Source organism: Burkholderia sp. YIM B11467 (assembly GCF_052952715.1).
Genome location: NZ_JBQVSQ010000001.1, coordinates 1067032 through 1519079, shown reverse-complemented (window position 1 = coordinate 1519079; position 452048 = coordinate 1067032). Strand labels below are relative to the sequence as shown.

Genomic DNA, 452048 nt, shown 5'->3' with positions numbered 1-452048 from the left:
GCGCAGCCGCGCGGTCGACTTCGGCCTGGTACGGGCGCGGGTCGATCACGAACAGCACGTCGCCCTTCTTCACGAGCGCGCCGTCCTTGAAATTCACCGCGACGATCGTGCCCGACACCTGCGGGCGGACGTCGACTTTCTCGATCGCTTCGAGGCGGCCCGAATAACTCTGCCAGTCGGTCACGGTCTGCGGCACGATGGTCGCGACGTCGACTTCGGGCAGCGGCGCCGCCGCTTTTTCGGGCGCGTTCGCGTTCACGCGCATCGCGCCGAACGTTCCGAGGCCGACGACGGCGAGCGTCACGATCGCGGCGGTCGCGATTCGGGAGCGGGAGGTGCGTAGGATGGCCATGTGGATCTCCAGTAAGCGTGGATTGGTTTGGTTATTCGGAACGGTTCGGCTGGCGCGCCTGGAAGCGGCACTGGAAGAAGCGCACGGCTTCCTCGAAGGCGGCTTCGTGCGTCGCGAGCGCGGCGTGCGTGATGTCCGGGTAGCGGATCACCTGCGTGAGCACGCCCGACGAGATCAGGCAGCCCGCATATTTCTCCGCTTCGACGTGCAATACGTCGTTCTGCGCGGTGACGACGAGCGTCGGCGGCAGCCCCGCGAGGCGCACCGATTCGAGCGGCGCCGCGTACGGGTGCATGCGTTGCGCCGCCTGCGGCAGATACGCGCGATAACAGGCCGCGCATTCGCGCGCGGTGATGTCGGAGGCAAGACGATCGGCGTCGCCGATGCGCGTCATGCTCGGGTCGAGCATCGGCCCGAACAGCGCCTGCGCGGCGATCGACACTTCGCCGCGGTCGCGTGCGATGAACGCGAGGCAGTTCGCGAGCTGGCCGCCCGCGTCGTGGCCCGCGACGCCAATCTTCTTCGGATTGCCGCCGAACGCACGGGCACGCGTCGCGGCCCACACGGCGGCGCGATACGCATCCTCCGGCGCGGCCGGAAAAGGAAAGGCCGGCGCGAGCGAATAGTCGACCGACACTACGAGAGCTGGTAAGCGTTCTGCTAAAAAGCGCGCGGCGAAATCGGCGTCTTCGAGCGAACCGCGCACGAAGCCGCCGCCGTGGAAGTAAAGCACTACCGGCAATCCGGTCTTGTCCGGGCGGCGGTAGAGGCGCAGCACGATGTCCTGCGCGTAGCCGGGAATTTCCACTTCGGCCACGGTCAACGCCGCGCCAGCCATGGCTTGCACGGGCAACGCGGCTTTCAGGAATTTGCTGAATTCAGAAGCGTCCATGACGATGCAGCATCCATTTCGAGATGGAACGAATTCTGGGTCCGGCAGACATTGGGATAAATGCCTATAATCCGGCAACACAATTCAACGACCCCGAACAATCCGAGGCTGCGTTCACCCACGAGGTAGCGCAGCCTTCTTGTTCCGGCGGCAAATTAGATTGCGGAGGTTGTGATGGACCGGCTTCAGGCCATGCAGGTGTTTACTCGCGTCGTCGATACAAGCAGCTTCACCAAGGCAGCAGAAACGCTCAGCTTGCCGCGGGCGTCCGTCACGACGATCATCCAGAATCTCGAAGCATTCCTCGGCGTGCGGCTGATGCACCGGACCACGCGCCGGCTGTCGCTCACGCCGGACGGCGCCGCGTACTACGAAAGATGCGTGCGGATCCTCGCGGACGTCGAGGAAACCGAAGCGAGCTTCCAGGCGAACAACCGGAAGCCGCACGGAAAGTTGCGTATCGACATGCCCGGCTCGATCGGACGGCTGCTCGTGATTCCGTCGCTGTGCGAATTTCATACGCGCTACCCCGACATCGACCTGCAGCTCGGCCTGTCCGATCGGCCGGTCGACCTGCTGCAGGAAGGCGTCGATTGCGTGATCCGCGTCGGCGCGCTGCAGGACTCGTCGCTCGTCGCGCGCCGGGTCGGCCTGTTCGAAGGCGTGACGGTCGCCGCGCCCGACTACCTCGAGCGCTTCGGCGAGCCGCAGACGATCGACGACCTGAGCCAGCACAAGGCCGTCAACTATTTCTCGAGCCGCACCGGCCGCACGATCGACTGGACCTTCCTGAGCGAAGGCAAGGAAATCGAGGTCAAGATGGACAGCATCGTGTCGGTGAACGACGCGGATGCGTACGTGACCTGCGGGGTCGAAGGCTTCGGGCTGATCCAGCCGCCGCTTTTCATGGTGCTGCCGCACTTGCGCGAAGGCCGGCTCAAGGAAGTCCTGCCCGGCGTCAAGCCGCTGCCGATGCCGATCTCGGTCGTGTATCCGCACAGCCGCCATCTGTCGCCGAAAGTGCGCGTGTTCGTCGACTGGGTCGCCGAAGTGTTCGACCGCTGCCCGCTGCTGAGCGGCAAGGGCAGCCTCGACGCGACGTGCAGCAAGCGCACGTTCGAGGAAGCCGAACGCGCGCCGGCGCTCGACACGCCGGTCATCAACGAGTGGGTCGCGTAATCGTCTGAACCAACACGCGCGGGCTGCGCAGCCCGCGCGTTGTCCCGCCTTCGTGCCGCGTGCCTGCGCGGCGCACCCGATCCTTCCCGAATCCGCAGCAAACCTTTGTGCCGAACGCGGCAATCGCCCGCGTGCGCCGTTGCGTGACGTTGCGCGTGGTCGTCGCACCCGCGTGAGGCCCGCGCCACGGGGCTGCCGGCGCCTTCCGCATAACCCTGCCGGCCATACGGATGACGATTGTTCCACTGACACGACAATTCAATTCGCGTCTGCCGCATTTATCGCGACGGAACAGATACCTAGAGTAAACCCTGTCGCGCACCTCGTTGCGCATCGAACAGATCCCGCTGAATGGGACCGGAGTAAGCGCCAAGGCGCCAACTCCGACAGACAGGAGTTACGTCATGAACCGCCGCCACCTTCTCTCCGCCCTGGCCCTCGCACTCGCCGTATCCGCACCGGCCTTCGCCGATTCGGGCACCCCGCATGCCGGCGACTACGGCAACACGTCGTGGTACTCGCAGCACTACGGCCCGCGCACCCGCGCCGAGGTCAGCGCGGAAGTCGAACAGGCTCGCCGCGACGGCACGCTCGCGTACCTGCGCAAGGCGAATTCGTATCCGCAAGGGCTCGAGTTCGCACAAGGCCCGTATCGCCCGATGCAGGAAAGCAACCAGCTCGCCGGCGGAGGCCGGTAAACGCGCAACGCCGCGCAGCGGATTGCCCGTGCGCGGCGTCGCGACACACCCATCGACGACTCGTTGAGTCAGTTAGTTGCAGGAGCACATGATGAACGACCCACTTCCTTCGTCGCTCGATCACTGGGACGACACCACACCCGTGTGGACGCCGTTCCGTTCGGCCCCGCACTCGCATTGAGCGCCGGCTGAGTCATCCGTCCGGCCATTACCTGCGCGGCACGCCGTCGCGCCACTCGCCCCAGTGCGTCACGATGTCCTGCACGAGCGGATTGCCCGCGCGGTACAGGTTTTCGGTCGCCGGGGTACGGCGCGCCGGCCACTGCGGCGCATTTGTGCCGCAGTTACAGCGACCGCTATTGCGACACGATTGGTGACATTACCTAAGGTCGATCCAACGACCAAGTCGCGTCAATGCCCGACACATCGATTGACACGGGCTGATTAGTCTGCCGGGGCGCGCTTACCGCCATACTCGTGGTCTATCGGCCGCATATCCCAAGTCCAAGCGGTCTCAATCCAGATCATCACGTCGGCCGGGCCAGCGAAAGAACACCTGTTCGCCGCAAGAAACCGCAGCCTTTCCTGCCTGCCATTCACACTTACCAATACTCATTCGTTCGGTTAGCCGCAATTTTGTGGATCATCGATCTAGTTCGGGCACTTAGCATCAGCACTCCAAATGATATCCATATGGAGAGCGCCCATGACAACGTCGTCACAGCCCAGTGTATCGCTCGACGGACCGCCAATCTGTCCGAACATGACGGATTCGGCGTTCAGGAAACGGATACTTGAATTGCGGGACGAAGCAGTCGAGATCACACTGCGACGGCGCATGGAACTGACGCGATGGAATCCGGCCACGGAAGCGCGAGTCATCGAGTGGTTCGGCTCGGCAAATATCGATACAAGACGCAGACTAACTTCGGGGCTCGATGCCCTGGCCAGGGTGATGGCTAATCTCGGCCCAAGAAACTTCGTCCGCATCGGTTCCGATGCCGACCGCGCAACAGGATGTCTGCCAAACACGAAACATCTCGACGCCATGGTCGCACATGTCTGTCGCCCCGACACCGCGACTCATACTATCGCGATCAATCTCCCGTTTTGCTCGCTACCCGAGCGATCAGCCGGAAACCTTTCCTCGCAGCAGCTGACCATCGTTCACGAGTGCGCCCATTTTGCTGACACTTTCGACGCGGGCGACCATCCAGCGGCATACGGTCGCTGGGCCTGCGCCCAGTTCGCGAAACGCTACCCGGGCATCGCGATCGGCAATGCAGACAACATCGCCTGGTTCATTCTGGCGCGTTGAATCGGAGCAACCCATGCGACATGCCCTCCCTGTCATACTCGGCGCCCTCCTGTCGCTCCCGATACAGGCCAATGCGTGCAAGATCCTGCTGACCGACAGCATGGAACTGCCGCTGAATTCGACCGAGATCGCCAACAGCGACCGACTCGCCGTCGTCAGACACTACCTGACCGCCAGGGAATGGACGCGCGAAGGGGCGGCGGCCTCGATCGACGCGACGGCTTACGATTGGGAAAACCGACCTAATCAACTCGCGCAGCAACGCGGTGCGCAGATGAAATCGTTTCTCGTGCAACTCGGGATGTCGCCCGACGACATCTACGTCGACGAGCGAATCGTGTCGCGCAGGAACGGCAAGCTCGATCCCGATGACAGAAAGCAGCTGTGGGTCCAGTTCGCTCCGAAATGCCCGCCTGCAGGGTGTCAGAGTCTCTGCAATTCGGCGGGTACGCCCGGTGTCGCCAGTTATGCCCTGACGCCCGAGACACCAGGGCCCCGGCCCGACTCGATCCGCTTTTCGTGCGGCGACAGCCGGGAGCCCACATCGGCGCGTTTTGTGACAACGGAACGCTGGACCGCACGCACACGCAATCAGACCTTGCTTTTACGAAATCAAGACCACAAGCCGTTGATGCACACCTGCTACCGGATCAGCACCAGTGCAACGCAATATATCGGCATGACGGACGAGCACGGTGAGACTGCGACCATGCAACTATTGGGGCCCGAATACACGCGCATCGAACTCATGCTCGCGCAACCCGGGCCGTGATCCTCTGCAGTCGGCCCCGCGAGCCCCAATCCGGTTGCTCCAGGCGATATTGACTCGCCCGGAGCTCGGCTACGCGTGAATGATCGAGTGACTCCAACGCGTCGCTAGACTCACTCACCTGCGCGGCACGCCGTCGCGCCATTCGCCCCAGTGCGTCACGATGTCCTGCACCAGCGGATTGCCCGCCCGGTACAGGTTTTCGGTCGCCGGGGCGAAGCCGCCCTGGTCCGCGTAGTTCAGCAGGTTGTCGGCGCTCGTCTGCCCCGCATACGGCCGGTCGAAATCGGACCCGGTGCGCAGCACCGCGACGCGCGACAGGTCGACCCGCTTCACGCTCGCCGCGCGCTTGAGCGCCTCATACGTCGCGTTATCTTCCTGCGCGGTCATGCAGTAGGTGCCCTTGCCGTCGGTCAGGATCTTGGTCCACTGGCGCGCGCGCTCGCCGATCAACGTGCCGGAGAACCACGTGTTGCCCGACGACGTGTCGCACTGGATCACCGTCGGCGGCCGGTTCGCCGGCGCATACGTGAACTTCGCGCGCGCGGCCTGCGCCTGCGCGCTGTCGGCGAGCACGACGTTGCGCGACAGCGCGTACGCGGCGTCGGTCAGTTGCGGGTTGAGCTGGAACACTTCGGTGCGGTAGTCAAGCGGCGGCTTGTCGTTCGGGCTCTTCGTGTTGATGCCGAGATAGCCCGTATTCCAGCCGGCCGGAATCTCGCGTGCATCGAGTTCCCACTGCAGACTGAAATCGACGAGGTACTTCGACCACGCGGCCGACCCGACCGTGCCTTGCGCGGGGTCGACGCCCGCGATGCCTGAGACCAGGAAATACGTGCGGCGCAGATCGAAGCGCTGCGAGAACGTGAGCGCCATGATCGTCGCGGTCGCGTTCGCGTAGCCCATGCCGGTCGTCACGACGCACACGTCCTGCTTGTTGCAGTGAACGGCCGGATAGTCGGGCGACAGGCCGGGCACGGTGATGTCGCGCCACGGGCCGAGCCGGTCGAGCCAGGCCTGGCCCTCCGGACCGAACATCGTGATGATCATGACCTTGACTGGGCGGCCCTGTGCACCGGTCTCGGCGAATGCATTGTTGCCTGCGTTGTTGCCCTGGTTGTCCTGCGCGATCGACGGCGCGGTCGCACAGGCCGCAAGCGAGAATGCGGCGGCGGAAAGAATGGAGCGAGTCAGCATCGGCGTTCCTTGTTTCGATGATGTTGGGTGAGAACGGCTCTCGGAGACTGCGCGAGGGAGTATAGAACGGGCATGCGCAATGCGGAACCCGGCTACGAAACGGCTGCCGGTGTTTCGTGCGACGGCGCGCGTGTTGCGTAACGCGGTGAGTCGCCGCGGATTCACACCATCGCGCCATCGCGCTGCATGACAACCATCAGGAATGCTATCCGGTTGGCAGGAACGAACGCCCGCCGACAGGCCGCCGATCGTCACACCCTTCCGCACCGGCCAACTGCCGATCCACTACACGCGCGCGAGCCCCGCCACCCCATAACCGAGCACGACCAGCGCGGCGACCACATGACTCGCCGCGAGCCACCCCGGCGACTTCACGACGCGCCCGATCGCACTGCCGCCGAACGCGAACACGAGCTGCCCCGTGAGGCTGCCGGCAAACACGCACGCGGCGCCCAGCAGCCAGTGCCGATGCGCGCCGGCGGCAGCCGTCGCGTAGCCATAGAACAGCAGGATGGTCAGCGGGTTCGCGAGCGTGACGAAGAACATCGACGTGAACGGGCGATTGCCCGGCGGCGGCGCTGCGCCATCGAGCGTGCGGCGCCGATCCCGCAGCGCCTGCCACAGCATCCGTGCGCCCATGGCGAGCAACACGAGCGCGCCGACGACGCGGAACAAAGACAGGTGCGACGCGAGCGTGCTCGCGAGCATCGCGCCGATCGTGAATGCGACGACCGCATAACAACCGTCGGCAGCGGCGACGCCCGCCGCCGCGCGCACGCCGGTGGCAGTGCCGGCGCGCATGCCGTAGTTCGCGATCATCAGTGCGACGGGCCCGACCGACAGCGCGATCATCAGCCCGAACAGGAAGTCGTTCATCGGTCGTCGATGCGTTCGAGGGAACGCATCGATTCTAGCGACCGCAAAAATAATCCCGTGCGGAAATTCCGCGTCAGGCGACGTCGACGCGCGCGGGCCCGTCCACCATCTCGCCGATCACGGCCGCACGATCGAAGCCGTCGGCGCGGAAGCACGCGAGGACTTCGTCGACCGCTTCCGGCGCACACGCGACCAGCAGGCCGCCCGACGTCTGCGGATCGGTCAGCAGCGCCTGCGCGACAGGCGGCAGCCCGTCGGCCAGCCGCACATCGGTGCCGTACGCGGCCCAGTTGCGACCCGACGCGCCGGTGAACACGCCGTCGGCGACGAACGCCTCGACGCCCGCGAGCCACGGCAGCGACGCATAGTGCACGCGCGCGGTGAGATGCGCGCCGCGCGCCAGTTCGAGCGTATGGCCGAGCAGCCCGAAGCCCGTGACGTCGGTCAGCGCGTGCACGCCCGGCAACGCGGCGAGCGCGGTGCCCGGCCGGTTCAGTTTGGTGGTCGTCGCGATCATCTGCGCGTAACCCGCGGCGTCGAGCTGGCTCTTTTTCAGCGCGGCCGACAGCACGCCGACGCCGAGCGGCTTGCCGAGCACGAGCACGTCGCCCGCGCGCGCGGCCGCGTTGCGCTTCACGCGCGACGGATGCACGACGCCGATCGCGGCGAGCCCGTAGATCGGCTCGACCGAATCGATCGAATGGCCGCCCGCGACCGGAATGCCGGCGTCCGCGCACACCGCTTCGCCGCCGCGCAGCACGGCCGCGATCGTCTCGTGCGGCAGCACGTTGATCGGCATGCCGACCAGCGCGAGCGCGAGGATCGGCTTGCCGCCCATCGCATAGACGTCGGACAGCGCGTTGGTCGCCGCGATACGGCCGAAGTCGAACGGATCGTCGACGATCGGCATGAAGAAGTCGGTCGTCGCGACGATCGCCTGCTCGTCGTTGAGCCGGTAGACGGCCGCATCGTCGGACGTCTCGGTACCGACCAGCAGATCAGGGAACAGCGCGGGCGGCGTCGCGCGCTTCAGCAGCTCGGACAGCACGCCCGGCGCGATCTTGCAGCCGCAGCCGCCCCCGTGCGACAGGCTCGTGAGGCGCGGAACGGCAGGCTGGGCTTGGGTGGCATCGGTCATCGTCGGCATCCGGTGAATAACAACGTTCCATTATCGACAATTCCGCGCGAACGCGCCCGATACCCACATAATTGACGCCGCCTGCCTCTCCCGCCCTGCCTACACCTTCGTTCATGGATCACCTGTTCATCGGCCTCGTGCTGTGCTCCGCGCTGCTGCACGCCATCTGGAATGCGTTCCTCCACGTCAGCGAAGACCGGCTCGTCCAGCTCGGCACGATGTCGCTGCCGTATCTCGCGTTCGGCATCGCCGGTGCCGCGCTGCTGCCCGCGCCGGCGCCCGCCGCGTGGCCGTACATCGCGGCATCGGCCGCGCTCGAGGTCGCGTACTGCTTTACGCTCGCGCGCGCTTACCGCAACGGCGAGTTCGGGCAGATCTATCCGATCGCGCGCGGAATCTCGCCGCTGCTCGTGTCGGTGCTCGCGTTCGCGATACTGCACGAGCAGCCGACGCCGTTCGGCTTCGCGGGCATCGCGCTCGTGTCGTTCGGCATCATGTCGCTCGCGCTGCGCCGCGGCTTCAGGTTCTCGGGGGAAGGCGTGCCGTATGCGCTGCTCACGGGCGTGTTCATCGCCGCGTACTCGATCTGCGACGGGATCGGCTCGCGCGTGTCCGGCAGCGCGCTCGGCTACATCGCGTGGGTGTACCTGCTGTGGAGCGTGCCGCAGCTCGTGCTCGTCTGCGCGATGCGCGGCGGCCCGCGCGCGGTGCTCGGCTCGCGCACGGCACTGCGGCAAGGCGCGATCGCCGGCACGATCTCGCTCGCCGCATACGGGATCGTGATCCTCGCGTACCGGCACCTGCCGGTCGCGACCGTGTCGGCGCTGCGCGAAACGAGCTCGATCTTCGCGGTCGCGATCGGCTGGTTCGTGATGCGTGAGCGACCCGGCGCGCAGCGGCTCGCCGCGTGCGCGCTGGTGGTCGCGGGCGCGGCGCTGATCCGGCTGTAAGCCGCACGCGCGCCCGCGGCGTGCCGCGTCAGAACTTGTGGCGGATGCCCGTCACCGCGACGATCTGCGTACGCGTGCTCGACGGATTCGAGATCCCTTCGATCGCGGCCACCGTGTTCGACGACGCGCGCTGGTAGAACGCATTCACGTAGATATCGGTGCGCTTCGACAGGAAATACTGCGCGCCGACGCTCGTCTGCAGGTAGTGCGAACTCGGCTTCGGCCCCTGCGATGCGAGCACCTGCGTGTAGGTTTCGCCGAGCGCGAACTGCAGCGCGGGCGTCATCAGGTAGCGCACGCTGCCCTCGTAGTTGTTGAAGCGCAGCGCGCCGCCCGTCTGCAGGTTGAACAGCGAGCTGGTGTACAGCAGCCCGAACGTCGCGGCGCCCCATGCATACGCGCCGCCCGCGCCCCAGATCTGCTGGCGCGTCACGCCCTTGATGAACGTGTAGTAGTTGTCGGACGCCGCCGCGCCGGTGGTGTCGAGCGCCGGATGATCGACGCGCACATACGCCGCGCCGAGTTGCAGCGGCCCGTTCTCGTAGCTCGCGCCGAGGCTCCACACACGGTTTTCCGCGAACGACGTCGAATTCGAGAAGCCGTACAGGCCGACCGCGCGCAGCCCGTACCACGTGGGCGTCTGGTACTGCACCGAGTTGTTGGTGCGGAACGTGTTGTTCAGGTCGTCGGTGTCGAACGGATGCAGCGCGTACTGCGTGAGCGCGGTGGTCGCGCCGATCTGCAGCGGCTCCAGCACTTCCTGCGCCGCGTTGTACTGGCGGCCCATCGTCAGCGTGCCCCAGCGGTCGTTTTCCAGCCCGACGTACGCGCGGCGCCCGAAGATCCGGCCGCCCTGGCTCGCGGCACCGCTCTCGATGTTGAAGCCGTTCTCGAGCCGGAACACCGCGCGCGTGCCGCCGCCGAGTTCTTCCTTGCCGAGCAGCCCCCAGCGCGTGCCCTGCTCGTTGCCGCCGGTCGCCTGCCACGCGGCATGCCCGTTCTGGTTGTTCGTGTACGTGATCCCCGAATCGACGACGCCATACAGCGTCACGCTCGACTGCGCCTGCGCGTGCGTCGCACCCGCCGCGATTGCAACGCCTGCCAGCGCGACCGCCATCTCTTTCCGCTTCATCTCCGACCCCTTTTGTCGATTGAATATGGGGAGCGATTTATTTCGCCCGCAACGTGTTTTATTGAATAAAACATCGTCTTATTCATTGTCGAATTCGGCGATTTGAAGCGTCAAGCCATGCCAAAAATCGCACGAGGGAGTCGAAACGGCCTTGCTCGCAGTGCGTTTCGAAGAATGAAACAAACCCAATAACGGCGGGCATTACGAGCCGATCACAACGCGTAATGCCCGCGTCGAAAAAAGCCCTTGACCGCAATTTTCTGCCGTTGTGAAATATTGATACGCTGTTTTAATGATTAAAACGAACGAGCAAAACGCTTCGAGACACTAGGTAAAGAACCTGATCCCCATGCTGACGTTTAATTGCAACAACGCGACCGACGGCGAATCGCCCGCGTATTTCGTCGCAGCGCCGACGGCGCCCGCGCTGCCGATCGTCGTCGATTCGCCGCACAGCGGCATCGCGTATCCGCCCGACTTCGCCACCGTCGCGCCGGACGACGCGATCCGCACCACGTGGGATGCGTACATCGACGAACTGTGGGCCGGCGCCCCCGCGCACGGCGGCACGCTGCTCGGCGCGACGTTTCCGCGTGCGTACATCGATCCGAACCGCGCGGAAACCGACATCGACGCAACGCTGCTCGCCGAGCCGTGGCCCGAGCCGCTTTCGCCGCAGCCGTACACGCAGCGCGGGATGGGGCTGATCCGGCGCGACGCGCTGCCCGGCGTGCCGCTGTACGACCGCAAGCTGTCGCTCGCCGAAGTGCATCACCGGATCGACGCGTACTACCGGCCGTACCGCCGCGCGCTCGCCGGCATCGCCGAGCCGCTGCATGCCGCGCATCGCGCGCTGTGGCACATCGACTGCCATTCGATGAAATCACGCGGCAATGCGATGAACGTCGACGCGGGCGCGTTGCGGCCGGACGTCGTCGTCAGCGACCGGCGCGGCACGACCGCCGACCCCGCCTTCACCGCGTGGACCGCGCAGTGGTTCGCCGACGCCGGCTACCGCGTGCAGATCAACGACCCGTACCAGGGCGGCGACCTGCTGACCGCGCTCGCCGATCCGGCACGGCAGCGCCACAGCATCCAGATCGAATTCAACCGCGCGCTCTACATGGACGAAGCCGCGTTCGCGAAACACGCGGGCTTCGTCGCGCTGAAGCGCTCGGTCGATGCGTATCTCGACGCGCTCGCCGATTACGTCCGCGCGCGTGTCGCCGCACCGGGAGATGCCGCATGACGACCTACATCGTCGACGCCGTCGACAGCGCGCTGAAGCTGCTGACCTACGTGGCCGAGCATCCGCACCTCGGCGTGACCGAACTCGCGTCGCAACTCGGCATCAACAAGTCGCGCACCTACCGGATGCTGTGCACGCTCGAACTGCACCGCTTCGTCGTGCAGGACCCGCGCACGTCCACCTATGCGCTCGGCCCGCAGGCGTTCGTGATCGGCGTGGCCGCATCGCAGCAGAACGCGCTGGTGCGCGCCGCGCACCGGCACATGCTCGCGCTCAACCAGGCGATCAACGAAACCGTCGTGCTGCGCGTGCGCGAAGGGCTCGAATCGGTATGCGTCGCGCGCTGCGAAACGACGCATGCGGTGCGCACCGTCGGCTCGGTCGGCAACCGCCGGCCGATCAATTTCGGCGCGTCGGGCAAGGTGCTGCTCGCGTTCGCGCCCGATGCGGTGCGCGACGAGTATTTCGTGCAACTGCGCAGGACCGGGCAGGCCGACGATCAGCCGAAACTCGCCGGCGAACTCGACGCGGTCGCACGCAAGGGCTATGCGGTCAGCAGCGGCGAAGTGACACCCGGCGCGGTGGGGATCGCGGTGCCGGTGCGCGACCTGACGGGTGCGACGGTCGCGTCGGTCAGCGTGACGGGCCCCGAGGTGCGCGTGAGCCACGCCGACATTCCCGACTATCTCGAACGCCTGCAGGCGTGCAGCCACGCCATTTCCGCCGAACTCGGCTACGTCCCGGCGCGCGCCGCGCTGCAACCGGCCTGACGGCCCGCTCCTTCTTCGACGAGGATCCGATGTCCGCCTCTTCCCCGAACCCGGCCGGCGCGCACGGCGCCGACACCCCCGCGCTCACGGCCGACGATCCAACGGCGGGCGCCGGCCACGCGCCGCATCCGCACGGCAAGATGCTGCACCCGGTCGTGATGATGCTGTGGGTGCTGGCCGCCGCGATCGCGCTCACGTGGATCGTCGACTCCGGCCACTTCGCGCGCAACGGCCGGCTCGTCGTGCCGGGCACCTACCAGGTGGTGCCGAAGACGACCGCGCTCGCGACGCTCGTCGCGCCGGCCGTCAGCCACAGCACGCCCGCGCATGCATTGCCGGCGAGCCTCGTGTCCGCGTTCGTCGCGGTGCCGGAAGGCCTGCTGAAGAACGCGCCGCTGATCGTGATGGTGATGTTCGTCGGCGGGATGTTCGGCGTGATGCGCCGTACGGGCGTCGTCGATGCCGGCATCGACCGGCTGCTGCAGCTCACCGGCAACAACGCGTACCTGCTGACGCCGATGCTGATGATCCTGATCGGGCTCGGCAGCACGCTGCTCGGCTTCATCTCCGAATACCTCGTGATCATCCCGATGGTCGTCGTGATCGCGCGGCGCCTCGGGCTGTCCGACCTGTTCGCGGTCGCGCTCGTCGCGATCGCCGCGAAGATCGGTTATATCGCGTCGGTCACGAACCCGCTCGCGCTCGCCGTCGCGCAGCCGCTCGTCGGCGTGCCGCTGTTCAGCGGCGTCGCGCTGCGCGCGGCCGTATTCGTCGTATTCCTGACGATCGGCATCCTGTACCTGCTGCGCTACGTGCGCAACACCGGCTACCGGGCGGGGCAAACCGCGTCGGGCACCGCCGCGCATGCAACCGCGAAGCTGTCACTGCGCCACAAGGCCACGCTGGTCGTATTTGCCGCGGCCGTTGCGATGCTGATCTACGGCACGCGCGAACTGAAATGGGGCAACGTCGAACTCGCGGCGTTCTATGCGGCCGTGAGCATCGCGACGGCCGTGATCGGCCGGCTCGATTCGCGCAGCGCGGCCGACGCGTTCGTCGACGGGATGAAGAACATGATGCTCGCCGCGCTGCTGATGGGGCTCGCCGCGTCGGTCGAGCTGCTGCTGCAGAACAGCCTCGTGCTCGACACGCTGATCCATTTCTTCACGCGGCTCGCGGACGGGCAATCGCCGGTGTGGGTCGCGAACGGGCTGATGGGCGTGCAGATGGTGCTCGACGTGTTCATCCCGTCGGTGTCGGGCAAGGCCGCGGTCAGCATGCCGATCATCGGGCCGATCGCGCAGCTTTCCGGCGTGAGCGGCCAGACGTCGGTGCTCGCGTTCGTGCTCGGCGGCGGACTGACGAACCTCGTCACGCCGACGTCCGGGATGCTGCTCGCGTACCTCGCAACCGCGCGCGTCGACTTCGGCGCGTGGATCCGCTTCGTGCTGCCGCTGTTCCTGACGCTGCTCGCGCTGTCGTGCGTCGTGCTGACGTTCGCGGTGTGGATCGGGTATTGAGCGCCGGGGCGGTTACCGGCGCCCGCCGCCGTCACGCGACGGCGGCCAGCTTGCCGAACGCCCGCTCGTCGATCGCCTCGGCGAGCGTCGCGAACGCCGTCGCGATCTCGTCCTCCGGCACGCACGCATAACCGAGCAGCAACCCGGGCGCCGCGCGCTCGCGATCCGCGTAATAACCGGACAGCGGCCGCACGACGATATTGCGTTCGAGCGCGGCCTGCGCCACCGCGCGATCGTCGACGCCGGCCGGCAATTGCGTGACAAGATGCAGGCCCGCGTCGCTGCCGAGCGCCTGCAGCGACTCGCCGTAGCGGCGCGCGACCGCATCGAGCAGCACCTCGCGGCGCTGCCCGTACAGTGTGCGCATCTTGCGGATATGCGACACGAAGTGCCCTTCCGCGATGAATTCCGCGAGCACCGCCTGCTGCAGCAACTGCCCTTCGCGATACAGCTCGGCGCTCGCGGTCGCGAAGCTTTCCGCGAGCGGTTCCGGCGCGACCAGGTAACCGACCCGCAGCCCCGGGAACAGCGTCTTGCCGAAACTGCCGACGTAGATCACCTGCCCGGCCGTGTCGAGCCCCTGCAGCGACGCGAGCGGCCGGCTGCCGTAGCGGAATTCGCTGTCGTAGTCGTCCTCGATGATCCAGCAGCCGTGCTGGCGCGCGTATTCGAGCAGCATGCGCCGCCGCGCGAGGCTCATCACCATCCCGAGCGGATACTGGTGCGACGGCGTGACGAGCATCAGCTTCGGTGGTTCGGCGAGATCGGCGGCCGACGGCGCGATGCCTTCCTCGTCGACCGGGATCGGCCGCGTGGTCAGCCCCGACACGTTCAGCACGCTGCGCACGCCCCAGTAACACGGGTCCTCGGTCCAGATCGCGTCGCCGGGATCGGTCAGCAACCGCACCGCGAGGTCGATCGACTGATGGATGCCGGTCGTGATCACGATCTGCTCGGGCGTGCAGCGCACCGAGCGCGACGTGCGCAGGTAATCGGCCAGCGCCTCGCGCAGCAGTGCGAGCCCGCCGCCCGGCGCATAGGTCAGCAGGTCGGGGCGCAAACGCCGCCAGTACTTGTTGTGCAGCCGCGTCCATACGCGCGCCGGAAATCGCGACACATCGGGCACGCCCGGCATGAACGCGCCGCCCTGGCGCTTCGACACGCCGGCGCCTTCGACGAGCCGCGTGCCGCGCGCGGACAGCCGCCGCGCGGACGTCGTCACGACGGCCGGGCCGGCCGCCGCGTCGGGCGGTGCGCCGACGATCTCGTCCGGCGCGCTGTCGGCGACGAACGTGCCGCGGCCCGTGGCCGAATTCACATACCCTTCGAGCGCAAGCTGTTCGTAAACCTGTGTGACCGTGTTGCGCGCGATCCCGAGTTCGGCGGCCAGCAGCCGCGACGACGGCACGCGCGTGCCGGCCGGCAGTTCGCGCGACAGGATCGCCTGTTGCAGCAGCCGGTGAAGCTGCCGGTAGATCGGCTGTTCGCAGCCGCGCACAAGGCGCTGCGCCAGCCAGTCCGACAACACGCTCGCGCGCATGATTGGCTCCTGAATATTTATTGAAATGGCTCTGATTACCAGAGCCAAATGTGATTATAGTCGCCTCCATGGGCTGCCAACGCGCCCGATTCCCTACTCACCGGATAGAACATCAAGGAGATGACCGTGAAGAATGCCGACCTGCAGGCCCGCAAGAACGCCGCCACCCCGCGCGGCGTCGGTGTGATGTGCGATTTCTACGCAGCCCGCGCCGAGAACGCGGAACTGTGGGATGTCGAAGGCCGCCGCTTCATCGATTTCGCCGCCGGCATCGCGGTGCTGAACACGGGCCACCGCCACCCGAAGATCGTCAAGGCGATCGCGGATCAGCTGAACAACTTCACGCACACCGCGTACCAGATCGTCCCGTACGCGTCGTACGTCGAACTGGCCGAGAAGATCAACGCACGCGCACCGGGCGACTTCCCGAAGAAGACCGCGTTCTTCACGACCGGCGCCGAAGCCGTCGAGAACGCGATCAAGATCGCACGCGCTTCGACCGGCCGTCCGGGCGTCATCGCGTTCTCGGGCGGCTTCCACGGCCGCACGATGATGGGCATGGCGCTGACCGGCAAGGTCGCCCCGTACAAGCTGAACTTCGGCCCGTTCCCGGGCGACGTGTTCCACGCGCCGTACCCGAACGCGCTGCACGGCGTGACGACCGCCGACTCGATCAAGGCGATCGAGATGCTGTTCAAGGCCGACATCGATCCGAAGCGCGTCGCCGCGATCATCTTCGAACCGGTCCAGGGCGAAGGCGGTTTCTACCAGGCGCCGGCCGAATTCGTGCGCGCGCTGCGCAAGATCTGTAACGAACACGGCATCCTGCTGATCGCCGACGAAGTGCAAACGGGCTTCGCACGTACCGGCAAGCTGTTCGCGATGCAGCACTACGACGTGCTGGCCGACCTGATCACGATGGCGAAGAGCCTCGCGGGCGGCATGCCGCTGTCGGGCGTCGTCGGCCGTGCGGACGTGATGGACGCGGCAGCGCCCGGCGGCCTCGGCGGCACGTACGCGGGCAACCCGCTGGCGGTTGCGTCGGCGCACGCGGTGCTCGAGATCATCGACGAAGAGAAGCTGTGCGACCGTGCAACGCAACTCGGCGACGTGCTGAAGGCGAAGCTGAGCGCGCTGCAGGCCGACGTGCCGCAGATCGCCGACGTGCGCGGCCCGGGCGCGATGATCGCGGTCGAGTTCCTGAAGCCGGGCTCGGGCGAGCCGGACGCGGAATTCACGAAGCGCGTGCAGACGCGTGCGCTCGAGCGCGGCCTGCTGCTGCTCGTGTGCGGCGTGTACTCGAACGTCGTGCGCTTCCTGTTCCCGCTGACGATTCCCGAGGCCGTGTTCGACGAAGCGCTCGTGATCCTCGAGGAAGTGCTGAAGGAAACGGTCGGCGTGCCGGCCTGAGTTCCCGTCCACTGAATGCGCCGCCGCCGTCGTCATGACGGCGGCGGCCGTTTCGTCATCCATTTTCAAAGCAGGCTACGCAAATGAGCACTGTTCAGGAAACCCTGGCACTGAAAGATCCGTCGCTGTTCCGCCAGCAGGCCTACGTCAACGGCGAATGGCAAGGCGCATCGAACGGCGAGACGTTCGACGTCCGCAACCCGGCGACGGGCGGCCTGCTCGGCACCGTGCCGGCGATGGGCACGGCCGAGACGCGTCATGCGATCGACGCCGCGAACGCCGCATGGCCGGCGTGGCGCAAGAAGACCGCGAAGGAACGCGCGGTCATCCTGCGCAAGTGGCACGACCTGATGATGGAAAACGCCGACGACCTCGCGCTGATCCTGACGACCGAGCAGGGCAAGTCGCTGGCCGAGGCGAAGGGCGAGATCGGCTATGCGGCGTCGTTCCTCGAGTGGTTCGCCGAGGAAGGCAAGCGCGTGTACGGCGATACGATCCCGACGCCGGCGAGCGACAAGCGCATCGTCGTGACGAAGGAAGCGATCGGCGTGTGCGCGGCGATCACGCCGTGGAACTTCCCGGCGGCGATGATCACGCGCAAGGTCGGCCCCGCACTCGCGGCAGGCTGCCCGATCGTCGTGAAACCCGCCGAGGCGACCCCGTTCTCCGCGCTCGCGATGGCCGTGCTGGCCGAGCGCGCGGGCGTGCCGGCCGGCGTGTTCAGCGTCGTCACGGGCGACCCGAAGGCGATCGGCGGCGAACTGACGTCGAACCCGATCGTGCGCAAGCTGTCGTTCACCGGCTCGACACCGATTGGCCGCCTGCTGATGGCGCAATGCGCGGCGACGGTCAAGAAGGTGTCGCTGGAGCTCGGCGGCAACGCGCCGTTCATCGTGTTCGACGACGCCGATCTCGATGCGGCCGTGCAGGGCGCGATCGCGTCGAAGTACCGCAACAGCGGCCAGACGTGCGTGTGCACGAACCGCTTCTACGTGCATGAAGCCGTGTACGACCAGTTCGCGCAGAAGCTCGCGGCGGCGGTCGGCCAGCTGAAGGTCGGTCGCGGCACGGAGCCGGGCGTCACGCAAGGCCCGCTGATCAACGAAGCGGCCGTGCTGAAGGTCGAGGCACACATCGAGGACGCGCTCGCGAAGGGTGCGACCGTCGTGACGGGCGGCAAGCGCCATGCGCTCGGCCACGGCTTCTTCGAGCCGACCGTGCTGACGAGCGTCACGCCGGCGATGAAGGTCGCGAAGGAAGAGACGTTCGGGCCGCTCGCGCCGCTGTTCAAGTTCAGCAGCGACGACGAGGTGATCCGCCTCGCGAACGACACCGAGTTCGGTCTCGCCGCGTACTTCTTCAGCCGCGACATCGGTCGCGTGTGGAAGGTCGCCGAAGCGCTCGAATACGGGATGGTCGGCGTGAACACGGGCCTGATCTCGAACGAAGTCGCGCCGTTCGGCGGCGTCAAGCAGTCGGGCCTCGGCCGCGAAGGCTCGCACTACGGCATCGACGACTACGTCGTGATCAAGTACCTCTGCCTCGCCGTCTGACGGTTCAGGACCTGCCGCGATCGCGACAGGCCCTGACCGCCCGGCCGGAACCGGGCGGTCCGACGCGGGCCGGCGCCCCTCTCCGCCGCGCCCGCGTCATCTTGATACGCACGATATCGCCCCGCTCTGCGCACCCGATTTCGATCGCTGTATCCGCCGATACGTCATATCGCGCGCGAATTTCGTTCAAGTCTCATTTCGCTGCAAGCCACTAGATTGAGCGTTCCACCTCGATCCGGTTTGCCCGCGCATGAACACTTCACCCGACGGCCCGGTGCGCACAGAGTCAGCGCATGCAGGCACCGCTGCAGCCGGTGGTGCCGTGACACACGTCAACAGTCGCCGGCATGACGTACGGGCGGGCAACCTCCCAGCCTCGTCACCTGCTGCCTCAAGCTTACCGACGCTGCAGTATTCTGCTCGATCCCCCTTCGCACCAGCCTCGATGATCGTTTCATTTCATCCATTTATGTCGGAATCCAAAATAAAATTCGTACTCGTTCCATAGACAGAGAAAATCTTACCGGCCACTGTCTATCGCTCGTCCATACATCCGAGTCCGTGGAAGAACAACATGCCGCCGACAGTCGCAGGGGCTGCGGTCGATCGATATGCGATCTGTGACCTCGAGTCGGACGAATGGATCATTACCAACTTCGATTGAGGACATAACCATGAGCCGACGAGCGATCAGGAACGGCGACGCAACGACGACGGGCGGAATCGTCATCGCTGACACCGCAAGCATATTCGTGAACAACAAGCACATTGCGTTGGACGGCGACAAAGCGACGTGCGGGAATTGCGAGGGAATGTTTCCGATAGCAGGAAGCGCGGTATCCGTTATCGGTAGCGGACGTGCCGTAGCCGTGGAAGGCGACGCTGTACTTTTTCCATGCGGGAAAAATCTTTTAGTCGCGAGCAACGACTGCACGTTTTTCATTGGGGGCGGCGGACATGGATCGGCGAACCCCTTCTCTGGATATTCGGCATTCGCACCCACGCGATACGTGTCGACATCGGACATTCACAGCGATCAATTTGTGATCCGCGACGTGAGGACGAAGCAACCGTTAAGCAACGTGCGCTATTGGATCAAGGATCGATCCGGAAACGTGCTTGCATCCGGCGTGAGTGATCGACACGGCTGCACCGTGCGCGTGCGAACCGAACGCGCGCAGGCATTGAAGCTCGTAATCGAGGACTGAAACGATGGGAAACCAAACTACCATCGCCGAGACGACAACAAACACCATCGCGGGATCGCAGACATTCGCGGATGTTGACTTGCGACCGATCTGCGAAAACATGACTAACTCGGAATTCCGTGCCGTGTTCGCGAAGGCACAAGCTAAAGCCGTCGAGAAGCTAGGCGTACGCACCGTCGCTTTACAAAGGTGGTCGCAGTCCGAAAAAGATCGCGTTTTCAAGTGGTTCGGTCGTAACGACGAGCGAACGCGTATGCACCTGCTCACCGGCTTAACGAAAGTGCTTGGCGTAGTTCGAGCGTTCAACGAAAACAATGTCGTTCGAAGCGGCAGCGCTGGCGATCTGGCGACGGGTTGCACGCCTCATCCGCGCGGAACGGCCAACGAGGCCGCGCATGTATGCGCGCCAGACACGACAACACATACCATCGCCATCAGCGCGCGATTCTGCACGATGCGCCCATGGACCGACGGTGCTGATTCTCACGTATCTACTATCATCCATGAAGCAACCCACTTCCACGACACCATGTCTTCGACGGACGATCAATACACAATCACGCCATTTCTCGCGCCTTGGGGCCGGTCAAATCCTGACTTGGCAATCCACAACGCCGACAGCATTGCGGGGTATGTTGTCGATGGCGACTAAATTCCTAACCGCCGCCGCGCTCGCGTTGAGCTGCGCACAATCAGCGTTCGCCTGTGACGGCGCGTCGAACATGCCCGCCCATTACATCGATATTGTTTTCGATGCTGATGCGAGTGCGATTTCTCCGACCGAAATGTCGAGGTTGTCGGCATGGTCGAGCGACATGCACAAGCGCTTTCCGATCATTGATACGGTATGGCTTATCGGACTGGCCGAACAAACCGAACGCGACGCGCAACAGCTTGCAACGCAACGAGCGGAAAACGTAATGGCAGTTCTGGATCAGCATTCGATCCGTGGCGAAAAAAGCGCCTTGGCGGGGAAAATTTTCAAGCCGGACGAATTCGGTCAATCCGGGCGACGCGTCGAAGTGAACGTCAGTCCGGGATGCCCTAACCACTGTTGCCCGAACCTGAATCCCATACCCAGGGCGCAATGACGTAGCACGCCCCCCACGCCGGCCCGCGTAATGCGGGCCGCCCTCCTCCTGCCTCGCCCGCCCCCGCACATCAGCGGAACACGTTCACCGCATCCACGAGCCGCGTCGCCTGCTGTTGCAGGCTCTCCGACGCCGCCGTACTCTGCTCGACGAGCGCCGCGTTCTGCTGCGTGATGTTGTCCAGGTGCACGACCGCCTGATCGACCTGCGCGACCCCCGTGCTCTGCTCGGCCGTCGACGAACTGATCTCCGCGATCAGGTCCGACACGCGCTTCACTTGCGCGACGATGTCCTCCATCGTCCGGCCCGCCTCGTCCACTCGCCGCGCACCCGACTCGACCCGATCGACGCTCGCGCCGATCAGCGTCTTGATCTCCTTCGCCGCGTTCGCGCTGCGCTGCGCGAGCGCCCGCACCTCGCCCGCGACCACCGCGAAGCCGCGACCCTGCTCGCCGGCCCGCGCGGCCTCGACCGCCGCGTTCAGCGCGAGGATGTTGGTCTGGAACGCGATGCCGTCGATCACGCCGATGATGTCCGCGATCTTGCGCGAGCTCGCGGTGATGTCGCTCATCGTCGTGACGACCTCGCTCACCACCTGCCCGCCGCGCCCGGCCGCATCGCTCGCCGAGCCCGCGAGCCGGTTCGCCTGCAGCGCGGTTTCCGCGTTGCTGTTGACGGTCGCCGTCATCTCGGCCATCGACGCGGCGGTTTCCTGCACGCTCGACGCGGCCTGCTCGGTGCGTGCGCTCAGGTCGTTGTTGCCCTGCGCGATCTCGTTACTCGCGCGCTGCACGTTGTGCACCTGCTCGCTGACGTCGTCGACGAGCCAGCGGAACATCAGCCCGAGCTGGTTGATCGTGCGCAGCGTCATGCCGATCTCGTCGACGCGGTTCATCCGCACGCCGCGCCGGCTTTCGCCGGTCGCGACGTTCAACGCCTGTTCGTGCAGCCGCTTCAGCGGACGCACGATCTGCGCGTCGAGCCACAGGCCGGTCGCCGCCGCCACGCCGACCGTCGCGCCGGCGAACGCCGCGAGCCCGCCACCGGTAAGCCCGCAGGCCCAGCCCGCGCCGACGATGACCGGCGCCAGCACGCACAGCGCCGAATGCACGCGCGCACGGACCGACATCGTCTGCGACAGCGACGCGATGCGCAGCAGCCCCGTGCGGATCACCAGCCCCTTGTGGAACCGGCGCTGGCCCGGCTTGCCTTCGCGAAACGCGCGATACAGCGCGTCGGCGGCCGCGGACTCGTCGCTCGGCGCCTTCGTGCGCACCGACATGTAGCCCTGCGGCTCGCCGTTGCGCATCACCGGTATCGCGTTCGCGCGCACCCAGTAGTGATCGCCGTTCTTGCGGCGGTTCTTCACGAGCGCGGTCCACGGTTCGCCGCGCCTGAGCGTCGCCCACATGTCGGCAAACGCCTCGCGCGGCATGTCCGGATGGCGCACCACGTTGTGCGGCTGGCCGACGAGTTCCTCGTTCGAGAAGCCGCTTACCTGCGCAAACGTCGTGTTCGCGTAGGTGATGACGCTGTCTGCATCGGTCGTCGACATCAGCGTGACGTCGTCGGGAAAATCGAATTCTTGTTGGGTAACGGGCTGGTTATTGCGCATGCAAGGCTCCGAAAGGCGGATCTGTCGTCCGCGCCGCGCTGAAATCACGCTCAGTAGCCGAAAAACGGTTGATCGCTTTACGACGGTCTTCCACTTTACTGTCGGCAATTCGTTCGAAAACCTTACCCCTGCCGCGGATAAAATATTCAATTCGGCTATTGCCATGATTTCGATCAAATAATCCGGCGATAATCGCCGCGCGCGCTTATCCGGATGTCACGAAACGCTGCATGGCAGCTCGCTGCGCGGCGCGCCAATGCGGGTGGCCGTTGCACACGGCGAAACGATTCGGTCTATCCTGCTCCATTCAACCCGTATTCGAATTCGATGAAAAAGGCATTGCACGAACTGAATCGGCTGTCCTGGAATACGGCGACGGTCGCGCATAACCGCCATAAAGGCGATCAGGCCGTGTCTTTCCGCAATGGCGGCTCGACGCTGTTTCCGGAAGAAAGCGAGCTGCTCGGCAATCTCGCGGGCCTGCCCGCGCGTGTCGGGCGCGCCGACGTGCTCGACTGGATGCCCGACGGCATGCCGCGCCTGCCGCTGATGGTTGCGATCGCCGCACACCGGGAGGCCGCATGACGCGCCGCACCACCGCCGAGCGCGACGCGCTTTCCGCCCGCACGCTCGCACGCGACGACGTGCCGCTCGTGTGGACGATCGACCGGCGCGAAATCATCGAGCACCTGTACGTGCTGCGCGACGGTGCGCTGCATCTCGTACCGGACTTCTACGACGTCGACGGCTGGCCTGACGGCGAAGCCGATCACTACACGCCGATCCTGCTCGACTGCCACGATCGCGGCGGCTGGTTCCTCGGCATGTTCGACGGCGCACGGCTCGTTGCGGCGGCCATCGTCGACAGCCGGCCGCTCGGCGCGCAACGCGACATGCTGCAGTTGAAGTTCCTGCATGTAAGCCGCGACTGGCGCGGCTGCGGGCTCGGCGAGCAGCTCTATCGCGCGGCCCATGTGCAGGCACGCGAGATGGGGGCCGCTCGCCTGTACGTGTCGGCGACGCCGTCGCAACGCACGATCGACTTCTACCTGCGGCTCGGCTTCACGGTCAGCGCATCGCCCGACCCGGCGCTTTACGCGCTCGAACCGGAAGACATTCATCTGGAAGGGCCGGCGGCCTGACGCATCGGCACGCGGATGAAGCATCGAATGCCCCGCTTTTCCGCACACGCCGTCGACCGTCAGCCGCCACGGAGAGCGAAATTGCAGAACGAACCGCAGCCGCAAGCGGCGCCGAAGATCCTCGTCAGCATGTGCGTGATCGGTCATCCGGTCCGTTACAACGGCTCGGCGAAAACCGCCGCGCACGAGGCGCTCGAACGGTGGCAACGCGAAGGGCGTCTCGTGCCCGTCTGCCCCGAACTGGCGGGTGGCTTCAGCGTGCCGCGCCCGCCCGCCGAAATCGCGGCAGGTGAATCGGGGCAGCGGGTGTTGTCGGGTGTCGCACGTATCGTCGACGTGAACGGCACCGACGTGACGGCGTCGTTCGTGTCCGGCGCGCACACCGCGCTGGCACTCGCGCGCACGCACGATTGCCGCTTCGCGATCCTGGCCGACGGCAGTCCGTCGTGCGGCAGCACCTTCATTTACGACGGGAGTTTCGCGAACCGGCGCCATGCGGGCGCCGGTGTCACCGCGGCGTTGCTGCGCCAGCATGGCATCGAGGTGCTCGCGGACACCGAGATCGACGCGCTCGACGCGCGCCTCAAGCAACTATCGCAGGCCGGTTAACGACAATGCGCGGCACGAGACGATTCTCGTGCCGCGCATTGTTCTGAAAACGGCAAGCGGTGCAGATTCGGCCGCTTCGCCGCGTGACACGGGTCAGACGCGTTCGATCGCGATCGCGATACCCTGGCCGACGCCGATGCACATCGTGCACAGCGCAAAGCGGCCGTTCGTGCGATGCAGCTGATACATCGCGGTCGTCACGAGACGCGCACCCGATGCGCCGAGCGGATGGCCCAGTGCGATCGCACCGCCGTTCGGGTTCACGCGAGGATCGTCGTCGGCCACGCCGAGCATGCGCAGCACCGCGAGACCCTGCGACGCGAACGCCTCGTTCAGCTCGATCACGTCGAACTGGTCGATCGTCATGCCGAGCCGCGCGAGCAGCTTCTGCGTGGCCGGCGCGGGGCCGATGCCCATCACGCGCGGCGCGACGCCGGCCGTTGCGATACCCAGCACGCGTGCACGCGGCGTCAGGCCGAAGCGCTTCGCGGTTGCCTCGTTCGCGAGCAGCAGCGCGGCGGCGCCGTCGTTGACGCCCGACGCGTTGCCGGCCGTCACCGAGCCGTCCGGGCGCACGACGCCCTTCAGCTTCGCGAGCGTTTCGAGCGACGTCTCGCGCGGATGTTCGTCGCGCGACACGATCACCGGATCACCCTTTTTCTGGGCAATCGTGACCGACACGATTTCCTCGGCGAGCGTGCCGTCCTGCTGCGCACGCGCGGCCTTCTGCTGGCTGCGCAGCGCGAACAGATCCTGGTCGGCGCGGCTGACGTTGTAGTCGACCGCGACGTTCTCGGCCGTCTCCGGCATCGAATCGACGCCATGCAGCTGCTTCATCAGCGGATTGATGAAACGCCAGCCGATCGTCGTATCGTAGATGTCGGCCTGGCGCGCAAACGCGCTCGCGGCCTTGCCCATCACGAACGGCGCACGCGTCATGCTCTCGACGCCGCCGGCGACCATCAGCGCGGCTTCGCCCGACTTGATCGCGCGTGCGGCCACGCCGACCGCGTCCATCCCGGAACCGCACAGCCGGTTGATCGTCGAACCCGGCACGCCCTGCGGCAGGCCCGCGAGCAGCGCCGACATGCGCGCGACGTTGCGGTTGTCCTCGCCGGCCTGGTTCGCGCAGCCATAGATCACGTCGTCGATCGCGGTCCAGTCGACGTCGCGGTTGCGCTCGACGAGCGCCTTGAGCGGCACCGCGCCGAGGTCGTCGGCGCGCACGCCGGACAGCGCACCGCCGTAACGCCCGATCGGCGTACGGATCGCATCACACAGAAAAGCTTCGGTCATCAGTGTCTCCAGTCGGCCGGAGTTGACGCTTGGGCGCTTGCTCCGGTCCCGTGCTTCGCGGTCGGCCGGTGCGGGCGCATCAGCGCTGGCTCCGGCCACCTGCAAGGCTGGGAAATGAACGGGGCGCGCCCCTTGCATAACCCGCCGGGATGCGCTTAAATGTTCTATATACGAACATAAGATCGTGTATCGAACGTTCAACGCATCATAGGGAGTGCGGGGACGACCTGTCAAGCGCCCGATCCGCCGTGCGGTTGGCGTGTCAGGCCCCATGCGCTATCTTCTCGGCTGCACGACATTCCACCCGCTCATGACAACCGAAGACACTCAGAAACCCGGCGACTCCTATGTGCAGTCGTTCGCGCGCGGCCTCGCGGTGATCCGCGCTTTCGACGCGGCGCGCCCGGAGCAGACGCTCACCGAGGTCGCATCGGCCACCGGGCTCACGCGCGCGGGCGCGCGCCGGATCCTGCTCACGCTGCAGACGCTCGGCTACGTCGAGGCCGACGGCCGGCTGTTCCGGCTCACGCCGAAGATCCTCGAGCTCGGCTTTGCGTACCTGACGTCGATGCCGTTCTGGAATCTCGCCGATCCGGTGATGGAGCAACTGTCCTCGCAGATCCACGAAAGCTGCTCGGCTGCCGTGCTCGACCGCACCGAGATCGTCTACGTGCTGCGCGTGCCGACCCACAAGATCATGACGATCAACCTGTCGATCGGCAGCCGGCTGCCCGCGTACTGCACGTCGATGGGTCGCGTGCTGCTGTCCGCGCTCGACGACGCGGCGCTCGACGAAACGCTCGCGCAAAGCAGCATCCGCGCGCACACGCCGCGCACGATCACCGATCTTGGCGAACTGAAGGCGACGATCGCGCAGGTGCGCCAGCAGGGCTGGGCCGTGGTCGACCAGGAACTCGAAGTGGGCCTGATGTCGATCTCCGCGCCGATCCGCAACCGGCGCGGGCAGATCATCGCGGCGATGAACATCAGCGGCAACGCGCAGCGGCATACCGCGAAGCAGATGGTGAAGGAGTTTCTCGGGCCGCTGCAGCAGGCCGCGCAGACGGTGTCGGAGCTGGTTGCGCGGCGGGGGTGAGCGACGCTCCGCGAGCGGATGCGCCCACGCCGCGCGGCGTGGAACGACGCGCCGCGCGATGTGCCCGGCGCAGCGATAACGTTGTCCCGGACAGCCACCCACTCACAGATGTACGGCAGCGTGCCGCTCCTCAGCCGCTGCCCGGGAATGCCTTCCCCATCGGCTTCATCCGAATGCCCGGGGCCAGCCGAGTCCAGGGCAACTCGGCCGGATCCGCGGTCATCGGGCCAGGCGCCTTGGCGACCAGCACCGCGTGGGCGATGCCCTGGAAGTCGGCGCGGAAGTGCACCGAGCTTTTGTTGACGAGAATTTTCATCGCTTCCGGCTCGACGCCGCCCACGCGATAGAGATTGCGGTCGAGCATCTGCGCCTTGCCGCTGCTCACCACGATCAGCACACCATCGATCCGCAGGCAGGCCACGGGACCGATATCGGCAAGCATGCCGTTCATCATCGGGCCGTCATATCGGCATACGCCATCTGACAGCTTCACGACCTCGAAACGCGCCTGGTGTGGCACGTCGCCGGGCACGCCGGAGACACCGCCGAGCGCCAGATCGATGAACGCGCCGACGCCGGCGCGATGGGCCGCGGCCGCGGCCGCCGGATCCCAGATCAAGCCGATCGCCGCATCCTTTGCGCCATTGCGCAGCAACGCCCGCAGCATGCCCGTCGTGTTGGAGTCTCCGCCCGCGCCGGGATTGTCCTGGGTATCGGCGATGACGACCGGCTTGTCGGCCCCCTCGGAAAGCCGCATCGCCTCGCGCACGGCGTCGTCGGGCGACAGAAACGGCACCTGCCACGCGGCCTCGTCCGCCAGCATCTTGTCGTAGAGCGCCTGCACGGCCGCCTCGACCGACGCGGCGTCATCGCCGTAGCCCCAAATTACCGGGCCGCATTCGGGGAAATCGGCTGCCGGAAAACCGGGCGCGAACGACAACGAGGTCACGGCCCCGGTCTCCCGCGCCGCGAGCTGCGCGTACATGCCGCGCGAGGGTTCGAGCAGCGTGCACATGCCATTGATCGGGATCAGGAACGGCAGCCGGCGCACGGTGCGATGCAGAGGGTGGCGGCCCGCCGCGTGCGGGTCGAGCAGGCGCTCGAGCAGCACGGCCGCGCGTTCGCCGGTCTCGGCCATGTCGACATGCGGATAGGTGCGGAAAGCGACCAGTGCGTCGGCCTCGCTCAGCATCCGCTCGGTGACGTTGGCGTGCAGGTCGAGCGACGCGACCACGGGCACGGCCGGGCCGACCGCCGCACGTACGCGCTCCAGCAACGTGCCTTCGCCGTCGTCGGTATGCTCGGCGACCATCGCGCCGTGCAGGTCGAGGTACACCGCGTCGAACCCGCCCCCGCGAACCGCCGCGAGGATTTCGCCGGCGATGCGCTCGAACGCATCCTCGGTCACGTGGGCCGACGGGCTTGCGCCCGCCCAGATGACCGGCAGCACGGTCCAGCCACGCCGTTCCGCCGCGACGATGAATCCGCCGGCAGGAATGTTGACGTCGCGTAGCGCGAGCACGTCATCGCCCCGCACCATGGCCGGGAAGCCCTCGCCACGCTCGAAGTTGGCGTAAGCGGCTTTCGATGGCGCAAACGTATTGGTTTCATGCTGAAAGCCGGCGATCAAGATGCGCGTGTTCAAAAACGTGTCTCCGGAAATAGGCGGTCGGTGCGCCGCGATGGTTGTCGGGATGCGTGCGGGCCCGCGATGTCAGGCTGTCGCCAATGCGTCGCGGGGCGCGGGAAGCCGGTTCGCCACCAGTACCGCGGCGCCCGCGACGAGCAGCGCGACCATGACCAGCAGTCCGGCTGCCATGCTGCCGGTCGCCGAGCGGATCGCACCGATGATGGTCGGACTCAGGAAGCCGCCGATCAGGCCGATCGTATTGATCAGCGCGATGCCGCCCGCGGCGGCGTTGCCCTTCAGGTATTGCGACGGAATCGCCCAGAACACCGTGTAGGCGGTCCAGATCATCGCCGTGGCGATCGTCATGCTGATCAGCGAGACGGCGAGGTTGCCGTTTGCGGCCGTCGCCACAGCCAACGCAATCGCGCCGATCAGGGCGGGCACCGCGCTGTGAAGACGGCGCTCGCCGCGGCGGTCCGAACGACGACCGATGACCACCATCGCGATCGCGGCGCAGACGTACGGGATCATCGAGTAAAGGCCGATCTGCATGGTATCGGTCACGCCGTCCGCCTTGAGGATCGACGGCAGCCAGAAACTCACCGCGTAGATGCCGCAGATGATCGTGAAGTACGCAAACGCCAGCAGGTACACGCGCAGGTCGCGCACCACCTGCCCGAACGAGTGATGACCCGCGCCGGGCGTGTGCAGGTCGGCGGCGAGCATTCGCTTCTCATCGTCGGTCAGCCATGTCGCGTCGGCCGGCCGGTCGGACAGCACCTTGAGTGCGAGCGCGCCGAGCAGCACGCATGGCAGGCCTTCGACGACGAACATCCACTGCCAGCCGGCCAGGCCGTGGGCGCCGGACAGCCCGGTCATCAGCCACGCCGACAGCGGCGACCCGAAGATGCCGCCGATCGGGCCGGCCAGCATGACGACCGCCATCACACTGGCCATGCGGCGCTGACCGTACCAGTAGGTCAGGTAGAAGATCATGCCGGGTGCGAAGCCGGCCTCGAACACGCCGAGCAGGAAGCGCATCGCGTAGAACGTGGTCTCGTCATGGACGAACATCATGCCCGCCGATGTCAGGCCCCACAGCACCATGATCCGGCTGATGGTCTTGCGTGCACCGATCCTCGGCAGCAGAAGGTTGCTCGGGATCTCGAACAGGACGTAGCCGAGAAAGAAGATGCCCGCGCCGAGTCCGTACACCGCATCGGAAAAACCCAGGTCGCTCTGCATGGCGAGCTTGGCGAACCCGATGTTCACGCGATCGAGATAAGCGAACGTATAGCAGAGCAGCAGGAACGGCAGCAGGCGCCAGTTCAGCTTGCGGTACAGGGCCTGATGGGCCGGGCTGTCGGTCGCGACCGGGTCTTGAGGGGATGGAATGGCGGACATGCGCTCTCCTTTAGGGCGTATTGCTTCGAATCCCGCATCGATGTTCGAATCTGTTCGAATCGTCGAGGAGACGAAAAAGCAGCGCAAGAGCAACCTAAGCGAGTTATTGTTGCTCAACAAGCAACACTTCACCGGCACACGGACCGACACGATGCGCGAACTGAACCAGCGCCGCTTGCGCTATTTCCATGAAGTCCTGACGCATGGCTCCATCCGCGGCGCGGCCGACAGCATCAACACGTCGCCGTCCGTCATCACGCGGCAGATCCGGCTGCTCGAGGAAGAAATCGGGGCCCCGCTGTTCGAGCGCCAGCCGCGCGGCGTACAGCCGACCGAGGCCGCGGCGCACCTGCTCGAGTACTGGCGCGGCTGCCGCTCCCAGCAGGAACTGTTCGAAGACCGCTTGCAGGCACTGCGCGGGCTGCAACACGGCGAGATCCGCATCGCCACCAGCGAAGGCTATATCGACTGCCTGATGGACGAGGTGCTCACCGATTTTTGCGCACGCTATCCGAAGCTCGACGTCACCGTCGATATCCTTCCGGTCAGCAAACTGCTCCAGGAAGTCGCCGAAAGCCGCGCGCATATCGGCCTTGCCTACAATCCCCCGGCGCATCCGGATATCGAGTACGTCGCCACCTCGCCGCAGCCGGTGGTGGCGCTCGTCCATCCCGAGCACCCGCTCGCCGTGCGGGGTCGACCGGTCGAGGTACGCGAACTCACCGAATATCCGCTCGCGCTGATGCCGCCCGCGTTCGGTCTCGGACAAGCCGTGCAGATGCTCGCCTACGCGGAGAACCTCCAGATCCACCCGACACTCACCACCAACTCGCTTGCCGTGCTGCGCCACTTCGTCAAGCGCAACAACGGCGTCACGCTGCTCGCCGCCTTCGCTGCGTATCGGGAACTGGAGACCGGTGAACTCGTCGCACTGCCCGTCGCGCATCCATTGCTCGAGGCGGCCAACGCGCGGCTGCTGGTCAAGGCGGGACGGACACTCGGCGTCGCAGCCAATACGTTGCTGCGCGGCATCCTTCGGGATATGAAGATGTTCTCGAACGCGGGCGGGCGCAAGGGCAAGACAACGGCGCGCGGCAAGGTCGGCAAGCGCGCCGCCGGGAATCACGGCGGGCCGTGACCGTCCCGGCTGACGATGCCGCTTGCCTCGCCGACCATCGACAGGAGGCCGACCCGGCGCAGGCCGACATCGAGCGGCGAGTGATTATCTGAGGAACCCGAAATTTCCCGCCGATTTCGCGTGGGTCGGGTTCGTCGCGCGCGCCGCTCGTCAAGCCCCGAGCAACATCCCCTTGCGCACCGGCACCGTGCCCGTCACGCGACCGAGCGGCGCGCCGGCCGTCACGAAGCGGATCGCGCGGCGCATGTAGAACACGCCGTCGGTCGCGCTCGAAATCGTCGTGATTGCATCCGTCAGCGGATCGACGATATCGAACAGCGGATCGCCGGCGCGGATCGTCGCGCCGACCGCCGCGCGGTGCACGAGAATCCCGCTCACCGGCGCGTAGAACTGTTCGCTACCCGCGAGCGGCGTGGCCGGCGCGGCCAGTGGCGGCAACGGCGTGCGTTCGCCCCGCACCGCGCCGCACCACACGAGATAGTCGACGAGTGCAGCGGCGTCGCGTTCCGCGTATTCATACGTCACGTCGCGCTGGCCGCGGCACTCGACCGTCACGGCGACGGTGCCGGCCGCCATCGGCGTGCCTTCCGGCAGATGCTGCCGCAATTGCGACCACAGCAGGTGATGCGCATCGTCGAACGCATGGCCGCCGGAATCCTCGGCGAGCAGCGACACCTCCGCGCCGAGATAACGCGCCAGCGGTTCGACTTCCGGCCACGCGGTGTCGCTTGTGTACACGTGCATCACCGCTTCGAGCGAGCAATGCAGGTCGATCACGACGTCGGCGTCGTGCGACAGCTTCAGCAGCGCGAGCTGCAGCGCATCGAATTCGGTGCGCGGCGCGATGTCGTCGAGCGCCGCGCCGACGCATTCGCGCACGATCGCGCGATTGTGCTCCGGGTCCGCGCCAAGCCGGTCGCGCGCTCGCGCGGCGATCTCCGCGAGCGGCAGGAAGCCGCGATTGAAGTTGCGGCCGCTCGCCAGGTCGAAACGGCCGATGAATTGCCCGAGCAGATGATGATTGAGGCCGACCGGGTTCGACACCGGCACGAGCACGATCTCGGCCGCGAGCCGGCCTTCGGCGTCGAGCTGCGCGAGACGCTGCTTCAGCACGAACGCCGCGAGCATCGCGGGCGTCTCGTCCGCGTGCAGCGCGGCCTGCAGGTAGATCTTGCGGCCGGTATCGGCCGGCCCGAAATGAAAGCTCGTCAGCGTGCGCTGCGTGCCGATCGACGGCGACAGGAGCGGCGTGGTGCGAATCTGCATCGATGGTCTCGAACGGATGAAAGCGGGGGAATCGGTTGAATCGAACTGCACGGCGTTCAGTCGCCGTACGGGTTGAAATCGAAGTACTTCTTCGCGATCTTGTCGTACGTGCCGTCCTTCAGCATCGACACGATCGCGCCGTCGATCGACGCCTTGAGCGCCGTATCGGACTGCCGCATGCCGATGCCGACACCGCGATCGCCCATGTCGAGCGGCGCGCCGACGAACGCGAAGCCCTTGCCCCTCGGCTGGCGCAGGAACCCGTAATCGGCTTCCACCGTGCCGAGCAGCGCCGCGTCGAGGCGGCCGTTGACGAGATCGGCGAACACGTCGTCCTGGCTCTTGTACGGCACCACGCTGACGCCGGCCGGCGCCCAGTGCGCGAGCGCCCACGATTCGAACTGCGTGCCCGACTGCACGCCGACCCGCTTGCCGGCCAGTGACGCCATCGTGCTGCCGAGCCCGAGTTCGGGCCGCGCGACGAGCCGCGACTTGAAGCGGAACAGCTTCGACGAGAACAGGATCTGTTTCTCGCGCTTCTCGGTGATCGCCATCGACGACAGGATCGCGTCGATCTTGCGCGCCTGCAGCGCGGGGATCATCCCGGAGAATTCGAGTTCGACCCACTGGCAGCGCAACTGCGCGCGGCGGCAGACCTCGTTGCCGAGATCGACGTCGAAGCCCTTCAGGCTGCCGTCGGGCGCTTTCGCGTCCATCGGCGGATAGGTCGGGTCGATACCGAGGCGCACGACGTGCGTGTCGAGCGCGCTGGCGGACGTGGCCGCCAAGCCAAGGCACAGGGAAACGAGCGGGACGAGGAAGCGTTTCATGGTCGACGGAAGGCAGGACGGTGGGCAAGCGGCATGAGCCGGACTGCCTGCGATCGTAGTGCGCGCGCGCCGCCGCCGGAATCGCCTGCTGCCTTATCATGATCACCATTTCCGATCACCGGCATCGCGCTTGCCCATGGCGTTCACGCTATCCCAGCTTCGTATCTTCCAGGCCGTCGTCGAGCACGGCAGCCTGCGCGCCGCGGCGCGCGCGCTCGATCTCGCGCAAAGCGGCGTCACGCAGCAGTTGCAAAGCCTCGAGGCGACGCTCGGCGCGACGCTGTTCACGCGCACCAATCGCGGGATCGTGCCGACGGCCGTCGGCCAGCGCCTGCTCGCGCGCTCCGGGTCGATCCTCGGCGAATGCGAGCAGGTCGAACGGGAAATCCGGCAGCTGAGCGGCGCGTACGAAGGCACCGTCACGCTCGGCCTCGTCGCCGAGCCGCTGATCGACGCGTTCGCGCCCGTGCTGACCGCGTTCCGCGCGCGCTTCGACGAGGTCGACGTGCACCTGCGCACCGGCACGTCGCGGATGATGATCGGCTGGTTGCGGGAAAGCGCGGTCGATTTCGCGATCGCGCTCGTCGCGAAGCAGACCGATACGACCGATCTCGCGGTCACGCCGCTGCATGCGTCGGCGCCGGTGGTCGTGTGCCGCAACGGCCATCCGGCGATGCACGCGCAATCGCTCGCCGATCTGGCCGGCTACGGATGGGTCGCCACGCGCTCGCCGAACCTGAGCGCCGACCCGGTCGTCAACCGGCTGCTCGCGTACTTCGACGCGCACGGCCAGCCGCCGCCGAGGATCCTTGCAACCGTCGAAGGGATGTTCGAGACGCTGCAGCTCGTCACGCAGACCGATTGCCTGGCGCTCGAAACCGAAGCCATTACGCGGCACGGGCCGTTCGCCGGTGTGCTCGCGAAGGTGCCCGTGCGCGAGCAGGCCGAATCGCAGGACGTCTGCCTGCTGCAGCGCGCGGCCGTGCCGCTGACGCCGGCCGCGCAGGAACTGGCGACGATGCTCGCGTCGTACCTGAGGATGGTGCGCGGGCGGTAAGCGCGTATTGCCGCCTGCCTCCGCCGCGCGCTACGCCGCGTCAGTCCGTCGCTTCCCGCGCCGTCTCGCGCAGCATCGCGACCGCGATCAGCGACAGCACCACGCACGCGGCCACGTAACCGGCCGGCGCGAGCTTGCTGCCAGTCGTCTTCACGAGCCAGGTCGCGATGAGCTGTGCGGTACCGCCGAAGATCGTCACCGCGAGCGCATAGGCGATCGAGATGCCCGTCGCGCGCACGTGACGCGGCAGCGATTCGCACATCAGCGCCATTTCCGACGCCGAGCCGAGCGAATAGAACAGCAGCATCAGCGCGGTCAGCGGCAGGATCACCGACAGCGTCGGATGATGGTTCATCAGCCAGAACGCCGGGAACAGCAGCGCGACCAGCACGCCGCGGCCGACGAAGATCGGCAGGCGCCGGCTACCAAGCTTGTCCGACAGCCAGCCGAACAGCGGGCACGTGACCAGCATCACGCAGCCCGACGCGACACCGACGAACATCGACAGCTTCATCGGCAGGCCGAGCGTGTGGATCGCGTAGGTCGGCATGTAGAAGGTCAGGATGTAGGTCGACACCGTGCCGCCCATCACCGTGAGCATCAGCAGCAGCACCGTGCGCGTGTGCTTCGAGAACAGCTCGTGCAGCACGCCGCGCTCGATCCCGTGATGGCTGTCGCCGGGCGCATCGTCCGCGAGCCGGCGGCGCAAATACATGCCGACCGGCGCGATCAGCACGCCGACCAGGAACGGCAGCCGCCAGCCCCAGCTTTCGAGCGCATCCTTCGTCATCGTGTTCGACAGCAGCGCCGCGAAACCCGAGCCCATCAGCGCGGCGCCGCCCTGCGTCGCAAGCTGCCAGCTCGCGCGGAACGCGCGGCGCGACTTGTCGCCCTGCTCCAGCAGCGTCGACGTCGCCGCGCCAAATTCGCCACCCTGCGAGAAGCCCTGCATCAACCGTGCGAACACCACGAGCAGGGGCGCGGCCACGCCGGCCTGCGCATAGGTCGGCGCGATCGCGATCAGGCCCGTGCCGAGCGCCATCAGCATGATCGTCAGGTTCAGCGCGGCCTTGCGCCCCTTGCGGTCCGCATAGACGCCGAGCACGACGCTGCCGAGCGGCCGCGTGAAGAAGCCGGCGGCGAACGTCGCGACCGACAGCAACAGCGACGTGGTCGGATCGCTCGACGGGAAGAACAGCTTGCCGATCAGCACCGCGAAGAAGCCGTACACGGTGAAATCGAAGAACTCCAGCCAGTTGCCGATCACGGCCGCCGCGATCGCGCCGCGTCGCGTGACGGCGGGTGCGCCGGTCGCACCGGCTCCGGCGGCCCCCGTCGACGCGGGTTGCAGCGCGAGATGGTCTTTCTGCATCGTTTTATTCTCCTCTCAAAGCGGCCGGAAGCGCCGGCCGCGCGCCACGCGCCGCGCGATCACTGCCCGAGGTATCGCTCCACGAGACGCGTCCAGAACGCCGCGCCGATCGGCAGGTTGCGGTCGTTGAAGTCGTATTTCGGGTTGTGCACCATGCACCCGTCCTCGCCTTCGCCGTTGCCGAGCCGCACGAACGAACCCGGCCGCTTCTGCAGCATGAACGCGAAATCCTCGCTGCCCATCAGCAGGTCGGTCTGCTCGACCACGTGCGCGTCGCCCACCAGCTCGCGCGCAACCTGCGCGGCGAAATCCGTTTCGGCATCCGTATTGACGACGACCGGGTAGCCTTCGATGTATTCGACGTTCGCGGTCGCGCCATAACTCGCGGCCTGCGTTTCGGCCAGCTCGACGATCCGGCGCTTGAGCAACGCGCGCACGTCGGGGCTGAACGAGCGCACGCTGAGTTCGAGACGCGCGCCGTTCGGAATCACGTTGTTCGCGGTGCCCGCGTGCATCGAGCCCACCGTGACGACCGCCGGCTGCGCGGGGTCGACGTTGCGCGCGACGATTGTCTGCAGCGCCATCACGATGCTCGCCGCGACGACGACCGGATCGACCGTCAGGTGCGGCCGCGCCGCGTGGCCGCCGACGCCCTCGATCGTGATGATCGCCTTGTCGCCGGCCGACATGAACGGGCCGCGCCGCGTGAGGAACACGCCGGGCGCCGCGCCCGGATGGTTGTGCATGCCGAACACGGCGTCGCACGGAAAGCGTTCGAACAGGCCGTCGTCGATCATCTTCTTCGCGCCGCTGTCGACGCCGTGCTCTTCCGCCGGCTGGAAATACAGGTGCACGGTGCCGGAGAAGTTGCGTGTCTTCGCGAGATGCTGCGCGGCGCCGAGCAGCATCGTCGTGTGGCCGTCGTGGCCGCACGCGTGCATCTTGCCGTGCGTGCCGCTCGCATACGGCAGGCCCGTCGCCTCGACGATCGGCAGCGCATCCATGTCGGCGCGAATGCCGATGCTGCGTGTGCCGTCGCCCGCGCGCAGCGTGCCGACGACGCCCGTCTTGCCGACCCCGCGCGTCACCTGCCAGCCCCATTGCTCGAGCTTGTCCGCGACGAGCGCGGCCGTGTCGTGCTCTTCGTACGCAAGTTCGGGATGGTGGTGGATGTGGTGACGGATCTCGCGCAGCCCGCCGGCGGCGGGCATCAGATCCTCGATTTCGGTGAATCGGGTAGCGGTGGTCATCAAGGGGCTCCAGCTGTTTGTCTGCGCACGCCGGGGGAGCGTGCGGTAAAGCGAGCCACTATATCGAGCCGATATCCGTTCAATAAGATGCGGAATTTTTCACCGCGATAAGATTTTTTAATCAGGGTTTATACCGATGATGCTCGACGTAAGCGAGCTTCGATCAGACGCAGATACGGGTATCGAGTACAGGCCCGGTACGCCCGCGGTACATGGCGTATCTACATCCGATCGAAAACAGCTTTAAGCCCCAGCCGGGCAGAACAAGCACATCCCCCACAAGTCAACAGCCATTCCGGTGGGAGCCCGAACTGGCTCTTCCGGACTCGCGGGCAGGTTCCGCCCGGGTTGCCGACGTACAGCGCCGGAAGTCGCCGCACCTCGGCGTTCTGGTCCAATTTCGCCTGCCGCACGGGATCAGGCTTATCGAACTTCGCTCGCCAGGCATACCGGCCATGCGTCGTCATACCCAAACGCCGGGCCATATCCGCTACCGAACGGCCTCGCCCGGCAACTTGCTCGACCGTTTCGACCTTGAACTCGCCGGGGTACCGCTTGCCGCTCGTACCGACCGCCTCGGTTGCCACCAATGATGGCTCGAAGATGTCTATGGAAAGCCGGTCGGTTCATGAAATAGCCATAAATATTCCAAATTAGAAAATTAAACAATAAATCAATTGATTAATTTTTATAGCGAAATGGTTGTCGCAATTTTGAATTTCGCCAGCAAAAATTTAACCTGAATCATAAAGTCATCGACAGCGTCATGTATATTGAAGCGGGCCTGCGGGCTGCCCGCTTGAATTCCACACGCATTCGCAAAAAACGGGAATGCATGCGTTGCTACCCGGGGCATAGCGAAGAGACCCAGTCAATTTGAAAAATCAATTTTCCGGAGGTTCGCATGTCGGATATTTATCTCGAAAGTCGTGCAATCAGCTATTTCGAAACGCCGCCGGTTACGGATAGCGGATCACGCGCGAGTGGCGACATTTCTTTCTGGATTCCCTACGAGATTCCCGCTGGCTGGAGCATGTTGGGGATGAGCGCGACGCCCAATTACAACAGCCCCCCGTCACTGACGCAGAACGTCTACAAACCCTCGGAGCCGAATGGCTTGATCAGTCCGACCGGCTTCGCCCAGGTCTGGACCTGCGTGGGTCACGATCAGCCGAGTAATTTGGGGATTTACATGCCGATTGCACCCGACGGATACATCGCGCTCGGCTGCGTCGCGGTCACGAACTTCAACGAACCGCCGGGCTCGTCTTCCTTTCCTGCGTTGAAGTGCGTCCGGCAGGATCTGTGCGAACAAGTCACGCTTTCCAGCGACGCCAATCTGGTCTGGACCGACGCGGGCTCCCACGCACCGATCGACGTTTGCGTCTGGATGCTGCCGACCGCCAAGACTTGCGTCGCGACGGCGCGGGGGAACGGCTATCCAAGCTCGATCGTCGTATGGGATCTCAAGAATCCGGACAAGTCGGCATAAATCCACCGCGGGGGCACCCATGACACTGACTCCATCCGCAGTGGGTCTGCGGCAAGGAAAGTTCGCGGTCGACGCCAATGGACAGGCGACCTATCACCTGCCTATCGAGGTTCCCCCCGGCATCGCCGGGGTGCACCCGCGCATCGCCCTCGCCTACGGGCACCAGCAAGGCAACAGTGTGCTGGGGGTGGGCTGGAGTCTCACGGGGCTGTCGGCGATCACACGCACGAAAGCCACACGCGATATCGATGGTTTCAACGGCTGTGTCGACTACGGCCGCGACGACCGGTACATGCTCGACGGACAGCGCCTGATCGCCGTATCCGGCGCATACGGCCAAGCCGGTACCGTGTACTACGCCGAGATCCACGAGTGGTCCAAGGTCGTGGCCGGGGCAACGCCGCAGGACGGTTTCATCGTCTACCTGAAGGATGGGACGAAACACGAGTACGGTACGACAGCGGACAGCCTGATCTTCGCGGGCGATACCCGGCATGTCCGCGTCTGGGCGCTCGCCGCCACGGAGGATCTGCACGGCAACCGCGTCGAGTACCGCTACACGAACACGCCAGTGCCAGGGAGCCAGAATACCGGCGCGTTTTACCTCTCCCGGATCGCTTATACCGTCCGCGCCGATCTGGCGGCGAACCGCTATGTCGATTTCACCTACGGCTCACAAGTGCGCCCGGATGTCATGCGCACGTATCTCGGCGGCTATGCCGTCACCACGTCCTATCTGCTGGAAGCGATCACCGTGTCCCTGGACGGTGATGTTCCGGTACGCCAATATCAGCTGCAATACCGGACCAGCAGCGCCACCCGGCTGAGTTGCCTGGAATCCGTCGCGGTGAAAGGCACCGACGGCGCCGTGCTGCCGCTGCTTCGCGCCGGCTGGCAGGATGCGCGTCAGCCGGGCTTCGACACCACCCAGCCGGCCAGCCGGCTGCTGAACCGCGCCAACGTGCTGCAGACCATTCCGATGGATGTCAACGGCGATGGCATCACCGACATCGTGCAGATCTACGCCGATCGCGACAGGGTCCTGCATGCCGTGGTTTTTCTGGCGCGCGTCGACCAGGGGCGGGTGAACTACGTCCAGAGCTGCGATTGTCCGCTGGGCTATTACGGAGCGTCCTCGAGCTATCAGGTTCTGCCCGGCGATGTCAACGGCAACGGCCTGACAGATCTCGTGGTTGCCTACTCCGCCCAAGGACGCCTGGCATTCGATATCTTCCTGTCGAACGGGGATGGCTTCGGCAAACCCGACACCACGCGGACGAACGCCGCCTGGAATCCGAAACAGATTGGCATCTACGCGCTCGATGCCGATGCCGACGGGCGCACCGACTTCGTGGTGGCCTATCGCGGCGCGAATGCGCGGCTTGCGTTCGACACTTATCTGTCGCAATGCTCGGGCGACAGCAGCGGTTTGCGGTCGCAGGCGCTGACCACCACCACGGGCAGCGAGGCGCCAAATTCGAAAGATGCGCTGTGGGCGCTCGACGTGAACGGCGACGGCATGGTCGACATGGTGCTGCTGTGGAACGACCCGCGCGGCGTGGTCAACACCACCGCCTTCGTGACGCAAGGCAGCCCGGACGGCGTAGCGCTCTTCTCCCGTGCCGTGTCGTCGTGCCTCGACGTGTCGGCGGTGAACCAGGTTTGCATCCTGCCAGCGGACGCGAATGGCGATGGCCTGGTCGACATCATCCAGATCTGCCACTCCTCGTCGACCCCGCTCACGATCCAGTCGTTCCTGTCGAACGCCGCGGGCGGCTTCGTGGCCGGGCCGGTTTCGACGTTTCCCAGGCAGTCGGTCTCCGCCGCCAGTCTTTTCCCGCTGGGTTTCAACGGCGGGTCGCAAACCTGCCTGCTGAATTGCTGGCGCGATACCCGGGACGTGCTGAAGGCGACGGTGTACGGTTCCGTACCCGACGGCAGTATTCGCCATCTCGCCGATCTGGATACGGAATACGGTGTCTCCTCGCTCAATTGCCAGATCGGGGACGCCAATGGCGACGGCAAGGCGGATCTGCTCTACACCTACGCGGATGCCGCGAACAACGTGCAGGTCCAGCCGTTTCTCTCGGCCGGTCCGATGCCGGATCTGCTCAACCAGATCACCAACGGCCTGGGCGGCAGCGTCTCGATCCGCTATGCGACGCTGAGCGATCCGGATACCTATCATTCAGATGCCGTGTCCTCCTACCCGCATGTCAGCGCGCGGCGCTATCCGGCTCGCCTGTCACCCGCGCAGTTCCCGACGCAGGACGTGATCGGGCAGGCGATCTCCGTCGTCTCCGGCTACACCCTGACCAACGATGCGCAGGCGAACCGGTATGCGTACACACGCAGCTTCCGCATGCGCTACGCCAATGCCCGCATCGATCTCGGCGGACATGGCTGGGAGGGTTTTGGCGAGGTGACGAGCGTGGATCTGCAGACCGGCTTGCGGCGCGTGCAGCGCTACCTTCAGGATTTTCCGTACCTGGGATGTCTGGCCGGCGAGCGCATGGAAGCAGACTTGGCGGCCGGCGGGGTCATGGTGCTCGGTTGCCTGGCCAACACATACCAGGCGCCACAGCCCGTGCCGGCGGCGGCGGCCTACGAGGTGCGGCGCACCGGCACGCTGGCCTGGCACTACGCCGACGGCGCGCCGGACTACGCGGTGGCCAGCAGCACGGTGTATGACGACTACGGCAACCCGCGCACCTCGATCTGGCATGGCTATATCGCCTGGCAAGACCCGTTCGGCATCCGCCCGACCGCCCCGTTCCCGCCCGTCACGCCACTGGCCGAGAGCGAAGTCGTCCATACGCACCGCCTGTTCCAGAACGACACGGCGGGCCCGCGCGAACCCTGGGTGTTGGGCTACCCGCTGTACGAGAAGCGCTCCGCCAACGCGCGCGATGAGCGGATCTCCGCGTTTCAGCCAGGCGACTACCTGCTCTCTGCGTGGACCTACGTGCCACGCACCCGCGATGTCCTGACGCAGAGCCACTGGGACGATACCAACGAGGTGTTCCTGACCACCAGGCTCGGTTATGACGCGCGCGGCAACCGGATCACCGAGACGCAGCCGGGCGGCGCCACCACGACCACCGCGTTCGAGACCGTCTATCACACCTACCCCGCCACCGTGACCATGCCGCCGAACGCGCAAGGCGTTGCGCTTGTCGTCCACTATGGTTACGACCCGCGATTCGGTGTCCGGGTGGCGGAGCAGGACGAGAACGGCTTCGTGCATCTCGTCGGGCTGGACGGTTTCGGGCGTCACGCGTGTCGGCAAGGCCCCGTGCCGGAAGACAGCACGCAACAGGACGCGAATCGCGTGACGACGCGAGTCACCGGTACGCAGGACTTCGGCCGCGCGCGCGTGCTGACCCTGGCGCAGCTGGATTATCTGAACGACGGCGCCGGCGGGTTGTACGCGGAGCAGACTGTCCTGCAAGCGTTCCCGGATAGCGCGGCGCGCGACACGAGCTGGGTGCGCCACTACGTGGACGGCCTCGCGCGAACGACGCTTGCGGCGACGCAAAGCGGCAGGGCGCAGGGCAACATCGCGGTCCTGACCACCTATGCCGCGTGCGGTAAGCCGGCCAGGCGCAGCGTGCCGTTCTTCGCACCGGATCTGAACACGGCGAAGGCGCCTGCGGAAACGACGTGGGAGTACGACCTGCAGGCACGGCCGATCCGGCAAACCATGCCTGCCGGGCGGGACGGCGAGCGCACCGTCGTGCTCGCGTGGACCTACCACACCGGTCAACGGGAGACGGTCACGGAGGCGGCGGGTGCGCCGGAGGCATACACGCGGGACACCACTTCGCATCTGTTCGACGGCGATCTGCGCGTGAGCGCGGTCTCGGGTGCGCAGGGGCGCGACGAAACCCGCTTCGCTTACGATGCGCTCGGCCGCATGCGGCGATCCACGGACCCGGCCGGCGTGGTCAACACCATCGCGTATGACTCGCTGGGCCGCAAGACGCTCTACGACAACCCGGACCAGAACACGACGGGACAAGACTACGCGCTGCGTTACCGGTACGACGCCAGCACCGGTCTGCTGGCGTCCATCACCGATGCGGCGGGCGGCATCGATGCCTACGAGCACGATGCGCTGGGCCGCGTGATCCGCCGCCGCATGGCCGACGGACGGGAATTCAGGGAGGTCTACGACGCCGGCACCAACGGCAACGGCAAGCTGTGCGCGGTCAGCATCGTCGCCGCCGACGCAACCACGGAACTGTCGCGGCGCTTCGCTTATGACTGTTATGGCCACGTCGGCGAGGAAACCTCGGCGATCGCCGGTGCGCGCGCGCCCTTCGTGATGACGACCGTGTTCGATCCGGTCGGCCGGGTGAGGTCGCAGGTCTATCCGGACGGCACCCGGCTGGACCGTCAGTATCGTCATGGCGTGATGACGCGGCAGGAACTCGACGGCGTCTGCATCGCCTATCCGCTGGAGCTGGCCACGCCCATGGGGAGTCCGGGACGGGTGGCGCTTGGCGAGCGGATCGGCGTCGAGTACGACTACAACCCGCTGGACCAGCGTTATGGCGAACGGCTCAGCGGCCGGGACGACGCGGCGCGACTGGATTTTTCCCTGGAATACGATCTGCTCGGGCAACTGACGCGCGAGGTGGAGCACGTCGCGCACCGCACGGAATCGTTCGCCTATCTCGACAAGCGGCTGGTGTCGGCCGTGGTGCCGGGTTTCCCGGACGGCAACGGCCGTTATGCGTACGGGGCCGGCGGCGACCTGTTGGTCAAGGACGGCAACCGCTACACCGACTATCACGGGCATTTTCCGCGTACCCTCCTCCACGACGGGGACGTGGTCTACCGCGCGTCGCAGGATGCATGCGGACGAACGGCGAGCCGCGAGGCGAACGGCGAGACGCTTCAGTTCGGCTACGACGGAATGGGCCGGCTGGCCAAGGTGACGCGGGACGACGCGGTGCTGCTGCGCATCGCGTCGGACGAGCGCGGGCTACGTGTGAAGGAAACGCACGCGGATGGCCACACGCTTTGCTACGCGGGGCCCGTCTACCAGGAACGGGTCGGGGCGGACGGCAGCCTCCGCATCGTGAAATGGCTGACCGACCGGCTCGGGCACGCCGCTTCGATCGAGACAGCGGGATCGACGACCCAGCGCCGGTATTTCCGCCGCGACCGCAAGGGCAACATCACGCATGTTCTGGATGAAGACGGCGGCATGCTCGAGGTTACCGCCTACGATGGCTACGGCCTGCCCCGGACGACCAGCGGGGCGCCGTCCGGGCTGGCGCGATACGAAGGCAAGCCCTGGGATCCAGCGTTGGGCCTGTACGACTTTGGCGCGCGTTGTTATACGCCCGGGACCGGCCGCTTCCTCACGCCGGATTCTCGGCTCGGCGCGCACGGCCCGGAGCGCGCCGATGCATGGAACCGCTTCGCCTTCGAACTGAATGCCCCGCTCAATCATGTCGACCCGACCGGCCATTTCAGCTGGAGCCTGTTTGGTACGTACCTGGGCATGGGCGTGCTGACGGCACTGGGCGCGGCCGGCTCCATCGTGACAGGCGGGCTGTCCGACGAACTGGCCGCCGACGCCGACCTGGGCATCGCCGGTGACGCCGATCTCGCGGGCGAGCAGTCCGCGTCCGCGGCCGCACGCCAGGGCACCGGGCGGTCTCTCATCGGCACGACGGGAAAGGCCTTCGCCAATACGGTGAGCGGCAGCGCTACTGGAGCGGGGAGTTCCGGCTTGAGTTATCTGTCCCAGCACGGCGGTTCGTGGAATTGGGCAGGCCTGAGCCATGCAATGGCGCTGGGTGCGGTCTCCGGCGCCACGTCCAGCACGATGAGCCGGACCATGTCCGGACTCGTCCCCAAGTTGGGCGATAACTGGGCGCTCAAGGTCGTCGCGGGCGCCGTCATCGGCGCCGACGCGAATATCACCGGCGTGGCGATAGCGTCGATCGCAGTCGATCATCAACGGCCAAGCGACGACCAGGTCCTGCGCGCACTCATCGGCGGTGCGGCCGTCGGCGCGTTGCGTTCCGGCGTTCAGCTCGCTCGGGTCGCAGGGGCGCGCGTGCCGCCCAGCGGTGAGGTCCAATCAGGTGCGGCCCGGGCGGGGGCATATTTGAACGCAGTGGTCCGGAGTCTCAAATCGCAGAAGTTGGCAACGATCGGAGCCGGCATGGGCGTGCTTGTCACGCTCGACGTCATCCAGGTGAGCGCGCAGACCGGCTTGCCGTTGCATCCATACTGGACGAGTTGATCGCCGGGCGGTACCGCGGCGTCGTGACGGCCTGCGGCCTGGCCGCCGGCATGGATTTCCCCGCGACCGTCATGCCGTTCATCCTGCGCGGCGTCACGCTCGTCGGGATCGACAGCGTCATGTGCCCGCGCGCCGACCGCCTGGATGCGTGGCGCCGGCTCGCGTCCGATCTGGACGTCGGGAAGCTGAGCGCGATCAACCACTAGGTCGGCCTGGGCGACGTCATCCCGCTTGCCGGGGACTTGATCGACGGCGAGGTGCGCGGCCGGATCGTCGTCGACGTCAACGCGTAACGCCGCTCGCGACCACCGGCGTTGCTTTTTTCGGACGGTGGCTCGCGCATCGCGAGCGCCCGCGCCATTTTATCCAGGAGACCTCATGACCGCCGCAAACACCGCCCCCGTCAGCCGCTTTCCGGTGCCCGCGCTCGAAGACTTGCCCGAGGACATTCGCGAACGCATCGCGGCCGTCCAGGAAAAGTCGGGCTTCATCCCGAACGTATTCCTGACCCTCGCGCATCGCCCGGACGAGTTCCGCGCGTTCATGGCTTACCACGACGCGCTGATGGACAAGCGGGGCAACCTGAGCAAGGCCGAACGGGAAATGATCGTCGTGGCCACCAGCAGCGTGAACCAGTGCCAGTATTGCGTGATCGCGCACGGTGCGATCCTGCGCATTCGCGCGAAGGATCCGCTGATCGCCGACCAGGTCGCCACCAACTACCGCAAGGCCGATATCACCGACCGGCAGAAAGCGATGCTCGACTTCGCGATGAAGGTGTCGCAGGCCGCGCACCAGGCCGGCGAAGCGGATTTCGACACGCTCAAGTCGCATGGTTTCGTCGAGGAAGACATCTGGGACATCGCGGCGATCTCGGCGTTCTTCGGTATGTCCAACCGCCTGGCGAACGTGACGAACATGCGGCCGAATGCGGAGTTCTACGCGCTCGGGCGGTGAGCGCGCACCGGGCGGGCGGTCACGTGCGCGGGACGCGGCGGCGGCCGCGTTGGCCGCGTCCGCTGCGTGGTCCGCGTGGTCGTTGGCGGACGCGAGCGCAGGTGGCAGCCGCGCTCGCCGCCGATGCCGATGCCGCCGCGGTTCAGTTCGTCCCGCGCAGAAACACGCGAATCTCCTCCGCGAGCCAGTCCCGCAGCGCGCACACCTTCGGATCGTCCTTGCTGCCGATCCGGTAGATCAGGTCGTGCCCGCGCTCGGCCTGCAATGCGAACTGCGGGAACGGCGCGACGAGACGCCCGGCGGCGATGTCGTCCGCGACGATCACGCTGCGCCCGAGCGCGACGCCTTCGCCGCGTATCGCCGCCTCGATCGCGAGGCTCCCGTGGCTGTACGCCGGCCCGCGATCGCTGCGCGCACTGCGGATGCCGGCCAGCGCGAACCATTGCTCCCAGTTGGCCAGCATCCGGTCCTCGTGCAGCAGCGTACAGTCGACGATGCGCTCGACGGAACCCAACCCGCCCATCTTCGCGCGATAGGCAGGACTGCAGACGGGTGTCACCGTCTCCTCGAGAATCCGCTCGGCCAGCACGCGCGGATAACGACCGCTGCCGTAGCGAATCGCCACGTCGGCCTCGCCTTCGTTCAAGTCGACGTGCGTGTCGGTCACGTCGAGATGGATGTCGAGTTCCGGATGCAGCGCCTTCAGCCGATGCAGCCGCGGCGCGAGCCATTTGTTCGCGAACGACACGCTGGCGTTGATCTTCAGCCGCGTGACGCTGTCGCTGCCGTGCGCGCGCAGCCGGTCGGCCGCCCGCGTCAGGTCGCCGAGCGTCCGGCTCACGTCCAGCAAAAAGGCCGCGCCGGCCTCGGTCAGCACGATGCGCCGCGTCAGGCGCTGGAACAGCGCGACGCCGAGATGGGTTTCGAGATGCTTGATGTGCCGGCTCACAGCGCCGTGGGTGACGTGCAGTTCCTCGGCCGCGAGCGTCATGCTCAACAGCCGGCCGGTCGCCTCGAAGGCGCGCAGCGTTTGCAGTGGGGGAAGCCGGTCGAACACGGTCGCGCTACGTGTGAGTGATAGTCACGCAGTATATGACGACAAATCGTTTGTCAGCACCGGCGGCGCCTCGCAATATTGGGACGCAGGCGCAGGGCTGGCAGCCGCTCCAGCCGGCCCTCCGACTGCGCCAACGCGCGGCGATTCCGCGAGCTTTTCGCGACGGAATCTCGACCGCGCCTCATGCCTGAAGCCGCGACGCCCGGCGCGCGCTTCGTTCGAGGCGGGCTTTGTCCGGGCCATGTCGCTCATCATGGATCATCTGGTTTTCAAACTCGTCGCCACCCCGCTACTGCTGGCGGCCGCCACGCTCGCCGCGCGCCGCTGGGGCGAAGCGATCGGCGGATTGCTGGTCGGGTTGCCGCTCACGTCGGGGCCGGTTTCGGTGTTCCTCGCGCTGGAGCATGGCCCGGCGTTCGCCGCGCACGCGACGGCCGGCTCGCTCGTCGCGACGACCGGGCAGGCAGCCTTTTGCGTCGCCTATTGTCGACTCGCGCAGCGCGGATGGCCGGCGGCGCTGGCCGGCGCCAGCGCGGCGTTTGCCGTCGTCGCCTTCTTGCTGCAGGCGAGCGGGTTGCCGGAAACCGGGCTGTTCCTGATCGCGATCCTCGCCGTTGCGCTCGTGCTGAGCGTCGTGCCCGCCGCCGAAGTCAGGGCCGCCCGGCTCGATCCGCCGCGCTGGGACCTGCCGCTGCGCATGGCGCTGATCTCGGGCCTCGTGGTCGGCGTGACGATGATCGCGCCGTATGTCGGGCCGGAAACGAGCGGCGTGCTCGCGTCGTTCCCGTTCATGGTGATCATCCTCGCGGTGTTCGCGCATCGCATGAGCGGCCGCGCCGCCGCGCAGCAACTGATCCGCGGCATGGCAACCGGGCTGCTGAGCTTCGCGGCGTTTTTCCACGTGCTGAGCCTGACGCTCACAAGGCTGAGCCTGTTCCAGGCGTACGGCGTGGCGATCGTCTGCACGCTCGCGATACAAGCGGTGTCGTTGTACCGGATGCGCGTGCCGGTCGCCGTGCCGACCGAATGAGCGCACCGGCGCGGCCGCACGACGCCAGCGCGCAGCTGCCCGCGCCAGCATCGCCCTGCCGCTCACGCTGCACGGGCAGCAGTGCGAATGTCAGCGCTCACTCCAGCCCCTTCAGCGCATCCAGCCCGGCCGGCAGCTTCGCATCCGGAAACTGCGTGGACAGCGTCGTATCGCGCCACCGCGCCGCTTCTTCCGCGCGCTGCGTTTCGGCCTGCTCGCACACGAACAGCGCGTCGCCGCCGAGCAGCAGGCGCATCGGCACGTCGTCGCGACGCGACAGCTCGACGATCAGCTTCGCGATCCGCACCGGGTCGCCGATCTCATGGCCGCCATATGCGCCGAGCAGGTCGAGAATCTTCCCGACCGACGGCTGATAGTCGGGCAGCATGCCGTCGATGCCGCGCTTCGCTTGCGCGGCCCAGTCGGTCCGCATCCCGCCCGGTTCGAGCGTGCAGACGCGCACGCCGAACGGCGCGACCTCTTTCGACAGCACGTCGCTGAACCCGCCGACCGCCCACTTCGCCGCCTGATACGCGGACAAGCCGGCCGTCGACGTGCGCCCGCCGACCGACGACACCTGGAAGATATGGCCCGAGCGCTGCGCACGCATCGACGGCAACACCGCGCGCGTCAGGTTGACCACGCCGAACAGGTTCGTTTCGATCTGGTCGCGGAAATCATCGGCGCCCATCTGCTCGAACGGCGCCGTATGGCCGTAACCCGCGTTGTTCACCAGCACGTCGATGCGGCCGAACCGTTCGCGTGCCGCCACCACGGCCTGCGCGGCCGCCGCCTCGTCGGTGACGTCGAGCGCGATCGGCAGCAACCGGTCGCCGTAACGCTCGGCCAGGTCGGCAAGCCGCGACGTATCGCGCGCACCGGCCACCAGCCGGTCGCCCGCCGCCAGCACCGCTTCCGAAATCGCACGCCCCAGGCCGCGCGCGGCCCCTGTTAACAACCAGACTTTCGACATTTTCCTGCTCCTTGAAAAAACAAAATGAATGATTACTCACTCATTAATAACGACGATACGTGCGCGATTCGCGCGATGCATCGCCTTGCCAAAATCGTTCGGCTACGCAGGCAACCCGGGCTTCACGCCCTCCTGCGCCACCCGCTCACACCGCGTGCAGCACGGCCCACAACGCGCGAAACCCGGCTTCCCGGTACGCATCGGCCCGCGCCGGATCGCGCGCGACCGACTCCATCGCCGTTTCCGCGATCGACGTAAACAGCGCCGCGCAGAACGCGTGCGCTTCGTCGGCCGTCAACCCGCGCGACGCGACGATCTGCTCCTGCAGCAGCGAGCGGATCGTGCCGAAGCCTTCGGCCCCGGCCGCGCGATGCACGTCGTCGATACGCCCGCTCACGCCGAGCTGCTGCAGCGCGCGCCGCCCGGCCGGATTCTCGACGCCCCACGACACGTAGCCGTTCCACGCATGCCGCACGGCCTGGTCGGCCGGTGCGCCTTCCGGAAACCCGGTCATCATCGCGTCGCGCATCTCGGCCTTCAGGCTCACGTACAGCGCGTTCAGCAATGCGTCCTTGGTTTCGAAATAGGTGAACACCGTGCCTTCCGCCACGCCGGCGAGCCGCGCGATGCGCGCGGTCGTCGCGGTCGCGCCGTCCTCGGCGAGCGCGCGGGCGGCGGCGGCGAGGATGGCTTCGTGCTTGTCCGGACTGCGCGGTCGGGCCACGTTGGATTCCTTTAATGAGTGAGCGCTCAATCATAATCAGGCGACCGGGACGATGCAAGCCCTGTTACACATCGGGGGTACGCATACACAATCCATCAAAACCGTGCACTATTAGCGTTTTGCCGTACCGGCGCCGGCCAGCCGGCGCCTGATGCCATCGACGTTCGTTTCACGTTCACCGTTTCAAACCGCGAACCTTCCATGACGAATCAGCCTACCCAGACCGCGGCCGACCGGCCCGTCGACATGATCATTTTCGGCGGCGGCGGCGACCTGGCCGCCCGCAAGCTGTTGCCCGCGCTTTATATGGCGCACCTGCACTGCAACCTTCCGCCCGAGACGCGCATCATCGCCGTCGGCCGCCGCGACTGGGGCATCGACGGCTATCGCAAGTTCATGGACGAGCAGTCGCGCCCGTTCATCGACGAAAAAGCGTTCGACGCCGAAGCGTGGAGCCGTTTCCTCGACCTGTTCAAGTACGTGCTGATCGACGTGAACGCGCCGGACGACTACCTGCGGCTCGCCGAAGCGGCGCGCGGCGATGCAATCCGCGTGTTCTACCTGTCGACGTCGCCGGAGCTGTTCACGACGATCTGCGACAACCTGTCGGCCGCGCGCCTCGTCGACGCGCGCTCGCGCGTCGTCCTCGAAAAGCCGCTCGGCCACGATCTCGCGTCCGCGAAGGCGATCAACGATGCGGTCGGCAAGCACTTCGAGGAATCGCAGATCTATCGGATCGACCACTATCTCGGCAAGGAAACCGTGCAGAACCTGATGGTGCTGCGCTTCGGCAACCCGATCTTCGGGCCGCTGTGGCAGGGGCCGAACATCCGCAGCGTGCAGATCACGGTGGCGGAGACGGTCGGCGTCGGCAGCCGCGCGGGCTTCTACGACCACACCGGCGCGCTGCGCGACATGGTGCAGAACCACCTGCTGCAGTTGCTGTGCATCGTCGCGATGGAGCCGCCCGTGTCGCTCGACCCGGACGCGGTGCGCGACGAGAAGCTGAAGGTGCTGCGCTCGCTGCGGCCGATGGCGCTGTCGGACGTCGCGCGCGACACGGTGCGCGGCCAGTACACGGCCGGCGCGGTCGACGGCCAGCCGGTCAAGGGCTATCTCGAGGAAGACAACGTGCCGGCGGACAGCCGCGCGGAAACCTTCGTCGCGCTGCGCGCGCACATCAACAACTGGCGCTGGGCGAACGTGCCGTTCTTCCTGCGCACGGGCAAGCGGCTGCAGCGCCGCCAGTCGGAAATCGTGATCGAGTTCGCGGACATGCCGTTCTCGATCATCCCGAGCGGCCCGCGCCACTACAGCAACCGCCTCGTGATCCAGCTGCAGCCGGAAGAGTCGATCCAGCTGCAGATGCTCGCGAAGGAACCGGGCAGCGGCATGAGCATGGTGCCCGTGAGCCTGAACCTCGACCTGCAGCAGGCGATTCCGGAGCGGCGCGCGGAAGCGTACGAACGGTTGCTGATCGACGTGATCCGCGGCCGCCTCACGCACTTCATGCGCCGCGACGAACTCGAAGCCGCGTGGTCGTGGGTCGAGCCGATCCTCGACGGCTGGAAGCAGCTCGGCGACCGGCCGCGCCTGTACACGGCCGGCACGTTCGGGCCCGCGGCCTCGTCGGCGCTGCTCGCGCGCGACAGCATGTCCTGGTCCGAAGAAGCGTAACCGCAAGCAAAACGGCGTGCCGCCGCGCGGCACGCCGGCCCGATCGGGCCACCCGGGGCGGCACCCGCCCCGTCTTCCCCGCAGGTCCGCCGCTGCTACCGCGGCCCCATCCACGCGGCCTTGCGCCGCGCCGGCGCATCGTTGCCGCTGCTGCCGCCGAGCACCTCGATCATGTAGTCGACGAACGACGCGATCCGCGACGAAATCGCAGTGTTGCGGTAGTACACCGCATGAATCGGCTGCTCGACGTCGAGCGTCTGGCGCGCGAGCACCTGCACGAGCCGCCCCGTTTCGCGATCCTGCGCGGTCATGAAATCCGACAGGCAGACGATGCCCGCGCCGTCCAGCGCGAGCTGCCGCAGCGTCTCGCCGCTCGACGACCAGATGCCCGGCTCGATGCGGCACGGCTCGCCGTCGGTGCCGAGGATCGGCCACACGTTCAGCGATTCGGGCTGCGTGAAGCCGAGCAGCGTGTGCTTGTCGAGATCCTCGACCTTGCGCGGCAGGCCGTGCGCTTCGACATACGCGGGGCTCGCGAGGATACGCAGCCGGCTGTTGCCGATGCGCCGGCTGTGCAGCGTCGAATCCTTCAGCCGGCCGATCCGGATCGCGACATCGGTGCGCCGCTCCAGCAGGTCGATGATCCCCTCGTTGCTGTTCAGCTCCAGCTCGACTTTCGGGAAGCGTTCGCGGTAGCCGCGCACGAGCGGCACGATCACGTGCAGCATGAACGGCGTCGCGGCGTCGACGCGCAGGCGCCCCGACGGCATCTCGCGCCGCGCGAGCATCTGCTCCTCCGCGTTCTCGACCGATTCGATGATGGCGCGCGCATCCTGCAGGAACGCGCGCCCTTCCTCGGTCAGTTCGAGCCGGCGCGTAGTCCGGCGCAGCAGCGTGGTCTTCAGCTTCTCCTCGAGCCGCGCGAGCGTGCGGCTCGCCGCCGATACGGTGACGTCGAGCTGCTGCGCGGCAGCGGTGATCGAGCCGGTGTCGACCACGGCGGCAAAGGCCTGGAGTTCGTCGAGCGTGATTTTCATTGTTGATCTTAAATCAAAACAATTTGGTTTATAGACCAGTTTTTCCGCAAAAGTAAAGGCGCCACACTGCGATCCATCGTCACTGGAACCTGGATCCCGCCATGCCCCTCGCCCTGCTTGCGCTGACCCTCAGCGCCTTTGCCATCGGCACCACCGAGTTCGTGATCGTCGGGCTGATTCCGACGATCGGCGCCGACCTCGGCGTCAGCCTGCCGTCGGCCGGCCTGCTCGTCAGCCTGTATGCGCTGAGCGTCGCCATCGGCGCGCCGCTCCTCACCGCGCTCACCGGCCGCGTGCCGCGCAAGACGCTGCTCGCCGCGCTGATGGCGCTGTTCACCGTCGGCAACCTCGTCGCGTGGCAGGCGCCCGGCTACGAATCGCTGGTCGTCGCGCGCATCCTCACCGGCCTCGCGCACGGCGTGTTCTTCTCCGTCGGTTCGATCATCGCGACCACGCTGGTGCCGAAGGACAAGGCTGCCAGCGCGATCGCGACGATGTTCAGCGGGATGACCGTCGCGTTCGTCGCCGGCATTCCGCTCGGCACCTTCATCGGCCAGCACTTCGGCTGGCGCGCGACGTTCCTGATCGTCGCGCTGTTCGGCCTCGTCGCGTTCGTCGGCGCGGTCGTGTTCGTGCCGCGCGGGCTGCCGCAAACGCCGCCGGCGCCGCTCGCCCGCCAGCTCCGCGTGCTCGCGCAGCCGCGCCTGCTGCTCGTCTACGCGATGACGGCCGTCGGCTACGGCGGCTCGCTGATCGCATTCACGTACATGGCGCCGCTGCTCGAACGGATCGCGGGCTTCACGCCGTCGCAGGTCAGCCTCGTGCTCGTCGGTTATGGCGTGTCGGTGGCGTTCGGCAACGTATGGGGCGGCAAGCTCGCGGACGCCGTCGGCCCCGTGAAGGCGCTCAAGCGGATCTTCCTGCTGCTCGCGATCGTGCTGCTCGCGCTGACCTTCACGATCCACGTCAAATGGCTCGCCGTGCTGACGATGCTTGCGTGGGGCGCGGTCGCGTTCGGCAACGTGCCGGGGCTGCAGGTGTACGTGGTCAAGCAGGCGCGCCACTTCGCGCCGGACGCCACCGACGTCGCGTCGGGCTTCAACATCGCCGCGTTCAACCTCGGCGTCGCCGGCGGCTCGTCGCTCGGCGGCCTGATCGTCGCGCACGCCGGCCTCGGCCACACGCCATGGATCGCCGCGGTCGTCACGCTCGGCGCGTTCGCGCTCACCGCGTTGAGCGGCCGTCTCGACCGCCATCACGGGCTGCCGGCACGCACGGCCGAACCCGTCGAACTCGCCCATTGAACGCTACCCCTTTGCAGGAGCTCACCAGCATGAACGCATCGACCCGACGTCCGCCGTTCGCGGGCAAGACCTTCGAAGTTCGTTACGACGGCCTCACCGCGCTCAACGCGTATGACGAGGACGGTCTTCACATGCGCTACGAAATCACCGAAGGCGCGTACGCCGGCGCGAAAGGCGAAGTCGCGTGCACGTGGCAGCACGTCGCCGGCGAGACCTATGCGATCTCGTGGCAGGAAGCCGACCGCGCGACGGTCGTGCACCTCGACGATTTTGCCGCCGGCACGTCGCGCGCGTTCTTCACCGCGTCGTCGCTCGATTTTTACCGGCTCGAAGGCAGCCTGCGCGCGGTCTGAACGGAGCCCGACCATGTCCACTTCACTCGACACACTCGCCGACGGCGGCTTCAGCGTCGGCATCGAACTGCCGCTCGACAACGACTGGTCGCCGGCCGGCGACGCCAAGCGTCAGCGCGACGGCCGCCGCCCCGGCGTGCCCGACCTGGAAATCCACGCGGAGCTCGCGCAACTGGCCGATACGCTCGGTTTCCGCGCACTCTGGGTGCGCGACGTGCCGGTGTACGACCCGTCGTTCGGCGACGCCGCGCAGGTGTACGAAACGTTCTCGTATCTCGGTTACCTCGCCGGCATCACGCGCGACATCCTGCTCGGCACGGCGGCCGTCGTGCTGCCGCTGCGCGAGCCGCTGCTGACGCTGAAATCGGCCGCGACGATCCAGGAGCTGAGCGGCGGGCGCCTGCTGCTCGGCGTCGCGAGCGGCGACCGGCCCGTCGAATATCCGCTGTTCGGCCGCGACTTCGCGTCGCGCGGCGCGAACTTCCGCGACCAGGTCGCGTTGCTGCGCGACGGCGCGCGCGCTCACCTGCCGCCCGGCCTCGACGTACTGCCCGCCGCCCGGTCGCCGGTGCCGCTGCTCGTCGCGGGCCTCGCGCAGCAGACGCCCGCATGGATCGGCGCACACATGGACGGCTGCCTCGCGTATCCGGGCACGCCGGCCGACCACGCGCAGCGCGCCGCGAACTGGCGTGCCGTGGCCGGCGACAAGCCGTACGTGAGCTTCATCCACCTCGACCTCGCGGAAGACCCGCACGAGCCGCTGCAGCGGCACCGCTTCGGCGCCCGTGCGGGACGCGTCGCGCTGGCGGAAGAACTCGCGGCGATGCGCGACGCGGGCGTGCGGCACATCGGCCTGCATTTCCGCCGCAACCGCCGCCCGCTCGACGAGACGATGGCCGAGATCGCAGCGGACGTGCTGCCGGCGCTCCATCCGAACGCAAGCGCGCAAGCACGCTCGGCATGAGGCCGGCAACGGCCCGCAGCAGGTCCGCGTCACGATCGATACTTGATTTCAGATCAAATATTTTTGACCTCTAACGGCGTTTATCTCATCAGTCCGAGGCGCCAGAATGACTCACATACCGCAACCGCCCCCCTTCTCCCAGGAGCACACGATGAGCAAGATTCCCGCATTCGGCCTCGGCACTTTCCGCCTGCAAGGCCAGGTCGTCATCGACTCGGTCCGCAACGGCCTCGACGTCGGCTACCGCGCGATCGACACCGCGCAGATCTACGGCAACGAAGCCGAAGTCGGCGCAGCGATCGCCGCGTCGGGCGTGCGCCGCGACGACCTGTTCCTGACCACCAAGATCTGGGTCGACAACTACGCGCCGGACAAGCTCGTGCCGAGCCTCGAAGAAAGCCTGCGCAAGCTGCGCACCGATCATGTCGACCTGACGCTGATCCACTGGCCGGCCCCGGACAACGGCGTCGCACTCGACACGTTCATGACCGCGCTCGCCGACGCGAAGGCGAAGGGCCTCACGCGCCGGATCGGCATCTCGAACTTCAACATCGAACTGACGAAGCAGGCGATCGCGGCCGTCGGCAAGGACGCGATCGCAACAAACCAGATCGAACTGAGCCCGTACCTGCAGAACCGCAAGCTCGTCGAGTTCCTGAACGGCGAAGGCATCCACGTGACGTCGTACATGACGCTCGCGTACGGCAAGGTGCTCGGCGACCCGGTGATCGGCGCGATCGCGCAACGTCACGACGCGACGCCCGCGCAGGTCGCACTCGCGTGGGCGCTGCAGCTCGGCTATTCGGTGATTCCGTCGTCGACGAAGCGCGAGAACCTCGCGAGCAACCTGCTCGCGCAGACGCTGCGCCTGACCGACGACGACATGGCGCAGATCGCCGCGCTCGAACGCAACGGCCGCGAAGTCGACCCGGCCGGCCTCGCGCCGACGTGGGACTGAGCACGCCGCCCGCCATTCGACATTGGAACCGTCCGCGGCCAGTCAGCCGCGGCACGCACAAGGACAACATCATGACCCAGGACCCGCTGTTTCAACCGCTTCGATTCGGCGCGCTGACGCTGCCGAACCGCATCGTGATGCCGCCGATGACGCGCTCCCGCGCCACCCAGCCCGGCGACGAAGCCAACGACCTGATGGCCGCGTATTACGCGCAGCGCGCAAGCGCGGGCCTGATCGTCAGCGAAGGCACGTATATCGCGCCGCTCGGCAAGGGCTACGCATGGACGCCCGGCATTCACACGCCGTCGCAGGTCGCCGGCTGGCGCAAGGTGACCGACGCCGTGCATGCCGCGCACGGCCGCATCTTCGCGCAGCTGTGGCACGTCGGCCGGCTGAGCCACACGAGCCTGCTCGGCGGCCGGCAACCCGTGTCGTCGTCGCCGCTCCAGGCGAAGGGCGTGAACGTGTTCGTCGCCGGTGAAGACGGCAGCACGCCGGGCTTCGTGCAAGCGTCCGAGCCGCGCGCGCTGACGATCGACGAAATCCGCGAGATCGTCGATCAGTACCGCGCCGCCGCGCGCAACGCGATCGAAGCCGGCTTCGACGGCGTCGAGCTGCACGGCGCGAACGGCTATCTCGTGAACCAGTTCATCGACTCGAACGCGAACACGCGCACCGATGCGTACGGCGGCTCGCTGGAAAACCGGCTGCGCTTCCTGCGCGAAGTCGCGCAGGCACTGATCGAAGGCACCGGCGACGCGTCGCGCGTCGGCATCCGCCTCGCGCCACTGACCACGCTGAACGGCTGCGTCGACGACGATCCGGAAACGACCTACCTCGCCGCCGCGACGCTGCTCGGCGAACTCGGCGTCGGCTACCTGCACATCGCGGAAGCCGACTGGGACGACGCCCCGCTGATGCCGGTCGCATTCAAGCAGCAACTGCGCGCCGCGTACCCGGGCGTGCTGATCTACGCCGGCGCATACACCGCCGAGCGCGCACGCGAAGCGATCGCCGCCGGCTGGGCCGACCTCGTCGCATTCGGCCGCCCATTCGTCGCGAACCCCGACCTGCCCGAGCGCCTGCGCACCGGTGCCACGCTCACGCCGCACGACCGCAACACGCTGTTCGGCGGCGGTGCGTCAGGCCTGACCGACTACCCGACGCTCGCACAAGCCGCGGCGTGAATGACCCACAGGAATCCGACATGAGAATCACGCTCCCTTCCCGCCTGGGTTTCGGCACCGCGCCGCTGGGCAACATGTATCGGGACATCCCGAACGAAGAAGCACTGGCCACCGTCGACGCGGCCTGGGAAAGCGGCATCCGCTACTTCGACGCGGCACCGCTGTACGGCGCCGGCCTCGCCGAGCTGCGCCTCGGCGAAGCGCTCGCCCGCCGTCCGCGCGACGCCTATTCGCTCGGCACCAAGGTCGGCCGGCTCGTCCTTGACGAACACGAGGACGCGTCGCAACGCGATCTCGGCGAAAAGGGCGGCCTGTTCCGCCATGGCCTGCCGAACAAGATCGTCTACGACTACACCGAGGACGGCACGCTGCGCTCGATCGAAGCGAGCCTCAAGCGGCTGCGTACCGACCGGCTCGACACCGTGTGGATCCACGACCCGGCGATCGACTTCCACGGCGAACGCTGGCTCGACGTGTTCGACGCCGCGATGTCGGGCGCGGCGAAGGCGCTCACGCGCCTGCGCGACGAGAAGGTCATCCAGGGCTGGGGCCTCGGCGTGAACCGCATCGAGCCGTGCGAGCTCGCGCTCGAACGCTCGGATCCCGACGGCTTCCTGCTGGCTGGCCGCTACACGCTGCTCGACCATGCGGGCGCGCTCGAACGGCTGATGCCGGCAAGCGTCGCGCGCGGGCTCGGCATCATCGTCGGCGGTCCGTACAACTCCGGCGTGCTCGCCGGCGGCACCCACTTCGAGTATCAGCCGGCGACGCAGGAGATGCTCGACCGCGTCGCACGCATCCGGCAGATCAGCGAACGCTTCGGCGTCGATGTGCGTGCGGTGGCGCTGCAGTTCTCGCTCGCACACCCGGCCGTCGCGGCCGTGATCCCCGGCGCGAGCCGGCCCGATCGCATCGACGAAAACCTGCGGCTTGCCGCGGCGCCGATTCCGGCCGAACTGTGGGACGCGCTGAAGGCCGAGCGCCTGATCGCCGAGCACGCGCCGACGCCGGCCGGCGCGGCCTGAGCGTCCTGAGCCGCTTGCGCGCGACCGCCGCGGCGAGCGGCCGCGCACATCGGTTCCCTCTCAATCGCGGCGACTATCGCCGCGATTGTCATTTCCGAATTGCAGCCTGCGCAATCGGCGTCTAGCGTTTACAGGTTCGACTCCGCACGACCGTCACCCTACCTGAAAGGATGCCCCGCCATGCCAAGCCGCTCCCCGAAACGCGACATGCTGCTGGCCCTCGCGGCCGGCCTTTCCTTCGCAGCTTTCACCGCGCCGACTTACGCAGACGACGCGGGCAATCTCGCGCCGCCCGAGCCTGCAACGCCGGTACTGTCGACGACCGCGACCGGCGTGCAGATCTACGCATGCGAATACGATGCCGAACACCGGCTCGCGTGGGCATTCCAGCGCCCGGAAGCGATGCTGTTCGACGGCAGCGGCACGCTCGTCGTCCGGCACGGCGCGGGGCCGTCGTGGGAAGCGCTCGACGGCAGCCGCATTACCGGCAAGAAACTCGCGGAAGCGCCGAGCGCACGCCCGGGCAGCATTCCGCAGCTGCTGCTCGCCGCGACGCCGGCAGCAACGGGCACGCTGGCCGGCGTGCGCTTCGTGCAGCGGCTCGATACGGCCGGCGGCACGCCGCCGGCAGCAGCCTGCACGGCCGAGCATGCGGTCGGCCGTTTCCCGTATTTCGCGCGCTACGTGTTCCTGAAGTAACGCGCGCGGCGCCCGAAGCAATGCGTGCCATCCCGGCGCCTGCCGTCCCGCCTCCATTTATTCAGCTTTCCTATCTTTAATGGATGGAAGCGTGACATCATCGACACCATCGTTCCGGCTACAAAACGCGCTCAGCCGATCCGCATCGACAACTCGACATCGCCGCCGAACGGCACCGACAGATAGCCGTGTTCCGGCGCGCGCACGTAAGCGAGGTAGTCGGGGCTGTATTCCGCGTTGTCGGCCACGACGAACGCGCCCGGCCTGAGCCGCGGTTCGACCCGCGCGAGAATCTCCGGATACAACGCCTTCGCGCCGTCGAGCAGCAGCAGGTCGACCGTTTCCGGAAGATCGGCGGCCAGCGTGCGCAGCGCATCGCCCTCGCGAATCTCCACGAGATCGGCGAGCCCGGCCGCGGCCAGGTTCGCCTGCGCGCGCACGACCTTCGACGGCTCGAACTCGCTCGTGATCAACCGGCCGCCGCCGTTGTCGCGCAGCGCGGCCGCGAGATGCAGCGTCGAAATGCCGAACGACGTGCCGAATTCGACGATCGCCCGCGCGCCGCCGCTGCGCGCGAGCATGTACAGCAGCGTGCCCGTCTCGCGCGACACGGCGAGCGGATAGTCCTTCAGGCGCGCATAGAAATCGGTGTAGTCGGTCTTGCTGCGCATCAGCCGCGCGTGCTCGTCGTGCGACAGGTCGGCAAAGTCCGGGTTCGTCGCGGGCGACGATGCGTCGGCTTCGTCGAACAGGCGCGCCAGCAGCGAAGCCAGCGGGTCGAGCGTCAGGGTAGTCATGCGTATCTCCGGTATCGGGTTGAGTGCGTCGTTGCACCCGACTAGAATATGACGAACTATTCAGGTTTTACTATTCGCATTGACAAACCGCTCATGACCGACCGCCGAAACCCCCGGATCGCCACGCGCAAACAGCCTCGGCAGGCCCGCTCGACCCGTCTCGTCGAGGATGTCCTGCAGGCCGCTGTTCAGGTTTTGGCCAGCGAAGGCGCGCAGCGCTTCACGATGGCGCGGGTCGCCGAGCGGGCAGGCGTGAGCGTCGGCTCGCTGTATCAGTACTTCCCGAACAAGGCGTCCGTGCTGTTCCGGCTCCAGCACGACGAATGGCGGCAGACGGCCGAGATGCTGCGCGGCATGCTGGAGGACGCTCGACAAGCGCCGCCCGAGCGGTTGCGCACGGTCGTCCACGCGTTCATCCGTTCGGAATGCGACGAGGCGCGGATGCGCATCGCGCTCGACGACGCCGCGCCGCTCTATCGCGACGCGCCCGAGGCGCAGGAAATCAGGGCGGCGGGCACCGTCATCTTCCGCGCGTTCATGCGCGAGGCGCTGCCTGATGTGCCCGACGCAACGCTCGCAGTCGCGTGCGACCTGATCACCACCACGCTTACCGCCGGCGGCAAGGCGTTTTCGGAACACGAGCGCACGCCGGCGGAAATCGACGCGTATTCGACGGCCATGGCCGACATGTTCTGCGCGTATCTCGAGCGTCTCGCGCACAATTGAGGCCGGCGCGGGCACGAGAACCGCGCACGCGCGGCGGCGAGACCGTCCGAATGCGGGTTGCCCGCACCGGAGAATCGCCGCATGCGCGGCCGTTTCCACCAGCCTCGACAGTTGCATCGAAAGCCATTCGTAATATTCGATGATCCACCCGCCCCCGCCCTGCCCGCCGATCCCGCATTCGAATAATCGCCTTAACGGATTCGAACTAGGCGTATACACGCGTTTCGTCGCGACGGAGTCCCGTTTCACGCCGATATAAGCGCTGCGACATGCGCTGCATGCTTTTCGCCCAATGGGACGTGATGGGCGGTTCGCCTAACCTTCGCTACGGCAAAGCACACGTGACGGGGTCGACCACACCACGCGTCGTACGACGCGACACACTCGCGATCGTTTCGATGCGCGCGTACCGACATGGATCACGCGTCATTCGTCCCCACGACGTTGCCGACAATCCCAATTAGATTCGAGACACCCTGACGACGGTTCGCTACGGGCCGTTTCAGCATGCTGATAAAGGAGCAAGCTCATGAGTGATACCCCGGTGCAGCCGACGGTCGACGTCGGCGCGGAAGAAACTGACTTTGGCACCAAGGGAGTCATCGACCGGTACTTCGGCATTTCGTCGCGCGGCAGCACGCAGCGTCGCGAGATCGTTGCGGGCGTGACCACCTTCCTCGCGATGGTCTATTCCGTATTCGTCGTGCCCGGCATGTTCGGCAAGGCCGGCTTCGACACGAGCGCCGTGTTCGTCGCGGTCTGCCTCACCACCGCGTTCGGTTCGTTGCTGATGGGCCTGTGGGCGAAGCTGCCGATCGCGATCGGCTGCGCGATCTCGCTGACCGCCTTCACCGCGTTCGGCCTCGTGCTCGGCAAGGGTCTGCATCCGACGGTCGCGCTCGGCGCCGTGTTCCTGATGGGCCTCGTGTTCACGGGCATCTCGGTCACCGGCGTGCGTTCGTGGATCCTGCGCAACCTGCCCGCGGGCGTCGCGCACGGCACGGGCATCGGCATCGGCCTGTTCCTGCTGCTGATCGCGTCGAACGACGTCGGCCTCGTGATCAAGAATCCGGGCGCCGGCCTGCCGGTCTCGCTCGGCCAGATCACCGCGTTCCCGGTCATCATGTCGGTCGTCGGCCTCGCCGCGATCTTCGGCCTCGAAAAGCGTCGCGTGCCGGGCGGCATCCTGCTCGTCGTGATCGCAATCTCGGTGTTCGGCCTCGTGTTCGATCCAACCGTGAAGTACCACGGCATCTTCGCGCTGCCGTCGCTGAGCGCACCGGGCCATGCATCGCTGATCGGCGCGATGGACATCAAGGGCGCACTGTCGATGGCCGTGCTGCCGAGCGTGCTGGCACTGGTGATGACCGCCGTGTTCGACGCGACCGGCACGATCCGCGCGGTCGCCGGACAAGCCGGCCAGCTCGACGAGAACGGCCGCATCATCAACGGCGGCCGCGCGCTGACCGCCGATTCGCTCAGCTCGATCTTTTCCGGTTTCCTCGGCGGCGCGCCGGCGGCGGCCTACATCGAGTCGAGCGTCGGCGTGGCCGCCGGCGCGAAGACGGGCCTCGCCGCAGCCGTGGTCGGCCTGCTGTTCCTCGTCGTGATGTTCTTCTCGCCGCTCGCGGGCCTCGTGCCGTCGTACGCCACGGCCCCGGCACTGATGTACGTCGGCCTGCTGATGCTCAGCAGCGTGAGCAAGCTGCACATGGACGACATGGTCGACGCGATGTCGGGCCTCGTCTGCGCCGTGTTCATCGTGCTGACCGCGAACATCGTGACGGGCATCATGCTCGGCTTCTCGACGCTCGTGATCGGCCGCATCGCCAGCGGCGAATTCCGCAAGCTCAACGTCGGTACCGTGCTCATCGCGGCCGTGCTCGTCACCTTCTATCTCGGCGGCTGGGCAATCTGACCGCGGGTCATGCGCGACGTCGCCTGCAGAAGGGCGGCGCGCATCGGGACGACAACGTCTCCTCCACCATCATCGTTGATGGTCTCCAAGCCTGGGAACGCGAGTTTCCAGGCTTTTTTTGTTGAGGCGGAAGCGGCGCGACGCGAATCCGTGCCCGGTGCTACGATCGCGTTTTGCCTTCAGGAGCCGCCATGAACCCGCTCGGCATCGTCTCCGAATCGCGTACCCGGACCTCGGCGCGCAAGCCGCCGTTCATTCCGTCGTTCGGCTTCCACGAGGTGCATGAATCGCAGCCGATCGCCGCGCCGCCCGCGCGCATCATCGACACCGTCGCATCGCTCGACATGCGCGCCGATCCGGTCATCGACGCGCTGCTGAGGGCGCGCGAATTTCCGGCGTCGGTCATGGGCACGCTGCGCAACGGGCCGGCCCGCAACGAACGCGCGCGCTTCGGCTTCGACACGTTTACGCTGCTTCGCCGCGACGACACGTCGCTGTCGCTCGGCCTCGTCGGACGCTTCTGGCGCCCGGCGCCCGACGTGCGCACGATCGCCGATGCAACGGCCTTCGTGCGCCACGACGATCCGCGCGACGCGAAGCTGGTGCTCCGGTTCGAGGTCGTCGGGCTCGCATCCGGCGCGCGCGTGCTGCGCACGGAAACCTTCGTCCACTGTCCGACCGCACGCACGCGCTGGCTGTTCATGCCGTACTGGCTCGCGATCCGGCTGGGGAGCGGCTGGATCAGGCGACGCACGCTGGCGGCGGTCGAGATGGCGCTGGCTTAGTCTCAACGCATCAGAACGGCTTGATCACGACCAGCCCGACGACAATCCCCATCGCGACCACGACCGCACCCGCCGCCTGCCCGAGCCACGACGCGGGCGCGACGACGAGATCGTCGCGCTCCATGCGCCGCAGCGTGCCGGCCAGGATCCCGTGCAGCGCCGACAGCGCCGCGACGATGACCAGCTTCACCGACAGCCACGCCGCGCCGAACCAGTGTCCGTTCAGCGCGATCGCCACGCCCGTGATCCAGACGAGCGCGAGCGCAGGCACCGTCACCGCGCGATCCCAGCGCCGCACCGCGCGATGCACGGCGAGGTTGGCGATACGGACGCCGACCGACAGCATCAGCAGCCCGCCGACGAACGTGACGACGGCGATCACATGCACGGCCTTGAGCAACAGGTAGATCATCGCGCGTGCCGCCTGCGCGCGATCCATCCGGCGCTCGCGAGTCCCGCAAACGGCACGACGGCCGACAGCACGAGCCGCGCGACTTCACCCCTGCTCCACAGCCCGCTCGACGCGGTGCCGACGACCGCCCACACGTACAGCGCGAACGCGATGCCGTGAATCGGGCCCATGATCGATACCGCGACCGGATAACCGGCCAGATGCTTGAGCGGCACGGCGACGCACACCAGCACGACGAGCGTGGTCGCCTCCAGCAACGACAGGTATTGCAGGTTCCGCAACGCATTGCGGTCGTCTTGTTTCATCGGCGTGCCTCCAGGTTGGTCTGCGGTGATTGTCGCGTGTGGTACGCGCCCGAGCCATTGGCTAAAATGACATCTTTAGACGGATTCTGGCCAAACCCTCGAACGCCATGCATACGGTCGCCGTGCTCGCTTTGCCCGATGTCGTCCCGTTCGATCTGGGCGTTGCATGCGACACGTTCGCGCGCGTGCGTGCGCCCGGCGTCGAGCAGGCCTACCGCGTACGCGTGTGCAGCGAGCAGCCGCGCGTCGCCGGCGACCTGTTCGAACTGCGGCCCCCGTTTCGTCTCGATGCGCTCGCCGACACCGATACGATCGTCGTCCCCGGCACGTCGGTACCGCTCGCATCCACGTCACGCCGTGCGATTGCCGCCCTGCGCGAAGCGGCCGCGCGCGGTTGCCGGATCGCGTCGATCTGCAGTGGCGCGTTCGTGCTCGCGGAAGCCGGGCTGCTCGACGGCCTGCGCGCGACGACGCACTGGCTCGCGGCCGCCGAACTCGCGCGCCGCTATCCGCGCGTGACGGTCGACCCGAACGTGCTGTTCGTCGACAACGGGCAGATACTGACGTCGGCCGGCGCGGCGGCCGGCCTCGATCTGTGCCTGCACATGATCCAGGCCGACTACGGCGCGGCGGTGGCCGTCGACGCCGCACGCTGCGCGGTTGCGCCGCGCGTGCGGGAAGGCGGGCAGGCGCAGTTCATCGCGCCGGAATGGCCGGCCGCGACCGACGGGCTGCAAAACCTGATGGACTGGCTGCAGGCGAACCTGCGCAAGCCGCTCACGCTCGACGCGATGGCCCGCAAGGCGTCGACGAGCGTGCGCACGCTGACGCGGCGCTTTCAGGAGCAGACGGGCACGTCGCCGCGGCAATGGCTGCAGACCGCGCGCGTCAGGCATGCGCAGCAGTTGCTGGAGGTCACGGAACTGTCGATCGAGCATGTCGCGACGGAGGCCGGGTTCGGATCGGTCACCGCGTTTCGCGAGCGGTTCGCGCACGTCGTCGGCACATCGCCGCAGCGGTATCGTCGTGCGTTCCGCGCGCGGTCCGGCGCGTGACGTTCGCAACGTCACCGCCGCCTGCGCAGCGGCACGCGATGCGTCGAGCCAGCGACACGACACCGCGCGCATGCAACCATCGGGATCGCGACCGAACACCGCCGCCGCCCCACCTCGTTCGCCACACTGTCGCGCCAACCGGACCCGATCGATGACCCGCATCCGCAACCCCCTGAACATCGCGCAGCTCCAGGCGTTCGTGTCCGCCGCGCATCACAAGAGCCTGCGCGCCGCCGCGCGCGAACTCGGCGTCACGCAGCCCGCGATCACGCATACGATCCGCGAACTCGAAACGGCGCTCAACGCGGAGCTGCTCGCGCGCAGCGTGCGCGGCGTCGAGCTGACCGCCTGCGGCCATGCGCTGCTGCCGCGCGCCGAGCAGTTGCTCGGCGACATCCGTCGCACGGTCGAGGCCGTCGAACACGTGAAAGGCGAGATGTCGGGGCGCGTCGCGGTCGGCACGATGCCGTCGATCGCGCTGACGGCGCTGCCGCACGCGGTGACGGCATTCCGCCGGTCGATGCCGAACGTGAGCCTGCATCTCGTGGAATTGACGGTGCCCGACGCGCTCGCGCAGCTGCGCAACGGCACGCTCGACATCGCTGCAATGCACCACGTGCCCGCGCTCGACCGCGATTTCACGCAATCGCCGCTGCTGTCGACCGAGTTCACGATCGTGATGCGCGAAGGCCATCCACTCGCGCACGCACGCCGATTAGAGGAACTGCTCGACGCCGAGTGGATCGTCACCGTCGGCGCCGAACAGTTTCCGCACAGCGTGATGGTCGGGATGTTCGAAGCGCGCGGCCTGCCGCTGCCGAAGCGCCTGCTGAGATCGCCGATGTCGTTCGCGGTCACGCTCGGGCTCGTCGCGCGCTCGGACGTGATCGGCTGCTTCACGCGCCCGCTCGCCGCGATGGTCGCGCCGCTCGGCATCCGCACGGCCGAACTCGACGAAAGCATGCCGCGCTTCGACCTGTCGATCATCTCGCGGCGCGACCTGCTGCCCACGCCCGCCGTCTCGCAATTCGTCACGTGCCTGCAGCGGGCGGTCAACGAAACGCTCGGTTGAATCGTTCCTGTGTCTGAAACGGTCGCGCCCCCGCCGCGCTGCCGCCGGGCCCGGTATCGGGGCTTGTCCTAGGCGCCCTGCCGGTATTTTGTCTTGATAATCTTGCGCACGTCGCGCGCCCGCATCGGGTGGGCGAAACGGACAGTCCGACGCGAAGCCGCGCCGGACCGAAGGCTTACGGCGCGGCACAACCGCGCACCCATCGAACAAAACGAGGAGTCACCGAGTGAAAAAGATTCTTGCGGCTGTGACCGTTGCCCTGCTTGCCGTATCGGCCGGCAGCGCGTACGCGAAGGACTGGACGACCGTGCGGTTCGGCGTCGACGCAAGCTACCCGCCTTTCGAATCGAAAGGCGCTGACGGCAAGGTGGTCGGTTTCGACGTCGACCTCGGCAACGAAATCTGCCGCCGCATCAACGCGAAGTGCGTGTGGATCGAAAACGACTTCGACGGGATGATCCCGGCGCTGAAGGCCCGCAAGTTCGACGGCGTGCTGTCGTCGATGTCGATGACGCCGGCGCGTCAGGAACAGATTGCGTTCTCCGAGAAGCTGTTCAACACGCCGACGCGCCTCGTCACGAAGAAGGGCGCCGGCCTGATGCCGACGGCTGAATCGCTGAAGGGCAAGACGGTCGGCGTCGAGCAGGGCACGATCCAGGAAACCTACGCGAAGACCTACTGGGCATCGAAGGGCGTGAACGTCGTGCCTTACCAGAACCAGGACCAGGTCTACGCCGACCTGATCTCGGGCCGTCTGGACGGCGCGCTGCAGGACGCGGTGCAAGCCGAGATCGGCTTCCTGAAGACGCCGCGCGGCGCGAACTTCGATTTCGCCGGCAAGGATATCGACGATCCGAAGACGCTCGGCAATGGCGCCGGCATTGGCCTGCGCAAGGAAGACACCGACCTGAAGGCGAAGATCGACGGCGCGATCTCCGGCATGCGCAAGGACGGCACGTACGCGAAGATCGCGAAGAAGTACTTCGATTTCGACGTCTACGGCAAGTAACACCGCCAGCAAGCGCACGCGTCACATCCGTGCAGACGGGCTCCGCAAGGAGCCCGTTTTTTTTTGCGCGCGCGGTGCCGGAAGCATTATTTTTTTCCGTGCCAACCCGATGATTCGCAACAGAAAATGGATTGTTCGGGTACCGGTTTGATGGGGGCGACGCAGGCAACGTACAATCGATCTTCCACGCACACCGGATCATTCGCGGCTGCGCCGCACTCCCCTCATCATGCAAACGCAGACCCATCCGCTGATTTCCCCCGCCGTCGGCACCGAACGCCAGATCACGAGCTTCCACTACGGCCCGCGCGGCGGCAAGAAGGTCTACATCCAGTCGTCGCTGCACGCGGACGAACTGCCCGGCATGCTGGTCGCCACGCTGCTGCGCCGCAAGATCGCCGCGCTCGAGACGTCCGGCAAACTGCGCGGCGAAGTCGTCATCGTGCCCGTGCCGAACCCGATCGGCCTGTCGCAGCACGTGTTCGGCGATCACCTCGGCCGCTTCGACCTCGGCTCGATGCAGAACTTCAACCGCAATTTCTACGATCTCGCCGGGCTCGTGCTGCCGCGCGTCGAAAGCCGGCTCACGAACGACGCCCAGCGCAACCTGGTTGCCGTGCGCGCCGCGATGCGCGAAGCGCTCGACGAGCAGGCGCCGCGCACCGAGCTCGATTCCCAACGCCTCGCGCTGCAAAAGCTGTCGTTCGACGCCGATATCGTGCTCGACCTGCATTGCGACAGCGATGCGGTGATGCATCTCTACACCAATCCCGATCTGTGGCCGGACGTCGAGCCGCTGTCGCGCTATCTCGACGCGCAGGCGTCGCTGCTCGCGCTGAATTCGGTCGGCAATCCGTTCGACGAGATCCACAGCTTCTGCTGGTCGGATCTGCGCAACCGTTTCGGCGATCGCTTCCCGATCCCGAACGGCGCGATTTCCGTCACGGTGGAACTGCGCAGCGAACGCGACGTGTCGTACGAGCTGGCCGAAAAGGACGCGCAGGCGATCGTCGAATACCTGACCGAGCGCGGTGTCGTCGACGGCACGCCGGCGCCGCTGCCGCCGCTCGCGCATCCGGCCACGCCGCTCGCGGGCACCGATCCGCTCGTCGCGCCCGTGTCGGGCGTGATCGTGTTCCGCACGCCGGTCGGCGCGTGGATCGAGGCCGGCCAGGAAGTGGCCGACATCGTCGATCCGCTGACCGATCGCGTCATCACGCTGAAGAGCAGCGTGTCGGGCGTGCTGTACGCGCGCCAGATCGTGCGCTTCGCGACGGCCGGCATGGAAGTCGCGCGGATTGCCGGCGCGACCGCGATCCGCACCGGTTCGCTGCTGTCGGCCTGAGCGGGCGGCCCGCGCGCCGGGCCACGGCGCGTGCCAACGCGCCATAACGCGCACCAACGAAATCGCCCGCTTGCGCGGGCGATTTGCTTTCCGGATCGTCGATGTCCGGCGATCCAGCCGGCCGGGATGCCTGACCGTTCAGAACGCCGGCACGATCGCGCCGCCGAACTTCTGGTCGATGAACTTGCGCACATCGTCCGATTCATAGGCCGCGACGAGCTTCTTCACCCACGGCTTGTCCTTGTCCTGCGCACGCACCGCGATCAGGTTCGCATACGGCCCGCGCAGATCCTCGATCGCGATCGCATCCTTCACCGGCGTGAGCCCCGCCTTCACCGCGTAATCGGTGTTGATCGACGCGGCATCGACATCCGGCAGCGCGCGCGGCAACTGCGCGGAATCCAGTTCGACGATCTTGATCTTCTTCGGATTCTCGGCGACGTCGAGCGGCGTCGCGTTCACGCCGTTCGTACCGACGCCCGGCTTCAGCTTGATCACGCCGTATTTCTGCAGCAGCAGGAGCGCGCGGTTGCCGTTCGACGGATCGTTCTGGATCCCGACCTTCGCGCCCACCGGCAAGTCCTTCAGCGACTTGATCTTCTTCGAATAGAAGCCCATCGGCGCCGTGTAGGTCAGCCCGACGTTGACGATCTTGTAGCCGCGCTGCTTGATCTGGCTGTCGAGGAACGGCTGGTGCTGGAAGCCGTTCGCGTCGAGATCGCCGGAGTCGAGCGCCGCGTTCGGCTGCACGTAGTCGTTGAATTCGATGACCTTGATCGCGAGGCCGTCGCGCGCGGCGACCTTCGTCACTTCGGTCCAGATCTGCGCGTCGGGGCCGCTCATCGTGCCGATCTTCAGCGTTTGCGGGTCGGCGTGCGCGCCGGGCGCCGCGAATGCCAGCGCCGCGGCGAGTGCGCCGAGGCCGGTCAGGATCGAACGTCGCATGGTGTCCTCTTGTCCCGTGTCGTTGTTGAGGCACGGATCGTCGCATGGGGCCCGAACAGCGCAAACCAAGCTTATTTCATGTGCATATTCCTGATCGGGATCGAATCTCAGCCGAAATCGGTATAACTCCCCGCTATGCAACCGGGCAGAATTCAGTGTCGCATCGGTACCACACATTCTTCATATGACAGTCGCTGTCATATTCATTACGTGGCCCGCCGATAAAGTTGCCGCCGGTCCGTGAAAGCGCCCATGAGAGCGCCGGAACCGCAACTGGACACGCCATTTATTCGCTCGGAGAATCCTTTGAACAAGAAACTGTTGACCATCGCCGTCCTGGCAGCAACGGCCGGCACGGCGCACGCACAAAGCAGCGTGACCCTGTACGGCGTCATCGATGCCGGTATCAGCTACGTGAACCACAGCAAGACCGCCAACGGCGGCACGGGCAAGCTGTTCAAGTATGACGACGGCGTTGCCCAAGGCAGCCGTTGGGGCCTGCGCGGCACCGAAGACCTCGGCGGTGGCCTGAAGGCGATCTTCGTGCTCGAAAACGGCTTCAACAGCGGCAACGGCACGCTCGGCCAGGGCGGCGCGATCTTCGGTCGCCAGGCTTACGTCGGCCTGAGCCAGTCGCAATACGGCACGGTCACGTTCGGCCGTCAGTACTCGTTCTCGACCGACATCCTCGGCTCGAACTACTCGACGGGCGGCAACACGGTCGCGGGTAACTACGCGTACCACGTGAACGACCTCGACCAGCTCACGTCGAGCCGCATCAACAACGCCGTGAAGTTCCAGAGCGCGAACTACTCGGGCTTCACGTTCGGCGCGTTGTACGGCTTCTCGAACTCGACGGACTTCGCCGGCGCAGCCGCGACGACGTCGGGCACGACGACGACGGCAGGCTCGTCGCGCGCATACAGCTTCGGCCTGAACTACGCGAACGGCCCGGTTTCGGTCGGCGCCGCTTACACGGACATCCGCTTCCCGAGCCAGTCGTCGCCGGCATTCTCGACGACGATCGCGAACATCAGCACGGGTAACGTCCGCGACCTGCGCACGTACGGCGTCGGTGGCCGCTACGTGTGGGGCCCGGCAACGGCATGGCTGCTGTGGACGCGTACGCAGTTCTCGACCGTTTCGGGCGCGGGCGGCACGTTCTACAACGCGTATGAAGCAGGCGCGAAGTACGCCTTCACGCCGGCACTGTCGGGTGGCCTCGGCTACACGTACACGAACGCGACGCAGAGCGGCAATTCGTGGCACTGGAACCAGGTCAACGGTATCGCCGACTACGCACTCAGCAAGCGTACGGACGTGTACGGCCTGGTCGTGTACCAGCAGGCATCGGGCAAGGGCGTGCAAGCGCAGATCGGCTCGAGCACGAGCTACTTCAATACGTCGGGCACGGGTTCGAAGAACCAGATCGCCGCACGTATCGGTATCCGTCACAAGTTCTAAAGCATCCGCTTAACTCGCGGATCACGACGGCAAGAAGCGCCCCGCTCCACGCGGGGCGCTTTTTTATGTGCTTTTAAGTTTCGCTTAATTCTGGGCTGAGAGGATGCTCTCACCCCCCCTGTTGGCCGCCTGAGCATCGGCGGCTTTTTTTTTAAATGCCGACGGCGCCGCCATCGATTGCCCACAAGACAGGATCGGAGGCCATGATGATCGAAGATACCGTTTTCAGCCATCTGCACGCGATTCTGACGTGCCAACACTCGATGCCGGTCCAGAGCTGCCGCGTATCGGTTGAAATGCAGCGCCCGTGGGGCCGCCCGTACCGGCTAGTCGAATGGACGATGCATCTCGACGCGCCCGCGCGGCGCCAGATCGTGCCGGCCGAATCGACCGACGAAGAGATCGCCGAGGTCGTCGCGTCGCACGTGCCGGGCCGGCTTTACGGCGACGGCCGGCTGCAATTCTGAACGCTCCGTTGTTCCACCCGCTTCCCGCCTTTCGGCCGCCCCGCACGCATCGTGCGGCAGTCGGTCTCGTTTGACGCAACAACGAAACCTGCTACGCTGCGCGTTTTCGTCCACGCAACACACGATGGAAAACGCATTCAACGAACGCGGCGTGATGATCACGCGCAACGGCCTGTCCGCCGCCGGGCAGGTATTCGCACTGCGTGACATCCGCCAGGTCGACGTCGTCAAGATTCCGAAGAACCGCCTCGTGCCGTCGCTGATCTCGCTGATCGGCGCGGCCACCGCCGTCGCAGGCGGCATCGGCGCATCGAGCGCCGCGCTCGTCGTCGGCGTGATGCTCGTCGTCGTCGGTTATCTCTCGTGGGTCACGCAGGACATCACGTATCGCCTGATGGTCGAGATGCCCGACGGCAAGCGCGAAGCACTGTCGAGCGTCGATGCCGAGTTCGTCGAACGCGTCGCGCAGGTCGTGCGCGATGCACGGGCGGCGACGGCTGCCGGCTGATTCCGGTCACCCGCTGCACGTTTCGCTTCGGTTCGCGATGTACCCAGACGCGCGGCAAGTTTCGGCGGCACTGCTACACACGACCGACGCATCACCACCATCGAATCCCCTTTCCGCCGCCTCATCGCAAGCACCGCGCCTCCACTGCGTACGCCGACCGCCTAGTATGGAAAGAGCGGCCTGCCGCCGCATCGTCCGAGGAGGTCGGCATGAACGTTCAATTGCTGTCCGGCATGCTTCGCGCGCAGGAACTGCTGCTCGTGTCGATGATCCGCGCGCTTCCCCTTGACGAACGCCGTGCGCTCGTCGACCTCTACACCGATCAGATCGCCTTCGCCGAACAGGCGGGCCTCGAAAGTCACAGCGATCGCGCAACGCACGATGCGTTCATCGCGCATGCGCGCAACCTGCTGATCCGCATCGAAGCGCTGGCCTAGGGCCCGCGCTTTTCTCCCGAATTTCCCGGTGCGGCCCATCCGAGCCGCACGGGTGAGCGCGCGCCCGCACGGGCCGCTTTCCTCGCTTGTATTGATAATAATTCTCATTTACACTGGTAAAGTTATCAGTTGCCTTTCAATTCTCCGTTCGCCGCATTCCGCGCGTGGGCGGGCCAGCCAGGTGAACGCGTCACCCAGCCAGCCCTCGGGCTTGTTTTCGTCAATGGGAGACCACCTGTGCATTGCTATCCGCTGGCGCGGCGGCCGATCTGCGCCGCGCTGTTCGGCGCGTTCGGCCTGTCCGCCGCCCCGGCTCACGCCGATTCGTCGCCGCAAGGCGTCACCCCGCCTCCTGCCGTCGTCCTCGCCGCGTCCACGCGCGGCGACGCGGCGCTGCTCGACCCCGTCACCGTCACGGCCACCCGCACCGCCACGGCCGCGAGCCGCACGGCGGCCTCGGTGTCGGTGATCACCGACGAGGATCTCGAGGAGCAGCAGGCCACCAACATCAAGGACGCGCTGCGCTACGAGCCGGGCGTCACGGTGCGCCGCACCGCGTACCGGCCCGCCAGCGCCGCGCAAGGCGGCGGCCGCGACGGCGATTCGAGCATCAACATCCGCGGCCTCGAAGGCAATCGCGTGCTGCTGATGGAGGACGGCATCCGCCTGCCGAACGCGTTTTCGTTCGGTCCGCTCGAAGCGGGCCGCGGCGACTACGCCGATCTCGACACGCTCAAGCGCATCGAAATCCTGCGCGGGCCGGCCTCCGCGCTCTACGGCAGCGACGGCCTGACCGGCGCGGTGAACTTCATCACGAAGGATCCGCGCGACCTGCTGTCGATCTACAACAAGCCCTATTACTTCTCGTTCCGGCCGAGCTACGATTCGGCCGACCGCAGCATCGGCGCGACCGTGTCGGCCGCGGGCGGCAACGATCGCGTGCAGGGGATGATCATCGCCGACGGCCGGCGCGGCCATGAGGTCGATACGCGCGGCAGCAACAATTCGGCGAGCACACTGCGCACGACGTCGAACCCTCAGGACGTCTATTCGGAATCGCTGCTCGGCAAGCTCGTGCTGACGCCCACCACGCGCGACACGATCAAGTTCACGGCCGAAACGGTGCAGCGACGCGTGAGCACCGACGTGCTGTCCGCGATCAATCCGCCCACCACGCTCGGCCTCACGACGAACGACCGGCTCGAGCGCAACCGCTTCAGCGTCGACTACGACTTCCGCGACGACGCGTTCCGCTGGTTCCAGACCGCGCACGTGCAGTTCTACTACCAGGACGCGAAGCAGGACCAGTACGCGTTCGAGACGCGCGGCACGCCGTTGAAATCGCGCTCGCGCGACAACCAGTACAAGGAACGCACGTTCGGCGGCTCCGCGTTCGCCGAAAGCGGCTTCGCGACCGGCCCGCTCGCACACAAGCTGCTCTATGGCGTCGACGGCAGCCTGTCGCGCGTGACGAACATGCGCAACGGCACGGTGCCGGGCGTCGGCGAGGCGTTCCCGAACAAGGCGTTCCCCGACACCGACTACACGCTGTTCGGCGCGTTCGTGCAGGACCAGATCGGCTACGGCCGCCTGCTCGTCACGCCGGGCCTGCGCTTCGACACGTACCGGCTGAGCCCGTCCGAAAACGATCCGCTGTTCACCGGCAAGGCCGTGTCGACGAGCGCGAACGAACTGTCGCCGCGCGTCTCGGTGCTCTACGAGATCACGCCCGCGCTGATTCCGTACGTGCAGTACGCGCACGGCTTCCGCGCGCCGACGCCCGACCAGGTGAACAGCAGCTTCTCGAACCCGGTGTACGGCTACACGTCGATCGGCAACCCGAACCTGAAGCCCGAGACGAGCGACACGTTCGAAGCCGGCCTGCGCGGCAAGGCCGGCACCGGCTACGGCGTCGTGCGCTACAGCGCGGCCGCGTTCTCGGGCCGCTACCGCAACTTCATCTCGCGCACGACGATCGCCGGCAGCGGCCGGCCGGCCGACCCGTTCGTATTCCAGTACGTGAACTTCGCCGACGCGCGCATCCACGGCCTCGAAGGCCGCGCCGAATGGGCGATGCCGAACGGCATCACGCTGAAGACGGCGATGGCGTTCACGAAGGGCTCGACGCAGAACAACGGCGCGGCCAGCCAGCCGCTCAACACGGTCAACCCGTTCTCGGCCGTGTTCGGCGTGCGCTACGAGCCGAGCGAGCGCTGGTTCGTGCAGACCGACCTGCTGTTCCAGGCCGCGAAACGCGACAAGGACATCGACAAGTCCGACTGTTCGAACAAGGCGTGCTTCGCGCCGCCGTCGTCGTTCGTCGTCGACCTGCGCGGCGGCTACCGCTTCAACAAACATGTGAGCGCAACGATCGGCATCCGCAACCTGTTCGACCGCAAGTACTGGAACTGGTCGGACGTGCGCGGCATCGCGGCCGATTCGCAGGTGCTCGATGCGTATACGTCGTCCGGACGCACGGTCGCCGTCAGCATGAAAGTGGATTTCTGATGCGCGCCGCACGCGCTACCACCCCAACCGTTTCTTGAAGGAGTCCGACATGATGCAATCCGCCCTTCCCGGTCAACCGGCCACGCCGGCCCGCGCGGCCGCCGCGCTGCGCGACGCGTTCGTCAAGCTCAAGACCGAGCGCCAGCTGCGCAACCGCGACGTCGCGCAGGCGCTCGGCGTCAGCGAAGGCGAGGCGCTCGCCGCGTTCGTTGGCGAGCACGTCGTGCGGCTCGACGCGCGCTTTCCGGCGATGTTCGAGGAAATGCCGCGCCTCGGCCGCGTGATGGCGCTCACGCGCAACGACACGGCCGTCCACGAGAAGGACGGCGAATATGCGCAGATGAGCCATGACGGCCCCGTCGGCCTCGCGCTCGGCGACATCGACCTGCGCATCTTCTATCGTCACTGGGTGTCGGCGTTCGCGGTGCGCGACGAGACCGCGCACGGCCCGCTGAAGAGCCTGCAGTTCTTCGACGCGCAGGGTCATGCGATCCACAAGGTGTACCTGCGCGCGCACAGCGATCACGCCGCGTACGACGCATTCGTCGAACGCTGGCGCGCGCCGTCGCAGGAGCCGGGCCTCGATGTCGCGCCCGCCACACCGAAGACGCCCGAGCGTGCCGATACCGAGATCGACGTATCCGGCTTCCGCGCCGCGTGGAATGCGATGACCGACACGCACCAGTTCTTCGGCATCACGCAGCGTTTCGGCGTGAGCCGCATGCAGGCGCTGCGCCTCGCCGATCCGCAATACGCGTATCCGGTCGAAACCGCGCATGCGCTGCGCCACGTGCTCGAACAGGCCGCCAGGAGCGGCCAGCCGATCATGGTGTTCGTCGGCAACGCGGGAATGATCCAGATCCACACGGGCCCGGTCGCGAACGTGCGCGAGGTCGGCGCGTGGATCAACGTGCTCGATCCGGGCTTCAACCTGCACGTGCGCGAGGACCTGATCGCCGCCGCGTGGGTCGTGAAGAAGCCGACGAGCGACGGCCTCGTCACGTCGCTCGAACTGTTCGACCGGCAGGGCGACCACGTCGCGCTGCTGTTCGGCGAGCGCAAGCCCGGCAAGGTCGAGCGCGACGACTGGCGCGCGCTCGTTGCGACGCTGCCGACGGCGGCACGCGGGGACGCGCGATGAATGCGCGATCGTTCGATCCGCGACGCCGTGCGGTGTTGGCGGGTGCGGTGGCCGGCGCGCTCGCGGGCGCGCTGCCCGGTGGCGTGCTCGCGCAGGCCGCCTCGAAGCGCGTGGTCGTGATCGGCGGCGCGCTCGCGGAAACCGCGTTCGCGCTCGGCGGCGCCGAGACGCCCCGCTACCGGCTCGTCGGCGCCGACACGACCTGCACCTACCCCGACGCCGCGAAGCGCTTGCCGAAGGTCGGCTACCAGCGCGCGCTGTCGGCCGAGGGGCTGCTGTCGCTGCGACCTGATCTCGTGCTCGCGTCGGCGGAAGCCGGCCCGCCCACAGCGATCGCGCAGGTGAAAAGTGCCGGCGTGACGGTGACGACGTTCGACGAACGCCACGACGTCGAATCGGTACGCGCGAAGATCACGGGTATCGCGCAAGCGCTCGACGTGCGCGATTCAGGCACCACGCTGCTGCAGCGCTTCGACCGCGACTGGCAGGCCGCGCGCGACGCGGTCGCCGCGCGCACACCCGGCGGCGCGCAGCCGCCGCGCGTGCTGTTCGTGCTGAACCATACCGGCAACCAGGCGCTCGTCGCCGGCCAGCGCACGGCCGCCGACGCGATGATCCGCTACGCGGGCGCACGCAACGCGATGCAGGGCTTCGATCACTACAAGCCGCTGACGACCGAGGCACTCGCGGCCGCCGCGCCCGACGTCGTGCTGATCTCCGACGAAGGGCTCGCGGCCGTCGGCGGCCGCGCCGCGCTGCTCGCGACGCCCGGCTTCGGCGCGACGCCGGCCGGCCGCGCGCAACGCGTCGTGTCGCTCGACGCGCTGTTCCTGCTCGGCTTCGGCCCGCGCCTGCCGCTCGCCGTCACGACCCTGCACCGACGCCTGTCGGATGCGCTCGCCTGATTCCGGACCGCCCCGATGCCCGCTCATGCTTCGCCTTTCCTCGCGCCGTCATCCGCATCGCGTTCCGGCGCCGCGCGCATCGGCACGTCGCGCCGCTTCGCGCCGTTCGCGCTGGCCGCACTCGCGTGCCTCGTGTGCGCGATGTCCGTCGTCGCGCTGTGCGTCGGCGCCTATCGCATTCCGCTCGCGGAAGCATGGGCCGCACTGAGCGGCGATGCGGCCGCGCAGCAGGCGCGCGCGGTGCTGTTCGAGATTCGCGCGCCGCGCGTCGCGCTGGCGCTGCTGGTCGGCGGCGGCTTCGGCGCCACCGGTGCCGCGATGCAGGCGCTGTTCCGCAATCCGCTCGCCGATCCGGGGCTCGTCGGCGTGTCGAGCGGCGCTGCCCTCGGCGCGACGACGATGATCGTGCTTGGTCCCGCGCTCTTTGCCGCACATGTGAGCGCGGCCGCGTTGCCCATTGCCGCCTTCGCCGGGGCGCTCACGGTCGCGGCGCTCGTCTACCGGCTTGCCGCGTCGCGCGGCCGGCTCGCGCTGCCGCTGCTGCTGCTCGCCGGCATCGCGATCAACGCGCTGGTCGGCGCGGCGATCGGGCTGCTCACGTTCGTCGCCGACGACGCGCAGTTGCGCTCGCTGACCTTCTGGAGCCTCGGCAGCCTCGGCGGCGCGCAATGGTCCGCGCTGGCGGCCGTCGCGCCGTGCGTCGCGATCGGCTGCGTGCTGCTTGCGCGCGAACGCGACGCGCTGAACGCGCTGCAGCTCGGCGAAACCGAGGCGCTGCATCTCGGCGTGCCCGTGCAGCGGCTGAAGCGGCGCGTGCTCGTCGCGGTCGCGCTCGCGGTCGGCGCGCTCGTGTCGTGCGCGGGCATCATCGGCTTCATCGGGCTCGTCGCGCCGCATTGCGTGCGCCTCGCGTGCGGCCCCGACCAGCGGATCGTGCTACCCGGCGCCGCGCTGCTCGGCGCGCTGCTGACGCTCGCCGCCGACCTCGCCGCACGCACGGTCGCCGCCCCCGCCGAAATTCCGCTCGGCGTGCTGACCGCGCTGCTCGGCGCGCCGTTCTTTCTCGCGCTGCTGTGGAAGAGCCGCGGCGCGCTCGGCGGGTAACCCTCCCTCACGCCCTCACGACGACCATGCTGACCGCCCACCATCTCGACGTCGCCCGCCGACACAACGCCATCCTGCGCGACCTGTCGCTGTCGATCGAGCCCGGCCGCGTGACCGCGCTGCTCGGCCGCAACGGCGCGGGCAAGAGCACGCTGCTGAAGACCTTCGCCGGCGAGCTGACCGGCAGCGTCGCGCCGACCGGCGTGCGCGTGTCGGGCAACGTCACGCTGAACGGCGAACCGCTCGCGCGCATCGACGCGCCGCGGCTCGCGTGCCTGCGTGCGGTGCTGCCGCAGGCCGCGCAACCGGCCTTCCCGTTCAGCGTCGACGAAATCGTGCTGCTCGGTCGTTATCCGCATGCGCGGCGCAGCGGTGCGACGTCGCATCGCGATCGCGACATCGCGTGGCGCGCGCTCGAACGCGCGGGCGCCGATGCGCTCGTCGGCCGCGATGTCACAACGCTGTCGGGTGGCGAACTCGCCCGTGTGCAGTTCGCGCGCGTGCTCGCGCAGCTGTGGCCGGACGACGATGCGACGGAAAGCGGCCCGCGCTACCTGCTGCTCGACGAGCCGACCGCCGCGCTCGATCTCGCGCATCAGCACCGCCTGCTCGATACCGTGCGCGCCGTCGCGCGCGAATGGCAGCTCGGCGTGCTCGCGATCGTGCACGACCCGAACCTCGCCGCGCGGCACGCGGATACCATCGCGATGCTTGCCGACGGCACGATCGTCGCGCACGGCGCACCGCGCGACGTGATGACGCCCGCCCATATCGCGCAGTGCTACGGCTTCGCGGTGAAGATGGTGGAAACCGGCGACGGTATGCCACCGGTGATGGTGCCCGCGTAGTGTACGGTCGGTATGTCGCTCGACGTCCGGCCTTGCCCGACACCCCGACCTTCACTTCGCATCATTCGCGCTTCACGCATCCCCTTCGAGGAGACCCCCATGCCGCTTCCGATGACCCGCATCATCCTGTACGTCCACGACGTTGCGTTGCTGAAGGCGTTCTACCAGCGGTATTTCGACCTCCCCGTCATCGAGGAAATCGACGGTGAATGGGTCGTGCTCGAAGCGGGCACGGTCGAACTGGCGCTGCATCTGGCCGGCCCGGCGTTTCGCCATGCCGCCGCGCATGCGAACGCGACCACCAGCCCCGTGAAGCTCGTGTTCAGGATCGACGCCGGGATCGACGCGCATCGCGACCGACTCGCCGGCGACGGTGTGACCGTGCGCGATCTCAAGCGCTACGACGGTTTCCCGTACCGGATGGTTGACGGCCTCGATCCGGAAGGGAATGTCTTCCAGGTGATGCAGCCGGATTGAACGCCGGCGCGGCCGCGCTCAATGCTCGACGTCCGCCGCGCCGAAAGTCCGCATCTTCCACCCGAGCCGCACGGCCAGCATTCGCATCGAGAATCCGGCCGCCAGCGCGACCACCGTCGCAAAACCCGCATCGATGCCGAGATGCTGCATCCCGACATACAGCGCGCCCGTGACGAACGCGACGCTCGCGTACAGCTCCTCGCGCAGGATCAGCGGCATCTCGTTGCACAGCAGGTCGCGCAGCATCCCGCCGCAGACGCCCGTGATCGCGCCGGCCAGCACGACGATGATCGGCGCCGTGCCGGTCGACGCACCGACGTCGCAGCCGATGATCGTAAACGCCGCGAGACCGATCGCATCGACGGTAACGAACAGCGTCTTCATCCGCGCGACATGTCGTGCCGCCCACGATGCGACGGTCGCCGCGACGAGCGTGATCACGAGGTATTCGGGATGCGCGATCCAGCCGAGCGGATAGTGGCCGAGCAACACGTCGCGCACGGTGCCGCCACCGAGCGCCGTCACCGCGCCAACGAGCGCGAGCCCGAAGCGGTCCATCCCGCGCCGCATGCCCATCAGCGCCCCCGACATCGCTTCCGCGACGATCGCAATCAGATAAAGCGTATGCATGGCGCGTGTCAGTCGTCGGTCCGGAACAGGTCGAGCACGCGTTCGCGCTCGGCCGCGTCTACTGCCGCGGGCATCGGCTCGTTGGGCTTGCCGTCGCCGGCCGGCGTATCCGGCGCATCGACCGCCTGCGCGCCGCCGCATGCGAAGCGGCTGCGGATGTACGGCGGCACGTCGGCCGTGCACGTGCCGCGCGTGTATTCGGCGTAGACGAAGTCGCCGTCGACCAGAGCGACATCCTGCGGCGGCGTCGCAGCGACCGGCGTGCGCCCGTCGACGGCCGTCTTCATGTAGTCGAGCCACACCGGCAGCGCCAGCGTCGCACCGGTCGCGCGCCCCATCGGGCGCGGCGTGTCGTAACCGAGCCACGCGACCGCGACGATGCCCGACGAGTAACCGGCGAACCACACATCCTTCGATCCATTCGACGTGCCCGTCTTGCCGGCCGCGTCGTCGCGGCGCAGCGCGAGCGCGCCGCGCGCGGTGCCGGCCCGCACGACGTCGCGCAGCATGCTGTCCATCACGAATGCGTTGCGAGCCGACACGACGCGCTCGCCCGCCGGCGCCGTCGCCTCGTACATCGCGCCGCCGTGGCGCTGCTTCACCGACAGGATCAGGCGCGGCACCATCCGCGTCCCACCATTCGCGAACACGCTGTAGGCGCTCGCGAGTTCGAGCGGCGTCACCGCACCCGCGCCGAGCGCAAGCGGCAGCGACGCCGGATTGCGCTGCGCGTCGAAGCCGAAATGCACCGCGTGCTGCTGCACGTAGCGTGCGTCGGTGGCCTGCATCAGGCTGACCGCGACCAGGTTCTTCGAGCGCACGAGCCCGCGCCGCACCGGAATGAAGCCCTCGTAGCGGTTGCCGAAATTGCGCGGACGCCACGGCTGCGCGCCGGTTTCCGCACGCGTGAGCGTGCGCTGCGTATCGTCGACGAGCACGCCCGGGAAATAGCCCTTCTCCAGCGCCGCCGAATAGACGAACGGCTTGAAGCTCGAGCCCGGCTGGCGGTACGCCTGCAGTGCATGGTCGAACACGTTGCGGCTGAAATCCGCGCCGCCGACGAGCGCGAGCATGTCGCCCGTCGCCGCGTCGAGCGACACGAGTGCGCCTTCGAGTCCGTTGCGCGCATCGCGCTTCGCGCGTGGCTGTCGGTTCAACGTGCGCTCAAGCGCGGCTTCGGCCGCGCGCTGGTCGCGCATCGAGATCGACGTCGTCACGTCGAGGCCGAGCGTATAGGCGTCGTCGTGAAAACGCTCGACCATCATCCGGCGTGCGCGCTCGGCAACGTACGGCGCGGCGATGATGCCGGGCGGCGGCGTGGTCGCCAGCGCGATCGGCGCATCGACGGCCGCGCGGTAGGTCGCGTCGTCGAGCTGGCCGAGCGCATGCATCCGCCCGAGCACATAGTTGCGCCGCGCGGTCGCGCGCGCCGGATTGACGACCGGGTTGAACGCGGACGGCGCCTTCGGCAGCCCCGCGAGCACGGCCGCCTCGCCCGCGCTCAACGCGTCGAGCGGCTTGCCGAAATACACGTTCGCGGCCGCCGCGAAACCGTACGCGCGCTCGCCCAGGTAGATCTCGTTCATGTACAGCTCGAGCAGCTTGTCCTTGCTGTATTCGCGTTCGAGCTTGGCCGCCATCAGGATCTCGGCGAGCTTGCGGCTCAGCACCTTGTCGCGCGTCAGGTAGAAGTTGCGCGCGACCTGCATCGAGATCGTGCTGCCGCCCTGCCCCGGTTGCCCCGTCACGACGTTCGCGAACGTCGCGCGCGCGAGGCCGCCGACATCGACCGCGCCGTGCTGGTAGAACTTCGCGTCCTCGGCGGCGAGCAGCGCATGCCGCATCAGCGGCGGGATGCGTTCGAGCGGCACGAACTCGCGCCGCTCGACGCCGTATTCGGCCAGCAGGTCGCCGTCGCGCGAGAAGATCCGCAGCGGCAGCGCGGGACGATAGACGGCCAGGTGCTCGACGGACGGCAGCTGCGCCCAGATGCGCTGGATCGTCCATGCGCCGATGCCCGCGCACGCGAGCGTCAGGCCGAGCAGCGCGCCCGCGAGCGTGCGCCACACGCGTCGGCGGCGCGGCGGCGCGGGTTGCGGCGGAGGGGATGCGGTGTGGTCGGTCATGCCGTGCTCCTTCTTCGATGCCGCGACGGCCGGCGCGCGATTGACGCCGACCGGTCACGGAAGGCGCGCATTGTCGAAGGGATAACGCGAAACCGGAACATTCTTTAGCCAAAGTTTGGCAGGCTAAATTTTATTTAGGAAAGCGTGCCCGAACCGTTCGCGCGTCTCGCGTCACGCGCGTACCTGATCGACGTCGCGCACGGTGATACCGGTCGCGCCAGCCGAGCGGCGGCATGCCGCAGGCGATCACGTGACGGGTGCCCGACCGGATCTTGCGGCCGCGGGATCAAGGGAGGCCGGGGACTCGTTCACGGTACGTCGCCGCTGACGGGAAGCGACGAGCGATGCACGGGGGAACCCGAGCGGGAATGCGCGGCGCGACCGAGGCCCGGCGGCCGTTGCTGCACCGCTTCCACGCGCGAACCCCATCCGGCCCGATATCGCGCCGGATTGCGCCTATCATGAAATCTCGGGTCATCGGCCGCGCATGATCCGGCGTTTTGGCAGCCGCGCGCGATCGCGGGTTCGGCAGACAGATCGGCAAACGAGGGAGTCGTCATGGCAGACCCACATGATCCACAGCGCCGTCACCTGATGCAGGCCGCCGCCGCTGGCGGCCTGCTGGCCGTCGGCGCAAGCTGGCATCGCCGCGCATGCGCGGCCGACGCGGTCACGCTACCGTTCGAGAACGGGCTGCGCGAGCTGACCCACGACTTTCCGCAAAAGGGCGAAATGCTGCTGGTGCGCATCCGCCCCCCGCTGCTCGAAACACCTTTCTCCGTGTTCGATGACGGCGTGTTCACGCCGAACGACCGGTTCTTCGTGCGATGGCACCTCGCCGACATCCCGGCGCGGATCGACGCCGGCGCGTTCCGGCTCGCCGTGCACGGGCTCGTCGACCGCCCGCTCGAACTGAGCCTGCGCGACCTCATGAGCGGCTTTCCGCGCGTCGAAGTCGCCGCCGTCAATCAGTGCGCCGGCAATTCGCGCGGCTTCTTCAAGCCGCGCGTCGCCGGCGGCGAATGGGGCAACGGCGCAATGGGCAACGCGCGCTGGACCGGCGTGCGGCTCAAGGACATCCTCGATCGGGCGGGCGTGAAGGCGGGCGCGGTGCAGGTCCGCTTCAACGGCCTGGACAAGGGCGTGCTGCCCGCCACGCCGTCCTTCATCAAGGCACTCGACGTCGACCGCGCGCGGGACGGCGAAGTGATCGTCGCGTTCGGGATGAACGGGCAGCCGCTGCCGCTGCTCAACGGCTTCCCGCTGCGCCTCGTCGTGCCGGGCTGGTATTCGACGTACTGGGTGAAGATGCTGAACGACATCGAGGTCATCGACCGGCGCGACGACAATTTCTGGATGGCGAAGGCCTATCAGATTCCCGACACGCCGCACGCGAGCATTCAGCCCGGGCAGGCCGGCGTCAAGACCGTGCCGATCAGCCGGATGGTGCCGCGATCGTTCATCACCAACCTCGACGACGGCGCCGTGATCGCGCTGGACCGGCCGCAGACGGTCCGGGGCATCGCGTTCGGCGGCGACACGGGCGTGCGCAAGGTGCTGTTCTCCGATGATGGCGGCGCGTCCTGGGCGACGGCGCGCCTCGGGAAGGACTACGGCAAGTACAGCTTGCGCCGCTGGGAGGCGCAGTTCACGCCGCACCGCGCCGGACAGGCCGTGTTGCAGGTCAAGGCGATCAACGACGGCGGCGTCGAGCAGCCGGACACGCCGAACTGGAACCCGGCCGGCTACATGCGCAACGTGGTCGAAACGACGCATGTATTCGTCGCGTGAGGAGCCGATCATGATGAAGACGTGTGCCGCGATCCTGCTCGCAGCGGTGACCTGCGCGGGAGGCGCCGCAATGGCGGAAACGGGCAAGACGGCGCGCGCCGCGCCGACCGGAACGGTCGAGGTCGCGTTGCCCGGCGATACACAGAAGTTTCCGCCCGGCCCGGGCGCCGATCTCGCGAACCTGCATTGCCTGATCTGCCATTCGGTCCACATGGTGACCCGGCAACCGCCGCTGTCGTTCCAGGAGTGGAAGGCGGAGGTCATCAAGATGCGTGCGGTCTATGGCGCGCCGTTGCCGCCCGAGGCGATCGACGACCTCGCGCGATATCTGACCGCGATCAACGGGAAGCCGTGACGTATCGCAACGGGCGTCGCACACGCGTAACCGTGACGGTCCTGCGCATGCAGAAAGAAGCCGTGCTTGCCTGGATCGATTCCGATCAACGTCACAGTGCCCGTGATGATCTCCCGGAAAGGAAACAGCCCGATCAGCGTACGCTGAATCGGGCTGCCTCGGTCACGCTGACCATCTCGTCAAAGCCCGCCAGAATGCACCGGCGGGCTTTCGCATTCGACTGCTGCCGCAGCGCTTAGCGCGCGGGGTTCAGCGTCAGGTTCATGTGACGGTTCACATCCTTGTACAGCAGGTAGCGGAAGCGGCCAGGGCCACCCGAATAACATGCCTGCGGGCAGAACGCGCGCAGCCACATGAAATCGCCCGCTTCGACCTCGACCCAGTCCTGGTTCAGGCGATAGACGGCCTTGCCTTCGAGCACGTACAGGCCATGCTCCATCACGTGCGTTTCGGCGAACGGAATCACGCCGCCCGGCTCGAACGTCACGATGTTCACGTGCATGTCGTGACGCATGTCGCTCATGTCGACGAAACGCGTCGTCACCCATGCGCCGTTGGTGCCCGGCATCGGGATCGGCTCGACGTCCTGCTCGTTGGTCACGAACGCTTCCGGAAGCGGAATGCCGTCGACGACCTGGTAATGCTTGCGGACCCAGTGGAAACGCACCGCGGCATCGCTGACGTTGTGCAGCGTCCAGTCCGCGCCCGGCGGAATGAATGCATAGCCGCCCGGCTTCAGCACGTGCTTCTTGCCCTGCAGCGTCAGCTCGGCTTCGCCTTCGACGACGAACAGCACGGCTTCGGCGTTCTTGTCCTGCTCGGGCTTGTCGCTGCCGCCGCCCGGGTTCACTTCGACGATGTACTGCGAGAAGGTTTCGGCGAAACCCGACAGCGGGCGAGCGATCACCCACAGGCGCGTGTTCGTCCAGAACGGCAGCCAGCTCGTGACGATGTCGCGCATCACCCCCTTCGGGATCACCGCGTACGCCTCGGTGAACATCGCGCGATCGGTCAGCAGATCGGTCTGCGGCGGGTGGCCGCCATGCGGCGCGTAATACGTTGTCTTAGACATAGTGCATCCAGGCAATGGGTTGGTCCGGCCCCTGGCGCAAACGGCATCGGGCGGCTTGCACGCGCGTGGGGCGCGCATGCGGCGGCGGGACATCGTTGCCGGGGTGGCTTGAAAGCGCATGCGCCTTCGGTCGGTCGGCCAGGCTTCGCGACGGGTCCGTCCGGTTCATCGGACGCGACGGCCCATGCTTGTGGGTCCGGCGGCCGCGCCGCGGCGCTCGCGACAGGCGGCGAGGTGTGCGGCTGACGGCACGGTTCGACTCCGTACGCGGGCATCGTTGACGATAGCGAAGTCGATCGCCAGCGACCAATTAAATGTTGCGATGATATCCATTCGATTTCCCACTACCTGCGGGCACCCGCGATGCGCGGTGACGCGGTGTTGCGCGGCGGTCTGCCTATCAGGGAAATCCTGACGGCTGCGGCAACGCGAACGATCGTCCCGGCGCCGGATGCGACGTATCCGGTCGCGGCAATACGGGTTGCGCGTGCGGTTCGCGATACATCTGGTTACGCGGATTGCAGACGGTCGATGCGCGCGCGGCCGCGAGCCATCGTCAGGCCGGAGCCGGCGGACGTGTCGAACAGAATCTGAGTGATGGCGTTCGCCGATCCCGCGCTGACGCGTTCTGGCGCAACAGGCGATGTAGTCGGGAAGCGGGGAATTAAGTCGAGGAGGGAATTGGCCGGCCCGTCGATCGGGCGTATGGCAGCGGCTGATGAAGCCGGAAAGGGTCGCCGGGCTGGCCGGCGATGGCGGCCCGGCAGGCCGCCGGGCCGAATCTCGCGTCGGGTGCCGACGCCGTCGGCGCGCCGGTGCGCTATTCGCGCACCGTGCCGCGCCAGCGGCGATCAGTCCCAGTCGCGGTGATGATGATGCTTGTGGCGACGATAGCCGCGATCGCCGCGATAACCGCGATCGCCGTAATCGCGTTCGTACGAGCTGCGCGACATGTTGCCGCCGAGTGCCGCGCCGGCGCCGCCGCCGACCGCCGCGCCCAGCAGGCCGCCCGTGCGGCCGCCCATCGCATTGCCTGCCGCGGTGCCTGCGCCGCCGCCGAGTGCGCCGCCGATGATCGCGCCGGTGCGCTCGTGACGATTCGACGTCACCGCGCCACCCGCGCCGCCGCCGATGGCGCCACCGATGACCGAGCCCGTGCTGCCGCCGAGGGCACCGCCGACCGCTGCGCCGGCTACCCCGCCGAGCGCGCCGCCAAGCGCATTGTTCATGTCACCGGCCAGGGCCGGCAGCGCAGTCGCGCCGGTCAGCGCGGCGACGACGAGAGCGGGGGCGATTTTCTTCCACATTCCCGTATTCTTCCTTGTTCGCAATCTGGTTATCGAAGGTCCGCTCGGTACGGCGATCTGAATCGATCGACGTCGGTTCAGGCATTGTGCCGAACCCCGGACCAATTCATTTCATTGAGCTTGCGGCGAAGAATAGCACCGGTCCCGCACCGTTGCCGTGGACATTCTGGTAACAAGTTGTTTACGAATAACAGACGTCGAACGGTGGCTCCGGGATTCCCGGAAACCCTTGTCGGTATTGGCTTTGGCAGGAATCCGTCGGTGCGGAACGGCAGGCCGGCGACACGTGGCGTCGCACGTTTGAGACACACGTGGCAACACATCGGGCACGCGCCGTGAGCGCGCGCCGAAACGCCGGTCGGGGGAGAGTTGAGAGGGTCAGTACACGCCGGGCAGCAGCCGCCAGGTCCGCGCGCAATACGCGTCGTATTCGGCCCCGAATTGGGAACGCAGCAGCGCCTCCTCGGAACGGATACGCGCGACGAGCGGCACCATCATCAGCACGACCAGCAGCACGCCGACGCCGGAGCGGAACGCCAGCGCCCAGCCGACCGAATTGACGAGCAGGCCGAGATAGCTCGGATTGCGGATGCGGCGGTAGATGCCGCCGGTCACGAGCGTATGGCCCGGCTGGATCGCGACCAGCCCGCTGAAGCGCTTGCCGAGCACGAACACGGGCCAGATGCGCAGCGCACCGCCCGCGATGTACAGCACGACGCCGACCCATCGCACCGCATCGCCGCCGAAAGTCCAGAAACCGAGCCGGTCGGTCAGCGCGGGCAGGTACGCGAGCAGGAACCCGGTCACCGCGAACGCCGCGAGCACCCAGCGGTTGTCGCGGTTCTCGCGCTCGCCGGCGCTCAGGTTGCCCTCGGTGAACATCGCGGCAACGGCCATCACGAACGTCGCGACGACCACCACGGTCAGCGGTGGATGCGAGAAGAACGCGGCGAACCCGCCGCTGCCGAGCACGGCGAGCCCGAGATAGACGAGCGTGGATACGCCCGACACGACTGCGACCTTGCGGGTGACTGACATGGCTGCCTCGCCGGGATGCGCTTTCCTGTGAAGTATAGGAACCGCGCGCACGCCGCGCAGCGCGCCGTCGTCATGCGGCGCGCGAACCCGCGCGACTCGTCCGGCGCAAGGCGGCGGCCCGGACCGGTGCGGCCCGGGTCACGCCCGGTGCAGGATCAGCGGATGCGGAAGTTGCCGCCGATCCCGACGCTGACGGGCGGCGCGTAATACGCCGGCGCGTAGCCGTAATAGGCCGGCGCGGGTGCGTAGTAGCCGTACGGCGGCGCGACGTAGCAGCCGGACAGGCCGCCGATCAGGGCAAGCGTGATGAGAAGTCTGGACATGGCTCGATTCCCGGCGCGTAAGACGAATGGCACCTCGCGAAGACCGTGCCGCCGCGTGATGCGACGGCCGGCAGGAAGAGGCGATCCGCCCTTCCTGTCGCTCGATGTAGCAATGCGCCGAGTCTAGCGCCGGGCTTGCCGGGCCGAGTTTCGCGGGCGGTTACACGTGTTACCTCGCGTGACCGCCGAAACAAGCGATGGCGACACGGTGGCCGCCGGTTCTCGGCCGCCATGCCGTGCCACGCCGCGTGCCGTCGATCCGTTACACGAAGCGCGCGCGAATGCGCTGCGCGATCGCTTCGAGCGTCGCCGCGTCGGCGATGTCGCGTGCATGCATCCGCAGCTCGGCGCCTTCCCAGCGCGGGATCACGTGGAAGTGCACGTGCGGGACCGTCTGGCCGGCCGCCGCGCCGTTGAACTGGCCGATGAACACGCCGTCCGGCTCGAGCGCCGCACGCACGGCCGCCGCGACGCGCTGCGTCATGCGGATGCCGGCCGCGGCCGCGTCGCCGGACAGATCGAAGATCTGCGCGGCTGGCTCCTTCGGGATCACGAGCACGTGGCCGTCGGCCTGCGGCATGAGATCCATGATCGCGAGGGTCGCGTCGTCTTCCGCGACCTTCACGCACGGCAGTTCGCCGCGCAGGATTTTCGCGAACGGGTTGTTGTTGTCGTAGGACATGGCGTTTTCCGATAACGGTTGGATTGGGTGAGTGTTCGATGCCGGACGATTATCGGCCGACGGCGGCCGTCATTTCAACTTGTCGGGCCGTGTCGTCATCGCGGCGAACCATCGCTGCCGGCACGCATGTGACGACGCAACCGGGATGGAATAAGCGGCCGTCGCCATCCGTTTATTTCGAGCGTGGGTTCGCGCGGCACGATCGCGAACCCGCGCCGGACACCCGTCGGCTGCGCTGGCCGGCAGCCGGGATGACTGCTCGCGCTCATCAACCGGAGTCATGCCATGGACCCTCTCCCCACCTGTCGTTCCCCCGCCACGCCCGTCTTCGCACACACCTCCCGCGCGATTGCGCGCACGCTATGCCGCGCGCTTTGCGGCGCCGGGCTGGCCGCGTTGTCGTCGACCTTCGCATGGGCCGGCAGCAGCGACATCATCCTGCCGCCAGCGTCGGTCACTGCATCGACCGTGCCCGCCAACGGCGATCTCAACCCGTACGGCATCGCGTTCGTACCGCCCGGCGTGCCGTCCTGGAGCACGCTGAAACCCGGCGACGTCGTCGTGTCCAACTTCAACGCGGCGTCGAACGCGCAAGGCACCGGCACGACGATCGTGAAGCTGTCGCCCGGCAATACGCCGGCGACGTTCTTCCAGGGCCACAATCTCGGCCTGACGACCGCGCTCGCGGTGCTGCGCAGCGGCTTCGTGCTGGTCGGCAACGTGCCGGCGCCGGACGGCAAGACCGTGGTCGCGCCGGGCTCGCTGCTCGTCATCGGTCCGCAAGGCAATCTCGTCACGCAACTGGTCAGCGCCACGCTGCTCGACGGGCCGTGGGACATGACCGTGATCGATCGCGGCCCGCGCGTGACCGCGTTCGTGTCGAACGTGCTGAACGGGACGGTCGCGCGGATCGACCTGACGATCGACACCAACGGCGTCACGATGCTGCCGAGTTCGCGCATCATCGCGTCGGGCTACGTGAACCGGACCGATCCCAATGCACTCGTCGTCGGCCCGACCGGCCTCGCGTACGACCCGAACATCGACGTCCTGTACGTCGCGTCCACGGGCGACAACGCGGTGTTCGCGATCCAGAACGCCGCGTCGACGAACCGCAACGGCGGCGTCGGACGGATGATCTACTTCGACACGAAGCACCTGCACGGCCCGCTCGCGCTGGCGCTCGCGTCGAACGGCCATCTCGTGACCGCGAACGGCGACGCGGTCAACGCCGACCCGCTGCATCCGAGCGAGATCGTCGAATTCACGGTGGACGGGCGCTTCGTCGCGCAGATGCAGGTCGATACCGCGCCGGGGTCGGCCTTCGGCCTGGCATTCGGGCGAGGCAGCAAAGGCCAGCCGCAATTCGCGGCCGTCGACGACAACACGAATACCGCGACAGTCTGGACACTGCGTCCGGACAACGACAACAACGCGCAATGACGCGCCACGGGAACGGGCCGCTTGCGGCCCGTTCGACCATGGCGATCGACACGTACGATTCGCACATGCCGGGCACTATGCGTCCGAGCGGCACCACCCGGCGCCGCATGCACCCGCGATTGCCAGCGCTCGCCGGAACCTGCGACACTGCCGGTTCATGGCCCGCCTGCAGACAACCGAGGACGCTCGCGCATGACGACACCCATCAAGACGTTGATCCTGCGCGGCGCGGCCGTCGTGCTGCTCGCCGCGGTCGGCTATGCCGGCTACATGCTGTCGCGGCTCGCGCCGATCGCCACCGGCTACGCCGCGAAGGCACTGTGTTCGGGCGTGTTCGTATCGGGCCGCCCGGCCGCCTCCGTGATCGACGTCGACATCATGGCCGGCGTGCATCCGCTGCTGAAACTGGTGCGTCCGTCGATCGATCCCGACCATCACCGCGCCACGGCGACCTTCGCCGGCTTTGCCGAGCGTGAAGCCGACTTCCGGCCCGGGCTCGGCTGCACGCTCGCGCTCGGGCCGTCGCCCGGCGCGTTGCCAGCCACCTTACCGGCCGCGTTGCCGACCCTCCCCGATCCGCCGCCTGCGCAGCCGGCACCCGCCGTGCCGCCCGCCGGCATCGACGCGCACAAGCTGCAGACCGCGCTCGACCGCGCATTCGACGAGCCCGATCCGGCACGGCCGCGACGCACGCGCGCGGTCGTCGTGACGTGGCGCGGCCAGGTGATCGCCGAACGCTATGCGCCCGGCTTCACGGCCGACACGCCGCTGCCCGGCTGGTCGATGACGAAGACCGTGACGGCCGCGCTGGTCGGCACGCTCGTCGCGCAGCACAAGCTGTCGCCCGATGCATCGGCGCTGTTGCCGGAATGGCGCGGCAGCGGCGACCCGCGCGCGGCCATCACGCTCGACGAGCTGCTGCGGATGACGAGCGGCCTGCAATTCAACGAGGACTACGACGACCCGCTGTCCGACGTCGCCGTGATGCTGTTCACGCAACCCGATACCGCGCGGTTCGCATCGGCGAAGCCACTCGCCGCGACACCCGGCACGCGGTGGGACTACTCGAGCGGCACGAGCGCGATCGTCGCGCGCGTGATGCGCGAGGCGCTGGGCGGCAACGAGGACGACTACCTCGCGTATCCGCGCCGCGCGCTGTTCGCGCCGCTCGACATGCGCAGCGCGGTGTTCGAGCCCGACGCGTCCGGCACGCTCGTCAGCCCGTCGTACATGTATGCGAGCGCGCACGACTGGGCGCGCTTCGGGCAGTTTCTGCTGCAGGATGGTGTGTGGAACGGGCAGCGGCTGCTGCCGGCTGGCTGGGTGCACTACCTGACGCGCGCGACGCCGCTGTCGACGCGCCAGGAATTCGGCGCGCAGCTGTGGGTCAAGGTGCCGGAGCCATTCAACGATCGCGATCCGCATGCGGCCACGATGCCGGCCGACGCGTTTCATGCGGTCGGCCATGAAGGCCAGTTCGTCAGCGTGGTGCCGAGCCGCCAGTTGGTGGTCGTGCGGCTCGGGCTGTCGCGTCCGGAATCCGCGTGGAATCACGAGGCGTTTCTCGCGCGCGTGCTCGACGCCGTGCCGGCGCCCGGCGCGTGACGGCCGCGACGCGGCGGCGGCCATCGCGCCGCCGCGTCGCGCATTACCTGCGATGCATCACGGATTCGCGCTGCCCGCGTAGGTCTTGAAGCCTTCGCGCGTCGCAAGGCGTTCGATATAGCGCGACACCGCCGGGAAATCCGGATGCTCGAACGGCGTGCCGAACCAGCGGTTCACCGACAGGCCGATCGGAATGTCGGCGAGCGTGAAGCTGTCGCCGGCCACGAACGCACCGGTCGATTCGAGATGCGCATTCAGCACGCGCATGTGCTTCGTCCAGCCCGCGATCGACTGCGCGATCGTCGCCGGATCCTGATGATCGGGCGATTTCCGCACGAGGCCGAGGAACGCGCCGATCCACGAACGGTTCAGGTCCGCGCCCTGCCAGTCGATCCATTGATCGACCCGTGCGCGCGCCCGCGGCTCGGCCGGATAGAGCGCGTCGTCGCCATAGCGGTTCGCGAGGTAGCGGATGATCGTGTTCGATTCCCAGAGCACGAAATCGTCGTCCTTGATGACGGGCACGAGCGCGTTCGGATTCAGCGCGAGATAGGCCGGATCGTTGGTCGTACGAAAGCCCGCGCCCCAGTCTTCCTGTTCGAACGGCAGGTTCAGCTCGGTGCACAGCCACAGCACCTTGCGAACGTTGATGGACGGAATCTTGCCGAGGATGTGCAGCATGCAGTCTCCTTGTGAGGTCGGATGCGGAGCGCCCGGGTCGCACGAAACGTCCCGGACGCGTTCACGTCGAATTTATACACGACTGCCGGGCAAGCGACAGGCCGGGTGCGCAAAATCGCCATGCGGCCGATGCGTCAGGTCGCGCAGCGCATGCTCCGCCGTCGGGAACCGGAACATGAATCCGTCCTGATGCAGCCGCGCGGGCATCACGCGCTGCCCGTCCAGCAGCAGCTCGGCCATCTCGCCCATCGCGACGCGCAGCGGCGCGGCCGGCACGTGCAGCCATGCGGGACGGCGCAGCACCTTCGTCACGACCTGCACGAACTCGTGCTGGGTTATTGCACCGGGCGCCACCGCGTTATAGACGCCGCACATGCCCGGGTTCGACATCGCGCGCGCGATGATCCGCAGCACGTCGTCCCGGTGAATCCAGCTCATCACCTGCGCGCCGTCGCCGAATCGTCCGCCCATCCCGAAGTAATGCGGCAGCAGCATCGGGCGCAACGCGCCGCCGGGGCCGAACACGACGCCCAGCCGCAGCACCACCGAGCGCACCCCATGACGCTCGAGAGGCTGCGCGGACAGCTCCCACTGCCGGCACAGCTCGGACATGAAGCCGGTGCCGGCGCGGCTGCCCTCGTCGAGCCGTTCGTCGGCCGGACGCACGCCGTAGTAGCCGATCGCGGAGGCCTGGATCCACGTGCGCGGCTTGACGTCGGCAGTCTCGACCCAGCGCATCAGCGAATGCGTGACGCCGACGCGGCTGGCGAGCAGCAGTGCGCGACGGCGCTTGCTCCAGCGCGGGCCCAGCACCGGTGCACCCGCAAGATTGATCACCGTGTCGAAACGCTCGTGCGGCTGCAACTGTTCGACGGACGTCACGCTGCGCACGCGGCCGTGAAACTGGTAGGCCGCGCGCAGCGGATCGCGCGCCAGCAGCGTGACCACATGCCCCGTATCGAGCAACTGGTTCACGAGGGTTTCGCCGATGAAGCCCGTGCCGCCGGTGACGAGCACGCTACCGGGCGGCTGCCCCGCGAACGGATTGGCGACCGGAACGCGTCGCGCGATACGGCAGGCGGCCATCCCGTCGCGGAGACCCGACACCGTCACGCCGACGGCAAACAGGCTGAGCAGCCAGCCGCGCCAGCCGAGGTCGATCGCATGCAGCCCGGTCGGCTCGTGCGCCCAGACGACCAACTGCATCGCGAGCATCCCGAACAGCGCGCCACCATTGACGGCCAGCAGCGTGTGCAGCACGCGCTCGGTCGCCGGCAGCTTGCGGCTTTGGTCCTCGACGACAAAGTCCCACAACGTCAGTACCACTTCGACGAGCACCACCGCCGCGATGGCCGCGACCCATGCGCCGTGAAAGGCGACGTTCGCGATCGACGCGAACACGAGACCGTAAAGCACGGAACGCACCGCATGAATCGCCAGTTCGAGCCGCGCGCGCGGACTGTGCGGCAGGTCCTGCGTGAGTTCGTGGTGATAGAGCGTATCGAATGCGCCCATCGCGCCCTGCACGATCAGCAGGTTGAGCGCCCAATTGAAGGCAGGCAAGGTGTTCATACGGTATCCCTCCTCCACAGCCAGACAAGCGGCGGAACCATCGCGACAAGTGCGGCCGCGTCGATCGCCACGTGGCCCCATACACGGGCCTGAAATGAAAACAGCAGGTCCTGCGGCGCCCAGATCAACAGGCCGGCCAGCAGCCATCCCCATACTTCGCGCGTGCGCAGCCGGTTGCCGAGGTGGACGAGCGCCAGCATCCAGACCGACGCGCACTGCACCGTCGCGCCGATCAGCGACATCCACCAGATCTGCTGGGCGCGCGCCGGTTCGGGCGCCGCGCCGGCCCAGAAATGCAGCTCGATCGCGCGGTGATACGCGTCGGCAAACGACGCGCCGGCGATCCACGGAACGGCCACGCCGACAAGCAGATGCACGATCGCCGCGCCGTACATCCAGCTCACGACGATGCGACGCGCGTTGTCGTGCGCGGGGCGATCCGCCGCCGTGCTTTCGGCGGCCGTGCCGATGCCGCACGCCTGCCCGTCGCAATGCGCTTCGGCGTGATAGCCAAGCCAGCGCGAAACGGCATGCCGGTTGCGTGCGACGCATCGATACAGCGGCGCCAGCGCATCGCGCATGACCGGCACGCGCAGCGGCCACACGAGCCAGCTGCGCCCGACCAGCGTATAGGCGGCGAAGATGCTGTCCACGCCGGTCAGCAAGCGTCCGTCAGGCAGCCGCGCATGCAGTTCGCGGTTCAGCGCGCGCAGGTCGGCCCCCAGCGGCGCGGGATCGAAACCCGGCTCGGCGATATCGACGAAAGCCAGCTGGTGTCGCGTATTCCAGGCCTCGAGACGCTGCATTTCCGCGACGCATAACGGACACCGCCCGTCGAAGTACAGCACCAGTTCACTTGTGTTCATGATTTGCACTCCTTCTTTTTATCTCAAGCATCATGAATCGATCGGTCGACTGCTTTCGGATGTACCGCACGCCGCTCCCGCGCGGCGGCGAGGCGCTTACATCGGCTTGAGCACCATCAGAAAGTAGACGGACAGCATCGCGAAGAACGCCGGATAACCGAGCAGTTCCCAGCGCTTCGCATAGCGCCAGTACCGCTCCGGCAACGCGGCGGCGCCGTTCGCATGCGCGAGCTTCGCCATCGCGGCGAGCTCGATCTGCAGCCACACGACCGGCAGCCAGCACGCGCCGGCGATCGCATACAGCACGATCGACGCGAAGAGCCACGGCGTATGCCACGGCCAGCCGGCCGTGTGAGCGAGCCACAGCCCGGATGCCGGCTGGAAGATCACGGCCGGCGTCGTGAACCACCAGTCCGCGCGCACCACGAGCCGCGACACGGCCGCGATCGCGGGCACCGACCGCGTGCGGTTCGCGAAGAACAGGTAGAACGCGGTGCCGAACCCCGTGCCGACCAGCAGCACCGAGGACAGGATATGCAGCGCCTTGATGACGAGATAGGTGTTCATGCGTGTTCTTCTTCTGAAAACAGGATCAACAGGACCGCGAGAATCGGCACGTTCTTGAGCACGGGGCCGAACGGTTCGGCCAGCAGGCCGGGCATCGTGACCGCGATGACGGCCGAGTACGCGACGATCAGCGCGGCTTGTGCGAGCCACAGGCGACGCGACGGCGCGACGACGGTCGCGATGCCGAATGCGAAGTCCAGCGCGCTCGCCGCGTAGAGCGCGATCAGCGCAGGCAGCCCCGTCAGGTGCGCGGGAGCGAGCAGCGCGAGGCTCGCGTCCAGCGGATGGATGAACGCGCTGGCGATGGCCGTCCAGATCCAGACGATCGCGAGTGCGCCCAGCAGCAACGGGCGCCGCCACATCGCGAGCGCATCGCTGCGCAGCCGGGCGGCGTCCGCGCCGATGAAACCGTCGATGCCGCGCGGCGGCCGGCCGAGCACGGCCGTGGCGGCCGCCGGATCGCCGGTGTTCCCGCCGCGCAGCATCGTCCACGTGTCGCGCGTGAATATCGCGCCCGGCAGCGCGCCGAGCAGCACCGCCGCCGCGCCGGCCAGCGGGCCCGGCAGCGTCACGCCGGTAGCCGGCGCAAACCCCAGCGCGGCGCGATAGCGAGCCAGCATCCCGCGGTATTCGACTTCGTCGCTGCCGACCACATCGATCACCGGGCTGCCGGCCGCCGGCGAATCGACGAGCCGCGCGACCAGTTCCGCGAGATCGTCGACGTGCACGGGGCGCAGCCGCTGATGGCCGCCCGCCGGCAGGACATGCACGGGCAGGCTCGCGAGCATCCGGAAAAACCGCGCCGACGTGCCCGACGCGCCGTAGACGAGCGCGGGACGCACGATCCGCGAATCGATCGGCAGCGTCTGCAGGAAACGATCGGCCGCGTACTTGCTTGCGAAGTAGCGCGTATCACTGCGCTCGACACCGAGTGCCGAAATCTGGATCACGCGCCGCACGCGCGCACGGCAGCACGCGGTGAAGAGCGCGCACGGCGCCGTGCGATGCACGGCGTCGAGCGTCGCGCCGCGTTGATCGGCGAGGATGCCGACCGCGTTGATCACCACGTCGACGCCATCCAGCCGCGCGCGCCACGATTCGGGATCGACGTCCTTCGCGAAATCGATCGCGATGTCGCGCGGGCCGGCCGCATGACGCACGCCGCGCAGCACGCGATGGCCGCCGGCTTCGAGCTGCGTGCACACCGCCCGCCCGATGAAGCCGTTCGCACCGCACACGAGGACGGTCATGCTGCGTTCCCCGGTGCGGCCGCCCTGGCCGGTCGACGGCAAGACTGCGTTCATTTTCATCCTCTCTTTACAGTTATTTCTGTACTGACAGAAATAACAACCCCGAAAAAAGCGGGCTGCCTGCCCGCATTCCGTGTCCCGCTTACTTCGACGACTTGCGCCTGACCGTCTGACTGATCTTCGCGCCGATACCGAGCGCCTTCATCAGCGTATCGGGCTTGAGCCGCAGCATCTCGTCCGACCAGGTCGTGAGCGTTTCGACGAACTGCAGCGTGTCGCGGATGCGCTGTTCGGTCTCGCGGCTCTCGTTGGCGATCTCGGGGCTCGTCAGGCAATCGCGCAACACCGTGAGCGTCGGTTCGATCTCGCGCTGCCGCCGCCCTTCGACGATCAGCTTGAACAGTTCCCAGATGTCGGTCGACGTCTCGAAATGGTCGCGGCGGTCGCCCAGCACATGCACGACTTTCGCGAGCCGCCACGCCTGCAGCTCCTTCAGGCTCGTGCTGACGTTGGAGCGCGCGACGTTGAGCGTCTCGGCGATCTCGTCGGCCGCGATCGGCCGGCCGGCCAGATAGAGCAGCGCGTGAATCTGCGAGACGGTTCGGTTGACGCCCCACCGCGAGCCCATTTCGCCCCAGTGGAGAATGAATCGTTCGGCAATCGGTGTGAGTTCCATGTCCAGAAATTTAGTTATTTCAGTTATTTCTGTCAAGAGAGAAATAACCGGACGATCCGGCACCTTCCGGCCGTGCCCGCCCGCGATCGGCCGCTTCCTTTACAATGCGCGGGAATTTTCCGATTTCAGGCTGTTTCTGCCTTTCTGACCAGAGGGTTTCCATGATCATCAAACCGCGCGTGCGTGGCTTCATCTGCGTGACGACTCATCCCGTCGGCTGCGAAGCCAACGTCAAGGAACAGATCGACTACGTGACTTCGCACGGCCCGATCGCCAACGGCCCGAAAAAGGTGCTCGTGATCGGCGCGTCGACCGGCTACGGCCTCGCCGCCCGAATCTCGGCCGCGTTCGGCTCGGGCGCGGACACGCTCGGCGTGTTCTTCGAGCGCGCCGGCAGCGAATCGAAACCCGGCACGGCCGGCTGGTACAACAGCGCCGCGTTCGAGAAATTCGCGGCGGAAAAGGGGCTCTATGCGCGCAGCATCAACGGCGACGCATTCTCCGACAAGGTCAAGCAGGTCACGATCGACACCATCAAGCAGGATCTCGGCAAGGTCGATCTCGTCGTCTACAGCCTCGCGGCACCGCGCCGCACGCATCCGAAGACGGGCGAAACCATCAGCTCGACGCTCAAGCCGATCGGCAAGGCGGTCACGTTCCGCGGCCTCGACACCGACAAGGAAGTGATCCGCGACGTCGCGCTCGAACCGGCGACGCAGGAAGAGATCGACGGCACCGTCGCCGTGATGGGCGGCGAGGACTGGCAGATGTGGATCGACGCGCTGGCTGAAGCCGGCGTGCTGGCCGACGGTGCGAAAACGACCGCGTTCACGTATCTCGGCGAGCAGATCACGCACGACATCTACTGGAACGGCTCGATCGGCGAAGCGAAGAAGGATCTCGACAAGAAGGTGCTGTCGATCCGCGACAAGCTGGCCGCGCACGGCGGCGATGCCCGCGTGTCGGTGCTGAAGGCCGTCGTCACGCAGGCGAGCTCGGCGATCCCGATGATGCCGCTCTACCTGTCGCTGCTGTTCAAGGTGATGAAGGAAACCGGCACGCACGAAGGCTGCATCGAGCAGGTGTACGGGCTCCTCAAGGACAGCCTGTACGGCGCGACGCCGCACGTCGACGAAGAAGGCCGCCTGCGCGCGGACTACAAGGAACTCGATCCGCAGGTGCAGGGGAAGGTCGTCGCGCAGTGGGATCACGTGACGAACGAGAACCTGTACGAGCTGACCGACTTCGCCGGCTACAAGACCGACTTCCTGCGGCTGTTCGGTTTCGAGATCGCCGGCGTCGACTACGACGCGGACGTGAACCCGGACGTGAAGATCCCGGGCATCATCGACACCACGGCCTGACGGCACGGCCCGCCGCGCGCACCGCGCGGGCGGCGGGCCGAGGTTCCCGGCGGCGTCAGCGCGGCGCCGGTTCTTCCAGATAGACGCCCGACGACAGCGTGGCTTTCACGTGACGCGTGAATTCGTCGGTCGACACTTCCTCCGCACCCGCTTCGATCGCATCGTAGGCCTGGCGCACGACGTCGTCTGGCGTGGCCTTCGGCACGTCGAGGCCGCGTGTCAGGTCGGTATCGATGAAACCGGCATGCAGCCCGACGACTTGCGTGTGCTGCTCGCGCAACGAATGGCGCAGCCCGTTGGTCAGCGCCCACGCGGCCGATTTCGACACGCCGTAGCCCGCCAGGATCGGCCGGTTCACCCAGCTCGCGACGGACAGGATGTTCAGGATCGCACCGCCGCCATGGCCGGCGAGGATTCCGGCAAACGCCCGCGACATCGCCAGCATCCCGAATACGTTGGTTTCCAGGTGATCGCGCAACGCGTCGGGCGCGCCGTCGTCCGTCAGGCTGCCGAGCCGCGCGATGCCTGCGTTGTTGATCAGCAGCGTGACGTCGCGCGCCGCGTCGGCCGCCGCGGCGACGGCCGCCGGATCGGTCACGTCGAGCTTCACGGGCACGACGCCCGGCAGCGTCACGGTGGCCGGATCGCGCGCCGCCGCATAGACCTTCCGCGCCCCTCTTGCGAGCGCCTGCTTCGCGAATTCGAGCCCGAGCCCGCGGTTCGCGCCCGTCACGAAAACGACTGCACCTTCGATCTTCATGATCCTTCCTTTCGCATGATGAATCGCATGCGCGCCGGCTCGCCGCGCGCGTGAAATCCGGTGAAAAAACAGGCTGCCATTGCATTGCGTATCGAACCGTCGCGCCCCGGTGGCGGGCGGTGAGCCGTCCACTGCCCGCCTCCCCGCGGCGCCAAAGACGCCGACCGATTTCCATCCGTGCTCCGGCAGTCGCTTCGCACTGCCCGCCAAGTCGGCTACACTGGATATCAATGTCGATCACCATTGTCTTTGCGGTGCATTGTGTTCGCGCAGTTCGACCATGTCAATGGTGATCGACATTGTGTTTTTCAATCGACGCGATCAGCAGAATCAGGGAGGGATCGATGGGCGTGTCAAGACAGCAGGCTGCCGAGAACCGGAGCGCGATCGTCGCGGCCGCCGAGCGGTTGTTTCGCGTGCGCGGCGTCGACGCCGTGGGGTTGACGGAGCTGATGAAGGAAGCCGGCTTCACGCAGGGCGGCTTCTACAACCACTTCAAGTCGAAAGACGCGCTGGTCGCCGCGGTGATGGAAAAGGCGATGCAGGACCGCGCGGATTCGCCGAACGCCGGCAGTGTCGCCGCGCAGGTGGCGTCCTATCTGTCGGCCTCGCATCGCGACAACGTCGAGGCCGGGTGCCCGCTGTCGGGCTTCGCGGGCGACGCGCCGCGACTGACCGATGCGGCGCGCGCGTGCTACGCGCACGGCGTCGCCACGTATCTCGACCGGCTGGAGCGGATGGTGGCCACGGACGGCGCGACGCCGGCGCAGACGCGTCGCGATGCGCTCGCGGTCTTCAGCCAGATGGTCGGCGCGCTGGTGTTGTCGCGCGCGATCGCCGGCACCGATCCCGCGCTGGCCGACGAGATCCTCGACGCGGGGCGGGATACGCTGACCGGCGCACGCGCCGACCCGGTCGCGCCGGCGTAACGGTGCGCGCGGTGGCGCGTCGCCGTTGCCGCGCTAGTCGACCGCCCGCGCGCCCTCCCACAGCGGCTGCCCGCCCAGCGCCGCATGCCACGTGTCGAAACGCGTGCGCCACGCTTCGAACGGCTCGGTCAGCGGATGGCGCGGATCTTCGCTGAGCGAATACGCCATCCCTTCGATCAGCCAGCGCGGCTTGGTCACGACGGCCAGGTTGCCGAGCACTTCCGCCTGGCGGTGATGGATCAGTTCATGCGCGAGAAAGTAGGTCTGCCAGCCGCGCGGCGCGATGACCACGCCGAAATTCCCGAGCGTCAGCGCCGCGCGCGTGCCGAGGCCGAATGCGTCGGCGCACGCGCGCGTCGAGCAGAACACGACGCGCGGCGCGTCGCGGAACGCGCCGACGGCCGCCGCCGCGCGCGCATAGCCGTCACGATAGAGCTGCTGCGCGTCGCCGAGCTTCGCGGCATCGTCCGTGCAGATGTCGGCGCTCGGGCAGGACACGCCGGGGATCAGTGCGGGCGCGACGACGCGCAACGGCTTGACGAGCGCATACGCGGCAATCGGCAGCGCGACGAGCAGCCCCGTGAGGGCGAAAGCGACGTGGGAGCGTTTCATCGAGGCGGCGGTTCCGTGGCGTTCGGTTGAGTCTTCCTGCGTGAATATATCGGACCGGCGACGCGCCCGGCCCTGCTTTTCTTTCCGGCCGCCTGCTGGCGCTCATCGCGATCGGGGAGCCGTCCCGGCGCTCGCCGGCATCGCGATCGTCACGGCCAGCATGGGCGTCAGCCTCGCCAACCGGTGGCGCGCGGGAGAACGGCCGGCCATCCGGCGGCCGAACTCCGCCGCGCCTGGCTGAAACGGGCGACACGCGTCACGCGGCGTGCTCCGGGCGCGTGCCGCCGGCACCCGTCCCCCAGCGGCTCCGGCGAATGCCAAACCACAGGAGCGCAGCGCTGCACGCGCACAGGATCGCCTCGATCAGCACGGTATCAACGTGCCAATACCGCGACAGCAGCACCGCGGCGAGGTCGAACAGGAAATGGAACGCGATCGCATACACGAGCCAGCGCTTCGTGCCGCGCACGAACGCCTGCAGCACGATCAGCGACAACCCGACATGCGCGGCCAGTGCGCTCGCGCGTTCGAGCAGCGCGAGAAACGGCGACGCGAGCGTCATGCCCGTGAACTGCGACCCGATCAGCGACTGCACGCCGGCAGGCACGACGACGCCCGCGTGCGCGAGCAGGTAGCCCGTGCCGATCGCGAGAAACCCGACGCCGACGAGCAGCATCGCCTCCAGCCCGCCGTGCCCGAGCCCGAGCATCACGGCCGTCTGCGCGTCGCGCCGCTTCGGCAGCAGATACCGGAATGCGACCCAACGCCCGCATTCCTCGAAGAGCCCTGCGGTCAACGCCGCGAACACGAGCATCGGCAGATGCCAGCGCGGGTCGGTCCCGAGCCAGTGGAACAGCGGCGCCTGCCACGACAGGCGCAACACCGGCTGGAACACGAAGAACGTCAGCATCCCGCAGCAGAACACGCGCAACGGCACCTGCGTGCGGCGTCGCCACGCAGCCGCCAGCAACACCGGAGCGAGCAGCGCAACGACACCGGCCGCGAGCGTGGCGAACAGGAGCGCCGGGGTGACGGGATGCATGACGCCCGCCGCTATGCGAGCTGCTTGTGGAAGAACGTCGTCGCGCAGAACGCGCCGTCGGGCATCAGCGCAAAGTTCGGCACGACGCCGACGCGCTGCCAGCCGGCCCGCTCGTAAAGCCGCTCGGCGTCGCCGCCCGTCACGGTGTCGAGCACGAGCACGGTCTTGCCGGCGTCGCGCGCGGCCGCGTCGGCCGCCGCCATCAGCTGCGCGGCGACGCCCTGCCGGCGCGCGTGCCGCGACACGAGCATCTTTGCGATATCGGCGCGATGCGGCTGGTTCTCGGGCTGCGAGGTCACGACCTGCACGGTGCCGACGATCCGGCCGGCCGTGTCCTCGGCGACGAGCAGGATGCGCTCGCCGTTCCGGACGCCCTCGGTCACGCGCGTCCAGAACGCAACGGCGGTCGAGCGCTCGATCGGCAACATGAAACTGACGGATGCGCCGCCCTCGACGCAGTCGATCAGCACATCGGCCAGCGCGTCGACGCAGGCGCTCGCGTCGCTCGCGCCGACGCGGCGGACGGTAACGGGTTCGGTCATGCCATCTCCGGTAGTCAGGCGTGCCGCACCGCGTGAGCGCGGCGTACGCCCGGATCAAAAGGAACACCGGCCGATCGTCGCGGCTCACGCGACGGCGGCAGGCTTTCGGCAACGCGGCGCCCGGTCGGCGCGTGTTGCCGCCCCATCATCGTACGCGACGAAAATTCCCGTTGCATCGCCTATACTTAGCCACATGGCTAACTTTCAACCCGGCATCAGCGACGTCTTCCACGCACTCGCCGATCCGACGCGCTGCGCGATCGTCAGCGCGCTCGGCCAGGGCGAGCGGACCGTCTCCGCGCTGGCCGCGCCGTTCGACATGGCGCTGCCGTCGTTCATGAAGCATGTCGCGGTACTCGAGCGCAGCGGCCTCGTCCAGACCCGCAAAACCGGCCGCTCGCGCACCTGCGCGCTGGTCGGCAGCCGGCTGACGGAGGCCGAGCAATGGCTCGCCGCGCAGCGCGCGCTGTGGGAAGCGCGATCCGATCGTCTCGTCGAATTCGTCGAACGCCGTCACCAGGAGGTCCAAGATGTCAGCAAGCCACGTCGAACCCGCTGAAGCCCACGATCTCGTCATCACGCGCACGCTGCGCGCGCCGCGCCACGCGCTGTGGCGTGCCTGGACCGACCCCGAGCTATTGAAGGAATGGTGGTGCCCGAAACCGTGGACCACCGAAGTGCGCGCGTTCGACCTGCGGCCGGGCGGCGCTTTCCACACGTTCATGCGCGGCCCCGATGGCGGCACCAGCGACAATCCCGGCTGCTTCGTCGAAATCGTGCCGGAGTCGCGCATCGCGTTCACGTCGATGCTCGCCGGCGGCTGGCGGCCGCAGGTGCCGTGGATGGGCTTCACGGCGATCATCACGATGGCCGACGACGAAGCGGGCAGCCGCTACGAGGCGCGCGTGATGCATCCGGATGCCGCGACGCGCGAGCGCCACGAAGCGCTCGGCTTCTTCGAGGGCTGGAACACCTGCATCACGCAGCTGGACGCGTTCGCGGCCGCGCTGCGCTGAACGCGGGCGAGTGCGCTCGCGCGGTCATTGCGTGCCGCGCCGCCCGCGCCTACGATTCCTGAAGGAAGCGCGACGACACGCCGGCATCCGGCGTGCACCGTCGCGCGCGCTCCGCGGGAGGCGACATGTTGCACACGCACACGCATTCGACCCGGGTCAGCCGGCACCTGAACGCCCCGCGCGGGCGCGTCTACCGCGCGCTGCTCGATCCGCACGCGGTCGAGCAATGGAAGGTGCCCGACGGCATGACGTGCCGCGTGGACGCGTTCGATGCACGCGAAGGCGGCGCGCTGCGCGTGTCGCTGAGCTACGACGTGCCGTCAGCCGGCACCGGCAAGACCACCACGCACACCGATACCTATCACGGCCGCTTCGTCACGCTCGTGCCGGACGAGCGGATCGTCGAGATCGACGTGTTCGAGACCGACGATCCTATGTTGCGCGGCGCCATGACGATCACGATCACGCTGTCCGACGAAGCCGGCGGCACGCGCGTGGACGCCGTGCACGACGGGGTGCCGCCCGGCGTGCCGGCCGCCGACAACGAGACCGGCTGGCGCATGGCGCTGGCGAAGCTCGCGGCGCTGGTGGAAGCGGGGTGAGCATGCACCAGCCTGTTGTCGCGATACGCGTCAGCCGAGCCGGTATGCGCGCGTGACCGTGCCCCGGAACAGCGCGTCGCGCTCGTCCGGGCTCGCGTGCGCGGTCAGCCGCTTGAACGCATTCCAGCCGTTCACATACGAATACGAGCCCTTGTCGACCGGGAAATTGCTCTCGAACATGCAGCGCTCGGCGCCGAACGCCTCGATGCAGGTCAGCATCCACGGCTTCCACGCGTCGGCGAGCTGCACGGACGACGGCGGCCGCGCGCCCTTGTCGAAATCGAAGCCGTTGATGCGCATCCCGAGCCCGCCGACCTTCACATACACGTTCGGCAGCCGCGCGAGCGCGCGCATCGACGCCGACCAGCGCTCGAACACCTCCGGCCGCCGATCCGCATAGCTCGCGATCCGCACGACACCGCCGCAGTGATTGACGATGATCCGCGTATCGGGGTTGGCCTTCGCGAGATCGAACAGTTCGGGCAATTGCGGAAAGAACAGCCACGCGTCATACGACAGCCCGAGCGGCGCGAGCTGCGCGACGCCGGCCCGGTACGCGGGATCGAGCAGCAGCCCGCGCGGCACCGCCGACAGCGGATTGGCGAGCGTCGGATCGGCGTCCCACGTGGTCAGGTGCCGAACCCCGCGAAACCGCCCGCGCCCCGCTTCGAGATGCGCTTCCAGCACGTCGCGCACGCGTTCGCCGCGGCGCAGGTCCGCGTGGCCGACGATGCCTTTCGCGACGGCCGGATGGCCATGCTGGAGCGGCTCGGTCACGCCGGCGACATAGGCCGTTTCGCCCACCGGCTTCAGTTCGGCCGGGCCGGCATCGCGATAGCGCGTCTGCGCCTGCATGTAGACGGACGCCTGGATGTTGTGGCCCGACCGCGCGTCCTGCAGATAATCGTCGAGCATGTAGATCCAGCCCGGCCGTTCATAGAAGTGATGATGCGCGTCGACGATCGGCAGGTCGGGCTCGAGCGCGGGCTCGAGCCCCGACGCGAGCCAGTCGGGGCGGACCGCGAGATAGTTGCCTTGCGTGGTCATGCGGGAAGCTCCATCGTGGGCCGGCGCGTGCGTATCGACGCACGCGGGCAGCGCGAGCGACGCGGCGGCCGCGCCGAGCAGCCGGCGCCGCTTGATCGAAATCGTCGTGTCCATGTCACTCGCTCCGGTCGAACGCATACAGCGACAGCGTGAGCAGCGTCGTGATCGCCAGCACGATCGCCAGGCCCAGCATGCCGGCCGTAAAGGTGCCGAAGCTGTCCTTCAGGTAACCGACGAGATAAGGGCCCGCGAAGCCGCCGAGCGCACCGATCGAGTTGATCAGCGCCAGCCCGCCGGCCGCGGCCTGGCCGGACAGGAAGCGCGACGGCAGCGTGTAGAAGATCGTGCGGCCGGCAATCGTGCCGATCAGCGCGAGCGTGATGCCGACGAGCGCCGGCCCGAGCGTCAGGAAATGCGTCGACACGCCGAGCGCCACCGCGCCGATGAACAGCCCGATGGCGAGGTTCACGACCGGGCCGCCGCGACGGTCCACCCGCTTCGCCCACCACAGCAGCGCGATCGTCGCAAAGAAGTACGGCACCGCGGACAGCCAGCCCGTCTGCATCGTCGTCATGCCGTGCGCCTTCAGCATCTGCGGCAGCCAGATGCCGATCCCGTACGAACCCATCGTGAAGCCGAACGAGATCAGTGCGAGCAGGTACACGCGCACGTCGCGCAGCGCGACGCCGAAGCGCTTCTTCCGGCCGGCGGCCGCGCCTTCGCGCTCGAACGCACGGCGCAACGCGGTGCGCTCGTCGTCCGACAGCCACGCGGCATCCGCCGGCGAATCGGACAACAGCTTCAGCACGAAGAAACCGAGTGCGCACGCGGGCAGCCCTTCGACGATGAACATCCACTTCCAGCCGGCAAGCCCGAGCGCGCCGTCGAGCTGCAGCAGCCATGTCGACAGCGGGCCGCCGATCAGCGACGACAGCGGCGTCGACACGGTGAACCATGCCAGCACGCGCGTGCGGTAGCTCGCCGGAAACCAGACGGCGAGGAAAAAGATCACGCCCGGAAAGAAGCCGGCCTCGCCGATGCCGAGCAGCAGCCGGATCGCGTAGAAACTCGTCGGCCCGGTCGCGAGCGCGGTCGCGGCCGCCATCAGCCCCCACGTGATCATGATGCGGGCGAGCCAGCGGCGCGCGCCGAAGCGGTACAGCGCGAGATTGCTCGGCACCTCGAACACGCAGTAGCCCGCGAACATGATCCCCGCACCCCAGCCGAACTGCGTCGCGGTCAGCCCGAGATCGCGGTTCATCGTGAGGGCCGCGAACCCGACGCTCGTGCGATCCAGATAGTTGAAGAAATACGCGAGCGCGAGCAGCGGGATGAAGCGCCACGCGGCCTTGCGCACGGCCCGTTGCTCGATCGACGCGTTGGTCTCGCGATCGGCGGCCATCGCCGGGGAAGCGGATGTCATGGTTGTCTCCGTGGATACGGCGATCCGTGTCCGCGCGGTGCGCGCCGCGGTCGCCTTTGTTCGTTCGATGGATCGCGACCGCGCTACGCGCTCGCCACTTCGTTCGGCGACGGCGCGCCGCCCGGCCCGTCGCCGTGCGCCGCGTCGTCCGCGCCGTGCCGCCCCGCGACGACACCGGCGTCGATCAGCGCACGCGCCTCGTCCGGCGTGTAGCCGAGCTCGCCGAGCAGCGCGCGTGTGTCCTGGCCGAGCGCGGGCGGCGCCGAGCGCAGCCGCAGGCGCTCGCCCGCAAGCGTCAGCGGCAGCAGCGCGGTGCGCGTGTCGACCGGACGTCCGGCGCTGCTCGCATCGGCCGGCAGCGTCACGGCTTCGAGGCCACCGGTCGCGAGCAGATGCGGATCGTCGAACAGGTCCTGCGGCTTCGTGATCGGCGCATAGGGCAAGCCGATCGATTCGAAGATCGCGCCGATCTCCGCGGCCGAATGCGGCGCGAGCCGCGAACGCAACGCGGGCAGCAGCCACTCCCTCGCCTGCACGCGCAGGTTGTTGGTCGCGAGACGCGGATCGTCCTTCAGCGCCGCAAAGCCGAAGGCATCGCAGAACAGCGCCCACTGCGTGTCCGACACCACCGCGAGAAAGATCTGCTCGCCGTCCTTCACGGCGAACACGTCGTAGACGGCCCACGCGGAAATCCGGCTCGGCATCGGCGACGCGGCCTGCCCCGTCACCGCGAACTGCATCATGTGTTGCGCGACGAGGAACACGTTGTTCTCGAACAGCGAGCTCTGCACCTGCTGGCCGTGGCCGGTGCGCTCGCGCTGCGCGAGCGCCGCCATCGCGCCGATCGCGCCGAACATGCCGCCCATGATGTCGTTCACGCTCGAGCCCGCGCGCAGCGGCCGGCCCTCGGGGCCGGTCATGTAGGCCAGCCCGCCCATCATCTGCACGACTTCGTCGAGCGCGGTGCGATGCTCGTACGGCCCCGGCAGGAAGCCCTTGTGCGATACGTACACGAGGCGCGGATTCAGCGAATGCAGCGCGGGATAACCGAGGCCGAGCCGGTCCATCGTGCCGCTCTTGAAGTTCTCGCTGAAGACATCGGCCGTCGCGACGAGCCGCAGCACGATCTCCAGCCCGCGCGGGTCCTTCACGTCGACCGCGAGGCTCTTCTTGTTGCGGTTGAACATCCCGAAGAAGCCCGCGCCGGAACCCCGCAGCGCACGCGTGCTGTCGCCCGCGATCGGCTCGATCTTGATGACTTCCGCGCCGAGATCCGCGAGCAGCATCCCGCAAGTCGGGCCCATCACCATGTGCGTCATCTCGATCACGCGTACGCCTTCGTACGGCAGCGTCGAAGCAGGTAACCGGTCGTTCATTGCGCGACTCCCGTCAGGCAGCCTTCCGGTTGAGGCGCCGTCGGAAAACGGCCGTCCGCATAACGAAAGCCCTTCGGCAACCCGGCGTCCGGTACATGGCCGTACAGCGCCTCGGACGGCAGCGCGTCGTGCAGGATCGCGCGCGCGGCGAGCAGCGCGTCGACGTCGACGCCCGTGTCGATCCCCATCGATTCGAGCAGGAACACGAGATCCTCGGTGACGATGTTGCCGGTCGCGCCCGGCGCATACGGACAACCGCCGAGGCCGCCCTGGCTCGCGTCGATCGTCGTCACGCCCGCGTCGAGCGCCGCGACGACGTTCGCGAGCCCTTGCCCGCGCGTGTTGTGAAAATGCGCGCCGCCGGCCTTGTCGCCGACCTCACGGCGCAGACGCGCGAACAGCCGGCGCACCTGTGCCGGGTTCGCATAACCGCTCGTATCGGACAAGCCGATCTCGTCGACACCGCACTCGGCCATCGCGACGGCCATCGCGATCGTCTCGTCGTCGCTGACGGCGCCCGCGATCGTGCAGCCGAACGCGACCGACACGCCCGCCTCGATCTGTATCGACGGAAACCGCGCGTCGCGCAGCGCGACGATCGCGCGCACCTCGTCGATCATCTGCGCGGGCGTCTTGCGGATGTTCGCGAGCGAGTGCGCGTCCGTCACCGAGACCGGCAGCGTCAACTTGTGCACGCCCGCCGCGAACGCGTGTTCGGCGCCGCGCAGGTTCGGCGCGAGTGCGGCGACGTGCAGCCCGGGAATCGCCAGCGCATGCGCGACGACGTCGGATACATCGGCCATCTGCGGCAACAGCCTGGCCGGCACGAACGACCCTACCTCGATCTCGCGCAGGCCGGCCGCGGCCAGCGCGGTGATCCAGCGCAGCTTGCCGGCCGTCGGCATCACGGTCCGGATGCTCTGCAGGCCATCGCGCGGCCCGACCTCGCTGACCAGCACCTTCGGATATTCGGAAACGCTCATTCGACACCTCATCGTTCTATCTAAAAGAACATAGTTCTGTTAGATAGAACTTTAGGCGCACGCCAAATGAGCGGTAAGCGGGGTATACCCGTGAAAACGCGATTTTCTGGAACTTGAGTTCTGTCAGACAGAACGATATAGTCGACCGCACATCATTCGAAGGAAGCAGGCAGTGCCAACGACTCCAGCAGATCACGCCAACGACGGGCCCGATGCGGCGGCCGAAGCCTCCAGCGGCGTCGCCGTTCTCGATCGCGCGTTCGCGATCCTCCGTGCATTCGGACCGACCGACGACCGGCTGTCGCTCGCCGAGCTGTCGCGCCGCACGGGGCTGTACAAGAGCACGATCCTGCGCCTGCTCGCCGCGCTCGAGCATGGCGGCTTCATGCGCAAGCTCGACGACGGCCAGTACGCGGTCGGACACGAGCCGCTGCGGCTCGCCGCGCTGTACCAGCGTTCGTTCCGGGTCGGCCCGGTGGTCGAGCCGCTGCTCGAGACGCTGAGCCGCGAACTCGGGGAAACCGCGTCGTTCTACGTGCGCCAGGGCGACACGCGCTCGGTGCTCTACCGCGTCGAGCCCGCACGCGCGGTGCGCGTGTCGATTCGCGTCGGCGAGGAATTTCCGGTTCGCCAGGGCGCATCCGGGAAGGTACTGCTGGCGTTCACCGACGCGCAGGATGCACGCTGGGACGACGTGCGCGAACAGATGTGGGCCGCGTCGTACGGCGAGCGCGACCCCGAGACGGCGTCGGCCTCCGTGCCCGTGTTCGGCGCGGCCGGCGAATGCGTCGGCGCGCTGACGGTGTCGGGCCCGAAATCGCGGCTCGCCGCCGCGCCGGCTATGGCAGCGGCGCTCGCGATGCTGCTGCCGCTCGCGCAAAAGGCGACCGTTGCACTCGGCGGCGCGGGTGCCCGCTACGACGCGGCCGCCGTGCGCGACAGTCTCGAGCGGCTTGCGTCGGCAGCGGACGACGCCGGGTCGTAGCCGGCCGCGCACGAGCGGCGACGCGGCAGCGCGAAAGGCGGCCGCATGCGACACTGGCCGCCGATGCACGCATCGCGCGCCGCCCGTGGGCGCACCCTGCGCGCAACCGCCAACCCGACATGCATGAGGGGCATCCGCCATGAACGCCGCGCGCACCGCCACCTGGTATTTCGATTTCGTTTCGCCGTTCGCGTACCTGCAGCAGGAACAGTTCGACCGGTTGCCGCCCGCGGCCGCGTTCGACGCGCGGCCGATCGTGCTCGGCGCGCTGCTCACGCACTGGGGCCAGAAAGCGCCGGCCGAGATCGCGGCGAAACGCGTCTTCACCTATCGCCACGCGCAATACCGTGCAGACAAGCTCGGCATTGCGTTCCGGATGCCGCCCGCGCACCCGTTCAACCCGATCAAGCCGCTGCGCCTCGCGATCGCGATGGGCAGTACGCCCGACGCGATCCGGCGGATCTTCCGGCATATCTGGCGCGACGGCCAGGACGTGTCGACGCCGGAAGGCTTCGCTGCGCTGTGCGAAGCCGTCGGTTTTCCGGAAGGCGTGACGGCCGTCGAAGCACAGCCGGTGAAGGACGCACTGCGCGCGAACACGGATCAAGCGATCGCGCACGGCGTATTCGGCGTGCCGACCTTCGAACTCGACGGCGACCTGTTCTGGGGCGAGGATGCGACCGACATGTTCGCCGACTGCGCCACGTCGCGCGCGTGGCTCGACTCGCCCGAGGTGCGCCGCATCAGCGCGCTGCCCGAAGGGATCCGGCGCGGCTGACCGCGCTGCGCCAGCCGGCGTCCAGCGACGCCCTGCATCAGACGTCGCGCCCTTCGACAAGCCCCGGCACGGCCTCGCGCATCATCGCGACGAACCGCACGAGCCGCGACGGATAGAACTGCGCATGCGGGTAGGTCAGGTAGACGGGCAGCGGCGCGGCCTGCCACTCGGGTGCAAGGTGCACGAGCTCGCCGCGCGCAAGGTGGTCGGCCAGCATCCATGACGAACCGACGCACGCGCCGACACCCAGCAGCGCCGCGCTGCGCAGCGCGTACAGGTTCGCGGTGGTGATGCGCGGACGGATCGCGATGCGTCGCGTCTCGCCCGTGACGGCGTGCGTCAGCGCCAGCTCGGTCCGGTAATACGTGCGCAGTGCGAGCCACGGCAACGCAGCCAGCGCGGCGGGGTCGGCCGGCACGTCGGTGCCGTTCAGCACGGACGGTGCGGCGACCACGAAGCGCGGCACCTTCGTCAGCCGGATCGCGACCACGGACGGATCGGTCGGCTCGCCGACCTGGATCGCGCAATCGATGCCGCTGCCGATGAAATCCCGCACCTCGTCCTGCAGCAGCCATTCGACCGACACGCGCGGATAGTCGCGCAGGAACTGCGCGAGCGGCCCGACGAAACGCTCCTGACCAAACGCGTGCGGCACCGCGACGCGCAGTAGCCCGTCGGGCTCCTCCTGCGCGCCGCGCAGGTCGGCCTCGAACGCCGCCCAGTTGGCCAGCAGTTCCTTCGCACGCTTGAAGCAGCGCTCGCCGTCGACGGTCAGCCGCATCGTGTGCGTCGTCCGTTGCAGCAACCGCATGCCGAGCGAGCGTTCGAGCGCCTGCAGCCGCCGGCTGATCGTCGGCTGCGTCGTATGCAGTTGCGCGGCGGCAGCCGACAGGCTGCCGGCCTCGACTATGCGTACGAAGGTTTCCATCAGCTCGAAACGATAGCCGGCGCCGTCCACCGGCACTGCCTGAACGCGCGAAGACCCGCCAGCAGCGGGAGAAGCGGAAGATTTTTCAGTCATTCGTGCAGCGTATAACAAATCTGCGCAAGGCGGCACTACCGTGGTCGGCCGCGCGCCGCCACACTCGCGTCCATCCCGTTATCCCACCAAGGATGCACGCCATGTCCACCCCGACCCGTCTCGACGCCGCGCCCCTCGTGGCGCAAGCCCCGGCCCGCCCGGCCGCCCCTTCGACGCCCGATCGCCGGCTCGTGCTGCTGCTCGCGGCCGCCGCCGGCCTCGGCGTCGCACCGCTCTACTACGCGCAGCCAATGCTCGGCGCGCTCGGGCCCGATCTCGGCGCGTCGGCGCGCGCGATCGGCTTCGTGCCGACGCTCACGCAGCTCGGCTATGCGCTCGGCATCCTGCTGCTCGCGCCGCTCGGCGACCGCTTCGACCGGCGCCGCGTAATCGCGACCAAGGCCGCCTCACTGGTCGTCGCACTGCTGCTTGCCGCCGTCGCGCCGTCGCTCGGGCTGCTGCTCGCGGCGAGCTTCGCGATCGGCCTCGCCGCGACGATGGCGCAGGACGTCGTACCGGCCGCCGCGACGCTCGCGCATGACGCGCATCGCGGCCGCATCGTCGGCACGGTGATGACAGGGCTGCTGCTCGGCATCCTGCTGTCGCGCGTCGTGGCCGGGTTCGTCGCCGAGACCGCCGGCTGGCGCGTGATGTTCGCACTCGCGGCTGCCAGCGTCGCCGCGATCGGTGTCGTGGCCGCGCGCGGGCTGCCGCACTTCGAGCCGACCACGCGCCTGCCGTATCGCGCGCTGATCGGGTCGCTCGGCGCGTTGTGGCGCCATCATCCGGAGCTGCGTCGCGCCGCGCTTGCGCAGGGGCTGCTGGCCATCGGGTTCAGCGCGTTCTGGTCGACGCTCGCGGTGATGCTGCACGGCGCGCCGTTCCACCTCGGCAGTGCGGCCGCGGGCGCTTTTGGCCTCGCCGGTGCCGCCGGCGCGCTGGCCGCGCCCATTGCCGGGCGACTGGCCGATCGTCACGGCCCCGAGCGCGTCACGCGCATCGGCATCGGCATCGCAACGCTGTCGTTCGCATCGATGGCTGCCGCGCCGCTGATGTCGCCGCATGCGCAGCTCGTGCTGCTCGCAGTCGCGACGATCGGCTTCGATCTCGGCGTGCAGGCGACGCTGATTGCGCATCAGGCAATCGTCTATCGAATCGATCCCGCGTCGCGCAGCCGCCTCAACGCGGTGCTGTTCGTCGGCATGTTCATCGGGATGGCGGCCGGCGCCGCGATCGGCAGTTTGTTGCTCGCGCAACTGGGCTGGAATGCGGTAACCGCGCTGGCCGTCGCGACGTCGCTGGCCGCGCTCACCGTGCGGGTCTGGCGCAACTGACTCGGCGTCGCGCAGCCAACGCGGGCAGGCCCACAGGGCTTGCCCGCCTTTTCTTTTATTTTCGATCGGCGCATGCATCGCGCTGCGCGGCCCGGCAGATTCGCGTGGTCGGCAGCCCGCATTCGTTCATCCGGCGCAAGGTCCGCATCGGCCCGCCGAATTGTCCAGTTGAACCAAATATTTTTCCGGCTGCCGTGCAAATGCGCACGCAAACGTCGGACGATTCGACCCTGCCGCGCCGCACGGCGCGCTCCCATCCGGCCCCGCCACGCGGCCCCGTTTTATCAGGGGATTCCCGGTATTTTTTCGGATTTTCTTCGAAATAACGGGTGACATACTTGCCCCCCGTTGCGCTCCGGTGCGAGCGCGCTTTCAGATCCTGCCGGCCGCATGTCTTGCGCTGCGCATCCGTCGGGGTCGCAGAACATGAACCATTTCGACACCACGATCCAGATCTTCCTCACCCACGTGACGTTCGGCCCGCTGATGAATCATGCGATCCGCGTGGTCGCGGGCCTGTACACGTTCAAGGGCTTCGTGCTCGTTCCCGTGCTGTGCTGGCTGTGGTTCCAGCCGGGCCCGAACCGCGAGCGGCAACGCGAGCTGGTCGTCGCGACGATCGCGAGCGGACTCGTCGCGCTCGCGATCGGCCGGCTGCTCGCGCAGGTGCTGCCGTTCCGCGTGCGGCCGATCTACAACCCCGACCTGCACCTGCAGTTTCCGTCGGCTGGGCTGCGCGCGGCGACGTTGCAGGCATGGAGTTCGTTTCCGAGCGATCACGCGATGCTGTGGATGGCGATCGCGACCGGCATCTTCATCATCGCGCGCCGCGCCGGCGTGTTCGCGCTGCTCTATTCGGCCGTATTCATTTGCCTGCCGCGCGCGTACCTCGGCTTTCACTACCCGACCGACCTGATCGCGGGCGCCGCGATCGGCATCGCGATCGCCTGGCTGCTGACGCGCGACGCGGTCCGGTCACGCTTCGCGCCGCAGGTGCTGGAGATGATCCGGCGCTTCCCCGCGCCGGCCTATACGCTCGCGTTCCTGCTGTGCTTCGAGTTGATCACGCAGTTCGACGAACTGCTGACGCTCGCGCAGTCGGCCACGCACACGATGTAACGGACGGGCGCCGCGATGCTGCCACTGCTGTCCTTCCGTCGCCCGGGCTCGCGCTGCCGGCCATGCGCGGCCGCGGCACGCCGCGCGACGGCCGCGCATGTCAGTCTCGATCGGGCGCGCCGAGCGGAAAGAACGACCGAAACGGCCGCGCCTCGTCGACCGCGCGCGCGAACGACGGCCGCGCCAGCAGACGCTTGCGATACGCAATCACGTTCGCAAACGACGGATCGATCCGGTGGGTCCAGTCCGCGTAGAACAGGAACGGCGCCGCGCCGCAATCGGCGAGGCTGAAGCGGTCGCCGGCCGCCCATTCGCGATCGGCCATCTTCTTGTCCAGCCACGCATACGACGTGTCGAGCATCGCGCGCGCATCGGCGACACCCCGCGGATCGCGCTCGTCTTCCCGCCGCAGCGCGTTGTGAACGACCTTTTGCTGCGGCGTCGACACGTAGTTGTCGAAGAAACGATCCATCGTCCGCACCTCGAGCGCCGCATGCGGATCGTCGGGCAGCAGACGCACGGGGCCCGGATGGTTCAGGCCGAGATACTCGATGATGATCGACGCCTCGACCACGGTGCGGCCCGCATCGACGAGCACCGGAAAGCGCTTCAGCGGCCACAGCGCGGTCAGTTCCTGCATCGGCTTCGGATCGTCGTGCGCGAGCAGGCGATACTCGAACGGCGTGCCGTTCTCGTACAACGCGGTCAGCACCTTCTGGCAGTAGGACGAAAAAGGATGGGCGTAAAGCATCGGCATCATCGCGTGACCTCTCAGGGATTTCGGTGCCGCGTCATGCGGCACCCTATGAACGGATACCTTGACGACGAACGGCTCCGGGCCGTTTCGACATCGGTCCGGATTTTTTTGTCGCGCAACCTCCGGCCGCTACGACCGGCCGTCCATCACGACGCGCCCTTCCGCGCGCCAGCGCAGCATCCCGCCGCCGAGATTCGCGACCGCGTCGAAGCCGGCCTTCAGCAGGATCACGTTCGCCTGCGCGGACCGTCCGCCGGCCCGGCACACGGTCACGACCGGCCGGTCGCGCGCGATCTCGCCGGCGCGCGCGGCCAGCTCGCCGAGCGGAATCGGCGTCGCACCGGGCAGGTGGCCGAGCGGGCCCGTGAACTCGTCCGGTTCGCGCACGTCGACGACCTGCACAGCCTGCAGATGATCCTCGAGCCATTGCGGATCGATTTCCCAGAAGCCGGCAAACGTATAGACGAGCGGCGCCCAGTCGGGCGCCGCCTGCGCTTCGGGTGCGTTCGCGGCGACGCCGCATTGCAGGTTCGCCGGCACCGCGACGTCGATCTGGCGCGGGTGCGCGAGCCCGAGGTTGTGCATGTAGCCCGCGAAATCGTCTTCGCTGAGATCGCCGCCGAGCCGCGGATTGAAGCGCCGCTCCTCGCCGACGCTCGTCACCGTGAGGCCGCGATAGTCGTGCGCCGGGTACAGCAGACACGCGGCCGGCAACGTGAAGAGCCGGCTGTGCACCGCGCGATACAGCGCGCGCGGGTCGCCTTGCTGGAAATCGGTGCGGCCCGTGCCGCGGATCAGCAGGCAATCGCCGGTGAACGCCATTGATTCGTCGTCGAGCACGAGGCTGATGCAGCCGCTCGTGTGGCCGGGCGTCGTGCGCACGGTCACGTAGCGCGCGCCGAAGGCGCAGCGGTCGCCGTCGTTCAGGTAGCGGTCGGCACCCTGCGCGCCGCTCGCGGCCGAGATCGCGATCGCGCTGCCCGTGCGCTGCTTCAGCAGCCACGCGCCCGTCACGTGATCGGCGTGCACGTGCGTGTCGACGGTCGCGACGAGCCGCAGCCCGAGCTCGTCGAGCAGCGCCACGTCGCGGCGCACCTGCTCGAACACCGGATCGATCAGCAGCGCTTCGCGCGACCCGCGGTCGGCGAGCAGATAAGTGTAGGTTGACGATTGCGGGTCGAAAAGTTGCCGGAAGATCATCGCGAAATTGCTCCGTCGCCTGTTCAGGTGGGTGGTGTACGGCCCACGTGCCGTGCGTCGCCGACGCGCGTGCAAGTGGGTGCGAGTGCCGCCCCGTTCGTATGCCGGCCGCGCCGCATGATCCGGACGTTCACGGCTGCGTCTGCTGCGCATCGACGTCCGGCATCGACGTCGGCATGATGACATCGCCGCCGGGCAACCGGCATCGTGCCTGCTGCGTTTCACACACCCATATAGCGTAGATCAAAATGCACACGCCGCCGGCGTCCCATACACGGCAACCGATTCCGATGACGAATGTCGCGCGGCGGGACGGTTCGCCGGGCCCGGACGGTGGCGTGCTCTGCCTTGCACTACGGCCTGTTCTCGTCCCCGTTCACAGGAATTCCGTCGACATGTCGCTGACGATCGATCACGGACAAAGACGTGTGAACAAGGGACCAAGGATCGGCTCGTCGCGAATGAAGCTCGACTTCTTCAGCCGCCATCAACGACAAATCCGGATCCGGCGGGATCTCTCGATTTTTATCGAATTTATCCACAAATCGTTGGCTTGACTCCGGGCGATCAGAGTGTTTTGCATTTTTGACGTCTGCAATTTTCACCTGTTGCCAGTCGTCAGCGATCTTCTTCCAATCGACCGCACGATCCACTTCGATTTCTTGTTCTGTTTTTTTCAATCACTTGCCGAACCATACCCAAAAAAATCCGGGGCATCCGATTTTGGCCGTTTCGACTCGGGCAGTTTCTTCATTTCCACCAGTACCGGTAGTTCCGACGCTCAACCCGGCAAAGCGGCGTGACGCGAAGGAGGAGGCGCGATATCGCTCGGCAAACCGCGCAGATTTTCAGGTACCAGTCGGTGCATCAATGCCCGATGCTGTCGGTGTTTCGTCTGAAAATATCGATATTCGATATTATTCCGAGTGGCCGAAATTTCTCTATTCCACATATGAAATTTTCGCAACGTGCATTGTGAACTGCGACCCCGTTAGTATTTACCGATCAAATGTAAAAGGAAGCGACCCATCAATCAGTGCCCGAATCCAAGTCAGAACAATTCTGCATACTCCAGCTTGGCGGAATTCGCACCCGGGTCGGACCCTTCTCCCACTCCATTTCTCGCTCGTTACGCTCTTTGCATTTCGTAACAAGTCGAGTTGATTCGTCAGGGCGTGCTGTTTTAAATTTCGCCGGTCGCCCAGCAGCATCCGGCAGTCGGGCGACGTTTCATTCTACAAATCGCAACATGCCGGATACCTGGGTGGCCAGCCATCCGACACTACAAGTCTGCGCGCTGTGCGGGCTTGATCAAGCGGTCGAACTCGCAATGGGTATCGATTCGACTACGTACAGCCCGTTGGAACCCGACGCGCCGTAGTGGGCTCGCCGAGTTGTTCATGTCATGCCGAACTGGAGCCAGCTTGATAGTGGAATCCACGATCGAATTTTGATATTTGCATCGTACTCCTGAACGTATCGCCGGGATTCACCCAGATTTTCGACGGTACGACTTAACTTTGCGCAATGCGCCGAAAGAGGACAGAAAATGGAATTCGTACGAATGGGAATCGTCTTTGTTCATCTCATAGCCTGCTGTGTCGCGATTGGTCTCGTGCTGACCAGCGACATTGCCATGGTCAGGCAACTTTTGGATTCTGACGCACCTACCGATTCTGCCCAGGTCCACCTGGCCAGCCTGCAGCGCACCGTCACGTTGGCGCTGACGGTGCTTTGGATCACCGGTATCGCGATCATTGCGTTCGATATGCGGACTCAAGGTCTCGGGTATCTCGGCAATCCCAAGCTGCAGGCCAAGATAGGCATCGTCGCCTTGCTGACCTTCAACGGTATCGCTTTGCACTCCGCGGTCCTCCCGGCAATGCAGAAAGCGGGATCCTTGCTGAAGCTTTCCTTCGAACGACGCATGGTTGCCATTTTCGCGGGCGTGATTTCCGCCGTTTCGTGGTTCTACGCGGCAATGCTTGGCGTCGGTCGCCCGTTGAGCTGGAAGTATTCGTTGATCCAGATCCTGGCGGCTTACCCGGCACTGATTGCGGGTGGAATCGCCACCATGTTGCTTATCACGGCAGTGGCAAAATCCAGGGCGCCCGTTGAACGACGGAATACTGAAAAGGTGGCGGCCTATTGAGCGCCGACACCCGAGGGATGCGCACTGCTCGCGGCAGTGCGCATCCTGTCGTCGCACATTCCGCGCTTTGGCCAGCGTCGGATCCCGAATTTTCGGGCGCACGCGAGCACTTGCCGGAGTGACCTGCCTGATTTCTGCGGGTCATTTCAATCTTGTGGAACGGCCTCGGTTGATCCGCTTGGGTTTTCCGGACCAGATCCAGAGCGAGTTTTGTGGCGTTTTGATCCGATACGGCAAGCGGATCACGTCGTGAGATCGAGAGCAATGGCTCGCCGCATGTGCGCGGGGAACGTCGAGAATTTTCGATTCCACGAAGTGCGGCACATTTGGGCCAGCTGGCACGTTCAGAGCGGCACACCGCTTGAGCGACCGAAGGAACCGGGTGGATGGTCGAGTGACGACTTGGTTCTCCGGTATGCGCACCTTGCACCAGACCATCCGGCACAACCTGCGGAATCAGTCGCGGTTTGGTCCCAAGGCGGGACCGATTTCGATGTCACAATCGATCGCCACGCGTCATAATCGGCCGCAACGCCATGACTAGCAGGGCTTCATCGTTTTGAACATCACAATCTGTCTCAGTCCTCCTGATCCATGTCGCTGACGATCGATCCGAAGCAGGCCGCCGCGCTGCTGGCCGTCGCCGACACCGGCAGCTTCGAGCAGGCGGCCGTGCGCCTGCACGTGACCGCGTCCGCCGTCACGCAGCGGGTCCGCGCGCTGGAAGCGAGCCTCGGCACGCCGCTGGTGCTGCGCACGCGCCCGTGCCGCCCGACGGTGGCCGGGCAGCGCGTGCTGCAGCACCTGCGCCGCGTCGCGCTGCTGCAGGCCGACCTGCAAAGCACACTCGCGACCGAGCGTGCATCGCCAATCTCCGTGACGATCGCGCTGAACGCCGACAGCCTCGGCACGTGGTTCCTGCCCGCGCTGACCTCCGTGCTCGCGGGCGAGCGCATCCTGTTCGAGCTGATCGTCGAGGACCAGGACCATACGTTCGCGCTGCTCGAAAGCGGGATGGCCGTGGGTTGCGTGACGACCGAGCCGAAGCCGATGCGCGGCTGCATCGCGACGCCGCTCGGCACGATGCGCTACCGGCTGCTCGCGGCCGCCGCGTTCGCGGTGCGCTGGTTTCCGCGCGGGCTGAACCGCACGAGCGCGCGCAAGGCGCCCGTCGTCGCGTATTCGCGGCGCGATACGCTGCAGTCGTCGTTCCTGAAGGAGAAGTTCGGATTGCCCGAAGGCGCCTACCCGTGCCACTACGTGCCGGGCACCCATTCGCATTTTGCGGCGGTGCGGCACGGGCTCGGTTACGCGATGGTGCCGGAGCCGCTGATCGGCACCGCGCCGCTCGACGCGCAGGGGCTCGTCGATCTCGCGCCCGCGCATCCGACCGACGTCACGCTGTACTGGCACGCATGGACCGTGCAGTCGCCGACGATGGCGTCGCTGTCCGCGCGGGTCGTCGAAGCGGCGCGCCGGTTGCTCGCGCCGCTGCCGAAATGACATGAGCCGGTGACGGGCCCGGCCCGCGCCGTTACGCGCGACGCTGCGAGAAATACGCGCCGACCGCGTCGAGGAACGTGTCGATGTCCGCGCGCGATACGTCGCAGTGGGTGACGAAGCGCGACGCATACAGCATTTGCGTGAGGATCCCGCGCGCCTTGAGCCACGCCTCGAGCGGCGCGCAATCGACTTCGGGGAATTGCGCGAACACCATGTTCGTCGCATGCGACATCACCTTCACGCCTTCGATTTGCGCGAGGCCTGCCGCGAGATGCGCGGCATTCGCGTGATCGTCCGCGAGCCGCTCGACATTGTGGTCGAGCGCATACAGGCACGCCGCCGCGAGAATGCCCGACTGCCGCATCCCGCCGCCGAGCACCTTGCGCCAGCGCGCCGCGCGCTCGATCAACGCAGGGCTGCCGACCAGCACCGAGCCGACCGGCGCGCCGAGCCCTTTCGAGAAGCAGATCGACACGCTGTCGAACGGCGCGCACAGCTCGGCGATCGGACGGCCCGATGCGACGGCCGCGTTGCACACGCGCGCGCCGTCGAGGTGCGCGGACAGCCCGCGGCTGCGCGCGAACGCGACGGCTTCCTCGACATAAGCTTCCGGCAAGACCTGGCCGCCGATCGTGTTCTCGAGCGCGAGCAGGCGCGTGCGGGCAAAGTGATTGTCGATCGGCTTGATCGCCGCGGCGATCTTCGCGAGCGGCAGCGTGCCGTCCGGCGCGTTCTCGATCGGCTGCGGCTGGATGCTGCCCAGCACGGCCGCGCCGCCGCCTTCGTACTTGTAGGTGTGCGCGAGCTGGCCGACGATGTATTCGTCGCCGCGCTCGCAGTGGGCCATCAGTGCGGCCAGGTTGCTCTGCGTGCCGCTCGGGAAGAACAGGCCGGCTTCCTTGCCGGCGCGCTCTGCCGTGACCGACTGCAGGCGCAGCACGGTCGGGTCGTCGCCCCACACGTCGTCGCCGACTTCGGCGGCAGTCATCGCGGCCAGCATGGCCTGGCTGGGACGTGTCACGGTATCGCTGCGTAAATCGATCATCGCTGTGCCCTGAGTAAACGCGGACCGGAACCGATGCGCCCGGCCCTGCCGAAACGAGACTCAGAGTGTACGCAATTCACGCAGCGCCTGCCCACGGTCGATCGTCGATCGCGCCCGGGCGCGTGCGGTACGCCCACGCGGGCACAACCGGCGAACGCCGCCGTCAATACCGCGGCGGCGGCGGCTGAATCCCCGCGGGTGGCATCGGCGGCGCCGCGCGCGGCGCGCCCCCGCCATATCCGCCACCGCCGCCGCTCATCCCGCCCGGCACCGGTACGCGGTTGCCCGTCGCGTACATGCATTGCAGGTACGCGTAGTCGTAGCGGCGCTGGATGTCGTAGGCCGAGCCCTGCGCGGCGCCCGCGCCGACGACGCTGCCCGCAAGTAGCCCCGCACCGGCGCCGACGGCCGCACCGGTACCGCCGTTGAACGCGGCGCCGGCCGCGGCACCCAGCGCGGTGCCGACCGCCGCGCTGCCGACCGCGCTCGCGGTCGACGCCTGCCCGGCGCTTACGCCGCCCGATTGCTGGAATGCGTACTGGCGGCAGCTTCCATCATCGGCGCGGAACTGGTCGAACGACTTCCCGGTGCCGGGCAGCGCCATCACGCTCGGCCCGGTCGGCATGTATGCGCATGCGCCAAGCAGGCCGGCCAGCGCCAGCGCGGCCGGCACGCGCACGAATCGAAATGCGGATTTCATCGTCGCGCCTCCGTCACTGCGGTCGCGCCGGCACCGATCGCCAGCCCGACTTGCAGGTCTTCACATACGGGTAGTAATGCCTCGACGCGTCGCAGTAGTACCAGAGGTTCGCGTCACCGTTGTCCTGCGGCTGCCCCTTCTCGACGTACTCGGGCGGCGGCGGCGGATCGACCGGTACCGCGACGACGGGCGGCGGGTAGTAGTAAGGCGCGGGAACGACAGGGTAGTAATACGGGTAGCCGAAGCCGGGGCCGACATAGACCCCGACCCGGGCGGCATGCGCCACGCCGCCCGTCGCGAGCGCCACCGCGGCTGCCGCGCCCAGCGCGAGCTTCAATCCATTCACGTCACGTTCTCCGACAGGCCGGTTCGCCGATGCGAACCCGATACCCCGCACGCTACGCCGCACGCGATGCGGCATCCATTACCGGCGAACACGCGAATGTTGCGCGACGTTACCAATGTGACAGACCCCACCTGCGACGCCCCTTCCGCGCGGTCGTCCGCATTACGGGCTAACGCAACGAAACGGATCGGCCGCACCTGGCGCCGCGCGCCGGCCGCCCGGCGCGCAACTTTCGCAGGCGCGAAACCGTTCCGATGACGCGACGCGCCATATTGACGCACGTGCGTCAGACCGCCGCGCCGCGGCCGCGCTCGCGGCGAACGACCTTCTTGATACGAATCAACGATTTATCCCGAAATCGCGCGCGGCGGGCTGGACATCTGCGACGAGTTGGCACATTTCGCGGTGCAACATCGCGGCACATACTCCAGCCAACCCCGACGCCTGTCCGCCGGGGTCCGCCGACACCCGTCGGCGGGTATCGTCAGCTTCGGTCAACTGTATGGACACCGCACTTTCGGCCCTCGATCTGGCCCGCCTGCAATTCGCGTTCACCGTCTCCTTTCACATCGTCTTCCCGGCGCTGAGCATTGGCCTCGCCAGCTTCATCGCCGTACTCGAATATCGCTGGCTCAAGACCGGCAAGCAGTACTACAAAACCCTCTGTCTGTTCTGGTCGAAGATCTTCGCGGTCGCGTTCGGGATGGGCGTCGTCTCCGGCGTCGTGATGAGCTACCAGTTCGGCACCAACTGGTCGGGCTTCTCGAGCTTCGCCGGCGCCGTCACCGGCCCGCTGCTGATGTACGAGGTGATGACCGCGTTCTTCCTCGAGGCCGGCTTCCTCGGCATCATGCTGTTCGGCTGGAACCGCGTGAGCCCGCGCGCACACTTCGGCGCGACGCTGATGGTCGCGATCGGCACGCTGATCTCGACGTTCTGGATCCTCGCGTCGAACAGCTGGATGCAGACGCCGCAGGGCTTCGAGATCGTCGACGGCCGCGTCGTGCCGACCGACTGGTTCGCGATCATCTTCAACCCGTCGTTCCCGTACCGCCTGTTCCACATGGCGATCGCCGCGTTCATCGTCGCCGCGCTGGTCGTGGCCGCAACCGCCGCATGGCACCTGCTGAAGGGCCGCCGCGACAAGAGCGTGAAGAAGATGTTCTCGATGGCGCTGTGGCTGCTGCTCGTGCTCGCGCCGCTGCAGGCCGTGATCGGCGACCAGCACGGCATCAACACGCTGAAGCACCAGCCCGCGAAGATCGCCGCGATCGAAGGGCTGTGGGAAACCGAGAAGGGCGGCACGCCGCTCAACCTGTTCGGCATTCCGGACATGAAGGCGGAAACGACGCACTACGCGCTGAAGGTGCCGCACCTCGGCAGCCTGATCCTCACGCATAGCTGGGACGGCGAGATCCGCGGGCTGAAGGATTTCCCGCCCGAAGACCGCCCGAACTCGACGGTCGTGTTCTGGAGCTTCCGGATCATGGTCGGCCTCGGCTTCGCGATGATCGGCCTCGCCGCGCTCGCGTGGCTGCTGCGCCGCCGCGGCCGCCTGTATGAATCGAAGGCGTTCCAGCGCTTCGTGCTCGTGATGGGCCCGACCGGCTTCGTATCGCTGCTCGCGGGCTGGGTGACGACCGAAGCGGGCCGCCAGCCGTGGGTCGTGTACGGCGTGATGCGCACCGCGCAAGCCGTGTCGCCGCTGTCGGTGCAGCAGGTCAGCCTGTCGATGATGACGTTCGTGATCGTGTACTTCCTCGTGTTCGGCACCGGCGTGTACTACATGCTGAAGCTGATGAAGGCCGGCCCCGCGCTGCCCGACGTGAAGCACGACGACACACCCGACACGCGCCCCGATCACACCGCGCGCCGCCCGATGTCGGCCGTCGACGAACTGATCGAGACCGTCTGAGCCCCCCATCCGCATACGAGAAAACCTATGGACGTCACCGTAATCTGGGCCGCGATCATCGCATTGGGGCTCTTCATGTACGTCGTGCTCGACGGCTTCGACCTCGGCATCGGCATCGTCTTCCCGTTCTTCCCGGACGAGAAGGAACGCGACCTGATGATGAACACGGTCGCCCCCGTGTGGGACGGCAACGAGACGTGGCTCGTGCTCGGCGGCGCCGGGCTGTTCGCGGTGTTCCCGATCGTCTATTCGACCGTACTGTCGGCGCTGTACCTGCCGCTGATCTTCATGCTGGTCTGCCTGATCTTCCGCGGCGTGTCGTTCGAGATCCGCGCGAAGGCGCGGCGCACGAAGCACCTGTGGGATCTCGCGTTCATCGGCGGCTCGGCCGGCGCGACGCTGTTCCAGGGCATCGCGCTCGGCGCGTTCCTGCAGGGCATCAACGTGAAGGACGGCGTGTTCGCGGGCGACGCGTTCGACTGGCTGACGCCGTTCAGCCTGCTGACCGGCCTCGGCCTGATCGTGACCTATGCACTGCTCGGCTGCTGCTGGCTCGTCGCGAAAACGGAAGGCGACCTGCAGCGCCGGCTGCATCGCGTCGTGTGGCCGCTGACCATCGTGCTGCTCGGCTTCATCGCGGTCGTCAGCCTGTGGACGCCGCTGCAGGATCCCGCCATCGCGCAGCGCTGGTTCGACTCGGGGCTGTTCTGGCGCCTGCTGCCGGTGCCGTTCCTGGTCGCCGGGTGCGCGGTGTGGATGCGGCGCGCGGTGCGCGACCGGCACGACATGACGCCGTTCGTGCTCGCGCTGGCGCTCGTGCTGCTCGGCTACGTCGGCCTGCTCGTCACGCTGTTCCCGTACGCGATCCCTCAGACCATGACGATCTGGGAAGCGGCAGCACCGCGTTCCAGCCAGACCTTCACACTGGTCGGCGCAGCGGTTATCCTCCCGATCATCATCGCCTACACGACGATGGGTTACTGGGTATTCCGAGGCAAGGTGCGCCATGAAGACCAGCATTACTACCACCACTGATTCCGCCGATCGCCCGCCCGAGGCGCCACGGCCGCGGATGCGCGGCTGGATGTGGTTCGTCGTGCTGTGGGCGGGCGGCGTGATCGGCGCCGTCACGCTCGGTTATGCGTTCAAGATCTTCATGAACCTGACGCTGTTTGCGGTGAAGTAAGCCTTTCGGCCGGGCACGATGCCCGGCCTCTCCGTTCGTCACCGGGCGGCAGCCCTCCCCCTCCGTCCCTCCACGCTCCCCTGCGTCGGCGCACGCGCGCCGCTCACCGCTCGCACGACGTCGTGCACATCGCCTTGTCCATGTCGCCGAAGAAGGTCTGGTAGTACGCGGGCTCGACGACGGTCTTCGTGCGCGAATCGCCGTTGCTGTCCCACACCGTGCGATCGAATCGCGCACGCACGATCGCACCACGCGTGTCCGGCGCCGTGCGGACCGTCACGACGGCGGCCACACGCTCGTGATCCGGCTTCGCGGGCAACCCGCCGATGCGCGCCTTCAGCGCGCCGCGCAGCAGTTGCCGCCACTTCGGGATCAGCGTGTCGCTGCGCCCGCCTTCGATCAGCCCCACGTCCCGATCGACCGTCACCGGCGCGTAGCCCTGCGCGCGCAGCACGCCGGCCACCGCGTCGAGCGCGCGCGCCTGCGAGATGCCCGCATAACGACGGTCGCTCAACATGCGCAGCGTCTGCTGTTCGGTCTCCGTCAGGTCGACCTCGGTCTGGCTCGAGCTGTAGCGCACCAGCGACCCGCCGCTGCCGATCTGGCGCTCGGTGTCCGGCTTCGCCGCACACCCGGTCAGCGCCGCGAACAACCCGGCACAGGCAAGCGTCAGTGCGCCGCGGCCGCGCGCCGCCGGCAGCACGGCGCGCCGCGCTCGTCGTTGGCGAAGGCGGTGGCGAATTCCAGTTGATCGGCAATCGGGCGGCGCTATGATCGTCATCGGGGCATTCTCCTGTCGGCGCCATGATAGGGAGACGCCCCGGCCGCCACAAACGACATTTTTTGACCCACTGTTTAGCTTTTCTTCGCGATCTCACGATGCGCCGATTACCGCCCCTGAACGCGCTGCGCAGCTTCGAAGCCGCCGGCCGCCTGCAGAGCCTCACCCTCGCCGCCGAGGAACTGAACGTGACCCAGAGCGCGATCGCGCAGCAGATCCGCGTACTCGAATCGTTCTTCGGGCAGAAGCTGTTCGAACGCGACGGGCGTTCGCTGCGGCTCACGCCGCGCGCGCGGCATTACCTCGTCGACGTCGCGAGTTGCCTCGGCCGGCTCGCGCAGGCGACCGGGCAGATGTTCGAGCCGGAGGGCGGCCAGCCAGTGCGGATCAATGCATCGGTATCGTTCGCGCACGGCTGGTTGCTCACGCAACTGGCCGTATTCGAGGCCGCGCATCCGGATATCGACGTGCAGCTCGTCACGACCGCCGACGCCGAACGCGACCAGATCGACGAATCGTGCGACATCGTGATCCGCCGCTATACGCCGGAGCTGCGCCGCAAGGGCTTCGTGTCGCGCCCGCTGCTCGCGACCGTCGCGGTGCCCGTGTGCGCGCCCGGCCATCCGGTGCTCGAACGGGTGCGCGTGCCGGCGGACCTGCGCAATGCGCCGCTGCTGCACTTCGCGGGCATGCCGCAGGCGTGGCAATACTGGTTCCACCAGGCCGGCTCGGACGTCACCGAGACATTGCGCGGGCCGTTCTATCGCGAGTTCTTTCTGATGGTGAAGGCCGCCGCGAGCGGGCTCGGCGTGTGCCTCGCGCCGCGCGCGGTCGTCAGCGACGACATCGCGAACGGCCGGCTCGTCGCGCTGTTTCCCGAGGTCCACCTCGAAGGGCCGCCGTTTCATTGCCTGTATCGCAACGACGACGATCCGTCGCTGCGCACGTTCGTCGACTGGCTGTTCGCGCGGGCCGAGGAACTGGACGGGCCGCCACCGCAGTAGCCGGCGACGAGCGGGCAACGCAGCCCGTTGCCGTTTGCGTCAGCGCCGCTCGCGCAGCGCCGCTTCGATCTTGCGATCGGTCTTGTACTGGCTCAGCGCGTACACCGACCAGATTGCGGCCGGCAGCCAGCCGATGATCGTGAGTTGCAGGATCAGGCAGATGACCCCGGCGATCGGGCGGCCGATCGTGAAGAACTGGAACCACGGCAGCAGCAGGGCAAGCAGAAGGCGCATCGAGAATCCCTTTCGATTTCGTTGAAACGAAGCATACGCGGCCAATATGGCGCGTCGTGCGCGTCATTTCAAGCCCCGCGCCGCGAACGCGCGCCCCGCTTGCCATGGAACGTGACGGTACGTTGCGCATGCGCCGCCGTGCCGAGACCGCCGGCCGCGCAACGCGCGGCCGTGATCTTCGTCATGCAGAGGATTCCTGCTCATTCGGCCGATGCCGTTCGAACCCATGCATCGCGTCAACCGGAACGCCGACCTACCCCGGACCGCACAGCCAGCGCGCGACCCGCGCGACGAGCGGGTCCGCTTCGTCGAAGCGCTCGACACCCGCCACCTGCGGTGCGTCGCAAATCGCGAACACCGGTTTGCCCCATTGCAGCCCCAGCGCGATTTCGGACAGCGTGCCGAGGCCACCGCCCACCGCGACGAGGCACAGCGACGCACGCGCGATCAGCGCGTTGCGCGTGATGCCGAGCCCGGTCGGCAGCGCAACCGACAGATAGGGATTCGCTTCGCGCGCATCGTCCTCGGGCAGCAGCCCGATCGCGCATCCGCCCGCCGCATGCGCGCCGCGCGCGGCTGCCTCCATCACGCCCTGCTTGCCGCCGCCGACGATGACGACGCCCGCCCCCGCGAGCCCGTGCGCGATCCGTTCGGCGGCTGCAAGCTGGGCCGCCGTCGCATCGCGCGGCCCGATCACGCCGACCGGCATCCGGTGCCGGGTCGCGCCACGCTGCCGTTGCGCGAGTTGCGCCAGCGCGTCGCGCGCGTCGTTCGACCATTCAATGATGCCGTTGCCGTACAAGTCCTTCCCCCAATGCAAGCACACAGGTGCAGAGCGCCGTCAGCACGATCGACAGCACGGCGGCCTGCGAGAAATCGGTCTGCCCGTCGGACAGCTTCAGGTACATCAGCAGCGGCAGGATGTTGATCTGCGTACCGGCCAGCGCGAGCGCCGTGCCGTACGTGCCGAGCGCGATCGCGGCGACGAGGCACCAGGCCGACGCGATCGACGGCCACAGCTCGCGCCACGCGACGTCGAACCAGGCGCGCCACGGCCGCGCGCCGAGCGTCAGCGCCGCCTCGAGCGGCCGCCGGTCGAGATTCGCGAGCGCCGGGTAAAGCATCAGCGCGACGCGCGGAATCAGGTAGTACGCGTAGGCGAACGCGAGCCCCGGCATGGTGTAGATCGCGCCGCCGACCACGGCCGGATCGGCGCCGAGCGACGCGAGCAGCATCGTCACGAAACCGGCGCGGCCGAACACGAGAATGAAGCCGTACGCGATCACGAGACCGGAAAACGCCAGCGGCACGCCGAGCAGCGCGAGCGACCAGCGGCGCCGCGCCGGCGACTGCGCGGCCAGCACGAACGCGACCGGCACGCCGACCGCGACGGACAGCGTGCCGGCGGCGATCGCGAGCGCCACCGAGCGCACGATCGCGTCGGCGACGAGCGGATCGCCGAATACCGCGGCGAAAGCATGGCCGCCGCCGTCGAACGCGGCGCCGACGAGCGCGGCGAGCGGCAGCGCGAAGCACACCGCGAACAGCGCGGCGGCCGGCACCGCGCCGTAGCGGCGCAGGATGCCGCGCTGCATGGACGAGACCCGCATCGTGCGCCCCTTATTTGCCGAGCGTGGCCTGCGACCAGAGCTGGTCGACCTCGGCCTTGCGCGTCGCGGCCTTCGCGACGTCGAGCGGACGCACCTGCGGCGCGTTCGGCAGCTTCGCGGCGACGTCCTGCGCGACCGGCGTGCCGGGCACGGCCGGCCGCACGTAGCCCTGCGCGAACAGCGCCTGACCGACATCGCTCATCACGAGGTTGAGCCACAACTGCGCGGCGGCCGGATTCGGGCCGTTCTTCACGAGGCTCATCGCGTACGGCGCCGACACGCTGCCGTCCTGCGGAATCACGACGTCGGCCGCGTCGCCCATGCCGTCCGTGTACTTGGCCTTGAGGCCATCGTTCTCATAGCCGATCAGGATCGGAATCTCGCCCTTGACGAACTTCGCGTACGGCGTCGTGCCCTCGACGCGCAACACGTTGCCCGCCTGCTTCAGCTTGCCGAAGAAATCCGCGCCCGGTTTCGGGTTGTCGACGCTGCCGCCGTTCGCATAGGCGGCCGCGAACACCGCGACCTGCCCCTGCCCGGTCGAGCGCGGGTCGAGATAGACGACCGCATTGCGGTACTCGGGCTTCAGCAGGTCGGACCAGCGCTGCGGCACGTTCTTCACGAGCTTCCGGTTGACGAGGAACGCGATGTTCAGCGAATGCACCGCGAACCAGCGCGCGTCAGGCGCGCGAAACACCGTCGGCAGCTTGTCGAAATTGACCGGCTTGAACGGCGCGACGACATCCTTGGCCGTCGCGTCGAGCGCCGATGCGGCAAAGTAATACGCGGTGTCGGCCTGCGGGCGCCGGCGCGACTTGTCGAGCGCGACGACCGTCGCCGCCGAGCCGATGTCGTTGTACGTGATCTCGACCTTCGGATAGCGCTTGCGGAATTCGGCGAACAGCGATTTCCAGTTTGCCCATTCCGGGCCCGTGTCGAACGATACGACGAGCCCTTCGTCGGCGGCCTTCTCGTACAGCGCGTCCTCGCCGGGGTACAGCGGCGCGGCATGAGCGAGCGCCGGCGCGAGCATCGCGAACGCGCCGAGCGCCAGCAGGCGGCGGCGCATGGCATGGAGGAACAGGCGGCGTGCAGACATCGTGATTCTCCGTTGAATGAATGGGGTAACGCGCTTACGCGGCGGGCAGCACGAGCAGATGGCGCGGTTCGATCGACACGCAGCGCGCGGGCAGTTCGCGCCCTTCGCCGAGCAGCGCGTCGGTCGCGCCCGCCGGCATGAAATCGAAGCGCTGCGTCGCGCCGAAATAGCGGACCTCGCCGACCCGGCCGTCGATGCGGTTCGCGGCCTGCTCGGGCGGATCGGGCTGCAGGTGTTCCGGCCGGACCAGCACGTCGACCGTATCGCCCGGCCGGTGCGTGCCCGTATCCGCGCGCAGCATCGCGAAGCGCACGTCGACGGTGCCGTGCGCGAGCACGCGGCCGCGCAGCAACGTCGAATGGCCGACGAAACGGGCGACCTGCGCGGTCGCCGGACGCTCGTACAGTTCGCGCGGGGTGCCGGCCTGCAGCACGCGTCCGCCGTCGACGATCGCCACGCGATCGGCCATGCTGAGTGCCTCGTCCTGGTCGTGCGTGACGAGCAGCGTCGTCGCACCGCACGCACGCTGCAGCGCGCGGATCTCGTCGCGCAACTGGTGCCGAATCCCGGCATCGAGCGCCGCGAGCGGCTCGTCGAGCAGCAGCAGCTTCGGTTCGATCACGAGCGCGCGGGCCAGCGCGACGCGCTGCTGCTGGCCGCCGGACAGCATCGCCGTGCCGCGCTCGGCCTGCGCCGCGAGGCCGACACGTTCGAGCATCTCGAGCGCACGGCGGCGCCGCGGCGCTGCTGCCACGCCGCGCATCTTCAGCCCGTAGCCGACGTTGTCGACGACCGACAGGTTCGGGAACAGCGCGTAGTGCTGGAACACCATGCCGACCTCGCGCCGCCACACCGGCACGCCGGCCATGTCGCCGCCGCCGATCGCGATGCGGCCGGCGTAACCGTCGAGCAACCCGGCGGCAAGACGCAGCAGCGTCGATTTGCCGGAGCCGCTGCGGCCCATCACCGCGAGCAGTTCGCCCTGGGTCGCGGACAGCGTGACCGCGTCGACGCCGTGACGGGCGCCCGGATACTGGAAGCTGACGTTTTCGAAATCGAGGCTCATGACGGTTTCACTTCAGGCGTTGCACGGTGCAGACGGATACAAGCGTCGCGAGCACGGCGAGGACGAGCAGCACGACGGTCGCCGCGCACGCCATCCCCGACGCGCCGTAGAACGCCTGCAGCAGCACGATCGGATAGTTGCGATAGCGGAAGCCCGCGATCAGGTTCGAGATCTGGAATTCGCCGATCGACAGCGCGGCGACCATCACGAGCCCGGAAAACAGGCTGTGCCGCAGGTTCGGCAGCACGATCGTGAAGAACTGGCGCAGCGGCGTCGCGCCGAGCGTCGCCGCGCACGCCTCGAGACGCTCGAGGCCCAGATGGCGCAGGTCGCTCAGCAGCGTTTGCAGCAGATAAGGCAGCGTCAGCACCGCGTGAGCCGCGATCATCAGCGGCAGCGTGCCGAGCCACGGCAGCGTGTCGCCGCTGAAGATCGCGATGTAGCCGAAGCCGAGCGTCAGTGCCGGCACCGCGATCGGCATCAGCATCACGACGCGCGCCGCGAAGCCGCGGCCCGCCACCGCACGATGATGCAGCGCATACGCGAGCGGCAATCCCAGCGCGGCATTGATCGCACAGCACGCGAGTGCGACCACGAGGCTCACGCCGAATGCCCGCGTGAAGCTGCGGTTCGCCGCGAGATCCGCGAACCAGTGTGACGTGATGCCGGTCGGCAGCAGCGTGTTCGTCCACGACCCGCCGACCGAGCCGATCAGCAGCAGCGCGATCGGCAGCGCGAGATACAGCGCGAAGGCCGCGACGAATGCGTGCAACAGCAGGCGTCCCGCCAGCGCGCGCGGCCGTTTGTTACGACGAATCGGAACACCTGCGGCTGCGGCAGGCGCGGTTGACGGATGCATGGACGGGCTCGCTGACGGAAACGGAACGGGCCGCGCAAGGTCCGCCGGACGTGACCGGCGGACCTTGTCGTGACAGGCGCAGTGTGCGGACGCGACATGGCATCGTCATGAAAAAAACGTACAACGCCCGCATCGATCTGTGCGCGCAAGGAATAGTTCGCCATGAAGCACCTGTTTCCGAACGTCGCGGAGCTGCACGCGTTCGCGACTTCCGTGAAGTACCTGAACTTCTCGTATGCGGCCCGCGAGCTGGGGCTGACGCCGAGCGCGGTCAGCCGGCAGATCGCGAATCTCGAAGCGCTGTTCGGCGTGAAGCTGTTCGTGCGCGAAGGGCGCAATCTCGCGCTGACACGGGCCGGACAGGTCTATCACGCGCGCGTGATCGGTCCGTTGCGCGAGATCGGCAACGCGTCGATCGAACTGCTGAGCGCGCGCGAGAACAGCGACCTGCTGACGATCGCGAGCGTGCCGACCTTCACGACGAAATGGCTGGTGCCGCGGCTCGCGCGTTTCCTGGCCGACGCGCCGGGCGTCACATTGAGCTTTCGCCGCCATCTGGCGCACGGTGACGTGTTTCCGTTCGGGCTCGACGCGGCGATCCGTTATGGCGACGGTGCATGGGAAGGCGTCCGGTGCGATTACCTGGACGGCCGCACGTTCGTGCCGGTCTGCTCCCGCGAATTCGCGGCACGGCATGCGCTGCGCGCGCCCGCCGACGCGGTGTCCGCGCCGCGGCTCGTGCACGAGCAGGCGGAGATCGCGTGGTCGATGTGGGCGGAGCGCCATCGCGCGGCCCACATGAACGCGCTGGCGGGGCCGCGCTTCGAACAGTATTCGGTGCTGATCCAGGCCGCGCAGGCCGGGCTCGGGCTCGCGCTCGTGCCGCGCTTCCTGATCGCCGACAATCTCGCGGCCGGCACGCTCGTCGAACCGTTCGACGCGCCCGTCGACGTCGACGCGCAGGGGCACTACCTGTGTTACGCGCCGGAGCGCCTGGAGACGAGCGTCGCGTTGCGGCGCTTCAGGGAATGGATGCTCGGCGAGTGCGCGAGCACGTGAGCGCCGGCACAGCCGGCATCGTCATGCAAAAAAAAACGCGGCGTCGCCGGCCATCGGCCGAACGGCGCCGCGCGTCCGGTGCCGGAAGCCGCCCGAAGGCGGCCACCGGCATGTCCCGTCAGCGCCCGATACCGAGCCCCGGCAGCACGCGCGTATTCTCGGCCACGACCGCATGCAGCAGACGCGGTTCAGCACCGAGCAGTTCGAGGATCGTCGGCGCGACCTGCTTCGTGCCGACCAGATCGTTCACGGTACGCGCGCGATGGATGCCCGGGTACGACACGAGCAGGCCGAGGTGGCTGTCGTCCGGCGCGTTGCCGCCGTGCTCCTCGTCCTTCTTCGTGCTCGACGTATAGATCACGCCCGGATTCGGCTGGACGATGATGTCCGGCGTGCGGCCGTTGGCCGGATCGCCGAAGCGGTCGGCGAGCGCCGCGCCGTACAGGATGTAGGCTTGCGAGCCGTCCGCGCAGATCCCCGGCGCATTGCAGCTCAGGTTCGCCTTCAGCGTCTGCACGACGGCCGTGCGCTGGTTGCGGTCGCGCAGCCAGATCAGGCCGACGTCGTCGGTCTGCACGAAGCCCGTGCCGACCAGGCCCGAACCGTCGTTCAGGTTGCCCGTCGTCGTGTTGTTCTGGCCGAAGTTGCCGTTCGGGTCGAGGTAGTTGTTCGCTTCGAGCAGCTTCGTCAGCGTGTCGCCGTTCTTCACGAGCTTCGTGTGATCGGTCGGCGACTGGCCGTGCTTCGACGTGACGATCACGGCCGTCGACGAATACAGGTTGGCCTGCTTCAGCGCCGCGACGACATGGCCGATCGAGTTGTCGACGTACGTGATCGCGTTCGCGACCTGCCCGCTCGGCGTGAAGTTCGCGTCGAGATAACCGCCGCCCGTCGCGACCGTCGCCTTCTGCGCGACGCTGAGCGTCTGGAAGTCGGCGCCGAACAGCGTCGGCACCGGCGCGCTCTTCGTGCCCGTCGAATCGCGGCCTTCGATCTGGTTGATCAGCGCCTGCACGTGGAGGTTGTCGAAGCGCGCGGTATGCGAGTAGACGTCCGTGTAGTTCGTGCCCGTCGCCGGATCGATCGAGTTGATCTCCGTGCGCGCCAGATCGTCGACGCCGGTGCCCGACGGCCCGTTCAGCCAGTCGTAGCCCCACGCGTGCTTGTCGGCCCACGCCGTATGCGCGTTCGGGATGCCCGCCTTCACGGCCTCGAACACCGTGTTGGTCTTCACGTAGTTGTGCGGGTAGACCGGCACGCACTGGCCGCCCACGCGCGCATGCGGGATCGCCTGCGGGTTGAATGCGCCGCCGCCGTTCAGGTGGATCAGCGCGCCGCCGTTCTGGGCGTCGATGCCGGTCGTTTCGTCGAACACGACGTTCCAGCCCTGCTTGCCCGAACACGTCGTGTCGCTCGGCGCATACAGGTTGCGGTCATACGACACGTCGTAGAACAGGCCGGCCGTCTTCGGCGAGCCGCCCGTCACGAGCGCCGCGAGGCCCGGGAACGAATCCGACAGGCCGGGCGTGTACGCGTTCGTGTACGTCACGCCGTGCTGTGCGAGCACCGCGATGTTCGGACACGTGTTCGCGCCGATGCAGCGCGCGAGATCCTGCTCGTGCAGACCGTCGACGCTGATCAGCAGCACATGCTTCACGACGCGGCTCGCGTGGCCACGGTCCTCGCCCTGACTGTCGCCGTCCTGCTGCGCCGCGTGCGCACCCATGCTTGCGAGCGCCAGCGCGCCCGCCACCATCACGGCCATCTTCCGCTGCTTACCGAAAAACGAAATCATCACCCCACCTCATCGATTGATGTTGAACTGCGTGACTTGCCATCAGGCGCGCAAAATATCGCCGGATCGTGCGGCGGTCGGATGAAGCGGGGCTTTCTGTTCTCTGTCAAACGTAACCAATCGCAAGTGACATGAAGTCGTCGCAATGCGTTGGCGCTCCAGGCATCGGCGCGCGCCCGGAATTTTTTTCGGCTTGGCCCGCGACTATTGGCGTGTGATAAAGGGTTTTCCCTGACCCGGAGCACGAGTATGTCGACCCTGGAAGCTCTCCGGTTCGTGCTGGACGATGCACGCACCCCCGAAATCATTCGCCATCACGTCGTCGACGCGCTGCAGTACGCGCTGCGCAATTACGGACAGGTGTTCACGGCGAAGGAAGTCGAATGGCTGACGCACTGGGATGATGCGCGTCTGCCGTTGGCCGCGAAGAAGGAGCTGGACAAGCGCGAACCGGCGATCGCCGCGCGCTGAAAAAAAGCCGCCGCGCCCGGCAGGTGCGGGCGCGGCGGCAGCAGATGAAACGACGCGTTACTGGAGCCCGAAGTCGACGCGGGTCGTCGCGCCCTTGTCCTCGATGCCCTTCGCATCGAGCTTCGGTGCGACGACGAACACACGGCTCGAATCGATCTTGCCGTCGAGGTACTGGCGCACCGACTCGGCGCGCTGCTGCGCGAGCGCGCGCAGCGCGTTGTCGTCGGCCGGCGCGTGATCGGCCAGCGCCTGCTTCATGTCCGCATCGGGCAGCGTCTTCTGCAGGCCGACCAGATTGCGTGGCTTCTTGAAGTCCGCGGCCTTGTACGCGCGCGTCAGGTACTTGCTGTATTCGGCCGGCTCGACCTTCACCGACATCGGATCGATGCTCTCGCCCTGGCCGACCACGTCCTTCAGCTTCTGCTGGCGCACCAGCCGGTCGACGTACGCGTCGCGCAGCCCCGGCGTGTCCTTCGCCGGATCGACGCGGCCGATCAGGTCGAGGCGGATCGACGGCTTCTCGGTCAGCATCTTCACGACGGTGTCGAGCTTCTTCTGCTGCGTGTCGGTCAGCGCGTAGGTACCCGGCGCGAACTCGACGTAGCCGAGATCCTCGCCGCCGCCGCCGAACGCGTTCGCGAGCAGCGTGAACGGCGACGTGACGGCCTTCGCGATCAGGTTCAGCACCGCATGCCAGATCAGCCCGCCGACGCTGAACTCCGGATTCGCCAGCGAACCCGACACCGGCAGGTTCACGTCGATCTGGCCGCGCGTGTTCTTCAGCAGCGAGATCGCGAGCTTCACCGGCAGCTTCGTCGCCGTGTCGTTCTCGACGCGATCGCCGAACGTGAGCTGGTCGATGAAGATGTGGTTGTTCGCCTGCAGCTGGTCGTTCGCGAGCTGGTAGTGCAGGTCGACGTTGAGCTTGCCCTTCGTGATCGGATAACCCGCGTACTTCGCCGAATACGGCGTCAGGTTGGTCAGCTCGATGTCGTGCGCGGTCGCCGTGAGGTCGAGCGCCGGCTTCTCGATCAGCGGGTTCACCGAGCCCTTGATCGAGATCGGCCCGTTGCCCGACAGGTTCGCGGCGACGTCGACCGGCGCGGACGTCGTCGAATCCGTGCCGAACGCGCCGATCGTGCCCGTGATCGCGACGAGGTTCGCCGTGTAGTTCGGCTTGATGAAGTTGTCGGTGTACGTGACGCGGCCGTTCTGCAGCAGCAGCTCGCCGAAATGCATCCGCACCGGGTTCTGCGGCGGCGTCGCGGCTTTCACGACCACCGTCGCGGACGCGGCCGATGCGGGCTGCGCCACCGCCGGCGCCGACGCGGCCTGCGGCGACAGCGGCACCGGCTCGCCCTTGCTCGCGTCACGCGTGAGCGACTGCGCGGGGCCGGTCTCTTTCGCGACGACGTCCTTCAGGTTCAGGCGCCCCTGCGCGTCGAGCAGCACGCGGCCGTAGAAGTTCGAGAACGTCACGCGCGCGGCGTCGACGTCGGTGCCCTTCTCGTCGTAGTTCGCCTTCAGGTTCGTCAGCGCGAGCGAGCGCCAGCCCGCGAACGGGTCGGAGGTCGCCTTGTCGAGCATTCGCACGTCGACCAGCGCGACGTCGCCGCGATAGGTCGCGCGCGGCGCGTCCTTCACCTGCGCGAACGTCAGGTTGCCCTGCGCGTTGAGCAGCGCGCTTGCGATCGTCGCGTTCAGCGCGCTGCCGAAGTAAGGCTCGAACGCGGCCGCGTCGAGGCGGTTGCCGTTGATCTTCAGGCCGAGCTTCAGCGGCTGTGCGGTCACGTCGCCCGTCACGTTCAGCGAGCCCTTGCGGTTCAGCGTCGCCTTCAGCTGCACGGGCAGCGGCTTCGTCATGTCATCGCTGAGCTTCTGCACCGACAGCTCCAGCGGCTTGATCGCCAGCTTCACCGGGCGCGGCGTCGACAGGTCGGTGAAGTTCGCGGACGAATCCTTCACGTTCAGCGCGTCGATCCGGTAGTGCCACGACGGCGCGGCCACCGCGGCCTTGTGCGCGACCGTGCGCTTGGGCACCGACGCCTGCGCCGGCCCGGCCAGCGCTGCGAGGTCGATGTTGCCGTCCTTCAGGCGCTTCACGTCGAGCGCGAGCCCGCTCGCGTCGACGCTCGCGATCTCCGCGGTGCGCGTGGCGACGTCGACCTTCGCGATCTTCGCGCTCGCATCGGGCAGCACGATCGCGGGCGTCTTGCTATCGGGCGTCGCGATCTTCAGCGATTTCAGGCTCACCGTGCTGTCGGCGACCTGCGCTTCGAGCGGCGTCTTGCCCCAGTCGGTCTTCGCGTTGATCGTCGCGCCGAGCGTACCGTCGAGCACGCGCGCGCGGGTCGCTTCGCCGAGATACGGCTGCAACGCCGGCAGCGCGAGCGCGTCGATCGTCAGCTTCGTGTCGGCCTGCTTCTCCGCGAGCGTGAACGCGCCTTCGGCCCGCACGTCGCCGCCGCGCGACAGCGACGTCGACAGCGTGTATTTGGCGGGCGTCTTGCCCTGCAGCGAGAAACCGTCGAGCGTCGCGGCGAGCTTCGTCAGCGACACCGCGTTCGGCGTGGCCGGCACGCGGTCGTCGACGTTGATCGTGCCGCCGTCGATCGCGAAATGACGGATCGTCAGGTCGAGCGGCGGCGTTTCCTTCGCATCGGCCTCGGCCTTCGCGCCGCTCGCGGCGTCCGCGGAGGACGCCGCCGCGCCCGATGCCGCCGGCTTGCCCTCGGCGGCCTTCGGTGCGGCGGCCGGCTGCGCGGCGAGCTTCTCGACGTTCAGCACGCCTTGCTTGTCGCGCGACAGGTCGACGACGGGCTGGTCGATCCGGATCTCGTCGAAATGCAGCGCATTGCGCAGCGGCTCGAGGCTGGTCGCCGCGACGTGCACGCCGCGCGCGGCGAACAGCGGCTCGGACGCCGGGCTCGTCACCTTCGCGTCGTTCAGGTCGACGGTGCCGGACACGCGCAGCGCGGGCGTTTCGCCGTTCATCGCGAAGTTGAGCGTGAGGTTGCTGCTCAGCAAGCCGCTTGCCACGGCCACCGGCAGCTTGGTCGGCGCATACGAGATCAGCTTCGGCACGTCGAGCCGGTCGAATTTCAGCGCGATCTCCGATTCACGCGACTGCGCGAACGGCTTGGTCTTGCCGTCGATCGCGATCGGGCTGCCGTCGAAACGCATCCGCAGCGTCGGCTGGACGAAGATGTCGGTCTTCGACGCCAGCGTCGCGATATACGGGATGCCGAGCATCCAGTTGTCGACGACGTGCTTTTCGTTCAGCAGGCGGTCGTCGAAATCGATCCGGCCGTCATTGACCTGGATGTTCGACACCGAGAATTGCGTCGGCTTGCTCGCCGGCTTGGACGGCGTGGAGAACTTCTCGATCAGGTCGGTGAAGTTGAAACGCTGCGCGTCGTAGCGGACGATGTGAAAGCGCGGCGAATCGAGCAGGATTTCGTTGACGATCGGTGCGCCGCGGAACAGCGACGACCACGACGGCCTCACGACGAGCTTGCCGATGTCGATGAAGTCGCCCTGGCCGCCGCGCTCGCCGACGTGAATGCCGTCGGCTTCGAGATTCAGCGTGTAAGGGTTCAGCGCGATGCGCTGGATCGTGGCCGGCCGGTCGAGCTGTTGGCTCAGTTGCTGTTCAGCGATATGGCGGATCAGCGGCGGCGCCGCGAAGAACCCGAGCAGTCCGAACAAAACGAGGAAGATCAGCACGCCGATGCCGATACGCCGGGTCCGGCGCGAACGTGCAACGCCGCCGAGGGCATGGAGGGTCGAGGATACGGTTTTTTTGTCTGCGCTTGCCATGCTTGAATGCCTCGGGAACGGATGCCGGACCGCACCGGAGAACCGGGCGGCCATGCACGCTATCCCGAAAGTATAGGCTCAGGAGGTGACGGTACGGAATCGGGGCGCCACCGCGCCCGCCGGTCGGACAACGGCGGCGGTCATCCGTTCATTTCCGGACGACGACGGGCGGCATCCACGACCCGTCGCTCGCCTGCGGCTTCGGTGCGTACAGGCGCAACGCGAGCGCGAAGTCGGTGCGCGGCGCCGGCAGCCAGTTGGCCGCATTCGCGCCGCCCGGCGACGCCGACACGACGATGTCGATCGAGCCGTCGTGGTTGCGGCGCAGCCGGTCGCGATCGCCGAGCGAGCGGCGTGCCGCTCCGACGTCGGGCAGTGCGCCGTTCGTCGTGTAGGGCGTGAGCGTCCAGAACGCGCGCACCGGCGGCAGCGCACCCGGCGCGAAATGCAGCACGTAGCGGTTCGCGCCGTTCAGCGCATGGCCGTCGCTGTCGACGCGCACGACCGCGAGCGTCTCGTCGTCGCGCGTCGCGGTGCCGAACTGCGTGTAGGCCGCGTACGCGCGCAGCGCGTAGTCCTGGCCGTACTTGCCGGCCGCGTCGCCGATCCAGTTCCAGCCGTTCGCGTTCAGCAGGTTCGACGGCGGCGCCGCGAGCCGCGCGCGCGCCTCGGCCACGCCGGCCGTCGCGGCCGTCAGGCGGTCGCCCGTCCACAGCACCGGATAGCCGGCCGACACGCCGATGTCGCCGAGCAGTTCCTGCGCATGCGCGTCGTCGGCCGGCGCCGGGTTGTCCTGCAGCGCCTGCGCGAAGCGCGCGAAGAACGCCTTCGGGTCGAGCGCGGCCACCTGCTCGGCGGGCGTGCCGCCGCTCAGCGCTTCGGACGGCGCGCTGCCCGCATGGACCGCGACCGACGCGCCGCGCGCGGCGCCCGTGTAAACAGACAGCGGCACCACGCGGATCGCGCGCTGCAGTTTCTTCACGTTCGTGAGGTCGCGCCCGCCGCTCGTCTGCAGCCGCACTTCGAGCCACGCATTGGCCGACGGCACGTCCACACGCAGCGCGCCCTTCGGCAGCGTGCCCTGCCAGTCCTTCGCGGCGAAGGCAATCGTTTGCGATCGCGCGCCGCCGCGAGCACCGCGTGCGGCCACGCTCGACGACGACCACAGCACGTTCGTCCACATGTCGAGCGCACGCGCGTCCCAGTAGCGGCCGCGCGTGTCGGGCAGCGTGACGATCACGGGTTCGGCTGCGACGTCGAGCCAGCCGGTCGAGTCGAGCGTGTCGATGCCCGGCAGCGGCGGATTGACCGCGCCGACGGGCGGCAGCGCCTGCGCGTGGCGCAGCGTGTTGAGCGGCGCCTGCCCCGGTTGCGCGCCGTCGCCGCCCGTCGCCGCTTCCTTCGCGACGTCCATCAGCACGAGCGGATACGCATAGACATAGGAGTCGGCGACTTCCGTGCGCATCCAGCCGGTTTTCCGCTGGATTGCATCCGGTTGCGACGCGCACCCCGCGAGCAACGCCGCCATGGCGAGCGACGCGCACGCGCGCCGCAGAGAAACTGCTTCCTGCTGGTTTTCAATCATCGATTACTGGCCGAATATCGTTCTTTTCAGTCAACGCCTTGTTCGTCTCGCGAACGGCGAAAGCAAGGCACCCCAGCCTGCCCGGATCGCCGTTTCGCTACGATGGGCGCTGATGTCAGGCCGGTATCATAGCGCCTCGGGGCAATCCCTAATATGCCGAATACCTGAGATCCCCGCTTTGTTGTGAAAATGAAAGCAATGCGAGGGGGCACGCGCTTTCGGCAAATTCTCCGCCTGTCGCGTCATCCGCTCCTGAGCCGACTAACAACAAAAAAGCCCGCAACCGCGGGCTTTGTGACGCAATCCTGCTCGGCAATTACGCAGGCATGCAATCTCGCAGAATCGGACTGCCGATCAGACGTCCCGCGCCTTCACAGACCCAGGTCACTTTCCGCCCCTTTTCCAGCGACGCGGCGAGCGCTTCGTGCTCCTTGCTCAGATACGCGTGGACCGGCATGAATTCGTTGCTGGTCTTCAGCTTCACGACGATGTTGTCGAAAGCATCCTTGTCGATGCTTTGAACCGTTCCGCCCACGGACAGCGCCTTGCCCTTGTATTTCTGGTCCGCAGCAACTTCGTTCTTGTCGTAAGCGGTGAAGAGTGCCGATGCGGTGACGCTCACCGTTTCAACGGGCTTTTGCGTTTGCGTTGCCGGAGCCGCAGACGCATCGGTTTGCGCATTCGATGCGGCAGATGATGCCGGCGCAGGTTTCTTGCCAAAAATCACACTGATGATGATGAGTGCAAGCACGATGCCCAAGCCGATTTTGAACAGTTTTTTCATTGGTCCCTCGTATCATTAGCGCGTCTGCGCTTGTTGGAAATTGAAATTGTCAGGCGGCCGCATGCGACGACTTTCGGGTGCGTCAATCGCTGTCCGTCCGCTTTTCCTGCGCGGAACCCATGTCGATCGCGAAGGGCACGACGGCTTCACCGCCGGCGTGTTGCCCCATCCCGTCACCTTCGTGCCGCTGCGGATGCGCGCCGGGCATCGCACCGGCGACCAGGGCCGCGAAGGCCGCGGCACGCACGACCGCGGGCGCTTCGCGATACCGGCGCACGAGATCGCCCTCGTCGACAGAAAGCGAAGTCACGTCGCGTTGCCCCGTGAGTGCATACAGAATGTCGACGCCATGCGCGGCGACGGCTTCCAGATACGTCGAATCCGGCCGCCTCGAGCCATTCTCGTAGTTGAGTTGCGCATCCTTGGATACGCCGCCGAGAGAAGCAAACGCCGTCTGGTTCAATCCGAGACGTTGACGTTCTTCTTTGAGTCTTTTCGAAAAAACGGTCAATTGACAACCATATACGATTTCATGTGGCCAATTGACCACCATTTAAAAGCACTGCAAGGTTAACGAAGGGAAGTATATCGCCATTGTTAATATAAGAACTTCCAGCCGGCACACCGCCTCGAGGGCGAAGCGGAAAGTGGGCGAGTGCAGGGTCGTGGAATTCGGCTCAGTCCCGGCGCTCGACCCATCACGACAATTAACGGAATTATTATTTTCGGTGTCGTCAATTTCCCGACATGGGCAATCAGAAGCCGGTCGGTAGCGACAATGCTCCGCCGGCAGTGCCTATCGCTTCCCCGTGATGCGACGGGCCCCGCAATGCCTGTCGCTTCGAGGTCACGACGCCAGTATCTTCATCTTCTGCTCCACGAACTCGGCCTCGGTCAGAATACCCCGCTCCTTCAACGCGGCAAGCCGCTCCAGCTTCGATACGACGTCGTCCGCCGCAGCCGGCACGGATGCGGCGACCACCGGGGTCGAAACGCGCGTGTAGTCGCGAATCGCGTCTCTCACCTTGTTGGTGAACGGTACAACCGTTTTCTTCCAGACATTTTTGATGATCCGCTCGCTGGCGCCGTCCTCGATACGGATTTCACCGAACATCATTCCGGTTTTGCCCGACACCGAATTGACCTTGTCGAGGTTGATCGAAACCTGCTTGAGGCCGTAAATCAGACCTTTGTCGAGGAACAGGACACGATGGTCGGTCAACACGATCAACCAGGTATTTCCATCCATCAATCCGGACGAGAAGGCCAGCACCTGCTCGCCGTCCATCAGGATTTCAGGAAGGTGATTCAATTCCTTTTTCGTGAAGAACTGATCGTCGCCGATTTCACGTGCAATACGCTTATATTCGGCCTTCAACGCCTCTTTGCTGGAATTCTTGAAATCGAACATCGAGTGGCCCTCACGCCTATTTATAGAGCGTCGGATTTTACAGCCGGAGTCAGCGTGTTGCGCCGATCCGGAGTCGGCCATGCCCCGCTCTCAAAAAAAGCGTAAAACGGGTGTACGCCACCATTGCCCCGATACCGGGTCGACACGTTGAAAGGGAAATCGCGAAGGCGCTCCGCTCGGGACCTGTGCGTTCCCCGTCCTTGCAATCAACGCTTGACCTTCCCATCATGGGAATGTTGATACTGGGATCATTCGCGGCATGAACCGCGCTTTTGGGGAATCCGACATGACTGAACCACTTGCCTCCGCAGCGCTGCAAACGATCGACCTGAGCGTCGACGGCATGCATTGCGGCGGTTGCACGGGCCGCGTGCAGCGCGCGCTGGCCGCCGTGCCGGGCGTCGTCGAGGCGACGGTCGATCTCGATGCGCACGCGGCGACGGTGACCGCGCAGGAAACGATCGAGCCCGGCCAGCTCGTCGACGCAGTCGGCGCGGCCGGGTACCGTGCGGCCGTGCGGGAAGCGGCGGTCGAGGCCGTCACGATCCCGCATGCGCTGCTCGACGCAGCGGCGCCCGTCGCGGTGCCGGCGCTTCCCGCAGCCGGTGCCACGATCGAACTCGACATCGACGGGATGACCTGTGCGTCCTGCGTGTCGCGCGTCGAAAAGGCGCTCGCGAAGGTGCCGGGCGTCACGCGCGCGTCGGTCAACCTCGCGACCGAACGGGCCACGATCGACGCCGCAGCCGAAGTTTCCGCCGCGCAACTCGCCGACGCGGTGAAACAGGCCGGCTATGGCGCGACGCCAACTACGCCGGATACGACCATCGCGGCCACCTTGCCTGCTGCCTCGATCGAACTCGACATCGACGGGATGACCTGTGCGTCCTGCGTGTCGCGCGTCGAGAAGGCGCTCGCGAAGGTGCCGGGTGTCACGCACGCGTCGGTCAACCTCGCGACCGAACGGGCCACGATCGACGCCGCGACCGAAGTTTCCGCCGCTCAACTCGCCGACGCCGTGATACAGGCCGGCTATGGCGCGACGCCGGTCGCCGACGCCGCGCCCCCACCCGCAGCATCCACCGCCTCCGCCGATATCGAACTCGACATCGGCGGCATGACCTGCGCGTCCTGCGCCGGCCGCGTCGAAAAAGCGCTGGCCGCCGTGCCGGGCGTCGCGCGCGCGTCGGTCAATCTCGCGACCGAGCGTGCGTCGGTGCATGGCGCTGGCGCACTCGACGCCGCCACGCTGATCGCGGCGGTCACGACGGCCGGCTACCGTGCGTCGCTCGCCGCCACGCCCGCGGCCGGCGCCGACGCGCAACCAGCCAGCCCCGCGCAGGACCCTGATGCCCGCAAGCGCCGCGAAGCGATTCGCGAACGCAACCTCGTGATCTGGTCCGCCGTGCTGAGCGCGCCGCTCGTCGCGCCAATGCTCGTCGCGCCGTTCGGCTTCGACCTGATGCTGCCCGGCTGGCTCCAGCTCGTGCTCGCGTCGATCGTCCAGTTCGGCTTCGGCGCGCGCTTCTACCGCGCGGCCTGGCATGCGGTAAAGGCACGCGCCGGCAACATGGACCTGCTCGTCGCGCTCGGCACGTCGGCCGCGTACGGGCTGAGCCTGTGGATGCTGCTGCGCGATCCCGCGCATCCCGGCCACCTGTATTTCGAGGCGTCGGCCGTCATCGTCACGCTCGTGCGCTTCGGCAAATGGCTCGAATCGCGCGCGAAGCGCCAGACCACCGACGCGATCCGTGCGCTGAACGCGCTGCGTCCCGACCGTGCACGCGTCGTCGAGCACGGCGTCGAACGCGACGTGCCGCTGTCGCAGGTGCGCGTCGGCACGAAGGTCGGCATCCGCCCTGGCGAGCGCGTGCCCGTTGACGGCCGGATCGTGTCGGGCCGCTCGCATATCGACGAATCGCTGATCACCGGCGAAAGCCTGCCGGTGCCGAAGGACGGCGGCGATCCCGTTACGGCCGGCTCGATCAACGGCGAAGGCGCACTCGTCGTCGAAACCACCGCGATCGGCGCGGAGACGACGCTCGCGCGCATCATCCGCCTCGTCGAATCCGCGCAGGCCGAGAAGGCGCCGATCCAGCGGCTCGTCGATCGCGTCAGCGAAGTGTTCGTGCCGGCGATCCTCGGCATCGCGCTGCTGACGCTGGTCGGCTGGCTGATTGCCGGCGCCGGCATGGAAACGGCGATCCTCAATGCGGTCGCGGTGCTCGTCATCGCGTGCCCGTGCGCGCTCGGCCTCGCGACGCCCGCCGCGATCATGGCCGGCACGGGCGTCGCGGCACGGCACGGCGTGCTGATCAAGGACGCACAGGCGCTCGAACTCGCGCAGCGCGCGACCGTGATCGCATTCGACAAGACCGGCACGCTGACCGAAGGCAAGCCGTCCATGACGGCGTTCGAAGCCGTCGGCATGCCGCGCGACGAAGCGCTCGCGCTCGCGGCGGCGGTGCAGCGTCAGAGTGACCATCCGCTCGCGCGTGCGGTGGTCGCCGCACACGACGCGGACGTTGCCGCGCGCGGCGACACGGCGCCGTCGGCCGCTGCGATCACCGCAGCCGATGCCCGCGCGGTAGCCGGGCGCGGCGTGGAAGCGCGCGTCGGCGCGCAGTTGCTCGCGCTCGGCAGCACGCGCTGGCGCGACGAGCTCGGCATCGCGGTACCGCCCGCACTCGACGCACGCGCGGCCGAACTCGAGCGCGCGGGCAACACGATCTCGTGGCTGATGCGCGCCGACGCGCCGCGCGCGTTGCTCGCGCTGATCGCGTTCGGCGACACCGTGAAGCCCGGCGCCCGCGATGCGATCGCGGCGCTGGCGGCGCGCGGCGTCGCAAGCGTGCTCGTGACAGGTGACAACCGCGGCAGCGCGGCGGCCGTCGCGGCGTCGCTCGGCATCGGCGAGGTGCATGCGCAGGTGTTGCCCGACGACAAGGCACGTGTCGTCGCCGAACTGAAGCGCACGCACGGCGGAATCGTCGCGATGGTCGGCGACGGGATCAACGATGCGCCCGCGCTCGCCGCGGCCGATGTCGGCATCGCGATGGCGACCGGCACGGACGTCGCGATGCACACGGCCGGCATCACGCTGATGCGCGGCGATCCGGCGCTCGTCGCCGACGCGATCGACATCTCCAGGCGCACGTACCGGAAGATCCAGCAGAACCTGTTCTGGGCGTTCGTCTACAACCTGGTCGGCGTGCCGCTCGCGGCGCTCGGCTGGCTGAACCCGGTGATCGCGGGTGCGGCAATGGCGTTTTCCAGCGTCAGCGTCGTGACCAATGCACTGCTGCTGCGGAGATGGAAAGGCCGTGCGCGTTGACACGGCCGGCAGTGATGGCCGGGCGGCCGAACGGCCGTTCGGCGCTCAGCGGACAGGAAGGATCGGGAGGATAGCCGGCGTTGGCCGGCAGCGGCGTGCCGGATCGCCGGCACATCGCGGCGCAGGCGGATTCAGCCCGGGATAACCGGCTTGATCAACGTCGTCGTGATCGGCGCAAAGCCGCACGCACGATACAGCGCGCGGGCCGCCGCGTTGTGATTGAACACCGACAGCCCTATTTCGGTAACACCGTACCGGCGCGCCTCGGCGTCGAGCGCATCGAGCGCACGCGTGGCCCATCCCTGGCGGCGTCGGGACGGGACGATGTCGAGGTCGTAGATGAACAGCGTGCGGTTCGGCCCTTCGGGCACGATCGCGTACCAGAGGTCACCCACCGCGTCGCCGCTGGCGCCGTCGATGAGCACGACGAGTGTCTGGCCGGATGTCCGCAGGCCGTCCGGCAGCAGCGTGTCGAAACAGGCGCGCGCACGATCGGCGGCGTCTTCGACAGCATTTTGTCCGGATGAAACGAGATCGCGCGCGTAGCCGTCGATGGCTCGCGTGCGGTACGCGTGGAATTCGCCGGCCGTCATCGGCCGCATCTGCAGCATGGCCCGGTCACCGTGAGGGAAATCGAACTTCCAGTGTAGCGGGACGGTCGCGCCGGCGTGCGATGCAGCGGCGGAAAACGGGCAGGCAGGTGCGGCGGACGCCGCGCCGAATCAGCGAATCAGCGAATCAGCGAATCAGCGAATCAGCGAATCAGCGAATCAGCGAATCAGCGAATCAGCGACGATACAGGACGATCGGCACGAGATGCGCACGGCGCACGCGCTCGGCTTCGGCGCGACGCGCAGCGTACGAGTAGTCGGCGTCGAGCGGGAGGTGCGGCGACACGAACAGGTCGTCGATCTTTTGCAGCAGGGCGAAGATGAAGCTCATGTGAGACTCCTGACAGATGTTTCTAGGGTTTTCCCTTAGACAGACTCCATTCTAAGGGTTTTCCCTAAATTCTGCCAGTGCACCGCATCAGTTTGCCGCACGCGTGTTGTCGCCAGTCGCGGGCTCGGAACGACGATCCTTGCCCCGCCTGGCTTTCAGGATAGGGTCTGAACAATCAACGGGTGCGACGGGCGCGTTTGGCGACGGCCGCCTCGCGGTTCGCATTGCGCTGAAGCCGGTCGACCTGCGACAGCAGCGCTTCGTGGTGCTCCTCGAGCGTCATCAGCGTCGCCTGCTGCGTCGACAGATCGGCCGCGAGGCGATCGATCCGCTGTTGCTTGGTTGCCGCGTCCTGCTTCAGGTGCGCGATCTGCCGCGTTTGCAGCATCAGCGCGACGAGCCCCGCCAGCACGACGACGGCCAGCGCCAGCAGCAGGCGGTTGACGCGGCGCATCTCGCGATCGGCCGCGCGCGTCAGACCGTCCACGTCGGACTGCAGCACGGCGAGCCGGTCGGTCAGCGGGCGCAGGTGCGTGTCCGGATCGAAGGCCGGCACGGCCAGTTGCGCGCGTTCCGCCGACGGCTTGGTCACGAAGGACGCGGCGGAAGCGACGGGCTGTGCGACGGGCGACGGTGAGGCGTCGGCGGGGGCAGCGTCACGGGGGTTCGCGGTGTTCGCGGTGTTCGCGGTGTTCGCGGTGTTCGCGGTGTTCGCGGTGTTCGCGGTGTTCGCCGCCTCGACCAGCAGTGCCGGCGTCTGCGGCTCGACCGTCGAAACAGCGTCCGGCGTCGGGTTCGATCCGGCCGTTTCCGGCGGCGTGTCGACGCTCGCCGCAACCGGCACGGATTGCACCGCCGTCGCTTCGCTCGCACCGGCAGCCGCCCGGCGTTTGCCACCCGACGACGAGCGGCGCTCCTTCACGACGTCGCCGGACGATCGCCCTTCGCGGGACTTGACGGCCGCGGCTTCGACAACAGGCTTCGCGACTTCGCTATCGGCCGCTTGCAGCTCGGACGGCTTCGCCGAAGCGGCGTCGGCCGCTTGCCGCTCGGTTGCCGACACCGTAGCGCCATCGACCGCAGGCACATCGGCCAGCTTGATTGCGGCACCATCGACCACAGGCACATCGTCGGCGTTCGCGGCATCTCCACCTTCAGGCGCCGAAACGCCGTCGACGGCCACCGCGACATCCGGCGTTACCGGGCGCTCAGCTTCCGCATGCCCCGCCGCACTCGCGGCCTCCGGCGCGCTGAACCCGTCCAGCGCCGCCTGCCGCCCCGCGGCCACGTCATCGGCGACACCCGCCGCCGTCTCGGCTTCCGCAACCGCTTCGTCGCGCGCGGCGGCCGGCATACGCTCACCCGGCTCAAGCACCGGATCGCCGAACAGGTCGAACGTCCGCTCGTCCCGCGACGCATCGCCGGCCGGCGCGCTACCGGACCGCGCCGTCGCCCTCGCGGACGTACTGCCCGCGGCAGCAGCCGAGCGCTGGCGGGCACGGGTCGACGAACGGTTGGAACGGGAAGGGGAGCGAGGCGTGGAAACGAATTCGGTCACGTCTGCGAAATCATCGTCCGAGAACATCAATCGATAGCCCAATTATCTTCAAACAAATCAATTATTTGCATAACAAATTCGCCCACTATGCTCTCACGCCATCCAGCGCTATCCGTTGATTCCCGATGGGCTGCATGATGGGCTGAAAACCGATGCTAACCGACAAACAAGCCAAAACGCTCAAACCAGCCGACAAACCCGTCTTCGATGGGAAAGTGACTGGACGGCGGCCAACCCCGACCAGGTCTTCGCCCAGTGCGTGCGCGATCTGGTCGATATCACTATCACTACCTTCGGGACACCGCGCATCCGGGGCGCGCCGGACGATCCGTGATCCACACGCCAGCTGTGCTCTATCGAGCCCTGCCACCAGCGGAGGCTCGCTACATCCCGCAGCAAATCGAATGCCGCTGGCACGCCCAAACACGCCAGTTGGCTCAACATGGTCGAGATCGAAATCGGCGTGCTGCAAAGCCAATGTCTGGATCGCCGCATCGGCTGCCGCGATCGGCTGATCGCGGAGATCGCGGCCTGGAAGCAACTGCGGCACGCCATCGGCACTCGCATCAACTCGATATTCTCTACCGAAACGGCCCGGCGAGAATTGGACAAAGCCCAACCAGCATCGACCTTTGATAAACCGTCATAACATCTGTGCGAAGGTACTGGTGCTGTCGCCACTGCCCTGACGTTCGAGAAAGCTGCTCGCCAATTTCATGAAGAGCTGAAACCAGGCTGGAAAAGCGAGAAGCACGCAATCCAATAGATCAGCAGTCTGGAAACTGATGTCTTTCCCAAGCCAGGCAATCGCAAGCTCGATGCAATTCGCCGTGATGACTGTGCTGACATCCTGCGCCCATTCCGGCTGACGAAGACTGCTACAGCCAGCTGCACGTGTCGACGTATTCAGCAGTCATGCAGTGGGCCTGGACACACTGCCACATCGCAGCGAACCCTGTCACGGTCGTCGACCGGAGCTTGCTCCATTTCCATTCAACGCATATACATATGATTGCGCTCGAATGTTTCACCTGATTCGCACCGTCGCATTGATTTCGGAATCCGCATCATTCGTAAAACAGGCTTTATAAAACAGCATTGCCGCTTCTGCATCACGATATTCGACGCATTATCCCTCTCGGCGTTTTTATATCAGAAACAATCCGCAGCGGATATTGACAGCGACGCGGCACCGTTATTCCCGCGAAACCGATACGCAGGCATGCATCGATTTCGTCGCTTCCTGCGCGCAACGATTCACGGATTCCACGTACTGCCTCGCCGGTCAACTTGATGCTCCTTTTGATAACAATTTCGGGTAATGCAATAAAACTGAAAAGGATCTGAATATGTTCCATCGACACCAGCTCGGATGTGCATGCTGCAGCCCCCATTTGTTGGCGGGCGCCCTTGGACAAAACGAGAGCGAATGGCAGGAACTGCTCAAGGAATTGAGCCAGCTTGAAGCGCAAAGCGCGCCCGAGGCCGTCATCTTTCACGGCGGGCACATCTACCCGGACCCGGAGGATTGCAACACGCGCGTCGAAGCACTGGGTATCGCCGAGCACAAGGTCATCGCCACCGGTACGCTCGACGAGGTGCGCCGACGCATGCGGGACAGCTACCCCGACGCACGCGAGCAGGGGCTCGAACCCGGTCAGACCTTGCTTCCCGGCTTGATCGAACCGCACGCACATCTGCTGCCCAGCGCGGTTTTCCTTACCCCACCCTGGCACAACCTGTCACCGTTCGACGGTCAAAAACTGAATCCCGACTACAGCGCCGAGGCTATCCGTGACAAGCTCAAGGAATTGGTCCGCGACGCGCAAGGCAGGGGGGAAAAGTGGGTATGCGGCAGCGGCGTCGACCCGTCGCTGATGCGCGATTGGGTGGATATCGACCGTGACTGGCTGGATGGGATCAGCAAGGACGTGTGCCTGTTCCTGATCAACGCCTCCGGGCATCTCGGCTATGCCAACGGCGCCGCGTTGCAGGCCGCCGGCCTCGAAAACAGTTTCCCCAAGGGCGTGCTGACCGAATCGCAAGTCACCCTGATGACGAACACCGTCCCGCGCGCGCAGCCAGCCGATCTGCTGATCGCCATGCGGCAGGTGATGTCGACCGCGAACCAGTACGGCATTACCACCCTGTTCGACGCCGGCGTCGGGATGGGTCTGGGGTTCTATGAAGTCGTCCTGTTGCAGGCGCTGGCGAGCACGCCATGGATGACGGTTCGCATGGGCGGGGCGTTGTTCGGCAATAACGACCTCTGGCCGTTGTGGCTCAACCAATTCAAACCGCAACTGAACAGCCCGCCCGAGTCGTTATTTACCATCCGCGCGATGAAACTGATTGCCGATGGCTCCAACCAAGGCTTGACCGGCTTGCAAAGTACGCCATACAAATGCTGCGCCGAGCACAGCGTTCCCGGCGTCGGGCCGAATGGTCTTTTCAACTTCACGCCGATCGAATCGCTGGCGCAGATCATGCAGCAGGTCGATGCGGCGGGATGGCCGATCATGGTCCATGCGAATGGCGACGAGGGAATCGCCAATGTATTGGCCGCATACCAGCTGGTGCTGAGCCAGGTTCCCGAGCCCGTCTCGTGCCCGCCCGGGCCGGAGGCGAAACGGGAGCCGTTGCGCCATCGGCTCGAGCATGCGTCGCTGCTGGACGACGACGATCTCCGCACCATGAAGCGGCTGGACATCTCGCCCAGTTTCCTGATCGGCCACGTGGGCTATTGGGGACGCGCGTTCCGGAACACCATTCTGGGTGAAGAACGCGCGCAGAAGCTCGATCGATGCAAGTCGGCGCTGCGCGAGGGCCTGCGTGTCAGCCTGCACAGCGATCACTTCGTCTCTCCGCTAGGGCCGTTGCGCTATATGGATCAGGCAATGTGGCGGGTAATGGAAGCCGACCCGGAGCTTGCAGTACTCAACGCAGCCGAATGCCTGAGCGCACCCGAGGCGCTGCGCGCGGTGACCATCGACGCGGCGTGGCAATGCCACCTCGATGATCAGGTCGGTTCCCTGAAAGAGGGAAAACAGGCCGACCTCGTGATTCTGCAACAGGATCCGCTGCACGTTGAACCGACCGGTCCTTATCAACTGCGCGAAATCGACGTGCACGAAACATGGGTCAGCGGGCGCAAGGTTTACGCAGCCCCCAAGCCGGCGGAAAACAAATAGGCGGTCGCGCCCTGTGCGCGGCCCGAAGCGACATTCGTATCCCTCTTACTGGACAAGGAGAAGCACGATGACCTTCAAAATTCTCAGTTGCGACGGCGGCGGTATTCGCGGGTTGATCACCGCCCTGCTCATCCAGGACCTCGACAAGCGGAGCCAGATCATCGCGAAAGCGGACGGCTTTGCCGGCACGTCCACGGGCGGCCTGATCGCCCTGGGGCTCGCGCGTGGCGCACCCATTGCGGAGATCGTCGACATCTACCGCACGCAGGGCTCGGCGATCTTCAAGGAAAACGACGCGTGGTTGACGCAACAGCAAGCGCCCGGGCAGGACGCCGAGCTGGCCGGACCGGGCCTGTTCGCGTGCCAGTATGTCAACACCGGGCTTCTGCAGATCGCCGGGAAGCTGCTCGGCACCGGCAAGCTGGCCGATCTGTCCCGCTTCGTCGTGGTCAACTCGGCGCGCTTGTGGGATCCGTCCGCGAAAAGCTGGGCGCCCTGCACATTCTCCAACGGCAGCAAGAACCCCTATTGGGACATCCGCATGCTCGACGCCGCGCTTGCGACATCGGCCGCGCCGTCCTATTTCCCGCCGTACGAAGTCAACGGCCTCGGCTACTTCGCCGACGGCGGCGTGTTCGCGAACAATCCTTCCGTGGCCGCCATTGCCGAAGCGTTGGGCAACGGGCAGGCAGGCAACCTGAACGACATTCGCCTGCTGTCCCTCGGCACCGGGATGAGCCCGCAAGGCATTGCGCCGGATGCGATCGGCACCCCGTTGAACTGGGGCGTCTCGAAGTGGCTGTGGCCGGCCGCGAGCGAGAACGTTCCAGCCGCGGCGTTGCTCGGGCTGACGATGGACACCACGGCGGCGATTGCCGCACGCCAGGTCGAACAGATACTGAACAGCGGCTATCAGCGCGGAAATTTCCTGCTCGGACAACCCATCGGTTTGGACGAGTGGGAAAAGGTGCCGGCGATGGAGAAGGAAACCCGGGCGTACATGAATTCCCCCGCGTGGCAACACGTTTGCGATTGGGTGGAGACGAACTGGCGTTGATCGCGCGTTGATCACCGGCCGTCGCTCGCGACTGGTGACGGCCGGTGTCGCCGACGCCGGCACTGTTCGACACGCACTTCAACCGAATCCCTGGGCACCGCCAGCCGCGTGCGGCCGGGCCATGCGTCCACGGGCGGGCTGCCATTGGGGGTCAACGGCCGCAATGCCGCCCATCACCGATCATGAGATCGCCTGGGCGGCTGAACGGATTATTGATTGACGGGCCTGGCGAGCCCCCGAAAAAAACCATCACAATCCATTGAATTTACGTGAATTTCCGTCAAATCACGGCGAAAATCACGAGAATCGAACGGAATCGGTGGTCGGCCATTGCCGCACGCCCCGCAACCGATTCAGCCTATTCGTCGCCCGACAGCCCGTTCCCCTCTTCGAAACGCGTGACGCCCCGCAGCCCGCGCAGCTTGTCGCAGATTGCCCGGTATTCGAGTTCCGACACCCGCGCGAGCGCAATGCGCACCTCGTCGTGCTCGCCGGTGTCGTCGGCACGCTGCAGGATGAACTGCTTCACCCGCGCGCTGTCGGCACCGAGCGCCGCGTGCAGCGAATCGAACGTCAGCGCGCCGCTCACGACCGTCAGCGCGAGCTGGCGCCGCTGGCGTACCGTGAAATAGCGCCGCTCCAGCGGCTTGATGCCGGCCAGGATGATCAGGATGATGATCGTCGCCGAAATCGACGCGACGTAGAGCCCGCCGCCCACCGCGAGGCCGATCGCGGCGACCGACCACAGGCTCGCGGCGGTCGTCAGCCCGCGCACGATCTCGCCGCGCAGCAGGATCGAGCCCGCGCCGAGGAAGCCGATGCCCGACACGACCTGCGCGGCGATCCGCGACGGATCGAGCACGATGTGGTCGCTGCTGCCGAGCACGTCGGCGAAGCCGAACGCCGACACGATCATGATCAGCGTCGAGCCGACGCACACCAGCATGTGCGTGCGCAGGCCGGCCGCCCACGACAGGCGCTCGCGCTCGAAGCCGATGACGCTGCCGAGCGCCGCCGCGAGAACGAGCCGCATCACGAGTTCCAGGTTGCTGAGCATCCGATTTCTCTCCTTTTTTTGTGCCGGCCGCGCGGAATGTTTTATCCTTGGCCCCGGCCGCGCCGATCCTCCGGGCCGCGCCGACACGTTTCGATCCAAGCGCTCAACCCCGTCATGTCCGTTTCCGACTCCGCTTCCGCCCAGGCCGCCCAGCTGCGCCACCATTTCGCGCACGTCGTCTTGCCGATCTGGCGGGGTTCAGGGTTCGACCACACATTGCGATTGCCGTTCGAGGCCGTCGATCCGGCCAGCCACGCGCCGCTGCCCGCCACCCGTTATCGCGCAATGGCCTGCGCTCGGCAACTGTTCGTGTTCGCGCAGGCCGGCGACACGGCGCATGCGGCCACGCTGTTCGACGCGCTGTGCAGCCGGTTCCGCGACACGCGCCACGGCGGCTGGATCTACAGCGTCGACGCGCACGGCGCGCCGCTCGATACGACCAAGGATCTCTATACGCACGCGTTCATCGTGTTCGCATGCGCCGCGTGGTATGCGGCGGCGGGCGACACCGCCGCGCGCAAGGTGGCCGAGGAGACCGCCGCGCTGATCCAGGAACGCTTTGCGCCGCGCCATGGCGACGCGCTGCTCGATGCGGCGCGCCACGCCGATTTCTCGTCATCCGGCAGCGGCGCGCTGCAGAATCCGCTGATGCACCTGACCGAAGCGTGGCTCGCGGCCGCCGACGCATTCGGCGACGCGGCGTTCGACGATGCGCTCGTCAGCACCGCGCAGGCCGTCGAGCGCACCTTCGTCGATGCGGCGACCGGATGCGTGGCCGAGCTGCCGCTCGGCGCGGCCGACAACCGTTTCGAGCCCGGCCATCAATTCGAGTGGTTCTATCTGGTCGATGCGGCCGGCGCGCGGCTCGCGCAAACCGGGCTCCCCGGCGCGCTGTCGCGCGCATTCACGTTCGCGGAGCAATACGGCGTCGATGCGCACACGGGCGGCGTCTGCGCGGCGCTCGATGCGCAAGGCGCGTGCGTCGACGGCACGCAGCGGATCTGGGCGCAGACCGAATACCTGCGTGCGCTCGCGACGCACGGCGGCACGCCGGCCTCCGCGCCGCTCGCGCAGCAGATCGAGCGGTTCGCCGCGCGCTTCCTGCACCCGCGCGGCTGGTTCGAGTGCAAGACGGCCGACGGGCAGGTGTCGCGCGCCGACATGCCGTCGACGACGCCCTACCACCTCGCGACTGCCTACGCGGCGTTGCCGACCGGCGCGTAACCCGTATCGGCAAACGACGGCGCCGCGCGTTCGCCGCGTGCGGCACGTCCATCGCCCAGTTCGAACACCGACACCGCCTGCATCAGGTGCGCGGTCTGGTCGTTCAGCGACGCGGCCGCCGCCGCGACTTCCTCGACCAGCGCCGCGTTCTGCTGCGTCAGCTGATCCATCTGCGTGACGGCCTGGTTCACCTGTTCGATCCCGACGCTCTGCTCGACCGACGCCGACGTGATCTCGGACATCGTCTGCACGACACGCGTGATCGACGTCGACACCGTCCGCATCGCCTCGCCGGCGCGCTCGACGAGTTCCGCGCCGCCGTTGATCTGCGCGACCGAATCCTCGATCAGCGCCTTGATCTCCTTGGCCGATTGCGCGCTGCGCTGCGCGAGCGAGCGCACTTCTCCCGCAACCACCGCGAAACCGCGGCCCTGCTCGCCGGCCCGCGCGGCTTCGACCGCCGCGTTCAGCGCGAGGATGTTGGTCTGGAACGCGATGCCGTCGATCACCGAGATGATTTCCGCGATCCGCCCCGAGCTCTGCGCGATGCCGCGCATCCGGTCGATCACGCTGTCGACCACGCCGCCGCCGTGGCTCGTCGCTTCGAGCGCCGCGTCGGCCAGTGCGCTGGCCGCGCGAGCGCTGTCGGTGTTCTGCCGGACGGTCGCGGTCAATTCCTCCATGCTCGCGGCGGTTTCCTCGAGCGACGCGGCCTGCGTGCCCGTGCGCGCCGACAGGTCGGCGTTGCCGCTCGCGATCTCGCCCGCGCCGAGGTGGATCGCGTCGGACGCGTGGCGCACCGTGCGCACGGTGCCCGCGATGCTCGTCTGCATCGTGGCGAGGCCGCGCAGCATCCGGTCGATCTCGTACACGCCGCCGGCCCGCACGGCTTCGTCGAGCCGGCCCTGCGCGATCCGCTCGAAATGGCGGCCGGCTTCCTCCAGCGGCGCGACGACCGCGCGCCGCGCGGCCGCGTAGATGGCCGCGCTCGCCGCGAGCATCGCCACCAGCAGCACGATGCCGACCGACTTGAACCAGAGCATGCCGCCGTCGATCGTGTCGAGCGCCGTGCGGCTCGACGCGCTGCCGTAGTCGGCGAATCGATGCAGTTCGGCGATGTAGGCGTCCTGGATGCCTTGCGTCGGCTGATCGAGGAATGCCTGGATGTTGTCCGCGTCGAGGAACTGCACGAGTTCCCCGAGTGCACCGCGCAGCGCGCGATAGCGCTCGGCGAGCGCCGCGACGCGCGCACGGTTCGTGTCGTCGACCGGCGGCGCGGCCGTCAGCACGGCGAACGCCTTGTCCGCTTCGGCAAGCGAAGTGCCGGCATGGCGGATGATGTCTTCCGGCTTCGGGCCGCCGCGCACCATCCGCGTGCCGGCACGCGACAGGTTGATGCGCGCGTCGAGCAGGTGCTCGGTCGCCTGGTTGGCCGCGTTGACCTGCGCGATCGCGACGTTCGACAGATCGTCGACGCCGCTGCGCGTCGACGCGAGCGCCCAGAAGCCGAGCGCTTCGATCGCGAACAGGAAGAGGCAAAACACGGTCAACACGCCGAGCAGACCTGACGCGAGCTTGATTTTTCCGAACATGGGGAGATTCCTGGAGAGCGAGATGAGGCAATGCCCCGGCATTAGCGGCATTTCTTCGTCGGACTTTAGGCACAGCCGGCGACGAGGCCGGCTAATAACGCGCGTCGCTCGCGCATTCCCGCCGAATCGCCCGTAAACAAGGACAACTCCCGCGTTCGACGCAACAATCGCGTCGCATCGCGCCGTAAATTGCAGGAAACGTGGACGAATTTCCTTGCTTATCCGCAGCCCCCTTCCTAGAGTTCAGCGCAAGCGGGCACTCATTTCGAGGAAAGCGGATGACCGACTTCACGGACCACGCGCGCGGCGCATTGCGTGCGCAACCGTTCAGCATGCTGCTGGGCACGGAGCTGATGCATATCGGCGACAACGAGGTGTCGCTGTGCCTGCACGTGCGCGAAGAACTGCGGCAGCAGCACGGTTTCGTGCACGGTGGCGTCATCAGCTATCTCGCCGACAACGCACTGACGTTCGCCGGCGCGCTCGTGCTCGGCCCGCGCGTGATCACGGCCGAATACAAGATCAACTACCTGCGGCCGGCGGTGAACGGCACGCTCGTCGCCCGCGCGAAGCTCGTCTACGCGGGCCGGCACCAGGCGACCTGCCAGTGTCATGTGTTCGTCATCGACGGCGATCACGAGCGGCTCGTCGCGATCGCGCAAGGTACGATCAACCGCGTCGGCGACGGCAAGGCGCCGGATATGCCGGAGGAAACGGCCTGAGCGGCTGCCCGGCCCGAGGTCGATGAGCGAACGCCGAATACGCAGCGTGTGTCGCGCTAGCGTTTCATCGCGGCAAGATAGACCGCATCGCGCTCGCGACGCCCCACCGCCACCACGAGTACGACGACCTCCGCGTCGCGCACTTCGTACACGAGGCGATAGCCGACACCGCGCAGCTTGATCTTGTAGCGGTCCGGATGACCGTGCAGCTTCGCCGAAGGAATGCGCGGATTCTCGAGCCGTTCGGCAAGTCTGGCCTTGAACTGATCGCGAATCGTGCGATCGAGCTTCTTCCACTCCTTCAACGCAAGTTCGAGAAAAGCGAGCTCAAAGGTCATTCAGCTTGACCTTGACGACTTTCTCCTTGGCGCGCGAGTCGGCCAGCGCGTTGTCTTCGATATCTTCGAGACGTTCGACCATCGCCTCCCATGTCTTCGCCGGGACGCAATAGAACGCGGGCTCGTTGTGATTCAGGATCGCGACCGGGAAGCCCTCTCCTGCCGCCACGGTTCCCATCGGGTTCCGCTTCAGCTCCGAGACGCTCGCCGTCACGCTGGCCAGGATGGTGTGGGGCATGTCCGCTCCTTGTTCGATCGAATTTTTATTGTACTTTATTTAGTACCAAATTTAGCATGATTCCTGGTGCCATACAGGCGACTCCGAATTCGCTCCCGGCCGTGAAGTTCGACACGCGTTACTCGGTCCCACCGCCCGTCAACGGCAGGAAACGCGGCGCCACGCGCGCCCGCACGTTTCCATGCTCGTCGGTGCGATAGATCCCGCGTGCCGCGTTGTGCGGATGCGCCACCGCGTCGGCCACGCTCAGCAGCGGCGCGAAACACGCGTCCGTGCCTTCGAGCAGCGCGCGCCAGTGCGCGGACGGCTGCCCGGCGAACACGTCGGCGAAACGCGCCTTCAGCGCGGGCCAGCGCGTGCGGTCGTACTGCGACGCCGGATCGACGTCGGTCAGCCCGAGCCGTTCGACCAGCAGCGCATAGAACGGCGGTTCGAGCGCGCCGATCGTCACGCATTCGCCGTCCGCGCAGCGATACACGTCATAGAACGGCGCATCGTGAAACAGGCTCGGCTGTGCGCCGTCGAGCTGCCCGTTCGCGCGCGCCCATAGCGCGAGCGAACCGAGCATCGACACGATGTCGACGATCGCGCCGTCGACCACGCGCCCCGGCCCGCCGCCGCGCACGTCGAACAGCGCGCAGACGATTCCGAACGCGAGCCCGAGCGCGCCGCCCGCATCGCCGACGACGGTCGGCGGCAAAGCCGGCCGGCCGTCGCGCGGCGCGGACAGCGACAGCAGCCCCGTCAGCGCGACGTAGTTCAGGTCGTGCCCGGCCGCGGCCGCGAGCGGGCCGTGCTGGCCCCAGCCCGTCATCCGTCCGTACACGAGCGTCGGATTGCGGCGCGCGCAGTCGTCGGGCCCGAGGCCGAGCCGCTCCATCACGCCGGGCCGCAACCCCTCGACCAGCGCATCGGCCTGCGCGATCAGTTCGAGCGCGGCGTCGCGGCCGGCCGGTGCCTTCAGGTCGAGTTCGACGATCGTCTTGCCTTCGCGCAGCAGGTCGCCGTCGCGGCTCCGCAGCGCGTCCGGCGCGCTCGTGCGGCCGGACGGGCGCGCGATCAGCGTGATCCGCGCGCCCATCCCGGCGAGCATCCAGCCCGCGAGCGGGCCGGGGCCAAGGCCTTCGAATTCGACGATGTGGATGCCGGCAAGCGGCGCATCAAGCGACATGTGATTCTCCTGTCGACCAGCGTTAGCGCTTCAGCGCTTACGCTGGTCCCATGGCGTGGCTGGAAGGAGTTAGCGCTTCAGCGCTTACTCCATCCCCACGGCGGTCGACCCACGTTAGCGCTTCAGCGCTTACGCTGGTCCCATGGCGTGGCTGGATGGAGTTAGCGCTTCGGCGCTTACTCTATCCCCACGGCGGTCGATCAGCGTAAGCGCTTTAGCGGTTACGCGGCTCCCGTGCGTGGCGCCCCGGTTCACGTCCGTCGCACCCGCGCCAAACAAAAAATCCCTGCGCGGCGGCTTCCGCTTCGCAGGGATCGGGGCAAACAACACGTACCGCCAGGCACGCCGGAACCGGCATGCGTCAGAACGCATCCCCCGGCACCCGCACCCAGCCTTCCATCAGCACACGCGCGCTGCGGCTCATGATCGCCTTCGTGACGGTCCACTCGCCGTTCTCCTGCTGCTGCGCCTCCGCGCCGACGCGCAGCGTGCCCGACGGATGCCCGAAGCGCACCGCGTTGCGTGCACCGCCGCCCGCCGCCAGATTGACGAGCGTGCCGGGGATCGCCGCGGCCGTGCCGATCGCGACCGCCGCCGTGCCCATCATCGCGTGGTGCAGCTTGCCCATCGACATCGCGCGCACCAGCAGGTCGACGTCGCCCGCGTTCACGCGCTTGCCGCTCGATGCGACGTAATCGGCCGGCTTCGCGACGAACGCGATCTTCGGCGTGTGCTGCCGCGTCGCGATTTCATCGAGCGTATCGATCAGCCCCATGCGCAACGCGCCGTGCGCGCGGATCGTCTCGAACTTCTCGAGCGCCTTCGCGTCGCCGTTGATCGCGTCCTGCAGTTCGGTGCCCGTATAGCCGATCGCCTCGGCCTCGACGAAGATCGTCGGGATCCCCGCGTTGATCATCGTCGCCTTCAGCGTGCCGACGCCCGGCACCGCGAGATCGTCGACGAGGTTGCCGGTCGGGAACATCGACCCGCCCGCGCCCTCTTCCTCGGCGGCCGGGTCCATGAATTCGAGCTGCACCTCGGCGGCCGGGAACGTGACGCCGTCCAGTTCGAAGTCGCCCGTCTCCTGCACCGCGCCGTTCGTGACCGGCACATGCGCGACGATCGTCTTGCCGATGTTCGCCTGCCAGATCCGCACGGTCGCGACGCCGTCGCGCGGCACGCGCGCCGGGTCGACGAGACCGCCGCTGATCGCGAACGGGCCGACCGCCGCCGACAGGTTGCCGCAGTTGCCGGTCCAGTCGACGAAGGCCTTGTCGATCGCGACCTGCCCGAACAGGTAATCGACGTCGTGGCCGGGCCGCGCGCTCTTCGACACGATCACCGTCTTGCTGGTGGACGACGTCGCGCCGCCCATCCCGTCGATCTGCTTGCCGTACGGATCGGGGCTGCCGATCACGCGCAGCAGCAGCGCGTCGCGCGCGGCGCCCGGCGCCTGCGCCGCATCGGGCAGGTCCTGCAGCCGGAAGAACACGCCCTTGCTGGTGCCGCCGCGGATATAGGTCGCGGGAATCCTGATTTGAGAAATGTGAGCCATGTCCGTGTTCTCGATGTGACCGTGTCAAGCCGCCTGCGACGATTCGAGGAAGTCCTGCGCGAAGCGCTGCAGCACGCCGCCCGCTTCGTAGATCGACACTTCCTCGGCCGTATCGAGCCGGCACGTCATCGGCACCCCGACACGCTCGCCGTTCTTGCGGTGAATCACGAGCGTCAGGTCGGCGCGCGGCGTGCGCTCGCCGATCACGTCGAAGGTCTCGGTGCCGTCGATGCCGAGCGTCGTCCGGTTCGTGCCGGGCTTGAACTCGAGCGGCAGCACGCCCATCCCGATCAGGTTCGTGCGGTGGATCCGCTCGAACCCTTCGGCGGCGATCGCCTCGACGCCCGCGAGCCGCACGCCCTTCGCGGCCCAGTCGCGCGACGAGCCCTGGCCGTAATCGGCGCCGGCAACCACGATCAGCGGCTGCTTGCGATTCATGTACGTCTCGATCGCTTCCCACATCCGCATGACCTTGCCTTCCGGCTCGACGCGCGCGAGCGAGCCCTTCTTCACCACGCCGTCGACGACCGCCATCTCGTTGATCAGCGTCGGGTTTGCGAAGGTCGCGCGCTGCGCGGTCAGGTGGTCTCCCCGGTGCGTCGCGTACGAGTTGAAGTCTTCTTCCGGCAGGCCCATCTTCGCGAGGTATTCGCCGGCCGCGCTGTCCAGCAGGATCGCGTTCGACGGCGACAGGTGGTCGGTCGTGATGTTGTCGCCGAGCACCGCGAGCGGGCGCATCCCGTGCAGCGTGCGTTCGCCGGCCAGCGCGCCTTCCCAGTACGGCGGACGGCGGATGTACGTGCTCTGCGCGCGCCAGTCGTACAGCGGTGCCGCGCGCTCGCCCGCATCGGCGCTACGCGCGAACATCGGCTCGTAGACCTTGCGGAACTGCTCGGGCTTCACGCTCGACGCGACGATCGCATCGATCTCCTCGTCGGTCGGCCAGATGTCCTTCAGCGTGACGGGCTTGCCGTCCTGGTCGTGGCCGAGCACGTCCTTCTCGATGTCGAAGCGGATCGTGCCGGCGATCGCATACGCGACGACGAGCGGCGGCGACGCGAGGAATGCCTGCTTCGCATACGGATGGATGCGGCCGTCGAAGTTGCGGTTGCCGGACAGCACGGCCGTCGCGTACAGGTCGCGATCGACGATCTCCTGCTGGATCTTCGGGTCGAGCGCGCCGGACATCCCGTTGCAGGTCGTGCACGCGAACGCGACGATGCCGAAGCCGAGCTTCTCGAGTTCCGGCAGCAGGTTCGCTTCTTCCAGATACAGCTCGACCGCCTTCGAGCCGGGCGCGAGCGAGCTCTTCACCCACGGCTTGCGCACGAGGCCGCGCGCGTTCGCGTTGCGCGCGAGCAAGGCCGCGGCGATCACGTTGCGCGGGTTGCTGGTGTTCGTGCAGCTCGTGATCGCGGCGATGATCACCGCGCCGTCGGGCATCTCGCCCGCCTTCTCTTCCCACTGGCCGGCAATGCCGCGCGCGGCGAGATCGGACGTCGGCAGCCGCTTGTGCGGGTTCGACGGGCCGGCCATGTTGCGCACGACGCTCGACAGGTCGAACGTCAGCGTGCGCTCGTACTGCGCGCCGTCCAGCGTGTCGGCCCACAGGCCGGCTACCTTCGCATAGGTCTCGACGAGCTTCACCTGCTCGTCGCTGCGGCCGGTGAGGCGCAGGTAGTCGGTCGTCTGGCCGTCAATGAAGAACATCGCGGCCGTCGCGCCGTATTCGGGCGCCATGTTCGAGATCGTCGCGCGATCGCCGAGCGTGAGGCTCGCCGCGCCCGCACCGCGGAATTCCAGATACGCGCCGACCACCTTTTCCTTGCGCAGGAACTCGGTCAGCGCGAGCACGACGTCGGTCGCGGTGATGCCGGGCTGGCGCTTGCCGGTCAGCTCGACGCCGACGATGTCGGGCAGGCGCATCCACGACGCGCGGCCGAGCATCACGTTCTCGGCTTCGAGCCCGCCGACGCCGATCGCGATCACGCCGAGCGCGTCGACGTGCGGCGTGTGGCTGTCGGTGCCGACGCAGGTGTCCGGGTACGCGACGCCGTCGCCGCTGACCTGGATCACCGGCGACATTTTCTCGAGGTTGATCTGGTGCATGATGCCGTTGCCCGGCGGGATCACGTCGACGTTCTCGAACGCCTTCTTGGTCCACTCGATGAAGTGGAAGCGATCCTCGTTGCGGCGATCCTCGATCGCGCGGTTCTTCGCGAACGCGTCCGGATCGAAGCCGCCGCATTCGACGGCGAGCGAGTGGTCGACGATCAGTTGCACCGGCACGACCGGGTTCACTTTCGCCGGGTCGCCGCCGCCGTCGGCGATCGCGTCGCGCAGGCCGGCGAGATCGACGAGCGCCGTCTGCCCGAGGATGTCGTGGCACACGACGCGCGCCGGGAACCACGGGAAGTCGCGCTCGCGCTTACGCTCGATGATCTGCTTCAGCGACTCGGCGAGGAGTGCCGGATCGCAGCGGCGCACGAGGTTTTCGGCGAGCACGCGCGACGTGTACGGCAGCGTGTCGTAGGCGCCGGGCGCGATCGCGTCGACCGCGGCGCGCGCGTCGAAGTAATCCAGCGACGTGCCGGGCAGGGGTTTGCGGTTGGCGGTATTCATCATGTGGGGAACTCGGGTATGACGTCCGGCGCGCACCGGCCCCGCATCACGCGGGCGGCCGGTGCGCGCGGCTGGCGTTTCAGCGCTTCTCGATCGGCACGAACTGCAGGTCTTCCGGGCCCGTGTAGTTCGCGCTCGGGCGGATGATCTTGTTGTCGACGCGCTGCTCGATGATGTGCGCGCTCCAGCCCGACGTGCGCGAGATCACGAACAGTGGCGTGAACATCGCGGTCGGCACGCCCATCATGTGATACGACACCGCGCTGAACCAGTCGAGGTTCGGGAACATCTTCTTCGCGTCCCACATCACCGATTCGAGGCGCTCGGCGATGTTGTACAGCTTCAGGTCGCCCGCTTCCTTCGACAGCTTGTGCGCGACGCCCTTGATCACCTTGTTGCGCGGATCGGAGATCGTGTAGACCGGGTGGCCGAAGCCGATCACGACTTCCTTGTTCTCGACGCGGCGGCGGATGTCGGCTTCGGCGTCGTCCGGCGAGCTGTAGCGGCTCTGGATTTCATACGCGACTTCGTTCGCGCCGCCGTGCTTCGGCCCGCGCAGCGCACCGATCGCGCCGGTGATCGCCGAGTAGATGTCGGAGCCCGTGCCCGCGATCACGCGGCCGGTGAACGTCGACGCGTTGAATTCGTGCTCCGCGTACAGGATCAGCGACGTGTGCATCGCCTCGACCCACGACTTCGACGGCGTCTTGCCGTGCAGCAGGTGCAGGAAGTGACCGCCGATCGAGTCGTCGTCGGTTTCCGTCTCGATGCGCTTGCCGTTGTGCGAGAAGTGATACCAGTACAGCAGCATCGAGCCGAGCGACGCCATCAGGCGATCGGCGATGTCGCGCGCGCCCGGCAGGTTGTGGTCGTCCTTCTCCGGCAGCACGGTGCCGAGCACCGACACGCCCGTGCGCATCACGTCCATCGGGTGCGCGGACGCCGGGATCTGTTCGAGCGCCGCCTTCAGCGCGTTCGGCAGGCCGCGCATCGCGCGCAGCTTGGTCTTGTACGCGGCCAGTTCGGTCAGGTTCGGCAGCGTTTCGTGCACGAGCAGGTGCGCGATTTCCTCGAATTCGCACGACTCGGCGACGTCGAGAATGTCGTAGCCGCGGTAATGCAGGTCGTTGCCGGTCTTGCCGACCGTGCACAGCGCCGTGTTGCCGGCCGTCACGCCCGACAGCGCCACCGACTTCTTCGGCTTGAATGCGCCTGCGGCGGCCGGTGCTGCTGCGTCTTTCGTCTCGCTCATGTTTGGATTCTCCGATTCCAGATTCGTGTCTCGTGGGGGGCGGGCGCGTTACTTCTTGCCCTGCGCGAACAGCTCGTCGAGCTTGCGCTCGTATTCGTGATAACCGAGGAAGTCGTACAGCTCGGCGCGCGTCTGCATCGTCGACACGGCCGCCTTCTGCGTGCCGTCACGACGCACCGTCTCGTAGAAATTCAGCGCGGCCTTGTTCATCGCGCGATACGCACCGCAGCAGTACAGCGCGATGTCGACGTTCGCCTCACGCAGTTCGTCGGTCGTGAAGAACGGTGTCGAGCCGAACTCGGTCAGGTTCGCGAGGATCGGCACCTTCACGGCCGCCTTGAAACGGCGGTAGTCGTCGAGCGTCTTCATCGCTTCCGGGAAAATCATGTCCGCGCCGGCTTCGACATAAGCCACCGCGCGCTCGATCGCCGAATCGATCCCTTCGGCCGCGGCCGCATCGGTGCGCGCCATGATCACGAACTGGTCGTCGGTGCGTGCGTCGACCGCCGACTTGATGCGGTCGACCATTTCGCCGGTCGGCACGACTTCCTTGCCGGGACGATGGCCGCAACGTTTCTGGCCGACCTGGTCTTCCATGTGCACGGCGGCGACGCCGGCCTTGATGAACGAACGGACCGTGCGCGCGATGTTGAACGCGCCGCCCCAGCCCGTATCGATGTCGACCAGCAGCGGCAGGTCGGTCGCGTTGGTGATCCGGCTCGCGTCGATCAGCACGTCTTCCATCGTGCTGATGCCGAGGTCGGGGATCCCGAGCGAGTTCGCGGCGACGCCGCCGCCCGACAGGTACACGGCCTTGAAGCCGACGGCTTGCGCCATCTTGGCCGCGTACGCGGTGATCGCGCCGACCACCTGCAGCGGCTGCTCGGCCGCGACTGCCGCGCGGAATTTCGCGCCGGCGCTCTGAAGATGCGTATTGCTCATGAACGGCCTCCTGAAGGAATGCCCGATAACAGCAAGGACCGGGCCAGCTCGCGAAACGCCGCTAACCCACTGATTCTTAAGCAAGCGGCCCGGGCGCTGCAGTGCCCGTCGATTTCAATTCAGCAATTTCATGTTTCAAAAATGAAATCGCGCGCGCATAATCGACCGTCATGGACCTCTCCTCGACCAAGCCCGTCGGGCCAGCCGATCGCGCGGTGCGCCCGCGCATCTGGGCGATGGGCATCAGCCGCCTGCGTGAGCTGTTTCGCGAGATCGCCGGCGAATTCGACGAACGCGCGGACGTGCGCATCGTGACGCGCGCGTATGAGGATGCGCTCAGCGCGATCGCCGAGGCCGGCACGATGCGGCCCGACGTGATCGTCGCGGCCGGCTCGAACGGCGGCTTCCTGAAGACGCGCGCGCAGGTGCCGGTCGTGGTCGTGTCGCCGACCGGCTTCGACGTGATGCAGGCGCTCGCGCGCGCGCGGCGCGACGCGTCGCGGATCGCGCTCGTCAGCGCCGGGGAAACGCCTCCCGAGGTGCGCCGCTTCGTCGCCGCATACGGCCTCGACGTGCAGTTTGCGTCATATCAGTCCGCGCAGGAAGCGGAAGCCTGCGTGCACGACCTGCGCGATCGTGGCATCGAGACGATCGTCGGCCCCGGGCTCGTCACCGATCTCGCGGCCAGCGCCGGCATGGGCGCAGTGTTCCTGTATTCGCATGCGTCGGTGCGCAAGGCCGTCGATACGGCGCTTGAAGTCGCGTATGCGACGCACGCCGAGGCGTTCCGCCGCCAGCGGCTCGACAACCTGCTGCAACACCTGCGCGACGGCGTGGTCGCGCTCGATGCGCGCGGTCGCGTCGAAGCGATCAACGAGCGGCTCGCGTCGGCGCTCGGGGTCGAACCCGCGGCGGCCGTCGGCCGTGCGCTGGTCGACCTGCGGCCCGAGCTGCGCACACTGCGCGGCGAGGACGGCGACGCGCTCGCGACCGTGCGCGGCGTGCGCTACGTCGTGCATCGCGGGCCGCTCGTCGATCGCGGCGTGACGTCGGGCAGCGTGCTGACGTTCCAGGAATCGCGCGCGGTCGAACGGCTCGACCGCGCATTGCGTTCGCAGCCGACCACGCAGCAATTCGCGGCGCGTTATGCACTCGACGACGTGGTCGGCGCATCGGCGCCGATGGCGCGCGTGCGCGACCTCGTGCGCCGCTACGCGAAATCCGACGCGACCGTGCTCGTGCTCGGCGAAAGCGGCACCGGCAAGGAAATGATCGCCCAGAGCCTGCACGCGCTGTCCGCGCGGCGCAGCTATCCGTTCGTCGCGGTCAATTGCGGCGCGTTTCCGGAAGCGCTGCTCGAAAGCGAGCTGTTCGGCTATGAGGAAGGCGCGTTCACCGGCGCGCGGCGCGGCGGCAAGACCGGCCTGTTCGAGGCCGCACACCGCGGCACGCTGTTTCTCGACGAGATCGGCGAGATGCCGCCGTCGCTGCAGAGCCGGCTGCTGCGCGTGCTGCAGGAGCGCGAGGTGATCCGCCTCGGCTCGACCGAGCCGATCCGCATCGACGTGCGCGTGATCGCGGCGACGCACCGTCCGTTGCTCGCGGCCGTCGAGGCCGGTACGTTCCGCGCGGATCTCTATTACCGGCTCAACATCCTGAACGTCGGCCTGCCGCCGTTGCGCGAGCGCGCGGCCGACATCCCCGCGCTCGCCGCCACGCTGCTCGTGCAGGCCGCACGACGCGAACCGCGCCTCGCCGAACGCCTGCGCGACACCGATGACGCGGCGCGCGTGCTCGGCGCAACCCGGGCGACGCTCGCGCGCTACCGGTGGCCCGGCAACGTGCGCGAACTGCAGAACGTGATCGAACGGATCGCGGTGGAGCTGGCCGAGGAAGCCGACGAAAACGATCCCGCCGCCGCGTGTGGCGCGCTCGATCCCGACGCGCTGCAGGCGATCGCGCCCGAGCTGTTCGCCGCACCGCCCGACGCGGCCGACACCAACGATGCGCAGACGCTGCACGCGCGCCGCCGCCGCGCGGAAGCCGACGAGATCCGCGCGGCGCTCGACGCCTGCGGCGGCGATCGCGACCGCGCATGCGCGATGCTCGGCATCAGCAAGACGACGCTGTGGCGGAAGCTGTCGGCGAAATAGGCCGGCGCGGGTTTGACGTGCCCGTACGCGCGCGGCAGAACGGGCCCGTCAGTCGGCCTTGTGATAGTGGCGGTACGCCTTCGCGCGATTGCCGCACGACGACATCGAGCACCAGCGGCGACTGCCGTTCTTGCTGTCGTCGATGAACAGCCACTGGCATGCGTCGTTCGCGCAACGCTTGACCTTCGCGAGCCGCGCGCCGCCGAGCAGGTCGATCGCCGACCACAGCACCGGGCTCAGCAGCCCCGCGAGCGTCGCGCCCGTTTCGCCGATCCGCCACGCATAACCGCCGTCGACGCGCGCCAGCGCGACGCGCGGCGACGCTTCCGCCAGGAAACCGCCGAGCAGCGCGAGATCGTCGGCCTGCGGCTCGCGCCGCTCGGCCTGCGCATGAAAGAGCCGATACAGCGCCTCGCGCAACGCGAGTGCGCGCGCCAGCATCGCCGGCTCGTCTTCCTCCGCGCCGCGTGCGCGGCACCGGTCGGCCAGGCCGGCCGGCACGCGGGCCTGCTCGCGGCACCACGCGAGCAGGTCGTCCATCGTTCCGAAGGTTTCCGTCGGCGGATCGCTGCCGCGCCAGTACAGCGTGTTCGCAAAATCGATGCTCAGGGTTTCGGGCGGCGCCGGAATCAGGCAGTCGATCGTGACGGAAGGTTGCGTATTGCTCATGCACGCATCGTATCTAACCACCATGCCGGTTGACAAGCTCGCAGGCGCTTCCTAACATAACCAGCATGGTGGTTAAAAACAGGTTGACTGCACTGACGCCCCCCCTTCAGTTCAAGGAGCCACAGATGATCGATCGCCTTTCCTGCAGAGTTATCCACAACGACGGCAGCCGCCCGTTCCACGACAGCATGCTCGGCGCGCTCCGCTACAAGCGGCTGGCATGGTGCCTGTAAGCAGGTTTGCCGCACTGACGTCCCCTTTCAGTTCAAGGAGCCAATGCACATGATTGATCACCTCTCCTTCGGCGTGGCCCACATCGGCCGCAGCCGCACCTTCTACGACAGCACGCTCGGCGCACTCGGCTACAAGCGGCTGTACAGCGACGACGGCTCGATCGGATACGGCACGGCCGAACCGGTGCTCTGGCTGCAGCATGCCGCCCGCCCCGTCGTCGCCGATCCCGATTCGGGGCTGCACCTGTCGTTCAAGGCCGCGTCGCCCGTCGAGGTCGACGCGTTCTACCGCGCCGCGCTCGAGCACGGCGGCCAGGACAACGGCGGGCCCGGCAAACGCGAGCACTACGGCCCCGGCTATTACGCGGCGTTCGTCGTCGATCCCGACGGATACCGGCTGGAAGCGCATTGCGAACTGGACAACATCGTGTAATCCGTTCGCGTACGAACGCCAAGGGCCCGATTCCGCTTGATGCGGAACCGGGCCCTCGCTTTTGAATCATCGCCGTCCGGTTGACGACGACCGCCGCAGGCGGTCGTTCAGCGGGATCGCGGCATGCGCGGTTATTGCGCGCCGCGCGTGCGCTGCAACTGCTCGCCGAGCCCTTCGATGCCGAGGCGCACCACCTGACCGGCCTTCAGGAACACCGGCGACGGCTTGATGCCCATGCCGACACCCGGCGGCGTGCCGGTCGTGATCACGTCGCCCGGCTGTAGGCGCATGCAGCTCGACAGATAGGCGATCAGCTGCGCGACGGTGAACACCATCGTGCGCGTGTTGCCGTTCTGATAGCGGTGGCCATCGACTTCGAGCCACAGGTCGAGACGCTGCGGATCGGGCACTTCGTCTCGCGTGACGAGCCACGGACCGATCGGGCCGAACGTGTCGAAGCCCTTGCCCTTGTCCCACTGGCCGCCGCGCTCGATCTGCCATTCGCGCTCGGACACGTCGTTGACGACGCAGTAGCCCGCGACGTAGTCGAGCGCGTGCGCTTCGTCGACGTCCTTGCAGGTCGCGCCGATCACAACGCCCAGCTCGACTTCCCAGTCCGTCTTGACCGAACCCTTCGGAATGTCGATGCCGTCGTTCGGGCCGCAGATCGAACTCGTCCACTTGCCGAACACGACCGGCTCCTTCGGGACCGGCATGCCGGCTTCGGCCGCGTGATCGGCGTAGTTCAGGCCGATGCCGATGAACTTGCCGACATGCCCGACACATGCGCCGATGCGCGGTTCGCCGGACACGAGCGGCAGCGTGGCCGGATCGATCGCACGCAGCCGCGCGAGACCCGCGTCGGACAGCGCATCGCCGGCAAGATCCGGCACATGCGCGGACAGGTCGCGAATCCGGCCGTCTGCGTCGAGGATGCCGGGCTTTTCCTGGCCGGACGGGCCATAGCGAAGCAGTTTCATCGTGCTCAACCTCTGTTGTCGAATGGGACAGGATACCGGCCGACGCGGCCATTCGCGGCCGCGCGCCAGACTGATTGTCGATCGTCGATTGCGCGCGTCGGCGCCGCATCCAGGATGGGCTTCGACGTGCGAGGGTCGCGCGGGCGCAGCGATCGAGGCGCCGCACGCAAGTACGGCACGCATCGAACGGGCGGCCGCCGGTCTGCGCATCGGCGACGACGGCCCGGCACCCGCGACATGGTCCGGCCTGTGCCGGCCGGCTTCACGCGCGGCCACGCCGTCGCTGGCCCGCACGCCTTTGTACCATCGGCCGCGCACCGTGAAATGACGCGCGACGGATACCGACTATTGGTGCGCCCGAGGACGTTGCGGCGCAGCATCGGACGCGCTCGCGCGGCCTGATCTGTCACGAATACCGGCATCGCCTGCCATCGGCACATGAATACTGGCTATTCGGGGTGCCCCTGTCATCGAGAACGTTTGCCAATCCGTTCTTGTCCGGTAATGATCGGTAAAAAGACGCTGCATTGCACACTGAATGTTTATTGCTAAGCTCGTACGAATGGCTTTCATTGCCATACGCGGGCCCGATTTATGCGCGTGCAGAACCGGCCAGCGTGCGTCGCCAACCGATCGACGGTAATCCCCCAACCTCACACCTAAAATGCAGACAACCAACGACCCGCTTCCCGGCTGCGACGCTCGGGAATCGATGGCCGCAATCGACCGCTATCGCGCACCCGCGCTCGACAAGGGCCTCGACATTCTCGAACTCCTGTCGGAACAGAAGGAAGGACTCACCCGCACCGAAATCACGAAGGAACTCGGCCGCAACGCGAGCGAGATCTACCGGATGCTCGAACGCCTCGTCGCACGCCGCTACGTGATGCGCTCGACCGGCGGCGACCGCTACACGCTCAGCCTCAAGCTGTTCGCGCTCGCGCACCGGCATCCGCCGATGAACCGGCTGATTGCCGAGGCACTGCCGCTGATGCAGCGCTTCGCCGACGCCGCCGAACAGTCGTGCCACCTGTCCGTCTACGATCGCGGCAACCTGCTCGTGATCGCGCAGGTCGACGGGCCCGGCCCGTGGGGTGTGTCGGTCCGGCTCGGCTCGCGCGTCGGACTCGCCGACACGGCGTCGGGGCGCGTGATGCTGGCCTTCCAGGGCCCCGAGCAGCGCGCGCACATGCTGACCGAGCATCGCAACATCCAGGGCGAAGCGCCGCTGAACGAGCAGGAACTCGCGAATGCATGCCTGTCCATCCGGCAGTCCGGCTACCTGCGCCAGGACAGCCGCCAGGCATACGGCGTGACCGACCTGACCGCACCGATCCTCGGGCCGTCCGGCCACGCGATCGGGGTGCTGACCTGCCCGTACATGCGCCGGATCGATGCGCACATGGCGTCGTCCGTCGACACGGTCGTCGAAGGGCTGCGCGACACGGCCGCCCATCTGTCGATGTGCCGCACTGAAACCTGCTGAGCCCGGGTTCACCGAAGCGCGCCGCGTGCAACCGCGGCCGCGCCGGCCGGGATCGCGCACGACCCCCGTGCGATGCGCGATACACGGTGCCATATCGTGCGCTTCCGGCGCTACGCTAAAATAGCGGCCCTCTCAAAAACTACGGCGGCCGGTTGTCGCGGCCGTCGTGTCCGATGGATGTCATGGCCAAACTTCTGAACGATCAAGAATTCCAGCGTTTCTCCGAACTTCAGCAGAAGCAGGCAAGCTTCACGATCACGCCCGAAGAGGCGGACGAACTGCGCGATATCGTCGCGCGCGCGCAGAAGAAGCGCGACGATCGTGCCGCCGCGATGCAGGCAATCGAGAACTACATCGAGCAGTTCGACATCACGCCCGACGAGCTCTTCTCGCCCGAGCAGATCGGCGACGCGGCACGCACCTACGGGCTGATCACGGCAACCAAGAAGGAACGTGCGCTGCCGCCGTCGATCACGTTCAACGGCAAGCCGTACCAGTGGACCAAGACGCTTCCGGATGACGTGCGCGGCGCGCTGTTCGACGCGTTCACGTCCGGCGAGTCGGTCAAGCGCTTCATCGCGATGCCGAAAGACATCGCACGTTGCGCACTGACGATCGCCCGCCTCGAGCGCGAAACCGGCGCCGTCTATGCCGATCCGCACCTCGAGGAACTCGCGATTTCGCGCGACCTGGTGAACGACGCGGCGTCGAAACTCGCTGCCTGAAAGTGATCACGGGCACGGTTCATGCGTGCCCGTATCTCCGCGTGACGCCGGCTTTGGCCGGCGCCGCGCTCGCGGAAACCATGCATCCGCATGCTCCCGAAAAGCCTCACCTTGGCGTCCCGCAAGCACTCACCCACGCCTCCCGAAAAAGCTCACCCAACGCTCCTGGAGACCCTCACCAAGGCCTCCCGAATGTCCTCACCGACACCTCCCGTAGGCCCTCACCAATGCGTCCCGGAAAGGCTCACCGGCGCCTCCCGCAGGTGCTCACCGGCCGCTCCCGGGAAGGCTCACCGAACGCTCCCGTGTCGCCTCACCACACGTTCCCGAAGAAGCTCACTCGCGGCTCCCGAAAAATCTCACCTTTGTCGCGATTTCGAATTTGCGACGCTGGATTGCGGTGGCAAATGCGTGCGAGCGCCTTGCGTGAAACGGACGCGCGGGACGAATGTCGGGGCACGTGGCAGGCGCTTCCCGGTGCCATGAGCGTAGCGATATCTCGATGGCGAACAGGTTCGATGCGCTTGAGGTGTTTCGCACAGGAAGCGGACTCGAATAATCTGCATTCCTGACGGTTCACGTTCGCGATACGCCGGGTATCGGGACCATCGACTTCAATGCGACGGCTCCGCGCTTCGGGCACCCGACAGTCGCTACGGCTGCAACTTCATCCTGAAGCCCACGACGCCGGGCTCCTCCGTCGTCGACACCGCAAAACCGCACGCCTTCGCGAGCGAGATCATCGCCGAATTCTCGCGTAGCGCTTCACCGATCATCCATGCGGTTCCGCGCGATCGCGCGTAATCGATGATGCGGGCCATCATCAGCCGGCCAAGCCCCTTGCCTTTCTGATCGGGCCGCACCGCGATCGCGAACTCGGCCGTCTCGTTGTCGGGATCGGCAACCGCGCGCGCCACCGCGAGCGTATGGTCCCGCCCCGACACATCGGTGTACGACACGATGAAGGCCATCTCGCGGTCGTAGTCGATCTGCGTCATGCGGGCCACCTGCGAATGATCGAAGCTGCGCACCGCGCCGAAGAAACGCATCCGCAGATCCTCCGGCGTCATCGCGCCGAGCAGTTCGTTGTGCGCGGCCTCGTCTTCCGGACGGATCGGACGGATCGTCACCGTCTCGCCGCGCCACTCGAGCGTTTGTTCAAGGTGGCGCGGATACGGCATGATCGCCAGCCGGCTGCGCCCTGCAGCTACCGTGATGCGCGGCGCGATCACCAGCGCGCGGTCGGACAGCACGCGCAGTGTGACGGACATCGCGACGACCTCGCGCACGTCACAGACGACCTGCGACAGCGCCGTCAGCGCGTCGAGCGTCGGCTCGACGGGCGTGCTGCGCGCATACGGCGAGCGCTCCATCACCGCGCGCGCGAGCACAGTGTTCAGCGGCGGCAGCCCGTAGACGACGAACGGCGCGGATACGCCGTCCGCAGGCGGCACCGCATAACGAAACACCGGACCGAAATTCGAATCGTCGTACATCTCGACCGTGACATCGACGACTTTCTCGCCGGCCGGCGCGTCAGCCTGCTCGCCCTGCAGACCGAAATGGGCCAGCCAGCGCAGCGCGGCTTCGCCGGCCAGTTCGTGCTGGCCGGCTTCGACCATCCGGCGCGCGTCGGCCTGCGCGGATGCAACGCACTCGGCCGGCTGCAGCGGCGTGCCCTCGGGCGTCTGCATCAGCAGTTGCCGCCCGAGGTTGTAGTCGACGAGACGCGCATACGCGCGCGCAAGCCGCTGCGGCGTCGTGTGTACGGGAATGCCGTTCGCGTGCAGCGCATCGCGCGTCGCCGCGTCGACCGCGCCGAAGAAACACGCGAGGATGCCGCGGTGCGCGAACTGCCGCGATTCGATGAGCGTGCGCGCAACCGAATCGGCTGGCGCGCTGTGGGAAGTCGAATGGACGACGAACAGCGTGCCTGTTTGCGGGAATGGCGCGAGCGCCTTGATCGCCGCTGCAAAGTGCTCGGGGCGCGCATCGTCGCCCAGCGTCAGCGGATTGCCGGGCGCCGCGAGATGCGGCAGCGCGGCCGACACGGCCGACGTGGCCGCCGGCGACCAGCCGGTCAGCACGTCGCGCACCTCGGCAACCGCATCGACCGCGAGTTTCGCGACGCCCGCATCGCTTGTCACGAGCGTCGCCGCGCCGCGCGCCGTGACGCGGCCGACGCCGAGCGTCTCGATCTCGTCGAGCAGATCGTCGAGCGCATCGACGCGCACCATCCCCGCGCGCTGGAACGCCGCCGTATAGAGTGCGTCGCCGGGATCGGCCCGCCCGGTGCGCAACGCGAGCACCGGCTTGTTGCGTGCGGCCGCGCGCGCGGCCGACATGAACTTGCGTGCGGCACGCACGGTATCGAGTTCGAGCAGGATCGCGCGCGTGCCGGGATCGCTCGCCAGATAGTCGAGCACGTCACCCGCATCGACGTCGGATTCGCTGCCGAGCGCGACGACATGCGAGAAGCCGAGACCGCGCGCATCGGCCCAGCCGAGCACCGCGTTCGTCAGCGCATTCGATTGCGACACCCACGCAACGCCGCCCGATCGCGCCGTATAGGCCGGCGCGCCGAAATGCGCATGCCGTGCGGGCGACAGCACGCCGAGGCTGCCGGGCCCGACGATACGGAGCACGAACGGCTTCGCCGCCTTGAGCGTGCGATCGAGCGCAACGCGATCGGCATCCGTGCGCGCCTCGCCGACGATCACCGCGACGCGCGTGCCGAGTTCGCCGAGCTTGCGCACGATGCCGGCCCAGGTCGCGGGCGGCGTGCAGATCAAGGCAATCGACGGCGGTGCCGGCAGCCTGTCGACATCGGAGACGACCGCATGCCCGTTCAGCTCGCGATACTTCGGGTTGACGGGCCACACGGGCCCCTGGAACGCGCCGTCGAGCACGCGCGACCACACCATCGCGCCGATACTGCCCGCACGCGATGACGCGCCGACGACCGCAACGGACTTGGGCTGGAACAACGCATCGAGATGGCGAACGGTCACATCGGCTCCCTGCGGTAACGAAAGACGACCCGATCGGCTTGCGGCCGGACAGGCCCCGCGCCGATCGACGCGAACCCCAAGCATAGGCGAAGCGCATGCGGCTGCCTATATGCCATACGGCCGACTATCCGACGCGCGTCAACGCTCGCACCATGGACCTGCAACACCAGTGCGGCAGGGCATCACCGCACGCCGGCCGCGCACGTTCGCACGGCGCGTACAACGCAAGCAACGCGGCACAACGCTGCGACCGCTTCCTCAAAGGTGAGGATTTACAGGAGCCATGGTGAGTATTTTCGGGAATTGCACGACGCAGCGCGCAAACGCGCGAAAGGTGATGAGAATCCGTGGCACGCGTGCACCGCGGAAATCGCGAATACCAATGCGCATGCGCTGCGCAATTGCACGGTTGTTTACCGGAATTCGCCGCTATAGGCAGTCGAATCGCGGCGAATTCGCAAAACGCGATCCGTTAATCGCGTGGCATTTCACGTCAATTCGTCAGCGGGAATCGCGCGGCGACTGCGCAAAAACAAAACGGTGCGACGGCCGCATGGCCGTTCGCACCGTCGGTCGGCGCACGAAAGGTGAGAATTTTCGGGAGTCAGTCCTTGATCAGGAAACGCGCGCGGTTCTTGCCGAGCCATGTCGGCGACCGCCCGCGGCCACTCCAGGTTTCACCCGTCTTGGGGTTCAGGTATTTCGGCGGCAGCGTACGCTTCGGCTTCGCGGCAGTAGCGGCGCTACCTGCCGGACGAAAACCGAGCTCTTCCGGCGTAATGTCGTATTCCTCGATTTTCGCGCGGATATCGGCAATCGCATCGGAAATCGCTTTTTCGCGTTCCTTGTCGATCTTTTGCTGAAGCCGTTCGAGCTGCGCGCTCAGTTGCCTGTAGGTCGCCATATGGATGGGACTCCGTGAGTGTTATTCGTAAAAAATAGGTGACTCTAAGCAAACAGAAAAGCACTTCGCCCGATCGAGGTCTCCTCAACCGGTCATTTCAGGATCAATAACCGCTTTTCTTCTTGCATGCGAAGAGAAGCTTTCGCGTGGCGTCATCACTCGATTGCTGAAGCACTTCGAAATCCCCGTTGCAGATGGCGCGGGCATTGTCCGTGCAATTGCTCCAGTCGCTGCCGGTGCATTGCACCTGCGTAGTCGGACGCCCGTCCGAAGTGAACAACGGCGCCGAGCCGCCGCACCCGCCGAGCCCCGCAACCAGAGCCAACACTACGGCCGCCCGAGGCCGCCGACAGACCGACGCAAGCATGTGTTTCATTGTTGTTCCCGTCAACCTTTTTTTGAATGTCGCGAGTATGCCATGCGCGGCCCGCCAGCCGTCAGTTCGGCGTACGCTCCGGTTGCCCGCGCGCCTTGTACGGCAGGCTCCGGCGCGGATCGTCGGTGATGCGAACGAACACCTGCTCGACGTCCGGAAGCGCCTCGAGTTCGCGCTGCAGCGCCTGGCGATCGAACGCCGGATCCGCGCATCCTTCGACATAAATAAAGCGCCGCTGCACGGTGATCCACAGGCTCGTGCCGCGCAAGTGATCGGAGCCGGCGAAGTGCGCCTTCGCGGCGTCGGCGATCGGCGCGTCATACATATACGAGTTCGGCTTCGTGCAGCGGTGGGCGAGCCAGCAGGTGGTGCCGCGTTCGGCGCGGTAATGCGCGTCGTCCGTCATCTCGGCCCGGGTCATCCACGGGCCGAGCGGCAACGGGCATTCGGCCAGGTCCTGCGACAGCGCGACGAACGGATCGTTGTACCAGTTGCGCCGCGCCTCGGGCGCGTCGGCGTCGCCCGACTGCGCGAGCGCGGAGGTCGCCAGCAACATGGTCAGCCATCCTGCGATGCCGATCCGCTTCATCGTGATCTCCTGTTCGAGGCTTTACGTCCGGCCGCATCCGCATCGCCGATCGGCCTACCGGTCGATTCCCAGCGCCGCCAGCTTCTTGTACAGCGTCGCGCGGCCGATCCCGATGCGCGCGGCCGCTTCCACGACCTTCCCGTCACAAGCCGCCAGCGCATCGGTCAGGAACTGGCGCTCCCACGCCGCCAATGCATCGGCATACGAAGCGGCCGGCGCACCGGCCGCACCAGCTACATCCCCCGCGCGCCGCTCGGCCGGCGAGGTGGCAACCCGCTGCGCCGGCAACGCGTCCGTCGATACGCGCACGGGCCCGAGGAACGGTGCAAGCGCACGCGCATCGATCACCGAACGGTCCGACAGCATCAGCGCGCGTTCGAGCGTGTTGCGCAACTCGCGCACGTTGCCGGGCCACGGATATGCGCACAGCATCCGCAGCGCATCGTCGGTCAGCTCGCAGTGCGCGGCGCGCCCGTGCTGGGCGGCCAGTTCCTCGAGCGTCGCGTAGACGAGCGCCGCGATGTCGGACGCCCGGTCGCGCAACGGCGGCGCGTGGATCGTCAGCACGTTCAGCCGGTAATAGAGATCCGCGCGAAAACGCCCGGCCTCCACGAGCGCCGGCAGGTCGGCCGATGTCGCGGCGATGATCCGGACGTCCGCGCGCACGATCCGGTTCGAGCCGACCGGCTCGAACTCCTTGTCCTGCAGCACGCGCAGCAGCTTGCCCTGCAACGGCAACGGCATGTCGCCGATCTCGTCGAGAAACAGCGTGCCGCGATCGGCCAGCTCGAACTTGCCGATGCGCCCCTTGCGGTCGGCGCCCGTGTACGCGCCGGGCGCCGCGCCGAAGAATTCGGTTTCGAGCAGCGTGTCGGGAATCGCGGCGACGTTGACGGTCACGAGCGGCTGGAGCGCCCGCGCCGACGCCGCGTGGATCGCATGCGCGAGCAGTTCCTTGCCGGTACCCGTCTCGCCGAGCAGCAGCACCGGCGAATCGACCTGCGCGGCCCGCCGCGCCTGACGCTTGGTTTCGAGGCTCGCGGCGCTCGTGCCGACGAAGCTCGCGAACGTGTATTTCGCACGGCGTGCCTGCGCGAGCGAACGCTGCGTCGCGATCAGTTGCTGCTGAAGCTGTGCGTAGCGGGAAAAGATCGGCGTGAGCGTCTTCAACTGGTCGAACAGCGCGAAGCCGATCGCGCCGACCGTCTCGCCGGCCTCGTTCTTCAGCGGCAGGCGCGTGACGACGAGCGGTTCGCGGCCTGTCTCCATGATGTCGAGCAGGATCGGCTGCCCGGTCGACACGACCTCGCGCATCAGGCTGTTCGGGATCACGGCCTCGCAGTCGAGCCCGACGGCCTGCTGCGGATCGGCGAAACCGAAGCGCGCCGCGTATCGCTCGTTCATCCACACGACACGCGCGTCGCGATCGACGACCACCGTGCCCGCGCTCGAATCCTCGAAGGTCCGGAACAGCGACTCGGCGGCACGCCGCAGCACGTCGCCGTAGTTGACGGGCAGGCGGACCCAGTCATTCATCATCGTGTCGTCGTCTCCGTGTACGCTGCACCGGATGTCTCCGGATCGAGACGAATTATCTCACTCTGGAGACACGTCGCAATGCGTTGCCCGGGAAAGCCCTGTGCGATTCCGCGGGCTGGCCGGACGGCCATCTCGTCTCCGGATCGAGACGTTTTATGTAGAATCGTCAGACATAGGCCGGCGCGGGCCCGCCAGCCTCCGGTGGCCCCATGTCCGGCGGCGCAATCCGGCCGATGGCACGAAACATGCACGAACCTGAGCCGGTCCGCGGCGCGTCGCGCGATCGAACAACAACCAAAGCCATTAGGAGACTCCCTTGTCCTTCGTGATCGTCCTCGCCGCGCTGGCGTTCCTGATGTACGCCGCGTATCGCGGCTACAGCGTGATCCTGTTCGCGCCCATCGCCGCACTCGGCGCGGTGCTCCTCACCGAACCCGCCGCCGTCGCACCGGTCTTCTCCGGCATCTTCATGGACAAGATGGTCGGCTTCGTCAAACTGTATTTCCCGGTCTTCATGCTCGGCGCGGTGTTCGGCAAGGTCATCGAACTGTCCGGGTTCTCGGAGTCGATCGTCCACGCGGCGATCCGCTACATCGGCCGCTCGCGCGCGAATGCGGTGATCGTCGCGGTGTGTGCGCTGCTCACCTATGGCGGCGTCTCGCTGTTCGTCGTGGTGTTCGCGGTCTATCCGTTCGCGGCCGAACTCTATCGCCAGAGCAACATCCCGAAACGGCTGATGCCCGGCGCGATCGCGCTCGGCGCGTTCTCGTTCACGATGGATTCGCTGCCCGGCACGCCGCAGATCCAGAACATCATCCCGACCACGTTCTTCAAGACGACCGCGTGGGCCGCGCCCGCGCTCGGCACGATCGGCTCGCTGTTCATCATCGTCGTCGGCCTCACGTATCTCGAATGGCGCCGCCGTTCGGCAATGGCGAAGGGCGAAGGCTACGGCACGGCGCTCGTCAACGAGCCGGAACGCGTCGAGGCGACGTCGCTGCCGCACCCGGCGCTCGCGATCCTGCCGCTGATCCTCGTCGGCGTGTCGAACTTCCTGTTCACGAAGCTGATCCCGCAGTGGTACGGCACCGCGTCGTATACGGTCGCGCCGGACGTGCTGCCGGGCGTGCACACGCCGGTGACGACGTCGATCAAGACGGTCGTCGCGATCTGGTCGGTCGAAGCCGCGCTGCTGCTCGGTATCGTGCTGGTCGTCCTGACCGCGTTCCGACGCGTCAGCGACCGCTTCGCGGCCGGCTCGAAAGCCGCCGTCGCCGGCGCGCTGCTCGCCGCGATGAACACCGCGTCGGAATACGGCTTCGGCGGCGTGATCGCCGCGCTGCCGGGCTTCCTCGTCGTCGGCGACGCACTGAAGAGCATCCCGAACCCGCTCGTCAACGCGGCCGTGTCGGTCAGCTCGCTCGCCGGCATCACGGGCTCGGCGTCGGGCGGCATGAGCATCGCGCTCGCCGCGATGTCGGACCTGTTCATCAAGGGTGCGCAGGCAGCCAACATTCCGATGGACGTGCTGCACCGGGTCGTCGCGATGGCGAGCGGCGGCATGGACACGCTGCCGCACAACGGCGCGGTCATCACGCTGCTCGCGGTCACGGGCCTCACGCACCGCGAGTCGTATCGCGACATCTTCGCGGTCACCGTCATCAAGACGCTCGCGGTGTTCTTCGTGATCGCCGTGTACTACACGACGGGGCTCGTGTAAGCCGCTGCATGAGGCGGCGTTCGGTACGCCGCCTCGCCGCCTGCCGCCTCGCCGCGGCAGGCCGCTTCAAGCCCGACCTGCGTTTCACGATCGGACCGCATGCGAACCGGAACGGATTCCGGATTTCGCATCCGGTCCGATTTCAATTCCCCGCTCGCCGGCTCCGGCCGAATCCACGCCGCCGCGCCCTTGCCTGACGCCCGGGCCACCGCGCCGCCATCCGGCACCGCCCGCCACCGCCCGCCACCGCCCACGCATTGTTGCCCGCAACAAAACACTGCGTTGGGCGCGATCGCATTTTTCGCGCGCCCGCCCCGGCCTACACTGGTTCCAACGTCACCCGGCGCTTCAACGAACGAAGCGCCGCGATTCACCGGAATCCTGGAGGTCCCGATCATGAAACGCCTGATTCACGCCGTTGCCATTGCCCTGGCCGTATCGGCCCCGCTCGCCGCGCAAGCGCAGTCGAACCAGCCGCTGACGCGCGCGCAGGTCCACGCCGAAGTGAAGGCGCTCAAGCAGGCCGGCTTCCAGTCGAGCGACTGGTTCTATCCGGCCAGCATCGTTTCCGCCGAAGCGAAGATTGCCCGTCAGCACGACGCCGGCTACGGCAGCGATCGCGGCGCGTCGTCGGAGTCGGGCCAGTAATCCGTCGTCCGGCCCGCTCGACGATGCCTACGTACGTCGTTACGCCTTCACGGGCTGGATCAGCTTCGCGCAGGCCGCTGCCTGCGGATCGCCCGCGGGCAGCTTCCCGCATACGCCGTCGAACTGCTTCACGAACGACCTGACCGACGCATCGTGCGCGCCGCTGCTGCGCCAGTGGTTCAACTGCGTGACGACCTTGGTCAACGCGCGCAGGTTCGCGCCGTAGAACGCATCGCGGGTCTTGTCGGCCTGGGCGAGCACACTCGCGGCAATCCCTTCGATGCGCGCCGAATCGTCCGGCGCCAGTTGCACTGCATTCGCAAAATAGGTCGCCCCCCAGCGCAGCTTCGTCGCCGGCCCGCTCGCCGACTCGTATGCCTTGCGATACCAGTCGAGTGCCGCGGCCTTGTCGCCGCGCGCCTTCGCATTCGCGGCCAGCCCGGACATGAAGTAATACGGTGTGGACGAACGCGGCAATTCGGCCTTCAGCAACACATCCGACTCGTCGTACAGCCCCGCATCGGTCAGCGTGTCCGCGCCTTCGCTGACGAGCGCCTGCCGCTCGTACGCATTCGCGGCGCCCTGCACCGACGCGGCGATCTGCTTGCGCGCCGTGTCGGCCAGCGCCGGCGCAGCAAGCGGCGCACCCTTGCCCGCGTCGCCGCGCGCGAGCAGCACGCGGCCGTGCAGCGCCATCAGCCGGTCGATCGACGACAGCGTGGTATCGGTCGACAGACGCGCGAGCGCCGTGTCGTAGGCGCCGCGCAACTTCGCGCGCTGCGCGTCGTCGCCGCCGAGGTACGCGACCACGCGTGCGGGTGCCGCGACCAGCACATCCGAATCGGCCCGCGACAACACGGGATCGTGCAGCACCGTGCGCAGCGAATCGGCGAGCGCTGCCTTGTCGAGCGTACCGGCCTGCGCCGGATCGTCCGACGCGGCGACGACCGCCGACTTCAGCGCGAACCGCGCCGAATCGGCCTTCGCGCCGGCCACCCGCGCGCGTTGCGAGAGCGACTGCAGCGTCTCGGCGACACGATCGGCCGGCACCGGCAGCGCGCCGTCGGTGTCCCACGAGTAGTCAGCCAGCAGACGCCATTCGTCCGGCGTCAGCGACGCGCCGTTCTTCAGCGCGTTCGCGAGCGTCTGCCGCACCGGATGCGCGGCCGTCATCCCGAGCGACAGCGCCTGCATGTAGCGATCGAGATCGGCTTCGCCCGGCAGCCGCGTCACTTCGGTGCCGTCTGGGCGGAACAGGATCATCGTCGGATAGCCGTGCACCTTGAAACGCTCGCCGAGCTTCTGCGCGCTTTCGGTATCGCCGTCGAGATACACGGGCACGAAGAACGACGAGCGGGTCTTGAAGGCCTGCTGGCTGAAGATGGTCGACTTCACCTGGTTGCACGACGGGCACCATACCGCGCCCCAGTAGAGCAGCAGCGGCTTGCCGGTGCGCTTCGCGAGCGCGAACGCGGCATCGACGTCACCGTGCTGCCATGCGATGCCGGGCGGCAGATGCGCACCGTCGGGCGATGCGCTCGATACCGCGGTACTCGAAGGCGCGGCAGCGGCAAACGCCGCACCCGCGGCGGCGAACAGGCAGGCGGCAGTCAGATTCCGGAGAGCGGTTTTCATCGAAGCGGTTCCGTTGAAAGAGACGGTTGCGGGAAGGTGCGGCGCGCGAAACGGTGGCCATCAAGCAATGGCCAGGAGGCGATGACGATGAAACGCGCCGACGTGCGGTACGCCGCACGCATCGATACGGACAAACGAATGCCGGCCGAAGCGACCGGCAAATCATTCAACGATACGATTGACGCAGCCAGCGGGAAACGAACGAATTCTCGAATGAATATGACGCGCGACACCACGGCCGCGCGTGCCGTCACATGCGCGTCGGCAGGCCCTTCATTGCCGCCCCTTGATCCGCGCCATGTGATACACGGACGCATGCACGCCATCGCGCAGCGCGTAGCCCGGCGATTCGCCTTCGATCCGGAAACCGTGCTTTTCATAGAGCGCGATCGCCGCGCGGTTGTCGGTGAACACGGTCAACTCGAGACGCGTGACGTTCAGCCAGTTTTCCGCGAGATCGATCGCGGCCGCGAGCAGCCGGCCGCCGACGCCGCGCCCGTGATGCGCCGCATCGACCATCATGCCGAGCCCCGCCGCATGGCGCCGGCGCGGATTCGGCTCCGATTCCAGGCCAAGATGGCCGACCACCGTGCCGTCGATTTCGGCGACGAGGCTCGCGCCGCGCTCGTGCGCGTTGTCGAGCCGCTTCCGCCATTTCTCGAGCGACGGAAACGGATACTGCAGCGTGTTCATGTACACCGCGGGATGCGCGGCGATCTGCCGGATCGCGTCGACGTCGTGCGTCTCGCTGTGCCGGATCTTGATGTCGGTCATGGGTGGGCCGGTTCCGAAAAGTCGCGCCGATCGCGCGGACTGCGCACACGCGCAGCAACGTTTCGAGCTTAGCCGATTTCACGCATTTGAAACATGGGTGTCGCGTTGTCGCGGGATGCCGTTGTATCCGCAACGACACGCAATCTCGCGCCCGCCGCGACCCGGAAAAACCTGACCGATTCCACACGCGGCGATCGGAAATTCCTTACCCTCTGCCGCCACGCATCACGCTCCCCAAAATCGTTGCGCACACAACGTCACGCGCACGACTTGCGATGTCATGTCGTCCACCCAATCCGGCTTGCGACGGACCGATGCGTATCGATGTCCTGGCCCATGCATCGCAAGCGCGCGCACCGATGCAGGCACCGGCACGGTCATGCTGAACGAACACGGGCCGCGCCGCCGCCGTGTTGCACGTCTGTGACAAGCCGCGCACGCCGCCAATGGCGGTAAATATGACCTGTTGGTACTCGGCCCGGACGGCGATCGCCGGCGACCACCCGGATGGCACTAGAGGCTCGACTCGACAACGCGTGCCGGCCGCCTCTGACGCCGCCGCTGCGACGCACGTTGCAGCGCGTATCGCCGCCGACCGCGAACGCCGTCCGGGCGCCGGCCGCGGCCGCGCCCGATCCGACTGAAACGCCCGCCCAGCACGGGTCAAACATCAGAAGGATCGGTGGTGTAACCCTCATTTCACCCCACGAAAATGCTCCGTATTGCCGCCCGTTCGCGTTAAACTGCGTCAAGCTGTGTTCAACAAAGACATCTTTGCCGCTACGGCATCCACGATACGAGGATAGGTTCGATGCGCACTACCGGCTCATCCGGGGCAATGACCCTGCTCACCGAACACGACCCGGCCGACGGCCGCGAATTGCGCTCGCTCCGGCTCGAATCCACCGGCGACGGCAAGAGCGTGCTGCTGATCGAGATCGACGAACGCAAGCCCGGCATCCACCGCGAGATCCGCTACGAGATCACGCCGGCCGAACTCATCGCGGCGATCCGTTCGCACGGCGCCGAGCTGCCCGGCGAAAACCACGGCGCCGCATCGCTGGCCCGCACCACCTCCTGAATTCAAACGGTGAGCCGTGCGCAGCGCGCCGGCTCACCGACATCTCCCTGCCGCCGCCAGGCGCTTTGCGTCATTCCCGCCGCTGTCTTGAAAATGGCCGATAATCGGCCCATCTGCGTTTCCTGCCCACGCACTCCCTTTTCGGCCAGCCGTCATGCTCCGTGACCTCGTCGCCCAGTACGGGCCGCTTCTCGTCTTCGCCAACGTGCTCGCGGCGGCCATCGGCCTGCCGGTGCCCGCGATGCCGACGCTCGTGCTGTTCGGCGCGATGGCCGGGATGCACCCGGAAATGATCGGCTCGCAGCTCTTGACGGTGGTGGCGCTGTCGGTGTTCGGCGCACTGATCGGCGACACCGTCTGGTACGTCGCCGGACGGCGTTACGGCGGTGCGACGCTGAAGACGATCTGCCGGCTGTCGCTGTCGCGCGATACCTGCGTGAGAAAGACCGAACGCTTCTTCGGCCGCTACGGCGTGCGGGTGCTCGCGGTCGCCCGTTTCATTCCCGGGCTGTCGCTCGTATCGGTGCCGATGGCCGGCGCGCTCGGCACGCGCTATCGCACGTTCGCCGGTTACGACGCGCTCGGCGCCGCGCTGTGGACGATCGTCGGGCTGGTGGCCGGAATCGTGTTCTACCGGCAGATCGACTGGCTGTTCGCCGGCGCGAGCCGCCTCGGCCGCGCGGTGCTGGTGGTGATCGTCGCGCTGCTGGCCGTGTATGCGGCGATCCGCTGGATGCGCCGCCGCGCGCTGATCCGCCAGCTCGCCCACGCGCGGATCGGCGTCGACGAACTCGACGATCTGCTGCGCGACGCCGCCGCGCCGGTGGTGCTCGACGTGCGCTCGCCCGAGCACCGCAAGCTCGACCCGTTCACGATTCCCGGTGCGCAGTTCGCGGACGAGCGGCAGATCGCCGACATCGTCGCGCGCTATCCGTTCTCGCAGAAGTTCGTCGTGTACTGCTCATGCCCGAACGAAGTGACGGCCGCGCTGATGGCGAAACGCCTGCTCGACGCAGGCTTCACCGATGCGCTCGCGCTGCGCGGCGGCCTCGATGCCTGGCGCGATACGGGCCGCCAGCTGACGTCGCTCGTGGAAGAGATGCCCGCCGCGAACGATCCGGTCGCGGGGTTGCACCGACCGGCCTGATCGCACCGATTACAGGCCGGCCGCGCAATGCGGGGGACGATGCGTCCCCCTTCGATCAGAACGCGTGCAGCGGCAGGTTCACGACCAGACGGTACTCGCGGTTCGTCGCGTCGGAGTAGTGCGCCGAACCGTTGTGCCACATCGCGATGAACGTGACCTTCGTGTCCTTCAGCTTGCCGCTCTGGAACGTGTACGACGGGATGAAGCCGAACTCGTGGTGACGGCCCTGCACCGGCGCGCCGTTGCTCCAGTAGATGCTCGACTTGGTCGGGTCGTTCGCCGCGCCCGCGCTGCCGTCCGCACCCCAGCCCGTCACGCCCCAGACCATCGCCTTGAAGCCCGGCAGGCCCGCTTCCTTGCCGTAGAACGTGTAACGCAGCTGCAGCGACTTTTCGTGCGGCGCGTTGTAGTCGACGTCCATCGAGTTGGTCAGGAAGATCCCGTTCGTTTCGTTCAGGTAGTCGAAGAACTGGTCGCCGAGCACCTGCTGGAAGCCGAGCAGCAGCTCGTGCGGGCCGTGCTGCGCGGCCACCGACAGGCTGTATGCGTTGTTGTCGATCTTGCCCTGCAGCGCATCGCCCGTGTCGTGCGTCGAGTAGACGTTGCCGAAGCCCGTCCACTTGATCGTCTGCGGGCTGCCGATGCTGTGCTTCACCGACGCGTAGTACTGGTGCCACACGTCGTCGGCCTGGTTCGCGTACAGCGCGACTTCGCCGTTCGGCGAGTAGTCCCACGTGCCGCCGACATACGACAGGCGATTGATGCGCGTGCCGCCGTATTGCGTCGTCAGGTTGGTCAGCGTCGTGTGACCGCGCGCGTTGGTCTTCGTGAAGCTGCCGGCCTCGAGCATCACGTTCTTGAATTCATTGCTGACGATCGTCGTGCCGAGGAACGTCGGCGGCAGCGCACGGTTGTCGTGCTGCTCCATGAACGGGTTGTCGACGGCCTGCAGACCGTACTTGATCACCGTGTTCGAGATGCGCGCCTTGATGTCGTAGATGCCCGGGTAGGCCCACGCGAGCTGGTTGCTGCCGCCGCCGCCCTTGGCGATGTGCACCATGCTGCCGGCGCCCTGGCCGCCGTCGAGCTTCAGCGCTGCATACAGCGATGCGTCGAAACCGATTCCGATCAGGCCCGTCGTATAGCCCGACTCGAAGTTCGCCATCGCGCCCTGCACCCATGCGTGGCGATGCGGGCCGCCCTTGCTGTCGAGCACGTCCGAATAGTTGCGGAACAGGAAGTCGAGATGGCTGTCGGCAATGAAGCCCTTCGACTTCGACTGGGCCGACGGCTCATCGGGCGGCGTGACGGCCTGGGTCGCTTCGGCGTTGACAATGGCGTTCTGCGTCGGTGCGCCCGTGCCGTTGGCCGGTGCGGCCTGCGCGACCTGCAGCGGCGCGGGGGCCGCGTCGTCGGCGTGCGCCACGCCCGTCAGCGAGACACCGGCCAGCGCCGGCAGTCCCCATGCAAGCAGCATCTTCGATGCCGTCCCGATCGTCTTCTGTTTTTTCATCGTATTTCTCGTCTTGTGTTGATATCGTCCACGCCGGTCGCGATCCGCTCCCGGCCCCCCGGCGCGCCCGGTTAAGGACGCGCCTGTACCCGCGGCGCGAAGATCATTCGCGCCGCCCCTGCCCCTGTTGACCAGCCTTGGTTTTGTTTGCCGAGCTACTTCAAATCACGCCGCACCCGCACGAATGCACGCGACACGCGCCGCCGACCCCTGCCGCACTTCCGGCAGCGGCACGTCCTGCGCGCACGCATCGATCGCGACCGGGCAGCGCGTGCGGAACGCGCAGCCGGACGGCGGGTTGAGCGGCGAGGGCATCTCGCCCGCCAGCAGCATCGGACGGCGAGCACGCTCGCGCGCCGGCTCCGGCGTCGGCGCCGCATCGAGCAGCGCCTTCGTGTACGGGTGCTGCGGCACGCCGTACACGTCATGCCGCGTGCCGAACTCCATCACGCGGCCGAGATACATCACGAGCACACGCTGGCTGATCGCCTTCACCACGGCGAGATCGTGTGCAACGAACAGATAGGACAACGACAGTTCGCGTTGAAGATCGCGCAGCAGGTTCACGATCTGCGCCTGGATCGACACGTCGAGCGCCGACACGGGCTCGTCGCAGATCACGAGCTTCGGCTCGCCGATCAGCGCGCGTGCGATGCCGACGCGCTGGCACTGCCCGCCGGAAAATTCGTGCGGGTAGCGCAGCAGGTGATGCGCGTTCAGGCCGACGCGTTCGAGCATCGCGACCACGCGGCGGCGCACTTCGGTGCGGCCGAGGCCGGCCTGGTGCGTGACGAGCGGCTCGGCGACGACCTGCTCGATCGTCATGCGCGGATCGAGCGACGCAAGCGGATCCTGGAAGATCATCTGCACTTCGCGCCGCATCGCGTTGCCGCGCAGGTGATCGGGCGTGACGGCTTCGCCACGCCATTTCACGGTGCCGGCCGTCATCGGCACGAGGCCGATCAGCGCGCGCGCGAGCGTCGACTTCCCGCAGCCCGATTCGCCGACGAGCCCGACCGTTTCGCCGCGCTTCACGTCGAACGACACACCGTCGACCGCGCGCAACGTGCCCTTCGGCGACCACGGATAACCGCCGAGCGGCACGCGGAAATGCACCTTCAGATCCTCGACGGACAGCAGCGTGTCGTCCGTCGCGCCGGCATTGCGGCGTTCATTGACGCTCATCGCAGACCTCCCGCCAGATCGGCGACGGGGCGGTGGCATGCGCGCACCGCGCCCACGGCGCCATAGGTTTCGAGCGCCGGGCGCGCGGCGCCACAGCGTTCTTCCGCATACGTGCAGCGCTTCGCGAACGCGCAGCCGGCCGGCGCGGTGCCGGGCATCGGCGGGTTGCCGGGAATCGCGACGAGCGGCGCATCGTGCGCGTCGGTCAGGCGCGGCAGCGCGTTGAGCAGGCCGATCGTGTACGGATGCGACGGCGTCGCGAAGATCGATTCGGCCGGCGCGTATTCGACGGTGCGGCCCGCATACATGACCATCACGTCGTCCGCGAGGCCGGCGACCACGCCCATGTCGTGCGTGATCAGCACGATCGCGGTGCCGCGCTCGCGATTCAGCTCGCGCAGCAGGTCGATGATCTGCGCCTGCACGGTCACGTCGAGCGCGGTGGTCGGCTCGTCGGCGATCAGGATTTCCGGTTCGGACAGCAGCGCCATCGCGATCATCACGCGCTGGCGCATGCCGCCGGAAAACTCGTGCGGATACATGCGGATGCGCCGCGCCGCGTCGGGAATGCGCACCGATTCGAGCGCCTCGATTGCACGCTTGATCGCTTCCTTGCGCGACAGCTTGCGATGCAGCTGCAGCGTCTCGGTCATCTGCCGCTCGATCGTCAGGAACGGATTGAGCGACGTCATCGGATCCTGGAAGATCATCGCGATGCGGTCGCCGCGCACCCGGTTCAGCGCGCGCGTATCCATCTCGAGCAGGTTGTCGCCGCGGTAGTGTGCGGTGCCGGTCGTCGTGCCGTTGCCGGCCAGCAGGCCGAGCAGCGCCATCACGGTCTGGCTCTTGCCGGAGCCCGATTCGCCGACGATGCCGAGCGTCTTGCCGGCTTCGAGCGAGAACGACACGCCGCTCACGGCGTCGATCGGCGGCGCGTCCTTGCGCGTGAAGCGCACGCCGAGGTTGTCGACTTCTAGTAGTGCACCCATCTCAGCGATCCTTCGGGTCGAGCGCGTCACGCAGGCCGTCGCCAACGAAGTTCACGCAGTAGAGCGTCACGCACAGCATGACGGCCGGGGCCAGCAGCAGCCACGGCATCGATTCCAGTTTCTGCGCGCCGTCCTGGATCAGCACGCCCCAGCTCGTCATCGGCTCCTGCACGCCGAGGCCGAGGAACGACAGCACCGATTCGGTCAGCACGATGCCCGGCACCGAGACCGTCGCGTACACGACGACCACGCCGAGCAGGTTCGGCACGATGTGGCGCAGCACGATCGACGTGGGCGTCACGCCGATCGCGCGCGCCGCATCGACGAATTCGCGGCTGCGCAGCGACAGCGTCTGGCCGCGCACGACGCGCGCCATGTCGATCCACGAGAACGCGCTGATGGTCAGCACGACCAGCATGAACGAGCGGCCGAACAGGGTCATCATCAGGATCGCGATCAGCAGGTACGGGATCGCGTACATCATGTCGACGACGCGCATCATCACGGAGTCGACGCGGCCGCCCGCGAAGCCCGCGGTCGCGCCCCACGCGACGCCGAACAGGCCCGACACGAGCGTGCCGAGCAGGCCGACCTCGATCGATACGCGGCCGCCGATCAGCGTGCGCACCAGCAGGTCGCGGCCGAGCTCGTCGGTGCCGAACCAGTGCTGGTTCGCCCAGGTCGGCGGCAGGCTGATCGAACCCCAGTCGCTCGCGGCGGGATCGGCCGCGAGCAGCCACGGGCCGACGAAGCACGCGAGCGTGATCAGCGCGAGCAGCACGAGGCTGAACACGGCCGCGCGGTTGTGAAGGAAGCGCGCCATCGCAAGCGCGAGCGGCGAGCGCGAACGCGGCGGCGAGTCGGTCTGCACGGGCAGGCCGACGACGGGAGTAGTCGGGGTCATCGCGGTGCCTCGCTCAATAACGGATGCGCGGATCGAGCCACGCGTACGCGAGGTCGACCAGCAGGTTGAACAGCACGGCGCAGACGGTGGTCAGCACGACGAGGCCGAGCACGAGCGTGTAGTCGCGGTTGATCGCGCCGTTCACGACGAGCTGCCCGAGGCCCGGCAGCGCAAACACCGATTCGGTGACGACGGCCGCCGTGATCGACGAGATGCAGACCGTGCCGAACAGCGACACGACCGGCATCAGCGCGGGCTTCAGCGCGTGGCGCAGCACGATCGTCGAGCCCGGCAGGCCCTTCGCGCGCGCGGTGCGGATGTAGTTGCTCGACAGCGTCTCGATCATCGAGCCGCGCATCACGCGCGCGAGCAGCGACATGTTGATGAAGGTCAGCAGCACGATCGGCAGCAGCCGGTACTGCCAGCCGCCGTCGCCCCAGCCGCCTGCCGGCAGCCAGCCGTTGCCGGCCGAGGTCTTCAGCAGGATCGCGAAGATCCACACCAGCACCGGGCCGAGCACGAACGGCGGCACGACGTTGCCGATGTTGCCGATCAGCATCACGATGCGGTCGATGAAGCTGTCGCGGCGGACCGCCGCGACCGTGCCGAGCAGCACGCCGAGCCCGATCGAGATCGGGATCGACACGCCGCCTACGCCGAGACTCACCGGCAACGCCTTGCGCACGAGATCGTTCACGGACCAGTCGACGTAGCGAAACGACGGACCGAGGTCGCCGTGCAGCAGCGCGTCGAGATACATCAGGTACTGCTTCCACAGCGGCTGGTCGAGGTGGTACTTCGCGTTCAGGTTCGCGAGCGTCGCCGCGGAAAGCTGCTTCTCCGTATCGAACGGACCGCCGGGTGTGAAGTGCAGCAGCAGGTAGCAGACGGTGACGACCGCGAGGATCGTCGGCACCGCCCACAACGTGCGCCTCAGTGCGTAGGCCAGCATGATCGCTCCGCTCAGTGCTTGATCAGGTACATGTCCTGCGAAGCACGCATGTCGATCACGTTCTTCAGCGAGTAGCCGCCCACATAGGGCTTCACGAGACGGTCGGCCGAGTACTGGAACAGCGGCACCATCGGCGTGTCGTTCAGTGCGAGGTCGTGCGCCTGCGTGAGCAGCGTGGCACGCGCCTTGTCGTCGAGCTTCTGGTTGCCTTCGTCGACGAGCGCGTCGGCCTGCTTGTTGCAGTAGCCGACGGTGTTCTGCGCGCTGCCGCAACGGAGCAGGTCGAAGAACGTCATCGCGTCGTTGTAGTCGGCGAACCAGCCGTCGCGCGCGATCTGCACCTTGCCGTCATGCCGCTCCTTCATCAGCACCTTGAACTCGACGTTCTCGAGCTTGGTGTTGACGCCGAGCTTCGTGCGCCATTCCGACGCGGCGAACAGCGCGACCTTCTTGTGCAGGTCGTTGGTGTTGTAGGTCAGCGTGAACGCCAGCGGCTTCGCATCCGAATAGCCGGCCTGCTTCAGCAGGTCCTTCGCGGCCGAGACGCGCTTGGCCATCGGCCACGACGCCCAGTCCGGCGTGAACGGCTGCACGCCCTTCGTGCCGTTCGGCATCAGGCCGTACATCGGCTTCTCGCCGGCCTGCGTGAGCTTTTGCGTCAGCACGTCGCGATCGAGCACCATCGACAGCGCCTGGCGCACGCGCTTGTCCTTCAGCGCCGGATCGCTGTTGTTCAGGTAGTAGTAGTACGTCGCGAGCTGCAGGCCCTGGCGCAGTTCGCCGCCGAACTGCTTGCTGACCTGCTGGAAGATGCCCGACGGGATCGAGTAGCTGTAGTCGATCTGGCCGGCCTGGTACATGCGCATCGCGGTCTCGTCGCTCTCGATCGGCAGATACGTGACCTTGTTGATCACGACCTTCGGCGCGTTCCAGTACTTCGCGTCCTTGGTGATCACGATGCGGTTGTTCGGCTGCCAGTCGGCCAGCTGGAACGGGCCGTTGCTGACGATATTGCCCGGGCGCGTCCACGCGTCGCCGAGCTTCGTCACCGTGTCCTTGTTCACCGGCGCGAGCGGCACCATCGCGGTCAGTTCCGGGAAGAACGCGACCGGCACGTCGGTCGTCACCTCGAGCGTGTACGGATCGACGGCGCGCACGCCGAGCGTCGACGGCGCGGCCTTGCCCGCGATGATGTCCTTCGAGTTCTTCACGAACTCGACGAGGATCGTGTACTTCGAGCCCGTCTTCGGATCGACGAGGCGCTGCCATGCATAGACGAAATCGGCGGCCGTCACCGGCTGGCCGTTGCTCCACTTCGCGTCGTGGCGAAGCTTGAAGATCCACGTCTGCGGCGTCTTGCGTTCCCACGACAGCGCGACGCCCGGCACGACCTGGCCGGCCGCATCGATGCGGGCGAGCCCTTCGAACAGGTCGAGGCCGATCGTGTTGCCGGTCCACGATTCGATGTGCGCCGGGTCGAGCGACTCGACTTCGGCGGGCACCTGTCGCGTCAGGTCCTGTTGCGCGGCGAGCGCGACGTTCGACGGAACGGTAACGGCGTGGGCGGCGGGCGTCGTCAGGGCGAGCGCGGCCAGCACGGCCGACATGGCATGCAAGGATTTCATCGTGGCAGTCTTGAGAAGGTTTGTTCGGTGAGCGTCGCGCGGCGAATGCCGCGGCTTACGCGTGAGACGCTGACGGGGGCAGCGATTGAGGAGGCCCGTGATTCTCGTATAGCATTTTAGTATTCCTTACGTTTCTTTCGACAGGCATCCCGTCTTGGAAACGAAGGAATACCCGTGCGTTAGAACAGCCGCGGTGTACCGACCCAGACCACCACCGACTCGACCTTCGCGGTGTTGGCCCAGCTGTGCGGGACCGTCGACTGATAGTGCGAACTGTCGCCGGCCTGCAGGACGAACGTCTTGCCTTCCAGCGTCAGCGACACTTCCCCTTCAATCACATACAGGAACTCCTCTCCTGCATGGGTCGTCACCTCCGACCGTTTCTGCCCCGGCGGCAACCTCACGAGGATCGCCTCGAGCTGTCGCCCTTCGGATACGTTCGTCAGCCGCGCGAACAGGTTCGCCGAATCGGCAAACCCGAAGAAGCGCAGTTGCTCGCCTCGGCAGACCGAGCGTTCCTCGCTCGGCGTATCCACGAAGTACTGCACCGTCACACCGAGCGCGTGCGCGATACCGGCCAGCGACGTCAATGACGGCGACGCGAGCCCGCGCTCGACTTGAGACAGAAACGGCTTCGAAATCCCCGCGGCGGTAGCGGTGTCGTCGAGCGTGCGCTTGAGTCGTTGGCGCAACGCGCGAATCTTGCTGCCCAGTGCGGCGGCAGCGTCTGCGGACCGCGAGTTTTCAGTGGGGGGAACCATAGCAGGCCGAAAAGTGATCGTCAAAAAATGTTTGATGGAAAATAACTAAGTTAGATCGATATAGCTTAGTCTTCGGGTTCGCGCACGCCTTCGGAGTTGAGCCCGGTGCACTAAACGGGGCGCGAAGCGAGAGAAACGACGCGCTATCTTGCCAGACTCGCCGGCTTCACAGGCAAGCTGCAAGCGGCTCTCCGGGAATCTTCGGAGGGCCGGCACGAAAGCTTACAAATAGATGATGAGACGAATGTTCCTGAAAGCTGCTGCCACATCGGGAGTTTCCCTGAGTGGCGCATACCTGACGCACCGGACCGGCGAACGTTACCATTCGCGCGCCGGTCGGGGCCACTCGCCGCCCTACCATGCGGCGTCAGACCCCGGCCCGGGCTAGGGCCCGTTCCTGCTAATAACGGGCTTGCGCTGGTCACCAGAAGGGCCGAGCGCAAGGAATGCGACGAAGCGAATACTCGACGTATTCGTGAGGAGCATGACGCGGCGATCGGCCCTTCTGGTGACCAGCCCGTGGGATGATTTTATTTTTAAGTTTGGGGAACGCTCCTTTCCGGCCGCATTGCGGCGTCGGACGTCGCTTGTTTGGCATGGCCAAACGGCGCTCCGCCCTCCTTGCACTGCAGCCGGAAAGGAGCGTTCGCAAGCCCGTTATTAGCAGGAACGGGCCCTGAGCCCGACTGTTCCATCGCCAGCGCATGACCTACCCGGCACATTGCGCACCGGCGCCAGTTCGACCCCAAGACGACGCGTGATCCGTGCCGTCCGTTTCAAACGAGATTGATGATGCATTCACCTGTTTCACAAACCCGATCGTTCACGACGGTCTTCCTCATCGAAATGTGGGAGCGTTTCGGCTACTACGGTATGGCCGCGCTTCTGGTCCTCTTCATGGTCGACCGGCTCGGTTTCACCGACAGCCATGCGAACCTGACCTGGGGTGCGTTCACCGCACTCGTCTATGCGGCGCCGTCGATCGGCGGCTGGATCGGCGACAAGGTGCTCGGCGCCCGCCGCACGATGATCATCGGCGCGTCCGTGCTGTCCGCCGGCTACCTGATGCTCGCGGTACCGAACGAACACCTGACCTACATGTACGCGTCGCTCGGCGTGATCGTCGTCGGCAACGGCCTGTTCAAGGCCAACGCGGCGAACCTCGTGCGCCGCATCTATGAAGGCGACGACGCGCGCATCGACAGCGCGTTCACGATCTACTACATGGCGGTCAACATCGGCTCGACCGTGTCGATGCTCGCGACGCCGTGGATCAAGGATCACTGGGGCTGGCACGCCGCGTTCGCGGTCTGCTGCGGCGGCATGCTGCTCGCGATCCTCAACTTCATGCTGATGCACCGCACGCTCGCGCACGTCGGCTCGGTGCCGGACGACCAGCCGATCCGCTGGAAGCGCCTCGGCGCGGTCGCGCTGGGCGGCGTCGCGCTCGCGCTGATCACGCTGTACGTGCTGCAGCACAAGCAGCTCGCGGTGGCCAGCGTGTGGACGGCAGCGTTCGCGATCCTCGCGATCTTCGCGTACATGATCGCGAAGTCGGAGCGCTCGGAACGTGCAGGCCTGATCGCGGCGCTCGTGCTGATCGGCCAGGTCATCCTGTTCTTCATCTTCTACGTGCAGATGTCGACGTCGCTGACGCTGTTCGCGCTGCGCAACGTCGATCCGCGCTTCATCCTGTTCGGCACGACGCTGTTCACGTGGAGTGCCGCGCAGTTCCAGGCGCTGAACCCGATCTGGATCATGCTGCTGAGCCCGGTGCTCGTGTGGGTCTACAACGCAGTCGCGAAGGGTGGGCGTGACCTGCCGGTCGCCGCGAAGTATGCGCTCGGCTTCGGCGCGGTCGCCGCGGGCTACCTGGTGTTCACGATCAGCGGCCGCTACGCGGTCGACGGCCGTGTGTCGTCGTGGTTCATGGTGTGGGGCTACGGCCTCTACTCGCTCGGCGAACTGCTGGTGAGCGGCCTCGGCCTCGCGATGATCGCCCGCTACGTGCCGGCGCGCATGAGCGGCTTCATGATGGGTGCGTATTTCGTCGCGACGGGTGTGTCGCAGTATCTCGGCAGCGTCGTCGCGAACTTCGCGCAGATGCCGTCGCACGAACTGCCGGCCACCGAATCGCTGCCGCTCTACCTGTCGCTGTTCGAGAAGCTCGGCTGGCTCGCCGCGATCGGCATGCTGCTCGCGCTGCTGCTGCTGCCGCTGATGAACCGCCTGTCGCGCCAGCACCAACGTTGTGCGGAAGAGCGCCGCGAGGAAGCACTGCAAGCGCAGGCCATCGCGTCAGCCCAGTAAGTACTATCCCTCGGCGTGCGGCATGCACGCCACATTCTCCCGCCGGGCACGCGAACGCGTCCTACACTGGTGGAAACGCATCCGCTCCGTCGCGATGCGCACTGGCGGGAGAAGATCATGAAAAGCAAGACCACGAGGATCCTGAGGATACTGTCGGACATCCGGCACGCGCAGCGCTGCACCGCGCTGCGCGCCGCCCGGGCCGCAGCCGAGGCCGACGCGGTACTCGCGGAACGCGACGATCCGGCTCAGGACGAACGCGACGACACCGAATCCGACGACGCCACCTCCACGCCCCGCTCCCGTATCGGCTCACCTCACTGACGCCGCGCGACACGTTCCGTGCCGCACGCGCCGTCTCCCGCGCCGCTCACGCGGCCGCGCCGCGCCACCGCGCGATCCACGTTCCCGAACCGGCCACGGCCATCATCAGCCCGAGCGCGCACGCGTCGGCCACCAGGCCCACGCCGACATGCCGCAGATCGGCACCGTGCGCGACCGGATGCAGCAGCGAATCGATGACGAGCGAGATCGCCGCGCCCGCGACGAAGCAGATCAGCCCGCGCTGGCCGACGGCGACGACGGGGCGCACGGCCTGCGCGATCCGCGCGATCCAGCCGAAGCGCACGCAATCGGCCATCAGCCATGCGATGCCCGCGAAGCTCACGACGCGCGGCAGCGCGAGATCGCGCTTGAAGATGCCTTCGGGCAGCGGCAGCCCCGAGAACAGCTTGTAGCTCGCGCAACCGAGCACGACCGCGCACGCGACGCCGGTCGCCTCGGCGCCCCACCGCCCGAGCGCGATGCGCCGGTAGAACGGCTGGCAGCGCGCGAGCACGCCGGCCACGAACATCAGTTGCCAGGCGAACGGGTTGAAACTCCAGCGGAATCCGTCGGTGTCCAGCAGCTCGGGGCCGAGCCAGCCCGCCGTCATCCACGACGCGGCGCTGAGCGCGACGAGCAGCCACGGATGACGGCGCGCGAACGGCACGAGCACCGGCGACGCGAGCGCGAACAGCACGTACATCGGCAGCACCGATGCGAGATACGGCTGGCGCTGGAACGTCAGCAGCTCGGCGAGGCCCGTGAGCGGCGACGCGAGCATCACGCTGACGTCGTCGAGCGCGAGGTTCGGCGAATCGATCCCGTAGTGGTCGAGCACCGCCGACACGACGAGCATCAGCGTCGACGTCGCGAGAAACGCGCGGTAGATCTGCATCGCGCGGCGCACGAACCGGCGCTGCGCGGCACGCGCGCCGTGCCGTTCGGCGATCGCGCCGTACGCGCTCGCGGTCGCGAAGCCGCCGAGAAACACGAACACCTCGGCCGCGTCGCACAGCGCGAACGCGTGCAGCGTCACGCGCGACAGCACGCTCGCGCCGATGTGATCGACGACGATCATCAGCAGCACGAGCCCGCGGAAGAAATCGACTTCGATCAGGCGGCCGCCGCGCGATGGCGGAAGCGTGGCGGAAGACGGCAGGCTCAACGACATGAGCGCACCTGCGCAACGATGGTGCAACAGGCACCGGGGAAGGGATCGGGAAGAAGCAGGCGAGCGCGGTCAGCGGCGATACGCGTATGCTCGCATCGCGCCGACCCGGCCAGCCAGGCACGGGGATGACCGTTCATCGGAAAGCTGCATACGAAGGGAAGTCGGTCAGGTCAGTCTAATGGCCGATCCGGAGAGACCCTAAGTAACAAAGTGCAACCGAATCTTCTGTTCGATTACAACGGAGGGGAGCGGGCAGCGCCGCCAGTTCGACGTCAGCGCGACGCCAGTTTGCGGTCAGCATCGATGCGTTCGACTGCTGTTCGGTCGTTGCTCGACGGCTGCTCGACCGTCGAGCGAGACGCGATGCGCGGCACGCTCCGTGCGGCCGCGGCATCGCGATCGGCGCTTATCCGCGCGTGGGCAGACGCCGCATCAGCATCGCGCTGTGCCACGCGGTCAGCGCGACGGCGACCCAGATCGGCCCGTACGTCGCGAGCTTCGCGACGCTCAGCGTCTCGCCGAGCAGCAGCAGCGACACCGCGACGAGCAGCACGGGCTCGACGTAGCCGAGAATCCCGAACAGCGCCATCGGCAGCATCCGGCTCGCCTTCAGGTAGCTCGCGAGCGCGAGCGTACTGAGTACGCCGAGCCCCGGCAGCAGCACGCCCCACAGCAGCGGATGGCTGGCGACGCGCGTCGTGCTCGTCGTGACCATCGCGAATGCGATCGGACACAGCAGCGCGATCTCGACCGCGAACGCGGCGAGCGAATCGGCGTTGATCCGCCGGCGCAGCACGAAGTACGGCGGATAACCGAGCGCGACGACGAGCGTCGGCCATGCGAACGCGCGCGTCGCCCACACTTCGTGCGCGACGCCGAGCGCGGCGAACGCGACCGCCGCCCATTGCAGCGGATCGAGCCGCTCGTGATAGTAGAAGCGGCCGACGAGCACCATCGTCAGCGGCAGCAGGAAATAGCCGAGCGACACTTCGAGCATGCGCCCGTGCAGCGGCGCCCACAGGAACAGCCACAGCTGCACGCCGAGCAGCGCCGCGCTCACGGGCAGCGCGATCAGCAAGCGCCAGTCGCGCACGCTGCGCCGGACGAGTTCGACGAGCGCCGGCCAGCGGCCGCGCAGCGCGATCAGCGCGAGCGCGCCCGGCGCGGTCCACAATACGCGCCACGCGAAGATGTCGAGCCCCGTGAGCGGCGCGAGCAGTTTCGCGTAAGCCGACATCAGCGCGAACAACGTCGATGCCATCACCGACAGCATGAGGCCGCGCCCGGCTTCCGGATACCCCGTCATATCGTTCGGACCGCCTTACTGCTGCTGGAAGCGCTCGAAGCGCCGTTCGGTGCGGCGTTCCTCGAACGTCACCTCGGTCACGCGCGCGGCCGGCGGCCCGTGACGCAGCCACGCGAGCATCCGGTCGATCTGCGCGCCGGGCCCCTGGATCATCGCCTCGACGCTGCCGTCCTCGAGATTCGCGACCCAGCCGCGCAGCTTCAGCGCATGCGCTTCGCGCACCGTCGCATGACGGAAGCCGACGCCCTGCACGACGCCGCGCACCCGCACGTAGTAGGTCTCGATCCGTTCGTCCAGTTCATTGCGGCTCATCGCGTCGCCCTCCCGTTGCATTCAAGCCCGGCATTGTAGTCGCGTCGGCCGCTTCATACACGCGCCGGCCGGTTCACGCCGATAACGGGCTTGCGCCGGCCCTGGCCTTGCGTCGCCGCGCGCGCCGACCACGTACAATCTCGCCGACGCTCAACCGCCGCGCCGCTCGCGCGCGGCCCTGAAGGAAACGCATGACTGATACCTCCCGCGATCTCGTTCTCGTCACCGGCGCGTCCGGTTTCGTCGGCTCGGCCGTCGCACGCATTGCGCAGCAGAAAGGCTATGCGGTGCGCGTCCTCGTGCGTCCGACCAGCCCGCGCACGAACGTCGCGGATCTCGACGCGGAGATCGTCACCGGCGACATGCGCGACGAGGCATCGATGCGCGCCGCGCTGCGCGGCGTGCGCTACCTGCTGCACGTGGCGGCCGACTATCGGCTGTGGGCGCCCGATCCCGACGAGATCGAGCGCGCGAACCTCGAGGGTGCGGTCGCGACGATGCGCGCGGCACGCGCGGAAGGCGTCGAGCGGATCGTCTACACGAGCAGCGTCGCGACGCTGAAGGTGACGAGCGCCGGCGATCCGTCCGACGAGAACCGGCCGCTCACGCCCGAGCAGGCGATCGGCGTCTACAAGCGCAGCAAGGTGCTCGCGGAACGCGCGGTCGAGCGGATGATCGCCGACGAAGGGCTGCCGGCCGTGATCGTCAATCCGTCGACGCCGATCGGTCCGCGCGACGTGAAGCCGACGCCGACCGGCCGCATCATCGTCGAAGCCGCGCTCGGCAAGATTCCCGCATTCGTCGACACGGGGCTGAACCTCGTGCACGTCGACGACGTCGCGCACGGCCACTTCCTCGCGCTCGAGCGCGGCCGGATCGGCGAGCGCTACATCCTCGGCGGCGAAAACCTGCCGCTGCAGCAGATGCTCGCCGACATCGCGCAGATGACGGGCCGCAAGGCACCGACGATCGCGCTGCCGCGCTGGCCGCTCTACCCGCTCGCGGTCGGCGCCGAAGCGGTCGCGAAGTTCACGAAGAAGGAACCGTTTGTCACCGTGGACGGACTGCGGATGTCGAAGAACAAGATGTATTTCACGTCCGCGAAAGCCGAGCGCGAGCTCGGCTACCGTGCGCGTCCGTACCGCGAAGGACTGCGCGATGCACTCGACTGGTTCGGCTCGGCGGGCTACCTGAAGTAACACAAAGCGGCGCGCTTCGCGCCGCATTGCGCACTTTGTTACACGTCGCGCACGGCCCCGCACCGGCGCAGCGGGTAAAATCGCGGGTCTTACGCAGAGAAGACACGCATGAACCTGAACGATCAGATCGATTCGCTCAACACGGGCGTCGATCAGCTGCTCCACGATCACCACGCCGCGCAGCAGGCGGCACGCAGCGCGGAAGCCTTCGCGCGCGCCGCGGCGACGGAAGCCCGGGCCGCCGCAGAACGTCACGCCGCCGCGGAAGCCGAAGCGCAGGCCGCCGCGCAGCGCCACACGGCCGCAGCGGCCGACGCCGAAGCCGCGCAGCAGCGCCACGCCGACGCGACCGCCGCCGCCGAAGCCGCCGCCCACCGTCATACGGACGCCACCGCGCAAGCCGAAGCCGCCGTGCAGCGCCATGCGGAAGCCACCGCACTGACCGAAGCGCTCGCGCAACGTCACGCGGATGCGGAAGCCGCGTCGCAACGTCACGCGGCCGCGATCGCCGAAGCGGAGGCCGCCGCGCAGCGTCATCACGCCGCCGCGACCGAAGCCGATGCGGCCGCGCAGCGCCATGCGGTAGCAAGCGCCGAGGCCGAGGCCGCCGCGAAGCGTCACGCTTCCGCGATCGCGGAAGCCGAAGCGCTCGCGCAGCAACACACGCAGGCGATCGCCGAAACGCTGGCCGCCGCGCAGCGTCACGCCGACGCGACCGCCGAGGCCGAAGCCGTCACGCGGCGCCACGCCGAAGCGATCGCGCAGGCCGAAGCTGCCGCGCAACGCCACGCCGACGCCACCGCGCAGGCCGAGGCCGTCACGCAACGCCATACCGAAGCGATCGCGCAAGCCGAAGCCGCCGCGCAGCACCACGCGAAGGCCATCGCCGACGCCGAGGCGCTGGTCGAGGCCGTCGTCAAGGAAGCCGCGACGAACGCGGCTGCCGCAACGGCCGTTGCGGCCGACAGCGTCGAACCGGCGGACACGCCGGCGGCAGAGCCGGCCGTGAACGCGTCCGCGCCGGCTGCGGTGGAAGCGGCCGCCGATGCGGAAACCGCGATCGTCGCGACGGCACAAGCCGACACCGTGGTTGAAACCGACGCCGCCCCGGCGGACAAGTCGACGCTGCACGTGTCGCGCCCGACGCAGAACGAACTGACGCTGACCATCAACGGCGCATCGATCACGCTGCATCCGGAGCAACTGGGCCAGTTGATCGAGGAACTTGCGCATGCGCGCGCGTCGATGCAGCCGGAACCGCCGCCCGGCATCCCGGCCGGCTGGCGCTTCGTGACGACGAAGAACCCGATGATGGCCGTGCAGAAGCAGTCGAACGGCGATCGCCTGCTGGTTGCCCGTCACACGGGCTACGGCTGGGTGCCGTTCACGTTCTCGCCGGACGTCGTGGTGCAGATGTACATGATGCTGACCCAGCGGTAAGCGCCGACCGGCGAGTCAGCAGCGGCGCCGAAAACGAAACAGCCCGACCGGTTTCCACCGATCGGGCTGTTTGCTTTCCGGCTGCCGGAACGCGCGCCGGCGGCGCGCGAAACGCTCAGCGATCCACCGGCGCCTGCACGCGCGCCTTCCACTGGCCGCCCTTGCCGCGCCAGTAGCGCCACGCGGACGCGAACGTCGCGCCGACGTAGAACAGCGCGACGAGCGGCAGCGCGGGCGCCCACAGCGGCGAGCGCCGGTAGTAGCGCAGCATCGGCGCATACGCGGCGCACATCGACGCCCACGCGAGCCACGCCGGCCACGCGCGCGCGCCGTACGCGAGCGCCGCGACGGGCGGCACGAGATAGATGATCGTCATCCCGAGCAGCGTGCCGGCCAGCAGCAGCGGCGAATAATGCAGCTGCGTGAACGCGGTGCGCGCGATCATGTTCCAGATGTCGCGCCAGCTGTCGTACGGGCGCAGCGACACGCTGCGGTCGGCCAGGTCGAGCCGGATCGGATGGCGGCCGTCGCCGCGATGCTTGATCTGCGCGGCGAGGCTGCAGTCGTCGATCAGCGCGCCGCGGATCGACTCGATGCCGCCCGCTTCCTCGAGCGCCGTGCGCTTCACGAGCATGCAGCCGCCGGCCGCGCCGGCCGTCCGGTTGCGCGGGTTGTTGATCCACGAGAACGGGTACAGCTTCGCGAAGAAGAACACGAACGCCGGGATCAGCGCCTTTTCCCAGAACGAATCGCAGCGCAGCCGCACCATCAGCGACACGAGATCGCGGTTCTCGGCCTGTGCGCGCGTGACGAGCTGCGCGACGGCGTCGGGCGGATGGCCGATGTCGGCATCCGTCAGCAGCAGGTAGTCGGCCGGCAGGCCGAGCGTCTGCACCGCGGCGATCCCCTGCGACTGCGCCCACACCTTGCCCGACCAGCCGGCCGGCAGCGGCTTCGCGGCCAGCACCGTCAGCCGGTCGGCGCGGTTGATCGCGAGCGCGGCCGCGCGGGCCGCATCGGCGGTGCCGTCGTCGCTGTGGTCGTCGACAATGATCAGATGAAAATTGCCGGAATAATCCTGCTCGAGCAGCGAAGTCGCCGCGCGGGCGATCACGTCGGCCTCGTTGCGCGCCGGCACGACCGCGACGACGGCCGGCCAGCCGGCCTCGGCCGCGGCGCCGCGCGCGTCGGGCGGCAGCGGCCGCGCGGGTACCGCGCGCCAGAAGCCGCCGCGCGCGACGAGCAACACGATCCAGATCATCAGCGACAGGCCGGACACCAGGAATGCGAGCACCAGCATCATCGGTATGCCTCCGGCCGGACGTCGGCAGGTTTAATAGGGGTCAGGAACAAAGCGCCTGCAGCCGCACGGGCGGCCGGGCAATACGCGTAAGAATCGACGGTCATCGAATGGCCTTGAAATGAGCGCGACGCCGGGCAGCCGGAGCGGCAGCCCGCGAAACCGCGTAGTTTACTGGGTTCCGCGCGCGCCAGCGCCGACGCGGCTATCCCGCAATTGCAACACGGCCGACACGGCACCAGAGCAAGGACTTCCCGATAGGGTTAAAATGCGCGATTAATTCGGGGTTCCGGGGCCTGGCGTAGCCGGTTCGTTCCTGCCTTCATAACTTCAAGCCGGGGCGATCGAGCTGTGCCAGCTCCTCGAACCCCGGCGTCTGTCGTCGGAGTTCGCTCACCTATGCGAGTCATCCTTGCCCAGCCCCGCGGCTTTTGTGCGGGGGTTGTCCGTGCGATCGAGATCGTCGATCGCGCGCTGCAACAGCACGGCGCGCCGGTCTATGTACGTCATGAGATCGTTCATAACCGGCATGTCGTTGAAAATCTGCGAAATAAAGGGGCACGATTCGTTGAGGAACTCGACGAGGTGCCGCACGGCGCTGTCGCGATCTTCAGCGCGCACGGTGTCGCCCAGACGGTCGAGCGCGACGCGGAAACGCGCGGGCTCGACGTGCTCGACGCGACCTGTCCGCTCGTCACGAAGGTGCACGTGCAGGGCCGCCAGTATGTCGCGGCGGGCCGCCGGCTGATCCTGATCGGTCATGCGGGCCACCCGGAAGTCGAGGGTACGATCGGCCAGATTCCGGCCGAGGTGATCCTCGTGCAGAGCGAAGCGGAAGTCGATACGCTGACGCTGCCGGTCGATACGCCGGTCGCGTACATCACGCAGACCACGCTGTCGGTCGACGATACGCGCGGCATCATCGAAGCGCTGCAGCGCCGGTTCACCGACATCGTCGGCCCGGACACGCGTGACATCTGCTACGCAACGCAGAATCGCCAGGCCGCCGTACGCGAGCTGAGCGAACAGGTTGACGTGCTGCTCGTCGTCGGCGCGACGAACAGCTCGAACTCGAACCGCCTGCGCGAGATCGGCACCGAAAGCGGTGTGCCGAGCTATCTCGTCGCCGACGGCTCGGAAGTGAAAGCCGAATGGTTCGCGGGTGTGCAGACGGTCGGCCTGACAGCCGGCGCGTCGGCGCCCGAAGAGATGGTCGAGGATGTAATCGGCGCGCTGCGCGCGCTGGGGCCCGTCGATGTCGCGACGATGGCGGGCCGTGAGGAAAAAGTCGAATTCAAGCTGCCGGCGAAGCTCACGCAAGCTGTCGCCCGCGAAGTTTAAGGAGGACATCCCTTGTCTATTCCGCTGCTCCAGCAAGTCCGTGTCGGCGCATACATCGTGCGCCAGCACCTGTCCGGCAACAAACGCTATCCGCTCGCGCTGATGCTCGAGCCGCTGTTCCGCTGCAACCTCGCGTGCAACGGCTGCGGCAAGATCGATTATCCGGATCCGATCCTGAACCAGCGTCTGTCCATCGAGGAATGCCTGCAGGCCGTCGACGAGTGCGGCGCGCCCGTCGTGTCGATCGCCGGTGGCGAACCGCTGCTCCACAAGGAGATGCCGGAAATCGTCAAGGGCATCATGAAGCGCAAGAAGTTCGTGTACCTGTGCACGAACGCGCTGCTGATGGAAAAGAAGATGGACGACTACGAGCCGAGCCCGTATTTCGTCTGGTCGGTTCACCTCGACGGCGACCAGCAGGCGCACGATCACTCGGTGTCGCAGGAAGGCGTGTACGACAAGGCCGTCGCGGCGATCAAGGAAGCGAAGCGCCGCGGTTTCCGCGTGAACATCAACTGCACGCTGTTCAACGATGCAGTGCCCGAGCGCGTCGCGAAGTTCTTCGACACGCTGGGGCCGATCGGCGTCGACGGCATCACGGTGTCGCCGGGCTACGCATACGAGCGCGCGCCGGATCAGCAGCACTTCCTGAACCGCGACAAGACGAAGAACCTGTTCCGCGAGATCCTGAAGCGCGGCGAAGGCGGCAAGCGCTGGTCGTTCAGCCAGTCGTCGCTGTTCCTCGACTTCCTGGCCGGCAACCAGACGTACAAGTGCACGCCGTGGGGCAACCCGGCGCGTACGGTGTTCGGCTGGCAGAAGCCGTGCTACCTGGTCGGCGAAGGTTACGTGAAGACCTTCAAGGAACTGATGGAAACGACCGAGTGGGACAACTACGGCGTCGGCAACTACGAGAAGTGCGCGGACTGCATGGTCCACTGCGGCTTCGAGGCCACCGCCGTGATGGACACGATCGCGCACCCGCTGAAGGCGCTGAAAGTGAGCCGCAAGGGCATCAGGACCGACGGCGCGTTCGCACCGGACATCTCGATCGCGAAGCAGCGTCCGGCCGAGTACGTGTTCTCGCGCCACGTCGAGATCAAGCTCGAGGAAATCCAGCGCGCCGGCAAGGGCAAGCTGCAGAAGCCGGCGAAGCCGGCAACGGCCGCTTAAGCGCGTTTCGCCACGCGGGGGCCCAGCCTCCGCGCCCGCGAGCATGAATGAAGCGCCACGGAGTTCGCTCCGTGGCGCTTTTGTTTTGGGCCGTGTTTCGCCGTTGCCGTGTTGCCGCGACGGTCGTGCAATCGCCGAAGACGCGCGATTGCTCGGCCGCGCCGGTGCGGCCGGCCCTGTCTCCTCCATCCTCCCTGCGAAACCGGCGCGATGCTACGCGGCCAGCGATTCGGCTGCGTGCGGGCGCATCTTCTCCGCCGCGCCCGCCACGAGCGCCGGTTGGCCGCTCGACGCGAACGTGCAGACGTGACCCCACAGCTCGGCCAGCCGATGCCGCGTGAGCGTCGCGACACAGGTGTCGTTTGCCGCGAGCACGCGTTCGAGCACCGTGCACTCGTCGTCGCGCAGCGCCCATGCGCCGCTTTGCGCCGCGCGTGCCACGCTCGCATCGAGCGCGCGCTCCGCGTCGACGCACAGGTCGATGCTCACCTCCGGGCACACCGCATCGTCGAGCGCCAGGAACACCAGATAGACGCTGGTGCGCAAGCGCATCAGCAGCGCCTCGTTGCCGTGCTCGCCGCGCAGCGCGACGAGCGCCATGTGGCATTTCAGCGAGATGTCGCGTACATGCGCGGGCGGCAACGGCAACAGCCACTCGCGCGTCAGCGGCACGTGGCGACGGTTTTTCCGGGTGGCCTTCATGAGTCGCGCCCGCTTGCGGCGAATCGGATCTGGCAACGCATGCTCGTCTCCTGCATCAGAACGTGTTCTCGCCCTTCAGGTAGTACGCGGTCTTCACGAAGAACGCCTTGACCGGATGGCCGCCCTGCGCGTCGCGCGCGGCGCGCGCTTCCATCGCGGCCCGCTCCTCGCGCGACCGGTCAGGCGCCGGATTCCGGACACGCTCGAGCGCACGCTGCATCGCGAGCGGATAGTCCTGGTTGCCGGCCGTCGTCGCGCGATAGCCGGCACGCGTCATCTGCATCAGTTGCGCGTCGGTTTCGGCGCGCGCCGCCGACCAGCTCAGCCGCGCGGCATTCGGTGCCCAGTCGGCACCGGCCGACTGCGCAAAGCTGACGGCGGGCAGCGCAACGAGTGCGCAGGAAAGAACAGCAACGGGAACGAGGGATCGCATAGTGGCCTCCAGATGGTTGTCCCCGCATCGATCGTGGGCGTCGATGCGTTGAAACCATCGTATGTCGCGGCGCATTCCACTTGAATAGCCGATTCTGCAATTGATATTTTCGGATGTGTCATTCGGTGCGCGAGCCGCGTGATTCGCCAATCCCGCCGAACTGGAATTTCTTTATTTCATTCAACACCCTGATCGCATTTTTTCCGGCGATCCGAAGCGGCGCGCACACCGCTTTTTCAATTTCCGAAATGACGTGTTGCCTGTGCCACGCCGGCCAGTGCACCTGCCGGCGCGGCTTCCGGCGTGATATCGCGCATGCGGATATCACGGGTACGGTTACATCGGATAAATCGTTCTTCTGATACAGGACAAATCATTCGTTTCGGATTGCCGGATTGCGACACGACGCACGCGGCAAGGACGCGCGATAATCACGCATCGGCCGTTTCGCACGGCACCTCATGCATTCCCCTTTTTTATCGAGTCCTTCCATGGCTGCCCTCGACACCACCGCCATCGACAGTTGGCACGCGCACGTTTATTTCGATGCGGCCAGCCGCGACGCGGCCTGGGCGTTTCGCCAGGTCGTCGACGAACGGTTCGGCGCGGTCATCAAGCTCGGCCGCTTTCACGAACGCCCCGTCGGCCCGCATCCGGCATGGTCGTACCAGATCGCGTTCGACGCCGCGCGATTCGACGAGATCGTGCCGTGGCTCGTGCTGAACCACGGCGCGCTCGATATCTTCCTGCATCCGAATACCGGCGACGATCTGGGCGACCATCGCGACTGCGCCGTGTGGATCGGGAAGTCGTATGCGTTGAATCTCGACGCGCTGGCCGGATAAGCGACGGAGAAAACCTGTGTTCAACGACGGCGATGCAACCGCCGCCCGCGATCACTCGATGTCGTTCGCGCGCGCGTTGCCGACCATCCGTTCGAGATTCGCATTCACGCGTCCGAGCAACGCCGCGAGCTGATCGCGCTCCGCGTCGCTCAACCCGGCGAGCGCCTGTTCACTCGCACCTTCCATCACGGCCCGCCCGCTGGCGAGCCCCTTCGACGCCGAATCGGTCAGCGAAATCAGCCGGCTGCGCCGGTCGTCCGGATCGGGCACCCGCAGCACGAGACCATCGCGCTCCATCCGGTTCAGCAGCTGCGCCATGCTCGGCTGCTCGACCTGCGCGCGCCGCGCGAGCTCCGTCTGCGACAGCGCGCCCGCCTTCTTCAACGACACCAGCACCGGCAACTGGCTCACCGCGAAGCCCAGGTCGCGCAGCGGCCGGTCGACCACGCGCGTGAACAGCCGGTAAGTGATGCCGACCAGCGGCAACGGATTCGTCTTCGTGTCAGCGTCGCTCATGTTGACATTCCATAGGAGGCTATGTTTTTATATAGGCACCTATGTTATCAGATCGTGAGCGAACCATGAATACGCGCTTTCGTGTTGCCATCGTCGGGGGCGGGCCTGGCGGCCTGACGCTCGCCCGCCTGCTGACGCTGGGCGGAATCGACGCGATCGTGTACGAACGCGACGCCCACCCGCTCGAGCGCCCTCAGGGCGGCACGCTGGACCTGCACGAGGAGTCGGGCCTGCTGGCGCTCGGTCAGGCCGGCCTGACCGACGCGTTCCTGGCCGTCGCGCGCTACGAGGATCAGGGCTCGCGCCTGCTCGATCGCGCGGGCCGTGTGCTGTTCGACGACGACGGCACCGGCGGCAACCGGCCCGAGGTCGACCGGACCGCGTTGCGCGCGCTGCTGCTCGACGCATTGCCGCCGGGCTGCGTGCACTGGGGCCGCACGGTGCGCGACGTCGGCATGCTGCCCGACGGGCGGGCAATGCTGGCGTTCGAGCACGGGACGGAAGGCCCGTTCGATCTCGTGGTCGGCGCCGACGGCGCGTGGTCGCGCATCCGTCCGCTGCTGTCGCCGTATCAGCCGCAGTACAGCGGCCTCACGTTCATCGAATTCGGCATCGACGACATCGATCGGCAACATCCCGCGCTGTCGCGGCTCGTCGGCCGCGGCAAGATCGGCGTGCACGGCAACGGCAAGGCGATCATCGCGCAACGCAACGGGCACGCGCACGTGCGTGGTTATGCGATCTTTCGCGTGCCGCTCGACTGGGTCGCGCGGCGTTTCGACTTCGCGGCACCCGATGCGATGCGCGCCGCGCTGATCGCCGAATTCGACGGTTTCGCCGACACCATCCACGACCTGTTCCGCGCCAGCGGCGACCGCTTCGCCGAGCGGCCGATCTTCGCGCTGCCGGTCGGTCATTGCTGGGCGCATCGCCGCGGCGTCACGCTGATCGGCGACGCCGCCCACGTGATGTCGCCGTTCGGCGGCGAAGGCGTGAACAATGCGATGCGCGACGCGACCGAACTCGCGGCCGGCCTCATCGCCGATGCCGACCGCAACGCGGCCGTTGCCGCCTTCGAGCAGCGGATGTTCGCGCGCGTGACCGAATCGGCGCGGGAGGCCGCCGATGCCGCCGCGATCCAGCTTTCGCACGATGCCGAGGCACTGACCCTCGCGCGGTATCGCGACCTGCACGCGGCTTGAGCGGCGCGCGCCGCGCGTCGACATCGACGTTTCGGGCTGACGTGAAACGTCCCCCGGCGTCGCGCCCATACAGTGGGTTCCGTTATCGACGCTGCAGGGAACCCGCCATGACACACACCGACGCCGATGCCCGGCGCATACATGAAGGCTGGCACGCCGCCGTCGTCGCACGCGACCTCGATGCGCTGATGTCGCTGTACGCCGACGACGCGGTGCTCGAAACGCCGCTCGTCGTCGTCGCGCTACCCGCGCACGGCTCCGGCGTGCTGCGCGGCAAGGCCGCGATCGGCGAGTTCTTCGCGGCCGGCCTGCGCAATCCGGGCAACAAGCTCGGACGCTGGTACCGGACCGGATTGTTCTTCTCGAACGGCCGCCAGCTCACGTGGGAATATCCGCGCGAAACGCCGGAAGGCGATCAGGTCGATCTCGTCGAGGTGATGGATCTCCGCGACGGGCTGATCGTTCATCATCGCGTGTATTGGGGATGGGTCGGTTTTCTCGCGCTGCAGGCCGCCACGCCGGCGCCGGACCGCGCATGACGGCCGCCGTGCCGAACCGGGCCGTGGCCCGTCGCGTGCTCGCCGCGACCTGCGTGAGCTACACGCTCGTGCTGCTCGACGCGTCCATCGTCAACGTCGGGCTCACCGACATCGCGCACACGTTCGGCAGCCGCGTGGCCGGCCTGCAGTGGATCGTGAACGCGTACACGCTCGCGTTCGCCAGCCTGCTGATGACGGGCGGCACGCTCGGCGACCGGCTAGGCGACCGCACCGTCTATGTCGCGGGACTGGCCGTATTCGTCGCCGCGTCGGTACTGTGCGGCGTCGCGCCGACCCTCCCGGCGCTCGCGATCGCGCGCGCGTTGCAAGGCGTCGGCAGCGCGATGCTGGTGCCCTGCTCGCTCGCGCTGATCAACCGCGCGTTCCCCGAACCGGCCGCGCGCACGTCGGCGATCAGCATCTGGATGGGCTGCGGCGGCATCGCGATGGCGTCGGGCCCGCTGATCGGCGGCCTGCTGATCCATCTGTTCGGGTGGCGCAGCATCTTCTTCGTGAACCTGCCGCTCGGGCTCGCCGGCATCTGGCTCGGCCGCACGATCGCGCGCGCCGCCGTCGACGCATCGCGGCATTTCGACTGGAGCGGCCAGGCGGCGGGCATCGTCGCGATCGCGGCGCTGATCGGCACGCTGATCGAAGGCCCGTCGCTCGGCTGGCGCTCGGCGCCGATCGTCGGCGGGGCCGTGACGAGCCTCGCTGCGTGGATCGCATTCATCGCGATCGAAGCGCGGCGCCGCGAGCCGATGCTGCCGCTCGCGTTCTTCCGCAACCGGCTGTTCGCGGGGTCGACGTTCGTGTCGATGGTGTCGGCGTTCGTGTTCTACGGCTTGCTGTTCGTGCTCAGCCTGTTCTATCGGCAGATTCGCGGCGCGAGCCCGCTCGACACGGGGCTCGCGTTCCTGCCGATGACCGCGATGGTCGCGCTCGGCGGGCTGTGCTCGGGCCGGCTCGTGGCGCGCTTTGGCGCACGCGGCACGATGTGCGCGGCGTTCGGGCTCTATGCGGCCGGCGCGCTCGGCATGACGGCCGTGGGTGCGACAACACCTGCGTGGCTCGCCGTCGCGCCGATGCTCGCAATCGGCTTCGCATCGGGATTCATCTCGCCGGCCGCGACGTCGCCCGCGCTCGGGACCGTCGACCGGCGCCGCGCCGGCATTGCTGCGGCCGCGCTGAACGCGGCGCGGCAGAGCGGGTCGGCGCTCGGTGTGGCGATCTTCGGTGCGTGCATCGCGACGCTGCAGCCGTTTCCGGCCGCGATGCGGGCGGCGCTGGCCATGGCGACCGGATTGTCGGCACTCGCCGCGGCAATATGGTGGATCACGGCGCGGGCGACGCCGGCAACCGGCGAACCGGCTGTGCGCCTGCGGACCGCCGCGCGCCGTTAGCGCATGCTTCGGCAGACGCGCCCGTTGAACCGCGTCACGAAGTCAACGCCGCGTTCCGCTCACGCGACATACATCGCGACGCTGACGAACTGGCACAGGCTGCCGGCCAGCACGAAAAGGTGCCAGATGCCATGCCCGTGGCGGATGCGTTCGTCGTTGATGAAGAAGTAGATCCCCGCGCTGTAGATGACGCCGCCGGCGACGAGCCACGCGGTGCCCACCGGCGGCAATGCGTGGATCAGCGGGCGCACCGCGACGAGCGCCAGCCAGCCCATCAGCACGTACAGGATCATCGACAGCAGGCGCGTGCGCCGCCCGAGCGTCAGTTCCTGCACGATGCCCAGCGCGGCCAGCCCCCAGCTCACGCCGAACAGCGACCAGCCCCACGGGCCGCGCAACGTGACCAGCGTAAACGGCGTGTAGCTGCCGGCGATCAGCAGGTAGATCGCCGAATGGTCGCATTTCTGCAGGATCGCTTTCAGGCGCGGATTGCGCACGCTGTGATACAGCGTCGAGATCGCATAGAGCAGGATCAGCATCGCGCCGTACACGCTGAAGCTCACCACCTTGTAGGGATCGCCTTCGAGCGCGCCCATCGTCACGAGCGCCACGAGGCCTGCCACCGACAGCACCGCGCCGACGAGATGGGAAATGCTGTTGAAACGCTCACCGACATGCACGACGTATTCTCCTGCGGGTCCATCGGGAAAAATGAACCCTTATGATACCGGCGGCCGGAATTTGCCGTGCTGCGCGCCGGCAAACGGCGCGACGATGCGCGCCGCCCGCCCCCAAAGAAAAAGCGCCGCGAAATCCATCGCGGCGCTTCCTTATCGATCACCGAACCGTTTCACCGGCCCGGTTCAGCAACACTTTCCGGCCCCCGACCCGTACCGCGCATTCTGACGCTCGCGGAAAAATTCCTCGTACGTCATCGGCTCACGGTCCGGATGGGTCGCGCGCATGTGCGCGACGTAGGTGTCGTAGTCGGGCAGGCCGACCATCAGCCGCAACGCCTGCCCGAGGTAACGCCCCGCGTTGCGCAGGTCGCCGCCAAGATCGCTGAACATCGCGGCCTCCCCTTAACGTCCGCTGCCGAGCGCCTGCGCGGCCGGCATCGCTTCGTACGGCGTCTCGCGCACGGTCGGCTTCGACTCGCGGCGCGCACGCAGCACGGCGATCACGCCGTACACCGCGATGCTCACGACGACGAAGATGAACAGCCCGGCCAGCGCCGCATCGATGTAGTCGTTGAAGATGATCCGCTTCATCTGCGCGATCGACTTCGCCGGCGCGAGCACCTTGCCTTCGTCCACCGCGGCCTGCAGCTTCGCGGCGTGCGCGAGGAAGCTGACCTTCGGGTTCGCGTCGAAAATCTTCTGCCAGCCGGCCGTCAGCGTACAGATCAGCAGCCATGCCGTCGGCACCATCGTCACCCATGCATAACGCTCGCGCTTCATCTTGAACAGCACGACGGTGCCGAGCACCAGCGCGATCGCGGCGAGCATCTGGTTCGAGATGCCGAACAGCGGCCACAGCGTGTTGATGCCGCCGAGCGGATCGACCACGCCCTGATACAGGAAGTAGCCCCACGCGGCCACGCACAGCGCGGTGGCGACCAGGTTAGCGGGCAGCGACTCGGTGCGCTTGAGCGCCGGGTGGAACGTGCCGAGCAGATCCTGCAGCATGAAGCGGCCCGCACGCGTGCCGGCGTCGACCGCCGTCAGGATGAACAGCGCCTCGAACAGGATCGCGAAGTGATACCAGAACGCCATCATCGCTTCGCCGCCGATCACCTGATGCAGGATGTGCGCCATGCCGACGGCCAGCGTCGGCGCGCCGCCTGCGCGCGCGATGATCGTCGTTTCGCCGACGGCCTTCGCGGTCTGCGTCAGCATGTCCGGCGTCAGCACGAAGCCCCATTGCGTGACGGTGTTCGCGACGGCTTCGGGCGTCGAGCCGAGCACGGCGGCCGGCGCGTTCATCGCGAAGTAGATGCCGGGTTCGATCACGCAGGCGGCGACCAGCGCCATGATCGCGACGAACGATTCCATCAGCATCGCGCCGTAACCGATGAAGCGCGCGTTGGTTTCGTTGTCGATCAGCTTCGGCGTCGTACCCGACGAGATCAGCGCGTGGAAGCCCGACACCGCGCCGCACGCGATCGTGATGAACAGGAACGGAAACAGGTTACCGGCCCACACCGGGCCCGTGCCGTCGACGAACTTCGTCAGCGCGGGCATCTTCAGTTCCGGTGCGACGACCAGGATGCCGATCGCGAGACCGAGGATCGTGCCGATCTTCAGGAACGTCGACAGGTAGTCGCGCGGCGCGAGCAGCAGCCACACCGGCAGCACCGACGCGACGAAACCGTAGCCGATCAGGATCCACGTGAGTTGCGTGCCGCTGAACGTGAACCACGCGGCGAGCGTCGGCGACGCGGCAACGTTCTGGCCGAACGCGATCGCCGCCATCAGCCCGAAGAAGCCGATGACCGACACTTCGCCGATGCGGCCCGGACGGATGTAGCGCGTATAGACACCCATGAACAGCGCGATCGGAATCGTCGCGGCGACGGTGAACGTGCCCCACGGCGAATTGGTCAGCGCCTTCACGACGATCAGTGCGAGCACCGCGAGGATGATCACCATGATCAGGAACGCGCCGAACAGCGCGATCACGCCGGGCACCGTGCCGAGTTCCATCTTGACGAGGTCGCCGAGTGAGCGGCCGTCGCGGCGCGTCGAAATGAACAGCACGATGAAGTCCTGCACCGCACCGGCGAACACGACGCCGGCCAGGATCCACAGCATGCCGGGCGTGTAGCCCATCTGCGCGGCGAGCACGGGCCCGACGAGCGGCCCCGCGCCGGCGATCGCGGCAAAGTGATGGCCGAACAGCACGTACTTGTTGGTCGGCACGTAGTCGAGGCCGTCGTTGTACTTGACCGCCGGCGTCATCCGCAGCCCGTCGAGCTGCATCACCTTGCTGGCGATGAAACGGCTGTAGAAGCGATACGCGATCAGATACACGCAGACTGCGGCGATCACGATCCAGAGGGCACTGACGCGCTCGCCGTGCGCGAGTGCGATCGTTCCGAACGAGAACGCGCCGAGCAGCGCGACCGCGATCCAAAGCAAGGTGCTGGAAGCCCGATTCATGGCGTCTCCTGGTCTCCAATGTGTTTTAGATGGCATGCGGCGAAGTGGCCGCACACGCGTGACGTCGATGCGTCGCGCCGCGGCCTCGCTAAGGCCGGGGCGATGGGCCGTAGTATTCCGTGCGACGGGGGCGGCTTACAAGCGGATAACTACGTACGCGGGGCTACGTAGAATTACGTAGATGCACGTCGCAGACTCGTTGCACGCGCATCGTTCGGTCGCGGTTGATCGCGCCCAGCAAGCCACGTACAGTGTTCGCCTGCATCGACTCCGGAACCGCCATGCCGATCCGTTTTCAGAAGATGAACGCGAATGGCGACGACTTCGTCATCGTCGACCTGCGCGGCCAGGATCCGGAGCAAGCGCTCACGGTCGACCGCGACCTCGTGCGGCGCATGGGTGACCGGCATAACGGCATCGGCTTCAACCAGCTCGCGGCGCTGTCGGACTGCGACGATGCGGCGGCCCGCGTCGCATTCTGGAACCCGGACGGCTCGACGCTCGATACATGCGGCAGCGCGACGCGCGGCGTCGCATGGAAGCTGATGCGGGAAACCGGCGCGGCGTCGGTCGTGCTGCGCACCAACCGCGGGCGTCTGCTCTGTTCGTACGATGCACACGGGCTGATCACGGTCGAGATGGGCGCGCCGCGGGTCGGCTGGCAGGATGTGCCCGTCGCGGAAGAAGCCGACACGCTCGCTCTCCCGCTACCGGGCGCACCGGCCGCGTGCAACATGGGCAATCCGCACTGCACGTTCTTCGTCGACGATCTCGATACGATCGACATCGAGGCGCTCGGCCCGGCGATCGAAACGCATCCGCTGTTTCCGCTGAAAACCAACGTGCATTTCGTGCGGGTCGTCAGCCGCACGCATATCCGCCTGCGCATCTGGGAGCGCGGCGGCGGCGTGCCGCTGGGTTCGGGATCGTGTTCATGCGGCGCGGTGGTCAACGGCATCCGGCGCGGGCTGCTCGACGCGACGGTGCGAGTCGAATGCGACGGCGGCGACGTCACCGTTCAATGGGACGGCGCGGGCAGCGTGTTCCTGAGCGGGCCGGTCGCGTTCGGGTTCAGCGCGGTGTGGGTGGACGGGGAATGGTCGGAGACCTGATCGCCGCCAGGCGCGCGATGCGCAGCGGCATCGTCATCGATCGTCGAGGCAATGCGTTCGGCGCCATGATGCGGCGCCGGGCCTCCGACGTTCACGCAAACTCGCGGGGCCATCGACGGCCCGCGGTTCGTCAGACCCGGCGCGGCGCGCCGGGTTGCCATGCATCGGCGATCAGTGCTTGTCGTCGAGCTTCTTCGGCTTCGGTGGCGACGGCACCTTCGCGTACTGGAACGCGGGCGTTGCCTTCAGCGCATCCTTCGTCGCGCCCGGCAGGTAGATGTTGCCGTTGCGCACATCGAGCGACGCGATCGGCACCGCGACGTCATGTGCGGCCACGCCGAGGAAACCGCCGGCCGACACGATCGCCGCCGACACCGAGCCGTCCGGCGCGACGATCAGGTCGCGCACGGTGCCGACCTTCTGGTTCTGATCGTTGTAGACGGCCTTGCCGAGCACGCTCTTCTTCACGCTCCAGCCTTCGAGCAGCGCCTGCGATTGTTCGACGGTCACGCTGAGCGGCTGTGCGCCGGCGATCTGCGCGTGTGCGCTGACGCTCGATGCGAGGACGGTTGCTGCGATGAGGGTTTTGTAGAAAGGCATGCTGTGATGCGCTCCGGTGAATTGTTGTCGGTATCGGCGGTCGGCCTCGCCGCCCCCGTGCATGCGTCGCGTGCCCCGTAGCCGGCCCGCGCGCAACGCATCGCACCGGCCCATGTTAGCGCCACTCGCGCAACGCTGCATCGAACGTGCCGACGCAGCCCCCGTCATGCGGTCCGCGCGACGGCGGCATTACGGGCAGCGCAGCGAATCGCGCACCTGCGCGAATTCAGGCAGATAACGCGCGTAGTGCTCCTCGCGTGCGGTGTAGACCAGCGCACAGGTCTTCGTGTTGCCGGACGTCAGCACGGACGCCTGATGCACGATGCCGTCGCCAAGCGCCCCCTTGTGCTCGCACATCAGTGCGGGCCGGCCCGCCACCGTGCCGCTCGCGGCGTGCGACCATTCGATCTCGCTGCCGCCCTCCGTGACCGCGTCGAGCATCCCTTCGCAGAAGCTGGACAGCGTGTCGTCGCTCTTGTCGCCGATGACGAACTCGATGCCCGCCGACATCAGCCCGTATCTGAAGCGCCGGATACGGTAAGTCGCGTCGCCGGGATCCTGCGGTCGATTCGCGACCCGCCATCCGGCAGGCAAACGCAGTTCCGCCGGTGCCGGATAGTCGCGCACGAGCCGCAGGTCGTTGTCGAAGTTCAGCACGCCCGCGACGCCCAGCGCCACCAGCGCCGATGCAATCGATAACCAGACGCCGAGCAGCGTCAGCAGGCCGATTCCCGCCGCGCGCCAGTTCGAGTGCAGCGCGCCGCCCGCGGCTCGGTGGGCTGCAACAGCCGCGCCCTGCGCGTGCCGGGCATAGACGATCGTCCCCGCCAGACCGGCGATGACGACGACATGCACGAGCGCGTGCGGCACCGCCGCGGTTTCCGGCAGCTCCGCCGCGGCGTAAAGCAGCACCGACACGAGCGTGACGAGCGCCGTCGCGAGTATCTGCCGCTGCGCGAGCGCGCGGTTGCCGAGCCGCCGCGCGTTCGCCGCGAGCAGGATGCCGCCTGCAAGCGGCGAACCGAGAAAAGATGCCCAGCCCACGCCCGCCATCGTGAACAGCCTGGCCGACGGCGCCGTTGCCCTCGCGCCGGACGCAACGGGCGCATCGGGAAAAGCCGGCGCGCCGAACCTAGGATCGGTCATGTCGGCGCCGCCCCCGTCACGCGTTGCGCGAATACACGCGACGATGCCGCACCGCCTCCGCCAGCACGTCGAGCACCGGCTCCGTCTGCGTCCAGCTCAGGCATGCATCGGTGATCGACACGCCGTACTGCAGCGGCACACCCGGCTTCAGGTCCTGGCGCCCGGCTTCGAGATGGCTCTCGACCATCACGCCGACGATCCGGTGCTCGCCCTGCGACAGTTGCCGCGCGAGATCCTGCCCGACATCGATCTGCCGCTCGTGCGACTTGTTCGAGTTCGCGTGCGAGCAGTCGACCATCACCTGCTCGCGCAACCCGGCCTTGCGCAACACCGCGCAGCACGCCTCGACATGTTCGGCGTCGTAGTTCGGGCCGTTCTTGCCGCCGCGCAGGATCACGTGCGCGTCGTCGTTGCCGCGCGTCTCGAAGATCGCGGCCATCCCCATCTTCGTCATCCCCATGAACGCATGGCTCGCGGCCGCGGCGACGATCGCGTCGGATGCGACCTGCACGCCGCCGTCGGTGCCGTTCTTGAAACCGATCGGGCAGCTCAGGCCCGACGCGAGCTGGCGGTGGCTCTGGCTCTCGGTCGTGCGCGCGCCGATCGCGCCCCACGCGATCAGGTCGGCGATGTACTGCGGGCTCAGCAGGTCGAGGAACTCGGTCGAGGCCGGCAGGCCAAGCGCGTTGATGTCGAGCAGCAGTTGCCGCGCGGCGCGCAGCCCTTCGTTGATGCGGAAGCTGCCGTCGAGGCGCGGATCGTTGATGTAGCCCTTCCAGCCGACCGTCGTGCGCGGCTTCTCGAAGTAGACGCGCATCGTGATCAGCAGGTCGTCCTTCAGCGCATCGGCGGCGGCCTTCAGGCGGCGTGCGTAGTCGAGCGCCTGATCGTGATCGTGGATCGAACACGGGCCGACGACGAGCAGCAGCCGGTCGTCGCGGCCGTGCAGGATGTCGCCGATCGCGCGGCGCGTATCCTCGACGAGCGTCTGCGTGGCGGCCGGCACCGGCAGTTCGTCCAGCAGCAGCGCGGGCGAAATCAGCGGTCGCACGGCGCCGATGCGGACGTCGTCGATGCGCGTGGTGTCCTGCGTCGCGTCGGCACTGCCTACCTCGCGATCGTGGGAAGGATTGTCGAGGTTCTGCATGGTGTTTCTCCGGGGGACGTCTGGAATGATGTGCAGGCTCGATTATGGCACCCGGGAGAGACGGCAGAGGCTTGCGGCGGGGGAAGGCAGGCGGCGGCGGTCGCAGCAACGCGACCGGCGTCAAAACGCGGAATGAAAAAGGGCGACCCGCGGAGGATCGCCCGGCCATTCGCGGTGTTGCCCGTCGCGGCTAGTGCTGCGTCTCGGGCGCCAGCGAATTGCTCGGCAGGAGCGCCGTCAGCCAGCAATTGCTCGGCGCGGCCTTGCCGTTGAAGCGGTCGTAAAGCCACGGCAGCATGCCGGCCACCCACGGCACGATCGCGCCGGCATGTTCAAGCGGATATTCGGTGTACACGACCGGCACGCCGCTGGAGCAGAACTTCTGCGCAAGGGCGCGCACGTCGTAGGCCATCATCACGCCGTCGCCCACCTGGCTGCTGAACGTGCCATCCAGCGCGCCGGCCGTGCCCTGACCGATAAACATCGGGATCGTCGGCGACGCGGCCAACCCGGCATTCACCTTGTTCGCGTACGTGACATACACCGGAATGCTGTTGATGTCGTTCGCGTACTGCGGCTTGAGTAGCGTCGCCCAGTGCAGCCCCGTGTACTTCGGCAGGATGTACGCGAGCGACTGATTCTGGATGTCCTTGAACACGGCGACGCCGGTGTCGCTGAGATAGGGCGTCAGGTCGAAGTTGTAGCCGCGTGCCAGCCCGGCGAGCGCGGCCGCCGCGACGCCGCCCCACACGATGCTGCCGTCGACATAGCGCAGGTTGTGCGCGGGGTCGACCAGCACGCCGCCTTCCGCCGCGCCGACGAGCTGCTTGTTGATGTCGGGTGCATAGCTCGGCGCGAGTTGCGCGGCCCAGTTCGTCGCAATCGCGCCGCCGGAATAACCGATCATCGCGACCTTGCTCGACGGATTCAGGCCGGTCGACGGCGTGTTAAGCGCCGCGCGAATCGAATCGAGCGTCGTCATCCCGTATTCGGGGCCGGCAGCGAAGTCCGCCGTCTGCCCTTCCGTATCGGGCACGATGATGTTGTAGCCCAGCAGCAGCAGCGTCGACAGCGGAACCGATTCCGCGCTGTAGAGCAACGTGCCGATGTTGATGACCTTGGTCACGTCGCGGTCGCCGGCGATCACCTGCGACGGCTCGTCGTACGGGTTCAGCGAATCGTAGGCCGACTGGTACGAGATGGCCTGGCCGTTGCTGACCGCGCTCCGGATCACCGACGTCACGTTGACGACCGGCTGGTTCTGCGCGTTGTTGGTGCGATACAGCAACTGCTGCGCGGTGACCGCGGTCGGAATACCGGCCACGTGATAGGTGACGTTACGGGTCTTGAGCACGGTGCCCGGTGGAATCGATGCCAATGGCGTCGAACCGGTGTACGCATAGAACGGATCGGACACGGTCGGCGCGCCGGCGCTGGCCGGCGGTGCGGCGATGGCCAGCGCGGCGGACAAGGCGGCCGCGACGGTCATGAAACGTTTGGAGGACATGGGTGGGGGCCCCTGGGATAACCTGCTTTCATCGAAGGAAGTTCGGCGGTATTGCAGACCATCGTGATTGCCGCTTCAAAACCGTTTCCAAGCCATTGAATGTCTCCTGTGAATGAATAATCCGGCCTGTCCTGAATATGTCGTTTTAGTAGGACTACAAACCGGATTAATTGAAGCACAACGAGAACGCGTTCGATGGGCGTTTTCCATTGTTTGAAGGTAAACGCCTAAATCCGCCACCGCGCGATGCGGTCGCCCCGGCCGTTCGGCCGACTGTCCGCGCGCGGCCGAAGTGCCGTACGATCACGGCTGTCCGGTACCGAAGCGGCCCGTCGCGCAACACACCGCCCGCCCGTGACCGATCGTTTCCTGTTCAACCGATACACCACGATGACCGTATCCGAACTGCTCCGCGCCATCCGCCAACCTTATGTCGACCTGCTCGCGAAAGCGGCCGCGCAACCGGCGGTGGTCGTCGAACCGGCCTACCGGCGGGACGACGGCACGCTGGCCACCGAAGGGCCGCTCGCGCTGCCGTGCCGGGCCGACACCATCGCGGCCGAAGGCGAAGCAGCCGGCCAGCCCGCGATGGTCGATTCGACCACGCAGCTGGATTTCGCGCCGTTCGCGTTCGACCTCGAAACGGCGGCCGTGTCGATCCAGCCGTTCGTATGGGACTGGGCGTCGATCGAGGCCGACGGTCTCGACGAAAGCGCAGCGGTCGACGCATTCAAGACGTGGTTCCTCGCGTGGTTCGATGTCGACGACGAGAACGCGCCGGCCGAAGACGGGCTGCATGGCATCGTTCACTACCTGTCGGAACCGGTTCGCACGGAACAGGGGTGGCGCGTCAACGCGGATCTCGGCTCCGCGCCCGAGACGGCCGTCGAGGATCTGCTGTTCCGGCTCGTCGATGCGGGCGCCACGCGAATCAGCATCGGTTGAAATGTCACTTCATCGCTCACACACCATCATGAAAAAAACCCTCGCCGCCGTACTGCTCTGCATGTCGTTGCCGGCACTCGCCAAGGTTTCCACCGACGTGCTCTGCTTCACAACCGATGGCGACAAACCCGTGCGCTTCGAGATGCGCACCTACTACGACGATGCGGTCAAATGGTCGGGCGGCATGGTCCGTTACGCGAAATCCAAAACGGCCCTCCCGCTGGTGATCGAACACGAGGAAGACGAAGAGCTCGCCGAAGATCGCCCGCACCAGTTCACGACAACCTGGGTCGAAATGGTCGACGGCAAGATCAACGGGCGATACGAAATGATGTCCCAGGGCGCCAACATCTATTCGATGACCTACACCAATGCGCGCACCGGCAAGAAAACCGCGTTCGGCAGGGCGCTGGATGTCGACGCATCCGAAGAGACCGGGTGCCGCTGGTGATGCGCCCGCTGATCCGGATCGCATGGGTGCTGATCGCGCTGCGCGCCGGTGGGTCGGAGGCCGCGCCGCGCACGGTCTACGAGGGAACGCTGCAAGGCAGCCGGGCAAGGGCGGCAACATGGAAACGAGCGCCGCACTGACGCGCTTCATCGCGCAGCGGCGTGACAAGGCAGAGCCGGGCGAACGGCCGACCGACGGCGAAGGCAATTCGCTGTCGTGCGCCGACGTATTTCCCCAGTATCTTGCGTTCGAACTCGACGCGCCCGGCAAGCTGTCGTTCGCCGTGTCCGGTATCGGCCACGCGATGGGCGCTTGTCTCGGGCCGCAGCTCGACGCACCGTTTGCAGCGCTCGCGCCTATCCTGAGGCCTGGCGGCGCGCGTTATCTCGTGCCGGGCGTCAAGCTGAAGTAACGCGGCGGTGCGTAGCGGTGTCCGCATCGCGCAGCAACGACACCGCGCGATGCGCACGCACCGCAATCATTGCGTCAGGACGCGTCGCCCGGCGCGTCGACGTCGATGCCGAGTTCGCTGGCCATCCGCTGAACCAGCGCATTCAGTCGCGCCACTTCATCCGCGAGGCGCTTCTGTTCGGCCTTCAGCGCCTCGAATTCGGAAGGCGGAACGGTGTCCGCGCCGCCGGCATCGGCGCTCGCGAAATCGGCCACGTTCACTTCGCCGCACATCAGGTGCATCCAGCGATTCTCGCGGGCACCCGGCGCACGCGGCAGCCGGATGACGAGCGCCTGCGTGCGCGCCGCGAGTTCGTCGAGGAAGGCCTCGACCGACGAGATATCCGCGAAGCCGTGCAGGCGCGCGCTGTTCAGGCGCAGCTCGGCAGCCGTCTGCGGGCCGCGCAGCAGCAGGATCGTCAGCAGCGCGATCGCCTGGCTCGGGATGCCGAGCACACGGTTCATGTTGTGCTCGAAACGCGGCACACGGCTGCTGCTGCCCTCCATCACGAGGCTCAGGTGCTTCAGCCCGTCGAGCGCGGTCGTGACTTCATCGTCGCTGACGTTCATCACCGGCGCGCGCGCGGTCTTCTGGTTGCAGCCCGCGGTCAGCGCATTCAGCGACAGCGGGTAGGTGTCCGGCACCGTGTGCTGTTTCTCGACGAGCACACCGAGAATGCGGGCCTCGAGAGGCGTGAGTTCGCGAAGGGCGCGTGGCGTGGGCAGATCCGGCGTGGTGTTCATGATGGCGTCGCAGCGTGCAGCAGGTGGAGGGAAACGGTCGCGGCCCGTCCGGCATCGCGCACGGGCGAGCCATATGATAGCTCGCGACGCGCGGCCCGGCGCCGCTTGCCGCGCCGGCGCGCGCACTTGCCGCATCCGGCTTTCGTCCAACGTATCGGCTGCCCGCGCCGCACGGCGATGCATGTGCACCGCACCGCGGAATCGCCCTTCGCGCATACGGCGGCGTTTGCGCGACGCGCAGGCCGGCGCTACGATACGCGTTCACCCGGACATCCGCGGCGCCGTGCGCGATCGTCCTCGCACGCCCATACCACGCATCATCCGTCCCGCACGCACCGCCGCCGCCGCGCATGCGCGCCGCGCGTCGATACCCTTTTACCTCTTCACCGGTTCACCGCCATGACTGCAACCTCATCCGCGCCGCACGTGCGCGCCATCGTCACCGGACACACGCGCGGCCTCGGCGCATCGCTCGCCGAACAATTGCTGCTGGAGGGCATCGCCGTGCTCGGCGTGTCGCGCAGTCGCCATCCGTCGCTCGCATCGCAAGCCGGCGACCGTTTCGCCGAAGTCGAACTCGACCTGTCGGACGCATCGGCCGTCGCGGCCTGGCTGGCAGGCGACACGCTGCGCCACTTCGTCGACGGCGCGTCGATCGTGCTGCTGTTCAACAACGCGGGCATCGTCGACCCGATCGGCCCGCTCGCCGCGCAGGACCCGGCGATCGTCGCTCGCGCGGTCGGCCTGAACGTCGCGGCGCCGCTGATGTTGTCGGCCGCGCTCGCGCAAGCGGCAGCCGCCACGACCGAATGCCGGATCCTGCACCTGTCGAGCGGCGCGGCGCGCAATGCGTATGCGGGCTGGAGCATCTACTGCGCGACCAAGGCCGCGCTCGATCACCATGCCCGCGCGGTCGCGCTCGACGCGAACCGCGCGCTGCGGATCTGCAGCGTCGCACCGGGCGTCGTCGACACCGGCATGCAAGCAACGATCCGCTCGACCAGCGACGACAACTTCCCGATGCGCGACAAATTCGACCAGTTGAAGTCGAGCGGCGCGCTCGCGACGCCCGAGGCGGCCGCGCGACAACTGATCGCTTATGCGCTGAGCGATGCATTCGGCTCGGTGCCGACGACCGACGTGCGGGAACTGCCGGGCAACTGAGCCGCGCGGCGCGTCATCCTTCCAGCCGCTTCGTCCAGTCTTCGACCTGCCGCTCGGTCCGGCGCTTTTCCAGCATCTTGCGCCAGCCGGACGGCAATATCGGCACGTCACACAGCGCATCGAGCGCGGCCATGTCGAGCGTGCGCCGGTACAGCACATCGAGCACCGTCGACAGCGGCCATTGCGGATACGGGCGCTCGTGCAGCGCCAGCACATCGCCCGGCACCACCCACCCTTCGTGCAGCACGCGGTAGTACCAGCCGGTCCGGCCGCTTTGCTGCACAAGCGCGGCCATCCGCGGATGATCGAAGCGCGCATTGAGCTTCCAGCACGGCTGCCGCGACTGCGACACCTGAAGCACGGCGCCGCCCAGCGTCAGCACATCGCCAACGCACACGTCGTGCTCGGTCACGCCATGCGTCGACAGGTTCTCGCCGAACGCGCCGGGCTGCGCGAGCACGTCGCGTGCGCCGATCTGCTCGGACCACCACGCATAGTGATCGTGCGCATAGTGGTGAACCGCCTTGTCGGGGCCGCCATGATGCCGCGCGTCGGCCTGCTCGTCGCCGGCGAAGCCGAGCGCGCCCAGCCACAGACGCGAATCGACCGCGTGCTTGTCGATCGCGCTCGCGTGCGGCGTGCCGGCCAGCGGCCGGCTCGCGCCGATCCGCACCGCGCCGATGGCGGCCGCGATCGCCGGCCGTGTGCCATCGCTCATGCCGTCACACGGTCCGGCAGTGCCGCAAGCAGGCGTTCGAGCTCGCGCGTGCGTGCGTCGCCGAGCGGCAGCAGCGGCTTGCGCGGTTCACCGGCGTCGAAGCCGCGCAGCCGCAACCCGGCCTTCACGGTCACCGGCAACCCGCCGTTGACGATGAACTGCAGCAACGGCAATTGCGCGTGAAAAACCGCCCGGGCGCGCGCCAGGTCGCCCGCGCGCATCGCGTCGACCAGCGCAAGCGGCAACGCCGCGTTCAGGTTCGGCGCGGCCGTGCACCAGCCGGCCGCGCCCGCGGCCAGCGCGGCGAGCGCCATCGGATTGCTGCCGTTGTAGAACGGAATCGTGCCATCGCTCAACTGCGCGAGCCGGTGCATCCGCCCGATGTCGCCGGTGCTCTCCTTGACCATCGTCACGTTGTCGACGGTCCTGCAGATCGTCGCGATCAGGTCGGGCGACATGTCGACGCCGCTCGTGGCCGGGTTGTTGTACAGCATCACGGGAATGCCGATGGCGTCGCCGATCGCGCGATAGTGCGCGACGATCTCGTCGTTGCCGAGCTTCCAGTACGACACCGGCAGCACCATCACCGCATCGGCGCCGGCCTGTTCGGCGAAGCGCGCGCGGCGCACCGCACCGGCCGTCGTGAGATCGGAGATGCCGACGACGGTCGGCACGCGCCGGCGCACCGCGCGAATCGACGCGGTGGCGACCGCCTCCCATTCGTCGTCGGACAGGTAGGCGCTCTCGCCGGTACTGCCCAGCGGCGCGATCGCATGGACGCCGTCGGCGATCAGGCGCTCGATCAGCGCGTCGAGCGCGTTCAGGTCGACACCGCCGTCGGCGGAGAACGGCGTGACCGGGTAGGCAATGATGCCTTGCAGCAGGATAGACACGATGCGTATTCCTCAATGATGGGCGGACGCGGCAGAAGCGATCCGCGCGCTCATCCGATGCAGTCTTGATGCGTGCGCAATGCGCGGCGCGCGTAGTAGGCGAACGTCACGGCGTCGCGCTTCGGCGTCGAGATCCAGTCGTGCGCTTCCCGCGCCAGCGCCGGCGGAACCGGCCGAATCTCGCCGGCCGACATCGCGAGCAATTGCAGCTTCGCGGCCCGCTCGATCAGCAGCGCGAGCATGCACGCTTCCTCGATCGTCTTGCCGACCACCAGCTGGCCGTGATGCGACAGCAGGATCGCGCGCTTGTCGCCCAGCGCCTTCGAGATGATCTCGCCTTCCTCGTTGCCGACCGGCACGCCGGGCCAGTCCTTCAGGAACGCACAATCGTCGTAGAGCGGGCAGGTGTCCATGTGCGACACGACGAGCGGCTGCTCGAGCATCGACAGCGCCGCGACGTGCGCCGGATGCGTGTGGATGATGCAGTTCACATCCGGGCGCTCACGATAGATCCACGTGTGGAACCGGTTGGCCGGATTCGGGATGCCTTCGCCATCGACGACGTCGAGATCCTCGTTGACGCGCAGCAGGTTCGCGGCCGAAATCTCGTCGAAGCCGAACCCGAGCCGCTGCGTGTAGTACGTGCCGGCGGCGTCCGCACGGCAGGTGATCTGCCCGGCCAGGCCGGAGTCGTGACCGGCGTCGAACAGGATCCGGCACGTGAGCGCGACCTTCTGCCGTGCGGACCAGCCGCTGTCGCTCACCTCGTTGTCGAGACGCCGCTCCGCCAGCGCAACCAGCGCCTCCTTCGTCAACTTCAGCGTTTCCGCCATGTTCGCCTCCTGAATGGGTCGGATGTGTCGCATCGTCCGCAGTAGTTTCGCGAGGATTCGCGCCAGGCTGTGACACAGCATCCATTATATGACACACAGTGTCATGCGTTACAATCGGTTTTTCGAAGGACACCCGGCGCCCCATGACGATTCGCCTGAAGCTGCTCAGAAAACAGAAGGACTGGACGCTCGACGTGCTGGCCGACGAGACCGGCCTCACCAAGAGCTATCTGTCGAAGGTCGAGCGCGGCCTAAGCGTGCCGTCGATCGCGGTCGCGCTGAAGCTGTCGAAGGCACTGAATGTCGACGTCGAGCAGTTGTTCTCGGAAAGCCACAATCGTGAGTTGATCACGGTCACGCGCGCCGGCGAGCGCACGGCCATGGGCGCGGCGGCCGACAGCCACGCGCACCGCTTCGAAAGCATCGCGGCCGGCGTCGCGCCGAAGAAGATGCTGCCGTTCATCGTGCATCCGCCGCACGAATTCGTCGCGTCGACGTTCCGCGAGCACGAGGGCGAGGAATTCCTGTTCGTGCACAAAGGGCGCGTCGAAATCGAATTTCCGAACGAGACGGTGCAACTCAAGACCGGCGATTCAGTCTATTTCAACGCACTCATCCCGCACCGCACGCGCAGCCTCGGCGCCGTGCAGGCGGAGATCCTGGTCATCGTCAGTCACGACGACTAGACTCGTCACTTCTTCGCGCAAGGATCCCCCGATGGTCACGAAGGCCACCGCACCGTTCCAGCAGATCAAGACGCTCGTTCGCCAGAACGTCGAATCGGGCGACTGGCGCCCCGGGGATCGCATTCCGTCCGAGCTCGATCTCGCCGCGCAGTTCGGCGTTGCGCGCATGACGGTCAACCGCGCGCTGCGCGAGCTGACCGAGGAAGGCGTGCTGAAACGCATTGCGGGCGTCGGCACCTTCGTCGCCGAGGTGAAGCCGCAGTCGAACCTGCTGATGATCGCGCACATCCGCGACGAAATCCGCGCGCGCGGGCACGAATATCGCTGCCGCGTGCTGAGCCAGTCGAGCGAGCCTGCATCGTTCGACGTCGCGGCCGCGTTCGGCCTACCGGTCAACACGCCGGTGTTTCATGTGGTCTGCGTGCATGAGGAAAACGGCCGTCCGATCCAGCTCGAGGACCGCTACGTGAACCCGGCCGCCGCGCCCGGTTTCATCGATCAGGATTTCCAGATCGAGCCGCCGTCCGAATACCTGTACAACAACGTGTCGCACTACGAACTGGAGATCGAGCACGTCGTCGACGCGTCGCTGCCGACCGGCGAGCAGGCGCGGCTGCTCGACATGCGCGCCGACGAGCCATGCCTCACGCTCACGCGCCGCACCTGGACGAACGGGCTGCCCGTCACGTTCGTGCATTTCCTGCATCCGGGCAACCGCTATCGGCTCGGCTCGCGCTTCAAGCCGGGCGCCGGGCGCCACCCGACCTGAACCTTCATCGCGCGCATCACAGCGCACGGCGGCCGTTTCAAGCCGAAACGGCCGTCGTGTTCGTGACCCGCGCCGGTCAGATCGCGCCGGCCTGCCCCGCGCCGCGCGACCACACGACCGGAAACAACGAGTGATCGAGCGGCGCGCCGTCGGGCAGTTGATCCGCGAGCCCGGGGAACTCGGGCGACGTTTTCCAGCGGCGCGGCGCGTGACGGATATCGTCGCCGACGAAACGGATCGAGAATGCGCGCCGGCGGTTCTGCGTGCCGCCCGACGCATGCAGCGTGAGCATCCGGAAGCACACCATGTCGCCGGGCTCGAGCGCCCAGTGGCGGATCGGGAACGCCGCGCGGTCGGCTTCGATATCGGGGAGGTCCGCGAGGCTACCTTCCGGGAACCACTTCGCTTCCTTGTCCATGAACGTGCGCGGCATCAGCCACGGCCCGAGATGCGAGCCCGCGACAAATTCCAGCGTCGATTCGAGCGGCACCGGATCGACCGGAATCCACATGCTGACGTTGTCGTCGCCTTCGATGTTGTAGTACGGCTGGTCCTGGTGCCACGGCGTGCGCTGCCGCGTGCCGGGCTCCTTCACGAGCAGGTGGTCGTGATGCAGCCGCACGTGCTCCGTGCCCATCAGCGCGGCGGCCACCGACGGCGCCGGCGAGCGCACGATGAAGTCGCGATACGCGTCGTTGTGCTGCCAGTTGCAGAAATCCTCGAAGAACCAGCCCGGATCGTCGGGCCGGCTCGCGACTTTCGCGCGCTCGCTCGGCTGCGCGAGATTCGCGTCGATGCCGGCCCGCAGCGCGGCCACTTCGTCGGGCGAGAAAATGCCCTTGATGCGGACCGCGCCTTCCTCGCGGAACGCGGCGATCAGCTCGGGCGTCACGGCTTGCGCGACGCGATCCTGGATGCTCGTCATGGTGTGCCTGTCGGATGAATGAATCACGGGGTCACGGTGCGGCGGTCAGCTGCTTCGCGCCGTAGATATCGAAGTCGAAGTATTTCGCGGCGATCTTCTGGTACGTGCCGTTCGCGCGGATCGCGACGATCGCGTCGTTCAGCCGCTTCTTCATGTCGGCGTCGCCCTTGCGCAGCCCCATCGCGACGCCATAACCGGTGATGCGCACGTCGGTCACGTCGGGGCCCGCGAACGCGTAGCCCTTGCCGCGCGGCGTCTTCAGGAACGAGTAGCCGGCCTGCGTCTTGTCCTGGAAGGTCGCGTCGAGGCGGCCGTTGACGAGATCCTGGTACACCTGGTCCTGGTTCTGGTACGAGACGATCGTCACGCCCTTGGTCGCCCATTCGGCCTTCGCGTACGCCTCCTGCGTCGTGCCCTGGTCGATCCCGATGCGCTTGCCCGCGAGCGACGCCGCGGTCGGCAGCAGCTTCGAGCCGGCCGGCGCGACCAGCGCGCCCGGCGACGCGTACAGCTTGTTCGAGAAGTCGATCTGCTTGAGCCGCTCGTCGGTGGCCGTCATCGCGGACATGATCACGTCGAACTTGCGCGCGCGCAGCGCCGGGATCATCCCGTCGAAGCCCTGCTCGACCCACACGCACTTCGCATGCAGTTCCTCGCAGATCGCATTGCGCAGGTCGATGTCGAAACCGGCGAGCGAACCGTCGGGCTGCTTCGCCTCGAACGGCGGATACGTGGGATCGATGCCCCAGCGGATCGTCGACGTGTCCTGCGCGAACGACACGAGCGGCGCGAACGCCAGCGCGGTAACGAGGAGCTTTGCAGTGCGGTTCATGGCGGGTCCTTGAAAGTCTCGACGTGGCGGGCGACCGCCGACGTCCGGTGGATGGCGCCGCGCCGGGATGTCGACGCGGTGCGCGAAAGACGGGGACTTCGATGAAACTGCGTTGCAGTCTAGACCGCTCAATTTTTGAGCGCAAGCGGCGGGAAACGGGGGTGAGGTGGATTGAGGCCGGGCGGGGGCGGGAAGGAAGGGGTGGGGCTTGAATTTCGGCTGTATTGTCGAGATTTCGGGTGTTTACCCTGTGCGACGCGCGCCTGCCACAGAGCGTGTTTTTACCGATATCGGCAGGATGGCGATGTCTATACAGGCGGGCAGCGCGAAGTCTTGTCCGATACGGCTTCGGCTGTATTGATGATGCGACCTATACCGCAACGGAAATCCCTCGAGACGAAAATTCGCCCAACTGCGCGCCCCTGCCCGTCGCGCGCATCGACCTGCGCGCTGCGCTTGAGCAGCGTGCGCACTTCACCCGCAACGCCGCTCAGGTCCGGCGAAACCGCGATTGCCCGCAGCCTCCGGTCATGTTAAAAATCGTCGCACGCATTTGGAAATGAAATGTTCGAATCCGAAAAAGTGCATAAATGAATAGACCCCTGTTCGACCTCGACCTGCTGCGCGCGCTCGTAATGGTCGCCGACTGCGGCAGCTTCACGACGGCCTCCGCGCGCCTGCACTCGACGCAGTCGACGGTCAGCCAGAAGGTGCGCCGGCTCGAGGAAATCGCCGGGCATCGGCTGCTCGACCGCGGCACGCGCGACGTGCGGCCGACCGACGCGGGCGTGACGGTGCTCAGCTATGCGCGGCGCATGCTCGCGCTGAACGACGAGATGCTGGAAGCGCTGTCGGGCGCGACGGTCGCGCTGACGATCCGGCTCGGCGTGCCCGACGATTTCGCGGCGGGCCGCACGACCCATGCGCTCGCCGCGTTCAATCGCGAGCATCCGCAGGTCAAGCTCGAAGTGATGTGCGGGCTGAGCCGCGACATCAGCGCGGCCTACGATCGCGGCGAACTCGACCTCGTGCTGATCAAGCAGCGGCGCGACAGCCGCGAGGCCGTCGTGCGCTGGCCCGAGAAGCTGCGCTGGATCGACAGCGCGCAGCATCCGTCGATCGATCTCGACCCGGTGCCGATCGTCGTGTTTCCGCCGCGCGGGCTCTATCGCGATGACATGATCAAGGCGATCGAGGAGCGCGGCCGCCGCTGGCGGATCAGCTTCACGACGTCGAGCCTGAGCGGCATCCAGGCCGCCGTCGCCGACGGGCTCGGCATCAGCGTGCTGCCTGCGCGCGTGGTGACGGACGAGCACACCGTGCTGACCGCGAAGCAGGGTTTCGCGCCGATCGAGCATATGGACATCGCGATCCTGCATCGGCCGACGGCCGACCCGATGGTCAGCGAACTGACGAGGACGCTCGCGGCGATGCTGGAGCACGAAGAGTAATCGGGCGACTATCCGCACACCCCGGAACGACTCAGAACATCGTGTTCCCGTTCGCGGCCTGCTCAGGCACCGGCTGGTTGACGTCCCAGTGCTCGACGATCTTGCCGTTCTCCAGCCGGAAGATATCCGTGATCGCGCTGCCGCGCGTGCCGGGTTCGCGCACCGCGTGCACGTGCAGGATCACGTAGTCGCCGTCGACGAACGAGCGCTTGATCTCGCTGTGCGACTGCGGATACTTGTCGCGCAGGAACGCGACGAACTTGCGGAAGCCGTCGCGGCCGTCGGCCGCGTTCGGGTTGTGCTGCACGTAGCGGTCGCCGACATACGCGAGCGCGGCGTCCGCGTCTTTCTCGTTCAGGCCTTTTTCGTAGAACGCGAGCACCGTCCGCCGATTGGCTTCCTGCTGCGCGTCGCTCGGGCCGGCCGCCGCCGCATGCGCGGCCGTCACGGCGAACAGGGCCGCCGCCATCCATCGTGCGGCCCGTGCCGCTGTCGTGCGTCGCATTGTCGTCTCCCGGGAAGTTCGGCTGAAAGCCGGATCATACCGGGGCGACGCGACGCTCAGACCAGCGCGCCGTCGCGCGCGACGATCTTCCCCGACGACACGACGAGACGCCGCACCGGCCGCGCGACGACCGCCTCGGCGAACGTCAGCGCATCGACGAGCACGACGTCCGCGCGGCTGCCCGGCTGCAGCCCGTAACCGTCGAACCCGCAACCGCGTGCCGCGCTGTGCGTCACGCAATCGAGCGCGACTTCGAGCGCATCGTCGCGGCGGAAATCGTTGCGCATGCCGATCAGCATCGCGCGTTCGAGCATGTCGGGCGAACCGTACGGCGTCCACGTGTCGCGCACGCCGTCGTTGCCGCCGATGACGGTCACGCCCGCCGCGCGGCACGCGGCCACCGGCGGCACCGGCACCGCCGCCGGCGCGGTCGTGACGATCGCGACGCCGAGTTCGACCATCCGCGCGAGCAGCGCATCGCGCTCGCGTTCGGCGATATCGCCGAGACAGAACCCGTGGCTGATCGTGACCTTGCCCTGCATGCCGTGCGCGGCCGTGCGCTGCAGGATCAGGTCGAGCGAATACGCGCCCATCGACCCGCGCTCATGCAGGTGGATGTCGAGCCCGCGGCCGTGGCGTTCGGCGATCGCGAACAGCACGTCCACCGCTTCGACCGGATCGCCCTCGATCGCGCACGGGTCGAGCCCGCCGAGCAGGTCGGCGCCGGCGGCCAGCGCGTCGGACAGCAGCGCGTCGGTGCCCGGCCGCTTGAGCACGCCCGATTGCGGAAACGCGACGATCTGGATCTCGACCTGCCCGCGCAGCGTCTCGCGCGTGGCGAGCACGCCGTGCAGATGCCGCAGCCCGGCTTCGGTATCGACGTCGACGTGCGTGCGGATGCGTGTCGTACCGGCCGCGAGGAAGGCGCGCGCCAGCGCGAGCGACGCGACGCCGGCGTCATGGCCGCTCGTCGCGCGATAGTGCCGTTCGTTCTCGATCCGGTCGACGAGGCGCGGCCCGACCTGGTTGCGATACCACGGCATCCCCCAGTGCGTCTTGTCGAGGTGCGTGTGGCCTTCGACGAGGCCGGGCAGCGCGAGCGCACCCGCGCCGTCCTCGATCGCGCAGCCGGCGGGCGCGTCGAGCGACGGGCCGACGCGTGCGATGCGATCGCCTTCGATCAGGATGTCGAGCGCGGTGTCGGCGCTCGTGCGGACGTTGCGGATCAGCAGGTTCGTCATGTCGGTTCCGGTGTGGTCGGTCAGTGCGAAGCGGGCGCGGCGCGTGCCGTGCCCGCGGTCAGGTCGGTCAGCGCGTAAAGCGCAGCGCGGGGGCGAACGGCGCGCCGGTATCGCTTTCGCCGCGGCGGAACACCCAGCGTTCGGCCGGCACGCCCGCGACGGCCGCCGCCGCATTCGGTGCGCGCACCGCGACGAACGTCGCATCGCAACCGACCGCGATTCCGTAGTTCTCCTTGCCAAGCACGTGTGCGCCGGCGTGCGTCGCCATGTCGAGCGCGATGCCGAGCGCTTCGTCGGTGTAGAAGCCCGACCGGTAGCCGACCATCATCGCGCGCTGCAGCATGTCGCCGTTACCGTACGGCCACCACGCGTCGCGGATGTTGTCGTTGCCCGCGAACACGTGCACGCCCGCGTCGCGCAATTGCCGCACCGGCGGAAACGCGCAGTCGCCCGGCGCGTTCGTCAGGATCGACACACCGGCTTCGGCGAGCGCCGCCGCCGTGCGTTGAACATCGTCGTAGCCGACTTCGCCGAGCGCATACGCATGGCTCACGTTCACGCGCCCGCCGAGCCCCGCCGCGCGCGTGCGCGCCGCGATCCGCAGCAGTTGCGCGATGCCGGTCTCGCCCGGCTCGTGCAGGTGGATGTCGATCTTCGCGCCGCGCTTCTCGGCGATGCCGAACACGATGTCGAGCTGGCCGTCCGCATCGCCGTCGAGCGTCGTCGGGTCGATCCCGCCGACCACGTCCGCGCCTTCGCGCACGGCCGCATCGAGAATGTCGGCGGTGCCCGGGCACGTCACGACGCCGGCCTGCGGAAATGCAACGAGTTCGATGTCGACGATCCCGCGCCATTGCTCGCGCGCGGCCATCACGGCCTGCAGGTTCGACAGGCCGGTCGTCGCATCGACGTCGACGTGGCTGCGCATCGCGACCGTGCCGAAGGCGGCGGCCTGCGCGATCAGCGCGTTCGCGCGCTCGACGATCGGCGGTGCGGCCGCGAGCTGGCGCTTCTCGACCGCGAGCCGCTCGCGCAGCGAGCCGACCGATTCGTGCGGCACCCAGCGATCGCCGACGAAGCTCTTGTCGAGATGGATGTGGCCGTCGACGAAACCGGGCAGCACCACGCACCCGTCGAGGTCGATCGTCTCCGTGCCGGGCGCAGCCGCGCAATCGGCACCGATCGCGGTGAAGCGGCCGTCGCGGACGACGAGGTTGATGGGCTGGCCGCCGGCATCGACGGCGTTGATGAAGATACGATCGGTCATGGCTCGGAATGTGGGGCGGTCGCTGCGCGACACCGGCGCGGACAGGGGAAGGAACCGCAGCCGGCGCGGCGCGACCGTTGGCAGGGAATCCGGCCACGATATCGGACGCTGCCGCCCGAGGCCAATTAAATGTCGCGATGCCGCGCATTCGATTTCGCGATGCGTGGCGCGCGCGCCCGCCGTTCGTCGCGCGACGATGGGGCTGAATCGAGGTGGAAACAGCGGAAATACCGATGGCCGAGCAGCGGCGGCATCACCGGAACTCAAGCGCCCGGAGGCCGCCTCGCGCCGTTGCCGGCCCACGCTTGCGCGCCCCGCCCGGCCGGCGATTTACGCGGCAACAGACTTTACACGTTGTTACCCGGCCGCACCGGACGTGCATCCGGCCATTCCTTATACTCACGCCGAGTTCGCCACCCGTCCCGGAATCCTTCGGCGGACACGTTGCCGATGCAGGAAACACATGATGCGCATGCCTTCCACGAAGACCGTTCTGTTCGCCTCGCTCGTCGCCGTGGCGGCGCTTCCGCTGACCGCCTGCGTCGCGCCGGGTTATTACGGTGCGCAGCCGGGTTATCCGCAGCAGCAATACGCGACGCCCGGTTATGCGCAGCCCGCGTATTCGCAGCCGGGCTACGTGCAGCAGCAACCGGCCTATCCGAACCAGGCGCCGCAACCGTACGACCAGTACGGCAACCAGCCGCAATACGGGTCGCAGCCGTATGACCAGTACGGCAATCAGCAACAGCAATACGGCAACGGCTACGGCACGCAGTACGGCACGGTCGCGAACATCCAGCCGGTCAACGGCTCGGTCGGCCCGTCGGGCGTCGCCGGCACCGTCGTCGGTGCGCTGATCGGCGGCGTGCTCGGCAACCAGGTCGGCCGCGGTCACGGCCGCGATGCGGCCACCGTGATCGGCGCGCTTGGCGGCGCGGTCGCGGGCAACCAGATCGGCCAGCAGATGGGCGCCGCGCAACCGCCGAGCAGCTACCGGATCGACGTGCAGGTCAGCGACGGCTCGACGCGTTCGTTCGACGTGCAGTCGCCGGGCAACCTTCGTCCGGGCGATCGCGTGCAGATCAACGGCAATCAGCTGTCGCGCTATTGATGCCGATTCGGTGCGCCCTCTAACCTGAGCGGGCGCACGTTGCGCGTGTGATGTCGTGTGCGGGTACGGCACGACGGCGCATCTGTTTGACGTCATCCTCCTCCTTCGTACCGACGCGGCGCGCATCACGCGCCGCCGGTACGCCGCAGTGCCTCCGCCTTCGTGCCCGCTTCCCGCGCGACGTTTCGCACGTCCGTTGCACCGCTCGCCCGCTCAAACCTGCCGCATTGCCGTCACACGCGCACCTACCGCGAAACGCGATCCCACTCGGACGAGCGACGCGGCCGGGATGCAACACGCATCGAACCCCGCCACGCGACATCCGGATTCCTATTAGGATAAGCACGATGCATCCTGCGGCCGCAACGGCCCGCGCCGGCATGCACGTCCCCCAACCGGAATACCCTCGATGACGATCACGACCCGCCTGCTCGACGCGGCCGACGCCGCCCGTTTCCAGACTGTCCGCCTGCGTGCGGTCGACACCGCGCCCACGTCTTTCCTGCCGACACTCGACGAAGAATCGCAGGTACCAGTCGACGAATTCGCGACGCGCATCACGCCGACCCGCGAACGCGCGGTGTTCGGCGCGTTCGATGGCGACACGCTCGTCGGCATCACCGGCGTGCGCCGCGATGCGCGCGTGAAGATCGCGCACAAGGCGACGATCTGGGGCGTGTTCGTCGATCCCGCGTATCGCGGGCAAGGCATCGCACAAACGCTGCTCGAAAACGCGACCGCACACGCGGCGCAAGCGTGGCAGTGCAAGCAGCTGATGCTGTGCGTGAACGAGGTCAACGCCAACGCCGAGCGACTGTATGCGTCGCAGGGGTTCGTCCGGTTCGGCACGGAGCCGCGCTCGCTGTTCGTCGACGGCCGCTTCTACGACGAACACCACATGGTCAAGACGCTGGCCTGACGCGTTCGATCCGGTTTACGTGCGCGCGCATCGATCGACGCACGCGCCCCCCTGCTCGTTCACATCACGTCACCGCTTGTCGGTGACCGTCGTGTTGACGACCTGCCCGGCGATCGTCACGTTCGCGAGCGTCATCGCGCTCACGTTGAACGCATAGATCGGCCCCGGCGACGTGACCGTCGGCGTGCCTGACGCAACCGGCGTGCCGAAGTCGCAATCGCTGATCGTCACGCCCGAGATCGGCTGCACGGCCGGCGCGGGCGGCGTGCCGTTGTAGTCGAACGCGACCGGCCCCTGCGCGACGATCGCCTGGAAGCACGATGCGGTCACGCCGTTCAGCGTCACGTTGCTCGCCTTCACACCCGAGATCGTCACGTTCTGCACGACCGGCGGACGCGTGCGCACCGCGTCGTTCGCGGGCTGGTAGTCGCAATCGAACGTGATGATGCCGCCCTGCGCGGCCGACGGGTTGCCGGCCGACGGCGTGACGACGCCGAGCGGCACGCTCGCGTTGATCGGGCTGCCCGCGAGCAGCGCGCTGCCGTAGCCGCCGCCCTTCTGCGTCAGGCCGTTCGGCAGCGTGACGCCCTTCACGTGGAAGTCCTTCACGTAGCCGCCGCGATTCATGTTGGTCTTCACGCGGATCGCGATGTTCAGCGGGTTGGTCTGCCAGTTCGCGTTCAGCATCGACAGGTTGGTCGCATAGATCTGCTCGACGCCGCCGCCCATCTCGCTGCCGAGCGTGATGCCGCCGTGCCCGCTGTTCATCGTGCAGTTGCGGATCAGGTGCCGCTTCGCGGGGCCGTATTCGGTGTCGCGGTCCTTGCCCGACTTGATCGCGATGCAGTCGTCGCCGGTATTGAACGTGCAGTCCTCGCACAGCACGTCGGTGCACGCGTCGGGATCGAAGCCGTCGTTGTTCGGGCCGATGCTGTTCGTCGTCACGCCGCGAATCACGACATGGCGCGATGCGGTCGGATGGTGCTGCCAGAACGGCGTGTTCTGCGTCTGGTAGTTCGCCATCAGCACGTTGGTGCAGCCGATGAACTCGACCATGCACGGCCGCAGGTAGTGGCCGAGGCCGAAGATGCGCTTCTCGACCGGCACGCCGGCCTCGGACAGCGCGGGCAGGTAGTTCTGGTCCTGCTGCCACGGCGTGACCGGCGACGTGAGCAGCGCGTAGAGCGCGTCGGGAATCGCGGGCGCGACGATCCGCAGGTCGACGTTGTTCGGGTTCGCATACGCCTGGCTCGGCACCCCCGCGGCTGCGCCGTACGCGCCCGACGAGCCCTTGTAGGTCCACCAGCAGACGCTGCCGGCCCCGCTGCCGGAGAACGGCGTCATCGCCTGCCCGTTGAGCACCGACGTCGGGCCCTCGCCCGTCAGCGCGATGTTCGTCGCGTTGCGCGCGTAGACGGGTGCGCCGTAGTTCAGGCAATCGTTCGCCTGCCAGCGGCTGTAGTACAGGCGGCCGTTCGCGCCGCAATCGACCGGGCCGTCCTTCGCGTAGTCGGCCGGGTTCGGGCTGAAGTAGATCGTGCAGTTCGCGCTCAGGTGGAAGGTCACGTTGCTCTGCAGCACGATCGGCCCCGCGCAATACCAGTTGCCGGACGGCACGACGACCCGGCCGCCGCCCTCGCGGCGGCACGCGTCGATCGCCGCGAGAAACGCCGGGCGCGAATCGAATGCGCCGGGCGCGGTCGTCAGTTCGGAACCCGGGCTCACCGGCGACTTCGCGACATTGGTGTACGGCGACGTCTGCGCGACCGTCGCGCACGGGCGCGCGCCGTAGTGCGTCACGTCGAAGTCGCGTCCGCGCAGCGCGAGCCGCGACACGTGCGCGAGCGACGCGGCGATGCGCGCCGCCGCGCCATGTTCGCCCCAGACCAGGTCGACCGCCGATGCATTGGGCATGCTGCCTCCCGCAAAAGCCCGGGTGGCCGCGAACGGTCCGCCGAGCACGGCGCTGCCGGCGAGTGCACTGGTCCAGCCGATGAATGCGCGGCGCGACACCCGCTTCGACGAGGGCGATCGGACAAACGAAAACGGACGGCGGCTGTTTGCGGCCATGGGCACTCCTTCAGTGTATGAGGGTATCGACGCGCCGGGCGGCGGAGCGCTATTTATACGTCGTCGTACTACATCGCGCAGTCTAGACGCGAACGAAGCTGGGCACGTATTTGTCGTTTACCCTGTTTTTACTGACTTCTTACATTGAATGTGTGCGCACACTCACATCTGCGAGCACATCTCCAGAGATATGTTGTCGTATGTTTATGCGCAAAAACTTCAACCAATGCAGCGGGTTACGGAAATTTCGAGAACGGACCGCACGCTCGGGTTCCCGGACGCCGATGACAATGAGGCCGATCGCAACGAACGCGGGCGCAGCATGACGTGGCAATCGCGGCATTCGTAAAAGAACGGACAGGCATCCGCGGGCATGGTCTCCCGTTGCGCAAATCCGCAGTGCGGGCAGGTCAGCACGGACTTGAATACGATCTGGTTCATCCCGGTCTCACTGGCGCGTCGCCGACGAGCCGCCCACCTCCAAATCACAAGCGGCACACGCTCGAATCACGACTCGACGAAACAACGCTCGGCGTCGACGGCCAACGCCCCGCGCACCCGCCGCCCCGACGGACGCAAGCAGACACAACGCGCCGAAATCAACGGGAATAAGTCGCCCGCACGGCGCGTTTACTGCACGTATCTCACGCTGTTGAAAGACCCGTGCCGTTGTCATGGCAGGGGCACGTGTGTGCTCGCCGGATCCGCAGAGGGCAATCGCTCGAAGCGCGTCCGCGCAGCTTTTATGCAAAGGGGGCTGCCATGCGTGTTGTTTACGGAATCGCCAGCGTTGTCATGCTTTGCACGATTTCGCATGTGGGCTGGGCTCAGCAATCCGTCAAAGCGACCTTGCTGTCGAACTCGATCAAGCTTGAAACGCATAACGTGAAGGCTGGCCGCGTCAAACTCGTCGTCGCGAATACAGCGAACAACAACATGGAGCACGAACTCGTGGTGCTCAAGACGGATCTCGACGATAGCGCGCTGCCCGTCAGCAAGGGACAAGTGCTCGAGCACAAACTGACCAAGATCGGGGAAGTCGAGGACATCGCGCCGGGCAAGACCAAATACACGTCATTCAAGCTCGCGCCCGGACGCTACGTCCTGATTTGCAACAAGCCCGGACACTATGCAGCAGGCATGCACACGGTACTCGCCGTGACGCCATAAGCGTGACGGGGGCGGGATGGCGCAGAACGTCCACTCGAAAGCCTCCCTCCCCGTATCGGCGGCCCCCGGAACACCGATTCAGCCATCCATCCCGCCGGTTATCTGTCATCGAATACGAGCAACCGAGCCGATACGATCGGGCAAGCGATCAAAAGTTAACTTGTAGAGGTATTGACATCCACGTAGCATAATCTACATGGATAACCTCTCGATCTGGTCGCTTCTCGTTCTTACCCTGCCGACGGAAAACGCGACGGCCCGCATGCGGTTCTGGCGCGCGCTCAAGGCGAAGGGCTGCGCGGTGCTGCGCGACGGTATCTACTTGCTTCCGTACACGGACGAACACGAAAGCATGTTGCGCGAACTCGCCGACGCCATCGGGGAAAGCGGCGGCACGGCCCATCTGCTGCGCGCACCGAGCCTCGACGCATCGCAGGAGCAGGAATTCCGTGCGCTCTTCAATCGCGACGAGGACTACGCTTCATTTGCCCGCACGCTCGCCGACGCGCGCAAGACGGTGGCCGGGCAGTCCGCCACGGAGCTCACTCGCTTGCTGCGTCGCCTGCGCAAGGATTTCGACGCGCTCCACGCGATCGACTATTTCCCCGGTGGCGCGGCAGTTCGCGCAGAAGTCGCGCTGCAGGATTTCGTTGCGCTGGTCGACACCGTACTGTCGCCGGGCGAACCGCACGCCGCGGACCGCGAGATCCGGCCGCTCGCGATCGACGCATATCAGGGCCGCACCTGGGCGACACGACAGCGCATGTGGGTCGACCGCGTCGCGAGCGCGTGGCTGATCCGCCGTTTCATCGACACGCGCGCGCGCTTCATCTGGCTGGCGTCGCCAGCCGATTGTCCGGCCGATGCGCTGGGCTTCGATTTCGACGGTGCGACGTTCACTCATGTCGGCGAACGCGTGACGTTCGAGGTGCTGCTCGCGAGTTTCGGGCTCGACCAGGACCCGGCGCTGATGCGGCTCGGCGAGATCGTGCACGGTCTCGACGTGGGCGGCACCACCGCGCCGGAAGCGGTCGGCTTCGAGGCCGTAATGGCCGGCACGCGGCAGCGTACGGACAACGACGATCAACTGCTCGAGCAGATGGTCGCGGTACTCGACTCGCTTTATACGCATTTCGCGTCGAACGACAGGAACGGGACCGAGGCCAAGTCATGACCATCGCTATCGCCGCGACCGAACCGACCTATTCGCTTGGCCAACTGGTCGGCTACATGCGTCGCGACCTCGTCGAGCGGCGTGGCTGGATCACGGCAGCCGACTACGATGCGCGTAGCCCATGACACAACCGGAAGAATCGATTTGATGGAAAACCGCACTGTCGACGCGCAGCAATCCGTCGCTACGACACAGGATCGCCCCGCACACGAGCGCCACGGCGTCTCATTCCGCGACGCATTCCGGGTTTGGGTTCGCGTGGCCGCGCTCAGCTTCGGTGGCCCTGCAGGACAGATCGCCGTGATGCACCGGATCCTGGTCGAGGAGAAACGCTGGATCAGCGAAACGCGCTTCCTGCACGCGCTGAACTATTGCACGCTCGTGCCTGGGCCGGAGGCGCACAAGCTGGCTGTCTACATCGGCTGGCTGCTGCACCGGACGCGCGGCGGTCTTGTAGCCGGACTCCTCTTCATCCTGCCCGGCCTCGTCGCGCTCGGCGTCCTGAGCTGGGTCTTCGCCACCTACGGTAACGTCGGTTATGTGCAGGCGTTGTTCTTCGGCCTGAAGGCGGCGGTGCTCGCAGTGGTTCTGGAGGCCGTGGTGCGCGTCGGCCGCCGGGCGTTGAAAACCCGCACGATGGTCGCCGTCGCAGCGCTATCGTTCATCGCGATCTTCTTTTTCGCGCTGCCGTTCCCGCTCGTCATCGTCGCGGCGGCTGCGATCGGCCTGATCGGCCGTGCGACCGGAACGCTGTCGCCGCGCGGCACGGCGGTACAGTCTGGCACGGAACACGACGACGGCCCGCTACCCGCGATCGACGCAGCCTTCGCCGTGGAGATTCCCGAACACGTGCGGCCGTCGCATACTCGTGCGCTCAAGGTGACGGTGCTCGGCGTGCTGCTCTGGCTCGGGCCTCTGTTCGTCTTTCTCGCGACGGTCGGCCCGGACAGCGTGTTCACGCACATCGCTACCTTCTTCAGCAAGATGGCGGTGCTCACCTTCGGCGGCGCCTACGCGATCCTGACCTACGTCGCGCAGCAGGCCGTCGATCACTATCACTGGCTCGCGCCCGGCGAAATGCTGGCCGGCCTCGGCATGGCCGAAACGACGCCGGGGCCACTCATCAGCGTCGTGCAGTTCGTCGGCTTCATGGCCGCGTTCCGTCAGCCCGGCACGCTCGACCCGGCGCTGGCAGGCACGCTCGGCGGTCTGGTCGCGAAGTGGGTGACCTTCGCGCCGTCGTTCCTGTTCATCTTCATCGGCGCACCGTATATCGAAGCCTTGCGCAACAACCGCGCGCTCAACGCGGTGCTGTCGACGATCATGGCCGCCGTCGTCGGCGTGATCCTGAACCTCGCCGTATGGTTCGCGATTCATACGCTGTTCGCGCAGGTCGCGGTCAAACATGTGCTCGGCATGACGCTGCAGATCCCTGTGTTGTCGAGCCTCGACGTGTGGTCGCTGGCGCTGTCGCTGGCCGCGATGATCGCGCTGTTTCGCTTCAAGCTCGGGATGATGACGACGCTCGCCGGATGCTGCGTGGCGGGGATCGTCATTCGCATGGTCGGGTAATCGCCGCGGGCGACCATACAAGGAGTGGGTCATGCGAAGGTTTTGCGGGATCGTGCCGGTTGCGTTGGTATTTGCCCTGTCTGCTGCGCTATCCGGTTGCGACAGAAGCTCGTCCGATCTGGGGGCCGGCGAGATCGTCACGCTCGAGCACGTGCCGGCGCCGGTGAGAACGACGATCGAGCGTCAACGGCAAGGCGGCAGCATCGGTGTGATTCAACGGCGCGCGAAGGACGGCGAGTCGCGCTATGTCGTGATGATTGTGCAGGGCGGCCAGGAGCAACGTCTGATTCTGGCCGAGGACGGCAAGCTCATCAGTAGCCGCCCAGCCAGTGACGACGAAGAGGACGACGACTGATCGTCGGCCGAGTCGCCGTGCGGTTTCCGTACCGTCAGACAGGAGAGGCGCCATGAAGTGGATTACGCGGGAGCGTCCGAAAATCGATCGCATCGCCTGCCCTTGGCTCGTCGCCCGGTTCATCGACGACACACCTGAATTTCTTTACGTGCCCGGTACCGACGTGCTGCGAATCGCGGGCGAAACGGGCGCGATCCCCTACGACGTACCCGGCGTCGAGCTTGGGCACCACGGCGAACGCTGCAGCTTCGATGCGTTCCTCGACAAGTACGCGCTTCGCGACCCCGCACTGCTCGAGCTCGCCGAGATCGTACGCGGTGCGGATACGAACCGGCTCGACCTGGCACCGGAGGCGACCGGCCTGTATGCGATTTCGATCGGCCTGTCAGGAAACTTCGCCGACGATCACGAACAGCTGCGGCACGGGATGACGATGTATGACGCGCTTTATACGTGGTGCCGACGTGATGCACGTGCCTAGCGGGCGTCCGCCCACCTCGTACGCGGTTCGCGTTTCACGCTGGCTGATGCCGGCCGGCGTGGAGCATACGGCATGGATTCTTCTCGTCAGCCGCGGCCTGCGAGGCTTCTGCGACGGCTTCATAGCAGTCCTGCTGCCTGCCTACCTACTCTTGCTCGGCTTCGCGCAAGTTGACGTCGGGCTGATCAGTACCGCGACGCTGACAGGCTCGGCCGTGGCAACGATCGCCGTCGGCATGATCGCCAGCCGTTTCCCGCCACGCAGAATGCTGACACTTGCCGCCGTTCTGATGGCTGCGACCGGCATTGGATTTGCCGGCGCGTCGACGCTCTGGCCGCTACTCGTCGTGGCCTTCGTCGGCACGCTCAATCCGAGCTCGGGCGATGTCAGCCTGTTCCTGCCGCTCGAACAGGCGAGACTCGCCGAAGCGGCGAACGGCGATGCGCGGACCGCATTGTTCGCACGCTACAGCTTGATCGGGGCAGTGTCGGCCGCGCTGGGTTCGCTCGCGGCGGGGCTGCCGCTCTGGCTCGCTTCGCACGCAGGCGTCTCGCTCCTCGAGGCGATGCGCACGATGTTTCTCCTGTACGCGGTGACGGGGCTCGTGGTCGCTGTTTTATACCGTCGGCTGCCGACCGCCGAGTCGCGCCGGGCAACTGCTGCTCCGCCGCTGGGTCCATCCCGGCGGATCGTCACACGCCTGGCGCTGCTGTTCAGCATCGATGCATTCGCGGGCGGACTCGTCGTCAATTCGCTGCTGTCGCTCTGGCTGATGCAGCGCTTCGGCCTGTCGATCGGTGCGGCCGGGCAATTCTTCTTCTGGTCCGGTTTGCTCTCTGCCGGCTCCCAGCTTGTCGCTGCGCCACTGTCACGCAGGATCGGCCTGTTGAACACGATGGTCTTCACACACATCCCGTCGAGCCTGTGCCTGATCGGCGCGGCCTTCGCGCCCACACTACCGGCAACGCTGGTGCTTCTGCTGATGCGTAGCGCGTTGTCGCAGATGGACGTGCCGACGCGCACCGCCTACGTAATGGCCGTCGTTACGCCGGCAGAGCGCCCGGCCGCGGCCAGCTTCACTTCAGTGCCGCGCAGTCTCGCGGCCGCTGTCGCACCGACGCTGGCGGGAAGCCTGTTCGGCCTCGGATGGCTTGGTGTACCGCTCGTCGCATGCGGGGCATTGAAAATCGCATACGACCTTTCGTTGCTCGCCGCGTTCCGTCACATCAAACCCGACGAAGGGGCGAAGCCGTAATAGTTGTCGCAGGATCGAGTCATGAGATATCTCCCGAATTCTCGCCTGCGCCTGCTTTTGCTGGTCGGACTTTTAGGGATGCTCTCCGTGGCGGGCTTCGCTGCGTACCGACGGGCGACCGGTGCTGCGGATCATGCAACGGCCGTGAGCAATCACGTGTCCCGCTCGTCGCCCGCTTTGCCATCCTCCAACCTGGACAGCACATGCGCGACGACCCGATCGCACTGTGCTCCGCAAAAATCGAACGCGTCGCGCTCGGCCAGATCGATATCGAGCACGAGCAACTCGCGCAGCATTCGCCGCGCACGATGATGCCGGCTGCGCACCGTCGCCTCCGGTAGTGCAAGGCACTGTGCGGTTTCCTCGACGGTCATTTCTTCCACCGAGCGCATCACGAACACGATACGGAACGCGGGCGGCAACTCGTCGATCCGGCGTTCCAGCAAATCCCGCAGCTCGGCGCGCGACACCGACCGCTCGGGTGAATCGGACGAAAAGTCGATCATGTCCGCCTCATTGAATGAATCGTCCGCATCGAGGATCGGCAGCGCGTCCGCCCGCCGCCTTGCACGCCGCACGCGCCCAAAGCACTCATTGAGCACCAGCCGGGACAGCCAGGTCGCAAGCGCCGCGTCACCGCGAAAATGCGCGATCGATCGATAGGCGGACAGATACGCGGCCTGCAGCGCATCCTCGGCTTCCGCGTCGTCGCGCAGGACCGCGCGCGCGAGCCGATACAGACGCCGGTTGTGCCGGCGCATCAGCAGTTCGAACGCCGCTTGCTCGCCGGCGACGACACGGCGCACGACGTCGCGCTCGTCGTCGACCGGGGAGGCCGCGTGTGTGTCGAAAGAGATCGTCATCGCATGCTCCCGGATTGCGTCATCGAACGATCAACATGCCGTGCATCGTCGGGTGGAACGTGCACGAGTACGGGAACCGCCCGCGCTCGTGCGCGATGTAATGCCACGACGCCTGCGGCGCGATGCTGCCCGAGTCGAACGCGCGCGCGTCCGCGCTCGCCGTGTGCGGAAACAGATCCCGATTGATCCAGACCACCTCGTCGCCGCGGCGCACGGTCAGTGTGGCCGGCGTGAAGCGCATCTGCTCGACGACGACCACATGCGACTCGGCGAACACACACGACGACGCGACCAGCGCGCACACCCACGCGGCGCGCGCGCATCGCACACCGAAACGACACCGTCGCGACGCCGCGTGGGTCCGCGTCGAGCGGTCGTCATTGCCCCATGCCACCGCTCTTCCCCAGCATCGACTGCAGATGCCGCGCATGTTCGAGATGCGCGACGAACGCCGGCTCGACCTTCACCAGCAGTGCCTTCAGCTCGCCGTTCTTGGCCGACGGTATCAGCGTGTGGTTGATCGCATCGAGCACCGCTTCATGATAGGTCACCTCATGATCGACGTACGCCCGATCGAAACGTGTGCCGTCGAGCTTGCCGAGGTTCTGCAGATTGGTGTCGCCACCGTGCTTGAGATCCATGCTGGTCGGATTTTCCTCGGGTTTCACGCCCAGCTTGGTCACGAGGTCGACCGCCGCCTTGTTGACCCCGGTGTGGTCTTGCACCATGCGTGCGGCGAACGCCTTGACGTCCTTGTTTTGCGTTTTCGATTCAGCCAGCTTCCCTGCGTCGATGTCGACCTGATTGGCCGTCACGACGATTGCCGCGATCTGCGGATCGGTCGGGCCGGTTTGCTGCGCGTACACGGGCAAGCCGGCGGCGAGAAGCGCGCCGCATAAGACGGAATTCCTGATCGCTTTCATCTGATTTCCTCCGAACTGTGACGGACGGCGAAGGAGGCGCCGTCAGGACGCGGTGGGTGGCCGCTCATCAGATTGGATGTCACGACGCCCGCGGGCGTTTCCATCGGCACGCGGATCGTCGCAGGCGAGGTGGCCATGCGGCGACGCATGCTTCGGCTGACGGAAGCCAGCCAAAGTGCTCAAGCGAGCGACGACGATTGAATTTCGAAACCCATTCGCGCATCGCCACTTCGACGAGTGCCTCCCCCTTCAGCGGTCCCTATTCGGGGATGCCCTCTGCTTGTAACGTTCCGGGGCAGATTCGCAGGAGTCAACGCGAGCTTTCACGTGACCGACCGCTCCGGAATGTGCTGCGGACTTCCAGAACCCGCAAGGTGATCGACAGCTTCGGGTCATACCGGCCCATAACAAGGCGTGCCCTGCCCCAAGCGCCCCTCCTTCGAATCGAGCGACCGATACGTGATCGCGTGACCAGCGGACGTCAACCGGGAAGTTCAACGTCAAATGAGCCGGATTGCGGATAGTTCAGACTTAAGCGAATCGCAGGTTCAACGCTGTATGAACATCGCCGCCGAAATGCGTTGGCGTAGCGACGCGATCCGTTCCAGATCCGGTGTATTCCGCCCGCTGCGCCGGCTCGTGTCGTGCCGTCGCAGCCGGTTCGAACCTCCGCTCCCGCCCGCTACCCACCCGCGTCGGTAATTCCGCCCCTGTTCAGCCCCCCGCCGCCCGCGTTATCGTTTCCCATCTTCACAGCCCCGGAGCCCCACTTGCCTTCCCGCCACGGAGTCGACCTCATCCGCGCCCGCGCACTGTTCGACCGCGAACGCCGCGCCTTCACCGAAGCCATGCCGACCTCCCGCGCGCTGTCCGCGGAAGCGTCCGAACACCTGCTGTTCGGCGTGCCGTTGCACTGGATGCAGGACTGGTCGACCCCGTTCTCGCTGTACGTGAAGGAAGCGCGCGGCGCGACATTCACCGACGTCGACGGCCATCGCTATGTGGATTTCTGCCTCGGCGACACCGGCGCGATGTTCGGCCATGCGCCCGAACCGGTCGCGCGCGCACTCGTCGAGCAGGCCACGCGCGGCTACACGACGATGCTGCCGAGCGAGGACGCCGCATGGGTGTCGCGCGAACTCGCACGCCGCTTCCGGCTGCCGGTCTGGCAGTTCGCGCTGAGCGCGAGCGACGCGAACCGCTTCGTGCTGCGCTGGGCCCGCGCGGCAACCGGCCGCAACACGATCGTCGTGTTCAACGGTTGTTATCACGGCACGGTCGACGACGTCTTCGTCGATCTCGTCGACGGCCGCCCGGTGCAGCGCGACAGCCTGCTCGGGCAGTCGTACGACTTGCTCGCGAACACGCGCGTCGTCGAATTCAACGATCTGGATGCGCTCGAAGCGGCGCTGAAGGATGGCGATGTCGCATGCGTGCTCGCCGAGCCCGCGATGACGAACATCGGAATGGTGCTGCCCGAGCCGGGCTTCTGGGAAGCAGCACGCGAACTGACGCGCCGCCACGGCACGCTGCTCGTGATCGACGAGACGCACACGATCAGCAGCGGCCCGGGCGGCTACGCGGTTGCGCACGGTCTCGAACCGGACCTGCTGGTGGTCGGCAAGCCGATCGCGGGCGGCGTGCCGTGCGCGGTGTATGGCTTCAGCACCGAATTCGCGGAACGCGCGAAACAGGCGAAGCTGAACGCGCCACCCGGTCACTCCGGAATCGGCACGACGCTCACCGCGAACATGCTCGCGATGCACGCGATGCGCGCGACGCTGGCCGAAGTCGCGACCGACGCCGCGTATGCGCACATGTTCGAACTGGCCGTGCGGCTGGCCGCCGGGCTCGAACAGGCGATCGCGAAACACGGGCTGCCGTGGTGCGTGACGCGCATCGGCGCGCGCACCGAGTTTCAGTTCGCGCCCACGCCGCCGCGCAACGGCACGCTTGCCGGCGCGCAGCTCGACAGCGAACTCGAGCACATCGTGCACCTGTACCTGCTGAATCGCGGCGTGCTAATCACGCCGTTCCACAACATGATGCTCGTGTGCCCGCAGACGACGGCCGAGGATGTCGACCAACTCGTCGCGCAATTCGACGCGTGCCTGGGCGAACTGGTGTGATGTGACGCGCGGTGCGGCGCGGCGGCCACGGCTGGCGCGCGCCCACCGCGCTGCCCCTACGCGGCCCGCAACGCGCGCCGCGCCACTTCCGCGAAATACCGCGCGCCGACCGGCAGAATCGCGTCGTTGAAATCGTACGTCGCGTTATGCAGCGGCACGCCGCCGCGCTCGGCCGCTTCGCCGTTGCCGATGAACACGAAATTGCCGGGCACGGCCTGCAGGAACGCGCCGAAATCCTCCGAGATCATCATCGGCTGCACGTCGGCGTTCACCGCGTCGGCGCCCGCGATCTGCGCCGCGGCCTGCACGGCCGTGCCGACCCATTCCGGAGAATTCACCGTCGGCGCGAACTCGTGCGTGTAGTCGAACGTGCAGGTCGCGCCGTGCGTGCGGCAGATCCCTTCGCTGATCTCGCGCATCCGCGTTTCCACCAGCGCCTGTACGTCGCGCGAATAGCTGCGCGTGTCGCCCTTGATCGTCACGGTCGACGGCAGCACGTTGCGCAGCCCGTCGGTGATGAACTCCGTGCACGAGATCACCGCCTGCTGGCCAGGATCGAGATTGCGCGACACGATCGTCTGCAGCGCGAGCACGATCTGCGAGCCGATCACGATCGGATCGATGCCCATGTGCGGACGCGCCGCATGCGTGCCGCGCCCATCGATTCGGATCACGAAATTGTCTTCGCTCGCCATGATGCCGCCCGCGCGCGTCGAGAACGTGCCCGCACGCATGCCCGGCATGTTGTGCGCGCCGAAGATCGCGTCGACCGGAAAGCGCTCGAACAGCCCGTCGGCCATCATCGCCTTCGCGCCGCGGCCATGCTCCTCGGCCGGCTGGAAAATGAAGCGCACCGTGCCGTCGAAATCCTTGCGTTCGGCCAGCAACTGCGCGGCGCCAAGCACCATCGACATGTGGCCGTCGTGTCCGCACGCATGCATCTTGCCGGGCGTGCGCGACGCGTGTTCGCGGCCCGGCGCGTGCTCGGCGATGTTCAGCGCATCCATGTCCGCGCGGATGCCGATCGCGCGCCGGCCGGTGCCCGCCGTCAGGTTCGCGACGAGCCCCGTGCCGCCGATCCCGCGATGCACGTCGAGCCCGAGCGTCGTCAGGATGCGCGCGACGTAGTCCGACGTGTTCACCTCTTCGAAACCCGTCTCCGGAAACTGGTGCAGATGCCGGCGCCAGGCCTTCAGTTGCCCCTGCAGCGTGCTTTCTTCCGTTGTGTCCATTGCGCTTGCCTCGTCGGTCGTTGTGTCGTTCAGGCCGCTACCGCCGCGCGGTTCAGCCAGTCGCGCTGCCGCGCGAGCACCGCGTCGGCCGTCTCGCCGACGCAGTTCCGGTACACGGACGGCGCCGTCGCGCCTTCCGTATTGATCGCCAGCACGCGCGAATGCGCGTCGAGCCCCGCCTGCCGCGCGCTCGCAGGGTCGCGCATCAGCACGGCCAGCCCCGCGACGCCCGCCGCGCCCGATTCACCGGCGACGAGCGGCACGTCGTGTTCGCTGCCGGCCGCGAGGCCGCGCATCGCCTGCATCGCATCGTCGTCGTCGATCAGCATGAAGTGGTCGATGCACATCTCGAGGAAATCCCATGCGAGCGGCGACGCCTCGCCGCAAGCGAGCCCGGCCATCACCGAATCGACGCTGCCGCTCGCTTTGGTCGCGCGCCCCGCGAGCGCGCTCTGGTACAGGCAATCGGCCTGGCGCGGCTCGACGACGATGAAATGCGGCCGCTGCGCGCCGTCGCGCTCCCACAGGTAACTCGCGACGCCCGCCGCGAGACCGCCCACGCCGCCCTGCAGGAACACGTGCGTGAACGGCCGCCCATCGTCTTGCGCCGCCTGCGCGGCGGCCTCGGCGGCGATCACGCCATAGCCCTGCATCACGTCGCGCGGAATCGCCTCGTAACCGTCGTACGACGTATCCGACACGACATACCAGCCGTTCGCCTGCGCAAGCTGCGCCGCGCAGACGACCGACTCGTCGTAGTTCCCCGCGATGCGCACGATCCGTGCGCCGTACGCCGAGATCGCGCGTTCGCGTTCGGCGTCGACATTCGCGTGCAGCACGATCACGCAGCCGCAGCCGATCGCGCGCGCGGCGGCGGCCAGCGCGCGGCCGTGATTGCCGTCGGTCGCGCTGATCACCGTCAGGTCGGCCAGCAGCGACGCGTAGCGGCCGGTGATCAACCCTTGCGGATCGAGATCGTGGGTGCGCCGCAGGCGCTTCACGAGCCGCACCAGCGCGATCGGCGCGCCGAGCGCCTTGAAGCTGCCGAGCGGCGAGCGGCACGATTCATCCTTCACGCTGACGCTCGCGACGCCGAGCCGCGCGGCGAGATCCGGCAACGCGCGCAGCGGCGTGCGCGCGTTGCCGACGAGCGGCCAGTGCGCGAGCCACGCGCCGCTTTCGTCGGCCGACGCGATGTTCATCACGCGGCGCAGCGCGTTGGGATAGGCGGCGCGCGATGCGCGGGGGTTGGCGATCAGCATGGCGAAAGGCTCCGGAGCCGGACCGCGCCAGCGGTCCGTCGGGTGGGTCGGATCGGGCAAGCGCGGGTTGCGCGCGCCACCAGTTGGAAAATAATATTGCGCTTGCCGATCAATTAAATCGCCAAATCAGCCACTCCGGCGCAAAAATTTCTCATTCTTTCGAGGTTCCAGACCATCATGTCCACCCCGCTCGATGCGTTCGATCGCAAGCTGCTGATGGAAATCCAGCGCGACGCGCAGACGCCGCAGGCCGAGCTCGGCGCGCGCGTCAACCTGTCGACCGCCGCCGTGAACCGGCGCCTGCGGCGTCTTGCTGAAGACGGCGTGATCGAGCGCTACACGGCCGTGGTTGCGCCCGACAAGGTCGATCATCCGCTGACGATCGTCGTGAACGTCGAGGTCGAGAGCGAGCAGATCGACCAGCTCGACGCGATGAAGCGGTCCTTCGAGCGGTGCCCGCAGATCCAGCAGTGCTACTACGTGACGGGGGAATGGGATTTCGTGCTGATCCTCGCCGTGCGCAACATGGATCAGTACAACGCGCTCACGCGCGAGCTGTTCTTCGCGAACAACAACGTGAAGCGGTTCAAGACGCTGGTGAGCATGAGCCGCGTGAAGGTCGGGCTCGAGGTGCCGGTCGAACCCGGCGAATGAGTGCGGCAAGGAAGCGGCCGGCGCACGACTGCATGCGCCGGCCGCCTCCCATCCACGGCACCGTTAACGACAACTGAAGCTCGCCGCCGAATTCACGTCGCCCGAGCCGTTGTAGCGCGCCACCTGCGGATACGGGCACAGCGGGCGCGTGCGCCCTGCCCCCCACGACGCGGGCACGTCCGCGTTCGGCACCGCGTTGGTCGCATCGCGCGAGGCGGCCACGATCGCGGCGGGCGCCTGCCCCTGCTCGACCCACGCGACCAGCGGCGTCAGCATGTCGAACTGGTCGGCCGCCGGCCCGCCCGCACAGTGGTTCATCCCGGGCACCGGATAGAAGCGCGCGAAGCTCGACGCATCGCCGCCGTTCGCCTGCGCGACCCGCTGGTACCAGTCGCTCGTGTCGTTGAACGAGAACACCGGATCACCGGTGCCGTGATAGACGAGCAGCTTCGCGCCGCGCGACTTCAGCGCGGCCAGGTTCGTCTCGTCGGGCGGCGTCATGAACGACCACGCGGATTGCGTGTACACGCCGCTCGTCGCGAAGATCGCCGGCGCATCGTTGTCCATGTCGAAGCCGAGCGCGAAACCGGGCAGGTTCGCGAGCGTCGCGGTGCTTTTCGGCGGCGACATGAACGTGAACGCCATCGCGACCGGATCGAGCGTGATGGAATTCGATTGCTTCCACGCGGCCCAGCCGCCGCCGGCCACGCCCGGATCGTACGGAAAGCTCGCATAGAGCGCCGTGCCCGCGCTGTTACGCGCCCCGGCGAACACGTTCTCGAGCGCGGTTTTCTGCGCAGGCGTCAGGCAAGCGCCGGTACGCGTGCCGTTCGCGCAGGTCGGGATGTCCGTCTCGACGCTGAAGTGCGCCTGGCACGCGGCGACATCCTGCACCATCCCGTCGGCCACGCCGTCGAGCGCATCGCATTTGTCGAGGATCTTCGCGCCGACGAACTGGCGCTCGGCATCGGTGAAGCCGCTGCGGATGTCCGGCAGCCCGTTCGATCCCGTCGCCGACGCGATCTTCGCGAACTGCTGCGCACCGTACATCTCGCCGATCGCCGCCTTCGGCAAATGGAAGCCCGGATCGCCCGCGATGATGCCGTCGTAGTCGCCCGGGTTGCGCACGGCCGTGACCATCGCGTGACGCCCGCCGTTCGAGCAGCCGCCGAAATAGCTGCGGTCGGGCGCCTTGCCGTAGGCGAGACGGATCACCTGCTTCGCCATCGGCGTCAACGCATCGACGGCGCCGTAGCCGTAGTCGAGCCGCGCTTGTGGATCGAGGCCGAACAGCGGGTTCTGCGCGGCGCTGTGCCCGGAATCCGAGCTGATCACCGCGAAACCCTGGTTCAGCGCATCGGTCAGCGGCCCGCCGCCGCCGATCTCGCCGGTCGCGGTCACGACGTTGCCGTCGAGCCCGCCGTTCGCCTGGTAGAAGAAGCGGCCGTTCCACGCCTTCGGCAAGCGCATCTCGAAGCCGATCGCATAGGTCTGGCCGTCCACCGCGCTCACGCGCTGGTTCATGTTCCCTTCGATCACGCAGTGCTCGGCGATCGGCTGGCCGGCCACCGTCAACGCGCCGGCGGCCGCGGTCGTCACCGACGTGAACGACGTGTTCGCGTACGCAAGCTTCGCGGCGAGTGCGTCGCAGGTCTGCGCCATCGCGGCCGGCGTCGCCGCGCTCAGGTGCGTGGGCGCGGAGCTGACCGAATCGTCGCCGCCGCAACCGGCGAGCATCGCGGCGGACAGCGGCGCAATGCAGAGGAATGCAGATTTTCTGTTCAAGATATCTCCCGTTGTTCAGGCTGCCGACTCAGAACATGTGCTTGACGCCGACCATCGCGCCGAGCTGCCCCATCCCTTCGCCCGGCGTCGTACCGGGGCCGCCACCGCTGACCGCGTAGCGTGCGTGCGCGCTGTTCCACAGATACGAGCTTTGCGCGTAGACCGACGTGCGCTTCGTCAGCAGATAGGTCGCGCGCAGCGTCGCCATCGTCGCGCGCGTGTCGTGTGCGCTGTTGACGATCCGGTAGCCTTCGCCATCGACGACGAAATCGGGCTTGACCGTATACGACGCCCCGACGAAGAACAGGTCGGAATGCGCGCCGGGCTCGGCCGGCGAACCGGTCGACACGCGCCGCCCGATCCAGCCCGCGCCGATCCGCGCGCCCGCCGCCTGTGCATACGCGCTCACGTGAATTCGCGCGTCCTTGCCCGCGCTGCTCGTGAACGCGACCGGCGCGACGCCGTCGAAGAAGTTCGCGGCCGCACCGGTGCCGCCGCGCTGCTCTTCGTACGACGCCGCCGCGCCGAAATATGCGCTGTCGTACTTGAGCATCGCCGACCAGTCGCGGCACTCGACCGCGTGGCCCGGCACCTGCCCCGCGCACGTGCCCTGCCCCGGCGAGTTGCCGGTGCCGGCGCTGTCGCGGCCGAACGAATAGGCGGCGCCGAGCGTCACGCCGCGATAGGTGCCGAGGTAGGTCACCGCGTTGTCGGCGCGGCCGTTCGGCACGTACGCGTCGAACGAGCCGAGCCCGTAGATGTCGGGGCCGATGATGTCCGCGCCCTGCAGCGCGAGGTAGGTCATCGTGTACTGGCGGCCAAACGCGAGCGTGCCGAAGCCGCCCTTCAGCCCGACGAACGCCTGCCGCCCGAACAGCCGCCCGCCCTGCCCCAGATCGCCGCCGCGCACGTTGAAGCCGCTTTCCAGCGTGAATACCGCCTGATAACCGCCGCCGAGATCCTCCGCGCCGCGCAGCCCCCAGCGCGACGGCAGCTCGCCCGTCACGGCCGGCATGCGCACTACGTGGTCGCCGGCCGCGTTCGCGTGCGACACGTATTCGACGCCCGTGTCGATGATCCCGTACAGCGTCACGCTCGATTGCGCGTGCGCGCCGGTCGCGGCCAGCGCGCATGCGCCGGCCGCCAGCAAGGCTTTGGTGTGCTTCATGGTTAGTGTCTCCAGACCTGCGTCGATATCGCGCTCTGCCGGCGCTCGTGGTTGAAAGTAAAGAAACTCAGTCGTGTGCCTGCGGCCTGCGGATCAGCACCAGCGCCGCGATGGCGGCGACCAGCGTGACGGGGATGCTCGCGCCGATCACGACCGACGCGCTGCGGCCCATCGCGAGCAGCTCGGCGGCCGCGAGCGGCCCGACCACGGAGCCGAGCCGGCCCACTGCCACCGCGGAGCCGACGCCGGTGCCGCGCATCGCGGTCGGGTAGTACATCGCGGCCAGCGCATACAGCACCGACTGTCCGCCGACGACGAACATGCCGGCCGCAAACGCCGCGGCGGACAGCCAGACGATCCCGGGCGCGATCGCGAGCGCGGCGAGCGACAGCACGATCCCCGCGTACATACCGCCGACGACCCGCGACGGCCGCATCCGGTCCATCGACATGCCGATGCCGAGCACGCCGAGGCCGCTGCCGATGTTGAAGAAGATCTGCACGATCCCGGCCTGGCTGCGCGCGAGCCCCTTCGCCGCCATCAGCGACGGCAGCCAGTTCAGCAGGAAATACAGCACGATCAGCGTGCAGAAATAGCTGAGCCAGAGCGCGAGCGTGGTGCCCGTGCGCGCGCCGCCGAACAGCGTGTGCCCGACGCTTGGGCGCGCGGCGCCCGATGCGCTGACGTCGAGGAACGCACGCGATTCCGGCAGCAACGCGAGCAGCAGCGGGGCGAGCAGCAGCGGCCCGATGCCGCCGACGTAGAAGATGTGCCGCCACTCGGTGTCGCCGGCCAGCAGCACACCGATCAGCGACGCGATCACGCCGCCGAACGGAATACCGCAATACATCACGGCGACCGCGCTGCTGCGCGAGCGCGCGTCGGCCGCTTCGGAAGACAGCGCGATCAGGTTCGGCATCGCACCGCCAAGGCCGAGGCCGGTCAGCGCGCGCACGACGACCAGCATCGCAAAGCTCGACACCTGCGCGGTCGCGATCGACAGCAGCCCGAACAGGCAGACCGACGCGATCAGTACGTGCTTGCGGCCGATCCGGTCGGCAAGCCAGCCGCCGAGCATCGCGCCCGGCAACAGGCCGAACGTGCCTGCGCTGAACGCGAGCCCCATCTGCGAAACCGTGAGCCCGAACTCGTGCGCCATGCGCGGCGCGGCGACGCCGACCGACTGCAGGTCGAGCCCCTCGAGCAGCGCGATCGCGAAACACAGGCCGAGCGTCGTCGCAACGGCCGGCCTCTCGGCAACGGAAGTGTCCATGTCGTCTCCAAACCTTGTACTGCGCGTCATGCCGGGACGCATGCGCGATGTCTTTGTCGTAACCGGACCATGCGTCAGAATTTATCAGGTAGCCTGATTCATTGTCCGAAATAAAATCCGCGCGACCAGCCGGTCGTGCGGACCGTCATCCCATCGAGGGACGGGACGATTTAATAACAGGTAACCTGATATTTCAAGTGCGCGGTGCGCCGGTGTTAACCCGCAATGCGCGCGGAAGCCGGCCGGGCAAGGCCGTGCACAACGTCGAATGTCGCGAAAACGCGGCTCAGTCGCGCAGGTTGCGCACGAACAGTTCGAGCGTGCGCTGGACCTGCACGGCGTCGGCGGCGGTGAGGTCGTCGCCGAGCATCCGGCGCTCGAGCGGGCGCAGCACCCGTTCGCATTCGCGCAGGATTGCCGAGCCTTCGTCGGTCAGGCGCAGCAGGATCACGCGGCCATGATTCGGATCGGCCTCGCGCGTAACGAAGCCGCGTGCCGCCATCGCGACCATCACCTCGTTCGCGGATTGCGGCGTGATGAACGAGCGCACCGCGAGCTGCGCATTGGACAACGCGCCGCGCGCTTCGAGCACCGACAGCGCCGTGTATTGCGCGAGCGTCACGCCGAGCGGTGCGAGCGCATCGCTCATCTGGCGGCGCAGCAGCCGATCGAGATTGCCGATCAGGTAGGTCAGCCGCTGCTGGGCACGCACGGGCGGCCTGGCCTCGGTAGCACGGGCAGCGCGTTTCGCGCCGGCCGGTTTGACAGGTGTCGAACTCATGAAGGTGTCGGGAGGAATGTCGCGGGCCATCTTACCTCACGCGGCCCGCATGGCGGACAGGCTTGCATCGCCCGAATCGCGGCGGCTGGCACGCTGTATACAACACGAATCCGACCCGGCCGTTTCGATCGTGGTTTACCCGTTGATTTGCACGATTCAGCTTGAATGCGCGGCGGCGATGTATACAATTTTATCAAGTAACCTGATAACCCCGCACGCCGGCACCGGCAATGCGGCACAGCCCCCGATATCCGCCATGACCGACCTCGACGCTTCGACTTCCGACACCCGCGCCGCTTCCCCGTCGCAAACGGTCCGCACGCTGCTCGGCTTGCGCGAGCTCATCGTCGGCGGAGAGCTCGCGCCGGGCGCACGCATTTCCGAACTGTGGGTCGTCGAGCGGCTCGGCGTGTCGCGCACGCCGGTTCGGGCGGCGCTGATCCGGCTCCAGGAAGAAGGGCTGATCGAGCCGATCGCGACCGGCGGGTTTGCGGTGCGCGCGTTTTCGGCACGCGAGATCGGCGATGCGATCGAACTGCGCGGCACGCTCGAAGGGCTCGCCGCGCGGTTCGCGGCTGAACGTGGCGTGCCGCCGTCGATGCTGCGCGACCTGCGCGCGTGCGCCGACGAGATCGACGTCCTGCTCGCCGGCCCGCTGACCGACGACACGTTCTCGCGCTACGTCGATGCAAATGCCCGCTTCCACCGGCTGCTCGCGGCCGCGGCCGGCAGCGATGTCGTCGCGCGGCAGATCGACAAGGTCGCGACGTTGCCGTTCGCGTCCGCGAGCGCGTTCGTCGTCGTGCAGTCGCTCGATCCGCGCGCACACGAAACGCTGATCGTCGCGCAAGCCCAGCATCGCGCGGTGCTCGACGCGATCGAACGTCGCCAAGGCGCGCGCGCGGAAGCGCTGATGCGCGAACACGCACAGATCGCGCACGACAACCTGCGGCGCGTGCTCGACAGCCAGCGCGCGATGACGAAGCTCAAAGGCGGCAACCTGATTCGCCGCGACGCCGGCTGACCGGCACGCGGCACCTTCGCGCGGCGCACGACGCGCCGCTCATCCGACGACACACACGGCGTGCGCACACGCCATGGAGGAGACGCATGTTCCTGAAAAACACGTGGTACGTGGCCTGCACGCCGGACGAATTCGCCGGCAAGCCGCTGGGGCGGCAGATTTGCGGCGAACGCATGGTGTTCTTCCGCGACGCGGACGGCGCGGTCACCGCGCTCGAGGATTTTTGCCCGCACCGCGGCGCGCCGCTGTCGCTCGGCACCGTGCGCGACGGCCGGCTCGTGTGCGGCTATCACGGGCTGACGATGGGCGCGGACGGCAAGTGCACGAGCATGCCGTGCCAGCGCGTCGGCGGCATTCCGGCGATCCGCCGCTATCCGGCCGTCGAGCGGCACGGCTTCGTGTGGGTGTGGCCGGGCGATCCGGCCCAGGCCGATCCGGCGACGATTCACCGGCTGCACTGGGCCGACGATCCGGGCTGGGCGTATGGCGGCGGTCTCTATCACATCGACTGCGATTACCGGCTGATGATCGACAACCTGATGGACCTCACGCACGAGACTTACGTGCATGCATCGAGCATCGGGCAGCCGGAGATCGAGGAAGCGCCGCCCGCGACGAAAGTGAACGGCGACACGGTCACGACCAGCCGCTTCATGGAAGGCATCGTGCCGCCGCCGTTCTGGGCCGCCGCGCTGCGCGGCAACGGGCTCGCCGACGACGTGCGCTGCGATCGCTGGCAGATCTGCCATTTCACGCCGCCGAGCCACGTGATGATCGAGGTGGGCGTCGCGCACGCGGGCAAGGGCGGCTATCACGCGGACCCGCGCGACAAGGTGTCGAGCATCGTCGTCGATTTCATCACGCCGGAAACCGAGACGTCGATCTGGTACTTCTGGGGGATGGCGCGCAGTTTCGCGGTGGACGACCGCGCGTTGACGGAGACGATCCGCAACGGACAGGGCGCGATCTTCGCCGAGGATCTCGACATGCTCGAAGCGCAGCAGCGCAACCTGCTGCGCTGGCCGGACCGGCCGCTGCTGAAGCTGAACATCGACGCGGGCGGCGTGCAGTCGCGACGCGTGCTCGACCGGCTGATCGACCAGGAGCGCGCCGTCGCGCTGCCGTGCTGACCGCGTGCCGCATCGCCGCCGCATGGCGGTGCGGCGCCCCTACCCCACCATTCCCATGAAAGTCACACTCATCCGCAAGCTTCCCGTCGCGACCGACATCTGCGCGTTCGAACTCGCGCCGGCAGACGGCACACCGCTGCCGCCGTTTACGGCCGGCGCGCATGTCGACGTCCACGTCGGCGGTTTCGTCCGCCAGTATTCGCTGTGCAACAGCCCGTCGGAGACGGGCGTCTACCGGCTCGGCGTGCTGCGCGAGCCCGCGTCGCGCGGCGGCTCGCTCGCGATGCACGCATGCGAGCCCGGCACGACGCTCGACATCAGCGCGCCGCGCAACCACTTCGCGCTCGACCCGCAGGCCGCGCACACCGTGCTGCTCGCCGGCGGCATCGGGATCACGCCGCTGCTCAGCATGGCCGCGCACCTGATCGAGGCCGGCCAGTCGTTCGAGCTGCATTACTGCGCGCGCGAGCCGGCGCGCGCCGCGTTCCTCGACCGGCTCGACACGCCCGGGCTCAAGGCCCGCACGCGGCTCTGGTTCGACGACGCGCCGGACGGCCGGCGCATCGATTTCCCGCACGTGCTCGCGAAGCCGGATGCACACACGCACCTGTACGTGTGCGGCCCCGGCGGGTTCATTGGTGCCGTGCTCGCGGCGGCCGCGCAAGCCGGCTGGGATCCTGCGAACGTGCATCGGGAGTATTTCGGTGCGGCCGGCACAGGTGCGGCCGGCGCGGACGCCGCAGTTGCCCCAGGCGAAGACGGAGCCGACCACGCGTTCCAGGTATCGCTCGCGCAATCGGGCCGCGTCGTCGACGTGCCGGCCGGCACGACGATCGTCGACGCGCTGCGCGGTTGTGGAATCGACGTGCCGGTATCGTGCGAGCAAGGCGTATGCGGCACCTGCCTCACGCGCGTGCTGTCCGGCACGCCCGATCATCGCGACGTCTACCTGACCGACGACGAACGCGCGGCCAACGATCAGATGCTGCCGTGCTGTTCGCGTGCGGTCACGCCGCTGCTGGTGCTGGATCTGTGAAAGTGCGTGCGGCGCGGTAGACGCGCCGCAGCGTGCGCGCCTTATGCGCCGCGCGCCGCGCCGGCGACGATCACGCCCGCATCGGCCGCGTCGTGCGCATACATCGCTTCGATCACGGCCGCGCGCTGCGTCAGCACCGCGCGCTGGTTGATCGAACCCTTGTCGGTGATTTCGCCGAGATCGAGCGACGGCGGCGTGTCGAGCAGGCACAGCCGCGTGATGAACGTCGCACTGCCGGTCGCGTCGCGATTCAATCGCTGCAGCAGGTCCGCAAAGAACGCGCGCACGGCCGGCGCCTGCAGCACGGCGCGCACGTCGGCGTCCGGCCCCGCGCCCGCAAGGCGACGGCAATCGTCGACGCGCGGAAAGATCATCGCGCCGACGTCGTCGCGGTTCATCCCGGTCACGACCGCATCCTGCACATACGGCGCGCCGTTCGACACGATCCGCGCGCGCATCGGCCCGACGCTCACGAAGGTCCCCGTCGACAGCTTGAAATCCTCGGCGATCCGGCCGTCGAACATCAGCCCGATCTCCGGACGCCGCGGGTCGACGAAGCGCACCGCGTCGCCGCTGCGGTAGTAGCCTTCGTCGTCGAACACCTCGCGCGCGTCGTCGCCGCTTGCGCGCCAGTAGCCAGCCATCACGTTCGGCCCCCGGAAGCGCGCCTCGAGCTTGCCGTCGACCGGCACCAGCTTCGCGTCGCAGCCGGGCGCGGGCAGGCCGATGTAGCCGGCGCCCGACATCGGCCCGGTAGTGAACATGCACGACGGCGCGGCTTCGGTCATCCCGAGGCCCGCCATGATCCGGATGCGCTCGCCGCAGTGCGCGAGCGTCACGCGTTCGAGCCGGTCCCACGCGGCCTGCGACAGCCCCGCGCCCGCGAAGAAATACATCTTCACGCGCGAGAAGAAGGTCGCGCGCAGCGCAGCGTCCGTTTCGAGCGCGGCGGTCAGCTCCTCCCAGCCTTTCGGCACGTTGAAGTACACCGTCGGCGCGATCTCGCGCAGGTTGCGCAGCGTCTCGTCGAACTTGCCGGCGACCGGCTTGCCGTCGTCGATGTACAGCGTGCCGCCGTTGTACAGCGCAATCCCCACGTTGTGGCTGCCGCCGAACGTGTGGTTCCACGGCAACCAGTCGACCAGCACCGGCGGCTCGATGCCGAATTGCGGAAACGTTTCGAGCAGCATCTGCTGGTTGCTGCACAGCATCCGGTGCGTGGTCGGCACCGCCTTCGGCAGCCGCGTCGAGCCGGACGTGAACAGGAACTTGGCGATCGTATCGCCCGCGATCGCATCGTGCGCGGCGTCGACGCTGCCCGGCGCGGTGTCGAGCAGCGACGCGAAGCGCGTGACGCCGCGCATCCCGTCCGCCGCCGACACGACCACACGCTCGACGTCGGGCGGCACCGTCGCATCGAGCGCGGCACGGAACGCATCGCCGTCCGCGGCAAACACGAGCCCCGGCGTCAGCAGCGCCAGCGCATGGCGCAGCTTGCCGTAGTCGCTCGACACGAGCGAATACGCGGGCGACAGCGGCGCATACGGAATACCGGCCCACAGCGCGCCGAACGCGACCTGCAGGTGTTCGAGATCGTTGCCGGACAGGATCGCGACCGGCCGCTCGGCCGACAGCCCGCGATCGAGCAGCGCCTGGCCGATCGCGCGTGCGCGTTCGAGCATCTGCGCATAGCTGATGCCGATCCATGCGCCGTCGGGGCCGCGCCGCGCGACGAGCCAGCGGTCCGGGTGCGCCTGCGCACCGCTGACGAGCCGGTCGGTCAGCCGGCGCGGATACGCGCCGAGCGCGGTCGATGCACGCAGGGTCCAGCAACCGTCGCGTTGCGCGATGTCGGGCGGTGCCGCACCGATCGCGACGGGGCGGTAGCCGGCGGGGGCGGGCTGCGCGGCGGCGAGGCCGCGCAGTTGGGTCGGATCCGCGTCCAAGGTCTGTCTCCAGTCGGTTCCGCCGGCGCGCGCGCGGCGCGCGGCAGGAACTTCATTGTGTCGTTGTCGGTGCCGCGCCGCGGCGGCCTGCTCAGATCGGGTAGTGGCGCGGCGCGGTCTGCACGGTGATCCAGCGCAGGTCGGTGAATTCGGCGATCGACGCCTTGCTGCCGAACCGGCCGTAGCCGCTCGCCTTCACACCGCCGAACGGCATCTGCGCCTCGTCGTGCACGGTCGGGCCGTTGATGTGGCAGATGCCCGACTCGATCCGTTTCGCGACCTGCATCGCGCGTGCGATGTCGCGGCTGAACACCGCGGCAGCCAGCCCGTATTCGCTGTCGTTCGCGGCCGCCAGCGCCGCTTCGTCGCCGTCGACGCGCTGCACGGTCACGACCGGCCCGAACGATTCGTCCGCGTAGAGCTTCATGTCGCGCGTGACGCCGTCGACGATCGTCGGCTGCATCACCGCGCCGTCGACTTCGCAGCCGAGCGGCAACGCCGCGCCGTGCGTGCGCGCGTCGGCGACCAGCGCCGCGATGCGCTGCGCGGCCGCCGCGCTTTCCAGCGTGCCGAGCACGACGCCCGGTGCGGCCGGGTTGCCCGCCTTCAGCGTACGCGCCTTCGCGACGAGCCGCTCGACGAACGCATCGGCGACTTGCCGGTCGACGATCACGCGTTCGGTCGACATGCAGATCTGGCCCTGGTTGAAGAACGCGCCGAACGCGACCGCGTCGACCGCCGCATCGAGATCCGCGTCGTCGAGCACGAGCACCGGCGCCTTGCCGCCGAGTTCGAGCAACGCCGGCTTCAGGTGCTGCGCGGCGAGCGTCGCGACGATCCGGCCGACGCGCGTCGACCCGGTGAAGTTGACGCGCCGCACCGCCGGGTTCGCGATCAGCCGCTCGACGATCGCCGGTGCGTCCTGCGGCGCATGCGTGATCACGTTGACGACACCATCGCCGAGCCCCGCGTCATGCAGCACGCTGCCGATCAGCCGGTGCACGCCCGGGCAGCCTTCGGACGCCTTCAGCACGACCGTGTTGCCGCACGCGAGCGGCATCGCGAGCGCCCGGGTCGCGAGAATCACCGGTGCGTTCCAGGGCGCGATGCCGAGCACGACGCCGCACGGTTGGCGCACGGCCATCGCGAGGCTGCCCGGCACATCGGACGGGATCACCGCGCCGTCGATCTGCGTCGTCATCGCGGCGGCCTCGCGCAGCATGTTCGCCGCGAGCATCACGTTGAAGCCGTACCAGTTCGCCATCGCGCCGGTTTCGGCACGGCCGGTCTCGATGAATTCGCTGGCGCGCGCGTCCATCCGGTCGGCCGCCGCGAGCAGCCGCCGGCGGCGCTCGGTCGGCGCGAGCGCCGCCCACGCGGGAAACGCGCGTGCGGCCGCCGCAACCGCGGCATCCGCGTCGGCAAGCGTCGCCGCGGCGGCGCGCGACGCCACCTGTCCCGTCGCCGGATCGATCCGGTCGAACGTGCCGCCATCCGACGCGCCGCGCGACACGCCGTCGATCAACAAACTCACTTCGTGCATTTCGCTGTCTCCGCTCAGTCCGGTTGCGTGCCGCTTCGCGCGTCAGCGCTTGTACGCCTGCAGGCCCGGCTTGATGCTCTTGTCGTCGAGGAACTGCTTGAGGCCCTGCTCGCGACCGCCTTCCGGATCGCGATAGTTCGCCTGGTCGAGCTTCGCGTACAGGTAATCCTCGTTCTGCTCCCACGTCAGTTCGCGGCAACGCTTGAAGCCGTGCTTCGCATTGCGGATCACGACCGGATTCTTGTCGAGCAGTTTCGCGGCGAGCGCGCGCACTTCGTCGCGCAGTTGCGCACGCGGCACGCTCTTGTTGACGAGGCCCATCTTCGCGGCCTGCTGCCCGGTGAAGGTATCGCCGGTCATGATGTAGTACAGCGCCTCGCGATGCCCGACCGTGTCCGCCATCGCCTTGCTGACGAGGTTGCCCGGCGGGATGCCCCAGTTGATCTCGGACAGGCCGAACACGGCTTCGTCGGCCGCGATCGCGAGATCGCACGCGACGAGCGGCGAGAAGCCGCCGCCGAAACACCAGCCGTTGACCATCGCGATCGTCGGCTTCGCATACATGCGCAGCAGCTGCCACTGCCAGCGGCTCGCGTCGCGGCGGATCTTTTCCTGCAGGATCTCCGGACCCGCGTCCACTTCGCGGAAATACTCCTTCAGGTCCATCCCGGCCGTCCATGCATCGCCCTCGCCGGTCAGCACGAGCACCTGCGCGTCGGCGTCGAGTTCGACCGCTTCCAGCACGTCGATCATCTCCGTGTTCAGCGTCGGGCTCATCGCATTGCGCTTGTCCGGGCGGTTCAGCGACACCCACGCGATCCCGCCCTCGACCTCGACCTTCACCGTCTTCCAGCGACCTTCGTAACTCATCTTCGTTCTCCAATGACCGTGCCGCCCTGCGCGACTCGACGCCAATTTACTATCAGGTAACCTGATATGTAAAGTAGAATGGAAGCGGCTCGGGACAAACCCCTAAACGGGCACGAACGCGCGGTTTCGCGCCGCGCGGCGCCTGCCCTTCGCGACATGAGGAGACACGCTTGGACGTCCGCAACCTGATTGCCATCGACACGCACGTGCATGCCGAAGTGTCGTGCTGCCAGCCGCCCGACCTGTTCGCGAAGGCCTTCGACGACGCGGCCGACAAGTACTTCGGCACGGTGCTGAAGCAGGGTCGCCGGCCGACGATTCCGGAGACGATCGCGTATTACCGCGAGCGCCGCATCGGCTTCGTGATGTTCACCGTCGACTGCGAAACGAACATCGGCCGGCGCCGCATTCCGAACGAGGAGATCGCGCAGTTCGCGCAGGACAACGCCGACGTCATGATCGCGTTCGCGAGCATCGACCCGCACAAAGGCCGCTTCGGCGCGCGCGAGGCGCGCCGCCTGATCGAAGAACACGGCGTGAAGGGGTTCAAGTTCCACCCGACGATGCAGGGGTGCTTTCCGAACGACCGGCTCGCGTATCCGATCTACGAGGTGATCGCCGAACACGGGCTGCCGGCCGTGTTCCACAGCGGCCATTCGGGGATGGGATCCGGCATGCGCGGTGGCGGCGGGCTGCGTCTGAAGTACTCCGAACCGATCCATCTCGACGATGTCGCCGTCGATTTTCCGGACATGAAGATCGTGATCGCGCACCCGTCGTGGCCATGGCAGGAGCAGGCGCTGTCGATCGCGCTGCACAAGCCGAACGTCTACATCGATCTGTCGGGATGGTCGCCGAAGTACTTCTCGCCGGAGCTGGTCAAGTATGCGAACACGCTGCTCAGGCACAAGGTGCTGTTCGCATCGGATTTTCCGCTGATCCGGCCGGATCGCTGGCTGGAGGATTTCAACGGCGCCGGGTTTCGGCCCGACGTGCATCCGCTGATCCTGAAGGACAACGCGGTGGAATTGCTGGGACTGGGGCTGGAACTCGACGCGCCACGCGCGTGACGCGCCGAGTGATGAGTGATGAACGCGCCGATCGAAGCGTGGCGGCCGGCGCGGTGGTGCGCCGATGCCGCGTTTGCCGCGCCGCGCCGCGCCGCGGCGCTCAGGTTGCGCGCCGCGGGATGAACCGTGCAGTCGGCAGCCCCGCATGCCGCGTCTGCGCGACGAACACGCCACCCGCATGCGCATCGCCTGCCAGCGCGTCGTCGCTCAACCCGACGCGCGCACTCGTCACGTACAGCCGCCCGTCGCCGTCGAGCGCCGCGCAGCTCGGCTGCGCGGTCGGCACGTCGACGCGCTCCGTCTCGATGCCGTCCGCGCCGTAGCGCACGACCCGCCGGCCGCCCCACTGCGCGTTCCACAGGCCGCCGTCGCGATCGATCGTCGAGCCGTCCGGGTCGCCGTCCGCATCGGTCAGGCGCGCGAACGACCGCACGTTCGCGACGTCGCCATCCGTGCGGTAATCGCAGACGAAAATCTCGCGTACCAGCGAATCGCAGAAGTACATCTTCGAGCCATCCGGCGAAAACGCGATGCTGTTCGCGATCGCCGCCGCCGGCAACGCGAGCCGTTCGAGCGTGAGGTCGGGATTGAGCCGGTAGAACCCGCCGACCGCGCGCGGCGGCTCGCCGCCCTCGTCCTTCATCCCGAACACGAACGCGCCGGACGGATCGCAGCGCCCGTCGTTCAGGCGCGTCGGCAGGTCGGGCTCGACGTCGACGATCCGCGTGAACGCGCCGCTGCGCAGGTCGAAGAACGCGAGATGCGTCGCGAGCCCGACCAGCAGCACGTCCGGATCGTGCGTCAGCGCGAAGCACGCGAGCCGCTCGGGCATCGTCCACGGCGTCAGGTCCGAACCGTCCGCGCGGCATCGCCACAACTGCGCGCCTTCGATGTCCACCCAGTACAGCACTTTCGTCGCATCGCACCACGTCGCGCCTTCGCCGAGCGTGTTGCGGCTGTCGGCCAGCAGCGTCGCCGACGCGGCCGGAAAATTCTGTTGCATGCCGTCTCCCGATATCTGTCGCGAATGACCGTCGCGTTCGCGGGCGGCCGCGCTGCCGGTCAGATCTTCATCGCGCGCCGCTGGTTGCGACGATACTGGTCGAACAGCACCGCGAGCAACAGAATTCCGCCGCGTATCAGATATTGGTAAAAGGTCGGTACGTTCAGCAGGCTCATCGCATCCTGCACCGCGCCCATGATCAGCACGCCGACCAGCACGCCGGAGATCGTCGCAACGCCGCCCGTCAGCGACACGCCGCCAAGCACGCACGCGGAGATCACGCCGAGTTCGAGGCCGACCGACGTCTTCGGGTCGCCGAGGCTCATCCGCGACGCAAGCATCACGCCGGCGAAGCCCGTCACGAGCCCCTGCAGCACGAACACCGCGATCTTGATGCGCATCACCGGCAGCCCCGCGAGCAGCGCGGCCTCGCCGTTGCCGCCGACGGCCAGCACGTTCTTGCCGAACACCGTCTTGCGCAGCAGGAAGCCGAACACGACGAAGCCGACGATGTTGCTCCAGATCGGATACGAGATGCCGAGGAACGAGCCGGCCCCGAGTTCGAAGAAGCGCTCCTCGGAGATCATCACCGCGTCGCCGTTCGACGTGATGAACGCGAGCCCGCGCACGACCTCCATCATCGCGAGCGTGACGATCAGCGAATTGATCCGGTAGCGCGCGATCAGCACGCCGTTCACGAGCCCGACCGCGCCGCCCGCGAGCACGCCGGCCGCGGTGCCGAACAGCACGCTGTGCGTCGCGGTGATCAGCGTCGACGCGACGACGCCCGAGAACGCGACGATCGACGCGACCGACAGGTCGACCTCGCCGAGCGCGAGCACGAACATCATCGTCACCGCGATCGAACCGATCAGCGTGACCGACAGCAGCAGGCCCTGGATGTTGCGCGGCGTGAGGAAGTCCGGCACGGTCAGCGACAGGGTCGCGAACAGCACGAGAAACACCATCACGATGCCGGAACGGTTGATCAGCTGCCACACGCTACCGCGCGCCTTCATGGGCGCGGCAGCGGCATCGGGCGATGGAGAAGTACGTTGGGGTTGCATTGCCTGGCTCATGTCATTTCAATCCGGTTGAACCGCGGGCCGCTAACGCGGCAGCGCGAGCTTGATCAGCGCGTCGGGCGTGGCCTGCGCCTTCGCCACCTCGCCCGCGATCCGTCCTTCCTTCATCACGATGATCCGGTCCGACACGCCGATCACCTCGGCCAGATCGCTCGACACGAGGATCACCGTGCGGCCCGCTTCCGCGAGTTCGTAGAACAGGTTGTAGATTTCGGCGCGCGCACCGACGTCGATGCCGCGCGTCGGCTCGTCCATCAGGAACACGTCGATGCGCTCGGCGAGCCAGCGCGCCAGCACGACCTTCTGCTGGTTGCCGCCGGACAGCGCGCCGATCGGCGTGTCGCCGTCGCGGGTCTTGATCGCGAGCCGCTCGATGTAGCGTTGCGCGAGCTCGCGTTCGCGCCGCGTGTCGAGCAGCACGCGCGCCGGGCTGAAATGGCGGCGCGCGCTGATGTTCAGGTTGTCGGCCACCGACGCGATCGCGACGATGCCCTCCTGCTTGCGGTCTTCCGGGCACAGCGCGATGCCGGCGCGCACCGCGTCGCGCGGGCTCGCAAACGCGACGCGCCGCCCGCCCAGCTCGACGTGCCCGGCGCTCGGGCGCACCGCGCCGTACAGCAGCTTCATCAGTTCCGAACGGCCCGCGCCGACGAGCCCGAAGAACCCGACGATCTCGCCGCGCCGCGCAGCGAACGACACCGGCTCGGCCAGCCCGGGCCCCACCAACCCCTTCGCCTCGATCAGCACGTCGCCGGCCGCGCGCGGCCGGTAGCCGTACACGTTCTCGATCGAGCGGCCGACCATGCAGCCGATCAGCCGGTCGCGGTCGAGCTCGGCGACCGAATCGAACGTATCGATCCGGCGGCCGTCGCGAAACACGGTCACGCGGTCGCACAGTTCATACACTTCTTCCATCCGGTGCGTGACGTAGATAATCGCGCGGCCTTCCGCGCGCAGCGCGCGGATGATCCGGAACAGCTGCGTGGTCTCGCGCGCGGACAACGAGCTCGTCGGTTCGTCGAACGCGATCACGCGCGCGTCGCGCATCAGCGCCTTGCCGATCTCGATCATCTGGCGCTGACCGATCGACAGGTACTTCACGGGGATGCCCGGATCGATGTGCTCGCCGAGCCGTTCCAGCGCATCAAGCGCGCGCGCGGCCAGCGTGCGCTCGTCGACCACGCCGAGCCGGCTCGGCAGTTGCCCGAGCATCAGGTTCTCGGCGACCGTCAGCTCGGGCACCAGATGCAGCTCCTGGTAGATGATCGCGATGCCGGCCTCGAGCGCCGCGCGCGTCGACGCGAAGCGCTGCGCCGTGCCGTTCAGCGTCAGCGTGCCGGCCTGCGGCTGGTTCACGCCGGACAGCACCTTCAGCAGCGTCGATTTCCCCGCGCCGTTCTCGCCCATCAGCCCGTGCACTTCGCCCGCGCGCACCGACAGCGACACGGCGTCGAGCGCGCGCACGCCCGGGAACGTCACCGTGATGCCGTCGAGCGCGAGCAGCGGGCCGCCCGGCGGCGGCATGCCCGCTTCGGCAGCGTCGGCGTGGGATACGGCCGTCATCGTCTGCGTCGTCATCGCGTTCTCGCCCCGCGCCGCTCAGATGCCGAGTTCGGCGCGCACCGCCTGCCAGTTGGCGCGCGTCATCAGCTTGCCGCTCGTCTGCGTGTCGGCCGCCGGCGTCTTGCCGTTGCGGATCCAGTCGACGAGGTTCTGCGTGCTGTCCTTGCCGTGGTTCGTCGAGCTGACCGCGATCGTCCCGTAGAAGCCGGTCGGTTCCTTCTTCTGGAACTCGGCGAACGCTTCGCCCGCGCCGTTGATGCCGACGCCGATCACGTCGGCTGCCGGGATGTGCAGCTGTTCGGTCGCGCGCACCGCGCCGAGCACGGTTTCCTCGTTCAGCGCGTAGACCACCCATTTCTTCACGTTCGGATGGCGCGCGAGCACCGGCGCGGCCGCGCTGAAGCCGCCTTCGTCGTCGGTCGTCTTTTGCGGCGCGTCGAAGATGTTCTCCTGGCGGAAGCCGTTCGCGAGCAGCGCCTGCGTCGCACCGTCGGTGCGCAGCTTCGCGGTCGGCAGCTCGTAGTTGGTGATCCGCAGCGCGCCGACTTCCTCGGGTTTCCAGCCGCGCCGCTTCATCTCGTCGGCGATCGCCTGGCCGACCTGGTTGCCGATCTTGGTCGCCGACATCCCGAGGTGCGGCACGCTCGCGAGCGGCTTGCCGGTCGAATCGACGAGCTGGTCGTCGACGGTCACGAACTTCATGTTGTAGCGCTTCGCGCGCGCGGCGATCGCCGGGCCGAGGCGCACGTCGGGTGCGCAGATCACGAAGCCCTGCGCGCCTTGCGAGCCGAGGTTGTCGATCGCGGCCAGCACCTTCTCGCCGTCGGGCGTGCCGATCTTCACGACCGAGAAATTCTCCTTCTGGCCGAGCGCGGACGCCGCGTTCTGCTCGTTGATGAACCACGCCTGCTCGGGCATCTTCACCAGGAAGCCGATCTTCAGCGGCGCGTCGGCGCGTGCGGCGCCCTGCATGCCGAGCGGCGCGATGCAGAGCGCGGCCAGCAGCGCGCGCAACGTGTGTCGGCGGATCGTGTGAATCGTGCGGGTCATGCTGTGTCTCCTTGGTATCGGCCTGGGCCGTAATGATTCATCGTGCGCGGGCACGGCAACGCGCGCCCCGCAGGTTCAGCGGCCGAACGCGTCGGTCTGCACGCGCCGGCCGAACAGGAACGCATCGGCGACGAGCCGCAGCGGCCGCACGTCGACGTCGCTTGCGCCACGCGCGATCAGCGCGCGGAAGTGCGCATACAGCGCCGGATACTCGCGTTCGGGGCCGATCTCGACCGGTTCGCCCGCGATCGACAGTTGCGCGCCGCCGCGGCTGATCGCGAGCACGCCGTCGGCCGTATCGACCGCGATCTCCCATTGCTCGACCGGGCCGTGCCGCCAGTCGAATTCCGCGCGCACCGGCACGCCGTCGGTATCCGCACAATCGAGTTCGGCCGCGATCGGCGTCTGCACGTCGCTCGGCACGAACAGCGTCGCCTCGCGCAGCACGAGCTCGCGCGGCAGGATCCGCGTGACGATCGACAGCGCGTTGATGCCCGGATCGAACACGCCGAGGCCGCCGGGCTCCCAGATCCACTGCTGCCCCGGATGCCAGCGCCGCACGTCCTCCTTCCAGCGCACCTGCACCGCTCGGATCGTGCGCGTCGCGAGCCACGCGCGGGCGGGCTCGACCGCGCTCGCGCAGCGCGAATGCCAGGTCGCGAACAGCGTGAGGCCGCGCGCGTGCGCCAGCGCCTCCAGCGCGGCCACTTCGCCGAGCGTCGCGCCCGGCGGCTTCTCGAGCATCACGTGCTTGCCGGCTTCGAGCGCGGCGCGCGCCTGCGCGTAACGCACCTGCGGCGGCGCACACAGCGACACGGCGTCGAGCTCGCGCTCGGCGGCCAGCAGCGCCCGCAGATCCTGATAGTTGCGCACGCCGCTGACTTCCGCGTGGCGGCTCGCGCAGGCCGTCAGCCTGAAGCCGGGTTCGGCGGCGATCGCCGGAAGGTGCTGGTCGCGCGCGATCTTGCCGATCCCGACGACACCCAGCGAAATCGGATCACTCATCGTGCATTCCTCCTGTTGCGCCCGTTCAGTGCGCCCAGCGCAGCACGAGCGGGTCGAGCCGGCGCGCGATCGCGAGCAGTTCCGCGCGCGTGTCCGGATGCAGTTCCGGCATCGGATGCCGCGGCCGCTCGCACGCGATCACGCCGCCTTCGCGCATCAGCGCCTTCGCGGTGAGGATCCCGGACTGGCGGTTCTCGTGATTGATCAGCGGCAGCCATGCCTGGTAGCGCGCGAATGCGTCGTCGTGGCGCCCTTCGCGCCACGCTTCGAGGATCGGCCGGATGCCGTCCGGATACGCGCCGCCCGTCATCGCGCCGGTCGCGCCCGCATGGAGATCGGCGAGCAGCGTGATCGCTTCCTCGCCGTCCCACGGCCCCTCGACCGCGTCGCCGCCGAGCCGGATCAGCTCGCGCAGCTTGTTCGCCGCACCGGGCGTCTCGATCTTGAAGTACGCGACCTGCTCGATCTCGCGCGCCATCCGCGCAAGGAACGGCGCCGACAGCGCGGTGCCGCTCGCAGGTGCGTCCTGGATCATGATCGGGATCGCGATCGCGTCGGACACGCGGGCGTAGAAATCGAAGATCTGCGCTTCGGGTACGCGGAACGTCGCGCCGTGATACGGCGGCATCGTCATCACCATCGCCGCGCCGAGCTGCTGCGCGCGCAGGCTGCGCGCCGCGCACACCTGCGTGCTGTAGTGCGACGTCGTGACGATCACCGGCACGCGGCCCGCGACGTGTTCGAGGATCGTGCGCGTGAGCACGTCGCGTTCGTCGTCGGTGATCGCGAACTGCTCGGAGAAGTTCGCGAGGATGCACAGCCCGTCCGAGCCCGCATCGATCATGAAATCGACCGCGCGCTTCTGGCTCGCGAGATCGAGCTCGCCGTTATCGGCAAACGTCGTCGGAACGACGGGGAAGATGCCGCGATAGCGCGGCGTGCTGCTCGAAGTCATGGTTCGGGTCCTGCGTCGGCGTGGAAAGTGTCCGGCCGTCAAGCGTTCACGGTTCGACGATGCGCGAGCCACGGCCCGCAAACGGCTGCGGCGCGCGTTTGCGGCGCCTCTCGCGCCGCACGCCGCTCAATGCGAATGGCTCGGCACGTCCGCGCCGCGCGTGCCGACCAGGAAGTCGAGGTCGCACCCCTCGTCGGCCTGCAGCACGTGATCGATGTACAGCCGCGCGTAGCCGCCCTTGCCGAGCTGGCCGGCCACGCCGGGCGCCGCGGTCGGATCGACGTCCGACAGGCGGCGCTGCAGTTCGTCGTCCGTAATGTCGAGATGCAGCGTGCCGGCCTCGCAGTCGAGTTCGATCCAGTCGCCGTTGCGCACGGCCGCGAGCGGCCCGCCGGCAGCGGCTTCCGGCGCGACGTGCAGCACGACCGTGCCGTACGCGGTGCCGCTCATCCGCGCGTCGGAAATCCGCACCATGTCCTTCACGCCCTGGCGCAGCAGCTTCGGCGGCAGCCCCATGTTGCCGACCTCGGCCATCCCCGGATAACCGCGCGGCCCGCAGTTCTTCAGCACGAGCACGGAGCTCGCATCGACGTCGAGCGTTTCGTCGTTGATCGTCGCCTTGTAGTGTTCGAGGTTCTCGAACACGACCGCGCGACCGCGATGCTTGAGCAGCTCGGGGCTCGCCGCCGACGGCTTGAGCACCGCGCCGCGCGGCGCGAGATTGCCGCGCAGGATGCGGATGCTGCCGTCCGCGATCAGCGGCCGGTCGAGCGGACGGATTACCTCGTCGTCGAAGTTCGGCGCTTCGCGCACGTTGTCCCACAGCGACTTGCCGTTCACCGTCAGCGCGTCCGGGTTCGGCAGCAGCCCGCCTTCGCCGAGCCGGCGCAGCACGGCCGGCAAGCCGCCCGCGTAATAGAACTCTTCCATCAGGAAGCGCCCCGACGGCATCAGGTCGACGATCGTCGGCGTGTCGCGGCCGATGCGCATCCAGTCCTCGAGTTCGAGCGGCACGCCGATGCGGCCCGCGATCGCCTTCAGGTGGATCACCGCGTTGGTCGAGCCGCCGATCGCCGCATTCGCGCGGATCGCGTTCTCGAACGCCGCGCGCGTCAGGATCTTCGACAGCACGAGCCCTTCGAGCGCCATCTCGACGATGCGAATGCCCGACATGTGCGCGAGCACGTAACGACGCGAATCGACGGCCGGAATCGCCGCGTTGTGCGGCAGCGCGACGCCGAGCGCCTCGGCCATGCACGCCATCGTCGACGCGGTGCCCATCGTGTTGCAGGTGCCGGCCGAGCGCGACATCCCGGCTTCGGCCGACAGGAAGTGATGCAGGTCGATCTCGCCGGCCTTCAGCGCTTCGTGCAGTTGCCACACGGCCGTGCCCGACCCGATGTTCTTCCCTTCGAGCTTGCCGTTCAGCATCGGGCCGCCGGACACGACGATCGCCGGCACGTCGCAGCTTGCTGCGCCCATCAGCAGCGCGGGCGTCGTCTTGTCGCAGCCGGCGAGCAGCACGACCGCGTCGATCGGGTTGCCGCGGATCGCTTCCTCGACGTCCATCGACGCGAGGTTGCGCGTGAGCATCGCCGACGGCCGCAGGTTCGATTCGCCGTTCGAGAACACCGGGAACTCGACCGGGAACCCGCCCGCCTCGGAGATTCCGCGCTTCACGTGCTCGGCGAGCTTGCGGAAGTGCGCGTTGCACGGCGTCAGTTCGGACCACGTGTTGCAGATGCCGACGATCGGCCGGCCGTCGAACTCGTGATCGGGGATGCCCTGGTTCTTCATCCAGCTCCGGTACATGAAGCCGTTCTTGTCGTTCGTGCCGAACCATTGGGCGGAGCGCAGCCTGGGTTTTGTTGCCGACATCGTCAGTCCTGTGGTGACGGGATACCGGCGCAGTCTAGGCAGAATTTTGATAACTCGCTAATGACGTTTTAGGCGATTACGATATCGATTCCGATATCGATATAAACCCGTACGATGCCCGATACCAGCCCGTGGGGAAACCGCGGCCGCCTGAAGACCCGGCAGCTCCTGCTGATCGTCGCGCTCGCCGACGAAGGCAGCATTCATCGCGCGGCGGCCGCGCTGAACATGACGCAGCCGGCCGCGTCGAAGCTGCTGCGCGAACTCGAGGAATCGATCGGCGCGGTGCTGTTCGAGCGCCTGCCGCGCGGGATGCGGCCGACGCTGTACGGCGACGCGCTGATCCGCCACGCGCGCGCGGCGCTCGGCAGCCTCGACCAGGCGCACGAGGAACTGGCCGCGCTGAAGGCCGGCCATCTCGGGCATGTGGCGGTGGGCGCGATCACGTCGCCGGGCCTGCGGCTCGTGCCGCCGGCCGTCGCGGCCGTGAAGGGCACGCATGCGGGCCTGCACGTGTCGGTCGAGATCGACACCAGCAACGTGCTGCTCGAGCATCTCGCGCAGGACAAGATCGACATCGTGCTCGGCCGGCTCTCCGCCGAACACGACAAGCTGCGCCTGCGCTACGAGCCGCTGACCGGCGAGTCGGTGGCCGCCGTCGTGCGGCCCGGCCATCCGCTGCTCGCGCAGGCGCCGCTGTCGCTCGCGGACGTGCAGCGCGCCGCGTGGGTCGTGCCGCCGGCCGGCAGCGTGCTGCGCCACCGTTTCGAACTCGTGTTCCAGCGCGCGAGCCTCGCGCCGCCCGCGAACCTCGTCGAGACATCGGCGCTGCTGTTCATCACGCAGCTGCTCGAACAGAGCGACATGATCGCGGTGCTCGCGGACGACGTCGCGCGCTACTACGCGCGACACGGGATCGTCACGGTGCTGCCGCTGGAGATGGATTGCCGGATGGACGATTTCGGGATCATCACGCGCACCGACCGGCTGCATTCGCCGGCCGTCACGGTGATGGCCGACGCGATCCGCACGGCGGCACGCGACGTGTACGGCATCGCGCTGTGACGTGACAGCGGTCGGGGCATTGGCGGATCGCCCGGCACGCATGCCCGTCGAATGACGGGCATGCGGCGTCTATCGCCCGTTACACCCAGGGCTGCGTGAGCCCTTCGGTCTGCAGCGCACGCTGGATCGCCGGGCGCGCGAGGACCTGCTGCAGATAGCCGCCGAGGATCGGCCGGTGCCGCGCCGGCTCGGCAAAACCGCGGGTCCAGCGGCACAGCATCAGCGCATACGGATCGAGCACCGTGTAGTGCGCGCCGAGCAGCCAGGGGCCGCCGCCCGCATCGAGCTGGGCTTCGAGCTGATCCAGCAGCGTGCCGACTTTCGCCTCCGCATGCGCCTTCACCTGCGCGGCGCCCGCCGCATTGCCCGCATCGACCCAACGCTCCGGATAGAAATACGCGATCAGCGTCGCCTGGAGCGTGTTCGTGAGCCACATCAGCCATTTGTAGAACTGCGCGCGCGCCGGCGTGCCGAGTTCGGGGGCGAGCCGCAGCTCCGGGTGCGTATCGGCGAGATGCAGGCAAATGGCGGCGGTTTCGTACAGCACGAGGTCGCCGTCGACCAGCACCGGAATGAGTCCGTTCGGATTGAGCGCGAGGTAGTCCGGCGACTTGTGCCGGTCGCACGCGCGGTCGACGTATTCAAGCTCGAACGGCTTGCCGATTTCTTCGAGCACGAAGTGCGGCGCCATGCTTGCGTTGCTCGGGTAGTAGAAAAGCTTCATCGTGGTTCCATCGCTCGCGCGTCACGCCGCGGCAAACTCGATCACCGGTTCGCAGCGGATCGGGAAGTTGACCGAGTTCGCAACATAACACTTCGCATGCGCCGCATGATGCAGACGCTCGGCCAGCTCGCGATCGTCGCCGGCCTGGATGGTCACGTGCGGGTGCAGCACGATTTCGGTGAAGCGTCCCGGCTCGGGATTGTCGACCATCGTCCCTTCCGCATCGTCGACATAGGCGAGCACACGGATGCCGGCATCGGCGCACAGATGCAGGTACCAGAGCTTGTGGCACGCCGAGGCCGATGCGAGCAGCAGGTCTTCCGGGTTCCAGCGCGACGCGTCGCCACGGAACGCCGCATCCGACGAACCGGGAATGTCCGGCTTGGAACCGGACCGGATCACGTGCTCGCGGCCGTACTCGCGATATCCCGACGTGCCGGTGCCGCGGTTGCCGATCCACTGCACTGCGACGCGATACTTGTGTTCACCAGATGCCATCTCGCTCTCCATTGATATCGGTTGCTTCTGCCGGGCCGGATGTCGTTTCAAGGCGCCCGCCCATGGTCGCCATTGTGGCACCGGATCTCCGTTTGGTATACCATTATTCCAAATTGAGGAGCACGCAGGCATGGAAGCCAAACTCGACTCCACGGCGGATGCGGTAGCCGCGTCGCTGCGGGACATGATCATCAACGGCGAACTGGAGGCCGGCGAACGGCTTGTCGAGCGCGACCTGGCCGACCGGTTCGGGATCAGCCGGATTCCGATGCGCGAAGCCATCCAGCGCCTGGAGCGCGAGGGGCTGCTCGATATCTTCCGGAATCGCGGCGCCGTCGTGCGCATGCTGACCGCATCGGACGTGCAGGAAATCTACGATCTGCGTGCGCTGCTCGAAGGCGACGCGATCTACCGGAGCGTGAAGCGGCTCGACGACGAGACGCTGGCGCGCGCCGAACTCGTCCATCGCCTGCTTGGCGACGCGACCGTGCCGCGCCGGCAGGGCGAGCTGAACCGCGAATTCCATGCGTTGCTGTATTCGTGCTGCGGCAACGCGCGGCAGTTGAAGGCGATCGGCGAGCTGCGCAGCCAGGTCGAACGCTACGAGCGCCTGCAGGCCACGCTGCTCGCGGATACCCCGTCGTTCCAGGTCGAACACGACGAGATCCTGCAGGCGTGCCGCGAACGCAATGCGCGCGCGGCACGCTCGATGACCGTCGCGCATCTCGAATCGGCCAGGGGCATCGTCATGCGGCTCGTCGAAGGCGGGTGACGCGGGTACGGCGCACGCACGTCGCTATACCGCGCACGGCTTCATGCGGGGTCGCGCCGATTGCGTCGACAACCTCGACGTAGCCGGCGCAGCCACGTTTCAAGTCGACCGCGTCGCGCTCCCGAGTCGCACGCGACCGGTCGTGCCGCGCACCACCAGCAGCGGCAGCGACGCGATCCGCACGCGCGACGCGTCGTCGCTGCGGCCGCCCGCCTCCCGCAACGCATTGAGCAGTTCGACCGCGAGGCCCGCGGCTTCGGCGGTCGGAATCGCGACGGTCGTCAGCGTGGGGCGCGTGTCGCTTGCCAGATGGATGTCGGTAATGCCGACGATCGACAGGTCGTCGGGCACGCGCCTGCCGCGATCGGCCGCCGCGTGCAGCGCGCCGATTGCAGGCAGGTCGTTGGTGGCGACCAGCGCGGTCAGCCCCGGATGCGCATCGAGCAGCCGGCCCGCCGCGCGCACGCCGCCTTCGATCGAATCGGGCTCGGCCGCGACGATAGACGCGTCGAGCCCCGCCTCGCGCATCACGTCGACGAAGCCGTCATAACGCGCCGCCTGCACGCCGCTCGCCGAGCCACCGACGATCACGCCGATGCGCGTGTGGCCCAGTTCGAGCAGATGCCGCGTCGCGATCCGCCCCGCCTCACGGAAATCGATGGCCACGCACGGCAATCCGTCGGGCGGCGCGTCGGGCCGCTCCCACAGGCACAGCACGACCGGCACGCCGCGCCGCGCGACGTCGAGCAGATCCGGCAGGTGCAGGTTCGCGTTGGTCACGAGAATGCCCTCGGAGATCGTGCCGGCAATCTGGTCGAGATACGCGCGCCCCTGCAACGGATCTTCGTTCGTATTGCAGACGATCAGGAACTGCCCGTTGCGGCGCACCGCGCGTTCGACCGCCAGCGCGAACTCCGGGTAGAACGGGTTCGCGATGCTCGATACCATCAGCGCAACCGTCGGCGCGCGCCCTTCCGCCAGCGCCCGCGCGGCGAGATGCGGCCGATACCCGAGCGCCTGCACGGCCTCCAGCACCCGTGCGCGCGTCGCTTCGCCGACCCGGCCGCGGTCGCGCAGCACGTTCGATACCGTCGCGGCCGTCACGCCGGCGCGGCGCGCAACTTCATCCAGTGTCGCCATGGTTTGCTCACTATATGAGACGTCGATCCAGTATTTGCTTCGCTCACCGAAGCGGCGCACTATCGCCGCACACCTTGCCGCCCGACCGACGGGCGCGACTCGGCCGCGATCGAATCGCCTCTTTTTTTGATCGCGATGATTAAGCGCTTAATCACACATGATGGCGCATTAAAACATGGAGCGGAGACAATGGCGAGCATCTCGATGCGACGCGTGCAGAAAGCCTATGGCGATCACGCGCCGGTCATTCGCGACGTCGATCTGGAAATCGGCGCGCACGAGTTCTGCGTGTTCCTCGGGCCGTCCGGATGCGGCAAGTCGACGCTGCTGCGCATGATCGCCGGGCTCGAGGACTTGAGCGCGGGCGAGCTGTCGATCGACGGCCGCCGCGTCGACGACGTGCCGGCCGCCGAGCGCGGCGTCGCGATGGTGTTCCAGAGCTACGCGCTGTTTCCGCACATGACGGTCTACGAAAACATGGCGTTCGGGCTGAAGCTCGCGCGCGTGCCGAAGGCCGAGATCGACCGGAAGGTGCGCGATGCCGCGCGCATCCTGCAACTCGACACGCTGCTCGAGCGCAAGCCGAAGGCGCTGTCGGGCGGCCAGCGGCAGCGCGTCGCGATCGGCCGCGCGATCGTGCGCGAACCCGGCGTGTTCCTGTTCGACGAACCGCTGTCGAATCTCGACGCGGCGCTGCGCGGCCAGACCCGCATCGAGATCGCGCGGCTGCACCGGCAGTTCGAACGCGCGAGCGTCGTCTACGTGACGCACGACCAGACCGAAGCGATGACGCTCGCCGACAAGATCGTGCTGCTGCACGCCGGCGCGGATACCGCGCAGCACGGCAGCATCGCGCAGGTCGGCGCCCCGCTCGACCTCTACCACCATCCGGCCAGCCGCTTCGTGGCCGGCTTCATCGGCTCGCCGCGCATGAACTTCCTGCCGGCCGTCGTCACCGCGGCCGATGCCCGTCGCACGACCGTCACCGTCGCCCCTTCCGGCGAAACCTTCACGCTGGCGCGCGACGGCTCCGCGCTCGCTGCCGGCGCGACCGTGACGCTCGGCATTCGCCCCGAACACCTGACGTTCGACACCGCGCATGAAGCGACGACGCTCGTGCGCGACGTCGCGCTCGTCGAACGCCTGGGCGAGCAGACCTACGTGCACCTCGACCAGCCCGGCGGCGCGCCGCTGATCGCGAAGGTGCCCGGCGATGCGCAGGTGCACAGCGGCGAACGCGTGCACGTGCATGCGCCAGCCGCGGCCTGCCATCTCTTCACCGAAGACGGCCGCGCGGTACCCGCGTGCGCCGACCTCCACGTCCATCACTACGCTTAAGGATCGCGTATGCGCCTCGGAGTCTGTTATTACCCGGAACACTGGCCGGAATCGATGTGGGCCGATGACGCCCGCCGGATGAAAGCGCTCGGCATCGAGCAGGTCCGGATCGCCGAATTTGCATGGAGCCGCATCGAGCCGTCGCCGGGCGAATACGACTGGGGCTGGCTCGACCGCGCGGTCGACGTGCTCGGCGCGGCCGGCCTCGAGATCGTGATGTGCACGCCGACCGCGACGCCGCCGAAATGGCTGGTCGACCGCCATCCCGACATCCTCGCGATCGGCGCGGACGGCCGGCCGCGCGCGTTCGGTTCGCGCCGCCACTACGATTTCTCGTCGCCGACCTATCTCGAAGCATCGCGGCAGATCTGCACGGCGGTCGCCGAACGCTACGGCCGCCATCCGGCCGTGCGCTACTGGCAGACCGACAACGAACTGGGTTGCCACCAGACCGTCGTCAGCTACTCGCCAGCCGCGCTGCTGCGCTTTCGTGCGTGGCTAAAAGCACGCTACGGCACGATCGACGCGCTGAACCGTGCATGGGGCACCGTGTTCTGGAGCATGGAGTATCGCCATTTCGACGAAGTCGATGCGCCCGTCGGCACCGTGACCGAGGCCCATCCGTCGCACCGGCTCGACTACCGGCGCTTCGCGTCCGACGAGGTCGCGCGTTATCACCGGATGCAGGTCGACGTGATCCGTGCGCACTCGCCGGGCCGCCCCGTCGCGCACAACTTCATGCAGCTGTTCACCGAGTTCGATCACTACGAAGTCGCGCGCGACCTCGACATCGCGACGTGGGACAGCTATCCGCTCGGCGCGCTCGAAGAGCAATGGTTCGCGCCCGACGTGAAGGCGCGCTGGCTGCGCACCGGCCATCCCGATTTCGCGTCGTTCAATCACGACGTGTATCGCGGCATGTCGAAGCTGCCGTTCTGGGTGATGGAGCAGCAGCCGGGACCCGTGAACTGGGCGCAGTGGAACCCCGCGCCGCTGCCGGGCATGGTGCGCCTCTGGAGCTGGGAAGCGTTCGCGCACGGCGCCGGCTGCGTGTCGTACTTCCGCTGGCGGCAGGCGCCGTTCGCGCAGGAGCAGATGCATGCGGGCCTGAACACGCCGGACAACCAGCTCGACGAAGGCGGCCGCGAAGCGCAGCGCGTCGCGCGCGAGATCGCGGCCGTACACGACGCCGGCGCGGATGCCGACGATCCGGTGCGCGCGCCCGTCGCGCTGATCTACGACTACGAGGCGAAGTGGCTGTTCGAAGTCCAGCCGCAAGGCGCCGATTTCCACTACCCGCGTTTCGCATTCGAGTACTACTCGGCCCTGCGTTCGCTCGGCCTCGACGTCGACGTGGTCTCCGTGCATGCGCCGCTCGACGGTTATCGGCTCGTGGTCGTGCCGCCGCTGCCGATCGTGCCGGACGATTTCGCGGCACGGCTCGCCGCATCGGGTGCGCATGCCGTGTTCGGGCCGCGCACCGGCTCGAAGACCGTCGACCTGCAGATTCCGCCGGCGCTGCCGCCCGGCCCGCTCGCATCGATCCTGCCGCTCCGCGTGTGGCGCGTCGAATCGATGCGGCCGAACGTGACCGAGCGGATCGACGGCACGCTGCGCGACGGCTCGCCGCTCGCAGGCGATGCGCGCCACTGGCGCGACTTCGTCGAGCTGCACGACGACACGCGCAGCATCGTGCGCGCGCGTTTCGCCGACGGTCATCCGGCCTGCGTGTCGCATGGCGCGCTGCACTACTGGGCCGCGCTGTTCGACGACGCGACCACCGCGCGACTGTTCGCCGACGTCGCGGCCGAAGCGGGCCTCGCGCCGACGCCGCTCGGCGACGGCGTGCGCGTGAGCCGGCGCGGCGGCCTGACCTACGTCTTCAACTATGGCGACACGCCGCACACGATCGACGCGGTACCACCGTCGGCGTTCGTGCTCGGCGCCGCGCAGGTCGAGCCGCAGGACGTGGCCGTGTATCGAAGCCGTTCGTAGCAACCGCCACCGGCGCCCCGACGCGCCGGTCACGCACAACGACATACAGCACAGGACTGGAGACACCATGACACTTCGCCCCCTTCGTGCCGCCACGCGGCTCGCTGCAGCCACCGCCGTCGCGCTCGCGTCGCTCGGCATGACCGCGCCCGCCGACGCCGGCACGCTGACCATCAACATCGCGTTCAAGGGCGCCAGCCAGCGCGCGGTCTGGCAATCGACGCTCGACGCGTTCCACAAGGCGCACCCCGACATCGACGTGAAGGCCACCTTCGTCGACGAGGAAGCGTACAAGGTGCAGCTCCCCGCGTGGCTCACGACCATCGCGCCCGACGTCGTGAACTGGCACGCGGGCGAGCGAATGGCGTACTACGCGAAACGCGGGCTGTTCGAGGACCTGAGCGGCGACTGGACGAAGAATGGCTGGGGCGCGATGTACGCGTCGACGCGCGACGCATCGTCGTACAACGGCAAGCAGTATGCGGCGCCGACCGTCTACTACTCGTGGGGGCTGTTCTACCGCAAGGACCTGTTCCGCAAGGTCGGCATCGCCGACGAGCCGAAGACGTGGGACCAGTTTCTCGATGCGTGCAAGAAGCTGAAGGCGGCCGGCATCACGCCGGTCGCGATCGGCGGCCGCGACGCGTGGACGCTCGCCGGCTGGTTCGACTATCTCGACCTGCGCCTGAACGGCAACGCGTTCCACCAGCAGCTGATGGCCGGCGACGTGCCGTACACCGACCCGCGCGTGAAGAAGGTCTACACGACCTGGAAATCGCTGATCGATGCCGGCTACTTCATCGACAACGCGCTGTCCTACGATCTCGACGGCGCGCAGCCGTTCCTGTTCCAGGGCAAGGCCGCGATGATGCTGATGGGCACCTTCATCGCCGCCGGTTTCCCGGCGAACGTGAAGCAGGAGATGGGCTACTACCGTTTCCCGATCATCGACCCGAAGGTGCCGACCGCCGAGGACGGCCCGGTCGAATCGCTGCATATCCCGACGAAGGCGAAGAACAAGGCCGACGCGCACACGTTCCTCGCATTCGTGGAAACGCCCGAGATGGGCGCGAAGCTCGCGGAAGGCCTCGGTTCGCTGTCGGCCAACAGCAAGTCGCCCGAGCCTGCCGATCCGATCTCGCGCATCGGCTTCCGGATCCTCGCCGATACGAAGGGCGGCGTCGCGCAGTTCTACGACCGCGACATGACGAAGGAGATGGCCGACGAGGGGATGAAGGGCATGCAGCAGTTCCTGGCCGATCCCGCGCAGCTCGATACGGTGCTCGCGCAGCTCGAACAGACCCGCAAGCGGATCTACAAGAAGTAACCGCGTGACCCAAGCGGCGGCACCGCGCCGCCGCGTCCGTTCAGGAGGCTTGCCGTGTCCAGTCCGCTCACGTCCACCCCGCCCGCCGGCACCGCGCCGCCGCCGCGCGGAACATCCGCCGCCGCGTTGCCCGCGCGCCGGCCGTCGCCCGCCGTGCGGCGGCAACGGCGCGCCGCATGGCTCTTTCTCGCGCCCGCGTGCGCGATGGTTGCCGTTTATGTGATCTGGCCGATCCTGTCGACGCTGTGGCTGAGCCTGTACAACTGGGACGGGATGACCGAGCGCAGTTTCGTCGGGCTCGCGAACTACGTCGAACTGCTGCACGCGCCGACGTTCTACACGGCGCTGCGCAACAACGTGATCTGGCTCGCGCTCTTCATGCTCGCGCCGCCGCTCGGCCTCGCGCTCGCGCTGTACCTGAACCAGGCGGTCGCCGGCATCCGCCTCGTGAAGTCGCTGTTCTTCGCGCCGTTCGTGCTGTCCGGCGTGGTCGTCGGCCTGATCTTCTCGTGGTTCTACGATCCGACCTTCGGGCTGCTCGCGCTGCTCGCCGGGCACGGCATCCCGGTGCTCGGCGACGCGCGTTATGCGACGCTCGGCGTGGTGTTCGCCGCGCTGTGGCCGCAAACCGCGTACTGCATGATCCTGTACCTGACCGGCCTCACGTCGGTCAACCCGGAACAGATCGAAGCGGCGCGGATGGAAGGCGCGCGCGGTTTCGCGCTGCTGTGGCACGTCGTGCTGCCGCAACTGCGGCCGACCACCTTCATGGCGATCGTCGTCACGGTGATCGGCGCGCTGCGCAGCTTCGACCTGATCTCGGTGATGACGAGCGGCGGCCCGTTCGAGAGTTCGACCGTGCTCGCGTATTACATGTACGACCAGGCGATCAAGTACTACCGGCTCGGCTATTCCGCGTCGATCGCGGTCGTGCTGTTCGCGATCATGCTCATCTACATCGTGTTCCAGTTGCGCCGCATGCTGCGCAACGAGCAATAACCTGACCGGTGACCATCATGTTTCCGACTCCCGTTGCCCAATGGAAGCCCGTCTCGCGCCGGCTGTACAAGCTGTCGCTGCCCGTCGCGCTCCTGATCTGGCTGCTGCCGATGATCGCGGTGTTCGTCACGTCGGTGCGCTCGACCGAGGAACTGGTCGAAGGGCACTACTGGGGCTGGCCGCGACACTTCGCGATGGTCGAGAACTATCGCGACGCGCTGACGACGTCGCCGATGCTGCATTACTTCTGGAACAGCGTGCAGATCACCGTGCCGTCCGTGCTCGGCTCGATCGCGTTCGCGGCGATGGCCGGCTTCGCGCTCGCGACCTACCGGTTTCGCGGCAATACCACGCTGTTCGCGACGTTCGTCGCCGGCAACTTCGTGCCGGTGCAGGTGCTGATGATCCCGGTGCGCGACCTGTCGCTCAGGCTCGGCGTGTTCAATACCGTCGAAGCGCTGATCCTGTTCCACGTCGCGTTCCAGACCGGCTTCTGCACGCTGTTCCTGCGCAACTTCATCAAGCAGTTGCCGTTCGAGCTGATCGAGGCCGCGCGCATCGAGGGCGCGGGCGAATGGACGGTGTTCTGGCGGATCGTGCTGCCGCTGATCCGGCCCGCGCTCGCGGCGCTCGCGATCCTCGTGTTCACGTTCGTCTGGAACGACTACTTCTGGGCGTTATGCCTCACGCAAGGCGACGAAGCCGCGCCGATCACGGCGGGGGTCGCGGCGCTGAAGGGGCAATGGACGACGTCGTGGAATCTCGTATCAGCCGGCTCGATCCTCGCCGCGCTGCCGTCCGTCGCGATGTTCTTCGCGATGCAGAAACACTTCGTCGCGGGGCTCACGTTCGGCGCGACGAAAGGCTGAACGCGCGCTGCGTGCGTATACGCATCTCCCCCTCCGCATCGTGAGGTTGCCCGCTTCGGCGGGCTTTTTTTCGTTCGGCGCGGATCTTCCTGTCCGCACGCGGACGCTACGCGCGGAATCAGCCCGGTTCGTCGCCGGACGGCTCCCATGCGATCACCAGTTGCAGGAGCCCCGGAAATCGCGCATCGAGATCCTCGGTTCGCACGCGGCTGCGTCGCTCGAGCCCGTATTGACGCTGGCGAATCACGCCCGCTTCACGCAGCGCCTTGAAGTGATGGGTCAATGACGATTTCGCACGATTGAAACCGAACCAGCTGCACGGATGGTCGTACGCCTCGGATTCCAGCAACAACCGGCGGACGATCGTCAGGCGCAACGGGTCGGCCAGTGCGCCGAAGATCGCGTCCAGACGCAAATCGGATACGGCCGGTTCCGGCAGCGGATCGGGAAGGTTGGCAGGAACTGCGGCGGCCGGGTCGTGGTGAGGTGTGCGTTTCATGTTCACGACTATATCACTGTACGAGTTTTTTCGAACTAAGCTATAGTACGAAAAAACTCGTACAAGGAAGGTTGCCGTGTCCGACACTGCCGCAGTGCAATCCAGCCGCGCGTCCGCGCGCATTTCCCCCGACATGTGGCGCGCCGCATGGACGGTCACGTCGGTGTTCATGCTGTCCAATTCCCCGACGCCGCTGTATGTGGTCTGGCAGCGCACGCTCGGTTTTTCATCCGGCACGCTGACGGTCATCTTTGCCCTTTACATCCTCGGACTACTGGCCGCGCTGTCGGTCGCCGGACAGCTATCGGATCGTTACGGCCGCAAGCCGGTTCTTCTGCCGGGGATCCTCGTGGCGCTGGTCGCGTGTGCGTTGTTCGCCAGCGCAACGTCCATTGCAACGCTTGCCGTTGCGCGGCTGCTGACGGGTATCTCGGTCGGCGTCATCGTGTCGGCGGGCATGGCGTCCGTGGCGGACCTCGGCGGCGGTGAGCGTCGACGTCAGGCCGCCCTGCTCGCATCGGTGGCGATGGTTCTCGGCGCGGGCCTCGGGCCGTTACTGGCCGGCGGCGCGGCGCAAACGGTCGCGCATCCGATAGCGCCGGTTTTCGGCATCGAATTTCTCGTGTTGCTGAGTGCGCTCATCATCGCGTGGCGCTTGCCGCTTGGCCGGCCAGCACGGGCAAGCGGCCAAGGCGCGCGTCTGCATTTGCCGTCGGTCCCGGCGATGAATCGACGCCACGTCGCGGCCGGTATCGGCGTGTTCGGGCCCGGCATTACCGCAACCTCGTTCGTGCTTGCGTTGGGGCCTTCGTTACTCGCCCGCCTGCTCGACGTTCGCAGCCCGTTGCTCGCCGGCGGCATGGCGTGCGCGATGTTTCTCGCTGCAACGGGCGTTCAGTTCACCGTGCGGCAGTGGTCGGTACGCGCGTTGTTCGCGGCGGGCACGACCGCGACCGTACTGTCGATGGGTGCACTGTGTGTCGCGGTGCACATGCTGTCGGCACCCGTTCTGTTGGCCGCCGCGCTGTTCGCGGGGATGGCGCAAGGTCTCGGGCAATTAGGTGGCCTGACGCTCATCGGCCTGCATGTGCCGGACACGCGCAGGGCCGAGGCCATTGCCGTCATGAATATCGGCGGCTATCTGCCGGCGGGGCTGCTGCCCGTCATGACCGGCTACGCGATCGACTTCCTTGGCCTGGCGGCCGGTGCCACTGCCTTTGCCATCGCACTGGCGCTGATTGCGCTCGGCGCCGGCGGCATGGTGTTCCGATCGCTGAAACTCGGCGCCGACCGGCCGTAGGTGCGCGCCAGCTACGCGGCGATCACGCGGTTCCGCCCCTGATGCTTGGCCTCATACAAGCGCTCGTCAGCCTTGCGCAGAATCGCGTCGATCGTCTCCCCGTCACGGCCAAACTCCGAGATGCCGACGCTCACCGTGAGCTCGATCGGTTTGCCATCGCCATTCTCGAACGGCGTGCCGGCAATCGCCGCGCGAATGCGCTCGCCGACCGAGCGCGCGGTATCCAGCGCGGCCTGCGGCAACAACACCATGAATTCCTCGCCGCCCACCCGCGCCACGCCGTCGTACGGGCGGATCGCGTCGAGGCATTTCTTGACGAAGCGTTGCAGGACCTGGTCGCCCGTCTGATGCCCGTAACTATCGTTGATGACCTTGAAGTGGTCGAGGTCGAGTGCCAGCAGCGAGAACGGCGCGCCGTTGCGTTTCGCGCGGGCAATTTCCGCCTCGACGCTTTCGATGAACCGCCGCCGGTTGGCCGCGCCGGTCAGCGGATCGGTTGCGGCCATGTATTCGAGTTTCTCGTTAGTTCGCTGCAGCTCCTGCAACGCACGTTCCGTGCGGGCCATCGCTTCGCGCAAGCGCGCAAACAGCTCTTCCTGGCTATAGATGGTCGAGAACGAGCGCGTGGTGTGAAATGCCTGCACGACACCGTAACTCAGCAGGAAAAACCCTCCGGCGAAGATCACATGCGCGAGCCACCACATGTGGTTCCACGGGCGGCCGAGGATGAACGCAAGCGACGACAGCGCGAACGACGACACCGAGATGCCGTAGATCAGCATAAGCGGGGTGCGGATGCGCCGCATCACCAGTGCGATGACGTTGACGGTCGAAAACGCAAGTGCGCCGCCTTCCATCGACAGACGAACCCACGGACTGCCGGCAAATGGCGAGTACGCGACCCAGGCCACCAGCACATCGATCACCAGGAACACGACGATCCATGTCGCCCACGCCCGACGATTGACACGGACCGCCTCGGTGTCCGCCGACCGGCTGTACGAGAGCTGTCCGACGAAGATCAAGATGGACATGACGAGGCGCGAGGCCGGCCCATACAGCAGGAAGAGCCAGATATTGTGGTGCGCCATGCCGGTGAACGCACCGTGCAATGCGTAGACCAGCGAAAAGCCCAGAAAGCCGAGCGTCAGCCAACGCAGCAATGGCTCTCCCGACAGGCGATAACAACGCCAGCACACGTAGGTGACGAACACGCCTTCGAGCGTCGCGGCTGCGATCGCCAGCTCGTGGAAAGCGTGATTCTCGAATTTCAGCGCGGGGTTCTGAAAGAAATAGAGGTACGCGATCAGAAAGGCCGGCACCAAAGCGAAGCCGGCGAGCAGCAGCCTGGCGTAGGCCTTGGTGATGAACTGGATGGCGGCGGCCGGCTCGTTTGCGGATGCAGCGATGCTCATCGTCTCCCCTCCGGATTTCATCGGATGAATCCAGTATATGCGTAGCGATTTGCATTTGATACTGGTCGGACACCATAGAGTCGCGTGCAGTAAATAGATCGTCGAATTGAATCGAAACCGGTTCTTACGAACGTAATCCGGGCGTTGCGGATGACGGGAATGGTCGGTGACGCCACGTTCGTCTTCGCCGATCGAACGCCTGTTTGCAGGACGGACCGGATGCCGGAGCGATCACGTGGCGTGAATGGCGAGTGGCGCTTCGTGGCCGGCCGCCGCTACCCGCGGCCCGATCCTCCGTCGCGCAACCGCGCATCCACCGCGCCGATGTTCTTCTCGTGCGCAACCAGCATCAGCGACAGCGCGTGATGGATATCCGGTTCTGCGAGCGTGGGCAGCAGCGCCTGCAGCTTGCGGACGACCCAGCGCTGGCCACGGTTCAGGAACGCCATGCGCTCCGTCAGATCGTCGATCGCCATCGCCTTTTCGTAGAACGCGCCGGTCGCGCGCGTCGGCACCGCGTCGAGCGACCGGATCGCATCGACGAGCACGCTGCACCAGTGCGCTTCGTCCTGGCGAATGCCCGCGACAAGCCTGTGCAACTCGGGATCGGTGATCTCGGCCGCCGTCTCCGACGCAACGCGCGCGCCGGCACGCTCGGCCTCCAGCAGTTCGTTCAGCAACGCGAGCAGCGCGTCGCGCTGCGCATCGGCGGGCCCGTCGTCGCCGGTCAGGTTCGACATCGAATGTCCTCCGTTTCGGGATGGGCGGCGCACCGCTACGTTCGACGCGGACCCGTCATGCACTGCGCGCACAACCGATCCACGCATCATGCGGAAGGCAGCGGACCGCGCGAGGAATGAATCCCAGTGTGACACGCCGATGTGGCTCGCGCCGCCGTGCGACTCGCCGCGCGTGATGCGCGTCAAGTCATGCCGAACAACCTCACGTCCACCCTTCGAGCCGCAACGTCGAGCGCACGAGCCGCTGCTCCTCCTGCTCGATCTCGCGCAGATAGTCGACGCACTGGCGGATATGTTCGCTCGCGGCCTTGCGCGCCTGGTCGGGCAGCCGCCCCGTGACCGCGTTGTAGAGCCGCGCATGCTGGCGGTCGATCTGCTTCTTCAGCGGTTCGCGGTGATAGAGGTTGTTCACCGACGCGAACACCGAACTGAGCAGCAGGTCGGTCAGCGACTGCAGCGTGTTGACGAGCACGGGGTTGTGCGACGCCTCGCAGATCGCGAGATGGAATGCATGGTCGAGCTTCGCACGCGCGGCGGGATCGAGATCCTGCGCATCGGCCGCCGTCATTTCGTCGTAGCGGCGCTTGATCAGGATGAAGTCCGCCGGCGTGCCGCGCAGCGCGGCGAGTCGCGCGGCCTCGGCCTCGAGCATCCCGCGCACCTCGAACAGGTCGTACAGCGTGCGCGGCTGCGAGCCGAGCAGATGCATCATCGGCGTGATTTCGCGCTGCGGGGTCAGGCTCGCGACGAACGAACCCTTGCCGTGCGCCGTGTCGATGATCCCGCGCGCGTGCAGCAGCTTCATCCCTTCGCGCACGGCCGTGCGCGACACGCCGAGCTTCTCGGTCAGCCGCCGTTCCGACGGCAGCGCCTGCCCGGCTTTCAGCACGCCATCGACGATCAGCTTCTCGATCCGCTCGGCGACGACGTCGGCCACGCGTCGCGTCGGCCGCTCTCGATCCTGCATTTCCATACTGGTATGACCACTTGGGACGGATATCGGCGATTTTCGCACAAACCCTTTTCCACATTCGGTTTTGCGGTTCGCTTCGCAGCCGCTTCAAGGTGCCTTCTCAAAAACTGGTATTACCACATGGAACACGTCTGGACAGGCGCGCCCGGCCCGCCAAGAATCGCGTCCATCCGGCATGTCGCGCATCGCGCGGCCGCCTGCATGGTGGAGACAGACCGATGAGTTTCATCTACGACGAACGGATCGACGGCGCGCTGGCCACCGTCGACCGCAACACGCTCGTCGCCGCGCTGCACGCGGCGGCGCCCGGCCTCGACGTGCTGCACGAACGCGAGGCGCTCAAGCCGTTCGAATGCGACGGCCTCGCCGCGTACCGCACGGTGCCGCTCGCGGTCGTGCTGCCCGACACGGTCGAGCAGGTGCGCGCGGTGCTGCGCGTCGCGGCCGCGCACCGCGTGCCGGTGGTCGCGCGCGGCGCGGGCACGGGGCTGTCGGGCGGCGCGATGCCGCTCGAAAAAGGCATCCTGCTCGTGATGGCGAAGTTCAACCGGATTCTCGACATCGACCCCGATGCCGGCATCGCGCGCGTGCAGCCCGGCGTGCGCAACCTCGCGATCTCGCAGGCGGCCGCGCCGCACGGTCTCTACTACGCGCCCGATCCGTCGTCGCAGATCGCCTGCTCGATCGGCGGCAACGTCGCCGAAAACGCGGGCGGCGTGCATTGCCTGAAATACGGGCTCACGGTGCACAACATCCTGAAGGTCGAGATCCTGACGATCGACGGCGACACGCTCACGCTCGGCGCGGATGCGCTCGACGCACCTGGCTTCGATCTGCTCGCGCTGTTCACCGGCTCCGAAGGGATGCTCGGCATCGTCACGGAAGTCACCGTGAAGCTGCTGCCGAAGCCGCCGAGCGTGAAGGTGCTGATGGCGAGCTTCGACGACGTCGCCGAGGCCGGCGCCGCGGTCGCGCGGATCATCGGCGCGGGCGTGATTCCGGGCGGCCTCGAAATGATGGACAACCTCGCGATCCGCGCGGCCGAGGATTTCATCCACGCGGGTTATCCGGTCGATGCGCAGGCGATCCTGCTGTGCGAACTCGACGGCGCGGCGAGCGACGTCGACGAGGACGCCGAACGCGTCGCCGCGCTGCTGCGCGAAGCGGGCGCGACGGAGATCCGCGTCGCGCGCGACGAAGCCGAGCGCCAGCGCTTCTGGGCCGGCCGCAAGAACGCGTTCCCCGCGGTCGGCCGCATGTCGCCCGACTACTACTGCATGGACGGCACGATCCCACGCCGCGAGTTGCCACGCGTGCTCGAAGGCATCGCCGCGCTGTCCGCCGAATACGGGCTGCCCGTCGCGAACGTGTTCCATGCGGGCGACGGCAACATGCACCCGCTGATCCTGTTCGATGCGAACCGGCCCGGCGAGCTCGATCGCGCCGAAGCGCTCGGCGGCCGAATCCTCGCGCTGTGCGTCGCGGTCGGCGGCAGCATCACCGGCGAGCACGGCGTCGGCCGCGAGAAGATCAACCAGATGTGCGTGCAGTTCAACGCCGACGAAATCACGTTCTTCCACGCGGTGAAGGCCGCGTTCGATCCGCAGGGCCTGCTCAATCCCGGCAAGAACATCCCGACGCTGCACCGCTGCGCCGAATTCGGCGCGATGCACGTCCATCACGGCAAGCTGCCGTTTCCCGAACTGGAGCGCTTCTGATGCGACGCGAAATCGAATCGATCGACGACAGCGCGGCGCTCGTCGCCCAGGTCGACGCCGCACGCCACGACCGCCAGCCGCTGCACATTCGCGGCGCCGGCACGAAGGCTTTTCTCGGTCGCCCCGTCGAAGGCCGCACGCTCGACGTGCGCACGCATCGCGGCATCGTCGCGTACGACCCGACCGAACTCGTCGTCACCGCGCGCGCTGGCACGCCGCTCGCCGCGCTCGAAGCGATGCTCGACGCGGCCGGCCAGATGCTGCCGTGCGAGCCGCCGTCGTTCGGCGGCGCGGCAACGGTCGGCGGGATGTTCGCGGCGGCGCTGTCGGGGCCGCGCCGCCCGTGGGCCGGCGCGGTGCGCGATTTCGTGCTCGGCTGCCGCGTGATCACCGGCCACGCGAAGCACCTGCGCTTCGGCGGCGAAGTGATGAAGAACGTCGCGGGCTACGACGTATCGCGGCTGCTCGCGGGCAGCTTCGGCTGCCTCGGCGTCGTGACCGAGGTGTCGCTGAAGGTGCTGCCGAAGCCGCGCGCGACCGGCGATCTCGCGTTGCCGCTGGCCGCGGGCGAAGCCGTGCGGCGCGTCGCCGCGTGGCGGCGCGCGGGGCTGCCGCTCGCAGGCGCATGCCACGCGGACGGCGTGCTGCGCGTGCGGATCGAAGGCGGCGAGGGCTCGGTGAAGGCCGCGCGCGCCACGATCGGCGGCGACCGCATGGACGACACCGGCGACGCGTTCTGGGCGCGGCTGCACGATCACACGCTGCCGTTCTTCGACGATCCACGCCCGCTGTGGCGCGTGTCGGTACCGGCCGCCGCGCCGCTCGATGCGTTGCCCGGCGCATTGCTCGCCGACTGGGGCGGCGCACAGCGCTGGCTGAAGAGCGACGCCGCGCCGGCCGACGTACAGCGGCTGGCCGCGCAATGGGGCGGCCACGCGACCTGCTTCACGCCGGGTACGACGCGCGAGCCGTTCCAGCCGCTGCCGCCCGCCTTGTTGCGCGTGCATCGACAGCTCAAGGCGCAGCTCGACCCGCACGCGATCTTCAATCCCGGCCGCCTGACCGCCGACTTCTGACCTTCGAAGCGACCCGCCGATGCAAACCAATCTCAGCGAAGCAAGCAAGGCCCTCGCCCGGGCCGACGAAGCGGAAGCGATCCTGCGCGCGTGCGTGCACTGCGGCTTCTGCAACGCGACCTGCCCGACCTACCAGGTGCTCGGCAACGAGCTCGACGGGCCGCGCGGCCGCATCTACCTGATCAAGCAGCTGCTCGAAGGCGAGCCGTGCGGCGAGCGCACGCAGCAGCATCTCGACCGCTGCCTGACGTGCCGCAACTGCGAGACGACCTGCCCGTCCGGCGTGCGTTATCACACGCTGCTCGACATCGGCCGCGCGGAAGCCGAGAAGCGCGCGCAGCGGCCCGCGCGCGAGCGCCTGCTGCGTGCGGGACTGCGCCATGTGGTGCCGCGCCCGGCGACGTTCGCCGCATTGCTGAAGGCCGGTCGCGCACTGCGCCCGCTGCTGCCCGGCACGCTGCAGGACAAGATCCCGGCCGCCGCGCCCGTGGCCGCACCGCGCCCGCCGGTGCGCCACGCGCGGCGCGTGCTGATGCTCGAAGGCTGCGTGCAGCCGTCGCTGTCGCCGAACACCAATGCGGCCGCCGCGCGCGTGCTCGACCGGCTCGGCATCAGCGTGAGCCCGGCGCGCGAAGCCGGCTGCTGCGGCGCGACCGAATATCACCTGAACGCGCAGGACGCGGGCCTCGCCCGCGCGCGCCGCAACATCGACGCGTGGTGGCCCGCGATCGAAGCCGGCGCGGAAGCGATCGTGCTGACGGCGAGCGGCTGCGGCGCGTTCGTCAAGGAATACGGCGACCTGCTGCGCTCCGACCCCGCCTATGCGGACAAGGCACGGCGCGTCAGCGCGCTTGCGCGCGATCTCGCCGAGGTGATCGCGGCCGAGCCGCTCGACGCGCTGACCGATTCGACGCAACGTCGCGTCGCGGTCCACTGCCCGTGCACGCTGCAGCACGCACAGCGCCTCGGCGGTGCGGTCGAAAGCATCCTGACGCGGCTCGGCTTCGATCTGACGAATGTCGCCGACGGCCACCTGTGCTGCGGCTCGGCCGGCACGTATTCGCTGACGCAGCCCGAGCTTGCGACGAAACTGCGCGACAACCGGCTCGATGCGCTCGAAGCCGCGCGGCCGGACCTGATTGTCACGGCCAACGTCGGCTGCCAGACTCACCTGAACGGCGCGGGCCGCACGCTGGTGCGCCACTGGATCGAACTCGTCGACAACCGACTCGTCAACTGACCTGTTTTCGGAGGAACGCCATGCAAACGAAACCCGAACTCGAACTCGCCGATGCCGACCGCATGCTCGCCGCCGCCCGCGCGGAAGCGGAGCGCCACGGCTGGGCCGTGTCGATCGCCGTCGTCGACGACGGCGGCCACCTGCTCGCGTTCGCGCGCCTGAACGGTGCATCGCCGGCCAGTTCTTACATCGCGCAGGACAAGGCACGCGCGGCGGCGCTCGGCCGTCGCGAGACGAAGGCGTATGAGGATATGATCAACGGTGGCCGCACCGCGTTTCTCAGCGTGCCGCTGACGGGGTTGCTCGAAGGCGGCGTGCCGGTCACGGTCGGCGGCCGGATTGCGGGTGCGATCGGCGTGTCTGGCGTAAAGTCCGAACAGGACGCGCAGATCGCCCGCGCCGGCACACAAAGCGTCGCGACATAACCAGCCAAGCCGCGCGCGATTTTTTCCCCGGGAGGATTAACGATGATCGACCAAGCAGGACTGCAAGTCGCGCCAGCGCTGAGCCAGTTCATTGAAAACGAAGCGCTGCCGGGCACCGGCATCGACAAGGCCGCGTTCTGGAGCGGTTTCTCGGCCCTGGTGCACGACCTGGCGCCGCGCAACCGCGAACTGCTCGCGGAACGCGACCGCCTGCAGCAGGAACTCGACACCTGGCACCGCGCGCACCCCGGCCCCGTGCGCGACCACGCCGCGTATCGCGCGTTCCTCGAACAGATCGGCTACCTCGTGCCGGTCCCGTCGAACGTCGCGGCAGCCACCGCGAACGTCGACAGCGAGATCGCCACGCAGGCCGGCCCGCAGCTCGTCGTGCCGCTGTCGAACGCGCGTTATGCGCTGAACGCCGCGAACGCCCGCTGGGGCAGCCTGTACGACGCGCTGTACGGCACCGACGCGCTGCCCGAAGACGGCGGCGCCGAACGCACCGCCACCTACAACCCGACGCGCGGCCAGCGCGTGATCGACTACGCGCGCAACGTACTCGACAACGCGGCGCCGCTCGCGAGCGGCTCGCACAGCGACGCGCTGCGCTACCGCGTGCAGGACGGCCAGCTCGCCGTCGAAACCGCCAAGGGCAGCGTGCCGCTCGCGCAGCCGGCGCAGTTCGTCGGCTACCAGGGCGCGGCCGATGCACCGTCGGCGATCCTGCTGAAGCACAACGGGCTGCACCTCGAGATCCAGATCGACGCATCGACGCCGATCGGCCGCGCCGATCTCGCGAACGTGAAGGACGTCGTGCTCGAGGCCGCGGTCAGCACGATCATCGACTGCGAGGATTCGGTCGCGGCGGTCGACGCCGACGACAAGGTCCAGCTCTACCGCAACTGGCTCGGGCTGATGCAGGGCACGCTGGTCGAGGAAGTCGCGAAGGGCGGCAAAAGCTTCACGCGCCGCCTGAACGCCGACCGCGACTACACGACGCCCGACGGCGGCACGCTGTCGCTGCATGGCCGCTCGCTGCTGTTCGTGCGCAACGTCGGCCACCTGATGACCAACGGCGCGGTGCTCGATCGCGACGGCAACGAGATTCCGGAAGGGATCCTCGACGGCGTCGTCACGACGCTGTGCGCGCTGCATGACCTGAAGGCGAAGCGCAACTCGCGCACGGGCTCGATCTACATCGTGAAGCCGAAGATGCACGGCCCGGTCGAAGTCGCGTTCGCCGATACGCTGTTCGCGCGCATCGAGGATCTGTACGGCCTGCCGCGCAACACGCTGAAGATGGGCATCATGGACGAGGAACGCCGCACCAGCGTGAACCTCGCCGCGTGCATCGCGGCCGCCGCCGCGCGTGTCGCGTTCATCAACACCGGCTTCCTCGACCGCACCGGCGACGAGATGCACACCGCAATGGAAGCGGGCCCGATGATCCGCAAGGGCGACATGAAGTCGTCGGCATGGATCACGTCGTACGAACGCAACAACGTGCTCGCGGGCCTGTCCGCCGGCCTGCGCGGCCGCGCGCAGATCGGCAAAGGCATGTGGGCGATGCCGGACCTGATGCACGCGATGCTCGAGCAGAAGATCGCGCATCCGCGCGCCGGCGCGAACACCGCGTGGGTGCCGTCGCCGACCGCCGCGACGCTGCACGCGCTGCACTACCATCTCGTCGACGTGCAGGCCGTCCAGCAGGCGCTCGAAAAGACGCCGTACGCGAGCGAGCGCGACACGCTGCTCGAAGGCCTGCTGACCGTGCCGGTCGTCGAGCGCGCCGAATGGAGCGAGGAGGAGATCCTGCGCGAGGTCGAGAACAACGCGCAGGGCATCCTCGGCTACGTCGTGCGCTGGGTCGAACAGGGCGTCGGCTGCTCGAAGGTGCCGGACATCCATGACGTCGGCCTGATGGAAGACCGCGCGACGCTGCGCATTTCGAGCCAGCACATCGCGAACTGGCTGCGCCACGGCGTGATCACCGAGGCGTTCGTGCTCGACGTATTCAAGCGGATGGCGCGCGTCGTCGACCAGCAGAACGCGGGCGACCCGAACTATCGTCCGATGGCGCCCGGCTACGACCAGTCGACCGCGTTCAAGGCCGCGTGCGCGCTCGCGCTGCAGGGCACGTCGCAGCCGAGCGGTTATACCGAGCCGCTGCTGCACCGGTTCCGGCTCGCGTACAAGGCGCAACAGCACGGCGGTTAAGCATGCGCATGCGGGGCTCGCCCCACATGCCGGCTATACGAACGGGCGGCCTTCGTGGCCGCCCGTTTTCATACTTGCATTCGTGCGACCTTTGAAACGAATAATCGGCGCATATTGCCCGCTTTCGCTTTTCGAGTGCGTCCCCCCGTTAAACCGACGAAATCGGCGGCCGTGCACCGCACGGCGTCTTCCGCCATGCCGCAAAGCCTTGCGCTGCAACGCTTTGCCCGATATCCGCAAGCTCGGTATTTCACTGTAATTTGATCCGGATCAACGGGTCGCAACATTTTCCGCGCATCCCGACGTGCGCGTTATACTCCGTTGAATCCGCACTGCCCGATTCGTCGGATCATCGAATCGCTGCAGATGTCGCCAATGAATGCATGATTTACCGGTATATCTAGCCGCGATTGCCGATAATCGGTGTCCATTTTCTCCGCCAACCGGCAGGGAGGCGTCGGAATGGCCGCGTAACGGATCGCCGCCGACACGTCATACGAACAATCGCATCGCCCCGCGTCCCGGCGGCGATGCCCATCGATCCACGGACCATGGCAGAAACCGACTACGCAATGCCCAGCGAATCCGGCCTGACGAGCCGTGTCGCCGCTCATCTGCGCAGATTCCTGCTGCCGCACCTGATCTTCTATTCCGGCCTGCTGATTGCGCTGGTCCTGCTGCTCCTGTGCGCGATCGTGCTGTACGAGGGCCGCATGGACGCGCGCGACCGCGCACGCATCACGCAGCAGAACCTCGCGCTGATGGCGTCGTGGGACATCGAGCGCAACATCGAGATCTATTCGCTGTCGCTGCAGGCCGTCGTCGAAGGCGAGAACGACCCCGAGGTCGTCAGGCTGCCGATGCCGCTGCGCCGCCAGGTGCTGTTCGACCGCGCGACGACCGCCAAGTACCTCGGCGGCATCTACGTGCTCGACGCCAAGGGCGACATCGCGGTCGACGGCAAGAGCGACGTGCCGCGCAAGGCCAACTTCGGCAACGAGCCGTACTTCACCGTGCACCGCGACCACCCCGACGTCGGCCTGTACGTCAGCGACCCGTACCATTCGCGGCTGCGCGGCGGCTCGCCGAGCATCGCGCTCAGCCGGCGGATCTCGAAGCCCGACGGGTCGTTCGGCGGCGTCGCCGTGATGTCGATCCGGCTCGAATATTTCCAGAACCTGTTCTCGCGCCTGTCGCTCGGCGACCGCGGCTCGATCGCGCTGATCAACACGGACGGCCGGATGCTCGCGCGCGAACCGTACGACCCGGCGATCGTCGGCCGCGACATCCGCCGCGCCAGCACATTCCGGAAATTCATGACCGCCAGCGACGGCAGCTTCGCCGACACCGCGTCGATCGACGGCGTGCGGCGCCTGTACGTATTCCGGCACCTCGACCACCTGCCGCTCATAATCATGGTCGCGCAATCGGAAGGGAACATCTATGCCGCATGGTACGACCGTGCGATTCCGATCGGCTCCGCGATGGCCGCGCTCGCGATCGGCTTCGTCGGCCTGTCGCTGCTGCTCGACGTGCAGCTGCGCAAGCGCCACCGCGCGGAAACCGAGTTGCAGGCGCTCGCGCGCACCGACGGCCTCACGGGCCTCGACAACCGCCGGATGCTCGACGTCACGCTCGCGCGCGAATGGCGCCGCGCCGCGCGCTCGCAGCTCGCGCTGTCGCTGCTGTTCATCGACGTCGATTACTTCAAGCACTACAACGACACGCAGGGCCACCAGGCCGGCGACGACGCGCTCGCCGCGGTCGGCCACTGCATCGCCGGCTGCCTGCGTCGCCCGGCCGACTATGCGGCGCGCTACGGCGGCGAGGAGTTCGTCGTGGTGCTGCCCGACGTCGACACGGACGGCGCGGTGACGATCGCCGAGACGATCCGCACGGGCATCCTCGATCTCGGCATCCGGCACGACGCCGGCACGACCGGCCGCCTGACGGTGAGCATCGGCGTGACGACGAGCTATCCGGAACACGACGACGACATGCAGGCCGCGCTGAAGCTTGCCGACGATGCGCTGTATCGCGCGAAGGAAGCCGGGCGCAACCGCATCGTCGCGCTGACGGCCGTGTCCGACGATCTCGCGTCTCGGCGGGCCTGAGCGAAGGCGGGGCGGCCGCCGGGCCGCCGCCGTCCGCGTGCAAAATCGCCGACAATGTCGGCTCGACACGCCACCGCGCCGCCGCGCGGCTGACGCGCCCGGCCGGCCGCACCGGCTCGCGGCCGCTTCGCACCACCATGAGACTCAAGGCAAAGATCTTCCTTCTGGCCATCGTGCCGTTCCTGCTCGCGATCGCCGGCATCGGCTTCGGCGTGCGCCAGCAGGCGACGTCGCTCGCGCGCACGCAGCACGCGACGATCCAGGCCGCGTATCTGTCGAGCAAGGAAGTCGAGCTGAAGCATTACGTCGAGCTCGCGACGAGCGCGATCATGCCGCTCTACGACGCGAGCGGCCGCAATGCCCGCGACGACGCGTTGCTGCGCACGCAGGCGCTCGCAATGCTGCAGAAAATGGATTTCGGCCCCGACGGCTATTTCTTCGTGTACGACCTGCACGGCAATTCGCTGATGCATCCGCGCGAGCCCGAGCGCGTCGGCCACAACTTCTGGTCGATGCGCGACCCGCAGGGCGCGCTGACGATCCAGAAGCTGATCGGCGCGGCGTCGCACGGCGGCGGCTACGTGCGCTACGCGTGGCAGCGGCCGTCGACGGGCCGCGTCGCGCCGAAGCTCGGCTACGTCGTCGCGCTGGAGCGCTGGGGCTGGATGGTCGGCACCGGTATCTATCTCGACGACGTCGACACCGCGCTGCAGCGCATCGACGCGCGCGCGTCCGCGAACATCGAGCGCACGATGAGCTGGCTCACCGCGATCGCGCTCACGGGGGCGGCGGCGATCGCCGTGTGCGCGCTGGTGCTGAACGTCAGCGAGTCGCGCAGCGCCGACGCGAAGCTCAAGCTGCTCGCGCAGCGCGTCGTCGAATCGCAGGAGCAGGAACGCGCGCGGCTGTCGCGCGAACTGCATGACGGGATCAGCCAGATGATGGTGTCCGCGAAGCTGATGCTCGAATCCGCGCTCGCGCGCTTCGAACGCGGCGCGGCGCGTATGCCCGAGGCCGAGCAGGCGCTCGTGACCGGCGTCGGTCGGCTCGGCGATACGCTGCGCGAAGTGCGACGCATCTCGCATGCGCTGCGCCCCGCGATGCTCGACGATCTCGGCCTCGCGGCCGCGCTCGAACAGCTCGTGCGCGAACTCGGCGCCGAAAGCGGCATCGACATCGGCTATACGCAGGTCGCGCACAGCGGCACGCGGCCGCTGCCCGCCGCCGTCAACACCGCGCTGTTCCGGATCGCACAGGAAGCGCTCAGCAACATCGTGCATCATGCGCAGGCGTCGCGCGCGGCCGTCACGCTCGACGTCGGCGCGCACGCCGTCACGCTGACCATCGCCGACAACGGCTGCGGCTTCGACGCCGAACGCTCGCAGGCCGACGCGCGCCGCGGCATCGGCCTGCGCAACATGCGCGAGCGCCTCGACGCGCTCGGCGGCATGCTGACGATCGCGTCGCAGGTCGGCCACACGATCGTGGCCGCGCGCGTGCCGCTGCACGGCGCCGCCTGACGACGCGCCCCATAACAGGAGACCTTTCACGCATGAGCGCCCCCGACACCGCCCGGCCCGCCGCCCGACTGCTGCTCGTCGACGATCACCCGCTCGTGCGCGACGGCTTGCGGATGCGGCTCGAAGCGGCCGACCTGTCCGTGGTCGGCGAAGCCGGCAACGCCGACGAGGCGCTCGCGCTCGCCGCATCGCTCGAACCCGATCTCGCGCTGATGGACGTCGGCATGAACGGGATGAACGGCATCACGCTCGCGGGCGTGTTCCACGAGCGCTTTCCCGGCATCCGCGTGCTGATGCTGTCGATGCACGACAACGTCGAATACGTGACGCAGGCCGTGCGTGCCGGCGCGAGCGGCTACCTGCTGAAGGATTCGCCCGCGAGCGAGATCGTCCGCGCGATCGGCTCGGTGCTGGCCGGCCAGACGTTCTTCAGCGAAGGGCTCGCCGCGCGGATGATTCACGCGAGCGCGACCGCGTCGCCGCTCGATCGCCTGACGCCGCGCGAACGCGACATCCTCGATGCACTCGCCGAGGGGCTGTCGAGCAAACAGATCGCGCACCAGGCGGCGCTGTCGGTACGCACCGTGGAGACGCACCGGCTCAACCTGAAGCGCAAGCTCGAGATCGAAGGACAGGCCGAGCTGATCAAGTTCGCGGTCGAGCATCGGCGGCGGTAGGGCGGCGCGACAACCGCGCCCCTGTCACGATTCGCCGTCCCGTTTCATATTCGCCCAATCGTCCTCTCCCCGAGTCGATGGAATCGTTTCGCATGCCGCGGGCGGGCGACATCCTCACGAGCCGCGCGATCGAGTGCGTGACGTCATCAAGCGATACACGGTATTCAGGCGACTGCCCGGCGACGAGCGAGGGCGCCCAAGAACCGATGCCGTTCAGTCCTACACCGCACGGCATCGCCGATGTCATCGCGACGTGACAAAAGTTCATCTTTAGATTGGTTGGGGCCAGTAGGATTCGTTTCGTCCAAATGTAACCGGGACGGAAACAAAAATTTCGGCGGCATGACGCCTAACCGGGTTGCCGTTGGATGTCGCGGGCGCTATTGAGTGAATAGCGCCTCGGCGTCGTAAATCAATTTAAATCGTTCAAGAAACTAAAAACCATGCAAACCAAACTCATTTCCGCTCTGTTGCTCGTGGGTGCCGCCACGGCTTCGCAAGTCGCATCTGCAGCCGACGGCACGATCACGTTCACCGGCAGCGTAACCGCGCAAACTTGCACGATCAACGGCAACGGCAGCAACTCGAACAACTTCAATGTTCCGCTGCTGAACGTGTCGACCAGCGCGCTGGCCGCCGCAGGCCAAACTGCCAGCGCCAAGGCGTTCAGCATCGCGCTGACGGCCTGCACGCCGGCGTCGGGCAACGTCCACGCCTACTTCGAACCGGGCCCGACGGTCGACACCGCCACCGGCAACCTGTTCCTGACCGCAGGCGGCGCGACCAACGTCGAGATTCGCCTGTTGAACGGTGACTATACGCCCATCAAGCTTGGTGCCGCAGACGCTTCGCAGAACTCACAGTCGGTAGCAATCACCGCCGCTGGCACCGCCACGCTGAACTACCTCGCGGAATACTACGCCACCGGCGCCGCAACGGCCGGCGCGGCGACATCGAGCGTCATGTACTCGCTCGTTTATCAGTAACTTATTGATTAGTTATCCACATTAAAACCGGGTGGGGCGGCATGCATTCGCCCCCTGCCTCCGTTACGTTGCCTGAATCGATCCAAGCCATGAAGCTACGAAAAGCACTCAGATTCTCGATCGCCGCCGTGTGTATCGCATGGCTCGGTTACCTGGCGACACCCGCCGACGCGTCGGTGGTGATCGGCGGCACGCGCGTGATCTACGGCGCGAGCGAATCCGAGGTCACGCTGAAACTGTCGAACGCAGGCCAGGCGCCGGCGCTCGTGCAGTCATGGGTCGATGCAGGTGACGTGCGCAGCGCGCCGTCCAATATCAAGGTGCCGTTCACCGTCACGCCGCCGATTGCGCGGATCGATCCGTCCAAGTCGCAGACGCTGCGCATCGTCTATACCGGCGAGCCGCTGCCGGAGGATCGCGAGTCGGTGTTCTGGCTCAACGTGCTCGAAGTGCCGCCCAAGGCGAGCGCGGCGGACGCGGACATGAACCGGATCCAGCTCGCGTTCCGCTCGCGCATCAAGGTGTTCTATCGCCCGGACAAACTCAAGGGTTCGTCGGCCGATGCGCCGGCGCAGCTCACGTGGCGCCTCACACAAGCCGACGGCAAGCCGGCCATCGAGGTGCATAACCCGACGCCGTTCCATGTCTCGCTGACCATGATCAGCGTGCAGTCGGGCGGCCATCGCGCGATCTTCGACGATGGCGGCATGGTCGGGCCGGGCGAGACGCGCGTCTTTCCGCTGAAGGGTGATGTGCCCGATGCGGCGGGCGCCAGCGTGCACTACACGGCGTTGAACGACTACGGTGGCGCGGTCAGCAGCGAGGCGCCACTGCGGTCAGGCACCGCGGCACCGTCGCAATGATGCACGGCTGACCGCTTCGATTGCGCGCGGCGCGGCTAGCGCGCCACGTCCTTCTCATCGCAAGACCAAGCATGCCCGCCCCGGGCAGGGCGCAGGCTTGCTCACGCTCGGCTGTCTATCGTGATTCAACGTATATCTAGCTTGCCGCTGTCCATGCACTGGCGCCCGCGCCCGTGCTGCCTGCTCGCACTGGCGATGTTCGCATCGACTGGCGTGATGGCGGCGACCACGGATGCCACGCAAGTGGCGGAAGTCCAGTTCAACGATCTGTTTCTGCAGCGCCCGGGCGGCGCGCGGGTGGACGTGAGCCGCTTCGAGAAGGGCAATGTCGCGTTGCCGGGTTCGTATCGCGCCGATCTGTTCGTCAACACGAACTGGATCGGTCGCGCCGAGATCACGCTGCGCCAGGTAGGCGACAACCCGAACAACGTCCAGCCCTGCTTCAATCGCGACTTGCTTCAGCAAGTCGGCGTGGATCTCGCGAAGCTGTCGCCCGAGGCGACGCACATGCTGACGGACCCGAACCAGGCTTGCGCGACGATCGGCATGCTGGTGCCCGACGCGGTTGCCAACTTCGACAATGGCGAGCAGCGGCTCGACGTCAGCATCCCGCAGGCGTCGCTGAGCCGCGCGGCGCGCGGCTACGTGGACCCGCGCTACTGGGACGAGGGCGTGCCGGCCGCGCTGCTGTCGTACAACGGCAATATCTATCGTGCCGAGAACCGCGGCGCATCGTCGACCCAGGCGTTCCTGGGCCTCACCGCCGGCCTGAACGTCGGGCCCTGGCGCTTCCGCCACAACGGCAACACTACCTACGACTCGCGCGGCGGCCCGCACTACCAGAGCGTGCAGACCAGCCTGCAGCGCTCGATCGCGCGCCTGAAGGCGCAGTTCGTGATCGGCGACGCGTTCACCGACGGCACGATGTTCGACAGCGTGGGCTTTCGCGGCGTGCAGCTCGCCAGCGACGAGCGCATGTATCCGGAATCGCAACGCGGTTACGCACCGACCATCCACGGCATCGCCAACAGCAATGCGCTGGTACAGGTGCGCCAGAACGGCAACGTCATCTACAGCGCCAACGTCGCGACCGGCCCGTTCGTGATCGACGATCTCTATACGACCGGTTATGGCGGCGACCTCGACGTCATCGTGACCGAGGCCGACGGCAGCATCCACACCTTCAAGGTGACGTACGCGTCGGCCGTCAGTTCGCTGCGGCCGGGCGTCACGCACTTCAGCGTGACGGCCGGCCAGTACCGCAGTCCGCTGCTGTCGAGCAAGCCGGCGCTGTTCCAGGCGACCGTCCAGCATGGTTTCACCAACCTGATCACCGGCTACGGCGGCGTGACGGCCGCGCCCGGCTATGTGGCCGGCGTGGTCGGCGCCGCGCTCAATACGCAGCTGGGCGCGTTCGCGCTCGACATCACGCAGGCCAATACCGATTTGCCGGGCATCGGCACGCGCCACGGCCAGAGCGTGCGGATCTCGTACAGCAAGCTGATCAGCCCGACCCATACCAATATCGCGGTGGCCGCCTATCGCTATTCGAGCAGCGGCTATCTGGGCCTGCAGGACGCGATGCAGTTGCGCGGCCAGCAGACGGGCGGCGTGAGCGGTCTGCTGTCGGGCGGCGTGCGTCGCGGCCAGTTCCAGGTCACGCTGAACCAGAGCCTGCCGGAGGGTTGGGGCGCTTTCTACCTGTCGGGCTCGACCGTCAACTACTGGAATCGCGGCGGCAACGACACGCAGTATCAGGCCGGCTACAACAATAATTTCCGGCGCATCAACTACGGCGTGTCGGCCGCGCGCCAATTCGACGTGACGCAAAACCGCTGGGACAACCGTTTCATGCTGAACGTGTCGATCCCGCTGAACCTCGGCTCGCGCACGGTGTATTCGTCGACCAGCCTGCAGCACGATTCCCGTGGTTCGACCGTGGTCCAGCAGTCGATGACGGGTGCGCTCGGCGTCGACAACGCGCTCAGCTACGGCGTGAACGTCGGCCGGACCAGTGGCGGCGGCGCGCGAGCGGCGACCAACGTGGGCGGCAACGTGTCCTACATGTCGCCCTATGCGACCGTCACGGGCAATGCTTCGACGGGCACCGGCTTCAAGCAGTACGGCGGCGGCATCTCGGGCGGCATGGTGGCCTATGCGGGCGGCGTTGCCTTTACGCCGACCATGGGCGAGACCGTCGCGATCGTCGAGGCCAAGGACGCGCACGGGGCACGCGTGACGGCCGGCAGTGGGCTGCGCGTCGATCCGTTCGGCCATGCGCTGGTGTCGAGCCTGACGCCGTTCTCGACCAACGAGGTGGAGATCGATCCCAAGGGTGTGCCGATGAGTGTCGAGCTGAAGTCGAGCGCGCAGCACATCGCGCCGACCGCAGGCGCGGTGGTGCGACTGAAGTTCGAGACCGAGGGCGGCGGGCGCGCGGTGATCATGCGCGCGCGCATGGCCGATGGCGAGCCGGTTCCGTTCGGCGCCGAGGTGAGCGATGCGGCGGGGCGGAATGTCGGCACCGTCGCGCAGGATGGCCGCATCGTACTGCGCGGCGTGAAGACCGACACCGGCACGCTGAATGTGAAGTGGGGCGATACGGTCGCCGAGGGCTGTTCGATGTCGTACACGCTGGCGACGGCAAGCAAGACGAGCAAACAACGCTGGACCGATGCGGAAGCGGTATGTACGAAATGAGCGCAGCGGGCGCGATGGACCTGGGAGAGAAGATGAACAAGAACGAAAAGCCGGCCGCGATGCGCAGGCAAACCAAAGCGGGGCATGGCATGCGCCGTCTGGCATTCTGGCTACTGACGCTGGCGGCACTGATGCTCGGCTTCGGCACACGTCCCGTGTTCGCCGCGGGAACCATCAGTTGCTCGGGAACGGCGCAGACGGTAACGCTGTCGATGCCGGCCTCGGTGACGATCCCGCGCGATGCAGCGGTCGGCACCCTGCTGACCGGCTGGTTCAGTACCTCGAACGTTCCCAACTACTACACATGCACGGTATCGGGTGTGGTCGTCGCTGGCATGGTCTTTGAACCGCAGTCGCTGACCAAGGCCGGCATGACCGCGGCCGGGCCAAGTGGTGCAACCTATACCGTCTGGAATACCAATGTGCCTGGCGTCGGTGTCGCGATCGGTGTGACGACTTACGCGAACCAATGCGGAACCCAGCCCTGGATCGATCTTTCCAAGTCGACTGCTTCGCAGATCCCCCTCCCATGGGCAGGCTGGGTCTGCAACACGAGCGGCATCGTTACTTCGATCACCAACGGTGGCCAGGTCCAGGCGGCGCTGGTCAAGACCGGCCCCATCACGGCAGGCACGGTGACGGGCGGCGTGCTGGTCGTGGGAGCGTCAGCAACGGGCACCGGTGGTAGTGCCCCCTATACGGTCGCCGCCTCGCCCCTCGTGTCGTTTTCGCTAACCCCGACCATCGTCAACGTCGCGGCGTGCATCACGCCGAACGTGACGGTCAACATGGGTTCGTATATGCAGTCGGCATTCAAGGGCATCGGCTCGACCACTTCGCCGGCCATTCCGGTCACCGTGGCTGTCAATGCCTGCCCGTCGGGCCTGAACACGATCCAGTACCAGTTCATCCCGGTCAATGCCGTGCTCGATAGCACGAACGGCGTGCTGGCGCTGTCGAGCGATTCGACGGCCAGCGGCATCGGCCTGCAACTGAAGGACAACAACGGCAATGCGCTGAAATACAACACGCAGTACACGCTGACGAGCTACAGCAAATCGACAGGCGGCTCCTACACGATCCCGCTCACGGCCAGGTACTACCAGACGGCCGCCAGCGTGAAGGCCGGCAGCGCGAACGCGGTGCTGACCTTCACCATGACGTATCAGTAGGCCGCGCACAGTGAACCTCGATGTGTGCGGAGGCGGCCCGGACTTGCGCGGGCACGCCCGGACGCGCGGTCGCATCGGTCGTTCGACTGCTCACCGGGCCCCTGGGTAAAAAAGCAAGGGCGCCCTCGGGCGCCCTTCATGCAACTGAACTCCGGACCGCGCAGCGGCCGTCAGTTCGTCCGCGAATTGTGCTTCTGCAGATACGCGATCAGCCCGGCGATCCCGCCCGATGCGAGCTGGCTCTTGAACTGGCCCTGGTAGACCTGGATCAGCCACGCGCCCGACATGTCGATGTCGTAGATCTTCCAGTCGTTGCCGACCTTGCCGAGACGATAACCGACCGACTGGCTGTCGCCCGGCGTCGTCACCGTCGACTGCACGAGCGCGTCGGCGCCCGACGCGCCGCCGGCCTTGAACGAGAACTTCGCATCCTGGCTGCCGAGCTGCGCGAGCGACGCGGCGTAGGTGCGCGTCATCAGCAGCTTGAACTGCTTGTACAGCTCCTGTTGCTGATCCGGCGTCGCCTGCTTCCACGCGTCGCCGACGGCGATGCGGGTCGTGCGCTCGAAATTCGTCGCGGGCAGGAAGCGCTGCTCGACGACCTGCGTGACCTTCGCCATGTCGCCGCCGCGTGCCGACGGATCGGCCTTCATCGCGGTGACGGTGCCCTCGACCGCATTGCGGACGATGTCGACCGGCGCGCTCTGCGCGAAAGCGGAAACCGACACGGCGGCGGCCGCGAGGAAAGCAAACAGATGACGTTTCATACGAATATCGCGCTCAATGGGAAAAAACGGCCGGCTCCTTGCATCGGCCGGTGCGGCAAAGTATACCGGGCCTGACGCCCGGTTGCCGCACCGTGACCGACTGTTACCTTTCAGCTGCGTTTGTCACAGGCGCGGGCCGGGGCGCGGCGATGCAGCCCGGTGCCGATTATGTAAATATCCCCTTACAAATCGACCGGCCGCCCGCACCGATTCCGCCGCCACGAACAAATCTCCTTCCCGCCCCGAAACCCGCAACGTCACGTCCGCCGCCACGCCGCGCCGGTATACTTGGCTACTTTGCCCTTGCCAGCCGCTCCCCACCGCCACATGGTGACATCTCTCATCGTCCGACTCGTTGCATGGTCGGTACGCCGCCCCGTCTGGGTCGTCGTCCTGTCGCTCGTCATCGCCGCCTTCAGCGGCGTCTACGTCGCGCAGCATTTCAAGATCAACACCGACATCAGCAAGCTCGTCGATGCGGAACCGCAATGGGCCGCGCTCGGCCAGGCGATCGACAATGCGTTCCCGCAACGCAACGGCACGATCCTCGCGGTCGTCGAGGCGCCCGCGCCCGAATTCGCGAATGCCGCCGCGCATGCGCTGACCGAGGCGCTGCAGAAGCAGGCCGATGCCGGTCGCATCGGCCAGGTCGCCGAGCCCGGCGGCGGGCCGTTCTTCGAGCACAACGGGCTGCTGTTCCTGTCGTCGCAGGAAGTCGCCGATACGACGTCGCAGCTCGCGAGCGCGCGCCCGCTCGTCAACGAACTCGCGAAGAACCCGAGCCTGACCGGGCTCGCGACGACGCTGGCCACCACGCTCGGCCAGCCGCTGCTGACCGGCCAGGTGAAGCTGCCCGCGATGGCGAAGCTGCTCGCGCGCAGCGCCGCGACGGTGGACGACGTGCTGGCCGGCAAGCCGGCCGCGTTCTCGTGGCGCGCGCTGGTCGACAGCGATGCCGCGCGGCAGCCCGCGCGCGCGTTCGTCACCGTGCAGCCCGTGGTCAACTACGGCGCGCTGAAGGCCGGCGCGGAAACCAGCCAGGTGATCCGCGACGCGGCCCGTTCGCTCGACCTCGAGAAGCGCTACGGCGCGGCCGTGCGCCTGACCGGCGAACAACCGCTCGCCGACGACGAATTCGCGTCGGTCGAGGACGGCGCCGCGCTCAACGGTGCCCTCACGCTGCTGGCCGTACTCGTGATCCTGTGGCTTGCGCTGCGCTCGAAGCGGATGATCGGCTCGGTGCTCGTCACACTGTTCGTCGGCCTCGTCGTGACCGCCGCGCTCGGCCTCGCGATGGTCGGCTCGCTGAACATGATCTCGGTCGCGTTCATGGTGCTGTTCGTCGGCCTCGGCGTCGACTTCTCGATCCAGTACGGCGTGAAGTACCGCGAGGAACGCTTCCGCGACCCGCGCATCGATCACGCGCTGATCGGCGCCGCGCACTCGATGGGCATGCCGCTCGCGCTGGCCACCGCGGCCGTCGCCGCAAGCTTCTTCTCGTTCATCCCCACGGCCTATCGCGGCGTGTCCGAGCTTGGCCTGATCGCGGGCGTCGGGATGTTCGTCGCCCTGCTGACCACGCTCACGCTGCTGCCCGCGCTGCTGCGCCTGTTCGCGCCGCCGGGCGAATCGAAGACGCCGGGCTTCCCGTGGCTCGCGCCGGTCGACGATTTTCTCGATCGCCATCGCAAGCCGATCCTGATCGGCACGCTCGTGGTCGTGATCGGCGCGCTGCCGCTGCTCGCGTTCCTGCGCTTCGACTTCAACCCGCTGCATCTGAAGGACCCGCACAGCGAATCGATGGCGACGCTGCTCGCGCTGAAGGATTCGCCCGAAGCGGCCGTCAACGACGTCACGCTGCTCGCGCCGTCGCTCGCGGACGCCGACGCGGCCGCGAAGCGTCTCGACGCGCTGCCCGAAGTCGGCCGCACGACCACCCTGTCGACCTTCATCCCCACCGACCAGCCGGCCAAGCGCACGGCGATCGCCGCGGCCGCGGGCGACCTGCTGCCCGCGCTGACGCAGCCGGCCGCGCCGCCCGCGACCGACGCGCAGCGCGTCGCCGCGCTCAAGCGCGTATCGGACCTGCTGGGCTACGCGGCCGAGGATCACCCGGGCCCGGGCGCGGCAGCCGCGCAGCATTTGTCCGCATCGCTCGCAAAGCTCGCCGCCGCTGACAGCGCGACGCGCGACCGCGCCGAGCGCGCGTTCTCCGACACGCTGCGTATCGCGCTCAACCAGCTCGCGATGCTGCTGCAGCCGCAGGACGTCACGCGCGAATCGCTGCCGCCGCAGATCGTCCGCGACTGGATCGCGCCGGACGGCCACGCGCTCGTGCAGATCTCGCCGAAGGTGCCGAAGGGCGTCGACCCGAACGACGACACGATGCTGCGCCGCTTCGCGAAAACCGTGAAGGCCGCGGAACCGGGCACGACCGGCGGGCCGATCTCGATCCTGCATTCGGCCGACACGATCATCAACGCGTTCCTGCACGCGGCGCTGTGGTCGATCATTTCGATCACGATCCTGCTGTGGGTCACGCTGCGCCGCTTCGGCGACGTGCTGCGCACGCTGGTGCCGCTGCTCGTGTCGGGCGTCGTGACGCTCGAGATGTGCGTCGTGCTCGGCATGCCGCTCAACTTCGCGAACATCATCGCGCTGCCGCTGATGCTCGGCGTCGGCGTCGCGTTCAAGGTGTATTTCGTGATGGCGTGGCGCGCGGGGCAGACGGGGTTGCTGCATTCGAGCCTCACGCATGCGGTGCTGTTCAGCGCCGCGACGACGGCAACCGCATTCGGCAGCCTGTGGCTGTCGCACCACCCGGGCACGTCGAGCATGGGCAAGCTGCTCGCGCTGGCACTGACCTGCACGCTGATCGGCGCCGTGGTGTTCCAGCCCGTCCTGATGGGCAAACCGCGCGTCAAACGCGCCAAGAACCAATCGCAAGGAATCAATGAATAAGGTGCGAATCATTGCGGCGACCGTTGCCGCCAGCGCGATGCTGACCGGCTGCGCGACGGGACCGAACCGCAATCCCAACGACCCGCTCGAGCCGATGAACCGGACGATGTACAAGATCAACGACGCGGTCGATTCGAACATCGCCGTGCCGATCGCGAAGGGTTACCAGAAGATCACGCCGACGCCCGTGCGCACCGCGATCAGCAACTTCTTCTCGAACCTCGGCGATCTCGGCAACATGGCGAACAACCTGCTGCAGTTGCGCATCACCGATGCGACGCAGGATCTGATGCGCGTGGCGATGAACTCGCTGTTCGGCGTCGCCGGCCTGATCGACATCGCGACGCCGGCCGGCCTGCCGAAGCATCACCAGGATTTCGGCCTGACGCTCGCGCGCTGGGGCGTGCCGTCCGGCCCGTACCTCGTGCTGCCCGTGTTCGGGCCGAGCACGATCCGCGACGGCGTCGGCCGCGCGGTGGACGTGCGCTTCAACCTGCTCAACTACATCGAGCCGGCCGCGCGCAACCCGATGTACATCGCGCAGTTCATCAGCGCGCGTTCGGACCTGCTCGGCGCGACCGACCTGCTGAAGCAGGCCGCGCTCGATCCGTATTCGTTCGTGCGCGACGCGTACCTGCAGCAGCGCAAGTCGCTGACGTACCACAGCCAGTCGTCGTCGGCCACGCTGCCGAACTACAACGAGCCGGGTGAATCGGGCGCGGCGCCGGCCGCGACGCCGGCCGTGCCGGGACTGCCGAACTACGAGGACCCGGGCGAGTCGGGCGGCGCATCGGGCACCATGCCGAACAACGCGCCGGCCGCGCCGGGGTTGCCGCAGTACGACGATCCGGGTGCGGACAATGCGATGCCCGCGAGCGCGCCCGCCGCTGCTCCGGCATCGGCATCGGCATCGGCAGCAACACCGGCATCGTCCGGCTCGGCGACAGCGCCGGCCGCTCCCGCGATGCCTGCGAGCACGCCGGCCGCGCAGTAACGCCACAATAACGGCGACCGCCGCAAAGACAAAGCGCGCTGCATGATGCAGCGCGCTTTTTTTGTCCGCGTGAAACGGGAAGAGGGAAAGAAGGGGGAGAGACGGAAACGCGGCGCGTGCCGCTCAGACGATCCGCATCGCGCCCGCACGCTCGAACGCGTGCCGCGCCTGGATCAGGGTCGTACGCGCCGCACGCGCGTCGCTCGCGACCTGCAGCAACGGGCCGAGCTGCGACGGTTGCTTCAGCAACTCGCGCAGGATCGGCAGGATCGCCGTGCTGCCGTCGTCGCGCAGGCCGGCCGTCGCCGCGCTCGGCAGCGTACGCCACGCCGGATCGACGATCGCGCGGCACACCGCGAACGGCACGCCGCGCGCGGCCGCGAAGGCCGCCGCGATGTGCGACTCCATATCGACGGCGAGCGCGCCCTTCGCGTGGTGCAGCGACGCTTTTTCCTGTTCGCTGATCACCGGCGCGCCGACCGCCGCGATCGTGCCGCGCGTGACGCGCGCCCAGACTGGTGTGTCCTGCAGCGCGGCGACGAGCCGTGCGCTCCAGCCCGTATCGGTCTCGACGCGACCGAACGGCCCGTCGATCGCGTTCGCGATCACGAGCGCGCCGGGCGCCAGATCGGGCGCGAGCCCGCCCGCCGTGCCGAAGCTCACGATGCCCGCGCAACCGCGTGCGGTCGCGTCGGCCAGCGCGCGTTCGAGCCGGTCGGCCCGCGCGGCGTACACGGCCTCGACGCCGTCACCGCGCGCGATGCGCGCCTCGAACGCCATCCCCGTCACCGCGATGACGGGCAATGCGCCGTTGTGTTGAGACGCGCCCACGCGTTACATCCCGACCGTGACGCGCGTGGCGTTGTCGCGCTTCAGGTTGCGGTAGCGCGCCAGCGCCCACAGCGGGAAGAACTTGCGATAACCGTGGTAGCGCAGGTAGAACACGCGCGGGAAGCCCGTCGCGGTGAAGCGCGTCTCGTCCCACAGGCCTTCTTCGTTCTGCTGGGCGACCAGGTAGTCGACACCGCGCGCAACGGCCGGGTTGTTCACCTCGCCGGCCGCCATCAGGCCGAGCAGCGCCCAGGCCGTCTGCGACGCCGTGCTCGGCGCCTGCTCGAAACCGCGGTAGTTCAGCTTGTAGCTGTCGCCATCCTCGCCCCAGCCGCCATCCTTGTTCTGGATCGACAGCAGCCACTGCGCGCCGCGCTTCATGCGCGGGTCTTCCGGCCCGAGGCCGGCCGCGTTCAGCGAGCACAGCGCGGTCCACGTGCCGTACACGTAGTTCATCCCCCAGCGGCCGTACCAGCTGCCGTCCGGTTCCTGCTCCTTCAGCATGTAGTCGAGCGCGCGGCGTGCCGGCTCGCTGTTCGCGGCCGTCTCGCCGAGCTGCGACAGCATCGACAGGCAGCGTCCCGACACGTCGGACGTCGGCGGATCGAGCAGCGCGCCGTGATCGGAGAACGGGATGTTGTTCAGGTAGTACTGCGTGTTTTCCGGCTCGAACGCGCCCCAGCCGCCGTCGCTGCTCTGCATGCCGACGACCCATTCGCGCGCGCGCGCCATCGATTCGCGATACGTGTCCGACTGCCGGAGCTTCTGCGCACGGTCCATCGCCATCACGACCACGGCCGTATCGTCGACGTCCGGGTAGTGCGCGTTCGCGTACTGGAATGCCCAGCCGCCGGGCCGCACGTTCGGGCGGCGCGAGATCCAGTCGCCGCGCACGTCGAGGATCTGCAGCGGACGCAGCCAGTCGAGGCCGCGCAGCACGGCTTCTTCCGCGCGCGCATCGCCCGTTTCCAGCAGCGCGTGCGCCGCGAGCGACGTATCCCACACCGGCGACAGGCACGGCTGGCAATATGCTTCGTCATCCTGCACGACGAGCAGCTTCTCGACCGACTTGCGCGCGATCGCGCGGTTCGGATGATCTTCCGCGTAGCCGAGCACGTCGTACATCATCACCGAGTTGGCCATCGCCGGATAGATCGCGCCGAGGCCATCCTCGCCGTTCAGGCGCTCGTCGACGAACGACACGGCCTGACGGATCGCGCGTTCGCGCGTGTAGCTCGGGAACAGCCCGTCGACCGCGCGCAGCGCATGGTCGACCACGCGGAAGAACGCGAACCAGCCGGGGCTCTGGTGACCCTGGCGCGGCAGCAGCCCGGCGTTGACGGGCGGATCGATGAACAGTTCGTCGATGCGCACGCCGCGCGGGTTCTTCGCGAGCGGGCGCTTCGCGTTCAGCACGAGCAGCGGCACGATCACGGTGCGCGCCCAGTACGACACCTTCGACAGGTGGAACGGGAACCACTGCGGCAGCATCATGATCTCGACCGGCATCATCGGCACCGCGCGCCACGGAATCGCACCGAACAGCGCGAGCTGGATGCGCGTGAACACGTTCGACATCTCGGCGCCGCCCATCGCATGGATCGCCTTGCGCGCACGCTGCATGTGCTCCGCGTTCTCGTCGTCGCCGATCACCTTCAGCGCGAAATACGCCTTCACGCTCGCGCTGATGTTCGGCGCGCCGTCGGTGAACAGCGGCCAGCCGCCGTCCGCCTGCTGGATGCGACGCAGATACCGGCCGATCTTCTGTTCGAGCTCGAGGTTCGGCGTCTCGCCGAGATAGTGGACGAGCAGCACGTATTCGGCGGGAATCGTCGAATCGGCTTCGAGTTCGTAGACCCAGTGTCCGTCCGCTTGCTGCGCGGCCAGCAGTGCGTCGGTCGCACGCGCAACGGCGGCGTCGACGTCGGCCGGCGCGGTGCCGGCGGACAGGGTAGCCATTTCGGTGAGATCGTTCATCGGTCCCTCTTTTATTGTGTCTGGAGCACGTCCGCGGCCAGCTGGCCGGAACGGATCGCGCCCTCGATCGTGGCGGGCAAACCGGTGGCAATCCAGTCACCCGCCAGCACAAGATTGGTCCAGCGCGTACGCACGGCCGGACGTTTCATTTCCTGCGACGGCACCGCCGCAAAGCCCGCGCGCGGCTCGACGACGAGCTGCCATGCGGGGATGGTTTCCGGGTTCGCGCCCGTCACGCGCGCGACGTCTTCCCAGATGCGCCGCGCGAGCGTGTCGCGCGGCGTGTCGAGCCAGCGGCCCGCGTCGCGGATCGTTGCCGCGAGCTGGCCGCCGCCGGCGCGTACCGCATCGACGACGCCGTTGACGACCGTCGTCTGCAGCGGGCTGCCGGCCGGCGCTTCGACCGCGAAATACGCGGTCACGACCGCGCTGAACGTGTCGGGCGCGGTGAGTTCGGGGACGAGCGGCTGCGCAACCTCGGGCGGCACGGCCAGCACGACCGCGTCGCCCGGCGCGAGATCGATGCGCTCGCCGCCGATCGCGACCGCATCGACCGCATTGCCGTGCGCGCCGAATTCGAGCGCGTCGAGCCGCGAGTTCAGCCGGATCTGCGCGCCGCCGTGCTGCAGCATCCGCAGCGCCGGTTCGACGAATGCGCTGCCGAGCCCGTGGCGCGCGACGAGCGGACGGCAACCCGGGCCGCCCGCGGCAAACGTGCCGCACAGCGCCGCGCGCGCGAGTTCGGCGCTTGCGTGGCGCGGCTCGACATTCAGCACACCGAGAAAATACGGCCGCAGCCAACGATCCCACAGCACGCCGTCGCATCGCATCGTCTGTGCGAGTGAGCGGCCCGTGCGCGCCAACGCGAGCGGGGCGAGCGCGAGGTAATCGAGCGGCGTCGTGCCCGGCGCGCGCGACGCGGCATCGAACAACCACGACGGCCAGCGCCCGTTGCCGAAGCGCAGCGTCCAGCGCTGCTGCGACGCGACGTCGACGGCCGGAAATTCAGGCAGCGCGGGCCCCACGAGCTGATCGGCCGCACCGATCGCGCGCAGGTAGCGCTGCGTCGCGGGCTGTCCCGCGAATACCACGTGCAGCCCGCTGTCGAGCGTCGTGTTCAGCGTCCCGTCGAACCACGAGCGGCAGCGGCCGCCCGCATGCGCGTGCGCGTCGTGCAGCACGATGCGCCGCCCGCGACGTTGCAGCTCGACCGCGGCCGACAGGCCCGCGAGTCCTGCGCCGATCACGTGGACGGTTCTGGGCATCGACTCGGTCGGCTCAGAACAGCGCGTAGCGCGCGGCGATCATCAGCATGCGCGCTTTCGGCTTGCGCAGCGGCGCGCGCGGGGCGGCAAAACCGCGTGCGATCGCGGCTTCGAGAATGCAGCGATACGCGCCCGACATGATGCGCGGCGCCTTCACCTGCGCACGCGTGCAGGTATCCATCACCGCGTCGGCCTCGTGGAAATGCTCGAACGCGCGCTCGACGAGCGTCGCGCATACGCGCGGCAGCGCCGGATCGCGCACGATCGTCGCCGGATCGGTGATCGCGATGCCTTCGCGCGCGAGCAGCTCGCGCGGCAGGTAACAGCGGTTGATCGCCGCGTCGTCGTCGATGTCGCGCAGGATGTTGGTCAGTTGCAGCGCGCGGCCGAGGTGGTGCGACAGCTTGATCCCTTCGGCTTCCGGTATCCCGAAGATCCTCACCGACAGCCGGCCGGCCGCGCTCGCCACGCGATCGCAGAACAGGTCGAGCGTCGGCTCGTCGGGCGCGCAGATATCCTCGACCGCGTCCATCGCCATCCCGTCGATCATCGCGTGGAAATCGTCGCGCTGCAGGTTGAACGCGCGGATCTCGCGGTCGAGCGCGGCCAGATGGCGCGGCGGCCGGCCCGCGAAACACGCGTCGATGTCCGCGCGCCAGCGATCGAGGCCCGCGGTGCGCTCGGCGCGCGGCAGGTCGCTGTCGGCGATGTCGTCGACCGCGCGGCAGAACGCGTAGACCTGGAACATCGCATCGCGCTGCACCGCCGGCAGGATGCGCATCGCAAGATAGAAAGAACTGCCCGATGTGACGGCAGCGGCGTCGGTTTCTTGTTCGTCCACGACGGAATTGGAAACGGCCAAGACAAGCTCCACGGAGACACCCACGCGGGGCGATTGAAGAAGCCATGCCCGGCTGGGATGGTCAGGGTGTCAAATGCGTGCGAGATATGCGAACGTTCGACGCAGACAGGCACAAAATACCGGCCGGAAGCCGGAATTGGGCGAAAGTATAGCAATCTTTGAAGTTCGATGGCGGACACGCGCCACGCCCGGCGGGGCGCCGGGAGCCGCCGGCAGGCCAGCGCGGCCGGCTTCGGCGGAAATAGACGTCGCGCGGCGCCGGTGGCCGGTCAGCCGTAAACGATGTCGCGCTGCAGATCGAGCGCGATGAGCCCCATTTCGCGCGTCAGCTGCAGCATCGAACGGCGTTCGAGGCGCGAGCCCATGAAACTCGTCACGCCGCCGTCGGGCTCCGCGGTGAACTGGAATACCGCGCCGCCCGTGCCGAACCACGCGCCCGGTACGTCGGGCGATTCCTGCCAGTCGATCTGCTCGAATATGCGCGCGATCCCCGCGCGCACCAGGTCGCCGGGGCCGATCGGCGGCGCGATCTCGCCCAGGTCGTCGAGCGAATAGGGGCCGGGTTTGTTCGGCTTCCGGTAGAAGAGATAGTCGACGTTCATGGGGAGCAATCGGGGCAAAGCATCAAATTAGCGCGCTTCGGCACAAATTCATATCGGATCCGGACGAAATGTGGCCTGCACGAGACAAGAGGGACGGATCGTGTCCGGCCGCGCGACCGCACCGTGCGTTCGCGTCAGGATACGTGCGGGTTCGTCTAAGATGGGACCTTTCTCAAAGCACACGGACACCATGGAGACGAACGTAAGCGCCACCCCGCAGTCCGACCATCCCGTTTTCGTGCTCGTGCACGGCGCCTGGCACGGCGCGTGGTGCTACGCGCACGTCGCGGCAGCACTGGCCGCGCGCGGCTACCTGTCGATCGCGCGCGACCTGCCCGCACACGGCATCAATGCCCGCTTTCCCGCGTCCTACCTCGAACGTCCGCTCGACAAGGACGCGTTCGGCGCCGAGCCGTCGCCGGTCGCGAACACGACACTCGACGATTACGCGACGCAGGTGATGCAGGCCGTCGACGACGCGTATGCGCTCGGCCACGGCAAGGTCGTGCTCGTCGGCCACAGCATGGGTGGCCTCGCGATCACGGCGGCTGCCGAACGCGCGCCGGACAAGATCGCGAAGATCGTCTATCTCGCGGCCTTCATGCCCGCATCGGGCGTGCCGGGCCTCGACTACGTGCGCGCGCCGGAAAACAAGGGCGAGCTGCTCGGCCCGCTGATGCTCGCAAGCCCGCGCGTCGCCGGCGCGCTGCGCATCGATCCGCGCAGCGGCGACGCCGCGTATCGCGATCTGGCGAAGCGCGCGCTGTATGACGACGTGTCGCAAGCCGACTTCGAGGCCGTCGCGAACCTGATGACCTGCGATGTGCCGGCCGCGCCGTTCGCGACCGCGATTCCGACGACCACCGCGCGGTGGGGCGCGATCGATCGCCACTACATCAAGTGCCTGCAGGATCGCGTGATCCTGCCTGCGCTGCAGCAGCGCTTCATCGACGAAGCCGACGCGTTCGCGCCCGGCAATCCGACCCACGTCCACCAGCTCGACAGCAGCCATTCGCCGTTCGTGTCGCAGCCGGCCGTACTGGCCGGCGTGCTCGCCGATATCGCAAAAAGCTGAACGCGGCGTGGCGCGCCGCAGCCGCTCCGCGCAATACGGGGCGGGCGCGCCTACGCGTAGGCGACCGAGCGGTCGCGCCCGAGCCGCTTCGCGCGATAGAGCGCGGCGTCGGCCTCGTTGACGAGCACGTCGCTGGTCGGCGCGCCCGTCTTCGCGCACGCGCCGCCGACACTCGCCGTCACCGGCACGCTGACGCCCTCCGCATCGACCGGCTCGCTGCCGATCGCGTCTCGCACCTTGTCGGCCACCCGCATCGCCTCGTCGAGACTCGTGCACGGCAGCAGCAGCGCGAATTCCTCGCCGCCGAAGCGGCCGAACGTATCCTGCGCGCGCACGATCGACGCGACGCGGCGCGCCGTCTCGCGCAGCACGGCATCGCCGGCCGCATGCCCGAAGCGGTCGTTGATCGTCTTGAAATGGTCGAGGTCGAACAGCAGCACCGACATGTCGCCGCCGTAGCGCTGCCAGCGCGCGAATTCGTCGCCGAGCCGCGCCTCGAAGAAGCGCCGGTTCGCGATGCCGGTCAGCCCGTCGCGATTCGCGTGTTCGCGCAGCTTCGCGACCGCTTCCTCGCGCTCGCGCTGCATCACGCTCACGTGCGTGACGTCCGAGATCGTCACGCACACGGCCTCGACGTCGCGGCCGCGCGTGAGCGGCATGAACGTGCAGTCCTGCTGCATGTAGTCGACGCCGCCCGTGATCGGCCGGTCGTGCTCGAAGCGGAACAGGTAGGGCCGCTGCTCCCACGAGCTGAACGCAAAGCTGCCGAGCTGGAACACGCTCTCGAGCTTGCGCGACAGCCACGCGAGCGGCAGCTCCGGAAAGCAGTCGAACAGGTTGCGGCCGATCACGTCGGCGGCCGGGATGCCGCTGTGGTCCTGCATGAAGCGATTCCACATCAGCACGGTCATCGAGCGGTCGAGCACGAACAGGCCGAAGCCCACCCGCTCGATCACGAGGTCGCTCAGCGACGGGGTGGCGGCCGTCATAGCGCGGACAGCAACGCGTCAAGCGCGTCACCCATCAGGCGCATCGAATCCTCGGCCATCAGCATCACGAAGTGGGCACGGAACGCATGATCCTCGAGCCCGAAGTTCACCTCGAGCAGCAGCGCGACGCTCCACGCGAGCACGGTCGGCTGGAAGACGTCGTCGAACGACACGTTCGACCCGAGCAGCCCCGGCGGAAAGAACACCGGCTTGCGGCCGAGCTCGTCGAGGATCGACGCGACGCATGCGCCCATCAGCACGTTCGCGACGTCGAGCACGACTTCATCGGGCGTCGCCATCCCGCCGTATACACCGTCGCCGAACGTGCGGTCGACGACCGTCGTGAGTCGCGCGACGCTTGCGGTGCGGCACAGCACGATCGCCTCGCCCTTGATGTCGGAGCGAAAGCCCTGGCGCACGGCGGTCACGTTGTCGTGAATGCCCGTCATCTCGCGCAGCGCGTCGCCCGCATCGGCCGCTTTCACGACGCGCACGCGCGGCACCGACAGCTCGATGAAGCGCCCGAGCAACAATGCAAGCCGCGCGGCGGCGCGGCCCATCGCAAGGTTGGCGATCTCCTGCAACGCGTCGCGTTGCTCCGCCGTGAACACCGATTCAGGCATACAACCCATACTCCTTGAGAATGGGCAGCAATGCCTCCGACGTCACGGGCTTGGCAACGAATGCGATCGCGCCCAATTCGCGCACGCGTGCTTGCGCCTGCGGCTGGATATCGGCGGATACCACGATCACGAACGTGTTCAGATCTTCGTGGCGCAGTGTCTCCAGAACCTGATAGCCGCTCATGTCGGGCATCGTCAGATCCAGAAACATCACGGAAGCTTTGCCGTCACGATAGAGCGCCAAGGCCTCGCGACCATTCGTTGCATACGCGACGTCGACGTCCCAGCCTCCCGGCAGCGCCTTTGTCAGAAGTTTGCGAGCGAGCAGGGAATCGTCGGCAATTACAATCGGCAAAGGCATGGAGCGAAGCGGTATACGGAATGGTCTCTCTCGCGTTAACGACCGCGCGGCGCACTTCTTGAGGCGTCATGCGTTCGGGCGCAGGCAACCGCCTTGCGGCCGCGCGCGGGCGCCGCGAGCGGGTGCGCGCGACGCACCGCGCGGCGAACGCCGGCGGGCGCATATATCTGTCATAGGGAAAGCAAGGCGCGATTCTCGGAGTAAACCGAAGGCGATGCAACTCGCCATATTCACCATTTCGAACAGAATCGATCCGATCGCGCGTCATTCCGAAAACAGCCGCGACCATTTTTGAGATATGTACGCAAAATTTTTCCTTGTGTACGTTTGCGCTGCCGGATTCGTCGCGTTTTCAATCTGACAGTTGCCCCCTGTCGAAATCGACAGGATCGCGCACGTACGGGGCCGCGCAGCGGGCCATCGCAACTCGTTTATGATGGCAGACACCTCCGCCTCACCCGCTTCCTCGATGACGTCCGAACGGCCCGCCGACTCCCGCGCCCCCGCCTCCACTCCCGCCGACGACTGGCAGGACGACGGAAGCTACGCGGCCGGCGCGCCCGAGCACGATTTCGCGGTCCGCCGCGTGACGCTGATCGTGCTGCTCGTCGCGGCGATCGTGCTGCCCTGCATCTACGTGATGGTGATGGCGTACAACGACCTCAACGCGCGCGAGGCTGCCGCGAGCGACGTGACGATGCGCACCGTGCGCGTCGCCGAGGAGCACGCACTCAAGGTGTTCGACCTGAGCGAAACGCTCGATGCGCGCATCGTCGACCTCGTGCAGGACATGGACGACGCCACCGTGCGCAGCAAGGAATCCGACATCCACGAAGCGCTGAACACGATCGGCGGCGGTTATCCGCAGGTGGCCGCCGTGTCGATCTTCGGCGCGAGCGGGATGCTGCTCGCCAACAGCCTCTACTATCCGGCGCCGTATGCGTCGATCGCGAACCGCGACGACTTCGCCGGCATCCGCGACGGCAAGGTCATCGAACACATCTCGCGGCTGATGATGGGGCCACTCAAGCTCGAGAACATTCCGGTGTTCAACACGGGGGTCGCGCGGCGCCATAGCGACGGTTCGTTCGCCGGGATGGTGTCGATCGCGCTGAAGTCGTCGTATTTCAACGCGTTCTACCGCGACCTGCTCGGCGGCGCCGGCACGCCGATGACGATGGCGCTCGCGCGCTCGGACGGCGCGGTGATCGCGTCGTATCCGCCGCCGCCGTCGCTCGCGCACACCGATCGCACCGTCACGTTCGGCGACACGCGCAACGATCCGCGCGCCGGCGTCGTGCGCGTGCGTCACGACGGCGCGAGCAGCGAGATCGTCGCGTACCGCCAGGTCGGCAGCTATCCCGTCTACGTGACGTGCGCTTACCGCACGTCGGCGATCTGGCATGAATGGTACGAACACCTGAGCGTGCTGTTCATCTCGATGTTCGCGCCGTCGGTCGCGCTGTGGTCGGTGATCTGGCTGTCGCTCAAGCGGCTGAAGGCGGAAGAGGAGGCGTGGGACCGCTGGCAGGCGGAAGCGTCGATGCGGCGTTCGATCGAATCGGCGTACCGGCAGTCGCGCAAGATGCAGGCGCTCGGCAACCTCGTCGGCAGCGTCGCGCACGACTTCAACAACCTGCTGATGATCATCTCGAGCAACGTGCAGATCGCACGGCGGCGCGGCGTCCAGCATCTCGACAAGGAACTCGGCGCGATCGAACGCGCGCTGAAGAACGGGCAGTCGCTCACGCGCCAGCTCCTCGGCGTCGCGCGCAAGCAGCCGCTGCACAACGAGACGATCGACATCGGGCAATGGGTCGGCACGTGCCGCGAACTGCTGAAGACGTCGCTCGGTTCGAAATCGTCGCTGGTCGTCGCGATCGAGCCCGGCGTCTGGCCGATCCGCGTCGACGTCGCGGAGCTCGAACTCGCGGTGATCAACCTCGCGGTCAACGCGCGCGACGCGATGACGACCGGCGGCCGCTTCACGGTCGGCGCGCGCAACGTGACGCTGCGCCGCGAGGACGGCTTTCCGCTGACCGGCGATTTCGTGCAGATCTCGCTCGACGATACGGGCTCGGGCATGGCACCCGACGTGCTCGCGCGCGCGTTCGAACCGCTGTTCACGACGAAGGCGCAGGGGATGGGGACGGGGCTCGGCCTGCCGCAGGTGTTCGCTTTCTGCGAACGCTCGGGCGGCCTCGCGACGATCGACAGCGCGGTCGGCGCCGGCACGTCGGTGCGCCTCTATCTGCCGCGCGCGCATGCCGAAGACGTCGTTGCGCGCCCGCAGGCCGCCGTCGTCCACGACACCAGCGCGCTCGCGGGCCTGCACGTGCTGCTCGTCGAGGACAACAGCGAAGTCGCGGCCGGCACGGAAGCGCTGCTTTCGCTGCTCGGGCACCGCGTGACCTATGCGCCCACCGCCGACGACGCGTTGCGCCTGATCGAGGGCGCGGCCGCGAACGACGCGTTCGACCTCGTGATTTCGGATATCCACATGCCGGGCAGCCTGAACGGCATCGACCTCGCCGAGGCGATCGACAAGCGGCCCGGGAAGCTGCCCGTGATTCTCGTCACCGGTTATGCGGAGGAGCTCGACCGCACGCGCACCGTCAACGTCCGCGTGCTGTCGAAGCCGTTCGACATCGCGCTGCTCGACGAGATCCTGCTGGGCATCCGCGAAGCGCGCGACGCGCGACACGCCGGCGCGTGACCCGCGGGGTGCCGGCCGGCGCCGGCTGCGTGAACGGGCGCGACGATCGGGCTGAAGCCGTCAGGCCGACTTCAGCAGGCGCACCCAGCCCGCGTAACGATCGACGAAGCCCTGCAGGAACTTGCGGGTGTCCTCGCTGACGATCTGGCCCTGCTCGTCGATGCGCGCCGCGTCGTGCTTGATGAACATCTCGGGCTGGCCGAGCGTCTTCACATCGAGATACGCGAGCACGTTGCGCAGGTGCTGTTGCGCCAGCGCGGTGCCAGTCGCGCCCGGCGACGTGCCGAGCACCGCGCCCGGCTTGCCCGACCACGAGTTGGAACCCCACGGGCGCGAGCCCCAGTCGAGTGCGTTCTTCAGCACGCCCGGAATCGACCGGTTGTACTCGGGCGTGACGAACAGCAGCGCGTCGGCGGCTTCGATCGACTGCTTGAAGCGCTTCGCGACCTCCGGGAAATCCGCGTCGTAGTCCTGGCTGTAGAGCGGCAGTTCGCCGATCTCGACGAACTCGAACGAAAAATCGGCGGGGGCGAGGGAAATCACGGCGTGCGCGAGCGCGCGGTTCCAGGAAGCGCGGCGCAGGCTGCCGACGACGACCGCAATACGATAGGACATGGAATTCTCCTTCCGGTGAGTGAGGAATCGAATCGATTGCTTCCGAACAGGCGGCAAAGGTCTGTTTATAGGCAAGCCAGCCCGCGAACCGCCCGACGGGGCCGTCAGGCCGACTTTCCACAAGGTTTTCCACAGAAATTGTGGATAACTCGACCGTTATGTTCTGATGTTACAGATTGCCCGCCGCGCGGCGCCGTCGACGCGCGATGCGGGTTTCGGCAAGCATAACGCAGCGCGCCGGCCGGTTTCGTGAATTCGTGACGGAACATCCGTTGCAGGCCGGCACCGTGACCAGTAAGCTGCTCGCACCACGACGCGCCCGCTCTTTGGCGCAAGCGCGATCGCTTCGAGACACTGCCACCCAGACATGCCGTCCGCGTACGACGACCCCGACTATCTCGCGCAACTGCGGCGCGACCTGCTGCGCTTCGCGCGACTCCAGCTCCGCGATACCGACGCGGCCGAAGACGCCGTGCAGGAAGCACTGACCGCCGCGTGGTCGCACGCGGGCGATTTCGCGGGACTGTCGGCCCACAAGACCTGGGTGTTCGGCATCCTGCGCAACAAGCTGATCGACGTGCTGCGCGCGCGGCAGCGGACGGTGAGCCTGTCCGCGCTCGACGCCGAGCTCGACGGCGAATCCGTGCTCGATCGCGAGCTGTTCAAGGAAAACGGGCATTGGGCCCCGCATACGAAACCGCACCCGTGGCCGCGACCCGAAACGCTGCTGCAGCAGCAGCAATTCTGGACGCTGTTCCAGGTCTGCCTCGACCACCTTCCCGAGCAGATCGGGCGCGTGTTCATGATGCGAGAATTTCTCGATGTCGAGATCACGGACATCTGCAACGAATTGACGCTGACGACGAATCATTGCAGCGTGCTGCTGTATCGAGCGCGCACGCGCCTGCGAACCTGCCTGAGCGAAAAAGGACTGACGACCGAAGATGCTGCCGGGGAAATGTACTGACGTGACGCGCCTGCTGTCGGATGCGCTCGACCGCCATCTGACCCTGCATGAGCGCCTGCAGGTGCGCGTGCACCTGCCGACCTGCAGCGGATGCAGAGCCTATCGCGGGCAGATTGCACTGCTGCGGACGGCCGCGAAAGCGGCGGCGGGGCGGGGGCCTGACGATGACGGCACGTCGTCCGGAGAGGGCTAGACGCGCGTTGCGGCTATCGTCCGGACGGCGAGTGGCGTGCTGCCCGGCGATCGCACCGGCTTCGATTGCCGATGCATGCGCCGGGGCGATGCAATAAGAAAAAATACGCCGGGCAAGAATTATTCGAACAGCGCTTGCACCGATTCGGGCGGCCGACCGATGGCCGCCTTCCCGCGATAGACGACGATGGGCCGCTGCAGCAGGATCGGGTGAGCAACGATCGCTGCGTAGGCTTGTGCGTCGGTCAGATCCGCGCGGGCCAGATTCAGCGTCTTGTACGGCTCCTCGCCGTCGCGGAGCATGTCGCGAACCGGGCGGCCAAGCTGCCGATGCAGCGTTTCCAGTTCCTCGATCGTCGGCGGCGTCTTCAGGTACTCGACGACGTTCAACGGTGCGCCGACGGTATTCAGCGACTCGACCAATGCAAGCGTCTCGCGCGACTTCGAGCATCGGGGGTTGTGGTAGATCGTGATCATCATTCAGGCCTGGATGGAAGAGCCCTGTATTGTAGCCAGTCTGTATCGGGTGTCTCGGTGAGGCGGTTGCGGCGAGATCGGGTGCGGATTCGACGCTTCGCGGGAGCGGAGTGGTAACGCTTGCGGTGTTGTGGCGAGGCATGAAAGGGGAGAGCCATCGGGGGGTGCGTCAATGCATTGACGTGTTTATGCTCATAAAGTCAGGTGGCTCGTTATCCGGGGTGACGGATAGGGATCGGCGAGCCAACGCATTGCGATCGTCGTGTCGGGCCGCGAGGGAAGCAGATGCCAAGTGGATACGTCGGTGGGTTTATGCGCATAAAGCGTGTGGTGGTCACGTGAGGTAGTCGCGGATTCATCGTTCGCCAGCGCGCCGAGACCTCGGCATCGACGCGATCACTGCGCAGATAGGCTGCCTCGTCCGTGCATCGCTTCGCGGCGGATTCGAGGAGGTCGGCACGTGATCCATCGCCCCCGGTTTATGCGCATAAACGTAGCGTCCCGACAGCCCGTTGCGCTGAGGCAGACGGGTTCGATGGCGCACCTCGAAGCTGCGTACATGGCCATGGCGTGCAGTTCATAGCCCGTGCTCGGGAATACCAGACCGTCCCTCCACGCGGTTGCCCGCCTCGATCTCTGCCGAGTTTATGCGCACAAACTCACCGGCCCCGAGCCCAAACAGCCCACCTCCGCGACAGGGCAGAGCACGCCGAGATCGCAGCAACCCGCTGCGCGTGCCGACGATGCACCTCGTGATGGCCCAACGATCGAGCGACTCGTCGACCTCTCCAGGCATCAGCAACGCGATTCGATCGCGCCACCAACCACCGCCGGTTCGTTTATGCGCATAAACCGATAGCCCGAATGGCTAACGCGTAGTTGCCGAACGACAATTTCATTGAAATATAAATATCGTCCTGTAGAATTCCAACGACCAAAATAGGAGTGAAAATTGGCCGCGGAAATCATTGCAGTCACTCAACAAAAAGGTGGCGTCGGCAAAAGCACGATTGCCATGCACCTCGGTGCCGCGTTCCATGAAAAAGGGAAGCGCGTCCTCGTCATCGACGCAGACCGTCAAAACACGCTGGTTCACTGGTCGAGCGCATCCGGTGACAGCGAAAACGGCATCCCGTTTCCGGTCGTCAACCTTGCCGAAGCCGACGGCCAGATCCATCGCGAGATCAAGAAGTTCATCAACGACTACGACATCATCGTCGTGGACTGCCCGCCGTCGATCACCGAGAAGGTATCCGGCGTCGTCCTGCTCGCCGCATCGATTGCCGTGATCCCGACTTCGTCGTCGCCGGCCGATTACTGGTCGAGCGTCGGGCTGGTCAAGCTGATCCAGCAAGCGCAGGTCATGAACGAAGACCTCCGCGCCGTCTTCCTGCTGAACAAGACCGAAGAGAAGCGCATGCTGACCCGCGAGCTCAAGCGCGCGCTCGAGGAGCTCGGCTTCCCGTTGCTGAAAACGCAGATCCCGACCCGGGAAGCGTACAAGCAGGCGATGGCGCTCGGTCAGACCGTCCTGCAGATGAACGACCGCGGCGGCAAGCTGGCCGCCACCGAAATTCGCGCATGTGCCGACGAAATCGTCGCCATGCTGCCCTGACTTTATGCGCACAAAGGAGTCACATGAAACCTTCCCAATTTGCAAAAGGATTCCAAGCGCGCCCGGATATCACGACGAGCGAGAAGCGCACGGCGCTCGATCGGCTCAATGCGATTGACGGCATCGTCAAATCCGAGACGCCCACTCCGGCTCCGACCAAGTCCGCAAAGAAAGACATCGCGCCGCCTCCCGCTCCGGAACTCACGTTCGATCCGTCGATCGACGAATCGCCGCAATATCGCGCGTGGCGCCTCGAGAACCGCTATGCGCCGGGGCAGGTCATCGAGCTGGCGCTGAAGGCGATCAAACATAGCCCGTTCAACCCGCGGCACTTCTATCTGAAGTCGTCGATTGCCGAGCTCGCAGTCAACCTCGCGAAGCAAGGGCAACAGCAGGCGATCCACGTGATCCCGGATTACGACAACCCGGGCACGTATTTCGTCAGCGACGGCGGCCGTCGCGTGCGGGCGCTGAAAGAGGCGAACAAGGAATCGGTCAAGGCGATCGTGATCGACGTGCCGATCGGTATCCAGAGCTACAAGCTCGGCTACGACCTCAACGTCCAGCGCGATTCGCAGACGGTGTTCGACAATGCCGTCGTGTGGCGCCGCTTCCTCGACGACAAGCATTTCCAGAGCCAGAAGGAGCTCTCCGAGCATCTCGGCCTCGACGAGTCGACGGTGGCGGTCGCGCTGTCGATCGGCAAGTTGCCGGAAGCGATCATGCAGGAAATGGTCTCGCGTCCCGATCGCTTCGGCTCGAACATGGCGTATCAGGTCGGCCGCTATCACAATGCGCGCGGCACCGAGGCCACACTGCGGCTGATCAACAAGATCGTGTCGGACGACCTCAGCACGCGCCAGGTATCGGACATCGTCAAGGGCCGCGTCGCGGCACAGGAAACGCCGAAGGTCGCGGGCCGTCAGCGCTACGCGCAGCGTCTCGAGATCAAGCTCGGCGGCAAGTCGGTCGGCGACCTGAAGTCGTATGGGGAAGACCGCATCGAATTGCGCCTGCGCGGGCTCCCGAAGGACAAGCGCGACGCAATCCTCGAGCAGCTCGAGCGGATGCTGTTGTCGGAGTGATGGAAGCGGCCGGCAGGGCCTGGTGAGACGCCGGGCCCGCCCGATCGAGCAGGCGGCCGGCGGCGGCCCGTCAGCGGGCCTGAGCGGGCGTCAGGCGGCCCGCGACTGGTTCAGCGTGAACGACAGCAGGTCGCCGTCCGTCGGCTCGCCCCAGGTCTTCTGGGCCAGCCAGTCGAAAAAGGCCGTCTCGGCCAGCTTGGAATCGAGGCCGCGCTTGCGCCAATCGTCGCGCAGATGCGTGCCCATCGTCGGCAGCGCCTCCGATTCGAACGACTCGCGCGCCACATCGCGCTCGGCGTCGCCCTGCTCTTCGTACAGCACCTTCGCTTCCTTGCGGCGGAACGCCGCGAATTCGCTCAGCAGGCGTGCCTTCAGATCGTCCGGCTGGGCCGCCGCGACCTTCGCGGACGGCGTGCCGGCAGGCAGCGCGTCGACGGACTCGACCGGCGGCGCATAACCCTTCTTCAACGCATCCTTGAACAACGCCGGCGCGCTGCGCACCGGCGGCAGCGTCGTGCTGCGCATCCGCTGCTCGGTCATCTGCAGCGCGGCGCGAATGCGGTTTTCCTCGCTGTCCGCATAGAGCGTCTGCGCTTCCTTCAGCGGGATCCCGAGCTTCACCATCCGGTCGACCAGCGTGCTGTCGAACACGTTCGGGTGTTCGTCGAGCGCGAGCATCGGCTGCTTGCGCTCGGTCACGCGGAACTGGATCTCCGCGACCCGGCGCCCTTCACGGTGCTCGATCAGTTCGACGAAGATATTGGTGACTGCGTTGACTTCCGCGATCGCGGGACGCAGATAGTCCCGCTTGAAGTACTTGTACTCGCGCTTCGCCTCGTCGCCAGCTTCGGTATCGGGCGTGCCCGACAGGATCGGCCGCCACCATTCCCACTGCTCGCGCATCGTCAGGTGGCTCGGGTTCGTCAGATAACGCACGCAGATTTCGTACAGCGCGAGGCCGGCGCTGCTGCGCAGCTGGCTCTGGAACTGCAGGCTCAGGCGCGCGTACTGGACCGGGTCGAGCAGCTTCTTCTTGATCTTCGGCGCGAACGAGAATTCGACCCACACGCGGCGGGTCGTCGGATCCTCGAGAATTTCCGCGTCGGCGATCAGCGTCGAGATCCCCCACTTGCGGCCCGGCTTCTGGCTCGACGTGCCCGTGCTCCATTCGACCTGCACCGACACCATGCGGCGCAAGTGTTCCTTCACCAGCGCGGTGTCGTTCGAATCGAAGGCGGAGTTGGCGACGATATCCGACAGCAGCGCGCGATACGTATCGCCCGAGTCGTCGGCCTGCTGCGCAACAGCCAGCAGGACGTTGAACAGCTTGCGGGTCAGGAGCGTGATCTTGCCGCTCTTCGGCTGAATTGCGATCGCCTCGACGGCCTTGCGCAATTCGGCTGAGCTGGCACTCACCACATCCACATCAGTTTTCTTGGCGCGCTTCGTCGTGGCCATGCGTCGGGTCGGAGAGGAAGTTTTCCGGAAGGATAGCGCCTGTGGTGATGTGCGTCCAGAACGACATGCTCACCATAGCCGGTGAAGCGCGCGTGCAAAACGGCACTCACCCCAAGCGCTCCCGAAAACGCTCACCGGTCCGGAATTGCAGCGTTCCGGACTCGTCCAGATGTGCTGCGGGATGCGCCGATTCACAGAATTTCACCTGTGCGCGACACGTGCGGAACACGCTCCCGTATCGGCTCACCTTTCTATTTGTCGTAATTTTGCGACTGCCCGGCAGTGAGTTCGGCACAGGGTTGCAATTGCACCTCACTGTGCGTCCCCGATCGCCCCGCATCGGGCTGTATGCATGTACAGGCACGGCTTGCCGGGAGATCGTCATCCGCTCCGGCATCCGGAAAGACGCTTTCGAAACCGGCCTGTGCCGCTCGCCCAGGCATGCTTTGCCAGCCCGGGCGCGCATTGTACAGCGCACCAATCGTATCGGGTCCCGAAAATACTCACCTTGAGCACAGCTTGTTGTTTCGTCCGGATGGCAACAAACGCCCGACACGCGTGGGATTTGCTACCAAAGCCTCCCGAAAAGCCTCACCTTATTGAAAAAATGCGGCACAGCAACGCCCACGAGAACGGCTCCCGAAAAACCTCACCGTAACTGTCGCGGTATCAAAAACCCCAATGCCTTCCGATACTTATGCACAGCAGGCATTTGGCTGTGCGTCGCAGGGATCCCCCGAAAAGCCTCACCTTTCGACAGAAATCCTTCATACGACAACCATGTGTCGCCCCCCCGAAAAATCTCACCTGTGCCAAAAAGTGGCACAGCAAAAACGAGAATTCTTCCAGTCCTGGCGGGCTTTTCGGCGAATCCGGCCGTTCACAGGTCCCGAAAAGCCTCACCTTTGACCGTTTTTCGAGCAAATACCATTCCCGAAAATGCTCACCTGTGACCGGGATCTCAGCCTGTGATGCATGCCCCGAAAAAGCTCACCTCAACGGGATGGGGGCAGGAAAACCCGGATTTTCCTCCCGAAAAGTCTCACCTTTAGTGCATCACAGGCCCCGGAGAGCACTTTTGCTGTGCAAAATGGCGTTCGGTTCCCGGAAATCCTCACACCAAATTCCCGTGGAGTCCCGTGAAACCTCACCTTTCGTAAAAACTGCCCAAAAGATGGGCAGAATCGGGGCGCAAAGAGGGTCCCGCAAATTCTCACCCATGTCTGCACAGGCAGAAAACTGTGCAGCCCGGCACAGCGCGGGTTCTGTGGCTGTGCGGCCCCGAAAACCCTCACCTTTGGGAAATCTCGTGTTTCACTGTGATCCCGAATCCGCTCACGACCTTTCCTGCAACGGCTCACGCAGCTCCCCGAACCCAATCACTTCAGCTCCCGCAGAAGATCACCTTGGCTCCCGTAAAACTTCACCTTGCCAGCCGGAAACCCTTGCTACGTAAGGCTGTGCCGTGGCGTTAACGTTTTTAACTAAGGGTTCAAGGGTGTTTACTTCTAATACTCTCAAGACATGGGCCGACGAGTTTTCCACAGATACCCCAAACCCTGAACACCCACCGGCAATCGGTTCCGTTGTCATGTGAAACAAATGCCGGATTTCGCGGTCTGCTGGAAAATGCTTGTGCTACAAGGACTTGGCTGACTTTCTTCGCTTTGTTTCACGGAATTCCGGACCACGTTCGTCCGGATTGGCTCACAGCCCCGATTTCTGTGCACAGCGACGTAAATTCACAACGTCGACTCGAAATAGGTATCAAAGAATACGTATTTCGTTATGATTTGCACACTTCAATGTCTGTGAGCTCTGCCATGACCCTGGACGAAATGCGCCAAGTCATTCGGGACGAACTGGAATCGTTGCGTGCAAGCGGTGCGCGACGCCAGGAATTGTCGCTGCTTGCATGCAAGCGTCTGTTCTTCGATCTCGGCATCCGGCCGTCGGCCGCCAACGTCCGCGATCTCACCCAAACCGGCAGCGCCAGCGACATCCCGAAAGACATCGATCATTTCTGGGAGCGCATCCGTTCCGCGTCCAAGATCAGGCTCGACGGTGCGGCAATCCCGAAGGCCGTCGAGGAAAAGGCCGGCGCGTTGCTCGGCGCACTATATGAAGAAGCGTTGAAAGCGGCCCGCGACAGTCTCGACGGCGATCGCGAGCAGGTTCGCGCCGGCGTCGCCGACGCCGAACAACGGTTGCGCGACGCAACCGTGCGCCAGGAGACGCTCGAAGGCGCGCTCGCCCGCGGCGAAACCCGCAACGAGCAATTGCAGGCACGCGTGACCGAACTCGAGGTTCAACTCGCGTCGCAGACGACGCACGGTTCGGCAAACGAAGCGACGTTGCTCACCACAGTCGCCCGACTGGAGAAGGAGCTGACCGCGGCCGCCGGCCGTATCGACGCCGAGCAGGCGCAGAACGCCACGCTGCGCGACCGCATCGATGCGCTGCAAGCCGAATTGCAGCAACGCACCGAGCACTACGCGCAGCAAATCAAGGACGCGGTGGCCGAAGCCGAACGCCGCGTGAAGCCGATGCTGGTCGAGCTGGACTCGCTGCGCAGCATGGCGTCGACCTACCAGAGCGGTTTGCGCGACGTTCAGCGCAAGGAATTCGATTTCCTGCAGCAATTGAGCTCGGCCAAGGCGCGTGCCGATCGGCTCGAGGAACAATTGCGCACGCAGAGCGATGAACTGGAACGGGCGACGCGCGACGTGAGTTCGTTGCGCGCGAGCCGTGAAATGAATCCGGAAATCGCCGTGCTGATCCGGCGCCTGGCCGATGCCGGGCAACTGGATGCGGACGCGTTTTCCGCGATCGGGACCTCACTGGATTCCGAGATCACGGTGCCGACTCAGTGCCCGCATTGCGATGGCGAGCCGGAACTGTCGCATGGTGAAGAGGGTTTTGAAGTGGCATGCCCAGAGTGCGAGCACGCTTCAGGCGCATGGCCGTCCCGATTTGAAGCCATCACTCGTTTTGCACACACCTGATCCGCGGATCGGCGGCACCGCACAGGCAAGACGGTCCGGCGCGCTTGAGGTGAGGTTTTTCGGGAGAGGTGGAACGGTGAGGCTGCGTCACGCAAGGCTGCTCACGGATCGCTTCGCGTGAGCAGCCGTTTCCGGATCAGTGAGTTTCGTCGCTGTCGGAAGCGTCACCGTCAACCAGCCCGTCGCGCCAGTTTTTCCAGGCGCGATGCAGGCGGTTCGACGAGATCGGCCGCATGAAGCCCAGCCATTTGCCGACCCGTTCGGGCGGCACGTCGTTTTCGAACAGTTCGGCCGCGTAGGTATTGCGCAGCGTCTGCGGGCTCGCGCGAGCGGTGCGTGACGACGTGAGCCCGGCCGATTCGACGATCGCGTCGATGGCGCGCAGCATCGTCGCCTTGTGCATCGGCCGCCCGGCATGCGATGCCGGGAACACGAGTTCCCCCGGAATTTCCTGGCGCTTGCGTTCGGTGAGCCATGCATCGAGCAGTGCGATCGCGAACGAAGCCAGATGGGTTTCGCGTGCGAAATCCGGGTGCGTCGCCTGGATCTGCAGCGACGTGTTGCTCGTATTGATGCAACTAATCGTAAGTGCGCGCGCTTCGCCGGTTTTAATGCCGGCGCCGAGAAATGCCGCCACGAGCGCGCGATCGCGGCGCTCCTTCCAGTACGCGGAACCGGATACGCCGATCGGCGAAAACAGATACGCGAGCAACGTTGCGCGTTCGGCCGGTGTCAGGAAACCGGTCGGCTCGTTGTCGCGTGCCTTGCGCCAGTTCGCTTCGCCATCCTGAGCGATGAAGCGGGCCGGGTTGGTCGATGCGTACTCGGTGCGCCGGATGTGGTCGAGCACGCGTTCGATCAGCCGCAGATAACGCATTTTCTGGGTTTTCCGGATCGACAGCTCACCGACGAAGTTCGCGATCGTTGCCGTATCGACCGTGGCCAGATTCTTTTGATGCGTGCGCATCCACGTGAGAAATGCGCCCCATTGTGCGCGATAGACGTCGGCGGACGAGCGGCGATAGTCCTGCATGGCCAGCCACGCGTCGAATGCGGCTTCGGGCGACACGATCCAGTCGGATGCGCCGCGATCGAACAGATCCTTTTCTTCCGGGCGTGCGGGGGTGTCGGGAGAGGCGGGAAGGGACATGTGGTTTATTCCGTTAGTTGCGTATATGGTAGCCCTTTCCGCAACGTCTCGGGCAGCAAGAGGCTGGACAAGCCGCCATGCGCGGCGGCCCGGGTTGGCAGTCAGTCGCCCCACGCCTTGGACGGACGGTGAGCGCGTGCGCGAGACGCGGTGTCGTGCGACGTTGCCGCGGCTTCGTACGCGAGCACCGCGAACGAAAAGACGGCGGGCAGCGCATTCGAGCGCCCGAAGTCGATCGGATCGTCCGTTTCGGGAAACGTCATGTCCGACGGCCGTTCGAACAATTGACGCATGCCGGCCTCGTGGCGGCTGGCAAAGCCGAGATCGGCGAGCGCCTCGGCTTCGATGGCGTGCAGCAGGCGCCACGTCAGCGGCACGCGCTGGCGGATGTAGCGCCCGGCAATATGGCGGACGATCAGCTCGAGGTCGTGCGCGGCAGCCTTGAAGCTGAGCGCGGCCAAATCTTGTTCTTCTGTCATTGCAGGCTCCTGTCGACCGGGGCGGGCGCCTCGGTGCGCCAGCTCCGGCCCATGCATGGCGGAATGTCCGTATACTGTACAAATATACAGTCTTTTCCGCAACTGGCCCTTTGGCCAGCTATACGCGCCGTCAGCGGTGTATCACGATCAACAGTGCCCGTGCCTCGGCCTTGCCGGGGTTACGGATCGCGTGCGGCTCGTCGGCCGGGTAGCGCGCGGTGTCGCCGACCTTCAGGCGCCGGCTTGCCGCCGCGGCTTCGATCTCCATTGCGCCTTGCAGCACGGTGAGGTGCTCGCGCGTGCCGGGTTCGTGTGCGTTCGATACCAGCGCGCCGCCGCCCGGCAGTGTCAGCTCGTACCACTCGAACTTGCCGGCGAGGTCGATCGGGCCCCACACGCGCAACTGGTACCGGCCGTCGTGGCCGGCGAGCGTCGGAATGTCGTGCGGGCCGTCCACGCGGATCGTCTCGGGCGCCTTCGGCTGCGAGAACAGCTCGTCGAGCGTGATGCCGAGCGCGTTCGTCAGCCGCCAGGCCACCGCGATGGTCGGATTGGCCTTGTCGCGTTCGATTTCGGAGAGCATCGATTTCGATACGCCGGCCGCGCGCGACAGGTCGTCGAGGGTCAGCTTGCGCTCGTTGCGCAGCCGCTGGATCTGCTCGCCGACACGCGGCGGCGTGGCGGCCGGCGGCTGCGGTGCGGCGCTGGCAGGCGTGCGCCGCGATCCGGAGGAACTTGCCATTTGGATTCCGTTCGCTTAGAGTTGTTCGGTATTTCGAATTCTAGTTCGGAATATCGGATAAATGCGGTCAACCGAACGACCGACTATAACAGTAGCAGGCCGTTGCGCCGCCGCCACGAGCGGCGCGCCGCGGAATGCGAATCCCTGTCAGGAGCTTTGCGATGCGTGATGCTTTTCTCGCCCAGGTGCGCGGGACGCTCGACCAGATCCGCGCGGACGGTTTTTACAAGACCGAGCGCGAGATCGCGAGTCCCCAGGCGGCGGCCGTGCGGCTCGCCGGCGGCGCCGGCGTGCTCAATTTCTGCGCGAACAACTATCTGGGGCTGGCGAACGACCCGCGCCTGATCGGCGCGGCGAAGGCCGGCCTCGACCAGGACGGCTTCGGCATGGCATCGGTGCGCTTCATTTGCGGCACGCAATCCGTGCACAAGCAACTGGAAAGCGCGCTGGCCGCGTTTCTCGGCACCGAGGACAGCATCCTCTACTCGAGCTGCTTCGATGCGAACGGCGGGCTGTTCGAGACGCTGCTCGACGAGAACGATGCGGTGATCAGCGATGAACTGAACCACGCGAGCATCATCGACGGCATCCGCCTGTGCAAGGCGAAGCGCTTTCGCTACAAGAACAACGACCTGTCCGACCTCGAGGCGAAGCTCAAGGAAGCCGATGCGGCGGGCGCGCGCCACAAGCTGATCGCGACCGACGGCGTGTTCTCGATGGACGGCATCATCGCCGACCTGAAAGGCATCTGCGATCTCGCCGATCGCTACGGCGCGCTCGTGATGGTCGACGATTCGCACGCGGTCGGCTTCATCGGCGCGAACGGTCGCGGCACGCCCGAGCACTGCGGCGTCGAAGGCCGCGTCGACATCATCACGGGCACGCTCGGCAAGGCGCTCGGCGGTGCATCGGGCGGTTATGTCGCCGCGCGCCGCGAGGTCGTCGAACTGCTGCGCCAGCGCTCGCGTCCGTATCTGTTCTCGAACACGCTCACGCCGAGCATCGCCGCGGCATCGCTGAAAGTGCTGGAACTGCTCGGCAGCGACGAAGGCGCGAAGCTGCGCGAGCGCGTGCGCGAGAACGGCGCGCGTTTCCGCGAGCAGATGACCGAAGCCGGCTTCACGCTCGTGCCCGGCGCGCATCCGATCATCCCGGTGATGCTTGGCGACGCGCAACTCGCGACGAACATGGCCGACCAACTGCTCGGCGAAGGCGTCTACGTGATCGGCTTCTCGTTCCCCGTCGTGCCGCGCGGCCGCGCGCGCATCCGCACGCAGATGAGCGCCGCGCATACGCCCGAACAGATCGACCAGACGGTCGCCGCGTTCGTGCGCGTCGGCAAGTCGCTCGGCATCATTTGACGGAGGCGCGACCATGAAAGCACTGGCAAAGCTCGAGCGCGGCCCCGGCCTTACGCTCACCCGCGTGAAGCGTCCCGAAGTCGGCCACAACGACGTGCTGATCAAGATCCGCCGTACGGCGATCTGCGGCACCGACATCCATATCTGGAAGTGGGACGACTGGGCGCAGAAGACGATTCCCGTGCCGATGCACGTCGGTCACGAATATGTCGGCGAGATCGTCGAGATGGGGCAGGAAGTGCGCGGCTTCGCGATCGGCGATCGCGTGTCCGGCGAAGGCCACATCACGTGCGGTTTCTGCCGCAACTGTCGCGCGGGGCGCCGGCATCTGTGCCGCAACACGGTCGGCGTCGGCGTGAACCGCGAAGGTGCGTTCGCCGAGTATCTGGCGATTCCGGCGTTCAACGCGTTCAAGATTCCGCCCGAGATCTCCGACGATCTCGCGTCGATCTTCGATCCGTTCGGCAACGCGACGCACACGGCGCTGTCGTTCAACCTCGTCGGCGAAGACGTGCTGATCACCGGCGCGGGCCCGATCGGCATCATGGCCGTCGCGATCGCGAAGCACGTCGGCGCGCGCAACGTCGTCATCACCGACATCAACGACTACCGGCTGGAACTCGCGCGCAAGATGGGCGCGACGCGCGCGGTCAACGTCGCACGCGAGTCGCTGCGCGACGTGATGACCGACCTGCACATGACCGAAGGCTTCGACGTCGGTCTCGAGATGTCGGGCGTGCCGAGCGCGTTCACGAGCATGCTCGAGGCGATGAACCACGGCGGCAAGGTCGCGCTGCTCGGCATTCCGCCCGCGCAGACGGCGATCGACTGGAACCAGGTGATCTTCAAGGGGCTCGAGATCAAGGGTATCTACGGCCGGGAGATGTTCGAGACCTGGTACAAGATGGTCGCGATGCTGCAGAGCGGCCTCGACCTGTCGCCGATCATCACGCATCGCTTTGCGGCCGACGATTACGAGAAAGGCTTCGCCGCAATGCTGTCCGGCGAAAGCGGCAAGGTGATTCTCGACTGGACGGCCTGAGTGCCGAAGGGGCAGCGCGGCTCGTTCGCCGCCTGCCCCGCTTTCGTTTGCCGCTGCGTTTTCGAAGCCGGAACGCACGCATCCGGGCTTGAGGTGAGATTTTTCGGGAGCTGTGTTTGCATGCCGAATCGTGACGCGATCGCACATCGGTGACCTGCAATCGCACGTTCGCTTCACCTGTCGGCGCCGGCCTGCCGCTTCCGCATCGCTTCCCCCATCACGCCATTCGGCGCCTGTTTTTCCTCTTCCGCGCACTCCCCTGCTTCGCTTGCATGGCGATCGTTCGCTGCGCACCGTATGCGATGTCTTGCCGAACCGCGACGCCAACCGTGAGCCCGCGAGCCTCGTTGCAGCTCACTCATGCACGATGCGATCGGCATCGTGCGGTGCGCGGACCGCTACTTGATCCGTTCACCATTCGACCCGCGCGGGTCGAGCTGAAGACTCAACACGACGAGCCAGCGTTTCGGGCACTGCGGCGCCACGTCGATCAGATCGCCGTGCGTGCCGGGAGTCGTGACGAACCCGTGCTGCGCCGCGAACTGATAGGCGCGTAGCGCATCCGCCTGCAGCCAGAAGCTGACGAGCGCGCAGGTCACGAAGCGGAACAGCAGCAAGGTCGCCGCTTCCGGCGCGAAGCCGGCCGCGACCAGCAGGCTCTCGAACGCGAGCGTCAGCACCTGCGCTACCGCGATCGTGATGAGCGTCAGCTTCATCACGCCGCGCAGCCGCAGCGCCGCACGAACGCGTGCTTGTTTCACGTCGAGGTGCGCGCGATCGTCGCCGCCGTCGTGCTTCGGCATCTCGTGTTTCATGAGGCCGCACCGGTTTGCCGCGCGACGTCGATCTGCGTCGTGTCGCAGGCAGGCATGCGGTCGTACGCGACGCCGACGGATTTGCACAGGATCGTGCTGTCGTAGTTGTGTCCCGGGAAGCGCATCACGTCGACCGGTTGAAAGCCTTCGCGACGATAGAAATCGACGAGCCGGACAGCCGCGTACGGCGCGTCGAGCGCGAGGTGCGTCGCACCGCGCGCGGCGGCCCGCCGCTGTGCGAACGCGAGCAGCGAACGGCCGATGCCGCGATCCTGCCAGACAGGATCGACGGCCAGTTGGCCGAGCGTCGCGACGTGTCGGCTGCGATACGGATCGCAGCGGGAATCGGGATCGTGCGAATGCATTGTCATCGTCGCAACCAGATGCGCGTTGCCGAGCGCGACGAAGCACTCGCTGGTGAGCACGCGTTCGCGCGTCGCCGAGGCCGGCTGATCGACGCACGGGCAATTGAAGCCCAGTGCGCCGAGCGGCGCAAACGCGCGATGCAGCAGCGCGGTCAACGCGTCGTACGAATCGCTGCGCGGGTCGAAGCGCCGCACGACGACGCGGCCGTCGAGCCGCTTCGCATAAGCCGCATAGGCGCGCGCGGGGCGCGCGGATTCCGGTCGCTGCATGATGTCCTTTCGCCCAGACAGGGTGACCGAAGTGTAGTGAGCGTCACGTATCCGCTTCAAGAAAAAATGTCGTAAACGCGGCGGGCCTCGTCGCGCGCTCACACAGCGGATCAGCCCTCTCGCTGGCAGGGCTTTTTCACATGGGTGTTGACGATGGAGAACGATCGTTCTACTGTAAACCCATGAACACACATCACGACCCCTCCGGCGAACCAGGCGTTCGCGACCGGCTGCTCGATGCGGCCGAAGCGCTGATTTATTCGGGCGGCATCCACGCGACCGGCGTCGATGCGATCGTGAAGCGCTCCGGCGCCGCACGGAAAAGCTTTTATTCGCATTTCGAATCGAAAGAGGCGCTGGTGGTGGCCGCGCTCGAACGCCGCGACGAGCGCTGGATGCGCTGGTTCGTCGACGCAACCCATGCGCGCGGCAAGACGCCGCGTGCGCAGCTGCTCGGCATGTTCGAGGTGTTGCGCGACTGGTTCGGGCAGCCCGACTTTCACGGCTGCGCGTTCCTGAACGCGTCGGGTGAGATACCCGACGCCGACGATCCCGTGCGCGTCGTCGCGCGGGCACACAAGGCACGCCTGCTGGCGTTCGTACGCGAGCGGTTCGATGCGTATGCGGACGAAACAGGCATCGAGCGCCGCGGGCTCGCGCGCATCGCGCGTCAGTGGCTCGTGCTGATCGACGGCGCGATCGGCGTGGCGCTCGTCAGCGGCGATGCAAACGCGGCGCGCGATGCGCGCGCGACAGCCGAACTGCTGCTCGACACCGTGTCACGGTAGTCGATGCAGCGAATCCGAACCGGCCGCGGGCGTCCGCGGCCAGAACCCTGAACAGGAGCAACCCATGTCCGATTCCCCCGAAGTCCGCCCGCCCGTTCCGCCTTTTACGCTCGAATCGGCGCGCCAGAAGGTGCGCGCCGCCGAGGATGGGTGGAATACGCGCGACCCGCAGCGCGTGTCGCTCGCTTATACGCCGCAAAGCCAATGGCGCAATCGCGCGGAATTCGTGACCGGCCGCGACGAGATCGTCGGGCTGCTGCAGCGGAAATGGACGCGCGAACTCGACTACCGGCTGATCAAGGAGCTGTGGGCGTTCGGCGGCAATCGCATCGCGGTGCGCTTTGCGTATGAATGGCATGACGACGCCGGCAACTGGTTTCGATCGTACGGCAACGAAAACTGGGAGTTCGACGAAAACGGCCTGATGGCGCATCGTTACGCGTGCATCAACGACCTGCCGATTCGTGAGGAAGATCGTCTTTATCACTGGCCGCTCGGCCGCCGTCCGGACGATCATCCGGGGCTGTCCGATCTCGGGCTGTGAGGTTCGCGTCCGTTCAACGGATCGCCGGACGCATCACCCGGGTTCGATGGTGAGTAAATTCGGGAGCTGTGCGCCAAAGGTGAGGTTTTTCGGGACGAGGTGAAATGTCGCGTCGGACTGTGTGTTTCGAACAGATCGACGTGGCATTGCACCGTGCATGCGGGACCTGTTGTGCACATCGATAGCGCGTGATGCACGTGTCGACGTGCAACGGTGTGCTTCACCGCGCGGTGCATCTCACCCATCGAGCGGATTTGGCGCTGTGTTGGCGATCGGTGTGCGTGAACGTGCTGTGCCACTCACCGATCGAATCGATTGCGACGAGAGACAGCGCAAGCAGTGCGCGTTGCGGTGTGTCGTTGCTCACCGCTCGACCTCACCACGCACGCATCGGAACCTGCACGAGTGCGCAAACACATCGCGTGTTGCTCACCGCCGGCTGATGCGTGAAACCCTGCCCGGCGCGATCACTCGCGCCGGGTTCGACCGTCAGCCCGCAATCCGCACGGCGATCGCCTCGCCCACTTCCTGCGTCCCTGCATGGCCGCCGAGATCGCGCGTATGCGGCCCGGTGCGCAGCACGTCCTCGATCGCGGCGACGATCGCATCGTGCGCTTCGCGTTCGGGGCCCGCGCCATTGCCGAGGAAGTCGAGCATCATCGCCGCCGACCAGATCATCGCGACCGGATTCGCGATGTATTGCCCCGCGATGTCGGGCGCCGAGCCGTGCACGGGTTCGAACAGCGACGGAAACGTGCGGTCGGGGTTGAGGTTGGCCGACGGCGCGATGCCGATCGTGCCGGTACAGGCCGGCCCGAGGTCCGACAGGATGTCGCCGAACAGGTTCGATGCGACGACGACGTCGAAGCGGTCCGGCTGCAGCACGAAGCGCGCGCACAGGATGTCGATGTGCTGCTTGTCGACGGCGATCTCCGGATAGCGTTCGGCCATCTCGGCCGCGCGCGCGTCCCACCACGGCATGCTGATCGCGATGCCGTTGCTCTTCGTCGCGACGGTGAGGCGCTTCGCGCGCCGCTGCGCGAGTTCGAACGCGAATTTCAGCACGCGCTCGGTGCCGTGACGCGTGAAGATCGACTGCTGCATCACGACTTCGCGCTCGGTGCCTTCGAACATCGTGCCGCCGACCGACGAGTATTCGCCCTCGGTGTTCTCGCGCACGATCATGAAGTCGATGTCACCCGCGCGGCGGCCGGCAAGCGGCGACGGCACGCCGTCGAACAGGCGCGCGGGCCGCAGGTTGATGTACTGGTCGAACTCGCGGCGGAATTTCAGCAGCGAGCCCCACAGCGAAATGTGATCGGGCACCGTCGCGGGCCAGCCGACCGCGCCGAACAGGATCGCGTCCATGCCCGACAACTGCGCCTTCCAGTCGTCCGGCATCATCTTGCCGTGCTGCGCGTAGTAGTCGCAGCTGGCCCAGTCGATCTGCACGAAATCGAAACGAATGCCGAAACGCGCGGTCACGGCGGTGAGTGCGCGCAGGCCCTCGGGCATCACTTCACGGCCGATGCCGTCGCCGGGGATCACGGCAATTCTGTAGGTCCTGTCGGTCATGCAAAGCTCCTTGGCGGGTCGGCCGGCTGCCGGGGGATGCAGCGGCGCGTGACGTCATTCTATTTATTTCCATCTGGATTAAAATCGCGCGAAAGGTTAATCGACTTTCCACGAATCGTGAACAAATCGCCGAACCTCGACGACCTGCGCGTGTTCAGCCTGGTCGTCCGCCTGACGAGCTTCAGCGCGGCTGCCGAGCAGCTCGCGGTGTCGCCCGCCTATGTCAGCAAGCGTATCGCGTTGCTCGAGGCGCAGCTCGGCACGCGCCTGCTGCATCGCTCGACGCGCCGCGTGACGGTCACGGAAGCCGGCGAACGCGTGTTCGCGCGCGCTGAAAAGATTCTCGACGACGTCGATCATCTCGTCGAGGACGTGTCGACGACGCGCACGGTGCCGCGCGGCACGCTGCGCATGTCGAGCAGCTTCGGCTTCGGCCGGCACGTCGTCGCGCCGGCGCTGCTCGACTTCACGGTGCGCTATCCGCAACTGAACGTGCGCCTCGACCTGTTCGACCGGCTGGTCGATGTCGCGGGCGAAGGCTACGACCTCGACGTGCGCATCGGCGACGACATCTCCGATCATCTGATCGCGCGCCGCCTCGCCGCGAACTACCGCGTGCTGTGCGCAGCGCCCGACTATCTCGCCAGGCGCGGCACGCCGCGCTCGCTCGCGGATCTCGCGTCGCACGATTGCCTTGCCATCAAGGAGCGCGATCACCCGTTCGGCGTGTGGCGGCTGAACGTGCGAGGAGAAACGGCGACGGTGAAGGTCGGCGGCGCGCTGTCGACGAACCACGGCGAGGTCGCCGTGCAATGGGCGCTGGCCGGACGCGGGATCGTGTTGCGTTCGATCTGGGAAGCCGGGCCGCTGATTGAACGCGGCGCGTTGTGTCGCGTGCTGCCGGACGCAACCCAGCCCGCGAACATCTGGGCCGTTTATCCGGAACGCGTCGCGGCGTCGGCGAAAGTACGCGTGTGCGTGGATTTTCTGGCGGAGACGCTGGCCGGTCTGAATGCCGCAGCGAGTGACGATACGGCCTGAGAACGGCCAAAGGTGAGCTTTTACAGGAAGCTGAACCGCGCGCGCCCGGCGGCGCGTTTTACGTCGAAACGTGAGCGGCGCGACGCCGTGCAAATCACCGTTGAACTTGCGTGATAACGGCGCCGCACGATTCGCCCGTCACAGCCGGTTGTCCTTCGCGAGCGTCAGCACGCGCGCCCAGCGCTGCGCATCGCGCTTGTCCGTCATCGGCAGTTTCCATTCGCTGCGCACGGCGTCGCGCACGCGCACGACGAGATGCCAGCGGCCGCCGATCGGCGCGGCCTGGCAGCCGTCGAGTTGCGACAGCGTATAGCGGCCATCCGCGCCGTCATGCGACAGCCACAGCAGCCCCTGTGTCGCGGATACGCGCAACTCGCCCCACGCGCGATGCACGACGTGGGTCCAGCCTTCTTCCTTCGTGTTCGGTGCGATGTCGCGGCGGCGCTTGATCCACCAGGCGACCAGCGCGATCAGGATCGCGGCGGCGAGTACGGCGGCCGCGATCGCGACCGGCTGGCCGAATTGCGCGGCGATGACGTGAAACAGGTGAACCGCGCCCCATCCAGCAGCGATGAGCGCGAACAGTGCAATGAAAATCGGCATGTCTGATCGGGGAAGAGGACGGACCGGCGCAGGCATCGCGCCGATCCGTCGCGCAGCGCATTACCGGCGGCGGTGAATGTCGTGCGTCACGAAGCCCGCGTCGTTGTTGGGCAGCGCGAGGCCGTCCTTCACTGCGAGCGTCTTGCGGATGTCGTCGAGACCCGCGGACCAGTGGTCGCGCATCGTCGACAGACCGAACTGATAGTCCTTGTAGTGATGCTCGTACGCCTTCTGCTGATAGATCAGATGCTGGATGTTGTACTTCTTGCTGCACGACATCGCATCGGCTTCGACGCACCACGGATCCGCCTTGCGTTGCGCTTCAGGCACCTGGTCGAGCACGTGTCGCAGCACGTTGCGGTAACGCTGTTCGCGTTGCAGCGTGTCGGTGACGAAACGCGTGCGGCTCGAATACTGCACGTCCTTCGTGCGTTCGGCGACGTCGGCCATCGTGCGCGGCAGCGGCCCGCGCGCGCTCCACAGATCGACCTGGAACGCGAGCGTGTCGCGGCGCGGCCGGGCGCGGAGCACTTCCATCAGCGGCGTATTCGACACGACACCGCCGTCCCAGTAATACTCGCCGTCGATCTCGACGGGCGGGAACGCGGGCGGCAGCGCGCCGGACGCCATGAAGTGCTCGGGCGCGAGGCGGATACGCGAGTTGTCGAAGTACACGAAGTTGCCGGTGCCGACGTTGACCGCGCCGACCGACACGCGCGTCTCGCCCGAATTGATCCGGTCGAAGTCGCACAGCTTCAGCAGCGTTGCGCGCAGCGCCGACGTGTCGTACCAGCTGATCTTTTCAGGATGGTCGGACACGCCCGGCAGCGGCGGCGGGAAGCGCGGCACGAAGAATCCCTGCTGGCCCTGCATCATCGCGCTGGCAGCCTGCGACGCGGTGAAGAACGTGCGGATCTGGTCGATGCTGTTGAACAGCGCGAATTCGAACGCGGCCGGAATCGTGGGAAAGAACGCCGGCTGGCAGATCGTTTCCCAGAATTCGCGCAGGCGCTCGACGCGATGCTCGGGCGCATTGCCGGCGATCAGCGCGGTGTTGAGCGCGCCGATCGAGATGCCCGCGATCCAGTCGAGCGGAACGTCCGCCTCGTGCAGCCCTTCGAACACGCCGGCCTGATACGCGCCGAGCGCGCCGCCGCCCTGCAGGACGAGCGCGATCGTCTCGTACGGCAACGACCGTGCAGGGGCCGGCGCGCCGGCTTCGTGTTGCAGGTCCGCCGCGTCGACGGCCTGCTTTTCTGTTCGGGCGTGCGGCTTCATCAATTGCTCCGGGAAATCCCGCCATGGATGGCGGAGAGGAAAGGCAAGGTGCGGGAATTGCCTCCCGTCAGGGAGGCGAGGACGTTACTGCATGAACCAGCCGTGGCTGACGACGAACGACTGGCCCGTGAGCGCGGCGCTCGGGAACGCCGACAGGAACAGCACCGTCTGCGCGACGTCCTGCACCGTCGTGAACACGCCGTCGACCGTGTTGCCGAGCATCACCTTCTTGATCACTTCGTCTTCGCTGATGCCGAGCTCCTTCGCCTGCTCCGGAATCTGCTTGTCGACCAGCGGCGTGCGCACGAAGCCCGGACACACGACGTGCGAACGCACGTTGTGCTTCGCGCCTTCCTTCGCGAGCACGCGGGCGAGGCCGAGCAGCCCGTGCTTGGCCGTCACGTATGCCGACTTCAGCGGCGACGCTTCGTGCGAGTGCACCGAACCCATGTAGATCACGACGCCGCCGCGATCGTCCTTGTACATGTGCTTGAGCGCGGCCTTCGTCGTCAGGAACGCACCGTCGACGTGGATCGCCTGCATCTTCTTCCAGTCGGCGAACGAGTAGTTCTCGATCGGGTTGACGATCTGGATGCCCGCGTTCGACACGAGGATGTCGACCGAGCCGAACGCTTCGGCCACCTTGTCGATGCCGCTGTTCACGGCTTCCTCGTTCGTCACGTCCATCGCGACGCCGATCGCCTTGCCGCCCGCCTTGATGATCTCGTCGGCGACCGCATTCGCGCCGTCCTGGTTCAGGTCGGCGATCGCGACGGCCGCGCCTGCCTTGGCGAGCTCGAGTGCGATTTCCTTGCCGATGCCGCTTGCGGCGCCCGTGACGACTGCGGTCTTGCCATTCAGGTTGCTCATTTCGAATTCCCGTGGTGAAAGGTTTGACAGGGAGAAAGGACTGCGGACGTGTTACTGAGCCAGGTAATCGTAGACGACTTCGCCAAGGCCCAGTGTCAAATCTGCGACGAGGTGCCGGGCTTCGACGATCTCGAGCACGGGCAGGTCGGCCACGGGCGCGAGCGCGTGCGGCGCCAGCTCGAGCGATGCGGGGCCCGTCCACGCGCCCTTCATCTTGATGTCCTGCAGGTAGTAGCGCACCAGTTCGCAGACGCGTGCGGTGCCGTCGACGTGCGGAATGATCTTCAGCAGGAAATTGGGGCCGGCGAGACGCTTCGTCTGCTCGTCGATATCCAGTTCCTTGTGCTTGTAGCCCATCGTGCCGGTCGCGACGCGCACCTTGCCGTAGTCGAGCGTGCCGAGGAGGTGGTCGGTGTTCACGTGCAGGGTGGGCGATGCGAGCTTCTTCGGGAAGCCCCACAGCTCGCGGCCGCCGGCGATCGGCGGGTGATCGTCGAGATACATCGCGAGCGTGTAGCCGCCCGGCTGGCCGTTGTATTCGACGGGAATCACCTGGCCGCTTTCGGTGTAGTCGCCGAAGCCGGTCGAATCGGCCATGCGAATGAATTCGTAATGCACGAGCGGCTCGGTGACCTGCAGCGGCTCGGGGACAATTTCACGGAGACGGTCCGGATCGGTGCGATACGTGATGATCAGGAACTCACGGTCGACGAAACGGTAGGGGCCCATCGGGAAGGCAGGGCTGGTCAACGGCATCGCAAACGCTTTCGATCGGACATCGCTGGTTTTCATGCGGACTCCTTGTTGTTGATCGCTTCGTGGATGAGTGCTCGTAATCGTATGCCTGTGCGTTGCCGTTGTGCGATGCCGCATTTGGAATTAATTGTTGCCGATTTCAAAGTATTTGCGGCGTAAATATTGAGATGAACGATGCAAACGGCTCGGATGGCGCCCGGCGGCCCGATCTTCGCACACGTCGATGACGTCACGATGTGAAAAAGGTGAGTCTTTACGGGATGCTGGGTGAGCCTTTTCGGGAGACGGTTGCGCGGGAATATGTCAATTGTGTGAACTTGTGCTGCGATGCAGGCTCTAAGTGCGTTCGCCGCGGCGGGTGGGCCCTGTCCCGCATGCCCGCCGAATTAAGCATCGCTTAAGCGGGCGCCCCCTAGCATCGTTCCTGTCCGACCGGGCAACCGGTCGAATCTTTACGTCCCACGCAACCGGATTCATGCAGAACCTCAATCTCACCCTCTTTTCCGCCATCAACGCCGGGGTTGCGCCGCAGCCGGGCGTGGCCCGCCTCGCCATCTTCGCCGCCGACTGGCTCGTCTATGCGCTGCCCGCGATGCTGTTGCTGACCTGGATCTTCGGCGCGCGCCCGACGCGGCGCCAGGCGATCGAAGCCGGCGTCGGCGTATGCGTGGCGCTCGCGCTCGCGCAGGTGATCGGGCATGTCTGGTTCTCGCCGCGTCCGTTCATGGCCGGCGTCGGCACACAATTGATTCCGCATTCGCCGGACAGCTCGTTTCCGAGCGATCACATGACGTTCGCGTGGAGCCTGGCGGTCGGCCTGATGCTCGGCGGCACGACCCGGCTCACCGGGTTCGTGATGGCCGCGATGGCCGTGGCGATTGCCTGGGGGCGCGTCTATGCGGGCGTGCACTGGCCGTTCGACATGGCGGGCGGTGTGCTGGTCGGGACGGCCGGCGCGCTGGCCGCACATCTGTACGGGCAACGCGTGACCGCGCTGCTCGAACGGCTCGGCGATTCGGTGCATGCGGTCGTGATGGGGCGCCGGCACGCGCCGTAAGCGGAAGGAAGCCGGGCAGGACGCCGTCAGCCGGGCGAGCGGGCCGGTTCGGCCGCCGCGGACGGGCCGCCGCCCGCATCGTGCAGTTCGGGCGTATCGGCCGGATGCTGCGCGGCGTCGCGATCAAGGGCGCTTTCCTTCAGGATCGCGCACATCGCGACGAACAACGCGAGTACGACTGCGGCGAGGCCGCAATAACCGGCGATCTTCAGGTTGCGAAGGAAAGGCGAAGCGTGGCTTTCTTTTGTCATGACCGGGCGCTCCTGGGCGGGCTGCGGCGGCTGTCGCCTGACAGCGGTGTCGCAGACATACATATATACCAGCCGCGATGCCGATGCCAAGCCCGTCGGTGCGCCGGCGCCACGGTCGCATTACCCGTCAGGCCGTCGGGTGCCCGTAAGCCGGCAGCCCGTATGCTTCAGTCTTCCAGCGTTTCGTGTACGGCCGCCGTGCCGCGCTTCCAGTAGGCCGCCGCGCGGATGCGCGACTTGTCGACACCGCGCTCGCCGGTCAGGTGCTGGCGGACCGCGCGCATCGACAGCGCTTCGCCGGCCGCCCACACGTAGCCGTCGCCCGACGGCGGCAGCGGCAGCTCGCGGACCGCATCCAGCAGCACGTCGCCGTCCGCTTCGTCGGCTTCGGCGCGGAAGCGCCAGATTTCATGCACGTCGGCGCGCGTATCGAACGAGATCTGCGCGGTGCGATCCGCGACTTCCAGCACGACCGCCGCGCGCGCACCGGCCGGCAATTCCTCGAGACGCCGCGCGATCGCCGGCAGCGCCGTATCGTCGCCGATCAGCAGATGCCAGTCGAAACCGGTCGGGACGACGAACGAACCGCGCGGGCCGCCGATGCCGAGCCATTGGCCGACGCGCGCCTGCGCGGCCCACTGCGACGCGGGGCCCGGATGGTTCAGCACGAACTCCAGATCGAGTTCGCACGCGGTGCGGTCGAAGCGGCGCGGCGTGAAGTCGCGCGCGACGGGCTTCGGCTCGCCTTCCGGAAACTCGGGGCCGTTTGCGCCGAGCGTCGGCATCGCGGGCCGTTCGGCGCCGGGCGGCGGGAAAAACACTTTCACGTGGTCGTCGAACGACGCGGATTCGAAATCCGCGAGATCGGGGCCGCCGAGCGTGACGCGCAGCAGATGCGGCGTCACGGTGTGCACGCGCAGCACCTGCAGCAGGCGGAACTTGAGGGTGTGGCGCACGCGGGTCACGGTGCGCTCGGATGTATTCTGCATCAATCCGTACTCCTTAGATATTGACGGGCGGCGCGGATGACGCGCCGGTGCCGCCTTCGATTTCGGCCGTCGCGCGGCGCATGATTGCCGCGATGCGACGCTGTTCGTCGGGGCCGGCTGCGCTCTTGTGCAGCAGCGCCCGCTTGAGCGCGACGCGCGCCTCGACGAACTCCGGCAGCCAGCCGGCCTGCGATTCGTCTTGCGCTTCGTTGCCGGCGGATTCCCCGGCGAATGCGCGGCGCATGAACTCCATCTTGCGTGCGAGGTGCGTGAGGCGTGCGAACAGCGTGTCGACGCGTTCGCGCTGCGCGTCGAGATGCACGCGGCCGGCGTCGGTCAGCGCATAGCGCTTGCGGTTGCCTTCCGCCTGCGACGCGACGAAGCCGCCTTCCTCGAGATACGTGAGCGCCGGATACACCATGCCGGGGCTCGGGCTGTAGAAACCGTTCGAACGTGTGTCGAGCGCCTTGATCAGCTCGTAGCCATGGCTCGGTTGCTCGGCAACCAGCGCGAGCAGCAGCAGCTGGAGATCGTCGGAGCTGAACTGGCGGCCGCGCGGCATGCCGTCGTCGCCGAAATCGCCAAAGCCGCCGCGCCCGCCCCGGCCGCCACCGAACGAATCGTGGCCGCGGCGGTGGCGACCGATCGCGTGCCAGAGACCGGCGAACCAGTCAGGGCCTGCATGCGCACCTTGCCCGTCGCATCGGGCATGGCCGCGGAAGTGGTTGTGTCGCATGATCGTGTCCTGTATGTCGTAAAACATATCTAAAGATATATATCGAAAGATAGAGCGTCAAGGGGATTATTTGGGGTGGGATGGAGGGGCGGCAGCGGCCGTCTGCTTGCGACGAGGATTCCCGCCGATGCGTTCCGTTAACCTCCTGGGCGGGTCGATCCTGACGACCGGACGGTTGGATGATCTGGCGGTCGACGCAAGACCTGATTTCGCAGTGGCCGCGAGCTATTAATCGAGAGGCACAGCCGTGCCGACCCTTATTCGACTACCGAAGACACTTCGAGAAACTCGTCGTGACGCAATATCCTGATGCAATAAATGAGGCAATGTTGATTTTCAAAACGCTGGCGATCATTATTTAAATTGCCGGAATTTTTTTAAGCCGATTGAAATGAATTAATTGATTTCCGTTTCATCAAACAGATTTTCCGTGCCAACAAAGGTGTCCAAGTCAGGCGCATCATTCAATGTGATCTCACCCAGACAACGTACGTCGGCCATGGATCGCGCGTCGATGAAGATTTTCGACCCTTTATTTGCAGCCCGGAAATTCGCCGAAAATGTAAAGCATTGCAATATAAAATCCCGGATCGAGTATTCCGGTTGCGATGCGCGATTTTATTTGGCAGGATTTTCATCAAGTTGCTCGGTTTTAAAACGGCGAAACGGTCGGCAATTCTATTAACCGAAATAACACGTGCCGGATGAGCAACGATTCGAAAGGAAGCTGACGAGAAAACAGGTAACGAGGCGGCGAACAGTCGAGATTGTTCGCGATCAATGAATCAATCGCTTGCCCGGCAGCGCCGATGCGTGACTCGGGCGATCCGGGCGAATCCGACACGGGGCGGCCATGGCGATACTCAAGAACGATACCTCCGGAGAAGCATGTCTGCTCCGCGCGTATCACGTGTTCGGGCGCGATGCCGCACGCTGCGACACGGTCATCCGGGATGGGTCGGTGTCCCGCGTCCATGCCCATATCCGCTGGATCGGCGGCTCATGGGAACTCCACGATCACAGCAGCAACGGCACGTCGGTATCGGGTGTGCCGTTGCGCGACGGCGAGCATGTGGTGCTGCAACAGGGTGACGTGATCCGGTTCGGCAGGGCCGGTGTCGCGCCGTGGCGCGTCGAGGCGCTCGACGATCCGGCCGACACGCTGTGGCCGGTCCGGGGCGCCGCGCCCCCGATCGTGCTTGCGTCGCGGCAGATCCTGCCGGCACAGGCCGCGCAGCCGGTCACGATCGTCCGGTCGCCGGCCGGCGAATGGCTGTGCGACGACACGTTGCCGCCGCGTGCGCTCCATGACGGCGATGAAGTGTCGACCGGCGGCATCACGTGGCGCCTGGCCCTCGTGCGCAGCGGCTCGACGGTGATGCTCGCCGCGCCCGTCGATCCGGCCGTGCCGGCGCAACTGCTCGAATTTTTCGTCAGCCGGAACGAAGAACACGTGCGGATGCTGCTGCATGTCCGCGGCGGCGTGGTCGACCTCGGCGAGCGCGCCCATCACTACAGCCTCGTGACGCTCGCCCGCGCGCGCTCGGCCGACATGCAGGCCGGCCACGACGCCGCCACGCAAGGCTGGATCGAACTCGACCGGCTGGCGCGCATGCTCGGCATCGATACGTCCCATGTCAACGTGCAGATTCACCGCGCCCGGGCCCAGTTCACGGCGCTGCCGGGGCTGGACGGGAGCCAGCTCGTCGAACGCCGGCGCGGCAGCGTCCGGTTCGGCGATTTTCCGTTTCGCGTCATGCGCGGCGAGCACCTCGAATGCCAGTCGGTGCCGGGCGTCCAGCCGCGTGTCGGCGCGCCTCGTCCGGCGCCGAGCCTGGTCGCCCACTACTCGTGAACACGGGAGAACCGGCCGTGTTGCTGACCCCGTCCCGCGCGCCCGTCGTGCAGGAAGCACGTGAACCGCGGCAGCCCGCCGCGCCTTTCGCGGAGCTGGTCGGCACCCGGCATTACCGGCTCGGTGCGCTGCTCGGCGAAGGCGGCAATGGCGTGGTGTTTCGCGCGACCTGCGGCGAGACGGGGCAAGCGGTCGCGATCAAGTTGATGCGGGATGACGCCGCGCGGACCGCGGCGGAACGCGCGCGCCAGCGTGCGCGCTTTCAGCGTGAGACGAGCCTGTGCGAGGCGCTGCGGCACCCGAACATCGTCGCGTTGCTGGACCAGGGGGAAGCGCCCGACGGCCGGCTGTTCGCCGTATTCGAGCTGGTACAGGGCCGGACCCTGCGCGACCGGCTCGCGGCGGAGGGGCCGCTGTCGGCCGTCGACACGGGCCGGCTGATGACGGAGGTGCTGGACGCGCTCGCGGCCGCGCATCGGCAGGGCATCGTGCATCGGGACCTGACGCCGCAGAACATCGTGATCACGATGGCCGAAGACGGGCCGCACGCGAAGCTCCTCGATTTCGGCATCGGTGCGTTGTTGCCCGGCACGGCAGACATCGCGCGCCAGACCGCGACGCTGGCGACCGAGGTGCTCGGTTCGCCGCCCTATTGCGCGCCCGAGCAATTGCGCAACGAGCCGCCGACGCCCAGAACCGATCTGTATGCGTGGGGCCTGATCGTGATCGAATGCCTGACGGGCGAGGTCGTCATGCACGGCGCGAGCGTGGCCGACATTCTCTATCAGCAGCTCAGTCCGGTGGATGTCGCGCTCCCGCCGTCGATCGCGTCGCATCCGCTCGGCTCGGTATTGCGGCGCGCGTTGAGCAAGAATCCGGAGCAGCGCGCCGCGTCGGCCGACGAACTCGCGGTGCCGTTTCGCGCGCTCAACTTCGCCGCGCTCGTCGGCCAGTTCGATGCCAGCCGCGCCAGCGTGCAGACCCGTCCGCGCCCGTTCGCGCCACGCAGCGAGACGATCGCCACGGTTGGCGAGTACCGGCAGATCACCACGCTGTGCTGTTGCGTGACGATCACCGGCGTGGGCCGGCAACGCCACGCCGGAACCGATCACGGCGACTTGCTCGACGGTTACGAGGAGCAATGGCTGACGAAGTGCGCCGACATCGCCGTCGGTTACGGCGCGCAGGTCGACGGACGGCTCGGCGACACGCTGCTGTTCCATTTCGGCCTGCGCGGCGACATCGACCGGCCGGCGCGCCGCGCCGCGCGCGCGGCACTCGACATGGTGCGGGTGACCGAGCGCGCACGGCTGCCGACGGCGCCCGGCGGCCGCGCCGGTGGCGAAAGCTGGCGCGTCGAAGTGGCCGCCGCGATTCACGTCGGGCAAGTTCTCGCCCATGCGTCGCGCATGTCGGGCGTATCGACGCCCGCGGCGGCGGCGCGGCTGCTGCGGCTTGCCGGGCCCGGGCAGATCCTGATCAGTGACGATGCGCGGCTCGCGCTCGAACGGCATGCCGACTATCGGCCGACCTCGTTGCGGCTGGCGCGGGCGGGCCTCGTGCCGCAGCCGGTTCATGAATTGCTCGGCGAGCGTCGTGCCGATACGCCGTTCGATTCGCTCGACGCCGGCATGCGGGCGCCGATGGTCGGCCGCGCGCGCGAATTCGACGCGCTGATGCGCGCGTGGCAGGAGACGCTCGGATGGCATCGTCGCGCGATGCGCGGCGAGCCTGCGCCACGCGGCGTGCCGCGGCTCGTTGTCGGCGATGCGGGAATCGGCAAGTCGCGCCTCGTGCACGAGCTGTGCGAGGCCGTCCGGAGCCGGGGCCACACCTTCGCGCATTGCGGGTGCCTGCCCGAGCGGGAAAATCATGCGCTGTTTCCGATCCTGCGATTTATCGGCGCGCATTGGCATATCGACGCCGACAGCCCGCCCGGTCTCGCGCTCGCGGCGATCGACACCATGATCGCGCCGCTCGAATGCGATCATGCGGCGGCCCGTGTCGCGCTTGCGACCTGGCTGGGGCTACCCTGCGATGCGAACGGGTTTCTGTGGTCGAGTGCGCGCGAACAGCACGCGCTGTTCGACGTCCTCGAGCAACTGATCGTGTCGCTCGGCAACGGCGCGCCGGTGCTGCTCGTGGTCGAGGATGTCCAGTGGATCGATCGCTCGACCGAGGACTTTCTTGCGTACCTGCAGCGCTCGCCGCGCGCGGCGGCCCTCGGCATCGTGTACACGTCGCGCCCCGTCAAGCTCGGGCGCTGGCGCGGCGCGACCGAACGCCTCGTGCTGCGCCGCCTGCCGCGCGACGACGCGCAGCGCCTGATCTCGGCGTGTGTGGGCCACGGCACGCTCGATCCGGCCTGGCTCGACCGGCTCGCCCATCGCACGGCGGGCATCCCGCTGTTCATCGAGGCGGTCGCGTGCGAGCTGACGATGAGCGGCGCGGACGGCTCGCTCGCGGAGCTGCGGGCAACCGACCCTTATCCGCTTCCGCTCAGTCTCGGCGGCATGCTCGGTCTCGCGTTCGACCGGATCGACGACGCGCGCGACACCGCGCAGCTCGCCGCGACCATCGGGCTCGAGGTGGATGCGCAACTGCTCGCCGACGCATCGCCGCATGATCGGGCCACGCTCGACGCGCATCTGCGGCTGCTGCTCGAAGAGCGGATCGTGTACGCGCAACATCGGCGCGATCGCGTGTTCTATTCGTTTCGTCACGCATTGATTCGCGACGCGGCGTACGAATCGATGCCGCCCGCCGTGCGGCGCGGCAACCATGCGCGCGTCGGCCGCGCGCTGCTCGCGCAAGGCGATCGAGGCGCCGGCGCGCATGCGTTCGGCGTCGCCGGACACTTCGCGCGCTCGGGTGCCTTCGCCGACGCGATCGCCCACGGTATCGACGCGGCGCGGCGCGCACTCGAACGTTCCCGGTACGACGACGCGATCCGCTACGGGCAGTCGGTGTTCGACTGGCTCGGCAACGCCGACTACGCGCAGCGCGAGCACGACAGCGCGCGCATTCGCGCCACGTTGACGCACGCGACGATGGCACGGTTCGGCTGGGCGGATCCGCAGGTGCGCGAGCATGCGGAGCAACTGCTGCGGCAGATGCAGACGCTCGACGACCCGGCGCTCGAGATCAGCGCGCTCTGGACGCTGTCGACCTACTACCACGTCGCGGGCGATCGTCCCACCGTGCGCAGGATCGGCACGCGGCTGGACGCGCTCGCGACCGAGCGCGGCGATGCCGGCGTCCAGGTCGCGGCGGACGCGATGCGCGGCATGAGCCTGTGGGTCGACGGCGACTATACGCGCGCCCGCGCCGCGTTCGACGCCGTGCTGGCCGGCTACGACGTACGGCGCGACGTGGACCATCGGCGCCTCCTGGGGATCGATACGCGCGCGTGGACGATGGCGTCGCTCGCGAGCGTGCGCTGGTGCATGGACGACGATCCGCAGGCCTCGCTCGTGATGGCGCGCGACGCGGTGTACTGCGCGACCTGCCTCGACCATTTGCCGACGCTCGGCGTCACGATGATGTACCTCGCACGCACGTACCAGCTGGCGGGCGATCGCGACGCCGCACGCACGTTGTCGGAAGCGATTCTCCGTCTGTCGGAGGTGCATCGGCTGCGCGCGGTCGAGCACTACGCCGCGATCATGCTTGCGTGGACGCAAGGAGATCGCGCGGGCATCGTCGCGCATCTCGACGCGCAGCGGCAATCGGGCGGCCTGCTCGGGCTGACCTACTACGCGTCGCTGCTTGCCGAACTGGACGCCGCGCGCGGCGACTACCCTGCCGCGCTCGCGCAGATCGAGCAGTGCCTCGCGTGGTGCGAGTCGACCGGCGAACGGTATTACGAAGCACAGCTGCTGCTGAAGAAGTGCGAGTACTTGCGCCGCGCCGATCCGCGATGCGGTGGCGTGGCCGCGCTGGCCGCGTGCCGGCGCGCAATCGAAGTTGCAACGACGGCGGGCATGGGCCGCATTGCCGGGCTCGCCGAAACGATGTTGCAGTCGTTGCCGTAAGTGGTTCCATTCATCAATCAGGAGAACATACTGATGAGCACGGATAATCGATTACCGACGTACGAAGAGTTTCTCGAATATCGGGCAACCGTCATTCGGGCGATAGCGCTCGCGTGGCATTCCAAAGCGTTTCTCGACGAACTCGAGGCCAATCCGATCCACGCGTTGCGCGAGCATTTCGACTATCACTTTCCGTTCGATCTCGACCTGAAGGTGCAGACCAAGTCGTCGGCCTGGACACCGGGCGTCAACGGCGACTGGACGGCCGGCCAGAAAAACAAGCTCACGTTGTTTCTGCCGCCCGCGCCGGCGAACGAGAAGCACTTCGCGCAGGCGCTGGCCGCCTACAACGCGAACCACATCACCATCATGGAATGACTTCAGGGAAACCGACATGGCAAAGGAAAACGCTAATCCGACGCTCGAATCGATGCTGGAGTTTCAGAAGGTCTATCTGCGTGCGATCGCGCTTTCATGGCGAAACTCGGACTTCAAGGACGAGCTGCTGAAGAAGCCGCTGGATACGCTCGCGAAATACTTCGGTTACCAGTGTCCGTGGATCATCGACATCGAGGTCGTCGAACCACCGGACGGCGATCATGGCTGGAGGGACCACGGGAGGGACGGCGGGAGTTGGCACCTGCCGCGCAACGTGATGACGGTCGGCATACCGGAAAAGCCGTTGAGCCGGGACGAAGAAGCCGTTGCACTCGCGGCGTACAGCGACGCCGGGTCGACTTACCTGTTCACCTGCTGCTGACCCGGCGCGGTCGCGCCGCGTACAGTCGCGCGGCGCGACCGCGATGTTTGTTGACCCGCCGCACGGAACCAGACGATGCTTGATGACTTTTCGCGCGTGTTGCGCTTCAAACCGCATTTGCTCGTGCTCGATGCGGGGCCCGAGACGCTGTTCGTCGTCGATGAATTCAAGCGCGCGATGCTGTCCGGCGCGCACTTCGTGCAGATCGCCGCCTGCTTGCGGGCGCGGATGACGATCGCCGAGATCGTGGCATCGCTCGCCGGCACGTTCGGAGAATGGGACGTGCTCGCGCGGCTCGATCACCTGGTGCAGCGCGGGTACCTGCGTGCCGACTCGCCGCACGACGACGATGCGGCGCGCGGCTTCTTCGAGCGCGCCGGACTCGACGGCGACGCGGCTTGTGCGCACGTCGTTCAACTGCGTGTTGCGGTCGAGGCGTTCGGCGCCGACGATGCCGCGCTCAGGCGCGCGTTCGACACGGCCGGCATCGAAGTCGTGCCGGACGCCGAATTGACCGTCGCGATCACCGATACGCACGACCGCGACGATCTCGCCGCGTGCGCCGCCCGCGCGGCGGCGCGTGGCGGGGCATTGCTCGTCGTGGCGGCCAGTGGCGTGCAGACGCTGATCGGGCCGTTGCTGGCCGGCGGCGGCGCGTTGGCCGACGCGCCGTGCATCGAATGCGTGCGCTACTGGATTCGCATCAACCGGCCGGTCGAGGCGCTGCTTGCACGCCATCACGGCAGCGACGCGACGCATCTGCCGCCGGCCGCCTCGCGCGCCGGGGCCGCCGCGGCGGCGGCGCTGGTGGCGGCGACGGTCGAGCAGATCGCGGTCAACCGCACGGCGTCGGAACGGCTGCAAACGCATATCGTGGCGCAGCGCATCGACACGTCGACCGCCGAGCGGCACCGCGTGACGAGGCGTCCGCAATGCCCGTGCTGCGGCAATCCCGCGTGGATGCGCGAACAGGCGGCGCATGCGCCGCGGCTCGCCGACCATGCGCCGTTGACGCGTACCGACGGCGGCTACCGTACCGCCGATCCGCAACAGGTGTTCGAGCGTTATGCGCACCTGATATCGCCGGTCAGCGGCGCGATCGCGTATCTGCACCCGATGCCGAAGCGACACGCGGGCCTGCGCAAGGTCTATGCGTCGGGCTTTCTCGTGTGCCCGGCCGCCGTCCCGGGCAGCAACCGGTTCGACAGGCTCTGCTCCGGCAAGGGCCGCACCGACGATCAAGCCCGTGCGAGCGCGCTATGCGAGGCGCTCGAACGATACAGCAGCGTGTACCAAGGCGACGAGGCGACGCTGACCGGAAGCATCGAAAGCCTGCTCGCCGATCCGGCATGCGACGCCGTACCGATTCACGTGAACGATCTTCAGCAGTTCAGCGAACGGCAATTCGACGCGCGCGATGCGATCAACGCGTTGACCCACGATGTTCGAAAGCAGGTGCCGCCGCGTTTCACGGCGCACGACGTCATCGACTGGACACCGGCCTGGTCGCTCGTGACCGGCAGGCGCCATCTGGTACCGCTGAGTTACTGCTATGCGGAAACGCCCGACAGCGCGCAGGCTCATGCCGCATGCGTGCACAATCCCAACGGCTGCGCGGCGGGATCGAGCGTCGACGAGGCGATTTTGCAGGGCATGCTCGAATTGATCGAACGCGATGCGGTCGCGATCTGGTGGTACAACCGGATCCCGCGCCCCGGCATCGATCTCGCGAGTTTCGACGATCCGTATTTCGATGCGCTCGTGCGCGAATACGCGGCGTTCGGATGGCGTTTGTGGGCGCTCGACATCACCACCGATCTCGGGGTGCCGACCGTGGCCGCGCTGGCGGAAAATCCGCAAGACGGGCGGTTCTCGATCGGCTTCGGCTGCCATCCGGACGGTCAAATCGCAGTGCAGCGGGCGCTGACCGAAGTCAACCAGTTGCTCGATATCGCAGCGGATGCTCCGCACCCGTGGGATCGCGACAAACTCTTGGCAACCGGTTTCCTGTATCCGGCGAACGGCGTGCGCTGCACGACGCGCGCGACATGGCAGCCGATCGACGCTGCATCGTTGCCCACGGCGCTTGCGCATTGCGTCGGGCGCATCGCGGAGGCCGGCATGGACGTGCTCGTCGTCGACAAGACGCGGCCCGACATCGGCTTGTCCGTGGTGCAGGTCATCGCGCCGGGGCTGTGCCATTTCTGGCCGCGTTTTGGCGCGCGACGGCTCTACTCGGTTCCGGTGGCGCTGGGTTGGCGCGCGCAGCCGTGCGTCGAACAGGAGCTGAACCCGGCACTGCTGTTTCTGTGACTGGACCGATGGCCCTTTCGTGGCAGCGGAAGGGCCAGGTCTCCACGGCGATGACCGGCATGAACGGTTCGCTCCGCATCGTTCGACGACCGTTGGCGACCCCTGGCAATCGTCGCTCGGCCTCGGGAAACGTGCCCGAAATCTCCGTCTGGATGAGCACACCGAACTTCTTTCCACATGTCTGGAGAAAACCCGTTGCACGTTATCAATATGCCTAATGATATGGATGCCAGATCAATATAAAGATCTGCATTCCTGAAATTAAGGTTGACGTGGACGTGACCAACATCAAACAGCCACGCCAGTGCGGCGGCGCGCACGTGCGTCCGTTCGCGGACGATCTCCGATAAGCGGATCCCACACATCGGGCACAGGCGTCGGCACGCCAGCTCCGCGCATGCCGACGCCGCTGCGCTGGGTGTCCGCTGCTTCCTCTTCCGGCGCTTTCAGGCCCCTTTTTCCACCGTCCGTCTAGGGAGCGGCCGCCCGGTCCGCACGCGCATTGTGATCCTGAAATCGAGCGTATTTCGGTGACAGAAAATCACGCCCCGCGTCAATAGCGTTCTTGCTCTCTCATTCCGATAAATTTTTTTGAGATGTTATTCAATTGCAGAGCAACTTCCATTTACACTAGCGACGCGATGCCAATGAGGTTGAAGGAATGTGAATAATTCACCGGATCAAGCCGTTTGAAAGAGCGTTGGTCGTGTGAAAGAAGTCCGTTTATTCCGTAATGCTGAAAAAATCGGCTGCATTAAATCGATTCAGGAAATTAATCGATTTTCGCATCTCGAGTAACTAACGAAATCATTGTTTCGTCATGTGAAGCGATGCGCGCATCCAGGGTTTGACGAGTGGCGATGACCTGCCGGCGAGAGACGGCAGCGTGAAACGAGAAAGGCATGTCTGCCGGGACGGCGCTGGTGCTGGCCCGGGAGCCAGGTTGCTGACGAATTAATCACCGCGGAATCGTTGGGAGTTGAATCATCCGGTTCGCCTTGCATCGGCATTGGCGAATGGACATCTTCGGTCGCTGCATCGAGTGCATACGTTTTTCCGGCGAGTCAATGATGAATGAATCACCGCAAATCCGTTGGGTGGTTGAATTTTTCGATTCGTCAAATATTCCGAATCACGGATACATATTTTTCAGTTGTCGCAAAAGTTACATCTGTTATCCGGGAGAGCCAATTGGCTTTACTCCCGACGGTATGGCTGCGGCAATCGCCGCGTTGCGTCACTGCCTGAAACAGGCACCACCGAGAGAAATACTGATTTCCAATAAAAAGATCGACCGTGTCTCGCAGTCAGGGATGCCTTGCGAGCTGGTTCAGGCTTGAGCGTCGACAGTTCGTGGCATGGCGCCGGTAGCCGCGCCGTGTCTTTGTTTATCCACCTGGAGAGGATGCGCATGAGCAATGCGAGTGTGACAGCGAAGATCAAGGAAACGCCCGCGCCGAAAGAACCGACGACGATTCCGACTCCGTTCGAGACTCAGGAGACGGTTGCGAAGCGGACGTCGGTGAAGCTGACCAATGTGTCGGCGAACGGCCAGTCGAAGCGCGCGGCCCTGGACGGGCAACTGGTGTGGTACGACACGGCGCAACTGGCCCGGCCGCATCCCGACGACAGCATGTTCGTGCGGGTCGTCAATTCGCTGTACAGCGGCGTGGTGATCTACCCGGACAACGCGGCCAACCTGCTGCCGGCCATTCCGGCCCGGATGCGGATCGTGCTCCGCCTGCGCAATGCCGCGGACATCAACGCGTTTCGGGAAGGTCCGCTGTTCGCCGAGTTCAAGGATGACGGCAAGCGCCGGCGCAGCGTGGCCTGCGCGGATATCGCAGCGCTGCGGCAACTGGGCGCGGAAGGCATTTCGACCTGCTACACGAGCTACGTCGACGATCGCGACAGCCTGCTCGGCGCCATCAACGACGGGCTGGGGTTCGACTATCTGTGGATCCGTTTCCGTGACCCGACCAACATTCCGCTGGAACTGGTGATCGCGTCGCTGCAATCGACGGGCACGATCCTGATGAAGGAAATCAACGAGCCGACCAACGTCGACGACGCGATCGTGTCGTACGGCGTGATGGAGTACGGCGCGGAAGGTGTGATCTTCTCGCCGCGCGACCATCAGGCGATGACCTCGTTCCTCGAGCAGATGGCGGACGCGGAACACGAGAACCTGTCGATCCAGACCGGCACGGTGATCCAGAGCCGCCCGGTGGGCATGGGCTACCGCGCATGCATCGATACGTCGACGCTGTTTGCGCCGGACGAGGGGATGCTGGTGGGCAGCACGTCGCAAGGCGGCCTGCTGGCCTGTCCGGAAGTGTTCTTCCTGCCTTACATGGAGTTGCGTCCGTTCCGCGTCAACGCGGGGGCCGTGCATTCCTATGTCTTCAATACCGGCAACCGCACCGACTACATGAGCGAGCTCAAGGCCGGCTCGCCGGTGATGCTCGTGAATGCGAAGGGCCGCGTGCGGCGCGCAACGGTGGGCCGGATGAAGATCGAGCAACGTCCCCTGCGCCTGATCGAGGTGGAGTTTCCGGGCAAGGAGCGCGTCAACGTCCTGATGCAGGACGACTGGCACGTGCGCGTGTTTTCCGACGCCGCCAAGCCGCTCAACATCTCGGAACTGAAACCTGGCGACAAGGTACTGGGCTACGTGACGGAGCCGGGGCGTCACGTGGGCATCAAGATCAACGAGACGATCATCGAACAGTAGGAGACGTCGATGGGCTACGTCGGTAGAAAACTGAGAGAGCGCCGGATCCTGTTCCCGGATTCGCAGCGCGGGCTGATCGTGCCGGTGGACCATGGACTGACGCTGGGTCCGATTGCGGGCATGCAGGCGACGGAGGCACTGGAAAGCTGGGTCGGCAGCCGCGACCTCAGCGCGGTGCTCGGTCACAAGGGGCTGATCGAGCGCCTGATCGTGCGTCAATGCCTGCATCCGGCAACGGGCGTGATCGTGCACCTGAACGGCATGGCGAGCCTGTCGCCCGATGCGGACACGAAGATCATGGTGGCCGATATCGACACGGCGTTGAAGCTGGGCGCGGACGCGGTGTCGATTCAGGTGAACTTCACGACCAGCAATTTCGCGCACAACTTCGCCATGCTCGGCGCGGTGACGGACGCGGCCCATGCGGCCGGGCTGCCGTTGCTGACGATGCTGTACGACAAGGTGAAGGCGCCGACTTCCGCGGAACGTCTGGCCCGCCTGCATCACCTGGTGCGGGTCGTGACGGAGCTGGGCTCGGACGCCGTGAAGCTCGCGTATGCGTCGGTGGACGAGATCGAGGAGCTGGCTTCCGTTCACGGACGCGATATCCGGATCTTCTTCGCGGGCGGCGAAAAGGCGGACGAGGAGGTGCTGGTCGCGATGTCGCAGGCTGCGATCCGGCATGGCGCAACCGGCCTCTGCATCGGCCGGAACGTGTTTCAGCATGCGCGGCCGCAGGCGCTCCTCAGGAGGCTGGCGGACAGCGTAAAAGGCCGGTCCGAGCAGGTGGCCGAACTCGATGTCGTGTGATTCCGTTCGCCGCGCCATTGGGGCGCGGCCGTGGAGAACCAATCCGATGAATGCAATGAACGATCGACCGGCAACGGGGCAGGTCATGACCGACCCCATGCAGCTGTCGCAGCTTTGGGCGGACATGTTTCCGGAAGGGCTGCTCGAGGAGCTGGGTGCGAACCCGTTTCTCGCGGCGTGCCGCGACGGTACCGTCAGCGACGCGCAATTGCGCGGCTTCCTGATTCAGCACCAATATTATTCGCAGTACTTCACACGTTACCTGTGCTCGCTGATGGGCGGCCTGACCGAGCTGAACGAGTTCAAGGCGCTGTCGCACAACCTGGCCGAGGAGTTGCTGGGCGACGGCACGGACCAGGTGTCGCATGCGGAACTGTATCTTCAGTCGATGGACGCGATGTCGGCGGCGCCGCGCAGTCTGCCGATGCTGTCGAGCACGCGCGCGCTGATCGACGTCATGTTCCTCTATTGCCGCGGTGCCGATCCGCTGGACGGCCTGGCCGCGCTGTGCCTCGGCGCGGAAGCGATCGTGCCGATCGTCTATGGACCGATCCTGGACGCGCTGCGGCACCGCGATGCGCCGCTGCAGGCCACGCGATTCTTCCAGATTCACGTCGAGGAGGATGAGCAGCACGCGATCGTGATGCGCGAAATCATCGACCGGATGCTGGCCGAGAAGCCCTACCGGCGTGCGCGCGTGATCGCGGTCGGCGAGGAGATGGTGCGGCGCCGGATGGCGATGCTGACCGAGCTGCTGTCGTATCCGGGCGAGGACGTGCCCGATACCGATGCGCGCTTGCCCGAACCCGAACTGGCGATGCTGCGCGCCGATGCGTCGCTGGGCAGCGGCAACTTCGTCGATCTGTGCCTCGCGCTGAATCCGGCGAAGGAGGTCGAGTTCCTGCAGCTGGACAAGCCGGTGAACTATGGCGACGGTGTGCCGGTCCGGGCGTTCAGCCTCGCGACCCTGCAGCAGTATCGCGCGGCACTGGCGGACTGGTACCTGGGCCAGGGCGTGGGCCGCGGCGACGTGGTGGCCGTGTGCGTCGAGGACGGCATCGCGCCGTTTCTCCACTACCTCGCGCTGACGAGCCTCGGTGCCGCGATCGCGCTGATCAATCCCGCGATGCCGGCCGAAGTGGGCGCCGCGTACATGAGCGAGAACGGCTTCGACACGCTGGTGGCGGACACGCACACGCAGGCGACGAGCGCATTCGTGCAGCACTGGCGCGCGTCGAACGCGGGCCGGCTGGTCGACGCATCGCGCGCGGCGCTGCGGCGCGACGCGCAGTTGCCGGCCTGGTGGCCGGTCGCGCCGGAGGATTCGACGCTGGTGATGCTGAGCCATACGTCGGGCACGACCGGGATCCCGAAAGCGGTGCGCTTCGAGCACCGGCAATTCTTCATGGGCAAGCGGGCCCGCATCGGGCGCTTTGCCGAGGGCCCGGACGAGCGGCTGCTGACGGCGCTGCCGCAATCGCATTCGGCGGCGATCAGTCATCTCGAAACCGCCGTGCTGCATGGCATTCCGACCTACGTGATGGGGACGCAGGAAGGCGACGCGGTGCGTGCGGCCATCCGCGCGTTTCGTCCGACCACGGTCGTGGCGTTCCCGAAGAGCTACATGCAGCTGGTCGAGGGCGGCGTCGGCGCGCGTGAATTCGACTCCGTCCGGCGCTGGTTCAGCATGGGCGACGCGGCGCACCAGAGCCATACGCGCCGCCTTCTGGTCGGCGCGCCGGAATCGCGCTTCATCGATGCGTTCGGCAGCTCCGAGCTGGGCATGGCGCTGTTCCGCTGCGAATCGACCGCCGCCGCGCTGGCGCCGCAACGCGCGATCGGCCGGCCGGTGGATATCGCGGTCGCGAAGATCCTCGATCCGGTGACGGGCCGCGAAGTGGCGCCGGGCCAGCGCGGCCTGCTCGCGGTGCGTGCGCCGACGATCACGTCGGGGTACTGGCAGCAGCCGGAGCGTACGGCCGGGGCATGGCAAGGCGGTTATTTCCTGACCGGCGACGTGGCGTACTGCGAGGACGGCATCTTCTATCAGATCGACCGCGAAGTCGATGTGGTCGAGACGGCGGCGGGCCGGCTCTATACGTTGCAGCTGGAGGAAGTGGCCCAGCAGGTGGAAGGCGTGTGCGACGTGGCCGTGGTCGGTGTGGGCGGCGGCACGGCCGACGATCCGGCGCTGCTCGCGCTGGTGCTGCCCGACCGGCATGCCGGCGATCCGGCGAGCGTGGCGGACGGCGTGCTCGAGGCGCTGCTTGCCGAATGCGGTGCGGTGCTGCCGGAACGCGGCGTGGCCGTGGCGATCGTGCGCAGCCTGGCGTTCCTGCCGGTGGGCGCGACCGGCAAGGTGCTGAAGCGGCTGCTGCGCGATTCGGCGGGTTCGCTGCTGCGCGATGCGTTCGACGGTGCGGCCGGGACGCGCGACGTCCTGTATGTCGCGCGCGGTTCAGCCGCGCGCGTTTGAACAAGGGATAGGCGACACATGAACGATCAAGACTACGAATCCGACGCGTTTGCATCGGTGCGGCGCCGGCTGGCCGCCGCCGAGGCGGACGGCATTGTCCACTACGTGTGCGACGGCCGCAGTTTCGAAGTGCATGCGGGGGTGTTCCCGCCGACGCATTTTCAGTCGACGGGCATCTTCACGCGGCACCTGCCGTATCGCCGCGGGGGCAGCTTTCTCGAAATCGGCTGCGGCGCGGGCGTGACGTCGGTGATGGCCGCCATTGCCGGTTGCGCGCGGGTCGTTGCCGCGGACATCAGCGCGGCCGCCGTGCGCAACACGCAGGCCAACGTGCTGTTGCACGGCGTGGCGGACCGGGTGTCGGCGCGGCACGGCGACCTGTTCGACGTATTGGAGCCCGGCGAGCGGTTCGACCAGATCTTCTGGAACTCGAATTTCGTGTTCGTCCCGGAAGATTACGTGTTCGAGAAGCCGATCCTGCGGGCGTTCTGCGACGCGGGCTACCTCGCGCATCGCCGGTTCCTGCGCGAGGCGTCGCAACACCTGACGCCGGACGGGCAGTTGCTGATCGGCTTCAGCAGCCTCGGCGACGAACGGGCGCTGACGGACATGCTGGCCGAACACGACTACTCGTCGACGATCGTGGCGTCCGCTTACGGCGAGGGGGCCGGCGCGCACCGCTACGACATCCTGCGGCTGTGGCCGGGCGGGCAGCCGTCCGCGGTCGACGCGGCGTGAATCCGGAGCGTGCATGTCGAACGCCGCATGTGAAGCGCGCCCCCGGTCCGTAACAATGCACGAGCGTCCCGTGGCGATCGTCGGCGGCGGCCCGGTAGGGCTGTTGCTCGCGTTGTTTCTCGATCGCCATGGCATCGCGTCGGTCGTGTTCAACCGGGAATCCGACAGTCGCTGGCATCCGAAGGGAAGCACGCACAATTCCCGGACGATGGAGCACTATCGCCGCCTCGGCATAGCGGACGCCGTGCGCGCGCTGGGCTTGCCGCCCGATCATCCGCGCGATGTCGCGTATTTCACGCGGCTCGCCGACTGGGAGTTGGCTCGGCTCGCGATGGGTTCGGAGTACGAACGGATGCAGGCGGCGCGCACCGCCGAAGACGCCGACCAGGTGCCCGAGCCGCTGCTGCGCGCGAACCAGATGTACGTGGAGCAGTTCCTGCTCGCCCATGCGCGCACCCGGCCGAACATCGACTTGCGGTTCGGCTGGTGCGTGAGCCGGTTCGAGCAGGACGAGGCGGGCGTCACGCTCGACGCGCACGTCACGGACGGCACGGCGCCGGGCGAGTCATGGCGGGCCGCGTACCTGGTCGGCTGCGATGGCGGTCAGAGTTTCGTGCGGCGTGCGCTCGGCATTCGTTATCTCGGCCCGAGCGGCGCGAGCGACGGGTTTCTGAGCGGCCGGATGATCTCGAGCCATGTGCGGATTCCGGCGCTGCACCGCGAGCTGCTCAAGGGGCGCGAGTCGTGGATGTACAACGTGATGGCGCCCGGCTCGCGGATGCTGCTGATCAGTCTCGACGGAGCGGACGAGTTTCTGCTGATGTCGAAGGCGGACGACGAGGATGCGTTGCCGGACGATGCGGCGGTGATTCGCCGGATTCGCGAAGGGGTCGGCCGGCCGGTCGAGGTGGAGGTGCTCGCTCACGCGCCGTGGCAGGGCGGTGTCGCGCTGGTGGCGGAGCGTTACTCGGACGGGCGCGTGTTCCTCTGCGGCGACGCCATTCACCTGTTTTCGCCGACGGGCGGTTTCGGCATGAACACCGGCATCGACGACGCCGCGAACCTGGCGTGGAAGTTGGCGGGCGCGCTGCAAGGCTGGGGCGGCGCGGCATTGCTCGCGAGTTACGAGGCGGAGCGCCGGCCGATCGCGCTGCGCAACACGGCGGCGGCGCGTCGGCTGACGCAGCGCGTCGGCGAGGTGCAGGTTCCGGCGGAGGTGGAGGCGGCGGGCGCGCAGGGCGACGCGGCGCGCGCGCGGATGGGCGAAGCACTGCAGGCGTTTCGTGCGCAGTTCGAAGCGATCGGTGTCGAGCTGGGGGCGCGATACGACGGCTCGACGATCGTCTGGCCGGATGGCGACGCACCGGACGACGACCCGCTGACCTACCGGCCAAGCAGCGTGCCGGGTGGCCGTCTGCCGCATCTTTGGCTGACCGGCGCGGACGGCGTGCGCCGCTCGGTATTCGACCTGCTCGGCACGGGTTTCACGTTGTTGCGGGTGAGGACGCCGGCTGAACCGTCGGCGTCTGACGACGGCGCGGCGCGGCTCGTCGATGCCGCACACGCACGTGCCATTCCGCTGTCGATCGTCGAGATCGTATCGGACGCGGCGCCGGTGTTGTACGAGCGGCGGCTGGTCCTGGTTCGGCCCGACCAGCATGTCGCGTGGCGAGGCGACTTCGTGCCGCGCCACGCAGGCGAACTGCTCGATCGCGTGGCCGGGCGCGCGACCGGTTCGGCCGACGTCGGGCATCCGGCCGGCGCAGCACACGGGTTTAACACGGAAGTTCAACTGAGGAGCGACCATGAGTGAAATGCTGGAGGAAGCGCAAACGTCGACCGGGTCGGCCGATCACGCCGGTTCGCAGCACCACCGGGCGGATCACGACGTCGAGTCGGATTGGGCGGAAGACGCGCAGGCCAACGCGGCCGCCTTCGCGCTTGTCGAGGACGACCCCGAGCCGCTGGTCGTCAACGGCGAGCCGGAGGGCGCGTCGATCAAGTTCGTCCGCACCGGCGACAGCACGGGCGGCCGGTATCTGATGGCGAAGGTCGAGATCCCGCCGGGATCGGGGCCGCCGCTGCACCTGCATACGCTGACCGACGAGTGGTTCTACGCGCCGGAAGGCGGCATCGTGATGCTGATGGGCACGAAGAAGTACAAGGACCTCGACCAGCCGCCGAACATCGCCGGACGCGACACGATCCGGATGATCCCGATGAAGAAGGGCAGCCTCGTGTTCGGTCCGCGCAATCACATCCACGGTTTTCTCAACGTGTCGGACAAGACCGTCGTCGTGCAACTGGTGTGGACGCCCGACACGCCGGGCGAGTCGCTGCTCGGTTACTTCAAGTCGATCGCGAAGCCCATGCTGCCGGGCGTCAAGGGCGCGCTGAACAACCCGATCGTGCAGCTGAAGGCCGTCAGCGAGGCGCGTGAATTCGGGATGATGTTCAGCACCGATTTCTGGAGCTACGCCGAGAAGGTCGAGGAGGGCGTCGCTCCGTTCGGCAAGAACCTGCCGGGCCTGATCAAGCTGTTCAAATCGGGCGAAGGTTCGTGAGTGAAAGCGCCGGACGCATCTGCCGGCGCGATCTGTTAATACGCAATGCTAATCAAGGTAAAGAAAATGACTCTTCTCGCTGACAAGACCGCAATCGTGACGGGCGCCAGCTCGGGTATCGGCCGCGAGGCGGCGAAGCTGTTCGCGAAAGAAGGCGCGAGCGTCGTCCTGGTGGCGCGCCGTGCGGCGCAGCTCAACGCACTGGTCGACGAGATCGCCGGATTCGGCGGCAAGGCGATTGCGCTGGCGGGCGACGTGAAGGACGAGCGTTGCGCGAAGGAAGCCGTTGAACTGGCCGTCGGCAAGTTCGGCGGGCTCGACGTCGCGTTCAACAATGCCGCGACGATGGGCGCGCTCGGCAGCGTCACCGACATCACGCTGGACGGCTGGCGCGACACGCTCGAAACCAACCTGACGAGCGCGTTCCTCGGCGCGAAGTATCAGATTCCGGCGCTGCTCGCGCGCAAGCGCGGTTCGCTGATCTTCACGTCGTCGTTCGTCGGTCACACGGTCGGCTTTCCGGGCATGGCGGCGTACGCCGCGAGCAAGGCCGGGCTGGTCGGCCTGACCAAGACGCTCGCTGCCGAGTATGGCCCGTCGGGCCTGCGCGTCAACGTGCTGATGCCGGGCGGCACCGACACCGAGATGGGCCGTGAGGCGGCCAGCACGCCGGAACAGAAGGCGTTCGTCGAGAGCATTCACGCGCTGAAGCGGATGGCCAATCCGGAAGAGATCGCGAAGTCGGCGCTGTATCTCGCGTCCGACCTGTCGAGCTTCGTGACGGGAACGGCGCTGCTCGTCGAAGGCGGCGTGTCGATCACGCGCACCTGATCGGTTGTCCATCGGGCGGCGCGATCGCGTCGCCCGTTCATTCCACTTCCTTCTCCAATTCCAATTGCCGGGACGACCATGAGTCACGAGGCCGAGCACCATCCGCAGCATCCGCAACTGAACGATTCGAACCCCGGCAGGCCCGGGGGCCGCCGTGCGTTTCTGGGGAAACTGGCCGCGCTGGGCGCGGGGGCGGCCGGGATCGGCGAGTTCAGCCATTTCATCGATGCGGCCGAAGCCAGCCAGACCGGGAAGCTGCGCGACAGCTACGACTACGTCATCGTCGGCGCCGGGTCGGCCGGATGCCTGCTGGCCGACCGGTTGTCCGCGTCGGGCGCATCGGTCCTGCTGATCGAGGCGGGCGGCAACCAGCTCGGCCAGTCGAAGGTCGCACTCGTCGCCGACTGGTTGCGCAATCTCGGCAGCGATACCGACTGGGCGCGCACGAGCGTGCCGCAGGGGCAGCTCGATGGCCGCCAGCAAGCGTCGCCGGCCGGGAAGACCTGGGGCGGTTCGGGCAGCATCAATGCGATGATCTGGCTGCGCGGCGATCCGCGCGATCATCGCGCGTGGCAGCAACTGGTCGGCCCGGAATGGAATCCGGCCGAACTGAGTCGCGCGTACCTGCAGATGACGCAGGCCTCGCGCACCTGCGGCGGTGCCACCGGCCACATCACGGTCGGCCGTTATGCCGACGCGCATCCGCTCACCGCGGCCTATCTCGCAGCCGGCGTGTCGACGGGCCTCGGGCAGATCGAGCTGAACGCCGGCCGGCGGCTCGACGGCACCGGCGTGACCGAAGTCAACGCCACCGCCGACGGGCACCGTGCCGGGCCGGCACAGGCATTCCTGGCGCCCGCGCTGGCCCGGCCGAACCTGACGGTCCTGTCGAACGCCGTGGTTGCGAAGCTGGTCCTGCAGGGGACGGCCTGCCGCGGCGTCGAGGTGCGGCTCGGATCGTCCGCGCTCACGATCCACGCGACTCGCGAGACGATCGTGTCGGCCGGCACCGCCGTGTCGCCGCAACTGCTGATGCTGTCCGGCCTCGGGCCGCTCGATCAACTGGCGCCGCTCGGTATCCAGGTGCGGCAGGACATGCCCGCCGTCGGCCGCAACTTCCACGATCACTTGCTGTTGAGCGTCACGTACAAGGCCCGCATGGCGATCGCGCCGCAGGTGTCGAACGGCGTGTCGACGATGGCGTATTACGGCGGCACGGCGGTCAGCGCGCCGACCATCCAGGTGGCCGGCATGCAGTATCCGTTCGGCGGCCCGCTTGCCGCGGGCGAAGGCTACACGCTGATTCCGTTCCTCGCGAAGCCGCGCAGCCGGGGAACGGCCCGGCTCGTCAGCGCGGACCCGCGTCAGCCGCTGACGCTCGATCCGAACTACCTGGCCGAGGCGATCGACCGCGACACGATGATCGCGGCACTCGACCGCACGCTGGCGCTCGGCGCGGCGCGCGCGCTGGCGCCGTACAACGGCGGACTGCAGTCGAGTGCGCCGCTCGCGACGCGTGCGGACAAGCTCGCGTTCATCCGGCAGAACGCCGCGCCCGGCCTGCATTTCGTCGGCAGTTGCGCCGCGGGCCGCGATCCCGCCACGAGCGTGGTCGATGCGCGGTTCCGCGTGTGGGGCATCCAGAACCTGCGCGTCGTCGATGCTTCGGTGATTCCCGAAGTGCCCGCGGTCAACATTCAACCCTCCGTATTGACCGTCGCGCAGCTTGCCGCGAATCAGCTCCTTGCCGAGGCACGCGCAAGCGGTGCGATGGCTGCGGTCGCGGCCTGCTGAGCCGGCAGCGTCGAACGTTCCACGCCGGGGCTGCCCCGGCGGTTTCGGGTTGCGCGCCGCATGCATCGGCATGCCGCGCGGCCTCTTTCCCATTCATTGCTGGAGAAATCGCGGATGAAATCACATCTGGGCAACAAAACCGCACTGGTCACGGGTGCGTCGCGGGGCATCGGACGCGCCACGGCACTCGCGCTCGCGCGCCAGAACGCATACGTGCTCGTGCATTACTCGACCGCGGCGGCGGAAGCGGAAGCCGTGGTGGCCGAAATCCGGGCCGCAGGCGGGCGCGCCGATGCGCTCGCGGCCGATCTCGGCACGGCGGACGGCCCGCATGCGCTGGCCGCCGCGACGCGCGAGGCCCTCGACGGCCGCCTCGATATTCTGGTCGCGAACGCGGGCATCGCGATGAACGCGTCGATCGACGACATGTCGCTCGACGATTTCGACCGGCTGTTCGCGGTCAACGTGCGTGCACCGTACTTCCTGACCCAGCAGTTGCTGCCGTTGATGGGCGAAGGCGCCAGCATCGTCCTGCTGTCGTCGCTCGGTGCGCGTTCGCCGGTGGGCGAGATCTCCGCGTACGCGGCGACGAAAGGCGCGATCGACACGCTCGTCAAGCACTTCGCGCAGGCGCTCGGCAGCCGCGGCATTCGCGTGAACGGCGTCGCGCCCGGCGTCGTCGATACCGACATGTCGGCATTCGTGCGCAGCGACGCGGGCCGCGAGCAGGTCTTCAAGCTCCAGGCGCTGCAGCGGGTGGCGCAGCCGGAAGACATCGCCGACGTCGTCGCGTTCCTGGCGTCCGACGGCGCACGCTGGATCACGGGCGACATCGTCCAGGTCGACGGCGGCACCAAGCTGTGATCACGCGGCCCGGCGTGCCGGATCGCATGCCCCGCGCCGGCGCCGCCCTATCCGGACGGAGGAAATCATGAAGGCATTGCCGGACCATTCGGCGCTCGCGCACATCGTGCAGCGGACGCCGCGCAACCTGGAGCTGGATCGCCTGCGGGCGATCGCCGTGCTCCTGACTTGCTACGTGCACTGGCGCCAGGTGTTCTATCCGTGGACGTTCACGATGCAGTTCGTCGGGCCCGCGACCCCGCTGGATCTGCTGAGCAACGCGTGGGCCGGCGTCGACCTGTTCTTCGTGATTTCCGGCTACATCATCTCGCGCACGATCGTGAGCGAATTCGATGCGCTGCGCGCCGATCCGGGCGCACTCGCGGCGCATGTCAAGGCGTTCTATGTGCGCCGCGCGTTCCGGATCCTGCCGGTTGCCTGGTGCGTGATCCTGATCGTGGTCGCCTGCGGGGCATGCCTGAACGCGGGCGGCTATTTCGCCGGCACCACGTACAACCTGCAGGCGGCGCTGTCGATCTTCACGTACACGTTCAACTTCTGGCTGCCCGATCACAAGATCGCGCCGGGCGTGCCGCTCGCGCAGTACTGGAGCCTGTCGGTCGAGGAGCAGTTCTATCTCGTGTTCCCGCTGTTTCTGATGCTGACGCGCTCCACGCGGCAGCGGGCGCTGTGGCTTGCGCTCACGCTGCTCGCCGTTTCGGTCGCGATTCGCCCGTACCTGCTTGCCGATCCGCTCAAGGTGTTCTTCTATACGCAGACGCGCTGCGACGGCATGCTGTACGGTTGCCTGCTGTATCTGGCGACCACCCGGCCCTGGTTCGCCGCGATACGCGTGGGCGCCCGCGGAAACGGTTATCTCGGCGGCGCCGTCGTGCTCGTGCTCGCGCTGGTACTGGGCTCGATCACCGCGATCGGTTTCGACAACGTCGTCGCGGTGCCGGTCGTCTGCATGCTGTCGGCCGCGCTCGTGTTCATGGCCGCATGCGAAGGCGGCGTTGTGTCGTTTCCGCAGCCGCTGCAATGGGCGTTCGACTGCATCGGCCGGCGCTCCTACTCGCTGTACCTCGTGCATTTGCCGATGTTCTTTCTGACCAACGAACTGATGTTCCGGTACACGCGCGCTCACGAGATTGCCATTACCGCGCGGCTGTGGCCGCAGTACACGCTGTTGATGGTGCTGCTCGTCGCCGGGGCGACGGAGCTGCTGTATCGCTGCGTCGAGCGGCCGATGATCGCGAAAGGTCGGCGTGTCGCGGCGGATGTGATCGGGGCGGCGCAAACGGCGTTGCCGAAGGCGGCTTGAGGGCAGGTTCGGCACCGGCGCGGCGGCACGTGCCGCGCCGGGCGACGCACGCGTCGTCCCGATTCCGCCGGAGCGCGCCGAATCTTTCGAAATCCTGACGTATTTCAAATTGCTTTCCACCCGGGTCGCATGCGCGATTCGGGGCAGGGAAAGTCGAAATTTGCATAGCGTTTGTGAGTGGAATTAAGGCTGCATACGTTTGCGGTTGACGGTGCCGCGCGCGATGTCCGGCGTGCAGCGGCCTCGATGCGCGGCGTGATGGGGCATCGTGCGGCCGTGGGCGCCGCCGGGCCCGGATCGCGGTACGGTCCGAACGAAATCACGCAAGCACGAGAGGATGCAGCCATGGCATCGATTCCCGAACCCACGCCGAGCGGCGAAATCAGCAAGCGAAGCTGGCTCGAATCCCACGAGGCCGGTTATCACAAGACCCTCGGCAATCGACAGGTGCAGATGATCGCGATCGGCGGCGCGATCGGCACCGGTCTGTTCCTCGGCGCGGGCGCTCGCCTGCAGGCCGCCGGGCCGTCGCTCGCGATCGTCTACCTGGTGTGCGGCCTGTTCTCCTTCCTGATCCTGCGCGCGCTCGGCGAACTCGTGATGCATCGCCCGAGCAGCGGCAGCTTCGTGTCGTACGCGCGCGAGTTTCTCGGCGAGAAGGCGTCGTTCGTCGCCGGGTGGATGTATTTCCTGAACTGGGCGATGACCGGCATCGTCGACATCACCGCGGTCGCGCTCTACATGCATTACTGGGCGCCGTTTTCCGGCGTGCCGCAGTGGATCTTCGCGCTGGTGGCGCTCTGCATCGTCGCGACGATGAACCTGATCGGCGTGAAGTGGTTCGCCGAGATGGAATTCTGGTTCGCGCTGATCAAGGTCGCCGCGATCGTGCTGTTTCTCGTGATCGGCTCCGTGATCCTGGGTACCGGCGGCCATGTGGCCGGCCATGACACGGGCATGCACCTGATCACCGACAACGGCGGGTTCTTTCCGCACGGATTGATGCCGGCGCTGGTGCTGGTACAGGGCGTGGTGTTCGCGTTCGCGGGTGTCGAACTGGTCGGCACGGCCGCCGGCGAATGCAAGGATGCGCGCAAGGTGCTGCCGCGCGCGATCAACAACGTGATCTGGCGTATCGCGATCTTCTACGTCGCGTCGGTCGTCCTGCTGGTCTGCCTGCTGCCGTGGAGCGCATACAAGGCGGGCCAGAGCCCGTTCGTCACGTTCTTCGGTGCGCTCGGCGTGCCGGGCATCGGCTCGGTGATGAACCTGGTGGTGCTGACGGCGGCGCTGTCGAGCCTCAACTCGGGCCTGTATTCGACCGGGCGCGTGCTGCGCTCGCTGTCGATGGGCGGCTCGGCTCCCGCGTTCCTCGCACGGATGAGCGCGCAATCCGTGCCGTACGCGGGCATTCTCGTGACGGTCGCGATCTACGTGATCGGCGTGCTGCTCAACTATCTCGTGCCGTCGAGCGTATTCGAGATCGTGCTGAACATCGCGTCGCTCGGCATCATCAGCACGTGGGGCTTCATCGTCGTCTGCCAGATGAAGTTCCGCGCGGCGGTCCGGCGCGGCGAGGTGGACGACGTGTCGTTCAAGATGCCGGGCGCGCCCGTGACGTCGTGGCTCACGCTGCTGTTCCTGCTCGGCGTGCTGGTGCTGATGGCATTCGACTACCCGAACGGCACGTGGACGATCGCGTCGATCCCGCTGGTCGTGTTGCTGCTCGTGATCGGCTGGAAGTGGGTGAGCGGCCGCGCGCGCCGCGGGTCGCTCAAGCCGACGATCCCGTCGGTCGCGCTCACGCAGAACGTGCTCGAGAAAGGCGACGACTGACGCAACGCATTGAGCGACGCAGCGGGGCCGCCGGCCGGATGCCGGCGTGCCCGCTCAAATGCCCATCCGAGCAGCCACCCCGTCGCGATCGACGAACTTGTGTTTCAGCGCGGCCGCGACGTGCATGACCAGCAGCAAGCCGAGCGTCAGCACCAGTGCGCGATGCAGCGCATCGGTCAGCAGTCGCAACGGCTCGTCGCGACCGACGAGCACCGGCAGATTCGCGATGCCGAAGAAACTGACCGGATGCGCGCCGGCGAGGCGGTGCACGTAGCCCGTCAGCGGCACGAGGAACAGCAGCACGTACAGCACGCCGTGCAGCGCGCCTGCGATCCGCGCCTGCCATGACGGCACGCTGTCCGGCAGCGGCGCCGGCGTGTGCGTCGCGCGCCATACGAGGCGCGGCACGGTCAGCATGAAGATCAGGCTGCCGATCGACGCGTGATAGAACAGGATGCCGTTGAACTGCGGCGAGTTATGCGGAAACGAATCCATGTAGAGCCCGATCGACAGGTTCGACAGGATCAAGATCGCGATCGACCAGTGCATGGCGATCGCGAAGCGTGCGTAGGCGGCGTGATTGGGCTGTGACATGAGCGGTCTCGCGGTTTCGGGTGGGTGTCGCGCGCCCGCACGTCCGGCGGCGGACGGCGTGGCGACCCCCGATATACCGGTGTCGGGCCGGATTTATTCCCGGTGCATGCATCGAGCGCTGTTGCAGCGCATCGGTTATTTCCGGCGGGCCGATAGCGGGACGGGGCGCCGTCGGACACAGCGCTTCAAGTCAGGAACCCGAAATCGTTCGATGCGCGAGCCGGTAAGCGCCGGGGCTGCATCCGAACCGCGCCTTGAACGCGCGCCCGAAATGCGTGATGTCCGAGAAGCCGCACGCGATCGCCAGCTCCAGCAGATTCCGGTTGGTATCCGCCGGATCCTCCAGCGCGCGCCGGCTCGCCTGCAGCCGGTATTCCTGGATCAGGCTCTGCGGCGTCTGGTCGGTCGCGGCGAGCGCGCTGTAAAGCGTGCGTCGCGATACGTTCAACGCGCTCGCCAGCCGGTCCGGCGACAGGTCGGGGTCGTGGTAGTGATGCGCGAGATGGATTTCGGCATTCATGCGCAGGGCCGCGCTGCGCGCGTCGGCGCCGGTCAGCGAATCGCCGGCTTCGCGGCGAATCACCGAATCGAGCAGCATCAGCGTCGACTGCTCGAAGCCGAACAGGCTTTCCGGATCGTTCGGCACCTGCCCGTCCATCAGAAAGTGGATGGATTGCAGCGCCAGCCGCGCATTGCCGACGGTCTGGCGAACCTGGACGCCCTCCCGCTCCACGAACCACCGCCACATCGTGCTGCTGCGCGGCGGCGTCAGCGCGGCGACGAAGCGTGACGCATGCGCGGATTCGATCCGGTACGGCTGGGTCGCGTCGTAGATCACCCATTCGCCCGGATTCACGGTCGACGTCGTGTTGCGTTGCGTGATGCGGCTTTGCCCGGCGATCTGGAACAGGATCTTGTAGCAGTCGCTTTCCGTGCGCGCGGCCAGCGCGCGATCGCGGTCCACCTGGACGGCCGTCGTGTCCACCTCCGCCATGCGCAGCCCACCGACCGATGCGACACGCACCGACATCCGGAAAAGCGGGCCGGTATCGTGAAAAACCAGCGGCAGGAAACTGTCTGCGACGAGCTCGCGCAGGTTCGGGCTGCCGTTGGTGGCGCTGACGACGAGTTCATGTGCCATGGCCGGGAGAGGGAAGGTGCCGGGAACGCACCAAGGGTAATGCAAATGAATGAAGCCGGTACGGTCGCCGCGCCGTTCTGCACGCTGAGGCCAAAAGTGTGCACGCAACGCCGAGGTGCGCCGGTGACGCGCTTCTAGAATCGGAATGCGGTCGACAAGTCATCCGCCCGCATCGGGCTTTCGCCACGGCGATGCCCGCCGCGGCACGACCCACCGCACCGGCTGGCTCGCGCCATCAAGAACAACCATCGATTTTCAAGGAGACTCCGCCGAAGGCCACGCGACATACACGGCGGCGGCACGCGCCGGCGAACGTCGTGCGGACGACGGCGGGCGCATACCAGCATGTCCGATAGAACTTTCGACTACATCGTCATTGGCGCCGGGTCCGCGGGCTGCACCATCGCAACCCATCTCGTCGAGCGCCGCAAGGGCACCGTTCTGCTGCTGGAAGCGGGCGGGCACGACAAGGACCTGTTCATCCACATGCCGGGCGGGATCGCGAAGGCCATTCCGCGCCATACCTGGCCGTATGCCGCCGAGCCGTCGGACGACGTGAAGGGCCGGTCGATCGCGGTGCCGCAGGGGCGCGTGCTCGGCGGCTCGAGTTCGGTCAACGGGATGCTCTACGTGCGCGGGCACCGCAACGACTACGACCGTTGGGAGAACGAATTCGGCTGCAAGGGCTGGGGCGCCGACGACATGCTGCGCTACTTCGCGAAGGCGGAGAACAACGAGTCGCTGACGGCGCCTTATCACGGCAACCACGGGCATCTGCAAGTCACCGAGATCCGCTACCGGCATCCGCTTTCGCAGGCGTTCGTGCGGGCCGGCCAGCAGATGGGGCTCGATTACCTGGTCGACTACAACGGCGAGCGCCAGGAGGGCGTCGGGTTCTATCAGGCGACGATCTTCAACGGCGAGCGCGGTTCCACCGCCGCGACGTACCTGAAGTCGGTCCGGAACCGCGCCGAACTCTGCCTCGAGGTCGACGCGCTGGTCGAGCGCGTCGAGATCGCAGGCGGCCGCGCAACGGGCGTCACCTATCGCCAGGGCAACCGGTGCGTGACGGCGCATGCGCGTGCGGAAATCATCGTGACGGCCGGCGCGATCGGTTCGCCGAAGATCCTGCAACTGTCCGGCATCGGGCCACGCAACGTGCTCGACGGCGCGGGCGTCCAGGTGCGGCATGAGCTGCCGGTGGGCGAGAATTTCCACGATCACCTGCACATGTCGGTGAACGCGACGATCCGCACGCCGGTGTCGCTGTACGGTCAGGACAAGGGATGGCGTGCGCTCAAGCACGGCATCGAATGGAAGTTTTTCCGCTCGGGCGTCCTGACTTCGCCGGTGCTCGAAGGGTTCGCGTTCGTCGATACCTGCGGGCAGGGGCAGCCGGACGTCCAGTTCCACTTCCTGCCGATCATCGATTCGTTCGACGATCCGATCGGCGTGACGCAGGGCCGGACGCACGGCATCACGATCAAGACGGGCCATCTGCAGCCGCATTCGCGCGGGCGCGTGATGATCCGTTCGTCGAACCCGGACGACCTGCCGCGCATCGACGGCCGTTACCTGGCCGATCGCCGGGACGTCGACGGCCAGATTCGCGCGGCGAAGCTCGCGCTGAAGATCCTGCGCCAGCCGGCGCTCGCGGCACACGTCGACGAGATCTTCTCGCCGGATTGCCCGCCTGACGACGAAGCGGGCATCGAGGACTGGGTGCGCGGCGCGGCGAAGACGGTCTATCACCCGGTGGGCACGTGCCGGATGGGCATGGACGCGGCGTCGTCCGTCGTCGATCCGCAACTGCGCGTGCACGGCATCGCGGGGCTGCGCGTGGCCGATAGCTCGACGATGCCCAGTATCCCGAGCGGCAACACGAACGCGCCGACCATCGCGCTCGCCGAAAAGGCGTCGGACCTGATCGCCAGCGCGGCCTGATCGGGCATTTCATTCACATCGATTTCCGGAACTTCTGGAGGCAGGCAAATGGCATTGGTACAGATGCTGGACGAGGTCAAACGGTTTCTCGCGCGCGAGCACGGTCACTACATCGACGGCCGGGCAGTGGCCGGCAGCGGTGGCGAACGGATCGACGTACGCAACCCGGCCACGCGCGCGGTGATCGGTTCGGTCGCGCAGGCGACCGACGACGAGATCGAGGCTGCGATTTCGTCGTCGCATCGCGCGTTCCGCGGCGAGTGGGCGCAGGCGACGCCGGCCGATCGCGAGCGCATCCTGCTGCGGTTCGCGGATCTGATCGACGCGCACGGCGAGGAAATCGCGCAGATCGAAACCGCGCAGTCGGGCAAGCTGATCGGACTGTCGCGGGCGATCGAAGTCAGCTGGTCGGCCCGCTGGCTGCGCTATTACGCGGGCTGGGCCACCAAGATCGCGGGCGAAACGCTCGCGCCGTCGTTTCCGAGCATGAATGGCGAGCGGTACACGTCGTTTACGCTGCGCGAGCCGCTGGGCGTGGTCTTCGGCATCATCCCGTGGAATTTCCCGGTGATGATTCCCGTGTGGAAATTCGGCGCGGCGCTCGCGACCGGCAATACGGTGCTGATCAAGTCGTCGGAGTTCACGCCGCTCACGATGCTGCGCATCGCCGAGCTGGGCACCGAAGCCGGGTTGCCGCCGGGGACGCTGAACGTCATCAACGGCGCGGGCAAGATCGGCGCAAAGGTCATCCGCGATTCGCGCGTGGCGAAGGTCTCGTTCACGGGCTCGGTGCCGACCGGCCGCATCATCGGCGAGGAAGCCGTCAACGCGAACTTCACGCGCTTCACGCTCGAACTGGGCGGCAAGAACGCCGCCGGCTTTTTGCCGGATACGCCGGTCGAGAAGATCCTGGACGGCGTGATCGAGGCCGGGTTCCTGCACAGCGGGCAGGTGTGCGCGTCGGCGGAGCGCTTCTTCGTGCACCGTTCGCAGTTCGACGAGGTGGTCGAGAAACTGAAGGCGCGGCTGGATGCCTTCCAGCCGTCCGACCCGATGGACGACGCGGGAACGATCGGCCCGGTGTGCAACGAACCGCAGTTCCGCAAGTGCATCGATGCGTTCGATCGAGCCCGGGCGGACGGCGACACCATCGTCACGGGCGGCGGCGCTTATGCGCGCGACGGCTTGTACGTGAAGCCGACGATCGTTCTGCCGAAGTCGCTGCAATCGGATTCGTACCGCAACGAGATCTTCGGCCCGGTCGGCGCATTCGTGCCGTTCGACGACGACGAAGCGTTGATCGCGATGATGAACGACACGCCCTTCGGGCTGACCGCGAGCCTGTGGACCAACGATCTCGCGAAGGCGCTGCGCTATGTGCCGCGCATCGAGGCCGGCACCGTCTGGGTGAACATGCATACGCTGGTCGACCCGGCCGTGCCGTTCGGCGGCGCGAAGGGTTCCGGCATCGGCCGCGAATACGGCTCGTCGTTCATCGACGCTTATACGGAACCGAAATCCGTCACCATTCGCTTCTGAGTGCACGACAGGCGCGTTGCCGCATGAAAGGCCGGTAACGCGCCGGTTCGATCGGGCCGGCGCAAACCGGCGGACCCCTTCTCCGTCAGAACCGCGTACTGAACCCGATCCGCGCGATCGACTGCAGCGCGCCGCTCGATGCGCCGTTCGCATCCATCACGCCGTTGATCTGCGCGTTGCTGCCGTGGCCGGTGCGCTGATGCACGCCCGCCACATACACCATCGTGCGTTTCGACAGCCAGTACTGGACGGCGGCCAGGATCTGATGCGCATGCGCGTTGTCGAGCGTGTCGTTGCCCTTCATGTACGTATAGCTCGCGCCGACCACCCACGCAGGCGATGGGTGCCACGCCGCACCGGCTTCCGCCGACCACGCGCCCGCGCCGTTCTGCGCGTTGTGCACGGTCGTGACGAGTGCCTTCCCCGTGACCGTGCCGAGCGTGTAGTGCACACCCGCGCCCCAGTTGCGCACGCTGGTCGGCGGCAGCCCCGCCGACGCGCCGTATTTCTGGTTCGTATAGGCCGCGCCCGCGCCGAACGGGCCGTTGTCGTAGCTCGCGCCGACGCTGACCGTGTTGTTCGCGCCGACCGACCCCGCGACGTTGCCGAAGCCGTACAACGCGCCGAAGGTCAGGCCCGACAGCGACGGGCTGGTGTACTTGACCGAATTCGCGACGCGATTGCTGCCCGCGACGCGATCCCAGTCGAACGCTCCGGTCGGGTTGTTCGGCAGCGCGAGCTTGTCGAACGGCCCGTTGCGAAAGCCGTACAGGCCGACGAGATCCTGCGCGATCTCGTTGCCGCTGGCGGCGAGCGAATCGACCATGAACTCGTACTGGTTGCCGAGCGTGAGCTTGCCGTAGCGGTCGTTTTCCAGCCCGACGTAAGCCTGCCGCGCGAACAGCCCGCCGCCGATGATCGAGCCGTTGCCGAGCGAATACTGGTTGACGAGCCGGAAGATCGCGCGCGTGCCCGCGCCGAGATCCTCCTTGCCTTCGAATCCGAGCAGGTTCGGAAAGAAGATGTTGTCGTCGAATTTCGGATTGCCGTGGCCGCCTTGGTTGCTGACATAGCTGATGCCGGCATCCATCAGCCCGAACATCGTCACGCTGCTTTGCGCGAACGATGCAGCAGGAATCGCGCAGGCGGCGAGCGCCAGAAGGGTCTTTTTCGTCATCTCCAATGTGCTCCTCACATGTTTCCGATCGGATCGGATATTTTTGATTGGACTACTGATTGATACGATTGAACCTGGCCTGGACCGATCCCGATTCAGGTGCAACCGAAAGGAACCGGATCGCGCACGCGGCACCGGCGGGCCGTCGCCCGTCCGCCGCTGCCTCGTGCGCGGCGCGCTAGACCGTCGAATACCCGCCGTCCACCGGCACGACCGCACCGGTGACGAACGACGCGCCGGGCGAGCACAGGAACAGGATCACTTCCGCGACTTCGTCGGCCGTGCCCCAGCGCCCGAGCGGCGTGCGCTCGAGAATGCGGCGCGACGCCTGCGTGTCGGCCATCAGCCCGCTGCTGAGCGGCGTGTCGATCCAGCCGGGCGCGACCGCGTTCACGCGGATTCCGCGATCGGCCCACGCTTGCGCGAGCGAGCGCGTGAGCTGAGCGATGCCGCCCTTGCTCGCGCTGTATGCGGGGCGGTCCTTGCTGCCGAAGTACGTGTACATCGACGCGATGTTGACGATGCTGCCGCCGTTCGCCGACAGCGCCGGCCGTGCGGCGTCGGAGGCGCGCATCACCGACGTCAGGTTCACGTTCAGCACGAGCTCGAACTGGTCCATCCGGTATTCGTCCGCGTGCCGGCTGATGCCGACGCCGTTGACCAATACGTCGAGCCGCGGCAGCGCGGCGATCGTGCGCGTCAGCGCATCGTTGTCGGTCACCTCGAGCTCCACGCACCGGATGCCCGCATGCACCGGCGCATGCGGGCCGCCGGCATCGAGCCCGAGCGCGACGACCGACGCGCCCGCCTGCGCGAACCGCAACGCGGTGCGCGCACCGATGCCCGACGTGCCGCCCGTCACGACGACGGACCGGCCCTCAAACGCCCACTGACGACTCATGCTCGACACTCCCGATGGTGTGTGCGCGCCGGGCGGGCCGTTGCGCGGGTGAAACGAGGATCTTGATCTGCGTGCGGTCGGCCAGCAGTGCGTCGAAACCGTCGGTAACGGCCTCTTCCAGCGACACGGTGCGCGTGACGATCGACGTCAGATCGAGTGCGCCCGACGCGACGATGCGCAGCAGGTCTTCGTACGCATGCCGGTAGCCGACGCTCGCGGTGAAGGTCAGCTCGTCGTTGACCGCGCGGAACGCGTCGAAGCCCGCATGCGGCATCAGGCCGACCATCACGACGCGGCCGCCCTTGCGCAGCGCCTGCATCGCCGCTTCGAACGTGGCCGGCAGCCCGGCCGCCTCGAAACTCGCGTCGACGCCGAGCCCACCCGTGGCCGTGCGGATCGCGTCCTGCAGCGCGGATGCATCGAGCGCGCGTGCATCGAACGTATGCGTCGCGCCGAAGCGCGTGGCGGCCGCGAGCCGTTCGGGCGATACGTCGACGGCCACGATGGTCGTCGCGCCCTGCAGCTTCGCGAGCATGATCAGCAGCAGGCCGATCGGCCCGAGCCCGAACACCGCGCAGGTCTCGCCGAGCCGCAGTGCGCCGCGCCGCAGCGCGTGCAGCGCGACGGCGGCCGGCTCCATCACCGCGGCCTGTTCGAGACTCACGCCGTCGGGCAGTCGATGCAGCATGTAGGCCGGCACGACCGCGAAGTCGGCCATCCCGCCGTCGCCCATCAGCCCGGCGAAACCCATCGATACGCACAGGTTGTACGACCCCGAACGGCAGTATGCGCACTCGCTGCAGCGGTACTCGGGCTCGACCGCGACGCGATCGCCCGCGCGCAGCGCGGTCACGCCTTCGCCGACCTCGACGACGGTGCCGCAGAACTCATGGCCGAGCGTCAGCGGCGCGGTGCGGCGCGACAGCGGATGCGGCGTCTCGACCGGAATCGCGTGCGGGCCGTCCGCATATTCGTGCAGGTCGCTGCCGCAGATCCCGCAATACGCGACCGCGATGCGCACGTCGCCGGGGCCGACACGCGGCGTGTCGATTTCCACGAGACGGACGTCGCGCGGGCCATGCCATTGAAGGGCTCGCATGTCATCGTCCTCCGAGGTTCTGCGCATCGAGGCGGTTCGCGGCAGCGCCGGCGAGCGCGCGCTTGCGCAGCACGGCGGGCGCGGTCTCGACGAGGCCGAACGACAGCACGCACGCGAGGATCGCGCCGGTGGCCGACGTCCACATCGCGAACTGCAGGCCGTACTTGTCGGCCGCGAAGCCGGCGACGGTCGGCGCGACGAAGCCGCCGATCAGCTCGCCCGCGCCCATGATCAGCCCCAGCGCGCTGGCGATCGAGCGGGGCGGCACTGTTTCGGCCGGGATCGTCGCCATGAACAGCGTGAAGCAGCCGAGGCCCGTATAGGTCGCGAGCACGAGCGCACAGAGTGCCCCCAGCGAATTCGCGTGAATCAACACGACCGGGCACGCGGCGGCGATCAGCGCGAACACGATCATCGTCGGCTTGCGGCCGATGCGGTCGGAGATCGCCGGCACCGCGAAGCCCCAGAACACCCACGCGGCGCCGAGGCAGGTCATCACGACGCCCATGTCGGACGGCGACAGGTGGCGGCTCTCGACGAGGAAGACCGGCGCGAACGAGATGATCACGATGAACCACGTGAGGAAGAAGCAACTGATCAGCACGCAGAGCAGGATGTTGCGTTCCTTCAGCAGCGCCCAGCGGCCGATCGCCGCGCCGCTCGCCGCTGGCGTGCCGACCGTGTTGGCCGTATCGGCCTGCGCATGCCGGACGCCGCCGGGCGGCACTTCGCGCACCCAGCGCCAGATGCAGAACGCGATCAGGAAGCCCGGGATGCACGACACGTAGAACGCGTTGCGCCAGCCATACGCGGTCGCGATCCCGATCACGACCGGTGGGCCGATCATCGCGCCGAGCAGGCCGGCGGCCGAGCCCTGCAGCAGGCCCATGTTCAGCCCGCGGCGGCTCGGCGTCGAACTCTCGACCATCAGCGATTGCGACAGCGGTAGCACGGGGCCTTCGGCGATGCCCATCAGCGCGCGGAACGCGATCAGGCTCGCGAAGCCGCCGACGAGCCCCGACAGCGCCGAGCACACGGAAAAGCCGAGCACGGCCGCGATCAGCAGCGGCTTGCGCGTGCCGCGCGCATCGGACCACGCGCCGGTCGCGGCGCCCGACAGCGCCCATGTGAGCGCGAGCGCGGACGACACCATGCCGAGCTGCGTGTTCGTCAGGTGCAGCTCGGCCGACATGAACGGGAACAGGAACGACAGCGCGAGGCGGTCGAAGAAGACGAAACCGAACGTCATGAACAGGATCAGCAGCAGCCTGTTCTCGTACGTCCATGCGAGTCTGGGGGAGGGATGGGATGACATGGCGGGCCTCGTCGCGCGTCAGCGGTACAGCTTCTCGATCGCTTGCGCGCCGAGGCCGACCTTCTCGTAATGCGCCTTGCACATCGCGATGTACGAGTGCACGTCGAAATAGCCGTCGGGGTTGCCTGCTTCGTCGAGCCAGATCAGCGGGCCCTTGACGATGAAGAACGCGCGCATCGGCTCGGGATGATCGAACGCGACGAGCGTGTGGCCCTCGCCCGGCGTCTCGTACACGAAATCGCCGCGCGTCGCGGTCCATTCGTGCTCCAGGTAGCCCCATTTGCCGGACAGCGTGTACGCGAACACCTCGTGCGGGTGATAGTGCCGGTTCACGAGCCCGGCTTCCTTCGCCATCAGGATGTCGCACCATTTGTTCTGCGACGGCGAGATCCACAGCGGCCGCGACGAAACCGTTTCGGTGAACGGAACGTAATAGCGCTCGTCGTCGGTGGCCGCGTTCGGGATATAGGCTTCGGGCAGCGCATCGGGCTTGAACGGATTGGCAATCGGCGGGATGTTTTGCCAGAATTCGGATACGGCTTGGTCGACCACGGTCTGTCTCCTTGTATGTCGGTGTCGTGGGCTCGACTTTAGCCAGCCGGTGCGCGCCGCTCTTGACTGGGCTGGACGAATTGCTTGACCGCGCCGGACATTGCACCGCACCAGAATCCAGACGAACCATCCCCCAATCCGTGCCGCTCGCACGACAGGCGCCCGCAGGAGGCGACGTGACGAATTCGACCGTTTTTTCACGCACGCGAGGCTCGACGGCCGACGTGCCGGCGCGCGACAGGATGGCGTACTGGGATGCGTTCAATGCGGCGACGCTGGTCGGCCTGCGCTGCTCGTCGCTGTCGCCGGCCGGGCTCGAAGTCGAGAAGACCGACATCGCGCTGCCGGGCCTCGGCATCGCCGACATCAGCGGCCGGGATCACGTGATCGAGCGCAGCCCCGCGCTGGTGCGCCAGTTGCCGAAGGAGTCGCTGTTCGCGTGCCAGATCCTGAGCGGGCGGGCATATTTCATCCAGCGCGACCGCTGCCTGCTCGCGGAAGCCGGCGACGTCGTCGTGTACGACACGCGCGTGCCTTATCTGTTCGGATTCCTGACGCCGATGCGGCAGCTGCTGATCGATATCCCGATCACGACGTTCGACGACCGGCTCGATGCCGAGCTGGCGGCGCTGCCGCTGCGGATCGCACCGAAACCGGGCGCGGGCGCGATGCTCGGCGCGACGTTGCGCGCGAGCGTCGAGCGTTTCATGAAGGAGCCGGTCGAGCAGGACGCCGCACGTTTCGCCGAGTACACGCGCACGCTGATCGCGGAACTCATCGACGCGGAAGTGAACGGCGCGGGCGCATCGCGCGCGTCGCTGTCGTACCTGCTGACCGCGAAGCAGTACATCGCGACGCATCTCGGCGATCCGGAGCTCGGGCCACAGGCCGTCGCCGATGCGGTCGGGTTGTCGCTGCGGCACCTGGGCCGGCTGTTTGCGGCGGAAGGCGAATCGATCACGCAGCACATCTGGTCGGAACGGCTGTCGCACGCGCATCGTGAACTGACGGATGCGCGGCTGCGCAAGACCAGCGTCGGCGAGATCGCGTTTCGCTGGGGATTCTCGAGCCAGGCGCACTTCAGCCGCGCGATTCGCGAGCGTTACGGCGCGTCGCCGATGGCGCTGCGCGACGCGGCGCGCGCGGCCGAGTGCTGATGTCGGCAGGTTGAGGGGGCGGCGGCGCGTGTGTCACGCGCCGTTTTCGTTTTCGTTTCCGCTTGCGCCGTGACGCCGCGCGTGGCGTCAATCTGCCAGCATGAACTCGGCACAGCGCTCCGCGATCATGATCGTCGGCGCGTTCGTGTTGCCCGACACGATGCGCGGCATCACCGACGCGTCGCAGATCCGCAATCCGTCGATGCCTTGCACCGCGAGGCGCGGCGTGACGACCGCGTTCCCGTCGTTGCCCATGCGGCAGGTGCCGGCCGGGTGGTAGACGGTTTTCGCGCGGCGCCGCACGTAGTCGGCGAGTGCCGCGTCGGTCAGCGTCTCGGCTTCGCGCACGATGCGCGCGAGCGACGGCGCGCGGATGATCCGCCGGGCGAGCGCGACGCCGCGCACGAGACCGTCGACGTCGGCCGGGTCGGACAGCGCGCCGCTGTCGAACCGGATCGGCGCGGCCGGATCGCTGGAGCGCAGTTGCACGGAGCCGCGCGAACGCGGCCTGAGCAGGCACGGATTGATCGACAGGCCATGGCCGGGCAGCGGTTCGCGATCGACGTCGCCGACGAGCGTCGGCAGCACGTGGAACTGGATGTCCGGCCGGCCGCTGCCGGTCGTGTCGACGAACGCGCCGGATTCGACGACGTTCGACGTCAGCAGGCCCGTGCGGCACAGCATCCACTGCAGCCCGTGGCGCAGTGCCTTCAGCCCGCGATCCTCGCCCAGCAGGCTGACCGGCGCGTGGCTGCGGCCGTAGATCGACACTTCGAGGTGATCCTGGTAGTTCGTGCCGACGTCGCGGCTGTCGTGCAGCACGTCGATGCCGTGCGCGCGCAGGTGGGCGCCGGGGCCGATGCCCGACAGCATCAGCAGTTTCGGCGTGCTCAGCGCGCCGGCCGCGAGCACGACGTCGGCGCGCGCGGCGGCCGAACCCGTCGCGCCGTTTTCCGCGCGCCATGCGACGCCGGTCGCGCGCCGGCCGTCGAACAGGATGCGCGTCACGCGGCAGCCGGTCAGCACGCGCAGGTTCGGGTGGCCGATCGCGTCGGCGAGATAGGTGGCCGCGGTGCTGCCGCGCTGCCCGTCGAAGATCGTCGTGTGATAGAAGCCGGCGCCATGCTGCGCGGCGCCGTTGAAGTCGTCGTTGTACGCGATGCCGGTTTCCTGCGCGGCCTTCACGAACGCGAGGCTCAGCGGATGCCGGAAACGCGTGTCGCCCACCTTCAACGGCCCGTCGGTGCCGTGGAACGGCTCCGAGAGCCGCAAGTGCGATTCGGCGCGCTTGAACACCGGCAGCACGTCGTCCCATCCCCAGCCCGTGCAGCCGAGCGCGGCCCAGTCGTCATAGTCGTCGCGCGTGCCGCGCACGTACAGCATCGCGTTGACCGAACTGCCGCCGCCGAGCGTGCGGCCCTGCGGCACGTAGGTCTTGCGTCCCGCCGCGCCGGGTTGCGGTTCGCTCTCGAACGTGACCGTGCGCCGCGTGCCGAGCACCCGGATGAAGGTCGCCGGAATCCGGATGAACAGGCTGTCGTCCTTCGGGCCGTCCTCGAGCAGCAGCACGCGCCTGCCGGCCTTCACCAGCCGATGCGCGACCGTGCAGCCGGCCGACCCGCCGCCGACGACGATATGGTCGTACGTCTCCATCCCGCTTCTTCTCCTTGCTGTCGGGCGGCGGAACGAGTGCCGCCGCGCAAGAAGCCAGCTTAGCGACCGGTATGCGGCCCCATTTGACCGGGACGGACACCGTGCTTGCCTCGCAGGGACACGGTGGCGCTAGCGCACTTCGGCGGGGGCGCGCGTGTCGCTCGGCGTCTCGCCGAAGCGCGCGCGATAGCTGCGGCTGAAATGCGCGCTGTTGTTGAAGCCCCAGCGGAAGGCGATTTCGCTGACCGTCAGGTGCTTCAGCGACCGGTCGCGCAGGTCGGCGCGGCAGCGTTCGAGCCGCCGCGCGAGGATATAGCGCGTGAGCGGCATCCCTTCGATCTCGAACACGCGCGCGAGCTGGCGCGGCGACAGGTTGATCGCGCGGCTTACCGACTGGCTGTCGAGGTCGTCGTCGGCGAGATGGCTGTCGATAAAGGCTTTCGCGCGCGACAGCGTGTGGACGGTCGATTTCGTCGGCGACATGTCGCCGTCGCGCAGCCGCAGCGTCGACTGCACGAGCTCGAGTATCGCGGCGGCGCGCCGCTCGCGCGCGTCGGGCGTCGGCTCCTGCGGCGCGGCGAGCAGCGCATACACCTGCCGCACCGCCCATGACGCGACACCGTCGCCGCGGTCGATCTTGACGAGGCTGCGGTAGCGCCACGGGCCGACGCGCGCTTCGAACACGTCGCGCGGCACGTCGAGCACGGTCATCGCCATGTCGGCGGGAAAGCCGTGGCCGTACGGCATCGACGTGTCGTACAGGACGAGATCGCCGGGCCCGTGCTGCATGCAGTCGACGTCCTGGAACGTATAGCCTTGCCCCTCGTGCATCAGGCAGATGAACACGGCGTCGCGCTGGTCCGCATGGATGTTGTGCGACGTGCGCACGACCGCGTGCCGGTTCGCGACGATGTCGCATGCGCTGAACAGCCCGAGATCGCGCTTGCGCAGCGTCGCGTCGATGCCTTCTGACGATTTCCCGCTGCATTCGATCCGTACGAGCGTGCGGGCGACATGGTCGACCCAGAAGTCGACGCGCTCGGCGCCGCGTACGGCGCGCGTCGAGATCGTGACGATCCCCGTGCTGGTGTCCGGCATGACGTTCTCCCAATGACCGTCCGAGCCGCGCAGTCTCGGGCACGTCGAATGCCGCGGTCAATCCGTGAAAGACCGGGGCGGGCGCGCAACGCCCTTGCAGCGGGGCGTTGCGGCCGTTCGCGCGATCGATGTCCGTCTGAGTCAACGGAAGTGGCCGTGCGAGTCAAAACGCAGGTGCGATTTTCGGTTAGATGGCGCGCGTATCGCTACGCGCTGCCGACCGGTGCCGCCGGCCTACTTCGATGAAGACGGCGCCAGCCCGAGCGAAACGTCCTGCTCGTAGCCCATCTTGCTGTCGCGGAATTCGACGCTCACGTAGCCGGCGCGCCGCGCGTCGGTGACGTTCGCGTAGATCGACGTCATCACCATGCCCGCATCGCAGTCGAGCGGAATCGTGCGGTCGATGTGACCCGTCGCGATGTTGACGGCCCGCAGCGATCGCATCGCGATGCCGCACGAGTCGGACAACGTATAGACGCCGACCAGCATGTGCGTCTTCGTGCGGTACCACATCGGGATATCGACGGCGCCGTCGAGCTGGAGGTGATCGCGATCGTTGTCGTTCATGCGCCCGACTTCGTTCAGCGTGATCGGGAGCGTCTTGCGGCCATCGTCCCAGGTGCCGGTCGCCGTCTTGCCGGTGAGGTTCAGCGCGATCGGGCAGGGTTTCGGGTGCGACGGCGACTCAGGCGGTACCACCGGCGCTTCGGCATTCGATGCAGCCGGCGACGCTTCGCACAGCGTCATGCGGCCGTCCGGTTCGCGGTGGCCCTGCAGCGGGATCGGCTTGCGATGCGCATCGTAGTAGTAGCTGCCGTCGATACGCCAACGGCCCGCGTCGTTGCGGTCGAGTGCATCGTAAGTCTGCAGCGACACATGGACCGGCGCATTGCCGATCGTGCCGGTGTAGTTCGCGATTTCGTACCAGCCTGCGTACGACGCGGCCGGCACGCACGCGAACAGCGCGGCGAGCGTTGCGGCGAACGGGCGGGCGTAGCGGGGGAGGCGGGTCATCGGCGGTCTTTGTGCGTGGTGTGGGTTCGAGCGCGAAGGACGCCGGCTCGGCCGTGTCGAGTCGCGCGGCCGCCGGGCGCACACCATTGTAGCCATCCGCCATTGCCGGATTTCCCGCATCCGCGCATGCGGCGGCAGCGGAACGCACGCGACCCAGGCCGGCCTCGGCGCCGCCGCATTGCGCGACGCCACGGGCCGGCCTGTCGCCGCCGCGGACTTCAGGTTGCGCTGGCCGCGTCGATCTGGCGGATGTCGTCCTGATCGAGCTGCAAGCGGATCGCGTCGCCGAGCAGGCCGAGCTGCGCGAGCGATGTCGCGCTCGCGATCGGCGCGGTGATCGTCGGCCGCGCGATCTGCCACGCAAGGGCGACCGCGGCCGGCTGCGTATCGTGCTTCGCCGACACGGCGTCGAGCGCCGCGAGAATGCGCAGGCCGCGTTCGTCGAGATAACCGGCGACGCGATCGCCGCGCACGCTCTTCTTCAGGTCGGCCTCGCTGCGGTATTTGCCCGACAGGAAGCCGCTTGCGAGCGCGTAGTAGTTGACGACGCCGAGCTTCAGGTCGCGCACGACCGGTTCGAGATCGCGTTCGTAGTCGGTGCGGTCGATCAGGTTGTACTCGGGCTGGATGACCTGGTACGCGGGCAGGCCGTCGCGCTTGCTGACGTCGGCGGCTTCGCGCAGGCGTGCGCCGCTGTAGTTCGATGCGCCGATGATGCGTACCTTGCCCGCGTCGATCAGTGCCTGGTACGCGCCGAGCGTTTCTTCGAGCGGGGCCGTGTCGGCGAGATCGCGATGCGAGAAATACAGGTCGATGTAGTCGGTCTGCAGGCGGCGCAGCGAATCGTCGGCGGCCTTCAGGATGTTGTCCTTGGTCAGCCCCGCGCGCGCGGCCAGCAGCCCGACCTTGGTTGCGATCACGACCTGTTCGCGCTTGCCGGAACGCTTGAGCCACTTGCCGATGATCGTTTCCGATTCGCCGCCGCTGTTGCCGGGCGCCCAGGCCGAATAGACGTCGGCCGTGTCGATGAAGTTGATGCCGGTTTCCGCGAGCGCGTCGAGCAGCGAAAACGATGCGTTCTCGTCGACGGTCCAGCCGAAGACGTTGCCGCCGAAGGCGAGCGGCGAAACCTGGATGTTCGACGTGCCGAGGGTGCGTAGTGCCATGTTCTGCTCCGATATCGATGGGTGATGGGATCGAACTGCGGGATGGGCCAAAACGATCGCGGCGAGACGGGGGCGCGGTGCGGTACCGCCGTGGTCGCGGGACACCGGACATTCTCGCCGATCGATCGGATTCGTGCAGTCGGCGCATCGCCGCGATGGTGGGCGATTTGCGGCGAGTAACGGACGGCTCGTCCGTTACGCGAGCGCGTCGTACGGCTGCGTTGGATCGGGAGCGAATTTTTGTCGGCGGCTTGCGCGACGGGAGGCGAGCAGGAGAGCGGGCTGCCCCGGCGTTGCGCCGGAGCGCATGGGAAGACGGGCGGCAAGCAACTGCCCGTGCGACGGTGAGCCGGTCAGCGCAACTGCACCGCCGCGAGGAACAGCACCATGCTGCCGATCGCGCCGTCCAGCACGCGCCACGCAACGGCCTTGCGGAACCACGGCGCCAGCAGTCGCGCGCCATAACCCAGCGCAAGGAACCACACGACGCTGACCGTCATCGCGCCGATCGCGAACGCGGACCGCGCGCCTTCCGGCTCGCGTGCGCCGGCCGTGCCGATCAGCAGGAACGTGTCGAGATACACGTGCGGGTTGAGCCACGTGAATGCGAGCGTCATCAGCACGACCGCCATGCCGCTCTGCGGCGGCGGCGCGACCGCGTCGCCGCGCACGTCGAGCGTTTCGTGGCCCGGCTTGAGCGCACGGCGCAGCGCGTTGACGCCGAACCACGCGAGATACGCGAGGCCGACATACAGCACCGCATGAACGAAAGTCGGATAACGTTCGACGAGCACGGACGCACCGCCGACGCCCGCGCCGATCAGGAGCATGTCCGACAGCGCGCACAGCAGCACGATCTTGCCGACGTGCGAACGCATGATGCCCTGCCGGAGCACGAACGCGTTCTGCGCGCCGATGGTGACGATGAGCGACGCGCACAGGGCGGCGCCGTGAGAGAAAGCAAGCCAGTTCATGATGACAGCGATAGCAGCAGTAGACGGAATAATCGGGTAGCGCTAGTCTGCGGTCAGCATGAAAATAAGAGAAGCTAATTCACCTAATGCAGATTAAGGAAATCTAATGCTCGACTACGCCCTGCTCGATGCGCTCTCGGCGGTGATCCGGTACGGCTCGTTCGAGCGCGCGGCCAAGGAGTTGAACGTCACGCCGTCGGCCGTGTCGCAGCGCGTGAAACTGCTGGAGGAACGCGTCGGCAGCGTGCTCGTCAAGCGCGGGCAGCCGTGCGTCGCGACGACGTCCGGCGCGCTGCTGTGCCGGCATACCGAGCGCGTGCAATTGCTCGAGGCGGAACTGGGCGGCCGGATGCCGGCGCTGCCGGGCTCGATCACGAGCGCATGGCCGATGTTGCGCGTGGCCGTCAACGACGACAGCGTCGCGACGTGGTTTATCGATGCGGTGGGGCCGTTCTGCACGGAGCGCGAGATGCTGCTCGACCTCGTGATCGACGACCAGGACTACACGGCGGCGCGCATCCGAGATGGCAGCGTACAGGGCGCGGTGACCGCGCAGGCCGAGCCGATCCAGGGCTGCCGTTCGACGCGGCTCGGGCGCATTCGTTATCGCGCGGTGTGCTCGCCGGCATTTCACGAACGCTATTTCGGCAAGGGCGTCACGCGCGACGCGCTGCGCCGCGCGCCGTGTGTGATGTTCAATCCGAAGGACGGGCTGCAGGCGCGCTTCATCCGGCGTGTGACGCGTGCGGATCTCGATCCGCCGCAACACTGGATACCGCATGTCGCGGGCTATCTGCGCGCATGCGAAACGGGGCTGGGATGGGGAATGTGTCCGGACCGGATGGTCGATCGCCAACTGGCGGCGGGCGAACTGGTCGACATGTCGCCGGGACGCACCACCGACATCGATCTTTACTGGCAGAGCTGGCGCCTGTCGATCGGCTGGCTCGACGATTTCAGCGCGGCGCTCAAGACGCGTGCCGCGCTGTTTCTCGATTGATCGACGGCGCGATACGGAGGACGCGCCCGGCGCGCGACAGGCGCGCGCCGGGCGACATCATCAGACTTGATGCAAACCGTCGAAGTCGACGATCTGGACGTGGCGACCCTGCATTTCGATCAGGGCGCGCTTCTGGAATTTCGACAGCGTGCGGCTGACTGTTTCGAGCGTCATGCCGAGATAGCTGCCGATGTCTTCGCGCGTCATCCGCAGGTTGAATTCCGACGGCGAGTAACCGCGCTTCAGGTAGCGCGACGATACATCGAGCAGGAAAGCGGCGACACGTTCTTCGGCATTCAGCGAACCGAGCAGCATCGTTTGCGACGTTTCGCGCACGATCTGTTCGCTCATCAGCTTGTGCATGCGCAACTGCATCGAGCCGGCTTCCGAGCACAGCGTCTTGAGCGCGCTGTACGGAATCACGCAGACGGAGCTGTCTTCCAGCGCGACCGCGGTGCGCGGATGCGTGTCGTCGCAGATGCCGTCGAGGCCGAGCGCTTCGCCCGCGAGATGCAGGCCCGTGACCTGTTCGCGGCCGTCGTGGCGTGTCGCGACGGTTTTCAGCGAACCCGAGCGCACCGCGTACAGGTTGTCGAATGCGTCGCCTTCGCGGAACAGCGCTTCGCCGCGCTTGACGGGGCGAGCCGCGCAGATGACCGACTCGAGGCGACTGAGTGCTTCGGGCGCCAGGCCCTGCGGCATGCACAGGTGCCGCATTGCGCACGACGAGCAGTGCGCGGCCTGACGAGGAGCCCAACTGCCGGCATGAGGCGTGGCGGCGGGACGTGTAGCGACGGGCGTCAGCATGATCGTTTACTCCGGCGTTGAATCGACGGAATCATTGTCCCACCGCAAATTGCCGCTGTCGGGTGACAAAACGTCGCGACCGGGCGCGCATGCCGAACGCCGTTCAGGCGGCCTGCTCGTCGGCGTTGGCGGCCGCCGGAATCAGCAGCACGGGCAGCGTCGCGTGCCGCACGCATTGTTCGGCGATGCTGCCGAGCACGAGACGGCGGAACCCGCGGCGGCCGTGCGTGCCGAGCACGAGCAGATCGGCGCCGAATGCCTTCGTGCCTTCGAGGATCAGCGACGACACGTCGTTGAGCGACGTCGCTTCGTTCAGCCGCGTCTCGCCCTTCACGCCTGCTGCCTGCATCAGCTTCGTGAAATCCTTCGCGAGCGCGTCGCCCTGCGCGACGAGCTGATCGCGCAGGATGGACGGATCGTAGCCGGGCACGTTGTAGTAGATCGCGGCGTTCTCGACGACGTAGAACGGTTGCAGCTCGGCGCCGTGTGCTTTCGCGAGCGCCAGCGCGGCATCGAATGCATGGCGGGACGTGTCGCTGCCGTCGACGGCAACCAGAATACGCTTGTACATAGTGTCTCCGAGTGGCGGGTTGAAACGAAGTCGGCCGGATGGCCGATCAGGCTCAGCATTGCTGCGAGGCAGAGTAAACCAATGGCGGGGACTTTGCAGTGCGGTGCCGGTCCTGCCGCGCGGCCGCGGTGTTTCGGGTGGTGCGGCGCACGACCATGCACGCGATGCAACCTGCGCTGCGCGACGCGTGTCGCATGGTCGGGTCGCATCCGTGGTCGGTGCAGTCTCCGCAAGGCGCTCGACAATCGAACGCACGACGAACACGGATGAAGACCGCATCGTCGCGAGGACCGAATGCGCGGGTATCGAAATCGCGCATCGCGACGCACGCATGCCAGTTCGACACGGCACAACAGCCACGCTGACGAACCGCACGCATCGTTATTCAACCGCAACCGCGCCGTTTCGACATGACTTCGATCAACGCATGTGCGTGATCGCGATGCGCGGCATGCATCGATCCGCCGATGCCGATGCGCGGAATCGTTCGTTCGAGCACCCGTCGCGTGCGCCGATCCATAACCATCGGTGGTCGACCGACGCCAGTTTGCAAACGAACGATCGATTCAAACACCGCACCGGCTACTTAGGCACGGCCGTCAGCTCGATCACGCGCTCCGGCTTCCGTCCGTGGCCGGGCCAGTACGCGCTGCCGTACATCCGGTGGACGGGACCGAACTGCTCGTCGTCTGCGGGCGTCGGCGCGGCGAAGCCTTTCTCGATCACCACGTAGCCCGCGCGCAGCGCGAACGCCGGATGGTTGCCGCCGGGGCGGCTGTCGAAACCGGCGAAGCCGTCGCCGGCTTCGGGCATTGCATTGACGAGCGACGCGTTGCTGCCCGTGATCTGGTCGGGCGGGATCGGCCCGCCGCCGGCGAGCAGCCACGCCTCGCGGTTCTTGCCGTCGGTGTCGACCGTGCTGTCGTGGGTGTCGTCGTTGTCGAGCTCGACGCTGTGCGGATGCGCAAGACCTGTTTGACCGGATGGTTCCATCACGGCTCTCCTGGCGGCGAAGCGGTCCGGATCGAAGCAAATCCCGTTCCGGGCATGACGGGAAAAGGCGCGCGGGCGGTCGCCGCGGTCGCGCGGCGCGCACTGATTTGTCGTGATTTATTTCAGCTAGAAGACGCGTTTTCTACAGAGTATGATTCTTTTCCTGCGAAGCGGCGACAGGGGATGCGATCTCGCCGCCTCTGCCCGCGCCGGGGCGCCGCAGCACCCTTAAAGACGGGTAGTGAACAACAAAGCAAGGGACTAGAGGTGGCGGATTCATGCAAGCGACTACTGCGTTCACGCACCGCGGTTATCTGTTGAATTGCGCGCCCGCGCGCGCCAGTGACGGTTCGTTCAAGCCCTACGTCGTGATCTCCCGATCAAGCGACGGCGAGCTGGTTGCGAACCGTTTTTTCCCGATCGAGCTCCAGTTCAACGACGAAGACGCCGCAATCGCGCACGCGCGCGATTGGGCCGTGCGCTGGATCGACGCGAGCAGCATCACGATCTGATGCGTCCACCTGCCCGCGGCGTCGGCCGCCCACGGCATCGGCCGCCGGCCGATTTCCGGCGTGCCGCTCCCCGACACAAAACGCGGTAATCTTGCGGAACCCGTCACTTTATTAGCGGCCGTGCGATCGAGCGCGGCCGCATGCATTGGCCTATGTCGACATCACCTGCCCGTCAGTGGGGCCTCGAAGAAATCGTCACCGGATTGCGCGAGTCGCGCGAGGAACTCCATCGCACGCGCCATCCGCGCGGTATTCGCGAACTGCCATCGCGCGACGCGATCTGCAAGATTGTGACCGGCCTGCGCGCGTCGATGTTTCCGACGCATTACGGCGCGCCGGATCTCACCGACGAAAGCGTCGACTATTACGTCGGCCATACGCTCGAAAGCACGTTGCGCGTGCTGTCCGAACAGATCCGCCGCGCGTTGCCGTTCCTGCCCGAGCATGCGGACACGCCGTTCGCCGAGCTCGACGAACGCGCGTTCGAGATCGCGCGCGAATTCGGCCGCCAGTTGCCGGCGGTCCGCGCGCTGCTCGTCAGCGACATCCAGGCCGCGTACGCGGGCGATCCGGCCGCGCAGCACATCACCGAGATCCTGCTGTGCTACCCCGGCGTGTTGGCGATGATGCACCACCGGCTCGCGCACGCGCTGCACCAGCTTGGTGTGCCGCTGCTCGCACGATTCATCAATGAAATCGCCCACTCGGCCACCGGCATCGACATCCACCCCGGCGCGCAGATCGGCCCGAGCTTCTTCATCGACCACGGCACCGGTGTCGTGATCGGCGAGACGGCGATCATCGGCGAACGTGTGCGCCTGTACCAGGCCGTCACGCTCGGCGCGAAGAGCTTCCCGGCCGATGGCGAAGGCACGCTGGTCAAGGGCAACGCACGGCACCCGATCGTCGAGGACGACGTGGTGATCTACGCGGGCGCGACGATTCTCGGCCGCGTGACGATCGGGCGCGGCTCGGTGATCGGCGGCAACGTGTGGCTCACACACAGCGTGCCGGCCGGCACGAGTGTCGCGCAGGGCAAGGTCCGCGAAGGCGGGAGCGCCGAGAAGCCGTAAAGCCGTGGCGTGGTGCACGGCGCACGGCCGCCACGGCGCGTGCGTCAGTGCTTGCCGGCGGGCGAGCGGTGCTTGTACAGCACGTCCTGGTCGACGCGGATCAGGTTCTGCCCCGCATCGACGACGAAATCCACACCGTTGTACGCGTTGCCCGTCAGCAGCAGGATCGCGCTCGCGACGTCGTCGGGGCCCGCGATGCGCGCGAGCGGCGTCGATGCGCGGCTCGCGTGTTCGAAGTCGGCCTGCGTCTGGTCGTCGCTCGGCAGCATCAGCCCCGGGAATACCGCGTTCACGCGCAGCACGGGCGCGGACGACAGCGCGAGCATCTGCGTGAGGTTGCCGAGCGCGGCCTTCGCGACCGTGTAGCTGAAATGGTCGCGGTGGAAGTTTTCCTTGATCTTCTGGTCGACCACGTTCACGACGACACCCTGCGTGCCGGCCGCGCGGGCCCGTTCGTAGAACGCGCGCGTGAGCAGGATCGGCGCGCGGCAGTTGACCGCCCACGCCTGGTCGAACGCCGCGAGGTCGAAGCTCGGGAAGTGATCCTGCCAGAACACCGACGCGTTGTTGACGAGCACGTCGAGGCGCCCGAAGCGCGCATAGACCTGGTCGATCAGCGCGGTGATCTGCGCGGCATCCGACAGGTCGGCCTGCAGCGCGATCGACTCGTGCCCGCGTTCGGCGATCGCGCGGGCCGCCGCCTGCGCGGCATCGGCCGAACGGTCGTAGTGCACCGCGGTGCGATAGCCGTGCGCGGCGAAATACTCGGCGAACGCGCGCCCGGCCCGGCGTGCGGCGCCGGTCACGAGCACGACGGGCGCGTGCGCCGTTTGCTTCGTCGACTCCATTACGTATTCGTCAGGTTGACTGAAGAAGGATTGGCGACGATCGACAGGAATTCGCGCCGCGTCGACGGATCGGTGCGGAACGTGCCGAGCATGCGCGACGTGACCATCTCGACGCCCGGCTTGTGTACGCCGCGCGTGGAGATGCATTGGTGCGCGGCTTCGAGGATCACGCCGACGCCCTTCGGTTGCAGCACGTCGAACAGCGTGTCGGCGATCTGCACGGTCATCTTTTCCTGGATCTGCAGGCGCTTCGCGAACGCGTCGACGAGGCGCGCGAGCTTCGAGATGCCGACCACGCGATGGTTCGGCAGATACGCGACGTGCGCGCGGCCGATGATCGGCACCATGTGGTGCTCGCAGTAGCTCTCGAAGCGGATGTCCTTCAGCACGATCATCTCGTCGTAGCCGTCGACTTCGCTGAACGTGCGCGCGAGGATGTCGCGCGGCTCCAGCGCATAACCGGCGAAGAACTGCTCGTACGCGCGCACGACGCGCGCGGGCGTGTCGAGCAGGCCTTCGCGTGCGGGATCGTCGCCGGCCCAGCGCAACAGCACGCGCACGGCGTCTTCCGCTTCTTCACGGCTCGGTCGGGACGCGGCCGGCTCGGGCCGCGCGGATTTTTTACCCATGTAGTGGCTCCATCGAAGGCCGCCCCGGGCGGCCGATATCCGGCAATTGTTTCATGCTTTCGCGGGTCGTGCGTGCCAACGCGAACAGGCCAGGCCCTGGCGCTCACTTCGGCCATTCGTCCTGTTCGTCGTTGAACAGCGACGCAACGACGCCGCGCAGCCACGCGGTGCGCGGATCGTTGTGGTACTTGCGATGCCAGTGCTGCTTCAGGTCGAAGCGCGGCAGCGCGAGCGGCGGTTCGACGGGCACGATGAACGCGTGTTCGGCCGCATACGCATAGCCGATCGCATGCGGCACCGTCGCGATCAGGTCGGTGCGGCTCAGGATGAACGGCAGGCTCATGAAGTGCGGCGTCTCGAGCACCGCGCGGCGCTGCATGCGCTGCTTCGCGAGATATTTCTCGAGCACCTCCTGGCTGCGGCCTTCGGCGCGTACCACCGCGTGCCCGCAGGTGAGGAACTGCTCGACCGTAAACGGCGGTGTCTGTTCGAACGGATGGCCGCGCCGCATCAGGCAGACGAACCGGTGCGTGAACAACCGTTGCTGGAAGAAGTTGTTGCCGTCGAGGTCGGGGAAGTAGCCGACCGCGAGATCGATCGAACCGGCTTCGAGGCCGCGCCCGACTTCGTCGTGCGCGAGCGAGACCGAGCGCAGGTTCGCATGCGGCGCACGCGTCGCGAACGCCTGCAGCAGCTTCGGCAGGAACACGATCTCGCCGACGTCCGACAGCGCGATCGAGAACGTATGCGTGCTCGCGGCCGGATCGAAGTCGTGCGGCGCAACCAGGCCGCGCTCGATCTGCGCGAGCGCGTCGCGTGCGGCCGGCAGCAGCGCGAGCGCGCGCGGCGTCGGTTCCATCCCGCGCGACGTGCGCACGAACAGCGGATCGCCGAAATACTCGCGCAGCCGGCCGAGCGCGGTGCTCACGCGCGGCTGGCTCACACCGAGCAGGTCGCCGGCGCGGCTCACGTTGCGCGTGTCGTCGAGCGCGACGAGGTACGGAATGAGGTTCAGATCGAGCGTATCCATCACCGGGCCAATATCTTAAAAACGTATACAACATATCTCCTGAATCGCGTTGCCGCATAGTCGGGAAAGCGCTCAAATGTGTTCCACGATTCGAATTAATGTTCTGGAGACGAACAATGCGCACCCAAGTCGCGATCATCGGCGCCGGTCCGTCCGGCCTTCTGCTGTCCCATTTGCTGCGCCTGCAAGGCGTCGATTCCATCCTCGTCGAAGCGCGTTCGCGCGAATACTGCGAGAACCGCATCCGCGCCGGTGTGCTGGAGCAAGGCACGGTCGACACGCTGAACGAAGCCGGCCTCGGCGACCGGATGCGCCGCGAAGGGCTCGAGCATCACGGCATCGAGCTGCTGTTCTCGGGCCAGCGCCACCGCATCGACCTGTCCGCGCTCACCGGCGGGCGCGCGATCACCGTCTACAGCCAGCATGAAGTCGTGCGCGACCTGATCGCGGCCGGCGTCGAGCATGGCCACGCGATGCACTTCGAAGTCAGCGACGTCGCGCTGCACGACGTCGAAGGCGAGCACCCGTTCGTCACGTTCAAGCATGCGGATGGCCGCGCGGACCGCATCGACTGCGACTACATCGCCGGCTGCGACGGCTTCCACGGCATCGCGCGCCAGACGATCCCGGCCGAGCGGCTGAACACGTTCGAGCGCGTCTATCCGTTCGCGTGGCTCGGCATCCTCGCCGACGCGGCGCCGTCGCTCGACGAACTCGTCTACGCGCATCACGACAACGGCTTCGCGCTGTTCTCGATGCGCTCGCCGACGGTCACGCGCCTCTATCTGCAGTGCAAGCCCGACGAAGACCTCACCGAATGGTCCGACACGCGGATCTGGGACGAATTGCACACGCGCTTCTCGAACGACACGGGCTGGACGCCGACCGAGGGCCGGATCACGCAGAAAAGCGTGACGCCGATGCGCAGCTTCGTGTCGGAGACGATGCAGCACGGCCGGCTGTTCCTCGCCGGCGACGCCGCGCACATCGTGCCGCCGACCGGCGCGAAGGGGATGAACCTCGCGGTGGCCGACGTCCGCGCGCTGTCCCGCGCGCTCGGCGCGCGTTACCGGACGGGCGACACGACGCCGCTCGATACGTATTCGGCGACCTGCCTCGAACGCGTGTGGCGCGCCGAGCACTTCTCGTACTTCATGACGAACATGCTGCATTCGTCGCCGGAGGATTCGCCGTTCGTCAATCGCCTGAAGTTTGCCGAGCTGAAATACGTGACGCGCTCGCGGGCCGCCGCGCAGTCGCTCGCCGAAAACTACGTCGGGTTGCCGTTCGACGACGCGACGGCCCCCGAGGCAACCCGCCTTGACAACGCGCTGTGCACGACTCTATGATCGGCCATCGTTCGCTAATCGAATCTAGGTTCGAATAGCGAACAAATACCGGAGTCGAGATCGGCCCCGGCGCGGCACGCGGAACGCGCGTGTCCCCTCGACAGGCCGCGCATCGTGCCGCGGGTTCGTATCAGGAAGAGACATGGTCAACAAGATTTTCGAATCGCTTCAGTCGGCGGTTGCCGACGTCCACGATGGCGCGACAATCATGATCGGCGGCTTCGGCACGGCCGGCATGCCGTCCGAGCTGATCGACGCGCTGATCGAACAGGGCGCGCGCGACCTGACGATCGTCAACAACAACGCGGGCAACGGCGAGACGGGCCTGGCGGCGCTGCTCAAGGCGAAGCAGGTGCGCAAGATCATCTGTTCGTTCCCGCGCCAGAGCGACTCGCAGGTGTTCGACGCGCTGTACCGCGCGGGCGAGATCGAGCTGGAGCTCGTGCCGCAGGGCAACCTCGCGGAGCGCATCCGCGCGGCGGGCGCCGGCATCGGCGGTTTCTTCACGCCGACGGGTTTCGGCACCAAGCTCGCTGAAGGCAAGGAAACGCGCGTGATCGACGGCAAGCAGTATGTGTTCGAAACGCCGATCCACGCCGATTTCGCGCTCGTGAAAGCGTACAAGGGCGATCGCTGGGGCAATCTCGTGTATCGCAAGACCGCGCGCAACTTCGGGCCGATCATGGCCAGCGCCGCGAAGGTCGCGATCGTGCAGGTGTCGGAAGTCGTGCCGCTCGGCGGGCTGAACCCGGAACACATCGTGACGCCGGGCATTTTCGTCCAGCGCATCGTCGAGGTGCCGCAGGCCGCGCACGCGGCCGAGCTGGCCGCCGAACACGCTTCGTCGCACGCCGCGGCTTAAGGAGATATCCAGATGAAACGACTGACCCGCGATGAAATGGCCAAGCGCGTCGCCCAGGACATCCCCGAAGGCGCGTACGTGAACCTCGGCATCGGCGTGCCGACGCTGGTGGCGAACCACCTCGACCCGAGCAAGGAAATCTTCCTGCACAGCGAGAACGGGCTGCTCGGCATGGGCCCCGCGCCCGCGCCCGGCGAGGAAGACGACGAACTGATCAACGCCGGCAAGCAGCACGTGACGCTGCTCACCGGCGGCGCGTATTTCCACCATTCCGATTCGTTCGCGATGATGCGCGGCGGCCACCTCGACTACTGCGTGCTCGGCGCGTTCCAGGTGTCCGCGAACGGCGACCTCGCGAACTGGCATACGGGCGCACCCGATGCGATTCCGGCCGTCGGCGGCGCGATGGATCTCGCGATCGGCGCGAAGCAGGTGTTCGTGATGATGGAGCACCTGACGAAGCAGGGCGAAAGCAAGATCGTCGCGCAGTGCTCGTATCCGGTCACCGGCGTGCAATGCGTGAGCCGCATCTATACGGATCTCGCCGTGCTCGACGTGACGGCCGACGGCCTCGCGGTGAGCGAGCTCTTCACCGACCTGTCGTTCGACGAACTGCAGAAGCTGACCGGCGTGCCGCTGATCGACGCGACGCAAAAGGCCGCTGCCTGAACCGGAGGCGTGCCGGCGCGCGCGTTCGTGCGCATGCCGGCACGCTTGGGTAGACAATAGGCGCACGCCGTTTCCCCCATCTGATGCCATGCTCGAAGACAGCGCCCGCCTGACCTCCCTCATCTGCGGCACCGAGCCGCTCAACCGGATCTGGTCGCCCCGCGCGACGATCCAGCGGATGCTCGACGTCGAGGCCGCGCTTGCGCGCGCGCTCGCCGCGCAGCAGGTGATTCCCGCCGCCGCGGTCGCGCCCATCGAACGCGCGTGCGACGCCAGCCGGCTCGACGCCGATGCGCTCGCGCACGGTGCGGCGCTCGGCGGCAATCTCGCGATTCCGCTCGTCAAGCAGCTCACCGCGCAAGTGAAGGCCGACGACCCTGAGGCCGCGAAGTTCGTGCACTGGGGCGCGACGAGCCAGGACATCATCGATACCGCTACCGTGCTGCAGCTGCGCGACACGCTCGACGTGCTCGAGCCGATGCTCGACGAAGCGTGCGCATCGCTCGCGGCGCTTGCGCGCACGCATCGCGCGACGCCGATGATCGGCCGCACCTGGTTGCAGCAGGCGCTGCCGATCACGCTCGGCCTGAAATTCGCCCAATGGCTCGATGCGCTGCTGCGCCATCGCGCGCGCTTCGCCGAATTGCGCGCGCGGGTGCTGGTGCTGCAGTTCGGCGGCGCGGCCGGCACGCTCGCGAGCCTGCGCGAGCACGCGGGCGGTGTGACGGCCGCGCTCGCGGCCGACCTGCGCCTCGCGGTGCCGGCCGTGCCGTGGCATACGCAGCGCGACCGCATCGCGGAAGCCGCGTCTTGCTTCGGCATGCTGATCGGCACGCTCGGCAAGATCGCGCGCGATATTTCGCTGCAGATGCAGACCGAAGTCGGTGAGCTCGGCGAACCGGCCGCCGCCGGCAAGGGCGGCTCGTCGACGATGCCGCACAAGCGCAACCCGGTCGGCTGCGCGGCCGTGCTGACCGCGGCCGTGCGCGCGCCGAACCTCGTCGCGACCGTGTTCGCGGGGATGGTCCAGGAGCACGAGCGCGCGCTCGGCGGCTGGCAGGCCGAATGGGAGGCGCTGCCCGACCTCGCGCGCCTGACGGGCGGTGCGCTCGCGCAGATCGCGCAGATCGTCGCGGGCCTCGACGTCAATACCGAACGCCTTGCCGCGAACCTCGACCTGACGCACGGGCTGATCCTTGGCGAAGCGGTGATGCTGGCGCTCGGCGACCGGATCGGCCGGCTCGATGCGCATCACGTCGTCGAGCACGCGTCGAAGGAAGCCGTGCGTACCGGCGCGACGCTGTTCGACGTGCTCGCCGCCGATGCGACCGTCTCGGCGCACCTGTCGCGCGACGCGCTCGCGCGGCTGCTCGATCCCGCACATTACGTCGGCGAGGCGCAGGCCTATGTCGACGCCGTGCTCGCGCTGCATGCGGGCACGACCCAACCAGGAGAACATTGATGCCTTTCGCCACTGTCAACGGCGTGAAACTGCATTACCGGATCGACCGTGCCGCGCGCGACGACGCGCCGTGGCTCGTCTTCTCGAACTCGCTCGGTGCCGACCTGCAGATGTGGGCGCCGCAGATCCGTCCGCTCACGCAGCACTTCAACATCCTGCGCTACGACACGCGCGGCCACGGCCATTCCGATGCGCCGGCCGGGTCGTACACGATCGAGCAGCTCGCCGGCGACGTGATCGGCCTGCTCGACCACGTCGGCATCGCGCGCGCGCATTTCTGCGGGATCTCGATGGGCGGGCTGACCGGCGCCGCGCTGGCCGCGCGCTACCCGTCGCGCATCGTTCGCGCGGTGCTGTCGAACACCGCCGCAAAGATCGGTTCGCCGGAAGTGTGGGCGCCGCGTGCGCAGAAGGCGCGTGCCGAAGGGATGGCCGCGCTCGCCGACGCCGTGCTGCCGCGCTGGTTCACCGACGCGTTCGTCGAACGCGAGCCGCGCATGTTCGACGCGATCCGCGACACCTTCGTGCATACCGACAAGGACGGTTATGCGGCGAACTGCGACGCGCTGAACGCGGCCGACCTGCGCGACGAAGTGAAGGGCATTACGCTGCCGGTGCTCGTCGTGACCGGCGCGAAGGACATGTCGACGCCGCCCGACCAGGGTCGCGCGCTCGCGGCCGCGATTCCCGGTGCGCTTCACATCGAATTCGATGCCGCGCATATTTCGAACATCGAGTGCACCGGCGGCTTCAACCGCGCGCTGCTCGATTTCCTGACCGCGTGAGGCCACTGCGATGGACGACCAGGAACGTTATGAAGCAGGGATGAAGGTGCGTCGCGCGGTGCTCGGCGACGCGCACGTCGACCGTTCGCTCGCGAACCGCACCGAGGTGACCGACGAATTCCAGAACCTGATCACGCGCTATGCATGGGGCGAGATCTGGACGCGTGACGGCCTGCCGCGCCATACGCGCAGCCTGCTGACCATTGCGATGATGGTGGCGCTGAACCGCGGCGAGGAACTGGCGCTGCATCTGCGCGCCGCGCGCAACAACGGCGTGACCCGCGACGAGATCAAGGAAGTGCTGCTGCAGACCGCGATCTATTGCGGCGTGCCGGCTGCGAATTCCGCATTCCACCTCGCGGACAAGATCTTCAAGGAACAGGACGAGGCCGCATAAGACGGCCGGTCAGGGGCGGCCGGCTGAGGGCGGCCGCAACCGATCGCGTGGCTCGCCGTCGCAGGCGGCCCTTCGGCGATCGAATCGATGAACGCGCCGGCAGAGTATCGGCGCGCGGCGCACCGGATGGCCGGTGGGCGAACAAAGGAAGGGCGCGGCTGCGATGCCGTCTTGCTCATAACTATTCAGGAGACTCGCGATGAATCGCGCACCCGTGGTCGATGTCCAGACCTTCATCAACGAGCAGCCGTTCGGCGGCTTTCAGTGGCTCGTGTTCCTCATGTGTTTCGTGATCGTGCTGCTCGACGGCTTCGATACGGCCGCGATCGGCTTCATCGCGCCGTCGCTGCTCGGCGAATGGAACCTCACCAAGCCCGATCTCGCACCCGTGCTGAGCGCCGCGCTGTTCGGCCTCGCGTGCGGCGCGCTCGTGTCGGGCCCGCTGTCCGACCGGCTCGGGCGTCGCTCGCTGCTGCTCGGCTCGGTGTTCCTGTTCGGCGTCGCGTGTTTCGTGTCCGCCTTCTCCACCACCATCGGGCACCTGACGATCCTGCGCTTCGTCACCGGCGTCGGGCTGGGCGCGGCGATGCCGAACGCGGTCACGATGATGGGCGAGTTCTGCCCGGACAAGCGCCGCGCGACCGTGATCAACCTGATGTTCTGCGGCTTTCCGCTCGGCGCCGCGTTCGGCGGTTTCCTGGCCGCGTGGATGATCCCGCATTTCGGCTGGCGCAGCGTGCTGATGCTCGGTGGCGTGACGCCGCTGCTGCTCGGCGTGCTGTTGCTGCTGAAGATGCCGGAATCGGTGCGCTTCATGGTCGCGAGCGGCCAGGCGGTCGACAAGATCCGCGCGACGCTCGCGCGCATCTCGCGCGACGCGCTGAACGCCGGCTCGTTCGCGATGACCGAAGCCGCGCCGCAGACGGGCAGCAAGGGCCTCGGCGTCGTGCTGTCGCGTTCGTACATCGTCGGCTCGGTGATGCTGTGGATCGCTTACTTCATGGGCCTCGTGATCTTCTACGCGTCGATCAACTGGATGCCGATCCTGCTGAAGGACGCCGGCCTGACGCCGAAGAGCGCGACGCTGATCTCGGCGCTGTTCCCGCTCGGCGGCGTGGGCGCCGTGCTGTGCGGCGTGCTGATGGACCGTTTCAATGCGAACCGCGTGATCGCCGTGTGCTACGCGCTGACCGCCGTGAGCGTGTATGCGATCGGGCAGGCGGCCGGCAACGTCGGGCTGCTCGTGCTGGTCGTGTTCGTCGCCGGCGTGCTGATGAACACCGCGCAATCGTCGATGCCGGCGCTTGCCGCCGCGTTCTATCCGACCGAGGGGCGCGGCACCGGTGTCGCGTGGATGCTCGGCGTGGGCCGCTTCGGCGGGATCGCCGGTTCGTTCCTCGTCGCGGAGCTGACGCGCCGGCACTTCTCGTTCGCGGGGGTGTTTGCGACGATCGCCGTCGCGGGCCTGCTCGCGTGCGTCGCGCTGCTGATCAAGCAGATGGCGCGGCCGCATGGCGTCGCGCAGCCGGCCGGCAAGATCGAGTCGCTCGGGCATTGAGCGACGCGCGGGCCGGTGCGATGCGCCGGCCCGCGGTGAGCGGCGTCCTTCGCGCCGTTATTCTTCCGCGTCGTGTTCCTTGACGAAGTTGCGCAGATACGCGCGCAGCGCGGCCTCCCGGCCGCGATGATCGGCGAGGTTCGCGGCGCCCATCTCTTCCTCTTCACCGAACAACGTGGGCGGCGCGCAGTAAGTGCCGACTTCGATGTTGTCGCGCAGCACGCGGATGTCGTGCGTGAGTGGGTGATACTCGGCGACCCAGTGCATCCCCTCGATGTGTTCGCCCGTCCTCAGCAATGGCTTCATCGGCGTTTCTCCCGGAAGCAGCGGCGGAACCGGCGAAGCGGCTGCGCGCGCCCGTACCAAAAGGGTACGCCTGCATCGCGTGAACCTCAACGGGCGCGCTGTGAGCGCTCACTGCGGCAGCAGGTGCACGACGAGCGGATACAGCGACAGGATCAGCAGCACGGCCATCGTCACGTTGAAGATGCGCAACGCGCGGCGGTTCGACAGGAAGCGCCGCAGGCCGAGGCCGAACGCGGCCCACAGGCAGATGCACGGAAAGCCGATCAGGATGAACACGACGGCCATCCACGCGGCGTTCATCCCGTAGTCGGCGGACAGGCGGACCGTCGTCGCGGCGGTCAGCACCATCATCCAGGCTTTCGGGTTGACCCACTGGAACGCGGCGGCCTCGATGAACGTCATCGGCCGCGGCTTGGCGCCGTGCGCCTTCACTTCGCCCGACGTGCCGATGCGCCACGCGAGGTACAGCAGGTACGCGACGCTCGCGGCTTCAAGGATCGTGTACAGCACCGGCATGCGCTTGAACGCTTCGCCGAGGCCGAAGCCGACGCTGAGCATCAGGATCGCGACGCCGATGCTGATGCCGAACAGGTGCGGCATCGTGCGGCGGAAACCGAAATTCACGCCGGATGCGAGCAGCATCGTGTTATTGGGGCCGGGCGTGATCGACGTGACGAGCGCGAACAGCATGCCGGCGGGCAGCGCGCTCAGGGTGAGGAATTCCATCGCGGATTCTCCATTCGGTTCGAGACTGGGATGGAGATCAGTTTAGCGACGGTTGACGGTACAGTACCGGTACAGTTGGTTTGACGATTGCCGGTACGGGGAGGGGGCGGGAGGGGAAGGGGTGGGTTCTCGGAAAGGATGTCTGCGGTGTCAATACCGTGAGGCGGGAAGTGCTCTCCCGGTGCGACACGGAAACCATGCCGTGTGGTGCGCTATTGCTGGACGACCGGCTCATTGCCGAACATGGCGCCGTCGGCCCGACCACTTCCTGGATTCACCAGAACCGGCTTGACTGGGTCTTCGTGCATTTCATCGACAGTGGCAATATCCGGCCGGTGGTGTCGGAGATCCACGCGTCGAAAGGCTCGACCGTACCGTTGCTCGCGCAACCATTGACGAATTTCCTCGATACCGTGATCGTGAACGACGCCGTGCTCTATCACAGCGCCAACGCCGTTCAGCAGGCGAATCAGGACGAACTCACGTTCCGGGACATGCTGCTGATTTCCTTTTCTTCAGCGAGATGACTTTCATGAAATCCGAGCTGGTTCTAGAAAAACGCGCTTCATCCTCGTTGACGCAGTTGTACGCCTGGCTGTCGTTCAAGACGATCTCCGATATCAGTTCGACGATGATCAGCATCGTGCTGGCGACGTACGCGCTGGAGGTCACGGGATCCGCCGCGCTGCTGGGCCTGACGATGGCATCGCGCCTGCTCGGCGCGGTCGCTGGAGGCGCGGCGGTGCCGCGTCTGCGCAGGTTTTCCCGCCGCACGCTGATCTTCTCGGCCGAAGCCGGCAGCGCACTGGCGATCGGCGTGCTGGCCGTGTCGCCGCGTGACGCCGACTCGGTGCTCATCTATTTCGTGCCGTTCTTTATCGGCTTGTTCCAGGGCATGTACCGGGTGTCGATCATGTCCGAGGTACCGGAAATGGTCGGGCAGGAAGGGCGGCATCGCTTCAACGCGATCCTGAGCGCGACCGACGGCGTGTCGGTGGTCGGCGGCAGTCTGATCGCCTCGGTCGTCACGCAATATCTGGCTTACAAGAGCGTGTTCCTGATCGATTCGATCACGTTCGCGATTTCCGCCATCGCGTTTCTGCTGCTGGTGAGCAACATGCCGCGCCAGCAACACGCGGCGGAGGCGACGCAGGCTTCCGCCGCCGGGGCGGCGTCGGGCGCGGCGCGCTATCTGTCGGCTGTCGTGATGCTGGTGATCGGCGCGCGCTTCGTCGAGGCGTTCGGCTCGGGTACGCACAACGTCGGTTTTCCGATCAGGTCGCAGTTGTTCGACGCGAATCATCCCGCGTTTCTGTATGGCTGGCTGATGGCGGTGTGGGGCGTCGGCCGGCTCGTTTCCGCAGCGGTGACGCCGCGTTTGCTGGAGCGCCTCGAACTGCGTCGCCAGCCGCTCGAGCCGTACTTCATCGGGTTGCTGATCGTGACTTTCGCGTGTTTCCTCGGCGTGTTCGAAGTGCAGACGATGGTCGGCATGTTGGGCTTCGTCCTGTTGGCCGGTATTTTCGACGCGGCCACGGAGACGGTCTACTACTCGTTGCTGCAATCGACGCCCACGGCGTCACGTGATCGCGTGATCGGTGTGTCGTACGTCGCGGAACGCGCGGGGCTCGGGCTGGGAATGCTGGCGGTCGGGTTCGTGTTTTCGCGGCTGGGAACGGATGTCACAGCATTGCTGTTCTACTGCGGATCCATCGCACTGGCCGGCCTGGCATTCCTGGGCGTCAAAAGACGCCTGGCGCGGGGGTGAGCGGGTCGGCCGACAGACTGATTCCGTGCATCATGCTCCGACGGGAATCGTCCGGAGCATGATGTACGGTTTGTCGTTGGCTCTCGCTCGCGATACGTCGTCTTTATCCGAGCTGCGCGCGCGGCAGATGCCAGCCATAACGTACGGCGGTGAGCCGCAGCGCAAAGCAGGCGATGCCCGCACCCATTGCCGCAACGACAGGCGGCAATCCTGCCCGGCGACCAGCGACGACGAGCGCTCCGCCGACGAACGCCGCGCTCGCGTATATGTCGCTGACCAGAACCATCGGCACACGCGCGAGCAAAAGGTCGCGCACGACACCACCGCCGACGCCCGTCACGGTGCCCATCAGCGCCGCGATGAATGGACCGATTCCGTATTCGACCGCTTTCTGCGCGCCGGCGACCGCAAACAACGCGAGCCCGGCCGCGTCGAGCGCGATAAGAATGTGGTCGGGAATGCCGAGGATTTGCGCGTGAAACACGAAGGTGACGAGCCCCATCGTGAACGCCAGCGCGGGATAGCGCCAGTCACGGATCGCACTCGGCGGCGCGGCACCGATCAACAGGTCGCGGACGACGCCGCCACCGAGCGCGACGGTGAACGCGATGACCATCACGCCGAGCAGATCGAGGCCGCCGCGCATTGCGGCGACCGCGCCTTCGATAGCGAACACCGCTGTGCCAGCCAGATCGGCTGCGAGAACGAGCTTCGTCGTAGTTTTCATCGAGCGCAGAAGAGGAGAACCCGCGCAAGCGCGCGGACGTTGTAGCGCCACCGGTTTCCGAGTCAGGCCGTTGGCGAGGCACGCTGATGGCTACGAGGCGTTCCCCGATGCCGAACCGGGTCCCGGAATATCGGTGGTGGTCAAACGAATCGTACGTGAATCGAATCCGGAACTCGACGCGACTGAGCCCCTTGAACTGCAGGTTGAGCCGATCGTGATTGTACGTGTGGCATGCGCGGGCTTCGCAAGGCGAGACGGGGTGGGCTACGTAGTGAGCCACGATGAGGCGCCTGCCGACGGGAAGTCAGCAGAAGCCGACCCAATGCAGGCCCTTTTTGTCCGGCGTACTTGGAAATCGACCGGAACCGAAGCAACGCTGGCGGCCTCCACTCGACCGCCCGGCCAGCGAACCGCTGATCGATTTCCTGAGGGCCAGAAGCCAGCCCGGACACTGGTTTCCGTGAGTGCATCACCTACAATGTAAAGATGGTCGCGACCTGGTAAGGAGGCTGCCATGACTCAGTCAATGATTAGCTTTGTGGTTGGCCTGGCGGTCGTATTGGCCATCGCGGTGATGCTGGCGGCACGTTACCTGCGCGACCACAAGGGCGAAGGGATGGCTCAGTGGCTCGATGCACATCACATGGGGTGGATGCACAGGCATTGATGGCGCGATCGACGAAGCGGTTCCGATCCCGCGCTGCAGAGCAGTAACGACAGTTGCGCGCCGCGTCGAAGCCGTCGCCGCGCGTACTGCGCTTCATCGGGTCGTGTGGCCGTGAAATACGTCGGCCGGCGGCAGGTATGTCCGGGTTGATGGCACGCATGTGGCGCAAGAGGGATCGCGCCGCTCGTGTCGTTGATGCGAGATAGCGCTTGCGTGGCCGTGATATAGGGCGCATTCTCATGAGGTTCGAGGTGCGCGACCGGTCGTTTTGTTTCGACTCCTTACGCTTCCCCCCAGTCCGCACGGCTGCGCAGAAAGCGCATCCCAACGATCCCGCGCGCGAACGTCGAAGCTGCGAATTTCGCGCGTCAACCCGGCCTCGTCATGAGGCTCGATCCGGTAGTTCAGTGCGCAACAGAGGCCGTCGGCGGCAAGGCCGCGGGTAAGTCGTCCGTGCGCCCTGCAGGGCGGACGACGAAATTCGGTCGCCGCGACGGTCCTGACATTTGAAATTCACTTTTCGGGAACCGGCATGCCCAAGCAAACCGAACGGAAGTCAGCCACGCCCGTCAGGCACAACGATTATGTTGACGCACAAAAGTCTCGTGCGTTGGCCCTGAAGCGCGCGGACCTCGAACGTGCCGAGAAGCGGCGCGAAAATGACGCGCGCATCGACGTCAACGCGAGCAAGTGGCGTTATATCTGCCAGGAGGGTTAGATGGGGAAAAGCGACGCGACACTCAACTTTCCTAATCCCAGTCGCACCTACGACATGTCCAGACACTGCGTGTGCTTCTGGGGTTACGACAATTCTCGCGAGATTACGTTTCTGGTCGACGATACGATGCTGGCGAAGCTGAATTCCGACCTGGATTCCAGCGAGCCCGCGGTGCTGGCGGCGTTCGATCGCAACCGCGACCGGATCCTGGGACTCGCCAGAGAGCTTTACAAGGGCGGTGCCCAGAACAGGTACATGATCTCGTGAGAGCGGCCACCGTTTGCGCACGCAACCGACATGCGCCTTCCTGCTGACCTGCATTATTCGAAGGTAGTTGTCTGCTGCTGTCTGGACTGCTGATCGTTCGGCCTGAATGCCTTCGAAGACATCTGAAGGGCGGTTGACGTGCCGGAAACGCGCACCGGATCCACGGCGTGATGACGGCCGTGCTGCAACGTCGAGCCATCCGGTTTTGCACAGTCGCGTGTGCGGGTACTCCGGGGCTGAGGCGGACATGGATCAGTCAAAGCACGCACTGCTTGAGTATCACGAACGCAGCAAGCATCGTCTCGACTGCTACGCTCCTGGCCCCGGGAGGCTCGACTGGGCCACCCAGCCGGACCCGTTCCGGGTGTTTCGCGGCGCACCGCGCGTGGATCTGCCGTTAGCCGCGGACACCCTGGCCACGCGCTACAACGCGTTACGTTGCGGCAACCTGCCGCCCGCGCGCGGATTCGATCTATCCAGCCTGGCAATCCTGTTCGAACTCTCACTCGGCTTGTCAGGGTGGAAATCCTATGGCGCCCAGCGGTGGGCACTGCGCTGCAACCCTTCGAGCGGAAATCTGCATCCGACCGAGGGTTATCTTTTGTGTCCGGCTCTGCCCGGCTTGTCCGCGGGCGTCTACCACTACCTGAGCCGGGATCATGCACTTGAACATCGCGCCGCGGTGGACGAGCCGCAATGGACCGAGGCGTTTTCGGAAAGTGGTGTCCTGGTCGGCATAAGCTCGATCCACTGGCGCGAAGCGTGGAAATATGGCGTGCGCGCCTGGCGCTACTGCCAACAGGATTGCGGCCATGTCATCGCTGCGATGAGTTACGCCGCAGCAGCGCTCGGCTGGCAGACGCGATTGCTGGAGGCGGCCGCGGATGATGCAGTGGCTGGCTTGCTTGGAGTAGGCCGCCGCGAAGATTTCATGGAAGCCGAACCGGAGGCGCCGGATCTTTTGCTCTGGATCGGTAACCCCGAGACGCGACCCGATCTCGACAGCATGCGGCTCGCTTTGGACAGCGCACGGTGGCACGGACGCGCCAATCAGCTGAGTTCGGGACATGTGTCGTGGCCGGACATCGATTCGATTCATCGCGTCACACACAAGCCCCGTACTCACGAACCACCGTCGCAGAATCCGGAGCAGTGTCCAGCGCCGGCGACGCCAGCCCTCGATCTCAGCTTTGCACGAATCGCCCGACAGCGTCGCAGCGCCGTGAATTTCGATGGCACGACGCGCATCGGCGACGCGGCTTTTTTCGGCATGCTGACGTGCCTGCTGACACATCCCGGCACGCCGCCGTGGGATGCGCTGATGTCTCCTGTCGCCGTGCATGCGGCGCTATTGGTGCACCGCGTCGACGGTCTGGAGCCTGGCCTCTATATGCTCGTCAGAACCCCGGGCGCACTGCCGGATCTCAAGCGATCCCTGCGTCCGGAATGGTTGTGGCAAAAAACCGGGCCGGACCATCTGCCGCTCTATCTTCTGCTTCCTTATGATTTGCGCACGGCGGCAAGGTTGATTTGCTGCCACCAGGATATCGGCGCCGATTCCTGCTTTGCGGTCGGGATGATCGCGAGATTCGAAATCGCGTTGAAGCAACCATGGCGTTATCGCCATCTGTTCTGGGAATGCGGGATGCTTGGCCAAGCGCTCTACCTCGAAGCAGAAGCCGCCGGCGTGCGCGCGACGGGGATCGGCTGCTTTTTCGATGATGAAATGCACGCATTGCTCGGCGCGAAGGATCATGTCTGGCAATCCCTGTATCACTTCACCGTCGGTGGCGCGGTGGACGATCCACGTCTGTCGTCATTTCCGCCGTACGAGATTCAGCCTTGACGCAAAAGCCCGTGCGTTGATGCTGGCGCGGGGGTATCCGCAGGGTCGTCCGTGCCGGCTTCCCGGTGACCTGTCCGGATTCGACCGCATCCGTTCGATTTCAACCAGAGTGCTAGGATGATTGAACACACGCAGAACGTCATCATGGACGATTTCACATTCAGTACCAAAACACACTTCGCACGCATTCGTGTGATGGAATCCGCGCGTGGTTTGTACCGAGGTTATGTGTATCTGCGCCGCACCGATGAGGGGCCGAATGAGGATCCCCCATACCAGACCGAATCCGATCGGGAGCAGTACGATCTCGCGCTCGAAGACGCCACGATCCTCGCGCAACGTCTGCTTCGCGAGTTCGCGTCCTGAGCCGATGACGCTTCTTGGCGTCGAGTCGACTTCGGTGGAGGCCGCAACCACTGCAGGAGTGACCTATGTCGGGGCAGCCCTCTCCGATTGAAAACCATCTGCTCGCCGCTTTATCGGCAGAAGATCTGACGCATATTTCTCCGCAGCTCGTGTTGGTCGACATGCCGTTGGGAAAGGTGCTGTACGAGTCGGGTGGTGCGCTCAGTCACGTCTATTTCCCGACGACAGCCATCGTCTCCCTGTTGTACGTGATGGAGGACGGATCGTCAGCCGAGATTGCCATCGTCGGCAACGACGGCGTGATCGGCATCGCGCTGTTCATGGGGGGCGAAACAACCCCGAGCCGTGCGATCGTGCAAAGCGCGGGGCACGCGTACCGGCTCGATGCACGCATCCTGAAAGGCGAGTTCCGTCGAGGCGGTGCGATGCAGCGGCTGTTGCTGCGCTACACCCAGGCGCTCATCACGCAGATGGCGCAAACAGCCGTATGCAATCGACATCACTCGATCGATCAGCAACTCTGTCGATGGCTTCTGCTCAGCCTCGATCGCCTGCCATCGAGCGAACTGAAAATGACGCAGGAGTTGATTGCGAACATGCTCGGTGTCCGACGATCGGGCGTGACGGAAGCTGCGCTGAAACTTCAGGATGCCGGGTTGATCCGCTACAACTATGGGCACATCGAGGTACTGGATCGCACCGGGCTCGAAAAGCGTGTGTGTGAATGCTACAGCGTGGTCAGGCGAGAGTTCGACCGCCTGCTCCCGGATTTGAAACACCTGTAGAGCCGGCGCCGAGGTCAGGCGCCTGTCCATGTTACCCGGTCCGTACGGCAGCGTACCGACTGACGACGCCCGCGGGCGCATGGTGGTGCATGACGCACAGACTGCAGATCGGCCGCAGGCTTCATGGAGATGAGTACGCCGTGATCGAAGGGGCCGTTGCGATCCGTATCGCTTGCGCGGTTTTATCCCGACTCGGGCGGCGCAAGCCAATCCATGACGAAACGCGGTTTCTTGACGGAGCCTGTTGATGAACGATCACCCGAAACGAGAGAAGAATTCGCAGGACGGACAACAAGAACAGGCGGAGGCACGCGCAACCGACGATGGTATGCCCGTTGTCCATCCGGAGCAGCGAAGAGGCCACCCCCTTACGTGGAAAGCCGTCACAGCCAGGAAACGTATTTCCGATGCAAGGAAACGTCTGGGCATGGGTTTTCTGTCGAACCAGTAACGTACACGTAGCAAAACTCCGCGATCTCATACAGAACGTGGAGCCGCCCCAGCAAGGCGGAACTCGAAGCCGGCAAAACGCCGGCTTTTTACTTTGGCACGTCGCTCGTTACGTCGAGCGGCACCTGCAAGGCGCTTCCGCATCGGTGAAGCGATGCAAGCCGGGCAGATGAATCCGCCGAGTCGCGTTCGTTAACTAAGCCAAGACCAGTTCGTGGCACGAGGACTGCGATGCGTGTACGCCTATTCCGTTCGTACACTCGGCCACCAACGTTTCGCGGCTTATGTGGCGCGCTTTCGCCACGGCATCGATTTTTTCTACGAGCGCCTTGGGGAGGCATAACAAGACCAGCACCGAACACGACGTCGGCCGGGCAATATCGATGAACCTCCAGATGCCCTCGCCGTCGTCGATACACGACGCCTGCAATGCCGCCATGTCCGTTGTCGGGCTGGGGATGAGGCGCGCGCATTGGTCATACAGCGCATCGACCCGATCGTTTGCCGCGTTTGCCAACTCGCTGTACGAGTCGCCCTCCACGTGCACGCCAGGAAAATCCGGCAGCCATCCGCGATAGCCTGAGCCTTCCTGCCGGGTGATGAAAACGGGGTATTCCACGATCAGCTCCGGGATGCCTGTGTGACATCGATCATTGTTTGTCCCGGGGCCGCGCGTGTCGGTACGCTAGAGAACGATCTGCCGGAATTCGCTCTGATGCAGGCAGGGTCCGCATCCCGGCGTGCTCGAATTCGGCGCGAAGAGCGCGAGAGCGCCTCCCGTCGGGATTCGATACCGCCGGTTTTGCACGTCACCCACAACCGCGGCTGCTCCGTCGCCCCGTCGGGGTACGTCACCGTACAGATTTGCATCGCAATCCGGCGCACGTTCAGGACGAGCGCCCCAACCGCTGATGCCAGGGCGCCAGAGGGCAACCGGGCGAATCGGTGTCGTGCTTCGTAACGCTTGCCGGAAGTCGGCATCACCGAATGGAGCGCCACCATGAACCCCGTCACACTATTTCTTTCCGCCGCCTTTTTGTTTGCCGCGCTGGCCGTCGGCGCGTTGGTCAATCCGTATCTAGCGTTACCCCTCTTCGTCGTCGCGGTTCTGATTGCACTCTCCGTGAAAGTGGCGAATGTCTGGGAGAAGTTTGTGATCCTGCGCGTCGGGAAACTGCAGAGCGTCAAGGGTGCCGGTTTTTTTATGATCATCCCGATACTGGACAACGTTGTCGCAGTGATCGACGAGCGTATTCAAACGACTGCGTTCAACGCACAGGAGGCGCTGACCAGGGATACCGTGCCGGTCAACGTCGACGCCATCATTTTCTGGCACGTACACGACGCTCAGAAAGCGGCGCTCGCCATCACTGATTACCGGCAGGCCATCGATCGCGTCGCGCAAACCTCGCTGCGGGAGATGATCGGTTCATCGATGCTGGCCACACTGCTTTCCGATCGAAAAGCGGCCGATGCACACCTGGCAGAGGAGATCGGCAGAAAAACCGCGGATTGGGGTATCACGGTGCGGTCCGTCGAAACCCGCGACGTAGCGATCCCCGTCGCGCTGCAGGATTCGATGTCACGGCAGGCGCAAGCGGAACGCGAGAAGCAGGCGCGCGTGATACTCGGTTCCGCAGAGGCCGAGGTCGCGGCGAAATTCGTCGAAGCGTCGAGAGTCTATGAAAATCACCCGGCCGCACTGCAATTGCGGGCAATGAACATCATCTATGAAACGACGAAGGAGCGCGGGGCCACGATCCTGATTCCGAGCTCGATGGTGGACAGCCTGAACCCGGTTCTGGCGTTGGTCATGGCCGGACATGACGTGACGGAGTCGACAGCGCCGCCGACGCTGAAGACAGCGGCATAGCCACGCAGACGGCGTGTATGGCTCGCGGCATTCGATGCGAATCGTGCGAGCGCCGCCTTGATCAGACCTGCTCGCGAAGGTAGCGGACGCACTTCCTCCGCAGACTCAGCCGATCCGCGAGCGCGTCTCGTGAAGGAAGCGTCGGGTCTTTTGCCACATCAGGGAGCGGTTCCGGGAATGCAGCGTCGTCGACCGGGCGGACTGACTTCGCTATCTGAAGGGACGCATGGCCTATCCAGACACGATCGCGCCACTCACATTTGGCGCGATGGACGATAAGCCATGCTTGCAGCGATTCGACGAGCTGAAACGGCGACAGCCACTCGCGCGTCTTCCTTTCGGTGGCGAGTTGCAGGACAACGAGAAAACAAAGCAAATCTACGTACTTGGTCGGGACGCGCATAGTCCATCTTCTGGTTGTCGATGCTCGCGAGTGTGCCGGCGTGGGCATCATCCCTGAATGCTGAGCGCCTTCTCGATCGCGGCAATCAGTTTGAACGCATCGTCCCGCCCGATCAGAAAACCGCGGCTGGTGTACTCACATCCGAAGGCGTAGAAGCTCGGCAACAGTGTCACCATGTCTTTCTGATGATCGAAATCGACTTCGCATTTCGTCAGCGGGAAAAACGGCGGCGCTTCGCCCGGCATGTTGTACACGATGCGCTCCTAGTACATTTTGCGAGGCGGCAACATGCGCTTCGCGCGCAGGCGTTGCCGGGCAACGGCGCTGGCCTTCTTCCGCTTGCGTTCCGTCGTGGGTTTCTCATAGCCGGTGCGACTGCGCAGCTCCCGGATCAGCCCGGTTTTCTCGATGCTGCGCCGGAATCGCCGCAGTGCGACGTCGATCGGTTCGTTGACCTTGAGTGTGACTGTTGTCATGTAGATCCTGTTTGGGAGCGTTGGAACGGAAAATTAGCCGAGTCGTGTCATGACGGCACTCGCGATCTCGTCGGACTCGAACTCCGAATATCCGGCGCCGATCGAAAGCGCGCGTACCGCCGCGAACATCTGCAATTCTTGTTGATGGCACTGCGCCGAGTCGGCCGTTCCGGCGGGCAAGTCGGCGTCGGTCCAGGTGACCTCGCGCCGCGTGACCAGACCGAGTAGTTCGTCGATGATCATTTCGTCCTCCAGAATGCCGACACATTGCGCTGCGTTGACGAGTCGCGTCAGAGCCCGTTGGAAAAGAAGCCCTGTTTGTCGCGGTTGTCGTCGATGATGTTCTCTGCATAGAGCAGCGAAGCACGACGTGCGTCACCGGCGTTGTCGAACGGTGAGTTGTCGCGCAATCTGAAAGTCTGGCTCTGCGTCAGCGTGTCGGTGGTGCCGCGAAGGCAAATCTTGACTGCCGCGTCGAAACCGGCGTCGTAGTTATGCGGACTGCCGTTCGGTGCCTGTGTGTGAGGGTAGATCAGTGGATAAATCTCGAATCCACGGTAGACGTGCATGCTCATGGCAAACTCCTGGCGTTCGGCCACGGCGAATTGCATGGGCGAACACATCCGGCCCGAATCGCCGTTGCAGGGCGTGCCGGTGGGGTGAAAGGAACAACGTTGCAGCGCGGAGGCGGGGCGATGCAGCAAGAGGGTAGATGGAGGGCGAGCGCTCGGAGGGCTGGTGATCACTCGGATTAACCCATCATACGCGCATCGCTTGTTGGACGCCCGACTTATTCCGGATTGCGCGCCACAACGCACACGGCTGCGGCCCACGGACACACGGTATCGGGTTGTGTCGGGTTGGGCGGCGGCACCGTCGCTTTGCTCTGCGCGACGATGCCCGCGATCCAGCTAGCGTCGCACGAATCGCCTTGCCGGCGAAGCGGTCGATACGTGCTCGTCCTTGTGCCGGAAATTGATGCGGCCCTTGGTGAGATCGTAGACCGACAACTCCAGCCTTACCCGGTCGCCCGCGAGGATTCTGATACGGTGGCGGCGCATGCGCCCAGAGGCGTACGCGGCAACGATCGCACCGTTTTCCAGTGTCACGCGGAACCTGCTGTCCGGCAGGACTTCGTCGACGACGCCGTCCAGTTCCAATAGCGCTTCTTTTGCCAAGCCAGTTCTCCCATCAAGGCGATTGCCTGCATTCGGAGGCAAGGCCGTTGTGACTACCGGACCATGCTGGCTTCGGCGTATTGCACGACAGCGGTGGCTGTCTGTTCGAAACGCAGTGGTTGGCTCGATTCGCTATTACGGAGCAAGCGGGCGCTTTTTCGGGCGCGATTTCGTGACGGTGGGAGCTTTGGGCGGCACCCAGTTCAATGCCGTGCCGAACTTCGGCAGCGTCACGGCAGGCTTGGCGCGCGGCGGAACCTTGTTACTGCGAGATGGACTGCTGGTCATGCGGGTTCTCCTGCTGCGCCGCTTGCGCGATCGGATGAGCGGAGCCCGTTCGATCACGCACGCGCGGCTGGACACGCGCGCTGCGAGGGGTAATGGAGCATCTGCCTGCGCGCAGGTTCGGCGCCTCGATGCGATACGGATGGCCCGGTCGGGCCTGCATCGAGGCGTGTAGCGTCCGCAATAGCGATGCACATGTTCAGGAAGCGGCAGTTACATGCCGCTCCATGAACAGGGCTGACGGCTTTGGGCGCTTAAACGGGGGTGATGTTCGACGCCTGCAGGCCCTTGGGGCCGCTCTTCGTTTCGTAGCTGACCTTCTGGCCTTCGGCGAGGGTCTTGAAGCCATCACCGCGAATCTCGGAGAAGTGCGCGAACAGATCGTCGCCACCAGCGTCCGGCGTGATGAAGCCGAAGCCCTTGCTGTCGTTGAACCACTTGACGGTACCGGTATCCATGTTAGATCTCCTGAAAATGGACGTGCATATGCGCCACGAATGGACGCGGGGGAAAAATAATCAAGGAGGGAGAGGACAACGAATACCGCAGGCCGCGGTCAATGATGGGCAGCAATCGCGCTTCTTGAATACTTCAGCGACCGACAGTACGCCTCGTCAAGAGGTGTGTCAAGCGCTTTCGGCCGAGGGGCAGAACAAGCGATCGTCGTTCGGTCGTCGCCGATCGCGGATCTGATTGAACCGCGCCGTGTTGGGTGGAGCTTCAGCGTTCGAGAGGATGAGGCCACGCTTGCGAAGGTCGACTGAAATCCGCTGACCTTCATGCTGGCCCCGCGGCAACGTCACAGCGTCGTCAGCAAACGCAACTGATGCTCGGTCTCGGTTCCGGTGATCAACGCAAAGGACCAGGTTTCCCGACGCTCGGTCACGGAAAGGCCTTCGGCGTCGGAGAAGATGTTCCATGCGACGTCATCGACATGGGCGAACTTTCCGCGCGCTCGCGCGAACGCGCGCAGCAGCGGGCTCGCTTCGCGGCGGAGCACCAGCCGGTCTGCATTCAACACATAAGGTGGCCAGCCGTCACGAAGGACGAGGTAGTGGGGAATGGAACTGCGGTCGATGTTCATGGGTGGCGCTGTCTGTTCCCGGGGGACTTACGTTAGCCGGTCCAACTCGTGTCATTGCAGTTCCTCGGGCAGCGCGTTCGACGTGAATGCGGAAGACCGTCGGTGACGTGCTTCTCGTTCATGCGTCGACGCTGCCCGATTCGCACGACGTCGCGCGAATCCACCTGTTGATATCCCCGGCTGGCACGAGCCGGGAAATGTCGAGGAAGGCTGGCTCCACTATACGCGCAGCCGCCGTGATTCGGGCCGCGCCGTCGTGCGACGGCATGCTTTGGCGGCGGGTGCTCGCAGGAAATTTCGCTATGCAAATTTATGGATCGGCGTACCATCGAATCGTTGGATGACCGCTGACCGGTTCCAACGCATCGCTCGGCGTGCACCTCTTGATGCGACCGGGCCTTTCATCGTGTCTGGTGAAAGGCGACTGATCGCGCGGGCACCCGCGAATAGTGTTCGACACTCCTCTCTTGTCCCACCGTCTTGGGAGCGGTTCCGCCGATAGGCCGGAGCAACGGGCTTCCATCTCTACCCAGGGGCAGCATTTCGCTCGCGGGTCCATCCGTGACCATCGCTGCGAAGTCGATGCCGACGCTTTCCCGAGATTCGTATCGCCTTGTGCGCCGTCGCGCCAGGGCGGGGTGGCGAGGGCTGAATCCAGTCAGGAAGCCGGCCACGTGATGGCACGTCTTCAAGTCCGACACGTTCTTATGCTGCTCCCGCGACAGCCCGGTTCGCGGCAACCAAACGGGGAGGAGAACATGCTCTTCAATTCGACACGATTCCGAATCGATCCGACACCACGCAGGGCTGATGGAGAGTTCATCGCACATGTGAGGATCACCACGACCCTTCTGGATGGAGGAGAACGAGAAGTCCACGCCAGCGGCGATCTGGCCGGCTTCGATGCGCGTGATGACGCGGTGGCATACGCGAAACAGTGGGCGGAAGGATGGCTGACCGCCCAATTTGGTTGAAGACGAGGGGCACTTCGTCCGACGTGTTCGCCACCGGGATCGAACCGCCATGCGCAAGCAGCGTGGCGCTGCGTCATGAGCACGTGCAGCGGCGGTCGAGCACCGGTGGTTCGCCATTCAAGCCCTACCTTTCATCTCGCTGAACATACCCCTACCCCCTATATGGATGATCCTTTCCCGATATACTCCCCCCGGGTATAGGAAAGGATCGCCATGAGCCACACCGTCAAGGAAAAGCAGAAGCTGCTGAACCGTGTCCGCCGAATCAAGGGGCAGGTCGAAGCCATCGAACGCGCGCTGGAAGAAGAGCGCGGTTGCAACGAAATTCTCCAGCTCATCACGAGCGGCCGCGGCGCGATGAACGGCCTGCTCGCGGTCGTGCTCGAGGATCACATCCGCAGCCATCTCGTCGATGCCGAAGGGCACGAGGACGAGGGCAGCGCGACCGAGCAGCTGATCGAAGTCGTTCACAGCTACTTCAAATAATCGGGGATAGGGATGAGCGACTTCAGAAACGACGCCTTCGGCGCAGGGCACGACCACATCTTTCTCGGTGCCGCACACGAACAGAACGAGCGCAGGACCTGGATGGTCATCGGGCTGTGCGCGGCAATGATGGTGGCCGAGATCGTCGGCGGATCGATTTTCGGCTCGCTGGCGCTGATCGCGGACGGGCTGCACATGTCGACGCACGCGGGCGCGATGCTGATCGCCGCGCTCGCGTACACCTACGCGCGCCGGCATGCGAGCGACCCGCGATTCGTGTTCGGCACGGGCAAGCTCGGCGACCTGGCAGGCTTCACGAGCGCCATTGTGCTCGCGATGATCGCGCTGCTGATCGGCTATGAAGCGGTCACGCGTTTGCTCGCGCCCGTTCCGATCCATTTCGGCGAGGCGATTCCGATTGCGGTTGCCGGCCTGCTCGTCAACATCGCGAGCGTCTGGTTGCTGAGCGGCGACCATCACGGGCACAGTCACGGGCATCACCACGGGCACGGGCATGACGATCATGACCATGGTCATGAGGAGGAGGTGCACAAGGTCTTCGATCAAAGCGGTGCGTTCGCCGTATCGATCTTCGAAGACGGCGTGCCGCCGGTGTTCCGGATCGCGCCGGCGCTTGCCGGTGCGACGCTCGGCGACGTCACGACGGCATCGATCACGACGATTCGCCCGGACGGCACGCGGCAGGCGTTCGCGCTGAGCATGCGCGGCGCGTGCCTGGAGTCGGTCGAGAACATTCCCGAGCCGCACGAATTCAAGGCCATTGTCCGGTTGAACGGGCGCGAGCACGAGCTGGCGTTCGAGGAGCACGACCATGGCGTGTCCGCGGCGGCGGCGCGCGATCACAACATCCGCTCTACTTACATCCACGTAATTGCCGATGCAGCGGTCTCCGTGCTGACGATCGTCGGGCTGCTGCTCGCACGCGCGTTCGGCTGGCTCTGGATGGACCCGCTGGCCGGCATCATCGGTGCGCTCGTGATCGCGAACTGGTCATACGGATTGATGCGCGACACCGGCGGGATCCTGCTCGACATGCGTTCGGATCGCCGGCTGACGGACAACGTGCGCAACGCAATCGAAGGCAGTGGCGACACGATCAACGACCTGCACGTCTGGCGTCTCGGGCCGGGCCACATGAGCGCGGTCGTGTCGGTAACGACGGACAACCCGAAACGGGATTCGCGCTTCTATCACGGCCTGCTTCAGCGTTTCAAGGATCTGTCGCACGTGACCGTCGAAGTCGTGCCGACGGCGCGGGGGCAATAAGCATGGCGGTCAAATCGCCTTGCATCGACGTATGCTCGTTCGACGGCAGGACGGGCTACTGTGTGGCGTGCCTGCGCACGCGGGACGAAGCGCGTGGGTGGAAGAAGATGACGGATCATCGCCGTCATCAGGTCGTGAACGACCGGGCCCGCCGGCAGGCGAAACTGGCTCGGGAAACGTCGGACTGATCGATCACGCACGCGCCGCGATCCCGGCGGCGCCATTCCCGACCCTACCCGCGCCCCCGAACCTGCCACCGCGCACATTTGAACAACAACCGCAGCGCACCGACACCGCCCGCCACCGGAATCCGTGGCAGCAGAAACGGATCGTTGGACGCATCGGCGCAACCGCGCCGGGTCGTCGTCGCATTGCCGTAGCCGGCGGCGACGACCTGGTCGCGGACGCGCGCGTCCTGATTGCCGTACGGATAGCAGAACGATTCGACGCGCTGGCCGCTCAACACCTCGAGCTGCCGCTTCGATTCGGTCAGCTGAAAGTCCGACACGTAGGTCGGCACGTGCGGCAGCGCGATGTGATCGAGCGTATGCGAGCCGATTTCATGACCGTGATCGCGCCACGCGAGCATGTCGTCGCACGTCATGAGCGGCGAGCGCGCGGTATCGGCGCCCGCATCCCAATCGTTCTCGCCGCCGAACCGGCCGGCGACGAAGTAGCAGGTCGCGGTGAACCCGAGTTCGTCCAGCACGGGCATCGCATGCGTGAGCACGTTGACGAAACCGTCGTCGAACGAAATGCCGAACACTTTCCCGCTGCGCTCGCCGCGAAGATACGGCTGCAGTTCGCGCACGCTCACGCCGCGGTAGCCGAGCCGCCGGAACAGCGTCATCTGGCGGCGGAACGCGTCGGGCGCGACGCTCAGGCCGCGCAGCCGATCGGACACCGGCGGAAGCGGGCGTATCTGGTGATACATCAGGATCGGATAGCGGGTGGCGGACAGCAGCATCGGCGGATCGCGAAAGCGGAGGATTACGCGTCCTTGCGGAAAATCCGCAGGGTCTTGAAGTCGCCGACCTCGACGAAATCGGCATGTGCGGCCCATCGCGCGATGATCGGCTCGGCCTTCCGGTAGGCGGACGAGCCCTTGTAGAACAGCAGGTGCCCGTCGCGAGCGGTATGAGCCGCGAACAGGTCGAGCACCTCCTCGTCGGTCATCGCGCCGTAACGGCTGTTCGCCTCGTCGCGGAACTCGCACAGATGGAACAGCGTAACGACGTCGAACGACGGCAGCAGGTACGAGTTGCTCGTATAGATGTCGCCGAAATACGCGAGATAGGTCTTGCTGATCTCCGGTTGCCGCGTGACGAGCTCGACATACGACTTGTATTCCTTCGGCGAGGCCGTCACGCCGAAGACGGTGTTGTTCAGGTGCGGGCGCGCGCATTCGACCCCGACATGGTGATGGCCGCCGGTGCCGAAGTGATAGATGCGGATGCCCTTGAGGCGAACGGATTCCAGCCATTCGATGAAATGCACGTCGCACGGACATTCCTGTGTCCGCAGGTCCCAATACTTCTTCCAGATATTCATCGGCATTACAGGGATCTCAAGGGTGTCCCCCAACGATAGGGGTTGTGTCGAATCGATTTCTGATACACGGACAAGGTCGCATCGACGAATTTGTCGAACGAGAATTCGCGCTTGCCTTTCAACTGCGCGCTGCGCCCCATCGCGCGGACGCAGCCGGGCTCGCGCACGATCGCGCGCAGGATCTCTTCGATCGCTCTGGGCTCGCGCGGCGGGACGACCCATCCGTCCACGCCCGGTTCGACGTTCTCGGGCAGCCCGCCCACGCGCGTCACGATCGCGGGGCAGCCCAGCGACATCGCTTCGCGGCACGCGTACGACAGGCTCTCGTGGTACGACAGGACGAACGACACGTCGATGATCGAGAACGGCGCCCTGACGTCGTCGAGCCGTCCGGTGAACGCGGTGCGCGACGCCATCCCGTGCCGCGCGATCTGCTCGCGCTGCTCGCCGGACGGCTCCGCGCCGACCAGCAGCACGCGAAACCGCTCGCGCTCGCGTTCGGGCAGGCGGCCCAGCGCCGCGATCAGGTCCATCCAGCCTTTTTCCGGCGCGGTGCCGGCGCTGCTGCCCAGCACGATCGCGTCCGCGCCGGACGATCCGAACAGCGCGATCTTGCGGCGGCGGATCTCGTCGCCCGCGAGTCGCTCCGCGGCCGTTCGGCGCACGCCGTGCTTGACGACCGTGACTTCGCCGTACGGCGACCGGAGCGCGAGCATGCTCGCCACATAGTCGCTGACCGCGATGGTGTGGTCGGTCGCAAGCCGTGCGCGCAGCAGGTTGCCGAAGCTGTCGGCGCGATACGTGTTGTGCTTGGTCAGCACGACCGCGGGCCGGTACCGGCACCCGAGCAGGGCCAGCATCACCTGGCGGTGATCGGCGGACCCGTTGACGTGAATGATGTCGAAGCGCTCGGAGACGATCAGCTGGCGCAGCCGGACAAGCTCCTGGCACAGCCGGTTCCAGCGCGGCTTGAATTCCATGTCGAAGATGGTCACGTCGGGGCTGTCCTTCAACAGCCGCGACAGGCGGCTTCCCTGCGGCGACGCGACGGTCACGCGGTGATGCCGGCTCATCGCGGCGGCGAGATCGCGGACGTAAGTATCCTGACCGCCGCCGTAGTCGCCATGGAAGTTGGTGTACAGAATGTTCATCACGATGCCGATCCTTCCCGTTCATTCATTGCGAGGACTGCTGATGAAGCGAACGACTCGCGTTGTCCGGAGCAATGACTCGACCGCGGTTCCGCGTTTCCGACGCGCGATTGCGCAATGACGTTGGGCATTGCGGCAATCGAAATATTTCGAAATATTACATACCGGTTACGCGCGGGTGTGTCGAGGTGTGAGCATCTTTGTGAGGTTGTGTCGCGATCGTCTTTCTATGTCGTCGCCGGTTGCCGGTTGCCGGTCGCCGTCGGCGGGCACGGGCGGCCCGTCGGTCGAGATCGCGGCGCCGGATGGCCGCTCGCGCCGCTCGGCCGGATCGCGACAAAACCCGCCTTTCCGGCGCTGATTGGACGCGGATCAACCGACGCGGCTTTCAGATTTGAAAGCCCGCGCGCCATTTGCGTTAGAATGCCCCCCCTGTCCGCCCTGGCGACCGCCGGAAGCGGGCCTGTCGCATGCCTTGCGACGTGAGTTCCGATTCGCAGCCGGACGCGAATGATGTTCCCGCCGTTAGAAGCACACGCTTTGTAATTTGGATTGCTAATGAAGAAGAGACACAACATCACGAAGTACATCGTCATCGCGATGATTCTTGGTATCGCCGTTGGTTACGCGTGCCACAGCGCGTTTCCCGACCCGAAGATGGCCAAGGAAGTCGCCGGCTACGTGTCGTTGCTGTCCGACGTGTTCCTGCGCCTGATCAAGATGATCATCGCGCCGCTGGTATTCGCGACGCTGACCGTCGGCATCGCGCAGATGGGCGACGGCAGCGCGGTGGGCCGCGTGGGCGTCAAGGCGTTCGGCTGGTTCTTCATCGCATCGTTCACGTCGTTGCTGCTCGGCCTGCTGACCGCGACGATCCTGCAGCCGGGCAGCCACCTGAGCCTGCCGCTGCCGCCCGCCGATGCGGCGCTCAACCTGAAGACGGGCGCATTCACGCTGAAGGATTTCGTGATTCACCTGGTGCCGAAGTCGATCGCCGAGGCGATGGCGAACAACGAAATCCTGCAGATCGTCGTGTTCTCGATCTTCTTCGGCACCGCGCTGTCCGCGCTTGGCGAATCGGGCAAGCGCCTGACCGGCGTGATCGAGGATCTCGCGCAGGTGATGCTGAAGGTGACGGGCGCGGTGATGTGGTTCGCGCCGGTCGCGGTGTTCGCGGCGCTGGCGTCGACGATCACGACCGAAGGGCTCGGCATCCTGCTCACGTTCGCGAAGTTCATGGCGAGCTTCTATCTGGCGCTGGCGCTGCTGTGGGGCGTGTTGACGCTCGCCGGCGTGACGTTCCTCGGCAAGCGCGCGTTCACGTTGCTCCGGCTGATCCGCGAGCCGTTCCTGCTGTCGTTCGCGACGGCGAGTTCCGAGGCCGCGTATCCGAAGCTGCTGGATGCGCTCGACCGTTTCGGCGTGAACCGCAAGATTTCGAGCTTCGTGCTGCCCATCGGGTATTCGTTCAACCTCGACGGCTCGATGATGTACTGCACGTTCGCGGTGCTGTTCATCGCGCAGGTGTACGGCATCCATCTGCCGCTGGGTACGCAGATCACGATGCTGCTGCTGCTGATGGTGACGTCGAAGGGGATGGCGGGCGTGCCGCGCGCGTCGCTGGTCGTGATCGCGGCGACGCTCAACCAGTTCAACATGCCCGAGGCGGGGTTACTGCTGATCATGGGTGTCGACATGTTCCTCGACATGGGGCGCTCGGCCACCAACGCGGTCGGCAACTCGATCGCGGCCGCCGTGGTCGCGAAGTGGGAAGGGCAGCTCGACGAGCCGCGCGACGACGATTCGGACGCAGGGCGCGTCACGCAGGTGAAGGTGCCGGAAACCTCGGCATCGGCATGACACGTGGTAACGCGGCGGCGCATCTGATGCGCCGCGGTAAATGACCATCGCCGGCCTGGATTCGCAACGGATTCAGGCCGGCGATTTGTTTGATGCAATCACACCGCATGGCATGCGGCGGCCTTTTCCGAATCCCGGAACAGGCGTTCGCGGTTTCAATATGTCGTCGTTGAAAAGCGGCGATATTCCCGCAGGCGAAAGCCTGATTCTCCCCATTCCCGATCCGGCGCGTGAGTGAACATTCACTGTCGCGCAGTCGCGCCCGCCGTCGGGGCGCGTGGTTATCGCGAGCGGTCCGCAATTTTTTTCGATTTATATAACGCTATTCTCGCGCTGCTCATTATCGAAGGCAGGCCGCATGTAATACCGATTGCGCCGGATGATTCAGCGGAAGAATTTACGCATCGCGGATTTCAAACCATCTGGCCGGCTGCCCCCTCATGTGAATGTTCGCACCGTTCAGGAGCGCATCCGTCATGGTCGCTGGAAAACGTCTACACGCTGTGCTGCTTGCCGCGGCGATCGCCGCGATGGCACCGGCCGCTCAAGCCGGCAACACCACCGACTGGCTCGCGAACACGTACGGCACGCTCGCGGCCCACGTCGGCAACGTCGCGCGTTCGATGTGGGTCGCGCCCGAAGGCGTGATCTACACGGCGTCGATGTGGGACGAAGATGAAGGCGGTGTCGCGATCTACCAGAACGGCAAGAGCGTCGGCTCGATCGGCACGCATTCCGAATTCCAGGGCAGCGCGATCACGGGCAACGCGACGTCGCTGTTCGTCGCGCTGCAACCCGGCAAGACCTACGGCAGCGGCGCGGTCGGGCGGTACAACCGTGCCACCCGGTATCGCGACCGGCTCATCCAGGTCAGCGCGGCGACCAACCAGCCGCGCATCGACGTCGTCACCGGGCTCGCCACGGCCGGCTCGCTGCTCTATGCGAGCGACTTCTACGGCAATCGCGTGCGCGTGTTCACCACCGACGGCGTGTGGCAGCGGGACCTCAGCGTGTCGGGCCCGGGCGCGCTCGCGGTGGATGGCGCGGGCAACGTGTGGGTCGCGCAGAAGCGCGCGGGCTCGATCGTCGGCTTCAGCCCGGCCGGCGCGCTGCTGAACACGATCCGGATGCCGGCCGGGTCGCAGCCGTCGGCGCTCTATTTCGATGCGGCGGCCGGACAGCTCCTGGCGGGCGATGAAGGCCCCGACCAGAACATCAAGCGCTATACGGTGTCGGGCCGGCCGGCGCTGACCGGCACGTTCGGCGTGCGCGGCGGTTATCTCGACACGACGACGGGCATCAAGGGGCAGGTCGGCGCGCAGCGCTTCACGCGCATCGCCGGCATCGGCAAGGACACCGGCGGCAACCTCTATGTGCTCAACAACCCGTGGGGCGGCAGCTGGGATCTCGGCCGCAACGGCGCCACCGACATTCATGCGTACAGCAGCACCGGGAGCCTGCGCTGGACGCTGCAGTCGCTGAACTTCGAAGGCATCGCCGCGCCGGACCCGGTCACGGACGGCGCGCTGTTCTATGGCGGCACGCACGTGTACGGCGGCAGCGCGGGCGGTACCTTCGTCGCGAACACCGTCGACCCGTTCACGTACCCGTCGGATCCGCGCATCAACATGAGCGACCCGCAGCGCGACGAGCACTTCGGGCTGCTCACGTCCGTCGGCGCGAACCGGATCCTCGTCGCGGCCGGCCAGAACCCGCCGGTCTTCTACTTCTTCCATTTCAACGCGGCGAACGGCTACATCGCGATTCCGGACGGATCGATCCCGGGCCCCGCGTTCAACACGACGCAGCGCGTGACGAGCGGCTTCAGCATCGACAGCAAGGGCGGCGTGTGGGCCGGCCTCGACAAGACCGGCGCGATTACGCACTACCCGCTGACCGGCTTCGACGCGAGCGGCAAGCCGTCGTGGGGGCCGGGCGTTGCGACCCGCGTGCCCGCCAGCATCCAGCCGCTGACGCGCATCGTCTACCTCGCGGACAGCGACACGATGGTGCTTGCGCAGGGCGCGCTCGGGAGCAACGACTGGACGTCGATCGGCACGCGCATCGAGGTGTATCACGGCTGGAGCGCGGGCAACACGACGAAGCCGGACCCGGTGATCACACTGCCGCACAGCGGCGCGAAATCGATCGACGCGGTCGGCAACCATCTGTTCGTCGGTTACTGGTTCAGCAGCAACGGGCCGCTGTGGCCGAACGTCGACGCGTTCAACCTCACCACCGGCACTCTCGACACGACGCTGGTCAACACGAGCCCCGCGACCGTGGACACCAGCAGCGCGATCGACGCGATGTACAGCATCCGCGCGTACCGCCGGTCGACCGGCGAGTATGTGGTGATGAAGAACAACGTGAAGGGCAACAGCATCACCGTGTATCGCTGGACGCCCTGATGACGACGCGGCCGCTTCGACAGGCGGCCGCGCCCGCGTCGCCATCGCGATACTCGAAGCACGTCGCGGGATGTCCACGCGTCGCAAGCGTGCCCGGGCGCGTGACGAGCGGTGCGCGCCTCGCCGCCTTGGGCGGCCTTCCCCAACCTCCCGACGCACAAACGCGGTTCCGTGCACAATGACAGCGGCACCGGTAGACGCTGCCGGTGCCGGTGATGATGAACCGGAATGATTGAACGGTTGCGCCGGCGCGTTACAGCGCCGGCGAACCTGCGCGGCAGTTCATGCCGCGTTTTTTGAGCCCGAAGCGACACTACGATGAAGACGAAAACGACACCGAGCCGCCTGTTGCTGATTGCCGCACTGGCCGGCGCGCTGAGCGGTGCTGCTCACGCACAGACGGCGGCAACCGTCGCGACGGTCAACGGCGCGCCGATCACGCAGGCCGACGTCGATGCGATGCTGCGCGCGTCCGGGCAGCCCGACTCGCCGCAGATCCGCGACGCGATCAAGCAGCAACTGATCACGCGCGTGCTGATTCAGCAGGCCGCCGAGAAGGCGAATTACGCAGACAAACCCGAGGTCAAGGCGGCGATGCAGCAGGCGAAGGCGAGTGCCGAGGTGCAACTGTACGTGCGCGACAACCTGAAACCCGAGCCGGTGACCGACGCGCAGGTCAAGGCGCGTTACGACGAACTGGTCGCGGCGCTCGGCAAGAACGAGTACAAGCCGCGCCTGATCGTCGTCAAGGATCCGGCGACGGCCGCGACCGTGCTGAGCGAGCTGAAGTCGGGCAAGTCGTTCGACGGGCTGGCGCGCCAGTACAGCATGGCGCCGAGCCGCGATACCGGCGGCGAGCTGCCGTGGGTGAGTTTCAACACGCCGGCGGCGGAAGGCAAGACGGCCGGACTGCCGTTGCCGATCGCGCAGGCGCTCGAGAAACTGACGGTCGGTGCGGCGACGAAGGATTCGATTCCGGTCGACGGCGTGCGGGCCATCGTGAAGCTGGATGCGAAGCGGCCGACGCAGGTGCCGGGCTTCGAGACCGCCAAGCCGGGGCTTCAGCAGCAGTTGCAGGCGATCGCGGTCGAAAAGGCGAGTGCGCAGATGATCGGCAATTTGCTGAAGGACGCGAAGATCACGCAGTAATCGTCATGCGACGGCGTCGCAACGGCGCGCGTCACGCGCGCCAGATCATGCTCGCGCTCGTTTCCGTTTCCGACGCGACCCGGAAGCCGAGCCGTTCATAGAGCCGCCGCGCCGGGTTGCCGTGCAGCACGCTGAGCGACACGCACGCGCTCTCGCGAGCCGCGTCGCTCAGCAATGCGCGCAGCACGGCCTCGCCGATGCCCCGGCCCTGCCACGCAGGGAGGATCTGGATCTGATGGACGTGCCATTCGCTGGCGGCGCGCGTCACCTTCAGCAATCCGATTGCATCGGTACCTTCGCAGACGATCATCGCGTCTTCGAAGTGCGCGCGGATGCGCCGGTCGTGCGCTTCATCGTCGGTCGGCGCGCCGACCCGCTGCAGGTGCTCGGTCATCGTCAGTTGACGGAGCGTCAGCAGGAACGGCAGGTCGGTGGCAGATGCGGTACGCAGGCTGATCGCGTGTGTCATGGTGCGGACTCGTTCATTCGGGACGGGGGGCGGGAAGGGCGTACCCCGCCGCGCATGATTCCCGATTGCGGGAAAGCGGTCAAAGGCCGGCCCACTGAATCTGCGGCGCATGCCTGATCGTCCTGCGCGATGTGCGGGCCGGATGTCGATTATGCGTCGTCAAGATTGGCAGTCAGGTTGTCGATCACGACACGTTTCAGGCTGGCGAGTGCGGATGGCGCATTGCCGCTGGCCCCATGGAGGCATACCTCGACGGACGGTAACGGCGGGAGACCATCGCGCTCGCCAAGCCGTCGCAGCGTCGGCGGCACGCCGACCATCATTCTCGGCGTAATCCCCAGCCCGCCCGCGACGCCGGCCCACAGGCTTTGCAGGCTGCCGGTCGTGTAAGCGACCCGCCACGGGATGCCGGCCTTGTCGAGCGCATCAGTCCCGGCCTTGCGGAACAGGCAGGGTGCCTTGTACAACGCGAGATCGAGCGGGGCGCCGGCGCGTTTACGCATGTCGAAACCGGACGGCGCGATCCACGCCATCGGCAGCGTGACGAGGCGTTCGGCGTCGGCGCGATGTCCCCGACCGATCGCGAGAACGAGGTCGAGCTCGCCGCCGTCGAGTTGCTCCAGCAGCGCGCCGTTGCCGTCGACGACGATGTCGACGCGCACGCCCGGATGCGAGCGCTTGAACTGGCCGAGCGCGACCGGCAGCCATGATTCGGCGAAGTCGCCCGGCAAGCCGAATCGCACGGCGCCCTCGATTGCCGAGCCACGGATGGCACTCACCGCCTCGTCGTTCAGTTCGAGGATACGGCGCGCATAGGACAGCATCAGTTCGCCGGCGTCGGTCGGCACGAGACCGCGCCCCTGCCGGCGAAACAGCGGCTGGCCGATCTGTGTTTCGAGCTTGCGCATCTGCTGGCTGACCGCCGACTGCGAGCGGCCGATCCTGTCGGCGGCGCGGTTGAGGCTGCCGAGCCGATCCGCGGCGATCAGCGTGCGCAGCGCATCCATGTCGAGATTCGGGAGCGTCATGATTCGGTTTTTCTTATAAGTCGGTTTCAAATTATCGTATTTATTGCACATTCTCCCCGCTACCATCAAGCGAACCGCTCATTGCGGTTCACGGGGATGCCCGCGTATGCGACTGCGGATTCCCGTGACGGTTCTTCCCTTCTTTCTGACAAGGACTACGAATGAAAATCGGCTCGATATTCCGTCAAGGCTTCCCCGGCATGCTGCTGGCCGCATCGATGGTTCCCGGCGGCGCATCGGCCGCACCGTCGCTCGCGGGGACATGGACCCTGGTCGCGGCGGACGTTCAGCACCCCGACGGCACGATCGGCCGCGACTACGGTGCCGATCCGAAAGGCCTCCTGCTGATCGACATGCACGGGAACTACTCGCTGCAGATCTTCAAGTCCGAACGCCTGAAGTTCGCGTCGAACGACAAGGCGACCGGCACGCCGGATGAATTCCGTGCAGCCGTGCTCGGATCCAGCACGCATTACGGCACGCTGACCATCGATCCCGCGGAGCACACGCTGGCGTTTCATATCATCAACGCGTCCTATCCGAATTGGGTCGGGCAAACGCAAACGCGCAGCTATCAATTGAAAGACGGCGAACTGAGCTATCGCGTTCCGCCGCGGCCCAACGGCGACATACCGATTTCGGTGTGGCGGCGCGTCGACTGAGACGGACGGAGACCCGAAGCCTGTCGCAAACGGCCGCGAGCGCGGCCGGCACCGCTCCCGTCGGTATTCCCCCGCCCGCCGCGTCCGCATATCATTCGACATCGCGCACCCGCAGGCCGCAGGCGCGGCACACAGGAATTCTCGATGGACACCAAACGTTCCCGCCCGGGACTCGTCGCCGCGCTGCTCTGGGCCGCGCTGTATCTGGCGACCGGCTACATCTCGCACCAATTCAACGGCCCCGTCCGGCTGACGGGTTATATCTGGCTGCCGGCCGGCGTGACGGTCGGCGCGTTCATGCTGCGGCCGCCGCGCGAATGGCTGACGCTGGCCGGTGCATTCCTGGTCGCGCAGCTCGCGCTGACCGGCATCGAACACGGCAGCCTGGTCAACGCGGTGCTGTTCACGGTCGACGAGGTCGGCGCGGCCGCGCTCGCGGTATGGCTCGTGCAGCGCGTGCGCTTCTCGCTCGAAGGGCTGTATTTCCTGCGCTCGGTGATCCTCGCCGGGCTGATCGCGGGCGTGGTCGGCGCGATCGGCGGCGCGGCGTGGTACACGGTGGTCAAGGGCGCGCCGTTCTTCGACGTGTGGTCCGTGTGGGCCGCATCCGATTTCGTCGGCGTGCTGCTGGTCACGCCGGTGCTCGCGTCGTGGTCGCGCTTTCGCGCGCACCGTTCGGGCGATCACGAGCGCTTCGACCTGATGCTCGGCGTCGTCGCGTTCGTGCTGCTCGCGATCGCCGCGCTCGTGATCTTCGACGGCGACACGTCGCAGAAATTCGGCACGGGCGCCGGCTTCGCGCTGACCTACATCCCGCTGTTCCTGACCGTCGCGGTGACGCTGCTGCTCGGCGGCCGCGCGGGCTCGTCGTCGGTGCTGGTGCTCGCGTTGATCGTGATCGAGCAGACCGCGCAGGGCGATGGCCCGTTCGCGTCGTTTCACGAACACTACGGCAGCGCGCTGCTCGAGGCGCAGCTTTATCTGGCGGTCGCGTCGCTGCTGGTGCTGACGGTGAGCACGCTGAAAACGACGCGTGAGCGCGTGCACGAGCATGCGGCGGTGCTGCAGAACAACATGGAGCTCGCGCTGGCGAGCGCCGGCCAGATCGCGTACGTGCTCGATCCGGAGTCGGGCCGGATCGAGTGGAGCGGCGACGTCGAGCGCGTGTTCGGCGTCGGCGTCGATGCCGCGCAGATCGCGAGCGTGCCGCTCGTGCTCGAACGCGTGCAGCCGGGCGACCGCGATGCGCTGAACGACTACTGGAATGCGGAAATCGCCGGCGAGGATCGCGCGTCGATGTCGCTGCGCATTGTGCAGCGCGACGGCGGCACGCAGACGATCACCGACCATGGCGCGCCGCTGCTCGATTCGAACGTCGACGTGACGGTGGTCGCGGGCGTCTGGCAGATCGAGCGCGTGTGGCCGGCGGACGAATGAGCGGGTCCGCATCATGACGGGTCGCACGGGCGTCATGCTGATCCACGGGCTCGGCGGCACGCAATACGATCTCGGTTCGCTGCACAAGGCGATGCGGCGCGCGGGCGGCGAGACGCACATGATCACGCTGCCGGGGCACGGCACGCGCCCCGAGGATCTGGTCGGCGTGCGCGCGGAGGCGTGGCTCGACGCGGTGACCGAACAGTATCGCGCGCTGGAACGCGAGTACGACACGCTGCATGTGGCGGGCATGTGCATGGGCGCGCTGGTCGCGCTGCTGCTGTGCCACCGCGTGCAGCATGCGCGCGGCCGGCTCGCGTTGCTGGCCACGCCGGTGTTCATCGACGGCTGGTCGACGCCGTGGTACCGGTCGCTGCGGCACCTGCTGTACCGCGTGCCGGGTGTCGCCGAACGGATGCGCGTCGAGGAGGGCGATCCGTTTGGCATCAAGAACGCGACGATCCGCGCGATCGTGAAGAAGAAGTTCGAGCGGCAGGACCGTTTCCACTATGCGTGGGTGCCGCTCGCCTGCGTGCGGCAGGTGGACCGGATGCGCGACTGGGCACTGGACGCCGCGGCCGGCACGCATTGCCGCACGCTCGTGCTGCATGCGCGCGAGGACGAACTGACGAGCCTGCGCTCGGCCGATTTCCTGCTGGAGAAGATGCCCGACGCGCACGGGATCGTGCTGGAGAACAGCTACCACATGATCTGCGCGGACAACGATCGCGACGACGTCGCGCGGCACGTGCTGGAATTCTTCGGCTTCGATCCGGCGCATGCGGTGAGCCCGGCGATGGCGCGCAGGATGGGGCGGCCGGAATCCTGACGCCGGATTACGCTGCCGCCGGCCGGCGGGCGAGCCGCTCGCGGATCTCCGGCGATGCCAGGCACGTGGCGACGGCTTCGTAACCGGGCGCGCCCGGGTAAGGCGCCACGCGCGACGGCGGGCTGTGATTGGCCGGGCACAGGATGATGGTTTCGTCGGGGCCGACCGCCGACAGATCGAGGATGGCCGACGAGCGTGTCAGCAGGAACAGCGGCCGCATGCCGCCGGTTGCGCGTTCGCGCAGGTGGGCGATCAACGCCTGTTGCGTGGGCCGGTCGAGATCCTGTTCGATCATGTCGACAACCAGCGCGCGCGGGCCTTCCGCTTCAAGACGGACGAGCAGCGCGTTCAACGCCGCCGACGGCGTCGCGCCGTTGCCGACCAGCGCGGCCGATGCGAGGTCGACGCGCGACTTCAGTCCCGGATCGGTGCGCAACGCATCGCATGCGGCAGCGCCATCGTTGTCCAGCCGATCGAGGTCCACGAACACGGCGCCGGGCAGCGCGTCGGCCAGCCGAAGCGCCAGCCGCGTCTTGCCGCTTCCCAGCGAGCCGATGATGTAGTTCAACGGCCGGATATCGCGACACTCGAACCACTCGCCGCCCCACGGCCACGGCAGGCTGAACGCAACGCAGGTGCCGGTATCGTCGAGCAGCCGCGTCAGTTCGCCGTCGGCCGGCATCCGGCCGCGCGCCAGGCCCGCGCGGATCGCGCGCACCCGGTCGACCTTGCGCACGAGATCCCGGATGCCGTGGTCGAGCGTGGCTTCGTGCGCCGCCAGCGCGTCGTCGAGGCTGCGCGCGTCGCCGTCCAGCACGCTCGCCACCTGCGCGAGGCTCAGGCCGAGCGCACGCAGCGCCGCGATGTCGGCCGCGCGTGCGAGGGCGTCCGGGCCATACGCGCGGTATCCGGCCGGCGTTCGTTCCGGCGTGACGAGGCCATGCTGTTCATACAGCCGCAGCGCCTTGATCGATACGCCGAGCCGCGCGGCGGCCGCCGATGCGTTCAAACGGGGCGTGGATGTGCGCATCCGTCACCTCTCTCTGCTGTCGATGGGTTGCGCTCAGCATAAAGGCGATCCCAAGGGCCGGGTCAAGCACGATCACGCGCGCATGTGCTACGGCTCAGTCGCCGTAAGCGAACTCGTCTCGCAACGCACGGTACAGCCGCCGATACCGCACGAGCCGCCCGGCCAGCAGATCGACCGCGGCGGAATCGGGCGTGACGGTTTCGGTGACGGGCGGCGCGACGCAGACTTCCGCGAGCGTGTCATTGGTTGCAGCGAGGCGCGCGAGACGCGCGGCGCCAAGTGCGGCGCCGACTGCACCGTCCGCATGGCGCCGCATCGCGAGCCCGGTCGCGTTCGCGCACAGCCGTGCCCAGAACGCGCTTTTCGAGCCGCCGCCGATGAACGACACCGCGTCGAGCGTCGTGCCGGCCGCGCGCAGCGCGTCGTAGCCGTCGGCCATCGCGAACGCGACGCCCTCCATCACCGCGTACGCGAGGTCGTACGCATCGTGCTCGTTGGACAGCCCGAAGAACACGCCGCGCGCATGTGCGTCGTTGTGCGGCGTGCGCTCGCCGCCGAGATACGGCAGGAACAGCGGCGCGCGGGCCGGATCGGCACGCTCGGCGCGCGCGGCCAGCACGCCGGCGGTCGTGCCGTGCGCGCGTGCAAGCCAGTCGAGGCTCGCGGCGGCGGACAGGATCACGCTCATCTGGTGCCAGCGCCCTTCGACGCAGTGGCAGAACGCATGCACGGCAGCGTCCGGGTTCGGCGCGAAGCGGTCGTTGCCGGCGAACAGCACGCCGGACGTGCCGAGCGACAGGAAGCCGCTGCCGGCGCCCGTGACGCCCATGCCGATCGCGGACGCCGCGTTGTCGCCGGCACCGCCGGCGATCGTCACGGGCCCCGCGATGCCCCATTCGCGCCGCAGCGTGTCGCGCAGCTGCGCGGCGGCCGCGTTGCCTTCGACGAGGCGCGGCATCTGCGCGCGCGACAGCTCGGTCGCGGCGAGCATCCGGTCGGACCAGTCGCGGCGCGCGCAGTCGAGCCACAGCGTGCCCGACGCGTCGGACAGGTCGGACACGAACTCGCCGGACAGGCGCCAGATCAGGTAGTCCTTCGGCAGCAGCACCTTGTGCACCGCGCGGAACACGGCGGGCTCGTATTTCGCGAGCCACAGCAGCTTCGGCGCGGTAAAGCCCGGCATCGCCATGTTGCCGGTGATCGCGCGCGATTCCGGCACCAGCGCTTCGAGCTCGACGCATTCGGTGCCGGCACGCGTGTCGTTCCACAGGATCGCGGGGCGCAGCACCTGGTCCGCGCGATCGATCAGCGTCGCGCCGTGCATCTGCCCGGACAATGCGATGCCGCGCAGCGCGGCGAAGCCGGCCGGATGCGCGGCGCGCACCGACGCGATTGCGTCGAGCATCGCGTGCCACCACGCCTGCGGGCTTTGTTCGGACCAGTGCGGATGCGGCCGGCTGATCGACAGCGTGGCCGAGCCGGTTGCAAGGGGGACCGAACGGGAATCGGTGAGGAGAACCTTGACCTCGGACGTGCCAAGATCGATGCCGAGAAATGTCACGTATGAAGCATCCTGTCTGGGGCGCGCGGCGGCGCGCGCCGCAGGGGCGGCGCGTCGTCGCGGCTGTGCGGTTCGTTGAGCCGGTGCAGCGCGCGGAACCTCGACGGCGGCACCTGCTTCATCGCGAGAAACTGACGGTTGAAGTTCGACAGGTTGTTGAAGCCAACCCGGTAGCAGATGTCGGTCACCGTCAGGTCGGAAAACATCAGCAGCTCGCATGCCTCGTTGATGCGCAGCCGGTTCAGGTAGCGCACGAACGACGAGCCGGTATGACGGCGGAAAAAGCGCGTGAAGGTGCTGACGCTCATGCCGGCGAACGCGGCGACGTCGGTCTCGCGCAGCATGCCGGGCAGGTTTTGCTGCAGGTACGACAGCACCTGGTTGATGGTCGACGACATGTAGTGCTGCGCATCGCTGCGGTAGCCGGGGCCCGCGAGCACGCGCCGTTCGCGGCACGACGACAGCCGGTCGAACAGCGACATCAGGATCTCGACGCGCCGGCAGCCGTGCGCGTTCGCGAGTTCGAGCATCAGCGGCGCGACCTCGACGCCGACCCGGTCGGGAAACTGCACGCCGCGCGCCGCGTCGTCGATCAGGTCGATCACCGGCTGCAGTTCGCTGAACGCGCCGACCATCTTCTCGATCGCGTCGCGCGAGAACTGCAGCACGACGTCGCGCGACGGCACGCGTTCGCCGTCGGCGAGTTCGCTGACCCAGTTGTGCGGCAGGTTCGGCCCGGTGACGATCAGGTTGCCGGGGCCGAAATCGCCGATGTGGTCGCCGACGAACACCTTGCCGTGCGACGCCTGGATCAGATGAATCTCGTACTCGGGATGGAAGTGCCACTTCGCGACCGAATGCGGATAGTCGTGGATCCACGCGCGGAACGATTCGTCGCGGTGGGTGGGAACGATCTCGAGATCCGGGTTCATCGTGTGCTCCGTCGGGGCGTGCCGGCGTGCTACGAACGGGACATCGACCAGCCCGTCGCGGCAGGCGGCGTGGCGCGCGTCGCGGCCGCCGGCGCCGCCGCGTGCGCGATCGGGTTCGCATCCGGCAGCGCGACGTTGCGCTCGGTGCCGGCGTCGAACAGATGCAGGGCTTCTTCGTCGAAGCGGAACGCTACCACGGCGCCCGGCACAGGGGCCATCGGGGCCGGCACGAGGGCCGCGCACGGCATGCCGCGCCAGTCCAGCGTGACGAGCGCCTCGGCGCCGAGCAGCTCGACGAGCTCGACGGTGCCGGTCAGCGTGAGCGATCCCGGGGTCGGATCGGTTTCGGCGACGAGCCGCAGGTGGTTCGGGCGGATCGCGGCCTTCACGTGCTGGCCGTCCTGCAGCCGTGCGAAGCGCGGCGACGCGAGCGGCCAGCGCGCGCCGTTGCAGTCGAGCAGCACGTTCGCGCCGATGCGTTCGACGGTGCTGTCAGCGAAGTTCATCGCGGGCGTGCCGACGAACCCGGCGGCGAACACGGTGTGCGGCTGGCCGTACAGCTCGGCCGGCGTGCCGATCTGCTCGATGTGACCGCCGCGCATCAGCACGACGCGGTCCGCGAGCGTCATCGCCTCGAGCTGGTCGTGCGTGACGTACAGCGTCGTCGTCTTCAGCCGCCGGTGCAGCCGCTTGATGTCACCGCGCAACTGCGTGCGCAGCTTCGCGTCGAGATTCGACAGCGGCTCGTCGAACAGGAACACGGCGGGTGTCTTGATCATCGCGCGCGCGATCGCCGCGCGCTGCTGCTGGCCGCCCGACATCGCGCGCGGCCGGCGGTCGAGCAGCGCGTCGAGGCTCAGGATGCGCGCGACGTCGCGCACGCGGCGGTCGATCTCGTCGGCCGGCACTTTCAGGCGCCGCAGGCCGAACGCAATGTTGTCGTACACCGTCATGTGCGGGTACAGCGCATAGTTCTGGAACACCATCGCGACATTGCGCTCGCGCGACGGCAGGTCGTTCACGACCATGTCGCCGATCACGAGCTCGCCGCCGGTGATCGCTTCCAGGCCCGCGATCATCCGCAGCATCGTCGACTTGCCGCAGCCGGACGGGCCGAGCAGCACGATGAATTCGCCGTCGGCGATCTCGAGGTCGAGCGGGTGCAGCACGGCGGGGCCGCCGTCGTAGTGTTTCGACAAAGCCTTGCAGGTGATCTGGGCCATGGTTTAGGGCGTGTCCACGCTAATAACGGGCTTGCGCTGGCCCCCAGAAGGGCCGAGCGCGAGGATTGCGACGAAGCGAATACTCGACGTATTCGCGAGGAGCATGACGCGGCGATCGGCCCTTCTGGGGGCCAGCCCCACGCATGAATTTTTCCAAACAGGGGAACGTGCCTTTCCGCCCACATTGCGGCGTCGTGCGTCGCTTGTTTGGCACGGCCAAACGGCGCTCCTTACTCCTTGCACTGCGGGCGGAAAGGCACGTTCGCAAGCCCGTTATTAGCGTGAACACGCCCTAATCCATTTCGATCTGAATCTTGACGTCGCGCGGCTGGCCGCTCGCCGCTTCCTCGAACGCGCGCACGCCTTCGGAAAACGGGAACGTGCGCGAGATGAACGGCTTCACGTCGATCGCGCCGGATGCGATCAGCGCGAGCGCGCGCGGAAAGATGTTCGCGTAGCGGAACACCGATTCGATGCGGCCTTCCTTCGCCTGCAGCGCAACCACGTCGAGCGGTACCGGGTCGACCGGCATGCCGATCAGCACCGCGCAGCCGCCCGGACACATCAGGTCGACGAGGCCCGCATACGCTTGCGCGCTGCCGCTCGCCTCGAACACGACGTCCGCGCCCCAGCCGCCGGTGACGTCGGCCACCGCGTCGGCGAGCGGCCGCGCGCGCACGTCGACGGTCGTGACCGCCGGGTTGCCGGCGAACAGCGCGAGCTTGTCCGGCACGACGTCGGCGAGGATCACCCGTGCGGCGCCGCCCGCGAGCGCGGCGAGCGCGGTCATCGCGCCGATCGTGCCGGCGCCGATCACGACCGCGATGTCGCCGGGTTTCATCGCGGCCTTCTTCGCGGCCTGCAGGCCGATCGACAGCGGCTCGACGATCGCGCCTTCCGCGAACGACACGTTGTCGGGCAGCCGGTACGTGAACGCGGCCGGATGCACGACGAACGGCGTCAGGCAGCCGTGCACGGGCGGCGTTGCCCAGAAGCGCACGTCGGGGTCGAGGTTGTAGAGGCCGCGCAGCGTCGCGGGCGAATCGAGACGCGGCACGCCGGGCTCCATGCAGACGCGGTCGCCGACGCGCAGGTGCGTGACGCCGGCGCCGGTTTCGACGACGGTGCCGGACGCCTCGTGGCCGAGCACCATCGGCGCGTCGACGCGGAACGGGCCGATCCCGCCATGCACGTAGTAATGCACGTCGCTGCCGCAGACGCCGACCGTATGAACCTTGATCCGGACGTCGCCGGGGCCGACCTCTTGCGGCAGGTCGATGTCGCGCAGCGCGAGCTCGCGCGTGCGTTCGAGTACGAGCGCTTTCAACACATCCTCCTTATTTTCCCTTGACCATCGAATTGAGCAGGCGGCTCAGCATGCCGACGAACACGAGCGGCGGCAGCGCGAGCAGCACGGTCGACGCGTTGATCACGCCCCACGGCACCTCCTGGCCGAGCGACGTGAACGCGGACGCGACCACCGGCAGCGTCGCGCTGCGCGACGACGTGAGCGCGAGCGCGATCATCAGTTCGTTCCAGACCAGCACGAAGCTGAACACGATGCCGCCGAGCAGCGTGCTCGCGCACACCGGCAGCGCGATATGCCAGAACACTGCGTACGGGCCGTAGCCGTCGAGCGCGGCGGCTTCCTCGATCTCGCGCGGCAGCCGGCGAAACACGGGGATCGACAGCCACGTGATGGTCGACAGCGTGACGAGCAGGTACGTGACGATCATCGACAGCTTCGTGTCGTACAGCCCGAGATCGACCCAGATCGCGATCAGCGGCAGCGCGACCGCGACCGGCGGCAGGAAGCGCAGCGACAACAGGAAGAACTGGATGTCGCGCTTGCCGCGCACCGGGTAGCGCGCGATCGCATACGCGGCCGGCACGCCGAGCAGCGCGCCGAGCACGACGGCCGCGCCGACGATCGCGATGCTGTTGCCGAGCCCGATCATCACTTCCGGGCTCGACAGCACCTGCTCGTAGTTCGCGAGCGTCGGCGTGAAGAAGAAGCGCGGCGTCGGCGTGACGATGTCGAGCAGGTGCTTGAGCGAATTGAGCACGGCCCAGAACAGCGGGAACGCGGCGACGAGCAGGATCGCGCCGGCGATCGCGACGGTGGAAACGGTGGCGGCAGTGCCGCGGCGGGCCATCAGTCGTCCCATTTGTTGACCCTCTTCCAGATGAGCGTGAAGACGAGCGTGGTCGCGACCATCATCAGCACGGCCATGCTCGACGCGTACGACACCTTGCCGGCGAGGCCGATGCCCTGCTGGTACGCGTACAGATCGAGCGTCTCGGTCGCGATGCCGGGGCCGCCCTTGGTCATCACGTAGATCAGGTCGAACGAGCGCAGCGACTCGACCATCTTGATGAACACCAGGCTCACGAGCGGCGCCTTCAGCATCGGCAGCGCGATGTACGCGTGCACCTGCCACGTCGTCGCGTAGTCGAGCCGCGCGGCTTCGAGCGGCTCGGGCGGCAGCGTCTCCAGCAGCTTCAGGATCACGACCGCGAAGAACAGCCCCCATTGCCACACGTCGACCAGTGCGACCGCGTACAGCGCGAGATGCGGATCGGCGAGGAACGCGGTGTTCTCGACGCCGAGCGCGCCGAGCAGCCAGCTCAGGATGCCGGTGAGCGGCGCGTACATGAACTTCCAGATGAACGCGGCCGACACGCGCGGCAGCAGCACCGGCATGATCAGCACCAGCGACGCGAAGCGGCGCCAGCGGCCGTGCACGCGCTCGAACAGGAACACGGCGAGCGCGATCCCGACGATCACCGCGCCGGCGACCGTGACGATTTCCCACAGCACCGACACCTCGATCGCGTTCAGGAAGCGCCGGTCCGACGCGAGCCGCACGAAGTTGCGCAGGCCGACGTATTCGCTGTCGGGGTAGCGCAGCACGCGGTTGCGCAGCGCGAGGTTGATCGCGGCGACCGTCGGGACGAGGCTCAGGACCGCGAGCAGCGCGAGCGTCGGCGCGAGGAACACCCACGGCAGGCTCGTGCGGTCGCGGCGCGCGCGGCCGCGCCGGGCGGGAAGGGCCGGGCGGACGCCGAGCGCGCGTCCGCCGGCACCGTCATTTGCGAGCGCCATGTTCGAGCGCATCCTTCGCGTACTGGGCCGCGTCGTCGAGCGTGCCGCGCGCGTCCGTCTGCGTGCCGGTGAACACCTGTTCGAGCGCGATGCCGAGGTTGTCGCCGATATCCGGCCACTGCGGCGTGCGCCAGATCGTCACCTGCGTGACCGGGTTGGTGTCGTTCAGCCCGGCCTGGATCTGCGGCGCGACGTGCTGCTTGAAGTACGGGCTGCCGATCGTGCTGGCGCGGTTGTAGTCGCTGAACACGCCGTTGCGCAGCCGCGCCTGTTCCTGGTCCTTGCTGGTCGCCCACGCGATGAAGCGGCCGGCGGCCATCCGCGTGCAGTCGTCCTTCGCGCCGACTGCCGAGATCGCGAAGCCGTGGCCGTACGCGGCCGACGGCAGCGGTGCGGGCGGACGCGTGTAGCCGACCTTGCCGGCCACGCTCGACTTGCTCGCATCCTCCATCCAGTCCGCGAACGGCGTCGATTCGATCATGAAGGCGACCTTGCCCGAGCGGAAGGCTTCGAGCGCGTTGCTCCAGTCGTAGGTCGCGGCGCCCGGCGGCGCGTACTTGAACAGGTCGCTGTAGAGCTGCGTGGCCTTCACGGCGGCCGGTGAGTTGAATGCCGGCGCGCCGCCCTTGTCGGTCCATGCGCCACCCATCCCGAGCATGAACGGCGACCAGCGCCACACGTTCATCCCCGAGCCGCGCTGGCCGCGCGCGACCCAGCCGTACAGCTTCGGCGGCGCGTTGAGTTTCTTGATCGCGGCGACGAGCTGGTCGAGCGTCTTCGGTACCGGGATGTGCGCGGCGTCGAGGAGGTCGCGGCGGTAGAACAGGAAGTCGCCGCCGCCGATCAGCGGCGCGAAGTACGCGACGCCGTTGTAGCTCGCGACCGCGCGGCGGCCGGGCAGGAAGTCGTCGTAGTCGTATTCCTTCGGGTAGTACTTGAGCAGCGGCACGATCCAGTTGGCCGACGCGAATTCGGCGACGTTCGCCTCGTCGACGTAGTAGATCTGGTACGAGCCGGCGCCGGTCGACGCGTCGAGCCGCGATTTCGCGCGGCGGTCGTTTTCGCCGAAGTAGCTGATCTCGACCTTGGTGCCGCTCTTCTTTTCGTAGTCGGCCAGCGATTTCTCCATCACCGACAGGCCGAGACTCTTCTGCGCGAGCACCCGAAGGGTCGGCACCTTGCAGACCTGCGCGGCCGCGACGCCCGGCAGACAGGCGCCGAGCAGCAGGCCGGCTGCGACGATTCGCATCTTGTTCACCCGTGTCTCCTTGATTCTGCTTGTTCGAATGCCGTCGATGACGGCAGGAACAATGGTGTGACGGGGGCGATGCGGACACCACATCAAAAGAAAACGCGAACCGATACTTTTTGCTCAGGATGAGTCGTGCGATGCACAAAATGTGTCGGTCGGGCGGCGCGCGCTGCCCGGCCGAACGGGGCGGAAGGTGTGTAAACGCGGGTTATCCGCGAGCCGGCCGGGGCGGCGTGTCGAGCGCAATCCGGTAAACGCGGATCGCGTTGTCATGCCAGATCGCGCGGCGTGCCGCGTCGTCGAGGTCCGCCATCGCGCGGGCGAACGTGCGCAGCAGCGCGGGATAGGACACGCGCAGGCCGGCCACCGGGAAGTTGCTCGCGAACAGGCAGCGTTCCCAGCCGAAGATCGCGATCGTGTCGCGGATGATCCGTGCGTTGTCCGCGTCGTTCCACACGGCGTCGCGCAAGCCGAGTTCGGAAATCTTCACGGCCACGCGCGGTGATGCCGCGAGTGCTTCCATGCCGCGGCGCCAGCGCGCGAGCCCGGCGTCCGAGCGATCCCACGGCAGTCCGGCGTGTTCAAGCACGACGTCGACATCAGGTGCATCGGTGAGCAGCGCGGCCGCGTCGCCGAGATGCCAGAACGGCACGCGCAGATCCCAGCACAGACCGTGCGCGGCGACGCGTTGCAGCGCGGCCGGCCAGCGCGGATCGCGCAGCGTGCCGGGCCCGTCGACGGGCGCATCCGGCGACGAAGCGGTGCGCGGCTTGAAGCGCACGCCGCGCACGCGCGGCCACGCGGCCTGTTCGGCGAGCCGCTCGTCCGCATCGCCGGCCAGCAGGTCGACCCACGCGACGACCGCCGACGGCAGCCCGTGCGCCGCCGCGACCTCGTGCAGCCAGCGCGTTTCCGCCACTGCTTCGTCGCGCGCGCGTTCGGCCTCGACGTGTACGCTGGCGACGATCGGCGCGCGTTGCGCCGCGTGCCGGAATTCGTCGACGCCGAAATCGCGGCACAGCGTCGCGTAATCGCCGAACATGAAGCGCGCCGGATCGTATTGCGTCTGCAGCCACGGATAGTGCGCGCCCGCATCGAGCCGCCACAGGTGGTGATGCGCATCGACGAGCGCGTCCGGCAGGCCGTCGGGCGGTGATTCGTCGGGCAGCGCTCCGTCGCGCATGTCAGCGTGCTCCCGCGAGCACGAAAGACGCATCGGGTTCGCGCAGCGTCGCCAGCGCGCCGACGAAACGCCAGGTATCGAGATCGAGTTCGCGCACGTAGTCGTCCTGGAACGATACGTAGGCGACGCGCCGCGACGGATGGAACGACAGCGCGGTCGGGTTCGCGGGCAGTGCGATACGTTCGATCTCCTCGAGCTGGCGTGCATCGAACACGGAGATCGACCGTTCGCCCGAATTGGTCAGCAGCAGCAGGTCGCGGTCGTCCGGCGTGCTGGTCCGGTAGATGCGGTTCGGATCGCTGCGCGTCTTCACGCGGCGGCCGCAGGTCATCGTTTCCGTGTCGATCTCGACCAGCGTGTCGTCGCCGCGATTCGCGACGAACAGCGTGCGCTCGTCGGCCGACAGCGCATTGCCTTCGGGGCGCGGGCCGGGCATCACCGCGCGCGGCACGACCGTCGCGTCGCGCGGATGGAACTGCGTGACCGTGTTCGACAGCAGGTGCACGCCGTATGCGCGGCTCGCGTCGCGCGTGAGCGTCACGAGGTGCGTCTTCACGCCGCCGGACGGCACGGCCATGTTCGGCACGGGCTGCCGGGTCGGCTCGTCGAACACGAGCAGCATGTCGTGCGCCTCGCTCATCGCGTACAACCGGCCGTCGCGGTCGCTCGCCATGCCGTGCGGCCGGTAGTACGGCCACAGGTCGAGCATGCGCGTGTGCGTGCGTTCGACGAGGTCGATCTCGGCGATCCGGTGGTCGCCTTCATGGCCGCGCGACCACGCGGTCTCGATCCCGAAGATGCCGACGTACGCGTAGCGGTGATTCACGTCGACGGTGAACTCGTGCGGGTAGTTCGGCAGCACGACGTGCTTGAGCGCGGTTTTCGTGTCGAGGTCGTAGAAACTGAAGGTATGGGCGCATTTCTGCACCAGCAGCAGGATGTCGTTCATGGTGTGTCTCCGTTGTTATCGGGTATCAGTCCTCGCAGCGCTTCGGCAGCGTCAGCGCGAGCAGGCCGGCCACCGCGAGCGTGACCGCGAGGCTCAGCACGCCGGCCGCCGCGCTCACGTGCTGGGTCAGCACGCCGACCGCATACGGGCCGCAGAAGCCGCCGAGATTGCCGAGCGCATTGATCAGGCCGCGCGCGCTGCCGGCCGTCTCGACGCTGCAGAGCTTCGGCGGAATCGCCCAGAACACGCCGGCGGCCGCCTGCAGGAAGAAGCCGCAGCCGATCAGGAACGTGAACGACACGGCCATCGACGCGTGCGTGAGCACCGACAGCGCGAGGCACGCGGCGAAACCGACGAGCGGCAGCAGCACGAACAGGCGGCGCTTGCCGGTTCGGTCAGACAAATACGACGTGACGAACATCCCGATCACCATCGCGACATACGGCAGCATCGCGAGCAGGCCGACCTTGCCCATCCCGCTGTGCGTGAGGTTTTTCAGCAGTGTGGGCAACCACATCGTATAGCCGTAGATGCCGACCTGATAGCAGAAGTTGATGGCGATGAGCAGCCAGATCGTCGGGTTGCGCAGCAGCTCGCCGAACGACGCGGCAGCCGGCGCGCCGGCCGCGCGCTTGCGTTCCTGCTCGTCGCGCAGCGCGTCGAGGATGTAGGCTTTTTCGCGCGGCGACACCCAGCGCGCGGTTTCCGGGCCGTCGTCGGCGAACATCATCCACGCGACCAGGCACAGCAGCGACAGCGCGCCCGCGCTGAAGAACAGGTGACGCCAGTCGTACGCGGCGAGGATGAAGCCGGACAGCGGCGCGGTGATCATGCCGGCGAGCGGCACGAACATGATGACCATCGCATTCGCGCGGCCGCGCTCGCGGTCGGGGAACCAGCGGCTGACCATCGTGAGCACGACGGGCAGCATGCCGCCCTCGGCCACCCCGAGCAGGAAGCGCAGCGTCAGCAACTGCCACGTATGCGTGACGAGCCCGGTCAGCACCGACAGCACGGCCCAGCTCACGAGCGACCACGCGATGAATGTCTTGCCGCTGCCGAGCGCCGCGCGCCGGCCGCCGGGAATCTGCAGGAACAGGTAGCCGAAGAAGAAGATGCCGCCGGCGAGACCGGCCATCGTCGCGTCCATGCCGAGCTCGGCGTTCATCCCGCCGGGCATCGCGAACGCGATGTTCACGCGGTCCATGTAGGAAATGATGCAGGCGAGCAGCAGCGGCGGAATCACGCGCAGCCAGCGGCGGCGCGGAACGGCGTCGCCGGCTTCGTAGGCCGGGGTGGCCGGGGTCAACAGGGTCATGGTGTCTCCATCGTTCGAGTAGTCGGCTGCGGCGGCCTTCGGACGGGCCGCTGTCTCGCCGTGGCGGGCCGGCAGGTGCCGGCCGCCGATGCGCAACGCGTGTGCGTCGCGCGTGCTTTCGATCTCTAGCGTCCCCAGCGCAGCACGAGCGGGTCGAGCCGCCGCGCCGTATCGAGCAGCCCCGCGCGCACCTGCGGATGCAGCTCGGGCCACGGCGCGCGCGGCTGGTCGCACGCGATCACGCCGCCTTCGCGCATCAGTGCCTTCGCGGTCAGGAAGCCCGACTGACGGTTCTCGTAGTTGATCAGCGGCAGCCAGCGCGCGTACTGCTCGCACGCTTCATCGCGGCGCCCGGCGAAATACGCATCGGTGATCCGGCGAATCCCGTCCGGATAACCGCCGCCCGTCATCGCGCCGGTTGCGCCCGCATCGAGATCGGCGAGCAGCGTGATGCCTTCCTCGCCGTCCCATGGCCCCTCGATCGCGTCGCCGCCGAGCGCGATCAGCTCGCGCAGCTTCGACGCGGCGCCGGCCGTCTCGATCTTGAAGTACGACACGGCATCGATCTCGCGCGCGAGCGTCGCGAGCAACGACGCGGACAGCGCGACGCCGCTCGCGGGCGCGTCCTGGATCATCAGCGGAATGCGGAGCCCGTCGACCGCTTCGGCGAAGAACGCGCGAACCTGCGCTTCGGGCACGCGGAACGTCGCGCCGTGGTACGGCGGCATCACCATCACCATCGCCGCGCCGAGCGCCTGCGCGTGCCGGTTGCGTTCCGCGCAGATCCGCGCGCTGAAGTGCGACGTCGTGACGATCACCGGCACGCGGCCCGCGACATGCTCGAGCGTGGTGCGCGTGATCAGGTCGCGTTCGTCGTCGCCGAGCGCGAATTGCTCGGAGTAGTTCGCGTGGATGCAGAGGCCCTGCGAACCGGCGTCGATCATGAAGTCGAGGCAGCGGCGCTGACCGTCGAGATCGAGCGCGCCGTGCGCGTCGAAGATCGTCGGCGCGACCGGAAAGACGCCCTGGTAGCGTGCGTTCATGGCCGGCCTCACTCGACGATGTCGAACTGGTCGAGGAATTCGGTCTTCAGCGTGAGACCGAGGCCCGGCACGTCGTCGCGCAGTTGCACGAAGCCGTTTTCGGCCACCGGCTCGCCGTCGAAGATGTAATAGAACAGCTCGTTGCCGACCTCGACGTCGAACATCGGGAAGTATTCGCTCATCGGCGACGCGAGCGTGCTCATCGTCAGGTGATAGTTGTGCATCTGGCCCGCATGCGGAATCACCGGCACGCTGTACGCTTCGCACAGCGCGTTGATCTTGTGCGCCATCGTGATCCCGCCGACGCGGTTCGTGTCGTACTGCACGACCGACACGGCCTTGCGGTCGAGCAGCTGCTTGAAGCCGTACAGCGAGAATTCGTGCTCGCCGCCGGAGATCGGAATGCGGGTCAGCTGGTTCAGCTCCGCGTAACCGTCGATGTCATCGGCGATCACCGGCTCCTCGAGCCAGCGCGGCTGGTATTTCTCGAGCTTCGGCAGGATGCGCTTCGCGTATTCGAGGTTCCAGCCCATGTAGCACTCGAGCATCAGGTCGTTGTCGTAGCCGATCACCTCGCGGATCGCCGCGACCGACTTCAGGTTCTCGACCACCCCCTGCTGCCCGTGCGCGGGCCCGTAGCCGAAGCGCATCTTGAACGCGCGGAAGCCTTCCTTCAGATACTGCTGCGCCTCGTCCTGCATCGCCTTCAGGTCGGTGCGGTAGAGCTTCGAGTAGTAGCAGGGGATCTTTTCCTTGGTGCGGCCGCCAAGCAGCTTGAACACCGGCTTGCCGACGCTCTTGCCGAGGATGTCCCAGATCGCGATGTCGACCGCCGAGATCGCGGCCATGCCGACGCCCTTGCGGCCCCACGCGTGGGTGGCGCGATACATCCGCTGGTTCAGGTATTCGTAGTCCCACGGGTCCTGGCCGATCACGAGCGGCGCGAGGTACTGGTCGATGATGACCTTCGCGACATGCGGCGCGAGCGCGACGTTGCCGAGGCCGACGATGCCGTCGTCGGTCTCGACTTCGACGACCGTCCACGCATGGAAGCGGAACGTGCTCATCGTTTCCTGCGGCGCATACAGCAAATCCATCGCGTTCGAGCAGAAGTTGCCCTGCGGCGGGACGGTCTTTCCTTTCCACTGGAATACGCGAGCGCGCACGGACCGGATTTTCATGGTGGTGTCTCCGAGAATCGATGTTGTCGTGTGTGAAAGGCGGGCGGCCGGCTTGGCCGTCACGCCGAAACTGCGGGGGTGCGGCGCGCGGCGCCCATCCGGCACGCGATCTGCAGCGCCTGCCAGGTGGCGCCGACGTCGGCGGTGCCGCGGCCCGCGATGTCGTACGCGGTGCCGTGCGCGGGCGTCGTGATCGGCACGGGCAGCCCGCCCTGCACGGTCACGCCGCGCGAGAAGCCGAGCAGCTTGATCGCGATCTGCCCCTGGTCGTGGTACATCGTGACGATCGCCTGGTAGTCGCCGGCCAGCGCCTTCAGGAAGATCGTGTCGGCGGGGAACGGGCCGTGGAACGGCGCGTCGGTCGGCCAGTCGCGCGACTGCAGCCGGCGCACCGCGGGCTCGATGATGTCGACTTCCTCGCGGCCGCAACTGCCGCCGTCGCCGCCGTGCGGGTTGAACGCGGCGATCGCGACCTTCGGCGCGGCGACGCCGTTCGCGAGCAGCGACCGGTAGATCAGTTCGGATGCCTGTTCGATCCGCTCGATGCTCAGGCAGCCCGCCGCATCCTTCAGCGGAATATGCGACGAGATGCGCGCCGTCCACAGTTCGCCGAGCGTGTTGAATTCGCAGAAATAGTCGGTCACGCCGAGCGCTTCGGCGAAGTGGTGCAGTTCGTCGTCGTGGCGGAGCCCGCCGAGCTTCATCGCGTACTTGTTCAGCGGCGCGAAGCAGATCGCGTCGATCTCGCCGGCGAGCGCGGCGTCGAGGCACTGGTCGAGCACGGCGAGCGTCGAGTGGCCGCCGGGCGCGCCGGCCTGGCCGACCGTGACCTGCGTGGGATCGACCGTCTCGACGTCGACGAACGCGGCGCGCGCGGTCGACGGCCGGCCGCGTGCCGCGGCGAGCGACGCGACGGGTTCGACGTCGACCTGCACGCCGGCGACGCGCTGGCCGGCTTCCCACAGCCAGCGATCGCCGATCAGCACGAGATTCGCGTGAGCCGTCGCGTCGGGCCGCGCGAGCAGTTTCGCGATCAGTTCGGCGCCGATGCCGGCGGGGTCGCCGAGCGTCAGGGCGACGACGGGCAGGGGGGCGGCGGTCGATGGTGTGTGCATGCTGTGTCTCCGGTGGCGGCGCATGGCCGTTCGTGTATGGGGTTGATGCTAGGTAGACGGAATGAGTCGGTAAATTGAAAACTCTTGATGAATCGATAACCTGGAGTAATCAAAGATGGGCTCGATCGACCGACGAGACTCGACCCCGCAGCTGCTGAACCGGCTGCGCATGCGGCAGATCGCGCTGTTGCTTGCTGTCGACGAATGCCTGACGCTGCGCGCGGCGGCCGAGCAGATGGGCCTCACGCAGCCGGCGGCGACGAAAATGCTGGCCGAACTGGAGAGCGCGCTCGGCCAGCGGCTGTTCGATCGCGTCGGGCGCGGGCTGGTGCTGAATCCGGCCGGCGAGCGCGTGCTCGGCTATTTCCGCGGGATCCGCGGCAGCATGGAGGCGCTGAACCGCGAGCTCGGCGAACTGCAGCTCGGCAGCGCGGGGCGGCTGGCGATCGGCAGCATCATGGCGGCGTCGCCGGGGCGGCTCACCGAGGCGCTGGTGCAGCTGAAGGCGCGTTATCCGCTGCTCGCGATCGATATCGCGGTGGACACGAGCGACCGGCTGATGCCGCAGCTTCGCGAAGGCGTGCTCGAAGTGGTGATCGGGCGCAACGTCGGGGCCGATTGCGACTTTCGCGTGGTCGACGACGAGGCGCTCGCGATCATCGCGGGCCGCGACCATCCGCTCGCGGGCGCCGGGCCGGTCGGGTTCGACGCGCTGCTCGATTACGCGTGGATCCTGCAGCCGGCCGGCAGCCCGGCGCGCGAGGTCGTCGAGCGCGAGTTTCATGCGCGTCACCAGCCGATGCCGCGCGGGCTGGTCGAAACGGGGTCGATCCTGACCACGATGAACCTCGTCGACCGTTCGACGATGCTCGGCGTGATTCCGCTGACGGTCGCGCAGCGCAACGCGGAGCACGGGCTCGTCTCGATCATCGATTACGCGCTCGAACAGAAGCTGCCGTCGTACGGCAGCATCGTGCGGCGCGACCGGCCGCTGAGCATCCCCGCGCAGCAGTTTCTCGCGCTGTTTCACCGCGAGGGTGTCGAGGAGGAGGGCGGCGCCTGACGGCGCGGTGCGCCGGCCGGGCCGATCACGCGTCGCGGAACGCGGTGAGGCGTGATGCCGGCACGGGTGGCGCGGATGAAGGCGCGGCGAGCCAAGTCAGCGTGCCGACGGCGCGACGGGGGCCTCGACGAGCACCGGCATCGCTTCCCACAGCGTGCGGTCCGGGCGAATCCGCAGCGCGGCGACGATCCCGATCAGCAGCAGCGCGACCGAGCCGATGAACGGCACCGTCCAGCTGCCGGTGCGGTCGACGAGATAACCGAACAGGATCGGCGACAGGATCCCCGAGATCGCGGAACCGGCATTCATCATCCCGCTCGCGATGCCGGCGTGCGTCGGCGCGATGTCGCTCGGCACGGCCCAGATCGGCCCGATCGTCAGCTCCAGGCACAGGAACGACCCTGACAGGCACAGCGCGACGCCGGCCGTCGAGTGCACGAACGCGAGCGGCAGCAGGCAGAGGAGTGCGCCGGCGAAGCTCGTGACGATCACGCTCTGGCGCGACAGTGCGAGGTTGCCGGTCTTCCGGTAGATCCGGTCGCAGAGCCAGCCGCCGAGCGTGTCGCCGACCACGCCCGCGAAGAACACGCCGGACGCGAACAGCGCGGTCGACTTCAGGTTCAGGCCCTGGCCGTTCAGGAAGAACGTCGGCAGCCACGTGAAGAACAGCCACGCGGTCCAGCCGTAGCAGAAGTAGACGAAGATCGTCGGCGCCATCCGGCGGAACAGCGGTCCCCACGGCGTCGGGCCGGACGGCGGTGCGGGGCGCGCGGCGCGCGTGCTGCGGCCGTCTTCGTCGCCGAGCGGGTGCTCGCGGAAACCGACGATCCACCAGGCGAGCCACACCAGCGTCACCGCGCCGATCACGAAGAACGCGGCGCGCCACGACAGCCAGGTCATCAAGGCGGCGACGATCGGCGGCGCGACCGCGTTGCCGAGCCGCGAGAACGAATGCGTGAAGCCCTGCACGACGCCGCGCCGCTCGCGCGGGAACCAGTGCGTGATCGCGCGGGACTGGGCGGGCAGCGTCGCGCCTTCGCCGATGCCGAGCAGCAGGCGCGCGGCGAACAGCAGCGTGAGACTGTGCACGAGCCCCGTCGCGAAGGTCGAGACGACCCAGATCAGTCCGCAGCCGATCAGCGTGATGCGGGCGCCGAACCGGTCGGCGATCCAGCCGCCGCCGATCTGGCAGATTGCATACGAATACGCGAACGCGGAGAATGCGACGCCGAGCTCGGTGTTCGACAGGCCGAGCTCGGCCTTGATCGCGCCGGCCGCGGTCGCGAGGTTGACGCGATCGATGTAGAGGATGAACGAAAGCGCGCACAGCAGCCATAACGTGCGGCGCCGTTGACGGTGGTCGTCAGGCATGTGTCTCACTCCGGTCTCGTGTGCGGCGTTGCAATGACACCGCGTTCAGTGGCGGGGCCAGCATCGCGCGGCGGCGGAGACACTGTCTAATGAATCTTTGGGATCAATCGATAACCTGAGGTATTCATTTTCATTTCGGGCGGGCGCGGGCAACGCGGCGCGGGTGGCGCAACGGGATTCCACGGGTGGGAAATTGACGGACTTCGAAGAACTTTCGCTCCATCGGGACAGCCGCTTCTGGCAGCTGTCGCTGGTGAAATGGTGGATCCAGGGGCACGGGCGCGACGGTTATTCGTTCCGTCTGCTGCTGGTGCCGCTGGTCGTCGTGTGCGTGCTCGAATTCGTCTGCGTGATGTTCGATGCGCTGTACAGCGGCATCATCGTCAGCGCGGTCGCGACGCTGTTCCTCGGCATCGCCGGGTATTACGGCGCGCAGCGCGAATGGCTGGTGACGTCCGCGACCACGCGTGCGCTGGTGAAGGCACGCATGAAGAAGGCGTCCGAGCGGTTCTCGTCGCTCGGCGTGGGCGCGACCGTGCTGGCGATCTTCGTCGCCGCGACGTCGCTGTCGCTCGTGATGTCGGGCCAGCCGATGCTGGACAGCGTGTCGAAGGACGCGGTGTCGATTTTCATCGCGCTGGTGTTCCTGCCGGTGTACGTGTCCGGCGCGGTGCGCAAGCTGGCGATCGCGCGGATCGAGGAACTCGAGGCGCTGCGCAACGCGACCGTCGGCACGAACCTGAAGTTCGACCGGGCCGGCGCCGTGCGTGCGGTCGTCGTGCGGGGCGCGGCGGGGAAAGGGACGGTGTCCGTGACGCAATACACGGTGCTCGGGTTCAGCCCGCCGCTCGAACAGGTCGGGCGCGAGCCGCACGCGTGAAGTCGTGACGGCGGCGGTTCAGGCCGGGAAGCGCTCGTCCTCTCGCGCCGGCACGAGGTGATCGGGCCACTGCACCTCGAACCGTGTTCCGCCGGCGCCCGTCGGCACGCAGACGGCTTCGCCGTGGTGCGCATGCGCGATCGCCGCGACGACGGCGAGCCCGAGGCCGCTGCCGCCGGGCCGCGACTCGTCGACGCGCCTGAACGCCTGGAACACATGCGGCGCGAAATCGGCCGGGATGCCGGGGCCGTCGTCCTCGACACGCAGCCGGCACATCCCGTCTTCGATGCGCGTCTGGATCCGGATCGCACCCGGCACCGCATGGCGGCG

426 protein-coding genes and 5 pseudogenes (2 of these 431 only partly in view) are annotated in these 452048 nt (G+C 66.9%); 206 read left to right on the top strand and 225 right to left on the bottom strand.

Annotation, left to right across the window (positions count from 1 at the left end):
* Both ceoA and ACTRWB_RS06930 read right to left on the bottom strand, forming a co-directional pair.
* Nucleotides 1-352, bottom strand: partial view of a multidrug efflux RND transporter periplasmic adaptor subunit CeoA gene (gene ceoA / locus ACTRWB_RS06935; protein WP_048245883.1) — the beginning only. The gene continues 866 nt to the left of window position 1, outside the view; the window shows 352 of its 1218 coding nt (coding positions 1-352); it begins with the start codon at nt 350-352; the stop codon falls past the left edge of the window.
* A 31-nt stretch (nt 353-383) separates the two neighbouring features.
* On the bottom strand, nt 384-1244 hold the full coding sequence (locus ACTRWB_RS06930; protein ID WP_048245885.1) for an alpha/beta hydrolase: 861 nt from the start codon (nt 1242-1244) through the stop codon (nt 384-386).
* 174 nt (nt 1245-1418) lie between these two features.
* Here ACTRWB_RS06930 and ceoR point away from each other — a divergent pair, with 174 nt between their 5' ends.
* From ceoR to ACTRWB_RS06910, 4 genes are all read left to right on the top strand, one after another.
* The gene (ceoR, locus tag ACTRWB_RS06925; RefSeq protein WP_048245886.1) at nt 1419-2423 is read left to right on the top strand and encodes a putative multidrug efflux transcriptional regulator CeoR; all 1005 of its coding nucleotides are present in this window, start codon (nt 1419-1421) and stop codon (nt 2421-2423) included.
* A 404-nt stretch (nt 2424-2827) separates the two neighbouring features.
* Nucleotides 2828-3121 carry a DUF4148 domain-containing protein gene (locus tag ACTRWB_RS06920; protein ID WP_446901356.1) on the top strand — a complete coding sequence of 98 codons (294 nt, stop codon included), beginning with the start codon at nt 2828-2830 and terminating at the stop codon, nt 3119-3121.
* A gap of 706 nt (nt 3122-3827) precedes the next feature.
* A complete protein-coding gene (locus ACTRWB_RS06915) occupies nt 3828-4439 on the top strand; it encodes a M35 family metallo-endopeptidase (RefSeq protein ID WP_446901355.1) in 612 nt (203 codons plus the stop codon).
* Between the two features lie 13 nt (nt 4440-4452).
* Nucleotides 4453-5211, top strand: a complete 759-nt coding sequence (locus ACTRWB_RS06910; RefSeq protein WP_446901354.1) for a hypothetical protein — start codon at nt 4453-4455, stop codon at nt 5209-5211.
* 114 nt (nt 5212-5325) lie between these two features.
* Here the strand turns inward: ACTRWB_RS06910 and ACTRWB_RS06905 are convergent, their stop codons facing one another.
* The 3 genes from ACTRWB_RS06905 to selD form a co-directional block, all read right to left on the bottom strand.
* On the bottom strand, nt 5326-6405 hold the full coding sequence (locus ACTRWB_RS06905; protein WP_048245889.1) for a purine-nucleoside phosphorylase: 1080 nt from the start codon (nt 6403-6405) through the stop codon (nt 5326-5328).
* 285 nt (nt 6406-6690) lie between these two features.
* Entirely contained in the window at nt 6691-7281 is a 591-nt protein-coding gene (locus ACTRWB_RS06900; RefSeq protein ID WP_446901353.1) for a LysE family translocator, read from the bottom strand.
* A gap of 73 nt (nt 7282-7354) precedes the next feature.
* On the bottom strand, nt 7355-8419 hold the full coding sequence (gene selD / locus ACTRWB_RS06895) for a selenide, water dikinase SelD (RefSeq protein WP_129515863.1): 1065 nt from the start codon (nt 8417-8419) through the stop codon (nt 7355-7357).
* Nucleotides 8420-8532: 113 nt separating this feature from the next.
* On the opposite strand from selD, the gene ACTRWB_RS06890 reads away from it, so the two are divergent.
* Nucleotides 8533-9369, top strand: coding sequence for an EamA family transporter (locus ACTRWB_RS06890; protein ID WP_446901352.1), 837 nt, complete (start codon nt 8533-8535; stop codon nt 9367-9369).
* Between the two features lie 28 nt (nt 9370-9397).
* On the opposite strand, the gene ACTRWB_RS06885 is transcribed toward ACTRWB_RS06890, so the two are convergent.
* Nucleotides 9398-10501 carry a porin gene (locus tag ACTRWB_RS06885; protein WP_048245893.1) on the bottom strand — a complete coding sequence of 368 codons (1104 nt, stop codon included), beginning with the start codon at nt 10499-10501 and terminating at the stop codon, nt 9398-9400.
* Between the two features lie 349 nt (nt 10502-10850).
* On the opposite strand from ACTRWB_RS06885, the gene ACTRWB_RS06880 reads away from it, so the two are divergent.
* The 3 genes from ACTRWB_RS06880 to ACTRWB_RS06870 are packed head-to-tail and all read left to right on the top strand — an operon-like array spanning nt 10851 to nt 14040.
* Nucleotides 10851-11750: an N-formylglutamate amidohydrolase gene (locus ACTRWB_RS06880; RefSeq protein ID WP_446901351.1), complete on the top strand. Its 900-nt coding sequence runs from the start codon at nt 10851-10853 to the stop codon at nt 11748-11750.
* Nucleotides 11747-12520 (top strand): IclR family transcriptional regulator, encoded by a 774-nt coding sequence (locus ACTRWB_RS06875; RefSeq protein WP_129515867.1) that lies wholly within the window; start codon nt 11747-11749, stop codon nt 12518-12520. Before ACTRWB_RS06880 ends, ACTRWB_RS06875 begins: the two co-directional genes overlap by 4 nt.
* A gap of 29 nt (nt 12521-12549) precedes the next feature.
* Entirely contained in the window at nt 12550-14040 is a 1491-nt protein-coding gene (locus tag ACTRWB_RS06870; protein ID WP_446901350.1) for a YfcC family protein, read from the top strand.
* Between the two features lie 31 nt (nt 14041-14071).
* Here ACTRWB_RS06870 and pdxR read toward each other — a convergent pair whose 3' ends face one another.
* Nucleotides 14072-15580, bottom strand: a complete 1509-nt coding sequence (gene pdxR / locus ACTRWB_RS06865; protein WP_446901349.1) for a MocR-like pyridoxine biosynthesis transcription factor PdxR — start codon at nt 15578-15580, stop codon at nt 14072-14074.
* Nucleotides 15581-15706: 126 nt separating this feature from the next.
* Here pdxR and ACTRWB_RS06860 point away from each other — a divergent pair, with 126 nt between their 5' ends.
* The 5 genes from ACTRWB_RS06860 (at nt 15707) to ACTRWB_RS06840 (ending at nt 20842) form a co-directional block, all read left to right on the top strand.
* Nucleotides 15707-16990 (top strand): 4-aminobutyrate--2-oxoglutarate transaminase, encoded by a 1284-nt coding sequence (locus ACTRWB_RS06860; protein WP_343494727.1) that lies wholly within the window; start codon nt 15707-15709, stop codon nt 16988-16990.
* Nucleotides 16991-17073: 83 nt separating this feature from the next.
* Entirely contained in the window at nt 17074-18543 is a 1470-nt protein-coding gene (gabD, locus tag ACTRWB_RS06855) for an NADP-dependent succinate-semialdehyde dehydrogenase (RefSeq protein WP_446901348.1), read from the top strand.
* 674 nt (nt 18544-19217) lie between these two features.
* A complete protein-coding gene (locus ACTRWB_RS06850; RefSeq protein WP_446901347.1) occupies nt 19218-19751 on the top strand; it encodes a PAAR domain-containing protein in 534 nt (177 codons plus the stop codon).
* Nucleotides 19752-19755: 4 nt separating this feature from the next.
* Nucleotides 19756-20403, top strand: a complete 648-nt coding sequence (locus ACTRWB_RS06845; protein ID WP_446901346.1) for a M35 family metallo-endopeptidase — start codon at nt 19756-19758, stop codon at nt 20401-20403.
* Nucleotides 20393-20842: a hypothetical protein gene (locus tag ACTRWB_RS06840; RefSeq protein WP_419688422.1), complete on the top strand. Its 450-nt coding sequence runs from the start codon at nt 20393-20395 to the stop codon at nt 20840-20842. The genes ACTRWB_RS06845 and ACTRWB_RS06840 overlap by 11 nt, the downstream gene beginning before the upstream one ends.
* 70 nt (nt 20843-20912) lie before the next feature.
* Here ACTRWB_RS06840 and ACTRWB_RS06835 read toward each other — a convergent pair whose 3' ends face one another.
* A complete protein-coding gene (locus ACTRWB_RS06835) occupies nt 20913-22457 on the bottom strand; it encodes a methyl-accepting chemotaxis protein (RefSeq protein WP_446901345.1) in 1545 nt (514 codons plus the stop codon).
* A 327-nt stretch (nt 22458-22784) separates the two neighbouring features.
* On the opposite strand from ACTRWB_RS06835, the pseudogene ACTRWB_RS06830 reads away from it, so the two are divergent.
* The 3 genes and pseudogenes from ACTRWB_RS06830 to ACTRWB_RS06820 all read left to right on the top strand — a co-directional run.
* A pseudogene (locus ACTRWB_RS06830) lies at nt 22785-22997 on the top strand (SAM-dependent methyltransferase); the annotation flags it as partial.
* Between the two features lie 41 nt (nt 22998-23038).
* Nucleotides 23039-23599 carry a GNAT family N-acetyltransferase gene (locus tag ACTRWB_RS06825; protein ID WP_446901344.1) on the top strand — a complete coding sequence of 187 codons (561 nt, stop codon included), beginning with the start codon at nt 23039-23041 and terminating at the stop codon, nt 23597-23599.
* 129 nt (nt 23600-23728) lie between these two features.
* On the top strand, nt 23729-24208 hold the full coding sequence (locus tag ACTRWB_RS06820; protein ID WP_446901422.1) for a DUF523 domain-containing protein: 480 nt from the start codon (nt 23729-23731) through the stop codon (nt 24206-24208).
* Between the two features lie 93 nt (nt 24209-24301).
* On the opposite strand, the gene pcaF is transcribed toward ACTRWB_RS06820, so the two are convergent.
* Nucleotides 24302-25504: a 3-oxoadipyl-CoA thiolase gene (pcaF, locus tag ACTRWB_RS06815; RefSeq protein WP_343494722.1), complete on the bottom strand. Its 1203-nt coding sequence runs from the start codon at nt 25502-25504 to the stop codon at nt 24302-24304.
* Nucleotides 25505-25814: 310 nt separating this feature from the next.
* Between pcaF and ACTRWB_RS06810 the strand changes: the two genes are divergently transcribed.
* Nucleotides 25815-26600 carry an IclR family transcriptional regulator gene (locus ACTRWB_RS06810; RefSeq protein WP_048246213.1) on the top strand — a complete coding sequence of 262 codons (786 nt, stop codon included), beginning with the start codon at nt 25815-25817 and terminating at the stop codon, nt 26598-26600.
* Between the two features lie 130 nt (nt 26601-26730).
* Here ACTRWB_RS06810 and ACTRWB_RS06805 read toward each other — a convergent pair whose 3' ends face one another.
* Both ACTRWB_RS06805 and ACTRWB_RS06800 read right to left on the bottom strand, forming a co-directional pair.
* Complete coding sequence (locus tag ACTRWB_RS06805; RefSeq protein WP_446901343.1) at nt 26731-28245, bottom strand: M81 family metallopeptidase; 1515 nt, start codon at nt 28243-28245, stop codon at nt 26731-26733.
* A 69-nt stretch (nt 28246-28314) separates the two neighbouring features.
* The gene (locus tag ACTRWB_RS06800) at nt 28315-29634 is read right to left on the bottom strand and encodes an MFS transporter (RefSeq protein ID WP_446901421.1); all 1320 of its coding nucleotides are present in this window, start codon (nt 29632-29634) and stop codon (nt 28315-28317) included.
* Between the two features lie 151 nt (nt 29635-29785).
* Between ACTRWB_RS06800 and ACTRWB_RS06795 the strand changes: the two genes are divergently transcribed.
* Nucleotides 29786-30772 (top strand): LysR family transcriptional regulator, encoded by a 987-nt coding sequence (locus tag ACTRWB_RS06795; RefSeq protein ID WP_446901420.1) that lies wholly within the window; start codon nt 29786-29788, stop codon nt 30770-30772.
* Between the two features lie 150 nt (nt 30773-30922).
* Here the strand turns inward: ACTRWB_RS06795 and ACTRWB_RS06790 are convergent, their stop codons facing one another.
* Nucleotides 30923-32038: a succinylglutamate desuccinylase/aspartoacylase family protein gene (locus ACTRWB_RS06790; RefSeq protein ID WP_446901342.1), complete on the bottom strand. Its 1116-nt coding sequence runs from the start codon at nt 32036-32038 to the stop codon at nt 30923-30925.
* Nucleotides 32039-32094: 56 nt separating this feature from the next.
* The gene (locus ACTRWB_RS06785) at nt 32095-32868 is read right to left on the bottom strand and encodes a transporter substrate-binding domain-containing protein (protein WP_446901341.1); all 774 of its coding nucleotides are present in this window, start codon (nt 32866-32868) and stop codon (nt 32095-32097) included.
* A gap of 136 nt (nt 32869-33004) precedes the next feature.
* On the opposite strand from ACTRWB_RS06785, the gene ACTRWB_RS06780 reads away from it, so the two are divergent.
* On the top strand, nt 33005-33925 hold the full coding sequence (locus ACTRWB_RS06780; RefSeq protein WP_446901340.1) for a LysR family transcriptional regulator: 921 nt from the start codon (nt 33005-33007) through the stop codon (nt 33923-33925).
* A 40-nt stretch (nt 33926-33965) separates the two neighbouring features.
* Here ACTRWB_RS06780 and ACTRWB_RS06775 read toward each other — a convergent pair whose 3' ends face one another.
* The 3 genes and pseudogenes from ACTRWB_RS06775 to ACTRWB_RS06765 form a co-directional block, all read right to left on the bottom strand.
* Entirely contained in the window at nt 33966-35297 is a 1332-nt protein-coding gene (locus tag ACTRWB_RS06775) for an MFS transporter (RefSeq protein ID WP_446901339.1), read from the bottom strand.
* A 59-nt stretch (nt 35298-35356) separates the two neighbouring features.
* Nucleotides 35357-36547 (bottom strand): M20 aminoacylase family protein, encoded by a 1191-nt coding sequence (locus ACTRWB_RS06770; protein WP_129515884.1) that lies wholly within the window; start codon nt 36545-36547, stop codon nt 35357-35359.
* 362 nt (nt 36548-36909) lie between these two features.
* Nucleotides 36910-37134, bottom strand: a pseudogene (locus ACTRWB_RS06765) (transposase); the annotation flags it as partial.
* A 317-nt stretch (nt 37135-37451) separates the two neighbouring features.
* On the opposite strand from ACTRWB_RS06765, the gene ACTRWB_RS06760 reads away from it, so the two are divergent.
* The 4 genes and pseudogenes from ACTRWB_RS06760 to ACTRWB_RS06745 all read left to right on the top strand — a co-directional run bounded on the left by ACTRWB_RS06760 (nt 37452) and on the right by ACTRWB_RS06745 (nt 45261).
* On the top strand, nt 37452-38039 hold the full coding sequence (locus ACTRWB_RS06760) for a Vps62-related protein (protein WP_446901338.1): 588 nt from the start codon (nt 37452-37454) through the stop codon (nt 38037-38039).
* Between the two features lie 19 nt (nt 38040-38058).
* Nucleotides 38059-44304 carry an FG-GAP-like repeat-containing protein gene (locus tag ACTRWB_RS06755; RefSeq protein ID WP_446901337.1) on the top strand — a complete coding sequence of 2082 codons (6246 nt, stop codon included), beginning with the start codon at nt 38059-38061 and terminating at the stop codon, nt 44302-44304.
* A gap of 8 nt (nt 44305-44312) precedes the next feature.
* Nucleotides 44313-44597: pseudogene (locus ACTRWB_RS06750) on the top strand (oxidoreductase); the annotation flags it as partial.
* 85 nt (nt 44598-44682) lie between these two features.
* Entirely contained in the window at nt 44683-45261 is a 579-nt protein-coding gene (locus ACTRWB_RS06745; RefSeq protein WP_446901336.1) for a peroxidase-related enzyme, read from the top strand.
* A gap of 142 nt (nt 45262-45403) precedes the next feature.
* Here ACTRWB_RS06745 and gcvA read toward each other — a convergent pair whose 3' ends face one another.
* Nucleotides 45404-46318, bottom strand: a complete 915-nt coding sequence (gene gcvA, locus ACTRWB_RS06740) for a transcriptional regulator GcvA (RefSeq protein ID WP_446901335.1) — start codon at nt 46316-46318, stop codon at nt 45404-45406.
* Between the two features lie 253 nt (nt 46319-46571).
* On the opposite strand from gcvA, the gene ACTRWB_RS06735 reads away from it, so the two are divergent.
* Complete coding sequence (locus tag ACTRWB_RS06735; protein WP_446901334.1) at nt 46572-47348, top strand: hypothetical protein; 777 nt, start codon at nt 46572-46574, stop codon at nt 47346-47348.
* Between the two features lie 97 nt (nt 47349-47445).
* On the opposite strand, the gene ACTRWB_RS06730 is transcribed toward ACTRWB_RS06735, so the two are convergent.
* Nucleotides 47446-48321 (bottom strand): SDR family NAD(P)-dependent oxidoreductase, encoded by an 876-nt coding sequence (locus ACTRWB_RS06730; RefSeq protein ID WP_446901333.1) that lies wholly within the window; start codon nt 48319-48321, stop codon nt 47446-47448.
* A 145-nt stretch (nt 48322-48466) separates the two neighbouring features.
* Complete coding sequence (locus ACTRWB_RS06725; protein WP_446901332.1) at nt 48467-49045, bottom strand: TetR/AcrR family transcriptional regulator; 579 nt, start codon at nt 49043-49045, stop codon at nt 48467-48469.
* 201 nt (nt 49046-49246) lie between these two features.
* On the opposite strand from ACTRWB_RS06725, the gene zwf reads away from it, so the two are divergent.
* Complete coding sequence (zwf, locus tag ACTRWB_RS06720; protein ID WP_446901331.1) at nt 49247-50722, top strand: glucose-6-phosphate dehydrogenase; 1476 nt, start codon at nt 49247-49249, stop codon at nt 50720-50722.
* 95 nt (nt 50723-50817) lie between these two features.
* Here zwf and ACTRWB_RS06715 read toward each other — a convergent pair whose 3' ends face one another.
* Nucleotides 50818-51759 carry a LysR family transcriptional regulator gene (locus tag ACTRWB_RS06715; RefSeq protein WP_048245930.1) on the bottom strand — a complete coding sequence of 314 codons (942 nt, stop codon included), beginning with the start codon at nt 51757-51759 and terminating at the stop codon, nt 50818-50820.
* A gap of 101 nt (nt 51760-51860) precedes the next feature.
* On the opposite strand from ACTRWB_RS06715, the gene ACTRWB_RS06710 reads away from it, so the two are divergent.
* The 7 genes from ACTRWB_RS06710 (at nt 51861) to ACTRWB_RS06680 (ending at nt 58249) form a co-directional block, all read left to right on the top strand.
* Complete coding sequence (locus ACTRWB_RS06710) at nt 51861-53063, top strand: MFS transporter (RefSeq protein WP_446901330.1); 1203 nt, start codon at nt 51861-51863, stop codon at nt 53061-53063.
* 29 nt (nt 53064-53092) lie between these two features.
* A complete protein-coding gene (locus ACTRWB_RS06705; RefSeq protein WP_129515892.1) occupies nt 53093-53416 on the top strand; it encodes a MoaF-related domain-containing protein in 324 nt (107 codons plus the stop codon).
* A gap of 13 nt (nt 53417-53429) precedes the next feature.
* Nucleotides 53430-54380 carry a TIGR03571 family LLM class oxidoreductase gene (locus ACTRWB_RS06700; protein ID WP_446901329.1) on the top strand — a complete coding sequence of 317 codons (951 nt, stop codon included), beginning with the start codon at nt 53430-53432 and terminating at the stop codon, nt 54378-54380.
* Between the two features lie 151 nt (nt 54381-54531).
* Nucleotides 54532-55338: a 2,5-didehydrogluconate reductase DkgB gene (gene dkgB / locus ACTRWB_RS06695; RefSeq protein WP_129515894.1), complete on the top strand. Its 807-nt coding sequence runs from the start codon at nt 54532-54534 to the stop codon at nt 55336-55338.
* Nucleotides 55339-55409: 71 nt separating this feature from the next.
* Nucleotides 55410-56525 (top strand): alkene reductase, encoded by a 1116-nt coding sequence (locus ACTRWB_RS06690; RefSeq protein WP_446901328.1) that lies wholly within the window; start codon nt 55410-55412, stop codon nt 56523-56525.
* A 20-nt stretch (nt 56526-56545) separates the two neighbouring features.
* Nucleotides 56546-57550 (top strand): aldo/keto reductase, encoded by a 1005-nt coding sequence (locus ACTRWB_RS06685; RefSeq protein WP_446901327.1) that lies wholly within the window; start codon nt 56546-56548, stop codon nt 57548-57550.
* 180 nt (nt 57551-57730) lie between these two features.
* On the top strand, nt 57731-58249 hold the full coding sequence (locus tag ACTRWB_RS06680; RefSeq protein WP_446901326.1) for a DUF3455 domain-containing protein: 519 nt from the start codon (nt 57731-57733) through the stop codon (nt 58247-58249).
* Between the two features lie 131 nt (nt 58250-58380).
* Here ACTRWB_RS06680 and ACTRWB_RS06675 read toward each other — a convergent pair whose 3' ends face one another.
* A complete protein-coding gene (locus tag ACTRWB_RS06675) occupies nt 58381-59046 on the bottom strand; it encodes an O-methyltransferase (protein ID WP_446901325.1) in 666 nt (221 codons plus the stop codon).
* 48 nt (nt 59047-59094) lie between these two features.
* Between ACTRWB_RS06675 and ACTRWB_RS06670 the strand changes: the two genes are divergently transcribed.
* From ACTRWB_RS06670 to ACTRWB_RS06660, 3 genes are all read left to right on the top strand, one after another.
* Nucleotides 59095-59772 (top strand): TetR family transcriptional regulator, encoded by a 678-nt coding sequence (locus ACTRWB_RS06670; protein WP_446901324.1) that lies wholly within the window; start codon nt 59095-59097, stop codon nt 59770-59772.
* A gap of 529 nt (nt 59773-60301) precedes the next feature.
* Nucleotides 60302-61690 (top strand): NCS2 family permease, encoded by a 1389-nt coding sequence (locus ACTRWB_RS06665; RefSeq protein WP_193099685.1) that lies wholly within the window; start codon nt 60302-60304, stop codon nt 61688-61690.
* Nucleotides 61691-61881: 191 nt separating this feature from the next.
* Nucleotides 61882-62475, top strand: coding sequence for a hypothetical protein (locus tag ACTRWB_RS06660; RefSeq protein WP_446901323.1), 594 nt, complete (start codon nt 61882-61884; stop codon nt 62473-62475).
* A gap of 10 nt (nt 62476-62485) precedes the next feature.
* On the opposite strand, the gene ACTRWB_RS06655 is transcribed toward ACTRWB_RS06660, so the two are convergent.
* Nucleotides 62486-62887 carry a CopD family protein gene (locus tag ACTRWB_RS06655; protein WP_446901419.1) on the bottom strand — a complete coding sequence of 134 codons (402 nt, stop codon included), beginning with the start codon at nt 62885-62887 and terminating at the stop codon, nt 62486-62488.
* On the bottom strand, nt 62884-63192 hold the full coding sequence (locus ACTRWB_RS06650; protein WP_343494693.1) for a DUF3817 domain-containing protein: 309 nt from the start codon (nt 63190-63192) through the stop codon (nt 62884-62886). Before ACTRWB_RS06650 ends, ACTRWB_RS06655 begins: the two co-directional genes overlap by 4 nt.
* 107 nt (nt 63193-63299) lie before the next feature.
* Here ACTRWB_RS06650 and ACTRWB_RS06645 point away from each other — a divergent pair, with 107 nt between their 5' ends.
* From ACTRWB_RS06645 to ACTRWB_RS06630, 4 genes are all read left to right on the top strand, one after another.
* Nucleotides 63300-64247: a GlxA family transcriptional regulator gene (locus ACTRWB_RS06645; RefSeq protein WP_446901322.1), complete on the top strand. Its 948-nt coding sequence runs from the start codon at nt 63300-63302 to the stop codon at nt 64245-64247.
* 151 nt (nt 64248-64398) lie between these two features.
* Nucleotides 64399-65319 (top strand): LysR substrate-binding domain-containing protein, encoded by a 921-nt coding sequence (locus tag ACTRWB_RS06640; RefSeq protein ID WP_446901321.1) that lies wholly within the window; start codon nt 64399-64401, stop codon nt 65317-65319.
* A 226-nt stretch (nt 65320-65545) separates the two neighbouring features.
* Nucleotides 65546-66328, top strand: a complete 783-nt coding sequence (locus ACTRWB_RS06635; RefSeq protein WP_129515910.1) for an ABC transporter substrate-binding protein — start codon at nt 65546-65548, stop codon at nt 66326-66328.
* Between the two features lie 229 nt (nt 66329-66557).
* Nucleotides 66558-67673 (top strand): succinylglutamate desuccinylase/aspartoacylase family protein, encoded by a 1116-nt coding sequence (locus ACTRWB_RS06630; protein WP_343494691.1) that lies wholly within the window; start codon nt 66558-66560, stop codon nt 67671-67673.
* A gap of 138 nt (nt 67674-67811) precedes the next feature.
* Here ACTRWB_RS06630 and ACTRWB_RS06625 read toward each other — a convergent pair whose 3' ends face one another.
* Entirely contained in the window at nt 67812-68618 is an 807-nt protein-coding gene (locus tag ACTRWB_RS06625; RefSeq protein WP_129515912.1) for a MetQ/NlpA family ABC transporter substrate-binding protein, read from the bottom strand.
* Nucleotides 68619-68924: 306 nt separating this feature from the next.
* Here ACTRWB_RS06625 and ACTRWB_RS06620 point away from each other — a divergent pair, with 306 nt between their 5' ends.
* From ACTRWB_RS06620 to ACTRWB_RS06575, 10 genes are all read left to right on the top strand, one after another.
* Nucleotides 68925-70082, top strand: a complete 1158-nt coding sequence (locus tag ACTRWB_RS06620; RefSeq protein ID WP_048245948.1) for a porin — start codon at nt 68925-68927, stop codon at nt 70080-70082.
* A gap of 206 nt (nt 70083-70288) precedes the next feature.
* Nucleotides 70289-70549, top strand: a complete 261-nt coding sequence (locus tag ACTRWB_RS06615) for a DUF2866 domain-containing protein (RefSeq protein WP_011353838.1) — start codon at nt 70289-70291, stop codon at nt 70547-70549.
* 124 nt (nt 70550-70673) lie between these two features.
* On the top strand, nt 70674-71057 hold the full coding sequence (locus ACTRWB_RS06610; protein ID WP_446901320.1) for a DUF6232 family protein: 384 nt from the start codon (nt 70674-70676) through the stop codon (nt 71055-71057).
* Between the two features lie 209 nt (nt 71058-71266).
* The gene (locus tag ACTRWB_RS06605; protein ID WP_193099678.1) at nt 71267-71494 is read left to right on the top strand and encodes a hypothetical protein; all 228 of its coding nucleotides are present in this window, start codon (nt 71267-71269) and stop codon (nt 71492-71494) included.
* A gap of 237 nt (nt 71495-71731) precedes the next feature.
* Nucleotides 71732-74002, top strand: a complete 2271-nt coding sequence (locus tag ACTRWB_RS06600; RefSeq protein ID WP_446901319.1) for a TonB-dependent hemoglobin/transferrin/lactoferrin family receptor — start codon at nt 71732-71734, stop codon at nt 74000-74002.
* Between the two features lie 49 nt (nt 74003-74051).
* The gene (locus tag ACTRWB_RS06595; RefSeq protein ID WP_446901318.1) at nt 74052-75143 is read left to right on the top strand and encodes a hemin-degrading factor; all 1092 of its coding nucleotides are present in this window, start codon (nt 74052-74054) and stop codon (nt 75141-75143) included.
* Nucleotides 75140-76048, top strand: coding sequence for a heme/hemin ABC transporter substrate-binding protein (locus ACTRWB_RS06590; RefSeq protein WP_446901317.1), 909 nt, complete (start codon nt 75140-75142; stop codon nt 76046-76048). Before ACTRWB_RS06595 ends, ACTRWB_RS06590 begins: the two co-directional genes overlap by 4 nt.
* Before the next feature lie 15 nt (nt 76049-76063).
* The gene (locus ACTRWB_RS06585; protein WP_446901316.1) at nt 76064-77152 is read left to right on the top strand and encodes a FecCD family ABC transporter permease; all 1089 of its coding nucleotides are present in this window, start codon (nt 76064-76066) and stop codon (nt 77150-77152) included.
* Between the two features lie 26 nt (nt 77153-77178).
* Nucleotides 77179-78000, top strand: a complete 822-nt coding sequence (locus ACTRWB_RS06580; protein ID WP_446901315.1) for a heme ABC transporter ATP-binding protein — start codon at nt 77179-77181, stop codon at nt 77998-78000.
* Nucleotides 78001-78099: 99 nt separating this feature from the next.
* Complete coding sequence (locus ACTRWB_RS06575) at nt 78100-78477, top strand: VOC family protein (RefSeq protein WP_446901314.1); 378 nt, start codon at nt 78100-78102, stop codon at nt 78475-78477.
* 18 nt (nt 78478-78495) lie between these two features.
* Here ACTRWB_RS06575 and ACTRWB_RS06570 read toward each other — a convergent pair whose 3' ends face one another.
* Nucleotides 78496-79107: a trimeric intracellular cation channel family protein gene (locus ACTRWB_RS06570; RefSeq protein ID WP_129515921.1), complete on the bottom strand. Its 612-nt coding sequence runs from the start codon at nt 79105-79107 to the stop codon at nt 78496-78498.
* An 8-nt stretch (nt 79108-79115) separates the two neighbouring features.
* Nucleotides 79116-81233: a penicillin-binding protein 1A gene (locus ACTRWB_RS06565; RefSeq protein WP_446901313.1), complete on the bottom strand. Its 2118-nt coding sequence runs from the start codon at nt 81231-81233 to the stop codon at nt 79116-79118.
* A 558-nt stretch (nt 81234-81791) separates the two neighbouring features.
* Here ACTRWB_RS06565 and ACTRWB_RS06560 point away from each other — a divergent pair.
* Both ACTRWB_RS06560 and ACTRWB_RS06555 read left to right on the top strand, forming a co-directional pair.
* Nucleotides 81792-83024 (top strand): molybdopterin-dependent oxidoreductase, encoded by a 1233-nt coding sequence (locus ACTRWB_RS06560; RefSeq protein WP_446901312.1) that lies wholly within the window; start codon nt 81792-81794, stop codon nt 83022-83024.
* A 10-nt stretch (nt 83025-83034) separates the two neighbouring features.
* A complete protein-coding gene (locus ACTRWB_RS06555; protein WP_446901311.1) occupies nt 83035-83379 on the top strand; it encodes a c-type cytochrome in 345 nt (114 codons plus the stop codon).
* A gap of 235 nt (nt 83380-83614) precedes the next feature.
* Here ACTRWB_RS06555 and ACTRWB_RS06550 read toward each other — a convergent pair whose 3' ends face one another.
* The 5 genes from ACTRWB_RS06550 to ACTRWB_RS06530 all read right to left on the bottom strand — a co-directional run bounded on the left by ACTRWB_RS06550 (nt 83615) and on the right by ACTRWB_RS06530 (nt 87801).
* Entirely contained in the window at nt 83615-84451 is an 837-nt protein-coding gene (locus ACTRWB_RS06550) for a bifunctional allantoicase/(S)-ureidoglycine aminohydrolase (RefSeq protein ID WP_048245961.1), read from the bottom strand.
* An 851-nt stretch (nt 84452-85302) separates the two neighbouring features.
* Nucleotides 85303-85758, bottom strand: a complete 456-nt coding sequence (locus ACTRWB_RS06545; protein WP_446901310.1) for a hypothetical protein — start codon at nt 85756-85758, stop codon at nt 85303-85305.
* A gap of 378 nt (nt 85759-86136) precedes the next feature.
* Nucleotides 86137-86796 (bottom strand): methyltransferase family protein, encoded by a 660-nt coding sequence (locus tag ACTRWB_RS06540; RefSeq protein WP_446901309.1) that lies wholly within the window; start codon nt 86794-86796, stop codon nt 86137-86139.
* A gap of 155 nt (nt 86797-86951) precedes the next feature.
* Nucleotides 86952-87119 (bottom strand): hypothetical protein, encoded by a 168-nt coding sequence (locus ACTRWB_RS06535; protein ID WP_193099666.1) that lies wholly within the window; start codon nt 87117-87119, stop codon nt 86952-86954.
* 262 nt (nt 87120-87381) lie between these two features.
* Nucleotides 87382-87801 (bottom strand): HIT family protein, encoded by a 420-nt coding sequence (locus ACTRWB_RS06530; protein WP_343494676.1) that lies wholly within the window; start codon nt 87799-87801, stop codon nt 87382-87384.
* 285 nt (nt 87802-88086) lie between these two features.
* Between ACTRWB_RS06530 and ACTRWB_RS06525 the strand changes: the two genes are divergently transcribed.
* Nucleotides 88087-89244, top strand: a complete 1158-nt coding sequence (locus ACTRWB_RS06525) for a hypothetical protein (protein ID WP_446901308.1) — start codon at nt 88087-88089, stop codon at nt 89242-89244.
* Nucleotides 89245-89436: 192 nt separating this feature from the next.
* Nucleotides 89437-90849, top strand: a complete 1413-nt coding sequence (locus ACTRWB_RS06520) for a serine hydrolase domain-containing protein (RefSeq protein ID WP_446901307.1) — start codon at nt 89437-89439, stop codon at nt 90847-90849.
* 57 nt (nt 90850-90906) lie between these two features.
* On the opposite strand, the gene ACTRWB_RS06515 is transcribed toward ACTRWB_RS06520, so the two are convergent.
* The 7 genes from ACTRWB_RS06515 to ACTRWB_RS06485 all read right to left on the bottom strand — a co-directional run bounded on the left by ACTRWB_RS06515 (nt 90907) and on the right by ACTRWB_RS06485 (nt 96624).
* Nucleotides 90907-91530 (bottom strand): glutathione S-transferase family protein, encoded by a 624-nt coding sequence (locus ACTRWB_RS06515; RefSeq protein ID WP_048245968.1) that lies wholly within the window; start codon nt 91528-91530, stop codon nt 90907-90909.
* Between the two features lie 72 nt (nt 91531-91602).
* Nucleotides 91603-93102: a TIGR01777 family oxidoreductase gene (locus ACTRWB_RS06510; RefSeq protein ID WP_446901306.1), complete on the bottom strand. Its 1500-nt coding sequence runs from the start codon at nt 93100-93102 to the stop codon at nt 91603-91605.
* Nucleotides 93099-93968 (bottom strand): thiol-disulfide oxidoreductase DCC family protein, encoded by an 870-nt coding sequence (locus tag ACTRWB_RS06505; RefSeq protein ID WP_446901305.1) that lies wholly within the window; start codon nt 93966-93968, stop codon nt 93099-93101. The genes ACTRWB_RS06510 and ACTRWB_RS06505 overlap by 4 nt, the downstream gene beginning before the upstream one ends.
* A 96-nt stretch (nt 93969-94064) precedes the next feature.
* Entirely contained in the window at nt 94065-94535 is a 471-nt protein-coding gene (locus tag ACTRWB_RS06500; RefSeq protein WP_129515932.1) for a DUF2269 family protein, read from the bottom strand.
* Nucleotides 94532-95839: an SDR family oxidoreductase gene (locus ACTRWB_RS06495; RefSeq protein WP_446901304.1), complete on the bottom strand. Its 1308-nt coding sequence runs from the start codon at nt 95837-95839 to the stop codon at nt 94532-94534. Before ACTRWB_RS06495 ends, ACTRWB_RS06500 begins: the two co-directional genes overlap by 4 nt.
* A gap of 88 nt (nt 95840-95927) precedes the next feature.
* Nucleotides 95928-96461, bottom strand: a complete 534-nt coding sequence (locus tag ACTRWB_RS06490; RefSeq protein WP_048245976.1) for a GbsR/MarR family transcriptional regulator — start codon at nt 96459-96461, stop codon at nt 95928-95930.
* A gap of 19 nt (nt 96462-96480) precedes the next feature.
* Nucleotides 96481-96624 carry a hypothetical protein gene (locus ACTRWB_RS06485; protein WP_446901303.1) on the bottom strand — a complete coding sequence of 48 codons (144 nt, stop codon included), beginning with the start codon at nt 96622-96624 and terminating at the stop codon, nt 96481-96483.
* Between ACTRWB_RS06485 and fabV the strand changes: the two genes are divergently transcribed.
* Nucleotides 96623-97825 (top strand): enoyl-ACP reductase FabV, encoded by a 1203-nt coding sequence (gene fabV, locus ACTRWB_RS06480; protein WP_129515934.1) that lies wholly within the window; start codon nt 96623-96625, stop codon nt 97823-97825. The genes ACTRWB_RS06485 and fabV overlap by 2 nt on opposite strands.
* Nucleotides 97826-97880: 55 nt before the next feature.
* Here fabV and ACTRWB_RS06475 read toward each other — a convergent pair whose 3' ends face one another.
* Nucleotides 97881-98585, bottom strand: a complete 705-nt coding sequence (locus ACTRWB_RS06475; RefSeq protein ID WP_446901302.1) for an SDR family oxidoreductase — start codon at nt 98583-98585, stop codon at nt 97881-97883.
* 344 nt (nt 98586-98929) lie between these two features.
* Between ACTRWB_RS06475 and ACTRWB_RS06470 the strand changes: the two genes are divergently transcribed.
* Nucleotides 98930-99514: a TetR/AcrR family transcriptional regulator gene (locus tag ACTRWB_RS06470; protein WP_446901301.1), complete on the top strand. Its 585-nt coding sequence runs from the start codon at nt 98930-98932 to the stop codon at nt 99512-99514.
* Between the two features lie 33 nt (nt 99515-99547).
* Here ACTRWB_RS06470 and ACTRWB_RS06465 read toward each other — a convergent pair whose 3' ends face one another.
* From ACTRWB_RS06465 to ACTRWB_RS06455, 3 genes are all read right to left on the bottom strand, one after another.
* Nucleotides 99548-100126: a hypothetical protein gene (locus ACTRWB_RS06465; protein ID WP_446901300.1), complete on the bottom strand. Its 579-nt coding sequence runs from the start codon at nt 100124-100126 to the stop codon at nt 99548-99550.
* A gap of 256 nt (nt 100127-100382) precedes the next feature.
* Nucleotides 100383-101168: a YhfC family intramembrane metalloprotease gene (locus tag ACTRWB_RS06460; protein ID WP_446901299.1), complete on the bottom strand. Its 786-nt coding sequence runs from the start codon at nt 101166-101168 to the stop codon at nt 100383-100385.
* An 11-nt stretch (nt 101169-101179) separates the two neighbouring features.
* Nucleotides 101180-101710: an N-acetyltransferase family protein gene (locus ACTRWB_RS06455; RefSeq protein WP_446901298.1), complete on the bottom strand. Its 531-nt coding sequence runs from the start codon at nt 101708-101710 to the stop codon at nt 101180-101182.
* Between the two features lie 193 nt (nt 101711-101903).
* Between ACTRWB_RS06455 and ACTRWB_RS06450 the strand changes: the two genes are divergently transcribed.
* From ACTRWB_RS06450 to ACTRWB_RS06440, 3 genes are all read left to right on the top strand, one after another.
* On the top strand, nt 101904-102269 hold the full coding sequence (locus ACTRWB_RS06450; RefSeq protein ID WP_129515941.1) for an ArsR/SmtB family transcription factor: 366 nt from the start codon (nt 101904-101906) through the stop codon (nt 102267-102269).
* Entirely contained in the window at nt 102241-102726 is a 486-nt protein-coding gene (locus tag ACTRWB_RS06445) for an SRPBCC family protein (protein ID WP_129515942.1), read from the top strand. The genes ACTRWB_RS06450 and ACTRWB_RS06445 overlap by 29 nt, the downstream gene beginning before the upstream one ends.
* 125 nt (nt 102727-102851) lie before the next feature.
* On the top strand, nt 102852-103328 hold the full coding sequence (locus ACTRWB_RS06440) for an SRPBCC family protein (RefSeq protein WP_047902268.1): 477 nt from the start codon (nt 102852-102854) through the stop codon (nt 103326-103328).
* A gap of 30 nt (nt 103329-103358) precedes the next feature.
* Here ACTRWB_RS06440 and ACTRWB_RS06435 read toward each other — a convergent pair whose 3' ends face one another.
* The 4 genes from ACTRWB_RS06435 to ACTRWB_RS06420 form a co-directional block, all read right to left on the bottom strand.
* A complete protein-coding gene (locus ACTRWB_RS06435) occupies nt 103359-104489 on the bottom strand; it encodes an amidohydrolase family protein (RefSeq protein ID WP_446901297.1) in 1131 nt (376 codons plus the stop codon).
* A 1-nt stretch (nt 104490) separates the two neighbouring features.
* The gene (locus ACTRWB_RS06430; RefSeq protein WP_446901296.1) at nt 104491-105798 is read right to left on the bottom strand and encodes an MFS transporter; all 1308 of its coding nucleotides are present in this window, start codon (nt 105796-105798) and stop codon (nt 104491-104493) included.
* An 83-nt stretch (nt 105799-105881) separates the two neighbouring features.
* Complete coding sequence (locus ACTRWB_RS06425) at nt 105882-107174, bottom strand: CaiB/BaiF CoA transferase family protein (RefSeq protein ID WP_419688364.1); 1293 nt, start codon at nt 107172-107174, stop codon at nt 105882-105884.
* Complete coding sequence (locus ACTRWB_RS06420; protein WP_446901295.1) at nt 107171-108157, bottom strand: hydroxymethylglutaryl-CoA lyase; 987 nt, start codon at nt 108155-108157, stop codon at nt 107171-107173. The genes ACTRWB_RS06425 and ACTRWB_RS06420 overlap by 4 nt, the downstream gene beginning before the upstream one ends.
* Nucleotides 108158-108329: 172 nt before the next feature.
* Between ACTRWB_RS06420 and ACTRWB_RS06415 the strand changes: the two genes are divergently transcribed.
* On the top strand, nt 108330-109142 hold the full coding sequence (locus tag ACTRWB_RS06415) for an IclR family transcriptional regulator (RefSeq protein WP_446901294.1): 813 nt from the start codon (nt 108330-108332) through the stop codon (nt 109140-109142).
* Between the two features lie 119 nt (nt 109143-109261).
* A pseudogene (locus ACTRWB_RS06410) lies at nt 109262-109920 on the top strand (2-hydroxychromene-2-carboxylate isomerase).
* 37 nt (nt 109921-109957) lie between these two features.
* Here the strand turns inward: ACTRWB_RS06410 and ACTRWB_RS06405 are convergent.
* On the bottom strand, nt 109958-110941 hold the full coding sequence (locus tag ACTRWB_RS06405) for a LysR family transcriptional regulator (RefSeq protein ID WP_193099646.1): 984 nt from the start codon (nt 110939-110941) through the stop codon (nt 109958-109960).
* Nucleotides 110942-111042: 101 nt separating this feature from the next.
* On the opposite strand from ACTRWB_RS06405, the gene ACTRWB_RS06400 reads away from it, so the two are divergent.
* Both ACTRWB_RS06400 and ACTRWB_RS06395 read left to right on the top strand, forming a co-directional pair.
* Nucleotides 111043-112275: an MFS transporter gene (locus ACTRWB_RS06400; RefSeq protein ID WP_193099645.1), complete on the top strand. Its 1233-nt coding sequence runs from the start codon at nt 111043-111045 to the stop codon at nt 112273-112275.
* 426 nt (nt 112276-112701) lie between these two features.
* Nucleotides 112702-113394 (top strand): phosphatase PAP2 family protein, encoded by a 693-nt coding sequence (locus ACTRWB_RS06395; RefSeq protein ID WP_419688361.1) that lies wholly within the window; start codon nt 112702-112704, stop codon nt 113392-113394.
* 100 nt (nt 113395-113494) lie between these two features.
* Here ACTRWB_RS06395 and ACTRWB_RS06390 read toward each other — a convergent pair whose 3' ends face one another.
* The 3 genes from ACTRWB_RS06390 to ACTRWB_RS06380 all read right to left on the bottom strand — a co-directional run bounded on the left by ACTRWB_RS06390 (nt 113495) and on the right by ACTRWB_RS06380 (nt 116031).
* Entirely contained in the window at nt 113495-114154 is a 660-nt protein-coding gene (locus ACTRWB_RS06390) for a glutathione S-transferase family protein (RefSeq protein WP_446901293.1), read from the bottom strand.
* A 126-nt stretch (nt 114155-114280) separates the two neighbouring features.
* Nucleotides 114281-115351: an MBL fold metallo-hydrolase gene (locus tag ACTRWB_RS06385; protein ID WP_446901292.1), complete on the bottom strand. Its 1071-nt coding sequence runs from the start codon at nt 115349-115351 to the stop codon at nt 114281-114283.
* Nucleotides 115352-115704: 353 nt separating this feature from the next.
* A complete protein-coding gene (locus ACTRWB_RS06380; protein WP_446901291.1) occupies nt 115705-116031 on the bottom strand; it encodes a hypothetical protein in 327 nt (108 codons plus the stop codon).
* An 869-nt stretch (nt 116032-116900) separates the two neighbouring features.
* Here ACTRWB_RS06380 and ACTRWB_RS06375 point away from each other — a divergent pair.
* From ACTRWB_RS06375 to ACTRWB_RS06365, 3 genes are all read left to right on the top strand, one after another.
* Entirely contained in the window at nt 116901-117503 is a 603-nt protein-coding gene (locus ACTRWB_RS06375; protein WP_412023621.1) for a hypothetical protein, read from the top strand.
* A gap of 264 nt (nt 117504-117767) precedes the next feature.
* A complete protein-coding gene (locus ACTRWB_RS06370; protein ID WP_412023620.1) occupies nt 117768-118025 on the top strand; it encodes a tyrosine-type recombinase/integrase in 258 nt (85 codons plus the stop codon).
* 72 nt (nt 118026-118097) lie between these two features.
* Entirely contained in the window at nt 118098-119006 is a 909-nt protein-coding gene (locus tag ACTRWB_RS06365) for an HTH-type transcriptional regulator ArgP (protein ID WP_193099633.1), read from the top strand.
* Between the two features lie 31 nt (nt 119007-119037).
* Here ACTRWB_RS06365 and ltaE read toward each other — a convergent pair whose 3' ends face one another.
* The 3 genes from ltaE to ACTRWB_RS06350 all read right to left on the bottom strand — a co-directional run bounded on the left by ltaE (nt 119038) and on the right by ACTRWB_RS06350 (nt 121097).
* Nucleotides 119038-120051, bottom strand: a complete 1014-nt coding sequence (gene ltaE, locus ACTRWB_RS06360) for a low-specificity L-threonine aldolase (protein WP_446901290.1) — start codon at nt 120049-120051, stop codon at nt 119038-119040.
* Between the two features lie 163 nt (nt 120052-120214).
* A complete protein-coding gene (locus ACTRWB_RS06355; RefSeq protein WP_446901289.1) occupies nt 120215-120751 on the bottom strand; it encodes a hypothetical protein in 537 nt (178 codons plus the stop codon).
* A gap of 13 nt (nt 120752-120764) precedes the next feature.
* Entirely contained in the window at nt 120765-121097 is a 333-nt protein-coding gene (locus tag ACTRWB_RS06350; RefSeq protein ID WP_412023618.1) for a hypothetical protein, read from the bottom strand.
* A gap of 502 nt (nt 121098-121599) precedes the next feature.
* On the opposite strand from ACTRWB_RS06350, the gene ACTRWB_RS06345 reads away from it, so the two are divergent.
* From ACTRWB_RS06345 to ACTRWB_RS06335, 3 genes are read left to right on the top strand one after another with little or no spacing between them, the layout of a single operon-like run.
* Entirely contained in the window at nt 121600-123012 is a 1413-nt protein-coding gene (locus ACTRWB_RS06345; protein ID WP_193099629.1) for a cytochrome ubiquinol oxidase subunit I, read from the top strand.
* A 27-nt stretch (nt 123013-123039) separates the two neighbouring features.
* Nucleotides 123040-124047: a cytochrome d ubiquinol oxidase subunit II gene (gene cydB / locus ACTRWB_RS06340; protein WP_129515958.1), complete on the top strand. Its 1008-nt coding sequence runs from the start codon at nt 123040-123042 to the stop codon at nt 124045-124047.
* Nucleotides 124019-124198: a hypothetical protein gene (locus ACTRWB_RS06335; protein WP_034187692.1), complete on the top strand. Its 180-nt coding sequence runs from the start codon at nt 124019-124021 to the stop codon at nt 124196-124198. Before cydB ends, ACTRWB_RS06335 begins: the two co-directional genes overlap by 29 nt.
* A 103-nt stretch (nt 124199-124301) precedes the next feature.
* Here ACTRWB_RS06335 and ACTRWB_RS06330 read toward each other — a convergent pair whose 3' ends face one another.
* The gene (locus ACTRWB_RS06330; protein WP_446901288.1) at nt 124302-124901 is read right to left on the bottom strand and encodes a hypothetical protein; all 600 of its coding nucleotides are present in this window, start codon (nt 124899-124901) and stop codon (nt 124302-124304) included.
* Between the two features lie 176 nt (nt 124902-125077).
* Between ACTRWB_RS06330 and ACTRWB_RS06325 the strand changes: the two genes are divergently transcribed.
* Complete coding sequence (locus ACTRWB_RS06325) at nt 125078-125983, top strand: LysR substrate-binding domain-containing protein (RefSeq protein ID WP_343494654.1); 906 nt, start codon at nt 125078-125080, stop codon at nt 125981-125983.
* A gap of 39 nt (nt 125984-126022) precedes the next feature.
* Here ACTRWB_RS06325 and ACTRWB_RS06320 read toward each other — a convergent pair whose 3' ends face one another.
* The 6 genes from ACTRWB_RS06320 to ACTRWB_RS06295 form a co-directional block, all read right to left on the bottom strand.
* On the bottom strand, nt 126023-126217 hold the full coding sequence (locus ACTRWB_RS06320) for a YqaE/Pmp3 family membrane protein (RefSeq protein WP_044848494.1): 195 nt from the start codon (nt 126215-126217) through the stop codon (nt 126023-126025).
* 253 nt (nt 126218-126470) lie between these two features.
* The gene (locus ACTRWB_RS06315) at nt 126471-126926 is read right to left on the bottom strand and encodes a TIGR00725 family protein (RefSeq protein WP_413463986.1); all 456 of its coding nucleotides are present in this window, start codon (nt 126924-126926) and stop codon (nt 126471-126473) included.
* A 70-nt stretch (nt 126927-126996) separates the two neighbouring features.
* Nucleotides 126997-127827, bottom strand: coding sequence for an ABC transporter permease (locus tag ACTRWB_RS06310; protein ID WP_129515961.1), 831 nt, complete (start codon nt 127825-127827; stop codon nt 126997-126999).
* A 10-nt stretch (nt 127828-127837) separates the two neighbouring features.
* The gene (locus ACTRWB_RS06305) at nt 127838-128926 is read right to left on the bottom strand and encodes an extracellular solute-binding protein (RefSeq protein WP_412023615.1); all 1089 of its coding nucleotides are present in this window, start codon (nt 128924-128926) and stop codon (nt 127838-127840) included.
* A 34-nt stretch (nt 128927-128960) separates the two neighbouring features.
* Nucleotides 128961-129992: an ABC transporter ATP-binding protein gene (locus ACTRWB_RS06300; RefSeq protein WP_343495616.1), complete on the bottom strand. Its 1032-nt coding sequence runs from the start codon at nt 129990-129992 to the stop codon at nt 128961-128963.
* Between the two features lie 7 nt (nt 129993-129999).
* On the bottom strand, nt 130000-130851 hold the full coding sequence (locus ACTRWB_RS06295; protein ID WP_193099624.1) for an ABC transporter permease: 852 nt from the start codon (nt 130849-130851) through the stop codon (nt 130000-130002).
* Nucleotides 130852-131013: 162 nt separating this feature from the next.
* Between ACTRWB_RS06295 and ACTRWB_RS06290 the strand changes: the two genes are divergently transcribed.
* The gene (locus ACTRWB_RS06290) at nt 131014-131910 is read left to right on the top strand and encodes a LysR family transcriptional regulator (protein WP_446901287.1); all 897 of its coding nucleotides are present in this window, start codon (nt 131014-131016) and stop codon (nt 131908-131910) included.
* Nucleotides 131911-132028: 118 nt separating this feature from the next.
* Here ACTRWB_RS06290 and ACTRWB_RS06285 read toward each other — a convergent pair whose 3' ends face one another.
* Nucleotides 132029-133705, bottom strand: coding sequence for an alkaline phosphatase family protein (locus tag ACTRWB_RS06285; RefSeq protein ID WP_446901286.1), 1677 nt, complete (start codon nt 133703-133705; stop codon nt 132029-132031).
* 249 nt (nt 133706-133954) lie between these two features.
* Between ACTRWB_RS06285 and ACTRWB_RS06280 the strand changes: the two genes are divergently transcribed.
* Nucleotides 133955-134176, top strand: coding sequence for a hypothetical protein (locus tag ACTRWB_RS06280; protein WP_048246048.1), 222 nt, complete (start codon nt 133955-133957; stop codon nt 134174-134176).
* Between the two features lie 57 nt (nt 134177-134233).
* Here the strand turns inward: ACTRWB_RS06280 and ACTRWB_RS06275 are convergent, their stop codons facing one another.
* The 5 genes from ACTRWB_RS06275 to ACTRWB_RS06255 all read right to left on the bottom strand — a co-directional run bounded on the left by ACTRWB_RS06275 (nt 134234) and on the right by ACTRWB_RS06255 (nt 141775).
* Complete coding sequence (locus tag ACTRWB_RS06275) at nt 134234-137995, bottom strand: DUF748 domain-containing protein (RefSeq protein ID WP_446901285.1); 3762 nt, start codon at nt 137993-137995, stop codon at nt 134234-134236.
* A gap of 148 nt (nt 137996-138143) precedes the next feature.
* Nucleotides 138144-139580, bottom strand: a complete 1437-nt coding sequence (locus ACTRWB_RS06270) for a DUF1254 domain-containing protein (protein ID WP_446901284.1) — start codon at nt 139578-139580, stop codon at nt 138144-138146.
* A 316-nt stretch (nt 139581-139896) separates the two neighbouring features.
* On the bottom strand, nt 139897-140364 hold the full coding sequence (locus ACTRWB_RS06265) for an OB-fold protein (protein ID WP_446901283.1): 468 nt from the start codon (nt 140362-140364) through the stop codon (nt 139897-139899).
* Between the two features lie 82 nt (nt 140365-140446).
* Complete coding sequence (locus ACTRWB_RS06260) at nt 140447-140917, bottom strand: helix-turn-helix domain-containing protein (protein ID WP_446901282.1); 471 nt, start codon at nt 140915-140917, stop codon at nt 140447-140449.
* 294 nt (nt 140918-141211) lie between these two features.
* On the bottom strand, nt 141212-141775 hold the full coding sequence (locus ACTRWB_RS06255; RefSeq protein WP_129515972.1) for a PH domain-containing protein: 564 nt from the start codon (nt 141773-141775) through the stop codon (nt 141212-141214).
* Between the two features lie 286 nt (nt 141776-142061).
* Between ACTRWB_RS06255 and ACTRWB_RS06250 the strand changes: the two genes are divergently transcribed.
* Nucleotides 142062-145109, top strand: a complete 3048-nt coding sequence (locus ACTRWB_RS06250) for a heavy metal translocating P-type ATPase (protein WP_446901281.1) — start codon at nt 142062-142064, stop codon at nt 145107-145109.
* A gap of 131 nt (nt 145110-145240) precedes the next feature.
* Here ACTRWB_RS06250 and ACTRWB_RS06245 read toward each other — a convergent pair whose 3' ends face one another.
* The 3 genes from ACTRWB_RS06245 to ACTRWB_RS06235 all read right to left on the bottom strand — a co-directional run bounded on the left by ACTRWB_RS06245 (nt 145241) and on the right by ACTRWB_RS06235 (nt 147609).
* Nucleotides 145241-145720: a GNAT family N-acetyltransferase gene (locus ACTRWB_RS06245; protein ID WP_412023607.1), complete on the bottom strand. Its 480-nt coding sequence runs from the start codon at nt 145718-145720 to the stop codon at nt 145241-145243.
* 175 nt (nt 145721-145895) lie between these two features.
* Entirely contained in the window at nt 145896-146051 is a 156-nt protein-coding gene (locus ACTRWB_RS06240; protein WP_164992063.1) for a hypothetical protein, read from the bottom strand.
* A 175-nt stretch (nt 146052-146226) separates the two neighbouring features.
* On the bottom strand, nt 146227-147609 hold the full coding sequence (locus ACTRWB_RS06235) for a flagellar hook-length control protein FliK (protein WP_446901280.1): 1383 nt from the start codon (nt 147607-147609) through the stop codon (nt 146227-146229).
* Nucleotides 147610-148051: 442 nt separating this feature from the next.
* On the opposite strand from ACTRWB_RS06235, the gene ACTRWB_RS06230 reads away from it, so the two are divergent.
* Complete coding sequence (locus tag ACTRWB_RS06230; protein ID WP_446901279.1) at nt 148052-148258, top strand: hypothetical protein; 207 nt, start codon at nt 148052-148054, stop codon at nt 148256-148258.
* Between the two features lie 463 nt (nt 148259-148721).
* On the opposite strand, the gene ACTRWB_RS06225 is transcribed toward ACTRWB_RS06230, so the two are convergent.
* On the bottom strand, nt 148722-148967 hold the full coding sequence (locus tag ACTRWB_RS06225) for a hypothetical protein (RefSeq protein ID WP_343491253.1): 246 nt from the start codon (nt 148965-148967) through the stop codon (nt 148722-148724).
* Here ACTRWB_RS06225 and ACTRWB_RS06220 point away from each other — a divergent pair.
* Both ACTRWB_RS06220 and ACTRWB_RS06215 read left to right on the top strand, forming a co-directional pair.
* Nucleotides 148959-150800: an amidohydrolase gene (locus ACTRWB_RS06220; protein ID WP_446901278.1), complete on the top strand. Its 1842-nt coding sequence runs from the start codon at nt 148959-148961 to the stop codon at nt 150798-150800. The two genes, ACTRWB_RS06225 and ACTRWB_RS06220, sit on opposite strands and share 9 nt — an antisense overlap.
* Before the next feature lie 67 nt (nt 150801-150867).
* Entirely contained in the window at nt 150868-151857 is a 990-nt protein-coding gene (locus ACTRWB_RS06215; RefSeq protein WP_446901277.1) for a patatin-like phospholipase family protein, read from the top strand.
* A gap of 358 nt (nt 151858-152215) precedes the next feature.
* Here ACTRWB_RS06215 and ACTRWB_RS06210 read toward each other — a convergent pair whose 3' ends face one another.
* Nucleotides 152216-152914: an MgtC/SapB family protein gene (locus tag ACTRWB_RS06210; RefSeq protein ID WP_129515979.1), complete on the bottom strand. Its 699-nt coding sequence runs from the start codon at nt 152912-152914 to the stop codon at nt 152216-152218.
* 114 nt (nt 152915-153028) lie between these two features.
* Here ACTRWB_RS06210 and ACTRWB_RS06205 point away from each other — a divergent pair, with 114 nt between their 5' ends.
* Entirely contained in the window at nt 153029-154138 is a 1110-nt protein-coding gene (locus tag ACTRWB_RS06205) for an AGE family epimerase/isomerase (protein WP_446901276.1), read from the top strand.
* Here ACTRWB_RS06205 and ACTRWB_RS06200 read toward each other — a convergent pair.
* Nucleotides 154111-155730, bottom strand: coding sequence for a methyl-accepting chemotaxis protein (locus ACTRWB_RS06200; protein ID WP_446901275.1), 1620 nt, complete (start codon nt 155728-155730; stop codon nt 154111-154113). The genes ACTRWB_RS06205 and ACTRWB_RS06200 overlap by 28 nt on opposite strands.
* A gap of 278 nt (nt 155731-156008) precedes the next feature.
* Here ACTRWB_RS06200 and ACTRWB_RS06195 point away from each other — a divergent pair, with 278 nt between their 5' ends.
* On the top strand, nt 156009-156452 hold the full coding sequence (locus ACTRWB_RS06195) for a PaaI family thioesterase (protein ID WP_129515982.1): 444 nt from the start codon (nt 156009-156011) through the stop codon (nt 156450-156452).
* Between the two features lie 56 nt (nt 156453-156508).
* On the opposite strand, the gene ACTRWB_RS06190 is transcribed toward ACTRWB_RS06195, so the two are convergent.
* The 7 genes from ACTRWB_RS06190 to prpB form a co-directional block, all read right to left on the bottom strand.
* Nucleotides 156509-156790, bottom strand: a complete 282-nt coding sequence (locus ACTRWB_RS06190) for a type II toxin-antitoxin system RelE family toxin (protein WP_446901274.1) — start codon at nt 156788-156790, stop codon at nt 156509-156511.
* Entirely contained in the window at nt 156780-157028 is a 249-nt protein-coding gene (locus tag ACTRWB_RS06185) for a type II toxin-antitoxin system Phd/YefM family antitoxin (protein WP_193099611.1), read from the bottom strand. Before ACTRWB_RS06185 ends, ACTRWB_RS06190 begins: the two co-directional genes overlap by 11 nt.
* Nucleotides 157029-157146: 118 nt before the next feature.
* Nucleotides 157147-158199, bottom strand: coding sequence for a CaiB/BaiF CoA transferase family protein (locus tag ACTRWB_RS06180; protein WP_446901273.1), 1053 nt, complete (start codon nt 158197-158199; stop codon nt 157147-157149).
* A 361-nt stretch (nt 158200-158560) separates the two neighbouring features.
* Nucleotides 158561-159754: a 2-methylaconitate cis-trans isomerase PrpF gene (gene prpF, locus ACTRWB_RS06175; RefSeq protein ID WP_446901272.1), complete on the bottom strand. Its 1194-nt coding sequence runs from the start codon at nt 159752-159754 to the stop codon at nt 158561-158563.
* A 24-nt stretch (nt 159755-159778) separates the two neighbouring features.
* Complete coding sequence (gene acnD / locus ACTRWB_RS06170; RefSeq protein ID WP_446901418.1) at nt 159779-162376, bottom strand: Fe/S-dependent 2-methylisocitrate dehydratase AcnD; 2598 nt, start codon at nt 162374-162376, stop codon at nt 159779-159781.
* A gap of 79 nt (nt 162377-162455) precedes the next feature.
* A complete protein-coding gene (prpC, locus tag ACTRWB_RS06165) occupies nt 162456-163628 on the bottom strand; it encodes a bifunctional 2-methylcitrate synthase/citrate synthase (RefSeq protein ID WP_129515988.1) in 1173 nt (390 codons plus the stop codon).
* Nucleotides 163629-163676: 48 nt separating this feature from the next.
* Nucleotides 163677-164570 (bottom strand): methylisocitrate lyase, encoded by an 894-nt coding sequence (gene prpB, locus ACTRWB_RS06160; protein WP_446901271.1) that lies wholly within the window; start codon nt 164568-164570, stop codon nt 163677-163679.
* Between the two features lie 170 nt (nt 164571-164740).
* On the opposite strand from prpB, the gene prpR reads away from it, so the two are divergent.
* The gene (gene prpR, locus ACTRWB_RS06155) at nt 164741-166723 is read left to right on the top strand and encodes a propionate catabolism operon regulatory protein PrpR (RefSeq protein ID WP_446901270.1); all 1983 of its coding nucleotides are present in this window, start codon (nt 164741-164743) and stop codon (nt 166721-166723) included.
* 48 nt (nt 166724-166771) lie between these two features.
* On the opposite strand, the gene ACTRWB_RS06150 is transcribed toward prpR, so the two are convergent.
* Entirely contained in the window at nt 166772-167392 is a 621-nt protein-coding gene (locus ACTRWB_RS06150; RefSeq protein WP_446901269.1) for a CGNR zinc finger domain-containing protein, read from the bottom strand.
* A gap of 282 nt (nt 167393-167674) precedes the next feature.
* Between ACTRWB_RS06150 and ACTRWB_RS06145 the strand changes: the two genes are divergently transcribed.
* On the top strand, nt 167675-168058 hold the full coding sequence (locus ACTRWB_RS06145) for a VOC family protein (RefSeq protein WP_193099606.1): 384 nt from the start codon (nt 167675-167677) through the stop codon (nt 168056-168058).
* A gap of 131 nt (nt 168059-168189) precedes the next feature.
* On the opposite strand, the gene ACTRWB_RS06140 is transcribed toward ACTRWB_RS06145, so the two are convergent.
* A complete protein-coding gene (locus tag ACTRWB_RS06140; protein WP_048246084.1) occupies nt 168190-169038 on the bottom strand; it encodes an ureidoglycolate lyase in 849 nt (282 codons plus the stop codon).
* A gap of 664 nt (nt 169039-169702) precedes the next feature.
* On the opposite strand from ACTRWB_RS06140, the gene ACTRWB_RS06135 reads away from it, so the two are divergent.
* On the top strand, nt 169703-170524 hold the full coding sequence (locus ACTRWB_RS06135) for an IclR family transcriptional regulator (protein ID WP_446901268.1): 822 nt from the start codon (nt 169703-169705) through the stop codon (nt 170522-170524).
* A 173-nt stretch (nt 170525-170697) separates the two neighbouring features.
* Nucleotides 170698-171249, top strand: a complete 552-nt coding sequence (locus ACTRWB_RS06130; protein ID WP_129515993.1) for a hypothetical protein — start codon at nt 170698-170700, stop codon at nt 171247-171249.
* A gap of 653 nt (nt 171250-171902) precedes the next feature.
* On the opposite strand, the gene ACTRWB_RS06125 is transcribed toward ACTRWB_RS06130, so the two are convergent.
* The 5 genes from ACTRWB_RS06125 to ACTRWB_RS06105 all read right to left on the bottom strand — a co-directional run bounded on the left by ACTRWB_RS06125 (nt 171903) and on the right by ACTRWB_RS06105 (nt 177668).
* Complete coding sequence (locus tag ACTRWB_RS06125; protein WP_419688332.1) at nt 171903-174260, bottom strand: GNAT family N-acetyltransferase; 2358 nt, start codon at nt 174258-174260, stop codon at nt 171903-171905.
* Nucleotides 174261-174864: 604 nt separating this feature from the next.
* The gene (locus tag ACTRWB_RS06120; protein ID WP_446901267.1) at nt 174865-175164 is read right to left on the bottom strand and encodes an H-NS histone family protein; all 300 of its coding nucleotides are present in this window, start codon (nt 175162-175164) and stop codon (nt 174865-174867) included.
* A gap of 103 nt (nt 175165-175267) precedes the next feature.
* Nucleotides 175268-175540 (bottom strand): hypothetical protein, encoded by a 273-nt coding sequence (locus ACTRWB_RS06115; protein ID WP_226800279.1) that lies wholly within the window; start codon nt 175538-175540, stop codon nt 175268-175270.
* Between the two features lie 61 nt (nt 175541-175601).
* Nucleotides 175602-176129, bottom strand: coding sequence for a BON domain-containing protein (locus ACTRWB_RS06110; protein WP_446901266.1), 528 nt, complete (start codon nt 176127-176129; stop codon nt 175602-175604).
* A 54-nt stretch (nt 176130-176183) separates the two neighbouring features.
* Nucleotides 176184-177668, bottom strand: coding sequence for a sigma-54 interaction domain-containing protein (locus ACTRWB_RS06105; RefSeq protein ID WP_129515998.1), 1485 nt, complete (start codon nt 177666-177668; stop codon nt 176184-176186).
* Between the two features lie 316 nt (nt 177669-177984).
* On the opposite strand from ACTRWB_RS06105, the gene ACTRWB_RS06100 reads away from it, so the two are divergent.
* Nucleotides 177985-179388: a GntP family permease gene (locus tag ACTRWB_RS06100; RefSeq protein ID WP_193099599.1), complete on the top strand. Its 1404-nt coding sequence runs from the start codon at nt 177985-177987 to the stop codon at nt 179386-179388.
* A 396-nt stretch (nt 179389-179784) separates the two neighbouring features.
* On the top strand, nt 179785-180036 hold the full coding sequence (locus tag ACTRWB_RS06095) for a DUF4148 domain-containing protein (RefSeq protein ID WP_129516000.1): 252 nt from the start codon (nt 179785-179787) through the stop codon (nt 180034-180036).
* Between the two features lie 39 nt (nt 180037-180075).
* Here the strand turns inward: ACTRWB_RS06095 and ACTRWB_RS06090 are convergent, their stop codons facing one another.
* The 3 genes from ACTRWB_RS06090 to ACTRWB_RS06080 are packed head-to-tail and all read right to left on the bottom strand — an operon-like array spanning nt 180076 to nt 182445.
* Nucleotides 180076-181671 (bottom strand): thioredoxin family protein, encoded by a 1596-nt coding sequence (locus ACTRWB_RS06090; protein ID WP_446901265.1) that lies wholly within the window; start codon nt 181669-181671, stop codon nt 180076-180078.
* Nucleotides 181668-181925 (bottom strand): hypothetical protein, encoded by a 258-nt coding sequence (locus ACTRWB_RS06085; protein WP_446901264.1) that lies wholly within the window; start codon nt 181923-181925, stop codon nt 181668-181670. Before ACTRWB_RS06085 ends, ACTRWB_RS06090 begins: the two co-directional genes overlap by 4 nt.
* Before the next feature lie 19 nt (nt 181926-181944).
* Nucleotides 181945-182445 carry a GNAT family N-acetyltransferase gene (locus tag ACTRWB_RS06080; RefSeq protein WP_446901263.1) on the bottom strand — a complete coding sequence of 167 codons (501 nt, stop codon included), beginning with the start codon at nt 182443-182445 and terminating at the stop codon, nt 181945-181947.
* 811 nt (nt 182446-183256) lie between these two features.
* Here ACTRWB_RS06080 and ACTRWB_RS06075 point away from each other — a divergent pair.
* Together ACTRWB_RS06075 and ACTRWB_RS06070 are read left to right on the top strand one after the other, a co-directional pair.
* Nucleotides 183257-183526, top strand: a complete 270-nt coding sequence (locus tag ACTRWB_RS06075) for a hypothetical protein (RefSeq protein ID WP_129516003.1) — start codon at nt 183257-183259, stop codon at nt 183524-183526.
* Between the two features lie 154 nt (nt 183527-183680).
* Nucleotides 183681-184673 (top strand): DedA family protein/thiosulfate sulfurtransferase GlpE, encoded by a 993-nt coding sequence (locus ACTRWB_RS06070; protein WP_193099595.1) that lies wholly within the window; start codon nt 183681-183683, stop codon nt 184671-184673.
* Between the two features lie 55 nt (nt 184674-184728).
* Here the strand turns inward: ACTRWB_RS06070 and ACTRWB_RS06065 are convergent, their stop codons facing one another.
* The 7 genes from ACTRWB_RS06065 to ACTRWB_RS06035 form a co-directional block, all read right to left on the bottom strand.
* The gene (locus ACTRWB_RS06065; protein WP_129516005.1) at nt 184729-186186 is read right to left on the bottom strand and encodes an OprD family porin; all 1458 of its coding nucleotides are present in this window, start codon (nt 186184-186186) and stop codon (nt 184729-184731) included.
* Between the two features lie 165 nt (nt 186187-186351).
* Nucleotides 186352-187371 (bottom strand): ABC transporter ATP-binding protein, encoded by a 1020-nt coding sequence (locus tag ACTRWB_RS06060; RefSeq protein ID WP_164992065.1) that lies wholly within the window; start codon nt 187369-187371, stop codon nt 186352-186354.
* Nucleotides 187368-188360: an ABC transporter ATP-binding protein gene (locus ACTRWB_RS06055; protein ID WP_343491235.1), complete on the bottom strand. Its 993-nt coding sequence runs from the start codon at nt 188358-188360 to the stop codon at nt 187368-187370. The genes ACTRWB_RS06060 and ACTRWB_RS06055 overlap by 4 nt, the downstream gene beginning before the upstream one ends.
* A 1-nt stretch (nt 188361) precedes the next feature.
* The gene (locus ACTRWB_RS06050; protein WP_129516008.1) at nt 188362-189264 is read right to left on the bottom strand and encodes an ABC transporter permease; all 903 of its coding nucleotides are present in this window, start codon (nt 189262-189264) and stop codon (nt 188362-188364) included.
* 13 nt (nt 189265-189277) lie between these two features.
* A complete protein-coding gene (locus ACTRWB_RS06045) occupies nt 189278-190216 on the bottom strand; it encodes an ABC transporter permease subunit (protein ID WP_129516009.1) in 939 nt (312 codons plus the stop codon).
* An 11-nt stretch (nt 190217-190227) separates the two neighbouring features.
* Nucleotides 190228-191841, bottom strand: coding sequence for a peptide ABC transporter substrate-binding protein (locus ACTRWB_RS06040; protein WP_446901262.1), 1614 nt, complete (start codon nt 191839-191841; stop codon nt 190228-190230).
* A 179-nt stretch (nt 191842-192020) separates the two neighbouring features.
* Nucleotides 192021-192602: a cupin domain-containing protein gene (locus ACTRWB_RS06035; RefSeq protein WP_129516011.1), complete on the bottom strand. Its 582-nt coding sequence runs from the start codon at nt 192600-192602 to the stop codon at nt 192021-192023.
* A gap of 789 nt (nt 192603-193391) precedes the next feature.
* Here ACTRWB_RS06035 and ACTRWB_RS06030 point away from each other — a divergent pair.
* Entirely contained in the window at nt 193392-194912 is a 1521-nt protein-coding gene (locus ACTRWB_RS06030) for a peptide MFS transporter (RefSeq protein WP_446901261.1), read from the top strand.
* Nucleotides 194913-195029: 117 nt separating this feature from the next.
* Nucleotides 195030-195236, top strand: a complete 207-nt coding sequence (locus ACTRWB_RS06025) for a hypothetical protein (protein WP_419688327.1) — start codon at nt 195030-195032, stop codon at nt 195234-195236.
* Nucleotides 195237-195282: 46 nt separating this feature from the next.
* Here the strand turns inward: ACTRWB_RS06025 and ACTRWB_RS06020 are convergent, their stop codons facing one another.
* The 3 genes from ACTRWB_RS06020 to ACTRWB_RS06010 all read right to left on the bottom strand — a co-directional run bounded on the left by ACTRWB_RS06020 (nt 195283) and on the right by ACTRWB_RS06010 (nt 198025).
* A complete protein-coding gene (locus ACTRWB_RS06020; protein WP_446901260.1) occupies nt 195283-196407 on the bottom strand; it encodes an OpgC domain-containing protein in 1125 nt (374 codons plus the stop codon).
* Between the two features lie 406 nt (nt 196408-196813).
* A complete protein-coding gene (rarD, locus tag ACTRWB_RS06015) occupies nt 196814-197713 on the bottom strand; it encodes an EamA family transporter RarD (RefSeq protein WP_446901259.1) in 900 nt (299 codons plus the stop codon).
* 15 nt (nt 197714-197728) lie between these two features.
* Nucleotides 197729-198025, bottom strand: a complete 297-nt coding sequence (locus ACTRWB_RS06010) for an acylphosphatase (RefSeq protein WP_034187849.1) — start codon at nt 198023-198025, stop codon at nt 197729-197731.
* Nucleotides 198026-198216: 191 nt separating this feature from the next.
* Here ACTRWB_RS06010 and hpnA point away from each other — a divergent pair, with 191 nt between their 5' ends.
* Complete coding sequence (hpnA, locus tag ACTRWB_RS06005; protein WP_048246118.1) at nt 198217-199224, top strand: hopanoid-associated sugar epimerase; 1008 nt, start codon at nt 198217-198219, stop codon at nt 199222-199224.
* A gap of 108 nt (nt 199225-199332) precedes the next feature.
* Complete coding sequence (locus ACTRWB_RS06000; RefSeq protein ID WP_446901258.1) at nt 199333-200664, top strand: phage tail protein; 1332 nt, start codon at nt 199333-199335, stop codon at nt 200662-200664.
* A gap of 115 nt (nt 200665-200779) precedes the next feature.
* Here ACTRWB_RS06000 and ACTRWB_RS05995 read toward each other — a convergent pair whose 3' ends face one another.
* Nucleotides 200780-201967: a glycosyltransferase gene (locus tag ACTRWB_RS05995; protein WP_419688324.1), complete on the bottom strand. Its 1188-nt coding sequence runs from the start codon at nt 201965-201967 to the stop codon at nt 200780-200782.
* A 396-nt stretch (nt 201968-202363) separates the two neighbouring features.
* Between ACTRWB_RS05995 and ispH the strand changes: the two genes are divergently transcribed.
* Nucleotides 202364-203305 carry a 4-hydroxy-3-methylbut-2-enyl diphosphate reductase gene (gene ispH, locus ACTRWB_RS05990; protein WP_034187635.1) on the top strand — a complete coding sequence of 314 codons (942 nt, stop codon included), beginning with the start codon at nt 202364-202366 and terminating at the stop codon, nt 203303-203305.
* Nucleotides 203306-203317: 12 nt separating this feature from the next.
* Nucleotides 203318-204478 carry an adenosyl-hopene transferase HpnH gene (gene hpnH / locus ACTRWB_RS05985; protein WP_343491228.1) on the top strand — a complete coding sequence of 387 codons (1161 nt, stop codon included), beginning with the start codon at nt 203318-203320 and terminating at the stop codon, nt 204476-204478.
* A gap of 213 nt (nt 204479-204691) precedes the next feature.
* On the opposite strand, the gene ACTRWB_RS05980 is transcribed toward hpnH, so the two are convergent.
* Nucleotides 204692-205180 carry a hypothetical protein gene (locus ACTRWB_RS05980; RefSeq protein ID WP_446901257.1) on the bottom strand — a complete coding sequence of 163 codons (489 nt, stop codon included), beginning with the start codon at nt 205178-205180 and terminating at the stop codon, nt 204692-204694.
* Between the two features lie 55 nt (nt 205181-205235).
* Nucleotides 205236-205613 carry a hypothetical protein gene (locus ACTRWB_RS05975; RefSeq protein ID WP_446901256.1) on the bottom strand — a complete coding sequence of 126 codons (378 nt, stop codon included), beginning with the start codon at nt 205611-205613 and terminating at the stop codon, nt 205236-205238.
* A gap of 113 nt (nt 205614-205726) precedes the next feature.
* Between ACTRWB_RS05975 and ACTRWB_RS05970 the strand changes: the two genes are divergently transcribed.
* Together ACTRWB_RS05970 and ACTRWB_RS05965 are read left to right on the top strand one after the other, a co-directional pair.
* On the top strand, nt 205727-205975 hold the full coding sequence (locus tag ACTRWB_RS05970; RefSeq protein ID WP_446901255.1) for a hypothetical protein: 249 nt from the start codon (nt 205727-205729) through the stop codon (nt 205973-205975).
* A 129-nt stretch (nt 205976-206104) separates the two neighbouring features.
* Nucleotides 206105-206458: a DOPA 4,5-dioxygenase family protein gene (locus tag ACTRWB_RS05965; protein ID WP_446901254.1), complete on the top strand. Its 354-nt coding sequence runs from the start codon at nt 206105-206107 to the stop codon at nt 206456-206458.
* Between the two features lie 51 nt (nt 206459-206509).
* Here ACTRWB_RS05965 and ACTRWB_RS05960 read toward each other — a convergent pair whose 3' ends face one another.
* The gene (locus ACTRWB_RS05960) at nt 206510-206974 is read right to left on the bottom strand and encodes a MarR family winged helix-turn-helix transcriptional regulator (protein WP_446901253.1); all 465 of its coding nucleotides are present in this window, start codon (nt 206972-206974) and stop codon (nt 206510-206512) included.
* Between the two features lie 65 nt (nt 206975-207039).
* On the opposite strand from ACTRWB_RS05960, the gene ACTRWB_RS05955 reads away from it, so the two are divergent.
* The 3 genes from ACTRWB_RS05955 to ACTRWB_RS05945 all read left to right on the top strand — a co-directional run bounded on the left by ACTRWB_RS05955 (nt 207040) and on the right by ACTRWB_RS05945 (nt 210118).
* Nucleotides 207040-208176 carry an FAD-dependent oxidoreductase gene (locus ACTRWB_RS05955; RefSeq protein ID WP_446901252.1) on the top strand — a complete coding sequence of 379 codons (1137 nt, stop codon included), beginning with the start codon at nt 207040-207042 and terminating at the stop codon, nt 208174-208176.
* Nucleotides 208177-208283: 107 nt separating this feature from the next.
* Nucleotides 208284-208715 (top strand): nuclear transport factor 2 family protein, encoded by a 432-nt coding sequence (locus tag ACTRWB_RS05950; protein ID WP_446901251.1) that lies wholly within the window; start codon nt 208284-208286, stop codon nt 208713-208715.
* Nucleotides 208712-210118: an MFS transporter gene (locus ACTRWB_RS05945; protein ID WP_446901250.1), complete on the top strand. Its 1407-nt coding sequence runs from the start codon at nt 208712-208714 to the stop codon at nt 210116-210118. The genes ACTRWB_RS05950 and ACTRWB_RS05945 overlap by 4 nt, the downstream gene beginning before the upstream one ends.
* 59 nt (nt 210119-210177) lie before the next feature.
* On the opposite strand, the gene trhA is transcribed toward ACTRWB_RS05945, so the two are convergent.
* The 3 genes from trhA to ACTRWB_RS05930 form a co-directional block, all read right to left on the bottom strand.
* Nucleotides 210178-210798, bottom strand: coding sequence for a PAQR family membrane homeostasis protein TrhA (trhA, locus tag ACTRWB_RS05940; protein ID WP_129516025.1), 621 nt, complete (start codon nt 210796-210798; stop codon nt 210178-210180).
* A gap of 183 nt (nt 210799-210981) precedes the next feature.
* A complete protein-coding gene (locus ACTRWB_RS05935) occupies nt 210982-211188 on the bottom strand; it encodes a YbdD/YjiX family protein (protein ID WP_129516026.1) in 207 nt (68 codons plus the stop codon).
* Nucleotides 211189-211200: 12 nt separating this feature from the next.
* A complete protein-coding gene (locus tag ACTRWB_RS05930) occupies nt 211201-213279 on the bottom strand; it encodes a carbon starvation CstA family protein (RefSeq protein WP_129516027.1) in 2079 nt (692 codons plus the stop codon).
* A 281-nt stretch (nt 213280-213560) separates the two neighbouring features.
* Between ACTRWB_RS05930 and dapF the strand changes: the two genes are divergently transcribed.
* On the top strand, nt 213561-214391 hold the full coding sequence (gene dapF, locus ACTRWB_RS05925; protein WP_446901249.1) for a diaminopimelate epimerase: 831 nt from the start codon (nt 213561-213563) through the stop codon (nt 214389-214391).
* A 171-nt stretch (nt 214392-214562) separates the two neighbouring features.
* Here dapF and ACTRWB_RS05920 read toward each other — a convergent pair whose 3' ends face one another.
* The 4 genes from ACTRWB_RS05920 to ACTRWB_RS05905 all read right to left on the bottom strand — a co-directional run bounded on the left by ACTRWB_RS05920 (nt 214563) and on the right by ACTRWB_RS05905 (nt 218791).
* Nucleotides 214563-214991 (bottom strand): PRC-barrel domain-containing protein, encoded by a 429-nt coding sequence (locus tag ACTRWB_RS05920; protein WP_193099578.1) that lies wholly within the window; start codon nt 214989-214991, stop codon nt 214563-214565.
* Between the two features lie 189 nt (nt 214992-215180).
* Complete coding sequence (locus ACTRWB_RS05915) at nt 215181-216137, bottom strand: hypothetical protein (RefSeq protein ID WP_446901248.1); 957 nt, start codon at nt 216135-216137, stop codon at nt 215181-215183.
* 16 nt (nt 216138-216153) lie between these two features.
* Complete coding sequence (locus ACTRWB_RS05910) at nt 216154-217284, bottom strand: 3-deoxy-7-phosphoheptulonate synthase (RefSeq protein WP_048246135.1); 1131 nt, start codon at nt 217282-217284, stop codon at nt 216154-216156.
* Between the two features lie 190 nt (nt 217285-217474).
* A complete protein-coding gene (locus tag ACTRWB_RS05905) occupies nt 217475-218791 on the bottom strand; it encodes a lipase family protein (protein ID WP_446901247.1) in 1317 nt (438 codons plus the stop codon).
* 390 nt (nt 218792-219181) lie between these two features.
* Between ACTRWB_RS05905 and ACTRWB_RS05900 the strand changes: the two genes are divergently transcribed.
* The 3 genes from ACTRWB_RS05900 to ACTRWB_RS05890 all read left to right on the top strand — a co-directional run bounded on the left by ACTRWB_RS05900 (nt 219182) and on the right by ACTRWB_RS05890 (nt 220599).
* Nucleotides 219182-219736 carry a hypothetical protein gene (locus ACTRWB_RS05900; protein WP_446901246.1) on the top strand — a complete coding sequence of 185 codons (555 nt, stop codon included), beginning with the start codon at nt 219182-219184 and terminating at the stop codon, nt 219734-219736.
* A gap of 28 nt (nt 219737-219764) precedes the next feature.
* Complete coding sequence (locus tag ACTRWB_RS05895) at nt 219765-220187, top strand: hypothetical protein (protein ID WP_446901245.1); 423 nt, start codon at nt 219765-219767, stop codon at nt 220185-220187.
* Nucleotides 220188-220305: 118 nt separating this feature from the next.
* Complete coding sequence (locus tag ACTRWB_RS05890; protein ID WP_446901244.1) at nt 220306-220599, top strand: hypothetical protein; 294 nt, start codon at nt 220306-220308, stop codon at nt 220597-220599.
* A 74-nt stretch (nt 220600-220673) separates the two neighbouring features.
* Here the strand turns inward: ACTRWB_RS05890 and ACTRWB_RS05885 are convergent, their stop codons facing one another.
* Nucleotides 220674-221381 carry a YceH family protein gene (locus ACTRWB_RS05885; RefSeq protein ID WP_343491215.1) on the bottom strand — a complete coding sequence of 236 codons (708 nt, stop codon included), beginning with the start codon at nt 221379-221381 and terminating at the stop codon, nt 220674-220676.
* A gap of 399 nt (nt 221382-221780) precedes the next feature.
* On the opposite strand from ACTRWB_RS05885, the gene ACTRWB_RS05880 reads away from it, so the two are divergent.
* Entirely contained in the window at nt 221781-222545 is a 765-nt protein-coding gene (locus tag ACTRWB_RS05880) for an SDR family oxidoreductase (protein ID WP_446901243.1), read from the top strand.
* A gap of 13 nt (nt 222546-222558) precedes the next feature.
* On the opposite strand, the gene ACTRWB_RS05875 is transcribed toward ACTRWB_RS05880, so the two are convergent.
* From ACTRWB_RS05875 to ACTRWB_RS05865, 3 genes are read right to left on the bottom strand one after another with little or no spacing between them, the layout of a single operon-like run.
* Nucleotides 222559-223263 (bottom strand): MOSC domain-containing protein, encoded by a 705-nt coding sequence (locus tag ACTRWB_RS05875; protein WP_446901242.1) that lies wholly within the window; start codon nt 223261-223263, stop codon nt 222559-222561.
* Nucleotides 223260-224156, bottom strand: a complete 897-nt coding sequence (locus ACTRWB_RS05870; protein ID WP_193099565.1) for a dihydrodipicolinate synthase family protein — start codon at nt 224154-224156, stop codon at nt 223260-223262. Before ACTRWB_RS05870 ends, ACTRWB_RS05875 begins: the two co-directional genes overlap by 4 nt.
* A 50-nt stretch (nt 224157-224206) precedes the next feature.
* Nucleotides 224207-224989, bottom strand: a complete 783-nt coding sequence (locus ACTRWB_RS05865) for an aldolase (RefSeq protein WP_446901241.1) — start codon at nt 224987-224989, stop codon at nt 224207-224209.
* Nucleotides 224990-225132: 143 nt separating this feature from the next.
* Here ACTRWB_RS05865 and ACTRWB_RS05860 point away from each other — a divergent pair, with 143 nt between their 5' ends.
* Nucleotides 225133-225675, top strand: coding sequence for a helix-turn-helix domain-containing protein (locus ACTRWB_RS05860; RefSeq protein WP_446901240.1), 543 nt, complete (start codon nt 225133-225135; stop codon nt 225673-225675).
* 31 nt (nt 225676-225706) lie between these two features.
* Nucleotides 225707-226444, top strand: coding sequence for a histidine utilization repressor (hutC, locus tag ACTRWB_RS05855; protein WP_193099562.1), 738 nt, complete (start codon nt 225707-225709; stop codon nt 226442-226444).
* 76 nt (nt 226445-226520) lie between these two features.
* Here the strand turns inward: hutC and ACTRWB_RS05850 are convergent, their stop codons facing one another.
* Both ACTRWB_RS05850 and ACTRWB_RS05845 read right to left on the bottom strand, forming a co-directional pair.
* Nucleotides 226521-227369 carry a phytanoyl-CoA dioxygenase family protein gene (locus tag ACTRWB_RS05850; protein WP_446901239.1) on the bottom strand — a complete coding sequence of 283 codons (849 nt, stop codon included), beginning with the start codon at nt 227367-227369 and terminating at the stop codon, nt 226521-226523.
* Between the two features lie 31 nt (nt 227370-227400).
* A complete protein-coding gene (locus ACTRWB_RS05845; protein WP_129516043.1) occupies nt 227401-228201 on the bottom strand; it encodes an ABC transporter substrate-binding protein in 801 nt (266 codons plus the stop codon).
* 590 nt (nt 228202-228791) lie between these two features.
* On the opposite strand from ACTRWB_RS05845, the gene ACTRWB_RS05840 reads away from it, so the two are divergent.
* Nucleotides 228792-229652 carry a LysR family transcriptional regulator gene (locus ACTRWB_RS05840; RefSeq protein ID WP_129516046.1) on the top strand — a complete coding sequence of 287 codons (861 nt, stop codon included), beginning with the start codon at nt 228792-228794 and terminating at the stop codon, nt 229650-229652.
* 31 nt (nt 229653-229683) lie between these two features.
* On the opposite strand, the gene ACTRWB_RS05835 is transcribed toward ACTRWB_RS05840, so the two are convergent.
* From ACTRWB_RS05835 to ACTRWB_RS05825, 3 genes are all read right to left on the bottom strand, one after another.
* A complete protein-coding gene (locus tag ACTRWB_RS05835; RefSeq protein ID WP_446901238.1) occupies nt 229684-230157 on the bottom strand; it encodes a nuclear transport factor 2 family protein in 474 nt (157 codons plus the stop codon).
* A gap of 56 nt (nt 230158-230213) precedes the next feature.
* A complete protein-coding gene (locus ACTRWB_RS05830) occupies nt 230214-231398 on the bottom strand; it encodes an amidohydrolase family protein (protein ID WP_446901237.1) in 1185 nt (394 codons plus the stop codon).
* A gap of 67 nt (nt 231399-231465) precedes the next feature.
* On the bottom strand, nt 231466-232665 hold the full coding sequence (locus tag ACTRWB_RS05825) for an amidohydrolase family protein (protein ID WP_446901236.1): 1200 nt from the start codon (nt 232663-232665) through the stop codon (nt 231466-231468).
* 463 nt (nt 232666-233128) lie between these two features.
* On the opposite strand from ACTRWB_RS05825, the gene ACTRWB_RS05820 reads away from it, so the two are divergent.
* Together ACTRWB_RS05820 and ACTRWB_RS05815 are read left to right on the top strand one after the other, a co-directional pair.
* Nucleotides 233129-233776 (top strand): outer membrane lipoprotein, encoded by a 648-nt coding sequence (locus ACTRWB_RS05820; RefSeq protein ID WP_048246153.1) that lies wholly within the window; start codon nt 233129-233131, stop codon nt 233774-233776.
* 409 nt (nt 233777-234185) lie between these two features.
* A complete protein-coding gene (locus ACTRWB_RS05815) occupies nt 234186-234695 on the top strand; it encodes a GNAT family N-acetyltransferase (RefSeq protein ID WP_343491203.1) in 510 nt (169 codons plus the stop codon).
* Nucleotides 234696-234764: 69 nt separating this feature from the next.
* On the opposite strand, the gene ACTRWB_RS05810 is transcribed toward ACTRWB_RS05815, so the two are convergent.
* Both ACTRWB_RS05810 and ACTRWB_RS05805 read right to left on the bottom strand, forming a co-directional pair.
* A complete protein-coding gene (locus ACTRWB_RS05810; protein ID WP_446901235.1) occupies nt 234765-236765 on the bottom strand; it encodes a glycoside hydrolase family 28 protein in 2001 nt (666 codons plus the stop codon).
* 219 nt (nt 236766-236984) lie between these two features.
* Nucleotides 236985-237206 carry a GDCCVxC domain-containing (seleno)protein gene (locus ACTRWB_RS05805; RefSeq protein WP_446901234.1) on the bottom strand — a complete coding sequence of 74 codons (222 nt, stop codon included), beginning with the start codon at nt 237204-237206 and terminating at the stop codon, nt 236985-236987.
* Nucleotides 237207-237527: 321 nt separating this feature from the next.
* Between ACTRWB_RS05805 and ACTRWB_RS05800 the strand changes: the two genes are divergently transcribed.
* The 6 genes from ACTRWB_RS05800 to ACTRWB_RS05775 all read left to right on the top strand — a co-directional run bounded on the left by ACTRWB_RS05800 (nt 237528) and on the right by ACTRWB_RS05775 (nt 242772).
* On the top strand, nt 237528-237935 hold the full coding sequence (locus ACTRWB_RS05800; RefSeq protein WP_446901233.1) for a plastocyanin/azurin family copper-binding protein: 408 nt from the start codon (nt 237528-237530) through the stop codon (nt 237933-237935).
* 196 nt (nt 237936-238131) lie between these two features.
* Nucleotides 238132-239109 (top strand): chromate resistance protein ChrB domain-containing protein, encoded by a 978-nt coding sequence (locus ACTRWB_RS05795; RefSeq protein ID WP_446901232.1) that lies wholly within the window; start codon nt 238132-238134, stop codon nt 239107-239109.
* 36 nt (nt 239110-239145) lie between these two features.
* Nucleotides 239146-240681 (top strand): chromate efflux transporter, encoded by a 1536-nt coding sequence (gene chrA / locus ACTRWB_RS05790; protein ID WP_446901231.1) that lies wholly within the window; start codon nt 239146-239148, stop codon nt 240679-240681.
* A 31-nt stretch (nt 240682-240712) separates the two neighbouring features.
* Nucleotides 240713-241036 carry a hypothetical protein gene (locus ACTRWB_RS05785; protein ID WP_446901230.1) on the top strand — a complete coding sequence of 108 codons (324 nt, stop codon included), beginning with the start codon at nt 240713-240715 and terminating at the stop codon, nt 241034-241036.
* Nucleotides 241037-241088: 52 nt separating this feature from the next.
* Nucleotides 241089-241517, top strand: a complete 429-nt coding sequence (locus ACTRWB_RS05780) for a chromate resistance protein ChrB domain-containing protein (protein ID WP_446901229.1) — start codon at nt 241089-241091, stop codon at nt 241515-241517.
* The gene (locus ACTRWB_RS05775; protein WP_446901417.1) at nt 241504-242772 is read left to right on the top strand and encodes an MFS transporter; all 1269 of its coding nucleotides are present in this window, start codon (nt 241504-241506) and stop codon (nt 242770-242772) included. Before ACTRWB_RS05780 ends, ACTRWB_RS05775 begins: the two co-directional genes overlap by 14 nt.
* A 152-nt stretch (nt 242773-242924) precedes the next feature.
* Here ACTRWB_RS05775 and ACTRWB_RS05770 read toward each other — a convergent pair whose 3' ends face one another.
* The 3 genes from ACTRWB_RS05770 to ACTRWB_RS05760 are packed head-to-tail and all read right to left on the bottom strand — an operon-like array spanning nt 242925 to nt 244558.
* Nucleotides 242925-243635 (bottom strand): RNA polymerase sigma factor, encoded by a 711-nt coding sequence (locus ACTRWB_RS05770; RefSeq protein WP_446901228.1) that lies wholly within the window; start codon nt 243633-243635, stop codon nt 242925-242927.
* A gap of 19 nt (nt 243636-243654) precedes the next feature.
* Nucleotides 243655-243963, bottom strand: a complete 309-nt coding sequence (locus tag ACTRWB_RS05765; RefSeq protein ID WP_446901227.1) for a cupredoxin domain-containing protein — start codon at nt 243961-243963, stop codon at nt 243655-243657.
* A gap of 49 nt (nt 243964-244012) precedes the next feature.
* Nucleotides 244013-244558, bottom strand: coding sequence for a DUF4142 domain-containing protein (locus tag ACTRWB_RS05760; protein WP_446901226.1), 546 nt, complete (start codon nt 244556-244558; stop codon nt 244013-244015).
* Nucleotides 244559-245328: 770 nt separating this feature from the next.
* Here ACTRWB_RS05760 and ACTRWB_RS05755 point away from each other — a divergent pair.
* Nucleotides 245329-246687: an aspartate aminotransferase family protein gene (locus ACTRWB_RS05755; RefSeq protein WP_446901225.1), complete on the top strand. Its 1359-nt coding sequence runs from the start codon at nt 245329-245331 to the stop codon at nt 246685-246687.
* A gap of 56 nt (nt 246688-246743) precedes the next feature.
* On the opposite strand, the gene ACTRWB_RS05750 is transcribed toward ACTRWB_RS05755, so the two are convergent.
* Nucleotides 246744-247919, bottom strand: coding sequence for a M20 aminoacylase family protein (locus tag ACTRWB_RS05750; protein WP_446901224.1), 1176 nt, complete (start codon nt 247917-247919; stop codon nt 246744-246746).
* A 29-nt stretch (nt 247920-247948) separates the two neighbouring features.
* Complete coding sequence (locus ACTRWB_RS05745; RefSeq protein ID WP_446901223.1) at nt 247949-249181, bottom strand: diaminopropionate ammonia-lyase; 1233 nt, start codon at nt 249179-249181, stop codon at nt 247949-247951.
* Nucleotides 249182-249358: 177 nt separating this feature from the next.
* Between ACTRWB_RS05745 and ACTRWB_RS05740 the strand changes: the two genes are divergently transcribed.
* Nucleotides 249359-249835 carry an Lrp/AsnC family transcriptional regulator gene (locus ACTRWB_RS05740; RefSeq protein ID WP_412023551.1) on the top strand — a complete coding sequence of 159 codons (477 nt, stop codon included), beginning with the start codon at nt 249359-249361 and terminating at the stop codon, nt 249833-249835.
* 63 nt (nt 249836-249898) lie between these two features.
* Here ACTRWB_RS05740 and ACTRWB_RS05735 read toward each other — a convergent pair whose 3' ends face one another.
* The 4 genes from ACTRWB_RS05735 to ACTRWB_RS05720 all read right to left on the bottom strand — a co-directional run bounded on the left by ACTRWB_RS05735 (nt 249899) and on the right by ACTRWB_RS05720 (nt 254842).
* Nucleotides 249899-251620, bottom strand: a complete 1722-nt coding sequence (locus ACTRWB_RS05735) for a tannase/feruloyl esterase family alpha/beta hydrolase (RefSeq protein WP_446901222.1) — start codon at nt 251618-251620, stop codon at nt 249899-249901.
* A gap of 28 nt (nt 251621-251648) precedes the next feature.
* Nucleotides 251649-252788, bottom strand: a complete 1140-nt coding sequence (locus tag ACTRWB_RS05730; RefSeq protein WP_446901221.1) for a porin — start codon at nt 252786-252788, stop codon at nt 251649-251651.
* 67 nt (nt 252789-252855) lie between these two features.
* Nucleotides 252856-254061, bottom strand: coding sequence for a 3-(3-hydroxy-phenyl)propionate transporter MhpT (mhpT, locus tag ACTRWB_RS05725; protein WP_193099549.1), 1206 nt, complete (start codon nt 254059-254061; stop codon nt 252856-252858).
* Nucleotides 254062-254347: 286 nt separating this feature from the next.
* Nucleotides 254348-254842: a MarR family winged helix-turn-helix transcriptional regulator gene (locus tag ACTRWB_RS05720; RefSeq protein WP_048246163.1), complete on the bottom strand. Its 495-nt coding sequence runs from the start codon at nt 254840-254842 to the stop codon at nt 254348-254350.
* Between the two features lie 256 nt (nt 254843-255098).
* On the opposite strand from ACTRWB_RS05720, the gene ACTRWB_RS05715 reads away from it, so the two are divergent.
* The 3 genes from ACTRWB_RS05715 to ACTRWB_RS05705 all read left to right on the top strand — a co-directional run bounded on the left by ACTRWB_RS05715 (nt 255099) and on the right by ACTRWB_RS05705 (nt 258032).
* Complete coding sequence (locus ACTRWB_RS05715) at nt 255099-255866, top strand: GntR family transcriptional regulator (RefSeq protein WP_129517341.1); 768 nt, start codon at nt 255099-255101, stop codon at nt 255864-255866.
* Between the two features lie 86 nt (nt 255867-255952).
* On the top strand, nt 255953-256996 hold the full coding sequence (locus ACTRWB_RS05710) for an aromatic ring-hydroxylating dioxygenase subunit alpha (protein WP_129516069.1): 1044 nt from the start codon (nt 255953-255955) through the stop codon (nt 256994-256996).
* Between the two features lie 55 nt (nt 256997-257051).
* The gene (locus ACTRWB_RS05705) at nt 257052-258032 is read left to right on the top strand and encodes a PDR/VanB family oxidoreductase (protein ID WP_446901220.1); all 981 of its coding nucleotides are present in this window, start codon (nt 257052-257054) and stop codon (nt 258030-258032) included.
* 41 nt (nt 258033-258073) lie between these two features.
* Here ACTRWB_RS05705 and ACTRWB_RS05700 read toward each other — a convergent pair whose 3' ends face one another.
* The 3 genes from ACTRWB_RS05700 to ACTRWB_RS05690 form a co-directional block, all read right to left on the bottom strand.
* Nucleotides 258074-259978, bottom strand: coding sequence for a feruloyl-CoA synthase (locus ACTRWB_RS05700; RefSeq protein WP_446901219.1), 1905 nt, complete (start codon nt 259976-259978; stop codon nt 258074-258076).
* 91 nt (nt 259979-260069) lie between these two features.
* The gene (locus ACTRWB_RS05695) at nt 260070-261521 is read right to left on the bottom strand and encodes an aldehyde dehydrogenase (RefSeq protein ID WP_446901218.1); all 1452 of its coding nucleotides are present in this window, start codon (nt 261519-261521) and stop codon (nt 260070-260072) included.
* 42 nt (nt 261522-261563) lie between these two features.
* Complete coding sequence (locus ACTRWB_RS05690) at nt 261564-262391, bottom strand: p-hydroxycinnamoyl CoA hydratase/lyase (RefSeq protein WP_048246169.1); 828 nt, start codon at nt 262389-262391, stop codon at nt 261564-261566.
* Between the two features lie 170 nt (nt 262392-262561).
* Here ACTRWB_RS05690 and ACTRWB_RS05685 point away from each other — a divergent pair, with 170 nt between their 5' ends.
* Nucleotides 262562-263461, top strand: a complete 900-nt coding sequence (locus ACTRWB_RS05685) for an amidohydrolase family protein (RefSeq protein WP_446901217.1) — start codon at nt 262562-262564, stop codon at nt 263459-263461.
* Nucleotides 263462-263561: 100 nt separating this feature from the next.
* On the opposite strand, the gene ACTRWB_RS05680 is transcribed toward ACTRWB_RS05685, so the two are convergent.
* The 7 genes from ACTRWB_RS05680 to ACTRWB_RS05650 all read right to left on the bottom strand — a co-directional run bounded on the left by ACTRWB_RS05680 (nt 263562) and on the right by ACTRWB_RS05650 (nt 272000).
* Nucleotides 263562-264464: an SMP-30/gluconolactonase/LRE family protein gene (locus ACTRWB_RS05680; RefSeq protein WP_446901216.1), complete on the bottom strand. Its 903-nt coding sequence runs from the start codon at nt 264462-264464 to the stop codon at nt 263562-263564.
* A gap of 59 nt (nt 264465-264523) precedes the next feature.
* Nucleotides 264524-265543, bottom strand: a complete 1020-nt coding sequence (araH, locus tag ACTRWB_RS05675; RefSeq protein WP_446901215.1) for an L-arabinose ABC transporter permease AraH — start codon at nt 265541-265543, stop codon at nt 264524-264526.
* 30 nt (nt 265544-265573) lie between these two features.
* Nucleotides 265574-267127 (bottom strand): L-arabinose ABC transporter ATP-binding protein AraG, encoded by a 1554-nt coding sequence (gene araG / locus ACTRWB_RS05670; protein ID WP_446901214.1) that lies wholly within the window; start codon nt 267125-267127, stop codon nt 265574-265576.
* A 21-nt stretch (nt 267128-267148) separates the two neighbouring features.
* Nucleotides 267149-268162: an arabinose ABC transporter substrate-binding protein gene (locus tag ACTRWB_RS05665; RefSeq protein ID WP_129516077.1), complete on the bottom strand. Its 1014-nt coding sequence runs from the start codon at nt 268160-268162 to the stop codon at nt 267149-267151.
* A 75-nt stretch (nt 268163-268237) separates the two neighbouring features.
* Nucleotides 268238-269167, bottom strand: a complete 930-nt coding sequence (locus ACTRWB_RS05660; RefSeq protein WP_048246175.1) for a Gfo/Idh/MocA family protein — start codon at nt 269165-269167, stop codon at nt 268238-268240.
* Nucleotides 269168-269192: 25 nt separating this feature from the next.
* On the bottom strand, nt 269193-270122 hold the full coding sequence (locus ACTRWB_RS05655) for a dihydrodipicolinate synthase family protein (protein WP_129516078.1): 930 nt from the start codon (nt 270120-270122) through the stop codon (nt 269193-269195).
* Nucleotides 270123-270248: 126 nt separating this feature from the next.
* Nucleotides 270249-272000: an IlvD/Edd family dehydratase gene (locus ACTRWB_RS05650; protein WP_446901213.1), complete on the bottom strand. Its 1752-nt coding sequence runs from the start codon at nt 271998-272000 to the stop codon at nt 270249-270251.
* A 114-nt stretch (nt 272001-272114) separates the two neighbouring features.
* On the opposite strand from ACTRWB_RS05650, the gene ACTRWB_RS05645 reads away from it, so the two are divergent.
* Nucleotides 272115-273065: a LysR substrate-binding domain-containing protein gene (locus tag ACTRWB_RS05645; protein ID WP_446901212.1), complete on the top strand. Its 951-nt coding sequence runs from the start codon at nt 272115-272117 to the stop codon at nt 273063-273065.
* Nucleotides 273066-273144: 79 nt separating this feature from the next.
* On the opposite strand, the gene ACTRWB_RS05640 is transcribed toward ACTRWB_RS05645, so the two are convergent.
* On the bottom strand, nt 273145-273789 hold the full coding sequence (locus ACTRWB_RS05640; RefSeq protein WP_446901211.1) for a glutathione S-transferase family protein: 645 nt from the start codon (nt 273787-273789) through the stop codon (nt 273145-273147).
* 21 nt (nt 273790-273810) lie between these two features.
* A complete protein-coding gene (locus ACTRWB_RS05635) occupies nt 273811-274287 on the bottom strand; it encodes an OsmC family protein (RefSeq protein WP_129516080.1) in 477 nt (158 codons plus the stop codon).
* 130 nt (nt 274288-274417) lie between these two features.
* Between ACTRWB_RS05635 and ACTRWB_RS05630 the strand changes: the two genes are divergently transcribed.
* Nucleotides 274418-275059 (top strand): GntR family transcriptional regulator, encoded by a 642-nt coding sequence (locus ACTRWB_RS05630; RefSeq protein WP_343491180.1) that lies wholly within the window; start codon nt 274418-274420, stop codon nt 275057-275059.
* 99 nt (nt 275060-275158) lie between these two features.
* Here ACTRWB_RS05630 and ACTRWB_RS05625 read toward each other — a convergent pair whose 3' ends face one another.
* Nucleotides 275159-276199: a LacI family DNA-binding transcriptional regulator gene (locus ACTRWB_RS05625; RefSeq protein WP_446901210.1), complete on the bottom strand. Its 1041-nt coding sequence runs from the start codon at nt 276197-276199 to the stop codon at nt 275159-275161.
* A gap of 189 nt (nt 276200-276388) precedes the next feature.
* On the opposite strand from ACTRWB_RS05625, the gene ACTRWB_RS05620 reads away from it, so the two are divergent.
* From ACTRWB_RS05620 to ACTRWB_RS05600, 5 genes are all read left to right on the top strand, one after another.
* Nucleotides 276389-277537: an ABC transporter ATP-binding protein gene (locus ACTRWB_RS05620; RefSeq protein WP_048246186.1), complete on the top strand. Its 1149-nt coding sequence runs from the start codon at nt 276389-276391 to the stop codon at nt 277535-277537.
* A gap of 9 nt (nt 277538-277546) precedes the next feature.
* Nucleotides 277547-279532, top strand: a complete 1986-nt coding sequence (locus tag ACTRWB_RS05615; RefSeq protein ID WP_446901209.1) for a beta-galactosidase — start codon at nt 277547-277549, stop codon at nt 279530-279532.
* A gap of 67 nt (nt 279533-279599) precedes the next feature.
* The gene (locus ACTRWB_RS05610) at nt 279600-280859 is read left to right on the top strand and encodes an ABC transporter substrate-binding protein (RefSeq protein ID WP_048246188.1); all 1260 of its coding nucleotides are present in this window, start codon (nt 279600-279602) and stop codon (nt 280857-280859) included.
* Nucleotides 280860-280913: 54 nt separating this feature from the next.
* The gene (locus tag ACTRWB_RS05605; RefSeq protein ID WP_446901208.1) at nt 280914-281858 is read left to right on the top strand and encodes a carbohydrate ABC transporter permease; all 945 of its coding nucleotides are present in this window, start codon (nt 280914-280916) and stop codon (nt 281856-281858) included.
* Between the two features lie 17 nt (nt 281859-281875).
* Entirely contained in the window at nt 281876-282727 is an 852-nt protein-coding gene (locus ACTRWB_RS05600) for a carbohydrate ABC transporter permease (protein WP_048246190.1), read from the top strand.
* 118 nt (nt 282728-282845) lie between these two features.
* Here the strand turns inward: ACTRWB_RS05600 and ACTRWB_RS05595 are convergent, their stop codons facing one another.
* On the bottom strand, nt 282846-283397 hold the full coding sequence (locus ACTRWB_RS05595; protein ID WP_240674466.1) for an ArsR/SmtB family transcription factor: 552 nt from the start codon (nt 283395-283397) through the stop codon (nt 282846-282848).
* Here ACTRWB_RS05595 and ACTRWB_RS05590 point away from each other — a divergent pair.
* Nucleotides 283396-284526 carry an MFS transporter gene (locus ACTRWB_RS05590; RefSeq protein ID WP_446901207.1) on the top strand — a complete coding sequence of 377 codons (1131 nt, stop codon included), beginning with the start codon at nt 283396-283398 and terminating at the stop codon, nt 284524-284526. The genes ACTRWB_RS05595 and ACTRWB_RS05590 overlap by 2 nt on opposite strands.
* A gap of 11 nt (nt 284527-284537) precedes the next feature.
* On the opposite strand, the gene ACTRWB_RS05585 is transcribed toward ACTRWB_RS05590, so the two are convergent.
* From ACTRWB_RS05585 to glcC, 3 genes and pseudogenes are all read right to left on the bottom strand, one after another.
* Nucleotides 284538-285941 (bottom strand): GGDEF domain-containing protein, encoded by a 1404-nt coding sequence (locus tag ACTRWB_RS05585; RefSeq protein WP_446901206.1) that lies wholly within the window; start codon nt 285939-285941, stop codon nt 284538-284540.
* 275 nt (nt 285942-286216) lie between these two features.
* Nucleotides 286217-286651 (bottom strand): annotated as a pseudogene (locus ACTRWB_RS05580) (DUF6306 domain-containing protein); the annotation flags it as partial.
* A 232-nt stretch (nt 286652-286883) separates the two neighbouring features.
* On the bottom strand, nt 286884-287654 hold the full coding sequence (glcC, locus tag ACTRWB_RS05575) for a transcriptional regulator GlcC (RefSeq protein ID WP_193099530.1): 771 nt from the start codon (nt 287652-287654) through the stop codon (nt 286884-286886).
* A gap of 218 nt (nt 287655-287872) precedes the next feature.
* On the opposite strand from glcC, the gene glcD reads away from it, so the two are divergent.
* From glcD to ACTRWB_RS05515, 12 genes are all read left to right on the top strand, one after another.
* The gene (glcD, locus tag ACTRWB_RS05570; RefSeq protein WP_446901205.1) at nt 287873-289372 is read left to right on the top strand and encodes a glycolate oxidase subunit GlcD; all 1500 of its coding nucleotides are present in this window, start codon (nt 287873-287875) and stop codon (nt 289370-289372) included.
* On the top strand, nt 289372-290448 hold the full coding sequence (glcE, locus tag ACTRWB_RS05565; RefSeq protein WP_446901204.1) for a glycolate oxidase subunit GlcE: 1077 nt from the start codon (nt 289372-289374) through the stop codon (nt 290446-290448). Before glcD ends, glcE begins: the two co-directional genes overlap by 1 nt.
* 19 nt (nt 290449-290467) lie before the next feature.
* Complete coding sequence (gene glcF, locus ACTRWB_RS05560) at nt 290468-291688, top strand: glycolate oxidase subunit GlcF (RefSeq protein ID WP_446901203.1); 1221 nt, start codon at nt 290468-290470, stop codon at nt 291686-291688.
* Between the two features lie 20 nt (nt 291689-291708).
* Complete coding sequence (locus tag ACTRWB_RS05555) at nt 291709-292113, top strand: GlcG/HbpS family heme-binding protein (RefSeq protein ID WP_048246199.1); 405 nt, start codon at nt 291709-291711, stop codon at nt 292111-292113.
* A gap of 42 nt (nt 292114-292155) precedes the next feature.
* Nucleotides 292156-294330 (top strand): malate synthase G, encoded by a 2175-nt coding sequence (locus ACTRWB_RS05550; RefSeq protein WP_129516091.1) that lies wholly within the window; start codon nt 292156-292158, stop codon nt 294328-294330.
* 551 nt (nt 294331-294881) lie between these two features.
* On the top strand, nt 294882-296444 hold the full coding sequence (locus ACTRWB_RS05545; protein ID WP_446901202.1) for a sensor domain-containing diguanylate cyclase: 1563 nt from the start codon (nt 294882-294884) through the stop codon (nt 296442-296444).
* A gap of 137 nt (nt 296445-296581) precedes the next feature.
* Nucleotides 296582-297964, top strand: coding sequence for a cache domain-containing protein (locus ACTRWB_RS05540; RefSeq protein WP_129516093.1), 1383 nt, complete (start codon nt 296582-296584; stop codon nt 297962-297964).
* A 32-nt stretch (nt 297965-297996) separates the two neighbouring features.
* Nucleotides 297997-298641 (top strand): response regulator, encoded by a 645-nt coding sequence (locus ACTRWB_RS05535; RefSeq protein ID WP_446901201.1) that lies wholly within the window; start codon nt 297997-297999, stop codon nt 298639-298641.
* Between the two features lie 443 nt (nt 298642-299084).
* A complete protein-coding gene (locus tag ACTRWB_RS05530) occupies nt 299085-299627 on the top strand; it encodes a fimbrial protein (RefSeq protein ID WP_129516095.1) in 543 nt (180 codons plus the stop codon).
* Nucleotides 299628-299716: 89 nt separating this feature from the next.
* Entirely contained in the window at nt 299717-300490 is a 774-nt protein-coding gene (locus ACTRWB_RS05525; RefSeq protein ID WP_446901200.1) for a fimbria/pilus periplasmic chaperone, read from the top strand.
* Between the two features lie 153 nt (nt 300491-300643).
* Entirely contained in the window at nt 300644-303190 is a 2547-nt protein-coding gene (locus ACTRWB_RS05520) for a fimbria/pilus outer membrane usher protein (RefSeq protein ID WP_446901416.1), read from the top strand.
* Between the two features lie 32 nt (nt 303191-303222).
* Nucleotides 303223-304362: a fimbrial protein gene (locus ACTRWB_RS05515; RefSeq protein ID WP_446901199.1), complete on the top strand. Its 1140-nt coding sequence runs from the start codon at nt 303223-303225 to the stop codon at nt 304360-304362.
* A gap of 170 nt (nt 304363-304532) precedes the next feature.
* Here ACTRWB_RS05515 and ACTRWB_RS05510 read toward each other — a convergent pair whose 3' ends face one another.
* Complete coding sequence (locus tag ACTRWB_RS05510) at nt 304533-305129, bottom strand: MlaC/ttg2D family ABC transporter substrate-binding protein (RefSeq protein WP_412023522.1); 597 nt, start codon at nt 305127-305129, stop codon at nt 304533-304535.
* A gap of 327 nt (nt 305130-305456) precedes the next feature.
* Between ACTRWB_RS05510 and hpnN the strand changes: the two genes are divergently transcribed.
* A complete protein-coding gene (gene hpnN, locus ACTRWB_RS05505; RefSeq protein WP_446901198.1) occupies nt 305457-308090 on the top strand; it encodes a hopanoid transporter HpnN in 2634 nt (877 codons plus the stop codon).
* On the top strand, nt 308083-309084 hold the full coding sequence (locus ACTRWB_RS05500) for an MlaA family lipoprotein (protein ID WP_446901197.1): 1002 nt from the start codon (nt 308083-308085) through the stop codon (nt 309082-309084). The genes hpnN and ACTRWB_RS05500 overlap by 8 nt, the downstream gene beginning before the upstream one ends.
* Nucleotides 309085-309207: 123 nt before the next feature.
* Here the strand turns inward: ACTRWB_RS05500 and ACTRWB_RS05495 are convergent, their stop codons facing one another.
* The 5 genes from ACTRWB_RS05495 to ACTRWB_RS05475 form a co-directional block, all read right to left on the bottom strand.
* Nucleotides 309208-309864 (bottom strand): phosphorylase, encoded by a 657-nt coding sequence (locus ACTRWB_RS05495; RefSeq protein ID WP_412025598.1) that lies wholly within the window; start codon nt 309862-309864, stop codon nt 309208-309210.
* Between the two features lie 54 nt (nt 309865-309918).
* The gene (gene shc / locus ACTRWB_RS05490) at nt 309919-311892 is read right to left on the bottom strand and encodes a squalene--hopene cyclase (protein WP_343491161.1); all 1974 of its coding nucleotides are present in this window, start codon (nt 311890-311892) and stop codon (nt 309919-309921) included.
* Nucleotides 311893-311903: 11 nt separating this feature from the next.
* Nucleotides 311904-313157, bottom strand: a complete 1254-nt coding sequence (gene hpnE, locus ACTRWB_RS05485; protein WP_446901196.1) for a hydroxysqualene dehydroxylase HpnE — start codon at nt 313155-313157, stop codon at nt 311904-311906.
* A 13-nt stretch (nt 313158-313170) separates the two neighbouring features.
* Nucleotides 313171-314019 (bottom strand): presqualene diphosphate synthase HpnD, encoded by an 849-nt coding sequence (hpnD, locus tag ACTRWB_RS05480; protein WP_446901195.1) that lies wholly within the window; start codon nt 314017-314019, stop codon nt 313171-313173.
* 269 nt (nt 314020-314288) lie between these two features.
* Entirely contained in the window at nt 314289-314621 is a 333-nt protein-coding gene (locus ACTRWB_RS05475) for a hypothetical protein (protein ID WP_048250680.1), read from the bottom strand.
* A gap of 190 nt (nt 314622-314811) precedes the next feature.
* On the opposite strand from ACTRWB_RS05475, the gene ACTRWB_RS05470 reads away from it, so the two are divergent.
* Nucleotides 314812-315696 (top strand): alpha/beta fold hydrolase, encoded by an 885-nt coding sequence (locus tag ACTRWB_RS05470; RefSeq protein WP_412023516.1) that lies wholly within the window; start codon nt 314812-314814, stop codon nt 315694-315696.
* A 50-nt stretch (nt 315697-315746) separates the two neighbouring features.
* Here the strand turns inward: ACTRWB_RS05470 and ACTRWB_RS05465 are convergent, their stop codons facing one another.
* Genes ACTRWB_RS05465 through ACTRWB_RS05455 form a run of 3 tightly spaced genes read right to left on the bottom strand, consistent with a single transcriptional unit; the run spans nt 315747 to nt 317669 of the window.
* Nucleotides 315747-316685, bottom strand: coding sequence for a GGDEF domain-containing protein (locus tag ACTRWB_RS05465; RefSeq protein ID WP_129516106.1), 939 nt, complete (start codon nt 316683-316685; stop codon nt 315747-315749).
* Nucleotides 316682-317308 carry a chemotaxis protein CheC gene (locus ACTRWB_RS05460; protein ID WP_048250676.1) on the bottom strand — a complete coding sequence of 209 codons (627 nt, stop codon included), beginning with the start codon at nt 317306-317308 and terminating at the stop codon, nt 316682-316684. The genes ACTRWB_RS05465 and ACTRWB_RS05460 overlap by 4 nt, the downstream gene beginning before the upstream one ends.
* Nucleotides 317301-317669 carry a response regulator gene (locus tag ACTRWB_RS05455; RefSeq protein ID WP_048250675.1) on the bottom strand — a complete coding sequence of 123 codons (369 nt, stop codon included), beginning with the start codon at nt 317667-317669 and terminating at the stop codon, nt 317301-317303. The genes ACTRWB_RS05460 and ACTRWB_RS05455 overlap by 8 nt, the downstream gene beginning before the upstream one ends.
* 469 nt (nt 317670-318138) lie before the next feature.
* Here ACTRWB_RS05455 and ACTRWB_RS05450 point away from each other — a divergent pair, with 469 nt between their 5' ends.
* On the top strand, nt 318139-320385 hold the full coding sequence (locus tag ACTRWB_RS05450) for a response regulator (protein WP_446901194.1): 2247 nt from the start codon (nt 318139-318141) through the stop codon (nt 320383-320385).
* A gap of 60 nt (nt 320386-320445) precedes the next feature.
* Here ACTRWB_RS05450 and ACTRWB_RS05445 read toward each other — a convergent pair whose 3' ends face one another.
* On the bottom strand, nt 320446-321000 hold the full coding sequence (locus ACTRWB_RS05445; protein ID WP_048250672.1) for an NADPH-dependent FMN reductase: 555 nt from the start codon (nt 320998-321000) through the stop codon (nt 320446-320448).
* A gap of 367 nt (nt 321001-321367) precedes the next feature.
* Between ACTRWB_RS05445 and ACTRWB_RS05440 the strand changes: the two genes are divergently transcribed.
* Entirely contained in the window at nt 321368-321967 is a 600-nt protein-coding gene (locus ACTRWB_RS05440) for an RNA polymerase factor sigma-70 (RefSeq protein ID WP_048250671.1), read from the top strand.
* Nucleotides 321945-322160: a zf-HC2 domain-containing protein gene (locus ACTRWB_RS05435; protein ID WP_343491156.1), complete on the top strand. Its 216-nt coding sequence runs from the start codon at nt 321945-321947 to the stop codon at nt 322158-322160. Before ACTRWB_RS05440 ends, ACTRWB_RS05435 begins: the two co-directional genes overlap by 23 nt.
* A 119-nt stretch (nt 322161-322279) precedes the next feature.
* Here ACTRWB_RS05435 and arsC read toward each other — a convergent pair whose 3' ends face one another.
* A complete protein-coding gene (gene arsC, locus ACTRWB_RS05430) occupies nt 322280-322639 on the bottom strand; it encodes an arsenate reductase (glutaredoxin) (RefSeq protein WP_343491155.1) in 360 nt (119 codons plus the stop codon).
* A 949-nt stretch (nt 322640-323588) separates the two neighbouring features.
* Here arsC and parA point away from each other — a divergent pair.
* Entirely contained in the window at nt 323589-324251 is a 663-nt protein-coding gene (gene parA, locus ACTRWB_RS05425) for a ParA family partition ATPase (RefSeq protein ID WP_027790199.1), read from the top strand.
* Nucleotides 324252-324274: 23 nt separating this feature from the next.
* Nucleotides 324275-325336, top strand: coding sequence for a ParB/RepB/Spo0J family partition protein (locus tag ACTRWB_RS05420; RefSeq protein ID WP_129516111.1), 1062 nt, complete (start codon nt 324275-324277; stop codon nt 325334-325336).
* Nucleotides 325337-325426: 90 nt separating this feature from the next.
* On the opposite strand, the gene ACTRWB_RS05415 is transcribed toward ACTRWB_RS05420, so the two are convergent.
* Complete coding sequence (locus ACTRWB_RS05415; RefSeq protein ID WP_048250666.1) at nt 325427-326794, bottom strand: replication initiation protein; 1368 nt, start codon at nt 326792-326794, stop codon at nt 325427-325429.
* A 1823-nt stretch (nt 326795-328617) separates the two neighbouring features.
* On the opposite strand from ACTRWB_RS05415, the gene ACTRWB_RS05410 reads away from it, so the two are divergent.
* Nucleotides 328618-329799: a DNA-binding protein gene (locus ACTRWB_RS05410; protein WP_446901193.1), complete on the top strand. Its 1182-nt coding sequence runs from the start codon at nt 328618-328620 to the stop codon at nt 329797-329799.
* 136 nt (nt 329800-329935) lie between these two features.
* Here the strand turns inward: ACTRWB_RS05410 and ACTRWB_RS05405 are convergent, their stop codons facing one another.
* The 3 genes from ACTRWB_RS05405 to ACTRWB_RS05395 form a co-directional block, all read right to left on the bottom strand.
* Nucleotides 329936-330949, bottom strand: coding sequence for a tyrosine-type recombinase/integrase (locus ACTRWB_RS05405; RefSeq protein ID WP_446901192.1), 1014 nt, complete (start codon nt 330947-330949; stop codon nt 329936-329938).
* A 101-nt stretch (nt 330950-331050) separates the two neighbouring features.
* Nucleotides 331051-331428, bottom strand: a complete 378-nt coding sequence (locus ACTRWB_RS05400; RefSeq protein WP_129516113.1) for a DUF2471 family protein — start codon at nt 331426-331428, stop codon at nt 331051-331053.
* Nucleotides 331429-331558: 130 nt separating this feature from the next.
* Nucleotides 331559-332170 carry a helix-turn-helix domain-containing protein gene (locus ACTRWB_RS05395; protein WP_059855291.1) on the bottom strand — a complete coding sequence of 204 codons (612 nt, stop codon included), beginning with the start codon at nt 332168-332170 and terminating at the stop codon, nt 331559-331561.
* A 161-nt stretch (nt 332171-332331) separates the two neighbouring features.
* On the opposite strand from ACTRWB_RS05395, the gene ACTRWB_RS05390 reads away from it, so the two are divergent.
* Entirely contained in the window at nt 332332-333531 is a 1200-nt protein-coding gene (locus tag ACTRWB_RS05390; protein WP_129516114.1) for a glycine C-acetyltransferase, read from the top strand.
* A gap of 13 nt (nt 333532-333544) precedes the next feature.
* Entirely contained in the window at nt 333545-334573 is a 1029-nt protein-coding gene (tdh, locus tag ACTRWB_RS05385) for an L-threonine 3-dehydrogenase (RefSeq protein ID WP_021163717.1), read from the top strand.
* Nucleotides 334574-334971: 398 nt separating this feature from the next.
* Here the strand turns inward: tdh and ACTRWB_RS05380 are convergent, their stop codons facing one another.
* Nucleotides 334972-335388, bottom strand: coding sequence for a hypothetical protein (locus ACTRWB_RS05380; protein ID WP_446901191.1), 417 nt, complete (start codon nt 335386-335388; stop codon nt 334972-334974).
* The gene (locus ACTRWB_RS05375; protein WP_446901190.1) at nt 335385-336023 is read right to left on the bottom strand and encodes a GNAT family N-acetyltransferase; all 639 of its coding nucleotides are present in this window, start codon (nt 336021-336023) and stop codon (nt 335385-335387) included. The genes ACTRWB_RS05380 and ACTRWB_RS05375 overlap by 4 nt, the downstream gene beginning before the upstream one ends.
* Nucleotides 336024-336205: 182 nt before the next feature.
* On the opposite strand from ACTRWB_RS05375, the gene ACTRWB_RS05370 reads away from it, so the two are divergent.
* Both ACTRWB_RS05370 and ACTRWB_RS05365 read left to right on the top strand, forming a co-directional pair.
* Entirely contained in the window at nt 336206-336811 is a 606-nt protein-coding gene (locus ACTRWB_RS05370) for a TetR/AcrR family transcriptional regulator (protein WP_412023508.1), read from the top strand.
* A 64-nt stretch (nt 336812-336875) separates the two neighbouring features.
* The gene (locus ACTRWB_RS05365) at nt 336876-337355 is read left to right on the top strand and encodes a nuclear transport factor 2 family protein (RefSeq protein ID WP_129516118.1); all 480 of its coding nucleotides are present in this window, start codon (nt 336876-336878) and stop codon (nt 337353-337355) included.
* A gap of 489 nt (nt 337356-337844) precedes the next feature.
* On the opposite strand, the gene ACTRWB_RS05360 is transcribed toward ACTRWB_RS05365, so the two are convergent.
* Nucleotides 337845-338930 carry a tartrate dehydrogenase gene (locus tag ACTRWB_RS05360; protein ID WP_446901189.1) on the bottom strand — a complete coding sequence of 362 codons (1086 nt, stop codon included), beginning with the start codon at nt 338928-338930 and terminating at the stop codon, nt 337845-337847.
* 117 nt (nt 338931-339047) lie between these two features.
* On the opposite strand from ACTRWB_RS05360, the gene ACTRWB_RS05355 reads away from it, so the two are divergent.
* Nucleotides 339048-339971 (top strand): LysR substrate-binding domain-containing protein, encoded by a 924-nt coding sequence (locus ACTRWB_RS05355; RefSeq protein WP_419688263.1) that lies wholly within the window; start codon nt 339048-339050, stop codon nt 339969-339971.
* A gap of 138 nt (nt 339972-340109) precedes the next feature.
* On the opposite strand, the gene ACTRWB_RS05350 is transcribed toward ACTRWB_RS05355, so the two are convergent.
* The 4 genes from ACTRWB_RS05350 to ACTRWB_RS05335 form a co-directional block, all read right to left on the bottom strand.
* On the bottom strand, nt 340110-340574 hold the full coding sequence (locus ACTRWB_RS05350) for a signal peptide protein (RefSeq protein ID WP_446901188.1): 465 nt from the start codon (nt 340572-340574) through the stop codon (nt 340110-340112).
* Nucleotides 340575-340634: 60 nt separating this feature from the next.
* Nucleotides 340635-341852: a patatin-like phospholipase family protein gene (locus ACTRWB_RS05345; protein WP_048250647.1), complete on the bottom strand. Its 1218-nt coding sequence runs from the start codon at nt 341850-341852 to the stop codon at nt 340635-340637.
* A gap of 84 nt (nt 341853-341936) precedes the next feature.
* A complete protein-coding gene (locus ACTRWB_RS05340; protein WP_446901187.1) occupies nt 341937-342722 on the bottom strand; it encodes a 3-hydroxybutyrate dehydrogenase in 786 nt (261 codons plus the stop codon).
* Between the two features lie 51 nt (nt 342723-342773).
* Nucleotides 342774-343514, bottom strand: coding sequence for an acetoacetate decarboxylase (locus ACTRWB_RS05335; protein WP_048250644.1), 741 nt, complete (start codon nt 343512-343514; stop codon nt 342774-342776).
* A 439-nt stretch (nt 343515-343953) separates the two neighbouring features.
* Between ACTRWB_RS05335 and ACTRWB_RS05330 the strand changes: the two genes are divergently transcribed.
* Entirely contained in the window at nt 343954-344535 is a 582-nt protein-coding gene (locus tag ACTRWB_RS05330; protein ID WP_412023505.1) for a phosphatase PAP2 family protein, read from the top strand.
* A gap of 26 nt (nt 344536-344561) precedes the next feature.
* Here ACTRWB_RS05330 and ACTRWB_RS05325 read toward each other — a convergent pair whose 3' ends face one another.
* The 3 genes from ACTRWB_RS05325 to ACTRWB_RS05315 all read right to left on the bottom strand — a co-directional run bounded on the left by ACTRWB_RS05325 (nt 344562) and on the right by ACTRWB_RS05315 (nt 346511).
* The gene (locus tag ACTRWB_RS05325; RefSeq protein ID WP_446901186.1) at nt 344562-344786 is read right to left on the bottom strand and encodes a hypothetical protein; all 225 of its coding nucleotides are present in this window, start codon (nt 344784-344786) and stop codon (nt 344562-344564) included.
* Nucleotides 344787-344953: 167 nt separating this feature from the next.
* Complete coding sequence (locus tag ACTRWB_RS05320) at nt 344954-345775, bottom strand: siderophore-interacting protein (protein ID WP_446901185.1); 822 nt, start codon at nt 345773-345775, stop codon at nt 344954-344956.
* Between the two features lie 13 nt (nt 345776-345788).
* On the bottom strand, nt 345789-346511 hold the full coding sequence (locus tag ACTRWB_RS05315) for a PadR family transcriptional regulator (RefSeq protein ID WP_446901184.1): 723 nt from the start codon (nt 346509-346511) through the stop codon (nt 345789-345791).
* Nucleotides 346512-347364: 853 nt separating this feature from the next.
* On the opposite strand from ACTRWB_RS05315, the gene ACTRWB_RS05310 reads away from it, so the two are divergent.
* The 17 genes from ACTRWB_RS05310 to ansP all read left to right on the top strand — a co-directional run bounded on the left by ACTRWB_RS05310 (nt 347365) and on the right by ansP (nt 371423).
* Nucleotides 347365-348366, top strand: coding sequence for an FHA domain-containing protein (locus tag ACTRWB_RS05310; RefSeq protein WP_446901183.1), 1002 nt, complete (start codon nt 347365-347367; stop codon nt 348364-348366).
* Nucleotides 348363-352400: a TOMM system kinase/cyclase fusion protein gene (locus ACTRWB_RS05305; protein ID WP_446901182.1), complete on the top strand. Its 4038-nt coding sequence runs from the start codon at nt 348363-348365 to the stop codon at nt 352398-352400. Before ACTRWB_RS05310 ends, ACTRWB_RS05305 begins: the two co-directional genes overlap by 4 nt.
* A 33-nt stretch (nt 352401-352433) precedes the next feature.
* A complete protein-coding gene (locus ACTRWB_RS05300; RefSeq protein WP_193102005.1) occupies nt 352434-352778 on the top strand; it encodes a BMA_0021/BMA_0022 family TOMM bacteriocin in 345 nt (114 codons plus the stop codon).
* A gap of 16 nt (nt 352779-352794) precedes the next feature.
* Complete coding sequence (locus tag ACTRWB_RS05295; protein WP_446901181.1) at nt 352795-353160, top strand: BMA_0021/BMA_0022 family TOMM bacteriocin; 366 nt, start codon at nt 352795-352797, stop codon at nt 353158-353160.
* A 75-nt stretch (nt 353161-353235) separates the two neighbouring features.
* Nucleotides 353236-355473 carry a TOMM precursor leader peptide-binding protein gene (locus ACTRWB_RS05290; RefSeq protein ID WP_446901180.1) on the top strand — a complete coding sequence of 746 codons (2238 nt, stop codon included), beginning with the start codon at nt 353236-353238 and terminating at the stop codon, nt 355471-355473.
* A gap of 1016 nt (nt 355474-356489) precedes the next feature.
* On the top strand, nt 356490-356813 hold the full coding sequence (locus tag ACTRWB_RS05285) for a hypothetical protein (RefSeq protein WP_412023468.1): 324 nt from the start codon (nt 356490-356492) through the stop codon (nt 356811-356813).
* Nucleotides 356814-356884: 71 nt separating this feature from the next.
* Nucleotides 356885-358207 carry a 3-dehydroquinate synthase II gene (locus ACTRWB_RS05280; protein ID WP_080971017.1) on the top strand — a complete coding sequence of 441 codons (1323 nt, stop codon included), beginning with the start codon at nt 356885-356887 and terminating at the stop codon, nt 358205-358207.
* 9 nt (nt 358208-358216) lie between these two features.
* Nucleotides 358217-359017, top strand: coding sequence for a class I fructose-bisphosphate aldolase (locus ACTRWB_RS05275; RefSeq protein WP_343491126.1), 801 nt, complete (start codon nt 358217-358219; stop codon nt 359015-359017).
* Nucleotides 359018-359102: 85 nt separating this feature from the next.
* Nucleotides 359103-361493, top strand: coding sequence for an AMP-binding protein (locus ACTRWB_RS05270; protein ID WP_193101994.1), 2391 nt, complete (start codon nt 359103-359105; stop codon nt 361491-361493).
* Between the two features lie 18 nt (nt 361494-361511).
* Nucleotides 361512-362231, top strand: a complete 720-nt coding sequence (locus ACTRWB_RS05265; RefSeq protein ID WP_446901179.1) for a methyltransferase — start codon at nt 361512-361514, stop codon at nt 362229-362231.
* 13 nt (nt 362232-362244) lie between these two features.
* The gene (locus tag ACTRWB_RS05260; protein ID WP_446901178.1) at nt 362245-364044 is read left to right on the top strand and encodes an FAD-dependent monooxygenase; all 1800 of its coding nucleotides are present in this window, start codon (nt 362245-362247) and stop codon (nt 364042-364044) included.
* The gene (locus ACTRWB_RS05255) at nt 364037-364795 is read left to right on the top strand and encodes a cupin domain-containing protein (RefSeq protein ID WP_129516137.1); all 759 of its coding nucleotides are present in this window, start codon (nt 364037-364039) and stop codon (nt 364793-364795) included. The genes ACTRWB_RS05260 and ACTRWB_RS05255 overlap by 8 nt, the downstream gene beginning before the upstream one ends.
* Before the next feature lie 66 nt (nt 364796-364861).
* Nucleotides 364862-365626, top strand: coding sequence for an SDR family oxidoreductase (locus tag ACTRWB_RS05250; protein WP_048250630.1), 765 nt, complete (start codon nt 364862-364864; stop codon nt 365624-365626).
* A 78-nt stretch (nt 365627-365704) separates the two neighbouring features.
* Nucleotides 365705-367420: a GMC family oxidoreductase gene (locus ACTRWB_RS05245; RefSeq protein ID WP_446901177.1), complete on the top strand. Its 1716-nt coding sequence runs from the start codon at nt 365705-365707 to the stop codon at nt 367418-367420.
* Nucleotides 367421-367534: 114 nt separating this feature from the next.
* Nucleotides 367535-368284 carry an SDR family NAD(P)-dependent oxidoreductase gene (locus ACTRWB_RS05240; RefSeq protein WP_446901176.1) on the top strand — a complete coding sequence of 250 codons (750 nt, stop codon included), beginning with the start codon at nt 367535-367537 and terminating at the stop codon, nt 368282-368284.
* Between the two features lie 67 nt (nt 368285-368351).
* Entirely contained in the window at nt 368352-369587 is a 1236-nt protein-coding gene (locus ACTRWB_RS05235; protein ID WP_446901175.1) for an acyltransferase family protein, read from the top strand.
* 345 nt (nt 369588-369932) lie between these two features.
* Nucleotides 369933-371423 carry an L-asparagine permease gene (ansP, locus tag ACTRWB_RS05230; RefSeq protein ID WP_129516141.1) on the top strand — a complete coding sequence of 497 codons (1491 nt, stop codon included), beginning with the start codon at nt 369933-369935 and terminating at the stop codon, nt 371421-371423.
* 54 nt (nt 371424-371477) lie between these two features.
* On the opposite strand, the gene ACTRWB_RS05225 is transcribed toward ansP, so the two are convergent.
* Nucleotides 371478-372017 (bottom strand): cytochrome b, encoded by a 540-nt coding sequence (locus tag ACTRWB_RS05225; protein WP_446901174.1) that lies wholly within the window; start codon nt 372015-372017, stop codon nt 371478-371480.
* 190 nt (nt 372018-372207) lie between these two features.
* On the bottom strand, nt 372208-373158 hold the full coding sequence (locus ACTRWB_RS05220; protein WP_419688210.1) for a helix-turn-helix domain-containing protein: 951 nt from the start codon (nt 373156-373158) through the stop codon (nt 372208-372210).
* 345 nt (nt 373159-373503) lie between these two features.
* Between ACTRWB_RS05220 and ACTRWB_RS05215 the strand changes: the two genes are divergently transcribed.
* Nucleotides 373504-375102, top strand: a complete 1599-nt coding sequence (locus tag ACTRWB_RS05215; protein ID WP_446901173.1) for a GMC family oxidoreductase — start codon at nt 373504-373506, stop codon at nt 375100-375102.
* Between the two features lie 48 nt (nt 375103-375150).
* Nucleotides 375151-376641, top strand: a complete 1491-nt coding sequence (locus ACTRWB_RS05210; RefSeq protein WP_446901172.1) for an aldehyde dehydrogenase family protein — start codon at nt 375151-375153, stop codon at nt 376639-376641.
* An 85-nt stretch (nt 376642-376726) separates the two neighbouring features.
* Here ACTRWB_RS05210 and ACTRWB_RS05205 read toward each other — a convergent pair whose 3' ends face one another.
* From ACTRWB_RS05205 to ACTRWB_RS05185, 5 genes are all read right to left on the bottom strand, one after another.
* Nucleotides 376727-377818: a porin gene (locus ACTRWB_RS05205; protein WP_129516145.1), complete on the bottom strand. Its 1092-nt coding sequence runs from the start codon at nt 377816-377818 to the stop codon at nt 376727-376729.
* A 178-nt stretch (nt 377819-377996) separates the two neighbouring features.
* Nucleotides 377997-378719 (bottom strand): SDR family NAD(P)-dependent oxidoreductase, encoded by a 723-nt coding sequence (locus tag ACTRWB_RS05200; protein WP_446901171.1) that lies wholly within the window; start codon nt 378717-378719, stop codon nt 377997-377999.
* Complete coding sequence (locus ACTRWB_RS05195; protein ID WP_446901170.1) at nt 378697-379818, bottom strand: 2,3-butanediol dehydrogenase; 1122 nt, start codon at nt 379816-379818, stop codon at nt 378697-378699. Before ACTRWB_RS05195 ends, ACTRWB_RS05200 begins: the two co-directional genes overlap by 23 nt.
* Before the next feature lies 1 nt (nt 379819).
* Nucleotides 379820-381133: an MFS transporter gene (locus ACTRWB_RS05190; RefSeq protein ID WP_446901169.1), complete on the bottom strand. Its 1314-nt coding sequence runs from the start codon at nt 381131-381133 to the stop codon at nt 379820-379822.
* Between the two features lie 18 nt (nt 381134-381151).
* The gene (locus ACTRWB_RS05185) at nt 381152-381685 is read right to left on the bottom strand and encodes a 2,4'-dihydroxyacetophenone dioxygenase family protein (protein ID WP_129516149.1); all 534 of its coding nucleotides are present in this window, start codon (nt 381683-381685) and stop codon (nt 381152-381154) included.
* 176 nt (nt 381686-381861) lie between these two features.
* Between ACTRWB_RS05185 and ACTRWB_RS05180 the strand changes: the two genes are divergently transcribed.
* The gene (locus ACTRWB_RS05180; RefSeq protein WP_048250614.1) at nt 381862-382842 is read left to right on the top strand and encodes a helix-turn-helix domain-containing protein; all 981 of its coding nucleotides are present in this window, start codon (nt 381862-381864) and stop codon (nt 382840-382842) included.
* Nucleotides 382843-382929: 87 nt separating this feature from the next.
* Here the strand turns inward: ACTRWB_RS05180 and ACTRWB_RS05175 are convergent, their stop codons facing one another.
* The 5 genes from ACTRWB_RS05175 to ACTRWB_RS05155 form a co-directional block, all read right to left on the bottom strand.
* The gene (locus tag ACTRWB_RS05175; protein ID WP_446901168.1) at nt 382930-384495 is read right to left on the bottom strand and encodes a GMC family oxidoreductase; all 1566 of its coding nucleotides are present in this window, start codon (nt 384493-384495) and stop codon (nt 382930-382932) included.
* 129 nt (nt 384496-384624) lie between these two features.
* Nucleotides 384625-385593 (bottom strand): helix-turn-helix domain-containing protein, encoded by a 969-nt coding sequence (locus ACTRWB_RS05170; protein WP_446901167.1) that lies wholly within the window; start codon nt 385591-385593, stop codon nt 384625-384627.
* Nucleotides 385594-385827: 234 nt separating this feature from the next.
* Nucleotides 385828-386607, bottom strand: coding sequence for a hypothetical protein (locus ACTRWB_RS05165; RefSeq protein ID WP_446901166.1), 780 nt, complete (start codon nt 386605-386607; stop codon nt 385828-385830).
* Between the two features lie 218 nt (nt 386608-386825).
* Nucleotides 386826-387773, bottom strand: a complete 948-nt coding sequence (locus ACTRWB_RS05160) for an aldo/keto reductase (protein ID WP_446901165.1) — start codon at nt 387771-387773, stop codon at nt 386826-386828.
* A 353-nt stretch (nt 387774-388126) separates the two neighbouring features.
* On the bottom strand, nt 388127-388747 hold the full coding sequence (locus tag ACTRWB_RS05155; RefSeq protein ID WP_446901164.1) for a LysE/ArgO family amino acid transporter: 621 nt from the start codon (nt 388745-388747) through the stop codon (nt 388127-388129).
* 106 nt (nt 388748-388853) lie between these two features.
* On the opposite strand from ACTRWB_RS05155, the gene ACTRWB_RS05150 reads away from it, so the two are divergent.
* Nucleotides 388854-389747: a LysR family transcriptional regulator ArgP gene (locus ACTRWB_RS05150; protein ID WP_048250607.1), complete on the top strand. Its 894-nt coding sequence runs from the start codon at nt 388854-388856 to the stop codon at nt 389745-389747.
* Nucleotides 389748-389807: 60 nt separating this feature from the next.
* Here the strand turns inward: ACTRWB_RS05150 and fnr are convergent, their stop codons facing one another.
* From fnr to ACTRWB_RS05130, 4 genes are all read right to left on the bottom strand, one after another.
* Nucleotides 389808-390554, bottom strand: coding sequence for a fumarate/nitrate reduction transcriptional regulator Fnr (gene fnr / locus ACTRWB_RS05145; RefSeq protein WP_446901163.1), 747 nt, complete (start codon nt 390552-390554; stop codon nt 389808-389810).
* A 103-nt stretch (nt 390555-390657) separates the two neighbouring features.
* On the bottom strand, nt 390658-391125 hold the full coding sequence (locus ACTRWB_RS05140; protein WP_446901162.1) for a universal stress protein: 468 nt from the start codon (nt 391123-391125) through the stop codon (nt 390658-390660).
* A 385-nt stretch (nt 391126-391510) separates the two neighbouring features.
* Complete coding sequence (locus ACTRWB_RS05135; RefSeq protein ID WP_446901161.1) at nt 391511-391699, bottom strand: hypothetical protein; 189 nt, start codon at nt 391697-391699, stop codon at nt 391511-391513.
* Nucleotides 391700-391707: 8 nt separating this feature from the next.
* Complete coding sequence (locus tag ACTRWB_RS05130; RefSeq protein ID WP_446901160.1) at nt 391708-392118, bottom strand: DUF3005 domain-containing protein; 411 nt, start codon at nt 392116-392118, stop codon at nt 391708-391710.
* 278 nt (nt 392119-392396) lie between these two features.
* Between ACTRWB_RS05130 and ACTRWB_RS05125 the strand changes: the two genes are divergently transcribed.
* Together ACTRWB_RS05125 and epsC are read left to right on the top strand one after the other, a co-directional pair.
* The gene (locus ACTRWB_RS05125) at nt 392397-392630 is read left to right on the top strand and encodes a hypothetical protein (protein WP_048250603.1); all 234 of its coding nucleotides are present in this window, start codon (nt 392397-392399) and stop codon (nt 392628-392630) included.
* A gap of 152 nt (nt 392631-392782) precedes the next feature.
* Nucleotides 392783-393703, top strand: coding sequence for a serine O-acetyltransferase EpsC (gene epsC / locus ACTRWB_RS05120; RefSeq protein ID WP_129516158.1), 921 nt, complete (start codon nt 392783-392785; stop codon nt 393701-393703).
* Nucleotides 393704-393747: 44 nt separating this feature from the next.
* On the opposite strand, the gene ACTRWB_RS05115 is transcribed toward epsC, so the two are convergent.
* The 3 genes from ACTRWB_RS05115 to ACTRWB_RS05105 all read right to left on the bottom strand — a co-directional run bounded on the left by ACTRWB_RS05115 (nt 393748) and on the right by ACTRWB_RS05105 (nt 396210).
* Nucleotides 393748-394551 carry an SDR family oxidoreductase gene (locus tag ACTRWB_RS05115; RefSeq protein ID WP_193101951.1) on the bottom strand — a complete coding sequence of 268 codons (804 nt, stop codon included), beginning with the start codon at nt 394549-394551 and terminating at the stop codon, nt 393748-393750.
* On the bottom strand, nt 394551-395180 hold the full coding sequence (gene folE, locus ACTRWB_RS05110; protein ID WP_048250599.1) for a GTP cyclohydrolase I FolE: 630 nt from the start codon (nt 395178-395180) through the stop codon (nt 394551-394553). Before folE ends, ACTRWB_RS05115 begins: the two co-directional genes overlap by 1 nt.
* 103 nt (nt 395181-395283) lie before the next feature.
* Nucleotides 395284-396210 carry a LysR family transcriptional regulator gene (locus ACTRWB_RS05105; RefSeq protein WP_419688198.1) on the bottom strand — a complete coding sequence of 309 codons (927 nt, stop codon included), beginning with the start codon at nt 396208-396210 and terminating at the stop codon, nt 395284-395286.
* A 116-nt stretch (nt 396211-396326) separates the two neighbouring features.
* Between ACTRWB_RS05105 and pobA the strand changes: the two genes are divergently transcribed.
* The 7 genes from pobA (at nt 396327) to ACTRWB_RS05070 (ending at nt 403292) form a co-directional block, all read left to right on the top strand.
* Entirely contained in the window at nt 396327-397559 is a 1233-nt protein-coding gene (pobA, locus tag ACTRWB_RS05100; RefSeq protein ID WP_446901159.1) for a 4-hydroxybenzoate 3-monooxygenase, read from the top strand.
* Nucleotides 397560-397701: 142 nt separating this feature from the next.
* The gene (locus ACTRWB_RS05095; RefSeq protein ID WP_048250596.1) at nt 397702-398421 is read left to right on the top strand and encodes a 3-oxoacid CoA-transferase subunit A; all 720 of its coding nucleotides are present in this window, start codon (nt 397702-397704) and stop codon (nt 398419-398421) included.
* Between the two features lie 12 nt (nt 398422-398433).
* Nucleotides 398434-399090, top strand: coding sequence for a CoA transferase subunit B (locus ACTRWB_RS05090; RefSeq protein WP_446901158.1), 657 nt, complete (start codon nt 398434-398436; stop codon nt 399088-399090).
* 88 nt (nt 399091-399178) lie between these two features.
* Entirely contained in the window at nt 399179-400552 is a 1374-nt protein-coding gene (locus ACTRWB_RS05085) for a 3-carboxy-cis,cis-muconate cycloisomerase (protein ID WP_446901157.1), read from the top strand.
* A complete protein-coding gene (gene pcaD, locus ACTRWB_RS05080; protein WP_129516164.1) occupies nt 400552-401337 on the top strand; it encodes a 3-oxoadipate enol-lactonase in 786 nt (261 codons plus the stop codon). Before ACTRWB_RS05085 ends, pcaD begins: the two co-directional genes overlap by 1 nt.
* Nucleotides 401338-401347: 10 nt before the next feature.
* Nucleotides 401348-401734: a 4-carboxymuconolactone decarboxylase gene (gene pcaC / locus ACTRWB_RS05075; protein ID WP_129516165.1), complete on the top strand. Its 387-nt coding sequence runs from the start codon at nt 401348-401350 to the stop codon at nt 401732-401734.
* 199 nt (nt 401735-401933) lie between these two features.
* Nucleotides 401934-403292, top strand: a complete 1359-nt coding sequence (locus tag ACTRWB_RS05070; protein WP_129516166.1) for an MFS transporter — start codon at nt 401934-401936, stop codon at nt 403290-403292.
* A 57-nt stretch (nt 403293-403349) separates the two neighbouring features.
* On the opposite strand, the gene ACTRWB_RS05065 is transcribed toward ACTRWB_RS05070, so the two are convergent.
* Nucleotides 403350-403598 (bottom strand): hypothetical protein, encoded by a 249-nt coding sequence (locus tag ACTRWB_RS05065; RefSeq protein WP_048250588.1) that lies wholly within the window; start codon nt 403596-403598, stop codon nt 403350-403352.
* 108 nt (nt 403599-403706) lie between these two features.
* Nucleotides 403707-404324, bottom strand: a complete 618-nt coding sequence (locus tag ACTRWB_RS05060; protein ID WP_343491103.1) for a LysE family translocator — start codon at nt 404322-404324, stop codon at nt 403707-403709.
* A gap of 158 nt (nt 404325-404482) precedes the next feature.
* On the opposite strand from ACTRWB_RS05060, the gene ACTRWB_RS05055 reads away from it, so the two are divergent.
* Together ACTRWB_RS05055 and ACTRWB_RS05050 are read left to right on the top strand one after the other, a co-directional pair.
* Nucleotides 404483-404851 (top strand): 2OG-Fe dioxygenase family protein, encoded by a 369-nt coding sequence (locus ACTRWB_RS05055; protein WP_446901156.1) that lies wholly within the window; start codon nt 404483-404485, stop codon nt 404849-404851.
* Nucleotides 404852-404898: 47 nt separating this feature from the next.
* On the top strand, nt 404899-406092 hold the full coding sequence (locus tag ACTRWB_RS05050; protein WP_446901155.1) for an MFS transporter: 1194 nt from the start codon (nt 404899-404901) through the stop codon (nt 406090-406092).
* Nucleotides 406093-406195: 103 nt separating this feature from the next.
* Here the strand turns inward: ACTRWB_RS05050 and ACTRWB_RS05045 are convergent, their stop codons facing one another.
* The gene (locus ACTRWB_RS05045) at nt 406196-406819 is read right to left on the bottom strand and encodes a trimeric intracellular cation channel family protein (RefSeq protein WP_446901154.1); all 624 of its coding nucleotides are present in this window, start codon (nt 406817-406819) and stop codon (nt 406196-406198) included.
* A 514-nt stretch (nt 406820-407333) separates the two neighbouring features.
* Between ACTRWB_RS05045 and ACTRWB_RS05040 the strand changes: the two genes are divergently transcribed.
* From ACTRWB_RS05040 to ACTRWB_RS05010, 7 genes are all read left to right on the top strand, one after another.
* Entirely contained in the window at nt 407334-407486 is a 153-nt protein-coding gene (locus ACTRWB_RS05040; RefSeq protein ID WP_343491096.1) for a hypothetical protein, read from the top strand.
* Between the two features lie 532 nt (nt 407487-408018).
* Nucleotides 408019-408204: a hypothetical protein gene (locus tag ACTRWB_RS05035; protein WP_446901153.1), complete on the top strand. Its 186-nt coding sequence runs from the start codon at nt 408019-408021 to the stop codon at nt 408202-408204.
* Nucleotides 408205-408471, top strand: coding sequence for a DUF1488 domain-containing protein (locus ACTRWB_RS05030; RefSeq protein ID WP_446901152.1), 267 nt, complete (start codon nt 408205-408207; stop codon nt 408469-408471).
* A gap of 247 nt (nt 408472-408718) precedes the next feature.
* The gene (locus ACTRWB_RS05025; RefSeq protein WP_446901151.1) at nt 408719-410317 is read left to right on the top strand and encodes a SagB/ThcOx family dehydrogenase; all 1599 of its coding nucleotides are present in this window, start codon (nt 408719-408721) and stop codon (nt 410315-410317) included.
* 117 nt (nt 410318-410434) lie between these two features.
* Entirely contained in the window at nt 410435-410683 is a 249-nt protein-coding gene (locus ACTRWB_RS05020) for a hypothetical protein (RefSeq protein ID WP_446901150.1), read from the top strand.
* Nucleotides 410684-410748: 65 nt separating this feature from the next.
* Entirely contained in the window at nt 410749-411468 is a 720-nt protein-coding gene (locus ACTRWB_RS05015) for a Crp/Fnr family transcriptional regulator (protein WP_129516183.1), read from the top strand.
* 247 nt (nt 411469-411715) lie between these two features.
* On the top strand, nt 411716-411919 hold the full coding sequence (locus ACTRWB_RS05010; protein ID WP_129516184.1) for a hypothetical protein: 204 nt from the start codon (nt 411716-411718) through the stop codon (nt 411917-411919).
* Nucleotides 411920-412114: 195 nt separating this feature from the next.
* On the opposite strand, the gene ACTRWB_RS05005 is transcribed toward ACTRWB_RS05010, so the two are convergent.
* Nucleotides 412115-412537: a type II toxin-antitoxin system HicB family antitoxin gene (locus tag ACTRWB_RS05005; protein ID WP_446901149.1), complete on the bottom strand. Its 423-nt coding sequence runs from the start codon at nt 412535-412537 to the stop codon at nt 412115-412117.
* Between the two features lie 381 nt (nt 412538-412918).
* On the opposite strand from ACTRWB_RS05005, the gene ACTRWB_RS05000 reads away from it, so the two are divergent.
* Entirely contained in the window at nt 412919-413791 is an 873-nt protein-coding gene (locus tag ACTRWB_RS05000; protein WP_446901148.1) for a slipin family protein, read from the top strand.
* A 61-nt stretch (nt 413792-413852) separates the two neighbouring features.
* On the opposite strand, the gene ACTRWB_RS04995 is transcribed toward ACTRWB_RS05000, so the two are convergent.
* The 9 genes from ACTRWB_RS04995 to ACTRWB_RS04955 form a co-directional block, all read right to left on the bottom strand.
* Complete coding sequence (locus ACTRWB_RS04995; protein ID WP_446901147.1) at nt 413853-414194, bottom strand: hypothetical protein; 342 nt, start codon at nt 414192-414194, stop codon at nt 413853-413855.
* A 47-nt stretch (nt 414195-414241) separates the two neighbouring features.
* Nucleotides 414242-414448, bottom strand: coding sequence for a hypothetical protein (locus ACTRWB_RS04990; RefSeq protein WP_446901146.1), 207 nt, complete (start codon nt 414446-414448; stop codon nt 414242-414244).
* 9 nt (nt 414449-414457) lie between these two features.
* Nucleotides 414458-414670 (bottom strand): 30S ribosomal protein S21, encoded by a 213-nt coding sequence (gene rpsU, locus ACTRWB_RS04985; protein ID WP_129516188.1) that lies wholly within the window; start codon nt 414668-414670, stop codon nt 414458-414460.
* A 33-nt stretch (nt 414671-414703) separates the two neighbouring features.
* Nucleotides 414704-414913: a hypothetical protein gene (locus tag ACTRWB_RS04980; RefSeq protein WP_446901145.1), complete on the bottom strand. Its 210-nt coding sequence runs from the start codon at nt 414911-414913 to the stop codon at nt 414704-414706.
* A gap of 47 nt (nt 414914-414960) precedes the next feature.
* On the bottom strand, nt 414961-415245 hold the full coding sequence (locus ACTRWB_RS04975) for a hypothetical protein (protein WP_129517352.1): 285 nt from the start codon (nt 415243-415245) through the stop codon (nt 414961-414963).
* A 336-nt stretch (nt 415246-415581) separates the two neighbouring features.
* Complete coding sequence (gene infA, locus ACTRWB_RS04970; protein WP_129516190.1) at nt 415582-415848, bottom strand: translation initiation factor IF-1; 267 nt, start codon at nt 415846-415848, stop codon at nt 415582-415584.
* 135 nt (nt 415849-415983) lie between these two features.
* Nucleotides 415984-416136 carry a hypothetical protein gene (locus tag ACTRWB_RS04965; protein ID WP_446901144.1) on the bottom strand — a complete coding sequence of 51 codons (153 nt, stop codon included), beginning with the start codon at nt 416134-416136 and terminating at the stop codon, nt 415984-415986.
* A gap of 251 nt (nt 416137-416387) precedes the next feature.
* The gene (locus tag ACTRWB_RS04960; protein WP_129516191.1) at nt 416388-416591 is read right to left on the bottom strand and encodes a cold-shock protein; all 204 of its coding nucleotides are present in this window, start codon (nt 416589-416591) and stop codon (nt 416388-416390) included.
* Nucleotides 416592-416932: 341 nt separating this feature from the next.
* Nucleotides 416933-417217, bottom strand: coding sequence for a hypothetical protein (locus ACTRWB_RS04955; protein ID WP_129516192.1), 285 nt, complete (start codon nt 417215-417217; stop codon nt 416933-416935).
* A 758-nt stretch (nt 417218-417975) separates the two neighbouring features.
* Here ACTRWB_RS04955 and ACTRWB_RS04950 point away from each other — a divergent pair.
* From ACTRWB_RS04950 to ACTRWB_RS04935, 4 genes are all read left to right on the top strand, one after another.
* Nucleotides 417976-418191, top strand: coding sequence for a hypothetical protein (locus tag ACTRWB_RS04950; protein ID WP_129516193.1), 216 nt, complete (start codon nt 417976-417978; stop codon nt 418189-418191).
* A gap of 213 nt (nt 418192-418404) precedes the next feature.
* The gene (locus ACTRWB_RS04945; protein ID WP_072438025.1) at nt 418405-418677 is read left to right on the top strand and encodes a metal/formaldehyde-sensitive transcriptional repressor; all 273 of its coding nucleotides are present in this window, start codon (nt 418405-418407) and stop codon (nt 418675-418677) included.
* Nucleotides 418678-418689: 12 nt separating this feature from the next.
* The gene (gene dmeF / locus ACTRWB_RS04940; protein ID WP_446901143.1) at nt 418690-419964 is read left to right on the top strand and encodes a CDF family Co(II)/Ni(II) efflux transporter DmeF; all 1275 of its coding nucleotides are present in this window, start codon (nt 418690-418692) and stop codon (nt 419962-419964) included.
* A gap of 2 nt (nt 419965-419966) precedes the next feature.
* Nucleotides 419967-420152, top strand: a complete 186-nt coding sequence (locus tag ACTRWB_RS04935) for a DUF1289 domain-containing protein (RefSeq protein ID WP_193101906.1) — start codon at nt 419967-419969, stop codon at nt 420150-420152.
* Between the two features lie 44 nt (nt 420153-420196).
* Here ACTRWB_RS04935 and ACTRWB_RS04930 read toward each other — a convergent pair whose 3' ends face one another.
* Genes ACTRWB_RS04930 through ACTRWB_RS04920 form a run of 3 tightly spaced genes read right to left on the bottom strand, consistent with a single transcriptional unit; the run spans nt 420197 to nt 422666 of the window.
* On the bottom strand, nt 420197-420931 hold the full coding sequence (locus ACTRWB_RS04930; RefSeq protein WP_446901142.1) for a polysaccharide deacetylase family protein: 735 nt from the start codon (nt 420929-420931) through the stop codon (nt 420197-420199).
* A 23-nt stretch (nt 420932-420954) separates the two neighbouring features.
* On the bottom strand, nt 420955-421521 hold the full coding sequence (locus ACTRWB_RS04925) for a hypothetical protein (RefSeq protein WP_240674470.1): 567 nt from the start codon (nt 421519-421521) through the stop codon (nt 420955-420957).
* Nucleotides 421521-422666: a glycosyltransferase gene (locus ACTRWB_RS04920; RefSeq protein WP_446901141.1), complete on the bottom strand. Its 1146-nt coding sequence runs from the start codon at nt 422664-422666 to the stop codon at nt 421521-421523. Before ACTRWB_RS04920 ends, ACTRWB_RS04925 begins: the two co-directional genes overlap by 1 nt.
* 558 nt (nt 422667-423224) lie before the next feature.
* On the opposite strand from ACTRWB_RS04920, the gene ACTRWB_RS04915 reads away from it, so the two are divergent.
* From ACTRWB_RS04915 to ACTRWB_RS04900, 4 genes are all read left to right on the top strand, one after another.
* Nucleotides 423225-424526: a dicarboxylate/amino acid:cation symporter gene (locus tag ACTRWB_RS04915; RefSeq protein ID WP_446901140.1), complete on the top strand. Its 1302-nt coding sequence runs from the start codon at nt 423225-423227 to the stop codon at nt 424524-424526.
* Between the two features lie 40 nt (nt 424527-424566).
* Complete coding sequence (locus tag ACTRWB_RS04910; RefSeq protein WP_446901139.1) at nt 424567-424764, top strand: hypothetical protein; 198 nt, start codon at nt 424567-424569, stop codon at nt 424762-424764.
* Nucleotides 424765-425002: 238 nt separating this feature from the next.
* Nucleotides 425003-426937, top strand: coding sequence for an SMP-30/gluconolactonase/LRE family protein (locus ACTRWB_RS04905; RefSeq protein WP_446901138.1), 1935 nt, complete (start codon nt 425003-425005; stop codon nt 426935-426937).
* 318 nt (nt 426938-427255) lie between these two features.
* The gene (locus tag ACTRWB_RS04900) at nt 427256-428086 is read left to right on the top strand and encodes a peptidyl-prolyl cis-trans isomerase (RefSeq protein ID WP_446901137.1); all 831 of its coding nucleotides are present in this window, start codon (nt 427256-427258) and stop codon (nt 428084-428086) included.
* A gap of 31 nt (nt 428087-428117) precedes the next feature.
* Here the strand turns inward: ACTRWB_RS04900 and ACTRWB_RS04895 are convergent, their stop codons facing one another.
* Nucleotides 428118-428555, bottom strand: coding sequence for a GNAT family N-acetyltransferase (locus tag ACTRWB_RS04895; RefSeq protein WP_446901136.1), 438 nt, complete (start codon nt 428553-428555; stop codon nt 428118-428120).
* A 149-nt stretch (nt 428556-428704) separates the two neighbouring features.
* Nucleotides 428705-429583: a LysR substrate-binding domain-containing protein gene (locus ACTRWB_RS04890; protein WP_446901415.1), complete on the bottom strand. Its 879-nt coding sequence runs from the start codon at nt 429581-429583 to the stop codon at nt 428705-428707.
* A gap of 161 nt (nt 429584-429744) precedes the next feature.
* Here ACTRWB_RS04890 and ACTRWB_RS04885 point away from each other — a divergent pair, with 161 nt between their 5' ends.
* The 3 genes from ACTRWB_RS04885 to ACTRWB_RS04875 all read left to right on the top strand — a co-directional run bounded on the left by ACTRWB_RS04885 (nt 429745) and on the right by ACTRWB_RS04875 (nt 432511).
* A complete protein-coding gene (locus ACTRWB_RS04885) occupies nt 429745-430245 on the top strand; it encodes a lipocalin-like domain-containing protein (RefSeq protein ID WP_446901135.1) in 501 nt (166 codons plus the stop codon).
* Nucleotides 430246-430389: 144 nt separating this feature from the next.
* Nucleotides 430390-431682 (top strand): MASE1 domain-containing protein, encoded by a 1293-nt coding sequence (locus ACTRWB_RS04880; protein ID WP_446901134.1) that lies wholly within the window; start codon nt 430390-430392, stop codon nt 431680-431682.
* A gap of 13 nt (nt 431683-431695) precedes the next feature.
* Nucleotides 431696-432511 (top strand): alpha/beta hydrolase, encoded by an 816-nt coding sequence (locus tag ACTRWB_RS04875; RefSeq protein ID WP_129516203.1) that lies wholly within the window; start codon nt 431696-431698, stop codon nt 432509-432511.
* Nucleotides 432512-432518: 7 nt separating this feature from the next.
* Here the strand turns inward: ACTRWB_RS04875 and ACTRWB_RS04870 are convergent, their stop codons facing one another.
* The 14 genes from ACTRWB_RS04870 to ACTRWB_RS04805 form a co-directional block, all read right to left on the bottom strand.
* Complete coding sequence (locus ACTRWB_RS04870; RefSeq protein ID WP_446901133.1) at nt 432519-433541, bottom strand: MerR family transcriptional regulator; 1023 nt, start codon at nt 433539-433541, stop codon at nt 432519-432521.
* 94 nt (nt 433542-433635) lie between these two features.
* A complete protein-coding gene (gene xylB, locus ACTRWB_RS04865) occupies nt 433636-435102 on the bottom strand; it encodes a xylulokinase (protein ID WP_446901132.1) in 1467 nt (488 codons plus the stop codon).
* On the bottom strand, nt 435099-436034 hold the full coding sequence (locus ACTRWB_RS04860) for an AraC family transcriptional regulator (RefSeq protein WP_446901131.1): 936 nt from the start codon (nt 436032-436034) through the stop codon (nt 435099-435101). Before ACTRWB_RS04860 ends, xylB begins: the two co-directional genes overlap by 4 nt.
* Before the next feature lie 29 nt (nt 436035-436063).
* The gene (locus ACTRWB_RS04855; protein WP_446901130.1) at nt 436064-437257 is read right to left on the bottom strand and encodes an ABC transporter ATP-binding protein; all 1194 of its coding nucleotides are present in this window, start codon (nt 437255-437257) and stop codon (nt 436064-436066) included.
* Nucleotides 437258-437549: 292 nt separating this feature from the next.
* Entirely contained in the window at nt 437550-438584 is a 1035-nt protein-coding gene (locus tag ACTRWB_RS04850) for an NAD(P)-dependent alcohol dehydrogenase (protein ID WP_412025554.1), read from the bottom strand.
* Between the two features lie 10 nt (nt 438585-438594).
* On the bottom strand, nt 438595-439425 hold the full coding sequence (locus ACTRWB_RS04845; protein WP_343491078.1) for a carbohydrate ABC transporter permease: 831 nt from the start codon (nt 439423-439425) through the stop codon (nt 438595-438597).
* Entirely contained in the window at nt 439413-440363 is a 951-nt protein-coding gene (locus ACTRWB_RS04840) for a carbohydrate ABC transporter permease (protein ID WP_446901129.1), read from the bottom strand. Before ACTRWB_RS04840 ends, ACTRWB_RS04845 begins: the two co-directional genes overlap by 13 nt.
* Nucleotides 440347-441612 (bottom strand): ABC transporter substrate-binding protein, encoded by a 1266-nt coding sequence (locus ACTRWB_RS04835; RefSeq protein ID WP_446901414.1) that lies wholly within the window; start codon nt 441610-441612, stop codon nt 440347-440349. Before ACTRWB_RS04835 ends, ACTRWB_RS04840 begins: the two co-directional genes overlap by 17 nt.
* Before the next feature lie 211 nt (nt 441613-441823).
* Nucleotides 441824-442798, bottom strand: coding sequence for an amidohydrolase family protein (locus ACTRWB_RS04830; RefSeq protein ID WP_446901128.1), 975 nt, complete (start codon nt 442796-442798; stop codon nt 441824-441826).
* Nucleotide 442799: 1 nt separating this feature from the next.
* Entirely contained in the window at nt 442800-443747 is a 948-nt protein-coding gene (locus ACTRWB_RS04825) for a YncE family protein (protein ID WP_446901127.1), read from the bottom strand.
* A 25-nt stretch (nt 443748-443772) separates the two neighbouring features.
* Complete coding sequence (locus ACTRWB_RS04820) at nt 443773-445065, bottom strand: MFS transporter (RefSeq protein WP_446901126.1); 1293 nt, start codon at nt 445063-445065, stop codon at nt 443773-443775.
* Nucleotides 445066-445190: 125 nt separating this feature from the next.
* Complete coding sequence (locus ACTRWB_RS04815; RefSeq protein ID WP_446901125.1) at nt 445191-446108, bottom strand: dihydrodipicolinate synthase family protein; 918 nt, start codon at nt 446106-446108, stop codon at nt 445191-445193.
* 8 nt (nt 446109-446116) lie between these two features.
* A complete protein-coding gene (locus tag ACTRWB_RS04810) occupies nt 446117-447289 on the bottom strand; it encodes an L-rhamnonate dehydratase (protein WP_193101869.1) in 1173 nt (390 codons plus the stop codon).
* A 59-nt stretch (nt 447290-447348) separates the two neighbouring features.
* Nucleotides 447349-448404, bottom strand: a complete 1056-nt coding sequence (locus ACTRWB_RS04805; protein ID WP_446901124.1) for a 4-hydroxythreonine-4-phosphate dehydrogenase PdxA — start codon at nt 448402-448404, stop codon at nt 447349-447351.
* A gap of 115 nt (nt 448405-448519) precedes the next feature.
* Between ACTRWB_RS04805 and ACTRWB_RS04800 the strand changes: the two genes are divergently transcribed.
* A complete protein-coding gene (locus ACTRWB_RS04800; protein WP_446901123.1) occupies nt 448520-449467 on the top strand; it encodes a LysR family transcriptional regulator in 948 nt (315 codons plus the stop codon).
* Between the two features lie 96 nt (nt 449468-449563).
* Here the strand turns inward: ACTRWB_RS04800 and ACTRWB_RS04795 are convergent, their stop codons facing one another.
* Complete coding sequence (locus ACTRWB_RS04795) at nt 449564-450838, bottom strand: MFS transporter (protein WP_446901122.1); 1275 nt, start codon at nt 450836-450838, stop codon at nt 449564-449566.
* A 193-nt stretch (nt 450839-451031) separates the two neighbouring features.
* On the opposite strand from ACTRWB_RS04795, the gene ACTRWB_RS04790 reads away from it, so the two are divergent.
* On the top strand, nt 451032-451718 hold the full coding sequence (locus ACTRWB_RS04790; RefSeq protein WP_446901121.1) for a hypothetical protein: 687 nt from the start codon (nt 451032-451034) through the stop codon (nt 451716-451718).
* Between the two features lie 18 nt (nt 451719-451736).
* On the opposite strand, the gene ACTRWB_RS04785 is transcribed toward ACTRWB_RS04790, so the two are convergent.
* On the bottom strand, nt 451737-452048 hold the 3' end of the coding sequence (locus ACTRWB_RS04785) for an ATP-binding protein (RefSeq protein WP_446901120.1). It continues 774 nt past the right edge of the window; 312 of the gene's 1086 nt are visible here — the last part of the coding sequence; its start codon lies off the right edge, out of view; the stop codon is at nt 451737-451739.

Bases quoted from the DNA above. Each gene is read 5' to 3' on its own strand.
- ACTRWB_RS05995 (WP_419688324.1), bottom strand. From the start codon at position 201,967: ATGATGCTGGTGCTCGCATTCCTGGTGTCCGGCCTGTCGCTGATGATC.
- ACTRWB_RS05720 (WP_048246163.1), bottom strand. From the start codon at position 254,842: ATGAGTTCGACACCTGTCAAACCGGCCGGCGCGAAACGCGCTGCCCGT.
- ACTRWB_RS05665 (WP_129516077.1), bottom strand. From the start codon at position 268,162: ATGACCCGCACGATTCACACGATCCGCCGACACACGTTGCGCGCGCTG.
- ACTRWB_RS06785 (WP_446901341.1), bottom strand. From the start codon at position 32,868: ATGAAACGCTTCCTCGTCCCGCTCGTTTCCCTGTGCCTTGGCTTGGCG.
- ACTRWB_RS05515 (WP_446901199.1), top strand. From the start codon at position 303,223: ATGAACAAGAACGAAAAGCCGGCCGCGATGCGCAGGCAAACCAAAGCG.
- ACTRWB_RS05825 (WP_446901236.1), bottom strand. From the start codon at position 232,665: ATGACCGATCGTATCTTCATCAACGCCGTCGATGCCGGCGGCCAGCCC.
- ACTRWB_RS06875 (WP_129515867.1), top strand. From the start codon at position 11,747: ATGACGACCTACATCGTCGACGCCGTCGACAGCGCGCTGAAGCTGCTG.
- ACTRWB_RS05950 (WP_446901251.1), top strand. From the start codon at position 208,284: ATGACACACACCGACGCCGATGCCCGGCGCATACATGAAGGCTGGCAC.
- ACTRWB_RS05275 (WP_343491126.1), top strand. From the start codon at position 358,217: ATGGGCTACGTCGGTAGAAAACTGAGAGAGCGCCGGATCCTGTTCCCG.
- ACTRWB_RS06645 (WP_446901322.1), top strand. From the start codon at position 63,300: ATGCATACGGTCGCCGTGCTCGCTTTGCCCGATGTCGTCCCGTTCGAT.
- ACTRWB_RS04965 (WP_446901144.1), bottom strand. From the start codon at position 416,136: ATGACCAGCAGTCCATCTCGCAGTAACAAGGTTCCGCCGCGCGCCAAG.
- pobA (WP_446901159.1), top strand. From the start codon at position 396,327: ATGCGCACCCAAGTCGCGATCATCGGCGCCGGTCCGTCCGGCCTTCTG.
- ACTRWB_RS06420 (WP_446901295.1), bottom strand. From the start codon at position 108,157: ATGAGCGTTTCCGAATATCCGAAGGTGCTGGTCAGCGAGGTCGGGCCG.
- araH (WP_446901215.1), bottom strand. From the start codon at position 265,543: ATGAGCCAGGCAATGCAACCCCAACGTACTTCTCCATCGCCCGATGCC.
- ACTRWB_RS06565 (WP_446901313.1), bottom strand. From the start codon at position 81,233: ATGACCGACCACACCGCATCCCCTCCGCCGCAACCCGCGCCGCCGCGC.
- ACTRWB_RS06230 (WP_446901279.1), top strand. From the start codon at position 148,052: ATGGTCGAGATCGAAATCGGCGTGCTGCAAAGCCAATGTCTGGATCGC.
- ACTRWB_RS05465 (WP_129516106.1), bottom strand. From the start codon at position 316,685: ATGACGGCCGCCACCCCGTCGCTGAGCGACCTCGTGATCGAGCGGGTG.
- ACTRWB_RS05300 (WP_193102005.1), top strand. From the start codon at position 352,434: ATGAGCACGGATAATCGATTACCGACGTACGAAGAGTTTCTCGAATAT.
- ACTRWB_RS06450 (WP_129515941.1), top strand. From the start codon at position 101,904: ATGGCTAACTTTCAACCCGGCATCAGCGACGTCTTCCACGCACTCGCC.
- ACTRWB_RS05645 (WP_446901212.1), top strand. From the start codon at position 272,115: ATGCCCGATACCAGCCCGTGGGGAAACCGCGGCCGCCTGAAGACCCGG.
- ACTRWB_RS05190 (WP_446901169.1), bottom strand. From the start codon at position 381,133: ATGTCATCCCATCCCTCCCCCAGACTCGCATGGACGTACGAGAACAGG.
- ACTRWB_RS06680 (WP_446901326.1), top strand. From the start codon at position 57,731: ATGCCAAGCCGCTCCCCGAAACGCGACATGCTGCTGGCCCTCGCGGCC.
- ACTRWB_RS05290 (WP_446901180.1), top strand. From the start codon at position 353,236: ATGCTTGATGACTTTTCGCGCGTGTTGCGCTTCAAACCGCATTTGCTC.
- ACTRWB_RS06640 (WP_446901321.1), top strand. From the start codon at position 64,399: ATGACCCGCATCCGCAACCCCCTGAACATCGCGCAGCTCCAGGCGTTC.
- ACTRWB_RS04960 (WP_129516191.1), bottom strand. From the start codon at position 416,591: ATGGATACCGGTACCGTCAAGTGGTTCAACGACAGCAAGGGCTTCGGC.
- ACTRWB_RS06150 (WP_446901269.1), bottom strand. From the start codon at position 167,392: ATGAGCAATACGCAACCTTCCGTCACGATCGACTGCCTGATTCCGGCG.
- ACTRWB_RS04995 (WP_446901147.1), bottom strand. From the start codon at position 414,194: ATGCGCGTCCCGACCAAGTACGTAGATTTGCTTTGTTTTCTCGTTGTC.
- ACTRWB_RS05820 (WP_048246153.1), top strand. From the start codon at position 233,129: ATGATGCGCATGCCTTCCACGAAGACCGTTCTGTTCGCCTCGCTCGTC.
- ACTRWB_RS05420 (WP_129516111.1), top strand. From the start codon at position 324,275: ATGAAACCTTCCCAATTTGCAAAAGGATTCCAAGCGCGCCCGGATATC.
- ACTRWB_RS04925 (WP_240674470.1), bottom strand. From the start codon at position 421,521: ATGCCGATGAATATCTGGAAGAAGTATTGGGACCTGCGGACACAGGAA.
- ACTRWB_RS05970 (WP_446901255.1), top strand. From the start codon at position 205,727: ATGTGTCATTCGGTGCGCGAGCCGCGTGATTCGCCAATCCCGCCGAAC.
- ACTRWB_RS06525 (WP_446901308.1), top strand. From the start codon at position 88,087: ATGGACCCTCTCCCCACCTGTCGTTCCCCCGCCACGCCCGTCTTCGCA.
- rpsU (WP_129516188.1), bottom strand. From the start codon at position 414,670: ATGACAACAGTCACACTCAAGGTCAACGAACCGATCGACGTCGCACTG.
- ACTRWB_RS06200 (WP_446901275.1), bottom strand. From the start codon at position 155,730: ATGTTCGGAAAAATCAAGCTCGCGTCAGGTCTGCTCGGCGTGTTGACC.
- rarD (WP_446901259.1), bottom strand. From the start codon at position 197,713: ATGACGGGGTATCCGGAAGCCGGGCGCGGCCTCATGCTGTCGGTGATG.
- ACTRWB_RS05325 (WP_446901186.1), bottom strand. From the start codon at position 344,786: ATGACAAAAGAAAGCCACGCTTCGCCTTTCCTTCGCAACCTGAAGATC.
- ACTRWB_RS05880 (WP_446901243.1), top strand. From the start codon at position 221,781: ATGACTGCAACCTCATCCGCGCCGCACGTGCGCGCCATCGTCACCGGA.
- ACTRWB_RS04910 (WP_446901139.1), top strand. From the start codon at position 424,567: ATGACCATCGCCGGCCTGGATTCGCAACGGATTCAGGCCGGCGATTTG.
- ACTRWB_RS05885 (WP_343491215.1), bottom strand. From the start codon at position 221,381: ATGAACACCACGCCGGATCTGCCCACGCCACGCGCCCTTCGCGAACTC.
- zwf (WP_446901331.1), top strand. From the start codon at position 49,247: ATGACGAATCAGCCTACCCAGACCGCGGCCGACCGGCCCGTCGACATG.
- ACTRWB_RS05540 (WP_129516093.1), top strand. From the start codon at position 296,582: ATGAGACTCAAGGCAAAGATCTTCCTTCTGGCCATCGTGCCGTTCCTG.
- ACTRWB_RS06900 (WP_446901353.1), bottom strand. From the start codon at position 7,281: ATGAACGACTTCCTGTTCGGGCTGATGATCGCGCTGTCGGTCGGGCCC.
- ACTRWB_RS05835 (WP_446901238.1), bottom strand. From the start codon at position 230,157: ATGCGACGCACGACAGCGGCACGGGCCGCACGATGGATGGCGGCGGCC.
- glcF (WP_446901203.1), top strand. From the start codon at position 290,468: ATGCAAACCAATCTCAGCGAAGCAAGCAAGGCCCTCGCCCGGGCCGAC.
- ACTRWB_RS05930 (WP_129516027.1), bottom strand. From the start codon at position 213,279: ATGAATCGGGCTTCCAGCACCTTGCTTTGGATCGCGGTCGCGCTGCTC.
- ACTRWB_RS04855 (WP_446901130.1), bottom strand. From the start codon at position 437,257: ATGGCCCAGATCACCTGCAAGGCTTTGTCGAAACACTACGACGGCGGC.
- ACTRWB_RS06105 (WP_129515998.1), bottom strand. From the start codon at position 177,668: ATGATGAATGACTGGGTCCGCCTGCCCGTCAACTACGGCGACGTGCTG.
- ACTRWB_RS05875 (WP_446901242.1), bottom strand. From the start codon at position 223,263: ATGAGCGATGGCACACGGCCGGCGATCGCGGCCGCCATCGGCGCGGTG.
- ACTRWB_RS06500 (WP_129515932.1), bottom strand. From the start codon at position 94,535: ATGAACACCTATCTCGTCATCAAGGCGCTGCATATCCTGTCCTCGGTG.
- ACTRWB_RS06685 (WP_446901327.1), top strand. From the start codon at position 56,546: ATGAGAATCACGCTCCCTTCCCGCCTGGGTTTCGGCACCGCGCCGCTG.
- ACTRWB_RS05240 (WP_446901176.1), top strand. From the start codon at position 367,535: ATGAAATCACATCTGGGCAACAAAACCGCACTGGTCACGGGTGCGTCG.
- dmeF (WP_446901143.1), top strand. From the start codon at position 418,690: ATGAGCGACTTCAGAAACGACGCCTTCGGCGCAGGGCACGACCACATC.
- ACTRWB_RS06255 (WP_129515972.1), bottom strand. From the start codon at position 141,775: ATGTTCGATTTCAAGAATTCCAGCAAAGAGGCGTTGAAGGCCGAATAT.
- ACTRWB_RS05060 (WP_343491103.1), bottom strand. From the start codon at position 404,324: ATGGAATTCCTCACCCTGAGCGCGCTGCCCGCCGGCATGCTGTTCGCG.
- ACTRWB_RS06770 (WP_129515884.1), bottom strand. From the start codon at position 36,547: ATGACCACCGCTACCCGATTCACCGAAATCGAGGATCTGATGCCCGCC.
- ACTRWB_RS06275 (WP_446901285.1), bottom strand. From the start codon at position 137,995: ATGGCAAGCGCAGACAAAAAAACCGTATCCTCGACCCTCCATGCCCTC.
- ACTRWB_RS05910 (WP_048246135.1), bottom strand. From the start codon at position 217,284: ATGCAGAACCTCGACAATCCTTCCCACGATCGCGAGGTAGGCAGTGCC.
- ACTRWB_RS06795 (WP_446901420.1), top strand. From the start codon at position 29,786: ATGCGCGAACTGAACCAGCGCCGCTTGCGCTATTTCCATGAAGTCCTG.
- ACTRWB_RS06910 (WP_446901354.1), top strand. From the start codon at position 4,453: ATGCGACATGCCCTCCCTGTCATACTCGGCGCCCTCCTGTCGCTCCCG.
- ACTRWB_RS05955 (WP_446901252.1), top strand. From the start codon at position 207,040: ATGAATACGCGCTTTCGTGTTGCCATCGTCGGGGGCGGGCCTGGCGGC.
- ACTRWB_RS06810 (WP_048246213.1), top strand. From the start codon at position 25,815: ATGACAACCGAAGACACTCAGAAACCCGGCGACTCCTATGTGCAGTCG.
- ACTRWB_RS06270 (WP_446901284.1), bottom strand. From the start codon at position 139,580: ATGATTGAAAACCAGCAGGAAGCAGTTTCTCTGCGGCGCGCGTGCGCG.
- ACTRWB_RS06690 (WP_446901328.1), top strand. From the start codon at position 55,410: ATGACCCAGGACCCGCTGTTTCAACCGCTTCGATTCGGCGCGCTGACG.
- ACTRWB_RS06580 (WP_446901315.1), top strand. From the start codon at position 77,179: ATGCTGACCGCCCACCATCTCGACGTCGCCCGCCGACACAACGCCATC.
- ACTRWB_RS06030 (WP_446901261.1), top strand. From the start codon at position 193,392: ATGATGCATTCACCTGTTTCACAAACCCGATCGTTCACGACGGTCTTC.
- pcaF (WP_343494722.1), bottom strand. From the start codon at position 25,504: ATGACCGAAGCTTTTCTGTGTGATGCGATCCGTACGCCGATCGGGCGT.
- ispH (WP_034187635.1), top strand. From the start codon at position 202,364: ATGCGAGTCATCCTTGCCCAGCCCCGCGGCTTTTGTGCGGGGGTTGTC.
- ACTRWB_RS06260 (WP_446901282.1), bottom strand. From the start codon at position 140,917: ATGGTGGTCAATTGGCCACATGAAATCGTATATGGTTGTCAATTGACC.
- ACTRWB_RS06430 (WP_446901296.1), bottom strand. From the start codon at position 105,798: ATGACATCCGCTTCCCCGGCGATGGCCGCCGATCGCGAGACCAACGCG.
- ACTRWB_RS05740 (WP_412023551.1), top strand. From the start codon at position 249,359: ATGTCCACCCCGCTCGATGCGTTCGATCGCAAGCTGCTGATGGAAATC.
- ACTRWB_RS05840 (WP_129516046.1), top strand. From the start codon at position 228,792: ATGAATAGACCCCTGTTCGACCTCGACCTGCTGCGCGCGCTCGTAATG.
- ACTRWB_RS05140 (WP_446901162.1), bottom strand. From the start codon at position 391,125: ATGTACAAGCGTATTCTGGTTGCCGTCGACGGCAGCGACACGTCCCGC.
- ACTRWB_RS06915 (WP_446901355.1), top strand. From the start codon at position 3,828: ATGACAACGTCGTCACAGCCCAGTGTATCGCTCGACGGACCGCCAATC.
- tdh (WP_021163717.1), top strand. From the start codon at position 333,545: ATGAAAGCACTGGCAAAGCTCGAGCGCGGCCCCGGCCTTACGCTCACC.
- ACTRWB_RS06010 (WP_034187849.1), bottom strand. From the start codon at position 198,025: ATGAGCCGCAATGAACTGGACGAACGGATCGAGACCTACTACGTGCGG.
- ACTRWB_RS05045 (WP_446901154.1), bottom strand. From the start codon at position 406,819: ATGAAAACTACGACGAAGCTCGTTCTCGCAGCCGATCTGGCTGGCACA.
- ACTRWB_RS06300 (WP_343495616.1), bottom strand. From the start codon at position 129,992: ATGAGCCTCGATTTCGAAAACGTCAGCTTCCAGTATCCGGGCGCCCGT.
- ACTRWB_RS04800 (WP_446901123.1), top strand. From the start codon at position 448,520: ATGGGCTCGATCGACCGACGAGACTCGACCCCGCAGCTGCTGAACCGG.
- ACTRWB_RS04895 (WP_446901136.1), bottom strand. From the start codon at position 428,555: ATGACACACGCGATCAGCCTGCGTACCGCATCTGCCACCGACCTGCCG.
- ACTRWB_RS05545 (WP_446901202.1), top strand. From the start codon at position 294,882: ATGGCAGAAACCGACTACGCAATGCCCAGCGAATCCGGCCTGACGAGC.
- ACTRWB_RS06585 (WP_446901316.1), top strand. From the start codon at position 76,064: ATGCCCGCTCATGCTTCGCCTTTCCTCGCGCCGTCATCCGCATCGCGT.
- ACTRWB_RS04885 (WP_446901135.1), top strand. From the start codon at position 429,745: ATGAAAATCGGCTCGATATTCCGTCAAGGCTTCCCCGGCATGCTGCTG.
- ACTRWB_RS05535 (WP_446901201.1), top strand. From the start codon at position 297,997: ATGAGCGCCCCCGACACCGCCCGGCCCGCCGCCCGACTGCTGCTCGTC.
- ACTRWB_RS06445 (WP_129515942.1), top strand. From the start codon at position 102,241: ATGTCAGCAAGCCACGTCGAACCCGCTGAAGCCCACGATCTCGTCATC.
- ACTRWB_RS05025 (WP_446901151.1), top strand. From the start codon at position 408,719: ATGGATCAGTCAAAGCACGCACTGCTTGAGTATCACGAACGCAGCAAG.
- ACTRWB_RS05975 (WP_446901256.1), bottom strand. From the start codon at position 205,613: ATGCGATCCCTCGTTCCCGTTGCTGTTCTTTCCTGCGCACTCGTTGCG.
- ACTRWB_RS06285 (WP_446901286.1), bottom strand. From the start codon at position 133,705: ATGATTTCGTTTTTCGGTAAGCAGCGGAAGATGGCCGTGATGGTGGCG.
- ACTRWB_RS05105 (WP_419688198.1), bottom strand. From the start codon at position 396,210: ATGGATACGCTCGATCTGAACCTCATTCCGTACCTCGTCGCGCTCGAC.
- glcD (WP_446901205.1), top strand. From the start codon at position 287,873: ATGAGTTTCATCTACGACGAACGGATCGACGGCGCGCTGGCCACCGTC.
- ACTRWB_RS06510 (WP_446901306.1), bottom strand. From the start codon at position 93,102: ATGAACACCTTGCCTGCCTTCAATTGGGCGCTCAACCTGCTGATCGTG.
- ACTRWB_RS05630 (WP_343491180.1), top strand. From the start codon at position 274,418: ATGGAAGCCAAACTCGACTCCACGGCGGATGCGGTAGCCGCGTCGCTG.
- ACTRWB_RS06240 (WP_164992063.1), bottom strand. From the start codon at position 146,051: ATGAGCTTCATCTTCGCCCTGCTGCAAAAGATCGACGACCTGTTCGTG.
- ACTRWB_RS06135 (WP_446901268.1), top strand. From the start codon at position 169,703: ATGCAGACAACCAACGACCCGCTTCCCGGCTGCGACGCTCGGGAATCG.
- ACTRWB_RS05150 (WP_048250607.1), top strand. From the start codon at position 388,854: ATGCTCGACTACGCCCTGCTCGATGCGCTCTCGGCGGTGATCCGGTAC.
- ACTRWB_RS06535 (WP_193099666.1), bottom strand. From the start codon at position 87,119: ATGTCCAGACTTCTCATCACGCTTGCCCTGATCGGCGGCCTGTCCGGC.
- ACTRWB_RS05905 (WP_446901247.1), bottom strand. From the start codon at position 218,791: ATGTCCTCCAAACGTTTCATGACCGTCGCGGCCGCCTTGTCCGCCGCG.
- ACTRWB_RS05730 (WP_446901221.1), bottom strand. From the start codon at position 252,788: ATGAAGCACACCAAAGCCTTGCTGGCGGCCGGCGCATGCGCGCTGGCC.
- araG (WP_446901214.1), bottom strand. From the start codon at position 267,127: ATGACGACGCAGACGATGACGGCCGTATCCCACGCCGACGCTGCCGAA.
- ACTRWB_RS05260 (WP_446901178.1), top strand. From the start codon at position 362,245: ATGTCGAACGCCGCATGTGAAGCGCGCCCCCGGTCCGTAACAATGCAC.
- ACTRWB_RS06515 (WP_048245968.1), bottom strand. From the start codon at position 91,530: ATGCTGCACATCCTCGGCAAGATTCCGTCCATCAACGTTCGCAAGGTG.
- ACTRWB_RS05445 (WP_048250672.1), bottom strand. From the start codon at position 321,000: ATGTCCTATCGTATTGCGGTCGTCGTCGGCAGCCTGCGCCGCGCTTCC.
- ACTRWB_RS05315 (WP_446901184.1), bottom strand. From the start codon at position 346,511: ATGCGACACAACCACTTCCGCGGCCATGCCCGATGCGACGGGCAAGGT.
- ACTRWB_RS06840 (WP_419688422.1), top strand. From the start codon at position 20,393: ATGGCGACTAAATTCCTAACCGCCGCCGCGCTCGCGTTGAGCTGCGCA.
- ACTRWB_RS05215 (WP_446901173.1), top strand. From the start codon at position 373,504: ATGTCCGATAGAACTTTCGACTACATCGTCATTGGCGCCGGGTCCGCG.
- ACTRWB_RS05590 (WP_446901207.1), top strand. From the start codon at position 283,396: ATGCTGTCCAATTCCCCGACGCCGCTGTATGTGGTCTGGCAGCGCACG.
- ACTRWB_RS05945 (WP_446901250.1), top strand. From the start codon at position 208,712: ATGACGGCCGCCGTGCCGAACCGGGCCGTGGCCCGTCGCGTGCTCGCC.
- ACTRWB_RS06065 (WP_129516005.1), bottom strand. From the start codon at position 186,186: ATGAAAAAACAGAAGACGATCGGGACGGCATCGAAGATGCTGCTTGCA.
- ACTRWB_RS05365 (WP_129516118.1), top strand. From the start codon at position 336,876: ATGTCCGATTCCCCCGAAGTCCGCCCGCCCGTTCCGCCTTTTACGCTC.
- ACTRWB_RS05775 (WP_446901417.1), top strand. From the start codon at position 241,504: ATGCACGTGCCTAGCGGGCGTCCGCCCACCTCGTACGCGGTTCGCGTT.
- ACTRWB_RS05395 (WP_059855291.1), bottom strand. From the start codon at position 332,170: ATGGCAAGTTCCTCCGGATCGCGGCGCACGCCTGCCAGCGCCGCACCG.
- ACTRWB_RS06560 (WP_446901312.1), top strand. From the start codon at position 81,792: ATGGCAGACCCACATGATCCACAGCGCCGTCACCTGATGCAGGCCGCC.
- ACTRWB_RS06850 (WP_446901347.1), top strand. From the start codon at position 19,218: ATGAGCCGACGAGCGATCAGGAACGGCGACGCAACGACGACGGGCGGA.
- ACTRWB_RS06790 (WP_446901342.1), bottom strand. From the start codon at position 32,038: ATGCAGATTCGCACCACGCCGCTCCTGTCGCCGTCGATCGGCACGCAG.
- ACTRWB_RS05350 (WP_446901188.1), bottom strand. From the start codon at position 340,574: ATGCCGATTTTCATTGCACTGTTCGCGCTCATCGCTGCTGGATGGGGC.
- ACTRWB_RS05435 (WP_343491156.1), top strand. From the start codon at position 321,945: ATGCTGCCGGGGAAATGTACTGACGTGACGCGCCTGCTGTCGGATGCG.
- ACTRWB_RS05095 (WP_048250596.1), top strand. From the start codon at position 397,702: ATGGTCAACAAGATTTTCGAATCGCTTCAGTCGGCGGTTGCCGACGTC.
- prpF (WP_446901272.1), bottom strand. From the start codon at position 159,754: ATGGCTCACATTTCTCAAATCAGGATTCCCGCGACCTATATCCGCGGC.
- ACTRWB_RS04945 (WP_072438025.1), top strand. From the start codon at position 418,405: ATGAGCCACACCGTCAAGGAAAAGCAGAAGCTGCTGAACCGTGTCCGC.
- ACTRWB_RS06650 (WP_343494693.1), bottom strand. From the start codon at position 63,192: ATGAAACAAGACGACCGCAATGCGTTGCGGAACCTGCAATACCTGTCG.
- ACTRWB_RS06220 (WP_446901278.1), top strand. From the start codon at position 148,959: ATGTTCCATCGACACCAGCTCGGATGTGCATGCTGCAGCCCCCATTTG.
- gabD (WP_446901348.1), top strand. From the start codon at position 17,074: ATGAGCACTGTTCAGGAAACCCTGGCACTGAAAGATCCGTCGCTGTTC.
- ACTRWB_RS05000 (WP_446901148.1), top strand. From the start codon at position 412,919: ATGAACCCCGTCACACTATTTCTTTCCGCCGCCTTTTTGTTTGCCGCG.
- ACTRWB_RS05920 (WP_193099578.1), bottom strand. From the start codon at position 214,991: ATGCCTTTCTACAAAACCCTCATCGCAGCAACCGTCCTCGCATCGAGC.
- glcC (WP_193099530.1), bottom strand. From the start codon at position 287,654: ATGGAAATGCAGGATCGAGAGCGGCCGACGCGACGCGTGGCCGACGTC.
- ACTRWB_RS05205 (WP_129516145.1), bottom strand. From the start codon at position 377,818: ATGACGAAAAAGACCCTTCTGGCGCTCGCCGCCTGCGCGATTCCTGCT.
- prpC (WP_129515988.1), bottom strand. From the start codon at position 163,628: ATGAGCGAGACGAAAGACGCAGCAGCACCGGCCGCCGCAGGCGCATTC.
- ACTRWB_RS05310 (WP_446901183.1), top strand. From the start codon at position 347,365: ATGGCGATACTCAAGAACGATACCTCCGGAGAAGCATGTCTGCTCCGC.
- ACTRWB_RS05815 (WP_343491203.1), top strand. From the start codon at position 234,186: ATGACGATCACGACCCGCCTGCTCGACGCGGCCGACGCCGCCCGTTTC.
- fnr (WP_446901163.1), bottom strand. From the start codon at position 390,554: ATGCTGACGCCCGTCGCTACACGTCCCGCCGCCACGCCTCATGCCGGC.
- ACTRWB_RS06185 (WP_193099611.1), bottom strand. From the start codon at position 157,028: ATGCCCCACACCATCCTGGCCAGCGTGACGGCGAGCGTCTCGGAGCTG.
- ACTRWB_RS06370 (WP_412023620.1), top strand. From the start codon at position 117,768: ATGGCTCGCCGCATGTGCGCGGGGAACGTCGAGAATTTTCGATTCCAC.
- ACTRWB_RS06660 (WP_446901323.1), top strand. From the start codon at position 61,882: ATGAACCCGCTCGGCATCGTCTCCGAATCGCGTACCCGGACCTCGGCG.
- ACTRWB_RS05760 (WP_446901226.1), bottom strand. From the start codon at position 244,558: ATGAAAGCGATCAGGAATTCCGTCTTATGCGGCGCGCTTCTCGCCGCC.
- ACTRWB_RS06540 (WP_446901309.1), bottom strand. From the start codon at position 86,796: ATGTCAGTCACCCGCAAGGTCGCAGTCGTGTCGGGCGTATCCACGCTC.
- pcaC (WP_129516165.1), top strand. From the start codon at position 401,348: ATGGACGACCAGGAACGTTATGAAGCAGGGATGAAGGTGCGTCGCGCG.
- ACTRWB_RS04835 (WP_446901414.1), bottom strand. From the start codon at position 441,612: ATGCGAATCGTCGCAGCCGGCCTGCTGCTCGGCGCCTGTCTGCCGGGC.
- ACTRWB_RS06700 (WP_446901329.1), top strand. From the start codon at position 53,430: ATGTCCACTTCACTCGACACACTCGCCGACGGCGGCTTCAGCGTCGGC.
- ACTRWB_RS06280 (WP_048246048.1), top strand. From the start codon at position 133,955: ATGTCGACCCTGGAAGCTCTCCGGTTCGTGCTGGACGATGCACGCACC.
- ACTRWB_RS06180 (WP_446901273.1), bottom strand. From the start codon at position 158,199: ATGTCGCTTGATGCGCCGCTTGCCGGCATCCACATCGTCGAATTCGAA.
- ACTRWB_RS05030 (WP_446901152.1), top strand. From the start codon at position 408,205: ATGGGGAAAAGCGACGCGACACTCAACTTTCCTAATCCCAGTCGCACC.
- ACTRWB_RS05440 (WP_048250671.1), top strand. From the start codon at position 321,368: ATGCCGTCCGCGTACGACGACCCCGACTATCTCGCGCAACTGCGGCGC.
- ACTRWB_RS05285 (WP_412023468.1), top strand. From the start codon at position 356,490: ATGGACATCTTCGGTCGCTGCATCGAGTGCATACGTTTTTCCGGCGAG.
- ACTRWB_RS05525 (WP_446901200.1), top strand. From the start codon at position 299,717: ATGAAGCTACGAAAAGCACTCAGATTCTCGATCGCCGCCGTGTGTATC.
- hpnN (WP_446901198.1), top strand. From the start codon at position 305,457: ATGGTGACATCTCTCATCGTCCGACTCGTTGCATGGTCGGTACGCCGC.
- ACTRWB_RS05450 (WP_446901194.1), top strand. From the start codon at position 318,139: ATGACGTCCGAACGGCCCGCCGACTCCCGCGCCCCCGCCTCCACTCCC.
- ACTRWB_RS06675 (WP_446901325.1), bottom strand. From the start codon at position 59,046: ATGACTACCCTGACGCTCGACCCGCTGGCTTCGCTGCTGGCGCGCCTG.
- acnD (WP_446901418.1), bottom strand. From the start codon at position 162,376: ATGAATACCGCCAACCGCAAACCCCTGCCCGGCACGTCGCTGGATTAC.
- ACTRWB_RS06455 (WP_446901298.1), bottom strand. From the start codon at position 101,710: ATGACCGAACCCGTTACCGTCCGCCGCGTCGGCGCGAGCGACGCGAGC.
- ACTRWB_RS06375 (WP_412023621.1), top strand. From the start codon at position 116,901: ATGGAATTCGTACGAATGGGAATCGTCTTTGTTCATCTCATAGCCTGC.
- ACTRWB_RS05745 (WP_446901223.1), bottom strand. From the start codon at position 249,181: ATGCTGATCGCCAACCCCCGCGCATCGCGCGCCGCCTATCCCAACGCG.
- ACTRWB_RS06735 (WP_446901334.1), top strand. From the start codon at position 46,572: ATGGATCATCTGGTTTTCAAACTCGTCGCCACCCCGCTACTGCTGGCG.
- ACTRWB_RS06320 (WP_044848494.1), bottom strand. From the start codon at position 126,217: ATGCGCCTTCTGCTTGCCCTGCTGCTGCCGTGGTTCCAGTTCTTCACG.
- epsC (WP_129516158.1), top strand. From the start codon at position 392,783: ATGTCGACATCACCTGCCCGTCAGTGGGGCCTCGAAGAAATCGTCACC.
- ACTRWB_RS06835 (WP_446901345.1), bottom strand. From the start codon at position 22,457: ATGCGCAATAACCAGCCCGTTACCCAACAAGAATTCGATTTTCCCGAC.
- ACTRWB_RS05225 (WP_446901174.1), bottom strand. From the start codon at position 372,017: ATGTCACAGCCCAATCACGCCGCCTACGCACGCTTCGCGATCGCCATG.
- ACTRWB_RS05455 (WP_048250675.1), bottom strand. From the start codon at position 317,669: ATGCCTTTGCCGATTGTAATTGCCGACGATTCCCTGCTCGCTCGCAAA.
- ACTRWB_RS06395 (WP_419688361.1), top strand. From the start codon at position 112,702: ATGAACCATTTCGACACCACGATCCAGATCTTCCTCACCCACGTGACG.
- ACTRWB_RS05360 (WP_446901189.1), bottom strand. From the start codon at position 338,930: ATGACCGACAGGACCTACAGAATTGCCGTGATCCCCGGCGACGGCATC.
- ACTRWB_RS06775 (WP_446901339.1), bottom strand. From the start codon at position 35,297: ATGCAGAAAGACCATCTCGCGCTGCAACCCGCGTCGACGGGGGCCGCC.
- ACTRWB_RS05475 (WP_048250680.1), bottom strand. From the start codon at position 314,621: ATGAACGTCGACTATCTCTTCTACCGGAAGCCGAACAAACCCGGCCCC.
- dapF (WP_446901249.1), top strand. From the start codon at position 213,561: ATGCCGATCCGTTTTCAGAAGATGAACGCGAATGGCGACGACTTCGTC.
- ACTRWB_RS05020 (WP_446901150.1), top strand. From the start codon at position 410,435: ATGATTGAACACACGCAGAACGTCATCATGGACGATTTCACATTCAGT.
- ACTRWB_RS04815 (WP_446901125.1), bottom strand. From the start codon at position 446,108: ATGAACGCACGCTACCAGGGCGTCTTTCCGGTCGCGCCGACGATCTTC.
- ACTRWB_RS06665 (WP_193099685.1), top strand. From the start codon at position 60,302: ATGAGTGATACCCCGGTGCAGCCGACGGTCGACGTCGGCGCGGAAGAA.
- ACTRWB_RS06140 (WP_048246084.1), bottom strand. From the start codon at position 169,038: ATGAAACTGCTTCGCTATGGCCCGTCCGGCCAGGAAAAGCCCGGCATC.
- ACTRWB_RS05785 (WP_446901230.1), top strand. From the start codon at position 240,713: ATGCGAAGGTTTTGCGGGATCGTGCCGGTTGCGTTGGTATTTGCCCTG.
- ACTRWB_RS06385 (WP_446901292.1), bottom strand. From the start codon at position 115,351: ATGATCTTCCGGCAACTTTTCGACCCGCAATCGTCAACCTACACTTAT.
- ACTRWB_RS05245 (WP_446901177.1), top strand. From the start codon at position 365,705: ATGAGTCACGAGGCCGAGCACCATCCGCAGCATCCGCAACTGAACGAT.
- ACTRWB_RS04875 (WP_129516203.1), top strand. From the start codon at position 431,696: ATGACGGGTCGCACGGGCGTCATGCTGATCCACGGGCTCGGCGGCACG.
- ACTRWB_RS04955 (WP_129516192.1), bottom strand. From the start codon at position 417,217: ATGAACATCGACCGCAGTTCCATTCCCCACTACCTCGTCCTTCGTGAC.
- fabV (WP_129515934.1), top strand. From the start codon at position 96,623: ATGATCATCAAACCGCGCGTGCGTGGCTTCATCTGCGTGACGACTCAT.
- ACTRWB_RS06490 (WP_048245976.1), bottom strand. From the start codon at position 96,461: ATGGAACTCACACCGATTGCCGAACGATTCATTCTCCACTGGGGCGAA.
- ACTRWB_RS06205 (WP_446901276.1), top strand. From the start codon at position 153,029: ATGTCCGTTTCCGACTCCGCTTCCGCCCAGGCCGCCCAGCTGCGCCAC.
- ACTRWB_RS06845 (WP_446901346.1), top strand. From the start codon at position 19,756: ATGGGAAACCAAACTACCATCGCCGAGACGACAACAAACACCATCGCG.
- ACTRWB_RS05065 (WP_048250588.1), bottom strand. From the start codon at position 403,598: ATGAAGCCATTGCTGAGGACGGGCGAACACATCGAGGGGATGCACTGG.
- cydB (WP_129515958.1), top strand. From the start codon at position 123,040: ATGGACGTCACCGTAATCTGGGCCGCGATCATCGCATTGGGGCTCTTC.
- ACTRWB_RS05330 (WP_412023505.1), top strand. From the start codon at position 343,954: ATGCAGAACCTCAATCTCACCCTCTTTTCCGCCATCAACGCCGGGGTT.
- selD (WP_129515863.1), bottom strand. From the start codon at position 8,419: ATGACCGATGCCACCCAAGCCCAGCCTGCCGTTCCGCGCCTCACGAGC.
- ACTRWB_RS05035 (WP_446901153.1), top strand. From the start codon at position 408,019: ATGCCCAAGCAAACCGAACGGAAGTCAGCCACGCCCGTCAGGCACAAC.
- ACTRWB_RS06930 (WP_048245885.1), bottom strand. From the start codon at position 1,244: ATGGACGCTTCTGAATTCAGCAAATTCCTGAAAGCCGCGTTGCCCGTG.
- ACTRWB_RS04980 (WP_446901145.1), bottom strand. From the start codon at position 414,913: ATGATCATCGACGAACTACTCGGTCTGGTCACGCGGCGCGAGGTCACC.
- ACTRWB_RS05380 (WP_446901191.1), bottom strand. From the start codon at position 335,388: ATGAAACACGAGATGCCGAAGCACGACGGCGGCGACGATCGCGCGCAC.
- ACTRWB_RS05960 (WP_446901253.1), bottom strand. From the start codon at position 206,974: ATGAGCGACGCTGACACGAAGACGAATCCGTTGCCGCTGGTCGGCATC.
- ACTRWB_RS05410 (WP_446901193.1), top strand. From the start codon at position 328,618: ATGACCCTGGACGAAATGCGCCAAGTCATTCGGGACGAACTGGAATCG.
- ACTRWB_RS04890 (WP_446901415.1), bottom strand. From the start codon at position 429,583: ATGACGCTCCCGAATCTCGACATGGATGCGCTGCGCACGCTGATCGCC.
- ACTRWB_RS06465 (WP_446901300.1), bottom strand. From the start codon at position 100,126: ATGAAACGCTCCCACGTCGCTTTCGCCCTCACGGGGCTGCTCGTCGCG.
- ACTRWB_RS06595 (WP_446901318.1), top strand. From the start codon at position 74,052: ATGATGCAATCCGCCCTTCCCGGTCAACCGGCCACGCCGGCCCGCGCG.
- ACTRWB_RS05550 (WP_129516091.1), top strand. From the start codon at position 292,156: ATGATCGACCAAGCAGGACTGCAAGTCGCGCCAGCGCTGAGCCAGTTC.
- ACTRWB_RS06095 (WP_129516000.1), top strand. From the start codon at position 179,785: ATGAAACGCCTGATTCACGCCGTTGCCATTGCCCTGGCCGTATCGGCC.
- ACTRWB_RS06905 (WP_048245889.1), bottom strand. From the start codon at position 6,405: ATGCTGACTCGCTCCATTCTTTCCGCCGCCGCATTCTCGCTTGCGGCC.
- ACTRWB_RS05585 (WP_446901206.1), bottom strand. From the start codon at position 285,941: ATGAGCATCGCTGCATCCGCAAACGAGCCGGCCGCCGCCATCCAGTTC.
- ACTRWB_RS05125 (WP_048250603.1), top strand. From the start codon at position 392,397: ATGCAAGCGACTACTGCGTTCACGCACCGCGGTTATCTGTTGAATTGC.
- ACTRWB_RS05340 (WP_446901187.1), bottom strand. From the start codon at position 342,722: ATGAGCAACCTGAATGGCAAGACCGCAGTCGTCACGGGCGCCGCAAGC.
- glcE (WP_446901204.1), top strand. From the start codon at position 289,372: ATGCGACGCGAAATCGAATCGATCGACGACAGCGCGGCGCTCGTCGCC.
- ACTRWB_RS06570 (WP_129515921.1), bottom strand. From the start codon at position 79,107: ATGCATACGCTTTATCTGATTGCGATCGTCGCGGAAGCGATGTCGGGG.
- ACTRWB_RS04810 (WP_193101869.1), bottom strand. From the start codon at position 447,289: ATGAAAATCCGGTCCGTGCGCGCTCGCGTATTCCAGTGGAAAGGAAAG.
- ACTRWB_RS06760 (WP_446901338.1), top strand. From the start codon at position 37,452: ATGTCGGATATTTATCTCGAAAGTCGTGCAATCAGCTATTTCGAAACG.
- ACTRWB_RS04950 (WP_129516193.1), top strand. From the start codon at position 417,976: ATGCTCTTCAATTCGACACGATTCCGAATCGATCCGACACCACGCAGG.
- ACTRWB_RS05255 (WP_129516137.1), top strand. From the start codon at position 364,037: ATGAGTGAAATGCTGGAGGAAGCGCAAACGTCGACCGGGTCGGCCGAT.
- ACTRWB_RS04920 (WP_446901141.1), bottom strand. From the start codon at position 422,666: ATGAACATTCTGTACACCAACTTCCATGGCGACTACGGCGGCGGTCAG.
- ACTRWB_RS05655 (WP_129516078.1), bottom strand. From the start codon at position 270,122: ATGACTTCGAGCAGCACGCCGCGCTATCGCGGCATCTTCCCCGTCGTT.
- ACTRWB_RS06080 (WP_446901263.1), bottom strand. From the start codon at position 182,445: ATGACCGACATCAAGATCCGGCACAGCGAGACGCACGACGTCGACGCG.
- ACTRWB_RS04805 (WP_446901124.1), bottom strand. From the start codon at position 448,404: ATGCACACACCATCGACCGCCGCCCCCCTGCCCGTCGTCGCCCTGACG.
- ACTRWB_RS05320 (WP_446901185.1), bottom strand. From the start codon at position 345,775: ATGCAGAATACATCCGAGCGCACCGTGACCCGCGTGCGCCACACCCTC.
- ACTRWB_RS05805 (WP_446901234.1), bottom strand. From the start codon at position 237,206: ATGAACCAGATCGTATTCAAGTCCGTGCTGACCTGCCCGCACTGCGGA.
- ACTRWB_RS05845 (WP_129516043.1), bottom strand. From the start codon at position 228,201: ATGAACCGCACTGCAAAGCTCCTCGTTACCGCGCTGGCGTTCGCGCCG.
- ACTRWB_RS06485 (WP_446901303.1), bottom strand. From the start codon at position 96,624: ATGGAAACCCTCTGGTCAGAAAGGCAGAAACAGCCTGAAATCGGAAAA.
- ACTRWB_RS05460 (WP_048250676.1), bottom strand. From the start codon at position 317,308: ATGCCTGAATCGGTGTTCACGGCGGAGCAACGCGACGCGTTGCAGGAG.
- hpnA (WP_048246118.1), top strand. From the start codon at position 198,217: ATGACTGATACCTCCCGCGATCTCGTTCTCGTCACCGGCGCGTCCGGT.
- ACTRWB_RS06045 (WP_129516009.1), bottom strand. From the start codon at position 190,216: ATGCTGGCCTACGCACTGAGGCGCACGTTGTGGGCGGTGCCGACGATC.
- ACTRWB_RS05265 (WP_446901179.1), top strand. From the start codon at position 361,512: ATGAACGATCAAGACTACGAATCCGACGCGTTTGCATCGGTGCGGCGC.
- ACTRWB_RS06040 (WP_446901262.1), bottom strand. From the start codon at position 191,841: ATGAAATCCTTGCATGCCATGTCGGCCGTGCTGGCCGCGCTCGCCCTG.
- ACTRWB_RS05705 (WP_446901220.1), top strand. From the start codon at position 257,052: ATGAAAGTCACACTCATCCGCAAGCTTCCCGTCGCGACCGACATCTGC.
- ACTRWB_RS05715 (WP_129517341.1), top strand. From the start codon at position 255,099: ATGACCGACCTCGACGCTTCGACTTCCGACACCCGCGCCGCTTCCCCG.
- ACTRWB_RS05500 (WP_446901197.1), top strand. From the start codon at position 308,083: ATGAATAAGGTGCGAATCATTGCGGCGACCGTTGCCGCCAGCGCGATG.
- ACTRWB_RS05965 (WP_446901254.1), top strand. From the start codon at position 206,105: ATGGCTGCCCTCGACACCACCGCCATCGACAGTTGGCACGCGCACGTT.
- ACTRWB_RS06605 (WP_193099678.1), top strand. From the start codon at position 71,267: ATGAACGTTCAATTGCTGTCCGGCATGCTTCGCGCGCAGGAACTGCTG.
- ACTRWB_RS05710 (WP_129516069.1), top strand. From the start codon at position 255,953: ATGTTCCTGAAAAACACGTGGTACGTGGCCTGCACGCCGGACGAATTC.
- ACTRWB_RS05695 (WP_446901218.1), bottom strand. From the start codon at position 261,521: ATGCACGAAGTGAGTTTGTTGATCGACGGCGTGTCGCGCGGCGCGTCG.
- ACTRWB_RS05210 (WP_446901172.1), top strand. From the start codon at position 375,151: ATGGCATTGGTACAGATGCTGGACGAGGTCAAACGGTTTCTCGCGCGC.
- ACTRWB_RS06820 (WP_446901422.1), top strand. From the start codon at position 23,729: ATGTGCGTGATCGGTCATCCGGTCCGTTACAACGGCTCGGCGAAAACC.
- ACTRWB_RS05175 (WP_446901168.1), bottom strand. From the start codon at position 384,495: ATGGAGACGTACGACCATATCGTCGTCGGCGGCGGGTCGGCCGGCTGC.
- ACTRWB_RS06670 (WP_446901324.1), top strand. From the start codon at position 59,095: ATGACGAACTATTCAGGTTTTACTATTCGCATTGACAAACCGCTCATG.
- ACTRWB_RS05615 (WP_446901209.1), top strand. From the start codon at position 277,547: ATGCGCCTCGGAGTCTGTTATTACCCGGAACACTGGCCGGAATCGATG.
- ACTRWB_RS04900 (WP_446901137.1), top strand. From the start codon at position 427,256: ATGAAGACGAAAACGACACCGAGCCGCCTGTTGCTGATTGCCGCACTG.
- ACTRWB_RS05810 (WP_446901235.1), bottom strand. From the start codon at position 236,765: ATGGCCGCAAACAGCCGCCGTCCGTTTTCGTTTGTCCGATCGCCCTCG.
- ACTRWB_RS05010 (WP_129516184.1), top strand. From the start codon at position 411,716: ATGAACGATCACCCGAAACGAGAGAAGAATTCGCAGGACGGACAACAA.
- ACTRWB_RS06890 (WP_446901352.1), top strand. From the start codon at position 8,533: ATGGATCACCTGTTCATCGGCCTCGTGCTGTGCTCCGCGCTGCTGCAC.
- ACTRWB_RS05780 (WP_446901229.1), top strand. From the start codon at position 241,089: ATGAAGTGGATTACGCGGGAGCGTCCGAAAATCGATCGCATCGCCTGC.
- ACTRWB_RS06365 (WP_193099633.1), top strand. From the start codon at position 118,098: ATGTCGCTGACGATCGATCCGAAGCAGGCCGCCGCGCTGCTGGCCGTC.
- ACTRWB_RS06060 (WP_164992065.1), bottom strand. From the start codon at position 187,371: ATGAGCGTCAATGAACGCCGCAATGCCGGCGCGACGGACGACACGCTG.
- ACTRWB_RS06460 (WP_446901299.1), bottom strand. From the start codon at position 101,168: ATGCATCCCGTCACCCCGGCGCTCCTGTTCGCCACGCTCGCGGCCGGT.
- ACTRWB_RS04930 (WP_446901142.1), bottom strand. From the start codon at position 420,931: ATGCTGCTGTCCGCCACCCGCTATCCGATCCTGATGTATCACCAGATA.
- ACTRWB_RS06130 (WP_129515993.1), top strand. From the start codon at position 170,698: ATGGATGTCATGGCCAAACTTCTGAACGATCAAGAATTCCAGCGTTTC.
- ACTRWB_RS05400 (WP_129516113.1), bottom strand. From the start codon at position 331,428: ATGACAGAAGAACAAGATTTGGCCGCGCTCAGCTTCAAGGCTGCCGCG.
- ACTRWB_RS06590 (WP_446901317.1), top strand. From the start codon at position 75,140: ATGAATGCGCGATCGTTCGATCCGCGACGCCGTGCGGTGTTGGCGGGT.
- ACTRWB_RS05370 (WP_412023508.1), top strand. From the start codon at position 336,206: ATGAACACACATCACGACCCCTCCGGCGAACCAGGCGTTCGCGACCGG.
- ACTRWB_RS05170 (WP_446901167.1), bottom strand. From the start codon at position 385,593: ATGCCGGACACCAGCACGGGGATCGTCACGATCTCGACGCGCGCCGTA.
- ACTRWB_RS05250 (WP_048250630.1), top strand. From the start codon at position 364,862: ATGACTCTTCTCGCTGACAAGACCGCAATCGTGACGGGCGCCAGCTCG.
- ACTRWB_RS05900 (WP_446901246.1), top strand. From the start codon at position 219,182: ATGACCGTATCCGAACTGCTCCGCGCCATCCGCCAACCTTATGTCGAC.
- ACTRWB_RS06530 (WP_343494676.1), bottom strand. From the start codon at position 87,801: ATGTCCTACGACAACAACAACCCGTTCGCGAAAATCCTGCGCGGCGAA.
- ACTRWB_RS06290 (WP_446901287.1), top strand. From the start codon at position 131,014: ATGAAGCACCTGTTTCCGAACGTCGCGGAGCTGCACGCGTTCGCGACT.
- ACTRWB_RS06545 (WP_446901310.1), bottom strand. From the start codon at position 85,758: ATGTGGAAGAAAATCGCCCCCGCTCTCGTCGTCGCCGCGCTGACCGGC.
- ACTRWB_RS06195 (WP_129515982.1), top strand. From the start codon at position 156,009: ATGACCGACTTCACGGACCACGCGCGCGGCGCATTGCGTGCGCAACCG.
- ACTRWB_RS06345 (WP_193099629.1), top strand. From the start codon at position 121,600: ATGGACACCGCACTTTCGGCCCTCGATCTGGCCCGCCTGCAATTCGCG.
- ACTRWB_RS05270 (WP_193101994.1), top strand. From the start codon at position 359,103: ATGACCGACCCCATGCAGCTGTCGCAGCTTTGGGCGGACATGTTTCCG.
- ACTRWB_RS06020 (WP_446901260.1), bottom strand. From the start codon at position 196,407: ATGTCGTTGAGCCTGCCGTCTTCCGCCACGCTTCCGCCATCGCGCGGC.
- ACTRWB_RS06390 (WP_446901293.1), bottom strand. From the start codon at position 114,154: ATGATGCCGATGCTTTACGCCCATCCTTTTTCGTCCTACTGCCAGAAG.
- ACTRWB_RS06405 (WP_193099646.1), bottom strand. From the start codon at position 110,941: ATGACTGAAAAATCTTCCGCTTCTCCCGCTGCTGGCGGGTCTTCGCGC.
- ACTRWB_RS05850 (WP_446901239.1), bottom strand. From the start codon at position 227,369: ATGACGAGCATCCAGGATCGCGTCGCGCAAGCCGTGACGCCCGAGCTG.
- ACTRWB_RS05130 (WP_446901160.1), bottom strand. From the start codon at position 392,118: ATGGAACCATCCGGTCAAACAGGTCTTGCGCATCCGCACAGCGTCGAG.
- ACTRWB_RS05895 (WP_446901245.1), top strand. From the start codon at position 219,765: ATGAAAAAAACCCTCGCCGCCGTACTGCTCTGCATGTCGTTGCCGGCA.
- ACTRWB_RS05640 (WP_446901211.1), bottom strand. From the start codon at position 273,789: ATGAAGCTTTTCTACTACCCGAGCAACGCAAGCATGGCGCCGCACTTC.
- ACTRWB_RS06495 (WP_446901304.1), bottom strand. From the start codon at position 95,839: ATGAACGCAGTCTTGCCGTCGACCGGCCAGGGCGGCCGCACCGGGGAA.
- ltaE (WP_446901290.1), bottom strand. From the start codon at position 120,051: ATGATCGATTTACGCAGCGATACCGTGACACGTCCCAGCCAGGCCATG.
- ACTRWB_RS05015 (WP_129516183.1), top strand. From the start codon at position 410,749: ATGTCGGGGCAGCCCTCTCCGATTGAAAACCATCTGCTCGCCGCTTTA.
- ACTRWB_RS06310 (WP_129515961.1), bottom strand. From the start codon at position 127,827: ATGCGGGTCTCGTCCATGCAGCGCGGCATCCTGCGCCGCTACGGCGCG.
- ACTRWB_RS06250 (WP_446901281.1), top strand. From the start codon at position 142,062: ATGACTGAACCACTTGCCTCCGCAGCGCTGCAAACGATCGACCTGAGC.
- ACTRWB_RS05750 (WP_446901224.1), bottom strand. From the start codon at position 247,919: ATGGACACAACGGAAGAAAGCACGCTGCAGGGGCAACTGAAGGCCTGG.
- ACTRWB_RS06435 (WP_446901297.1), bottom strand. From the start codon at position 104,489: ATGGACACGACGATTTCGATCAAGCGGCGCCGGCTGCTCGGCGCGGCC.
- ACTRWB_RS05335 (WP_048250644.1), bottom strand. From the start codon at position 343,514: ATGAAAACCAGCGATGTCCGATCGAAAGCGTTTGCGATGCCGTTGACC.
- ACTRWB_RS05520 (WP_446901416.1), top strand. From the start codon at position 300,644: ATGCACTGGCGCCCGCGCCCGTGCTGCCTGCTCGCACTGGCGATGTTC.
- prpB (WP_446901271.1), bottom strand. From the start codon at position 164,570: ATGAGCAATACGCATCTTCAGAGCGCCGGCGCGAAATTCCGCGCGGCA.
- ACTRWB_RS06715 (WP_048245930.1), bottom strand. From the start codon at position 51,759: ATGAAAATCACGCTCGACGAACTCCAGGCCTTTGCCGCCGTGGTCGAC.
- ACTRWB_RS06050 (WP_129516008.1), bottom strand. From the start codon at position 189,264: ATGACCCCGACTACTCCCGTCGTCGGCCTGCCCGTGCAGACCGACTCG.
- ACTRWB_RS05610 (WP_048246188.1), top strand. From the start codon at position 279,600: ATGACACTTCGCCCCCTTCGTGCCGCCACGCGGCTCGCTGCAGCCACC.
- ACTRWB_RS05375 (WP_446901190.1), bottom strand. From the start codon at position 336,023: ATGCAGCGACCGGAATCCGCGCGCCCCGCGCGCGCCTATGCGGCTTAT.
- ACTRWB_RS06710 (WP_446901330.1), top strand. From the start codon at position 51,861: ATGCCCCTCGCCCTGCTTGCGCTGACCCTCAGCGCCTTTGCCATCGGC.
- ACTRWB_RS05800 (WP_446901233.1), top strand. From the start codon at position 237,528: ATGCGTGTTGTTTACGGAATCGCCAGCGTTGTCATGCTTTGCACGATT.
- ACTRWB_RS04880 (WP_446901134.1), top strand. From the start codon at position 430,390: ATGGACACCAAACGTTCCCGCCCGGGACTCGTCGCCGCGCTGCTCTGG.
- ACTRWB_RS06550 (WP_048245961.1), bottom strand. From the start codon at position 84,451: ATGTCTAAGACAACGTATTACGCGCCGCATGGCGGCCACCCGCCGCAG.
- ACTRWB_RS05795 (WP_446901232.1), top strand. From the start codon at position 238,132: ATGGATAACCTCTCGATCTGGTCGCTTCTCGTTCTTACCCTGCCGACG.
- hutC (WP_193099562.1), top strand. From the start codon at position 225,707: ATGGTCACGAAGGCCACCGCACCGTTCCAGCAGATCAAGACGCTCGTT.
- pcaD (WP_129516164.1), top strand. From the start codon at position 400,552: ATGCCTTTCGCCACTGTCAACGGCGTGAAACTGCATTACCGGATCGAC.
- ACTRWB_RS05510 (WP_412023522.1), bottom strand. From the start codon at position 305,129: ATGAAACGTCATCTGTTTGCTTTCCTCGCGGCCGCCGCCGTGTCGGTT.
- ACTRWB_RS05595 (WP_240674466.1), bottom strand. From the start codon at position 283,397: ATGAACACCGACGTGACCGTCCATGCGGCGCGCCACATGTCGGGGGAA.
- ACTRWB_RS06425 (WP_419688364.1), bottom strand. From the start codon at position 107,174: ATGAACGACCGGTTACCTGCTTCGACGCTGCCGTACGAAGGCGTACGC.
- ACTRWB_RS06800 (WP_446901421.1), bottom strand. From the start codon at position 29,634: ATGTCCGCCATTCCATCCCCTCAAGACCCGGTCGCGACCGACAGCCCG.
- ACTRWB_RS05860 (WP_446901240.1), top strand. From the start codon at position 225,133: ATGACGATTCGCCTGAAGCTGCTCAGAAAACAGAAGGACTGGACGCTC.
- ACTRWB_RS06745 (WP_446901336.1), top strand. From the start codon at position 44,683: ATGACCGCCGCAAACACCGCCCCCGTCAGCCGCTTTCCGGTGCCCGCG.
- ACTRWB_RS06630 (WP_343494691.1), top strand. From the start codon at position 66,558: ATGCAAACGCAGACCCATCCGCTGATTTCCCCCGCCGTCGGCACCGAA.
- ACTRWB_RS04825 (WP_446901127.1), bottom strand. From the start codon at position 443,747: ATGAACGACATCCTGCTGCTGGTGCAGAAATGCGCCCATACCTTCAGT.
- ACTRWB_RS06355 (WP_446901289.1), bottom strand. From the start codon at position 120,751: ATGAAATCCGCATTTCGATTCGTGCGCGTGCCGGCCGCGCTGGCGCTG.
- ACTRWB_RS05890 (WP_446901244.1), top strand. From the start codon at position 220,306: ATGGAAACGAGCGCCGCACTGACGCGCTTCATCGCGCAGCGGCGTGAC.
- ACTRWB_RS06315 (WP_413463986.1), bottom strand. From the start codon at position 126,926: ATGCCGGTCGGCGTGATCGGGCCGCGCGATGCGACGGCGGCCCAGCTT.
- ACTRWB_RS04975 (WP_129517352.1), bottom strand. From the start codon at position 415,245: ATGAGCATGCACGTCTACCGTGGATTCGAGATTTATCCACTGATCTAC.
- ACTRWB_RS05660 (WP_048246175.1), bottom strand. From the start codon at position 269,167: ATGAGTGATCCGATTTCGCTGGGTGTCGTCGGGATCGGCAAGATCGCG.
- hpnE (WP_446901196.1), bottom strand. From the start codon at position 313,157: ATGCCCAGAACCGTCCACGTGATCGGCGCAGGACTCGCGGGCCTGTCG.
- ACTRWB_RS05495 (WP_412025598.1), bottom strand. From the start codon at position 309,864: ATGGCGTTCGAGGCGCGCATCGCGCGCGGTGACGGCGTCGAGGCCGTG.
- ACTRWB_RS06625 (WP_129515912.1), bottom strand. From the start codon at position 68,618: ATGCGACGTTCGATCCTGACCGGCCTCGGCGCACTCGCCGCGGCGCTG.
- ACTRWB_RS05865 (WP_446901241.1), bottom strand. From the start codon at position 224,989: ATGGCGGAAACGCTGAAGTTGACGAAGGAGGCGCTGGTTGCGCTGGCG.
- ACTRWB_RS05040 (WP_343491096.1), top strand. From the start codon at position 407,334: ATGACTCAGTCAATGATTAGCTTTGTGGTTGGCCTGGCGGTCGTATTG.
- ACTRWB_RS05200 (WP_446901171.1), bottom strand. From the start codon at position 378,719: ATGAGTCGTCAGTGGGCGTTTGAGGGCCGGTCCGTCGTCGTGACGGGC.
- ACTRWB_RS04935 (WP_193101906.1), top strand. From the start codon at position 419,967: ATGGCGGTCAAATCGCCTTGCATCGACGTATGCTCGTTCGACGGCAGG.
- ACTRWB_RS06215 (WP_446901277.1), top strand. From the start codon at position 150,868: ATGACCTTCAAAATTCTCAGTTGCGACGGCGGCGGTATTCGCGGGTTG.
- ACTRWB_RS06110 (WP_446901266.1), bottom strand. From the start codon at position 176,129: ATGAAGCGGATCGGCATCGCAGGATGGCTGACCATGTTGCTGGCGACC.
- ACTRWB_RS06880 (WP_446901351.1), top strand. From the start codon at position 10,851: ATGCTGACGTTTAATTGCAACAACGCGACCGACGGCGAATCGCCCGCG.
- ACTRWB_RS04795 (WP_446901122.1), bottom strand. From the start codon at position 450,838: ATGCCTGACGACCACCGTCAACGGCGCCGCACGTTATGGCTGCTGTGC.
- folE (WP_048250599.1), bottom strand. From the start codon at position 395,180: ATGGGTAAAAAATCCGCGCGGCCCGAGCCGGCCGCGTCCCGACCGAGC.
- prpR (WP_446901270.1), top strand. From the start codon at position 164,741: ATGGACCTCTCCTCGACCAAGCCCGTCGGGCCAGCCGATCGCGCGGTG.
- ACTRWB_RS06210 (WP_129515979.1), bottom strand. From the start codon at position 152,914: ATGCTCAGCAACCTGGAACTCGTGATGCGGCTCGTTCTCGCGGCGGCG.
- dkgB (WP_129515894.1), top strand. From the start codon at position 54,532: ATGAGCAAGATTCCCGCATTCGGCCTCGGCACTTTCCGCCTGCAAGGC.
- ACTRWB_RS06075 (WP_129516003.1), top strand. From the start codon at position 183,257: ATGCGCACTACCGGCTCATCCGGGGCAATGACCCTGCTCACCGAACAC.
- ACTRWB_RS06475 (WP_446901302.1), bottom strand. From the start codon at position 98,585: ATGAAGATCGAAGGTGCAGTCGTTTTCGTGACGGGCGCGAACCGCGGG.
- ACTRWB_RS06225 (WP_343491253.1), bottom strand. From the start codon at position 148,967: ATGGAACATATTCAGATCCTTTTCAGTTTTATTGCATTACCCGAAATT.
- ACTRWB_RS06440 (WP_047902268.1), top strand. From the start codon at position 102,852: ATGTTGCACACGCACACGCATTCGACCCGGGTCAGCCGGCACCTGAAC.
- ACTRWB_RS05555 (WP_048246199.1), top strand. From the start codon at position 291,709: ATGCAAACGAAACCCGAACTCGAACTCGCCGATGCCGACCGCATGCTC.
- ACTRWB_RS05295 (WP_446901181.1), top strand. From the start codon at position 352,795: ATGGCAAAGGAAAACGCTAATCCGACGCTCGAATCGATGCTGGAGTTT.
- ACTRWB_RS05220 (WP_419688210.1), bottom strand. From the start codon at position 373,158: ATGGCACATGAACTCGTCGTCAGCGCCACCAACGGCAGCCCGAACCTG.
- ACTRWB_RS06780 (WP_446901340.1), top strand. From the start codon at position 33,005: ATGGCGTTCACGCTATCCCAGCTTCGTATCTTCCAGGCCGTCGTCGAG.
- ACTRWB_RS06705 (WP_129515892.1), top strand. From the start codon at position 53,093: ATGAACGCATCGACCCGACGTCCGCCGTTCGCGGGCAAGACCTTCGAA.
- ACTRWB_RS05415 (WP_048250666.1), bottom strand. From the start codon at position 326,794: ATGGCCACGACGAAGCGCGCCAAGAAAACTGATGTGGATGTGGTGAGT.
- ACTRWB_RS05980 (WP_446901257.1), bottom strand. From the start codon at position 205,180: ATGAAGGCCACCCGGAAAAACCGTCGCCACGTGCCGCTGACGCGCGAG.
- ACTRWB_RS06870 (WP_446901350.1), top strand. From the start codon at position 12,550: ATGTCCGCCTCTTCCCCGAACCCGGCCGGCGCGCACGGCGCCGACACC.
- ACTRWB_RS05405 (WP_446901192.1), bottom strand. From the start codon at position 330,949: ATGTCCCTTCCCGCCTCTCCCGACACCCCCGCACGCCCGGAAGAAAAG.
- ACTRWB_RS04905 (WP_446901138.1), top strand. From the start codon at position 425,003: ATGGTCGCTGGAAAACGTCTACACGCTGTGCTGCTTGCCGCGGCGATC.
- ACTRWB_RS05770 (WP_446901228.1), bottom strand. From the start codon at position 243,635: ATGACGATCTCTTTCGACACACACGCGGCCTCCCCGGTCGACGACGAG.
- arsC (WP_343491155.1), bottom strand. From the start codon at position 322,639: ATGATGATCACGATCTACCACAACCCCCGATGCTCGAAGTCGCGCGAG.
- ACTRWB_RS05070 (WP_129516166.1), top strand. From the start codon at position 401,934: ATGAATCGCGCACCCGTGGTCGATGTCCAGACCTTCATCAACGAGCAG.
- ACTRWB_RS06265 (WP_446901283.1), bottom strand. From the start codon at position 140,364: ATGAAAAAACTGTTCAAAATCGGCTTGGGCATCGTGCTTGCACTCATC.
- ACTRWB_RS06190 (WP_446901274.1), bottom strand. From the start codon at position 156,790: ATGACCTTTGAGCTCGCTTTTCTCGAACTTGCGTTGAAGGAGTGGAAG.
- pdxR (WP_446901349.1), bottom strand. From the start codon at position 15,580: ATGCGCGCGAGCGTGTTGTCGGACTGGCTGGCGCAGCGCCTTGTGCGC.
- ACTRWB_RS06575 (WP_446901314.1), top strand. From the start codon at position 78,100: ATGCCGCTTCCGATGACCCGCATCATCCTGTACGTCCACGACGTTGCG.
- ACTRWB_RS06325 (WP_343494654.1), top strand. From the start codon at position 125,078: ATGCGCCGATTACCGCCCCTGAACGCGCTGCGCAGCTTCGAAGCCGCC.
- ACTRWB_RS06555 (WP_446901311.1), top strand. From the start codon at position 83,035: ATGATGAAGACGTGTGCCGCGATCCTGCTCGCAGCGGTGACCTGCGCG.
- ACTRWB_RS06120 (WP_446901267.1), bottom strand. From the start codon at position 175,164: ATGGCGACCTACAGGCAACTGAGCGCGCAGCTCGAACGGCTTCAGCAA.
- ACTRWB_RS06000 (WP_446901258.1), top strand. From the start codon at position 199,333: ATGAACCTGAACGATCAGATCGATTCGCTCAACACGGGCGTCGATCAG.
- ACTRWB_RS05915 (WP_446901248.1), bottom strand. From the start codon at position 216,137: ATGACCGATCCTAGGTTCGGCGCGCCGGCTTTTCCCGATGCGCCCGTT.
- ACTRWB_RS04870 (WP_446901133.1), bottom strand. From the start codon at position 433,541: ATGCGCACATCCACGCCCCGTTTGAACGCATCGGCGGCCGCCGCGCGG.
- ACTRWB_RS06070 (WP_193099595.1), top strand. From the start codon at position 183,681: ATGCTCCGTGACCTCGTCGCCCAGTACGGGCCGCTTCTCGTCTTCGCC.
- ACTRWB_RS05935 (WP_129516026.1), bottom strand. From the start codon at position 211,188: ATGTTCAGCGATCTTGGCGGCGACCTGCGCAACGCGGGGCGTTACCTC.
- ACTRWB_RS05470 (WP_412023516.1), top strand. From the start codon at position 314,812: ATGGAGACGAACGTAAGCGCCACCCCGCAGTCCGACCATCCCGTTTTC.
- ACTRWB_RS05085 (WP_446901157.1), top strand. From the start codon at position 399,179: ATGCTCGAAGACAGCGCCCGCCTGACCTCCCTCATCTGCGGCACCGAG.
- ACTRWB_RS05600 (WP_048246190.1), top strand. From the start codon at position 281,876: ATGTTTCCGACTCCCGTTGCCCAATGGAAGCCCGTCTCGCGCCGGCTG.
- ACTRWB_RS05155 (WP_446901164.1), bottom strand. From the start codon at position 388,747: ATGAACTGGCTTGCTTTCTCTCACGGCGCCGCCCTGTGCGCGTCGCTC.
- ACTRWB_RS06245 (WP_412023607.1), bottom strand. From the start codon at position 145,720: ATGCTGCAGATGCGGCCGATGACGGCCGGCGAATTCCACGCGTACCGC.
- ACTRWB_RS06755 (WP_446901337.1), top strand. From the start codon at position 38,059: ATGACACTGACTCCATCCGCAGTGGGTCTGCGGCAAGGAAAGTTCGCG.
- ACTRWB_RS06615 (WP_011353838.1), top strand. From the start codon at position 70,289: ATGATCGAAGATACCGTTTTCAGCCATCTGCACGCGATTCTGACGTGC.
- ACTRWB_RS04915 (WP_446901140.1), top strand. From the start codon at position 423,225: ATGAAGAAGAGACACAACATCACGAAGTACATCGTCATCGCGATGATT.
- ACTRWB_RS05690 (WP_048246169.1), bottom strand. From the start codon at position 262,391: ATGAGTTACGAAGGTCGCTGGAAGACGGTGAAGGTCGAGGTCGAGGGC.
- ACTRWB_RS06035 (WP_129516011.1), bottom strand. From the start codon at position 192,602: ATGGTTCCCCCCACTGAAAACTCGCGGTCCGCAGACGCTGCCGCCGCA.
- ACTRWB_RS06400 (WP_193099645.1), top strand. From the start codon at position 111,043: ATGTCCACCCCGACCCGTCTCGACGCCGCGCCCCTCGTGGCGCAAGCC.
- ACTRWB_RS05620 (WP_048246186.1), top strand. From the start codon at position 276,389: ATGGCGAGCATCTCGATGCGACGCGTGCAGAAAGCCTATGGCGATCAC.
- ansP (WP_129516141.1), top strand. From the start codon at position 369,933: ATGGCATCGATTCCCGAACCCACGCCGAGCGGCGAAATCAGCAAGCGA.
- ACTRWB_RS06885 (WP_048245893.1), bottom strand. From the start codon at position 10,501: ATGAAGCGGAAAGAGATGGCGGTCGCGCTGGCAGGCGTTGCAATCGCG.
- ACTRWB_RS05680 (WP_446901216.1), bottom strand. From the start codon at position 264,464: ATGCAACAGAATTTTCCGGCCGCGTCGGCGACGCTGCTGGCCGACAGC.
- ACTRWB_RS05650 (WP_446901213.1), bottom strand. From the start codon at position 272,000: ATGTCGGCAACAAAACCCAGGCTGCGCTCCGCCCAATGGTTCGGCACG.
- ACTRWB_RS06470 (WP_446901301.1), top strand. From the start codon at position 98,930: ATGGGCGTGTCAAGACAGCAGGCTGCCGAGAACCGGAGCGCGATCGTC.
- ACTRWB_RS06305 (WP_412023615.1), bottom strand. From the start codon at position 128,926: ATGTCTGCACGCCGCCTGTTCCTCCATGCCATGCGCCGCCGCCTGCTG.
- ACTRWB_RS06825 (WP_446901344.1), top strand. From the start codon at position 23,039: ATGACGCGCCGCACCACCGCCGAGCGCGACGCGCTTTCCGCCCGCACG.
- ACTRWB_RS04840 (WP_446901129.1), bottom strand. From the start codon at position 440,363: ATGGCGCTCGCAAATGACGGTGCCGGCGGACGCGCGCTCGGCGTCCGC.
- ACTRWB_RS06335 (WP_034187692.1), top strand. From the start codon at position 124,019: ATGAAGACCAGCATTACTACCACCACTGATTCCGCCGATCGCCCGCCC.
- ACTRWB_RS04860 (WP_446901131.1), bottom strand. From the start codon at position 436,034: ATGAACCCGGATCTCGAGATCGTTCCCACCCACCGCGACGAATCGTTC.
- ACTRWB_RS05625 (WP_446901210.1), bottom strand. From the start codon at position 276,199: ATGGCGACACTGGATGAAGTTGCGCGCCGCGCCGGCGTGACGGCCGCG.
- ACTRWB_RS04820 (WP_446901126.1), bottom strand. From the start codon at position 445,065: ATGACCCTGTTGACCCCGGCCACCCCGGCCTACGAAGCCGGCGACGCC.
- ACTRWB_RS06920 (WP_446901356.1), top strand. From the start codon at position 2,828: ATGAACCGCCGCCACCTTCTCTCCGCCCTGGCCCTCGCACTCGCCGTA.
- ACTRWB_RS06520 (WP_446901307.1), top strand. From the start codon at position 89,437: ATGACGACACCCATCAAGACGTTGATCCTGCGCGGCGCGGCCGTCGTG.
- ACTRWB_RS05530 (WP_129516095.1), top strand. From the start codon at position 299,085: ATGCAAACCAAACTCATTTCCGCTCTGTTGCTCGTGGGTGCCGCCACG.
- ACTRWB_RS06295 (WP_193099624.1), bottom strand. From the start codon at position 130,851: ATGCATCCGTCAACCGCGCCTGCCGCAGCCGCAGGTGTTCCGATTCGT.
- ceoR (WP_048245886.1), top strand. From the start codon at position 1,419: ATGGACCGGCTTCAGGCCATGCAGGTGTTTACTCGCGTCGTCGATACA.
- ACTRWB_RS06610 (WP_446901320.1), top strand. From the start codon at position 70,674: ATGGAAAACGCATTCAACGAACGCGGCGTGATGATCACGCGCAACGGC.
- ACTRWB_RS05235 (WP_446901175.1), top strand. From the start codon at position 368,352: ATGAAGGCATTGCCGGACCATTCGGCGCTCGCGCACATCGTGCAGCGG.
- ACTRWB_RS06730 (WP_446901333.1), bottom strand. From the start codon at position 48,321: ATGTCGAAAGTCTGGTTGTTAACAGGGGCCGCGCGCGGCCTGGGGCGT.
- ACTRWB_RS05830 (WP_446901237.1), bottom strand. From the start codon at position 231,398: ATGACGAACCTGCTGATCCGCAACGTCCGCACGAGCGCCGACACCGCG.
- mhpT (WP_193099549.1), bottom strand. From the start codon at position 254,061: ATGGACACTTCCGTTGCCGAGAGGCCGGCCGTTGCGACGACGCTCGGC.
- ACTRWB_RS05115 (WP_193101951.1), bottom strand. From the start codon at position 394,551: ATGGAGTCGACGAAGCAAACGGCGCACGCGCCCGTCGTGCTCGTGACC.
- ACTRWB_RS05345 (WP_048250647.1), bottom strand. From the start codon at position 341,852: ATGAAGCCGCACGCCCGAACAGAAAAGCAGGCCGTCGACGCGGCGGAC.
- ACTRWB_RS06055 (WP_343491235.1), bottom strand. From the start codon at position 188,360: ATGGGTGCACTACTAGAAGTCGACAACCTCGGCGTGCGCTTCACGCGC.
- ACTRWB_RS05090 (WP_446901158.1), top strand. From the start codon at position 398,434: ATGAAACGACTGACCCGCGATGAAATGGCCAAGCGCGTCGCCCAGGAC.
- ACTRWB_RS06145 (WP_193099606.1), top strand. From the start codon at position 167,675: ATGATTGATCACCTCTCCTTCGGCGTGGCCCACATCGGCCGCAGCCGC.
- ACTRWB_RS06090 (WP_446901265.1), bottom strand. From the start codon at position 181,671: ATGAAAACCGCTCTCCGGAATCTGACTGCCGCCTGCCTGTTCGCCGCC.
- shc (WP_343491161.1), bottom strand. From the start codon at position 311,892: ATGAACGATCTCACCGAAATGGCTACCCTGTCCGCCGGCACCGCGCCG.
- ACTRWB_RS05195 (WP_446901170.1), bottom strand. From the start codon at position 379,818: ATGCGAGCCCTTCAATGGCATGGCCCGCGCGACGTCCGTCTCGTGGAA.
- ACTRWB_RS06115 (WP_226800279.1), bottom strand. From the start codon at position 175,540: ATGAAACACATGCTTGCGTCGGTCTGTCGGCGGCCTCGGGCGGCCGTA.
- ACTRWB_RS05390 (WP_129516114.1), top strand. From the start codon at position 332,332: ATGCGTGATGCTTTTCTCGCCCAGGTGCGCGGGACGCTCGACCAGATC.
- ACTRWB_RS06025 (WP_419688327.1), top strand. From the start codon at position 195,030: ATGAAAAGCAAGACCACGAGGATCCTGAGGATACTGTCGGACATCCGG.
- ACTRWB_RS05635 (WP_129516080.1), bottom strand. From the start codon at position 274,287: ATGGCATCTGGTGAACACAAGTATCGCGTCGCAGTGCAGTGGATCGGC.
- ACTRWB_RS06655 (WP_446901419.1), bottom strand. From the start codon at position 62,887: ATGATCTACCTGTTGCTCAAGGCCGTGCATGTGATCGCCGTCGTCACG.
- ACTRWB_RS05160 (WP_446901165.1), bottom strand. From the start codon at position 387,773: ATGGCACTACGCACCCTCGGCACGTCGAACATCCAGGTTTCGCCGCTC.
- ACTRWB_RS04830 (WP_446901128.1), bottom strand. From the start codon at position 442,798: ATGCGCGACGGAGCGCTGCCCGACGAATCACCGCCCGACGGCCTGCCG.
- ACTRWB_RS06505 (WP_446901305.1), bottom strand. From the start codon at position 93,968: ATGAACACAAGTGAACTGGTGCTGTACTTCGACGGGCGGTGTCCGTTA.
- ACTRWB_RS04845 (WP_343491078.1), bottom strand. From the start codon at position 439,425: ATGGGACGACTGATGGCCCGCCGCGGCACTGCCGCCACCGTTTCCACC.
- ACTRWB_RS05280 (WP_080971017.1), top strand. From the start codon at position 356,885: ATGAGCAATGCGAGTGTGACAGCGAAGATCAAGGAAACGCCCGCGCCG.
- ACTRWB_RS05165 (WP_446901166.1), bottom strand. From the start codon at position 386,607: ATGACCCGCCTCCCCCGCTACGCCCGCCCGTTCGCCGCAACGCTCGCC.